The following is a 461,373-nucleotide window of genomic DNA, read 5'->3' as shown; positions in this document are numbered from 1 at the left end:
CAGGTTTGGTTTTGCTGACTGCAAGCAACATAACTTCTTCTGAAGACCGCCCGCAACGCGTCGCGGCGGCTGAGATTTTGTCCCGGACATGTGCCAGGTTATGCGCGATATCGTTCATTTTCCGAGGATGTTCATATGAATATGGAAGAAATAGTGGCCCTTAGTGTAAAGCATAACGTGTCGGATCTACACCTGTGCAATGCATGGCCCGCGCGTTGGCGCAGGCGTGGAAAAGTCGAAAGCGCACCGTTTACCACGCCTGACGTAGAGAATCTGCTGATGTGCTGGCTCAGTGAGCAACAACAGGTACAGTTGCAGGAGCAAGGGCAGATTGATTTTGCCGTTACCCTGACGGACTCCCGGCGGCTGCGCGCCAGCGCATTTGTCCATCAGCAGGGAACCTCGCTGGCGCTAAGACTGCTACCGCTGGATTGTCCTCATTTAGACGATCTTCAGCCTCCCGCGGTCATACCTGAACTGCTTCACAGTGAAAATGGGTTGATTCTGGTGACAGGCGCTACCGGCAGCGGTAAATCTACGACCCTGGCGGCGATGGTGGAGTATCTTAATCAGCATATTGAGGGGCACATTCTGACGTTGGAAGATCCTATTGAATATCGCTACACCAGCCGACGTTGTCTGATTCAACAGCGGGAGGTGGGCGCACATTGCGCCTCTTTCTCCGCCGGTTTGCGCGGTGCGCTACGCGAAGATCCCGACGTTATTTTGCTGGGCGAGCTGCGCGACGTGGAAACCATTCGGCTGGCATTAACGGCGGCGGAGACCGGACATCTGGTGCTGGCAACGTTACATACGCGAGGTGCGGCGCAGGCCATCGCGCGGCTGGTGGATTCCTTTGCAGCAACAGAGAAAGATCCTGTGCGTAACCAACTGGCAGACAGCCTGCGGGCGGTTCTTTCGCAAAAACTTGAGGAGGATAAGCAGGGGGGACGCGTGGCGCTATTCGAACTACTCGTCAACACGCCCGCCGTGGGCAATTTGATCCGCGAAGGGAAAACGCATCAGCTACCCGGCGTGATTCAAACCGGGCAGCAGACAGGTATGCAGACGTTTGCACAAAGTTTGCAGCAGCGACAGGCGCAGGGGCGGCTTTAATATCCCTGCTCGAAATAGCTTTCCAGGATAATAACGGCAGAAGCGGAGTCCACTTTGCCTTTATTCAACGCCCGGTAACCGCCTTGCTCAAACAGGCCTGAACGGGCTTCGACGGTGCTCAAACGTTCATCGTGCAGCGTTACGGTTACGCCAAAGCGACCATGAATGCGGTTAGCGAATTTACGTGCGCGCGCGGTAAGGGGCTGTTCGGTGCCATCCATGTTGAGTGGCAGGCCGACAATGATTTCATCCGGTTGCCACTCTTTCAGCAGGCGTTCAATCAAATTCCAGTCTGGCGTACCGTCCTGTGCTTTGATGGCGGGCAATGGCCTGGCCGTACCGGTAATGCGCTGACCCACGGCGACGCCGATACTTTTCGTACCAAAATCAAAAGAGAGTAATGTTCCGCTCATCATGCGTGTCCCGCCACGCCGGGCATGGTCTGAATATCTATCCCGATAAGCTTCGCCGCATCGCGCCAGCGGTCGGCAATCGGTGTTTTGAATAAGATGTTGAGATCGGCAGGGGCCGTAAGCCAGGCGTTATCCAGTAACTCTTGTTCCAGTTGGCCCTTTTCCCATGATGAATAACCCAGCGCAACCAGCACTTCGGACGGTTGTTCCTGCGTACCCAGGGTTTCTAATACATCGCGGGAGGTTGTGATGATGGTGTTATCAGAAATGCGAATACTGGACGCAAAGCGCGACGGTGGGGTATGAAGTATAAATCCACGGTCTTCTGCCAGCGGGCCGCCGAGCATCACGGGCTTATCCAGACGAATGGCCGGATCGCGTTCTTCTGGAGTAATCTTCAGCTTTTCCAGAATCCCTTCAATTTGTAAGTTTTCCAGAGGCTTATTGACGATAATCCCCATTGCTCCGTTCTCATTATGTTCGCAGATATACACCACGGAACGGCGGAAAATTGGATCCTGGAGAGCAGGCATGGCAATTAGAAAGTGATGCTGTAAATTCATTGTCAGAGGTTCTGTTTCCTGGTTCAAAAAAGCAACAGCGCCCAGTATGTGGGCAAAGTGCGAAGATGTCACCCTCTGAAAATAGCTTGCCGGATGTCGGCTTTGCCTAATCCGGCCTACGGGGTGCAATTGTAGGCCGGATTAGACGCGAAATCGTCGCCATCCGGCAACGTATTTACTTCTGCAGACGGGCCTCAATGGCATCCATCAGCATACCGGTAATCGAAACCGGGAACTCCGCTTCAATTTCACGAATACAGGTTGGGCTGGTGACGTTAATTTCCGTCAGACGATCGCCAATGATATCCAGACCGACAAAAATCAAACCTTTCGCTTTCAGCGTTGGCCCAATGCGACGGGCAATTTCCCAGTCACTGTCGGTTAATGGACGCGGCTCGCCACGACCACCTGCGGCCAGGTTGCCACGGGTTTCGCCGCCCTGCGGAATACGCGCCAGGCAGTAAGGAACGGGTTCGCCATCGACCACCAGCACGCGTTTATCGCCGTCTTTAATGGCTGGCAGATAGTTCTGCGCCATGCAGTAGCGGGTACCGTGCTCGGTCAGCGTTTCCGCAATAACGCCAAGGTTCGGATCGCCTTCCTTCACGCGGAAAATAGAGGCCCCGCCCATGCCGTCCAGCGGTTTGAGAATGATGTCGCTGTGTTTTTGCCAGAAGGCTTTCAGCTGCGCTTTATTACGCGTGACCAGAGTTTCCGGCGTCAGATCGGCAAACCATGCGGTGAACAACTTTTCGTTGCAGTCGCGCAGGCTCTGCGGTTTGTTGACGATCAGCGTTCCTTTCTCTTCTGCACGTTCCAGAATATAGGTCGCGTAGATGAACTCGGTATCAAACGGCGGATCCTTACGCATCAGAATAACGTCCAGGTCTGCCAGCGGGAGATCCTGTTCGCTCTTGAACTCATACCATTTGTCGTAGTTCTGCTCTACGCTCAGGGTACGCGTATGGGCGCGGGCTTCACCGTTGATCAGATAAAGATCGGCCATCTCCATATAATGAATTTCGTAACCGCGGCGTTGCGCTTCCAGCAGCATAGCGAAACTGGAATCTTTCTTGATGTTGATGCTTGCGATGGGATCCATCACGATGCCGAGCTTGATCATGTTCTTCTCCGTTTATGCCTTAGCCCAGATCGCCAAAACGCACCTGAAGCGCGGTAATGGCGGTGAGCGCAGTTGTCTCAGTACGCAGAACGCGAGGTCCTAACAGAATATCAGTAAACTGATACCGTGCGGTCATGGCAATTTCATCTGCCGACAACCCACCTTCCGGGCCAATCAGCAAGCGGATGCGCTCCACCGGGAGCGGCAGCGTGTTAATGCTGGCGCTGGCGCGAGGATGCAGATTGAGCTTCAGTCCTTCGTCCTGTTCTGCGCACCATGCTTCCAGATCCATTGCCGGGCGAATTTCAGGCACCCGATTACGACCGCACTGTTCGCAGGCGGCAATAGCGATTTTCTGCCACTGCTGGAGCTTCTTGTTCAGGCGTTCATTGTCCAGTTTAACGCCGCAACGCTCAGAAAAAAGTGGCGTAATGAGGCTTACACCCAGTTCAATCGATTTCTGGATAGTAAATTCCATTTTTTCACCGCGCGACATTACCTGGCCCAGGTGGATATGCAACGGTGATTCCCGATCGTCGAGTTCAGCGTTAAGCACCTTCACTTCCACGCTTTTCTTACTGGCATGGGTAATTTCGGCGTCGAATACCTGATTGCTGCCATCAAACAGCTGTAGCGGCTGGCCTGGCCCCATACGTAGTACGCGGCCGATATGGTTGGCAGCATCTTCACACAGTGAAATTTGGCTACCGGAAGCGAGTGGCTCTGGGTGATAAATGCGAGGAATGCGCATAGTTAAACATCCGCGTCATGGCCCTGGGCTGCAACAGGCAGGGCATGGTTAAAAATATTGCCGCTAGTGTAGGTTAGCTCTTTTGCGCCTGGCAAGCGCGTTGCACATAGGGGTTATGATTCCCCTGTACCTTCGCGATGCGTTCGTCGCGCTCACACTCCCAGTCGGTGACCGGATACTGCTTATTCCAGGCATTAAAAAGCTGGGTTTGCTGGCGAGAGAGCGTCAGGTTGTATTGGTCGCGCATATAAAAATAGGTACGCGCGATGGCGCCACGGGCGCGGGCAGGCGGCTCGGCAACTTTCTCTTTGAAATCAACCTTCATCGCGCACTGTCCATACTGGCCTTCGCCACCGTTCCACTGGCTGTACATGAAGTTAGCGCGATCGCCATTCACTTCACCTACCGCAGGCTGCAGGTTATGCATATCGCTTTCCATTTTGCGATAGACCGGATCTTTAGCGCAGTTTTTACGCCCTCCGTCCTGCCAGCACTGACGCTGATGACCAAACTGCCAGGCGGGGACAACGTGCTCCCATTCAATTCGACTGGCGCGGTTTTCGTTTTTTCGCACTTTATAGCCGCAGGATTCGAGGTCCACGACCCCTTTTTTGCCTTGCCAGTTAATTTTACAACCGCAGTAGAAATCGCCTGGTGCATCGGCGTTAACTTTGACGCCCGCCGCTTTTGCCTGAGAAAAACTGTTGATGCCTTCGGCTAAAGCCGGGCCTGAAAATGCTGCGGCTAACAAGGCCGCAGCAAAAGAAAAATTACGGTACATCACGAACTCCGTGTCAAAACGAGCCCGCAACGTAGCGAAAGTCATTCCTGTATGCAATCAGTTAGATCAGAAAAGTTCCTGATAATTCTGAAGATTATTCTGCAATCAGTGGTTCGCCGCAGTGAACGCAGCGGTAGGTGGCTTCGCCGCGTATCACGCGGTTATGGCGGCGTACGGTCAGTTGGTGTTCCTGACACTTGCAGCGGTAAGTAAAGGTCTTACGCTGCACGGATTGCAGTTCGAACTGATGCGTACGTCGGGCTGGCACGCCCAGCACGCTTTCCATCATCCATTTCCACTCTTTGCCGTGCGGCGGCACGCGGCCAAAGTATTTCCACACCAGTAAATGCGCCAGTTCATGGGGCACCACTTCGTTAACGAACGCGTCAACGTTCTCCATCAGCAGGACGGGATTCAGACGAATTTCGTAGGTTTGTAGCCACGCGGTACCCGCGGCGGTTCCGCGCTGTTGGTAAACCAGCTTTGGCTCCGGGTAATTGCGTTCGAGCTTGAGGTTGGCCTGAGCGAGCTTTTCCCGCAGGCTGCGCATAACGGCTTGCTGGATGGCGATAGGGAGACGGGAGGTTTTCATAGCGCCAGAGGATAGTGCGACAGGGAAGGGACTGCAAGAGGAAGGCTTCCTCCCGCGGGGGAGGAAGCTTTTCGTGATTAGTCGTGTGCGCCAATTTCGCGCAGTTTACGACCTTTCATCAGGTTACGTTCAATGTGTTCCAGAGAGACATTTTTAGTTTCAGGTATCAGCCACAGGGTCAGGAAGATGAACAGGACGTTCAGACCACCGTAGACCCAGAAAGTATTGGCGCTGCCCAGCGAGTTCAGCATCGTCAGGAAGGTTGCACCGACGATCATATTGGCAATCCAGTTGGTTGCGGTAGAGCAGGTGATACCGAAATCGCGGCCTTTCAGCGGTTGGATTTCAGAGCACAGAACCCAAATCAGCGGACCGGCGCTCATGGCAAAGCCAACGATAAACATCAGCAGCATCAGTACAGCGAAGTATTGCGCGGCCGCCGAGTGAATACCCACGTGCATCATCGTACCCAGCACGCCCATACCGACGGCCATGACGATAAAGCCGAGGATCAGCGTAGGCTTGCGGCCCCAACGGTCAACCAGGCCAATGGCGATAAAGGTTGCCAGCACGTTGGTCAGACCGACGATAACAGTCCCCCACATCTGCTCAGTGGTGTTGGTGTAGCCCGCCAGCTCAAAGATTTTCGGTGCGTAATACATAATGACGTTCATCCCGGTGAACTGCTGCATCACCTGTAACAGGACGCCAAGGAATACCGCGCGGCGGAAGTTGCTGTTTTCTTTAAACAGCGCCCAGCCGCTCTGCTTCACCTGCAGACTTTCACGAATTTCATCCAGCTCGCGTTTGGCTTCTGCGCTGGTATCACGCAAACGCAACAGAACACGTTCAGCATCGACAAAACGACGTTTAGCAGCAAACCAGCGTGGGCTGTCCGGCAGGAAGATAACGCCAACCAGCAGCAGCAGGGCAGGGATGATGATCACGCCCAGCATCCAGCGCCATGCGCCGCTGTAGCTAAACGCCGTATCGGAAAGATACGCACCCAAAATACCGATGGTGATCATCAACTGATACATAGAGATCATGCTGCCACGAATTTTTTCCGGGGCAATTTCAGACAGGTAAAGCGGCGCGGTATAAGACGCAACGCCTACCGCAAGGCCGAGCAGCACGCGGGAAACCAACAGCACTTCAACGTTTGGTGCCGCGGCGGAGAACAGTGAACCGGCAACAAACAGGATTGCGCCGATCATCAAACTCTTTTTACGCCCCAGTTTGAAGGAGAGCCAACCGCTGCCGACGGCACCCACGGCAGCACCAAACATCATCGAACTCACCACCCATTCCTGAGTGTGGGGGGTAATTTGGAACTCATCGGTGATGAAGGGTAAAGCACCGGCAATAACACCGATATCCAGGCCAAAAAGTAATCCAGCCAGGGCTGCAAGAAAGCAGACAAAAAATGTCATGGCTTTGTTGGAACGCCCCGTTTTTTTATTGTCAGGCATGATGCCCTCCGGTTGGGTAGCTAGTTTTGTTGATGTTAAGGGTAGGTGAGTACGGGGTAAAAAAATGAGAATCACATCACATTAGTGTAATCGGTTACACTGGCATTCACATGGATTATCAGTTACTTCATTGAAAAATAACGCTATTCATTTAGCGTGAATAAAGTTAATTGTCTGAATTTAAGATAATGCTGAAATATAATGTAACACTGATGCAATCATAGGGGCGAAGAGAAGTTAATTCAGTTTGGGTTGAGGTGCTGTGGTATGTAATCGCTTTCATTTGTTGTTTACAACAAGGGAGGTTAGCGTAGCTTTGGCTATGGGGTATGGAAGAGAAAAGGACATAAAAAAGACCAGCGCGAGGCTGGTCTTCATAAGCGTTGAACCGTGAGGGAATTACTTCAGACCGGCAGCTTCACGCAGCAGAGCGGCTTTGTCGGTTTTTTCCCATGGGAAATGTTCGCGACCAAAGTGACCGTAAGCAGCGGTTTCTTTGTAAATCGGGTGCAGCAGATCCAGCATCTGAATCAGGCCATACGGGCGCAGGTCGAAGAACTCGCGCACCAGCAGGGTCAGTTGCTCAGAAGGCACTTTTTCAGTACCGAACGTTTCCACCATGATAGAGGTCGGTTCAGCCACGCCGATTGCGTAGGAAACCTGAATCTCACAGCGATCAGCCAGACCAGCGGCAACAATGTTTTTCGCGACGTAACGGGCTGCATAGGCTGCGGAACGGTCAACTTTAGACGGATCCTTACCAGAGAATGCACCGCCGCCGTGACGCGCCATGCCGCCGTAGGTATCAACGATGATTTTACGACCTGTCAGTCCACAGTCGCCCATTGGACCGCCGATTACGAAACGACCGGTTGGGTTGATGAAGAACTTGGTCGAAGCAGTCAGCCATTCAGTAGGCAGTACCGGCTTGATGATCTCTTCCATAACGGCTTCTTGCAGCGATTTCTGATCGATGTCTTCAGAGTGCTGAGTCGACAGAACAACCGCATCAATACCGACGATTTTGCCGTCGTCATACTGGAAGGTAACCTGGCTTTTTGCATCCGGACGCAGCCAGGATAAGGTGCCGTTTTTACGCACTTCAGCCTGACGCTGCACCAGACGGTGAGCATAGGTGATCGGGGCTGGCATCAGTACGTCGGTTTCGTTGGTTGCATAACCAAACATCAGACCCTGGTCGCCTGCACCCTGTTCCAGCGGATCGGCGCGGTCAACACCCTGGTTGATGTCCGGAGACTGTTTACCAATTGCGCTCAGTACCGCACAAGAGTTGGCGTCAAAACCCATGTCGGAATGCACATAGCCAATTTCGCGCACCGTGTTGCGGGTGATCTCTTCGATGTCGACCCATGCGCTGGTGGTGATCTCACCGCCAACTAAAACCATACCGGTTTTGACGTAGGTTTCGCAGGCAACGCGTGCTTTCGGATCCTGCTCGAGGATTGCGTCCAGTACGGCGTCAGAGATTTGGTCAGCGATTTTGTCAGGATGCCCTTCTGATACGGACTCGGACGTAAAAAGGTGTTTTGCCATATTTAATTTCACCTAAGGAGAATTTGGTTAGCTCAAACTGTCGAGTGGAATAGCCATGTGTAGAAGATTCTACCATGAGTCTGCAGATGACGGACACTGGCAGTCTGAGTGTTAATCGGTATAGATGGATTAACATCTGGACGGCTATTTTAGGACAGTTCTTCGCCTGATTTCCAGCTTTTTTTGATTGAGGTCGCATTGTACTGAAAATGTAACTGGAAATTTTTCCTGACGGTGCTGGCAATGCGCGCATTTATCTTTTGCTTTTTGACTTCCTTATGGGTATAAAACGCGGCGCGCGGCTCATACAAAAGCACACGACGTTTTCATCGTGTTGCCACTTCCAGCCGGGTTAAGACTTTAGCTTTGGCTTGTGGGTTCGTTCCGTAAGGAGCAACCGTGGAGGTGATACGAGATAATGAACCGTTGTATTCTGCTGAATCTGTCGCACCGTTCTGGTGTACATATGTTCCCCGCAATCTGCATCTTGCATACCTGCCGATGTTATACCCATCTCGGCGCTTCTCAGGACTCCAGGGCCGGTAACGGTCACTAAGAACTGAACAAGGGCGCTCTTGGTAAACAAGAGTTTTCTCGTGGTTTCGCCGAACCGTCAGCATTAAGTTCGGTTACGTGTTTACATTGATATGAAAAAGAAACCGGTCGCACAGTCGGAGCGTCAGCACTATCTGCTGCAAATTCTGCCTGTATTTGGGTTGTTATCGCGTCTTCGGATTGCGATAGTAGTCAACTGTTTTACACTTGTTAATAAAATTTGAGGTTCGCTATGTCTGACGACATTTCTTTGGGTTCGCCTTCGTCAGCAGGCGAACACGGTGTACTACGCTCCATGCAGGAGGTTGCAATGAGTTCCCAGGAAGCCAGCAAGATGCTGCGTACTTACAATATTGCCTGGTGGGGTAATAACTACTACGACGTCAATGAACTGGGCCACATCAGCGTGTGCCCGGATCCGGACGTACCCGAAGCGCGCGTTGACCTTGCTGAGTTGGTGAAAGCCCGTGAAGCGCAGGGCCAGCGTCTGCCTGCATTGTTCTGCTTCCCGCAGATCCTGCAACATCGTTTGCGTTCGATTAACGCCGCGTTTAAACGAGCCCGTGAATCTTACGGTTACAACGGTGACTATTTCCTCGTTTACCCGATCAAGGTCAACCAGCATCGTCGCGTGATTGAATCGCTGATCCACTCCGGCGAACCGCTGGGGCTGGAAGCTGGTTCCAAAGCTGAATTGATGGCCGTTCTGGCCCATGCCGGAATGACCCGTAGCGTGATCGTGTGTAACGGTTATAAAGACCGCGAATATATCCGTCTGGCGCTGATTGGCGAGAAGATGGGCCATAAGGTCTATCTGGTCATCGAGAAGATGTCTGAAATCGCTATCGTGCTGGATGAAGCTGAACGGCTGAATGTCGTTCCGCGTCTGGGCGTGCGTGCGCGTCTGGCGTCGCAGGGCTCTGGCAAGTGGCAGTCCTCCGGCGGTGAGAAATCAAAATTCGGCCTGGCGGCAAACCAGGTGCTGCAACTGGTAGAAATTCTGCGCGAGCGTGGTCGTCTGGACAGCATCCAGTTGCTGCACTTCCATCTCGGCTCCCAAATGGCGAACATTCGTGATATCGCCACCGGCGTACGTGAGTCGGCGCGTTTCTACGTTGAGCTGCACAAGCTTGGCGTTAATATCCAGTGCTTCGACGTGGGCGGTGGTCTGGGCGTAGATTACGAAGGTACCCGTTCGCAGTCTGACTGTTCCGTAAACTACGGTTTGAACGAATACGCCAACAACATCATCTGGGCTATTGGCGACGCCTGTGAAGAACACGGTCTGCCGCATCCGACGGTAATCACCGAGTCTGGCCGCGCGGTAACCGCGCACCATACCGTGCTGGTATCTAACATTATCGGCGTTGAGCGTAGTGAACACACCGAAGCTACACCTCCGGCTGACGATGCGCCACGTGCCCTGCAAAGCATGTGGGAAACCTGGCAAGAGATGCATGAACCGGGAACCCGTCGTTCGCTGCGTGAATGGCTGCACGACAGCCAGATGGATCTGCACGATATTCACGTTGGGTACTCTTCAGGCACCTTTAGCCTGCAGGAGCGTGCGTGGGCAGAGCAGCTGTATCTGAACATGTGCCATGAAGTGCAGAAACAACTCGACCCGAGCAACCGTGCGCACCGTCCGATTATCGACGAGCTGCAGGAGCGTATGGCGGATAAGATTTACGTCAACTTCTCGCTGTTCCAGTCGATGCCGGATGCGTGGGGGATCGATCAGCTGTTCCCGGTAATGCCGCTGGAAGGGTTGAATCAGGTGCCTGAACGCCGCGCGGTGCTGTTGGATATCACCTGTGACTCTGATGGCGCTATCGACCACTACGTTGACGGTGATGGCATTGCGACCACCATGCCGATGCCGGAATACGACCCTGAGAACCCGCCGATGCTGGGCTTCTTTATGGTGGGTGCCTACCAGGAGATCCTCGGCAACATGCACAACTTGTTTGGTGATACCGAAGCGGTTGACGTGTTCGTCTTCCCTGACGGCAGCGTAGAAGTTGAGCTGTCCGACGAAGGGGATACCGTGGCGGATATGCTGCAATACGTGCAGCTGGATCCGAACACCCTGCTGACGCAGTTCCGTGACCAGGTGAAAAACACCGATCTGGACGCTGAGCTGCAACAGCAGTTCCTCGAAGAGTTTGAAGCCGGTCTGTACGGTTATACTTATCTGGAAGATGAGTAACGATAAATGTCAGGTGGCGCTGCGCTTACCGTTCCTACGAAAGTAGGCCGGATAAGGCAAAGCCGCCATCCGGCAGTCGGAATCCGCGGGGGCAGCATTTGTGGCACTCACTTGAATCCGTACAAAATAACGGCGATAATTTGCCGTAAATATGCAGTTACCAAATCAATCCCTTCCTCGTCGGGCTTAACGACGCGGAGGGGATTTTTTTTCATCGATTTTTAAAGAGGTCAGTACATGAGCACCTTAGGTCATCAATACGACAACTCCCTGGTTTCTAACGCCTTTGGTTTTTTACGTCTGCCGATGAACTTCATGCCGTACGACAGCGACGCCGACTGGGTGATCACCGGTGTACCGTTTGATATGGCAACGTCTGGTCGTGCGGGCGGGCGTCATGGTCCGGCGGCAATCCGTCAGGTGTCCACCAACCTGGCCTGGGAGCACAACCGCTTCCCGTGGAACTTCGATATGCGCGAGCGCCTGAACGTGGTGGACTGCGGCGATCTGGTTTATGCGTTCGGGGATGCGCGTGAAATGAGTGAAAAACTGCAGGCGCATGCTGAGAAGCTGCTGTCTGCCGGTAAGCGTATGCTCTCCTTTGGCGGCGACCACTTTGTCACGCTGCCATTGCTGCGCGCGCACGCCAAGCACTTTGGTAAAATGGCGCTGGTGCACTTTGATGCCCACACCGACACCTATGCGAACGGCTGCGAATTCGACCACGGCACCATGTTCTACACTGCGCCGAACGAAGGTCTGATCGATCCGAATCACTCTGTGCAGATCGGTATTCGTACCGAGTTCGACAAAGACAACGGCTTTACCGTGCTGGATGCGTGCCAGGTTAACGACCGCAGCGTTGATGACATTATCGCTCAGGTTAAGCAGATTGTCGGTGATATGCCGGTATACCTGACTTTTGATATCGACTGTCTGGACCCGGCGTTTGCACCAGGAACCGGTACGCCAGTGATCGGCGGTCTGACTTCCGATCGTGCTATTAAACTGGTACGTGGTCTGAAAGATCTGAACATCGTCGGGATGGATGTTGTTGAAGTGGCTCCGGCCTACGATCAGTCAGAGATCACCGCACTGGCGGCGGCAACGTTAGCATTAGAAATGCTCTATATCCAGGCGGCGAAAAAAGGCGAGTAAGCTGTTTTTTGCCGGATGGCGCTGCGCTTATCCGGCCTACATTGTTGCTGAATTTGTAGGCCGGATAAGGCGTTCACGCCGCCATCCGGCACTGTTCGAAGATTATTTGATCCCGTCTGCGTTCATGCGATCGCGAATATGTTGCGCACGTTCTGCGGATGCCGGATGATCGTCAAACATTGAGCTTTGACGTCCTGCTTCCAGTTTTGCCAGTTTCTCAAAACTGGTGGCTAAGCCAGCCGGATTGATCCCACGTTTGCGCAACAGATCATACGAGTAATCATCCGCCTCGGATTCCTGACGCTGGGAGAACTGTGAGTTCACCAGTTTCTCGCCAAGATCGCCCAATTGCGATTGCGACAGGCTGCCGACAATCCCGCCAGCGGAAGCCGCAGCTGCCCGCACGGCGTTCGTACCCAGCGCAACCTGCATCCCTTTTTTCACGTGACCCAGCGCAACGTGACCCATTTCGTGGCCGATCACCGCTTCGACTTCGTTGTCGGTCATCATATCCATCAGTCCGCTGTATACGCGGATACAGCCGTTCGCCATGGCAAAGGCATTTACATCTTTCGCCATATAGACTTTGTAGTTCACCGGCTGGCCGTTAATGTTATCGCCAAGCGCGGCGGCGATTTTGCCAAGACGCGTTGCATACTCGCTGCCAGCCGGGGCGATGGTAGCTTTGCTGTCCATATCCTTACAGGCCTGATCGCTCAGCGCTTTTACCTGCGCATCGCTCAGACTGTAGGCCTGAAAAGCCTCTGCGCCTGAGGAAAGCAGTCCGTTTGAGTCCATGTTCTGGCAGCCGGTCAATGCCGCCGCCATGCTCGTAGCAAGCAGTAAAGCGCGAATTTTCATTTTTTCTCTTCCGCACAAAGTCAGGATTATTCTAAAAAATGCGTCGTTTGCAGGTGAACCGACGCTCGGCATAAGTATAAAGAAAAGAACAATAAGCGGGCGAGAAGATTGCGCAACTTGCGCCCATGATCCAGAGATTTCTGAAGCGGTAAAAGGATGCTCCATGTACATGACACGCGGCTTGGGTTACATTGTTGGCACTTTTTTCCGGCGTAGCCCAAAACGCGCTGTCGTCAAGTCGTTTAGGGCGTGGCCTTCATTATCCGATCTGGAGTCAAAATGTCCTCACGTAAAGAGCTTGCCAATGCTATTCGTGCGCTGAGCATGGACGCAGTACAGAAAGCCAAATCCGGTCACCCGGGTGCCCCGATGGGTATGGCTGACATTGCCGAAGTCCTGTGGCGTGATTTCCTGAACCACAACCCGACTAACCCGTCCTGGGCTGACCGTGACCGTTTCGTGCTGTCTAACGGCCACGGTTCAATGCTGATTTACAGCCTGCTGCACCTCACCGGCTATGATCTGCCGATGTCCGAGCTGCAGAACTTCCGTCAGCTGCACTCCAAAACGCCGGGTCACCCGGAAGTGGGTTACACCGCGGGTGTTGAAACCACGACCGGTCCTTTGGGTCAGGGCATTGCGAATGCAGTGGGTATGGCTATCGCTGAAAAAACGCTGGCGGCGCAGTTTAACCGTCCTGGTCACGACATCGTTGACCACTTCACCTATGCTTTCATGGGCGACGGCTGCATGATGGAAGGTATCTCTCACGAGGTATGTTCCCTGGCCGGTACGCTGAAACTGGGTAAACTGGTTGCGTTCTACGATGACAACGGCATCTCTATCGATGGCCACGTTGAAGGCTGGTTCACCGATGACACCGCGAAGCGTTTCGAAGCTTACGGCTGGCACGTGATTCGTGGTGTAGATGGTCACGATGCTGACGCGATTAAACGCGCTGTTGAAGAAGCACGCGCAGTGACCGACAAACCGTCCCTGCTGATGTGCAAAACCATCATCGGTTTCGGTTCTCCGAACAAAGCCGGTACCCACGACTCTCACGGTGCACCGCTGGGCGATGCAGAAATCGCACTGACCCGCGAACAGCTGGGCTGGAAATACGCGCCGTTCGAAATCCCGTCTGAAATCTACGCGCAGTGGGATGCGAAAGAAGCCGGCCAGGCAAAAGAAGCCGCATGGAACGAGAAGTTCGCTGCTTATGCCAAAGCTTTCCCGCAGGAAGCTGCTGAATTCACCCGTCGTATGAAAGGTGAAATGCCGTCTGACTTCGACGCGAAAGCCAACGAGTTCATTGCTAAGCTGCAGGCTAATCCGGCGAAAATCGCCAGCCGTAAAGCGTCTCAGAACGCGATTGAAGCCTTCGGTCCTCTGCTGCCTGAATTCCTCGGCGGCTCTGCTGACCTGGCACCGTCTAACCTGACTCTGTGGTCTGGTTCTAAGGCCATCAACGAAGATACTGCCGGTAACTACATCCATTACGGTGTACGTGAATTCGGTATGACCGCGATTGCCAACGGTATTTCCCTGCATGGTGGTTTCCTGCCGTACACCTCCACCTTCCTGATGTTCGTGGAATATGCCCGTAACGCGGTGCGTATGGCTGCGCTGATGAAACAGCGTCAGGTGATGGTCTATACTCACGACTCCATCGGTCTGGGTGAAGATGGTCCGACTCACCAGCCGGTAGAGCAGGTTGCTTCTCTGCGTGTGACTCCGAACATGAGCACATGGCGTCCGTGTGACCAGGTTGAATCCGCAGTAGCATGGAAATACGGTGTTGAGCGTCAGGACGGCCCGACCGCGCTGATCCTCTCCCGTCAGAACCTGGCACAGCAGGAACGTACCGCAGAGCAACTGGCGAACATCGCTCGCGGTGGCTACGTGCTGAAAGATTGCGCGGGTCAGCCGGAGTTGATCTTCATCGCCACCGGTTCTGAAGTTGAACTTGCCGTGGCTGCCTGGGACAAACTGACCGCTGAAGGCGTGAAAGCGCGCGTGGTTTCCATGCCGTCTACCGATGCATTCGACAAGCAGGATGCGGCTTACCGTGAATCCGTACTGCCGAAAGCCGTCTCTGCTCGCGTCGCTATCGAAGCTGGCATTGCTGACTACTGGTTCAAATACGTGGGCCTGAACGGCGCTATTGTCGGTATGACTACCTTTGGTGAGTCTGCACCGGCGGAACTGCTGTTTGAAGAATTCGGCTTCACCGTAGACAACGTGGTCGCGAAAGCAAAAGAACTGCTGTAATTTCGATTACAGGTGAAAACGGGTCGCTTAGGCGGCCCGTTTTTTGCTTCTCAGGGTAGTTACGTGCGTAGCTGACCTGCTTCAAGACGTACTATGCGCGAAAAATGGCGCTGCGTAAATGCAACGTCATGACTGATCGCTACAATGCTGGCGCCACGCGTACTACACACTGCCAGCCAGTTTTCGAAGACGCCAAGCCAGTGCGCATCAAAGTCCCGACTGGGCTCATCCAGCAGTAGAATAGCGGGTTTGAGGGCTTCCAGACTGGCGACGGCAACCATACGTCGTTGTGCCGTATGCAGATCGAGCGGGTGCGCGTCGGCGACATCCTCTAACTGACATAATCGCAGCGCCGCCATCGTGCGTTGCGCAATTTCAGTCGCCGGAAGCTTCTGTAGCCGTAATCCGAAGGCCACTTCCTCTGCAACCTTGCTGTGAAAGATTTGATTCTCCGCCTCCTGAAACAGTACGCCGAGCACCCTGGCGCGCTCCCGGTTTTTCAGTTGCGCAATCGCACGATTTTGAACGGTTATTGTGCCGGATGAGGGCGTCAGTAGCCCGGCCATGATGCGCAACAGCGTGGATTTTCCTGCGCCATTATCGCCCGTTAGCGCCAGCCATTCCCCCTCCTGGAGTTCCAGCGAAATATTGCGTAAACAGTCATCGGCGGCGTTCGGCCAGCGATAGCTGATCTGGTTTAGCGTCAGCATAGTGATGACAATGCTCCGTCGCGCAGCTGCCATGCCTGCTGGCAGTAGCTGAGAAAAGGTGAAGGGTTGCGTTCGAAAAGTATCACCAAAGCATGCTGTTCCTGTGCCCACTGTTGCAGTCGCGCCAGCAGCATTGCCGTGGCTTGCGCCGTCAGGCGACTGAACGCTTCATCCAGAATCAATATTTTCGGCTGCATGGCGAGTGCGCTGGCAATGACTACCCGCTGGGTTTCCCCGCCGGAAAGGGTGCCGGGATGACGATGGCGCAGAGGCTGACATTCCGTCAGCGTAAGGGCGGCATCTATGCGCTGCATAATTTCAGTCTCGGTAAGGCAGAGATTTTCCGGGCCAAACGCCACTTCTTCCTCCACGCTGAAAGTACAACCTGAAAGCTGCAGGTAAGGTGACTGCTGCACAAGCTGGATGGTACTCGACTGCTCGACCAGCGATAGTTGCCCGATGGGATTACCCAGTAGCGTGCCTGTGCCCTCAATTTCTCCCGGAAGGAAGTCGGGGTACCAGCCAGCCATCAGCTGTGCCAGCGTACTTTTCCCGCTGCCGTTCTCACCAAAAATAGCCACCATACCAGGCCTGGCGTAATGGAAATCGTAACAGGCGGATGGCCGCATAGCGTGCGTCGGAATATAGCGAAACTGCTCTAACGTAACCATATCCAGATTCCTGTCTCAACTGCCATCAGAACCACCATACCGTAGCGGGCCAGACGTTGTAAGGTGCTGTCTGGCGGCGCCCATAGCGTGGTGCGAGTGCGATGCAGGCGAAATCCCCGCATATCGAGCGCTGCACCGCGAACGGCCAAGTCATTGAGCGCGTTATGGGTGAGCGGCACAATTAATGCCGGCATAGCGCGTAAACGTTGGTACCAGGACTCATCCAGCGGTACGCCGCGTGCGCGCTGTGCCTCGTGAATAATCGCCAATTGGTGTTTGAGCTGTTCAACCACCAGCAGCGGGCCTGCGAACAGATAGGCAACGCCTGGCGGCAGGCGTGAAGCAAACAGGGCGCGCATAAAGCGCGCAACCGGCACGTACTGCATCCACATCTGCGATGTCGACACAATGGCCAGGATCCGTAGCCAGAGCGTAACGGCATCGGCCCAGCGTTCTGGTGCGCGCGGCTGCCCGCTAATCCACTCGGTAAGCCATCCGCCGTGTACCAGCCATAGCCCCAGTCCTAAGGGGATCATCAGCCAGAGTACGTATTTCGCCCGCGACCGCGTAGCCTTCATACATAGCAAACCGACAAACGTCGCGGCGCTATACAAGCTGAGCGGCACTCCGGCTGGCAGCAGGAGCGTGGAGCAGGCGGCAAGCGCCCACAGAGTTAACGACGTAAACGGATGCATTTAGCGCACGGCAGACATCGTAGGGAAATGGCGCGTGGTGCGCAGCGGAAGTTGTCGCAGCAGCACCCAGACGATGATTGCCGTGAGGATTTTATCGACCAGATTCGCACCGATGACGGTGATGGCGACGGACTCCACCAGGTTCTGACCGACCGAGTGCATCCAGGCGACAAAAAGATCCGCGCCGCTGCCAGTGACACCGCCGAACAGAGTCGTGCGAATCGGCACGGCAACGAGGGTCACGGCAAGTGTGATAATTACGCCGCTGAGCACGACTTTAGGTAAGGTGCGAAACCATCCCGCCCGTGCCAGCCAACCGGCGACCAGTCCAATAACCATGGCAACGGGCGCAAAGGCGGCGGCGATCGGATCGGTCAGCAACCCCCACAATAGGTTAGTGAGTAATCCGGTTAGCATCCCCACAACCGGACCTAACAGCACCGCGCTGATCAACGTGCCAATCGAGTCGAGAAAAATAGGTAATTTCAACATGCTGATAAGCTGCCCACCGACCATGTTGATGGCGATAGCAATGACAATAAGAACCAGAGACTGGCTGGAAAATTGGCGACGCGCCATAAAAGACCTCGTATAAGTGAAGCATTAGCGGGATGAAATAACCAGTTCGTCATAACCGGAAACGGCGCAGGGCTGACGGCTGAATGCCAGAGACGTCAACTCGCCAATCACCAGTTCCAGCGTGGTTCGCACGGTACAGCCCGGCATCATGTGCCCGCCCAGCATCGCGCCGTGTGGGTCAGCAACCGCCAGATGAAGATGCTCGCCGGTAAGTTCCAGCGTGCCGTTCAGAGAGATAATTTCCCACGTACCCGTAAGTAATGTGGTTTCTTCACGTCCGGCGAAGCGCAGAGCAATGTTGGTCAAACTGCCGGTGCAACCCGCTATCCAGGCTGCCTGTAGTTGATGCTGCTGGATAAAAGCGTGTAGCGCTGAAAAGACTTCCTGGCCCGGTAATAAACGCAGCGCATGAAAGCGAGCTTCAGATGGTTGGGGATAGAATGTTGCCATAGTTGAGGGACTCCGAGACTCGGACGTTGCGCTGATAATATAGACACGGGTTAGGGAGCTTTCTGATATAAATCAGGATTTGTGACATGGCAACGAAATAATCTTGCTACGGTTATTCGTAATTCTGGAATATGGAATAAAAGTTGCGTTGAAGGACGTTAAAATGTGACGTAAGTCAGATAACTGTGTTCTGTTGCTGGACAATCATTCCTTTTATTCCGCGTTTCGCTTATTCTAGCTGAAGCGTTTCAGTCGATTAAATGTTCGACAATTAACCAATTAGTCGCAGTTTGCGACAGGTAAGGTTTCCCTGAGCGATTTGCTGCATTACTCTGTCTGCCACATCGTTTCTGAGAAATCCTTGCAGGAGACCTATGACCGTACGCGTAGCGATTAATGGTTTCGGTCGCATCGGACGCAACGTGGTTCGTGCTTTGTATGAATCCGGGCGTCGGGCGGAAATCACCGTGGTGGCAATCAACGAACTGGCGGATGCTGCAGGCATGGCGCATTTGTTGAAATATGACACCAGCCATGGGCGTTTTGCCTGGGATGTTCGTCAGGAACGAGACCAGCTCATCGTTGGCGATGACGCGATCCGCATTCTGCATGAGCGAACGCTCGATGCGCTTCCATGGCGCGAGCTGGGTGTCGACGTTGTGCTGGATTGTACGGGGGTCTTCGGCAGTCGCGAACACGGCGAGGCGCATATTGCCGCCGGCGCAAAGAAAGTGCTCTTTTCACATCCTGGTAGTCACGACATCGACGCAACCGTTGTGTTTGGCGTTAATCAGGATCAGTTGCGCGCTGAGCACCGGATCGTTTCCAATGCCTCCTGCACCACGAATTGCATAATACCCGTCATTAAATTGCTGGATGATGCTTACGGCATTGAGTCTGGTACCGTCACCACGATCCACTCCGCGATGCACGATCAGCAGGTTATTGATGCTTATCATCCTGACCTGCGTCGCACGCGAGCGGCCAGCCAGTCGATCATTCCGGTTGATACCAAACTGGCGGCGGGCATCACGCGAATTTTCCCGCAGTTTAACGATCGTTTTGAAGCGATAGCGGTGCGTGTACCGACCATAAATGTGACGGCGATCGACTTAAGCGTGACGGTGAAAAAACCAGTAAAAGCTAGTGAAGTCAACCAGTTGCTGCAAAAAGCAGCACAAGGTGCATTTCATGGTATAGTTGACTATACGGAATTACCGTTGGTCTCAGTAGATTTTAACCACGACCCGCACAGCGCCATCGTTGATGGTACACAAACGCGCGTGAGTGGCGCTCACCTGATCAAAACGCTGGTCTGGTGTGATAATGAATGGGGCTTTGCTAACCGTATGCTCGATACGACGTTAGCGATGGCTGCTATTGGTTTCAGGCTCGACGCTTGAGCGTCGACAAAACTTTATGAATCAACGAGAGGATTCACCATGTCTGTAATTAAGATGACCGATCTGGATCTGGCTGGTAAACGCGTTTTTATCCGTGCGGACCTGAACGTACCAGTTAAAGAAGGGAAAGTAACCAGCGATGCGCGTATCCGTGCTTCCCTGCCAACCATCGAACTGGCCCTGAAACAGGGTGCTAAAGTGATGGTAACTTCCCACCTGGGTCGTCCTACCGAAGGCGAGTACAACGAAGAATTCTCTCTGCTGCCGGTTGTTAACTACCTGAAAGACAAACTGTCTGCTCCGGTTCGCCTGGTAAAAGATTACCTAGACGGCGTTGAAATCGCTGCCGGTGAACTGGTTGTTCTGGAAAACGTTCGCTTCAACAAAGGCGAGAAGAAAGACGACGAAGCGCTGTCCAAAAAATATGCTGCTCTGTGCGACGTATTCGTTATGGACGCTTTCGGTACTGCTCACCGTGCGCAGGCGTCCACCCACGGTATCGGTAAATTCGCCGATGTCGCTTGTGCAGGTCCGCTGCTCGCTGCCGAGTTGGATGCACTGGGTAAAGCACTGAAAGAACCTGCTCGTCCGATGGTTGCTATCGTTGGTGGTTCTAAAGTTTCTACCAAACTGACCGTTCTTGATTCTCTGTCAAAAATCGCTGACCAGCTGATTGTTGGCGGTGGTATCGCGAACACCTTCGTTGCTGCTCAAGGTCACAACGTGGGTAAATCCCTGTACGAAGCTGACCTGGTTGACGAAGCTAAGCGTCTGCTGACCACTTGCGACATCCCGGTCCCAACCGACGTTCGCGTTGCGACTGAATTCTCTGAAACCGCACCGGCTACCCTGAAATCCGTTAGCGATGTAAAAGAAGACGAGCAGATCCTGGATATCGGCGACGCTTCTGCACAGCAGCTGGCTGACATTCTGAAGAATGCGAAAACCATTCTGTGGAACGGCCCAGTTGGCGTGTTCGAATTCCCGAACTTCCGCAAAGGTACTGAAATCGTTGCTAATGCCATCGCAGACAGCGAAGCATTCTCTATCGCAGGCGGCGGTGACACCCTGGCAGCAATCGACCTGTTCGGCATTGCTGACAAAATCTCCTACATCTCTACTGGCGGCGGCGCGTTCCTCGAATTCGTGGAAGGCAAAGTACTGCCAGCAGTAGCCATGCTCGAAGAGCGTGCTAAAAAGTAAGAATTTAATGGGCAGGGAAACCTGCCCTTATTTTAGCGCGCTTTAGGGCGCGCGCCCTTTCCAAGGCCGAAGATACAGGACTCGTAAAATGTCTAAAATTTTTGATTTCGTAAAACCAGGCGTAATCACTGGTGATGACGTACAGAAAGTTTTCCAGGTAGCTAAAGAAAACAACTTTGCTCTGCCAGCTGTTAACTGCGTGGGTACCGACTCCATCAACGCCGTTTTGGAAACTGCTGCAAAAGTTAAAGCGCCGGTAATCGTACAATTCTCCAACGGTGGTGCTTCTTTCATCGCGGGTAAAGGCGTGAAGTCCGACGTTCCTCAGGGCGCTGCAATCCTGGGTGCTATCTCTGGCGCGCATCACGTTCACCAGATGGCTGAACACTACGGTGTTCCGGTTATCCTGCACACTGACCACTGCGCGAAGAAATTGCTGCCGTGGATCGACGGTCTGCTGGACGCGGGCGAAAAACACTTCGCAGCAACCGGCAAACCGCTGTTCTCTTCTCACATGATCGACCTGTCTGAAGAGTCTCTGGAAGAGAACATCGAAATCTGCTCCAAATACCTGGCGCGCATGTCCAAAATGGGCATGACTCTGGAAATCGAACTGGGTTGCACCGGTGGCGAAGAAGATGGCGTGGACAACAGCCACATGGACGCTTCTGCACTGTACACCCAGCCGGAAGACGTTGATTACGCATACACCGAGCTGAGCAAGATCAGCCCGCGTTTCACCATCGCAGCTTCCTTCGGTAACGTACACGGCGTTTACAAGCCGGGTAACGTCGTTCTGACCCCGACCATCCTGCGCGACTCTCAGGACTATGTTTCTAAGAAACATAACCTGCCGCACAACAGCCTGAACTTCGTCTTCCACGGCGGCTCCGGTTCTACTGCTCAGGAAATCAAAGACTCCGTAAGCTACGGCGTAGTGAAAATGAACATCGATACCGATACCCAATGGGCTACCTGGGAAGGCGTTCTGAACTACTACAAAGCAAACGAAGCTTACCTGCAGGGCCAGTTGGGTAACCCGAAAGGCGAAGATCAGCCGAACAAGAAATACTACGATCCGCGCGTATGGCTGCGTGCTGGTCAGGCAACCATGATCACCCGTCTGGAACAGGCTTTCAAAGAACTGAACGCGGTTGACGTTCTGTAATTTACGCCGTTCCACGTGACATGAGGCCCGCAAATGCGGGCCTTTTTTATTGCTATGTCAACGCTCTGCTGGCAGAGAATTCTGTGATCTGTTTGGCAAAATCCAGGTTTATTGTTTACCCTTGTCAGGTTGCCAGTCCCGTCAGGGCGGCTTTATTTCTCCCGTTTGGGTAAGCAAAAAAGGAATATTGAATGGAAGATTTGAATGTTGTCGACAGCATAAACGGTGCGGGCACCTGGCTGGTGCGCAACCAGGAACTGCTGTTGAGCTATGCCGTCAACATCGTTGCGGCCATCGCGATTGTCATTATCGGTATGATCGTGGCGCGCATTGTATCAAATACCGTTAACCGCCTGATGCTGGCGCGTAAAATTGATGCCACTGTTGCCGACTTCCTCTCTGCACTGGTGCGTTACGGTATTATCGCTTTCACGCTGATTGCCGCTCTGGGTCGCGTTGGGGTGCAAACAGCCTCCGTGATCGCCGTTCTCGGTGCCGCAGGTTTAGCCGTCGGTCTGGCGCTGCAAGGTTCGCTGTCCAACCTCGCAGCAGGTGTCCTGCTGGTAATGTTCCGTCCGTTCCGTGCGGGTGAGTATGTCGATCTCGGCGGCGTAGCGGGAACCGTGCTCAACGTGCAGATTTTCTCCACCACCATGCGTACCGTTGACGGTAAGATTGTAGTGATCCCGAACGGTAAAATTATTGCCGGGAACATCATTAACTTCTCTCGTGAGCCGGTTCGACGTAACGAATTTATTATCGGTGTGGCTTACGACTCCGATATCGATCTGGTGAAAAAAATCCTCACCGATATCATTCAGTCGGAAGATCGCATTCTTAAAGACCGTGAAATGACGGTGCGCCTGAATGAGCTGGGGGCTTCCTCAATTAATTTTGTGGTACGCGTCTGGAGCAACAGCAGCGACCTGCAAAGCGTCTACTGGGACGTACTGGAACGTATTAAGCGCGAGTTCGATGCCAACGGCATCAGCTTCCCATATCCGCAGATGGATGTGAACTTCAAGCGTGTGAAAGAGCGCGCGGCAGAGTAATTACGCGCCCGGAGGCACTTTTGCTTTCCGGGCCGATAAAAACTTTCTTTCCATTAATTTCCCTAATCTGCGATTAAAATTATCCATTTCCGCTAATGTTTTCCCCGCGCTATAGTCTGCTCCTAAGAGAAACAGTTCGGGATGATTAACGTGTTATCGTATTACTTTCAAGGGCTTGCACTTGGTGCGGCCATGATTCTTCCGCTTGGTCCGCAAAACGCCTTCGTGATGAACCAGGGCATTCGCCGCCAGTATCACATCATGATTGCTTTACTCTGTGCTATCAGCGATTTAGTGCTGATTTGTGCGGGGATCTTTGGCGGTAGCGCCTTGCTGATGCAGTCACCATGGCTGATGGCGCTGGTCACCTGGGGTGGGGTGGCTTTTTTACTCTGGTACGGTTTCGGGGCGTTAAAAACGGCGATGAGCAGTAATCTGGAACTGGCCAGTGCCGAGGTGATGAAGCAGGGGCGCTGGAAAATCATCGCCACCATGCTGGCGGTGACATGGCTCAATCCCCATGTTTACCTGGATACCTTTGTGGTGCTGGGGAGTCTGGGGGGGCAACTGGACGTTGAGCCGAAGCGCTGGTTTGCGCTGGGAACCGTCAGCGCTTCGTTCCTGTGGTTTTTCGGTCTGGCATTGCTGGCGGCCTGGCTGGCTCCGCGTCTGCGCACTGCTAAAGCGCAGCGCATCATCAATACGCTGGTAGGATTAGTGATGTGGTTTATTGCTTTTCAACTGGCAAAAGAAGGTGTTGCGCACGTTCATGCGTTGTTCAACTAAGTGTTGTCTGATGGACAACGCAGCGAGATCGTCTAAGCTTGCCTGCATGTGCCCTGAGTTTCGGGGTAATTGTTGAAACATGGAGGAACGACCGTGAAGTTCAAAATAATGGCCCTGGCGGCATTAGTCGGATTCAGCGCACTATCGGTACAGGCAAATGAGCTGCCAAATGGACCGCACATCGTGACTTCCGGAACAGCAAGCGTGGATGCGACACCAGACATAGCTACGCTGGCAATTGAAGTGAACGTTGCTGCCAAGGATGCGGCTTCAGCGAAGAAGCAGGCCGATGAGCGCGTGGCGCAATATCTGTCCTTCCTTGAACAGAACCAGATAGCGAAGAAAGACATTAGCGCGGCCAACCTGCGTACCCAGCCGGATTACGACTACCAGAACGGTAAAAGTATCCTCAAAGGGTATCGTGCGGTGCGCACCGTTGAAGTCACGCTGCGTCAGCTGGACAAACTTAACGCTCTGCTCGATGGCGCGCTGAAGGCTGGTCTGAATGAGATCCGTTCGGTATCGCTTGGTGTTGCCCAACCGGATGCTTACAAAGATAAAGCGCGTAAAGCGGCAATTGATGATGCTATTCATCAGGCAGAACAACTGGCTGCGGGCTTCAATAGCAAACTTGGCCCGGTGTACAGCGTGCGCTACCACGTTTCCAATTATCAGCCGAGCCCGATGGTACGGATGATGAAAGCAGATGCCGCACCTGCTGCTTCTGCTCAGGAAACCTACGAACAGCCGGTTATTCAGTTTGACGATCAGGTTGATGTCGTCTTCCAGATTGAGCCGACGGCGGGGCAACCAGCCGCAACGCCAGCCAAAACTCAGTAATTGTTGCAGACCCGGCTTTCCAGCTGGGTTTTTTCTGTGAGCAACTGTAAAAATGAGACTTCACATCCGGTCTTTTTTTTCGCCGTAATGAGGATAGGCCATAGCGATTTTTAAGGGGACGCTATGGATATTTTTATCTCGAAAAAGATGCGTAATTTCATTCTGCTGGCGCAAACCAATAACATCGCCAGAGCGGCAGAAAAAATACATATGACCGCATCGCCCTTCGGTAAAAGCATTGCTGCACTGGAAGATCAAATCGGCTATACGCTGTTTACCCGCAAAGATAACAACATCAGCCTGAATAAAGCAGGACAAGAGCTGTATCAGAAGCTGTTTCCCGTTTATCAGCGCCTCTCTGCCATTGATAACGAAATCCATAACGCCTCTCGCCGCTCGCGGGAAATTGTTATCGGCATCGACAATACCTACCCAACGATTATTTTTGACCAGTTGATTAGCCTTGGTGACAAGTATGACGGTGTGACGGCTCAGGCCGTTGAATTCAGCGAGAATGGGGTGATTGATAACCTGTTCGATCGCAAACTGGATTTTATTATCTCGCCGCAGCACGTTTCCCCCCGCGTGCAGGAGCTGGAAAATCTGGCGATCAGCGAACTGCCTCCGCTGCGTCTGGGGTTTCTCGTTTCCCGACGCTATGAAGAAAAACAGCCGCAGGATCTGCTGCGCGAGCTGCCCTGGCTGCAAATGCGCTTCCAGAATCGCGCCAACTTTGAGGCGATGCTGGATGCATACATGCGACCCTGCGGGATCAACCCGACGATTATCTATCGTCCGTACAGCTTTATGGCGAAGATTAGCGCGGTGGAGCGCGGGCAGTTTTTGACGGTGATCCCTCACTTCGCCTGGCGGCTGGTGAACCCGTCGACACTGAAATATTTCGACGCGCCCGGCAGCCCCATGTATATGCAGGAGTTTCTCTATTCGCTGAAAAATCATCGCTATACCGCCACCATGCTCCAGCATATTGCTGAAGATCGTGACGGTAGTGCAAGTTAACCTAGCATCGAGCCTGTTTCGAGAAGGTTGCGATGCAGATCGAACGCATGGCTGAGATCGTGATGGATATGCCCGCCGGGCGCTTTTTCCAGATAGCGGTGCAAGTAATCTCTGTAAAGCGGATGCGCACAGTTATTGATAATCGTGTGCGCCCGCTGCATCGGAGATAACCCTCGCAGATCGGCAATCCCTTGTTCGGTCACGATCACTTTAACGCTATGTTCGCTGTGGTCGACATGGCTGCACATCGGTACGATGGTTGAGATTTTCCCGCCTTTGGCAATCGACGGCGCCATAAAGATAGACAGGTAGGCGTTGCGCTCGAAGTCCCCGCTGCCGCCGATGCCATTCATCAGGTTCACCCCCGCAACGTGCGTGGAATTGGCATGACCGTAGATATCAAACTCCAGACCGACGTTGAGCGCAATAACCCCCAGCCGACGAATGATTTCCGGGTTATTGGAGATCTCCTGCGGGCGCAAAACAATCCGGCTGGCGAAGAAGTCCATGTTGTCGTAAATCTTCTGTAGCGACGGGGCTGAAATGGTCAGGCTGGAGGCGCTGGCACCGGTTATCTTGCCCGTTTCCAGCAGATGCACCACCGACTCCTGCAACACCTCCGAATACATCATAAAGGGCGGGATATCTGGGTTCTCGCCCAGTCGAGCCATTACCGCGTTGTTGATATTGCCCACCCCGCTTTGTAAGGGCAGAAACTCAGCTGGAATGCGTTTGTGCGCCATTTCTGCCAGCAGAAAAGAGACTACGTTATCGGCAATTTGTTGGCTGACCGGATTGGTTTTATCCGATGCATTTCCTGCATCGGGCAGTTCGGTATCCACCACCGCAACCACCTTTTTGGGGTCTATCTGTACGCACTGACTGCCTACGCGATCCATGGTATGAAAAATGGGTACGCTGTTACGCCGCGGCGGCGCACCGGGTATCACGATGTCGGCAAACTCCGCCACACGCGGATTATGGTAATGATTCAATTCAATGATCACTTTTTTCGCCCGCAGCAGCCAGGTGGGGGCATTACCGATACCGCTGGACAGCCAAATCCGGCCATCCGGCGCGATGGCTGAGGCTTCAATGACGGCAACATCGATCTCGCCAAAAAAGCCGTAATTAACCATTTGCGCCACTTCGCTCAAATGGAGATCGACAAACCTCACCTGGCCCTGATTAATTTTCTCGCGCAGGCCCGATGACGTTTGATAAGGCGCACGCCAGGAAACGGCATCCGCCGCGGATAGTACATCATCAGCGGCGGCGCCAATTGATGCTCCGGTCAGCAGGCGGATCTGAAAAGGCTGTCCGTTCTGATGCTGTTCGCAGGCACGTTGGGCAATTGCGGTGGGTAACGCTTTTGGCGAACCCGCGGGGGTAAAGCCGCTAAACGCCACCATATCATCGTGCTGGATAATTTCTGCCGCCTGTTCGGCGCTCATCCGTTTCATGGCCGTCTCCTTCCTCAGACGTGATTAATGGCCGACAAAATTTGGTTTACGTTTTTCCATAAACGCGTTCATCCCTTCCTGATAATCCTCGCTGTCGTACACCGCGCGGCGCATGCCCTGAATGCGCTCGAACTCATCGGAATTCATGGTGTGCGCTTCACCCAGCACTCGCAGCTCTTCTTTAATGACGGCGATCGCCAGCGGCGCTTTCTCCGAGATGTGGTGCGCCATTTGCAGAGTGAAATCCTCCAGTTCGTCTACAGGAACCACATGGTTGAGGATCCCGACGGCCATCGCACGCTGAGCGGTAATCGGTGAGGCGGTAAAGATCAGCTCTTTCACGATGTGAAAACCGGCGTCGCGAGTCAGGTTGTGGATGCCGACTAGGTTATACGGCACGCCGAGGTTGACCGGGGTCATCGAGAAGGTGGATGTTTCAGCGGCGATGATCAGATCGGAACTCATGATCATCTCAAATGCGCCGCCCCAGACGCTGCCTTCAACCATAGAGATCACCGGTTTTGGATATTTTTGGATCATGCGGGTTATCTGACGCAGCGGATCGTCATAGGAGAGCGGATCTCGACGTCCGGTCGGGAGTTCATGAATATCATGCCCGGCGGAGAAAACTTTGGCTCCACTCGGAGCGCGCAGAATGATGCAGCGAATGTCCGCACGATTGAGATCGCTCAGCGCCTGCATCAGATCGTCAATAAACACTTTACTCAGGGCATTGAGCTTGCGGGCGTAATTGAACTCAATAACCGCGACTTTCTGGATGATGACCACGTTGACGTATTGATAAGACATAATGTTCTCTTTATTGAAAGTAATGATGCTGGATAAATTCGCTGATGTGCCGCAGACCGGTGCGCGGCGACAGATCGTTATTTTTGACGGCCTGTAGCGTCTGCTGGAAATAGCGGTCGAAATCAGTCCGCGCAAACAGCAGATGTAGGGCTTCTTCTTCAGCCTGCTGGTGTAACCAGTCCACCGCCTGCTGCTGGCGGACTTTTTCCAGTCGACCGCTGGCAGTAAGGCACGTTTTAAAGTCGGTTATCGCCTGCCAGACCTCCTCAATACCGCGTTTTTCCAGGGCGCTACAGGTCAGAACCAGCGGCTGCCACTCGTCATATTTACGGCGCAGAATATGCAGGGCGGATTCGTACATATGACGGGCGATGGCCACGCTGGCATGGTTCTCACCGTCGTCCTTGTTGATGACGACCAGATCCGCCATTTCCATCAGACCTTTCTTGATGCCTTGCAAATCGTCGCCACCGCCAGCGATTTGCAGGGAGATAAAGCAATCCACCATGTCTGCGACTTCGGTTTCTGACTGCCCAACCCCGACGGTTTCTACAATCACCACGTCAAAGCCAGCCGCCTCGCACAACAGCATTAATTCGCGGGCGCGCTGGCTGGCTCCGCCTAAATGACCGCTGGAAGGGACCGGGCGAATAAACGCAGATTCGGCGCGAGACAGCTCCGTCATGCGGGTTTTATCGCCAAGAATGCTGCCGCCGCTGACCGGGCTGCTGGGATCGACGGCGATCACCGCCACCCGTAATCCGTGACGGATTAACAGCATGCCGAAGGCTTCCAGAAAGGTGCTTTTGCCCGCGCCCGGCGTACCGGTTATCCCCAAACGCAGGGCGTTACCGGTGAACGGCATAATTGCGTCCAGCAACTGCGTAATCAGCGGCTGGTGGCGCGGGTGGCTGCTTTCGACCAGCGTCATCGCCTGGGCGAGCGTAGCCCGTTCGCCAAGTCGCAAGCGGCGGACGGTATCCTCAAGCGTGGCGGCGTTAATCATGATGCTGACTGATACGGGTTAACACATCGCGGACGCTGTCGAGCATTGGCGTGCCGGGGCCATAAATGGCAGCCACACCATGCTCGTGCAGGAAGGCGTAATCCTGTGGCGGAATAACGCCTCCTGCTACCACGCAGATATCTTCACGCCCCCATTTTTTGAGCGCGGTAACCAGTTCCGGGATCAGCGTTTTATGACCTGCCGCCAGTGACGATGCGCCTATTACATGCACATCGTTTTCTACTGCCAGACGGGCGATCTCTTCTGGTGTGGAGAACATCGGACTGAGATCGACATCGAAGCCGAGATCGGAGTAGGCGCTGGCGATCACTTTCGCGCCGCGATCGTGACCATCCTGGCCCATCTTGGCGATCAGGATCCTCGGTCGGCGACCATTTTCCGCGAGGAACTGTTCGGTTTGCGCAACGATGGCGTCGAACTCATCGGCGGATTTGTCGGACTGGTGATAGCTTTGCGCAATCACGCCGGTGACGCACTGGCTGGGAACCAGATAGCGGTCAAAAGCGGTTTCCAGCGCGTCGGAGATCTCACCAAGCGTGGCGCGAACGCGGGCGGCGTTAACGGCGGCGGCCAGTAGATTTTCATTATGCTGCGCGGCGTGGGTCAGCGCCGCGAGCGCGGCATTGACGGCATCTGTATCGCGAGTTGCGCGGATATGCTGCAACGAGGCAATTTGCTCGTTGCGTACCTTCACGTTGTCGATTTCCAGTACCGACGTTTCGTCTTCTTTATCCAGCTTGTACTTATTCACGCCGACGATAACGCGTTTACCCTGGTCGATCAGCGACTGCTCGCGCGCGGAAGCTTCTTCGATCATCCGTTTAGGGAGCCCGGCTTCGATCGCTTTCGCCATGCCGCCTGCCTCATCAATTTGTTTGATGATCGTGCGCGCTTGCTTCACGATTTGATCGGTGAGCGACTCGACGTAATACGATCCGGCCAGCGGATCGACGGTGCGGCAGATCTCTGACTCTTCCTGAATGATGATCTGTGTATTACGCGCGATGCGGGCGGAGAAATCGGTGGGTAGCCCGAGCGCCTCATCAAAGGCGTTGGTATGCAGAGACTGGGTGCCGCCAAGCGTAGCGCCGAGCGCTTCAATGGTCGTGCGGATCACGTTGTTGTAAGGATCCTGCTCGGTCAGACTCCAGCCGGAGGTCTGGCAGTGGGTACGCAGAGCGAGAGATTTCGGGTTGTTTGCGCCAAAACCGCTGACTGCTTCACTCCACAAATAGCGAGCCGCGCGCAGCATGGCGACGTTCATAAACAGATCCATGCCGATGCCGAAGAAGAATGACAGGCGCGGCGCGAAGTCATCAATTTTCAGCCCGGCAGACAGCGCGGCTTTGATGTACTCAATGCCGTCAGCCAGCGTAAACGCCACCTGCTGGACGCAGTTCGCCCCGGCTTCCCCCATGTGATAACCGCTGATACTGATGGTGTTATAGCGCAGCATATTGGCGGAACACCAGGCGATGATGTCGGCGATGATGCGCATTGAAGGTTTTGGCGGGTAAATGTAGGTGTTGCGGCACAGGTACTCTTTCAGAATATCGTTCTGAATGGTCCCGGTGAGTTGCTCCGGCGTTACGCCTTGTTCTTCTGCAGCCACGATATAAAACGCCAGTACCGGCAGCACCGCGCCGTTCATGGTCATTGATACCGACATCTTATCCAGCGGAATCTGGTCGAACAGCACCTTCATATCTTCGACAGTATCGATCGCCACGCCCGCTTTGCCGACGTCACCTGCCACGCGCGGGTTGTCAGAGTCATAGCCGCGATGGGTGGCAAGGTCAAAGGCGACGGAAAGTCCTTTTTGCCCGGCGGCGAGGTTGCGGCGGTAAAAGGCGTTGGACTCTTTGGCGGTAGAGAAACCAGCGTACTGGCGAATGGTCCACGGCTGCGCGGTATACATGGTGGCGCGCGGGCCACGCACGTAAGGCGGTAGGCCGGGAAGAGTGCCTGTGACTTCCAGATTATCGAGGTCCGCTTCAGTGTATAGCGGCTTGATGGCAATTCCTTCCGCCGTCTGTCTTTCCAGCGATTCGACGGTTTTTTCCCGTCGACTGAGTTCTTTATTAGCGAGTGTTTGCCACTCCTGCACATTTGCCATTTTTTGCTCCGTATTACGCAATAAGTTGAATCTTTGCGGATACGGTGAGCTTTTTCATTTGGCTTGTCGCCAGCAAAAAATAGCCAACAGGGCGTCGTTTTTTGCCGCATGGCGTGTTTGATTTTGTGATTTATTTCAAAGACGTGGCGGGAATAGCATGAATAGAGGGTAAAGGCTTGTCGGCCGGATAAGGCGTTACGCCGCCATCCGGCACTCTGGAGCAATAAACGGTTTAATCCTGGCGCAACACCTTGTGCCCGTATTCCAGCAGCGCATCGGTAACGTTGCGCATCATGCGGCTTTCCGGTGCAAAACGGTGCCAGTACAGCATTCGACGCTGGAACAGACCTGGCGTTAAGTCGATCAGCTCGCCGCTTTCCAGCTCTTTCTCAATCTGTAAGTGCGGGATCATGCAGCAGGTGGTGCCCTGACGCGCCAACTGGACGAAGGCTTCAGACGAGTTAACGATGTGGCACGGCACGCTGCCCGGCGGCAGGTCGAAGTTTTGTTGCAGGAACGCCTGATGCATATCATCAAGATGGTCAAACGCTACCGCCGGGGCTTTCAGCAGGGCGGAGCGGGTGACGCCGTTAGGGAAATAACGCTCGGCGAAAGGTTTGGAGCCAACAAACAGGTAGTCCAGCGCGCCAAGTTTATCCACCAGACAGCTTGGCAGCGCCTGATGTTGGATACTCACCGCACCGACTACTTCACCACGACGCAGACGTTCCTGGGTGCGCGTTTCATCCTCAACCTGCAGGTTCAGCCGAATCGGTGAATTGGCCAGTACCGGGGCTAACGCCGGAAGCAACCAGGTCGCCAGACTGTCGGCGTTCACTGCCAGTGAGAGCAGCAGCGGCGTCGATCCGGTTTGTTCATCACCCAGCCACTCGTCTTCCAGCAGTTCAACCTGACGCAAAAGCGCCAGTAGTTTCTGCCCCTGTTCGGTTGGGCGTGGTGGTACGGTACGCACCAGCAGCGGTTGTCCGAACATATTCTCAAGCTGTTTTATGCGCTGTGAAACCGCGGATTGCGTGATGCACAGCTTTTGCGCCGCGCGCTCAAATCCTCGTTCACGAATAACCGCATCCAGTGCTTGTAGTGTTCTGTAGTCCGGACGTTTCATTGCTTTGACGCACTCCTGAAAATTTTGCTTGTTCTGCACTATGACACAAATTTAGGTTGGGTAAAGACGAAATCCGCCGCTTGCGAGCGGGTGTGGGGACATTTTTCTGCACAATGTTCTATAATGCGCGTGAATTTTCCCACCATATTCACACCACAGGCGAAACGATCATGACGCAGGATGAACTGAAAAAAGCAGTAGGATGGGCGGCACTTCAGTATGTACAGCCCGGTACCATTGTGGGCGTAGGTACAGGTTCAACAGCCGCACACTTTATTGATGCGCTGGGCACAATGAAAGGTCAGATTGAAGGTGCGGTATCCAGTTCGGACGCTTCAACCGAAAAACTCAAAAGCCTTGGCATCCACGTGTTCGATCTTAACGAAGTTGATAGTCTCGGCGTATACGTGGACGGCGCGGATGAAATCAACGGCCACATGCAGATGATCAAGGGCGGCGGTGCAGCGTTGACCCGTGAAAAAATCATTGCTTCCGTGGCGAAGAAATTTATCTGCATCGCGGATGCGTCCAAAGAAGTCGACATTCTCGGCAACTTCCCGCTGCCGGTTGAAGTGATCCCAATGGCGCGCAGCGCTGTGGCTCGCCAATTGGTGAAGCTGGGCGGTCGTCCTGAATATCGTCAGGGCGTAGTGACGGACAACGGCAACGTGATCCTTGATGTACATGGTCTGGAGATCCTTGATGCCGTGGCCATGGAAAACGCCATCAATGCGATTCCGGGCGTGGTAACCGTCGGTCTGTTTGCCAACCGTGGTGCGGATGTCGCGCTGATCGGTACCCCAGACGGCGTGAAAACTATCGTAAAATGATCTGATGGGAGTGTCTTCTCCCGTTAAAAAAATTTTGGCAGGGCAAATTTGGTGACTTGTGTCACGTTTATAATATTGTCCTGCCGATCTCTCCAAAGAAAAAGTTATCGCCAGTATTTTCCTCTGACATTTCTCTCTGAATGACATTTCTTCAGCACGGCGACGCAAACGTTCATATTGCCGCAATATTATTTTTTGATATGTTGAAGAGGCGGATGAAAATCCCACACACAACACATCAGTTTGAACAAAAAAAGACAGGGTCGGGGAAATGGCAAAGGTATCACTGGAGAAAGATAAGATTAAATTTCTGCTGGTAGAAGGCGTGCATCAAAAAGCACTCGAAAGCCTTCGTGCGGCAGGTTATACCAACATCGAGTTTCACAAAGGCGCTCTGGACACTGAACAACTGAAAGAGTCCATCCGTGATGCCCACTTCATTGGCCTGCGATCCCGTACCCATCTGACTGAAGATGTGATTGACGCCGCAGAGAAACTGGTCGCGATTGGCTGCTTCTGTATCGGCACCAACCAGGTTGATCTGACCGCTGCGGCAAAGCGCGGGATCCCCGTGTTTAACGCACCATTCTCTAACACGCGTTCCGTTGCGGAACTGGTGATTGGCGAACTGCTTCTCCTGCTACGCGGTGTACCTGAAGCGAACGCCAAAGCACACCGCGGCGTGTGGAACAAACTGGCTACCGGCTCCTTTGAAGCGCGTGGCAAAAAACTGGGGATCATCGGCTACGGCCACATTGGTACTCAGTTAGGCATTCTGGCGGAATCGCTGGGGATGCATGTCTATTTCTATGATATTGAAAATAAACTCCCACTCGGCAACGCCACGCAGGTGCAGCATCTTTCCGACCTGCTCAATATGAGCGACGTGGTCAGTTTGCACGTACCGGAAAATGCCTCCACCAAAAATCTGATGGGCGCGCGTGAGATTGCGTTGATGAAACCAGGCGCGCTGCTGATTAACGCCGCACGTGGTACGGTTGTTGATATTCCTGCGCTGTGCGACGCGTTAGCGACCAAGCACCTGGCAGGGGCGGCAATCGACGTATTCCCAACCGAGCCGGCAACCAACAGCGATCCTTTCACTTCGCCGCTGTGTGATTTCGACAACGTGATCCTGACGCCGCACATTGGTGGTTCAACGCTGGAAGCGCAGGAAAACATCGGTCTGGAAGTGGCTGGGAAACTGACCAAGTATTCCGATAACGGCTCTACGCTGTCTGCAGTTAACTTCCCGGAAGTTTCGCTGCCGCTACACGGCGGTCGTCGTCTGATGCACATTCACGAAAACCGTCCGGGCGTACTGACCGCGCTGAACCAGATTTTTGCCGAGCAGGGCGTCAACATTGCCGCACAGTATCTGCAGACTTCCGCACAGGTAGGTTACGTGGTTATTGATATTGAAGCGGATGAAGATGTGGCGGAGAAAGCGTTGCTGGCGATGAAAGCCCTCCCGGGTACTATTCGTGCTCGTCTGCTGTACTGATTTCCTCTACATGGGCAGGCGGTTGACCTGCCCATCTTTCCTCTGATTTTCCTGCCTTACTATCTCTTTGTGTAACGCATGCATTCCGTTTTCGACCCTTGCCGCAATTGGTAATTAAAGGCTGCGCTCTGCGTTGTACATCAATAAAAGGAATTTACGATAGGGGCTCAGCATCGTGCTGAAACGGGAAAGCCCCAACCGAAGCAGGGGCTTTAAAAAGGAAAGGGACGATGATGAGATACGTCATCATGCTGCTGATCCTGTTAATCATCGCTTCGCCAGCATATTAACAGAGAGTACGCAGGAGGGAGGTTCGCCTCCCTCACCCTTCACCGAGAAAGTTAGTTTAAAAAAACGGCGCTGTCAATCGACAAAAAAGCTACCATTCCCATACTTTTGATGGCGTCACCACCGCAGGCAGCGGGATATCCCATTCTTCAACAGGCAGCTTTTCTACTCGCTGACAATCGTGCGCGTAGCCTACGGGCTGGATCTTATGCTGCTGCCAGTTTTGTAGCGTGCGGTCATAAAATCCGCCGCCCATGCCCAGGCGTTGTCCATATTCATCAAACGCCACTAACGGCGTAATCAGTACATCCAGCTGTGACAGCGGTAATACGTCACGTACATCAAGTCGTGGTTCCTGGATCTTTAAGCGATTGGTTACCAGGTCGCTATGCGGATGATAGTGCAGGAACAGCAAATTACCGGTGCTGAAGGGATGAAGAACCGGAAGATAAACGCGCTTGCCCGCTCGCCACAGCTGATCTATTAGCGGCTGGGTATCGAGTTCGCCATCGAACGAGAGGAATACTGCCACCGTATGAGCGAGTACAACAGGGGGAAAGCTGAGCATTCGGGTCGCGGCTTGCTGACCGTATTGTCGTTGCTGTTCGGAGGTAAGCGCACGACGACGCTGCCGAATCAGTTGACGAATTTCTTGCCGGGATAAAGGGAGTTCAGAAAGTAATGTCATGGCTGTTGCCAGGTAGAAGGGAATCTCCGAGATGCCGCCGCAGGCTGTAACCCTTGAACCCTTGGTTCAAGGTGAATGTGTCGTCACAGTTTTAAGGCTTCTCGGACGGGCCGAGCATGCTCACCAACCGTGGAGCGCCACATTCTTGTGGTATGAAATATCGGCTCAGGGGACTGGCCCGCTTGCAAACATCTCAGAGAAATTTTGTCTTCACGGTCACTCTACCACAGTAAACCGAAAAGTGTTATTCAAAGTTTTGGCCCGTTTTTTCGGTTATGCGACCCTGATCAAGCAACGCCTGTTCGATGGTCTGTTGTAGCATCCGAATACGTTGTTCCATGCTCGCCGCGTACTCACGCGTCTTCGCTTTTTCCTGAGTTAATTCATAGCTGATGTTCAACGCGGCGATGAAAACCAACTGCTCAGTATTTGTGACTCTAGTGCGAACTTTCAGATCTTGCAATCGCTGATTGAGATCGTCCGCAGCCTGATTCAACGCATCCCTTTGTTCAGGCGGGCAATTCACTCGCAGTGAACGGCCAAATATTTGGATATCGACGGGTTGTGCAGACATGCCACCTTCCTGCTGATTGACTGCGCTGCCTTCGTCTCCAGACCGTGGGTCCGCGAAGGGGCGACACTATAGCTACCCTGGTATCAAGATACAAGCCCTTTTCTGGTCCACCAGGGTCCAAAGTGGTAGCATACCATGAATATTCCTCCCTTTGATGACGAATGCTTATGTCTATACAGAACGAAATGCCTGGTTACAACGAAGTTAGCCAGTTTTTGAACCAACAAGGGGCTGGATTAACCCCGGCCGAAATGCACGGCTTGATAAGCGGAATGATTTGTGGTGGAAACAACGACAGCTCATGGCAGCCGCTGTTGCACGACCTGACGAACGAAGGCCTGGCCTTTGGTCACGAGCTGGCTCAGGCGCTGCTGAAAATGCACTCTGCCACCAGCGATGCCCTCGAAGACGACGGCTTCCTTTTTCAGCTTTATCTGCCTGAAGGGGATGACGTCAGCGTGTTCGATCGCGCCGATGCGCTGGCGGGATGGGTAAACCACTTTTTGCTGGGTCTTGGCGTCACGCAGCCGAAGCTCGACAAAGTAACCGGCGAAACCGGGGAAGCGATTGACGACCTGCGCAATATCGCGCAGTTAGGGTATGACGAAGACGAAGATCAGGAAGAGCTGGAAATGTCGCTCGAAGAGATCATCGAATACGTGCGCGTAGCCGCTTTGCTGTGTCATGACACGTTTACGCGTCAGCAGCCGACTGCGCCGGAAGTCCGTAAACCGACTCTGCACTAAGAACGAAACGCAAAGGAGAGTGTGATGAGCGAGATATCTCAGCAAGAATTCCAGCGTCGTCGCCAGGCTTTACTGGCACAAATGCAGCCCGGCAGCGCCGCGCTGATTTTTGCCGCGCCTGAAGCGACGCGCAGCGCGGACAGTGAATATCCGTACCGCCAAAGCAGTGATTTCTGGTACTTCACCGGTTTTAACGAACCTGAAGCCGTGCTGGTGTTGATTAAAAGCGATGACACTCATAACCATAGCGTTTTGTTCAATCGGGTTCGCGATCTGACGGCGGAGATCTGGTTTGGTCGCCGTCTGGGCCAGGATGCTGCCCCGGCAAAACTTGGCGTTGACAGGGCGCTGGCCTTCAGTGAAATCAACCAACAGCTGCACCTGTTGCTCAATGGCCTGGACGCGGTGTACCACGCGCAGGGCGAATATGCCTGGGCCGACGAGATTGTGCACACGGCGCTGGATAAACTGCGTAAAGGCTCCAGACAAAATCTGCACGCACCTGCCGCGATTATCGACTGGCGTCCAATGGTGCATGAGATGCGCCTGTTCAAATCACCGGAAGAGATTGCGGTCATGCGTCGTGCCGGAGAAATCACCGCGCTGGCGCATACCCGTGCGATGGAAAAATGCCGTCCGGGAATGTTTGAATACCAGTTAGAAGGGGAGATTCACCACGAATTTACCCGCCATGGTGCGCGTTATCCGTCCTATAACACGATTGTCGGCAGCGGTGAAAACGGCTGTATCCTGCATTACACCGAAAATGAAAGTGAAATGCGCGATGGCGATTTGGTGCTGATCGACGCTGGCTGTGAATACAAAGGCTATGCGGGCGACATTACGCGTACCTTTCCGGTAAATGGTAAATTTACCCCAGCACAGCGTGAAATCTACGATATCGTGCTGGAATCCTTAGAGACCAGCCTGCGTCTGTATCGTCCCGGAACGTCCATTCAGGAAGTCACTGGCGAAGTGGTGCGCATCATGATTACGGGTCTGGTGAAACTCGGTATTTTGCACGGTGATGTCGATCAGTTGATTACCGAAAATGCACATCGCCCATTCTTTATGCATGGTCTAAGCCACTGGCTTGGGCTGGATGTGCACGACGTCGGCGTTTATGGTCAGGACCGCTCACGTATTCTTGAGCCGGGAATGGTGCTCACCGTCGAGCCGGGACTGTATATCGCGCCGGACGCCGATGTACCGCCGGCTTATCGTGGTATCGGCATTCGTATTGAGGATGACATCCTCATCACCGAGGACGGCAATGAAAACCTGACCGCCAGCGTAGTGAAGAAAGCGGATGACATTGAAGCATTAATGGCTGCGGCGCGACTGCAATGAGCGTGATTATCGTTGGTGGTGGTATGGTTGGCGCGACGCTGGCGTTGGCCATTTCTCAGCTCAGCCATGGGACTCTGCCGGTTCATCTGATAGAAGCGAGCGAACCTGAAACTGACCGCCATCCCGGGTTTGATGCCAGGGCGATCGCTCTGGCGGCAGGAACCTGCCAACAACTGGCGCGAATTGGCGTATGGCAGGCGATTGCCGATTGCGCAACGGCCATTAAAACGGTTCACGTCAGCGATCGCGGTCATGCCGGATTTGTGACGCTGGATGCGCAGGAATACCGTATTCCGGCTCTGGGCCAGGTGGTAGAACTGCACGACGTCGGGCTGCGTCTGTTTGCGCTGCTGCGCAAAGCACCGGGCGTCACATTGCATTGCCCCGATCGCGTAGCCAGCGTGTCGCGCACGCAGGAGCGCGTAGAAGTTACGCTGGAAAATGGCGAAATGATTGATGGTCGCCTGCTGGTGGCCGCCGACGGTACGCGCTCCGCACTGGCTACCGCCTGCGGTGTTGACTGGCTGCAACAGCCTTATGAGCAACTGGCGGTAATTGCCAACGTTACGACCTCTGTACCGCACGACGGGCGAGCGTTTGAACGCTTCACGCAATATGGTCCGCTGGCAATGCTTCCGATGTCTGACGGTCGCTGCTCGTTGGTGTGGTGCCATCCGCTGGAGCAGCGTGATGAGATTATGGCCTGGTCTGACGAACAGTTTTGCCGTGAACTACAAACCGCTTTTGGCTGGCGACTGGGACGTATTACCCAGGCCGGTAAACGCAACGCCTATCCGCTTTCGTTAACTACAGCGCTGAAGGCGATTACCCATCGTACCGTGCTGGTAGGGAACGCCGCCCAGACGCTGCATCCCATTGCCGGGCAAGGTTTCAACCTGGGCCTGCGTGACGTAATGAGCCTGGCTGAGACGTTGACGCAGGCGGAAAACGGCGCGGAAGATGTGGGTGATTATGCGGTGCTGGCACGCTATCAGCAGCGCCGCGAAAGCGATCGTGATACGACGATTGGTGTGACCAATAATTTAGTGTATTTGTTTGCCAATCACTGGGCCCCGCTGGTTGTTGGGCGTAATGCCGGGCTGATGGCGATGGAATTATTCCCCCCTGCGCGCGATGCGCTGGCGGAGCGGACCCTGGGCTGGGTTGCGCGCTAAATATAATCTGTAGGCCGAATTAAAGAAGTAGGCCTGATAAGCGCAGCGCCATCAGGCAATGTCGCGGAATTGATGCCGGATGGCGGCTTTGCCTTATCCGGCCTACGGTTTTTGATTGTCCTATTTTCAGGAGCAAACAGTGCAAAGTGTTGATGTAGCAATTGTTGGTGGCGGCATGGTAGGACTGGCGGTTGCCTGCGGCTTACAGGGCAGCGGGTTGCGCGTTGCTGTATTAGAACAACATGTTCCGCAGCCGTTGGCGGCGGATGCACCTCCTCAGCTTCGTGTTTCGGCCATTAATGCCGCCAGCGAAAAACTGCTTACCCGTCTTGGCGTCTGGTCCGACATTGTTGCCCGTCGCGCTTGCTGCTACCACGGCATGGAAGTCTGGGACAAAGACAGCTTTGGACGTATTGCGTTTGATGACCAGAGCATGGGCTACAGCCATTTGGGGCACATTGTCGAAAACTCAGAGATTCATTATGCGCTGTGGCAAAAGGCGCAGCGTTCAGCGGATATTACGCTGATGGCACCTGCTGAATTACAGCAGGTGGCCTGGGGTGAGAACGAAGCATTTCTGACCCTGAAAGATGGCGCAATGCTGACGGCCCGCCTGGTCGTCGGTGCTGATGGTGCTAACTCCTGGCTGCGCAACAAAGCGGATATTCCGCTCACCTTCTGGGATTATCGTCATCATGCGCTGGTGGCGACTATCCGTACGCAGGAAGCGCACGGTGCGGTTGCGCGTCAGGCGTTTCACGGCGAGGGGATCCTGGCATTCCTGCCGCTCAGCGATCCACACCTGTGTTCTATCGTCTGGTCGCTCTCGCCGCAGGAAGCAGAACGTATGCAGCAGGCAAGCGTTGACGAGTTTAATCAGGCGCTGAATATCGCTTTTGATAATCGTCTGGGGCTGTGCAGCCTTGAAAGCGAACGTCAGGCGTTTCCGCTGACGGGACGTTATGCCCGTCAGTTCGCCGCCCATCGTCTGGCGCTGGTGGGGGATGCGGCGCATACCATCCACCCGCTGGCGGGGCAGGGGGTTAACCTTGGCTTTATGGATGCGGCGGAGCTGATCGATGAACTTAAGCGGCTACAACGTCAGGGTAAAGATATTGGGCAGTATCTCTATTTACGCCGCTACGAGCGCAGCCGTAAGCACAGCGCAGCGCTGATGCTGGCAGGGATGCAGGGATTCCGTGAACTGTTTGCAGGCGAGAATCCGGCGAAAAAACTGCTACGCGATATTGGGCTGAAACTGGCCGATACCCTCCCGGGCGTAAAACCACAACTCATCCGTCAGGCGATGGGACTGAACGATCTTCCCGAGTGGTTACGTTAGTGTCCGTAAGGACAATCTTAAGAGTTTGAGACCCGTCACACTTTCCTCTCCCGGCCTGCGCGCCGGGGTGCTTCTCTCATTTGAAATAATCTAATTCCACGTCTTTTTTCGCATTAGTTTTTTTAATATCACGTTTTTTTCATAACGCCATTTTTGACATTTTTTCCACATTTAATGTGGGTTGGTGCTGTAAGTTTGCGCTTATATTTGTTTGTTATTCTGATTTTTTACTACATACATGGAGTTTTATTCTGTTGGCGATCTGGCTGTTTTTCGCCATAAGCTAATGTGATGGTTAATTTTGACTTATGGTTTAGCGTCTGTTTCGGTGGTAAGTTCAGGACAAAGAGAACGTTTGCGTCGTAGCCCCTGGAGCGGCTGCGGTGCTGGGTTTCGTGGCGATAATTTCACCGCGAAAGAGTTGATAGCCCCGCTTATTCAACGAGGAAAAGATGGCTCAACAGACTCCTTTGTACGAACAACACACGCTATGTGGCGCGCGCATGGTCGATTTCCATGGCTGGATGATGCCACTGCATTACGGTTCTCAGCTCGATGAACACCATGCTGTTCGCACCGATGCCGGAATGTTTGATGTGTCGCATATGACCATCGTCGACCTGCGCGGTAGCCGCACCCGGGAGTTCTTGCGTTATCTGCTGGCAAACGACGTCGCAAAGCTAACGAAGACGGGTAAAGCCCTCTACTCCGGTATGCTTAACGCTTCGGGCGGCGTGATAGATGACCTGATTGTCTACTACTTCACTGAAGATTTCTTCCGCCTCGTTGTAAACTCCGCCACCCGCGAAAAAGACCTCTCCTGGATTACCCAACACGCTGAACCATACGCTATCGACATCACCGTTCGTGACGACCTGTCGCTGATTGCGGTACAGGGTCCAAACGCACAGGAAAAAGCAGCTACGTTGTTTACTGACGAGCAGCGTCAGGCGGTAGCAGGCATGAAGCCGTTCTTCGGCGTTCAGGCGGGCGACTTGTTTATCGCAACCACCGGTTATACCGGCGAAGCAGGCTATGAAATTGCCATGCCGAATGAAAAAGCGGCAGATTTCTGGCGTGCGCTGGTACAGGCTGGTGTCAAACCCTGCGGTCTCGGCGCACGTGACACGCTGCGTCTGGAAGCGGGCATGAACCTGTACGGTCAGGAGATGGACGAAGGCATTTCTCCGCTGGCGGCCAACATGGGCTGGACCATCGCATGGGAACCGGCTGACCGCGACTTTATCGGTCGTGAAGCGTTGGAAATGCAGCGTGAAAAAGGCCACGAACAGCTGGTCGGGCTTGTGATGACCGAGAAAGGCGTGCTGCGTAATGAACTGCCGGTGCGCTTCACCGATGCTTCCGGCAACCAGCAGGAAGGCATTATCACCAGCGGGACATTCTCCCCAACTCTTGGTTACAGCATCGCGTTGGCGCGTGTCCCTGCGGGTATCGGCGAAACTGCGATCGTGCAGATCCGTAACCGTGAAATGCCGGTAAAAGTGACTAAACCTGTTTTTGTGCGTAACGGCAAAGCCGTCGCGTAATTCATCCTTTTTTGGAGATTGATTGATGAGCAACGTACCTGCAGAACTGAAATACAGCAAAGAACACGAATGGCTGCGCAAAGAAGCTGACGGCTCTTACACCGTTGGTATCACCGAACACGCTCAGGAGCTGTTAGGTGACATGGTTTTCGTTGACCTGCCAGAAGTTGGCGCAACCGTCAGCGCGGGCGATGATTGTGCCGTTGCGGAGTCCGTAAAAGCGGCATCCGATATCTATGCGCCAGTAGGTGGTGAGATTGTGGCGGTTAACGACGCGCTTAGCGACTCCCCGGAACTGGTCAACAGCGAGCCGTATGCGGGCGGCTGGATTTTCAAAATCAAAGCCAGCGATGAAAGCGAAATTGAATCGCTGCTGGATGCGGCCGCATATGAAGCATTGTTAGAAGACGAGTAAATACGCTTTTGCCGGATGGCGCTGCGCTTATCCGGCCTACAAAGCATGCGTAGACCCGGTAAGCGCTAGCGCTGCCGGGCTCGTAGACAGAGACAATCACGATTCACTGCACGTTTCAGGAACCATCGCCCATGACACAGACGTTAAGCCAGCTTGAAAACAGCGGCGCTTTCATTGAACGCCACATCGGACCGGACGCCGCGCAGCAGCAAGAGATGCTGAATGCGGTTGGCGCCGAGTCGTTAAACGCGCTGATCGGCCAGATTGTGCCGAAAGACATTCAGCTCGCAACCCCGCCGCAGGTCGGCGAGGCGGCGACCGAATACGCTGCGCTGGCTGAATTAAAAGCCATCGCTGGGCGTAACAAGCGCTTCACGTCCTACATTGGCATGGGCTACACCGCCGTGCAGTTGCCACCGGTTATCCTGCGCAACATGCTGGAAAACCCGGGCTGGTACACTGCGTATACGCCGTATCAGCCAGAAGTTTCTCAGGGGCGCCTGGAAGCGCTGCTCAACTTCCAGCAGGTGACGCTGGATCTGACCGGTCTGGACATGGCCTCCGCCTCTCTGCTGGATGAAGCCACCGCGGCGGCTGAAGCGATGGCGATGGCAAAACGCGTCAGCAAACTGAAAAACGCCAACCGCTTCTTTGTGGCCGCTGATGTTCATCCGCAAACGCTGGATGTTGTGCGTACTCGTGCACAAACCTTTGGTTTTGACGTCATTGTTGATGACGCGGCGAAAGCACTGGATCACCAGGATGTGTTTGGCGTGCTGTTGCAGCAGGTTGGCACCACCGGTGAAGTGCATGACTACAGCAAACTGATTACCGAGCTGAAATCCCGTAAAGTTGTGGTCAGTGTCGCTGCCGACTTTATGGCGCTGGTACTGCTGACTGCTCCGGGCAAACAGGGTGCGGATATCGTTTTCGGTTCTGCACAACGCTTCGGCGTACCGATGGGTTACGGTGGCCCACACGCGGCATTCTTCGCCGCGAAAGACGAATTCAAACGCTCCATGCCAGGCCGTATTATCGGCGTCTCCAAAGATGCGGTGGGCAATACCGCACTGCGCATGGCGATGCAGACTCGTGAGCAGCATATCCGCCGCGAGAAAGCGAACTCCAACATTTGTACCTCGCAGGTCCTGCTGGCCAACATCGCCAGCCTGTATGCCGTTTATCATGGTCCGGTTGGCCTGAAACGCATTGCTAATCGCATCCACCGCCTGACTGATATCCTGGCAGCCGGTCTGCAACAGAAAGGATTGAAGCTGCGTCATGCGCATTACTTCGACACTCTGTGCGTTGAAGTAGCCGATAAGGCCGCAGTGCTGGCGCGTGCCGAAGCGGCAGAAATCAACCTGCGTAGCGATATCCATAACGCGGTAGGTATTACGCTCGATGAAACCACCACCCGTGAAAACGTGGTGCAGTTGTTCAATGTACTGCTGGACGACAGTCACGCTCTGAACATCGATACGCTGGATAAAGACGTGGCGCTCGACAGCCGTTCTATTCAGGAAAGCATGCTGCGTGACGATGTGATCCTCAGCCATCCGGTGTTCAACCGCTATCACAGCGAAACCGAGATGATGCGCTACATGCACTCACTGGAGCGTAAAGATCTGGCGCTGAATCAGGCAATGATCCCGCTGGGTTCCTGCACTATGAAGCTCAACGCCGCTGCCGAGATGATCCCTATCACCTGGCCTGAATTCGCTGAGCTGCATCCGTTCTGCCCGCCAGAGCAGGCTGAAGGTTATCACCAGATGATCGGCCAGCTTTCCGAGTGGCTGGTAAAACTGACCGGTTATGATGCCGTCTGCATGCAGCCGAACTCCGGCGCGCAGGGCGAGTATGCGGGTCTGCTGGCGATTCGTCATTATCACGAAAGCCGTAACGAAGGTCATCGCGATATCTGCTTGATCCCGGCTTCTGCCCACGGTACCAACCCGGCGTCTGCACAGATGGCGGGTATGCAGGTAGTGGTTGTCGCCTGTGATAAGAACGGCAACATCGACCTGGACGATCTGCGAGCAAAAGCAGAACAACATGCCGACAACCTTTCTTGCATCATGGTGACTTATCCATCCACCCACGGCGTTTATGAAGAAACGATCCGTGAAGTGTGCGACGTTGTGCACCAGTTCGGCGGCCAGGTTTACCTTGATGGCGCGAACATGAACGCTCAGGTTGGGATCACCACGCCGGGCTTTATTGGCGCAGATGTCTCGCACCTCAACCTGCATAAAACATTCTGCATTCCGCACGGCGGCGGCGGCCCAGGTATGGGACCGATCGGCGTGAAATCACATCTGGCGCCGTTTGTACCGGGCCACAGCGTAGTGCAGATTGAAGGGATGCTGACCCGTCAGGGCGCAGTTTCTGCGGCGCCGTTCGGTAGCGCATCCATTCTGCCAATCAGCTGGATGTACATCCGTATGATGGGCGCAGAAGGTCTGAAGCAGGCAAGCCAGGTGGCGATTCTTAACGCTAACTACATTGCCAGCCGTCTGAAAGATGCTTATCCGGTATTGTATACCGGTCGCGATGGTCGCGTGGCGCATGAATGTATTCTCGACATTCGCCCACTGAAAGAAGAGACCGGCATCAGCGAACTGGATATTGCCAAGCGCCTAATCGATTACGGTTTCCATGCGCCGACTATGTCATTCCCGGTCGCGGGTACCCTGATGGTTGAACCGACTGAATCTGAAAGCAAAGTGGAACTGGATCGCTTTATCAATGCGATGCTGGCAATCCGCGCTGAGATCGATCGCGTGAAAGCCGGTGAATGGTCACTGGAAGATAACCCGCTGGTTAACTCACCGCACACGCAAAACGAGCTGGTCGCGGAGTGGAATCACGGTTACAGCCGCGAAATCGCCGTCTTCCCGGCGGGTGTGGCGAACAAATACTGGCCAACCGTGAAACGCCTTGATGACGTTTACGGTGACCGTAACCTGTTCTGCTCCTGCGTACCGATGAGCGAATATCAGTAATCTGCTGATTCAACTATCTTTTAAAGGCGCTTCGGCGCCTTTATTTTTTGGGAGAAACGTTATGGCTATAGCATTGGTGACGGGCGGCAGTCGTGGCATTGGTCGAGCAACCGCGCTGCAACTGGCGCAAGAGGGTTACACGGTCGCCGTGAATTTTCATCACAATATTCGTGCGGCAACCGAGGTGGTGAACAACATCGTCGCTGCAGGCGGTAAAGCATTTGCTTTGCGTGCGGATATCAGTGATGAAAGCCAGGTGGTGGCAATGTTTGAGTCTATTGACCGTGAAGGCGAGCAACTGACTGCCCTGGTGAATAATGCCGGGATCTTGTTTGAGCAAAGCACGGTCGAAAACTTAACCGCCGAACGAATTAATCGCGTACTGGCAACCAACGTTACCGGCTATTTTCTGTGCTGTCGGGAAGCGGTAAAGCGCATGTCGTTCAAGCACGGCGGTCAGGGTGGATCGATTGTAAATGTCTCTTCGGCGGCATCGCGGCTTGGTGCGCCATTCGAATATGTTGATTACGCGGCCTCGAAAGGCGCTGTGGACACGCTCACCACCGGCCTGGCGCTGGAGGTTGCGGCGCAAGGGATCCGCGTAAACTGCGTGCGACCAGGTCTTATCTACACTGAAATGCACGCATCAGGCGGCGAGCCGGGAAGAGTCGATCGCGTGAAATCACTGTTGCCTATGCAGCGTGGCGGGCAGCCGGAAGAAGTCGCGCAGGCAATTACCTGGCTGTTGAGCGAGAAGGCATCTTACGTAACGGGCAGTTTTCTGGAACTGGCAGGCGGGAAGTAGGGATTTAATTGCCGGATAGCGCTGCGTTTATCCAGCCTACGGGAGTATAACCTGTAGGCTGGATAAGGCGTTTACGCCGCCATCCGGCAAAAAATTACAGATTCTCGCCGTTGCTGGCAATCACCGCTTTATACCACTCAAAACTCTTCTTTCGTGAACGCGACATATCGCCGGTGCCGTCGTCATGTTTGTTCACGTAGATAAAGCCGTAACGTTTGCTGTACTGACCGGTGGTAAACGACACGCAGTCGATGCAACCCCATGGCGTGTAGCCCATCAGGTCTACGCCATCATAGGTCACCGCTTTCATCATTTCTTCGATGTGGGCGCGCAGATAGTCGATGCGATAGTCGTCGTTGATGCTGCCGTCTTCTTCTACTTTGTCATAAGCGCCAAACCCGTTTTCAACGATAAACAGCGGCTTCTGGTAGCGTTCATACAGCTCACATAAGGCATAGCGTAGACCGACGGGGTCAATCTGCCAGCCCCAGTCGGAGGCTTTTACGTGCGGGTTCGGTACGCTGCCCTCAAAACCAGAAATGGCATCGCCGCTGCCGCCTTCCGCTTTTACCGCGTTGGTCATGTAGTAACTGAATCCGAGATAGTCACAGGTGCCTTCACGCAGGATTTGCTCATCGCCGGCTTCTATTTGGATGTTGAATTCGCGGCGTTCCCACTCGTTCAGTACATATGATGGATAGTAGCCGCGCAGCTGAACGTCAGTGAAAACGTAGCGCTCACGCATCGATTCCTGCGCGAACATTACATCCTCAGGCTTACAGGAGAACGGATACAGTGGCACCATCGCCAGCATGCAGCCGACTTTCATTTCCGGGTTGATGCGACGTGCCGCCTTTACCGCCAGCGCGCTGGCCACGAACTGGTGATGCAGCACCTGGTACATAGTCTCTTCAGGGTTTTCATGCTCGGTATACACCACGCCGGAGCAGCAATAGCCAAACAGCGGCGCGCGCCAGTTACGCTGGTTGTTGATCTCATTGAAGGTCATCCAGTATTTGACCTTGTGCTTATAGCGCTCAAAAACGACTTCAGCAAAACGGACAAAGAAATCGACGACTTTACGATTGGTCCAGCTACCGTACTGTTGAACCAAGTGCAGCGGCATTTCAAAGTGGGAAAGGGTGATGACTGGTTCAATGTTGTACTTCAGCAGTTCATCGAACATGTCGTCGTAGAACTTTAGCCCTTCTTCATTCGGTTGGGTTTCGTCCCCTTTGGGGAAGATACGGGTCCAGGCGATTGAGGTACGGAAGCATTTGAATCCCATCTCGGCAAACAGCTTGATGTCTTCTTTGTAATGACTGTAAAAATCGACAGCTTCGTGGTTGGGGTAGTACTTACCGGACTCAACTTCCTGAGTGATTTCTCGCGGAACGCCGTGTGCCCCTCCGGTCAGTACGTCGCAAATGCTGGGGCCTTTGCCACCTTTGTTCCAGCCGCCTTCAACCTGGTGCGCCGCAACCGCGCCGCCCCATAAAAAATCTTTTGGTAAGGTAAGTTTTTTCATCTGCGCTCAGTCTCAAATTAATACAATCTGATTTTGAGTCTAACAAAGGAAAGATAAATGTCACGATATAACAAAATAGCGTAAATGTGATTTGTTACATCAAAAAAACAGATTGTTTTTTTACGCTATTCTTTTCGCCAGCTTGCGACCGAGTGATTCCAGAATATAAATAACGGGGATCTGCGTGGTTATATCGTATACCCCGGCAATACGTGTTTGTGGAACATGCCAGGAGAGGTTAAAGTCGGCGAGTTTCGCCAGGCGAGAGTGTTCATGGCTGGTGACCGACAGAACCTTACAGTTGTGCAGACTGAACTGGCTGGCAAAGCGCAGGATCTCTTCTGTTTCACCAGATACGGAAAGCACGATCGCCAGCGCGTTTCTGGCCATGTCGTTAGTGACCGGGAAATAAGGATCGTCAATGTGATTACTGAATTTACCGACGTTTGAGAAAAAACGTGCGCCATATTTTGCCAGCGCTCCAGACGTTCCTGCTCCGACGAATATAATACGTTCGGACGATAATATAATATCAACAGCCTGATCGAGCAGTTTATCGAATTCGTCGTTATTGACGCCTTTAAAGAAACTGATAATTTCGCTGGCACCGAAATTAGCCTGTTGCGGTTCATTCTGCTCTAAATATAATTTGAAGCGCACGCGAAATTCTGAGTAACCCTCACATTTAAGCTTGCGGCAAAAGCGCAGTACGGTGGTAGTGGAAACACCCACGGCATCGGCCAGTTCGCGAATGGTCATGTACATGACTTTGTCACGGTTTTTGATGACATAGTTGTAGACCAACATCTCAAGATTGTTGAGACTGGCGATGGCAGCGTGGGAGAACATACTCACAATGGCAAAACTCACTCATCAGACTTCATCTACAGGGAATAATAACATGCAGCCAAATGACATCACTTTTTTTCAGCGTTTCCAGGATGACATTCTGGCCGGACGCAAGACCATCACCATTCGTGACGAGTCCGAATCACACTTCAAAGCCGGGGACATTTTACGGGTTGGGCGCTTCGAAGATGACGGTTACTTCTGCACGATTGAGGTTGTTGGCACCTCAACCGTCACGCTGGCTACGCTAACGGATAAACATGCCCAGCAGGAAAACATGACGCTTGAAGAACTTAAACATGTGATTGCCGAGATTTACCCGAATCAGACGCAATTTTATGTGATTGATTTTAAATGCCTTTGATTTAAAGAAACATCTGTTAGTTGAAAAACTACTTACAATACAATGATTTTAAAGGATTAATATTAATGTGATATTTATTTTAGCTAACAGGTGTTCACTGGAACCATTCTCAGTTACGCTAGAGGCGCAATAACGAAAGTGTTCGTTTCTGGGGAGTAACTTATGGTTCAGAAGCCATTAATCGCGCAGGGATATTCGTTGGCAGAGGAAATAGCCAATAGCATCAGTCACGGTATCGGGCTGGTGTTTGGGATTGTCGGACTGGTGTTATTACTGGTCCAGGCAGTAGATACCAACGCCAGCGCTATGGCCATTACCAGCTATAGCCTGTACGGCGGCAGCATGATCCTGCTGTTCCTCGCCTCAACTTTGTATCACGCGATCCCCCATCAGAGAGCGAAAATCTGGCTGAAAAAATTTGACCACTGTGCGATTTATCTGCTGATTGCCGGGACCTACACGCCATTCCTGCTGGTGGGGCTTGATTCGCCGCTGGCACGTGGACTGATGATTGTTATCTGGAGCCTGGCGCTGATCGGTATTTTATTCAAACTGACCATTGCGCACCGATTTAAGGTTCTGTCGCTGGTAACCTACCTGACAATGGGCTGGCTATCGCTGATTGTGGTGTATCAACTGGCGGTTAAGTTGGCAGCGGGAGGCGTGACGTTGCTGGCTGTTGGCGGTGTGGTGTATTCCCTGGGCGTTATTTTCTACGTCTGTAAGCGCATTCCTTACAACCATGCGATCTGGCACGGCTTTGTGCTGGGCGGCAGCGTTTGCCACTTCCTGGCGATCTATCTCTACGTTGGTCAGGCGTAATCATTGACGCCGGATGGAGGCTAGTGCCTTATCCGGCCTACAAAACAAAAGCCAGCATGCCTGATAGACGCATCGCAATCAGGCATTATTCATTTACTCTTCCAGCGAATACGGCAGCGGTACGATTTGCAGCGTTTTTGCGTCGTCACGAACGCGGAACACGCTGTCGGCCTCCATGTCGTTATTCATCACAACCTGCACCAGTACCTGACCATCGGCCAGTTTTACTGCGGCAAGTACGGTACCGGTACGACGCCAGTTCTCGCCCATTTTTAATTCAAGGTCTTCGCCAGCTTCCGGTACTCGACCGGCGGCACCCGCCAAAGTCCACATGGCGCGTTTATTGGCTCCGCGGAATTTTGCACGAGCAACCATTTCCTGACCGGTGTAGCAGCCTTTTTTAAAGCTGATCCCGCCCAGAGCCTGCAGATTGGTAGCCTGTGGAATAAACTGTGCACTGTTGGCTGTATCAATAACGGGGATACCCGCTTCGATATCCAGCGCCAGCCACTGCTGGCTGTTATTTAACTCTGCTTCGCCACGCAGCTTTTCAACCAAGGTTTCTGCTGTGGTGGCATCAACGATCAGCAGAAAACGTTCAGCAGGGTGTTCGAACCACAATACCGTGGAGGCACCTTCGGTAATGACCTGCTTATCACTGTTCGGTAATTCGCTAAAGAGATTGGCCAGCGCTGCACGTGCCTGGAATCCCGCTACGCCCAGCAGGACACGCTCGTCATCCGGGGCAATCGCCACCTTCGAGAAGACCGCGTATTTTTTCAGCTCGGTGAGCTGCGCATCACGCAGGCTACGGCGCTCAAGCCATGCAAAACCGTCACCCTGTCGGAACAGACGCAGGTTGCTCCACATTTTACCTTTGGCGTCACAATGTGCAGCTAACAGGTGCTGATGCTCGGTCATCTGGCTGACATCCGCCGTGACCTGACCCTGAATATACTTCTCACTGTCGACACCGGTGATGGTGGCGAGCGCCCAGTCATCGAGCGTCATTAGCGTCAGAGGCAAACGCGTTGACGCGAAAGGCTGGCGAGGAGGAAAAGATGTAAAAGCCATAATAATGTCCTGATTTGCTTAACGCAGTGATAATGACTAATGGTAAAAGAGCTATGGCCCATTGCAAGCGGTTTAAACAGGCTATTTGTGCCATATATTGCGCTTTGCGAGGAAACATCAAAAAATGGTGAATCCTTTGGCTTAATAAGGTTTTATTTAGCGAGCGAGCTTCAGTTTACTGATATTCCCGTAAAAGAGCGGGAAAAACACGTTACAATAGCGGGATACTTCGTTTTCGCGAGACAGGGAGAAGAACATGGATATTAACAACAAAGCACGTATTCATTGGGCATGCCGCCGCGGTATGCGCGAGCTGGACATCTCGATCATGCCGTTTTTCGAACATGAATATGACAGCTTAAGTGACGAAGAAAAACGTATCTTTATCCGTCTGCTAGAATGTGATGATCCAGATTTATTTAACTGGTTGATGAATCATGGGAAACCAGCTGATGCTGAGCTGGAGCAGATGGTGCGACTTATCCAGACACGGAATCGGGAACGTGGTCCAGTGGCAATCTGATTTACGCGTATCATGGCGCGCGCAGTGGCTTTCACTGCTAATTCATGGGCTGGTCGCGGTGTTTATTTTATTGATGCCCTGGCCATTGAGCTACACCCCATTATGGCTGGTTTTGCTCTCTCTGGTGGTATTCGATAGCGTTCGCAGTCAGCGTCGAATCAACGCCTGTCAGGGTGAGATTCGGCTGTTGATGGATGGTCGTCTGCGCTGGCAAGGGCAAGAGTGGTCTATCGTTAGCGCCCCCTGGATGGTTAAAACAGGCATGATGCTGCGTTTGCGCTCTGATGCCGGAAAACGTCAACATTTGTGGCTGGCGGCAGACAGTATGGATGATGCTGAGTGGCGGGATTTACGGCGGTTGATGCTGCAAAAGGCGAAGCAGAAGTAGTACTGACGGTAAGGTTGCGACCTTAGCCGTCAGTCGGCAGAAATTCAGGACCAGTGCTCGGCCATTTCGCCAAGAATTTGCTCGCACCAGGCCTGAATGCGTTCATCGCTGAGATCGTACTGGTTCGTTTCATCCAGCGCCAAACCAACAAACAGCTGCCCATCGGCAATGACGGGTTTATCGCTGGTGAATTCGTAGCCTTCGGTGGGCCAGTAGCCGACAAACTTTACACCTTTGGTGATCAGTTTATCGTGCAACATACCCAGCGCATCCAGGAACCATTCACCGTATCCCAACTGATCGCCCATACCGTAAAGCGCGACAATCTTTCCTTCCAGGTTGAGGTCGTCCAGTTGCTCCCAGACCGCTTCCCAGTCCTCCTGAATTTCACCGAAATCCCAGGTTGGGATGCCCAAAATGAGCACGTCATACTGCTCCATTAGGGTCGGGGAATCGTCTTTGAGGTTGTGCAGTGTCACCAGTTCGGGACCCAGGATATCGCGGATTTTTTCTGCTGCCATTTCGGTGTAGCAGGTGCTGGAACCGTAAAAAAGACCCATGTTCATGACGTAAACATCTCAATTCTGCTGTAGCGTTGCGGGTAGTGTAACAGAATCGCCGCAATCCCGGCACAATGAGGCATAATGCATCAAAAATGAGAGTGGAATAAGGGGCGCGAGTGGAACAGGATCTGGCGCGCATCGAGCAGTTTCTTGATGCCCTGTGGCTGGAACGAAATCTGGCGGAAAACACATTAAGTGCGTATCGTCGCGATCTGACCATGCTTGTGGAATGGTTACATCACCGCGGCGCTTCGCTTGCGACCGCGCAAAGTGATGATCTGCAAGCCTTGCTGGCTGAGCGGATGGATGGAGGGTATAAAGCCACCAGTTCTGCACGTTTGCTCAGTGCGACGCGACGTTTTTTTCAGCATCTGTACCGCGAAAAATATCGCGAAGATGACCCCAGCGCCTCGCTTGCATCACCTAAACTTCCGCAGCGTCTGCCCAAAGATCTCAGCGAAGCGCAGGTAGAACGACTGCTGCAGGCGCCGCTTATCGATCAACCGCTGGAGCTACGCGACAAAGCCATGTTGGAAGTGTTGTATGCAACGGGTCTGCGCGTGTCTGAACTGGTAGGACTGACGATGAGTGACGTCAGCCTGCGTCAGGGCGTGGTACGGGTGATCGGTAAAGGTAACAAAGAGCGCCTTGTCCCGTTGGGAGAGGAGGCAGTGTACTGGCTGGAAACATACCTGGAGCATGGGCGTCCATGGTTGCTCAACGGCGTATCGATTGATGTGCTGTTTCCTAGTCAGCGGGCGCAACAGATGACCCGTCAGACCTTCTGGCATCGTATCAAACACTATGCTGTGTTGGCGGGAATCGACAGCGAAAAGCTGTCACCGCACGTCCTGCGGCACGCATTTGCCACGCATCTGCTCAACCATGGCGCAGATCTGCGCGTGGTGCAGATGCTACTGGGGCATAGCGATCTCTCGACAACGCAAATTTATACTCATGTCGCAACGGAGCGCTTGCGGCAACTACATCAACAGCATCACCCGCGAGCGTGAGTGCTGACAGGATAGGATAGGCTATGAAAAAACGTTTTATGATGTTCACCCTGCTGGCGACGGCGTTTTCCGGCATGGTACATGCAGACGACGCGGCAATTCGCCAGTCATTAGCAAAGCTGGGTGTGCAGAGCACCGAGATTCAACCTGCTCCGGTTGTGGGCATGAAAACCGTACTGACCAATAGCGGCGTGCTGTACGTAACTGAAGACGGTAAACATATTATTCAGGGACCGATGTATGACGTGAGCGGCGCAAGTCCGGTGAACGTCACCAACCAACTGCTGATGAAGCATCTGAACGCGCTGGAAAAAGAGATGATCATCTACAAAGCGCCGCAGGAAAAACACGTCATTACTGTTTTCACCGACATCACTTGTGGTTACTGCCACAAGCTGCATGAAGAGATGAAAGATTACAATGCGTTGGGGATCACCGTACGTTATCTGGCCTTCCCACGTCAGGGGCTGGACAGCCAGGCTGAGCAGGACATGAAGTCTATCTGGTGTGCTAAGGACAAAAACAAAGCCTTTGATGACGCGATGACTGGCAAGGGTGTAAAAGCGGCGACCTGTGATGTGGATATCGCTAACCACTATGCGCTGGGCGTACAGTTTGGCGTCAGCGGTACACCGGCGATTGTGCTGAGCAATGGCTATGTCGTACCTGGTTATCAGGGCCCGAAAGAGATGAAAGAATTCCTCGACGCACATGCAAAACAAACCAGCGGTAAATAATTCGCGTGAAACAACAGATACAACTTCGTCGGCGTGAGGCCGACGAGACCGCCGAGCTACCTGCCGACTTGCCGCCACTGCTGCGCCGTTTATACGCCAGCCGTGGTGTACGTAGCGCGCAGGAGCTTGAGCGTAGCGTGAAAGGCATGCTGCCGTGGCAACATTTGAACGGCGTCGAAAAAGCGGTTGAGATCCTCTACAACGCCTTTCGCGAAGGAACCCGAATCATCGTTGTCGGCGATTTTGACGCTGATGGTGCGACCAGCACGGCGCTAAGCATCCTGGCGATGCGTGCGTTGGGCTGCAGTAACGTTGACTACCTGGTGCCAAATCGTTTTGAAGACGGTTATGGTTTAAGCCCGGAAGTCGTTGATCAGGCCCATGCCCGGGGCGCTCAGCTGATTGTCACCGTAGACAACGGCATCTCGTCTCACGCAGGTGTCGAACATGCCAGAACGTTGGGGATCCCGGTCGTTGTGACCGATCACCACCTGCCAGGGGATACGCTGCCGGGCGCAGAGGCAATCATTAATCCTAACCTGCCCGACTGTGAGTTCCCGTCGAAATCGCTGGCAGGCGTTGGTGTAGCCTTCTATCTGATGCTGGCGCTGCGTACTTTCCTGCGTGACAAAGGCTGGTTTGATGAACGCGGCATTGCACCGTCGAACCTGGCGGATTTGCTCGATCTGGTTGCACTTGGCACGGTGGCGGACGTGGTCCCGCTGGATGCCAATAACCGTATTCTGACGTGGCAAGGCTTAAGCCGCATTCGTGCCGGAAAGTGCCGCCCTGGTATTAAAGCGCTGCTGGAGATTTCCAATCGCGACCCCCTAAAGCTGGCAGCCAGTGATTTAGGTTTTGCCCTGGGGCCACGGCTGAATGCGGCGGGCCGTCTGGACGATATGTCCGTTGGTGTGGCGCTGTTGCTGTGCGACAACATTGGCGAAGCGCGTGTGCTGGCCAATGAGCTGGATGCGCTCAACCAGACGCGCAAAGAGATCGAGCAGGGTATGCAGGCCGAAGCACTGACCTTGTGTGAAAAGCTGGAACGCAGTAGCGATACACTACCGGGCGGCCTGGCAATGTATCATCCCGAGTGGCATCAGGGCGTTGTGGGGATTCTGGCATCGCGTATTAAAGAGCGATTCCATCGTCCAGTGATAGCGTTTGCCCCGGCAGGTGACGGTACTCTCAAAGGGTCCGGGCGTTCGATTCAGGGGCTACACATGCGCGATGCGCTGGAGCGCCTGGACACCCTTTATCCGGGCATGATCCTCAAGTTTGGCGGTCACGCCATGGCGGCGGGTTTATCGCTTGAAGAGGCGCAGTTTGAGCGTTTCCAGCAGCGTTTTGGCGAACTGGTAACCGAGTGGCTGGATCCTGCCTTACTGCAAGGTGAAGTGGTGTCGGATGGCCCACTGAGCGCGGCGGAGATGACCATGGAGATCGCACAAATGCTGCGCGATGCCGGACCGTGGGGGCAAATGTTCCCGGAACCGCTGTTTGACGGGCATTTCCGTTTGCTCCAGCAGCGTCTGGTCGGTGAGCGTCATCTGAAGGTGATGGTCGAGCCCGTGGGCGGTGGTCCGCTGCTGGACGGTATTGCGTTTAATGTCGATACCACCTGCTGGCCGGACAACGGCGTGCGCGAAGTTCAGCTTGCCTACAAACTGGATATTAACGAGTTTCGCGGCAACCGCAGCTTGCAGATTATAATCGACAATATCTGGCCACTTTAGCGTCACTAATCGCTATAAAAAAGGGCGTGGATTAGTTACAATCCCGCTCTTATCACCGCATTTTGACTAGTCCAATAAAAGAAATCAGACAATGTTTGAAATTAATCCGGTAAATAACCGCATTCAGGACCTCACGGAGCGCTCTGACGTTCTTAGGGGGTATCTTTGACTATGATGCCAAGAAAGAGCGTCTGGAAGAAGTAAACGCCGAGCTGGAACAGCCGGACGTGTGGAACGAACCCGAACGCGCTCAGGCGCTGGGCAAAGAGCGTTCCTCCCTTGAGGCCATCGTTGATACGCTCGATCAGATGAGCCAGGGCCTGGAAGATGTCTCCGGCCTGCTGGAACTGGCTGTAGAAGCCGACGACGAAGAAACCTTTAACGAAGCCGTAGCAGAACTCGATACGCTGGAAGATAAGCTGGCCCAGCTGGAATTCCGTCGTATGTTCTCCGGTGAATATGACAGCGCGGATTGCTATCTCGATATTCAGGCAGGTTCTGGCGGTACGGAAGCGCAGGACTGGGCAAGCATGCTGATGCGCATGTATCTGCGTTGGGCTGAAGCGCGCGGCTTTAAGACTGAAATCATTGAAGAGTCTGAAGGTGAAGTCGCGGGTATTAAATCCGTGACCATCAGAATTGCTGGTGAATATGCTTACGGTTGGCTGCGTACTGAAACCGGCGTACACCGCCTGGTACGTAAGAGTCCGTTCGACTCCGGCGGACGTCGCCATACGTCGTTCAGTTCGGCGTTTGTTTATCCGGAAGTTGACGATGATATTGATATCGATATCAACCCGGCGGACCTGCGTATCGACGTTTACCGTGCCTCCGGTGCAGGCGGTCAGCACGTTAACCGTACGGAATCTGCGGTGCGTATTACCCACATCCCGACCGGGATTGTGACGCAGTGTCAGAACGACCGTTCCCAGCACAAGAACAAAGACCAGGCCATGAAGCAGATGAAAGCGAAGCTTTATGAACTGGAAATGCAGAAGAAGAATGCCGAGAAACAGGCGATGGAAGACACCAAGTCAGATATCGGCTGGGGTAGCCAGATTCGTTCTTATGTCCTTGATGACTCCCGCATCAAAGATCTGCGTACCGGGGTTGAAACCCGTAACACGCAGGCGGTGCTGGATGGCAGCCTGGATCAATTTATCGAAGCAAGTTTGAAAGCAGGGTTATGAGGAACCAACATGTCTGAACAACACGTACAGGGCGCTGACGCGGTAGCCGACCTTAACAATGAACTGAAAACGCGCCGTGAGAAGCTGGCGAGCCTGCGTGAGCAGGGGATCCCGTTCCCGAACGATTTCCGTCGCGATCATACCTCAGACCAACTGCATGCTGACTTCGACGCGAAAGAAAACGAAGAGCTGGAAGCGCTGAACATTGAGGTATCCGTTGCTGGCCGTATGATGACCCGTCGTATTATGGGTAAAGCATCATTCGTTACGCTGCAGGACGTTGGCGGCCGTATTCAGCTGTACGTTGCTCGCGATGACCTGCCGGAAGGCGTCTACAACGAGCAGTTCAAAAAATGGGATCTGGGCGATATCCTCGGCGCGAAAGGTAAGTTGTTCAAGACCAAGACCGGTGAGCTGTCTATCCACTGCACCGAACTGCGTCTGCTGACCAAAGCGCTGCGCCCGCTGCCGGACAAATTCCACGGTCTGCAGGATCAGGAAGCGCGCTATCGTCAACGTTACCTGGATCTCATCTCTAACGATGAATCCCGCAATACCTTTAAAGTGCGTTCACAGATTATGGCTGGCATTCGTCAGTTCATGGTTGCTCGCGGCTTTATGGAAGTAGAAACCCCGATGATGCAGGTGATCCCAGGCGGTGCGGCAGCGCGTCCGTTTATCACTCATCATAACGCGCTGGATCTGGACATGTACCTGCGTATCGCGCCGGAACTTTACCTCAAGCGTCTGGTGGTTGGCGGCTTCGAACGCGTATTCGAAATTAACCGTAACTTCCGTAACGAAGGCATCTCTGTTCGCCATAACCCAGAGTTCACCATGATGGAACTCTACATGGCTTATGCGGACTACAAAGATCTCATCGAACTGACTGAATCTCTGTTCCGTACGTTGGCGCAGAACGTTCTGGGAACGACTGAAGTGCCTTACGGTGAAGAAGTCTTCGACTTCGGTAAGCCGTTTGAAAAACTGACCATGCGCGAAGCGATTCAGAAATACCGTCCGGAAACCAACATGGCCGATCTGGATAACTTCGACTCTGCAAAAGCGATTGCTGAATCTATCGGCATCAAAGTTGAGAAGAGCTGGGGTCTGGGTCGTATCGTGACCGAGATCTTTGAAGAAGTTGCAGAAGCGCACCTGATTCAACCAACCTTCATTACCGAGTACCCGGCAGAAGTTTCTCCGCTGGCGCGTCGTAATGACGAAAACCCGGAAATCACCGATCGCTTCGAATTCTTCATCGGCGGACGTGAGATCGGTAACGGCTTCAGCGAGCTGAACGATGCCGAGGATCAGGCGCAGCGTTTCCAGGATCAGGTTAACGCCAAAGATGCGGGTGATGACGAAGCGATGTTCTACGACGAAGACTACGTTACCGCTCTGGAACACGGTCTGCCGCCGACTGCGGGTCTGGGCATTGGTATCGACCGTATGGTTATGCTGTTCACCAACAGCCACACCATCCGTGACGTGATCCTGTTCCCGGCGATGCGCCCGGTTAAGTAAGATGTGAAATGCCGGATGGCGGCTGACGCCTTATCCGGCCTACGATTCGTTATGTAGGCCAGATAAACGTAGCGCCATCAGGCAATAATTTGTTGGCAGTAATTCTGCAACAGCGCACGCGCTTCTTTGTTTGCAACCTGCATTACCATCCACGGACTGAAAGCCCACGGCGTCGCGTCAATCCCGCTTAAGACATCCTCAAGATTGCTCCACTGGCAATCCATCACTTCATCTGGGTTTAGCTGTAGCTCACTGACGATATGTGCGGCATAAACCGGACATACTTCGTTTTCAACTATCCCACTCGGGTCTGTGGCGCGATAACGAAAATCAGCGTATACGGGGGTGAGCAAGTTGATATCTGCACCCAGTTCGAAGCGAGCCCGGCGGACAATAGCGGCTTCGTTGGTTTCACCTAACTGCGGGTGACCGCAGACAGAGTTGGTCCAGACACCTGGCCAGGCTTTTTTGTGCAGCGAGCGGCGGGTGACCAGCAGTTGGCCCTGCTCGTTAAATATCCAGCACGAGAAAGCGGAGTGCAGGGGGGTTGTGGCGGTATGCGCCGCATACTTTTCCAGCGTTCCGCAGGGTTGGTCCTGCTCATTCAATAAAATGACATGTTCCTGTCGCATAGCGTCCACCATCAATCTTAAGCACTCACATTATATGCTTAATTAAGTCAGAGTGATTAACAGAGGGTGTGAAATGCCAGAGCCGCCGGTTCGTTGCGCGATATGATTTGGCATCCGGTTTCTGGCTGCTATGATAAAGCGTCTGAAAATGTTGCGAGGTATTGTTTTGAGTGCAGGACGCCTGAAGAAAAATGGCCTGGGTATCGTGATGCTGCTGTGTGTCGGTCTGCTGTTAGCGGGCTGTTCCGGGAGCAAGTCGTCTGATACAGGAAGTTATTCCGGCTCCGTGTATACCGTGAAGCGGGGAGATACGCTATACCGTATTTCGCGCGCCACCGGTACCAGCGTGAAAGAGATCGCTCGCCTGAATAATATTTCACCGCCCTATACCATTGAAGTGGGGCAAAAGCTGAAGGTCAGCGGCGGCGCGAAAACCAGTTCTGGAGCTGGCAAAACAACCAAGAAATCCTCAACCAAAACGGCGGCGGTCAGACCATCTTCTTCTGTGCCGCAGTCGTCCTGGCCACCAGTAGGGCAACGTTGCTGGCAGTGGCCTGCCAGCGGTAAGGTGATCCTACCTTATTCTACGGCGGACGGCGGCAATAAGGGCATTGATATCTCAGCTGCGCGCGGTACGCCGATTTATGCGGCCGGAGCAGGGAAGGTGGTTTATGTCGGTAATCAGCTGCGGGGCTACGGTAATCTCATCATGATTAAGCACAGTGAGGACTACATCACTGCGTATGCGCATAATGACACCATGCTGGTGAACAACGGTCAAAACGTGAAGGCCGGGCAGAAGATAGCGACGATGGGCAGCTCGGATGCGACGACGGTGCGCCTGCATTTCCAAATCCGCTACCGGGCAACGGCTATCGATCCGCTGCGTTATTTACCGCCGCAGGGGAGTAAGCCAAAATGCTGACGGTGAATTAATCGCCAGTCAGTCGGTTAGTCCCTTGCCAAGAAGAGCGTAAGGTTTATAATCCCTTACGCACTTCAATGCGGGCGTAGTTCAATGGTAGAACGAGAGCTTCCCAAGCTCTATACGAGGGTTCGATTCCCTTCGCCCGCTCCAGAATCTCCCCTTGTGGAGCAAGCATTCTAAAATGCTGCTCTGCCAGCATGTTACGCAGTAGTGCTTACTAACATGCTGAGGCGTTCTACCATAGTTCACTACTTTGACACTTGTCACGAATGGTTACTCGGTGAAATGAGAGTTTAGCCAATCGTCGGCGGTGGTTTCAAGTTCTTACCGCGATAGTCCAACAATGAACGCAAAGCCTACACCAGGCAGCGACGGATCGCACTTCTCATAACCTTACAGTGAAGCGCATTTTTTGCCGATGCTCCCACATGCCACACGTCGAGATGACGTTGCAGGGAATAAACAGGTTTTATGGTGGTGATGCTCCGGTAGCTACAGATCCGGCTCTGCCAGCGGTTCGGCCTCGCTCCTTCGGGTACATGGTCATCCTGATAAACTTCACTGTCTGACATACCCTGATGTTGTCGCCTAACGGCTCCGCGCGTTGTCTTACCACCAACGGGCTTATTGGCTGCTATTCCCTTAATTTAAGTATGGTACTATGTAGGGAAAATCTTAAAAGAAGGGTGGTTTATGAGCTGGTCTTCGTTGGTTAGGATAACCATTGGTACATTTCTATTAGCTGGGTTGTCGTTCTCTACATACGCGAAGAACTGCAAGAAAGGTATACCATGCGGTAATTCGTGCATTGCGGTTGGAAAAACGTGCAGGATTGGATCAAGTACCTCTTCTGCGTATAAAAATTATTCTTACTCTTACCCATCATCTTCTCTTCATAGTTCAATCCCTAACTCCTCTTCACATTCCCCTTCAGCGAAGGTTGAGGGAAAAAACACAGCTTCAACTGCGAAAACCTATCTCTGTCAGTACGCTATTGCAGCAGTACAGAATGGTAGAATAGGTGCTTTACGTGTGCTGGGTAGTGCAGAGGTAACGTTGTATGTCGATAGCTTCAAAGCTAACCGTTTAAACGGTACATACCTGCTCTCACCAAAGCTGAAAACTAACGGTAAGTTGATGATGGCAGATGATAAAAGCAAAGTGTATGCCTATGATTCGTCGCTGATGAACTTTGCAATTAGTGACCGCATCGCAAGAAGCACTGAGCAATGGGATAATTGTAAACTGGTTCACAATTAATAAACTCAATTCGTGGGGATGGAATGAAAAAATTACTAATGGCTTTCGTGATTCTAACTTTACCTCTGCTCTCATTCGCTAAGGGTATTGGTTATGGAAATACTAAATGGGACATGAATCCGTCAGAAGTTGTTGCGGCTCAGGGCAATGGCGCACATTTGATCTCACCAGAGAAGTATAAAGATAATTTTGGGAAAGTGCGGATTGATAATGTATCGATCGGTAGCGGTCTTTATACTGTCACATTCCTTTTTAATAGCGCAGATCGTCTTGTACAAACGAATGTAGCCAGTAATGAGAAAAAAAATGAAGGTATCGCTGCGAGTCAATTTGGCACATTGAGTCAATTGTTAACTCAGAAGTATGGGAAACCTGAGTTTTCAGATTCAGATAAAGCAACCTGGAAACTTCCTGAAACTACGGTTGAGTTAAGTAAGATGGTCATTTCTGGGATCATGGCCCAAACAGTTGTTCGTTACATTCCAAACAGTAGGGTGGCAAGCGATACTTCTAATCTTTAAGCCCTTACGCAACGAACGCACCTAACACCATAAATACAAAGGGGGCATCACGCCCCCTCGTATCATTCCTGTAAAGCCCGTAGCCACATCATAAGCAAATGAAGCTGGCTTCCAGTCATTGCTGGTACTTTAACCGCTTGACCTCGTTCTGCGTTGCACAGCGCGAGCGCTAACGCCATAATGCTGCTGTTCTGCATTTCCTTCTCTCCGTTGGGAATGTTGAATACGGCGGGGGCTGGCTTCTTGGTGGTTGGCGGCCCCTGCCACTTGCTGATCAACTGCTCTTCTAAGGTTTGTTGGTAACAGGTGACGCTGTATCGTCGTCCCTGCAAACTTCACTACCTGCGTATAAACGCACACCGTAGCACCACACCAGATAAAGCTGGTGATTAGCTCTTCTTCCTTTTTCAATACTCATCTCCGAGAATTGCACCTAAGAAAAATTCTGTTTGCTCTTCACTGCCTTTGATGCTGTAACACTCGATAGCCTTTCTCACCTCGCTTTCGTCCGTATAACCAGCCAGCCATTCTATCAGGCTTTCTAAATACTCCTCCGCTCTGTTCCAGTCGTGATCCTCTGGTAGCTCCTTGCTTGAATCAGCCATGAAACAGGCTTCAACGTGATCGTAATGAAACAGCAGGGTAAGAATACTTTCTTGTTGCCATTGTTCAGGCGTTTTCAATCCGTAACTGTTAGTCATTTGATACTCACCCATTTACGATCCTCGTTCGGTGTTGCTTGTTGAATTGCATCTTTCAACACCTGTTCAAAGTTCACGCCGTGCTCCTGGCTTCTCTGCCAGATGTCCAAAAATGCTACGGCGAATTTCAATTCTTCTTCGCTCTCAATAGGGCTGAAAGCGGTTGTGTGTTCGTTCATCTCTATAATCTCCATACTCATTACTCCTCTTCAAAGGTCATTGTGTAGCGGCATGTGCGAGGGCAGGCAATAGCGCTAGCGTGAGCACAATTAAGCCTTTCATGTTGATCACCATTCTAAAGAAAACTCCTCTGTTAAATCGTCTTGCACGTCCTGACCATACCCGATGTAATACATAGTTGAGCGCGGATCTGTCTGTCCCAGGAAATGGGCGGTAGTTTCAATAGCCACCCCTGCATCGAACATCACGCGCCCACGGCTTTTACGTGGCGTATGGCATCCCACGTTTGAGAATCCTGCTCTACGTCCCATCTTCCCAAACTCCGCAAACACGGTGTTACGTGTGACGGCGTGGCCTTTGCTGCGTAATGTGGCAGCACTGAAAATGTAATCTGTAGCTACAGGCATCTTAGCTTGTTCTGCCTTGCGTTGTGCCACTACTGACAACATGGACGCTGTAACTTTTGGCCTTACCACGTTCCCTGTTTTCTCCTGCTTCACTTTGAGGTGAGATTGCCCCTCTACGTCTTCATACTTGAGCTTGAGCACGTCAGAGATACGCAAGCCCGATTCATACATAAACACCCACAAGCAATAGAACAGGTTTGTTCTGGTATTGCGTCGTAGCTCTGCTGCCACTGCCTTTACTTCGTCTGCACTCTTTAGCGCCTGGCTAATTCCTTTCATCGTGATTTCTCCTCTTGTTCGTTTCGTTGAAATCATCATTGATCAGAAATTGATCATTTTCAATAGGTTGCACGATGCGTTTATTTAGAAGAGCACAAAATGATCAAAATGTGTGCGCGGTTGTTTGAGTCGCTTAACGGCAAAAAGCCAGGCCCCGATCTGAACTGGTAGAAAATGGCAAATATCAGTAAGCCATTGAAAAATAAGTGGAAATACATTTCACCTCATGATTCATGAAACGGTGGTTGTGTCAAGAGATTTATTTTCGATGGTGGGGTGTTACCCCTGTTTACACGGTGAAGTGATTGAAAAGTGTACTGAGTTAGTTAAATCAACAGGTTACATAATACACTTTGCGAAAGTGTATCGAATCGGGAGGAATTAGCATGACAAATGATAACTACTCACATTTGTAGCGATGAGATCTGAGTAAGTGAGAATTATTCTCAATAATGGCTGTTTTGGCATGGAAAATCGAGTTGTTACATTATAACGATTAAACGAGAAAACTCGTTCAACAAATGTTGCACAGGTGAAAGTGTACATTGTCCACAATGATCGCTGTAAGTCGCACAGCGTAAGACTTCAACAAAGTTAAGTGATTATGAATTATAAGTTGAAAGTTTAACTTAGGCTACATTTACCCTTGATCATTACCTGCCTATTACCGCCGGGTTTACCGTTATTAACCGCTGCTTTAGTCGGATTAATCTTAGGTGTTGTTGCGTGGACGGTACGCAGTGAGCAGGGCGACGATTTACCGTTGGGTGAAGGGCTGAAAGTACCATTTTGTTACTTTCGGCATACATCAAAATGATGGGCATCTGCACCAATGGGTAACTGAAAGTAACGTTTTGGTACTCGAGATCATAACGAAAGTAACGTTTTGGTACTTTTAAAGTAACGAAACGGCACACTATAAGATTAAACAAGACTACTAATTAATAAGACTATCTTTTAATTCTTTTGTCGTTGTCCCTGCTCGGTACTCTCCGGGCAAGTGACCTGTTTCGCCTTTGGTTGGCTCCTCGGTCAGCCCCGTACCGCTCATGGAACAAGCGACAGCATTCTCTGTACCTTCTGGACTCGTGCAAACTTCGTTTCTGACGAACGTCAGGCACGAATGATTATTTGCCATCGGCAAGAGATCGCTTTCGCCGTTGACGAATACCATTGCGCTGTGCGCGGTATGTAACCATGTACCCAACTACACTACGTGTAATCGTCCACATGCCAACTCTACCTAACGACAATTAACCCCTCCTACGTCCTGTTGTCCGTAGTCGTGCTCATTCTCGAAGGTAGAGCAGCAGGGCTAAAGCTCACCGTGCTACGGTTCACTAAGCCTCAATCCAATACCAACACCTACCATCCTGATAACTACCGTTATCCGTCTGTAGTTGTGCTATTGGTTTCGGGAATAAATGCCAGAGGGTGGCCCATGACACACCGGAACGCACAGGAAGCCCGTAGGGCGATTTAAACGGCGCAGGGAGTACCGATGTAGTGCATGTGTATGCAAACCTCTTATAGCGCGATACAGCGCGTTTTATGATGGAAGACAGAGGTTGATCGCAACAGGGAAGGTGTGTTATTATCTGTAATGGGAAAAATTAACACCTACCTGTTGACATTGAAATCATTTCATGTTATAGTAAGTTCTGTCGGGTGATGAAAGCATTCATCCGTCCTCTTCTTAGGCATCCAGCCTGACCCAAACAATCCAGATCACACTGCACTATCAGGCAACGTTAATAACGTTCTTCCTGGATGGTGTTTCCGTGTATCTAACGCAAGGAGAACCAACATTAAGTATTTCAATCCAGAGCTTGTCTTCGATGCTCTGAAAGCAGGTGATAAGACCCGCAAGGCAATGAACAGCCAGAGAGCAGCAGCACAGCGTCAAGGTTACTTAGAACATGCTGAACGATTACGTAAGGGGATCGAACTTTACGATCAGTGGAAAGCTGAACAGGCTGATACGACAACCAACGAATAACCCAGAAGGAGAAACCAGTATGATCGAGAAGAAAACCAAATTACCGCCGTCCACATCGTTAATGATCCCGGATGACACATTCCAGATTCTGTTCAAAGAAGCAAAGCGCCGAAAAATGAGCGTAAGCGCACTTCTTCTTGAGGAATGCCAAAGTCTGGCGGTCAAATACTCGAAGGCTGGCGCGTAATAACTACGTTCCAGCGTTAACCCACCCCCCACGAATGAGAAGCGGAGAAAACCAAATGAAGAGTATTCGTAATTTACTGAGCATACATAGGAGCAAACAACAATGGCAAAAACCCTCGCCCAGATTAAGGCAGATTACCAGTACACAGGCAAAGACGGCGTAACGAGAGATCGCACACTCAACATTCCGCATTACTTCAAAGAAATCCCATTTATCTATTCCCCTCTTCTTGAAAAAGGAAGAGTGAAGTTCAGCGCCAGCATGCAAAAATTGTATTGTTACGTAGCAGACTGGGAGAAATCCGGCGGTGTTTGTTACGAGGAACAAAGCGATCTTGCAAAAGTTTGCAGGTTATCTCGACCAAAGACAAACGACCTGATCGAACAGATGGAATTAATTGGACTCATTACCAGAACCAAAATCGAAGGACGGAGAAATAAGGAATTACGAGCACTCCCGCTAATTGATGCTCACATTACCCCACCAGAAGCGCTAACAGCGCAGCCTGTAGTAGTGTCTGACGAAGTGCCAGCCCCTGAACCAGTTAAGGCCGCAGAGGAACATTTAGTTCCTGATCGGGATGACATTCCATGTGTCTGGGATGACCCTGATTATCAATCAACACCAACGATCCTCATTCAGCAGGACAAGCCAGAGCTTCCCTGGGGCGGTGTAGCTATTTACAAAACGAATGGCGATCCCACTGATGCCGCTGTGGCATGGGGGCTAAAAGAGACAATGGGCGATGAGGAAGCAGCCTACCAACTTCTTTCCAGAGTGGTATCTGAATACACCGGAAGGACAGAAGTATTTACACCGCGAACAACGGCAATCTACGACGATTGCGACCCAATACCATTTTAACCAGGAGGATTATGACCAATCTTTATCTACTGAACGAAGATACAAACTTTCAATTTGGCTGCAATGACGTTTGCAGACGTATTTACAATCACCTTTCCAGCCTACACCGTGAGAATGGAACATTCCGTTCCAGCGTCAAAACCCTGGCTTCCGCCCTGGGCTACTCGGAAAGCGGAATCCGTTACTGGCTGTTCCTGATGCGAGATGCCAAAGTGATCACGCTAACCAGGCGCAGCAATCACTATGATTTTGACGTGAATCACAACGTTGCTTTCATCACCTCGAACCACTAAGACGAGGTGCAATGAGTAAAAAGGAACGGAACACCCTCACCCGTATAGAACGGGAAAATGTCAACCGGATCGGCAAAGCCTCGCAAATACGAACAAAACGCCTTTACGTCAAATCCCTTGAGGAAATCCCTGGGGAGCTTATCGAAACAGTGACAGAAGTTCATTCAACACCGCCCTCTGTGGAAGAGTGGGCCGCGTTAAATGATCTCCTCGAATGTTCAAGCGGCGTTTTTTACCGCCCTCGCAAGCGCAAAGTTTACACCTACGATGATAGCCAACTTCGCCGCTGGCAATGCCTCGGATTCACATCACTACGCCACTACCTAACATACAACGCAATGAACAACACCGTGGCGGGAGTTAGGGGCTTTGATGAACTATTTAACATTGGAGACAGCTATACAGAATGATCACAGAAATAACAGAACAAGAATACTTTCAAGAGCGAATGCAGTACATGCAGGATTTAGTTAAGCAAGCTGAATGGGCTGAACAGGCACAAGATGTTAATAAGGTGGAATACCTCCTCGATGTGCTGGCAACGGAAATAGCGCCGTTTCAAGTGGCGCTGAACATCGTCAAAGCAACAAAGGGACGGCTAACAAATGACTAAGTATGAAATTGATGATGCCCTGGACGAATTCCACGAACAGCTACACATGCCACTTCTTGACGCAGTGAACGCCGTATACAAAGCATGCCCTGAGAACGTGTCTGAAAGCCTTTCTGACGCTGGTAAAATGCTCACCCTTGCAGCGGCAGCACTGGAAGGGATCATCCTCTCTGTGGAGCGTACAGACAGCCTACACGAGGATCAGACACTGGTAGAGGATGTTACACAATTGGCGCTGTCCCTGGCAGCGTGTAAGGATGAACTGAGCGATCTGTTACAAAACCAATCCGCATAATTATTCACTTATAATGAATAAATCGCTTGACTTTGTAACGGAAATGTTGTAGAATAGGACTTATAGGGTATCTATAAACGTATCGAATCACGTTTCTCTCCCTCGTATGTCAATACGACTTGCAAACACTATCCCATAGTGTGAGCACTCCCGAGAATGCCGTTTCCCATAGGCGGCGCTCTCCCCTCAATGTCTTCCCGTAAAGAATGGTTGATGTTCTTTTGACGGTTGTTTTCTTCTTTGTCGTTCCGAAGGATGCGCGGGCGTTTCTGCTTTTTGTCGGGCAGTGGCGACCAATTCCCCGCGCTCTCCTCTCTTTACGGGAAAGCATTGTTGCTTTTTACGCCTTATAACCTCCTTTAGGGATTATAAGCAGTCAGACAAATGTCAAAGTTGTTTCTTTGTTACGTCTGGCATTCTCTTATTATTGTTTCCAGCGATGATAACGAGATTCCACTTTCCCACTTCTTGCCATGACAGAAGGGCTTCTGTTTTGAAGTGGGAGCAATGAAAGGGCGATCTGCCTCTGTTATTCGTAACAGTTGCGCCCTTCATTTTTTAGAAGTCATTGTTTAACATCATAATTATCAAAAATGACCTTAACCAATGCTTTCTAACAAGGGCATTCCTCCTGGGGCTACTTCGGTAGCCCCTCTCTTTACCCTGCATGTAACGCTTTCGTTATAAACATGCAGACATAACGCGAAGGAAACGACAATGTTTCTACTTAATAACAAATCGCGTGTACTCAAGTATAAAAATGATGTGCTTACCGTCAATCCTCAGATGATTGAGATGGTGGCGCAGTATGCTGGTTGTGAAGTGTCCGACGTGATCAAAGCAATGGAAACGTATTTCCCTGACGAATCACCAGAACAAAAGCCAACCATTGACGATTTGATCGCACGCAAAGTAAAGGACTCAACCAAATGATTATTGATCTTGATACGCTGTTCCCACAGCGCCTGTCACTAACGGATCTGGTTAGCTATTCAACTGTGTAGTGGTCAACTAAAACTGGCCACGGCTTTAGAGTTTTTCCAGTATCGGTTTTCCGATTCGTTTGGGGGCAACCCACCGTTATAGTCATGCGGCCTTAGCGAGCTGTAATACCCGACGATATAGTCTGTGATCGCATGAGCAGCATCGCTAAAGTTTATATAACCTGTCACTGGCACCCACTCGTTTTTCAGACTACGGAAGAAGCGTTCCATCGGGCTGTTGTCCCAACAGTTTCCACGTCGGCTCATACTCTGCCTGATCTGGCAACGCCACAGTAACTGCCGGAACTGCCTGCTTGTATAGTGGCTACCCTGGTCACTGTGGAACATCACTCCGGCTGGTTTACCGCGAGCTTCCCACGCCATTTCCAGCGCTCTGATGGTCAGCTTGCTATCCGGCGAGAATGACATTGCCCAGCCCACTGGTTTCCTTGCGAACAGATCGAGAACAACTGCAAGGTAAGCCCAACGCTTGCCTGTCCAGATGTACGTCACATCGCCGCACCACACCTGGTTAGGTTCTGTCACTGCGAACTGTCGCTCAAGGCGATTCGGGATAGCGATGTGTTCATGACCAACACGTTTATACCGGTGGGTAGGCTGCTGACAACTCACCAGCCCCAGTTCTTTCATGAGCCTGCCAGCAAGCCAGCGTCCCATTCTGAAGCCTCTCAGGGTTGCCATAATGGCGATACTTCTTGCGCCAGCAGAGCCATGGCTGATGTTATGCAGCTCCCGAACCTGGCTGCGTAACACAGCTCGCCAGCCGTCTGGCTTTTCGGCGCTTTTCTCCCAGTATTTGTAGCTACTGCGATGAACCCCGAACACGTGGCAGAGTGTGACCACAGGATACTGCGCTCTGAGTTTCCCGATTAACGAGAATTGTTCAGGGAGTCTGACATCAAGAGCGCGGTAGCCTTTTTTAATATGTCGTTTTCCATTTCAATGCGTTGTAGCTTTTTCTTCAGCTCACGTATTTCAATCTGTTCCGGGGTTATAGGGGAGGCTTTAGGTATTTTGCCCTGTCGTTCATCCCGCAACTGCTTTACCCATCGCGTCATGGTAGAAAGACCCACATCCATAGCACTGGCCGCAGCTGCAACGGTGTAGTTCTGATCAAGGACCAGTTGAGCGGATTCACGTTTAAACTCTGCGCTGAAATTTCTTTTTTTCATTGAGGCACCTGTAATGTTCTGAGGTGAGCATATCACCTCTGTTCAGGTGGCCAAATTCAGTAAACCACTACAATGCTGTGGGTGGTTCTGCGAATGCTACAGCGGATTGGATTCAGGATAAGACGGGCTTCAATACTCGTTCAGTGGGGCCAGCTATCATGGATTGGTTGGGCGTTGGTGGCGGTAATGCTGGAACAGCGGCAAATCAATACAGCCTAAATGTTGATTCTCTTCGTGGTTCCGCAATGTCACTCAGCAGCGGCAATGCGCCAGTGTACACGGTGAATCCTACATTCAATCTAAATCTTGAGGCATCCGTACCGCTCACTATCGCCAGCGATAGCTCAAGATTAAGCGATTACATTGATTTCCAGGCGAGAGCTTCTCAAGCCAGCTTTGCTCAGTCGCTAACGCTGCAAATGTCGTCCGGTCAATCGTCTACAGGTGGGTGATACATCAAAGGGGTGATGGTTTCAACACTACAGCAATGAATCCACATTTTTAAAAGGGACAGATTTAATAAGATACCCCTGTAATCCCCAAATCCCCACCTCACGCAGTATTCCCAAATGTTCTCGATTCTCAATCCCTTCGATAATAACTTTGCCGCAGTGTTTTTGAATGGAAGCAATCAGCGGGTAGAAGGTTGGTTTCTGCACCTGCTGATTAAAGAAGCAGCGATCTACTTTTACAACCTCAAAGTATCCTTCCATCAAACTAACTACATTCGCGTTTCCTGCGCCAAGGTCATCGAGCCATAGCCCATTTACACCCTGGCTCAGTGCCTTTAACAAGGGGTTTTTTAATCCTTTATCTAAACCTAGGAAATTCTCAGAAAGCTCAAGTTTGATGAATGGCATCGATTCGAAAGTTTGTCTAAGTATGTAGTCATGACGTATCAGAAAAGCCATTTGCTGATCAATGTTCAGTGTACAAAATAGATTCTTTCGTTCGAACCACTTTTGCATACTGGCAATGTTTCCGCATTGTTCGTATAGGAAAAGCCGTTTCCTATCTAAATCCCAAGATGAAATTACGAACTCAGGATGAAGGGGGCGTCCATCTGGGGAAATGAAGCGAGTGAGAAGCTCAACGCCCAACAACTTTTCGTCAATGCTTACTATAGGTTCAGCAATGAATGTAGTATCCATAACAAACACCTTAAATTTCTACATAGGTTCATTCATAATGTGGTCTTTGTAACAAAAAATCAATAATGGTTTCTGTTATTTAAGTGTGTAACCTACTGAATTGGGTGGGTTTTTTTGGGTTTTAGTGTTGTGGCTTTGATGCTTTTTGGTTACTATTTAATCTTGCTTTGTTCGTAAAGCAAGAATTAGCGTGTATTATTCATAAACAATAGCTTATTAATCTAATCAATTTGTTTATAAATAAGGGGCTTACGCCCCTTTTTCCGTTTCAGGGAAGATGATCTCTGGATAATCCACCATTTCCACATAGTCGGACAATTCTTTCATGGAACACCCCGCGCTGTATGTCTTGAATGCTTCTGTGGCTGCGGCTTGGGAAGAGTGCCCCGTGATGTAGCCTATACGCTGTTCGGGTACTCCGGCACGGTCAAGACACGTGATAAAATGCCCCCTCAAACTGTGAAAGCATTGGCGATCTGTAGCCATAGGCACTACGCGACGCCGTAAGCGGGTGAATGCCTGGGAATAGAACGGCCCCTTTTTCCCGTCTTTGCGTTCAATCTTGTTAGCCTGTGGTAACAGGTAATCTCCAGTGTTCAAACTCAGATAATAATCCACCATACCGATCAGAAAAGCGTGGATCGGTATGTGCCTAACCCCTGCTTTCGTTTTCGATTTGCTAATGAAGAAAGTCTGTATCCCTTCCACTATAACAACATCTGATTTTTTCAAGCTGGCGATTTCGTCCAGCCTTGCACCAGAGAACAAACCGATCAGAATGACGGCTCGTAGTTCTTCGTCTGCTTCGTTGAGCAGGGTAGATAGTTGATGCCATTCAAACGGCTGGTAGCTCTCAATAGTGCGCCGTGCTTCGAGGTTCATGCCGTGAAACGGATTAAGCGGCGCTATAGCGTCGTAGCGACGTTTGGCAAACTCATAGAGGCTTCCCAGTGACGTTAACCAGTTTTGCAGCGTCTGCCCTGCTACGTCGCGTTTCTGCTGTTCTTCGATGAAATCCGTAACCAGCCGCCGTCCTATCTGATCCAAACTGATATCAACTTTCCCGATACTCTGGAGAAAAACCTCCACGGCTCGCGCCGATTTGCTCAGTGTGGACAGTGAACGCCGATCCCGGTAAGCAGTGGCGTATTCGTCACGTAATAGGCACAGGTGAGGAATAGAACTGGCTCGCTCCTCAATCAGGGGTTTGTTTTTATTCTTGCGGATCTGTGAGTGCAGGGAAGTGATCGCAAGCTGGATGCGCCTGTCCTCTGTATCTGGCTTGAATTGTTCTTTCAGGTTGTTCCACTCTACCAGCATGTGATTGCGGAAGTGTCGAGCCTTGTAAATGTCTCTTGTACCAGTGCTTTTCCGGTAGAGGCGCTTCCCGCCGAACATGTGGCGCATGTAAGCAGGAACGTAGATTTGAAACTGCCAAACGCCGTCCGGTGAAAGATAAAGATACTCCTGGCCCTTGATTGTCATGAGATTGATCCTCTAAAATCTCGCAATCAAGTATCAATAATAGTTACTATGTTGATTCTATGACCGTCGCGTTATGGAAAAATGAAACAGAGTTTCGATTCCCTTCGCCCGCTCCAAAACTCTCTCCTGTAGTTATTCTTTATAAATGTTAAATAGCGACACCGAAATCCGGTGGCAGTGTGCTGTTACCTTCACCCAGATTACGTTGTAGCAATACCGTGTCGAGCCATAGTCCATGTTTGAAGCCAATGTTTTTCAGTGTGCCGATTTCCGTAAATCCGGCCTGCTGATGGACTTTTAACGATCCCTGATTATTGCTGTCGCCGACGATGGCAATCAGTTGCCGATAGCCCTGTGCTTCAGCCCAGCCGATCACATGACACAGTAAAGCTTTTCCTACACCCTGACGCTGAGCCGTTGGAGCAATATAAATCGAATCCTCAAGGGTATAGCGGTAGGCATAACGCTCGCGATAGCGGGTGAGGTAGCAATACCCGATGACCTTATCTTCCTGTAGCGCGACGACCCACGGCAGCCCGAGGCTGCGGATTTTTTCCAGACGAGCAAACATCTGGTGAGCATCCGGAGGGTCGGTTTCAAAGCTGCCGGTACCGTGAAGAACATGATGTGCATAAATATCGCGTATGGCGGGGATGTGCTTTTCTTCTGCGTTAACGATTTTCATTGACCGGCTCCCATTGGCGTCTTTGCCCAGATTACCTGAAAGACTGAGGGGAAGGTAAGTGCAAAAAATTATGCTTCGAACAGTTGCTTGCAATGCTAATAGGCTTTCATATTGTAAGGGGAAATAATTGATTGTGGTTGATGTTGTCAATAATACGCAAGGTTGGTAAATACATTAACGTGTAGAGTAATACACAATTATTCGTGCATGTTTTCGAGCGTGTATCCAAATGCCAATTATGGTAGATTTCGAAAAATGATGAAGAAAGTTATTTGATTTCAATGTGTTGTTTCTGTATCTAATTCTTCTTGCGCCTGTACCCTTATTTTCATTTCATTGGCCCTGTTTGAGCCCTAAAAATTAAGTTATATTTTGTTGTTAGCAGAGAGCCTATTATCAGATTTTTCTCTATTCATCTCTCAAAATAGTTACCATGCAAACAGTTGCGCGGTGTAGCTATGCTAACCAGCAATAGTAAGCATCGTCACATTATGTCACCGGGCAAACTTTGTTTAAATCCAGAATTCAATCCCAAGAGTATTAGGATTATTTAGTCTAAAATACTTTTTTGACTAAGACTTTTCTTATTACGTAGCCATGAACTACATGGAGTGATAAAATTCCCGAGTTTATGCCTCCTGCTCAACGATTAGAGGACGCGGTGCGGGTAGTCAATAAGACGAAAGAATTAATTGCTTTATAACCCTATTACGAAATAAGCGGCAGTGCATCTTACATGGTCGGCAATCGTCAGGGATTGACCTTAACTTATTGAAAACGCTTATTTTTACTCTGATGTAAGATATAAGGGCAGATATGTTCAGTATGCGTCGACATGCCAACTTCATTAAACGTTTTAAGTCTGTAAGCTGTTTATTTACGGCCAGCATTCTTTTCCCTATGCAAATCTCTGCTGCGGTATCTGATTATGATGCTTTGGTTATTGAAGCGCGGGGGGGGAATAGTGCGCCGCTATTGCGCTACCTTGAGGATCAGGGAAAGAAAAGTGCGCTAACGCCAAATCAGGTTGCCGACTGGCTGCAAGTTTCCAGTTGGGTTGAGAACAACGATAAAACAACAATTGAAATCTGGCAGCGATATCGTGGGCAGATGGATGTACCTGCACGGGGAAAAGTCGCCGCAGCGCGTGCGTATCGTAACCAGAAAAACTGGAATGATTCATTGGCGGTGTGGGAAAGTGTTTTACAGCAAGAACCTGATAACGTTGATGTACGCACCGGCTGGATAATGACGCTGGCAGATGCGCGCTACAATCAGCAAGCCCTTACCGAAGCGAATAAATGGGCTCAGGCGCATCCGGGTGCAGATTCCGACGCATTGCTTGCCTATGTATATCATTCTCAGGGGAAAAATTGGGATGCACTGTTGGTTGCCAGCCAGGCGGATGACGTCGATCCTGGCAACAAAAATGCAAAATCCACGCTGTTGTCTGCGCTGTCAGCGAACCGTGTTTCCGGACCAGCCTTAAATATGGCGGAAGTCGTACCCACGGCAGATCCTGTGAAGCGTCGCCTTGAGCTTGATGCGGCGGCTGAAATGGTCCGATCCTCTTATACGTCCGCACGTAATGAAGAAGAACGTTTTATCGTAGCAGATAAAGCGCTGGCCCGTTATGACCAGTTGTTGGCGGCCTGGAAAGATGAGCCGTCTGCGCAGAATGATGTCCGCCGGGCGAGAATAGACCGTATGGGTGCCCTGTTGGTGCGTAAACGTACTGCCGAAGTGATCGAGGAATATGAGTCCCTTTCCGCAAGCGGCGAAGTACCAAACTACGCAAAACGTTGGGTGGCATCAGCATGGTTAAGCGAGCGTCAGCCGGAAAAAACCGAAGCGATGTTGGCGAGCATCTACTACCCAAATGGGCCTATCCCGGTGACGCCGCTCAGTCCAGAGGATCAACAAGATCTGTTCTATGCACACATTGATAATGAAAACTTCGATGCTGCCAAAAAACAAGTCGATGATTTGATCAAAGAGAGTCCGTATCTGCGGCGTATCTATGGCTCGCCAACGCCGCAGCCTAACGATAACTGGCTGCTCGGACAGTCGCTGCTGACGCAATATCATATCGCTGCCAATGAACTGCCAGAGGCAGAAAAGCTCGCAGAGCATCTGGCACGAACAGGCTCCGGTAACCAGGGACTGCGCATTTCCTATGCCTCTGTGCTTGAAGCGCGTGGATTGCCGCATGCGGCGGAGAAAGAGCTTAAGCTGGCGGAAGTAATTGAGCCAAGCAATCTGGAGCTGGAGCGTCAGCAGGCTTACGTTGCGCTGGATCTCCAGGAATGGAAGCAGGCCGATGAACTGACGGATGACGTTATTGCCCGTAGCCCGGATGATGAAGCGACGCTGCGCCTCGCGCGTATTCGTGATGTCCACAAAATGTCGGAAGTGCGCATTAGCGGCACGCAGGGGATCTCGTCCGATAGCCCGGTCAGCGGTAAGAATGACTTCAACATCAACACGGCTATTTACAGTCCGCCGATTAATGACAACTGGCGACTGTTTACTGGATTCAACTTCGCTACCGGTGAATTTGAGGAAGGGAAGGGCATCAGCCGCGATCTGGCGGCGGGTGCAGAATGGACTTCCCGTGATTACTGGGCGGAAATGGAAGTGTCTGGCCGAAATTATGGCGATGGTCAGAAGATTGGTGGGCGTCTATCCGGCTGGCATGACTTTAATGACAACTGGCGCGTAGGCGGTTCGGCCGAGCGCTTGTCGCGTAATACGCCATTGCGCGCGCTGCGTAGCGGTGTGTATGCCAACGGCGGCGATATGTTCGTTCGCTGGTATCAAAACGAACGACGTGAATATCAACTGTCGTTTGCTGCATCACATTTCTCAGACGGTAACGATCGCATCGAATACGGACTCAGCGGAAAAGAGCGCATCTGGACCACGCCTCGCTTCACGCTGGACTTTACGCCGGGCATTGGCGGGAGCACCAACACCAAAGAGAATGTGCCGTATTACAACCCGAAGAGTGATTTTTCGGTTGTCCCTGGCCTGAGCGCAGAGCAGGTTCTTTACCGCCACTATGATACCGTCTGGACGCAGCAAGGTCTGGCAGGCGTAGGTGGCTACTGGCAGCAAGGTGAAGATGCAGGCGCTATCGTCCAGGTAGGATACGGACAACGGCTTAAATGGAACAACGTCGTAGATGGCGGGGTGATGCTGATTTGGGATAAACGCCCCTATGACGGTAAACGTGAGCGGAATATCTCCCTCGCTTTCGATTTAAATGTCAGGTTTTAAGGATTGTTCATGCTGAAAAGATGCCTGTGGCTTAGCGCATTAATCGCTGGCTGGTTGATGATTACCGCGTGCAGCAGCGCGCACAATACAACGCCTCGCTATGTTCCTCCTGGGGAGAGAACACCGCTGACGGCGGATCATCAGTGGCCGAAAAATAGTTTCCTGGTACTGGGTTATCACGATGTTGAAGATGGTGCTGCCGACCAGCGTTACCTCTCTGTGCGTACCAGCGCGTTGAGCGACCAAATGGCCTGGCTGCGTGATAATGGCTATCAGCCGATCAGCGTGCAGCAAATTCTGGATGCCCATGACGGTAAAATTGTACTGCCGGAAAAAGCGGTATTACTCACCTTTGATGACGGGTATAGCAGTTTTTATACCCGCGTCTGGCCATTGCTGAAAGCCTACAACTGGCCTGCTCTCTGGGCGCCAGTAGGCAGTTGGGTTGATGCGCCAGCCAACAAAAAAGTCGATTTTGGCGGCTTAATGACAGCGCGAGATAAATTCGCGACCTGGAAAATGGTCGAAGAAATGGGGAAATCGCCGTTGGTGGAAGTCGGTGCGCACACCTGGAACTCGCACTTTGGCGCTGAGGCCAATCCACAGGGGAGTAAAGAGCCAGCGGTAGCGAACCGCCTGTATGATAAGAAAACCGGCACTTACGAAACGGACGAACAGTACACGCGACGTATAAACACGGATATTTCTCTGATCACTAACAAGATAAAATCGGTGACCGGGAAATCGCCGCGCGCGTGGGTATGGCCGTACGGCGCAGCCAACGGCACGACGTTAAACCTGGCCAAAGAGCATGGCTATAAGATGGCCTTTACGCTTAATGAAGGGTTGGCGAATGCCGCGTTTCTCGATGATATTCCGCGCGTGCTGATCTCTGATAACCCATCCCTTAAGCGCTTTGCCAGTCAGGTCGCTCAGGTCCGTGAGCCACAGACGATGCGCGTGATGCATGTCGATCTGGATTACGTGTATGACAAGGACCCTGCTCAGCAGAAGCGAAATATCGATAAGCTGATCCAGCGCGTTTATGACATGCGTATTTCTCATGTCTTCCTGCAGGCGTATGCCGACCCTAAAGGTGACGGGAATATTCGTGAGGTCTATTTCCCCAACCGCTGGCTGCCGATGCGTGCCGATCTCTTTAACTATATCTCCTGGCAATTACAAACGCGGGCAGGGGTGACGGTATATGCCTGGATGCCGGTTCTGGCTTTCGATCTCGACGCGTCTATTCCACGCGTAACCGCATGGGATCCGAAAACGGGACGTACTGCTATCAATCACGAGAACTATGTCCGCCTTTCACCCTGGAGCAGCGAAGCGCGTCAGCGCATCACTGAAATCTACGAAGACCTGGCGAAGCACGCCAGCTTCAAAGGTATTTTGTTTCATGACGATGCTTTCCTGACGGACTTTGAAGATGCGTCACCGGAGGCGTTAGCCGCCTACCGTGCCGCAGGGCTTCCGGGCAGTATCGAGCAAATACGTAATAATCCTCAGGCGTTCGAGCGCTGGACGCGCCTGAAAAGTAAGATGCTGATCGACTTCACCAAACAGCTGACCCAGTCTGTGCGTAATATTCGCGGTCCACAGGTGCAAACTGCGCGCAATATTTACGCCATGCCGGTACTGGAGCCTGAAAGTGAAGCCTGGTTTGCACAAAACCTGAATGATTTCCTCAATACCTATGACTGGACGGCGCCGATGGCGATGCCATTCATGGAACAGATCCCGGCCAATGATGCCAACGCATGGCTTGACCGACTGGTGAATGCCGTTGCACAAAACCCTGGGGCGCTGGATAAAACCGTGTTTGAACTGCAGGCACGAGACTGGCGTAAATCCGGGGATCAGGCTGAAATCAGCGGAAAACAAATAGCCGAATGGATGCGCCAGCTGAAATTAAGCGGTGCAGGTAACTACGGCTATTACCCGGATGATTTCATCAGCGACAAACCTGAGATGTCAGAGATTCGCTCGACGTTCTCCTCATACTGGTATCCGCAAAAATGACCGATCGCATTATTGCTTTCCTGATACTTTGCCTGATGTTCAGCCTGCCGTTTGGCGTGGCTGTCATCTTTACAGGTGAAGTGATGTTGAACTTCGTCTTCTTCTGGCCTTTGTTCATGTCTGCTTTGTGGATAAGCGGCGGAGTCTATTTCTGGTTTTACCGTGAACGTCACTGGAAATGGGGAGATGACACGCCACCACCGACCCTGCCGGGGAATCCACTGGTTTCCATTCTGATCCCCTGTTTTAACGAAGGGATCAACGCGCGTGAAACCATTGAGGCCGCACTGGCACAGCGATATAAGAATATCGAAGTGATTGCCATCAACGATGGTTCAACGGATGACACTCACGACGTGCTGGAACAACTGGCAGTGGAATACCCCAGCCTGCGGGTGATTCATCTGGCTGAAAACCAGGGCAAAGCGCTGGCGCTCAAGACCGGTGCGGCCGCGGCGCGCAGCGATTACCTGGTGTGCATTGATGGCGATGCGTTACTGGATCGTGATGCCGTTGCCTATATTGTGGCTCCGCTGATCCAGTTCCCGCGCGTTGGTGCGGTGACGGGGAATCCGCGTATTCGAACCCGCTCTACGTTAATCGGCCGTGTGCAGGTCGGTGAGTTCTCTTCCATTATCGGTTTAATTAAGCGTACTCAGCGAGTCTATGGGCAGATCTTTACCGTTTCAGGCGTAGTTGCGGCGTTTCGTCGTCGCGCGCTGGCCGAGGTCGGTTACTGGAGCCCGGACATGATCACTGAAGATATCGATATCAGTTGGAAGCTGCAATTGCGCCACTGGTCGGTATTCTTTGAGCCGCGCGCACTGTGTTGGATCCTGATGCCAGAAACGTTAAAAGGGCTGTGGAAGCAGCGTTTGCGCTGGGCGCAGGGTGGTGCAGAGGTGTTTATCGTTAACATGCGTCGTCTGTGGTCGTGGGAGTTCCGTCGCATGTGGCCGCTGTTTCTTGAGTTTTGTTTTTCTACCGCCTGGTCGTTTGCCTATGCGATCAGTATCGTGCTGTTCCTGTTAGGGCTGATGATCCCGATGCCGGACTCGCTGTATGTGCAGCATCTGTTCCCGCCAGCCTTCACCGGACTTATCCTCGGCGTGGTGTGCTTGCTGCAGTTTGCGGTGAGCCTGATGATTGAACGACGTTATGAAAAAGGCATTGGCGCCTCGTTGTTCTGGATTATCTGGTTCCCGGTGGTGTACTGGATGCTAAGCCTGTTCACCACGCTGGTCGCGTTCCCGAAAGTGATGCTCAAACGCAAACGCGGCAGAGCGCGTTGGGTGAGTCCTGACCGTGGAATTGGGAGGATCGAATCGTGAATCAGCCACTGATCTTTACGGAGCGGCGTCTGCTGCCTCGCATTATCGATGTGTTGTTGACGCTCATCGCCTGGGTTGGTTTCTTATACCTGATCTATAAAGGATTGATCACGGCCCTGGCGCATTCACCGTATATGGGGGTGCGACCCTTTTTCACCACGCTGGATACGGTCACGTTTTATATCCTTGTCGCCCTGGTCAACGGCCTGGTGCTGATTGGCTGGGCTAAGTACAACCAGTTTCGTTTTCGGGTGGAACGCCGCAGTCGCAGACCCGGGCTGGAAGACCATGAGCTGGCAGAAAGTTTGCGTATTACCCGGGAGCTGGTTACGGAACTGAACAAGGCGAGGGTGCTGACGGTCCACCATCATGAGAATGGCGAAATCAGTCATATCGATGTGGATAGGGATATTGCCGATAACCGCCTCCCGCCGCCAACGCCTGCGATGCTGGAGTATTTGCCACCAGAGCAGCAGCCGTTGTTGCAGAAAAGGCCCGAGTGATATTTCTGCTTTCAGCAGCTTCCTTCAGCCTCGCATAGGTCTATGATTAGACCCAGACACATAAAAAAATGTGAGGCAATGTCGTGGATAAGGAACTACTGGATGCAGGTTACCGGGCCTATACCGGCGAGAAGATTGACGTCTATTTCAACACGGCGATATGTCAGCATTCGGGCAATTGCGTGCGGGGAAGCGCGAAACTGTTTAACCTGAAACGTAAACCGTGGATCATTCCGGATGAAGTGGATGTCGAGACGGTCATCAAGGTCATCGATACCTGTCCGAGCGGTGCGCTGAAATATCGCCAGAAATGAGTGAGGGGACCATGGAAATTCTTGCAGGCCACAACAAGTTTTATGTCAATGATGCTGAGGGCAACCAGGTTGCCGAGATAGTATTTGTGCCGACGGGCGAGCATCTGAGCATCATTGAACATACCGATGTCGACCCCAGCCTGAAAGGTCAGGGCGTCGGCAAACAGCTGGTGGCGAAAGTGGTAGAGAAGATGCGCGCTGAAAACCGCAAAGTTATTCCGTTGTGCCCGTTTGCCAAACATGAATTTGATAAAACCCGCGAGTACGACGATATCCGTGCCTGATCCTCTTATGTGTACCGGAAGGCATAACAGCCATCCGGTTCATCACTCCCGATGCAGCAGATCCTGATAAATCCCCGTCAGTATCCCTTGTGGCCCAAACTCTTTTTTAATCCACTGAGTTACACGACCGGTTGCCGAATGCTGGGTTGCCAACAGCATTCGTGAATCCTGACGCGGGTTGTGGATCTGCCGCGTCACCAGCAACGACTTTTCCATCGCCTCGCGCACCATATAGTCCGGCAGAAAACCAATGCCTTCACCCAGGATCTGGCACTGGCACTTGGTATTAAAATCGGGAACCAGAATCGACTCCTGTCCGTGTAACAGCCAGCCGACCTTCTTGTTGATGGTGTGTGCGGTGTCTTCCACCATGATGTTTGGGTAAAGGCGTAACTGGCTCTCAGAAATGGGTTCCGGCATAAAGGCGAGGGGATGATCCGGGGCAATCGCAAACGACCAACGGATCGCGCCGATCTCGGTGTAATCAATTCCGCCGCCATCCAGTAACGTATCAGGCGCGCCAATGGCGATATTAGCCAGGTTGTTGATGATCGAATCCCAGACGCCGTTATACACCTCGGTGGTGACGGTTATCTGGCAGGTTGGAAACTGTTTCTTGAGTACCTGCAGCAGCCGCGCTGTATGTTGAGGGGTATACAACAGCTGGTTAATACAGATGCGTACCCGGGCTTCAATGCCCTGAGCGATGGTATCAATGCTGCGCTTGATGGCGTGGAAATCGTTGAGCAGGTCGGTCGCCTTGCGAAACAGGTAGCGCCCGGACTCGGTCAGTTCAATGCTGCGAGTACTGCGGGTAAACAGCACCACGTCGAGACCCATTTCCATGCGCTTAATGGTGTAACTAATTGCCGATGTGGTTAAGCCTAGCTCTTCAGCCGCCTTGCTAAAGCTGCTGTAGCGGGCAGCCATCGTAAACGCCAGTAGGTTTTCCTCGGTAAATATTGAATTCATCTTTCTCCCCTCCGGCGACAATGCGCATCCGCAACACGATGATTGTTGAATGTATTTGTAATCCTTATACAGAGCAATCAGTTTTGAACAAAATTTAACACTAGTTTTACATTTGATTTGAAGGCAATCACACTTCTGTATTTTAATTGCAGGCCGCTATCCGTGCAGCATACCGCCTGATTCACCGGACTACTGATTAGTGGCTAAAAGGGCCCCAGCCATAAGGGAAAGATTGCACTACAGCACGTTTTGTTCTCATTGTTAAAATTGATTCAATAATCGATGCGCTTACGATGAATGAAATTTAAGCGGATGTTATTCTCTGCACTCTGTTGCTATTCTCAGGTTATCGGATATTTAAAAAGTCTAAAAAACTGCAGGAGAGCGATTATGTCAGAGAAAGAACTCATTACTGAATTTCTGCTGGCGGCAGAACAGGGCAATGCCGATGGATTAAAATCCTGTCTGGCAAAAAATGTGGATATTAATGCCACTAACCGCCAGGGGCGTACTGCCATTATTATTGCCAGCCTGAATAAACATTATGACTGTGTTTCTTTATTGATTGCTGAGGGTGCCGATATTAATAAACAAGATCAAACTTGTTTTAACCCCTTCCTGATTAGCTGCTTGACGAATGATTTAACGCTGTTGCGTACGGTATTACCGGCTAACCCTGACCTTAATTGTCTGAGCCGTTTTGGCGGTGTCGGTATTACGCCAGCCAGCGAAAAAGGCCATGTTGAGATCGTGCGTGAGCTGCTGCTGCGTACCGATATCAATGTCAACCATACTAATTTTGTTGGCTGGACGCCGCTCCTGGAAGCCATCGTACTTAATGACGGTGGCGCGAAGCAGCAGGAGATCGTTAAGCTGCTGCTCGACCATGGCGCAAATCCGCACATGACGGATAAATACGGTAAAACCCCGCTGGAACTGGCGCGAGAGAAAGGGTACCACGAAATTGCCGAGCTGCTGATTGCGGCCGGAGCCTGACACAGGAGCGCCATTATCGCTACGCCATCACGGCGATGCGTACGGGCGCTAACCGCAGACAGCGCGTTTCTCACTTTCCGGGGAACGGGGCGGGTTGAACAGGTTTTTTCCCACGCGGTAAACCTGTTGATACCTGAACAGCAGCGGTTGCTGACGTTACTGAGTGAAGATTGTGATAACGCACCTAACAGCTGTCGGCTGGCGCTGACGCATTGTGAAGACCTGTTTCATCCCGGTGAGCTGGTCAATTTTAGCGGGTCGGGAATAGTTGTTGGCAATGATAAATGGATAGAAACCGCCGGTTGCCTGCTGTGGCGAATACCACGGTGGACATCTGATGCAGCAAGTCTTGCCGCAGTCGGCTGGCAGCATTGGGAAGAGGTTATCCGCCAACAGCTAAGAAGCGACGACACATTATTTCTGTATCAGGGTGACAATCCGTTTTTTCAGGAAATCACCCGTCAATTACACAACCGCCGACAAACATTACTGACGGCGTTGCGTACAGGAGAAAATATCTCTACAGCGGTCAGCCATTTAATTGGTCTGGGGATTGGTCTGACGCCCTCATCGGATGATTATTTAGTGGGCCTAAGCACTATTCTATTTATTCCCGGACATCCGCTGAGGAAATATCGTGAAGATTTTTTAGCAGCTTTACAATATGCCGGAAATAATACGACGCTACTCAGCAAAATAACGTTAGAGGAAGCTTTTCATCAGCGTTATCGGGAAAGCGTCGGACGGCTGCTGAACCAATTTATTACTGAGCAACAACCCGTTTCTACGCAATATATTACTGACATTAAAAATATTGGCTCAAGTTCTGGCTGCGACATGCTGTATGGCATGGCGGATGCCTGCGCCCTGAGCCACAGGTCCGGAGGGAATTATGTCGATCAGGATAGTTGTTAAAAAGAACACGTATTTTGATTCTGTCTCACTGATGTCTATCTCCACGCGCGCAAATAAGCTCGATGGTGTTGAGCAGGCGTTCGTAGCTATGGCGACAGAAATGAATAAGGGCGTACTGAAGAATCTCGGCCTGCTCACGCCTGAGCTGGAAGAGGCGAAGAGTGGCGATCTGATGATTGTCATTAAAGGCGCGAGCGACGAAGCAAACGCGCAAACGCTGGTGGCGATTGACGATCTGTTTACGCATAAAGAGCAGGGTGGCCAGCACGAAGCGCGCTATGCCACGCTCGCCAGCGCGAAGAAGCACGTTCCCGACAGCAACCTGGCGGTGATCTCGGTCAATGGCCTGTTTGCCGCGCGTGAAGCGCGTCAGGCGCTGCAAAATAACCTCAACGTGATGTTGTTCTCTGACAACGTCTCTCTTGAAGACGAGCTGACGCTTAAGCAACTGGCGCACGAAAAAGGACTGTTGATGATGGGGCCAGACTGCGGAACCGCCATCATTAACGGCGCGGCGCTGTGTTTTGGCAACGCAGTGCGTCGCGGCAACATCGGAATTATTGGTGCGTCCGGTACCGGTAGCCAGGAGCTGAGCGTACGCATTCACGAGTTTGGCGGCGGAATTTCTCAACTGATTGGCACCGGTGGACGCGATCTGAGTGAGAAGATTGGCGGCCTGATGATGCTTGACGCGATTGGCATGCTGGAGGCCGATCCGCAAACTGAGATCATCGCGCTTATCTCCAAACCTCCTGCGCCAGCGGTGGCGCGCAAGGTGCTGGAACGTGCGCGCGCCTGTCATAAGCCCGTGGTGGTGTGTTTCCTCGGACGTGAAGCCGCGCCTGCGGATGAAAAAGGCCTGCAGTTTGCCCGCGGTACTAAAGAGGCGGCGTTGAAAGCGGTACTACTTACCGGTGTGAAAAAAGAGAGCCTGGATCTGCATCCGCTCAACTGGCCGCTGATTGAAGAGGTTCGCGCCCGTCTGACCCCGCAACAAAAGTACATCCGTGGCTTGTTCTGCGGTGGCACGTTGTGCGATGAGGTGATGTTTGCTGCCATGGAAAAACATGCCGAAGTTTACAGCAACATTCATCCGGACCCGGCGTTCCGCCTGCAAGATCTCAACCGCAGCGTGGCGCATACCTTCCTCGATTTCGGTGATGACGATTTTACCAACGGTAAACCGCACCCGATGATCGATCCCACCAACCGCATTAGTCGTCTGTTGCAGGAAGCGCGCGATCCTGAAGTCGGCGTGATCGTGATGGACTTCGTCCTTGGTTTTGGATCGCATGAAGATCCGGTTGGCGTGATGCTCGACGCGATCGTTGAAGCCAAAGCGATCGCCGCCGCAGACGGTCGTCCGCTTGAGATTCTCGGCTATGTGCTGGGAACCGATCTTGATACGCCGTCGCTGGAAAAACAATGTCAGATGCTGACTGATGCGGGCGTTATCTGGGCGAGCAGTAGCACCAACACCGGATTGCTGGCTCGTGAATTTATCTGTAAAGGGGAGGAAGCCTGATGAGCCAGACACTGTTTAACCAGCCGCTGAATGTGATTAATGTCGGTATCGCGATGTTCAGCGATGACCTGAAAAAGCAGAACGTTCCCGTGACCCAGCTAGACTGGACGCCGCCGGGCCAGGGCAACATGCAGGTGGTTGCTGCACTGGACGAGATTGCCGATTCGCCGCTGGCAGACAAAATCGCTGCCGCTAACCAGCAGGCGCTGGAACGTATTATCCAGTCGCATCCGGTGCTGATTGGCTATGACCAGGCAATCAATGTCGTGCCGGGGATGACCCGCAACACCATCCTGCATGCCGGGCCGCCGATCCGCTGGGAAAAAATGTGCGGTGCAATGAAGGGCGCGGTAACCGGGGCGCTGGTGTTTGAAGGACTGGCGAAAGATCTGGATGAAGCTGCCGAACTGGCCGCCTCGGGTGAAATTATCTTCTCACCATGTCACGAGCATGACTGCGTTGGCTCGATGGCGGGTGTGACCTCTGCGTCGATGTTTATGCACATCGTTGAGAACAAAACCTACGGCAACCGCGCATATACCAATATGAGCGAGCAGATGGCGAAGATCCTGCGTATGGGCGCGAACGATCAGAGCGTTATTGATCGTCTGAACTGGATGCGTGATGTGCTGGGACCGATGCTGCGCGATGCCATGAAGCTGGCGGGCGAAATCGATCTGCGCCTGATGTTGGCGCAGGCGCTACACATGGGCGATGAGTGCCATAACCGTAACAACGCCGGGACGGCGCTGCTGATTCAGGCGCTGACGCCATGGATTATTCAGACCGGTTATCCGGTTGAGCAGCAGCGTGAGGTGTTCGAGTTCGTCCTCAGCAGCGATTACTTCTCCGGGCCGACCTGGATGGCGATGTGTAAAGCCGCAATGGACGCCGCCCACGGCATTGAATACAGCACTGTGGTGACGACGATGGCGCGAAACGGTGTTGAGTTCGGTCTGCGCATCAGCGGCTTACCGGGTCAGTGGTTTACCGGTCCGGCGCAGCAGGTGATTGGCCCGATGTTTGCGGGCTACAAGCCGGAAGATTCCGGACGTGATATTGGCGATAGCGCGATCACCGAAACCTACGGCATTGGCGGTTTCGCTATGGCGACGGCGCCGGCCATCGTGGCACTGGTGGGGGGTACGGTCGAAGAGGCCGTTGATTTCTCTCGCCAGATGCGTGAAATCACTCTCGGCGAAAACCCCAACGTCACCATTCCACTGCTGGGTTTTATGGGCGTACCGACCGCTATCGATATTACGCGCGTGGGCAGCACCGGCATTCTGCCGGTGATTAACACCGCAATTGCGCACAAAGATGCGGGGATCGGCATGATCGGCGCCGGAATAGTCCACCCGCCGTTCGCCTGTTTTGAAAAGGCGATCCTCAACTGGCGCGACCGCTACTGCCAATAACAACAATCGGGGCTAACGCGGTTAGCCCCACAGTAGCGAAGCGAAAAACGTTGCTTACCTGCAGGGCTGGGCGATCTCCGCGATCGCAAACGATGCTTAACCTGTTAAGGATATTCCATGAACAGCATAAAACTAGAATGGAAACGTGGTGACTGGGCAGCTTACTTTGGGCTGATGACCAACAACCTGACTAACCTGCTGACAATGATGGGGCTGCTCATTTTTGTCGTCGGGATCCCTACTGAAATTGTCTATGGTCGCATTGCGCCTGCCTTTGGTCTGGCGGTGCTGGTGGCCAGCGTCTGCTACGCCTGGTTTGGCCTGCAGATGGCAAAACACACCGGGCGTAAAGACGTGACGGCGCTGCCGTCCGGACCGAGCGCACCGTCAATCTTTACCGTAACCTTCCTGGTACTGATGCCGGTTTATCAGCAAACCAAAGATGCCAACTTTGCTATCCAGATAGCCCTGGTGTGGTGCTTTGTCGAAGCGTTGATCCTGGTCGGCGGCTCCTTCCTGGGCGAGACCATCCGCAAGATGATTCCACGTACGGTACTGCTTTCTTGTCTGTCCGGCCTGGGACTGTTGCTGCTGGCGATGAACCCGATGCTGCAGGCATTCGAAGCGCCGACCGTCTCTTTCATCGTCCTGTTGCTGATCTTCATTAACTGGTTCGGTAAGAAGCCGATTTTTGCCCGCATTCCTACCGGCTTGCTGCTGCTGATTGCCGGTACGGCCCTGGCGTGGATCTCCGGTTTACAAAGCCCGGAGGCCATTAAAGCGTCGATGTCTTCCTTTGGCTTCAACCCGCCGGAAATTCATGTCGACAGCTTCTTGCAAGGTTTGCCGCATGCACTGCCGTATCTGGCTTCTGCGGTTCCTCTGGGTCTGGCGAACTACATTTTCGACCTTGAGAACATTGAAAGTGCGCACGCGGCGGGGGATGAGTACAACACCCGTAAGGTGATGATGGCGAACGGCTTTGCCTCCATGCTCGGCTGCATGCTGGGCAACCCGTTCCCGGTGACCGTGTATGTTGGGCATGCGGGCTGGAAAGCGATGGGCGCCAGTATCGGCTATACCCTCGCTTCAGGCATCACCATGTTCCTGGTACCGCTGTTTGGCCTGGGCGCGTTTATGCTCGCCATTATTCCGATGACTGCGATAGTGCCGATTCTGGTGTTTATCGGCGTGGTGACCGCCAACCAGGTGGTGCGAGAAACGCCCAAAGTCGAGGTTCCCGTTATCTTCATCTGCCTGTTCCCGTGGATCGCTAACTGGGCATTGACCATCGTTAACAGCGTGATGGGCGCCGCCGGAACATCCGCGGGGAAACTGGGTAGCGACTTACTGCACAGCAAAGGTGTCTATTACGACGGACTGGTGCATCTGGGAAGCGGCGCGCCGCTGGCCAGCATGCTGTGGGGCTGCGTCGCTATCTTCGCCATTATGAATAAGCCGCTGCGCGGGGCGATTGCCGCAGCCTTTGGGGCACTGTTATCGCTGTTTGGCGTGATCCACTCCCCGGCAGTTGGCTTTGCTGAGGGCAGCTCGATGATGTTTGTTGTGGCCTACCTGATGATGAGCGGCATGTTTGTCCTCAAGCATGTTCTTGATAGCCGTGAAGCGGTGACTGCGCCTGAGCAGGAACCGACGAAAACGACCTGAATCGCCTGTAAGCGGAAGATAACACTATGAAAGAACTTGTGGTCGTTGCCATTGGCGGCAACAGCATTATCAAAGATAACGCCAGCCAGTCGATTGAGCACCAGGCTGAAGCGGTGAAGGCGGTGGCGGATACGGTGCTGGAGATGTTGGCATCGGACTACAACATTGTGCTTACGCACGGTAACGGGCCGCAGGTGGGGCTGGATCTCCGACGTGCGGAAATCGCGCACGAGCGTGAAGGGTTACCGCTTACCCCGCTGGCAAACTGCGTCGCCGATACGCAGGGGGGCATCGGCTATTTGATCCAACAGGCGCTGAACAACCGTCTGGCGCGGCGCGGCGAGCAGAAGGCAGTCACGGTGGTCACGCAGGTGGAGGTCGACAAAAACGATCCGGGCTTTGCTAATCCGACCAAGCCTATCGGGGCGTTCTTTAGCGCAGTGCAGCGCGATGAGTTGCTGCGGGTCAATCCAGGCTGGCGCTTTGTTGAGGATTCGGGGCGTGGCTACCGCCGGGTTGTGGCTTCCCCTGAACCAAAACGTATTGTTGAAGCAGAGGCGATCAAAACGCTGACTCAGCAGGGGTTTGTGGTGATTGGTGCGGGTGGTGGTGGCATCCCGGTGGTGCGTAGCGATCAGGGGGATTACCAAAGCGTGGATGCGGTGATTGATAAAGATCTCTCCACGGCGTTGCTGGCACAGGAGATCCGTGCCGACATTCTGGTGATCACCACCGGCGTCGAGCAGGTCTGTATTCATTTTGGCAAACCTAACCAGCAGGCGCTGGATACGGTGGATGTCGCCACGATGACCCGTTACATGCAGGAGGGACATTTCCCGCCGGGCAGCATGTTACCCAAGATTGTTGCCAGCCTGGCGTTTCTGGAGCGTGGCGGTAAACGAGTGATCATCACCACGCCGGAATGCCTGCCCGCCGCACTGCGCGGCGAAACGGGCACCCATATTGTCCATTCCTGAGAGGAGATGCGAATGAAGGAAAGTAACAGCCGCCGTGAATTTTTAAGCCAGAGCGGAAAAATGGTCACTGCTGCCGCGCTGTTTGGCGCAGTCGCCCCGGTCGCGTATGCTGCTAATCCTGTCGGGAACACCTGCGGGTCGAAGAGCACAATGACGATTAACGATAAGCACTATTACCTGGATAACGTCCTGCTGGAAGCGGGGTTTGATTACGAAAGCTCAGTGGTGGTGCACACCCGTACCGCGCTGCAAACCGTTGAAATCCAGGACGGGAAAATAGTTGCGCTGCGCGAGAATAAGCAGCATCCGGATGCGACGCTGCCGCACTACGATGCGGGTGGAAAGCTGATGCTGCCCGCCATGCGCGACATGCATATCCATCTGGATAAAACCTTTTACGGCGGTCCCTGGCGTTCGCTGAACCGTCCGGCGGGTACCACCATTCAGGATATGATCCGCCTGGAACAAAAGCTGCTGCCTGAACTCCAGCCTTACACCCAGGAGCGGGCGGAAAAGCTGATCGATTTGCTGCAATCAAAAGGCACCTCGATTGCCCGCAGCCACTGCAACATAGAACCGGTTTCCGGACTGAAAAACCTGGAGAACCTGCAGGCGGTGCTGGCGCGTCGCCAGCCGGGTTTTGCCTGTGAAATTGTGGCATTTCCACAGCATGGCCTGCTGTTATCAAAATCTGAACCGCTAATGCGTGAAGCGATGCAGGCGGGAGCGCATTATGTCGGCGGTCTGGACCCAACCAGCGTGGATGGGGCGATGGAAAAATCACTCGATACCATGTTCCAGATTGCGCTCGATTACAACAAAGGCGTGGATATCCATCTGCATGAAACCAGTCCGGCGGGCGTGGCGGCGGTGAATTACATGGTAGAAACGGTGGAGAAAACGCCGCAGTTAAAGGGCAAACTGACCATCAGCCACGCGTTTGCGCTGTCTACGCTGAACGAACAGCAGGTGGATGAACTCGCAACCCGCATGGCGGCGCAGCAGATTACTATTGCCTCGACGGTGCCGATTGGCACGATGCACATGCCGCTCAAGCAGCTGCGCGACAAAGGCGTGGAAGTGATTACCGGGACCGACAGCGTGATTGACCACTGGTCACCGTACGGCCTGGGAGACATGCTGGAGAAGGCGAATCTGTACGCGCAGCTCTATATTCGCCCGAATGAACTTAATCTGTCGCGGGCGCTGTTCCTCGCTACCGGTGATGTGCTGCCGCTTAACGATAAAGGTGAGCGCGTCTGGCCGAAAGCGCAGGCTGAAGCCAGCTTTGTGCTGGTAGATGCTTCATGCTCAGCGGAAGCGGTCGCGCGAATCTCCCCACGCACTGCGACCTTCCATAAAGGGCAACTGGTGTGGGGGAATGTCGCAAGCTAGTTTGGTTTTCCGCGCAGCGGCTATCGCTGCTGCGCTCTCATATATTAACCGACGATCCCCATATAGCCGTGAATCCCCATATATAAGCCGACCATTGCAATGAGCACGCTGGAAAAATAGGGCGCTTTGCGTGCCAGTGTGTTAAATCCGCTCCAACGCTTGGCCGCCTGCTGCACGCTGATTGCCGCACCCACGCCCACCGTTACCAGTGTCAGCGCCAGCCCGAGGCTGAAGCACAGCACCATGGTGGCGCCCAGCGTGAAGGCTTTGAGCTGGATGCATATCAGCAGCACCGTAATGGCAGCTGGGCACGGGATCAGCCCACCGGTCAGACCGAACAGTAATATTTGGCCGTTGGTGACCTCTTTGCCCGCAAAGCGGCGCTGAATATCGGTGGCATGCGCCCGTTCGTGGGCATCCTGATACTCTTTCGAACCCTCGTTCAGCCCTGCTAACGCGGCATGGTTATGATCGTGGTCGTGGTCATGATGATGGTGGTGATGGTCGTCATGATCATGGTGGTGGTGATGCCCGTGATCGTGGTCGTGATGCGTCTGGGCCAGCCAGTTCTGCTCTCCCTGCCAGGTTCGCCAGAACATCCAGAATGCGGTCCCGAGAATAATTATCGCCGAGACAAATTGCAGCCAGGGCTCAACGGCCTGGGCGGTAAACGCTTTGCTGATATACATCCCACCGAGCGCAATCAGCCATACTACGGCGGTATGCGACAGCGTTGCTGCCAGCCCCAGCATCACCGCCTGTTTGATGGTCCCCTTAATAGCAATAATAAAGGCCGCCATCATCGTCTTGGAATGCCCTGGTTCCAGACCGTGCAACACACCTAATAGAATCGCGCTGGGAATGAAAAACCAGGCGTTGCCTTGCTGAAGAAGCGTAGAAAACTCACCCATGAGAATGATTCTTAGTTGTTTAATTTCGCCTGATTCTACTCCCCCCCAGTATCAAATACTACCCCCCAGTAGAATGTCGATGGTATTGTCCTTACAGCCAGATGTTAAAAAGGTAAAGTTATGTCACATACGATCCGCGACAAACAAAAGCTGAAAGCCCGAACCAGCAAGATTCAGGGGCAGGTAGCGGCGTTGAAAACCATGCTGGATGAACCGCATGAATGCGCGGCGGTATTGCAGCAAATAGCGGCGATCCGCGGGGCGGTAAATGGATTAATGCGCGAAGTGATTAAAGGTCATCTGACCGAGCACATTGTGCATCAGGGCGATGAAATTAAGCGCGAAGAAGATTTGGATGTGATTCTGAAAGTACTGGATTCGTACATCAAATAAGCCAGTTTAACGGCTCATCCACGTTCAATACCGTCCAGTTAAGCATGTAGCATGTGATTCTTTCTCAGGGTTCCGTTCACCTCAGCAGTGTTATTTTTCTGAAGCATCGATACCCGTGAACGTGTAAAGGGCGTTCTTCGCCACGCCCTTTACAATCCCGGCTCCCGGCGGGAAAATTGCCGCTCCGCGGTCCCCTCCGCTTATTCCTCCAGGCTACCGGGTCGGGCGCGAGGTAGCGTCCCTGCAAAGCGCGCCCTGAGCCAGCATCCATGCTGGCTCTCCCGGGCTTACGGAAACACGTCGGCAATTTTCAGCCGGACCAGCTCACACCTCACCATCTGCGTTTTTGGTCTGAACAGCAAAACAGATTTAACTGGAAATCAGAGCGTTGAAGCGACACCCCGACCCGACAGGCAGACGGAATAAGACGAATGAATCGCGCAGCGACGATTTTCCCGCCGGGAGCCTGGGTTGCAAGGGAGGCGGCGGTGAGCCTCCCTTGCACGTTCACAGGAATCTGTGCTTCAGAGAAACGATTAATATGAGGTGAACGGAATCCTTTCCTTGAGATAACATGTTTATTACCTCCGCCAACACTGGTTGATGCTTTCTGAAAATGAGCCGTTAAGCAACACGTTCTAGCCAAAAAACATCACAGATACGCACAGCAGACCGACAATCAGGGTGATCAGGTTACCCACTGAACGGTATGGCTTCAGCGCCGGGATCAGATAGGTAGACAATGTCGGCATGATAAACAGAATCATGGCAATCAGCGGCCCACTAATCGCGTAAATCATTGAAATAGCATTAGGATTGATGCAGCAGATGATAAACGTGATGCTTGAGACCAACATAATGGACAGAGCGCGGTTAAAGGCCCGGCTTTTCTTCACACCCACCTGATGCAACGATGTTTTTACTACCTCCGTTGCCCCTTCAATCACGCCAAAGTAGGTGCCAAGGAACGATTTTGACATCGCTACGACGGCAACGATGATCCCGGAAATCGACAGCCATGCCGGTGCGTTAGGCATCATCGATAGTGCTGACAGAATGGTCACGCCTTCATTTTTTGCATCCTCGATATAGTTTGTCGGAATCGAAAGCAAACAGCTGAAAACGAAAAACAGCACGCTCAGGCAGATGATGACGTAGGCTACCTTCATGATTTTTTTGCATTTACCCATGGCCTGCTCGCCATATTTCTCACGTCGATCAATGGCGAACGTGGAGATAATTGGCGTATGGCTAAAAGCGAAAACCATCACGGGAATAGATATCCAAACCTGATGAAGCGTGTGCTGATCGACAGACATCTGGCCGGTTAGTAACGTTGGCTGCCAGCTTCCGGTCAGGTAGAGCGAAAGGAACAAAAAGTACGCGATGAGCGGGAACACCAGAAAGCCCATCACCCGGATAGTGGCTTGTCGACCCATCAGAAAAATTAAATTCAGCACCAGTACCACGCCCAGACTGACCAGCATGCGGATCCGCAGGTCGATAGTGATATGTTTTGCCAGCTGTTCAGTGAGTGAGTTGGTTATCGCCACGGCGTAGATCAGCACCACCACAAAGAAGGCAATAAAATAGAGGGTGGTGATCAGGCTGCCAATCTTCTTGCCGTAGTAGTGTGTAACCGCGCCAGTGATCCCCTCACCAGCTGACGTTTTTGAAGACAGGATAAACTGGCACAGTGCCTTGTGCGGCCAGTAGGTTAAAGGCCAGGCGACGAGAGCGGTGATAAACAGTACCACCGCACCTGCAGAACCCAGCTGTATGGGGAGGAAGAGGGTTCCTGCGCCGACGGCAGTCCCATATAGTGCGAAGCTCCAGAGAGTCTCTTCTTTTGACCAAAATTTCGACATTATTTGAACGTATCAACTATAAAATAAACAAAAAGAAGCGCAATTTACCACAAATGGCAGGGGCTGGGGGAGGTGTGAACAAGCGGGCAGGTGAATGGATGAATAGCCGGAACCGAGAAAATTCCGACTATTATTTTAATTATCAGGCAGTAACGCGCTGCTGGCGACGCTTCATAACACGCTCGCGTAACGTGTCATAAGCCCAGTTATAGAACATGGTATACGGCAGGAAGAACAGGAAGAAACCTATTTCCAGCGTGAATGCCTGAAGCAGGCTGACGTTCAGCACATACGCCACGATGCTCACCCCAATCACAATAAAACCACTCTCAAAACCTAAGGCGTGAAATGCTCGCACTTTCGCCGTACGTTTTACCAGGTGTGACGGCCACAGACGGTCAAACAGGGCGTTATAAATGATATTCCAGATCATCGCTGTAGTGGCGAGAAGAATGGTCAGTCCGCCCATTTCCAGCACCGAGCGCTGCATCAACCATGCGGTGGTTGGTGCGAGAACAGCGGTGGCAATGCCTTCAAAGCAGACGGCATGAAAAATACGCTCTACTAACGAGCGGCGTTGGACAGTATCGTGTTGCATAACCTAAAACCTTCTTTGATGCCCGGATAACGGAATGGTGGCAATTTTATCGTTTTATGTGATATCTAAAAGATAGTATCCATCGATAAAGTAGATAGTTCATGCGTTACTCTCCTGAAGCATTAACGGCATTTGTGGAGACCGTTTCCTGCGGTTCATTTTCTGCGGCAGCCCGGCGGCTGCGCAAAAGCCAGTCCACCATCAGTACAGCCATTGCGCATCTGGAAGCCGACCTTGGTTTTGCGCTGTTTGACCGTTCATCGCGCCAGCCAACGCTGACCGAAGAAGGTAAGCGGGTGCTGGGTTATGTGCAGGCCATTCTGTCAGCGAGCGATCGTCTGGACGAGGCGGCGATTTCGCTGTCGGGTGAAACGGAAGCGCGTCTGACCTTCGTGTTGTCAGACACGCTGCATCCGGATGTGCTGGAAGAGTTGATGGTGCAGTTTGACCGCAAGTTTCCCCATACCGAGTTTGAATGTCTGATTGGCGAAGACGAGGACGTGATCGATCTGCTGCAAAAAGGACGTGCTCAGGTGGGGTTGATCGAAGCGCGGGAGGATTATCCGACAGACATGGGCGTTACGCGTCTGCCGATGCAAACCTGGATGGGATTATACGTGGCGGTATCGCATCCTTTGGCGGCTCAAGAAAAACTGCAGTGGGAACAGCTGCATACCTGGCGCGAGCTGCGTCTGAATACCTATCTGGAAAGCGGGACTAACGTGGCGCGCGGTCCCGTCTGGTCGGCTCCTAACTACCTGTTATTGCTAAGTATGGCTGTTCAGGGATTCGGCTGGTGCGCGCTCCCGTGTGCGCTGGTGGAGGAGTTTGCGGCAGAAAAACCATTGGTTCAATTAAAGCTGCCCGGCTGGCCAAAGGCTATCTCTATCGATCTGTTGTGGAATAAGAAATCACCGCCTGGCGTGGCGGGAAGTTGGCTGCGCGACCATTTACAGCAGAGTGGCGTTCAGATGACCAATAAATGATACGAATTTCCTTTGTGATAAAAATCACCGTTTTTAAACAACCTTGATAACTCTTTTTAACAATCATCTACTATTGCGGTGTTATTTTGCGCTGAGGTGGTGATGAAAGAGGTTGTGATAGTCGGGGCGTTAAGGACACCGATTGGTTGCTTCCAGGGGACGCTGGCGCGCCATTCTGCCGTTGAATTAGGCAGCATGGTGGTCAGGGCTTTACTGGAACGCACAGGCGTGGACGTTCATGCTGTGGATGAAGTGATCCTCGGTCAGGTGCTTACCGCAGGTGCCGGGCAGAATCCGGCGCGTCAGTCTGCCATCAATGGTGGGCTACCCAATACCGTTTCCGCCATCACCATTAACGATGTCTGCGGTTCGGGCCTGAAAGCGCTGCATCTGGCGACCCAGGCTATCCAGTGCGGCGAAGCCGACATTGTGATTGCGGGCGGGCAAGAGAATATGAGCCGTGCCCCGCATGTCCTTACCGATAGCCGCACCGGCGCACAGCTGGGGAACAGCCAACTGGTCGACAGCCTGGTACATGACGGTCTGTGGGATGCCTTCAACGATTATCACATGGGCGTTACCGCGGAAAACCTGGCGCGAGAATACGGCATTAGCCGCGAATTGCAGGATGCCTACGCGCTGCACTCGCAGCACAAAGCGCGGATGGCAATTGATGCTGGACGCTTTAAAGATGAAATCGTGCCGGTGGTAACACAGCGTAATGGGCAATCATTGGTGGTGGATACCGACGAGCAGCCCCGTACCGATGCCAGCGCCGAAGGGCTGGCGCGTCTGGATCCTACTTTTGACAGGCTCGGTTCGGTAACGGCAGGTAACGCGTCATCCATCAATGACGGCGCCGCTGCGGTGATGATGATGAGCGAGGCCAAGGCGCAAGAGTTGAACTTACCTGTACTGGCCCGTATTCGCGCCTTTGCCAGCGTCGGGGTCGACCCTGCGCTCATGGGGATTGCGCCAGTGTATGCGACGCGCCGCTGCCTTGAGCGTGTGGGCTGGCAACTGGCAGATGTTGATCTTATCGAAGCTAATGAGGCCTTCGCCGCGCAGGCATTATCCGTTGGGAAAATGCTGGAGTGGGATGAACGGCGGGTGAATGTTAACGGTGGAGCCATTGCGCTCGGTCACCCGATTGGCGCATCTGGCTGCCGAATTCTGGTTTCGCTGGTGCATGAAATGGTGAAGCGTCGGGCGCATAAGGGCCTGGCAACGCTGTGTATCGGTGGTGGTCAGGGGGTGGCGCTCGCTATCGAACGAGATTAACGATCTTACATTTACCGTCTTAAACGCCTTTCTACGTGTTTTCCCTGCACCTGTAAAAAAGCCCTCCAGCAGGAGGGCAAGGCCAGTTACAGAAACATACACTCTAAACAAAGTTAACTTATCAAAACATTGTTTCATTTCATGTGATTAACTGCGCACTTTGTTAGAAAAGGTGTCTTTTCGACTGATCATCTCGGCTGAATTTTCCATTTTTTATCCCCGCCACTAATGAATAAATAAATTTATCGTATTGTTATTCAATCATTTTATTAAGGTCCATTTCGCTATTCATACGCGCTAGCGTGATCGCACTTACACTTTTGATAATAAGATGCGAAAAAAGTGAAACATCGTTTTATTTATAATTGAAAACACATTCAGGGAGGAATATCATGAGTGCATAAGATAAAACGGAACAGCGTTTTGCTATTCGTTTAAGCATTCACGGTCAATTTATCACTGGAGGTAAATGTGGACGTAAGACAAAGCATCCATAGTGCGCATGCGAAAACCCTGGACACTCAGGGGCTGCGTAATGAGTTTTTGGTCGAAGAAGTGTTTGTCGCAGATGAATACACCATGGTCTACAGCCACATCGACCGCATCATTGTTGGCGGCATTATGCCAGTGGCCAAAACCGTCTCTGTGGGTGGCGAAGTCGGCAAACAGCTGGGCGTAACCTATTTCCTCGAACGTCGTGAGCTGGGTGTGATCAATATCGGCGGCCCGGGCACGATTACCGTTGACGGCCAGTGCTATGAAATTGGCCATCGCGACGCGCTGTACGTCGGGAAAGGGGCAAAAGAGGTGGTATTCGCCAGTATTGATACGACAAAACCGGCGAAGTTTTACTACAACTGCGCGCCGGCCCACACGACTTACCCAACTAAGAAAGTCACGCCTGCAGACGTTGCGCCAGTGACGCTGGGCGATAACCTCACCAGTAACCGTCGTACCATCAACAAATACTTTGTGCCGGATGTTCTGGAAACCTGCCAGTTGAGCATGGGTCTGACTGAACTGGCACCGGGTAACCTGTGGAACACCATGCCGTGTCATACCCATGAACGTCGTATGGAAGTCTATTTCTACTTCAATATGGAAGAAGATACCTGCGTCTTCCACATGATGGGGCAGCCTCAGGAAACGCGTCATATTGTGATGCACAACGAGCAGGCGGTGATTTCTCCAAGCTGGTCTATTCACTCCGGTGTCGGCACAAAAGCGTATACGTTCATTTGGGGCATGGTCGGCGAAAACCAGGTCTTTGATGATATGGACCACGTTGCAGTAAAAGATCTGCGCTAGTTGCGGGCGACAGCCGTGCCTGCTGCGGCGGGCATTATAAAAAATTAAGGATTTACAATGATTTTGAATGCATTCTCTCTTGAAGGTAAAGTCGCCGTTGTGACCGGTTGTGATACCGGTTTGGGTCAGGGTATGGCGCTGGGCCTGGCTGAAGCGGGCTGCGATATCGTCGGTATCAACATTGTTGAACCGACAGAAACCATCGAACGTGTGACCGCACTGGGCCGCCGTTTTTTAAGCCTGACCGCCGATCTGCGTCAAATCGACGGTATTCCGGCGCTGCTGGAGCGCGCAGTGGCAGAATTCGGCCATATCGATATTCTGGTCAACAACGCGGGTCTTATCCGTCGTGACGATGCGATCGATTTCAGCGAAAAAGACTGGGATGACGTGATGAACCTGAACATTAAGAGCGTGTTCTTTATGTCTCAGGCCGCGGCGAAGCACTTTATCGCCCAGGGTAACGGTGGTAAAATTATCAACATCGCCTCTATGCTTTCCTTCCAGGGCGGGATCCGCGTGCCGTCTTACACCGCGTCTAAAAGCGGCGTAATGGGTGTTACCCGTCTGATGGCGAACGAGTGGGCAAAACATAACATCAACGTCAACGCGATTGCACCGGGTTACATGGCGACGAATAACACTCAACAGCTGCGTGCTGATGAGCAGCGTAGCGCAGAAATCCTCGATCGTATTCCGGCGGGGCGTTGGGGTCTGCCGAGCGACCTGATGGGGCCTGTCGTGTTCCTGGCGTCCAGCGCATCTGACTATATCAACGGCTATACCGTTGCGGTAGACGGCGGCTGGCTGGCGCGTTAATTGCTTTCCAGAGCCAACAAACCCTGCTAAATGGCAGGGTTTTTTTACTTTTGAATCATTAAAATCCATATTGTGGTTATAAATTATTCCATATTAAATTTCATGCGTATCAATTTTTTATTTTTAATATTCTTTAATATCAATAAATTAAATTTAATTGAGTGATTGTCGGTAAATTTTAAAATTGGAATATCCATCACATAACGATGTGGTGTAGCTATTTAATCCATGTTTTTGCCGTTTCCCGCCTGACGCTTCCTGCAAGGGATCCCTTACTTTCAATGGCATGGTTACTCTGTATCTGGCAGGAAAAAATGGTCTCAATAAATAATGATGCTGCTTTAGCGCCGCGCCCAGTGCGCGATACGCGACGTATGAATATGTTTGTTTCTATCTCTGCGGCTGTCGCAGGGTTGTTATTCGGCCTGGATATTGGCGTGATTGCCGGGGCGTTGCCTTTCATCACCGATCACTTTGTGTTGACCAGCCGCCTGCAGGAGTGGGTGGTCAGCAGCATGATGCTGGGCGCGGCAATTGGTGCGCTGTTTAACGGTTGGCTGTCATTCCGCCTGGGACGTAAATACAGTCTGATGGCGGGGGCGATCCTTTTCGTCGTCGGATCTCTGGGCTCGGCGTTTGCCTCCAGCGTAGAAATGCTCATTTTTGCCCGCGTGGTACTGGGCGTTGCGGTGGGGATCGCCTCTTACACCGCACCGCTGTATCTCTCTGAAATGGCCAGCGAAAACGTGCGTGGCAAGATGATCAGTATGTATCAGCTGATGGTGACGTTGGGCATCGTTCTGGCCTTTTTGTCCGATACCGCGTTCAGCTACAGCGGTAACTGGCGCGCTATGCTGGGCGTGCTGGCTCTTCCGGCTGTATTGCTGATTATTCTGGTTGTGTTCCTGCCCAACAGCCCGCGCTGGCTGGCGGAAAAAGGTCGCCACATTGAAGCAGAAGAAGTATTGCGCATGCTGCGCGATACGTCAGAAAAGGCCCGCGATGAGCTGAACGAAATCCGTGAAAGCTTGAAGCTGAAGCAGGGTGGTTGGGCGCTGTTTAAAATTAACCGTAACGTGCGCCGCGCAGTTTTTCTTGGGATGTTACTGCAGGCGATGCAGCAGTTCACCGGGATGAACATCATCATGTATTACGCGCCGCGCATTTTCAAAATGGCGGGTTTTACCACCACAGAGCAGCAGATGATTGCCACGCTGGTGGTTGGCTTAACGTTTATGTTCGCTACCTTTATTGCCGTCTTCACGGTCGACAAAGCAGGACGTAAACCGGCGCTGAAAATTGGTTTCAGCGTAATGGCCATCGGGACGCTGGTGCTCGGATATTGCCTGATGCAGTTTGATAACGGCACGGCTTCCAGTGGACTATCCTGGCTGTCAGTTGGCATGACGATGATGTGTATTGCAGGCTATGCGATGAGCGCCGCGCCGGTGGTGTGGATCCTGTGTTCGGAAATTCAGCCGCTGAAATGCCGTGATTTTGGTATTACCTGCTCCACCACCACCAACTGGGTGTCGAACATGATCATTGGTGCAACGTTCCTGACGCTGCTCGATAGCATTGGCGCCGCCGGTACGTTCTGGCTATATACTGCGCTGAACGTCGTGTTTATCGGTATTACGTTCTGGCTGATTCCAGAAACCAAAAACGTCACGCTTGAGCATATCGAACGTAAGCTGATGGCAGGTGAGAAGTTAAGAGATATTGGGGTGTAAGTGAGCAGGGAGCCCGATAGAACAACTGATTATCGGGCTCTCATTACTACTTATTTCAGTGTGGAGCCGCCTGCCTTGCGAGGAGATCCTTAGCAGACAGCCCGGTTATCTTTAGTATAATTTCATGGCTAATACCATTCGCTAACATCATCTGGGCAATGCGTAACGCTTCTTGTTGTTTGGCTTCTTGTTGCAACACTTCCGCAATAGTCATCAGACTTTCCTTTTGCTGTGGTACCCGCTGAGCGACTTCACGGATAAATTTATCTACGTGAGGCGTATTTCCAAACTGCATCATGTAATTAAATAGCGTTTTGAGCTGGCTGTCATTAGCGTATCCCGTAGCCAGCAACGAGACCAGTTGTTCCACTAATCCCATTAAATCACGCTTGCGGATATGTTTTTGCATCAATTCCAGCAGTGCTATACGTCGATGTTGCATAATTTCGTCATCGGGTATTACGGTGATATCTACCAGCGGAAATGTTGCTGAGTATAGCTGTCGTGCCACTATGGGGTCGTCAAACTCATCCAGCCAGCAGAGTGAAAAGGGGTAGGGGCTGAGTGCACCATGATAAAACAGCATCGGTATCACCAAAGGTAATGTTTTATGGCCATCATCCAGATGGCGTTGCATTGCGGCCATTGCATAGCGCATTAGCCGAAATGCCATGTGAGCGTCTGGCGAACTCTGATGCTCGATAACAACATAGATATACCCATCGCCTTCATTTGTTTTTAATGACCACAGTACGTCGGAGTAGCTGGCTCGCAGGCTATCCTCAATAAAACTGCCTGATTCCAGTTTTAGTGTTTGCAGATCACATAGCTCCCGCAAGGTTGATGGAAGATAGATATCCAGAAAATCTCTTGCGGTATCAGGATGGTACAAGAACTGTTTGAAGACTGCGTCATGTGGAGTGGATGTTGTCATTTTTGTCATGGCGATCCGTCACCGTTAATTAAGATAACGTGACTGTAATCGCCCACATGGCGAGACGCATCGGGTGATTAATGCTTATGCGAGTTGGTATCGAAGGAAAATGCCCCACATTGTAACGTATTCATTTTTAGGGAACTGAGTACGCATTTTAGCGTGTTCTCAAACCGGTCAGTAGCACGGCTTGAGAACAACGAAATTACCCGTGTAGAAAATCTTCGCGTATGGGCGTAAAGGTATCCAGCAGCGTTCCCGGTTTTAAACAGACGCAGCCATGCATAATGTTGGGTTGTTTATACAGGGTATCGCCCGCCCTAACGACATGCTTTTCTTCGCCGATGGTAAATTCAAACTCACCGGACAACACGTAAGTCAGCTGCTCGTGCGGATGATTGTGCATCGGGCCTATCGCGCCTTGCTCGAAGTTCACCTCAACCGCCATCATGTTACCGTCGTGAGCAAGAATGCGCCGGGTAACGCCATTGCCCAGATCGTCAAGCGTGGTCTCTTTATGAAAAATAAACATCCGGCCTTCCTGTAATTAATTAAAACAATGTTTCATTGAACCTATATCAGAAAATTAAAAAAAGAAATGCACGCCAACATATGTGGAAAGTTGATCACATCTTTGGTTCACTGGAGAGACAACAACGAGTCAGGGGAAATGATGAAAACGATCGGTCTGTTAGGCGGTATGAGCTGGGAATCTACCATTCCTTATTATCGACTCATTAATGAAGGGGTAAAACAGCGCCTGGGCGGCCTGCATTCAGCGCAGATCCTGCTTCACAGCGTGGATTTTCATGAGATTGAGTTGTGCCAGAGTCGCGGTGAGTGGGATAAAGCAGGCGATATTCTGGCGCAGGCGGCGCTGGGGTTACAGCAGGCGGGTGCGGAAGGGATTGTGCTGTGTACCAACACCATGCACAAGGTTGCTGAGGCGATTGAAAGCGCCTGTGATGTGCCGTTCCTGCATATTGCCGACGCGACGGGGCGGGCGATACAAAAGCAGCAGATGAGCAACGTGGCGCTACTGGGTACGCGCTACACCATGGAACAGGATTTTTACCGCGGTCGTTTACAGACTGAATTTGGCATTAGCACGCTGATTCCTGAAGCTGATGACCGTCAGAAAATAAACCAGATTATTTTCGATGAGCTGTGTCTCGGTGAATTCAGCGAGTCCTCCCGCGACTATTACCTGAGCGTCATTAACCAGTTAGCGAAACAGGGGGCGCAAGGGGTGATATTTGGCTGTACCGAGATTGGTCTGCTGGTTCCCACCGAGCGAAGCCCACTACCGGTTTTCGACACCGCGGCAATCCATGCGCAAGATGCGGTGGCATTTATGCTTTCGGTTGTGGATGCAAAATAGCCTCCAGCGGGTCAATAAGACTTGGTAGATGGTCCTGCAGATGCGCCGTAAAAGCATCAACCAGCGCCGAGGCGGGGCGATGAAGTGGGTGAATCAGGCTGACCGTAAAGGGTACCGAAATACTGAAGCGGCGGATGACGACCCCGCTACTGGCGTAATCCAGCGCGGTCAGTGGGTTTACCACCGAGATCCCCACGCCTGCCCGCACCATTGCACAAATTGAAGCGGCGCTATGGGTTTCAATCACCATACGGCGCTTCACCTGGTGCTCATTAAACAGGCTATCCAGTAGCTGACGGTAACTGTCGGTCCGTGACAGGCTGATGTAGTTTTCCCCCTGAAAATCCTGCGGCGTTAACACCGCTTTCTTAGTCAGCGGATGCCCCTGGGGCAGCACACACACTTCATCCAGCGCCAGCAATTCGGTGCGTTTTGTTCCGGCAGGCGTATGCAGCGTTTCCGTTAACCCCAGATCGTGGCGCTGCGCCGACAGCCACTCTTCCAGCAGCGGTGACTCCTGCGGCACTATCTGAATATTGACCTGCGGATAGCGTGCGAGGAATGGCTGCAGCAGTGGTGGTAAAAAGGACTGTGAGAATACCGGCAGGCAAACAATCGACAATTCGCCCTGGCGAAACTCGCGCAGGCTTTCGGCGGCGCTCACAATTCTGTCCAGGCCATACCACGAACGTTGCACCTCTTCAAACAGACGTAACCCTTGCACGGTTGGGTGCAGCCGGCCACGCGTGCGTTCAAACAGCGTTAATCCCAGTACTTTCTCGAATCGGGCCAGTTCCCGACTGACGGTGGGCTGCGAGGTATGTAGCATGCGCGCGGCTTCCGTCAGATTGCCTGCCGTCATGATGGCGTGAAAAATTTCGATGTGTCGCAGGTTAACGGCGGGCATGGGCAATCCTCGAATGAACCAATCCATATCATTTTTGCATAGACTCACGATAAAACGATATTTTTTATTCTTTTCGGGCTGTGGCGTAATCATAAAAAAGCCAATACCGGAGCACACCATGCCACGCCCACTCAACAACACAGACACTGACCTGACCGCCGACAACCTGCTGCGCCTGCCTGCCGAATTCGGCTGCCCGGTGTGGGTCTATGATGCGCAGATTATCCGCGCGCAGATTGCCAAACTGAGCCAGTTTGACGTGGTGCGTTTTGCCCAGAAGGCATGCTCGAATATTCATATTCTGCGCCTGATGCGCGAGCAGGGCGTGAAGGTGGATTCCGTCTCGCTGGGCGAAATTGAACGTGCACTAGCGGCAGGTTTTGTACCGGGGAAAGATGAAATCGTCTTTACCGCCGATATGATCGATGACGCGACGCTCGCCCGGGTGCATGAATTGAGCATTCCGGTAAATGCCGGTTCAGTGGATATGCTGGAACAACTGGGTCAGGTCTCGCCGGGCCATCGCGTGTGGCTACGCGTAAACCCTGGCTTTGGGCATGGGCACAGTCAGAAAACCAATACCGGCGGCGAAAACAGCAAGCACGGGATCTGGTATAGCGATCTTCCCGCGGCGCTGGAGGTGATTCAGCGCTACAAGCTGAAGCTGGTGGGGATTCATATGCATATTGGCTCCGGTGTGGACTACGCGCATCTGGAGCAGGTGTGCGGTGCGATGGTGCGTCAGGTGATTGAATTTGATCAGGATCTGGAGGCGATCTCTGCGGGCGGCGGTTTATCAATCCCGTATCGCGAAGGTGAAGAGGCGATCGATACCGATCACTACTTTGGATTGTGGAACGCTGCGCGTGAGCAGATTGCTAAATACCTGGGGCACCCGGTCGCGCTTGAGATAGAGCCGGGTCGTTTTCTGGTCGCGGAAGCCGGCGTGCTGGTAGCACAGGTACGCAGCGTAAAAGAGATGGGTAGCCGTCACTTTGTGCTGATCGATGCGGGCTTCAACGATCTGATGCGCCCGGCGATGTACGGCAGCTATCACCATATCTCCGCGCTGGCTGGGGATGGTCGGTCTCTGGAACACGCCCCGCAACGGGAAACCGTGGTGGCCGGGCCGCTGTGCGAATCTGGCGACGTGTTTACCCAGCAGGAGGGCGGAAATGTGGAAACCCGTCTGTTGCCTGCGGTGGTGCCGGGTGATTATCTGGTCTTGCATGATACCGGGGCGTACGGCGCGTCTATGTCGTCAAACTACAATAGCCGTCCTCTGCTGCCGGAGGTTTTGTTCGATAACGGCGTGGCGCGGCTGATTCGCCGTCGCCAGACCATTGATGAGCTGTTAGCGCTGGAATTAATCTGATTACAGCGTGGTGAAATGCCGGATGGCGCTACGTTTATCCGGCCTACGAAATTAACTGTGGGCGCTGTTGGCCGGATAAGGCACTTGTGCCGCCATCCGGCATTTAATTACTTAAAATACGGCCCGAGCGTTACTGAGTCACGTAGTACCAGTTTGCCGGTAAACGGTGGGATTGGCTCGACGCTCTCGCCGTTGGCCAGCCGGATAGCCTGGTCGATTGCCGTGGTTATCATGGTATCAATCGGCAGATAAACGGTAGACAGCCCCGGCTCCAGCCATTTGGCGCTGGGTGCATCATCAAAACCAAACAGTGAGACGTCCGTTGGGATCCTCAGCCCGGCCTGATGTAACGCTTTTGATGCGCCCAATGCCATGTCATCGTTACAGGCGAACAGTGCGCTGAATTTCACCCCTTCCTCCAGCAGTTCACGACAGGCTTCATAGCCTCGTGTCATCGTGGAATCGCCGTATTTGACCTTGTCGGGATTCCAGGGAATACCGTTTTTTTCCAGCGCTTTACGATACCCCATCAGGCGGGATTTACCGGTCGGGGTATGGCCTGGCACAGTGATACAAGCAATATCGCTATGGCCCTGGGAGATAAGATAATTGACCGCCTGATAGGCCGCGTCTTCCTGTTCAAAGAAAATCGCGCGATCGCGGGCCTGGCTGACATCACGGTTGATGACCAGCAAGGGCATAGCGATGCTGTTCATCAGCGACATTATCTCTTTTTCACTCATATAGCGGGTATAGAGAATAATGGCGTCGCACTGTCTGTCCGCCAGCATTTGCACGGCTTCCTGCTCACGCTCTGGTGTGTCGTGTCCGTCGGTGACGATCAACTGCTTGCCGTGAGATTCCGTCTGGCGTGAAGCCTGTTGCAGCAGCCGGCCAAAGTAGAATCCATCAAATGTAGAAACCACCAGACCAATGCTGTTGCTGGTGCGGTTTGCCAAAGATCGCGCTAAAAAATTAGGCCGATAATCAAGTGCCTGCATGGCCTTAAACACTTTCTGGCGCGTGCTCTCTTTTACCTGACCCGTGCCATTCAGTACGCGCGAAACGGTCGCTTTTGAGACGCCTGCGTGTCGTGAAACGTCCAACATCGTAGTCATAACGCTATCCTGGTTAATCGTTTGACGATGAATTCCCCGGCTCTGTCAGCGTCGAAACGGAATGGCGACGTACCAGAGTTGGGTTAAAAACGTGGGTAATTTCAGGTACGGGGCGCTTCTCCGCCAGCGCGAGCGCCAGTTCGGCAGCCTGGGTTGCCATCGTCACGATCGGATAGCGCACCGTGGTCAGACGCGGGCGCACGTAGCGGGAAACCAGCACATCATCAAAACCAATCAGCGAGATTTCTCCCGGTACATCAATGCCGTTATCATTTAATACGCCCATGGCACCAGCCGCCATTGAGTCGTTGTAGCAGGCTACCGCTGTGAAGTTTTTGCCACGACCAAGTAACTCGGTCATCGCCTGTTCACCGCCGCTTTCATCCGGTTCACCAAACGTTATCAGGCGATCGCTGACCGGTATATTGCTCTCTGCCAGCGCGTCGTAATAGCCTTGCAGACGATCTTCCGCATCTGAAATTGTGTGATTGGAGCACAGATAGCCAATGCGTGTATGGCCCTGTTGAATGAGGTGCCGGGTCGCGAGCCATGCGCCGAAACGGTCATCAAGGGCAACGCAGCGTTGTTCGAATCCTGGCAGAATTCGGTTAATTAATACCATGCCGGGGATTTGCTCCATTAGTGATGCCAGCTCAGCATCCGGGATGATTTTTGCGTGGACAACAAGGGCTGCGCAGCGGTGGCGAATGAGCTGTTCAATCGCCTGTCGTTCCTTCTCTTCGTTATGGTAGCCGTTGCCAATCAGCAAAAAATTACCGGTGTTATAGGCCACCTGCTCGACAGCTTTAACCATTGCCCCAAAGAATGGATCGGACACATCACCAACTACCAGACCGATGGTCTCTGTGGATTGTTGTGCCAGCGCACGCGCGTTGGCGTTGGGGTGGTAGCTGAGTGATTCCATTGCACTCGTTACAGCCAGGCGCGATGCTTCGCTGGCTTTAGGGGAATCATTAATCACTCGAGAAACGGTGGCGACTGATACACCTGCTAGTCGGGCTACATCCTTTATGGTCGCCATGATAGTACCTGTTGTGGGTAAACGCTTACATTCCGTCAGTGTTACGGAAAATGGCTGGCTGTTCAAGCAGATTGCCCGTCAGAACGTCGCAAATGTGAGCGCACACGAGCGAAGTAAGACAGAAAATAGAAAATGCTAATTTTTGCTTACACTTTGCGATGTGCTGTTGCGATTGTTCGCTGGTGAGGGAACTGAGCAGATTGCTAGAGTTGAGATCCCAGAGGTATTGATAGGTGAAATCAACTTTCGGGTTGATCACTAGAATTACACCAGCCTGCGCAGATGCGCAGGTTTTTTTTACCTTCAGCCTATCTGTAACAGTAACCGATAATTTACACAACTCGTTGCATTTGGGTTCATTCCTTTGCGTTTTCGCACTGGCGTATCTGGCTGCTGACGACCACAATCAAGATCCCAGAGGTATTGATTGGTGAGATTATTCGGTACGCACTTCGTACCTGTCTCTTGCACCAACCTGCGCGGATGCGCAGGTTTTTTTTCGAATTGTATTTAACAGTTACCTGTCGCGCCTATTCCCCAACTCGTATACTCTCCCACCATTGATGTTTATATAATTAATGGCACAGGGAGTTGAGATGCTATTTGGCTTTTTTCGTAATCTGTTTCGCGTGCTTTTCCGCGTTCGCGTCACGGGCGATGTCAGCGCGCTACAGGGAGAACGCGTTCTAATCACTCCCAACCATGTTTCATTTATAGACGGCATCCTGTTGGCGCTCTTTTTACCGATTCGTCCCGTCTTCGCTGTTTACACCTCGATCAGCCAGCAATGGTATATGCGCTGGCTAACCCCGCTGATTGATTTCGTACCGTTAGATCCAACCAAACCGATGTCGATTAAACATCTGGTTCGTCTGGTCGAACAGGGCCGCCCGGTGGTTATCTTCCCGGAAGGACGTATTTCGACCACCGGTTCATTGATGAAAATCTATGACGGCGCCGGGTTTGTCGCGGCAAAGTCAGGGGCCACGGTGGTTCCTGTGCGCATCGAAGGCGCGGAGCTTTCCCGCTTTAGTCGCCTGAAAGGTTTGGTTAAACAGCGATTCTTCCCGCGCATCCGCTTACACATCCTACCGCCGACACAACTGCCGATGCCGGAAGCACCGCGAGCTCGCGATCGCCGTAAAATCGCCGGAGAGATGCTGCATCAAATTATGATGGAAGCACGCATGGCGGTTCGTCCGCGTGAGACGCTCTATGAGTCGCTGCTGGCGGCGAAATACCGTTTTGGCGCAGGTAAAAACTGCATTGAAGATATTAATTTCACTCCGGACAGCTACCGCAAACTGCTGACGAAAACGCTGTTTGTCGCGCGTATTCTGGAAAAATACAGCACCGAGGGTGAAAGAATCGGCCTGATGCTGCCAAATGCGGGAATCAGCGCGGCGGTCATTTTTGGCGCCATTGCGCGTCGACGCATTCCAGCCATGATGAACTACACCGCGGGTGTGAAAGGATTAACCAGCGCCATTACTGCGTCTGAAATAAAAACGATCTTCACATCCCGACAGTTTCTTGATAAAGGCAAACTCTGGCATTTACCGGAACAGCTCACCCAGGTGCGTTGGGTGTATCTGGAAGACTTGAAAGCTGATGTGACCTTTGGCGATAAGCTGTGGATTTTCTCACATCTGCTGGCACCGCATCTGGCGCAGGTGAAGCAGCAGCCGGAAGACGCTGCGGTGATCCTCTTTACCTCCGGTTCAGAAGGCCATCCGAAAGGCGTGGTTCACAGTCATAAAAGCATTCTGGCGAACGTTGAGCAGATTAAAACGATTGCCGATTTCACCGCCGATGACCGCTTTATGTCGGCGCTGCCGCTGTTCCACTCCTTTGGGCTAACGGTGGGATTATTCACGCCGCTACTAACTGGCGCAGAAGTGTTTCTATATCCCAGCCCGTTGCATTACCGCATTGTGCCAGAGCTGGTATACGACCGGAACTGCACCGTGTTGTTTGGTACGTCAACGTTCCTCGGCAACTACGCGCGTTTCGCGCATCCATACGATTTCCATCGCCTGCGCTATGTGGTTGCGGGAGCGGAAAAACTGCAGGACAGCACAAAGCAACTGTGGCAGGAGAAATTTGGCCTGCGTGTCCTTGAGGGCTATGGGGTGACGGAATGTGCGCCGGTGGTGTCGATTAACGTACCGATGGCGGCAAAATCGGGAACGGTAGGGCGCATCTTGCCTGGTATGGATGCTCGACTGTTGGCCGTTCCGGGAATTGAGGATGGTGGGCGTTTACAGCTGAAAGGCCCTAATATTATGAGCGGCTATTTGCGCGTCGAAAAACCTGGGGTGCTGGAAGTGCCGACGGCAGAGAATGCGCAAGGTGAGATTGAGCGCGGCTGGTATGACACCGGTGACATCGTGCGCTTTGATGAAAACGGCTTTGTACAGATTCAGGGGCGCGCTAAGCGTTTTGCTAAAATTGCCGGAGAGATGGTGTCGCTGGAAATGGTTGAGCAACTGGCGTTGGCGGTATCAGCAGACAAAATGCATGCCACGGCGATCAAGAGCGATGCCAGCAAAGGTGAGGCGCTGGTGCTGTTTACCACCGATAGCGAACTCACGCGTGAAAAACTACAGCAGTATGCGCGGGCGCACGGCGTACCTGAACTCGCCGTACCGCGTGATATACGCCACCTGAAGCAACTCCCATTACTCGGCAGCGGTAAGCCGGATTTTGTTACGCTGAAAAGCTGGGTCGATGAGCCGGAAAAACAACATGAGTGAGTCAGTGCACACTAACACGTCAATCTGGTCCAAAGGGATGATGTCCGTTATCGCCGCGCAGTTTCTGTCAGCGTTTGGCGATAACGCGTTGCTGTTTGCTACGCTGGCGTTGCTGAAGGAGCAATTTTATCCGGACTGGAGCCAGCCTATCCTGCAAATGGTGTTTGTGGGTGCTTACATTCTGTTTGCGCCGTTTGTTGGACAGGTGGCAGATAGCTTTGCCAAAGGCAGAGTGATGATGTTCGCGAACACCCTGAAACTGCTGGGTGCGGCAAGTATTTGCTTCGGCATTAATCCGTTCCTCGGGTATACGTTAGTGGGGATTGGCGCGGCGGCGTATTCACCGGCCAAGTATGGCATTCTTGGTGAACTGACTACCGGCGACAAACTGGTGAAGGCCAACGGCCTGATGGAAGCTTCCACCATTGCCGCGATTTTGCTCGGTTCTGTCGCCGGCGGCGTTCTGGCCGACTGGCACGTGATTGCCGCGCTTTCTGCCTGTGCGCTGGCCTATGCTGGCGCAGTGGTCGCTAACCTGTATATCCCGAAACTGGCCGCGGCTCGCCCTGGCCAGTCCTGGCATCTGGGGAAAATGACGCGCAGTTTCTTCTGTGCCGCCTCCTCGCTGTGGCGCAACGGTGAAACACGCTTCTCGTTGGTGGGAACCAGCCTTTTTTGGGGGGCGGGCGTTACGCTGCGTTTTCTGCTGGTACTGTGGGTTCCGGTGGCGCTCGGCATCACCGATAACGCCACGCCGACCTATCTCAATGCCATGGTAGCGATCGGGATTGTCGTCGGCGCGGGGGCGGCTGCGAAGCTGGTGACGCTGGAAACCGTGTCGCGCTGTATGCCTGCGGGGATCCTGATTGGCGTCGTGGTGCTGATTTTCTCTCTTCAACATTCGCTGCTTCCGGCCTACGCATTGCTGATGCTTATCGGCGTGTGTGGTGGGTTCTTTGTGGTGCCGCTGAATGCGTTGCTGCAGGAGCGGGGTAAGAAAAGCGTCGGCGCAGGTAATGCGATTGCGGTGCAAAACCTGGGCGAAAACAGCGCGATGCTGTTGATGCTGGGTATTTACTCACTGGCGGTGCTGGTGGGGATCCCGGCGGTAGCGATTGGTATTGGGTTCGGTGCGCTGTTTGCGCTGGCGATTGCGGCGCTGTGGATTTGGCAGCGCCGCCATTAGTCTGTTATATGCTGTTGCAACCAGGCCTACAGGGAACGCTGTCTGTAGGCCTGATAAGCGCAGCGCCATCAGGCGCTAACTGTTAAGGTGCAGGATAGGTATACACCTGATGCACCGCTTCAATCTCTGCCAGCACTTCCTCGCTCAACTCCAGATGCAGACTTTCAACGTTGGTTTTTAGCTGCTCCATGGTCGTGGCGCCCAGCAAAGTGCTGGCGACAAACGGCTGACGACGCACGAATGCCAGCGCCATTTGCGCAGGATCCAGATTATGGCGTTTCGCGATATCCACATAGGCCGCAACGGCTTTCTGCGTCTGCTCGCCGCTGTAGCGCGTGAAACGGCTAAACAGCGTATTGCGTGCACCGGCAGGTTTCGCGCCGTTCAGGTATTTCCCGGTTAATGTACCGAAGCCCAGGCAAGAGTATGCCAGCAGCTCAACGCCTTCATACTGGCTCACTTCTGCCAGTCCAACCTCAAAGCTGCGGTTCAGCAGGCTGTAGGGGTTCTGGATGGTGGCGATGCGTGGCAGATCGTGTTTGTCCGCCAGGTGCAGATAGCGCATCACGCCAAAGGCGGTTTCATTAGAAACGCCGATGTAGCGAATTTTCCCGGCGCGCTGAAACTCGGCCAGCGCGTCCAGCGTATCCAGCAGGGAAACGACCGGCGCGGAGTCTGTCCAGCTGTAGCCTAACTTACCAAAGCAGTTGGTCGGGCGCTGCGGCCAGTGAACCTGATACAGATCCAGGTAATCGGTTTGCAGTCTTTTCAGGCTGTCGTGCAGCGCTTCACGGATATTTTTACGATCCAGCGCCTGATTCGGGCGGATGCCGCTGTCGTTGTTGCGTGATGGTCCACTGACCTTAGAAGCGACGATCAGCTTTTCACGGCTGCCGTGTTTGGCGAGCCAGTTACCTACGTAGGTTTCGGTGAGACCCTGGGTTTCAGGACGCGGCGGTACCGGATACATCTCGGCAACGTCGATCAAATTAATGCCCTGTGCTACGGCATAATCGAGCTGTGCATGTGCGTCGGCTTCGCTGTTTTGTTCACCAAACGTCATTGTGCCCAGCCCCAGTGTACTGACTTCCAGTGAGCTGTGGGGTATACGGTGATATTGCATAGCCGTTTCCTTTTTATAATCACGACATAAGGATTATAAAAATGGCTGAGGGAAGCGAAAAAGGGAAGTAAAATTGTTAAGGCCAGCGCGCTGCTGACCTCAACCATCAGCGTTCAATGATTTGGGACACATCATCGCGGTTAATCTGCATCGCATTGCCCTGCTGGTCGTGATAGCTCACCAGACCGGTATCATCGTCAATTTCTGGTTTTCCATCGGTCAGGATCATTCGACCATCTTTTGTCGCCATTACATAATCGCTGCTGCATCCGGAAACGGCAAAAGCCAGTCCTACGGCGGAAATCAAAACTGCCCATTTTTTCATCTGCTTATCCTCACATGGCCTGCGTCTGACAATAGTTTAGTAATAACGCGAAGTTGTGCAGGGTGAAAGCAGTAAAATCTTAAACTGTGAGAAGGGGTAGGTGTGGTGGGCATTCGCTCCCCTTGCAGGGAGCGATGGATTTCATCAGAGCGGATTTTTTTTATTACGCCACAGGTTCAGGGTCTCTACCGCGATAGAGAAGAACATGGCGAAATAGATATATCCTTTCGGAACGTGGACGTCGAAACTTTCCAGAATCAGCGTAAAACCGACCAGAATCAGAAACGAGAGCGCCAGCATTTTTACTGAAGGGTGGCGATCGACAAACTCACCAATTGGGCGAGCAGCAAACATCATCACACCTACGGCAATCACTACTGCCGCCATCATGATAAACAGATGATCGGACAAACCAACCGCAGTAATCACGGAATCCAGGCTGAAGATAATGTCTAACAACATGATCTGCACAATTGCACCCAGGAAAGAAGATACGCGGGTTTTTAACCCCTCTTCCTCACCTTCAATGGATTCGTGGATCTCCTTGCTGGCTTTCCAGATCAGGAACAATCCCCCCAGCAGAAGGATCAGGTCGCGTGCTGATATCGCCTCGCCAAACAACTCGAATAGCGGGTTTGTCAGGCGCGTTACCCAGGCGATAGAAGCCAGCAGTGCCAGACGCATGATCATCGCCGCCGCCAGCCCAATACGTCGGGCATGATTGCGTTGCGCTGTCGGGAGTTTGGCTACAACCAGAGAAAGGAAAATAATATTGTCGATCCCAAGAACGATCTCCAGCAGCGTCAGCGTACCGAGCGCAAGCCAGGCGTTAGGATCGGTTATCCATGCAAATAACATCGAACAAAGTCCTGCCAAAAAAAGAAGCGGTAATTATAGGCCCGTAACGCGGCGGGTGAAAGGCCGGGCGGTGCCTATTGCGCCTGGAACAAGAAATGTCGCTCAAGCAATGCGCGGGTGAAGTTCTTTTTCAGGTAAAAGCCGCGTGGCAGGGTCAGGATGGGCTCGCCGTTGGCGCCAATGGCCTCGGTAAGCGCGCGGGCGTTGGCGGCTTTAGGACGCAGTTGCAGTACTTCCCCATGGCGAGCGGTGATGCGTTCGACATGACCTAACACAATCATGTCCATTAATTCTTCCCAGTCCAGACGCAATTGCTGGTCCTCTTCTTCATTCGGGCTCCACAGCAGGGGAGAGCCGACGCGGCGCTCAGCCAGCGGGATGCTGCGTTCGCCTTCTACCGGGATCCACAGAACGCGTTTGAGTTTGTGCCGTACATGGCTGGTTTCCCAGGTGACGCCGGTATTGCCGGTTAACGGTGCCACGCACACAAAGGTGGTTTCCAGCGGTCTGCCAAGACTGTCCACAGGGATCGTTTTCAGCTCCACGCCCAGCGCCGCAAAATCCTGCTCTGGTTTACTGCCCGCGCTGGCACCGAGCCAGATTTCCAGTAGCACGCCAATCCAGCCTTTATCGCGCTTAAGATCCTTCGGCGTAACGATTCCCGCCATTGCCGCTAATTCTCCTAACGCGTAGCCCGAAAGCTGTCGTGCCTGGCTCAGCAACTGGGCTTCAGATTCAGGGGGAGAAAGCAACGGACGGAGTTCTGGCATCGGGTTAACCCTTAGGTGAAAAAATAAGCAATGATTTTATACCGTGTGGACAGAGTTTATCTTTTTCCACATGCTTTATTCAATTATATGATTTATATTGGTTTTTAGATTCACGTTTGCAGAGTTGCGCAACAGCGAAGCGGGTTTTCCAATTCTGGTCACTGACAATGAACAGGATCTTACACCATGTTATCCACAGAAAGATGGGATAACTGTGAAAAACCCCCACTACTGTTTCAATTTACAGCCTTGACGTGCGACGAAAATCGAATTTTCACACAAATTGTGCCTAACTTATTGGCATAATCTGTGGATAAAACCGACGCTGGTCGATCTTTCATCAGCGTGAAGATCGTATGCGTGATGAACATCACATTTCTGTGTGTTTATCTGCGTGGATCAGTTTTAACTTTATGAATGTATAAGACTATTTTTACTCTGTGACGAATGTCTTATTCGGACTGTTCTGGGTTTTCCCATAGTAATTCCGTACTTCTTCACAACTATATCCACAGAAAAGGTGAATAAAATCGCCTTGCTTGCCCTTCTTCTGTTTATAACTCGGCCTTTAACTGTGAGTTATTCAATTGTTATTAGAATATCGCACCCTTAACAGAGTGGTTTACCGCCCCTCAGGAGTGTGAAACAATCGTTTGTATATAAGGTTTATGTTGAGGTAGTCCGGTGATTGATGACGATGGCTACCGCCCGAATGTAGGGATAGTAATTTGTAACCGCCAGGGGCAGGTCATGTGGGCCCGGCGATTTGGTCAGCACTCCTGGCAATTTCCACAAGGTGGGATCAACGCAGGAGAGACAGCAGAGCAGGCGATGTACCGGGAACTCTTTGAAGAAGTGGGTCTCAGTCGTAAAGATGTACGGATCCTTGCTTCTACTCGTAACTGGTTGCGTTACAAGTTACCGAAACGTTTGGTGCGTTGGGACACGAAGCCGGTTTGTATCGGCCAGAAACAAAAATGGTTTCTTCTGCAATTGGTCAGCAGCGATGCTGAAATCAATATGCAAACCAGCAGTACACCTGAGTTCGACGGCTGGCGCTGGGTGAGTTACTGGTATCCGGTTCGACAGGTGGTGTCATTTAAACGCGATGTCTATCGCAGGGTGATGAAAGAATTCGCAAGTGTTGTCATGGCGCTTCAGGAGAGCACTCCTAAGCCGCAAAGCACACCTGCGTACAGACGTAAAAGAGGTTAAGCTACGCAAATTATGCTCACCCGCCTGCGCGAAATAGTCGAAAAGGTGGCCAGTGCTCCGCGTCTGAATGAAGCGCTGAATATACTGGTTACCGACATCTGTCTTGCGATGGATACAGAGGTCTGTTCGGTTTATCTGGCCGATCACGATCGACGTTGTTATTACCTCATGGCGACCCGGGGACTGAAAAAACCACGTGGTCGCACTGTCGCACTCGCGTTTGATGAAGGTATCGTTGGCCTGGTTGGCAGGCTGGCGGAACCTATCAACCTCGCCGATGCGCAAAAACATCCCAGCTTTAAATACATTCCTTCGGTAAAAGAAGAGCGTTTTCGTGCATTCTTAGGCGTACCGATCATTCAGCGTCGCCAGCTTTTAGGTGTACTGGTGGTGCAGCAGCGTGAACTGCGTCAGTACGATGAAAGTGAAGAGTCTTTCCTCGTCACGCTCGCCACGCAAATGGCGGCCATACTTTCGCAGTCGCAGCTAAACGCGCTGTTCGGTCAATACCGGCAAACGCGCATCCGTGCATTGCCTGCCGCCCCCGGCGTGGCAATAGCTGAAGGCTGGCAGGATGCGACGCTACCGCTGATGGAGCAGGTCTATCAGGCTTCAACGCTGGATCCGGTGCTTGAGCGCGAGCGACTGACCGGTGCGTTGGAAGAGGCGGCGAACGAATTCCGCCGCTATAGCAAGCGTTTTACCGCTGGGGCGCAGAAAGAAACGGCGGCGATCTTTGATCTTTACTCGCACTTGCTTTCCGATACCCGTCTGCGCCGCGAGCTGTTTGCGGAAGTGGATAACGGTTCGGTGGCCGAGTGGGCGGTTAAAACGATCATCGAAAAGTTTGCCGAACAATTTGCCGCGCTTAGCGATAACTACCTCAAAGAGCGGGCCGGAGATTTACGCGCGCTCGGCCAGCGTCTGCTGTTCCACCTTGACGACTCTATCCAGGGGCCGAATGCCTGGCCGGAACGCTTCGTGCTGGTGGCGGATGAACTTTCGGCGACCACGCTGGCGGAGCTTCCTCAGGACCGGTTAGTCGGCGTGGTTGTCCGGGACGGCGCAGCCAACTCTCATGCGGCAATTATGGTTCGTGCGCTGGGTATCCCTACCGTTATGGGGGCCGATATCCAGCCGTCGGTGCTGCATCGCCGCACGCTGGTGGTGGACGGTTATCGCGGTGAACTGCTGGTCGATCCGGAACCGGTATTGATTCAGGAATACCAGCGTCTTATCAGTGAAGAAATTGAGCTGAGTCGCCTGGCGGAAGACGACGTCAACCAGCCAGCACAGTTGAAAAGCGGCGAGCGCGTGAAGGTGATGCTCAATGCGGGTCTCAGCCCGGAACATGAAGAAAAGCTGGGTAGCAGGATCGACGGTATTGGCCTGTATCGCACCGAAATCCCGTTCATGCTGCAAAGCGGTTTTCCTTCGGAAGAAGAACAGGTTGCGCAGTATCAGGGCATGCTGCAAATGTTTAACGACAAGCCGGTGACCCTACGTACGCTGGATGTCGGTGCCGATAAACAGCTGCCCTACATGCCGATCAGTGAAGAGAACCCGTGCCTTGGCTGGCGAGGGATCCGCATAACGCTCGATCAGCCAGAGATCTTTTTGATCCAGGTTCGCGCCATGCTGCGTGCCAACGCGGCAACCGGTAACCTCAGCATTTTGCTGCCGATGGTAACCAGCATTGATGAAGTGGACGAAGCGCGACGTTTGATTGAACGCGCCGGACGCGAAGTGGAGGAGATGATCGGTTACGAGATCCCGAAACCGCGCATTGGCATCATGCTGGAAGTTCCGTCGATGGTGTTCATGCTGCCGCATCTGACAAACCGTATTGACTTTATCTCGGTCGGAACCAACGATCTTACCCAGTACATACTGGCCGTCGATCGTAACAACACACGGGTAGCCAGCATTTATGACAGTCTGCATCCGGGGATGTTACGTGCGCTGGCGATGATTGCGCAGGAAGCCGAAAGAAGCGGTATCGATTTACGCCTGTGCGGTGAAATGGCGGGCGACCCGATGTGCGTGGCTATTCTGATCGGCCTGGGTTTCCGTCATTTGTCGATGAACGGTCGTTCTGTCGCTCGCGTTAAATATCTGCTGCGTCATATCGATTTTGATGAGGCGCAAACGCTGGCGCAGCGCAGCCTGGAAGCGCAGATGGCGGCTGAGGTACGCCATCAGGTAGCGGCCTTTATGGAGCGCCGCGGCATGGGGGGATTGATTCGCGGGGGATTGTAGGCCTGATAAGCGTAGCGTCATCAGGCATTACGGGGTAAAGATTACTTATACAGATCTTTTACATCTTCCCGGCATCCGCTTCTAACCCCTTGTGCTATCATTCGCACCTTTGGAGCGCCTGCATTATGCAGGCGCGCTTATCAATTGCTGTCTGACTTCAGCGAAATAACAAGAACTTGTGGTGACAGATGACCAGTAGCTATCTGCATTTTCCGGATTTCGATCCGGTCATTTTCTCAATCGGACCCGTCGCGCTTCACTGGTACGGCTTAATGTATTTGGTGGGGTTTATTTTTGCGATGTGGCTGGCGACGCGCCGCGCGAATCGCCCGGGCAGTGGCTGGACCAAAAATGAAGTAGAAAACTTACTGTATGCGGGCTTCCTCGGGGTTTTCCTCGGTGGGCGTATTGGTTACGTACTGTTCTATAACTTCGAGTTATTCCTCGATAATCCCCTGTATCTGTTCCGCGTCTGGGACGGCGGTATGTCCTTCCACGGTGGACTTATCGGTGTGATCCTGGTGATGATTATCTTCGCCAAACGCACCAAACGTTCGTTCTTCCAGGTTTCTGATTTCATTGCCCCGCTGATTCCGTTTGGTCTGGGTGCTGGGCGTCTGGGTAACTTTATCAATGGTGAGCTGTGGGGACGCGTTGACCCGAACTTCAAGTACGCCATGCTGTTCCCGGGCTCCCGTACCGAAGATATTTTACTACTGCAAACTAACCCGCAATGGCAGTCTATTTTTGATACCTACGGCTCGCTGCCGCGCCACGCCTCACAGCTTTATGAGATGGCGCTCGAGGGTGTTGTGCTGTTTATCATTCTCAACCTGTACATTCGTAAGCCGCGTCCAATGGGCTCGGTATCCGGTCTGTTCCTGATTGGTTATGGCGCGTTTCGTATTATCGTTGAATTCTTCCGCCAGCCGGATGCGCAGTTTACTGGCACCTGGGTACAGTACATCAGCATGGGGCAGATCCTCTCTATCCCGATGATTGTCGCAGGCATTATTATGATGGTTTGGGCGTACCGCCGCAGCCCACAGCAACACGTTTCCTGAGGAACCATGAAACAGTATTTAGAACTGATGCAAAAAGTGCTGGATGAAGGCACACAGAAAAACGACCGTACCGGAACCGGAACGCTTTCCATTTTTGGTCATCAGATGCGTTTTAATCTGCAGGAAGGGTTCCCGCTGGTTACGACGAAACGCTGCCATTTACGCTCGATCATTCATGAGCTGCTGTGGTTTTTGCAGGGCGACACTAACGTTGCCTACCTGCATGAAAACAACGTCTCAATCTGGGACGAATGGGCGGATGAAAACGGTAATTTAGGCCCGGTTTATGGTAAACAGTGGCGCGCGTGGCCTACGCCAGATGGTCGCCATATTGACCAGATCACCACCGTGTTAAACCAGCTTAAAAATGACCCGGACTCTCGCCGCATTATCGTTTCTGCATGGAACGTCGGTGAGCTGGAGAAAATGGCGCTGGCACCGTGCCATGCGTTCTTCCAGTTTTACGTCGCGGATGGCAAGCTCTCCTGTCAGCTGTATCAGCGTTCGTGCGATGTGTTCCTCGGCCTGCCGTTTAACATTGCCAGCTACGCTTTGCTGGTACACATGATGGCGCAGCAGTGTGATCTGGAAGTGGGTGATTTTGTCTGGACCGGTGGCGACACGCACCTGTACAGCAATCATATGGATCAAACGCATCTGCAGCTTAGCCGTGAACCTCGCGCGTTGCCGAAACTGGTTATTAAACGTAAGCCTGAATCTATCTTTGACTATCGCTTCGAAGACTTTGAAATTGAAGGCTACGATCCGCACCCGGGTATTAAAGCGCCGGTGGCTATCTAACCAGCTTCATGCTGACACAACCGACGCCCGTGAGCGTCGGTTTTTTTTGTCTAAAATCACGTTCTTCGGCGAACATTCCTGAAATAGTGCAACGGTCTGCAACGCGACAAATATTTCCCGTAGCTCGCCGTAGAAACCGAATTTCCCGCTCGTTATTCATTTTCCTCACGCCATACTGGCGACATGAAAAAACAACAAGGTTACACGCTTCTCGAAACCCTGATTGCGATGCTGATCGTCGCGGCGCTTGGTGCATCTGGGCTGTATAGTTGGCAGCGCTGGCAGCAGCAACAGCAGCTGTGGCAGACCGCCTGCCAGGTGCGGGACTACCTGCTGCAACTGCGTGAAGATGCTAACTGGCGCAATCGTGATCACGTCATCAACGTGCTCCGCGAAGGGGGGACATGGTGTCTGGCAAGCTCAGCGACATCACAAGCTTCGTGTCAGCCTGTTTCACCGTTGATATTTGCGCCACTCTGGGCTGATGTCGAAATGGCAGATATCACGCCTTCACTGGCTTTTTTTGGACTGCGCAATACGGCATGGGCCGGACATATACGCCTGAAAAATGCGGCAGGGGAATGGCGCGTGGTGGTGTCTGGCTGGGGGCGAATCAGGCTTTGTGAGCGCGATGAGGCCAGATTATGTCAGTAAACGAACGGGGATTTTCACTGCTGGAGGTGCTCATTGCCATGGCGATTAGCAGTATTTTATTACTTAGTTCAGCACGATTTTTACCGGTGCTACAGCGAGAGATTCTGCGTAACACGCGCCAGTTAGCGCTGGAAGATGAAATATGGCAGCGGGCCTACACCGTGGCGAAGCATCTTCAACGGGCGGGATATTGCCGGGGAAACTGTGTCGGAGAGGGACTGGTGATATCGGCTAAGGGGGATTGTGTCATTGCACGCTGGGATGCCAACGGCAACGGCGTTTGGGAGAGCAGTTCCGCGAAAGAGGCTGATGCTATCGGGTTTCGTTTACAGGATAAGGTATTGGAAAACCTGCGTGGAGCCACCGGCTGCACTGGAAAAGGATGGGAGAAAATGACCGATCAGACTACCATCCAGATTCAGGCATTCCAGGTTGAACGGCTGAATTTTAGCGGATATTCCCCGCTTCTTACGCTGCGTTTGCGTGGAGTGAGCAATGACGAACCACAAAAAGTTGTTGAAGCGGTCTACAGCGTTACGGGATTCAACCTGTGAACCGTGAGCGAGGCGTATCCTCTCTGGCAATGGTCCTGTTGCTGCTGGTGCTCGGTAGTCTGCTGCTGCAAGGCGTTAGCAGACAGGAGGCTAGTTTTGCTGCGCGTGTGGCCACACAAAGTCAGGCGCTGCAGCGTCAGGCGGTAGTGCAATCCGCGATGGAATGGGGGCGTATACAACCCTGGCGCTTACAACCCGTCGTACAGTGTCGGCGCGATCCCACGCAGAATGCCGCGGTTTGCCTGCGCCTGCTTACCAATAATTTCGTGCTGCTAATCGCCCACTATGAAGGAGTATTTTTATGGCGTCAGGGGGCGGTTATTGATGGCAACATAGAATTCTCGGCGCATGGCTGGAGCGATTTTTGTCCGCTTAAGGAGCAGACGTTATGCCAGATCCCCTGAACAGTCAGCGTGGCTTTAGTCTGCCGGAAGTTATGCTGGCAATGGTACTGATGATCATGATTGTGACCGCGTTGTCAGGATACCAGCGGGTGCTAATGAACAGCTTTATTATCAGAAACCAGTATCAACAACTCTGGCGTCACGCCTGGCAGCAAAGCCAGCTGTACCAGTTTTCATCGCCTGTGAACTGGCAGGTTAACCGAATGCAGACAACGAGAGCGGGATGTGTCAGCATCAACGTCATAATTTCTTCACCCCTCGGCAGGCAGGGTCAGATGACGCGTCTGCATTGCCCGAATCGTCAGTAGTCAGGAGTCGCTATGTTAAGGGTCTACCACTCCAACCGTCTGGATGTGCTGGAAGCGTTAATAGAGTTTATCGTTGAGCGCGAGCGGCTGGACGACCCCTTTGAACCTGAGATGATCCTGGTTCAAAGTACCGGTATGGCGCAGTGGTTACAAATGACTCTTGCACAGAAGTTTAGTATTGCCGCCAATATCGATTTTCCGCTGCCCGCGAGTTTTATCTGGGATATGTTTGTGCGCGTGCTGCCGGATATCCCGAAAGAGAGCGCGTTCAGCAAACAGAGCATGAGCTGGAAGTTGATGACGCTGTTGCCGCAATTACTGGATGGCGATGACTTTGCATTGCTGCGCCACTATCTGACGGACGACACCGATAAACGTAAGCTTTTTCAGCTTTCCTCGCGCGCGGCTGACCTTTTCGACCAGTATTTAGTCTACCGCCCTGACTGGTTGACCCAGTGGGAAGCGGGGCGACTGGTTGAGGGACTCGGCGAGTCTCAGGCCTGGCAGGCACCGTTGTGGAAAGCGCTGGTGGAATACACCGCGGAGTTGGGCCAGCCGCGTTGGCATCGTGCCAATTTATACCAACGATTTATTCAGACGTTGGAAAACGCGTCCGAGTGCCCGCAGGGACTGCCTTCTCGCGTCTTTATTTGCGGCATTTCGGCGCTGCCGCCGGTTTATTTGCAGGCATTGCAAGCGCTGGGTAAGCACATCGATATTCATCTGCTGTTTACCAACCCTTGTCGCTACTACTGGGGAGATATTAAAGATCCTGCCTGGCTGGCGAAGCTGATGGCGCGTCAGCGTCGGCACAGCTTTGAAGAACGGCACCTGCCGCTGTTTCGTGATAACCAGAAAGCCGAAGGATTATTTAACAGCGATGGCGAACAGGATGTGGGCAACCCGATGCTGGCCTCGTGGGGCAAGCTGGGGCGTGATTACATTTATTTGCTTTCGGAGCTGGAAAATAGTCAGGAATTGGATGCGTTTGTCGACATTACGCCTGACAATCTTTTGCATAATATTCAATCGGATATTCTGGAACTCGAAAGTCATGCCGTGGCGGGCGTCACGCTGGAAGAATATTCCCGTAGTGACAATAAACGCCGGCTTGATCTGAACGATACCAGCGTGACTTTCCATGTCTGCCATAGCCCACAGCGCGAGGTGGAAATTCTGCATGATCGGCTGTTGGCCATGCTGGAAGCGGACCCAACGCTGACGCCGCGCGATATTATCGTGATGGTGGCGGACATCGATAGCTACAGCCCATTCATTCAGTCGGTCTTTGGCAGTGCACCAGCCGAGCGTTACTTACCTTATGCGATTTCCGACCGTCGGGCACGCCAGTCTCATCCCGTCTTACAGGCTTTTATTAGTCTGCTGTCTCTACCGGATAGCCGTTTTGTCTCAGAGGATGTCCTGGCGTTACTGGATGTCCCCGTGCTGGCGGCGCGTTTCAACATTGATGAAGAAGGGTTGCGCTATCTTCGCTTATGGGTCAATGAATCCGGGATTCGTTGGGGAATTGACGACGATAACGTGCGTGAACTGGAACTTCCGCCTACAGGTCAGCATACCTGGCAATTTGGTTTAACGCGTATGCTGCTCGGTTACGCGATGGAAAGCGCGCAGGGCGAGTGGCAATCGGTATTGCCTTACGATGAGTCCAGCGGTTTGATTGCCGAGCTGGTAGGACATCTGGCCTCGTTGCTGATGCAGCTTAATCTCTGGCGTAGAGGGTTAGCGCAGGAACGACCGCTGGAAGAGTGGCTACCTGTTTGTCGGGAAATGCTTAATGATTTCTTCCTGCCGGACGCGGATACCGAAGCGGCGATGACGCTGATTGAACAGCAGTGGCAGGCTATTATCACTGAAGGTTTAGGGGCCGAGTACGGCGATGCTATACCGCTCTCTCTGTTACGTGATGAGCTGGCCCAGCGTCTTGATCAGGAACGCATCAGCCAGCGCTTCCTGGCGGGTCCCGTTAACATTTGTACGCTGATGCCGATGCGCTCCATTCCGTTCAAAGTGGTGTGCCTGCTGGGTATGAACGATGGCGTTTATCCACGCCAGCTTGCGCCGCTGGGCTTTGATTTAATGAGTCAAAAACCGATGCGGGGCGATCGCAGCCGTCGTGATGATGACCGCTATCTGTTCCTCGAAGCATTGATTTCAGCACAGCAGACGCTCTACATCAGCTACATTGGCCGCTCGATCCAGGATAACAGCGAGCGCTTTCCGTCGGTGCTGGTGCAAGAACTGATGGACTACATTGGGCAAAGCCATTATCTGCCGGGTGACGAATTGTTGACCTGCGATCAAAGCGAGACAAGGGTAAAAGCGCACATTACCCGTTTGCATACCCGGATGCCCTTTGATGCGCAAAACTATCTACCAGGCGAACAGCAAAGCTATGCCCGGGAATGGCTACCTGCGGCGAGCCTGTCAGGAAAAGCGCACACGGATTTTGTGCAGCCTCTTCCTTTTGAAATGCCAGAAACGCTAACGCTGGAAACACTGCGGCGATTTTGGGCACATCCGGTACGCGCCTTTTTCCAGATGCGTCTGAGGGTCAACTTCCGCTCTGAAGAGAGTGAGATCCCGGACACGGAGCCTTTCACCCTTGAAGGATTAACCCGCTATCAGCTTAATCAGCAATTGCTTAATACACTGGTTGAAGAGAACGACGCTGAACGACTGTTTCGTCGTTTTCGTGCGGCGGGCACGCTACCCTATGGGCCGTTTGGCGAAATTCTGTGGGATACGCAGCGTCAGGAGATGCAGTCGCTGGCTGAGCGTATTATCGCCTGTCGTCAGCCCTGTCAGAGCATGGAAATCGATCTTAACTGTAACGGCGTACAAATCACCGGTTGGTTGCCGCAGGTACAAGAGGACAGTTTGTTGCGCTGGCGCCCATCTTTGATCAGCATTGCGCAGGGTGTGCAACTTTGGCTGGAACATCTTGTCTATTGTGCGAGTGGCGGTACGGGAGAGAGCCGATTATTCCTGCGTAAAGACGGGGAATGGCGTTTTCCGCCGCTGGATGCAGAACAGGCGTTGCTGTATCTGTCGCAACTCATTGAGGGGTATCGGAAAGGCATGTCGTCACCATTGCTGGTATTGCCCGAAAGCGGCGGTGCATGGATAAAAACCTGTTATGACGCCGCAAATGATGCCATGTTAGATGACGATGCAACGTTGCAAAAAGCGCGCAGTAAGTTTCTGCAAGCCTATGAAGGAAACATGATAGTACGTGGCGAAGGTGATGATATCTGGTATCAGCGTCTTTGGCGTCAACTGGATGCTGATACGCTGGAGACTATTGTTTTACAGTCTCAACGCTACCTGTTACCGATTTTTCGCTTCAATCAGTCATGATGGCTGTATAAAAATTGCGCAATTCGATAGCTTCCACTATGATGCGCATTCTGTCACGGACTGATTCTTACAAAGAGAAGATGCTGGCTCGTTCAGCACATAGTCTTGCCCTGTTCAGACCATGTATTTATGCGTGGTTTGTAGTGAACAGGTGAATACGTTAATGATGAGGTTTGTGAATGCCCCGCAGCACCTGGTTCAGCGCATTACTGTTGTTCGTCGCCCTTTGGGTTCCCGTAAGTCAGGCAGATACCGGTTGGCAGCCTTTAGCTGAAACCATCCGTAAAAGCGATAAAGATACCCGTCAGTATCAGGCCGTGCGCCTTGATAACGGCATGGTTGTGCTGCTGGTATCCGATCCTCAGGCCGTGAAATCCCTTTCTGCACTGGTAGTCCCCGTGGGCTCGCTGGAAGATCCGGACGATCATCAGGGGCTGGCACACTATCTCGAACACATGTGCCTGATGGGCTCGAAAAAATACCCGCAGCCGGACAGCCTGGCTGAATTTCTGAAAATGCACGGCGGTAGCCACAATGCCAGCACTGCGCCTTATCGTACGGCCTTCTATCTTGAAGTCGAAAACGACGCGTTGGTGGGGGCGGTGGATCGCCTGGCGGATGCTATTGCCGATCCATTGTTGGATAAAAAATATGCCGACCGTGAGCGTAACGCGGTTAACTCCGAGCTGACGCTGGCGCGTACCCGAGACGGGATGCGTATGGCGCAGGTGAGCGCTGAGACTATCAACCCGGCGCACCCTGGCTCGCGTTTCTCTGGCGGGAATCTAGAGACATTAAGCGACAAACCGGGCAACCCGGTGGTACAGGCGTTACAAAAATTTCATGAAAAGTACTACTCCGCGAACCTGATGAAGGCGGTGATTTATAGCAATAAACCGCTGCCAGAGCTGGCGCGGATAGCGGCTGACACCTTTGGGCGCGTGCCGAACAGAAATATCGAAAAGCCTGAAATTACCGTACCGGTCGTCACTGATGCGCAAAAGGGCATCATCATCCACTATGTTCCGGCAATGCCGCGTAAAGTATTGCGCGTCGAGTTTCGTATCGATAACAACAGCGCGCAGTTCCGCAGTAAAACCGATGAGCTGGTGACCTACCTGATTGGCAATCGTAGTCCGGGCACATTGTCTGACTGGCTGCAAAAGCAGGGCTTGGTTGAAGGTATTCGCGCAGACTCCGATCCGGTGGTCAACGGGAACAGCGGCGTGTTAGCCATTTCCGCGACGTTAACCGACAAGGGGCTGGCAAATCGCGATGAAGTTGTCGCGGCAATCTTTAGCTACCTCAATTTGTTACGCGAGAAAGGCGTCGATAAACGCTATTTTGACGAGCTGGCGCATGTGCTGGATCTCGATTTCCGTTATCCCTCCATCACCCGTGATATGGACTACGTGGAATGGCTGGCTGATACCATGATCCGCGTTCCCGTCGAGCATACGCTGGATGCGGTGAATATTGCTGACCAGTACGATGCGAAAGCTGTTGAGCAACGTCTGGCAATGATGACGCCGCAGAATGCACGTATCTGGTATATCAGCGCGAAAGAGCCGCATAATAAAACCGCTTATTTTGTCGATGCGCCTTACCAGGTGGATAAAATCAGCGACAAAACCTTTGCCGACTGGCAGCAAAAAGCACAGGGCATTGCGCTGTCGTTACCGGAGGTGAACCCCTACATTCCGGATGATTTCACGCTGATTAAGACGGATAAAAAATACGCTCATCCGGAGCTGATTGTTGATGAGCCGGATTTACGCGTGGTGTATGCCCCGAGCCGGTATTTTGCCAGCGAGCCGAAGGCTGACGTCAGCGTGATCCTGCGTAACCCGAAAGCCATGGACAGCGCCCGCAACCAGGTCTTATTCGCACTTAACGATTACCTGGCGGGGATTGCGCTCGATCAGTTAAGTAACCAGGCATCGGTAGGTGGAATTGGTTTCTCTACCAACGCTAACAATGGGTTGATGCTTAACGCCAACGGCTACACCCAACGTTTGCCGCAGCTTTTTCAGGCGCTGCTGAGCGGCTATTTCAGCTATACCTCAACGGATGAACAACTGGAACAGGCGAAATCCTGGTATGCCCAGATGATGGATTCCGCAGAAAAGGGTAAAGCCTACGATCAGGCTATTATGCCGGTGCAGATGCTTTCTCAGGTGCCTTATTTTTCACGTGATGAGCGCCGTCAGTTGCTGCCTTCCATCACCCTGAAAGAGGTGATGACCTACCGCGACGCCTTAAAAACCGGTGCGCGACCTGAATTCCTGGTCATTGGTAATATGAGCGAAGCTCAGACAACGAGCATGGCGCGGGATATCCAAAAACAGCTTGGTGCGAACGGGTCACAGTGGTGTCGCAACAAAGATGTGGTTGTGGACAAGAAGCAGTCCGTCATCTTTGAAAAAGCAGGCAGCAGCACGGATTCAGCACTGGCGGCGGTATTTGTGCCAACCGGATACGATGAATACGCCAGTTCAGCCTACAGCGCCATGTTGGGGCAGATTGTTCAGCCGTGGTTCTACAATCAACTGCGTACTGAAGAACAGTTAGGTTACGCCGTATTTGCTTTCCCGATGAGCGTTGGCCGTCAGTGGGGAATGGGGTTCCTGCTGCAAAGCAGTGATAAGCAGCCGTCTTACCTCTGGGGGCGTTATAAAGCGTTCTTCCCGACGGCGGAAGCGAAGCTGCGGGCGATGAAACCTGAAGAGTTCGCGCAAATTCAGCAGGCGATTATTGCGCAAATGCTGCAGGCGCCGCAAACGCTGGGGGCAGAAGCCTCACAGTTAAGCAAAGATTTTGATCGCGGCAATATGCGCTTCGATTCACGTGATAAAATAGTGGCTCAGATTAAACTGCTGACGCCGCAAAAACTTGCCGACTTCTTCCATCAGGCGGTGGTTGAGCCGCAAGGCATGGCGATATTGTCACAGGTTTCCGGCAGTCAGAACGGGCAAGCAGAATATGTGCACCCGGAAGGCTGGAAAGTGTGGCAGACCGTCAGCGCGTTGCAGCAAACCTTACCCCTGATGAGTGATAAGAATGAATGATGCCGCTGAGTCCCTTGATCCACTGCGTTTGCCCCTGACGGGCGAGCGTCTGATTGAAGCCTCTGCGGGCACCGGTAAAACCTTTACCATCGCCGCCCTGTATTTACGTTTACTGCTTGGACTGGGCGGCTCTGCCGCCTTTCCTCGTCCTCTGACCGTCGAAGAACTGCTGGTAGTCACCTTCACTGAGGCGGCTACCGAAGAGTTGCGCGGTCGAATTCGTAGCAACATTCATGAACTGCGAATTGCCTGCCTGCGTGAAACCACCGACAACCCGCTATATGCCCGTTTGTTAGATGAAATTGCCGATAAAAAACAGGCTGCTCAGTGGCTGTTATTGGCTGAAAGACAGATGGATGAAGCGGCGGTGTTTACCATCCACGGTTTTTGTCAGCGTATGCTCAGCCTTAACGCCTTTGAGTCTGGCATGCTGTTCGAACAGCAGCTGATAGAGGATGAATCGCTGCTGCGCTATCAGGCCTGCGCGGACTTCTGGCGTCGGCACTGCTACCCGTTGCCCCGCGACATTGCGCAGGTGGTTTTTGAAACGTGGAAAGGACCGCAGGCGCTGCTGAGAGATATCGATCGCTATCTGCAAGGGGAAGCACCGGTTATCAAGGCTCCTCCGCCCGATGACGAAACGCTGGCCTCCCGGCATGAACAAATTCTTGCACGCATTAACCAGATCAAGCAGCAATGGCGTGATTCTGTTGATGAGCTGGATGGTCTGCTGGAAGCTTCCGGGATCGATCGGCGTAAATTTAATCGCGCTAACCAGGGTAAGTGGATCGAAAAGATCAGCGCATGGGCGCAGGAAGAAACCCAAAGCTATCAGCTGCCTGATGCGCTGGAGAAATTCTCCCAGCGCTTTTTAGAAGAGCGAACCAAAGCGGGCGGCGTAACGCCTCAGCACCCGCTTTTCGTCGCTATTGATGGACTGCTTAGTGAACCGTTAACCCTGCGCGATCTGGTGATCACCCGGGCGCTGGCGGAGATCCGCGCGGCGGTTGCCGAGGAGAAACGCCGCCGCGGCGAGCTGGGTTTTGACGATATGCTCAGCCGTCTTGATGCGGCGTTGCGCAGTGAAAGCGGCGATGCGCTGGCGACGGCTATTCGTACCCGTTTTCCGGTTGCCATGATCGATGAATTTCAGGATACCGATCCGCAGCAGTACCGTATTTTTCGCCGGATCTGGCAGCATCAGCCGGATACCGCACTTCTGCTGATTGGCGATCCAAAACAGGCGATTTACGCGTTTCGCGGCGCGGATATCTTCACCTATATTAAGGCGCGCAGCGAAGTCAGCGCACACTATACGCTTGATACCAACTGGCGTTCGGCCCCCGGCATGGTCAATAGTGTGAATACGCTTTTCAGCCAGATGGACGACGCCTTTATGTTCCGCGAAATCCCCTTCAGCCCGGTAAAATTCGCAGAAAAAAACCAGTCGCTTCAGTTTGTTTTACACGGTGAAACGCAGCCAGCCATGAGTATGTGGCTGATGGAAGGGGAAAGCTGTGGCGTCGGCGACTATCAGAACTACATGGCGCAGGTGTGCGCCACGCAAATTCGCGACTGGCTTAAGGCAGGGCATTCTGGCGCTGCGCAACTGGTCAGTGGCAAAGCATCCAGCCCGGTACGCGCGTCGGACATCAGCGTACTGGTTCGTAGCCGCCAGGAAGCGGCGCTGGTCCGTGATGCGCTGACCCAACTGGCAATTCCCTCCGTCTACCTCTCTAACCGTGACAGCGTATTTGAAACGCTGGAAGCGCAGGAGTTGCTGTGGGTGCTGCAGGCGGTGATGACACCGGAACGTGAGAACACGTTGCGTAGCGCGCTGGCGACCTCGATGATGGGGATGAATGCGCAGGATCTTGATGCGTTAAATAACGACGAAAATGCCTGGGATGCGGTAGTCGAAGAGTTCGATGGTTATCGTCAGATCTGGCATAAACGCGGCGTGATGCCGATGCTGCGCGCGCTGATGGCTGCCCGCCAGATTGCGGAGAACCTGCTGGCGACGGCGGGGGGCGAACGTCGACTGACTGACATTTTACATATCAGCGAACTGTTGCAGGAAGCGGGCTCGCAGCTGGAAAGCGAGCATGCGCTGGTGCGCTGGTTGTCCCAGCATATTCTTGAACCCGACAGCAATGCGTCCAGTCAGCAGCTCAGGCTCGAAAGCGACAAGCATTTGGTTAAAATCGTCACCATCCATAAATCGAAAGGGCTGGAATATCCGCTGGTCTGGCTGCCATTTATCACCAATTTCCGCGTCCAGGATCAGGCTTTCTACCACGATCGCAGCTCCTTTGAAGCGGTGCTGGATCTCAGCGATGCCGAGGAGAGCGTTGAGCTGGCAGAAGCGGAACGTCTGGCGGAAGACCTGCGTTTGCTGTATGTCGCGCTAACCCGTTCGGTATGGCACTGCAGCCTTGGCGTTGCGCCGTTGGTACGACGTCGGGGCGATAAAAAAGGGGATACCGATGTGCATCAGAGCGCCCTTGGTCGCCTGTTACAAAAAGGTGAGCCGATGGATGCCGCGGGTCTGCGTGGCGCGATTGAAGCGCTTTGCAGCAACGATATTGCCTGCCAGACTCCCGGGCAGCCTGACGGCGAACCCTGGCAGGTTGCGCAGTCTGTTAGCAGTGAACTGAGTGCAAAAATACTGCGGCGTACGCCCGGCGATAGCTGGCGCGTGACCAGTTATTCCGGTCTGCAACAGCGTGGACATGGTATCGCGCAGGATCTGATCCCACGACTGGATATCGATGCCGCAGGCGTCGGTGAGGTTATTGAAGAATCAGGACTCACACCGCATCAGTTCCCGCGCGGCGCTTCGCCGGGTACGTTCTTGCATAGCCTGTTTGAAAATCTCGATTTTACGCAACCGGTGGATCCGCATTGGGTCGAGGAGAAACTGGCGTTGGGCGGTTATGACGCGCACTGGACGCCGGTTTTGGCCCAATGGCTGGACGCCATTTTGCAGGCGCCTCTCAACGAGACGGGCGTGAGTTTGAGCCAGCTTTCCGCGCGAGAAAAACAGGTGGAGATGGAGTTTTATCTGCCGATTTCGCAGCCGCTGATGGCCAGCCAACTTGATGCGTTGATTCGTCAGTACGATCCGCTCTCGGCGGGGTGCCCTGCGTTGGACTTTATGCAGGTGCGCGGCATGCTAAAAGGCTTTATTGACCTGGTATTCCGCCATCAGGGGCGCTATTACCTGCTCGATTACAAATCGAACTGGCTGGGTGAAGACAGCTCCGCCTATACGCAGCAGGCGATGGCCTCTGCCATGCAGGCGCATCGCTACGACCTGCAGTATCAACTTTATACCCTGGCGCTGCATCGCTACTTGCGCCATCGCATTGCTGATTACGATTATGAACGCCATTTTGGCGGAGTTATCTATCTCTTCCTGCGTGGCGTTGACCGTGAAAATCCGCAGCAGGGAATTTATGCGACCCGACCTGACGGAGAGTTGATCGCTTTGATGGACGAGTTGTTTGCCGGTGTGCCGCTGGAGGAGATGTCATGACAATCCAGAAACGATTACTGGAAGCCGTTGAGCAAAAGCAACTCCGCCCTCTGGATGCCCAGTTCGCGCTGGCGGTTGCCGGAAATGATAACCCTGCCGTTGCGCTGGCAGCGGCGTTGCTCAGCCGTGAAGCAGGAGAAGGGCACGTCTGCTTACCGCTTTCGCGTCTATCCCGAAGTGAGGACGCCCATCCTCTGTTAAGCGCCTGGCTCGCTGAAGCGGGAGAGCCCGAAGACTGGGCGGAATGCCTGCTGGCCTCCGGGGCGGTAAGCCGTGGCGAGCAGCCCACACCGCTGGTGCTGTACGGCGATCGTTTGTATCTGAACCGGATGTGGCATAACGAACGCGCGGTGGCGCGCTTTTTCGGTGAAGTTAACTACGCCATTGAGGTGGATGAACAACGGCTGACCCACACGCTGGCAGCGCTGTTTCCGCCCGTTGAAGGCGTTAACTGGCAAAAAGTGGCCGCTGCTGTCGCGCTCACCCGGCGTATATCGGTGATCTCCGGCGGGCCGGGGACCGGAAAAACAACAACGGTGGCGAGGCTTCTGGCGGCGTTGATTCAGATGGCGGACGGTGAACGCTGTCGTATTCGTCTGGCGGCGCCCACGGGAAAAGCAGCAGCACGTCTGACCGCCTCGCTGGGCGCGGCGCTGCGAGAACTGCCGCTGACTGATGAGCAAAAGAAACGCATTCCCGATGATGCCAGTACGTTGCACCGCTTATTGGGCGCTCAGCCTGGTAGCCAACGCTTGCGGCATCATGCAGGAAACCCGCTGCATCTTGACGTGCTGGTAGTGGATGAAGCCTCGATGATCGATTTGCCGATGATGTCGCGCCTTATCGATGCGCTACCGCCACACGGGCGGGTGATTTTTCTGGGCGATCGCGACCAGCTTGCTTCTGTTGAAGCGGGGGCGGTGCTGGGGGATATCTGTGCTTTCGTCGGTGATGGTTTTACCCCGGAGCGTGCCCGCCAGCTTAGTCGCCTGACTGAAACCACTATTCCGGCTGGTTCGGGAACTCAGGCGGCTGCTCTGCGCGACAGTTTGTGCCTGCTGCAAAAGAGCTACCGTTTCGGTAGCGATTCCGGAATCGGTCAGTTGGCTGCGGCGATTAATCGTGGTGACAAAGCCGCGATAAAAACGGTCTTCCAGCAGGGATTTAGCGACATCGAAAAACGCGCTCTGCACAGCAGCGAAGATTACGCTGCGATGCTGGAGGAAGCGCTGGCGGGTTATGGTCACTATCTGGATTTACTGCGCGAGCGCGCCGAGCCGGATGCTGTCATTCAGGCCTTCAATGAGTATCAGCTATTGTGTGCCCTGCGGGAAGGTCCGTTTGGCGTGGGTGGTTTGAATGAACGCATTGAGCAGGTGATGGTGCAAAAACGCAAAATTCACCGTTCGACGCATAGCCGCTGGTATGAGGGAAGGCCAGTGATGATCGCGCGCAATGACAGTTCGCTGGGATTATTTAACGGTGATATTGGCATTGCCCTGGATCGTGGGCAGGGTCTGAGGGTGTGGTTTGCGCTGCCGGACGGTTCTATCAAATCGGTTCAGCCCAGCCGCTTGCCTGAACATGAAACCACCTGGGCAATGACGGTGCATAAATCGCAGGGATCTGAGTTTGACCACGCGGCGTTGATTTTACCCAACCAGCATTCACCTGTGGTGACTCGCGAACTGGTCTATACCGCCGTTACCCGCGCGCGCCGTCGTTTGTCGCTGTATGCCGATGAGCGGATATTGAGTGGCGCCATTGCCACCCGAACCGAACGCCGCAGCGGATTGTCGGCGTTGTTTAATGATGGCATGATGTAGGCCGGACAAGCGATAGCGTCGCCATCCGGCTGTGTGCCTGATGGCGACGCTATCGCGTCTGATCAGGCCTACGATCTGCATACCAAAGATGTGCCAGCGAACTATATGCCGCATCCGGCAACCACTCCTATGCCAAATCCGCCATCAGCACTTTTGACCGCCGCTGATAGTTGTACATCTCTTTTTTGCTTTCCGGCAGCAGGTCGATATCTACCGGCGTGAAGCCTCGCTCCTGAAACCAGTGGATGCTGCGCGTGGTCAGCACGAACAGCTTGCTCAGCCCCATCTGCCGGGCCTGCGCGGCGATCCGTTCCAGCAACACTTCCCCGCGCGACGAGCTACGGTAGTCCGGATGCACCGCTACGCACGCCATTTCGCCAATTCTCTCTTCCGGGAAAGGGTAAAGAGCGGCACAGGCGATAGTCAGGTTATCACGCTGAATAATCGTGAATTTGTCGATCTCCATTTCCAACTGCTCGCGCGAGCGGCGGACCAGAATACCTTGCTGTTCCAGCGGGCGGATAAGCTCCAGAATCCCGCCGATATCGTTGATGGTAGCGCGACGGATCTGCTCGGCGCTTTCCATCACGATCTGCGTACCGATGCCGTCACGGGAGAACAGTTCTTGCAACAAGGCGCCATCTTCCTGATAGCTGATCAGATGGCAGCGGCGTACGCCACTGCGACAGGCTTTCACTGCTCCGCGCAGGAAACGCACCGTACCGGAGCTGTAATCGCCTTTCTCTTCCTGCAACTCAACGCGAGCCTGAGCTTCGTTAGGAAACAACTCGGAAATAATATCGCCATCATCGTTGGTGACACCCTGAGACGAGCAAAAACCGATCATTTTCTCTGCCTTCAGTTTGATAGCCAGCTGCGTGGCGACCTCTTCTGACGTCAGATTAAAGCTCTCACCAGTGACGGAAACGGCGACCGGGCCCATCAGCACAATCGCGCCGCTATCTAACTGGCGGTGAATGGCATCTTCATCGATGCGACGAATACGCCCGCTATGGCAGTAATCTACGCCGTCATCAACGCCCAGCGGCTGGGAGATAATAAAATTACCGCTGACCACATTGATGTGTGCACCCTGCAATGGCGTATTATTCAGGCTCATCGACAGGCGGGCGGTAATATCAAGCTGAAGTAGCCCCGCAGCCTGTTTGACCAGCTCCAGCGTTTTCGCATCGGTGACGCGCGTGTTTTTGTGGTACACCGGCTCATGATGATGCGCCGCAAGATTGGCATCAATCTGCGGTCGTGCGCCATAGACCACGACCAGGCGGATGCCGAGGCTATGAAGAAGACCAATGTCATTGACGATACTGGAAAAGTTTTCATGCTCTATGGCTTCGCCGCCCAGCATAATGACAAACGTTTTTCCCCGATGGGTATTGATATAGGGAACAGAATGGCGGAATCCCTGTACCAGTTCGGTTCTACGCTCCTTCACCACGGCACACCCTCATTGCATGAATATTCGTAATTTGTGTATTTTTATTCTGTTTTTGCGCTGTGCGCAAGCGTAATTTTTACCCATGCCGAAGATTTTTGTCAGTAATGCCGTGAATATAAAAAGAATGTTTACCCTTTTATAGATGACAGATTATGCGTCATTCGCTAAAGTTTCCGGTCAATTCGGACGTTTTACGTATTACTCATTACAGATTTCTTTTGCTCGGGAGAAGCATGTCGGGATCCAACTCAGCAATCAGTCGCCGCCGTTTACTGAAAGGTGCGGGTGCTATGTGGCTTTTAAGCGTCAGCCAGGTGGGTCTGGCTGCCGCGAGTCAGGTCGTTGCCGTACGTATCTGGCCTGCGTCCAGCTATACCCGCGTCACGGTAGAATCTAACCGTCTGCTGAAATACAAACAGTTTGCCCTGAGTAATCCTGAGCGTGTGGTTGTGGATATTGAAGACGTTAATCTGAATTCGGTGCTCAAGGGCATGGGAGCGCAGATTCGTCCTGACGATCCGTATATTAAGTCGGCGCGCGTTGGCCAGTTTGATCCAAAGACCGTGCGGATGGTGTTCGAGCTGAAACAGAATGTGAAGCCGCAACTTTTTGCGCTGGCTCCGGTGGCAGGCTTTAAAGAACGTCTGGTGATGGATCTCTATCCCGCAAATGCCCAGGATGTTCAGGATCCGCTGCTGGCATTGCTGGAAGATTACAACAAGGGCGATCTGGATAAACAGGTACCGCCTGCGCAGAGTGGCCCGCAGCCGGGTAAAGCGGGACGCGATCGCCCCATTGTCATTATGTTGGATCCGGGCCACGGCGGGGAAGACTCCGGTGCGGTGGGGAAATACAAGACGCGTGAAAAAGATGTGGTACTGCAGATTGCCCGCCGTCTGCGAGCTCTCATAGAGAAAGAGGGCAACATGAAGGTCTTTATGACGCGAAATGAAGATATTTTCATTCCGCTTAAAGTCCGTGTGGCAAAAGCGCAGAAGCAGCGCGCAGACCTGTTTGTCTCTATTCACGCCGATGCCTTTACCAGTCGACAACCCAGCGGTTCTTCGGTGTTTGCGCTCTCGACCAAAGGCGCGACCAGTACCGCAGCGAAATATCTGGCGCAGACCCAGAACGCCTCGGATCTCATTGGTGGCGTCAGTAAGAGCGGTGACCGTTACGTCGACCACACCATGTTTGACATGGTGCAGTCGCTGACCATCGCCGACAGCCTGAAGTTTGGTAAAGCGGTATTGAATAAGCTTGGTAAAATCAACAACCTGCATAAGAACCAAGTTGAACAGGCCGGGTTTGCGGTACTGAAAGCGCCGGATATCCCGTCCATTCTGGTCGAAACGGCATTTATCAGTAACGTTGAGGAAGAGCGCAAACTCAAAACGGCGACCTTCCAGCAGGAAGTTGCAGAGTCGATTCTGGCAGGGATTAAAGCCTATTTTGCCGATGGGGCGACGCTGGCGAGAAGGGGATAAATACACGTCCTGGCATTCTGATGCGATATAACGAATGATTGTCCAGGACGAAATATTATAGTAGGACTATTTACAGGTTCATTTATTATTATCGGATAAATTACAGATAACATATATTCATAAAGTATCTTGTTGATTATATAATTTTAAAATTAATACATCTGTTTGAAGTTTATTTTTAATTATTTGGTGGTGTTATTTTATTTATTAACTGATAATTATTTCATATTGATGTTTTCCTAAAAATAAATCTAATGATGTTTTCTGGCACATAGTGTCTCTTCACTTGGGATATAATTTTATCGCATCACCTCTGGTAGGAATGCAGACACCATAAATTATGGTATTGGATATTTATCACCAAGGGAAAAAAATGAAAAAATTTACTATTGCAGCCATTGCTATGGCATTTGCAGGAAGCGCTTTTGCGGGCGATCAGGACTCTGCGGATATTCACTTTGCCGGTGAAGTACAGACTAACATCTGTACGGCAGCGCTTTTAGGGGGAGGAACTTCAGTGCAACTGGATCCGACTGACGTTAAGACCGTCTCGGCAGCCACCACTGACTCGGTAATGAAAAAAGACTTCACAGTCTCTCTGGACTGTACGGCCCAGGGTTCCAAAGACAAAATTACCGGTGCGAGCTATGCCACTGTAACAGGCTATCTGGCGGCTGCAAAAGGAACAGCGGTTAATGCCAGCACTTCTGCGCTGGATAACACCGACGTTTCTGCTGCGGGTGCGCAAGGGGTTGGTTTCCAGGTGCAAAACAAAGACAGCAGCAATGCAGTCCAGACGTTTACCACCGCGGATCGCCAGGCGAAAGTGATCGATACTGCGGCGCCAATGCTGTTTAACTACAACGTTGGCTACCTGAAAACCGGTACCGTCAGCGGCGGTCTGGTTGCAGCTGACGCCATGTTTATCGCAACGTATCAGTAATATCAAAATAATGTCAGGCAGGGCCGTTGAGCCCTGCTTTTTCATCCAGGAGGGAGGGCGTATGCGTAAAGGAAAACCGTTATTGTTGCTCCTGATGATATTCGGTCTGTTAAACGGGCAAGGGGCGCTGGCTGCGGTTGCCCCTGATGCGGAACTTATTGTGCAGGGGCGTATTTATAGCACAACCTGTACCGTACAAACGCCGGGAGACGGTACTTCGATAGCGTTGGAGGAGGTGACCACACAGGCATTACATGATGCACGAAGCTTTCCTGTTTCGCCGAAGGAATTTACGATTAATGTCAGTTGTTCTTCACCTTCAAACTGGCATGAAGTGACGGGAAAATTTACCACTGACGGGGAGATCGAAGGTTCCAATTTTTCTGTTCATTTAAAAAATACGATTACCGATACGACTGGCGCAAAATATGTCGGCCTACAAATTAAAGATAAAATTACCGATACTGTTGTTGATTTCAGTGCAACGCAGCAGTTCACGTTAGCTTTTAGCAATGAGGACAGCGCCTCATTTAAGTTTGAAGTGGGTTATATGCCTTATGGTGTGCCGGAAAAGGGCGACGTACATGCGGCGGCGACCTTTACCCTGACCTATGCCTGACGGAGCGTCTGTGAATAAATTAATTGTTCTGCTGCTGTCTGGGCTGGCGTGGGTTAATTCAGCGCGTGCTGCCGATACGGTGGAATATGAATTTACCGGTCGGGTGACGGAGTTAACTTGTAAGGTGGAACTTTATTCCTACACGGGAACACCATTAAGTGCTCTTTATGTCGGCGGGCTCGTGATCGATACTCTGCCAGCCATAGGTGATATTACTTGGGTATCGAATGCGGGAGATTATTATTTCCGCGTTTCCTGCCCGTCCGGATATAAGGCGTCAACAGTGACAGGAAAAATAAGTACATCGCAGGAGGTTGATGCCGCCACCCTCGCAATAAAATCTGAAGATAGAAATAATCAGTTTGGCTTCGTTTTTAAAGATACCGATCAGAATATGATGATTGATTTTAGCACGGCGGAAAATACGCAGACCCTTGTCCAGGATGGCGATGTAAAAAGGGCTGATTTTAATTTTATAGTGGGTGTCGTGCCTTACGGTGTGAACGTGAACTACGGTTTCCTGCAAGCTTCTATTATGTTTACTGCCACATTTGAGTAACAGGGGAAGAAAATGAAATATTTACCATTCCTTTTGTCTCTGATGGCTTTCTGTGTTTATGGTGCAGCGCCGGTTTACGACACGGTACAGACGCCTGAAATTGTTGTTTCGGCTTTCGTCGAGCCTATACCCACACAATGTAAAGTATGGGTCGAGGTGGATGGCGTGAGCAGCACCACTATTGCGTTAGAGACGGCTTCCCTGAAGGAACTTCAGGGGGCGACTTCAGGCGCGCTGCATCAAAAGAGTTTCGCTATACGTTCTGAGTGCACTCAGGCCGAACAATATTATCCGAATATTCGTTGGGTGACGAGCGGAGAGACCGACCCTGCAACCTATGCGTTAAAAAATACCGCCTTATCAGGCGCGGTAAACGTTGGTTTCCTGGTACAGGATCAATCAACACCACCGGGCTCAGTCGTGAATTTCCAGACGGGTAGCCGAAAAGATTATGAATATGTAGATCGCGGCCGTTGTTATAAATTAGAGGAAGGTGAACGAGTCTGCTTTAACTGGGCGTCAACCTATTCAGTCGGTTATATCGCCTACGGTACGCCCGGCGCGGGCATTGTTACTGCCGATGCTACCGTAATTATTAATGTTGAATAAAATAGCTAAAATATATTTGGTTGGTTTATATATCAGATTTGCATAGTGTAAAAATATTGTTTCTGTCAAAGGGATTTATATGAAAAGGTATTCATGTTCGCTATTTATTGCGTGTTTGATGACGCTCACTACAACTTCATCACTGGCCAGCGTGGTGATTCAGGGAACGCGGGTCATTTACCCTGAATCGGCGAAAGAAGTAACGGTAAAAATGGTAAATGAGGGCAGGTCGCCTTTATTGGTCCAATCCTGGCTGGATGACGGTAATGAAAACGGCGATCCGGCTAAAATGAAGCTACCGTTTATTGTCACTCCCCCCGTCTCGCGTCTTGATCCACAAAAAGGCCAGAGCGTGCGTATTACCTGGACCGGTAAGGCGTTAGCGCAGGATAAAGAGAGTATTTTTTGGTTTAACGTGCTGGAAATTCCACCTAAAGATAAGAATGCGGAAGGGAAAAGCAAACTTAATCTGGCTTTACGTTCGCGGATTAAATTCTTTTATCGTCCGGCCTCATTGAAGGGCAGCTTTATTGATGGTTTAAATAATGTTAAGTGGTCGCTGGTCAATGACGCGGGTAACGTGGCGATCGTCCTGAAAAACGACTCGCCTTATTATCTCTCACTGATTGGCGGCGCGGTGTGGGCAGGGGCGAAAAAATATGACTACAAACCGAAAATGCTGAGTCCTTTTAGTGAGGAACGCTTTGTCGTACCGCAATTAACCACGACTTCCGTTAATAAAGTGTCATGGGTTGCGTTGAATGATTACGGTGCGGATGCGGAAGTCGTCAAAACGGTTAAATAAAAAAGTACCCGCAGAGTAACAGGATTATTAATTAAAAGGGAATGATGGTGCGCCGATTATCACGATCTATTTATTTATCGACGTTTCTGACTGGCTTTTTTTCGCTGACATCCGCACAGGCAGATGAAGGTACGCCCGATGAAAGCGCCAGCACCGAAATGGTGGAGTTTAGTGACGCCTTTTTAATGGGTGATGCGGGCAGCCAACTTGACCTGAAGCGTTTTTCACGTGGTAATCCTGTTCTTGCCGGAACATACAACGTTAAAGTTTTCCTTAATGGCAAGGAAATGTTCAAAACTCCGCTGACTTTTCACGAAAACAATACGGATTATGCGTCGGCGTGTTTTACCCATGCGCTGCTGGAACAGCTCAGTGTGGATCCCGAGCCGCTAAATCAGGAGGATGAGGATGGCTGTTATGATCTGGCTGCCACCCTGCCGAAGTCATCCAGCCGCTACGACCCATTGACGCAGGAGCTGAATGTAACCATCCCGCAGGTCTATCTGGTCAGTCATCCTGCCGGCTATATTCCTCCTTCGCGTTGGGATTCCGGGATCCCGATGGCGTTGCTCTCCTATAACGCCAACGCCTGGCATTCCAAAAGCGACAATACCACGCAGGACACCTTTTACTCCGGGTTGATGTTGGGTTTGAACCTTGGCGCATGGCGTTTACGCTCAAATGGCGCATACAACTGGGATAACGATAACGGCGGAGAGTACAGCAGCTACGATCTTTTTATTGCACGCGACATTGTGCCGCTGCGCGCAAAACTGGAAGCGGGGGACGTACGCACCAACGCCAACATGATGGATTCCGTTTCGCTGGACGGTGTGCACCTTTACAACGATGCACAGATGGATCCGTCGGCTAACAGCTATGTGCCGGTGATTCGCGGCGTCGCGAACAGCAATGCCAAAGTGACGGTACGCCAGGAAGGTCGTATTGTTACGCAGATCACCGTCCCTCCGGGGCCGTTCGCCATCAGCGACTACTATGCCGCACAAAACGGCAGCGATCTGGATGTTACCGTTGAGGAGTCTGATGGCAGTACGCGCGTATTTTCTATGCCCTATGCCTCTATTGCCCATTTACTGCGTCCTGGTGAAGTGGACTGGGATATCGGTATCGGCACGGTGGATAAAGACACGGTTGATGAAACGCTGTGGGCGGGAGTCGCCACCGCCTCTTACGGTCTGAGCAATATGTTTACCGCCTACGGCGGTGTGCAAATGGCAGACAACTTATACACCGCTGGAATGCTCGGCGTAGCAATGAACACCAGCATTGGGGCGTTTTCATTCGACGTGACGCACTCACAAACTACCGCAGATGACGTTGGCACTTTAAAAGGGCAGAGCTACAGCCTTAACTACAGTAAAAATTTCACGGCGACGGGGACCACCTTCAGCGTGGTCGGCTATCGTTTTTCCTCTGAAAACTACATGTCGATGAACGATGCGCTATCGCTCAAAAATACGCTGAATAATTATGCTTCCGATAAAAACACCACGACGCAGGAGGCATATCATGCCTATACACGCACGCGCAATGAGATACAGGCCAACGTCTATCAGGATGTGACTATCAATGGTGAAAGTTATGGCTCGTTTTATCTGAACGGGACCTGGCGTAGCTATTGGGGCGATGATGGCAATACCTCGCAGTATTCCGTAGGTTATAGCAACTCTGTGGGGAGCGTGAGTTACAGCATTTCCGCCCAGCGCAGCTATGACGAATTTGGCGAAGAAGACGATAGCATCAACCTGGGTTTCTCTATTCCGTTGGGGTCAGGCTCCAGCGTGGACTATCGTCCGTTCTCCAGTATGAGCGTCAACAGCAGTAGCGACTTTAAAGGTAATGACAGCGTCAGCGCGATGGCGACAGGGAGTTCTCGGGACAATATGTATAACTACTCTCTGAACACCATGAGCAGCCGCAACAAAGACAGCGAAGACCTCACCACGATAGGCAGTTGGGTGACGCGCAACGGCGCGTACAGCACCACCTCATTATCGGCGACGCAGGGGCTTAACGGCGATCAACAGTACTCGCTAAGTACAACCGGTGGCGTGGTGCTGCACAGCGGCGGGCTGACGCTGGCCTCCGGCTATTTAACGCCAGACTCGACGATGGCGCTGGTGCACGCCAGCGGGGCGAAAGGCGCGTCCGCCTCAATGGGCAATGGGCAGATAGACGGTTTTGGCAATATGGTCGTCACCAGCCTGAGTCCCTACCGGGAAAACACCGTCGGTCTGAATATTGACACGATGGAAAACGATGTGGCGATTAGTAATACCACCGGTGTCGTGGTGCCGACCAGCGGGGCGCTGGTGCGTGTGGATATCGAAACCGACGCTCGTAAAGCGTTTATGCTGGAACTGATGCGCGACGATGGCGGGTTTATTCCGCTGGCGGCAGATGTGCAGGATAGTGCTGGCAGCTCGGTCGGCACCGTAGGCCAGGCGGGGATTGCCTTTGTGCGCGGCATGGATGACAGCGGTACGCTCTCCGTCATTTGGGGCAGCGGCGCAGAAAGCCGCTGTCAGGTGAGCTATCAGTTAGATGGCAATGCCAGCATGATCGGTAAAACGCCGCTTATCTCCGGTCTGCGCTGCCGGATGTCCTCAACCAGCGTGAAGGTGACGCCATGATCCATCATCGAATTTTTCGCCATGTAGTATTAGGCCTGTGTTCATTTTGCTTTAGCGCTGCTGCTTTTGCTGATTGCCTGGCAAAAAGTGATCCGTTGAAATGTATGGGGAGTACCAAGACGGTTGATGTAACCTTTACCGCAACTCTTCAAACTCCTTCGTGCAATGTTTCTTTAGGGGGAGAGAGTAATCTGGGAGGAAAGTCTCTCGTTATTGATTTTGGTCAGATTATAGCGCGTGATCTGGATTTGAATGATGAACGTTATAACCGTCCTTTAGGTATATTTTTAACTGGTTGTGACAATATGCTTAATAAAGCAAAGGTGACTTTTTCCATAAATAGTGCTGATCTCTGTTCAGATCCCCATAAAACATGCCTCGGGATGGGGACAATGTTGGGATTAAAAATTAAGGATCGAGTCAAGGGAGATTTTATTACATTCAACAGCGAGAGGGATATGACGTTGAATAGTAATGGTGAGGGGTATTTCACGATTTACGATATATATATTATGGCAGCCTTTGGGGGGGCTACAATGAGCTCTGGTTATTTCGAGGAATCGTTTCAAATCATTGTCCGTTATAACTAAATACCTGGGGTTATCATGCGCTATTATCTTCCTTACCTGTTCACGTTAATCCTGTCTTCTCCAGCGCTGGCGGCAGAAACGTTTATTGCTGCACCCACGATGGATGTTACTGTAACGGCAACAACCGTATTACCCGTATGTAATGTTAGTGTTGCACAGGAGATAACCCTTCCTGATACACATATAAGCCAGTTTGCTGCCGGCGGTGTATTGAACGCTTTAACCCCTACTGATTACAGTGGAGGAGATATCTATACGCCGTTTAATATTACGCTCACCAACTGTGGCAGCGAAACGGCGTCAATATCCAGAACAATGCGTTTAACGCTTCGTAATATAGGTGCCGGACCTATTATCGATGGCGTATTCAGCGATTATTTACAAAACAGTACCAACGTTGGCATTGTTATTTTTAATACGGATGGCGCCAGCGCAAGAAATGTCCTGCTGGATGAAATTATATTCACTAATCAAATTGCTACGAATAGTGAACAAGTCTTCCATTTCGCGGCGCGTTTTCAGAAAGTGGGCAACGGTGAAAGTGGCGTCGCAAGCGGATTGTATGCAGCGAAAGTTTCCGTGACCGCAGCGTATGAATAAAAAGGATATGTCATGCTGAAAAAATATGGATTTATCATGCTGTTATTGCTGGGCTTATGTGGCGTTCGCAGCGCATTGGCGAGTTGTGCATTTACCACGCCAACGGGAACATATATTGATCAAACTATGGCATCGTCGCCCGTAACGGCGGTCACGCTGACAAGCACAAATTTGCAGCAGTTATTCCAAAGTTCGGTGCTGGTTGGCGGACCGGTCATTTCCACCTGTAATCCGTCCACGGGAACCGCCATCACCGTATCGGGGGATGGTTTTTCTTCGGGTTCACTGCCTGAAACGATGCCTGATGGTGGTTTGCTGATAGGCGGCATCGCCGATGGATTTGGTTATGGATTCTGGTACACCGTGACCTATGGTGATGGCAGTGGAAGCGTTTCGGGGCATCTTAAAAAAGGGGGGATGTTCACCGCGACGCCTGCCCAGCTTAATGGCGCAAGGTGGGAGTTTCAGGCCGAATTATGGTATGCGGGGGGAAGCTATGGTGATAAGGTAAAAAAGAGCCAGATCGTGGCAGTGAACACTACGTATTTTAAAGTGGGCTTTAGTAATGTTATGAAAGGGTTTCGTTTTAATTCCCCTGCCATTCCGATTACGCCAACCACTTGTAACTTGTCTATTGACAGGTCAAAAGTCGATTTTGGTTCGTTTAACTTTTTGCTCTATGGCGGAACGGGGGGAGTTAAAAATGGGCCGTATCAAGAGATACGTGTTAGTAACAATAACTGCAAGATGACGACTAAAATTGAGACTCGTATACTGAGTAATGGGAATCCGGTGAGTTCTGACCAGCATTTGTTGCTAAACAAACTGGCTGGTGATGATGCCGCCAGCGGTTTTGGTGTGGCGCTTTATACTTTTGACAATCCCCTTATCATTGATGCTCTTTCGGGGAACGGAGACATTAGTGGCCCGTACACTTCCGCGCCGAAAGAGTTTGATGCCTCTGATCGTATTTACTTATATCTTGAGCCCGACGGTACGCCGCTAAGGAATGGGAAATTCGAGGCTACCGCTACTATTAACGTCAGCTACTATTAACCCCAATGAACGACCACTGCCTGTGCCTTTGATCGATACGGGCGGATGACAGAACGGCAGACACAAAAAAACCGCATAAAGCGAAACGCTTTTGCGGTTTTATTTTTTAAGGTCTTATTTAATAGCCTTAACAAACTATGTTGGTTGCGGGGGCCGGATTTGAACCGACGACCTTCGGGTTATGAGCCCGACGAGCTACCAGGCTGCTCCACCCCGCGTCCGTCTTTTCGCTTCGTATTTCAAACCACATCTGCGTTGGCTTTCCTCTTTCACCTCAGTCACTTACTGGAGTAAGCTCCTAAGGATTCACTGCGTCGCCACCTTGCTGTGATTTGAACTACTTTGCAAAAATATTACATCAGATTTTAATTGGTTGCGGGGGCCGGATTTGAACCGACGACCTTCGGGTTATGAGCCCGACGAGCTACCAGGCTGCTCCACCCCGCGTCCGTCATTACTCTTCCATCGAGTAACGTTACTGCTTCTGATTTTAATTGGTTGCGGGGGCCAGATTTGAACTGACGACCTTCGGGTTATGAGCCCGACGAGCTACCAGGCTGCTCCACCCCGCGTCCGTGGATGCGCACTATACTCTGCTAATGATTTCATGCAACCCTTTTTTCACCTTGATCACGTTTTTAGGGTGAAAACGAACAAAAACAACGCATTCTGGACTGTTTTTTGCGCAAAATTTGCGTTCGGGTAGGTATACGCATTTCATTAGGTTCGGGGGTTTGTTATCTTCGTCTCGCATTCAGGCAACATAAGACGAGAACAATGAAAGGACGTTGGGCAAAATATCTTCTGGCGGGAGCTGTAGTCGCGATGCTCGCCGCGTGTTCCTCAAAACCCACCGATCGTGGGCAGCAGTATAAAGACGGGAAATTTACCCAGCCTTTCTCACTGGTGAACCAGCCTGATGCGGTTGGCGCGCCAATCAATGCCGGTGATTTCGCCGAGCAGGTTAATCAAATTCGCAGTGCATCGCCACGTTTGTACGGTAACCAGAGCAACGTTTACAACGCTATCCAGGAGTGGTTACGTGCGGGTGGCGATACGCGCAGTATGCGCCAGTTTGGTATTGATGCATGGCAAATGGAAGGGGCGGACAACTACGGTAACGTCCAGTTTACGGGTTACTACACGCCGGTTATCCAGGCGCGCCATACGCGTCAGGGCGAATTTCAGTACCCTATCTATCGCATGCCGCCAAAACGTGGGCGCTTACCAAGCCGTGCCGAGATTTATGCGGGCGCCCTGAGCGACAATTATATTCTGGCGTACAGCAACTCCCTGATGGATAACTTCATTATGGATGTTCAGGGCAGTGGTTACATCGATTTTGGCGATGGCAGCCCGCTTAACTTCTTTAGCTATGCCGGGAAAAACGGCCACGCCTATCGCAGTATCGGTAAAGTGCTTATCGACCGTGGCGAAGTGAAAAAAGAAGATATGTCGATGCAGGCTATTCGTCATTGGGGTGAAACGCACAGCGAAGCCGAAGTGCGTGAGCTGCTGGAGCAGAACCCATCGTTTGTCTTCTTTAAACCACAATCTTTTGCTCCGGTGAAAGGGGCCAGCGCGGTACCGTTGATTGGCCGCGCATCCGTGGCTTCTGACCGCAGTATCATTCCTGCGGGCACAACGTTACTGGCGGAAGTCCCGTTACTGGACAATAACGGCAAGTTTACCGGCCAGTACGAACTGCGTCTGATGGTGGCGTTGGATGTGGGCGGGGCGATAAAAGGACAGCACTTCGACATCTATCAGGGTATTGGCGCAGACGCCGGACACCGTGCCGGGTGGTATAATCACTACGGACGCGTGTGGGTGCTGAAAACCGCGCCGGGTGCGGGTAACGTATTTAGCGGCTAGTTGCCTGATGGCGGCTAGCCTTATCAGGCCTACAAATTAGCGCGTAGGCCGGATAAGCGAAGCGCCATCCGGCAGCCATACTGCGTACTATTAATGAATTTGAGGTGTTATGTCTGTGGTTATAAGTGATGCCTGGCGTCAGCGTTTTGGCGGTACGGCGCGTCTGTATGGCGAAAATGCGCTGCAACTGTTTGCCCAATCGCACGTTTGCGTGGTTGGGATTGGCGGAGTGGGGTCATGGGCGGCGGAAGCGCTGGCACGAACCGGCATTGGCGCCATCACGCTCATCGATATGGATGATGTGTGTGTCACCAATACTAACCGCCAGATCCATGCTTTACGCGATAACGTCGGCCTGGCAAAAGCTGAAGTGATGGCTGAACGTATCCGCCAGATTAACCCGGAGTGCCGGGTGAACGTGGTCGATGATTTTGTCACGCCGGATAACGTTGCTGAATATATGAGTGCAGGATTTTCGTATGTCATTGATGCGATTGATAGCGTGCGCCCAAAAGCGGCGCTGATCGCGTACTGTCGGCGTAACAAAATTCCGCTGGTGACCACCGGTGGTGCGGGCGGACAGATCGATCCTACGCAGATTCAGGTCGTTGATTTGGCAAAAACCATCCAGGATCCGTTGGCGGCCAAGCTACGTGAGCGGCTGAAAAGCGATTTTGGCGTGGTGAAAAACAGCAAAGGCAAGCTGGGCGTGGACTGTGTGTTCTCGACCGAAGCGCTGGTGTACCCGCAGGCAGATGGCTCGGTATGTGCGATGAAAGCGACGGCGGAAGGGCCGAAACGTATGGATTGCGCATCCGGGTTTGGCGCGGCCACGATGGTGACCGCCACCTTTGGTTTTGTTGCCGTCTCCCATGCGCTGAAGAAGATGATGGCCAAAGCGGCGCGCCAGCCCTGATTGTGTCGGATGGCGCTATGCTTATCCGACCTACGGTTTGTGCGGTGTTGTAGGCCGGATAAGATACATCAGCGCCGTCATCCGGCTTTCTGGGCAGCCTCGATAATTGCCTCGTTCAGAGCATGTAGCCCCTGGCTACGCGAGGCGCTGAGCTGCGCGCGTAAACCCAGCTCGTCAAATAATTCCATTGGTGAATGCGCCAGTAACTCGGCGGCCGTTTTACCTTCGACCGCGGTGAGTAATACCGCCAACAGCCCGCGTACTATTCGACCTTCGCTGTCACCAAAGAAATGCAGAGTGCCATTCTCATGAAGAGTATGCCCCAGCCAGACGCGGTTTTCACAGCCCGCGATTTCTTTGGCCTGTGCTTTTAGCGCATCCGGAAGTGCCGGCAACTGCTTACCCAGCAGTATCAGCTGACGATATTTATCTTCCCACTGAGTGAGCGGGATAAAGGTATTGCGTAACGTCTCTTCGGTTACGGTTGTGCCAAACGGGTGTCCGGCGAACAGAGGGCTTGTCATTAATCCACCAATATTTCCAGCGCGCGGTCGACGGCTGCGACCAACGCATCCACATCGCTTTGTGTATTATAAGGGGCAAATGAGGCGCGTAGTGTCCCGGATACGCCCAGTTCTGCCAGTAGCGGTTGCGCGCAGTGTTGCCCCGCGCGCAGCGCAATGCCATATTCGGCCAATAGCGTAACCATATCGCTGTGATGAACACCCGAGAAATCAAAGGCTAACAGACTGGAATCCTGGCAGCGGAAGGACCGAAAGCCGGGGCGTTTCGCCAGCGCTTCTTCTGCCAGCGTCGCCAGACCCCGGCTCCAGTTTTCGGCCTGTGCAACGTCGACGTCCGCCAGCCATTCGAGCGCTGCGCTTAGCCCGATAACGCCAGCAACGTTAGGCGTACCGGCCTCCAGCTTCCATGGGGCTGCCTGGGTGGTGAAACCGTCGAAGCTGACTTCGCTAATCATCTTTCCGCCGCCGAGCCACGGTGACATAGCTTCCAGTAATCCAGGCTTACCGTACAGCACGCCAATGCCGGTTGGACCATACAGCTTGTGGCCCGAGAACGCATAGAAATCAATATCTAACTGTTGTACGTCGGCAGGAAAATGGACAATCCCCTGGGCACCATCAACCATCACCACCATGCCAGCCGCATGGGCGAGCGTGATGGCGCGGGCCAGATCCGGGCAGCCACCGGTGACGTTCGACATTTGCCCGAGTGCCAGAATGCGGCTGCGCGGGGTAATGAGTTGCGTGAGGCGCTCAACGTCTGGCAATAAATCGGGGGTGAGTGGGAGTTTGACGACCTTAGCCCCCGTTTGCTCCGCGACCATCAGCCAGGGCACGAGGTTGGCGTGATGTTCCGCTGCGCTAACGATAATCTCATCACCCGGCTGAAGGCGTGGACGCGCATAGCTTTGAGCAACCATGTTGATCGCTTCCGTTGTGCCGCGGGTCCAGACGATGGTTTTGTCATCCGGCGCATTAATCAGGCTTGCGACTTTTTCCCGCGCGGCTTCATAGCGTGCGGTCAGGCGCTGGGCTTCAGCAAACTGGCTGCGATGGACGTTTCCGGCGCTCAGGCTATAAAACTGGTGGGTAGCCTCAATCACCGCCTGTGGCTTCAGCGCCGTAGCAGCGCTGTCGAGATAGACGCCAGCATCGTTGAGTGCGGGAAATTGTGCGCGAAACTGCGCGGGGTTAAAAGCGTTCATGGTATTCCTCAGTTCAGTAAACAGATCGTGGCGCAAAAAGGGCATTGATACAAGGGTTGCGCTAACCATCGGAATACTCTGGATATCCTGGCAAAGCCCGCTCAGTGTCTTATGCTAAATAGCGTTAGGCGAGCAATTTTGCCTGTTACGGAGTGTGTTTTTAATAGCATAAATCGCTTTAAGGAGAAGAAGATGAAAAAGACTGCCGCAATTATCTCTGCCTGTATGCTGACTTTTGCCCTGAGCGCCTGTTCCGGTTCGAATTACGTGATGCATACCAACGATGGTCGATCAATCGTAGCTGACGGTAAGCCACAGACCGATAATGAAACGGGGATGATTTCGTATAAAGACGCTAACGGCAACAAACAGCAGATTAACCGCACTGACGTGAAAGAGATGGTAGAACTGGATAACTAACCGGTCATCCATCGACAAAGAGTCGGACAAAAAAAAGCACCGCAATTTGGCGGTGCTACATTAATCACTATGGACAGACAGGGTAAATGTACAGGAAGTGAAAAAGGGTAGCTTTGCTACCATGGTCTGAATCGCAGACCAATTGCAAACACAACAACACAACATCACAACCGTAAGCCAAAAGCCCACCAGAACACGCATTCCGATAAAACTTTTCGTTCCGGCTTCAGGAAGTGCCGCCACTATAGGTATTTGCTGGTAGAACCTCAACGGACAATTTATAATGGCTCAGATAAAAAAAACTAATAGGTTACAGCCTGTTAGCTAATTGTTAAATTCATTTAACATCAAAGCCTAAAAGTCATGTCAAAACGATTACCACCCTTAAATGCGTTGCGTGTTTTTGATGCTGCAGCGCGTCATTTGAGCTTTACTCGCGCAGCAGAAGAGCTTTTTGTGACGCAGGCCGCAGTAAGTCATCAAATCAAGTCTCTTGAGGATTTCCTGGGGCTGAAGCTGTTTCGTCGACGCAATCGATCTTTGCTGTTAACGGAAGAAGGCCAAAGCTACTTCCTCGACATCAAAGAGATTTTTTCGCAATTAACCGACGCGACGCGTAAACTTCAGGCACGTAGTGCAAAAGGTGCACTTACCGTCAGTTTATTGCCCAGTTTTGCGATCCAATGGCTGGTGCCCAGACTCTCTAGCTTTAACTCAGCTTATCCGGGAATCGATGTCAGGATCCAGGCGGTGGACCGTCAGGAAGACAAACTGGCGGACGATGTAGATGTGGCGATTTTCTACGGACGCGGTAACTGGCCGGGTCTGCGCGTTGAAAAATTGTACGCAGAATATTTATTGCCGGTCTGCTCGCCGCTATTACTCACCGGTGATAAACCGTTGAAGACGCCCGACGATCTGGCTAAACACACATTATTGCACGATGCGTCGCGCCGTGACTGGCAAGCCTATACGCGCCAGCTTGGCCTGAATCATATCAACGTACAGCAGGGACCTATCTTCAGCCATAGCGCCATGGTGCTACAGGCTGCTATCCATGGACAGGGGATTGCGCTGGCTAATAACGTCATGGCGCAGTCCGAAATAGAAGCCGGACGTCTGGTCTGTCCGTTTAACGATGTTCTGGTCAGCAAAAACGCATTTTATCTGGTTTGTCATGACAGTCAGGCAGAACTGGGTAAAATAGCCGCCTTCCGTCAGTGGATTTTGGCTAAAGCGGCCACGGAACAAGAAAAATTCCGCTTTCGTTATGAACAATAATTTACGTAGGGTATTCACATGACCAGCCGTTTTATGCTGATTTTTGCCGCCGTAAGTGGCTTTATCTTTGTGGCGTTGGGTGCCTTTGGGGCACATGTTCTGAGTAAAACCCTCGGTGTCGTTGAGATGGGGTGGATCCAGACTGGCCTTGAGTATCAAGCGTTCCATACGTTGGCTATCTTTGGCCTGGCCGTCGCCATGCAGCGACGCATTAGCATTTGGTTTTACTGGAGTAGCGTGTTTCTGGCATTAGGAACGGTGCTGTTTAGCGGCAGCTTGTATTGCCTTGCGCTCTCTCATTTACGCCTGTGGGCGTTTGTTACCCCCGTCGGCGGTTTCAGCTTCCTTGTGGGCTGGGCGCTGATGTTAGTGGGTGCTATTAGATTGAAACGTAAGGGCGTTAGCCATGAATAAGGTTGTGTTGTTGTGTCGCCCGGGTTTTGAAAAAGAGTGCGCCGCAGAAATTACGGATAAAGCAGGGCGCCGGGAAATCTTCGGTTTTGCCCGCGTGAAAGACAATGCGGGTTACGTCATCTTCGAATGCTATCAGCAGGATGATGCCGAAAAGCTAGTGAAAGAGCTGCCGTTTAGCTCACTGATTTTTGCCCGTCAAATGTTTGTGGTGGGCGAACTGCTGCAATATTTACCGCCGGAAGACCGCATTACGCCGATCGTTGGCATGCTGCAGGGCGTGGTGGAAAAGGGTGGCGATCTGCGTGTCGAAGTCGCCGACACCAATGAAAGCAAAGAGCTGGTTAAGTTCTGCCGTAAATTTACCGTACCGCTGCGCGCGGCGCTGCGTGAAGCGGGCGTACTGGCAAAATATGAAACGCCGAAACGTCCGGTGGTTCATGTTTTCTTTATCGCCCCTGGCTGTTGTTATACCGGTTATTCCTGGCCTGACAATAACTCACCGTTCTACATGGGTATTCCGCGACTGAAATTCCCGGCCGATGCGCCGAGCCGCTCAACGCTGAAGCTGGAAGAAGCGCTGCACGTGTTTATCCCTGCCGATGAATGGGATGAGCGTCTGGCGAACGGAATGTATGCGGTGGATTTAGGGGCCTGCCCGGGCGGATGGACCTATCAGTTGGTTAAACGCAACATGTGGGTTTACTCGGTGGATAACGGTCCAATGGCACAAAGCCTGATGGATACCGGACAGGTCACCTGGCTGCGTGAAGACGGATTTAAATACCGTCCGAATCGCAACAATATTTCGTGGATGGTCTGCGATATGGTGGAGAAGCCGGCGAAGGTTGCCGCGCTGATGGCACAATGGCTGGTCAACGGCTGGTGTCGTGAGACAATATTCAACCTCAAGCTGCCGATGAAAAAACGCTACGAAGAGGTATCACAGAACCTGGCTTACATTCAGGCCCAGCTTGATGAACATGGCGTAAATGCCCAAATTCAGGCGCGTCAGCTGTATCATGACCGTGAAGAAGTAACCGTCCACGTACGTCGTCTGTGGGCGGCCGTCGGCGGTCGTCGCGACGAGCGATAAGGCTACAATCCAGGTCGGATGGCGGCGAAATCGCCCTATTCGGCCTGGATTGATTCAATCAGCTGTGTATCTGAAACAATATGCGTCACATCATCCAGATGCCCAATTCTGGCCTCTCCCGAACGATTAAATTTACTTTTATCGATCAACAATAAAGATTGCGATGCGCGCTTAAGCAGAATGGATTTGAAGTCTGCGTTGGTTGCATTTGAGTCCCAGAGCGCGCCGTCGCTGTCGATCCCTTCGCAGGAAAAAATAAACAGGTCGATATCGAGGGATTTTAGCTGCGAGATAAGCGAGGGATTAACGTAGCAACCGTATTTGCGCTCAAGGCGACCGCCGGAGCTAATAAGCTGAATGTGTTCACGTTTAGTCAATTCCTGGCAGATGGGCTGGCTGTTGGTAAAAACGTGAATGTTGATGTCCGGTAGCTGTCGCGCCAGGTACCAGCATGTTGAGCTGGCGTCTAAAGCTATCACCATACCTTCTTCGATCCATGCCAGCGCTTCGCGGGCAATATTTGCTTTATGGGCATAGTGGCTTTTTAGTCGTATATGGAACGGGTCGCCACTGTCCTGATTTTCCCGATGAATAGCCTTGGCCCGCCCGTGATTGCGTAGCACCTTGCCCTGGGTTTGTAATTCACTGAGATCACGGCGGATGGTCTCTTTGCTAACGTTTAGCTGCAAAGACAGGGCTTCAGTTGTCAGGCTTTTGTGGTGGGTAAGCAGATCTACGATTGCCTGCTGGCGAGCCGCTTTCATGTTCAGATCCTCATCTGATGATAAATGCCCGTACCAGACGGGCATTCTGACCAGAGATTACGGCGTTACCCCTTTTTTTAAAAGAATATTCCCGTACTTTGCCCGCTCTCCTGTGATAACGATCGCAAACGCCTTTTGCGCTCGTTCGTAAAAGGCATAACGGTCAATACGCGTGATGTCTGGACAGGGGGCCTGCAATGAAAGCGCCTGTCGATAGCGAGCCTCGACGTCAGGATCGAGAGCGTCGCCTTCTACTGCGGCCATCATCACCAGCGGTGGGGCGTAGCTGTCCAGTTCAAAAAGCGGAATAATCGCCTGCAGCAGGTCGCTAACCAGCAGACCGTCGGCGCGAATCACCTGCGGTCCCATGCTATGAGCCGGAAAATGAGCATCGGAAAAGATAATCTCATCGCCGTGACCCATTTCAGCCAGCACCTTCAGCAGGTCGGGGGAAATTAAGGGGGATATTGTTTTGAGCATGTTACTCGACTCCTGTCAGTTCGGATTCGGTTTGCGGATAGAAGTAACGGTACTGGTAGCGCACCTGTGCACGGGCCTGTTCCGGTGAGGGAAATTCCCTAATGCCTGACCAGGCAAACATCGCGGCGCCTGCGACGGTGGTTTCGGCGTCATCCAGCACTTTGACAGGGATCCCGAGAACATTAGCTTTAATCTGGTTCCACAATGCGTTACGGCTTCCCCCGCCAACCAATAACAATTCAGTGGCCTGGAAATGACCGATTTTTTCCAGCGTGTGTAAATTCCGCTGCAACTGTTCTGTCAGTCCTTCCAGTGCGGCGCGATAAAAATGCCCGCGGGTGGTATTGAGTGTAACCCCTTGCCAGCCCGCATTCTGAGAGGTCAGCAGGTCGCAGTGCATCTTGACGCCTTCTGCGCCGGCAGGAATGGACCGGGCTTCGTCAATCAGCGTCTGCCAGGGCGATTCGGCAGTCCAAAACAGCTTACGCACCCATTCAAGCACGCCGGAAGCCAGCCACTGCATGCCGGGATTATACAGCCCGGCATGACTGTCTAATTCACAAGTGGAACCCGCATAATGGCTGAGCAGAGAGGTGTCCACCTGTGCGCTGCGTACCATCAGAATTTCCCATGTACCGGAAGAGAGCACCGGTTCGTCTGGCTGAGCTCCCGCGCCAAAGAGCGCAAACTGCGTGTCGTGCCCGGCAGATATCACAGGAATACCCACTGGTAGCCCGAGCAGGCTGGCGGCCTCGTGTTGCAGTACCCCAATCTGTTCGCCCGCTTCCACCAGACGTGGAAACAGTCGGCGCGGTATGCCGGTCGCCTGCAAAATGTCATCACTGAAATCGCGCTGCTGGATGTTCAGCATCTGGCTGGTGCCCGCCATGGTGATATCTGTGGTGAACTCGCCGGTTAAACGGTGGTTGATAAGCGATGAGATAAACAGCCAGGCGTGCGCCTGTTCCAGTAATTGTGGATGGTTTTCTTTCAGCCACACCAGTTTATACAGCGTGTTAAAGCTAAACGCGCCGACGCCGGAGATTTCCTGCAACTGCTGCGGTGACATGTAGCGATGGATATTTTCCATTACTGCTGCGGTTCGCGGGCACTTCCAACTGATTACCGGATATAACTGCCTGCCGTGTTGATCGACCAGCGCACCGTCTACGCCGAAGGTGGTGACGGCGATCCCGCAGATACGGCAATTGGCCAGTTGCGTGGAGAGCCGCTGACAGCAGTCGGCGAAGCGTTGCAAAATGGCTTCCAGCGACCACTGATGCCAGGTACCGTTCTCCGCGGCAATATCACTGGCGTTGGGTGTAGAGGCGCGGGCGATAATTTTTCCCTGACGGTCAACGGCTATGGCCCGCACGTTGGTCGCGCCACAGTCGAGGACCAGGATAACCTCTTGTTTCATAATTGCTCCTGGGAGATTACCTATTGCCGGATGGCGGCTTCGCCTTATCCAGCCTACAAAACCGTGCGCTTCGTAGGCCTGATAAGACGCGTAAGCGCCACCATCAGGCAATTGCTCGATGTTTAACGCTTATACAGCGGACCGTAGTTCTGGCAGGCGCGATAATCCTGGCCTTCCGTATCCATTCCGTGGGCTGCCCAGGCTGAAGGACGGTAAATTTTCTCGTCTTCCACGTTGTGCATGCAAACCGGGATACGCAGCATGGCGGCCAGAGTGATAAAGTCTGCGCCCACGTGACCAATCGTCAGCACTCCGTGGTTTGCACCCCAGTTAGCCATAACCGAATAGACATCGCTGAACGGGCCTTTACCGGTTAAGCGCGGGGCAAACCAGGTGGTCGGCCAGGTAGAGTTAGTGCGCGCATCGAGCTGGTCATGCATATCTTCCGGTAATTCCACGCTCCAGCCTTCGGCGATTTGCAGTACCGGCCCCAGGCCCTTGATGATGTTGATGCGAGTCATGGTGAACGGCACGCCGCCCTCGGTCAGGAAGCGAGAGGAGTAGCCGCCGCCGCGGAAGTATTCGTGAATAGCCGGACACCATTCGGTTGCCGCCAGGCAATCATCGACCTCTTTTTGCGAGATTTCCCAGTGCGGTTTCATGGTCGGTTTCCCTGCGTCGTCGCGCTGTTTGCAGGAGCCGTCCAGTGCTGCCGAGCCGGAGTTAATCAGGTGAATAATGCCGTGCTCAGCAAGGCCGGTCAGCGGTTTACCCGTGACGCGCTCTACCGCTTCTGGCGACCAGTAGGTGCGCACATCGGCAAAGACCTGCGCCGTGCCGGTGAGTTGATGGCCGAACAGCATCGCCACGCCGTTCAGGCTGTCGTTTTCGGTGGCGACAACGAACGGTTCGCGTATGCCATTCCAGTCAAAGGAGCTGTTGAGCAGCGCTTCGGCGGTATCACCATTCGGATATTGATCGGTCCAGTGACGCTGGCCCTGGAAGCCTGCGGCAATCGCGTTGTATCCCAGCGACTCTTCTACCCGACCTTTGTCGGCCAGCTTCTGGTTACCCTGCATCATGTCGCGAATGCACATGGCCATTAGCAGACTCTCTTTCAGCACCGCACGGCTCTGTTCTGCATTGCGCTTATATTGCTGCGCGTTCTGATCCTCACCGTAGCGGAAGTTTTTGTCCGCCCACGCCAGCGCCATTTCCAGCTCAGCTTCGTCATAGATTTTTTGGTCGATGCGACGACGCAGTTCGGTCATATCAACGGGTTGAACTTTCATTCCCAGCCAGGATTCAAAGAAGTTATGATCGACAATAGAGCCGGCAATACCCATTGAAACGCCGCCTACGGACAGGTAGGTTTTGCCTTTCATACCGGCGACGGCTAAGCCCGCGCGGGCAAAGCGCAGCAATTTTTCTTCCACATCGGCAGGGATCGTGGTGTCGCCGGCGTCCTGTACGTCATGGCCGTAAATAGAGAAGGCAGGAAGTCCTTTTTGATTATGCGCAGCCAGCGCGGCGGCCAGATAAACGGCCCCCGGACGTTCTGTACCGTTGAAACCCCAGATAGCTTTCGGCCGCATTGGATCCATGTCGATGGTTTCGCTACCGTAGCACCAGCATGGGGTCACAGTGATGGTCACGCCCACATTCAGGCTGCTGAATTTTTCTTCGCAGGCGGCAGATTCCGCCATCCCGGCGATACAGGTATCGGCAATGACACATTCAATTTGCGCGCCGCAGGCGTGACGAAGTTTCTCAGCGATCAGCGCAGCGGTGGCTTTAGCCATATTCATGGTTTGCTCTTCGAGCGATTCACGAACACCCATACGGCGCCCATCAATCACCGGACGAATGCCAATCTTCGGTAAGCTATTTTTTTTCATTCGAGGTTCCTCATCTCACTTTATGCCGTGCTGCAAAAGCGGATGTTGAACACCACCGTCGCAGTTGGCTGAATAACTCATTTTTGCTAACTCGAGTTAGCTTAGGTATTAGAGAGTTTTTTGCACAACTTTTTTGTTGTGGAACTGTGAGAGGCTTCACGAGAAGTGGTTAAAATTCGATCTGCGTCAAATAAACCAGAACGCATATTTTTGTATAAATTCTTTTAAATTAAGTAGTTGCAATAAATTGTTTGTTCAGCGTCACAGATTTAAACCAAATGATTTGGCTAATTTGAGTAGCTAAAATAGCTTTAAAAGGCACTTCGCTAACTCGAGTTAGCATAATTGATAAAACGCATATGAACGTATAGGTAGTATTCGCATTAACGGTGACGATGGCTTCCTGGCAACGTTTTTTCGCCTGATTCACTGATTGCAGTTTCTGTATATTGAGGAAAGCAGCAATGTCTGAAACATTTTTACAGATGAGTCATATTACGAAACGTTTTCCCGGCGTATTAGCGTTGAGTAATGTGGATTTTGCTTTACGCAAAGGCGAGGTTCATGCGCTGCTGGGTGAGAATGGCGCAGGAAAGTCTACGTTGATGAAGATTTTATCCGGTGTTTATCAGCCTGATGAAGGAGATATTATTTTTGAAGGGCAATCTGTTTCTTTTGCGAACCCGTTGAGCGCACAAAGCGCAGGTATCACGATTATTCACCAGGAATTTAATCTTTTCCCTGAACTCACGGTAGAAGAAAATATTTTTATTGGCAGGGAGTTTTGCAAAAATAACCGCTGGCGTCTGGATGAAAAACAACAGCGACAGGCTGCTATCGATATTTTGCAAAAATTAAACCTGAATATCTCCCCAGAAACGCTGGTGGCCGATCTGACCGTCGCGCAACAACAAATGGTTGAGATTGCTAAAGCGATATCGGTGAATGCTAAGATCCTTATTATGGATGAACCGACGGCGGCACTGACGGAAACGGAAATCGACAGCTTATTTCAGGTGACCCGTTTGCTGAAAGAACAGGGAACGGGCATTGTTTATATCTCGCACAGACTGGAAGAACTGGCGCTGATAGCCGATCGCGCTACGGTGATGCGGGATGGTCAGTTTATTGCCACTGTAGATTATGATGCGGTTAAAATTAGCGACCTGATTGCCATGATGGTTGGGCGGGACCTCGGCAATATCTATCCTCGCCGTGGACCTTTGGCTCAACGTAAGCCGGTGTTGGAAGTCAGCGGTCTGACTCGCAATGGTGTACTGAACAACATTGATTTCACCCTGTATCAGGGCGAAATATTGGGCTTTGCCGGTCTGATGGGCGCAGGGCGTACCGAGCTGGCGCGGGCGATTTTTGGCGCGGATCCCATTGATGGCGGTACCCTCAAGCTAAACGGAAAAGTGACGGTAATTAAAGATATTCCTGATGCTATCCAACAGGGTATCAGCTATTTAACCGAGGACAGAAAAAAAGAGGGGCTGGCATTAGGACTGTCCGTTGAGCGTAATATTATGTTGGGCAATTATCCTGAATATTCCGACCGCTATGGCAATGTGGACAGCAAACGTTGTCAGAAAACCAGCGAGGAACAGGTTAAAGCCCTACGGATTAAAACACCACATTTAGAGCAGGCTGCACTGAATTTAAGTGGCGGTAATCAGCAGAAAATTATTATTGCCAGATGGGTATGTAAAGATACCGATATTCTCATCTTTGACGAACCCACTCGCGGTATTGATGTGGGGGCCAAACTTGAAATTTATGAATTAATGAATCGACTGGTGGCAAAAGGGAAGTCAATTATCATGATTTCCTCTGAATTACCGGAAGTGCTGGGTATGTGCGATCGCATTTTGGTTATGCGTAATGGACGTATTACCGGGGAGTTAGCTTCTGATGACGCCACACAAGAAAAAATCATGCAATACGCGACGTTAGAGGACTAATTTATGACTATCTCTGTAACCTCTTCAGACAGCAATAATAAGAAAATAAAAATTAACAAAGAACTTTTAATGCGCCTGGCACCGCTTCTGAGTCTGATTATTTTAGTAATATTTTTTAGTTTTGGTTCGCCATTTTTCTTTAACACTGAAAACATCATGACAATTGCCTTGCAAACGTCAGTGATTGGCATCATGGCAATTGGCGTTACCTTTGTCATTATCACTTCAGGAATCGATCTTTCTCTTGGCTCGGTAGTGGCCTTTTCTGGTGTTGCGGTAGGCATCAGCGCCACGCTGGGATTGCCTCTGCCCGTATGTATTCTGGCGGGGGTGCTGGCCGGGGGATTATGCGGCTATATCAACGGCCTTCTGGTCACCAAAATGACTATCCCGCCTTTTATCGCCACGCTGGGCCTGATGATGTCAGTCAGAGGCATCAATATGGTGATGACCGATGGTCGTGCGATTTATTTCGCTGATTACCCCACCTTCAAAATGCTGGCCCAGGGACGTTTGTTCGATGTGCTGCCTTATCCCGTTTTTTATCTGGTGGTGGTGGCGCTAATCGCCGCCTACATCCTGAAGAAAACGGTGATTGGTCGCTATGTTTACGCCGTGGGTAGCAATGAGGTAGCCGCACATCTTTCCGGTATTAAAGTTCAGCGCGTCAAAATTTTCGTCTACGCCTTTTGTGGTCTGCTGACTGGGATTGCCGGGGTGATTCTGGCTTCTCGTTTGAACTCAGGACAACCAACGGTCGGCGTGGGGTATGAGCTGGAAGCTATCGCGGCGGTTGTTATTGGCGGTACGAGCCTGATGGGCGGAATTGGCACCATCGGCGGCACGATCATCGGCGCATTCATTATGAGCGTGCTGAAGAATGGTCTGAACCTGATGGGCGTTTCCCAGTTCTGGCAAATGGTTGCCATGGGCGTGGTGGTCATTGCCGCGGTTTATCTCGATACATTACGCAAAAAAATTCGTTGATTTACGCTCCCGGAAGTCACGGGGCATCATAACCCTGACGTTTAGGGTGACTCACTCAGAACGGAGTAAAACAATGAGAACCAGGAATTTTGTCTATGCGTTATCCCTGCTGGCCTGTATGACATCCAGCGTATTGGCTAAAGATATGAACCTTCCGGTGGTCAGTAAAGGTTTCCAGCATGAATTCTGGCAAACCGTGAAAATGGGGACGGAAGCGGCAGCAAAAGAGTTGGGCGATAAAACCAGCTATGTTGGCCCGGCGGATGAAACTCAAATTGCTGAGCAGATTCAGTTGGTTGAAAACGCGATGGCGCAAAAACCTAATGGGCTATTACTGGCCGCGTTAGATGCCAATGCGCTTGCGCCATTAGTTGAGACCGCAAATTCACGCGGTATTAAAGTTGTGACGTTTGACTCCGGCGTGAATTCCGATATTCCGGTGAGCTTTGTCGCCACGAATAACCGTAAAGCCGGTGCAGAAGCCGCAGACGCGCTGGCAGCGGAAGTGGGCAGTAAAGGGAAAGTGGGCATTATTGCGCACGTAGCAGGGACCTCTTCTGCGATTGAACGTTCGGAAGGGTTTATTGCCCGTATGAAGGAGAAATATCCGGATATTCAGGTGCTACCGGTCCAGTACAGCGATGGCGATCCGCAAAAAGCGATGGATAAAACCATCGATATGATCCAGGCCAACCCGGATATTGCAGGAATTTATGGCACAAATGAAGGCTCAACGCTTGGCGTAGCAAACGCTATTGATAGCCAAAATCTGAAAGGCAAAGTGAAGGTGATTGGTTTTGATAGCACAGAGGCAATCATTGCCTTCCTGAAGTCCGGAGTGATTCAGGGATTTGTGGTGCAGGACGCTTATCAGATTGGCTACCAGGGTATCAAGACGCTGAATGCAGCGGTATCGGGTCAGTCTGTACCGAAAGAGATTGATATTCCGGTGAAATTTGTCAGTGCGAAGAACATTGATACCCCAGAAATTGACAAATTGTTACACCCATTCGGTAAAAAATAAGACCGTTGGGGCGAGGTGCTCGCCCCATCATTAGCCAGCGTCAGGGAGTTACTATGGGCAGTGGATATTTCCTCGGTGTGGATGTCGGTTCCGCCAGCGTCAGGGCTGGTGTCTTTGATGCCAGTGGCACACGGCTGGCTTTTGCGACACGCCCCATCTCGCAGTTTCGACCCGGTCCTGAGCGGGTTGAGCAGTCATCTGCAGAAATCTGGCAGCAGGTTTGCCATGCGGTGAGAGGAGCGGTGTCGTCAGCGGGGGTTCCCGTCGAGAAGATTCGTTCACTGGGATTTGATGCCACCTGCTCCTTAGTTGCCCTCGATGAACACGGGCAGGGACTGGCGGTTTCACCTGGTGAATCGCCAGACCATAACATCATCATGTGGATGGATCATCGCGCGGTAGATGAGGCCAAACGCATTAATGCCACGCAAGATCCGGCTCTGCGCTATGTCGGCGGCGAAGTCAGCGTAGAGATGGAACTTCCCAAGGTGCTGTGGCTGAAAAATCATTTTCCCGCAACGTGGCAGAGTGCACATCGTTTCTATGATCTTGCGGACTTTCTGGTCTCTAAAGCTACCGCCACTGATGTTGCCGGTTTGTGCACGTTGACCTGTAAATGGAACTATCTGGCACATGAACAACGCTTTAGCCACTCCCTGCTCGACGCCGTTGAATTAACGGATTTGTTGGGCAAAATCCCGTCGCGTATTCTTCCGCCAGGCGCTGGCGTTGGAACGCTTAGCAGCGATTCGGCCCAGGCGCTGGGGCTGACGACTGCAGTGGTCGTCGCCAGCGGTATGATTGATGCCCATGCCGGCGGAGTTGCGCTTGCCGGGGTTGAGCCTGAGGGGACGTTGGCGCTGATTAGCGGAACGTCAAATTGCCATATGCTGTGCAGCGAGCAGGAAATTCATACGCCAGGTGTTTGGGGGCCTTATTGGTCAGCCATGCTGCCAGGCTACTGGCTGACGGAAGGAGGGCAGAGTGCTGCTGGGGCGTTAGTCGACTGGACGCTTCAGGAATCAGGAGCCAGTGCTGAGCTGTTTCACAAAGCTGAGGCCCGGGGCTGCCATCCCATTGTTTTAGTTAATGAATGGGTTGCCGCACTTGAGGAGCAGGAGTCTGAGCCTGGTCGTTATCTGCATGTGCTTGCCGATCACCACGGTAATCGTTCGCCGCGCGCACGGCCCGATGCTCGAGGCAGCATCTGTGGTTTGACGCTGGAACGAGGTGAGATGCAGGTAGCTCGTCTGTACCTGGCGACATTACAGGCGATCGCCTGCGGTACGCGGCATATTATGGAAGTGATGCGTGAAAACGGTCACACCATTTCCCGACTGACGCTGTGCGGCGGCGCAACGCATAACCCACTGTGGATGAGGGAATATGCCGATGCTACCGGATGCGATATTCATCTTATGCAGGAAGAGGATGCGGTGACGTTAGGTGCGGCTATCACTGGCGCGGTAGCATGCGGCGCGTGGGCAACTATACCGTCCGCATGCCGGGCGATGGTTCGTTCGGGCGAGGTGATTAAGGCGAACCCGGCGCGGCGGAACTTCTATGATCGCAAATACCAGGCTTATCTGATGTTGTGGGAGCAGCAGCAGGCGATTAACCAACTTATGCAGTAAGACAAAAGTTTAAAATACTTTTATGATTGTAGATTGACGTTTTTGGATGTGGACTGGGGCATATAGATGGCTAAAACAGTAGAACAGATAGCCAGCGATCTGAATTTATCGGTTACGACCGTACGACTGGTGCTGAACGGGAAAGCAGAGCAATATCGAATCAGTGTCAAAACCCAAACGCGTATTAATGAATATGTCGAGCGCTATGGTTACGTCATTAACCATTCAGCACGTAGCCTGAAATTAAATAAAACGGATACTTTGGGATTGATTGTACCCAATATTTCCAACGTCTTTTTTGCCACACTCGCAGAAAAACTTGAGCAACGCTGTCGTCGTTCAGGTTATCAGTTAACGATTAGCTGTACCTATGACGATGTTGATTACGAAAATAAACTGACCAAAGCGTTAATCGCCCGTAATGTCGATGGCCTTTTTATTGTTCCCTCAACGTTAGAGAATCAGCAACACCATTTACGTCAGGTCAGAAAACCGATGGTGTTACTTGACCGTGATTTTAAGTATACCGATAACGCACTGGTAGAAAGTCATAACATCTTGGGCGGCGAGAAATTGACGCAGAGTCTGTTTGACGCTGGAAAGTCGCCAATCTGGTTTTTAGTGGGGGATACTGGATTACCCAGCATTGGTGATCGTTTGCAAGGTTATCTTAATGCATTGAACAATAATGGCATTTCACATAGAGATTGGGTGCGCGAAGGTCCGGACAACACACCTGAAGGTGGTTATCGACTGATGGATGAGTTGATCGGCGAACAGGGCTGTCCGCAGGCGTTTATCGCCTCATCATTACCGGTACTGGAGGGGGCCATTAACGCTATTCGTAATCGTTTGGGCACAATTCCACCGGAAATTAATATTGGGACATTCGATGAACACCCAATGCTGGGATTCCTCGCCAATAATGTCTGGTCAATGCAACAGGATGAAAATGTCTGGGCGGAAAAAGCATTCGATATGATGATGAGTGCTATTGATGATCACCCAATTAAAGAAACTGTAAAAGTTGAGATGAAACTTATTAAGCGCGTAAGACAACCTTAATATGTCGCTATAAATAAATCGGCCAACTGAATCTGAATAAATACGTTCAGTGGCTGCCTGTACCTAAAACCTGACCCGTCTTATTCTGCGGCTGCATTTTTCGCAATAAAGACGAGGGGAAACTGTACCCGGAGAATCATTATGGAAAGAATGCGTTTGTCGCGAGAAATCATTGAAACCTGTCTGGAAATGACCAGCCTTGGATTGAATCAGGGGACGGCGGGAAATGTGAGTGCGCGTTATGAAAACGGGATGCTGATCACGCCCAGCGGTATTCCTTACGAAAGACTTACTGAAAACATGATCGTGTATGTAGATAACGACGGGAAATATGATAAAGGACAATTACCCTCCAGTGAATGGCGTTTTCACCTGGCGGCATACCAGACGCGTCCGGATGCCAATGCGGTTGTCCATAACCATGCCGTACACTGCACGGCCGTTTCAATTCTTAATCGCCCTATCCCGGCAATTCACTACATGATTGCAGCGGCGGGGGGGAACTCTATTCCGTGTGCGCCTTATGCGACGTTTGGTACACGAGAGCTGTCAGAGCATGTGAGCGTCGCCCTGAAAAACCGTAAGGCAACGCTTTTACAGCACCATGGGTTGATTGCTTGCGAAGCGAATTTGGAAAAAGCACTGTGGTTGGCGCATGAAGTGGAAGTTCTGGCCCGTCTGTACCTGAGCACGCTGGCGATTGTTGACCCGGTGCCGGTGCTGGATGACGAGGAGATCGCTATTGTGCTGGAGAAATTCAAATCTTACGGATTACGCATTGAAGAGTAATTTCGCATAGCGAAAAGGAGAAATACAATGGCGAACAGAATGATTCTGAATGAAACGGCATGGTTTGGCCGGGGGGCTGTTGGCGCATTAACCGATGAAGTTATTCGTCGCGGTTATCGCAAAGCGTTGATTGTGACTGATAAAAATCTGGTGCAGTGCGGCGTTGTTGAGAAAGTGACTTCCCGAATGGATGCTGCAGGTCTGGCATGGGAAATCTATTCAGGCGTTATTCCTAATCCAACCATTGCGGTAGTGCAGGAAGGATTGAGTGTCTTTCAGCAAAGTGGCGCAGACTATCTGATAGCAATCGGCGGAGGCTCCCCGCAGGATACCTGTAAGGCGATTGGCATTATCAATAATAATCCTGAGTTTGCTGATGTACGCAGCCTTGAAGGGTTATCGCCGACACGCAACCCAAGTGTGCCGGTTATGGCTATCCCAACCACCGCGGGAACGGCGGCGGAAGTGACCATTAACTACGTGATCACCGACGAAGAAAATCGGCGCAAGTTTGTTTGTGTTGATCCACATGATATCCCGCAGGTGGCGTTCATCGATGCTGACATGATGGACGGCATGCCTGCTGCGTTAAAAGCCGCTACCGGCGTGGATGCACTGACGCATGCCATTGAAGGGTACATCACGCGGGCGGCGTGGGCATTGACCGATGCGCTGCACATCAAAGCCATTGAAATTATTGCCGGGGCATTACGCGGTTCGGTTGCGGGCGAAAGCCAGGCGGGTGAAGCGATGGCGCTGGGCCAATACGTAGCCGGGATGGGCTTTTCCAACGTTGGTCTGGGATTAGTGCATGGCATGGCACACCCGTTAGGCGCGTTCTACAACACGCCGCACGGCATCGCGAATGCCATTTTGCTGCCGCACGTGATGCACTATAACGCCGAATTCACTGGGGAAAAATTCCGCGATATCGCTCGGGTAATGGGGGTTAAGGTTGAAGGACTCACGTTGGCGCAAGCACGTAAAGCAGCAGTGGATGCCGTCTTCGCCCTTAACCGCGATGTAGGGATCCCCCTGCATTTACGCGATGTTGGCGTCCGTAAAGAGGATATTCCTGCATTGGCGCAAGCCGCATTTGACGATGTTTGTACCGGGGGAAATCCGCGTGAAGCGAGCCTTGGGGATATCGTCGAGCTGTACCATACTGCCTGGTAATCACCTGGCGTTTATCTGGCCTACAGGGTTATGCGTTAAGTAGGCCGGATAAGCGCAGCGCCATCCGAAAAAAAGACTACCGTGCCAGCCGTAGCTGCTGTAGGTTTCCGTCGATATGTAAGTCCGTTTGCAGCCGCGCGATATCGCGGCACAAAAACGCCATCTCACGATGTTCTTCGAGTTTCTTGCGCCATTTCTCCGGTACGTCATCCAGATGTTCATACAGTGCTTCCAGCGTTGGAAACTGCGTCAACAATTGTGTGGCGCTTTTAGGACCAATACCGGCAACCCCAGGTATCTTAGAACTGCTGATCCCTGCCAGTCCCCAGTAATCAGGCAACTGTTGCGGCAGTACGCCGAACTCTTTCTCGATAAACGGCGCATCCAGCCAGCGTTTCTGGAAATAATCGCGAATACGCAGCGTTGGGGAGAGTAGCTGACAATAGCCTTTATCGGTTGAGACGATGGTTGCCTGATGTCCGGCCTGGCTAACTTTCACCGCCAGAGTTGCGGCTAAATCATCGGCTTCATTCCCGCTGGATTCCCAGCAGCAGACACCGCGCTGTTCAAAAGCGGCGCGTAAGGCGGGCATTTCCTTGTGTAAATCGTCAGGCATTGGCGGGCGACCGGCTTTGTAGTCAGGTAAGCGTTGGTGACGCCAGCCGCTGTTGCGCGCTTCGTCATCAAATACCGCCACGGCGTGTGTGGGCTGACTGTGCACAATCAACTGATCGAGCGCGTGCTGGCACGTCTCCACGCAGGGTGAGCCCTGTACGGCGTGAATTCGGCGGATAAGATTCAGTGCATCGACAATGAGCAGATGGACGGCCACGGTGTTCTCCCTAACAAATCAGTCTGTAGGGTAACATTCACGGCGAGTGGAGGCGAAGATCTGATACAACATTTTGCTGGATGGCGGCTGAAGCCTTATCCGGCCTACAAATGAATACGGCACTGTAGGCCGGATAAGCTTGCGCCATCCGGCAATGGGGGGGGGACTTAATCGCAGGTGACAATTTTCATTGCCAAACCGCCGCGAGATGTTTCGCGGTATTTGGCATTCATGTCTTTACCGGTTTCGTACATGGTCTCGATAACTTTATCGAGGCACACGCGTGGCTCACTGGTACGGCGCAGCGCCATACGTGCGGCGTTCACCGCTTTCACGGACGCGATCGCGTTACGCTCAATGCACGGTACTTGTACCTGGCCGGCAACCGGATCGCAGGTCAGACCCAGGTTATGTTCCATACCGATTTCTGCTGCGATGCACACCTGCATTGGACTACCACCCAGCAGTTCAGCCAGACCAGCCGCTGCCATGGAGCAGGCCACGCCAACTTCACCCTGACAGCCGACTTCGGCACCAGAGATAGAGGCGTTCATCTTATACAGTGAACCAATGGCGCTCGCGACCAACATATAGCGTGCCAGAGAGTTAGCGTTCACTTCACGGATAAACTTGTCGTAATACGCCAGTACGGCAGGAACAATCCCGCATGCACCGTTGGTTGGCGCGGTAACTACACGTCCACCTGCTGCGTTTTCTTCGTTCACGGCCAGCGCGAACATGTTGATCCAGTCAACAACCGCCATCGGGTCAGTGGTGGTTTTGTCGCTGCTGACCAACATACGACGCAGCGCAGCAGCACGACGCGGAACGCGTAGTTTGCCCGGCAATACACCTTCGGTGGTGATGCCGCGCTCAATCCCGCTACGCATCACTTCCCAGACGTTAGCAAAGTGCTGTTCCAGCTCTTCTTTGCTGTGCAGGGCCAGTTCGTTTTGCATCATCAGACCGGAAAGTGACAGGCCGGTTTCCTGGCAATGACGTTGCAAATCAGCTGCGGATTTATACGGATACGGCACGTTTACCGGAGAGTTGTTCGGTAAACCAAAATGTTCTTCATCAACGATGAACCCACCGCCAATGGAATAGTAAGTCTGGCTGTAAATGGCTTTTTCGCCCGCCAGTGCGGTAATACGCATCCCGTTTTCGTGCAGGGACAGATTGTCCGCATGGAAATTCATGCACTTGTCGACCGGGAACTCGACCTCATGTTGACCGTCTGCCAGCAGCAAACGCCCATGAGTATTCACATCCTGGATAAAGGAAGGGATGGCATCAATGTCTACGGTATCCGGCAGATTACCCGCCAGGCCCATAATAATCGCGATGTCGGTATGGTGACCTTTCCCCGTCAGAGACAAGGAGCCATAGACATCAACCACTACGCGGGTTACGTCAGTGAGAATTCCGCGTGCAATCAGGTCATCCGTGAATTGTTTGCCTGCTTTCATCGGGCCAACAGTGTGGGAGCTGGAAGGGCCAATGCCGATTTTGAAAATATCGAATACGCTAATCATGAGGCGTCCATTGTGTATCGAGATGCGCCGCCCCGAAGAGCGGCGCAGGGGAATTAACTGAACAGAGAGTAGAAAATAGCGGAGATAGCGATCAGGCCCATAATCACAACGAAGACGTTGCTGATATGGCCGCTGTACTTACGCATTGCCGGTACTTTCTGGATGGCATACATCGGCATCAGGAACAGAATCATCGCGATGATTGGGCCACCCAGGGTCTCAATCATACCGAGGATGCTCGGGTTCAGTGTCGCCACAATCCAGGTGGTTACCAGCATGAACAGTGCAGTGATTTTGTTCAGTTTGTTGATTTCGATGGATTTGCCTTTGCCGCGCAGAGACTTAATCACCATCCCGTTGAAGCCTTCACGTGCGCCCAGGTAGTGGCCGAGGAAGGATTTGGTGATAGCGATAATCGCGATGATCGGTGCCATCCAGGCAATAATCGGCGCGTTAAAGTGGTTCGCCAGGTAAGACAGAATCGAGATGTTCTGCTCTTTTGCTGCTGCCAGGTCCGCCGGGGTCAGGCTGAATACGCAGCTGAAGACGAAGAACATAACGGTCAGTACCATCATGATGTGAGCGAATGCCAGAATCTTGGAGCATTTCTTCTCAGCTTCATCACCGTACTCTTCACGCTTCGCCACGGCGAAGGAGGAGATGATCGGGGAGTGGTTGAAGGAGAACACCATTACCGGAATCGCCAGCCACAGGGTCAACAGCAGGCCGTTCCCGGTGGTTGCCGCAGAGTCAAAAGACATGGTTTCCAGAATCGCACCGCTCCACTGAGGGATCAGATACAGCGCCAGCAGCATCAGAGCCGCAACGAACGGGAATACCAGGATGCTCATCGCCTTAACGATCATCTGCTCACCGAAGCGCACGATGGTCATCATGCCGACAATCAGGATCAGAGACAGGATTGCACGCGGCGGAGGAGTAATCGCCAGCTGATGGGTCAGGAAGCTTTCAACGGTATTGGTGATTGCTACGCTGTAAACCAACAGAATCGGGTAGATAGCGAAGAAGTAGAGCAGGGTAATCAGTTTACCTGCGCCAACGCCGAAGTGTTCTTCTACAACTTCGGTGATGTCTTCACCCGGATTTTTACCGGACAGCACAAAGCGAGTCAGACCGCGGTGTGCAAAGAAGGTCATTGGGAAGGCAAGGATCGCCATGATGATCAGCGGGATCATACCGCCTACGCCTGCGTTGATCGGCAGGAACAATACACCCGCGCCAATCGCCGTGCCGTAAAGGCCCAGCATCCACATGGTGTCTGTCTTGCGCCATGCGCTGCGGGTCTGGCCCGTAACGATAGTGCTGGTTTGAGTGTTTTCCATCTATTTCTCCTGGAGGAAGCTTAAAAAGCCGGGTTTGAGGTCAATCCAATGAGAAAGTACCCGGCTGTAAATCGAAATTCGTTGAGCGATTTTTATATAATTTTTCGCCGTAATAATTTTCGGGCGGAAAGATACATTTTAGTAATGAATGTATCAGTGATCGGGATCCCAAATGCAATAATCCACCTTTTATGTGGATAAATTTGGGCCATTAATCTGTTAAAAAATAGTCAAAGCGAATTTACGGGCGCGAAGGCTAACATTAACGACATATCTCATGAAAGCGAAGGCGCGAAGATAGGCGTGTTCAGCTGTAAAAACTGTTGTTTTTAGATGATTTCGGCGACTAATAATAATTTACTAAGATAAATCACGGTTGGTTTTTCAAGGTAATCGTTTGCGTGGCACGCTGTTTTTAATGAATCATCACTGGTATTTATGTGATTGTCAGGGCTATGTGACTGGTATCACTAAAAAAAGCCGGGAGGCGCATGCGCCAAACCCGGCTTTGGTATGGACAAAACTGTCACCGCTATAGTGCTGCTAGCGGGTCTAGAAGGTTAGGCGCAGATCTCGTAACAAGGGATATACGCAGTGCCCGGTAACTTCATACGATGTTGTGCAACAAAGCCCTGCAGGAGATCGTCCATACGGCGCATCATTTCGCGGTCACCGTGGATTTTGTACGGGCCAAACTCTTCAATAGCGCGGATGCCGACTTCCTTCACGTTACCAGCCACAATACCGGAGAATGCGCGACGTAGATCGGCCGCCAGTACTTCAACGGGTTGATCCGGGTACAGCTTCAGGTTGGCCATGTTTTCATGGGACGGTTCGAACGGCATCTGCAGATCGGGCGCGATACGAATCGACCAGTTAAAGCTGTAAGCATCACCTGTGTCGCGACGGTTTTCTTTCACCAGCGGCATCGCTTTTTTCATCAGACGCGCCACTTCCGCTGCATCGTCAATGATAATGCGATAGTGGCGACGCGCATCTTCCCCCAGCGTGTGCACGATAAATTCGTCCAGCACGCGGAAGTAATCCGCACTCTCTTTTGGTCCGGTCAGGATCAGTGGTAGTACCTGATCTTTGTTGGCCGGATTCATCAGGATCCCCAGCAGATACAGCAGCTCTTCTGCTGTCCCTACGCCACCCGGGAAGATGATAATACCGTGGGCGATACGCACGAACGCTTCCAGACGTTTTTCAATGTCCGGCATGATGATCAGTTCGTTTACCAGCGGGTTAGGCGGTTCAGCGGCGATGATTGACGGTTCGGTCATGCCAATAAAGCGGCTGTCTTTGTATCGCTGCTGGGCGTGGCCTACCGCAGCGCCTTTCATTGGCGCTTCCATCGCCCCTGGACCGCAGCCGGTACAGATGTTCAGTTCGCGCAGGCCCAACTGGGTGCCGACGCGACGGGCGTACAGGTACTCATTTTCGTTGATTGAGTGACCGCCCCAGCAGACGACCATGTTCGGCGCTTCACCGACGTGCAGCGCCCGGGCATTACGCAGGATCGAGAATACCAGGTTGGTGATATGGACCGAGCTTTCGAGATCCAGATGCTGAAAACGACCGGCGTTATGGATCTGGCCATTGACGAACAGAATGTCGCGCAGCACGGCAAACAGGTTAGCCTGTAGCGCACGAATAATGCGTCCATCAACAAACGCATCTTCAGGTGGGTTGATCAGTTCCAGCTTCACGCCCCGTTCGCGGCGCAGTACGTTAATATCGAAACTTTCAAAGCGTGACAGCAGTTCTTTACTGTTGTCGGTCAAACTGCCGGAGTTCAGAACGGCAAGCGAACAGTTACGAAACAGTTGATACAGGTCGCTGCTGGCCGTGCGTTTAAGCATATCGACTTCCAGCTGCGACAACATGTCCATTGAGCCAAGCGGGCTAATATGTGTAATCAAGTAAACTCCTTATGGGACGCAACACGTCATTCCCTGTGATTACAATAGCCCTGGCTTATGACCTTTCACAACCTTGTGCGCGGAATCCGACACGCAAAATTGAGAAAAAAGATTACTGACGCACCAGACGACCGGTTGCCGGAGTGAAATCGGTGTTGGTGCGCCATGGGTTAATGTCCAGGCCACCACGTCGCGTGTAGCGTGCGTAAACGCTCAGTTTCTCCGGCTGGCAGAAGCGCAGAATGTCATTGAAAATGCGTTCCACACACTGCTCGTGAAACTCATTATGGTGGCGGAAGGAGACCAGATAACGCAGCAGCTTCTCCCTGTCGATTTTCCGTCCGCGATACTGAATTTGTATGGAGCCCCAGTCGGGCTGATGGGTAATCAGACAGTTGGATTTCAGTAGATGGCTGACCAGTGTCTCTTCCACTGCCTTTTCACCGCTCACGGCATTTTCCAGATACGCAGTGCTGAACTGGTAGTTATCGATGACGATATCCTGATTGTCGATACAGGTGCCGTTAAAGTGGGCTATCGGCTGCCCTTCCAGTTCGTCAAGGCGGTACAGCGCCACGCTGACATCGCCCTGAGCGCAGGCGCGAAGATCGTTTTCCAGTGTCTGACGTACCGCATCCCAGGAATCAAAACGCGTCTGATTAAAACTGTTCAGGTAAAGCTTAAAGCTTTTCGATTCAATCAGATTTACGCTGGTGTAATCCAGTTCCACGTGACCGACTGCGACCTGGGGTAAGCCGTTGGTATTCAGCCACGACAGTTCATACAGCGTCCAGATATCTGCACCGTGAAAAGGCAGGGTATCGGCCTTTAAATCCAGCGGATCGCGGTTTAGGCTGCGCGGAACGCCCTGCAACAGACTTGCATCGTAATTGTCTCGGTAATCCGTTGATTTACCTAGAGTCAGGCCGTCAAGCGCCTGATGATTTTCATAAGAGGACATGTTTCACCGTCATAAACCAGATACACTATGCGACAAGTGTATCCTGGCTTTTGTGAAGAGAGAAATCAGTGGACGAATTGACAGCGCAGGCGTTGGTAGCCTTTACGACGCGTTATTGCGACGCATGGCATGAAAAAAACAACAGTTGGCCACTAAGTGAAGAGCTGTATGGCGTACCTTCTCCGTGCATCATTTCTTCCACAGACGATGCGGTATTTTGGCAGCCTCAACCTTTTGTCGGCGAAAAAAACCTCAATGCGGTTGAACGGGCCTTTGATATTGTGGTACAACCTGCCGCTCACGCTTTTTACACCACCCAGTTTGCCGGGGATATGCACGCGCAGTTTGCGGATGAAAAGCTGACGCTGCTGCAGACCTGGAGTGAAGATGACTTCAGGCGCGTTCAGGAAAACCTGATTGGTCACTTGGTTACGCAAAAGCGACTTAAGCTTTCGCCTACGCTTTTTATTGCCACACAAGATAATGAGCTTGACGTCATTTCGGTGTGCAATCTGTCCGGTGAAGTGTGCAAAGAAACGCTGGGAACCCGTAAACGAACGGTGCTGGCGGCCTCACTTGCGGAATTCCTCACTCAACTTAAGCCAGTTCTGTAATCCTGTTTGCCCTGAATCTTGTGAGAGATCTCTTACAAACCCTGTAGGACATTGCCAGGTGATAAGTAAAGACTTAATGAATTAATAAAATAATAATTTATTATTATTCAATTGGTTAGTCTTTTATTGTCAACTTTCATACGAAAATAATCGTAAGGGTAAGCCTGTAAGCATCTTGTAAGACAAAGCGAAACAGGCGATTCTATATCTGTCGACAAGGAGTCGCACAACGAAGAGAACATCAGGATGATGGCTCTTCACCTGGATACACCAGGACGGTGTTGCAAGGACAGGCTTCAGGACGAAGCAAAGAGGAAGACGCTGGATGCGTTAAAGGACACCTCCAGGACGGAGAATGAGAGCCGGTCAGGATGTTCGGCGGGTCAGGATGGCCAGGATACTTCAGGATGAAGTTTTCACATCGGGGTGATGTGAGCAGGATGCAAAAGTTCAGGATGAACAAGGTCGCAAGACCACAGGAAAAGTTGTCACGGATGAGCAGGGAGCACTAAAAGTAGCTGGAATGCTGCGAAACGAACCGGGAGCACTGTTTTTTTACAGTGCTCCCTTTTTTTATTTCCCTCCACTAGTGCTATTCTTCGCGCCAGATTTTTCATCATTGAGGTTTATTTCATGACGACTCATGACCGTGTGCGCCAGCAGTTACACGCACTTGAAGCGCTACTGCGTGAACATAATCACTGGCGGATGGATGAGCCAGCAGAGCATCTGTTTACCAGTACGCAGCCTTTTTGTATGGATACCATGGAGCCGGTCGAGTGGCTGCAGTGGGTGTTGATTCCCCGCATGCATACGCTACTCGATAACGCGCAGCCGCTTCCGCAGGCTTTTGCCGTTGCACCGTATTACGAAATGGCGCTAGCAGCCGATCATCCGCAACGCGACATTCTCCTGGCGGCATTGCAGGAGCTGGATGCGCTGTTTACCAGTGATAACGCCTGATGCTGGAAATTCTTTATCAGGACGAATGGCTGGTTGCAGTCAATAAACCTTCGGGCTGGTTGGTTCACCGCAGTTGGCTCGACCGGGATGAGAAAGTGGTGGTGATGCAAACGGTGCGCGACCAAATTGGTCAGCACGTATTTACCGCCCATCGACTCGACAGGCCAACCTCCGGCGTGCTGTTGATGGGACTGTCCAGCGAAGCCGGACGTTTGCTGTCCCAGCAGTTTGAACATCATCAAATTCAGAAACGCTATCATGCGATTGTGCGTGGCTGGCTGATGGATGATGCCGTGCTGGATTACCCGCTGGTCGAAGAGCTGGATAAGATTGCCGATAAGTTTGCCCGCGATGATAAAGGCCCGCAGCCTGCTGTCACCCATTATCGTGGCCTGGCAACGGTAGAAATGCCGGTAGCGACCGGGCGTTATCCAACTACCCGTTACGGGCTGGTGGAGCTGGACCCTAAAACCGGTCGCAAGCACCAGCTCAGACGCCATCTGGCGCACTTGCGCCATCCGATTATCGGCGACAGTAAGCATGGTGATTTACGGCAAAACCGCAGCGCCGCAGAGCATTTCGGTTGTCAGCGATTGATGCTACATGCCAGCCAGCTTGCGCTGACCCATCCTTTCACCGGCGAACCGCTGGTTATTCGCGCCGGGCTGGATGACGTCTGGATGCAGGCGCTATCACAGTTTGGCTGGCGCGGACTTCTCCCTGAGAATGAAAGGGTTGAGTTCAGCGGGATGTCAGGTCAGGATGAGCAGATAGATTCTTAAGTCCCAGGAGATTACGGTTATGGCGGAAATTGGAATTTTTGTCGGCACAATGTACGGAAACGCGCTGCTGGTTGCCGAAGAGGCCGAGGCCATTTTGACGGCACAGGGTCATAAAGCCACGGTGTTTGAAGATCCGGAGCTTAGCGACTGGCAGGTATATCAGGATAAATATGTGCTGGTGGTGACCTCAACGACCGGGCAGGGCGATCTGCCCGATAGCATTGTGCCGCTGTTTCAGGGGATCAAAGATAATCTCGGTTTCCAGCCAAATCTGCATTACGGAGTCATTGCGCTGGGCGACAGCAGCTACGTTAATTTCTGCAATGGTGGCAAACAGTTTGATGCGCTGTTACAGGAGCAAAGCGCACAGCGCGTGGGTGAAATGTTGCTGATTGACGCCAGCGAACATCCTGAACCGGAAAGCGAATCCAACCCTTGGGTAGAAAACTGGGGAACCTTGCTCAAATAATCTCTCGCCCGTACGGGCATACAACCCCCATTTGAACCGTAGGCCGGGTCAGGCGAAGCCGCCACCCGGCAATAAAACCCCAATTACGTGAACTAACTTCCACTGCTTTGGGCTTATGCCCCAAACAACTTCTTACTGCCTCCCGAATGTTGTGTTCATGCACGGTGAGGGTAAGAGCCACTCCTTCATATACTTTTCCCGTCAGTTCCCGAAAAGGCAGCGAGTCAGAATAAAACGGCCCTGAGCTGTACCAAAACTGCCACACACTAACCTCTCATTCTGATCACCCTACAGGTGCTGTACAGAATGAACTGGCGAAAGCCAAGATTCAGGAGTGCAACAATGAGTTCATTAAGTCAGGCGGCGAGCAGCGCTGAAAAACGCACTAACGCTCGCTACTGGATAGTGGTGATGTTGTTTATCGTCACATCCTTCAACTACGGCGATCGCGCCACCTTATCCATTGCTGGTTCGGAGATGGCCAAAGACATTGGTCTGGATGCGGTAGGGATGGGTTATGTATTCTCCGCTTTCTCATGGGCCTATGTTATCGGCCAGATCCCTGGCGGCTGGTTGCTTGACCGCTTCGGTTCAAAACGTGTTTATTTCTGGTCCATCTTTATCTGGTCCATGTTTACCCTGCTGCAGGGCTTCGTCGATATCTTTAGCGGCTTCGGCATTATCGTTGCGCTGTTTACGTTGCGATTCCTTGTCGGTTTAGCTGAAGCACCTTCCTTCCCCGGCAATAGTCGTATAGTTGCGGCATGGTTCCCGGCACAGGAGAGGGGCACAGCGGTCGCAATCTTTAACTCTGCGCAGTACTTTGCCACCGTTATTTTTGCGCCAATCATGGGGTGGCTGACCCACGAAGTGGGCTGGTCGCATGTGTTCTTCTTTATGGGCGGCCTCGGGATTGTTATCAGCTTTATCTGGCTGAAGGTGATTCATGAACCAAACCAGCACCCGGGCGTAAACCAAAAAGAGCTGGAGTACATTGCTGAAGGCGGGGCGCTGATCAATATGGATCAGGCGGCCGCCAAAGCTAAAGTGCCGTTCAGCGTGAAGTGGGGGCAAATCAAACAGCTGCTGGGCTCACGGATGATGATCGGTATTTACATCGGGCAATACTGCATTAACGCGCTGACCTACTTCTTTATCACCTGGTTCCCGGTTTATCTGGTGCAGGCTCGCGGTATGTCGATTTTGAAAGCCGGTTTTGTCGCTTCGGTCCCGGCCATTTGCGGATTCGCCGGCGGCGTGCTCGGCGGCATTATTTCCGACTGGCTGATGCGCCGTACCGGTTCGCTAAATATCGCCCGTAAAACGCCAATCGTACTCGGCATGCTGCTGTCGATGGTGATGGTGTTCTGTAACTACGTCAACGTGGAGTGGATGATCATCGGCTTTATGGCGCTGGCCTTCTTCGGCAAAGGTATCGGTGCGTTGGGATGGGCGGTGATGGCTGATACTGCACCTAAAGAGATCAGCGGTCTGAGCGGCGGTTTGTTCAACATGTTTGGCAACATCTCCGGCATCGTCACGCCAATTGCTATCGGCTACATCGTAGGGACCACCGGCTCGTTTAACGGCGCGTTGATTTACGTCGGGGTGCATGCGTTGATTGCGGTGGTGAGCTATCTGGTACTGGTGGGTGATATTAAACGTATCGAACTGAAACCTGTCGCAGGACAATGATGATGACAACACAATCGAGTCCCGTTATTACCGATATGAAGGTCATCCCGGTGGCCGGTCATGACAGCATGCTGCTCAATATTGGCGGTGCGCACAATGCATATTTCACCCGCAATATTGTGGTTCTTACCGATAACGCCGGCAATACCGGCGTCGGTGAAGCGCCGGGCGGCGAAGTGATTTATCAGACGCTGGTTGACGCTATCCCGATGGTATTGGGTCAGGAGGTCGCGCGCCTGAATAAGGTGGTACAGCAGGTGCATAAAGGCAACCAGGCCGCTGATTTTGACACCTTCGGCAAAGGCGCCTGGACCTTTGAACTGCGGGTCAATGCGGTAGCGGCGCTGGAAGCGGCGCTGCTCGACCTGCTGGGTAAGGCGCTGAACGTGCCGGTTTGTGAACTGTTAGGGCCGGGCAAGCAGCGCGATGCGGTCACCGTACTCGGCTATCTGTTCTACGTGGGCGATCGCACAAAGACCGATTTACCGTATCTGGAAAGCACGCCGGGAAACCATGAGTGGTATCACCTGCGTCACCAGCAAGCGATGAACAGTGAGGCGGTGGTACGTCTGGCTCAGGCTTCGCAGGATCGCTACGGCTTTAAAGATTTCAAACTCAAAGGTGGTGTACTGCCTGGCGAGCAGGAAATCGACACCGTTCGTGCGCTGAAAAAATGCTTCCCGGATGCGCGTATTACGGTTGATCCCAACGGTGCCTGGTTGCTGGATGAAGCCATCTCCCTGTGTAAAGGGCTGAACGATGTTCTGACCTACGCCGAAGATCCATGCGGCGCTGAACAGGGTTTTTCTGGCCGCGAAGTGATGGCCGAGTTCCGCCGTGCAACCGGTCTACCGGTAGCAACCAACATGATAGCCACCAACTGGCGTGAAATGGGCCATGCGGTGATGCTGAACTCAGTAGATATTCCGCTGGCCGATCCGCACTTCTGGACCCTTTCCGGCGCGGTACGCGTGGCACAGTTATGCGATGACTGGGGACTGACCTGGGGCTGCCACTCTAACAATCATTTTGATATTTCGCTGGCGATGTTCACCCACGTTGGCGCCGCTGCGCCGGGCAACCCGACGGCTATCGACACCCACTGGATCTGGCAGGAGGGCGATTGCCGTCTGACCAAAAATCCGCTGGAGATTAAGAACGGGAAAATTGCTGTTCCTGACGCGCCTGGACTGGGCGTAGAGCTGGACTGGGATCAGGTTAACAAGGCTCATGAAGCCTACAAGAGACTGCCCGGCGGCGCGCGTAATGACGCAGGCCCAATGCAGTATCTGATCCCCGGATGGACTTTTGACCGTAAACGTCCCGTTTTCGGCCGCCACTAATTTTGAATAAGGACTTAATTATGAGCGCACAATTTTCTACCCCATTGGTTACCTCTATGCAGGTTATTCCGGTTGCGGGTCATGACAGTATGCTGATGAACCTGAGCGGCGCACATGCTCCATTCTTCACGCGCAATATTGTGATTATTAAAGATAACTCCGGTCATACCGGCGTGGGTGAAATTCCCGGCGGAGAAAAAATCCGCAAAACGCTGGAAGATGCGATCCCGCTGGTGGTAGGCAAAACGTTAGGTGAATACAAAAACGTGCTGAATGCGGTACGCAATACTTTTGCCGATCGTGATGCGGGCGGTCGCGGTTTGCAGACCTTTGATTTACGTACCACTATTCATGTGGTTACTGGGATCGAAGCGGCCATGTTGGATCTGTTAGGTCAGCATCTGGGCGTAAACGTCGCCTCTCTGCTGGGTGATGGACAGCAGCGTAGCGAAGTTGAAATGTTGGGTTACCTGTTCTTTGTCGGTAACCGTAAGGCAACGCCGCTGCCGTACCAGAGTCAGCCGGATGAGAAGTGCGACTGGTATCGTCTGCGTCATGAAGAGGCGATGACCCCGGATGCGGTAGTGCGCCTGGCGGAAGCTGCGTATGAGAAGTATGGCTTCAACGACTTTAAACTGAAAGGCGGCGTACTGGCCGGGGAAGAGGAAGCGGAATCTATCGTTGCGCTGGCGAAGCGTTTCCCGCAGGCCCGCGTCACGCTGGATCCGAACGGCGCGTGGTCGCTAAATGAAGCGATTAAGATCGGCAAATATCTGAAGGGTTCTCTGGCCTATGCGGAAGATCCGTGTGGCGCCGAGCAGGGCTTCTCTGGTCGTGAAGTGATGGCGGAATTCCGCCGCGCTACCGGTCTGCCGACCGCCACCAACATGATCGCCACCGACTGGCGTCAGATGGGGCATACGCTGTCGTTGCAGTCCGTGGATATCCCACTGGCGGACCCGCACTTCTGGACCATGCAGGGTTCTGTCCGCGTGGCGCAAATGTGCCATGAGTTTGGGTTGACCTGGGGATCGCACTCTAACAACCACTTTGATATTTCGCTGGCGATGTTTACGCATGTCGCGGCAGCGGCTCCGGGCAAAATTACCGCGATTGATACCCACTGGATCTGGCAGGAAGGCAATCAACGCCTGACCAAAGAGCCATTTGAAATCAAAGGCGGCATGGTGCAGGTTCCGGCAAAACCGGGTCTGGGCGTGGAGCTGGATATGGATCAGGTCATGAAAGCGCATGAGCTGTACCAGCAACATGGATTAGGGGCGCGTGATGATGCGATGGGAATGCAGTATCTGATCCCGAACTGGACGTTTGATAATAAGCGTCCGTGCATGGTACGCTAAGTGAACTGGGACCGCTCCCATTAAGGAGCGGTTTTTATCCTGGTATATGCTTAACACAGTCAACATGCGTAAGGATGCTTTATGAAAATAGTAATCGCACCGGATTCCTATAAGGAAAGTTTGAGTGCGCTTGAAGTGGCAACGGCTATTGAGCAGGGGTTTCGTGAGATCTGGCCCGATGCGGATTACGTGAAGATTCCGGTTGCAGATGGCGGTGAAGGAACGGTCGAAGCGATGGTTGCCGCAACGCAAGGTCACCTTGTGCATGTTGATGTTACCGGCCCTTTGGGCAACACAATTCAGGCATTTTATGGTTTATCCGGTGATGAGCGCTCGGCGTTTATCGAAATGGCGGCCGCCAGCGGACTGGAACAGGTTCCTGCGGGGTTACGCGATCCGCTGAAAACGACATCCTGGGGAACCGGGGAGTTAATCCGTCATGCGTTGGACGCTGGCGTTGAGCATATCATCATTGGAATTGGCGGAAGCGCCACCAATGATGGCGGTGCCGGGATGGTGCAAGCGCTGGGAGCAAAATTGCTGGATGCGCAAAATAACGATATTGCCCATGGCGGGGCTGGCCTCGAATCGCTCGCTCGGATTGATATTTCTCAGTTAGACCAGCGACTTGCTGCGTGTCGTATTGAAGTGGCTTGCGACGTGACTAATCCGTTGACCGGTGAAGAGGGCGCTTCTGCGGTTTTTGGCCCGCAAAAAGGGGCGACGCCGGAGATGATTACCCGCCTGGATCGGGCACTCACGCACTATGCGCAACTCATTGCCCGCGATCTGGACGTCAACGTGCTGGATCTGGCCGGCGGTGGAGCCGCTGGTGGTATGGGGGCGGCGCTATATGCGTTTTGCGGCGCACTGTTGCGCTGCGGTATTGAGATAGTAACGGATGCGTTGCACCTTGACGCCTGCGTTGCGGATGCGGATTTAGTGGTCACGGGTGAAGGGCGCATTGATAGTCAGACCATTCACGGTAAGGTTCCGGTTGGCGTGGCGAAGGTCGCAAAGCGTTACAACAAACCGGTTATCGGCATTGCCGGTAGCCTGACGGCGGATGTCGGTGTGGTCCACGAGCATGGGCTGGATGCGGTTTTCAGCGTCATCTATACCATCTGTACCCTGGATGAGGCGCTAAAGAACGCGAGCGACAACGTACGAATGACGGCGCGAAACGTGGCCGCAACGCTTAAAGCCGGGCAGCAATTACGCTGAGTTGTAGGTTGGATAAGGCGGTCACGCCGCCTTCCTGCGAATATTACCCCAACAACTTCTTCGCTTCGCGCGCAACGTTGTCCATTTCATCCAGAAGCTCTAAAAACTCAGGCTCCAGCTCTTCTTCCTTGGTCCCGCTACGTAATTGCTGCTCAATAAGCTGACACAGGTTTTTCATGCGGGGAACGCCGCTATAACCGCAGCTGCCGTGCAGCTTGTGGATCATATCCACCAGACCTTCAGGGTTTTCACCGACCAGCTGTTCTTCAATTTTGTTACGTACTTCGGGCAGAAAATCGAGCAGCATTTGCAGCATTTCCCGCGCCAGATCGTTTTTACCTGCGGCTTGTCTTAATGCTAACTGCCAGTCGAGTGTGGTATTCGGATTGACTACCGGCTCAACGGGTTCAACGGCGATCGCCCTAAGGGCTGTGCTTGCGCCAGGTTTGTAACGTAACAGCAGATTATGCAGCTTATCTTCCTCGATAGGCTTCGCCAGGTAATCGTTCATCCCGGCGCTGAGCAGCTTTTCTTTCTGCCCGGCCATGGCGTGTGCGGTGACCGCAATGACCGGTGTCTGCTGTTGATGAGGAAGCTGGTGGATTAGTTCACAAGCGCGAATGCCGTCCATGTCTGGCATCTGAATATCCATCAGGATCAGATCAAATTGCATTTGTCTGGCGCGATCCACCGCTTGATGCCCACTGTCGCAGAGCACGACGTGCTGCACCTTATCTTCCAACAGTGCGCCAATCAGCTTGAGGTTCGCCGGGTTGTCGTCTACCGCCATAACGGTCATCGCGATTTTGCTATCGTCTAACAGCAGCGGATCCGCGCTGTGATTCACCTGACAATACTCTGTCAGCGCAGGCAGTAAGCGAGTTGAGGTGAGAGGTTTCAACAGACATGCCGCCGCGCCGCCCTGTTTTAACTTCTCGGCGTTAATCTGCGCATGGCAAGGCAGGGCCAGTAACAAAAAGTCGGTCATCGCCGCAGCGTTTGCCAGCCGCTCATGCTGCATGGTGAGCGGTTCGCGTAAAGTGACCGGAATGCCGAGCAGCAGAATATCGTAGTGATCCTTCGGCAGCCCGGAGAATGAAGGGCTGTAAATCACCTCCAACGGCGTTTCGCTCAAGATATCTAATGTGCACTGTGCGGCAGTGGCGTTCGGTTCGACGTAGGCCAGCCGTTTACCGGCCAGGCAGAGCGTGGTTGAGCGGTCAACGAGAACGTTAGGGTTAAGATCGAGGCTGATATGGAACCAGAACGTGGAACCCCGGTTCGGTTGACTATGGAAGGAGATGTCCCCGCCCATTTCGTTGACCAGTTTTTGCGTAATTACCAGGCCCAGCCCGGTACCGCCGTGGCGGCGGGAAATACTGGCATCCGCCTGGCGGAAGGCCTGGAACAAGCGTGACTGATCGCGCTCAGGAATACCAATTCCGGTATCGCGGATTTGTACTTCAATCTGCACTTTCGTGTTACTAAGGGCGCGCTTCTCGACCAGAATGTCGATATTGCCGCCTTCGGTAAATTTGATGGCATTGCCAACCAGATTAGTGATTACCTGCTGTAAGCGCAGCGGATCGCCGATGACGTTGTCCGGCACGTCATTCTTAATATTCAGCGTCAGCTCAAGCCCTTTATCATGGGATGAATGCGCTAACAGCGTAACGACGTCATCCAGCGTGCTGCGCAGCGGGAAGGGAATGCTTTCCAGAATCAGCTTGCCCGCCTCAAGTTTGGAGAAGTCGAGTACATCATTGATGATAGCCAGCAGATTGTTAGCCGAGCGTTCAATGGTATTCAGGTGATCGCGCTGCGTGGTGTTGAGCTCGGTTTTTAGCGTAAGACGGGTGAAGCCAATCACGCCATTCAGCGGTGTTCGCAGTTCGTGCGACATGTTAGCCAGAAACTCAGACTTAATACGCGCCGCTTCCTGGGCGCGTTTCTTCGCCAGATCCAGTTCGACGTTCTGGATTTCCATCTGCTCCAGCGTTTCACGCAGGTCAGAGGTGGCCTGATCGATGTTGTGCTGCATCTCTTCATGGTAAGCCGCAAGTGACATCGCCATCGAGTTGATACCATTTTTGAGCATATCCAGCTCGCCCAGCATGAAACCTTCCACGCGGCTGTCGAGCTGTCCTCTACGAATTCGGTCAACGGTATTCACCATATTGCGAATCGGGCCGGTTACGTCTCGCATCAGACGCCAGCCAAAAATTAACGCAATACCAATACAAAACAGCATCATTACACTGGAGATAAAGATCTCTTTGTACTGCTGCAATCGCACGGACTTAAGATCCAGCTCAAGCGCCACATACCCCAGCATATTTTTGGTGTTTTTCGCATCGCTTACGGCGGATTCATCTGGTGAATAGCTTTCCGATATAATCGGGGTACGCAGGATCATGATATCCCCGTGCCGGGTGACGCTTAGCTTACGGGGAAACGGTGAACCTGTCGCCAACTGCATTTCAGACGGATCGAGATGAAAATTAGAGGTTACGAACAGTCGGTTATTTTCGTCATAAACAGAAATTGCCCGCACGATATCGGAATGGCGACGATGCAGCACGCTGATAAGCTGGCCGATGGATTCCCTGTTTTGCAGGTTCATGCCATATTCGCTGGAGACCGCGAGTGGTTCTATGATGCTGGCACCAGCATCTTCCAGTTGACGCTGCAAGTCGTTATAGCGATGCACAACAAAAAAGATACTGAGCAACAAACCTATCAGGACGGTCGGGGCCAGGATCAGAATCATCATGCGTGCGCGCAGGCTGTAGTTGGTCATGGAGTTCCGTTATGGGACAATTAGGGTCACACTGTTAAATAGAGAAATATCTCGTCGATGGCGCAATTCTACTCTGCAAAACGACGCGTGACGACGCGTCAGATCATAACCGTTACCGTCAATGACCTCGATCCTTTTGGTCAGGGCGTCGCTCGCCATAACGGAAAAGCGTTGTTTATACCGGAATTGCTACCCCAGGAAAGCGCCGAGGTGGTGATTACCGAAGATAAAAAACAGTTCGCCCGCGCGCAAGTAAAACGACGTTTGAACAACAGCCCTGAGCGTGAAGTGCCACGTTGCCCGCATTTTGGCGTATGCGGCGGTTGCCAGCAGCAGCATGCCAGCATCTCGTTACAGCAGCGTAGTAAAAGCGCGGCGTTGTCGCGTTTAATGAAATGTGACGTGTCGGATGTTATAGCTGATACGCCGTGGGGCTATCGTCGTCGTGCCCGATTGAGCCTGAACTATCGGCCAAAAGAACACAAATTGCAGATGGGGTTTCGCAAATCAGGCTCCAGCGACATTATCGATGTCAAACAATGCCCTGTTTTGGTGCCCCAGCTTGAAGCGTTATTGCCCCATCTCAGGGCGTGTCTGGAAAGTCTTCAAGGGTTACGCCACCTTGGACATGTTGAACTGGTGCAGGCAGGGAGCGGAACCCTGATGATTTTGCGCCACACGGCGCCATTAAGTGCAGCGGATAAAGAAAAACTGGAATGCTTTTCGCATTCTCAGGGGCTGTCTTTGTTTCTGGCCCCGCAAAGCGAGATACTGGAATCAATATCAGAAGAATCGCCCTGGTATGACTCAAATGGACTACGGTTAACCTTCAGCCCGCGCGATTTTATTCAGGTTAACGAAGGGGTAAACCAACAAATGGTGGCCCGTGCGCTGGAATGGCTCGATGTGCAACCTGAAGATCGCGTACTCGATCTGTTCTGTGGAATGGGTAATTTTACCCTGCCGCTGGCAACTCGAGCAGCAAGCGTGGTTGGCGTGGAAGGTGTTCCGGCGCTGGTTGAAAAAGGTCGGGAAAATGCACTGAATAACGGATTACACAATGTGACATTCTTTCATGAGAACCTTGAGGAAGATGTTACCCGGCAGCCGTGGGCGAAAAACGGATTCGACAAAGTTTTGCTCGATCCTGCGCGTGCGGGGGCTGCTGGTGTGATGCAACATATTATAAAATTAGAACCTATACGCGTTGTTTATGTATCCTGTAACCCGGCAACGCTGGCTCGTGACAGCGATGCTTTGCTCAATGCGGGATATGCCATCCGGCGGCTGGCGATGCTCGATATGTTCCCGCACACTGGACACCTGGAATCAATGGTCCTGTTTGAGCGTTTGTAATGAACTTAATACCCATTGGATTTCGCCTTGTAATGCTGTGTGAAAGACAATGGGTTCGGCTTGTCGACTTCGACAGGCCATGCCCCTTAAGGAGAGGACGATGGTTGCGGTAAGAAGTGCACATTTAAATAAAGCTGGTGAGTTTGATCCCAAGAAATGGATCGCGAGTCTGGGGATCTCCAGCCAGCAGTCGTGTGAACGCTTAGCCGAAACCTGGGCGTACTGCCTCCAGCAGACACAGGGGCATCCGGATGCGGATCTGCTGCTGTGGCGTGGCGTGGAGATGGTAGAAATTCTCTCCATGTTGAGCATGGATATCGACACGCTGCGTGCAGCAATGCTGTTCCCTCTGGCTGATGCCAACGTGGTAAGTGAAGACATCCTGCGCGAGAGCGTGGGCAAATCCATTGTTCATCTTATCCACGGCGTGCGTGATATGGCGGCGATACGCCAGCTTAAAGCCACGCATACCGATTCAGTTTCTTCCGAGCAGGTCGATAACGTCCGCCGCATGCTGCTGGCAATGGTAGATGACTTCCGCTGTGTGGTCATCAAGCTGGCAGAGCGGATTGCCCATCTGCGTGAAGTGAAAGACGCGCCGGAAGATGAACGCGTTCTGGCGGCAAAAGAGTGCACCAATATCTATGCACCGCTGGCCAACCGTTTGGGAATCGGGCAATTAAAATGGGAGCTGGAAGATTATTGCTTCCGTTATCTGCACCCGGCTGAATACAAACGCATTGCCAAGCTGCTGCATGAACGTCGTATCGACAGGGAGCATTACATTGATGAGTTCGTTGGTCATTTGCGCTCAGAGATGAAAACGGAAGGCGTCAAAGCTGAAGTGTACGGGCGTCCGAAGCATATCTACAGCATCTGGCGCAAAATGCAGAAAAAGCAGTTGGCCTTCGATGAACTGTTCGATGTGCGCGCAGTGCGTATCGTGGCAGAGCGTTTACAGGACTGCTATGCCGCGCTCGGGATAGTACATACTCACTATCGCCATCTGCCGGATGAGTTTGATGACTACGTCGCGAACCCGAAACCCAACGGCTACCAGTCAATCCATACGGTTGTGCTGGGGCCGGGCGGGAAAACCATTGAAATTCAGATCCGTACCAAACAGATGCACGAAGATGCCGAACTGGGCGTCGCGGCGCACTGGAAGTACAAAGAGGGCACCGCTTCAGGCGCGGCGCGCTCTGGTCATGAAGATCGCATTGCATGGCTGCGTAAGCTGATCGCCTGGCAGGAAGAGATGGCAGATTCCGGTGAAATGCTGGATGAAGTTCGTAGCCAGGTCTTTGATGACCGCGTGTATGTCTTTACGCCGAAAGGCGACGTTGTGGATCTGCCTGCAGGCTCCACGCCGCTCGATTTTGCTTACCACATTCATAGTGATGTGGGGCATCGTTGCATTGGCGCGAAAATTGGTGGACGCATCGTACCGTTTACCTACCAACTGCAGATGGGCGATCAAATTGAAATTATCACCCAGAAACAGCCAAACCCAAGCCGCGACTGGTTGAACCCTAACCTTGGCTACGTAACCACCAGTCGTGGGCGTTCGAAGATCCACGCCTGGTTCCGTAAACAGGACCGTGATAAGAACATTCTTGCAGGTCGCCAGATCCTCGACGATGAACTGGCGCATTTAGGCATCAGCCTGAAAGAAGCGGAAAAACATCTGCTGCCGCGCTACAGTTTCAATGAGCTGGATGAACTGTTGGCGGCGATTGGCGGAGGAGACATCCGCCTCAACCAGATGGTGAATTTCCTGCAGGCGCAGTTTAATAAGCCAAGCGCTGCCGAACAGGATGCCGCCGCGCTGAAACAGCTTCAGCAGAAAACGCACGCACCGCAAAGTCGCCGTAAAGACGACGGTCGTGTCGTGGTGGAAGGGGTAGGTAACCTGATGCACCACATCGCTCGCTGCTGCCAGCCGATTCCAGGCGATGAGATTGTCGGGTTTATTACCCAGGGACGCGGTATTTCCGTGCACCGGGCGGATTGTGAACAGCTGACTGAGCTGCGTTCCCATGCGCCGGAACGTATTGTCGATGCGGTCTGGGGCGAAAGTTACTCTGCAGGGTATTCGCTGGTGGTTCGCGTCCAGGCCAACGATCGCAGTGGCTTGTTACGTGATATCACCACGATTCTCGCCAACGAGAAGGTGAACGTGCTGGGAGTTGCCAGCCGGAGTGATACCAAACAACAGCTTGCCACCATTGATATGACCATCGAAATCTACAACCTGCAGGTGCTCGGGCGCGTGCTCGGCAAGCTGAACCAGGTACCGGATGTGATCGACGCACGTCGTCTGCACGGTAATTAATCATTATGTAGGCCGGATAACCTTGTAGGCCTGATAAGACGCGTTAGCGTTGCCATCAGGCATTGCTATGTTGCCTGATGTCGCCTTATCCGGCCTACCGTATTGAAATTTCAGGATATTCCAATGAATCAAATCGACCGACTGCTCGGTATTATGCAGCGCCTGCGCGACCCGGAGAACGGCTGTCCGTGGGACAAAGAGCAGACATTCGCCACTATTGCTCCTTATACCCTCGAAGAAACTTATGAAGTGCTAGACGCGATTGCGCGAGAAGACTTCGACGACCTGCGTGGAGAGTTGGGGGATCTGCTGTTCCAGGTGGTGTTTTACGCCCAGATGGCTCAGGAAGAAGGACGCTTCAACTTTGATGATATTTGCGCTGCGATAAGCGATAAGCTTGAACGCCGCCACCCGCATGTTTTTGCTGATGTTTCTGCCAGTAACAGCACCGAGGTGCTTACCCGTTGGGAGCAAATCAAAACCGAAGAACGTGCTGAGAAGGCACAGCATTCCGCGCTCGACGATATTCCCCGTAGTTTACCGGCATTAATGCGCGCCCAAAAAATCCAGAAACGCTGCTCAAATGTTGGCTTCGACTGGAAAACATTAGGACCGGTTGTCGACAAGGTTTACGAAGAGATCGACGAAGTCATGTTTGAGGCGAAGCAGGCTGTTGTCGACCAGGCTAAACTGGAGGAGGAAATGGGCGATCTGCTGTTTGCCACGGTCAATATGGCCCGGCATTTAGGCACTAAAGCAGAGACCGCATTGCAAAAAGCGAACGAGAAATTTGAGCGACGTTTTCGTGAGGTTGAGCGAATTGTGGCTGCTCGCGGTCTGGAAATGACTGGTGTTGATCTGGAAACTATGGAAGAAGTCTGGCAACAGGTAAAACGGCAGGAAATTGATCTCTAAGGGATTTCGTCGGTCAAGAGCGATTTGTGTGATTTTTTAAATAACAAGCGCTTGATTTACGTCAAAAACATTTACCCCAAAGGGGCTATTTTCTCACTCCCGATGTTAATGTGAGCCTGGTGAAGAGGAGGAATAATGAAAGTTTGTGGCGCTCGTCATGTTCGGGTATACTACTTTCCCGTCTTGATAATTCCATCGTTTCACCCTAACTTCTCAGGTCCAGCATGACAACGAACTATATTTTTGTGACCGGCGGGGTCGTATCCTCTCTGGGAAAAGGCATTGCCGCAGCCTCCCTGGCAGCCATTCTTGAAGCCCGTGGCCTCAATGTAACCATGATGAAACTGGATCCGTACATCAACGTCGATCCAGGTACTATGAGCCCAATCCAACACGGGGAAGTGTTCGTTACCGAAGACGGCGCTGAAACCGACCTGGACCTGGGTCACTATGAGCGCTTCATTCGTACCAAAATGAGCCGCCGCAACAACTTCACTACGGGTCGTATCTACTCCGACGTTCTGCGTAAAGAACGCCGTGGCGACTACCTGGGCGCGACCGTTCAGGTTATCCCGCACATCACGAATGCCATTAAAGAGCGTGTTCTGGAAGGCGGTGAAGGTCATGATGTTGTTCTGGTTGAAATCGGCGGAACCGTTGGGGATATCGAATCTCTGCCGTTCCTTGAAGCGATTCGCCAGATGGCCGTAGAAATTGGTCGCGAGCACACGCTGTTTATGCATCTGACGCTGGTTCCGTACATGGCAGCGGCAGGTGAAGTCAAAACTAAACCGACTCAGCACTCTGTAAAAGAGCTGCTTTCTATCGGTATTCAGCCAGATATCCTGATTTGCCGCTCCGATCGCGCAGTTCCGGCTAATGAACGTGCAAAAATTGCATTGTTCTGTAACGTTCCGGAAAAAGCGGTGATTTCTCTGAAAGATGTCGATTCCATCTATAAAATCCCGGGCCTGTTGAAATCTCAGGGCCTTGACGATTATATTTGTAAACGATTCAGCTTGAACTGTCCGGAAGCTAATCTGTCAGAATGGGAACAGGTTATCTACGAAGAAGCGAATCCGGCAGGCGAAGTGACTATCGGTATGGTCGGCAAGTACATTGAACTGCCGGATGCCTATAAATCAGTTATCGAAGCGCTGAAGCATGGCGGTCTGAAGAATCGTGTCACCGTCAATATCAAGCTGATCGATTCACAAGATGTCGAAACGCGTGGCGTTGAGATCCTGAAAGGTCTTGATGCAATCCTGATCCCTGGCGGCTTCGGCTACCGTGGTGTTGAAGGTAAAATCGCGACGGCGCGCTTTGCGCGTGAGAACAATATTCCTTATCTGGGCATTTGCCTGGGTATGCAGGTTGCGTTGATTGAGTTTGCACGTAACGTAGTGGGTATGGACAACGCCAACTCCACGGAATTTGTGCCAGACTGTAAGTACCCGGTGGTGGCCCTGATTACCGAATGGCGCGATGAAGACGGCAACGTCGAAGTCCGTACCGAGAAGAGCGATCTGGGCGGCACTATGCGTCTTGGTGCGCAGCAGTGTCAGTTGAGCGACGATAGCCTGGTTCGTCAACTGTACGGCGCGCCGACAATTGTTGAACGCCACCGCCACCGTTACGAAGTCAACAATATGCTGTTGAAACAGATTGAAGCTGCGGGTCTGCGTATTGCAGGCCGTTCCGGTGATGATCAGTTGGTCGAGATCATTGAGGTACCGAATCATCCGTGGTTCGTGGCCTGTCAGTTCCACCCGGAATTTACTTCCACGCCACGTGATGGGCACCCGCTGTTTGCCGGCTTTGTGAAAGCCGCCAGTGAACATCAGAAGCGTCAGGCGAAGTAAGAAGTAAATAAGTTAGAACGGCAATGCACCCATCAGGGTGCATTGTTTGTCTGGAGTTTTAGTTTAACTTGTACTGAGGAAAATCTAATGTCCAAAATCGTTAAAATCATCGGTCGTGAAATCATCGACTCCCGTGGTAACCCGACTGTTGAAGCCGAAGTACACCTGGAAGGTGGTTTCGTTGGTATGGCAGCAGCTCCGTCAGGTGCTTCTACTGGTTCCCGCGAAGCACTGGAACTGCGCGATGGCGACAAATCCCGTTTCATGGGTAAAGGCGTACTGAAAGCTGTTGCAGCTGTTAACGGCCCAATTGCTCAGGCTCTGCTGGGTAAAGATGCTAAAGATCAGGCTGGCATCGACAAGATCATGATCGATCTGGACGGTACTGAAAACAAATCCAACTTCGGTGCAAACGCCATCCTGGCTGTGTCCCTGGCGAACGCCAAAGCAGCAGCTGCTGCTAAAGGCCTGCCGCTGTATGCACACATCGCTGAACTGAACGGTACTCCGGGTAAATACTCCATGCCGGTTCCGATGATGAACATCATCAACGGTGGTGAGCACGCTGACAACAACGTCGACATCCAGGAATTCATGATTCAGCCGGTTGGCGCTAAGACTCTGAAAGAAGCCGTTCGTATGGGTTCTGAAGTGTTCCACAACCTGGCTAAAGTTCTGAAAGCTAAAGGTATGAACACTGCAGTTGGTGACGAAGGCGGCTACGCGCCGAACCTGGGTTCCAACGCTGAAGCTCTGGCTGTAATCGCTGAAGCGGTTAAAGCAGCTGGCTACGAGCTGGGCAAAGACATCACTCTGGCGATGGACTGTGCAGCTTCTGAATTCTACAAAGACGGTAAATACGTCCTGGCTGGCGAAGGCAACAAAGCATTCACCTCCGAAGAATTCACTCACTTCCTGGAAGAACTGACCAAACAGTACCCGATCGTGTCCATCGAAGATGGTCTGGACGAGTCTGACTGGGACGGTTTCGCATACCAGACTAAAGTACTGGGCGACAAAATCCAGCTGGTTGGTGACGATCTGTTCGTAACCAACACCAAGATCCTGAAAGAAGGCATCGAAAAAGGCATCGTTAACTCCATCCTGATCAAATTCAACCAGATCGGTTCTCTGACCGAAACTCTGGCTGCGATCAAAATGGCGAAAGATGCTGGCTACACCGCTGTCATCTCTCACCGTTCTGGCGAAACTGAAGATGCTACCATCGCTGACCTGGCTGTTGGTACCGCTGCAGGCCAGATCAAAACTGGTTCTATGAGCCGTTCTGACCGCGTTGCTAAGTACAACCAGCTGATTCGTATCGAAGAAGCTCTGGGTGAACAAGCACCGTACAACGGTCGTAAAGAGATCAAAGGTCAGGCGTAATCCTGTTCTTTAACTCTTAACGTAAAAACCCGCTGCGGCGGGTTTTTTTATGCTTTTAAAGCAGTAGAGGAAGTGTTGCGCTGGCGGTTTGCTGGCTCACATCACTATACTTTTCATCCAGCGCAATCAGCGACGTGGTGAGAAGTTCTACCAACAGCATCACACCCACCTTGGCGTTTAGCGCACCAGCACTCAACGGACCTTCTGGTTTGGCTGCGACCAGTTGAATATCGCTCAGCGAAGCCAGCGGACTGCGCGGCGTATTACTCAGCGCCAGTACGCGCACGCCTTGCTTACGCGCCAGTTTCACGACATGCAGCAGATCGCGCGTGGAGCCTGAACTGGAGATCGCTACCACGAGCGTATTTTTGCTAAGCGTAGTGGCATTCATGGCTGCGCGGTGCATGTCGCTGAACAGTTGCGCGGGTTTGCCGAGGCGCAGGAGTTTGTAATGTAAATACTCCCCCAGAATAGCGCTGGCCGCTACGCCATAAATCTGTACCGACTGAGCCTGATGTAGCGCCAGAGCGGCGGATTCCAGTAATGTCCTGTCGAGTAACTTTGCTGTGTCCTGCAGCGCTTGCACGGATTCATTGACCACATTGTCAATTTCATCCCCGCTGTGCTCTACCGGCAGCCCTTGCTGGAGATCGAGTGCCAGCGCCATTTTGAATTCGTTATAACCCTTACACCCAAGCGTGCGGCACAGACGTGTGACGCTCGCCTCGCTGGTGTCGCTTTCACGCGCCAGTTCGGTAATCGTCAGGTAGACAACTTTTGCCGGATCACTAAGCACAAACTCTCCCAGCTTCTGCTGTGTTCGGCTATATCCGTCAACGCCCTGGCGCAATCTCAGCAGCAGGTTTTCATTTTCTGACATGCAAAATCCTTAATGCGTTTCTCTGCTGATAGTGTGGCGGAAAGCAGGGGAGAGATGCCAGTCATTTTAAAAAAGTATGATCGGCTTCCTGGTTTTTGATGATAATTTTCATTTATAAAAGTAAATATGGTAAAAATTTTCATCATTAATCGGGGAGATGAAAAAATGATGCAAATGTTTAGCGGCGCCTCATCGGGCGCTTGGTTTGAAAAGGCACAGCGGTTCGGCAAATCGTTCATGCTGCCGATTGCGGTACTGCCCGCTGCGGGGCTGTTGCTAGGGATTGGCGGTGCGCTGTCGAATCCAAACACATTGACGGCGTATCCGTTTTTGGACGTTGACTGGTTACAGGCAATCTTCACGATCATGACCAGCGCAGGTTCTATTGTGTTTGCCAACCTGTCGGTGCTTTTTGCGGTGGGTGTGGCAGTAGGATTGGCGAAAACGGACAAAGGCACCGCCGGGCTTGCTGCATTGCTGGCATTTCTGGTGATGAACGCCACCATCAACGCTTTATTGACACTCAACGGAACGCTGGCGCACGAGAATCCCGGTGCCGTAGGCCAGGGGATGACGCTGGGTATTCAGACGCTGGAAACAGGCGTATTTGGTGGGGTGGTGATTGGACTTGTCACCTGCGCGCTGCATAGCCGTTTCAATAAAGTCTCGCTGCCTCAGTTCCTTGGTTTCTTCAGCGGTTCGCGCTTTGTGCCGATTATTAGCTCCCTTGCCGCGATTGTAGTGGGTGCGGTCATGACGGTGGTTTGGCCGCATTTCCAGAAACTCATTTTTGGACTGGGTGGTCTGGTGGATGCGACCGGTTATCTGGGTACGCTGTTGTACGGCTTCATCCTGCGTATGCTTGGCCCACTGGGGTTACACCATATCTTTTATTTACCGTTCTGGACCACAGCGCTTGGCGGGAGTGAAATCGTCAACGGCCAGTTGGTTGAAGGCACGCAGCGTATTTTCTTCGCGCAACTTGCCGATCCGAATACGCAGCAGTTCTATGCGGGCACCTCGCGCTTTATGTCCGGGCGCTTTATCACCATGATGTTTGGCCTGCTTGGCGCATGTCTTGCGATGTACCATACTGCCAAACCAGAGAACAGAAAGCTTGTCGCCGGACTGCTGTTGTCTGCGGCCCTGACCTCTTTCCTGACGGGGATCACTGAGCCTATCGAGTTCTCCTTCCTGTTTGTCGCACCTGTGTTATACGTCATTCACGCCTTCTTCGATGGTCTGGCGTTTATGATGGCGCATATTTTACATATCACCATCGGGCAAACCTTTTCGGGTGGGCTTATCGATTTCCTCCTCTTCGGTGTGCTACAGGGGGAAGCTAAAACCAACTGGATGTACGTCCCTATGGTGGGGATCCCGTGGTTCTTCATTTACTACTTCACCTTCCGCTATTTGATTAACCGCTTTAACTGGTTGACGCCTGGTCGTGAAAACGCAGCACCGACTGAATCCGGCCTGCCGCAAAGTGAGCGTGCTGCGGCCGTGATTGCCGGACTGGGAGGTAAAGAGAATCTGGAAGAGGTGGACTGTTGCGCCACACGTCTGCGCGTGACGGTAAAAGAGAGTAGCAAGGTCGATGAAGTGGCGCTGAAAGCGACCGGAGCGCGTGGCGTAATTATTCGCGGCAACGGGGTTCAGGTGATTTATGGCCCGCATGTCACCATCATCAAAAACGAAGTCGAAGAGATCTTATCGTAATGAAAACTGTACTGGATTCCCTGAAAGGTAAATTAATCGTCTCCTGCCAGGCGCTGGAAAATGAGCCCCTGCACAGTCCGTTTATTATGTCGCGTATGGCACTGGCGGCAGCGCAGGGTGGTGCGGTAGGTATTCGTGCGAACAGCGTGGTGGATATTCGCGCGATCAAAGAGAGCGTCTCCCTGCCGGTGATTGGGATTATCAAGCGTGATTATCCGGGTAGCGATGTGTTTATCACGGCCACGCTCCAGGAAGTGGATGAGCTAATGACCGTTGAGCCGGAGATTATTGCTCTGGATGCGACAGCGCGCCCGCGCCCAGGTGGACAAACGCTGGAAGAATTAGTTATGCAAATCCGCGCTCGCTACCCGTCTGTGCTGCTGATGGCGGATATCGCCACCATAGACGAGGCGGTGACAGCTGAGCGTCTGGGTTTTGACTGCGTGGGCACCACGCTCTACGGCTATACCGCTGACACTGCCGGGCATGTGCTGGCGGAAAACGACTGCGGTTTTTTACGTGAGGTATTGGCGGCGGTCAGCGTACCTGTCGTGGCAGAAGGAAACGTCGATACTCCGGAACGTGCCGCACGATGCCTGGAATTAGGTGCCCATACCGTGGTGGTTGGTGGCGCAATCACGCGTCCGCAGCAGATAACGGCACGCTTTGTCGCGGCGATCGCCTCGTAAAGCATCGATGGGGCATGATACTTTGGCGGGGATCTGCGATAATTATCGTTTATCCCCATATTGAGAGCGCTATGCAGTACCCGATTAACGAGATGTTCCAGACCCTGCAAGGTGAGGGTTACTTTACCGGCGTCCCCGCCATTTTTATTCGTTTACAGGGATGCCCGGTTGGCTGTGCCTGGTGCGATACCAAACACACCTGGGATAAGCTTGAGGATCGGGAAGTCTCCCTGTACAGCATCCTGGCCAAGACCAAAGAAAGCGACAAATGGGGGGCGGCGAGCAGTGAGGATCTGCTGGCAGTCATTTCGCGTCAGGGGTATACCGCCCGTCACGTGGTGATCACCGGCGGCGAGCCCTGCATTCATGACCTGATGCCGCTGACTGACCTGCTGGAAAAGAACGGCTTTAGCTGCCAGATTGAAACCAGTGGTACCCACGAAGTACGCTGTACGCCGAATACCTGGGTGACCGTATCGCCGAAGGTAAATATGCGTGGCGGTTATGATGTGCTGTCGCAGGCGCTGGAGCGCGCGAATGAAATCAAACATCCGGTTGGTCGCGTTCGCGATATTGAAGCGCTGGATGAACTGCTGGCGACGTTGAGCGACGACAAACCACGAATCATCGCCTTACAGCCAATCAGCCAGAAAGAAGATGCGACGCGTTTGTGTATTGATACCTGTATTGCGCGAAACTGGCGTCTGTCGATGCAAACCCATAAATATCTGAATATTGCCTGATAACTGTGCCGGGAGCGTTTCGCTTACCCGGCCAGAGTTTGTTGCTTGTTGCAGGCCGGATAAGACGCATTGCCATCCGGCAAGCCTACAATCACTCGCCGCGGTACACGCAGCCTGCTGTGCAGGTTTCTTTCACCATTACAGCACTTAGCAGAGGGACCACAGGTTTAATCTGATCCCAAATCCATTTGGCCAGCACTTCACTGGTTGGATTTTCTAAGCCAGGAATATCGTTCAAATAGTAGTGATCGAGTCTGTCGTAAGTCGGCTTAAACGCGGCTTTTAACTCAGCAAAATCCATGATCCAACCGGTATGCGGATCGACTTCACCGGTAATTTCAAGACGCACCATAAATGAGTGACCATGCAGGCGGCCACACTTATGCCCTTCCGGTACGTGCGGCAGGCGGTGAGCGGCTTCGAAGGTGAAATCTTTAAACAAGGTGGTGGACATTATTTACTCTCAAGAATGCGAAAAACCGCCGTAGGGTACCGTAAAGCACAATTTTTATCATTAGTTAAAAGGGCGCTAAGCATCAGAACGTCATATTTACGCTGTTAATGTTTGATAACTATTTATATATCATATGGTTATTAAATCGTTTTTGTCGTTAATGACTATAACTAAAACAGGTTAGTCCATTTGGTTATTTGTTATTTCTATCCCTTCTTTAATTGTTACTATCCCCGCCGTTAACCTTATCTTCAGTTTGGGTTTTATTGCTGAAATCCGCTTTGCTTACTGGAACATGACAACGCATGACGACACAGGCCCCACCTTCCGCTCTGCTACCGCTAAACCCGGAGCAACTGGCACGCCTTCAGGCAGCCACGACCGATTTCACTCCCGCACAGCTTGCGTGGGTTTCTGGCTATTTTTGGGGCGCGCTGAATCAGCAGCCTGGTAGCAATGCAGCGGCGCTTGCGCCTGTCGCTGAAATGCCAGGCATTACGCTTATCTCCGCCTCGCAAACCGGTAATGCGCGTCGTGTGGCGGAAGCCCTGCGCGATGATCTGATCGCCGCGAAGCTCAACGTCACTCTGATCAACGCTGGCGACTATAAATTCAAACAAATCGCCAATGAAAAACTGCTGATCGTGGTGGCGTCGACGCAAGGGGAAGGTGAACCGGCGGAAGAAGCCGTGGCGTTGCATAAATTCCTGTTCTCGAAAAAAGCGCCAAAGCTCGATAACACCGCTTTTGCCGTGTTTGGCCTTGGCGACACCTCCTATGAGTTTTTCTGTCAGTCAGGAAAAGACTTCGATGCGAAACTGGCCGAGCTGGGCGGTGAACGTCTGCTCGACCGCGTCGATGCCGACGTGGAATACCAGGCCGCCGCCGCGCAGTGGCGCGCGCGTCTGGTCGAGGTACTGAAAGCCCGCGCGCCGGCGGCGCCATCGGTGCAGGCCGTGGCGGGCGGCGCGGTGAACGAGATTCACTCCAGCCCCTATACCAAAGAAGCGCCGCTGACAGCATCCTTGTCGGTAAACCAGAAAATTACCGGCCGTAATTCGGAAAAAGATGTCCGCCATATCGAAATCGACCTTGGCGATTCCGGTCTGCGCTATCAGCCGGGCGACGCGCTGGGCGTGTGGTATCAGAACGACCCGGCGCTGGTCAAAGAGCTGGTTGAACTGCTGTGGCTGAAAGGTGATGAACCGGTGACGGTTGAAGGCAAAACATTGTCGCTCGCTGAAGCGTTGCAGTGGCATTTCGAGCTGACGGTGAATACCGGCAATATCGTGGAGAACTATGCCACCTTAACCCGCAGCGAAACATTGCTGCCGTTAGTGGGTGACAAAGCACAGTTGCAGCATTATGCCGCCACCACGCCCATCGTCGATATGGTGCGCTTTTCCCCGGCGCAATTGGATGCTCAGGCGTTAGTTGATCTTCTGCGTCCGTTGACGCCGCGTTTGTACTCCATTGCCTCTTCTCAGGCGGAAGTGGAAAGCGAAGTGCACGTCACCGTGGGCGTGGTGCGTTATGAGATAGAAGGTCGCGCCCGTGCTGGTGGTGCTTCCAGTTTCCTCGCCGACCGCGTGGAAGAAGAAGGTGAAGTTCGCGTGTTCATTGAACACAACGACAATTTCCGCCTGCCGTCAAACCCGCAGACGCCGGTAATTATGATTGGCCCGGGTACGGGAATTGCACCGTTCCGTGCCTTCATGCAGCAGCGTGCGGCTGATGGAGCCGAAGGCAAAAACTGGCTGTTTTTCGGTAACCCGCACTTTACCGAAGATTTCCTGTATCAGGTGGAATGGCAGCGTTACGTCAAAGAGGGCGTACTGAGCCGTATCGATCTCGCCTGGTCCCGCGATCAAAAAGAAAAAGTCTACGTACAAGATAAACTGCGCCAACAGGGCGCGGAACTGTGGCGCTGGATTAACGACGGTGCCCACATTTATGTCTGCGGCGATGCCAATCGTATGGCGAAAGACGTTGAGCAGGCGTTGTTGGAAGTGATTGCCGAATTCGGTGGTATGGATATCGAAGCGGCGGATGAATTTTTAAGTGAGCTGCGCATTGAGCGCCGTTATCAGCGAGATGTCTACTAATGAGCGAAAAACATCCAGGACCATTGGTGGTCGAAGGCAAACTGTCCGACGCTGAGCGTATGAAGCTGGAAAGCAACTATCTGCGCGGTACCATTGCCGAAGATTTAAACGACGGCCTGACCGGCGGGTTTAAAGGCGACAACTTCCTGCTGATCCGTTTTCACGGTATGTACCAGCAGGACGACCGCGATATTCGCGCCGAACGTGCCGAGCAAAAGCTGGAGCCGCGTCACGCGATGCTGCTGCGCTGTCGTCTGCCGGGTGGAGTGATCACCACCAAACAGTGGCAGGCGATCGACAAGTTCGCCCATGACAACACTATTTACGGCAGCATTCGTCTGACCAACCGTCAGACCTTCCAGTTTCACGGTATTCTGAAGAAGAACGTTAAACCGGTACATCAGATGCTGCACTCCGTCGGCCTGGACGCACTGGCGACCGCCAACGATATGAACCGTAACGTGCTGTGCACCTCCAACCCGTATGAATCTGAGCTGCACGCCGAAGCCTACGAGTGGGCGAAAAAGATCTCCGAACATCTGCTGCCGCGCACCCGCGCCTATGCAGAGATCTGGCTTGATCAGGAAAAAGTTGCGACCACCGACGAGGAGCCGATCCTCGGTCAAACCTATCTGCCGCGTAAGTTTAAAACCACGGTGGTGATCCCACCGCAGAACGACATCGATCTGCATGCCAACGACATGAACTTCGTGGCGATTGCGGAAAACGGCAAGCTGGTGGGCTTTAACCTGCTGGTGGGCGGCGGTTTGTCCATTGAGCATGGCAATAAGAAAACTTACGCCCGGACGGCAAGCGAATTTGGTTATCTGCCGCTTGAGCATACACTGGCCGTGGCGGAAGCGGTGGTGACGACTCAGCGTGACTGGGGTAACCGTACCGATCGTAAAAACGCCAAAACCAAATACACGCTGGAACGCGTAGGCGTTGAGACCTTTAAAGCTGAAGTTGAGCGCCGCGCGGGGATCAAGTTTGAGCCCATCCGCCCGTACGAGTTCACCGGTCGCGGCGATCGTATCGGCTGGGTGAAAGGGATCGACAATAAATGGCATCTGACGCTGTTTATTGAAAACGGCCGTATCCTGGATTATCCGGGCCGTCCGTTGAAAACCGGTCTGCTTGAGATCGCGAAGATCCACAAAGGTGAGTTCCGTATTACCGCGAACCAGAACCTGATCATTGCAGGTGTTCCTGAGAGTGAAAAGGCGAAGATCGAGAAGATTGCGCAGAAGAGTGGCTTAATGAATGCGGTCACTCCGCAGCGTGAAAACTCGATGGCCTGCGTGTCGTTCCCAACCTGCCCGCTGGCGATGGCTGAGGCCGAGCGCTTCCTGCCAACGTTTATCGACAACATCGACACGCTGATGGCGAAGCACAGCCTGAGTGATGAAAATATTGTCATGCGTGTGACTGGCTGCCCGAACGGTTGCGGCCGCGCGATGCTGGCGGAAGTTGGTCTGGTGGGGAAAGCGCCCGGACGTTACAACCTCCATTTAGGGGGCAACCGTATTGGAACTCGCATTCCCCGGATGTTTAAAGAGAACATCACCGAGCCGGAAATTCTGGCATCGCTGGATGAACTGATTGGGCGCTGGGCGAAAGAGCGCGAAGCGGGTGAAGGCTTCGGTGACTTTACGGTGCGTGCGGGCATTATTCGCCCGGTGCTCGATCCTGCCCGGGATTTCTGGGAATAATGTGAAATTGACTTATCGGGTCTGCTGAATCGGCAGACCTGATAAGCGCAGCGCCATCAGGCAAGGCAAACAGTGAGGAACTTATGTCCAAACTCGATCTCAACGCGTTGAACGAACTGCCGAAAGTTGAACGCGTTATGGCGTTGGCGCAAACCAACGACCAATTGGAAAAATTGAGCGCCGAGGATCGCGTGGCGTGGGCGCTGGAAAACCTGCCTGGCGAATATGTACTGTCATCAAGTTTTGGTATTCAGGCGGCAGTGAGCCTGCACCTGGTAAATCAGGTTCGCCCGGATATCCCAGTGATCCTCACCGATACCGGTTATCTGTTCCCGGAAACCTACCAGTTTATTGACGAGTTAACGGACAAGCTCAAGCTTAATCTGCAAGTCTACCGGGCGAAGGAAAGTGCGGCCTGGCAGGAAGCGCGCTATGGCAAACTGTGGGAGCAGGGCGTTGAGGGCATTGAAAAATACAATGACATCAACAAAGTCGAACCGATGAACCGGGCATTGCTGGAGCTGAACGCGCAGACCTGGTTTGCCGGTCTGCGCCGTGAGCAATCGGGCAGTCGTGCGCATTTACCGGTGCTGGCTATTCAGCGTGGTGTGTTTAAAGTTCTGCCGATCATCGACTGGGACAACCGTACGGTTTACCAGTATCTGCAAAAGCATGGTCTGAAGTACCATCCACTGTGGGATCAGGGCTATCTGTCAGTCGGCGATACCCATACCACCCGCAAATGGGAGCCGGGAATGGCGGAAGAAGAGACGCGGTTTTTTGGGCTGAAAAGAGAGTGCGGGCTGCACGAAGGCTAACTGTTAAAAGCCCGGTAACGTTTACTTATTACCGGGCTTCTTCTTCAGGATTTACCTGCTTTCGCCAGTTCTTTTACCAGCGGCAGCATAATGCGTACTACGTCGCGGCTACGGCGCTCTATCCGGCCCGGTAAGGCTTTATCGATATGCTGCTGGTTATCCAGTCGCACATCATGCCAGCTGTTGCCAGACGGGAACGAGGCGCTTTTGGCGCGCTGTTGGTAGCCATCTTTCTTGCCCAGGTTCCAGTTGGTCGCTTCAACGGAGAGCACAGCAATACCCGCGTCGTCGAAGACCTCCGCATCGTTACAACATCCTGTTCCCTTCGGATAGTCTTTGTTCAGGCCTGGATTGGTGCTGGCTACAATGCCGCGACTATGCGCGATAGCCAGTGCCCGGTCGCGCGTCAGTTTTCGCACCGCTTCCGGGGTTTTCTTACCGCTGTTGAAATAGAGCTTATCACCGACAATCAGGTTATCGAGGTTGATAACCAGCAGCGTGTTTTTCTTCTCGGCGGCGCTCATTCGCTTCAGGATGTTCTCCGCGCCCAGTTTGCCTTCTTCCTCGCCGCTGGTGGCGATAAATCGGATGCCGTACTGCGTCGGCACGTCTTTGAGTTTTTCCGCCAGTTCCAGCATCACGCCAACACCTGCAGCGTTGTCGTCGATCCCTTGCAGGGTTAATCCACCCAGATTGGCATCTGAATCGGCATCGCTTTGTGCGGCGTAGGTGTCGAGGTGCGCCATAATAATAATCTGCTGCGGCGCTTTGCCTTCATGTGCTGCAATAACGGTGCTTCCCGTTACGTTATGCCAGTTTTTACGGTTATCTTTGGCGGTATAAACATAACGGCTATTAAACGTCCGAATATCACTGCTGTAGCCCATCTGCTGAAATTGCTGACGTATATAATCAGCAGATAACATTTCAGCCGGAGATCCCGTCACGCGGCCCGGGAAAAACGTTGCGATATATCGAGCCTGGGTATTTGCGATATCGCCAGGTTTGGAGGATGTTGCCTGTGCAGGAAGGATAAAACACGCGCCGAGCGCCATGGCAGCAATAAGGTGGCGCGTTGCGGAAAACATAATGAGTCCTTAAATACCAAGCAGAAATTTTCAGCCGCTAGTATGAAACTGTGATCGAGGTAAAACAATTTCATTTGCTCCTAAATGCCCGAAATCCGGTAGCTTAAGCACTTTTTGATATTTGCTTTTCCGGATCGTTATTCCTTTGAGGAACTACTCATTCCAATTCGTAATTTCATTCGCCCTCTTGCCCTCCCTATAGTCAGGTTATCTGAGCATCGTTAGCAAAATAACGGCATTACATAGGAACGGTTATGGATCAAAAACGACTTACCCACCTGCGGCAACTGGAAGCGGAAAGCATCCATATCATTCGTGAGGTGGCCGCCGAGTTTTCTAATCCGGTGATGATGTATTCCATCGGCAAAGATTCCAGCGTAATGCTGCATCTGGCGCGTAAAGCGTTTTATCCAGGCACGCTGCCGTTCCCATTACTGCACGTTGATACCGGCTGGAAATTCAGCGAAATGTACGAGTTTCGTGACCGTACGGCGAAAGCCTACGGCTGCGAACTGCTGGTGCATAAAAACCCGGAAGGGGTGGCGATGGGCATCAACCCGTTCGTCCACGGCAGCGCCAAGCATACCGACATTATGAAAACCGAAGGGCTGAAGCAGGCGCTCAATAAATACGGTTTTGATGCCGCGTTTGGCGGTGCTCGTCGTGACGAAGAGAAATCACGTGCCAAAGAGCGTATTTACTCTTTCCGCGATCGTTTTCATCGCTGGGATCCTAAAAATCAGCGCCCGGAGCTGTGGCACAACTACAACGGACAAATTAACAAAGGCGAAAGTATTCGCGTCTTCCCGCTCTCCAACTGGACCGAACAGGATATCTGGCAGTACATCTGGCTGGAAAATATCGACATCGTGCCACTGTACCTGGCGGCGGAGCGTCCGGTGCTTGAACGCGATGGCATGTTGATGATGATTGATGACGACAGAATCGATCTGCAACCCGGGGAAGTGATTAAAAAACGCATGGTACGTTTCCGTACGCTCGGTTGCTGGCCACTGACAGGCGCGGTGGAGTCGAATGCGCAGACGCTGCCGGAAATTATCGAAGAAATGCTGGTCTCAACCACCAGTGAACGTCAGGGCCGCGTGATTGACCGCGACCAGGCGGGCTCCATGGAGCTGAAGAAACGTCAGGGGTATTTCTAAGGAGCCGCCATGAATACGACACTTGCACAACAAATTGCTAATGAAGGCGGCGTTGAAGCCTGGATGGTTGCCCAGCAACACAAAAGTCTGCTGCGCTTTTTAACCTGCGGTAGCGTGGATGACGGGAAAAGCACCCTGATTGGTCGCTTGCTGCATGACACGCGTCAGATTTATGAAGACCAGCTTTCATCGCTGCACAATGACAGTAAACGTCACGGCACTCAGGGCGAAAAGCTTGATCTGGCGTTATTGGTTGACGGCTTGCAGGCCGAGCGCGAGCAGGGCATCACCATCGACGTGGCTTACCGTTATTTCTCTACCGAGAAGCGCAAATTTATTATTGCGGACACTCCCGGGCATGAACAGTACACCCGTAACATGGCGACCGGTGCGTCGACCTGCGACCTGGCGATCCTATTGATCGATGCGCGTAAAGGTGTGCTGGATCAGACTCGTCGTCACAGCTTTATCTCCACGCTGCTTGGGATCAAACACCTGGTGGTGGCGATCAACAAAATGGATCTGGTGGACTTTAGCGAAGAGACATTTAATCGCATTCGCGAAGACTATCTTACTTTTGCTGAACAACTTCCGGGCAACCTGGATATCCGGTTTGTGCCGCTCTCTGCGCTGGAAGGCGATAACGTGGCTTCGCAAAGCGCCAGTATGCCGTGGTACAGCGGTCCGACGCTGCTGGAAGTGCTGGAAACCGTTGAGATCCAGCGCAGTATTGATACTCAGCCGATGCGCTTCCCGGTGCAGTATGTGAACCGACCGAATCTGGATTTTCGTGGTTATGCCGGAACGCTGGCCTCCGGTAGCGTGAAGGTCGGGCAGCGCGTCAAAGTGCTGCCGTCCGGCGTTGAGTCCAGCGTAGCGCGGATCGTGACCTTTGATGGCGATTTACAGGAAGCGCATGCAGGTGAAGCGATCACCCTGGTGCTGAAAGATGAGATCGATATCAGCCGGGGCGACCTGTTACTTGATGCCGGTGAGGCGTTGCCGGCGGTTCAAAGCGCTGCCATTGATGTGGTTTGGATGGCGGAACAACCGCTGTCGCCTGGACAAAGCTACGACATCAAAGTCGCAGGCAAGAAGACCCGCGCACGCGTTGATAGCGTGCAATATCAGGTCGATATAAACAACCTGACCCAACGTGACGTTGAAGCGCTACCGCTGAACGGCATCGGTCTGGTTAATCTGACCTTTGATGAGCCGCTGGTGCTGGATACCTATCAGCAGAACCCGGTGACGGGCGGGCTGATAATTATTGACCGCCTGACCAACGTTACCGTTGGCGCGGGACTGGTGCGTGAGCCACTTGTTCAGGAGCACGCCGCGGCTTCTCAGTTCAGCGCGTTTGAGCTGGAGCTTAATGCACTGGTGCGTCGCCACTTCCCACACTGGGGTGCGCGCGATCTGCTGGGAGGAAAATAATGGCGCTGCATGACGAAAACGTCGTCTGGCATGCCCATCCTGTTACACCGCAACAGCGGGAACAACGCCACGGTCATCGTGGTGTTGTACTGTGGTTTACCGGGTTGTCTGGTTCCGGTAAATCCACGGTAGCAGGGGCGCTTGAAGAAGCGTTGCATAAGCTGGGGGTGAGTACTTATCTCTTGGATGGCGATAACGTGCGTCACGGCTTGTGCAGCGATCTTGGATTTAGTGATGCCGATCGTAAGGAGAATATTCGCCGGGTTGGTGAAGTGGCTAACCTGATGGTGGATGCGGGGCTTGTGGTGTTGACCGCCTTTATCTCACCGCATCGCGCTGAGCGCAAAATGGTTCGTGAGCGAGTTGGCGAAGGGCGTTTTATTGAAGTTTTTGTCGATACGCCATTAGCAACGTGTGAAGCACGCGATCCAAAAGGGCTGTATAAAAAAGCGCGGGCGGGTGAGTTACGCAATTTCACCGGAATTGATTCGGTATACGAAGCGCCTGAATCGCCAGAGATTCATCTTGATGGTGAACAATTGGTAACAAATTTGGTACCCCAATTATTAGACCTGCTGAGGCAGGAAGATATTATCAGATCCTGAGACACCCGAGCTCACATGCCCGGTCAGTCACGGTCACAGGATTAGATATGCGTAACAGCCATAACATTACTATTACAGAGTCAGATACCTTCGCCGCCGACGACGAAACCACCTGGTCACTACCGGGGGCCGTGGTCGGTTTTATCGCGTGGTTGTTGGCGCTGGGATTCCCGTGTCTGATGTATGGCCCTAATACACTGTTTTTCTTCATTTATACCTGGCCCTTTTTCCTCGCATTGCTGCCCGTGGCGATTGTCGCGGGTATTGCCTTGCACTCGCTATTGAAGGGGAGGTTGCTGCTGAGCATTACCTGTACCCTGCTGGTGGTTGGGGCGATGTTTGGCGCACTATTTTTATGGTTATTGGGTTAGGCAAACGCCTTTTTTTAACAATCGCCGACGTTGTTCACTCTCTGGTCATAATTCAAACCGTAACCAACAATGAGATTATGTTCTCCTTACACGGGGTATACGTAACAACGGGCAAATGTGGTACATTTGCCCGCGTTGTCGCGGCATTCCCGACCGTTGATGTAAAGTTGTCTGCGGAAGTTATGGGATATTAATGCCGTTTTTCAGGGGGCAGGATGGGTAAACTAACGCTGCTGTTGCTGGCTTTATTAGTCTGGCTGCAGTATTCGCTGTGGTTCGGTAAGAACGGCATACATGACTATAGTCGCGTCAACGATGATGTTGCTGCGCAGCAAGCTACAAACGCGAAACTTAAAGCGCGTAACGATCAGCTCTTTGCCGAAATTGACGATCTCAATGGCGGACAAGAGGCTATTGAGGAGCGTGCGCGCAACGAACTCAGTATGACTAAGCCGGGCGAAACCTTTTATCGTCTGGTGCCTGACGCGTCTAAACGCGCTCAGACTGCAGGGCAAAACAATCGATAAACCGTCCAGGGATTTAACATGGCAGCCACTTTATTGGACGTTTGCGCCGTGGTGCCGGCTGCCGGGTTTGGCCGCCGAATGCAAACAGAGTGTCCTAAGCAGTACCTCTCTATTGGCAATAAAACCATTCTTGAACACTCGGTTGATGCGCTGCTGGCTCATCCCCGGGTGACGCGAGTCGTCATCGCTATCAGCCCAGGCGACAGTCGCTTTGCCCAACTTCCACTTGCTGCGCACCCGCAAATTACGGTGGTGGATGGCGGCAACGAGCGTGCCGATTCTGTCCTTGCCGGTTTGCAAGCCGCAGGGGAGGCCCGTTGGGTGCTGGTGCATGACGCCGCGCGTCCGTGCCTGCACCAGGATGATTTGGCCCGTTTGCTGGCAATCAGCGAGTCCAGCCGTACCGGCGGGATCCTTGCCGCACCGGTACGCGACACAATGAAACGCGCGGAGCCGGGGCGAACAGACATCGCCCATACGGTCGATCGCACCGATTTATGGCATGCGTTGACGCCGCAGTTTTTCCCGCGCGAGTTATTGCACGATTGCCTGACACGTGCACTCAACGAAGGTGCAACTATTACAGACGAAGCTTCGGCGCTGGAATATTGCGGCTTTCATCCGCAGCTGGTCGAAGGACGTGCTGACAACATCAAAGTCACCCGCCCGGAAGATCTGGCGCTGGCGGAATTTTATCTGACCCGAACTATCTAGATACATCATACTTCAGGCTGCCTGGAGGACGCTGTGTATATCAGGAGAAGGCATAATGCGAATTGGACACGGTTTCGACGTACACGCTTTTGGAGGAGTTGGCCCAATTATCATTGGTGGTGTGCGCATCCCGTATGAAAAAGGATTGCTGGCGCATTCTGATGGTGACGTGGCGTTGCACGCGTTAACCGATGCTCTGCTGGGCGCGGCTGCGCTGGGGGATATCGGTAAGCTATTCCCGGACACCGACCCGGCCTTTAAAGGTGCAGATAGTCGTGAATTATTGCGTGAAGCCTGGCGGCGTATTCAAGCCAAAGGCTATACGCTTGGTAATGTGGATGTGACAATTATTGCTCAGGCGCCGAAGATGCTGCCGCACATTCCACAAATGCGTGTGTTTATTGCCGAAGACCTCGGCTGCCATATGGATGATGTTAACGTGAAAGCGACCACCACGGAAAAACTCGGTTTTACCGGGCGTGGGGAAGGGATTGCCTGTGAAGCGGTGGCGTTACTCATTAAGGCAACGAAATGACTGCGTTTGAAGATCTGACGTATCTCCATGGCAAACCACAAGGCCATGGCGTTCTGAAAGCGAATCCGGAAGACTTTGTCGTCGTCGAAGATTTAGGCTTCGAACCCGATGGCGAAGGCGAGCACATTTTGGTGCGTATCCTGAAAAACGGTTGTAACACCCGTTTTGTGGCTGACGCGCTGGCGAAATTCCTGAAAATTCATGCCCGCGAAGTGAGCTTTGCTGGCCAGAAAGACAAGCATGCGGTCACGGAACAGTGGCTGTGTGCGCGTGTGCCGGGCAATGCGATGCCTGATTTAAGCAAATTTGAGCTTGAAGGCTGTAAAGTGCTGGAGTACGCGCGCCACAAGCGTAAGCTGCGTTTAGGGGCGCTGAAAGGCAACGAATTTACGCTGGTGTTGCGTGAAGTGAGCGAGCGAAATGATGTTGAAGCGCGTTTGCAGGCAATTAACGAGCGCGGCGTACCGAACTATTTTGGCGCTCAGCGTTTTGGTATCGGCGGCAGCAACCTGCAAGGGGCGCTGCGCTGGGCGCAAAGCGATGCGCCGGTGCGCGATCGCAATAAACGCAGTTTTTGGTTGTCGGCGGCCCGTAGCGCGTTGTTTAATCAGATAGTCAGTGAACGCCTGAAAAAAACAGACTTTAATCAAGTTGTTGACGGCGATGCGTTACAATTATCGGGGCGCGGAAGCTGGTTTGTCGCCACACAGGAAGAACAAACTGAATTACAGCGTCGCGTCGATGAGAAAGAGTTGATGATTACAGCGGCATTGCCGGGCAGCGGTGAGTGGGGAACTCAACGCGACGCGCTGGCGTTTGAAGAAGCCGCTGTTGCTGATGAAACCGCGCTGCAGTCTCTGTTATTGCGCGAGAAAGTCGACGCGTCGCGTCGCGCTATGTTGCTGTATCCACAACAATTAAGCTGGAACTGGTGGGATGACGTAACCGTTGAGTTACGTTTCTGGCTACCGGCAGGTAGCTTCGCCACCAGTGTTGTAAGGGAACTTATTAACACAATGGGTGATTATGCGTATATTGCTGAGTAACGATGATGGGGTTCACGCACCCGGTATACAAACGCTGGCGAATGCGCTGCGTGAGTTTGCTGACGTACAGGTGGTTGCCCCGGATCGTAACCGCAGTGGCGCGTCCAACTCGCTGACGCTGGAATCCTCACTTCGCACGTTCACCTATGATAACGGTGATATCGCCGTACAAATGGGTACACCTACCGATTGCGTCTATCTGGGCGTTAACGCATTAATGCGTCCGCGTCCGGACATTGTCGTGTCTGGTATTAACGCAGGTCCTAATCTCGGCGATGATGTTATCTATTCCGGTACCGTTGCGGCAGCGATGGAAGGTCGTCATCTGGGCTTCCCTGCGCTGGCTGTCTCACTTGATGGGCATAAACACTACGATACTGCTGCCGCAGTAACCTGCCGTATCTTACGGGCGCTGAGTCGTGAACCGCTGCGCACCGGGCGCATTTTGAATATCAACGTGCCGGATTTACCGCTGGATCAGATTAAAGGTATCCGCGTCACCCGCTGCGGTAGTCGCCATCCTGCAGATCAGGTGATACCACAGCAGGACCCGCGCGGTAATACGCTGTACTGGATCGGGCCACCGGGCGAAAAGTGCGACGCCGGACCGGATACTGATTTTGCCGCCGTCGATGAAGGCTATGTTTCCATCACGCCGCTGCATGTCGATTTAACCGCATACGGCGCGCATGAAGTTGTTTCTGACTGGTTAGACAGCGTGGGAGCCGACACGCAATGGTAAGCAGACGCGTACACACTCTTCTTGAACAATTACGTGCGCAGGGCATCAGAGATGAGCTTGTTCTCGATGCACTTGCCGCCGTGCCGCGTGAAAAATTCATTGATGAGGCGTTTGAACATAAGGCCTGGGACAATATTGCCCTGCCGATTGGTCAGGGGCAGACGATTTCGCAGCCCTATATGGTTGCACGGATGACCGAGCTGCTGGAGTTAACGCCACAGTCCCGGGTGCTGGAAATTGGTACCGGCTCTGGCTACCAAACGGCGATTCTGGCGCACCTGGTGCACCATGTGTGCTCTGTTGAGCGCATTAAAGGTTTGCAGTGGCAGGCGCGTCGTCGACTTAAACAGCTTGATTTACATAATGTTTCTACCCGTCATGGTGATGGATGGCAAGGCTGGCAAGCGCGAGCCCCGTTTGACGCTATCATTGTTACGGCAGCGCCGCCTGAGATCCCAACCGCATTGATGATGCAGTTGGATGAAGGCGGCATTCTCGTCTTACCCGTGGGTGACGAGCACCAGTTTCTGAAACGGGTGCGTCGTCGGGGAGGCGAATTTATTATCGATACCGTGGAGGCCGTACGCTTCGTTCCCTTAGTAAAAGGGGAGCTTGCGTAGATACAGGCTCAGAATACCTGGAGTTTTCCTGGATATTCTGGAATTAGTAAGCGTATCGTGGTCACGTTTCCAGTGCCCAGTCCGATGCCTTGCACGGTGATTACGTCACTGGTTTTAACCAAATTTTCCTGGGGGATAAATGAGCGCGGGAAGCCACAAATTTACCGTTCGCCGTATTGCGGCATTGTCACTGGTTTCATTATGGCTGGCAGGTTGTTCAAATACCTCGAATCCACCTGCACCGGTCAGTTCCGTTGATGGCGGTGCATCAACGAACACCAATTCCGGTATGCTGATTACGCCTCCACCAAAAATGGGCTCGACGTCGACAGTACAGCAAACGCCGCAGATCCAGCCGGTGCAGCGTCCGACCACACAGTCAACACAGATCCAGCCTGTTGCGGAACAACCTGTGCAAATGGAAAACGGTCGTATTGTGTACAACCGTAAGTATGGGAACATTCCGAAAGGTAGCTATACGGGCGGCAGTACCTATACTGTTAAGAAAGGCGATACCCTTTTCTATATTGCCTGGATTACTGGGAACGATTTCCGTGATCTCGCACAACGCAATAACGTTCCGGCCCCGTATGGCCTGAATGTCGGTCAAACTCTGCAAGTGGGCAATGCGTCTGGCGCACCGATTACCGGTGGAAATGCCATCACCCAGGCGGATGCAGCACAGCAAGGAGTTGTGACCAACCCTGCACAAAATTCCACCGTTGCTGTTGCTTCGAAACCAACAATTACGTATTCTGAGGATTCAGGTGAACAAAGTGCTAATAAAATGTTGCCGAACAACAAGCCTGCTGGGACTGTGGTCACAGCGCCTGTAACGGCTCCGGCAGTTAGCGCAACCGAATCAACTGCAAGCTCAACGTCAACCAGCTCGCCAATCTCTACCTGGCGCTGGCCGACCGACGGCAAAGTGATCGAAAACTTTGCGGCTACCGAAGGTGGCAATAAAGGGATCGACATTGCAGGCAGCAAGGGACAGGCTATTGTCGCGACCGCAGATGGACGCGTCGTCTATGCCGGTAACGCGCTGCGTGGTTACGGTAATCTTATTATCATCAAACATAACGATGATTACCTGAGTGCCTACGCCCATAACGATACAATGCTGGTCCGGGAACAACAAGAAATCAAGGCGGGGCAGAAAATAGCTACCATGGGTAGTACCGGAACCAGTTCAACACGCTTGCATTTTGAAATTCGTTACAAGGGGAAATCCGTAAACCCGCTGCGTTATTTACCGCAGCGATAATTCGGCGGAACCAGGCTTTCACGTGCTAGTTCCGTTAGGGATCACGGGTAGGAGCCACCTTTATGAGTCAGAATACGCTGAAAGTTCATGATTTAAATGAAGATGCGGAATTTGATGAGAACGGAGTAGAGGCTTTTGATGAAAAAGCCTTGAGTGAAGAGGAACCCAGTGATAACGACCTGGCTGAAGAAGAGCTGTTATCGCAGGGGGCCACACAGCGTGTGTTGGACGCGACTCAGCTTTACCTTGGTGAGATTGGTTATTCACCACTGTTAACAGCCGAAGAAGAAGTTTATTTTGCGCGTCGCGCACTGCGTGGGGATGTCGCATCCCGCCGTCGCATGATTGAAAGTAACCTGCGTCTGGTGGTGAAAATTGCTCGTCGTTATGGCAATCGTGGTCTGGCATTGCTGGACCTGATTGAAGAGGGCAATCTGGGACTGATCCGTGCAGTCGAGAAGTTTGACCCGGAACGCGGGTTCCGCTTCTCAACATACGCAACCTGGTGGATCCGCCAGACGATCGAACGGGCGATTATGAACCAAACCCGTACGATCCGACTGCCAATTCACATTGTAAAAGAGCTGAACGTCTATCTGCGTACCGCGCGTGAGTTGTCGCATAAACTGGACCACGAACCGAGCGCAGAAGAGATTGCTGAACAACTGGACAAACCGGTTGATGACGTCAGCCGTATGCTCCGACTCAACGAGCGTATTACCTCGGTAGACACCCCGCTGGGTGGCGATTCCGAAAAAGCGTTGCTGGATATTCTGGCCGATGAAAAGGAAAACGGCCCGGAAGACACCACGCAAGACGATGATATGAAACAGAGCATCGTCAAATGGCTGTTCGAACTGAACGCCAAACAGCGTGAGGTACTGGCACGTCGCTTTGGTCTGCTGGGGTATGAAGCTGCGACACTGGAAGATGTGGGCCGCGAAATTGGCCTCACCCGTGAACGTGTTCGCCAGATTCAGGTTGAAGGTCTGCGTCGTCTGCGTGAAATCCTGCAGACTCAGGGACTGAATATCGAAGCGCTGTTCCGCGAGTAAGCACAAGTTCTATCAAGAAAGGCCAGTCTCATTGAGACTGGCCTTTTTCTATGTTTGTTGCCTGATGGCACTGCGTTTATCAGGCCTACGGGGAGCAGGACTTTGTAGGCCGGATAAGACATTTATGTCACCATCCGGCAGATTAGTTCATCATCTTACGCACCAGACGTATGAACTGCTCACGTTCTTCATCAGATAATCGCCCCAGAAACTCATCATCCACGCTATCGCCTAACGGGGTTGCGCTGGTCAGTAATGCTTCTCCTTGCGCGGTCAAATAAACAAACCGCCGACGCTTATCCGCCGGGTCGTGTTCACGTCTGACCAACTCCCGTTTTTCCATCCGGCTCAGCATTTCCGCAAGCGTTGCCTTGGTACAGACTGCGGCTTCGGTCAGGGCGACCTGCTCAATGCCGGGATGCTCGGCAATGGCGCGCATCACCGCATACTGCGGTTTGGTCAGATCCGGTAATTCATGTTGCCAGCGAGCCGTATGTTGCTGAAAAAGCTGACGTAAAAGGTGAAAGGCTGTGTTTCTTAACGGCATGAGAGCTCCGGAATATCTGTCAGTCTCTATCTTAACGGGTAACGCGTCATAGTTTAACCATTGCTGCTTTAGCAATCTGTGCGAGGTGCTCTTGTCCGGAATGCATCGAGGGAGTATTTTAATAAAATGTTCGTACACGAACAAAGTTGAGGGCTAAATGAGACTGATTGTAGGAATGACCGGGGCGACCGGCGCACCGCTTGGTGTGTCGCTATTGCTGGCGCTGCGGGAAATGCCGGGGGTAGAAACCCATCTGGTGCTGTCAAAGTGGGCCAAAACCACCATTGAACTGGAGACGCCGTACAGCGTCCGTGATGTGTCGGCGTTGGCCGATTATTGCCACAACCCGGCGGACCAGTCGGCGACCATATCCTCAGGATCGTTTCGTACTGACGGCATGATCATTATCCCCTGCAGTATGAAAACGCTGGCCGGTATTCGAGCAGGCTACGCGGAAGGACTGGTGGGGCGCGCTGCTGATGTGGTGCTGAAAGAAGGGCGCAAGCTGGTTCTGGTTCCGCGTGAAATGCCGCTCAGCACTATTCATCTGGAAAACATGCTCGCACTTTCCCGCATGGGCGTGGCGATGGTCCCGCCGATGCCCGCGTTTTACAACCACCCGCAAACGGTCGATGACATCACTCAGCATATCGTTGCGCGTGTGCTCGATCAGTTTGGTCTGGAGCATCCAAACGCCCGTCGCTGGCAGGGTTTACGGCAGGCGCAAAATTTTTCACAGGAGAATGAATAATGGCATTTGATGATTTGCGCAGCTTTTTACAAGCGCTGGACGACCAGGGACAATTGCTGAAAATCAGTGAAGAAGTCAACGCTGAGCCGGATCTGGCTGCGGCGGCTAACGCGACCGGACGTATTGGTGATGGTGCGCCAGCGCTGTGGTTTGACAATATTCGTGGTTTTACCGACGCCCGCGTGGTGATGAATACCATCGGCTCATGGCAGAATCATGCCATTTCATTAGGCCTGCCGCCCAATACGCCGGTGAAAAAACAAATTGATGAGTTTATTCGCCGTTGGGATAAATTTCCGGTTACACCGGAGCGTCGTGCCAACCCGGCGTGGGCTGAAAACTGTATTGATGGTGAGGAGATCAACCTGTTTGATATTCTGCCGCTGTTTCGTCTGAACGATGGTGACGGCGGTTTCTATCTTGATAAAGCCTGCGTGGTGTCGCGCGATCCGCTGGATCCGGACAACTTCGGCAAACAGAACGTCGGCATTTATCGTATGGAAGTGAAGGGCAAACGCAAGCTTGGCCTGCAGCCGGTGCCGATGCATGATATCGCGCTGCATCTGCATAAAGCTGAAGAGCGCGGTGAAGATCTGCCGATTGCCATCACGCTGGGTAACGATCCTATCATCACCCTGATGGGGGCCACGCCGCTGAAGTACGATCAGTCGGAATACGAAATGGCGGGAGCGCTGCGTGAAAGCCCGTACCCGATCGCTCCCGCACCGCTCACCGGTTTTGACGTGCCTTGGGGTTCGGAAGTGATCCTCGAAGGGGTCATTGAAAGCCGTAAGCGTGAAATCGAAGGGCCGTTTGGCGAGTTTACTGGGCACTATTCCGGTGGACGTAATATGACGGTCGTACGTATCGATAAAGTCTCTTATCGCACCAAACCGATTTTTGAATCGCTATATCTGGGGATGCCGTGGACGGAGATTGACTACCTGATGGGGCCGGCAACCTGCGTACCGCTGTATCAACAGCTGAAAGCCGAGTTCCCGGAAGTGCAGGCGGTGAATGCCATGTACACCCACGGTTTGCTGGCGATTATCTCCACCAAAAAACGCTACGGCGGCTTTGCCCGCGCGGTGGGGCTGCGCGCAATGACGACGCCGCATGGCCTGGGGTACGTGAAAATGGTGATTATGGTTGATGAGGATGTTGACCCGTTCAACCTGCCGCAGGTGATGTGGGCGCTGTCTTCGAAGGTCAATCCGGCGGGCGATCTGGTGCAACTGCCGAATATGTCGGTGCTGGAGCTTGATCCGGGTTCCAGTCCGGCGGGGATTACCGACAAGTTAATTATTGATGCTACCACGCCGGTTGCGCCGGATAACCGTGGGCACTACAGCCAGCCGGTATGTGATTTACCGGAAACGAAAGCCTGGGCAGAAAAACTGACCGCCATGCTGGCCAACCGTAAATAAGGAGTAGCAGATGATTTGTCCACGTTGTGCCGATGAACATATTGAAGTGATGGCAAACTCGCCGGTAAAAGGTGTCTGGACGGTATATCAGTGCCAGCATTGTCTGTACACCTGGCGTAATACCGAACCGCTACGTCGTACCAGTCGCGAGCACTACCCGGAGGCGTTTCGTATGACGCAGAAAGATATCGACGATGCGCCAATGGTGCCGAGTATTCCACCGCTGCTGGCGGAAGGTAAGCGCTAATACTGAAGGCCCAGGATTCCGGGTCTTTTTTGCGAGCAGACTCGTAACGTATTGATAAATTGATTTGTTACAGCGGCATCGGGAATAGAATAGCGGCGGGTGCTTGAGGCTTTTTGGGCTTTGAGCATTGGCAAGGTCCCGGAAAGACAAAAGCCCCAGGAGATAGTTCTATCAACCTGAGGCTAACGTACAAACCTAGACCATTTGGATGTTAGTCTCTTCTTTGCAGGGAGGCAAGACATGCTGACAAAATATGCCCTTGTGGCAATTGTAGTGCTGTGTTTCACGGCGCTGGGATTCACGTTAATGGTACGAGATTCGTTGTGCGAGTTAAGTATTAAAGAACGTGGTATGGAGTTTAAAGCTGTTCTCGCTTACGAACCGAAGAAGTAGCAACAACGCAGGGGAAACCCCGCGTCTTGATGGTCTGGTTTCGTCCTCTTGCACCCATTCTCGCGTTGCCGTAGGCCCGATAAGCAAAGCGCCATCGGGCATTACAACGTTACACCAGACTTTTCAACCGGTAGATCCACTCCAGCGCCTGGCGAGGCGTTAGTGAATCCGGGTCGAGGTTTTCCAGCGCTTCAACGGCGGGCGAGGTTTCTTCAGGCACTGAAAGCAGCGACATCTGTGTTCCATCGACCTGGGTCGCAGCAACGTTTGGCGCAATGCTTTCCAGTTCGCGCAGTTTTTGCCGCGCGCGTTTAATAACCTCTTTCGGCACGCCAGCGAGGGCTGCTACTGCCAGACCATAGCTCTTGCTCGCCGCACCATCCTGTACGCTGTGCATGAAGGCGATGGTATCGCCGTGCTCTAACGCATCCAGATGCACATTCGCGACGCCCTCCATTTTTTCCGGTAACTGAGTCAGTTCGAAGTAGTGGGTGGCAAACAACGTTAATGCTTTGATTTTATTGGCCAGGTTTTCCGCGCACGCCCATGCCAGCGACAGGCCGTCGTAGGTGGAGGTGCCACGTCCAATCTCATCCATAAGTACCAGGCTGTTCTCGGTGGCGTTATGCAGAATGTTGGCGGTTTCGGTCATTTCTACCATAAAGGTAGAACGACCGGATGCCAGATCATCCGCCGCGCCCACGCGGGTAAAGATCCGATCGATCGGGCCTATTTCCACTTTCTGCGCCGGAACGTAGCTGCCGATGTACGCCAACAGCGCAATCAACGCGGTCTGGCGCATATAGGTACTTTTACCCCCCATATTCGGACCGGTGATGATCAGCATCCGTCGCTGAGGCGAGAGGTTAAGCGGGTTGGCGATAAACGGCTCGGTTAGCACCTGTTCAACCACCGGATGACGTCCCTCAGTAATACGAATGCCGGGTTTATCGGTGAAGGTCGGGCAGGTGTAATTCAGGGTATAAGCGCGTTCTGCAAGGTTGACCAGTACGTCCAGCTCCGCCAGCGCGCTGGCGCTCTGTTGCAAATCAGCCAGATGCGGCAACAGCATGTCGAACAGCTCATCGTACAGCTGTTTTTCCAGCGCCAGTGCTTTGCCTTTTGACGTCAGAACTTTGTCTTCGTACTCTTTCAGTTCCGGAATAATGTAGCGTTCGGCATTTTTCAGCGTCTGGCGACGCACATAGTTAATCGGCGCCAGATGGCTCTGCCCGCGACTGATCTGAATGTAGTAGCCATGAACGGCGTTAAACCCAACCTTCAGCGTATCCAGACCGGTGCGCTCGCGCTCACGGATTTCCAGTCTGTCCAGATAGTCAGTTGCGCCATCAGCCAGCGCTCGCCACTCGTCCAGTTCTTCGTTATAGCCCGGGGCGATGACGCCACCGTCGCGAACCAGCACTGGCGGAGCTTCCACAACGGCGCGTTCCAGCAGTTCACGCAGCTCGGCAAACTCACCCATTTTCTCGCGCAGCATCTGCACGGGGGTACTGTCTACACTTTCCAGTTGCGCGCGCAGTTCCGGTAATTGCTGGAAGGCATGACGCATACGGGCCAGATCGCGCGGACGCGCAGTACGCAGGGCCAAACGCGCCAGGATACGTTCCAGATCGCCTACCTGACGCAGCACGGGTTGCAATTCACTGGTGGAATCCTGTAGCGCACCGATAGTCTGTTGACGCTCGGTAAGGACTTTGGTGTCACGGACCGGCATATGCAGCCAGCGCTTGAGCATACGGCTGCCCATCGGCGTCACGGTGCAGTCGAGTACTGAAGCCAGCGTGTTTTCAACGCCACCCGCCAGGTTCTGGGTAATTTCCAGATTGCGGCGCGTGGCGGCATCCATAATGATGCTGTCCTGTTGACGTTCCATGGTGATGGAACGAATATGCGGCAGTGAGGTGCGCTGGGTATCTTTTACGTATTGCAGCAGACAGCCAGCAGCACATAATCCGCGCGGGGCGTTTTCCACGCCAAAACCAATCAGATCCCGCGTGCCAAACTGCAAGTTTAGCTGCTGGCGAGCAGTATCGATTTCAAATTCCCATAGTGGACGACGACGTAATCCGCGACGCCCCTCAATCAGTGAGGTTTCAGCGAAATCTTCGGCATACAGCAGTTCAGCGGGATTGGTGCGCTGCAATTCTGCGGCCATGGTCTCGCGGTCGGCCGGTTCGCTGACGCGAAAACGCCCGGAGCTGATATCCAGCGTGGCGTAGCCGTAACCTTTACTGTCTTGCCAGATAGCGGCCAGCAGGTTGTCCTGGCGTTCTTGCAACAGCGCTTCATCACTGATGGTGCCAGGCGTGACAATGCGTACCACTTTGCGCTCAACCGGGCCTTTGCTGGTTGCCGGATCGCCAATCTGCTCACAAATAGCGACAGATTCACCCTGATTAACCAGCTTGGCGAGGTAGTTTTCTACCGCATGGTGAGGAATACCCGCCATCGGGATAGGCTCGCCTGCTGATGCGCCGCGTTTGGTCAGGGAGATATCAAGCAGCTGAGACGCGCGTTTCGCATCGTCATAAAACAGTTCGTAAAAGTCGCCCATGCGGTAAAAAAGCAGTATTTCCGGATGCTGAGCCTTCAGCTTGAGATACTGCTGCATCATCGGCGTGTGAGAGTCTAGGTTTTCTATTGTACTCATTGGAGTGTGATGTCCATATTTCTTAATTTTTAATGAGTTAGTGGGTTTTATGGTTATCATTAGGTTTCACGTTGTCTCATCGAATATCATGAAATCCTACAGTTAACAGTAGGATTTCATGACGGTATGAGGTGCATGATAACGGAGTCTTTATGGCAGGAAAACAAGAGGGAAAGCCACTTTCGTTTAAAGCGGTAAAAATGATGAAGCCTGGTGGCAAAGATGAAGCTGACGTAGGCGAAAATCGTGGTTTACGTCTCTCATCTGGTGCCACCAGGATGAAGTCTTTTTTCTAACGTTACGCGAGTCCCCGACTGGTAAACTTATTCAGTTTAAAATTGGTAACTTTCCACAACTTCTCTCGTCTGCATATATACGTCATTCCAGTTCACGTAATGCTTGCCACACTTTTTTCAGTAAAAAGGTGAGTGGAATGGCCAGTATAGCTCCAGTTATGCCAAGTAGTGCCTGCCAGATCAGGAATGCCAGTAGTTGAACCGTCAGTGGTAAATTCAACCGTTTGCCGAGCATAAGTGGTTCCATCACTGAACTCAGGGAAAGGTTTAGCACCACGAAAAATCCAGCGACCAACAGGCCGGCCTGTATATCGAAAAAGATCATCGTCTGAAGGACCGGCGGAATCGCGGCAAGTAAGGAGCCGAGCACCGGGACATAATTGAAAATAAACATCAGCATGCCCCAGAGAAAAGCAAACTTTAAACCCAGTAGCCAGGCGGCGGCCCAGACAACCAGGCCACCGAGCAGTCCCGTCAGCGTTTTTACGCGTGCATAAACGATCACGCTTTGTATGCCTTCCAGCAGCGCACGGATCACACCCGAACGATGTTGAGTGGTGCGCAGAGTGGTTTTTAACACTGGCAGTTCGTACAACATAAATAGCAGCATAAGAAATACCATCAGCCACCAGGACAACATGCCCGGAATCAGCGACAGCTGGCTGGTTATCAGACGAAGTATGGCACTGGTATCGATGAAACTAAGCACCAGATTGGTGGAAAGGAAAATACCCGCCTCGCTCAGAAAAAATGTCAGAGCATGAAGCTGGGTGGCGATCTGAACCGATGCCAGGCGACTGAGCTGAATTAACCCCGGTGCTGAGGCGCTGAGCGAGCTGATGATAATAACGATCAGTAACAGCAGAGCCACAATCACTGATAGCGAAGTAAGGAGTCGAGGGAGTCCGTGTTTCTCCAGGCGTTCGATCAGTGGATCAAGCATCACGGCGAGAAACAGCGCCAGGAGGACCTGATTAACCAGTGGTGCTGCCATGCGCAATCCAGCCAATAGTATGGTCAAACATGTCAGCAAAAGCAGCCCCTGAATAAGGGGCGTTAATGATTTTAACCCGCTCTGATGCATTGACGTCTGTTCTCCTGTAAACGACAAGCAGCCTGTCGATTTTTAACATTTACCCCGTGATGTTTCATGGTGTCTCCGGACGGTGCAGGCAGTCATAGAGGACCGGCAGAACCATTAAGGTAAGGATTGTCGCAAAACCCAGACCAAACATAACAACCACGGCCATGCCCTGAAAAAAGACATCCCTCAGCAGCGGCGCGAAACCCAGTACAGTGGTGAAGGTTGTGAGCAGAACAGGACGTAAACGTGAAGTGGCGGCGGATATAAGCGCTTCATGTTGCGGCTTCACCTGTTTCTGATGCTCAATCTCCTCAACCAGGACAATCCCGTTACGGATCAACATTCCACTCAGACTCAGCAAACCTATCAGGGCCATAAAGCCAAACGGAATGTCGATAAGTAAAAACCCTGTTGTGACGCCAATTAATGCCAGCGGCACGGTAAGCCAGATGGCGAAAGCATTTTTCAGCGAACTAAACATCAACACGGTAATGGTGAACATCACCAGATAACCTAACGGCAGGGTAGAGAACAGGCCTTGCTGTGCCTCGCTTGAACTTTCCGCATCTCCTCCCCACGTAATGTTGTAACCGTGCGGCAACGGAATCTGTTCAATCTGTGGGCGAACGCGTGCCAGAATATCGGCGGAAGTGGCATTGCTCAGTGGGTCAGGGTTGGTCATGATGGTCATAACCCTGCTGCGATCGCGACGCAGAATCAGTGGATTTTCCCACTGTAATATGAACCCATCGACCACGTTACTGAGCGGAATGTAGCGTTGCTGATTTTGGCTCCAGACCTGGACATTATTAAGATGATTAATGTCATGCCGCTCGTTTTCGGGCGGACGCACCACTATCGGCATCATATCCGTGCCTTCGCGATATAGCCCGATGCGACTGCCGGAAAAATTCATTTCCAACGCGTCATCTACTTCTTTTTTATCCACACCTAACTCTTGACCGAGCACTGGATTATATTGTGGGCGAATGACTTTACTGCGGTTTTGCCAGTCGTTACTTACACTACTGGTATCGCGATTGTCGGCCAGAATAGTACTTACTTTGCTGGCAATCTGGCGCATGATATCGGGCGCTGTCCCTCTGATGCGTACCTCAATACTGCTACTGCCCGCAGGGCCAAACATCACGCGATTGGTACTGGCATTGACCTGCGGGTAATCCTGCGCGATAACGGTATCCAACTGGCTCGTCAGTACCCCAATATTGCGCTCATTGTCCATTCTTACCATGATTTGTGCGTAATTGCTGTACTGGCGCTGACCGTTGTAAGTCAGGATAAACCGCATGCTGCCATGACCTATCGTTGACACCGTGGAAACCACGCCCGGGCGACCGTCAATTATTTTTTCAATATCACTAGCCATCTTTTCCGTGGAGGTGATGTCCGAACCATAAGGTAGCCACAGATCCACAAAAAAAATCGGTGTACTGGCTGAAGGAAAGAAATTTTGTCGTACCGAGCCAAAGCCCCAGATTGCCAACGCCAGCAGTACTGCCATGACTGAAAGTGTGGCTGTTTTGTGTGCCAACAGTGTATTCAGGATACGCTGATAGAGTCGGTAAAAACTGCCACTATAGGGAGCGAATTCTGATGGCTGCTTAAGAGGGGATTCGGTTTTAAATAGCCACCATTTAACCAGTGCTGGCGTAATGGTTAGGGCCGTGAACCAGCTCAGCATCAGTGAAATTAACAATACCTGAAACAGCGATTTACAGTATTCGCCCGTTGAGTCCTGTGACAGGCCAATAGGAGCAAATGCCAGGATAGCAATAATTGTGGCTCCCAACAGCGGAAGTGCGGATCGCCGAACAATTAAGTTTAGCGCTTTTACCCCTGACACGCCCTGCTGACGCGAAATGAGTAATCCCTCCACAACCACTATCGCATTATCTACCAGCATACTCAGCGCGATTATCAGCGCCCCCAGGGAGATGCGCTGAAGCTCAAGTCCCCACAGATACATAATAAACAACGTGCCCAGCACATTGAGCGCTAATGACAGGGCTATAATAATGCCGCTGCTCAGCCCCATGAATATCACCAATATTCCGATGACTATCGTTAGCGCCATTAGAAAATTAGTAAGAAAGCCATTTACTGAAGATGCCACTTCAGCAGACTGGTCGTAAAATACACCGATCTGTATACCGGCGGGTTTTTCCTCAGACATCTGTAGTAACTTAGATTTCAGCGCTTGTCCCACGTCAATCACATTCACGCCGGGTATAAATGATACCCCCATCATCACGGCGGGTTGACCGTTGGCGTGATAAATGCTGGAGGGCGAATCAGCGAGACCGCGCGTGAGTGTGGCTATATCTTTCAGGCGTGTGCTGGCGCTGTCACCCGCTGGGCTAACAAGTAGATGGCCCAGTTCATCAAGATTTTCGAATTCGCCAGTGGAATGTATACGGATTGATTCTGTACCAGATTTTATCACCCCAGCGTTTGACACAACATTCAGTCGACTCAGCGCAGCGGATAGCTGAGCCGGCGTGATGCCGCGCGCAGCCATTTTTATCAGTGACACCTCTACATTGATCTGTGACGTTATGATTCCTCCGGTCATGACCTTGCCTACGCCAGGCACCAGTACCAGCTCACGTCGCAGCTGTTCGGCATATTGTGCAAGCTCTTTATTGCTGAAATTGTCACCGGAAATTGAGAAGAAAAATCCAAAAACATCGCCAAAATCATCGTTTACGAAAGGCTGCATGACACCAGGCGGAAATACGCGTCCTGCATCACCTACCCGACGACGTAATTCGTCCCAGATTTGGGGTAATTTATCCGAGTGGTAGTGCGAAGCGATGTTCACTGTGATTTGCGACATCCCGTTGGATGAAATCGAACTGATGTTATCCAGATAGGGCAGTTGCTGCAGGGCTTTTTCCAGTGGCAGTGTTACTTCTTCTTCTACTTGCTCGGCGGATGCCCCTGGATAGAGGGTAACAACCACGGCGCTTTTAATAGCAAACTCTGGATCTTCAAGACGACCGATGTTAAGTAGTGCAAAAATACCGCCGATACCTAGTAACAGAATGAGCAGCCAGACACGGACGGGATTATTAATAAACTGTCGGGAGATATCCATTACAGTCCCCCTTCACGTGTCCAGATACGGACCTGCTGCTGAGCATGTATTTCATTCACCCCGGCAGCGACCACCCGTTCACCGTTTGTTAGACCGTGGGTTATTACGATACCGCCCTCGGTGAGTTCACCAGTGGTTACACTGCGTTCTTCCAGCGTAAGCTGCTCGCCGCTGCCCTTTACCACCCAGACGTGGGGGTGATTGAGTGGGCTGTTGTCCGGGTTAAACACAGCTTCAACTGGCACGACCAGCTTTTCACGCAAGGTACTGACTGGCAGTTTTGACAGATCGATGGTGACCGTACCACTGACCCCAGCAACAGCAGGGAAGTCAGACGGTCGTGGCATGGTTAAAATCATCTTCCAGGTGAGCGTGTTATTGTTGCTGCTAGCCGAGTGCTCTTTGTAATCAGCCTGAAACTGGCGGCCAGGCAGTGCAGTGATTTGCACCAGTGGTCGATAGGTCTCATTGCGAATGTCCATTGCGGTAAACAGGTTTTCCGGTACGCTGAATGCCACATCGAGCATGTCGGTGCGAGCCAGAGTGGCGATAGTTTGTCCGGCTGTCGCAACCTGATGGCTTCGAGCATTTACACTGACAGCGATACCGGAGAACGGGGCGGTGAGTATCATTTGGTTCAGTTCTTCACGAGCGATCTGTAGCGCCGCGTTTGCAGCATCTCTTTTGGCACGTTGTACATCCATCTCATCACGTGAGACGGCATGGCGCGCAGACAATGCCTGGAAGCGTTCAAACTGTCGCTGTGCGAGGTCGGCGGTGGTCTGCCGTTCTTTTACCCGTTGCCGGGCTTCATCGCTAGAGAGCCGGGCGATCACTTGTCCTTTCGCCACTGGAGTTCCCTGGCGGATATCAAGCCATTCAATACGGCCCGAGCGTTCAAAAGATAGTGCGGTGGAATCACTGTACTCAATTCTTGCGGGGAGAATACGTTGACGGGCCTTTTCAGACTTTCCCACCTCCACAACTTTAATTGTGCGAGGCTGAATGGGTAAATCTATTTCTTTCTGCTCGCACGCTGTAATTAAAAAAACGGCAAAGATAATCAGGGGTAAATAACGAGCCAATTTTATATCCTCAGCGATAATGATGTAATTAATTTTGTAGGGTTATATATGTGAGCGAATGAAAGCAGAATGCCAGCCAGAGGCTGACACAATGCAGACTCAGTTTGGTTGGTATATAACTTCCTTTAGTTTTTCCGCTAGTTACATGCATTCTTGTCGTACAAGAAGAAACAGATACAACACGGTCCTTACTCCGGAGGAATGGACAAGTTAATTCAAATTCTTATTGGTAAAATTTCATTCGCCGCCTTCAATATCACTGTGTATATAACAATGTTATATTTAGATGAAACCGGATCTCTGATAAATTGTGAATTCCAATCTCACTAATACTTAACAGATTCTTTAATATGTGATTTTTAATTAATACCGTATCCGCAACCGTAATGAGGGGTAGCCACTGGTACATGGTATGGTAAATTCAGGATGTTGTTTAATACTGCTGTGATTTAATATTAAAACAAAGGACGTGATTTAATGTCATTACAGGTTTAATTATTTAACTCTGCAGTCACGCTTTTATTGTTTTAATATTCAACACAAGTGAGAACCCAGGCATCCGGATTACCGATAAGCCAGGCGTGGTTATCAATTCTTTCTCGCTCAAAAATCAGGGTTGCGTCATCACCGCTGACTTCTGCCAGTAAGATTTGAAAAATATCATCCTCAACATGATCTGCCGGTAATCTGCGAACGCCGTCATTCTGGTACTGGAGAGTATGGTTATCTATCTGATGACCATCCCGCAGAAGAATTTTACGGCTCACGCTTTGTGTTACATCGCCTCCCACAACCTTACCATTAAATGAAATAAAACCCGTATTATCTTCATATAATTGAATGGTTTGCTTAACATAGAAATCATATACCACTGAATTTCTTGTTATACGATAGCGTGACTGATTCGTACATTTGAAGTTACTGATTCCATGGGCATAGTTAAATGAAACACCCAGGCAGACAGCAATCAGGACAAGACCCATGCACACTATCCATTTAATTTTCATGATTGCTTCCAGTTGTGGTAGTAGACGTTGTCACACGCGATAATTTGATTATTTTTTCCTGCTGTGCAAAGCGAAAAAAGGGTGCGCCCGGCGCTTTGCGCGGTAAAGGAGTCATTGCTGTCAAATATCACCTTTTGTTCAGGGCCGCAGGTGGCGGCATTGTCCTTAAGAATGGCAGCAATATTCTTCCTGGCTTTCTCCCGATCTCGCTCACTCAGATTTTTCATATACACCACCTCGCACCCGGTCGCCAGACTGTCTTTATACAACGGGTAGTGACTGGTACTGACCGATGAGACGGTATTAAAAAAAACGATCGCACCGCAAATGAATAATGTCAGAACGATAATCATCGTGAGGTACGCATTTTTTAAAGAAAACAGTTTCCCGGTACGTTGAGAAGTGACCTGTTCAGGTATACTGAGCGGCACTGTCTGGGTTAACTGAAGTGTGATGTCAGGATTTAGCCTGAACCCCATCTTCGGTACAGTAATTATCAGTTCTTCACAGCCGAATGCAGATAATGCGCGACGTAAGATACTGATATACTGATTAAGGCTGCTATTGGACGCCTGTAAACCATAATCGTCCCAGACCATAGTTAATAATTTCTCACGTGATAGTATCCCTTCTGACGCCCTTAATAGGGTTTCCAGCAAGCGGCTGGCCGTTAGGGTGAGTTTTACCGTTTCCTTTGTGGCGCAATGGGTTAGCGATCCATCCTCTGGATTAAACTTTATTTTCTCCGCAATTAAAAAAATCATATTGGCAATTACCAGATACCTGCGTTATTACAGAAAATTATAACACAGATATCCGGGTGATTATGCGCTAAATTGCCTCCCGTATATTGGTTACATTTATGAAAATTCTCATCAATATAACTGGTAATTATTAACGAATTTAACAGTTGCTAATGAATTTAGCCCGAAGTAGTAATATTCTCAGTTATTAGCTTATAAGCAAAATCACTACAGATAACAGACAGTTTGCTGAAAAAATGAGTAATGTTGTTAAGCCAAAGTTGTGCAATTGCGGCACAGTTCTTTTAACCCACCAGGCTGGTTGAAAGCGTAGCGGAGATTCCTCTGTCTTTTGCAATCTGAAGGAATGTTGCGCCATTACTTTCTGTACCCTTCCTGATAATAGTACTGGCCGGGTAATCGCGTCCCAGCAGTGAGTATTTTTGTACGCCGTAAGCATGGTAAGGCAATAAATCAATACCCTGAAAAGATGTCTTTCCGGCAGTAAGATTGCTGATAAGCAGGAGCATATTATTTATTTCATGTGATGAATCGTTAACGCCGGGAATTACTGGGATCCTCAGGCGTACTGGAGTATTCAACGTCAGTAATTTTTCAAGATTGCGTAAAATACGGATATTACTGACCCCGGTAAATCGTTGATGAAGTGTGTCATCCGCCAGCTTGAGATCATAGAGCACCAGATCAGCCACAGTGCTGACTTTCTCAACCGCTGACCAGGGGGCGAACCCTGCCGTTTCCACCGCGGTATGGATACCCTCCCGGCGTAAGTTTTGTAGTACCTGGACTGCAAAATCCGGTTGAAGCATCACTTCACCGCCGCTGAGCGTAACGCCTCCTCCTGATAACTGATAATAAGCTACATCTTTTACGACCTCTTGATGTACCTCATCAACTGACATCTGACGTCCGACAATCTTAAGCGCCTGGGACGGGCAAGCTTCTTCACAAAGACGGCAGCCATCACACGACATACTGGGATCAATAACGTGATTCTTATTACTCCACTGATGAATACCTTTCTGGCAGGCATCAACGCAGGCCCCGCAGTGCTGGCAACTACTGGCACGCCACAGCACGTCATTATCCTGACGCAATCCTTCGGGATTCGCGCACCAAATACAGCTCATCTGACATCCTTTAAGGAATACGACGCTGCGAATACCCGGGCCATCATGTAACGAGAAGCGCTGAATATTAAAGACGCGGCCTGTTAGCGGCTCAGCATTCATGTTGAACGGTACGGCTAATGATTTCATCCTGCACCTCACGGCTGAGTTCAACAAAAAATGCGCTATATCCGGCCACACGAATCATCAAATTCGGATACTCCTCCGGACGTGCCTGCGCGCGCTTCAGCTCTTCATTATCGACGTAGCTAAACTGCATTTGCCCATTACCAAGCATACTGGCGGTGCGAAGCAGGTTAATCAGTTGATTAATGCCTTCATCGCTTTCCAACATACCGTGCATTAGTTTGAGGTTATGCACCATGCCGATTTCCATCTCTTCAACGTTTATCCTGCTCACCGAGTTAATCACTGCCGTCGGGCCATTGATATCGGTTTGCTGCGATGGGCTTATTCCGTCGGCCAGAGGTTTATGAGCCAGTCTGCCGCCAGGTAACGCACCGGTTGCCAGTCCGAACGGCGTATTATTTGAAATAGATAGCGTGCCATGCGTGAAGCGGCCATAAAGCATGTGATAGCGGCGATGCTCTTGCTCAGTGTAATGAATAAGGGAACGCGCCAGTTCGTCAACTTCTGCAATATCATTGCCGTATTTCGGTGCTCGCAGGCAGCGCTGGCGAAGCGCTTCATGCCCAACAAAATTGGCTTTCAACACTTCATCCAGCTCAGACAAAGTGACCTGCTCTTGCTCATACACCACTTTTTTAATGGCCATCAACCCGTTCGCTAAATCAGCCAGACCTGTCCAGATAAGCCCGGGGCCGTTGTTTAACCACGCTCCGCCCGCGGTAACATCGCGACCTTTTTCCAGGCATCCCTCAATCAGGCAGGAAATAAGCGGTTTTGGGGCATACTGTCTGTGCAACTTCTGAATGATGAGTGTGGCTTGGGCCGCTTTAGCCGTAATAGCCGCCAGTTGCTGTTTTACTGCCGCTTCAAAATCGTTGTAACTGTTCATCTCTGTCAGTTCGCCGGTCTGAGGACCGATACGCTCACCCTGTGGCCCATAACCATTACTAAACGCCAGTTCCAGTGGCCGAGTAAACGTGGTATAGCCTACAGATGTCCATTGATACATTTTTCCGGACTTTTGAGGCTCAACACAGCCCATCAGGCAATAATCACGTGCATCTTCATAATCAAATCCCTTGCGCAGCATCATTTTGATATGCGCGTCATCGAAATGGCAGGCCGGAAAACCCGTTCCCCCGCGGATAACTTCCACAATTTCCCGCAGATAGTGCCACGGCGACTGGTTATGTATCCTTACAGCCAGGCTGGGTTGATAAATTTTCAATTTCCGTGAGCAGGCCATAATCATCATTGTCAGCTGATTAGTGGCATCGCCGCCCTCACGTTTTTGCCCGCCAACAACCATATTGATAAATGGTTGATATCCAGCGAAATATTTTGCTGTAGACTCACTACAGATCCACAAACTCTCTGCCATTTTAATCATCCAGCAACACAGTAATTCTTCTGCGTGGGCATGAGTCAATGTCCCTTCTGCCAGGTCACGCTCCAGTAATGGCCAGAGATACTGATCGACGCGTCCCAGTGAAATACCGGTCTGGTTTTCTTCAAGACAAAACAGAGACTGTACAATCCACAGGGACTGAAGCGCCTCATAAAAATTACGCGGCGCGTGTTCAGGTACACGGCGACAAATGTCAGCGAGACGGTTCAATTCTACTCTGCGTTGAGGATCGGTTTGTTCATCAGCCAGTTGTGCGGCGTAGTCGCTGTAACGATGGGCGTAATGGATCACCGCATCGCAGGTCTCTTTCGTTGCCAGATAAAATTGGTGGCGTTCCATATCTTCTGCGCAGGTTAAACTTAGCTGTTCAATTGCGTGAATAGCCCTGTCACGCAAACCGCCCATACCTTCTGTCAGTAATAACGTGTCGTAACCCGGACAGGTATCACCTCCGCCATTCTGGGTTTTAATGGTTACGTCGCAGACGCCGTATTCATTGCACCATTCCCAGAGGCCTGCATGACGGAGTTGAGTTTCCGCGATTTCATCCAGCGAGCGACCGCGCCAAAAAGGGAAGATTTCTTCTCTGAGAATACGCTTTGCGCTGTCACTTATCTGATAGGGATCCTGTTTACGCTCTTTTACGGTATCCAGTTCTTCAGCTACCCAGCGCCAGCTGAGCTCAGGTGATACTTCTCCACCGCGCGGACCGCCTGCCGGGTGGCTGATAATAAGCTCATTCTCGGCAATCCATAAAGGTGCCCGTTCGCAGGCGCGCCGAAAGGCAAGTGCCCGTAACATAATCAGATCCAGCCCGGGGTTGTTTTTATAGACCTCTGTAACCGCCTGTGCCCTTGAAACAGAGATAAACGGCTTTGCGCTGAAATATTGGGCTTTCAGGGCGTCAATACGATCGGTAAGTTGCTTTTCCATTTAATAACTCCTCTTATGCAAATCCCATCAGCAGCGTGCCACTCAGGATCAGTGCAATACCTGCTTTTTCAAATATGCTGGTATGCATGTCGTAATAAATACTACTTATCACAGTAATTAATACTGTGCCCATACCACACCAGATTGCGTAAGCGATACCTGGTGTCATTAATTTCATTGCTTGCCCCAGGGCATAAAAACAAACTACGTAACTTAACGCACAAAATATGGTTGGGGCGAGTCTCCGAAAATGTCGGGTTTTGGGTAGCATGGCAGTACCAAAAACTTCAGTAAGAATGGCAATAAATAACCATGTTGTACTCATGAGTATTATTTGAATCATGTGTTTTCCATCGTTTTATATTTTGCGGAAAAATTAATAACAATAACTCCGGCGACGATTAACCACATGCCCAGTAAGTGGCCGCCACTTATTGAATAGCCGAAATTTAACACGCCAATTATATTTACTGCGACGATACCCACACCAGACCAGATCGCATAAGCAACGCCAAGGTGCATTCTGCGAAATACATAAGTTAGGATATAATAGCAAAGCCCATACCCTATTATGGATAAAATAGAAGGAATGATGCGAGTAAATCCTTCAGAAAGGACCAGCATAGTTGTTGCAAATATTTCGAACAAAATAGCCAGAGCAAGTTTCATGTATGTCTTTCTTAACGTCATATTAACTTTCCTGATTAATGAGCCTGGTTACAGGTCGGATTGGATGACGGACATGAAACAGTATTTTTATTTTTCTAGCTATATAATTCGAAAAAATTGGCGATTATAGTTTTTTATTCTTTGTTTGTTTGCTTGTGAAGCGTTAAATTTCATCTTTTAATGATATGGGACGAGTACCTCTCAGTATTGCTTTTATGCCTGATATCATTTCCCGAAGTGCAGGCTAAATAATGATGTTGATGTAATTTAACCTTTGAGATTAATGTCTGCCCAGGCAGCTCAAAGAGCGTACGTGAATGCTTAGAGTGTATATACGGTTCAGTTATGGGGTGTTTGGTGCGGCGAAGGATTTTGGAGCCATAACCCGCACTAGTATGGCTTAATAAAAAATTATTAATTATTTTCTGGGGTGTGATATGAGCTTTGCCGATGTTGTATGGATTTATCTATAAACCTGCGGATTATATTTCTTCAGTGAGTGGAGAAATAATGATCATAAAATTAGATAGTTAATTAAAAACTGGTTAATGAGTCGATTTCTTTATCTTTAACAGATGAACTTCAAGTATCAATGCCACACCCTAATTTACCATTGTGGTGTGGCCGGTGAAGTTTGTATCAAATTACTCTTTCATTTCGTGGTTGCTCTTTTTTATCTTATGGAATAACGATAATACCCGTCAGGATGTGGAAACGAGGCTCTAGAGGCATAAACATCATTAGCTGACATATTATGAAGCATTATTTATACATCATGCACCTGAAGTTGATTCTCTAAACGCCGATCGCGCAGGGTTGCATAAATAAAAGTAATCACAAATAGCAGGGAAAATAATACGACGATGGTGGGAGCCGGTGCGCTGTCGATGAAAAATGACAGATACACCCCCATAAATGAGGTAATGACCGACATCACCACCGCCAGCCACAAGGCGTGAGAAAATTTCCGCGTCATTAAGATCGCGATGGCGCCGGGAGCAATCAGTAAAGAAATCGACAAAATAATCCCGACAGATTTTAGCGTGGCGACAATCGTCAGGGCGATCATGCACAACAGGCCGTAGTGCAGTAAGGGGGTGTTAAGCCCACTGGCCTTTGCCTGATGCGGATCGAACGCATGCAGTAGCAGATCTTTCCACTTAAGCCCAATAATAAGCGCGATCCCCAAAGCGATCGCCATTGTTTGCATGATATCGGTCAGTGATATACCGAGCATATCGCCGAACAGAATATGATCGAGATGCACTTCCGACTGAATGGAAACATACAGCACCAGTCCCGCACCGAACATCCCGGAGAAAACAATGCCCATGATGGTGTCGCGCTTAATGCGGCTGTTATCGTCGAGGTATCCGGTTGCTATCGCGCAGAACAATCCAGCGACAAATGCGCCAATTGCCAGCGGGATGCCTGCGATATAAGCCAGAACGATCCCTGGAAAAACCGCATGGCTCATGGCATCGCCCATCAGCGCCCAGCCTTTGAGAACTAAAAATACCGACAGCAGCGCGCAGGGCACGGCGACAATGGTGGAGATAACCAGCGCATTGACCATAAAGCTAAACTGAAAGGGTTCTAATAGCGTTGTTAAGATCATACTGACTCCTTGTTCACCAGTCGGGCGCGTCGGCGATTCGCCAGCAGACCATGTTTTGGTGCGAAGACAAATGCCAGCAGGAACAGCAATGTTTGCAGAACGACGATAATTCCGCCGGTTGCGCCGTCCAGCCAGTAGCTCAGCCAGGCGCCGAAAAAGCTGGTCAGGCTGCCGATAGCTACGGCGATGGTGAGCAGGCGTGGAAAACGATCGGTCAGCAGCCAGGCCGTCGCTCCGGGCGTAACCACCAGGCAAATCACCAGAAATGCACCGACGGTTTGCAGTGCGGCGACTGTGGAAACGGAGAGCAGCGTAAAAAACAGCAGTTTTAAACGCCCCGGATTCAAACCGATAGAGCGCGCGTGGTTTTCATCAAAAAAGACCACCATCAGATCTTTCCACTTCAAAAACAGGATAGTCAGCGAGATAACCCCGATGATGGCCAGGTGCAGAATATCTTCCGGCGCAATTGCCAGGATATTACCGAGAATAATGGTCTGGATGTTCACCGACATCGGATTGAGCGACACCATAAACAGCCCGATACCGAAGAAAGACGAAAAAATCAGCCCGATAATCGCATCTTCCTTCAGGCGCGAACGCTGATTAAGAAACAGCATACTGCCCGCTGCCAGCCCACCGGAAAGGAATGCGCCAAGCGCGAAGGGAAGCCCTAACATATAAGCGCCTGCCACGCCCGGAACAATAGAGTGCGATAGTGCATCGCCAATCAGCGACCAGCCTTTGAGCATCAAATAGCAGGAGAGAAACGCGCACAGGCCGCCGACCATCGCCGAGACCCACATGGCGTTGAGCATATATTGGTAACCAAACGGCTCTGTCAGCCAGTTCATGATTATTCCCCCTCGCTTGCCGCACGTCGCGAAATAAACGGGCGTTCATCGTCGGTAATCACGTGTTGTTCGCCGCCGCTCAGCGCAACGTGACGCAGTACGCCGCTGAATGCCAGCTCGAGATTCTCGGGGGTAAAGGTGGTATCGGTTGGTCCACTTGCCAGCACCGTGCCCTTAATCATCACCGTGTAATCACAAAACTCGGTGACGGATCCCAGATTATGGGTAGAGACCAGCATGGTTCGACCCTCATCACGCAGTTCACGCAGCAGGTCGATGATCCGGGCCTCGGTTTTTACATCCACGCCGGTGAAGGGTTCATCCAGTAAAATAACCTGTCCGTCCTGTGCAATGGCGCGTGCCAGAAAGACGCGTTTTTTCTGCCCGCCAGAAAGTTCACCTATCTGACGATGGCGATAGTCCAGCATATCAACCCGCGCCAGTGCCGCATCCACGCAGGCGTGGTCGATCTGTTTTGGCCGACGCAGCCAGCCCATATGGCCAAAGCGTCCCATCATCACCACATCTTCCACCAGTACTGGAAACGACCAGTCCACCTCTTCTGACTGAGGGACATAGGCGATAAGATTCTGTTTGAGCGCCTTATTTACCGGCTGTTGCAGAATTGAGATTTCCCCTTGCGCCAGGCGGACAAAACCCATCAGCGCTTTAAAAAGCGTTGATTTTCCCGACCCGTTTACGCCGACCAGAGCGGCAATTGAGCCGCCCGGAACCTGAAAAGTGGCGTCCCGCAATGCGGTATGACCGTTGCGATACGTCACCGTAACCTGATTTACGGTAATCGCAGAGTGACTCATGGTTGGCTCTCCAGACCTTTGTTGATGCCATTAACAATGGTTTGCGTGGTGACGCGCAGTAAATCCAGATAGGTCGGTACCGGACCATCGGCAGCGCTGAGCGAATCGACATACAGCACGCCGCCGTAATACGCGCCAGACTCACGGGCAACCTGACGCGCTGGTTTGTCGGACACGGTGCTTTCGCTAAATACCGTTGGGATATGATGCTCTCTGATCGCATCGATTACCTTGCGTACCTGCTTCGGCGTACCTTGCTGATCGGCATTGATCGGCCACAGATACAGCTCTTTCAGGCCGTTATCACGTGCCAGGTAGGAGAATGCGCCTTCACTGGTGACCAGCCAGCGTTTATCAGCAGGGAGCTTTACCAGTTCTGTATGCAGTGGCGCCAGGGTCTGCTGGATTTTCGCTTTATAATTCTGTGCGTTTTTCTGGTAGGTCGCGGCATTGTCCGGATCGTATTTCATCAGTGCATCGCGAATGTTATCCACGTAGATAAGTGCGTTCTCCGCTGACATCCAGGCATGCGGGTTTGGTTTACCGTTGTACGGTCCTTCGCTGATGCCCATTGGCTGGACGCCGTTTGAGACCATCACTTCTGGTACGCCGGACAAATTTTGGTAGAAGCGGGCAAACCATAGTTCGAGGTTAAGACCGTTGGAGAGAATAAGCTGTGCGCCTTGCGCTCGTTTAATATCACCTGGGGTTGGTTGATATTCGTGAATTTCTGCGCCAGGTTTGGTGATGGAACTGACCTCTGCTGCATCTCCCGCCACATTGCTCGCCATATCGGCAATCACCGTAAAGGTGGTTACTACCTTAAATTTTTCTTTCGCCCAGGCGGGTGACAGCGTCAGCGCCGTTAACGCGCTGGCAAGGAGAAATGACTTGAGATGGGGCAGATGCGGCATAGTATCCCTCACAACAAAATGGTTAATTTATCATCGAATATAGCCTTTGCTATGTTATATAGCACATGGCATAAATAAATGAAAATAATTCTTATTTGCGTAGGGTGCTAAGGAATGGATGACCTCCAGCAATAGTCCTGTGCTTATTTAAGGTGTATTATTTATGCAACTTAATTATGGAGGCATCATGTCCGGCAAACGTATTGCACGTGAAAAAATGACGATCCAGAGAATGATCTCACTCTACGAGCGCCAGTGTCCGCAGGCTTCAGACGAGCCGGGGCATTACGATGCGTTGTTTGCCTATGCGCAAAAGCGCCTCGATAAGTGCGTCTTTGGTGAGGAAAAACCGGCCTGTAAGCAGTGTCCGGTGCACTGCTATCAACCTGCCAAACGCGAAGAGATGAAGCAAATTATGCGTTGGGCTGGGCCAAGAATGCTCTGGCGTCATCCGATTCTGACCGTGCGTCATCTGATTGATGACAAACGCCCTGTCCCGGAATTGCCAGAGAAATATCAGCGCAAGAAGTAATGTAACAATTCTATGCCGGATGGCGGCTGCGCCTTATCCGGCCTACAAATACAAACGCACCAGTGGATAGACCCGATATGCAAAGCGCCATCGGGCGAACCGTTAAACCAGCGCATCCTTATCAATGCCCAGGCGTTTCATACGCGAGAGTAACGTGGTGCGTTTCAGCCCCAGCCGTTGTGCCGCGCCTTTAGGTCCGGCAACCACGCCGTTGGTCTCTTTCAGAACGCGCATGATCAACTGGTATTCATCTTCGCCGTCCTGTGCGACTTCGGTTGCCACCGGAGGCGTAGACGGCATCAAAGGGGCAATATCCGGAAGGGACAGCTGCAGCACGTTGCCTCGGGTTAGTAGAACCGCGCGCTCCACCACATTTTCCAGTTCGCGCACGTTGCCCGGCCACTCCATGCTGCTCAGCGTACGCAGCGCCTCGGCGGGAATGCTGTCGATATTGCGCCCCATCCGGCGAGCAATTTTAAAGGTGAAAGCTTTCACCAGCAGCGGGATATCTTCCGGGCGCTCACGCAGCGGCGGCAGATGGATCGGAAAGACGTTCAGTCGATAGTAGAGATCGTTACGAAACTCGCGATCGGCTACCATCTTTTTCAGATCGCGGTTAGTGGCGGCGATCAAGCGCACGTCGGTCTGGATCAGTTTATTGCTGCCCAGACGTTCAAACTCCTGCTCCTGCAAAACGCGCAGCAGCTTAGGCTGTAGCTCCAGTGGCATGTCGCCCACTTCGTCGAGGAACAGCGAGCTTTTATCGGCCAGTTCGAAACGACCAATCCGCTGCGTGCTGGCACCGGTAAACGCGCCACGCTCATGACCAAACAGATCGCTTTCCAGTAATCCGGCAGGCATTGCCGCGCAGTTCATCTTCACCATCCGACGGGCGTTACGTCCGCTCAGGTTGTGAATGGCCCGTGCGATCAGCTCTTTACCCGTTCCGGTCTCACCCAGAATCAGGACGGTGCTGTCGCTTTGCGCCACCATTTCGACCTGCTTGAGTACGCTGTACATCGCTTCGCTGCGGCCAATGATTTCGCCGAACTCACTCTCTACATTGTTGAGTTGTTCAGTCAGCGCCAGGTTTTCATCTACCAGACGTTCTTTCAGGCGGTGAATCTCCTGATACGCAAGCGCGTTATCCACGGCAATTGCCACACGCTCGGCAATTTGGCGCAATAGCTTGAGGTTAGCGGTAGTGAAAACTTTCTCTTCGCACTGTGCCAGCTTGAGTACGCCGAGCATAGTATTGCCGGACATCAGCGGTAACAGACACAGGGTTTGTAGCTGGTTGCCCCAGGTTTCGAACAGCATCCGTTCGTAAGGAGCGAGCGTATCGCGTTCGCTCAGATTAATCAGCAGCATCTCTTTGCTTTTGAACACGCGTTCGGAAAGCGTACCTGCTTCATCCACTTCACTTTGTTCGTGCGCTGGATGATGTTCATCCAGATAGTGGGTGGAATAAATGCTGAGCTTGTTTTTACGATCGCTGCGTAACACGATGCTGATGGCATCAATGTCGAAGTAGTGATGGATCTCTTTGGCGACTTCGCTGACCAGTTCGTCAATGTCCAGGCGGGAGAGTACCGCATTGGTGATGGCGACCAGGATGCGAAAGTTATCACGCTCGCGGCACAACAGATCGTAATCGACGTTGTTGCTGACCCTGCTTTGAATTTGTTCAGCAACGACGCCGACTATTTGGGTGAAGGTCTGTAGACGGTTATATTCTTTTTCACTCCATGGACGATCTTCATTACGGATGAACTCGCAACCGCCAAAGATACGCCCATCCGCCGCCAGCGGCAGCAGGCAGTAGTGGCCAAATTCAGAATACAGTCCACCTGAAGCCAACTGTGGCCAGGTTTCCGTAAACTCGTGATAGTTGCAGTGCAGCGCATCGGGGCGAGACAAAATACGGCGTACTGGACCATGGGCCAGTACCGTTTCGTCTTCATAATCGATGGGTTTACCATTTTCACGCGTCGCAAAATAACGCGCACGCTGCGTTTGTGCCTGCCATAAGACAATAGCCGCACAGTCGGCCAGCGCTGAACGCTTGACCAGCTGCGAAAGCGCCTCGCTGAGAGACGGGAGATCGGGCTGCTGTAATAATGTACGAGTAATATCGAACAGGCCTTGCTGTCCGAGGTCACTCATCGGTGTATACGACATATTGCTTTTCCAGGAAAAGCACCGCAGAACGGTGCGAAAACGGTAAATGAATTATAGGTATAAGTCGTAAATTATTGCCGGATAGCTGACCGCGAACTCGCTGGTCACGCAATCCGTAGGCCTGATAAGCAAAGCGCCATCAGGCGATAATGCAGCGTTAATGCCGGATGTCGACGCAAATGCGTCTTATCCGGCCTACAGTATGCTGCCAACTGGCTGCTAGCATATACGAGGTAAAGGTTCGGCGTGTGGTAAATCAAGGGTTCGTTTCACGCCGTAAAGTCCGGCCAGACGCACACCTTTGCGTTCTACCACTTCGCCAATCATTGCGGCGTCGCGTCCTAAAGGATGCGCGCGCAGTGCGGCAAGCGCCGTTTCAGCAGCCTGACGCTCAACGGCAATCACCAGCTTACCTTCGTTAGCAAAATTGAGCGCATCCAGACCCAGCAGTTCGCAAACGCCACGCACCGCGGGCTTCACGGGCAGGGCCGCTTCAGACAGCTCAATGCCAAACCCACATGATGCGGCAAATTCGTGCGTTACTGCATTCACGCCGCCACGGGTTGCATCACGCAGCGCCTTCACGCCGGGAATATCACGTAGCGTCTGGATAAGCGGCGTCAATACCGCGCAGTCGCTGACCAGTTCGCCATCAAGACCCAGTTGTTCGCGCAGGTTAAGGATCGTTGCACCATGATCACCCAGCGTGCCGCTGACCAGCAGCACATCGCCCACGCTCAGGGTCTGTGCGCCCCAGTGAATGTTGGCGGGGATCGCGCCCATTCCGGCGGTGTTGATAAAAAGTTTGTCCGCCGCGCCGCGCTGTACAACCTTGGTGTCGCCGGTGACGATGGCGATACCCGCTTCGCGCGCGGTTGCCGCCATGCTGTTAACGACGGTTTTCAGCGTCTCCATTGGTAAACCTTCTTCGAGGATAAAACCGCAGGAGAGATAGCGCGGGATCGCGCCGCTGACCGCCACGTCGTTAGCCGTACCACAGATAGCCAGCTTGCCGATATTACCGCCCGGGAAGAACAACGGATCGATAACATAGCTGTCGGTTGAAAACGCCAGACGATCGCCTTCAGCGACCAGTTGCGCCAGTTCCAGACGTGCCTGATCTTCTTGTTCCGCCAGCCACGGATTCGCGAATGCCTCCATAAACAGACTGTTGATCAACTGCTGCATAGCCTGACCGCCGCTACCGTGGGCGAGTTGTACGCTGCTCATGCTTCACACTCCTGCTGACGATACTGATACCAGGCGGCACATGCGCCTTCTGAGGAGACCATCAGGGCGCCAAACGCGCTCTCCGGGTTACACGTTTTGCCAAATAATGGGCACTGATGTGGTTTACATCTGCCCGTCAGCACTTCCCCACAACGCGCGCGCGGATCGTCATACACCTGTTGCGGCGCTGGCTGGAAATGGGCTTCGGCATCAAAGCGCTGATAGTCAGGCGTCAGGTGAACGCCAGAGGATTCGATAACGCCCAGACCGCGCCATTCGCTGTCGCCATTGACGCAGAACACCTCGGCGATGGCCTGTTGCGCTAACGCGTTACCGGCATCCGGTACCACGCGGCGGTACTGGTTTTCTACCTGGCTGTGCGCGGCAATTTTCTGCTCAATTAACATCACCACGCCTTGCAGGAGATCGAGCGGTTCAAAACCGGCGACCACTAACGGACGATGGAAGTCTGAAGCAATGAAATTATAGGCATCTGTGCCAATCACCATGCTGACGTGGCCTGGTGCTAAAAAGGCGTCAATACCGTTGTCCGGCTGTTCCAGCAGGCTGCGCAGCGTAGGGATAAGCGTGATGTGCTGGCAGAAAAAGTAAAAGTTCTGCACGTCACGCTGCTTTGCCTGTTGCAGAGTGATAGCGGTCGTTGGCATTGTGGTTTCAAAACCCAGACCAAAGAACACCACCTTACGCGTTGGGTTTTCCTGTGCCAGCTTCAGCGCATCCATCGGTGAATAGACGATACGGATATCTGCACCGCGCGCCTTGGCTTGCAGCAGGGAGCCTTGCTTACCCGGGACGCGCATCGCATCGCCAAAGGTGCAGAAAATCACTTCTGGATGGCTGGCGATTTCTACACAGCTGTCGATTCTACCCATCGGCAGAACGCAAACCGGGCAACCCGGACCATGAATAAACTCCACGTTTTCCGGTAGCAACTGGTCGAGGCCGAATTTGAAGATAGCGTGGGTATGACCACCACAAACTTCCATGATGCGCAGTGGGCGTTCAGCCGTGTAGGGGAGGTGGGCGGCACGTTCAGACAGGTGCTCTATCAGTTGCATCACCTGCTCTGGTGCGCGGTATTCGTCAACAAAACGCATTTATTTTTCCTCGCCGTACAGCAACGCGCCGACATCCGGCTCAACGTCAAACATGTTTTGCAGCGCGTCGAGCGTATCGCGCGCTTCAGCTTCATTAATGATGCTCATGGCAAAACCGACGTGGACCAGTACCCACTGGCCGAGGCGCGGTTGGCCATGCTCATCACAGCTACCGACCAGCGTCAGGTCGACGTCGCGCTGAATACCGCAAACGTCGACTTTGGCCTGGTTGCCATCAATGGTGCGGATTTGACCCGGAACACCTATGCACATCGCTGCGTCTCCAGCCAGGAGAGCCATTGATCCATCCCTTCACCACTGGTGGCGGAAATCAGGATAATCTCAATTCCCGGGTTCACTTCCCGGGCGCTGGCGATGCATTTTTCAACGTCAAAATTGAGGTACGGTAGCAGATCCACTTTGTTGAGCAGCATCAGTGATGCGGCGGCAAACATATGTGGATATTTCAGCGGTTTGTCTTCACCTTCGGTGACGGAAAGCACGGCCACTTTATGGCGCTCGCCGAGGTCGAAGCTGGCCGGGCAGACCAGGTTACCGACGTTCTCAATGAACAGAATGCCGTTATCGTCAAGCGGCAAACGCGGCGCGGCGTCAGCGATCATTTGTGCGTCAAGGTGGCAACCTTTACCGGTGTTGACCTGAATGGCGGGCGTGCCTGTGGCGCGAATACGGGCAGCATCGTTCACCGTCTGCTGGTCACCTTCAATAACGGCGCACGGCACGCTATCTTTCAGCTTCATCAGCGTTTCGGTCAGCAGCGTGGTTTTACCGGAGCCCGGGCTTGAAACAAGGTTCAGCACCAGATGCTGACGGGCCGCAAAGCGGGCACGGTTGCGCTCGGCCAGGCGGTTGTTTTTGTCCAGTACGTCAATTTCCACTTCCAGCATACGGCGTTGGCTCATACCTGGTGCGTGGGTTCCTGCCTCACCGTGACCGTAGTGCAAATCGCCTTCTTCGGTCTGGCTCGGTGTGAAATTTGAGGTCTTCACACCGGTAATATTCAGCGCTGGACGAGCCGCTGGGGCAAATGGCGCGCTGCGAAACGCCGAGTGGGGATTATGCTCATCACCCTCTATATATAGGTTGCCTTCAGCGCAACCACATGTCGTACACATCGCTCACTCCTGATCTTTTTACTTGCGATACATCTGTTGCCGGATGACTGCGTTGCCTTATCCGGCCTACAAACGAGCTCTTTCTGTAGGCTGGATAAGACGCTTAAGCGTCGCCATCCGGCGCTGGAGTCTGATCTATTTCAATACGTCGAATCTGTAAGCCGTCATCGGCCACAATTCTCAGCATATCGCTGTTGCATTGCGGACATCGGCGCACGCGTTGCGTCAGTAACGTGACGTATTGCTGACAAGATTCGCACCAACATTCGGCTTCTTGTTCTTCGAGGTGGAGTTTACAACCTTCTGCAAGGGTCCCGCGGCATACCAGATCAAAACAAAAGGAGAGAGCGCTGGTTTCTACGCAAGAAAATGCGCCAATTTTGAGCCAGACCCCAGTTACTCGCTGAGCACCGTGTTGCGTGGCCTGTTGTTCAATCAATTCCAGTGCCCGTTGGCAGAGGGTTATTTCGTGCATACCGCCTCCTGTGAAGTTGCCGTATCAAAAGCAATAAGCATGCCAGGTTGATTTTTTTCATTCGTGACAATGACGACAATGACGAAATGACATGTCGTCACCCGCCTTTAATTTTTTATCTATATGAAAATTAAGAAATTTAATTTTGGCATGAAATGTGCTTAAGGCTGTTCATCTCTGCTAAACGGGTAACCTGACATGACTATTTGGGAAATAAGCGAAAAAGCCGATTACATCGCTGAACGGCATCGTCGCCTACAGGACCAGTGGCGTATTTACTGCAACTCGCTGGTTCAGGGGATCACCCTCTCGAAAGCGCGTTTGCATCATGCAATGAGCTGTGCGCCGGACAAAGATCTCTGCTTCGTCCTTTTTGAACACTTCACTATCTACGTCACGCTGGCGGATGGCTTCAATAGCCACACCATCGAGTACTACGTCGAAACAAAAGATGGTGATGATAAGCAACTGATTGCACAGGCACAGTTGACCATCGACGGTCAAGTCGATGAGCGTTTCAGTAACCGCGATCGCGAACAGGTGCTGGAGCACTATCTCGAGAAAATCGCCACCGTCTACGACAGCCTGTACACCGCGGTTGAGAACAATATGCCGGTGAATTTAAGCCAACTGGTTGAGGGACATAGCCCGGCTTAAGCCTCAGGTGCTGTCCACTTTGTCATGATGCGGTTTACATACTGCGTCACGATGTTTTAGGGAATGGGCATGTCGAAAAATGTCGAAATGACATTTTGCAGACATGTTTTCGTCAAAAATGACTATCACCTGAGGAATGCCTGGTGAATCGTTTTGTAATTGCTGACTCCACTCTTTGTATTGGCTGCCACACCTGTGAAGCCGCCTGCTCAGAGACTCATCGCCAGCATGGCCTGCAGTCAATGCCGCGCCTGAAAGTGATGTTAAATGAAAAAGAATCCGCGCCGCAGCTTTGCCACCAGTGTGAAGATGCGCCTTGCGCCACCGTGTGTCCGGTTAATGCCATTAACCGCGTTGATGGCGCCGTACAGCTGAATGAAAGCCTGTGCGTAAGCTGCAAACTGTGCGGGATCGCTTGTCCGTTTGGCGCGATAGAGTTTTCTGGTAGCCGTCCGCTGCATATCCCGGCAAACGCCAATACGCCAAAAGCGCCTCCGGCTCCGCCAGCGCCTGCTCGCGTGAGTTCGCTGCTGGACTGGGTTCCAGGCGTTCGTGCCATCGCGGTGAAATGCGATCTGTGCAGTTTTGATGAGCAAGGTCCGGCCTGCGTGCGCATGTGTCCGACCAAAGCCCTGCACCTGGTGAGCAACATGGATATCGCCCGCGCCAGCAAACGTAAGCGTGAGCTGACTTTCAATACCGATTTCGGCGATCTCACCTTGTTTCAGCAGGCTCAGAGTGGGGATGCAAAATGAGCGCAATTTCACTGATTAACAGCGGCGTGGCCTGGTTTACAGCGGCTGCGGTTCTGGCATTTCTGTTTTCATTTCATAAATCGCTGAGCGGCTGGATTGCTGGAGTTGGCGGTGCGGTCGGCAGCTTGTGTACGGCGGCCGCTGGTTTTACCGTTCTGACTAATGCGCTGGCGGTGAGCGGCGTGATGCCGTTTATTGGGCACAGTCTGCAAATTACTCCACTGAATGCTATCTGGCTGATTACGCTGGGACTGTGCGGCCTGTTTGTCAGCCTGTACAACATTGACTGGCATCGTCATCCGCAGGTGAAAGCTAACGGCCTGCTGGTGAATCTGCTGATGGCCGCGGCGGTATGTGCGGTGGTTGCCAGCAACCTCGGTACGCTGGTGGTGATGGCGGAAATCATGGCGCTGTGTGCCGTGTTCCTCACCGGATGCAGTAAAGAAGGCAAACTGTGGTTTGCGCTGGGGCGTATTGGTACGCTGCTGCTGGCGGTTGCCTGCTACCTTGTGTGGCAACGTTACGGCACTCTGGAGCTGCGTCTGCTAGACCTGCGCACCCAGGAGCTGCCGCTCGGGTCTGACATCTGGCTGCTGGGCGTGGCAGGTTTTGGCCTGCTGGCCGGGATTATTCCTCTGCATGGTTGGGTGCCACAGGCACACGCCAATGCCAGCGCACCGGCTGCGGCACTGTTCTCTACCGTCGTCATGAAGGTCGGTCTACTGGGTATTCTCTCCCTGTCGCTGCTGGGCGGTAATGCACCGCTGTGGTGGGGGGTTACGCTGCTGGTGTTGGGCATGATCACCGCATTTGTTGGCGGTCTGTATGCGCTGATGGAACACAATATCCAGCGCCTGCTGGCGTACCACACGCTGGAAAACATCGGCATTATTCTGTTGGGGCTGGGCGCTGGCGTGACCGGGATTTCCCTGAATCAACCGGCGCTGATTGCGCTGGGTTTGACCGGCGGTCTGTACCACCTGGTAAACCACAGCCTGTTCAAAAGCGTTCTGTTCCTGGGCGCAGGCAGCATCTGGTTCCGTACCGGTCATCGTGATATCGAAAAACTGGGCGGTATCGGCAAACGCATGCCGGTTATCTCTCTGGCGATGCTGGTTGGCCTGATGGCGATGGCCGCGCTGCCGCCGCTGAACGGTTTTGCCGGTGAGTGGGTTATCTATCAATCCTTCTTCAAGCTGGGTAACAGCGGGGCGTTTGTCGGTCGTCTGTTAGGGCCGTTGCTGGCGGTTGGGCTGGCAATTACCGGCGCGCTGGCGGTGATGTGTATGGCGAAAGTCTATGGCGTAACGTTCCTTGGTGCACCGCGCACGAAGGAAGCTGAAAACGCCTGCTGCGCACCAATCCTGATGGGCGTGAGCGTCGTTGCGCTGGCTATCTGCTGTGTGATTGGCGGCGTGGCTGCGCCGTGGCTGCTGCCGATGATCTCCTCTGCCGTTCCGCTGCCGCTGGAAACTGCGAACACCACCGTTTCTCAGCCAATGATCACGCTGCTGCTGATCGCATGTCCGCTGCTGCCGTTCATCATCATGGCAATTTTCAAAGGCAACCGTCTGCCGTCGCGTTCACGCGGTGCGGCATGGGTGTGTGGTTACGATCACGAGCAGTCAATGGTCATTACCGCGCACGGTTTTGCCATGCCGGTGAAAGAAGCCTTTGCCCCGGTACTCAAACTGCGTAAGTGGTTGAATCCGGTATCACTGGTTCCGGGCTGGCAGAATGCGGCTGCGCCGGTGCTGTTCCGTCGCCTGGCGCTGATTGAGCTGGCGGTGCTGGTGGTGATTGTGGTTTCACGAGGAGCCTGAAAATGAGTGTTTTATATCCGTTAATTCAGGCGCTGGTGCTGTTTGCCGTTGCGCCGCTGCTGTCCGGCGTTACCCGCGTGGCGCGCGCGCGTTTGCACAATCGCCGCGGTCCGGGCGTTTTGCAGGAATACCGCGACATTATCAAACTGCTGGGCCGTCAGAGCATTGCGCCTGCGGATTCCAGTTGGGTCTTCCGCTTGACGCCGTTTGTGATGGTGGGCGTGATGCTGACTATCGCCACTGCGCTACCGGTAGTGACCGTTGGCTCACCGCTGCCGCAACTGGGCGATCTGATCACCTTAATTTACCTGTTCGCCATTGCCCGTTTTTTCTTCTCTATCGCGGGACTGGATACCGGTAGCCCGTTTACCGCCATTGGTGCCAGCCGTGAAGCGATGCTCGGCGTGCTGGTTGAACCTATCCTGTTGCTGGGGCTGTGGGTAGCGGCACAGGTTGCGGGTTCAACCCATATCAGCAATATCGCCGATACCATTTACCACTGGCCTGCTGCGCGCAGCATCCCGCTGATTCTGGCACTGTGTGCCTGTGCTTTCGCCACCTTTATCGAAATGGGCAAACTGCCATTCGATCTGGCAGAAGCAGAGCAAGAGCTGCAGGAAGGTCCATTGACTGAATACAGCGGCAGCGGTTTTGCCGTGCTGAAATGGGGCATTAGCCTCAAGCAACTGGTCGTTCTGCAAATGTTCGTTGGTGTGTTCCTGCCGTGGGGACAGATGGAAACCTTCACCGCGGGTGGGCTGCTGCTGGCGCTGGTGATTGCCGTCGTCAAGCTGGTCCTCGGCGTGCTGGCCATCGCCCTGTTCGAAAACAGCATGGCGCGTTTGCGTTTTTGCGCCACTTCACGCGTGACCTGGGCCGGTTTTGGGTTTGCGTTTTTAGCGTTCGTCTCCTTGCTGGTGGCGTGATTTAAGAGAGTTTGAGCATGTCTGAAGAAAAATTAGGTCAACAATATCTCGCTGCGCTGCATCAGGCCTTTCCGGGCGTGGTACTGGATGAAGCCTGGCAGACCAAAGATCAGCTGACGATCACCGTCAAGGTGAACTACCTGCCGGAAGTGGTGGAGTTCCTGTACTACAAACAGGGCGGCTGGTTGTCCGTGTTGTTTGGTAACGACGAACGCCAGCTGTGCGGCCATTACGCTGTTTATTATGTGATGTCGATGGAGCAGGGCACCAAATGCTGGATAACCGTCCGCGTTGAAGTCGATGCCAATAAGCTGGAGTTCCCGTCCGTCACGCCGCGCGTTCCGGCTGCGGTCTGGGGCGAGCGCGAAGTGCGCGATATGTACGGTTTGATCCCGGTTGGCTTGCCGGATGAGCGTCGTCTGGTACTGCCCGATGACTGGCCGGACGAACTCTATCCGCTGCGTAAAGACAGCATGGATTATCGTCAGCGCCCGGCGCCGACTACCGATGCTGAAACCTACGAGTTCATCAACGAACTGGGCGACAAGAAAAATAACGTGGTGCCGATTGGCCCGTTGCACGTCACCTCCGATGAACCCGGTCACTTCCGCCTGTTCGTGGATGGCGAGAACATTATCGATGCCGACTACCGTCTGTTCTATGTCCACCGCGGCATGGAGAAACTGGCGGAAACCCGTATGGGTTACAACGAAGTGACGTTCCTGTCAGATCGCGTGTGTGGCATCTGCGGCTTTGCGCATAGCACCGCCTATACCACCTCCGTTGAGAATGCGATGGGTATCGTGGTGCCGGAACGTGCGCAGATGATCCGTGCCATTCTACTGGAAGTTGAGCGTCTGCACTCGCACCTGCTGAACCTCGGCCTGGCCTGTCACTTCACCGGTTTTGACTCCGGCTTTATGCAGTTCTTCCGCGTGCGTGAAACGTCGATGAAGATGGCGGAGATCCTCACCGGGGCACGTAAAACTTACGGTCTGAACCTGATCGGCGGTATCCGTCGTGATCTGCTGAAAGAAGATATGATCCAGACCCGTCAACTGGCGCAGCAGATGCGTCGTGACGTGCAGGAACTGGTCGATATGCTGCTCAGTACGCCGAATATGGAACAGCGTACCGTTGGTATTGGTCGTCTGGATCCGGAAATTGCCCGTGACTTCAGTAACGTCGGCCCGATGGTTCGCGCCAGCGGCCACGCGCGTGACACCCGCGCCGATCACCCGTTTGTCGGCTATGGTCTGCTGCCGATGGAAGTTCATAGCGAGCAAGGCTGCGATGTTATTTCTCGTCTGAAAGTTCGTATTAATGAAGTCTACACCGCACTGAATATGATCGACTTTGGTCTGGATAACCTGCCGGGCGGCCCGCTGATGGTGGAAGGCTTTACCTACATTCCTCACCGTTTCGCACTGGGCTTTGCTGAAGCGCCGCGCGGAGATGACATTCACTGGAGCATGACCGGCGACAACCAGAAACTGTATCGCTGGCGCTGCCGTGCGGCGACCTACGCCAACTGGCCGACGCTGCGCTACATGCTGCGTGGTAATACCGTTTCCGATGCGCCGCTGATTATCGGTAGCCTCGATCCTTGCTACTCCTGTACTGACCGTATGACCGTGGTCGATGTACGTAAGAAGAAGAGCAAAGTCGTGCCGTACAAAGAACTTGAGCGCTACAGCATCGAGCGTAAAAACTCGCCGCTGAAATAAGGAATCGCCATGTTTACCTTTATCAAAAAAGTCATCAAAACCGGGGCACCGACGTCGTCGTATCCGCTGGAGCCGATCGCGGTCGATAAAAACTTCCGTGGCAAACCGGAACATAATCCGCAACAGTGCATCGGCTGTGCGGCCTGTGTGAATGCGTGCCCGTCGAACGCGCTGACGGTCGAAACCGATCTGGCCACCAATGAGCTGGCGTGGCAGTTCAACCTCGGTCGCTGCATCTTCTGCGCCCGTTGCGAAGAAGTTTGCCCGACGGCGGCGATCAAGCTGTCGCAGGAGTATGAGCTAGCGGTGTGGAAGAAAGAGGATTTCCTGCAGCAGTCCCGCTTTGCGCTGTGTAATTGCCGCGTATGTAACCGTCCGTTTGCGGTACAAAAAGAGATTGATTACGCCATTGCGCTGCTTAAGCACAACGGTGATAGCCGCGCGGAAAACCACCGTGAAAGCTTTGAGACCTGCCCGGACTGTAAGCGCCAGAAATGTCTGGTGCCGTCTGATCGTATTGAACTGACTCGCCATATGAAAGAGGCCAGCTGATGAGCAATTTATTAGGCCCACGTGACGCCAATGGTATTCCGGTACCGATGACGGTGGATGAATCCATTGCCAGCATGAAAGCGTCGCTGCTAAAAAGCATCAAGCGTTCAGCGTACGTTTACCGTGTGGACTGCGGCGGCTGCAACGGTTGCGAAATCGAAATCTTCGCCACGCTTTCTCCGCTGTTTGACGCCGAACGTTTTGGCATCAAAGTGGTACCGTCCCCGCGCCATGCGGATATCCTGCTGTTTACCGGCGCTGTAACCCGTGCCATGCGCTCTCCGGCGCTACGCGCCTGGCAGTCTGCGCCAGACCCGAAAATTTGTATCTCTTACGGTGCTTGCGGTAACAGCGGCGGTATTTTCCACGACTTATACTGCGTATGGGGCGGCACGGACAAAATCGTACCGGTGGATGTCTATATCCCTGGCTGCCCGCCAACGCCTGCAGCCACGCTGTATGGTTTCGCCATGGCGCTGGGTCTGCTGGAACAAAAAATTCACGCGCGTGCGCCGGGTGAACTGGACGAACAGCCCGCCGAAATTCTGCATCCGGATATGGTTCAGCCGCTGCGAGTGAAGGTGGATCGCGAGGCTCGCCGTCTGGCGGGATACCGCTACGGTCGCCAGATTGCTGATGACTATATGACGCAGTTAGGGCAGGGCGAGCATCAGGTGGCGCGCTGGCTGGAGGCGGAAAACGATCCGCGTCTGACCGAGATCGTCACGCATCTTAACCATGTTGTCGAAGAGGCGCGTATCCGATGAGTGAAACGGTGGTGTTCAGTCAACTGAGCCGTAAGTTTATTGATGAGAACGATGCGACGCCCGCTGAGGCGCAGCAGGTTGTCTATTACAGCCTGGCGATTGGTCACCACCTTGGGATCATCGATTGCCTGGAAGCGGCGTTAACTTGTCCATGGGACGAATATCTGGCATGGATTGCTACCCTTGCTGAGGGAAGCGAAGCCCGCCGGAAAATGGAAGGTGTGCCGAAATACGGCGAGATCGTTATCGATTTCAACCATGTGCAAATGCTGGCACGCGCGTTCGATGATGCGCGTGCCGTACAGACCCCGCAGCAGCAGGAGTGGAGCAAGCTGATGCTTAGCATGCTGCACGACATACACCAGGAAAGCGCCATCTATCTGATGGTGAGGAGACACCGTGACTGACGTTTTATTATGTGTGGGTAACAGCATGATGGGCGATGACGGCGCGGGCCCGCTGCTGGCTGAAATGTGTGCTGCAAATCCTCAAGGCAACTGGGTTGTCATCGACGGCGGTAGTGCGCCAGAAAACGATATTGTCGCCATCCGTGAACTGCGTCCGCAACGTTTGTTGATTGTTGATGCTACCGATATGGGGCTGAACCCTGGTGAAATCCGCATTATCGATCCCGATGACATTGCCGAGATGTTCATGATGACTACTCATAACATGCCGCTGAATTACCTGGTCGATCAACTGAAAGACGACGTTGGTGAGGTGATTTTCCTCGGCATTCAACCGGACATCGTCGGTTTTTACTACCCGATGACACAGCCGATCAAAGATGCTGTTGATACCGTCTATCAGCGATTAGCCGGTTGGGAAGGACACGGTGGATTCTCCGAGCTGGAAGCGCCAGAAGAGTAAACCGTATCAGTGCCGGATGTGAACGACATCCGGCCTGTTTTCCCAGTGTATCCTCGTCATTTAATTGCCTGCTCAATAATTAATTTCCCCTGCATCACTGATACATTCACTGCTGTACCGGTCGGAAATCCAGCTTGTTCCAGCCAGTCGCCGTTCAGCGTGAGCGAGGCGTGCCGACTGATTCGTCGCGTGTAACCCGTTTTTGGATCTTCATGGCGTTTTCTGACATAGCTGACTTTCAAGCGACGTACCGGTTTGGTGATTACCTCTGCTGATTTACCCTTTTTATCAAACATGCACGCTTCCTTGTGGTGAACGGCCAGGATTAAAAACTACTGAATAAAATGCCAGTAAAAAAGGATGAGGGCAAACCTGAAACTGGAAGGACGATTCCACATCTGGAATGTAATAAATGGAAATATGTAATTCTGCCGGAAGACTGTAATCCCCTCCGGCAGATCTGTTATGCCAGATCGGCGCCGTTGCTGGCGATCACTTTTTTGTACCACCAGAATGATTTCTTACGGGTGCGCGCCAGCGTGCCGTTGCCCGCGTCATCGCGGTCCACATACACAAAACCGTAGCGTTTGCTCATCTCACCGGTTGAGGCAGAAACCAGATCGATACAGCCCCAGGTGGTGTAACCCATCAGGGGCACGCCATCTTCAATCGCGTCTGCCATGGCGCGAATATGTTCGCGTAAATAGCTAATGCGATAGTCGTCATTGATCTCACCATTGGCATCGATTTCATCCTTCGCTCCCAGCCCGTTCTCCACCAGAAATAGCGGTTTCTGGTAGCGGTCATACATCATATTCATGGTGATGCGCAGACCAAGCGGATCGATGCCCCAGCCCCATTCGCTGGCCGCAATATACGGATTACGCAGCGACTTCACCACGTTGGCGGCGCTGGTATTGCCGGTGTTCATTTCCGCCGAGGCGCAGCGCGATGCGTAATAGCTGAACGAGACGAAATCGACGGTGTTTTTCAGGATGTCGTCATCTTCTGGGGCTTTTTCTATGACCACGCCTTTGTCGCGAAACACGCGGGCAGAATAAGCCGGGTAGGCCCCGCGCGCCTGCACATCAATAAAGAACAGGTTTTCGCGGTCTTTTTCCAGCGCGGTCCACACATCTTCCGGCTTACACGAATAAGGATAAAAATTACCGCCAGCCAGCATACAACCGACCTGGTTTTGCGGATTAATTTCATGGGCTATTTTAGTCGCCAGGGCGCTGGCTATCAGTTCGTGGTGAGCGGACTGATATTTCACCTGATCCTGATTTTCACCTTCTTCAAATACCAGCCCGGCGCCTGAAAAGGGGCTGTGCAGCATAATGTTGATTTCGTTGAACGTCAGCCAGTACTTCACCAGACCGTCAAAGGCCTCGAAGCAGGTACGGGCGTAGCGGGTAAAGAACTCAACCATTTTGCGGTTACGCCAGGAGCCGTACTCGGTGACCAGATGCATTGGCACATCGAAGTGACACAGCGTGACTAATGGCTCAATACCGTATTTTTTACACTCGGCAAACACGCTCTGGTAAAACGCTATGCCCTCTTCATTCGGCATCAGCTCATCGCCGTTAGGGTAGAGACGGCTCCAGGCAATGGAAGTACGAAATACCGTAAAACCCATTTCCGCCATCAGCGCGATATCTTCTTTATAGCGATGATAAAAGTCGATCGCCTGATGGCTAGGATAAAATTCGTTATCCCGCAGCGCAAAGCGCTTTTCCTGACCCAGCTTGACGGGCATCCGATGTGTGCCGTGGGGGATCATATCGACGGTAGTCAGTCCTTTGCCGCCTTCCCGGTATGCCCCTTCAGACTGGTTGGCGGCCAGTGCGCCGCCCCATAAAAATCCTTGTGGAAAAACAGACATAATTAACCTCAGTTCATACCAGTCAAATGCTGGCTCCATTGATATTGCCCGGTTGTGCGGCCTGGTTTTTTCTGGCCTGCGCGGCTGCATCTTCGACAGGGATATCTTCAAAGCCGAGAATCAGCGTTAATACAAAGGAAAGCACTACCGCCAGCGCCATCACGCCAAATACCCAAACGATAGTCATCGGATTGGCCGGATCGAAAAACTGGACGCTGGTGAACAGGCCAGGAGCTGCCATGGAGTGGCTTGCAAGTCCGGCCATTCCGGCAACGGCACCGCAGATAAAACCGCTGATAAGACTCGCAATCAGTGGTCGTTTCAGGCGGATCGCTACGCCATACAGCGCAGGTTCGGAAATCCCCGCCATGATGGCGGAGGCGGCTGCCGCTAACGCCGTCTGACGCAGTTCCGGGTTTTTGGTTTTCCATGCTACTGCCAGCGATGAACCACCTAACGACAAGTTGGCGCCGATTTCTGACGGCATCACCATGCCTTCTTTTCCGGTTTCGGCAATGGTCTGAATAATGGTTGGCGTAAAGACACGGTGCATACCGGTCATTACCAGCAGCGGCCACAGTGCGCCCATAATGGCCACCGACAGCCAGCCGAGATAGCCGTGAATGGTATAGACCAGCGCTGAAATTGCGCTACCGATCCAGATACCGATCGGGCCAATGATGACGATGGCGAGCGGCGCGGCGATCAGCACGATTAGCATTGGTTTAAGGAAGTTTTTGGTTACCGCCGGAGTGATGCGATCGACCCAACGTTCGATGTATGACAGGCACCAGGTCATCACCAGCGCCGGGATCACCGTGTAGGTGTATTTCACTGCCGTCACCGGGATTAGGGCAAACTCAACGTGCTCACCCTGCGCAGCCTTCGCCATCAGATCGATGAAGCTGGGATGCACCAGTACGCCCGCGATGGCGATTGCCAGCGACATGTTGGTTTTGAATTTGATAGCGGCCGACGCGGCGACCATCAGCGGCAGGAAGAAAAATGCGCCGTCACCGATAACGGTCAGAATGGTGAGCGTGGACGATCCTTTCTCCAGCACGCCGGTCATTTCGAGGATCATTGCCAGCAGTTTGAGCATTGATCCGCCGATAATTGCCGGGATCAACGGCGACATGGTGCCGATCAGCGCGTCGAGGATCCCCGCGCCAATCCGCTTCAGCGTCAGTCGGGGTTTGGTTTGCGGCTCAGCAGGCTGCATATTGGCAGGCAACAGGCTGACCACTTCGCGATACGCCTGCGAAACGGTGTTGCCGATGATCACCTGGCACTGGTTATCGCTACGCACCACGCCAAGTACGCCAGAAAGCGTCTTCAGCGTCGCGCTGTCGACCTGCGAGTCATCTTTGATAACGAAACGCAAACGGGTCATACAGTGGGTCACTGCTGTGATGTTGTCGACGCCTCCCAGAGCCGTCACAACGGAGCGCGCCAGCGCTGCATAATTCTTGGACATCGGATTTAATCCTGTTTTATCAGTAGGGTACGTTATGTTTTATCCGTTTACGTTGGGTCGCTTTTCTGGGTTATGAAACGCAGATAGGAAACCGGTTCCACAAAATCATGTTTAAAATATGAGTAATGAGCAAGATTTAATTTTGATCATTTTTTGTAATTGTGACTCCGATCACCAGATGTCAGCGTCTGCGATTTAGCAGCAAGGACAGCGGCGAAATGGTGCAGTACACTGCGTCACATTGAGAGAATAGGGATGAGTAATATGACCACGATGCTGGAGGTGGCGAAGCGTGCCGGGGTGTCGAAAGCGACAGTTTCCCGGGTGCTTTCCGGGAACGGCTACGTCAGCCAGGAGACCAAAGACCGCGTGTTTCAGGCCATTGAAGAGAGTGGTTACCGCCCAAACTTGCTGGCGCGCAGTCTGGCGGCGAAAACCACGCAGACGCTGGGCCTGGTGGTAACAAATACCCTTTATCACGGCGTCTATTTCAGCGAGCTGCTGTTTCATACCGCGCGGATGGCGGAAGATAAAGGACGCCAGTTGTTGCTGGCTGACGGTAAGCATAGCGCTGAGGAAGAGCGCCAGGCGATCCAGTACCTGCTCGACCTGCGCTGTGACGCGATTATGATTTATCCGCGTTTTCTCAGCGTGGATGAGATAGACGATATCATCGATACCCACAGCCAGCCGATTATGGTGCTTAATCGACGCCTGCGGAAAAACAGTAGCCACAGCGTATGGTGTGATCAAAAGCAGACCAGCTTTAACGCCGTTACTCAGCTCATTGCCGCTGGGCATAAAGAGATTGGTTTTATTACCGGCTCGATGGATTCTCCAACAGGCTTGGAGCGACTTTCAGGCTATAAAGACGCGCTGGCACATCATGGTATCGCGCTAAATAATGATCTGATTGTTAAAGGGAAATGGACGCCAGCCTGCGGCGCAGCGGGTGTGGATACTTTGCTTTCGCGCAAGGTCAATTTTACCGCGCTGGTGGCCAGTAATGACGATATGGCGATCGGCGCGATGAAGCAGTTGCACGAGCATGGCGTGAGCGTTCCTGCACAGGTGTCGGTGATTGGCTTTGATGATATCGCCCTCGCGGCATACACTATTCCGGCGCTTTCCAGCGTTAAAATTCCGGTAACAGAAATGATTCAGGAAACGATTGGGCGCCTGATCTTTATGTTGGGTGACGGGGCGTTTACGCCGCCAAAGACTTTCACCGGTGAACTCATCCAGCGCGACTCAGTTGCGCCGCCCGCTTCGCGCTGACGGCTGTCATTTGTCATCGTCACTAGTGACGATGACACGCCCTTCTTGCGTCCATCAAAATAAAATTCCTTTAATAACAGTGAATTAAATTCTGGCACGATTTGTGAATGCTTCGGCAGATATTCTGTCATTGCTGGAGAAATTGATGAACCGTTTCATCATTGCAGACGCCAATAAATGCATTGGTTGCCGTACCTGTGAAGTGGCCTGCGTGGTATCCCATCAGGATAACCAGGACTGCGCATCGCTGACCCCTGAAACTTTTTTACCCCGCATTCACGTCATCAAAGGCGTTAATGTCTCTACGGCGACGCTGTGCCGCCAGTGTGAAGACGCGCCGTGCGCTAACGTCTGCCCGAACGGTGCGATCAGCCGCGATAAAGGTTTTGTTCACGTAATGCAGGAACGCTGCATTGGCTGTAAAACTTGCGTTGTGGCTTGTCCTTACGGCGCAATGGAAGTGGTCGTGCGTCCGGTTGTGCGTAACAGCGGCGCGGGTCTGAACGTCCGTGCAGAAAAAGCTGAAGCCAATAAGTGCGACCTGTGCCACCATCGCGAGGCCGGTCCTGCCTGTATGGAAGTGTGCCCGACTCACGCGCTGATTTATGTAGATCGCAATAAGCTTGAGCAACTTAGCGCGGAAAAACGCCGTCGCGCGGCGCTGGATTCCACCGCATCTTTGCTGTTCTGATATCTGAAAATCCGCGTAAAATACGGTAGTACTTATGCCGGATGGCGGCTTCGCCTTATCCGGCCTACTGTTCGCATCCCCGTAGGCCTGATAAGCATCGCGCCATCAGGCTAACCGGGATTGATGACTGCGGGAATAATCTAATGACAATAAACAACCACTCCGGCGTACAGTTGCGTATTCGCGGCAAAGTACAGGGCGTCGGATTTCGCCCCTACGTCTGGCAACTGGCGCAGCGGTTACAACTGCATGGCGATGTGTGTAACGACGGTGACGGTGTGGTTGTGCGCTTACAGGAAGATCCGGCGGTATTTATTGCGCAGTTACATCAACACTGCCCACCGCTGGCGCGCATTGACAGCGTTGAGAGCGAAGCATTCGCCTGGATGCAGCAACCTGCCGATTTCTCGATTCGTCAAAGTGCTGGCGGTACGATGAATACGCAAATCGTTCCGGATGCCGCGACCTGTCCCGAATGCCTTGTTGAAATGAACACCCCCGGCGAACGTCGCTACCGATACCCCTTTATCAACTGCACCCACTGTGGTCCACGCTTTACGATTATCCGCGCCATGCCCTATGACCGCCCGTTCACCGTGATGGCGTCGTTCCCACTCTGTGCGCAATGCGACAAAGAGTATCGTGACCCGTATGATCGTCGCTTCCATGCCCAGCCCGTTGCCTGTCCGGCGTGCGGCCCTCATCTTGAGTGGCTCAGCACGGATGAGCGGGCAGTGAAAGAAGAGGCGCTGCAGGCGGCGGTATCGCGACTGAAAGCAGGCGGTATTGTGGCGGTTAAAGGCATTGGTGGGTTTCATCTGGTGTGCGATGCGCGCAATGATGACGCTGTCGCGCTGCTCAGGCTGCGTAAACACCGTCCGGCGAAACCGCTGGCGGTAATGCTGCCAGGTGATGACGGACTGCCCGAACCTGCTCGTCGTTTGCTGACTACACCTGCTGCGCCGATCGTGCTGGTGCAGAAACGCTATGTCGCTGCATTGAGCGAGGGCATTGCGCCAGGGTTAACGGAAGTGGGCGTCATGCTGCCCGCGAATCCGTTGCAGCATTTGCTCTTACAAGAGATGAATTGTCCACTGGTGATGACCTCCGGCAACCTCAGCGGCAGGCCTCCGGCCATTACCAACGCCCAGGCGCTGGAAGATTTAAGTGCGATTGCTGATGGTTTCCTGCTGCATAACCGCGAAATTGTGCAGCGGATGGATGACTCCGTGGTGCGTGATAGCGGGGAAATGCTGCGTCGTTCCCGGGGGTACGTGCCGGATGCGGTCGCGCTGCCGCCAGGATTTCGCGACGTGCCGCCGATGCTGTGCTTAGGCGCGGATCTGAAAAATACCTTCTGCCTGGTGCGTGGCGAACAGGCGGTTATCAGCCAGCATTTAGGCGATCTCAGCGATGACGGCATTCAGCAGCAGTGGCGTGATGCGCTACGCCTGATCCAGAATATTTATGATTTTACGCCACAGCGTATCGTGCATGATGCCCACCCTGGCTATGTTTCCAGCCAGTGGGCCAGCGAAATGAATCTGCCAACCGAAACGGTATTGCATCACCATGCTCATGCCGCTGCATGTCTTGCCGAGCACGGCTGGCCGCTCGATGGCGGCGATGTGATTGCTCTGACGCTGGACGGCATTGGTATGGGGGAAAATGGCGAGCTGTGGGGCGGCGAATGTCTGCGGGTCAACTATCGTGAATGCGAACACCTTGGCGGCTTACCGGCGGTAGCGCTGGCGGGTGGCGATTTAGCGGCAAAACAGCCATGGCGCAATCTGCTCGCGCAGTGCCTGCGTTTTGTTCCTGACTGGCAGCGTTACCCGGAAACATCGGGGCTACAGCATCAAAACTGGAACGTACTGGCGCGCGCCATCGAGCGGGGAATCAATGCCCCGCTGGCATCGTCGTGTGGGCGCTTGTTTGATGCGGTTGCCGCCGCGTTGCATTGTGCGCCGGAATCGTTGAGTTATGAAGGTGAGGCGGCCTGTGCGCTGGAGGCGCTGGCATCGCAGTGTGCAGGCGTTGATCACCCTGTTACGGTGCCGCTTAATGGCAATCAACTGGACTTAGCGATTTTTTGGCAGCAATGGCTGATCTGGCAGACCGACCCTGCAGAAAGAGCGTGGGCGTTTCACGACGCGCTGGCGTGTGGTTTTGCCACGCTGATGCGTGAGCAGGCCGAAGCGCGCGGAATTAAAACGTTAGTATTCAGCGGTGGCGTGATGCATAACCGCTTATTGTCGGCCCGTCTGGCGTTTTATCTGCGTGATTTTACCTTACTGTTCCCGCAGCGTTTACCGGCGGGCGACGGCGGGTTGTCATTGGGACAGGGCGTGATTGCCGCGGCGCGGGTGTTGACGCAAAAATAAAAAAAGCCCCGGGACTGGCGGGGCAAGAAAAACATGTCGGGGCATACCGACAAGTGGCAACGCACATCCATGTGCGTGAGGTTAATAAATCAGTAGCAGCGTTGCCGGGCAAAGTCGTAGGCCGGATAAGCCGCGAAGTGGCGCCATCCGGCATCACAGACTTACACGGGCAACGTTTTCAGCAGCGCAAAGGCCTCTTTCATGCGGTCTTCACTGACGACAAACGCACACAGCTGGCCTTCGTCGTTCATCCCTCTTGCGACCATCCCCTGTGCTTCGGCGGCGATGTGCCAGTTCAGATCGCGGCGCTGGGTTTCCCCGGCCAAATGTAAAGGCAGTTCTGGCGTTTTGACTTTTACCAGCATGGCTGGCAGTTTCAATGGCGCATTGCCGCCGAGCAGGTTTTTCGCCAGATACATGGCGCTCAGCTGAATCGGCTGCAGGAACGGGAGCACCTGACCGTTAATCTCCGCACAGTCGCCGAGAGCATAAATGTCCGGGTGGCTGGTTTGCAGGTAGCTGTCGACGCAGACGCCACGATTGATGTTCAATCCGGCGCGACGCGCCAGTGCGGTTTCCGGGCGCAGACCGGTGGCGGCAATCACCGCATCGACTTCTACGTTGCGGCTACGATCGAGCGTAGCGCGAATACCGGTGCTGGTTTTCTCCAGACTCTGGAGCTGTGATTTCAGCAGCAGGTGTACGCCCATATCGGTCAGACGATGCTGTAAGCGACTGCTGACTTCTGGCGGCATCAGCGAAGCCAGAATGCTGGCAGCGTTGTCGATAAGCGTTACCGCTTTACCGGCACGACAAAAATCCATCGCCAGTTCACTACCAATCAAGCCGCCGCCGACAATCAGCACCCGCTGGGCGTCACGCAGCTGCGTTTCACAAGCGCGATACTCTTGTTGGCTGTTCAACGTGAGCATTAACTCACGTCCGGTAACCGGTGGTACAAAGGCTGAAGCGCCCGTCGCCAGCACCAGCTTGTCGTACTGCCACTGCTTGTCCTGACTTTTCACTACGTGGGCATCGGCGTTGATGTCGGTTACCCAGGTATGTGGGAACAGGCGCAAATTAAACTGTTCGGCAAACTCCCCCGCCGACTGGCGGGTGAGGTCGTCTGCACGCTGCGACTGACTGATAACATGGCTGAGATCGGGCTTGTTGTACTCATCCATGCTGTCCGCGGCAATCAAGGTCAGCGGAACATTCGCATCCTGCTTACGGATATTTTTGACTAACTGGCGGGCGGCGAAGCCCGAACCAATGATGACAATGCCGTGACTCATTTTGCCTCCGTTGCCAGTACGTCGAAGACGTCTTTACCTAGTGAGCATTCCGGGCACAGGAAGTTGTCCGGAACTTCGCTCCATGGCGTACCCGGAGCAACGTCCTGCAACGGTTCGCCTTTCGCCGGATCGTAAATCCACTGGCACACGCTGCACTGCATGCTTGGACCAAGATCGGCGGCAGCCGCAGCGGCACATGCACAGGCTTCTTCCTGGGCGACGGCTTTCACGGTTGTTTCCGGCAATGGAGCCAGCGCCCACTGACGCGCGATTTCACGGCCGTGCTGGCGGCACAGTTCCAGTGCATCCAGGTCCGGACGCCATTTCGCTTTCAGGCTCAGTGACATCTCGAAACCTGCATCCTGCAAACGCGTGGACAAACGGTCTACTGCACCGCCGCTCCAGCCGTGCGAGCCAAAGGCGCTGGCACGCTTGTTACGAAAACGCAGGCCGGTCATCTCTTCCACCAGACCGGCGATTTTCGGCATCATCACGTTGTTCATTGTGGAAGTCCCGACCAGCACGCCTTTAGAGCGGAAGACGTTGGTCAAAACTTCGTTTTTGTCGCTGCGGGCGACGTTAAAGATTTTTACCGCCACGTTCGGGTCGACTTCGTTGATGCCCTGGGCAATCGCGTCCGCCATCATGCGGGTGTTGTTGGACATGGTGTCGTAGAAAATGGTGATGCGGTCTTCCTGATAATCCGCCGCCCATTTCAGGTACAGCTCAACGATTTGTGTCGGGTTGTCGCGCCATACCACGCCATGGGAAGTGGCAATCATATCGACCGGCAGGTTGAAGCCGAGGATCTCAGTAATTTTCGGTGTAACCAGACGGCTGAATGGCGTCAGGATGTTGGCGTAGTAACGCTGGCACTGTTCGAACAGTTCAGTCTGGTCAACTTCGTCGTTAAACAGACGTTCGTCGCAGTAGTGCTGACCGAAGGCGTCGTTACTGAACAGCACCGCATCGCCGGTCATGTAGGTCATCATACTGTCCGGCCAGTGCAGCATCGGCGTTTCAACGAAGATCAGCTGCTTGCCGTTACCAATGTCCAGCGAATCACCGGTTTTCACTACGTTAAAGTTCCATTCCGGGTGATGGTGGTGCCCGTTGATAGAGTCAATGGCGTTGGCGGTGCAGTAAATCGGCGTGTCCGGGATGCAGGACATCAGCTCGGTCAGCGCCCCGGCATGGTCTTCTTCAGCGTGGTTAATGATGATGTAGTCGATATCCGCGAGGTCAATTTCACTGCGCAGGTTCTGCACGAATTCACGACTAAACTTGTGGTCTACTGTATCGATCAGGACATTTTTTTCTTCACGGATGAGATAGCTGTTGTAGCTGCTGCCGCGCAGCGTTTTGTATTCAGTTCCGTGGAAATCACGCACTTCCCAGTCACGTTGGCCAACCCAATGAATGTTATTTTTAACCAGAATAGACATAACAACCTCAATTAATTCAGCGTTTTTCAAAAAAGATGTTTTGCTAATTGCAGGTTGCGTGCCAACTTTTTATTTGTTTGATTTTAAAGGATTAGTTGTTTTACCACCTATAAGGTGGTAGTCAAAATGACTATATGTTTTATTGTCAATATGACAATATTAATTGTCAAAATGACAATGAGGTAGACATGAGCTTTTCCGTAGACGTGCTGGCGGGCATCGCCATTGAATTACAAAGCGGTATTGGGCATCAGGACCGTTTTCAACGACTGATAACCACCTTGCGTCAGGTGCTGGAGTGCGACGCGTCGGCACTGCTGCGCTACGAGTCGCGACAGTTTATTCCGCTGGCGATCGATGGGCTGGCGCAGGATGTTCTCGGCAGACGCTTTACTCTGGAAGGGCATCCGCGTCTGGAGGCGATTGCCCGCGCCGGGGACGTGGTTCGTTTCCCTGCCGACAGCGATTTGCCAGACCCGTATGATGGTCTGATTCCGGGGCAGGAGAGTCTGAAGGTGCATGCCTGTATTGGACTGCCGTTGTTCGCCGGTCAAAATTTGATTGGTGCGTTAACCCTGGATGGCATGGAGCCCGATCAGTTCGATGTTTTCAGCGATGAGGAGCTTAGGCTGATTGCCGCGCTGGCGGCTGGCGCATTGAGCAATGCGTTGCTGATTGAACAGCTGGAAAGCCAGAATATGCTGCCAGGTTCGTCGACGGCTTTCGAGCAGGTGACGGAAACCCAGATGATTGGCCTGTCGCCCAATATGATGCAGTTGAAAAAAGAGATAGAGATTGTGGCGGGGTCCGATCTCAACGTGCTGATTAGCGGCGAAACAGGGACCGGGAAGGAGCTGGTGGCTAAAGCTATCCATGAAGGTTCACCGCGCGCGGTGAATCCACTGGTGTATCTGAACTGCGCGGCGTTGCCGGAAAGCGTTGCCGAAAGCGAACTGTTTGGTCACGTAAAAGGCGCGTTTACCGGGGCTATCAGCAATCGTAGCGGTAAGTTTGAAATGGCCGACAATGGAACGCTATTTCTCGACGAGATAGGCGAACTCTCGCTGGCGCTACAGGCTAAGCTGCTGCGCGTATTGCAGTACGGTGATATTCAGCGCGTGGGTGACGATCGCAGCTTGCGCGTGGATGTGCGAGTGCTGGCGGCGACGAACCGTGATTTACGCGAAGAGGTGTTGGCCGGGAATTTCCGTGCGGATTTGTTCCACCGGCTGAGCGTCTTTCCCCTTTCGGTACCGCCTCTTCGTGAACGCGGTGAAGACGTGGTGCTGCTGGCAGGCTATTTTTGCGAGCAATGTCGGCTGCGGCTGGGACTGTCCCGCGTGGTGTTAAGCCCCGGTGCGCGTAGTCATCTGTTGAGCTACGCCTGGCCCGGGAATGTGCGCGAGCTGGAACATGCCATTCACCGCGCGGTGGTTCTGGCAAGGGCGACCAGGGCAGGGGATGAAGTGGTGCTGGAGGCGCAGCATTTTGCCCTGCAGGATGAAGCGCCAGTAACACCGACGGCGGAAGTTGTTGCGGAGATCCCACAGCATCACAACCTGCGTGAAGCAACAGAGTCGTTCCAGCGGGAGATGATCCGCCGGGCGCTGGCACAAAATAACCATAGTTGGGCGGCAAGTGCGCGGGCGCTGGAAACAGACGTCGCCAACCTGCACCGGCTGGCGAAGCGTCTGGGGTTGAAGGATTAGATAATACCGGCCTGATAGAAATCCTGCAGGTTGATAGCACCGGTGAGTTTACCGTTTTCATCGACCACCGGGGCGGCAGTGATTTTGCGCTTCATCAGGATCTCTTTGGCGTCAATCGCGCGGCTCTGCGCCTGCAGTGTAATGCCATTCTGGGTCATTGCTTCGCTAACCTGAGTGGTGAGCGCTCCGCCGCCAACCAGCCAGCGGCGCAGGTCGCCGTCGGTAAAGACCCCTTTCACCAGTGACTGGTCGTCGCAGACCGCGACCAGGCCAAGACCCGTGCGGCTGAGCTCCAGCATCGCGTCCATGACGCTGGTGGTAAGCGTCACCTGCGGGATGGCATCGTCACGGCGCATCAGATGATGCACTTTATTTAACAGACGAGCGCCCAGCGCACCTGCCGGATGCGAGCGGGCAAAATCTTCCTCGTTAAAGCCGCGCGCCTGCATTACGGCGATTGCCAGCGCATCGCCCATCATCAACGTATTTACGGTACTGGACGTCGGTGCCAGGCGCATCGGACAGGCTTCGCGTTCAACGGAAATATCCAGCACGGCTTTGGCGGCCAGGCCCAACGGTGAGGTCGGTTTTCCGGTCATTGCCAGCAGGGCGACGGATTTGTCTTCCAGGCGCGGAATGATGAGATCCAGCTCTTTCGCACCGCCGGAGTAGGAGATAAACAGCATGACATCACGGCTTTCGATCATCCCTAAGTCACCGTGCAGCGCTTCCGCCGGATGCACAAAAAAGGCAGGCGTGCCGGTACTGGCGAGGGTCGCCGCAATTTTTTTGCCAATATGACCTGATTTACCAATACCGGAGACAATGACTTTGCCTTCACAGTGGATGATAGTATTGGCGGCGCGGACAAAATCATCGCCCAGTCGCTCAGGCAAACGGCTGGCTTCCTGTAGTTCCAGCATTAACGTCTGACGGCCCGCGTTCAGTAGTGCATCACTCATTGGTTTCTCCGGTTATGATCACTTCAATCCCTTTTGCTTCCAGCGCCTGACGAAATGCAGGGTCGATACCTGCATCGGTAATCAGCTTGTCGACGCTTTCCAGACTGCATACAACATTAGGGCTTTTGCGCCCAAATTTTGACGAGTCAGCCATCAGAATCACTTCGCGAGCGGCATTACACATCGCTTTACTGACGCTAAACACCTCATTAAAAGTGGTCACGCCGGCATTGAGGTCAATGCCGTCGGTACCCATGAAGAGTTTATCAAAGCTGAACTGCTCAAAGGCGTTTTCTGCCAGCTGACCGTGAAATGACGCAGATTTTTTGCGAAAGGTCCCGCCCGGCATCAGGATGGTTTGCTCGTTGTCCAGCTCCGAAAGGGCGTTAACAATGTGCAGACTGTTGGTCATGACGGTGATGTTGCTAAAGCGTGTGAGCATCGGCACCATCTGCAGTACGGTGCTGCCCGCATCCAGAATAATAGAGTCGCCATCGTGTATAAAACGGACGGCAGCTTCGGCAATCTGCTCTTTTTTATGCGTATTAATTAGCGTTTTGTGATCGATTGGCGGATCGGATTCGTCTTTATTTAATACCACGCCGCCATAGGTACGAATGACGGTTCCGGCGTTCTCCAGAATGACCAGGTCTTTGCGAATGGTCGTGCCAGTCGTGTCAAAGTAGTGGGCCAGTTCTTCAACCGAGCATTTTCCCTGCTTTTGCAGGTGCTCCAATATGGCAGCCTGACGCTGACGAGGTTTCATAGGCGTGATTACCCTGACTTATGTATTTACCCGTCATACTTCAAGCTGCATGTGCGTTGGTCTTCCTGCAACTCGAATTATTTGGGGTATAGGTTGCAAAATGATAATTTCGCAAGCTATTAGCATTCACAACGAAATTACCCATGTTTCAGTTTAAGCGCCAATGATAGTGCATTCTGTGCTAACGGATCATGGGGAAAGATCACATCAGGCTGTAAATCATCAAGATGTTTGCCGGTTATCGTGGCAATTTTGCCGGGTCTGGCGAATACCGTAAGACCTTTCATAAATAACGTGTCGGTCACCCGCTGCTGCTCATTTAGCGCGATGGCGACTACCACGCGCGGTTTAAAACGCCCACCGGAGCGACCAACACCAACCCGACCCTGTTGGCAAAGCCTATCAAACGCCCGGTTAAAGCGGGATATTTGCCAGCCACCAAGCGCCAGTTGTAGACACCAGGCGATAGCGGCGACGGTAATCAGTGCGGAAACCATTTTGTACTCCTTTGATTTTGCCGGATAAGCGCAGACGCCATCCGGCAATTCAACATTAAAACATCACCTGACCGCCGGTGACGTTGATGGACTGCCCGGTACAGTAAGAGGCTTTCGGACTGGCGTAAAACAGCAGCATGTTTAGCACGTCCTGATAATCGCAGCCGCGCTTAAGCGGAACCTTATCAATGTAGTACTGCTCAACTTCATCTGGCTTAAGGCCAAGTTTGGTTGCATATTGCGGTAATAACGACTGGAACATCGGTGATTTCAACAGATTGCCGAGCATCAGTGAATGCACGGTAATGCCGTATTCCGCCAGATCCAGCGCCAGTGACTGGGTTAAGCCCACGCCGCCAAATTTTGCCGCGCTATAGCCTGAATTGTGTTTGCTGCCCACTTTCCCTGATTTGGAGTTGATCTGGATAATGCGTCCCTGCACGCCATCGCGGATCATCAGGCGTGAGAATTCACGTGCACAGAGGAAGTAGCCAACCAGATTGACCTGCAGCGAGCGGTCGAAATCCCCAAGCTGAAAGTCGCTGATAAACGCGGCTTTAGCGATACCCGCGCTGTAAACCAGCAGATCAACACGACCGAATATTTCATCCACTCCGCGCGACAGTGCCAGCACGCTCTGTTCGCTGGTGGCATCTGCGCCAAAACCGTAGGCGGTGCCTTCGCCAAACTCGGCGTTAATTTCTTGCGCCACGTTGGCGGCTTTATCGCTTTGAATATCCACCACCGCGACGCGGTATCCTTCTGTCGCAAGCCCACGGCAAAGGAATGCCCCAAGGGTCTGGCCTCCACCAATGACAACGGCAACCTGATTCATCTTTATCTCCTTCAATCTTAAGCAACAAACTTCAAAATACAGCCCGGCGTAATACCGTCCGGTACGGGACCTGCAACGTGTACGGTACCGGGGAATTCCGCTTCACTCAGTCCGTCAAAGCGCAGAGTGATATGCCCGAGTTCACGTAAGTTTTGTTCCGCCACGCTGCCAACGGCGGTGACCGGGTAGTGATGCTGGCCTAGTTCAAACTGGATCCCAGCTTGCAACGAACCGTTCAGCTCGCCGTGGCAATGGATGAAGCAAAACTCCTCGATATCCGCGGGCGCGCCTTCACGAAAGGTAATCAGCATCTGGTCGCACAATGCATCCGGGGCGCTCTGGCCGATACGGGTGATGGTGGTTTGATAAATCACGGTCATTTTTGAGTGCCTCTTATTGGTAAATAAAGCCGGAAACAAACCAGGCGATGAGAACGGTTGGCGCGCCGGTCAGAAAGCGGCTCACCAGAACGGATGGCACGCCGACGCGGACCGTGTCCTGACGCGCTTCGGCCAGCGACAACCCGACAGGAATAAAGTCACATGCGGCCTGGGCGTTAATGGCGAACAGGGCAGGTAGCGCCAGATGTGGGGGAATATTCCCCAAACCAATCTGTACACCGATCAGCACTCCGATAACCTGGGCGATGACCGCACCGGGGCCGAGGAAAGGCGAAAGCAGTGGGAAAGAGCAGATCAGTGCCAGCGTGACCAGTCCCAGCGGATGGCTGGCCAGTGGTGCGAGTCCATGGGCGATCCAGTCTCCCAGACCCGAAGCCATAATGATGCCGATCAGTGCTGAGACGAATGCCATAAACGGCAGAATGGTTTTCAGGACGGTATCAATAGTGTCGCGCCCGGCCTGGAACAGAACCGCAACGGCTGAACCCATGCCCATTCCGACTTTTGCCAACAGACCATCGCTTTGCTCGGTAATTTTCTTGCTGGTGTCGTAATCGCGTCCCATGCTGCTGCTTGCGGGCGTTGGCGTGGCGGACGCTTCGCCGACAACGGTAATGTTTTCTTCTTTTACGCCAGAGACATAGATATCTTCGACAATGTACTGAGCCAGTGGGCCGGATTTACCCGTAGCGTGAATATTCACCGTCGGTATACGGCGTTTAGGGTAGATCCCACAGCGCAGCGTGCCGCCGCAGTCGATGATCGCCACACCAATTTCGCTCTCCGGCGGCTCGCCCTCTTTGAAGCCATCAACGGCCTGCCAGCCGGTCAGGCTTGCTATCCTGTCGACGATCGCGGGGCGAGTTCCTGCGGTGATATAGACAATTTTCTTGCCCGGAACGGCATCCAGTTCAAGCGGGCCACCCCAGCCGCCGGTGCCTTTTTCAATACGAATACGTGTCATGATGTTGCTCCCGCCAGATGTACCTTTTGCTCAAGTTGAATGCCCATTTTTTTCTCGAAGATAGTGGTGGTGAAATCGGTCACCCAGCCACGGAAGAAGTTGGTCACCAGACCGACCAGCAAATAGCTCACCGCCAGTGGGCCAAGCGGAAGCCCCAGCGTGGTCAGTCCGCTGGCGATCCCCAGATAGACAAACAGTTCGCCGGGGTTGATGTGCGGGAATAAGCCGTTCATGGAATGGCAACTGTAAGACGCGGCGGCGTAGTAACTGGGCTTGTATTTTTCTGGCATAAAGCGACCCAGACTCAGCGTCATTGGGTTACAAAATACAAATGTGCCGATGCACGGCAGTAGCAAATAGCGGGATAGCGGGTTTCCGGCGCAACGCTGGGCAAAACGTTCAATACGCTGCTGACCGATAAAGTTAATCAGCGCATTCATGATGACCAGCAGACTGATCAGCAGTGGCAGAATACCGGTCACCATGCCGGTAAACACTTCTCCGCCTTTCTGGAACAGCCCGATAAACCACTCAGCACCGAGTGTGATGGTGTCGATCATTATTCTCTCCTGTAGGGATTTTTAGTTATCTTGCCAAACGGTGGCTGATTTTAATCAGATTGAAAGATATAAAAGTGTTATTTTGATCTCAAAATAAAAGATAAATATTTTAATTTGAAAGTTTTTGCGTGAAAGCTCGCAAATGTGATGGTCAGAGATGAAAGGGGATGTAAATTCTGTGAAGGAGAGCGACTACCGCTTCCTTGTATGGCGGAGGATGCTTTACCATACTTCTCCCAGGCTGAATTTGTTTAATGGATGTCTCATGTTCAAGCGTCGTTATGTAGCGTTACTCCCCCTTTTCGTACTGCTCGCTGCCTGTAGCAGCAAACCTAAACCTTCAGAGACTCAAACGACTACGGGTGCGCCATCCGGCGGCTTCCTGCTTGAGCCACAGCACAACGTCATGCAAACGGGCGGCGATTTTGCCAATAATCCGAACGCGCAGCAGTTCATCGAGAAAATGGTGAACAAGCACGGCTTCGACCGCCAGCAGCTGCAGGAGATCCTGTCGCAGGCCAAGCGTCTGGACTCGGTATTGCGTTTGATGGACCGCCAGGCACCGACGACTCAACCGCCAGCCGGACCTAACGGCGCATGGCTGCGCTATCGCAAACAGTTCATCACACCTGACAACGTGCAAAACGGCGTGGCTTTCTGGAATCAATATGAAGATGCGCTGAACCGTGCGTGGCAGGTCTACGGAGTTCCGCCGGAAATTATTGTCGGTATTATTGGCGTAGAGACTCGCTGGGGCCGCGTGATGGGTAAAACGCGGATTCTGGATGCGTTGGCGACGCTGTCGTTTAACTATCCTCGTCGTGCGGAATACTTCTCTGGTGAACTGGAAACCTTCCTGCTGATGGCGCGAGATGAAAGCGACGATCCGCTTGATTTGAAAGGTTCTTTCGCGGGGGCAATGGGATACGGCCAGTTTATGCCGTCTTCCTATAAACAATATGCCGTTGATTTCAATGGCGATGGACACATTAACCTGTGGGATCCGGTTGATGCCATCGGTAGTGTGGCGAACTACTTCAAGGGCCACGGCTGGGTGAAAGGCGATACGGTCGCGGTTCCGGCAAATGGTCAGGCACCTGGGCTTGCGAACGGTTTTAAAACCCAGTACAGCATTTCTCAGCTTGCTGCCGCGGGTCTGACGCCGCAGCAGTCGTTGGGGAATCATCAGCAGGCCAGCCTGCTGCGCCTGGATATTGGCACGGGTTATCAGTACTGGTATGGGTTGCCGAACTTCTACACGATTACCCGCTATAACCACAGCACGCATTACGCGATGGCAGTCTGGCAGTTAGGTCAGGCGGTGGCGCTGGCGCGCGTACAGTAATCGCTCCACCGGCCTACCGGAAGATATCTCTGGTAGGCCGGATAAGATGTCCTGGCATCGTCATCCGGCAGGTCTTATTTGTGCAACGGAGCAATTTTTGGAATCCCCCTCGTAAAACGTTCTCCCCATCCCCACATTGGTCATGAAAGTGCTATCTTGTCCGGCATATTTTTTTAACTGACAGAGGCTGAAATGACCGACAGTGAACTGATGCAGTTAAGCGAGCAGGTTGGCCTGGCGCTGAAAGCGCGCGGGGCAACCGTGACGACGGCGGAATCCTGCACCGGCGGCTGGGTAGCCAAAGCGATTACGGATATTGCCGGAAGCTCCGCCTGGTTTGAACGCGGGTTTGTGACCTACAGCAATGAAGCCAAAGCGCAGATGATTGGCGTGCGCGAAGAGACGCTGGCCCAGCATGGCGCGGTGAGTGAGCCTGTGGTGGTGGAGATGGCGATAGGCGCGTTAAAAGCCGCCCGCGCGCATTTCGCTGTTTCGATAAGCGGTATTGCGGGGCCGGATGGCGGTAGCGAAGAAAAACCTGTGGGAACGGTATGGTTTGCCTTTGCCAGCGCGAGCGGCGAGGGGATTACCCGCCGGGAATGCTTTAGCGGCGATCGCGATGCGGTCCGTCGGCAGGCAACCGCCTACGCGTTACAAACCCTGTGGCAACAATTTCTACAAAATACTTGATACTGTATGAGCATACAGTATAATTGCCTCAACAGAACATTATCTATCACGTTTCGCGGTTTAACCCGAAAGCGGCATGACAGGAGTAATTAATGGCTATCGACGAAAACAAACAGAAAGCGTTGGCGGCAGCGCTGGGTCAGATCGAAAAGCAATTCGGTAAAGGCTCCATCATGCGCCTGGGTGAAGACCGTTCCATGGATGTGGAAACTATCTCCACCGGTTCGCTTTCTCTGGATATCGCATTGGGCGCGGGCGGTTTGCCAATGGGCCGTATCGTCGAAATCTACGGGCCTGAATCCTCCGGTAAAACAACGCTGACCCTGCAGGTTATTGCCGCTGCGCAGCGTGAAGGTAAAACCTGTGCATTTATCGATGCAGAACACGCACTGGACCCGGTCTATGCCCGTAAGCTTGGCGTTGATATTGATAACCTGCTGTGTTCTCAGCCGGATACCGGTGAGCAAGCGCTGGAAATCTGTGATGCGCTGGCGCGCTCCGGTGCGGTTGACGTTATCGTTGTCGACTCCGTTGCCGCATTGACGCCGAAGGCAGAAATCGAAGGCGAGATTGGCGACTCTCACATGGGCCTTGCGGCGCGTATGATGAGCCAGGCGATGCGTAAGCTGGCCGGTAATCTGAAGCAGTCCAACACGCTGCTGATTTTCATCAACCAGATCCGTATGAAGATTGGCGTTATGTTCGGTAACCCGGAAACCACCACCGGTGGTAACGCCCTGAAATTCTATGCGTCTGTTCGTCTGGATATCCGTCGTATTGGTGCGGTGAAAGAAGGTGACAACGTGGTTGGCAGCGAAACCCGCGTTAAGGTTGTGAAAAATAAAATTGCAGCGCCGTTCAAACAGGCTGAATTCCAGATCCTTTACGGTGAAGGCATCAACTTCTACGGCGAACTGGTTGACCTGGGCGTGAAAGAGAAGCTGATTGAAAAAGCTGGTGCATGGTACAGCTACAACGGTGAGAAAATCGGTCAGGGTAAAGCGAATGCGACCAACTGGCTGAAAGAAAACCCGGCAACTGCGAAAGAAATTGAGAAGAAATTACGTGAGCTACTGCTCAATAACCAGGATTCAACGCCTGATTTCTCCGTTGATGACAGCGGCGAAGACGTAAAAGAAACAAACGAAGATTTCTGATAATCTGTTTTGAATCGCATGTTTTGAATCGCATATAGTAAAGGGCTGCATATCATGCAGCCCTTTTTCATTTCTGAAGGCTTACTATGACAGAAGCAACTTCCCGCCGTTCCGCTTATTCCCGACTGCTTGACCGCGCCGTACGTATTCTGGCGATGCGCGATCACAGCGAGCAGGAACTGCGGCGCAAGCTGGCCGCTCCGGTGATGGGGAAAAATGGACCAGAAGAAATTGATGCCACGCCGGAGGATTACGACAAGGTCATCGCCTGGTGTATTGAAAGTCGTTATCTGGATGATGATCGCTTCGTGCAACAGTTTATCGCCAGCCGTAGCCGCAAAGGTTATGGACCTGCCCGGGTGCGCCAGGAATTAAACCAAAAAGGGATCACGCGTGAAGCTATCGAGCGGGCCATGCGTGAGTGCGAAATTGACTGGGCAGTGCTTGCGCGTGAGCAGGCCATTCGGAAGTACGGTGAACCTTTACCTGTCGATTTTTCAGATAAGGTAAAGGTCCAGCGTTTTTTGCTCTATCGCGGCTATCTGATGGAAGATATTCAGGCAATATGGCGAAATTTTGACGATTGACCGCATACGGGATTTTACTTCCCAGTAAAGAAAACTTATCTTATTCCCACTTTTCGATTGCCAGAGGCGCAGTTTGCTTGCCGATGCTGGTAATGACATTTCGTTAGCTTGATTTCTTCAGGATAATTATGAGCAAGAGCACCGCTGAGATCCGTCAGGCGTTTCTCGATTTTTTCCATAGTAAAGGACACCAGGTAGTTGCCAGCAGCTCCCTGGTACCGAACAATGACCCTACTTTGTTGTTTACCAACGCCGGGATGAACCAGTTCAAGGATGTTTTCCTTGGCCTCGACAAGCGTAATTATTCCCGCGCAACCACCTCGCAGCGTTGTGTACGTGCGGGTGGTAAGCACAATGACCTGGAAAACGTCGGTTACACTGCACGTCACCACACTTTCTTCGAAATGCTGGGCAACTTCAGCTTCGGCGATTACTTCAAACACGATGCTATTCAATATGCATGGGAACTACTGACCGGTGAAAACTGGTTTGCCCTGCCAAAAGAGCGTCTGTGGGTCACCGTCTATGAAACTGACGATGAAGCCTATGAAATCTGGGAAAAAGAAGTCGGTATTCCGCGCGAACGTATCATCCGCATCGGTGATAACAAAGGTGCGGCTTATGCTTCCGACAACTTCTGGCAGATGGGTGATACCGGTCCTTGCGGTCCATGCACCGAAATTTTCTACGACCACGGCGACCATATCTGGGGTGGGCCTCCGGGAAGTGCAGAAGAAGATGGCGATCGCTACATTGAGATTTGGAACATCGTCTTCATGCAGTTCAACCGTCAGGCTGACGGCACCATGGAACCGCTGCCGAAACCGTCCGTGGATACCGGTATGGGTCTGGAGCGTATTGCGGCTGTGCTGCAACACGTTAACTCCAACTATGAAATCGACCTGTTCCGTTCACTGATTGAGTCCGTGGCGAAAGTCACCGGCGCGACCGATCTGAGCAACAAGTCGCTGCGCGTTATCGCCGACCATATCCGTTCCTGTGCGTTCCTGATTGCCGATGGCGTTGTGCCGTCGAATGAAAACCGTGGCTATGTGTTGCGCCGTATCATTCGTCGCGCGGTACGTCATGGCAACATGCTGGGCGCGAAGGATACCTTCTTCTACAAGCTGGTTGGTCCGTTGGTGGACGTCATGGGCTCTGCAGGTGAAGAACTGAAGCGTCAGCAGGCTATGGTTGAGCAGGTTCTGAAAACCGAAGAAGAGCAGTTTGCACGTACTCTGGAGCGTGGTCTGGCGCTGCTGGATGAAGAACTGGCAAAACTGTCTGGCGATACGCTGGACGGCGAAACCGCATTCCGTCTGTATGACACTTACGGTTTCCCGGTTGACCTGACGGCAGACGTTTGCCGCGAGCGTAACATCAAGGTTGATGAAGCTGGCTTTGAAGCTGCAATGGAAGAACAGCGCCGTCGCGCACGTGAAGCCAGCGGTTTTGGCGCAGACTACAATGCAATGATTCGTGTTGATGGCGCCTCTGAATTTAAAGGCTACGAGCACCTGGAACTGAACGGCAAAGTCACCGCGCTGTTTGTTGATGGTAAAGCGGTAGACGCAATTAACGCAGGTCAGGACGCTGTTGTCGTACTGGATCAGACGCCGTTCTATGCGGAGTCTGGTGGTCAGGTTGGCGATAAGGGTGAACTGAAAGGCGCAGGTTTTGCGTTTGCCGTTAGCGACACACAGAAATATGGCCAGGCCATTGGTCACATTGGCAAGCTGTCTGCGGGTTCTCTGAAAATTGGTGATGCAGTACAGGCTGATGTGGATGAAGCGCGTCGTGCGCGTATTCGCCTGAACCACTCCGCAACGCATCTGATGCACGCGGCGCTGCGCCAGGTTCTGGGCACACATGTGGCACAGAAAGGCTCGCTGGTTAACGATAAACTGCTGCGCTTCGACTTCTCTCATACCGAAGCGATGAAGCCTGCTGAAATCCGTGCTGTTGAAGATCTGGTGAATGCGCAAATTCGTCGCAACTTGCCGATTGAAACGAACATCATGGATCTCGAAGCGGCAAAAGCCAAAGGCGCAATGGCGCTGTTTGGCGAGAAATATGACGACCATGTGCGCGTTCTGAGCATGGGTGATTTCTCTACCGAACTGTGTGGCGGTACTCACGCCAGCCGTACGGGTGATATCGGTCTGTTCCGCATAGTGTCCGAGTCAGGTACTGCGGCAGGCGTTCGTCGTATCGAAGCGGTAACCGGTGAAGGCGCTATCCAAACCGTGCATGCTGAGAGCGATCGCTTAAGCGATGTTGCGCAGCTGCTGAAAGGCGATAGCCAGAATATCGCTGACAAAGTTCGTTCCGTGCTGGAGCGTACACGTCAACTGGAAAAAGAATTGCAGCAATTGAAGGAACAGGCTGCGGCGCAGGAGAGTGCAAATCTTTCCAGCAAAGCGGTTGATATCAACGGTGTGAAGCTGCTGGTCAGTGAACTCGCGGACGTTGAGCCGAAAATGTTGCGTACCATGGTTGATGATCTGAAAAATCAACTGGGGTCTACCGTTATCGTTCTGGCAACGGTAGTGGAAGGTAAGGTTTCTCTGATTGCGGGTGTGTCTAAGGACGTGACAGATCGCGTGAAAGCAGGGGAACTGGTTGGAATGGTCGCTCAGCAGGTCGGCGGTAAGGGTGGCGGTCGTCCGGACATGGCGCAAGCCGGTGGTACGGATGCAGCGGCTCTGCCTGCAGCGTTAGCCAGTGTGAAAGGCTGGGTCAGCGCAAAACTGTAATAACTATAAGCGTCAGCGCATGCCGAAACCCTAAGTTACGGCATGCGAATCAACGCTATCGACAATGATAAAGTCAGGTTGAAGTTGTGTATATCGGCTAAACTTAGGTTTAACAGAATGTGATGCCGTGACTGCTTACACTTAGGTGTTTGTCATCGCTTACTTTTTGGCGTTATATGATGGATAATGCCGGGATACAGAGAGACCCGACTCTTTTAATCTTTCAAGGAGCAAAGAATGCTGATTCTGACTCGTCGAGTTGGTGAGACCCTCATGATAGGCGATGAGGTCACCGTGACAGTTTTAGGGGTGAAGGGCAACCAGGTGCGCATTGGCGTAAACGCCCCGAAAGAAGTTTCTGTCCATCGTGAAGAGATCTACCAGCGTATCCAGGCTGAAAAATCCCAGCAGTCCAGTTACTAAGGTTTTCGCGTCTCACCTTTCTGGTGAGGCGCAACCTGATTGAGTCACCCTTTTTCTTCTCTTCTCTTTTCTTCTTCGTCCTCCCCATTTTTTCGATTCTACTGGGCGTAATGCCTTTCCCGACGAAGTTTCCGTTTGTTCACTGCTTCAGGAAATTGCCAATTTATCTGTTGATAAAACACTCTTTTTGCCGTTTTTGCAGACTAATTGCGCGTGAAATGTGCAAACGATAAAAGCTCTGGAAAAATTGTTTGACTTATAAGTCCCAGAAAGTAATATGTGCGCCACGCAGCGACGATGAGCAGAAACAAGTTCTTCGAAGCACTCGCAAGAGGCGTGTTGGTGAGGTGGCCGAGAGGCTGAAGGCGCTCCCCTGCTAAGGGAGTATGCGGTCAAAAGCTGCATCCGGGGTTCGAATCCCCGCCTCACCGCCATTTGCATCCGTAGCTCAGCTGGATAGAGTACTCGGCTACGAACCGAGCGGTCGGAGGTTCGAATCCTCCCGGATGCACCATCTTCTCTGCAATGACGCATTAGCGTTGTTACGGAAATCGATATCACTTTAGCAGCGATATCAAATCTGCAGTAAGTAAGTTTTCCTGATGCATCCGTAGCTCAGCTGGATAGAGTACTCGGCTACGAACCGAGCGGTCGGAGGTTCGAATCCTCCCGGATGCACCATCTTCTTCGCAGTATCAGTAGTAAACAGCAATTCCCGATGCATCCGTAGCTCAGCTGGATAGAGTACTCGGCTACGAACCGAGCGGTCGGAGGTTCGAATCCTCCCGGATGCACCATCTTCTCCGAGATAGCAGCAAAACTGTTGTTTCATGGTCTGCGAGATAATCGCCAGTACCAGGGAGAATAACGTTGCTTCAGCAACGGCCCGCAGGGCGAGGCGCAGCCGAGTAATCCTCCCGGATGCACCATCTTCTTCGCAGTATCAGTAGTAATCAGCAATTCCCGATGCATCCGTAGCTCAGCTGGATAGAGTACTCGGCTACGAACCGAGCGGTCGGAGGTTCGAATCCTCCCGGATGCACCATCTTCTCCGAGATAGCAGCAAAACTGTTGTTTCATGGTCTGCGAGATAATCGCGAGCACCAGGAAGGATAACGTTGCTCCAGCAACGGCCCGCAGGGCGAACGCTAGTGAGTCATCCTCCCGGATGCACCATCTCCCCCTTTAAATTATTTCCACATACTCTCTGAACACCCCTCAATTCGCTGTCAGCGACAAAATCAATCAATTACGATAAAATAACGTCTGGTCATTCGGCTTGTGAGAAGACGATGTACGAACGTTATGCGGGTTTGATTTTTGATATGGATGGCACCATCCTGGATACTGAGCCAACGCACCGTAAGGCGTGGCATGAGGTATTGGGGCATTATGGGCTGCGGTTTGATGAACAAGCCATGGTCGCCCTCAACGGCTCCCCAACGTGGCGTATTGCCCAGTCGGTAATTGAATTGAATCATGCCGATCTTGACCCCCATGCCTTAGCGCGCGAGAAAACTGACAAGGTGAAAAGCATGTTGCTGGATAGCGTCCAGCCTCTGCCGTTGGTTGACGTCGTGAAAGCCTGGCATGGGCGTCGGCCTATGGCAGTAGGAACGGGGAGTGAAAGCGCAATTGCAGAAGCGCTGCTCGCTCACCTTGGACTGCGTCGCTATTTTGATGCTGTCGTCGCAGCCGATCACGTACAACGCCACAAACCTGCTCCTGATACGTTTTTGCTTTGTGCCGAACGTATGGGGGTTATTCCGGCGCGTTGCGTCGTGTTTGAAGATGCCGATTTTGGAATACAGGCGGCGCACGCTGCGGGAATGGACGCCGTGGATGTCCGGTTATTGTGAGTGATGGACTGTCGCTCCTGTCACTGTTTGCCAGTAGTTTTCTCAGCGCCACGCTATTACCCGGCAATTCTGAAGTTGTTTTAGTTGCTTTGCTGGTCTCCGGGATAAGTCATCCCTGGGTCTTAGTCTTAACAGCAACAATGGGTAATAGCCTTGGAGGGTTAACTAACGTTATCCTTGGGCGTTTCTTTCCTTTGCGTAAAACATCGCGCTGGCAAGAAAAAGCCACTGGCTGGCTGCGGCGCTATGGCGCTGTCACACTATTATTAAGCTGGATGCCGGTTGTAGGTGATTTATTGTGCCTGTTAGCCGGGTGGATGCGCATCTCGTGGGGTCCAGTTCTCTTTTTCTTATGCCTTGGCAAGGCGCTGCGCTATGTTGTTGTCGCAGCGGTTACGACGCAAGGCATTATGTGGTGGCACTAATTGTGTTGTGAGATAGCCTTCAGGGTAACCAATACCATTATGCTAATTAAAACGATTTTGACAGGCGGGAGGTCAATTTGATCCCGGACGTATCACAGGCGCTGGCCTGGCTGGAAAACCATCCTCAGGCGTTAAAGGGGATTCAACGTGGTCTGGAGCGCGAAACGCTGCGTGTTAATGCAGATGGGTCATTAGCAACGACAGGCCATCCTGAGGTGTTAGGCTCAGCGCTAACGCATAAATGGATAACTACTGACTTTGCCGAAGCGCTGCTGGAATTTATCACTCCGCCAGGCGATGACATTGAGAAAATGCTCACATTCATGCGCGACCTGCATCGTTATACCGCCAGAAACCTGGGCGACGAGCGTATGTGGCCGTTGAGCATGCCTTGCTATATTGCCGAAGGCCAGGATATCGAACTGGCGCAGTACGGCACGTCGAACACCGGTCGCCTGAAGACGCTGTACCGTGAAGGCCTTAAAAACCGTTACGGTGCGTTGATGCAGACAATCTCAGGCGTACACTACAACTTCTCGCTGCCAATGGCTTTCTGGCAGGCGAAGTGCGGCGTAACCGAAGGCGAAGATGCTAAAGAGAAGATCTCCGCGGGCTACTTCCGTCTGATCCGCAACTACTACCGTTTTGGTTGGGTGATCCCGTATCTGTTTGGCGCCTCTCCGGCCATTTGTTCCTCATTCCTGCAAGGAAAACCAACAACTCTGCCGTTTGAAAAAACCGACTGCGGGATGTACTACCTGCCGTACGCGACCTCGCTGCGTCTGAGTGATTTGGGCTATACCAATAAGTCGCAAAGCAATCTTGGAATTACGTTTAACGATTTGCATGAGTATGTGGCAGGATTAAAGCGCGCGATTAAAACGCCCTCCGAGGAGTACGCAGCGATCGGTCTGGAGAAAGACGGTAAGCGTCTGCAAATCAACAGCAACGTTCTGCAGATTGAAAATGAGCTGTATGCGCCTATTCGTCCGAAACGCGTCACTCGTCGTGGTGAAACGCCGTCTGATGCGCTTCTGCGTGGCGGTATCGAGTACATCGAAGTACGCTCGCTGGATATCAACCCGTTCTCACCGATCGGCGTGGACGAGCAGCAGGTACGCTTCCTCGATCTGTTTATGGTCTGGTGTGCGCTGGCCGATGCCCCGGAAATGAGCAGCGATGAATTGCTGTGTACGCGTAAAAACTGGAATCGCGTGATTCTCGAAGGTCGCAAGCCAGGACTGACGTTAGGTATTGGCTGTGAAACGGCCCAGTTCCCGCTGCCTAAGGTTGGGAAAGATTTGTTCCGCGATCTGAAACGCGTGGCACAAACGCTGGACAGCATCGATGGGGGAGAGGAGTATCAGAAGGTCTGTGATGAACTGGTTGTCTGTTTTGACAATCCTGAACTGACTTTCTCTGCCCGGATCCTACGGTCTATGATTGATGAAGGCATTGGCGGTACGGGCAAAGCGCTGGGTGAGGCTTACCGAAATCTGCTGCGTGAAGAGCCATTAGAAATATTGCAGGAAGCTGAATTTATTGCTGAAACCGAGGCTTCGAAGCGTCGTCAGCAGGAGATCGAAGCGGCTGATACTGAGCCGTTTAGCGTGTGGCTGGAAAAGCACGCTTGATACAAAAGAAAAAGGCCACTCGGGAGTGGCCAAAATTTCATCTCTGAAAACAGGGATGATGATAACAAATGCGCGTCTTTCATATACTCAGACTCGCCCCGGAACAAAGAGTTCAGATTATTTTTAAAAAATTTATCGGAGGTGGCTAAATGCCGTTGTTAGATAGTTTTACTGTCGATCACACCCGGATGGAAGCTCCCGCGGTCCGGGTTGCAAAAACGATGAACACCCCGCATGGCGACGCAATCACCGTGTTTGATCTGCGTTTCTGCATTCCGAACAAAGAAGTCATGCCTGAGAAAGGTATCCATACGCTGGAGCACCTGTTTGCAGGTTTTATGCGTAACCATCTGAACGGTAATGGCGTTGAGATTATTGATATCTCTCCGATGGGATGCCGTACCGGCTTCTACATGAGCCTGATTGGTACGCCGGACGAGCAGCGTGTTGCCGATGCGTGGAAAGCGGCAATGGCGGACGTGCTGAAAGTACAGGATCAGAACCAGATCCCGGAGCTGAACGTTTACCAGTGCGGTACGTATCAGATGCACTCTCTTAGCGAAGCACAGGATATCGCGCGTCATATTCTGGAGCGTGATGTACGCGTGAACAGCAATGAAGAGCTGGCGCTGCCGAAAGAGAAATTGCAGGAACTGCATATTTAGTCTTATTGATTAGCTGTTCCAGTATTTAAATTAACCCCGGTTTATGTCCGGGGTTTTTTATTTCTTCATATAATCTATATCTATTATATTTACGACAGGAATATAATTTAAGCTAATTAATTGGTGACCTGTTAAATAACAAAACGTGATCTGGTAAACAGAAAATAATGGATAATTAACGATGCCAGCTCACACCGATCACATAAATCAAAAAACATAAATAATTAATAGAAAAACATAATGGAATACGCCAGATATCCAGGTAATAAAAAGACTCTTTTCATCGCTGGTGGATGGGGTTTTTATCAAATCTTATCTGGTATACATTAAACTTTAGGGATAAAAAATGAAGGTGAAATATTTAGCGCTTGTGGTCGGCGCTTGCTTTTCGCATAACCTTTGGGCAGCAAATACCGCTATTGAACAGCGTCTTGCTGAACTGGAGCAGCGCGTGATTAATGCCGAACAGCGAGCCGCAGATGCTGAATCGCAAATTCGCTCGCTGAGGCAGCAGCAGGTAGCCGCAGCGCCGACGGTGCAAGTACAATCTGCTGAACCCTCCGCCTCTACGGAAAATCCACCCAAGTTAACGCTATCCGGTTTTAGCGATATCAAGTTCTATGGCGACGTTGAGTTTAATATGGATGCGGCAAGCCGCTCTGGTAGCCTGACATCAACCAGAACTTCAGCAAATAAAGATTGGGCGCCGGGAACGAATGAACGTTGGGATATCAACGGGCGTCTGCTATTAGGGTTTGATGGCTACCAACGACTGAACAACGGTAATTTCGCCGGATTCTCAGTTCAGCCGCTGGCAGACCTGACCGGAAAAATGAATCTCGATGATGCAGTGTTCTTTTTTGGCCAGGAAAAAGACTGGCAAATTAAGGTCGGACGTTTTGAAGCGTACGATATGTTCCCGCTGAATCAGGATACGTTTATTGAATATTCAGGTAATACGGCGAATGATCTTTACAGTGATGGCTATGGCTATATTTATATGATGAAAGAGGGGCGTGGACGTAGCGACAGCGGCGGTAATTTCCTGATAAGTAAAACCATCGATAACTGGTATTTTGAAGTGAATACATTGATGGAAAATGGCAGTACGCTCTATACCGAGAAGCAGTACCACGGGATGGACTTAACCAATGATAAAAACGTGGCTTACGTGCGCCCGGTGATCGCCTGGCAAAACGGGCGTTTCTCGACGGCAGTGGCGATGGAAAGTAACGTCGTTAACAACGCCTACGGCTATTATGAGAACGGGAAGTGGATCGATCAGTCCGATCGTACGGGGTATGGTTTTACCATGACCTGGGACGGACAAAAAACCGATGCGGAAGACGGCGCGGTGATTAACCTGAATACTGCTTATATGGACGCGACCGATGAGACCGATTTTACCGCTGGGGTAAACGCGTTGTGGCATCGATTCGAACTGGGCTATATCTATGCGCATAACAACATTGACGCTTTCAATGCCACTAACCTGGAGGCCGTTTGCGAGGAAGACTGCTGGATCACCGATCCGGGCAGCTATGATATTCACACTATTCATGCCTCATATTTATTCCCCAATGTGATGGATATGAAAAACTTTAATATCTATCTCGGTGCTTATGCCTCATGGGTTGAGGCCGATCCGAACAATGGCGACAACAGCGAAGATGCACGTTACGGCGGACGCCTGAGATTCAAATATTATTTCTGATGCTGGCCACAATAAAAAAGGGATCCGCAGATCCCTTTTATCAGATAGTTAGTGCGCTCCGCCGCCGCCGCCGCCCGCGCCGAAGGGCGGTTTAGCGAACCATACCAGACCAAGCAAAACCAGGAAGATCCCCGCCGACATCCAGAAGATTTCGTTGGCGGAAATAATCAGCCCCTGATTAGTGATCTGCTGGGCTATCCACCCTGACGCCTGCTGGTGCGTCATCCCTAAATCCTGCAGCTTGTCGTACATTGCCTGAGCATTTGGGTTGTAGGGGTTAACGGATTCCGTCAATTGCGCATGGTGTAGCGACTCACGGTTAGTCCACATCGTTGTTGTAATCGATGTTCCAATAGAGCCAGCCAGCGTTCGCGTAAAGTTAGACAAGCTCGATGCAGCCGCCAGACGCTCAGGCGGTAAACCGGACAGCGTAATGGTCGTCAGCGGCATAAAGAAGCAGGCTACTGCGAACCCCTGAATAAACTGCGGCCAGGCCGATGCGCCAAAGTCCATACCCGGCTCGAACGTCCACGCGCGCCAGTAGAAACAGACGGCGTACATAATAAAACTGAACGTCACCAGCCGACGCATATCCAGCTTGTGCGCAAAGCGGCCGATTATTGGCGACAGGATCACCGGAATAATCCCAACCGGTGCGGACGCCAGACCGGCCCAGGTTGCCGTATAGCCGTAAACCTCCTGCAATAGCTGCGGCAGCAGGACGATGGCGCCGAAGTAGAGCATATAGGCCAGGCTAATACACAGGCAGCCGATGGTAAAGTTGCGCGACTTAAACAGCGAGAGATCGACAATAGGGTGCTCGTCGGTAAGTTCCCAGACGATCAGGAAGCTGATAGCAACCACGGCGACCACCGTCAGGATGATAATCTCCTGCGAGGCGAACCAGTCCAGCTCTTTGCCGCGGTCGAGCATAATCTGCAAACTGCCGATACCGATGACCAGCAGTGCCAGACCAATGGCGTCAATGCGCCGCTGCTCGGTTTTGGTTTCCCGACCGCGCAGGGTTTGCAGGGTCATCAATACCACCGCAGCCCCGATTGGCACGTTGATAAAAAATATCCAGCCCCAGTGATAGTTGTCGCTGATATAGCCCCCAAGAATTGGGCCACATATCGGGGCAACAATCACCGTCATCGACCATAGCGCGAGGGCGATGGAACGCTTGGCGGGTGGATAGTTATTCAGCAACAGGCTCTGTGACAGCGGAATTAATGGACCGGCGACAATACCCTGGATTACGCGGAAGAAAATCAGCATGTTCAGGCTGGTGGACATCCCGCATGCCCATGACGCAATGACGAAGGCGATAGTTGACCACATAAAGAGTCTTACTTCGCCAAAGCGTTTTGCCAGCCAGCCGGTGATCGGAATAGAGATAGCGTTCGCTACCCCGAATGAGGTGATCACCCAGGTTCCCTGGCTCAATGAAGAGCCGAGGTTCCCGGCGATAGTGGGGATCGCCACGTTAGCAATGGTGGAGTCCAGCACCTGCATGAATGTCGCCAGGGACAGCGCGATCGTCATTATGACGAGTTGCGCGCCTTCCAGCGGTTTTTGCTGTTGCATCACACGCACCTTTGAATTAGCCCGCGTTGGCCCGCACGATCTCTTCGATCATCTTATTGACCGGAGCAAGGTCGATTTCACGTGCATTACTTTCTGATACCGGCGTGGTGCGGACCTGGCTTGCCAGAATTTGTCCGTCACGATTGGAGGTATCGACTGTAACCAGCGTAGACAAACCGATCCGCAAAGGATGCTGTGCCAGTTGCTGCGCATCCAGTTCGATACGCACCGGCAGACGCTGGACGACTTTGATCCAGTTACCGGTCGCGTTTTGTGCTGGCAGCAAGGAGAAGGCGCTGCCCGTTCCCATATCGAGGCCGACAACTTTACCGGTATATTTCACGTCATCGCCATAAATATCGCTGACAACCGTCGCGGGTTGACCAATACGAATGTGGGCGAGCTGTGTTTCTTTGAAGTTGGCATCCACCCACAGGTTGGTGGCCGGAACAACCGCCATTAACGGCGTGGTTGGGCTAATTTGCGCACCAGGCTGTACGGCGCGACGGGATACATAACCGGTCATTGGGCTGACAATTCTGGTACGTTCCAGCGCCAGCCAGGCATCGCGCACTTCGGTGGCGGCCTGTTGTACGGCGGGTTGATCTTCCAGCTTGCTGCCGAGAATCATTGCCTGGTTAGCATTATATTGTTGGATTGCGACATCAAGCTGAGCCTGAGCGCTGGCGACGGCATCACGCGCATGTTGCAGCTCTTCGCGGCCAATCAGGTTGGCGTTGCCCAGCGGGACTCGGCGATTAAAATCGCTTTGTGCCTGCGCCAGAGCTGTTTTCTGCACTTCAATGTTGGCCTGTAACTGCTTGCTGTTGATCATCAACTGGTGCGTCTGACGCACGCTGGAGGCCAGCGCAGTTTTGGCTTTTTCAAATGCCTGTTTGGCATCTGTCTGGTCGAGGGTGACCAGCACATCGCCTTGTTTTACAAAGTCAGTGTTATCAGCCCAGACTTTCGTCACGCTGCCTGATACCTGCGCCATGATTTGAACCTGGTTCCCTGCCACGTACGCATCGTCTGTATCTTCGTAATGACGCAGTACTAAAAACCAATAAATCCCATATGCCACGGCAATGATAATAAAGAGCAAGGTCAGAAGGAGAAGCAGACTTTTACGTTTGCCATTCTTCTTGACCGGTTGCTGCGGGGTTTGAGTCTCCGCATTTGCGCTCATGTTGTTCTCCACGATCTTCTTTTTATTCACATCGGCTGAGCCGACCTGTTTATCAGACAGGCCAGCAGTATGCGTGCTGGCCTGTCGGTTTTTTCATTTATAAATCTGGATTTCTGAGCGAGTCGACGCCTTAGCGCAGCGCTTCTAACACCGCGCCATCCTGCTCCATCTGATCAAGACGGGTCAGAAGTTTACGGGTAATTTGCTCAAGCTGATCTTTTTCGGTGGTGCTAAGAGACGACCAGAGCTGGTGCAGGCAATTATGCTGAGGCGGTAACACCTCTTGCAAAAATGCATGGCCTTTCTCGGTCAATTGCAGATGCAGACAGCGGCGATCGTTATCGCTTTCGCGACGTTCGATCCAGCCACGTTTTTCTAACTCATCCGCGATGCGGGTAGCGTTAGTACGTGACGAGCCAAGCGCACAACTCAGTTCAGAAGGCTGAATACTGTGGTTTTCCTGAGACTCCAGCGTAATCAACGCCATAAACAACGTCTCGTTAATCCCTTGAGCTTTCAGCATCTTATTGCGATTTTCCAGCAGCTTGCCCTGCATGTGCATGCATAGACGAGTCAGAAGCACTTCCTGATAAGGGAACTCTTCGTAGCGGCTGGCGCGAAATTTTAGCATTTGTTCAATGGGCGTAAACGAACTATCCATTTGGGTATAACCTCATTAATTTCAGCCGATATAGTAACGACAGTGACAAATAAAGTAAATGTATTATTAATTTAAAATGATTGTTTTTATCTATAAGACAACCAGCATTTTCCAGGCTAATCCATAGCCCAGAGCACTCAGTAACGTTGGAATGATGATGCTGCGGGTCTTATAGAAGCTTGCACCCAGTATGACAAACCCCACCAGAGTAGGCACGAACCGACGAGCGTCGTGCATCACTTCTGGCGCGGTAGACACCACCAGCAGGGCGCAAATTGATGTAATGCCAATAGTGTCGAGTAATATGCCCGTCGCGCCGCGCTTCGTCGGGCGAACATTGCCGACCCCAAGACGGAGCGGCAAATAGCGAAAACAGTAATTTACGCAGCCGACCAACAGGCCAAGTAGCAGAACTTCATAGCTCATCAGGACCTCCTTGCCAAAATGACTGGATGAGCGCCGTCAGGCATCCACAGACAATACCTGCAAGGATAGCGGCAGGGATGGAAAACAGCATGACGCCAGCCAGCGCCCCGGCCAGGGCCGCAGTCACGCAAAGCGCCTGTTTTCGTTGGAATGACGCGAGCAGGAAGCTCATAAACAGCGCCGGGAGCATGAAGCCCAGTGCCGCTTCAACCGCCGGGTAATCTTTGAGTAAACCACTGCCGGAAAACGCGCCGAGCACCGTACCAAACACCCAGGAGGCCCAGGAGCATAGCGCAATGCCGATCATCCAATTTTCACTCCAGCGCCGGTTATCCCGTACCAGTTTCGCCGTTGCAGCGGCAAAGACTTCATCGGTAAGGCCAAAAGCCCACAGCGCGCTTTTGGGTTTACTCAGTCGCTGGGCGATCCGACTACGCAGGGAAGGGCCGTACAAAACATGACGGACATCCATGGCCATGACGGTCAGCGCGGCGACCCACAGCGAACTGCCTGCGGCGAGCATGGTGGTAATGACAAACTGGCTGGCTCCCGCATAGATAATGCAGGAGAAAAAGATGCTTTCAACCGGCGTAAAGCCAAGGCGAGTGGCATTGAGACCAAATGCAAAAGCGACCGGAATATAGCTGATAACTATTGGCAGGCTGTCTTTGAATCCTTCCGTTAACGTTGCCGAACTGGATTCAGACTGGGGTACAGGGCTTTCCATAGGGTTATAGGTTTCATTACCGAAATTAATATAACTTGGTTCAATGAGTTATAACCTTAGCAGACTGATGGGCTCCTTAACACCCTGTGGAGCCCAATCAGCGGTAAACATGCGTTATACGCTTAATTTACGGCTTCCTGACGGTGAAAACCTCGCCACCAGACCAACAGGTTGAGTATGGCAACGGTCGTACCTGCCAGACAAACGCCAGCCCACCCGGCATGCTGCCAGGCAGAGGCTGAAATCAGCGAACCTGCCGCTCCGCCAATAAAATAGCTGGTCATGTATCCGGCGGTCAGGCGATTACGCGCGTCAGGATGAATGCGATAGATAACCGTCTGGTTGGTGATGTGCACTCCCTGAACGGTGAGGTCCAACACCAGAATACCGATAATCAGCATGGGGACTGAAGCATGCCCAAACCAAATAGCAAGCCAGGAGAGCAGTAGTAATAGCAGCCCCATAGTTGTGGTCAGGTGGGATTTACCTTTATCGGCAAAACCGCCCGCCGGACGTGCGCCTAACGCCCCTGCGGCACCCGCCAGACCGAACAGACCAATCATTCCTTCCGAATAGTTAAACGGCGGCGCGGCGAGCAAAAATGCCATCGAGGTCCACAGAATACTGAAATTGGCAAAAGTCAGGCAGCCCAGCATCGCGCGGGTACGCAGCAATTTATCGTTAATAAACAGGCTGAATACGGAGCCTAACAGCTGCGGATAGTTGAGATGGGTATCGGATTTCATCTTCGGCAGGCCGCGCCACAGTGCAACCGCCATCAGCGCCATTAATACTGATGCGACCCAAAATACAGTGCGCCAGCCGCCAAGATTCGCCAGTAATCCCGCCACGGTTCGCGCCAGTAGAATACCTAGCAACAGGCCGCTCATAATCGTGCCGACGACCTTACCGCGCTTGTCCGGTGTGGCAAGCGTTGCCGCCAGCGGAACCAAAATCTGTGCCACTACCGAGAACAGCCCGGTCAGGGCAGTACCGAGGATCAGCATACCCAGCGACTGGCTGCTGGCGGTGATCAGCATGCCACCAGCCGCTAACAGCGTCATGGTGACAATCAGCATCCGGCGTTCAAACATATCGCCGAGCGGCACTAAGAACAGCAGGCCAGCGGCATAGCCGAGCTGGGCCGCGGTGACGATAAACCCTGCGGTACTGGCAGAGAGCGAAAAGTTGCGTGCGATGGTGTCGAGCAGCGGCTGCGCATAATAGTTACTGGCGACGGCGAGGCCGGTGGCGATAGACATTAACAGGATTAGCGAAGGGCTAAGTCCCTGAGTTGTTTTCGTCATGGTTTTCAACTGAATAATGGATTGCAGAAAACAATCATAACGGAAGTGATTAAATGTTGCTGATTTGTTGAGTGATGGATTGTGCGATTGGAGGAGGGTGGATAGGCCGGATAAGGCGCATCGCGCCACCATCCGGCATTTATGCGGTTACAGGCCTGATGGCAATACGCTCATCAGGCCTGTGAGTGGGTTATTTCTGCGCGGCCAGCGCTTCGTTCACCCAGCCGTCAAACTGCTGCTGGTGGGCTTTGATCCAGCCGTCAACGTGACCCTGCACGTCGGCTTCAGACGCTTTCCCGTCGTGCATCATTGCGTTCTGCGCGTTGATATCCGCCAGCGGCAGCTTCATGATGGCAAACAGTTTCGCCGCAGCCGGGTTTTTCTCTGCCCAGGCTTTATTGGCGACAATATGCATCGTGTTCACCGGGAAGCCGTAGTTGGCGCCGTTTGGCAGCTTGGTATCAATATCTTTCTGCTCGCCTGGCAGGGAAGAGAACGGCACCTGCAGCCAGACCACATCTTTACCCGGCTTCATTACGTCGCTGACCCAGTACGGTGTCCAGGTGTAGTAAAGAATGGGTTTACCTTCTTTGAAGCGGGTAATGGTGTCAGCCATCATTGCTGCATAGTTACCGTGGCTGACTTCGACGGTTTTTTCCAAATCGAAAGCTTTGTTCTGGTGGTTGATTACTGCTTCACAACCCCAGCCTGGTGAACAGCCCATCATATCGGCTTTTCCGTCACCGTTGGTGTCAAAGATTTTGGCGATCTTCGGATCTTTTAACTGGGCGATATTGGTGATTTTGTACTGCTCAGCGGTTTTTTTGTCGATCAGATAACCCTGTGCGGCACCCGTAACGAATACCCCCTCGCGATAAAACTTTTTGTCTCCGCCCGCCGCGGCGTACATATCATCATGCAGCGGCTGCCAGTTCACGGCGGTAAAAGTTGCATCGCCAGAGGCAATGGAGGTATAGCCGACGTTGTAGTCAACTTCGCTGGTTTTGTTAACGGTGTAACCCAGTTTCTCCAGCGCACGAGCGACTAACTGCGTCTGGAAGGATTCTTCAGAGATAGTGCTCTGGATTGGCTGTACGGTGATGCCTTTGCCCGGCAGGTCGGCAGCGAAAGTGCTGGTGGAGACAAGGGTGGCAAACGCTGTGGCAATAATAATTTTCTGTCGCATCGTTGTTCCTTAATTATTGGAGGGACGTGTAGGCCCGGTAAGCAATGCGCCACCGGGCAACGGGTGAATTACTTCGTGAAAGGGCGAGTGATAAGCCCAACGGGACCAGTGGTGTACCAGCGACGGTTGCCACGGCTACGCGAATCGCGACCAACGGCCTGTGTCAGGCGATCCAGAATGATGGCGAGAATCACAATCCCAACTCCGCCGACGGTGGCAAGCCCCATATCCAGACGACCAATTCCGCGCAGAACCATCTGACCCAGCCCGCCCACGGCAATCATCGACGCGATGACGACCATTGAGAGCGCCAGCATCAGCGTCTGGTTAACCCCAGCCATAATGGTGGGCATTGCCAGCGGGAGCTGCACTTTAAACAGCATCTGACGCGGGCTGGCACCAAACGAACGCGAGGCTTCAATCAGATCGGCTGGCACCTGGTTAATCCCCAGAATAGTCAGACGTACGATTGGCGGCAGGGCGAAGATAATCGTCACCACTACGCCCGGGACATTACCAATACCGAACAACATGACAATCGGCACCAGATAGACAAACGCGGGTGTGGTTTGCATGGCGTCCAGCAGCGGGCGAACAATTTTTGCTGCCCGTGGACTGCGCGCCAACCAGATCCCCATCGGCAGACCGATCACCACGCAGAACAGCAACGCGGTCAACACCAGCGCCAAGGTTATCATGGCCTGCGACCACGCGCCGATGGCACCGATGGCAATCAAGGAAATCAGCGTAGCAACGCCCATCCCAACGCCGGAAATCTGCCAGGCAATCAGCGCGAACAGGATAATAGCCACCGGGGCTGGCATACCTAACAGCAGCTGCTGAAAACCGTTGAGAATGTAATCCACCGGGACACGAATGCCCTGGAAGACCGGACGGAAATGGGTAACGACCCAGTCGATCCCCTCTGTGACCCAGCTGTCCAGTGGGATCAGCGTTTTATGGAACGGATCCATAATATTGAAATGCTCTGGTGCCGGCGCGGGGGCGCTGGTCAGCCAGTCCGCGCCACCGCCGTCAGTGGGCGCACCGGATGGCGTGCTCCAGGCATCGGCAGTTTGTGCGGCGCTGTCGGCCGCTGGTGTGGTATCCCACGGATTAGTTTGATCAGCCATTGTTTACCCCCTCACGATCTAAAGCCTGTAACAGCATGCGTTTTGAAATGACGCCCACATACTGCTGTTCCTCATCAACAACCGGCACCGCGCACGGGGCCTGGCCGACATGAGAAAGCAACTCGCTGAGAGGAGTTTGTGCATCTACGGCTAACGGCTCATCGATCAATGCTGCTTCAATACCTTGCGCCTGACTTAACGCTGTTTTTAAGGAGTCGATTGAAACAACGCCAACGAATTTATTGCCGCGTTCGATCACGTAACCATATTCGCGATCTTTGTCCTGCAATAATTGCAGCGCCGAACGTGGACCCACCCCGGGCGTTTTACGAATTAAACCTTCGGGGCTACGGCGTGAAATATCTTTCGCACTGAAGACCTGGCTAATATCAACGCCACGGAAGAAGGTGCGTACATAATCATTGGCTGGATTATTCAGGATTTCATCCGGCGTGCCGACCTGGACCACTTCACCGTTTTGCATAATGGCAATTCTGTCGCCAATACGCATAGCTTCGTCGAGATCATGCGATATAAAGACCACGGTGCGCTGATGCTTCGCCTGTAGTTTTACCAGTTCATCCTGCATCTCAGTACGAATTAATGGATCGAGGGCTGAGAAGGCCTCATCCATTAATAAGATATCAGGGTTAATGGCTAATGCGCGGGCGAGGCCTACACGCTGGCGCATACCCCCGGAAAGTTCATCCGGGTATCCGTGAGCATAATTCTCCAGACCAACCTGACGTAGCGCATCTAATGCTTTTTCACGACGTTCATCCGCACCAACACCGGCTAATTCCATGCCGAATGCCGTATTGTCCAGCACCGTCATGTGCGGCATCAGGGCAAAGGACTGGAACACCATCGCAATCTTTTTTCTGCGCACCTCGCGAAGCTCAGCATCGGATATCCGGGCGATGTCTACGCCGTCAATCAATACCTGCCCGCGGGTGGGTTCAATCAGGCGATTGAGAAGGCGTACCATTGTGGATTTACCCGAACCGGATAATCCCATGATGACAAATATCTCGCCTTCTTCAATGGCCAGACTGGCGTTCTTAACGCCAAGCGATAGCCCCGTTTTATCCAGAATCTGCTCTTTTGAAAGTCCTTTTTCAATATATTTGAAGGCTCTCTGCGGATGCTCTCCAAATATCTTATAGAGATTTTTAACTTCTAATTTAATTGCCATGCAATAGAATGATTCCTGTTATTTGTTTATATCGATATATTACCTGATGGAAATAGTGACCTTTTTCTACCCTAACATACTGAGAATCTGAGACAACCCTGAATTTGGTTGTGGCATGAATATTGCCAAAGGTCAGGTGGCGGGACTTCCCGTGATATAAGGGCTGAGCGCGAATGTGAGCGGCTTAATATTTTTTGTAAATGGCAATGAAAAGTCGCCTGAATTGCTGGAATGCAGGCGAATAATGCGTCTGATATTGAGTGTAGATCACACAATTATATTTGCACGACAAAAGTGTGATCCTGTTAAAATATTTCCGCGAAAAATGTACGGTATTTCCCGTGAAAATGAGTGCTAGAAATTCCAGTCGTCATCTTCGGTTTCGACCGCTTTTCCCATCACATAGGATGAACCGGAACCCGAGAAGAAATCGTGGTTTTCGTCAGCGTTGGGCGACAGCGCGGCAAGGATTGCCGGGTTAACCTCCGCCATTTCAGGCGGAAATAGCGCCTCGTATCCCAAATTCATTAATGCCTTATTGGCGTTGTAACAAAGGAAGGCTTTGACGTCATCCACCCAGCCGGTCTCTGCATACAATTCTTCCGTATAACGCGCTTCGTTATCATACAATTCCATCAACAGGTCAAAGGCAAAATGCTTTAACTCTTCGCGTGCTGATTCGGAAATATGCTCCAGACCTTTTTGATATTTATAACCAATGTAATACCCATGAACCGCTTCATCACGAATGATCAGACGAATGAGATCGGCGGTATTGGTCAGTTTACCGCGACTGGAGAAATACATCGGTAACCAGAAGCCAGAATAGAACAGGAAGGATTCCAGAAACACGCTGGCTATTTTTTTCTTCAACGGTTCGTCGCTGGCGTAATGTGCCAAAACGATCTGCGCCTTGCGCTGGAGTGGGGTATTTTCTTCACTCCAGGCGTAAGCTGCATCCACATCTTTGGTCTGGCAAAGGGTGGAGAAAATAGAGCTATAGGAACGGGCGTGCACCGCCTCCATAAAGCTGATATTCGACAGCACCGCCTCTTCATGCGGCGTTAACGAATCAGTCATTAACGCTGGTGCTCCGGCAACATTCTGAATGGTGTCGAGCAGCGTCAGCCCGGTAAAAACGCGGATTGTTAGCTGCTGTTCGGCTGCGTTCAACGTTTGCCAGGCCGGAATGTCATTGGAGAGCGGGACCTTTTCCGGGAGCCAGAAGTTACTGGTCAGACGGTTCCATACCTCAAGATCTTTATCATCCTCAATCTTGTTCCAGTTGATGGCGCTCACGCGGGATAATGTCATTTTCTCCTCCTTACAGCGCGCATGACACGCAGCCTTCGATTTCGGTGCCTTCCAGCGCCAGCTGGCGTAGTCGGATGTAGTACAGGGATTTGATGCCCTTACGCCAGGCGTAAATCTGCGCTTTGTTGATATCGCGCGTGGTGGCGGTATCGGGGAAAAAGAGCGTCAGTGAAAGCCCTTGGTCGACATGCCGCGTTGCTTCAGCGTAAGTATCAATGATTTTTTGTGGACCGATCTCGTAGGCATCCTGATACAAGGCCAGATTCTCATTGGTCATAAACGGGGCAGGGTAGTAAACGCGCCCGGTTTTGCCCTCTTTGCGAATCTCCACTTTCGACACGATCGGGTGAATGCTTGACGTGGCATGGTTGATGTAGGAGATAGAACCGGTGGGCGGAACCGCCTGTAAATTCTGGTTGTAAATACCGTAGCGCATCACATCTTCACGCAGTTGCTCCCACATCTCGCGCGTCGGCAGCGTAATGCCGCTGACGGCAAACAATGTGCGGACCTTGTCGGTTTTTGGCTGCCAGTCGCCCTGCAGATACTGGTTAAAATACTCGCCGCTGGCGTAGCGTGACTGTTTGAATCCGGCAAAGGTTTGACCCCGCTCGCGAGCGATCTTCATTGACGTATTCAGCGCATGCCATGTGATGGTGTAGAAATAGAGATTGGTGAAATCCAGCCCTTCCGGCGAGCCGTAGGCGATCCCTTCCCGCGCCAGATACCCGTGCAGATTCATCTGCCCAAGACCAATCGCGTGCGACGCGCTGTTCCCGGCGTCGATCGAAGGCACGCTGCGGATATGGCTCATGTCCGAAACGGCGGTTAAGCCGCGAACCGCCGTTTCCACGGTGCGACCAAAATCGGGTGAATCCATGGTATGGGCAATGTTCAAGGAGCCGAGATTGCAGGAGATATCGTGCCCGATCTGCGCGTAATTGAGATTTTCATCGTAGGTGGAGGCACTGTTAACCTGCAAAATCTCCGAGCACAGGTTGCTCATATTGATCCGACCGGCAATCGGATTGGCGCGATTCACCGTATCTTCAAACATGATGTAAGGATAACCAGACTCAAACTGGATCTCGGCCAGCCGCTGGAAGAATTCGCGGGCGTTAATGTATTTTTTGCGCACGCGTTCGTCGGCCACCAGTTCGTCATACCGCTCACTCACGGCGATATCACCGAACGGTTTGCCGAAAATCCGTTCCACGTCATACGGTGAGAACAGCGCCATCCGGGCATTTTCTTTCGCTAGCCGGAAGGTGACGTCGGGGATCACCACGCCAAGCGAGAGCGTTTTGATACGGATTTTTTCGTCGGCGTTTTCACGTTTAGTATCGAGAAAACGTAAAATATCCGGATGGTGTGCGTGCAAATACACCGCGCCTGCGCCCTGACGTGCCCCGAGTTGATTCGCATAAGAAAACGCATCTTCCAGCATTTTCATTACCGGGATCACCCCAGAGGACTGGTTCTCAATGCGTTTAATGGGCGCACCTGCCTCGCGCAGGTTGGAGAGCAAAAATGCCACGCCGCCGCCGCGTTTGGAGAGCTGAAGTGCGGAGTTGACCGCCCGACCAATAGACTCCATGTTGTCTTCAATACGCAACAGGAAGCAGGAGACCAGCTCACCGCGTTGCTGTTTACCGCAGTTTAAAAAGGTTGGTGTGGCGGGCTGAAAGCGCCCGGAGAGCATTTCATCGGTCAGTTGCATCGCGAGTGCTTCATCGCCCTGCGCCAGCGTGAGCGCCACCATCGTTACCCGATCCTCAAAGTCTTCGAGATAGCGCTTACCGTCGAACGTTTTCAACGTATAGCTGGTGTAGAACTTCCATGCGCCGAGGAACGTCTGGAAACGGAATCCGCTGGCGTGGGCGTGGGCGAATAGCTTCAGCACGAACGCGCGATCGTAGCGGGCTAACACGCTGGCATCGTAATAGCCTTCATCCACCAACGTTTCCAGGTGCTCCTGCTGGCTGGCAAACGCCACCGAGTTGGGGCGGACGTGTGCGGCAAAGAAAGCCTCCACCGCCTGATGGTCTTTGTCGAACTGAATGCGCCCGGCTTTATCATACAGATTCAGCATGGCGTTCAGGGCGTGATAATCCAGCGTTGGCTGCATTACACGTTCTGCGGTTGTCGTTGCCAAAATTCGCTCACTCCTTTTCGAACGTTGTCGATATCGCTTTGGGTGCCCATCAGCTCAAAGCGATAGAGCCACGGCACGCCGCATTTTTGTGAGATGACATCACCCGCGCGACCGTAGGCGTCACCGAAATTACGATTGCCTGAGGCGATCACTCCACGGATTAACGCCCGGTTGTGCGTATCGTTTAAAAAGCGGATCACCTGTCTTGGGACCGCGCCAGCAGTGCCGCCGCCGCCGTAGGACGGCACGATTAATATGTAAGGTTCGTCTACCCGGATCGGCTCGCGTTCGTTAAGCGGAATGCGGATGGCAGGCAGCCCCAGACGCTGCATAAAGCGGTGCGTATTTTCGGAGCTGCTGGAGAAGTAGACGAGCTGACTCATGCGCTGGCCACACGGTGTTCCGGATGCAGACGGTTGATCATGTCCGGGCGAAACCCTGACCAACTGGTTTCACCCGCGACTACGACCGGTAACTGGCGAAACCCTTGATCGCGCAGGTTATCAGCCAAATCGGGCTGTAAATCGACGTTTACCATCTCAAAGTCAAAACCACGACTTTCCATTGCCCGTTTGGTGGCATGGCACTGAACACAGTTATTGCGAGTGTAAATAATAATACGCATGATTCGTATTTCCATTTAAAAATAAAAGATCGGCGCGATAGAGGGCGTCGGGTTGTGTGTGTCCTGATAGGAAAGATACTAGATGTAGTTTTAAAAATATTCAACCATACAAGATATGGGAATTTTAGATTGATGATGGGCTGGGTGATGGGCGTGGCAGGGGAAGTGATATGTTCCATCGCAGGTTGCCGGATGGCGCGCGTCGCGTCTAATCCGGCCTACAGGAAAGCACTTCCCAGGCCGGATAAGGCGTTTATGCCGCCATCCGGAAGCGCAGAATCACATGCGCATCCCCACCGCCAGGCGGTTAAAGCAGTTCATCAGGCTAATGGCGAATGTCAGGTCGCTAATCTCTTTCGCGCTGAAATGGTCGAGCAGCGGCAGATAAACGTCATCTTCGGCGTGACTAGTGGCAATTTGAGTGACCGATTCGGCCCACGCCAGCGCCGCACGTTCCTGCTCGCTGAAGTGGTGACTCACCCGCCAGCCTGCCAGCGCATCCAGTTTGGCCTGCGCAACTCCGGATTTGCGCAGTGCTTTACTGTGCATTTCCAGACAAAAGGCGCAGCCGTTGATTTGCGAGACCCGCAGGTAAATCAGTTCCGTCAGCGTAGGTTCCAGCGCGCAGTTCTCCAGCGCTTTGCTTGCCTGAACCAGAGCGTTATAGATTTCGGGGCTGAGTTCATAATAGGGCTGGCGTAACATGGTCATGGTATTTCTCCTCGTTTGGATGAGCCGCAATGTAGCACTATAATGGACTGCTACAGAGAGCCATATTGTTACCAAAAAAGCAGACCATAAATGCCGCGCTATCAGCAAATCGCCCGTCAGTTAAAAAACGCAATTGAGAAAGGTGAACTCAAGCCCGGTACCAGATTGCCCTCCAGTCGGACCTGGGCCCAGGAGCTGGGAGTATCACGCTCGACGGTGGAAAATGCCTATGCAGAGCTGGTGGCGCAGGGCTGGCTCGCGCGGCGTGGACAGGCAGGAACGTTTGTCAGTGAGCAACTGCAACCAGAAAGGGCGTCTGCATCTCCTGCCATCTTTGCCGGAGAAAATCCCAGACCGCAAACTTTTCAGATGGGATTACCCGCACTCGATCTTTTTCCGCGCGAAGTCTGGGCGCGGGTGATGGGACGGCGTTTGCGCACCCAAACGCGTTTTGATCTGGCGGTGGGCGATGTGTGTGGCGAGCGGGCGTTACGTCAGGCGATTGTGGATTACCTGCGGGTCTCACGCAGCATTGAATGCCAGCCAGAGCAGATTTTTATCACTTCAGGTTATGCGGCATCAATGACGTTAATCCTGCGCGCTCTGGCGCATCCCGGAGAGGGAATGTGGGTCGAAGATCCCGGCTTTCCGCTGATTCGGCCCGTGGTGGCTCAAGAACGCATTGAGTTGAAGCCGGTAGCGGTGGATGCCGATGGTCTGGATGTCAGCGCCGGGATTCGCGACTACCCGCAGGCGCGTTTTGTACTGCTCACTCCCGCACATCAAAGCCCACTGGGAGTAGCACTGTCTTTAGACCGTCGCCACCAGTTGCTGGAGTGGGCGACTCGTGCGCAGGCGTGGGTAATCGAAGATGACTATGACAGTGAATTTCGTTACCACGGTAAGCCGTTGCCGCCGCTAAAAAGTCTGGATGCGCCCCAGCGGGTGATTTATGCCGGAACGTTCAGCAAATCGATGTTTCCGGCTTTGCGTACGGCATGGCTGGTGGTGCCCCTGACCCAGGTTGAACACTTTCGCCAACAAGCGGCGCTAACGGCCTGTAGCGTCCCGGTTCTATGGCAGCAAACGCTGGCGGATTTTATGCGAGACGGCCACTTCTGGCGACACTTAAAACGTATGCGACAACATTATGCCGAACGACGACAATGGATGGAAAACGCCCTGACCGAACAAGGATTTAGCGTCATTCCTCAGGAAGGTGGGATTCAACTGGTGATGAGTGTGGACGGAGATGATGTTGCGCTGGTGCGTAAAGCGAATCAGGCCGGGTTAGCTGTTCAGGCGTTAAGCCGCTGGCGAATAACGTCAGAAGGAAAGGGGGGAATATTGCTGTCATTTACCAATATCAGCTCGGCGGAAATGGCGCAACCAACTGCGGATGGCGCTGACATAAATCTATACCCGTCATACTTCAAGTAGCATGTGCGTTGGCTGCGTTCGTTCACCCCAGTCACTTACTTTAGTAAGCTCCTGGGGATTCGCTCCCTTGCCGCCTTCCTGCAACTCGAATTATTTAGGGTATATAAGGTTCTTACGATATGCGTCCCACCATCGCCACCCGTTTATGGACTTTTCTGAAAGCGTTGCTAATGCTGAATCAGGTAAGGTAAGCCCGCAGTAAAAGATAACGAGGAAAATAATATGTATTTACGACCTGATGAGGTGGCGCGCGTACTTGAAAAAGTGGGCTTTACCGTTGATGTAGTGACGCAGAAAACGTACGGCTATCGTCGTGGCGAAAATTATGTGTACGTTAACCGTGAAGCACGCATGGGACGTACCGCATTAATTATCCATCCCACGCTAAAAGAGCGCAGCTCTTCGCTGGCAGAACCGGCGACGGATATTAAAACCTGCGATCATTATCAGCAATTCCCGCTGTATTTAGCCGGAGATACTCATGAGCATTATGGTATTCCGCATGGCTTTAGCTCGCGTATTGCGCTTGAGCGTTATCTGAGCGGGTTGTTTGGCGACGTTAATTCTAACTAATAACGCGACTGGCAGTGCCAGTCGCAAAGAAGCGTGTCAGGCTTTAGCCTGATGATAGCTGCTGACCTTAAACAAGCGGCGGCAATAATCAAGAAAGTAGCCATAGACAGCGCCCATCAGCATTGATACCACGATGTTCGAACTTACTGCAGCCGTAATCTGGTGCCAGTCCGCGCCAACCGTCAGCAGAATAATCACATACACCGGCGACTGGAAGGTGACATAAGCCAGCACATCCGCCAGATTTTTTGCCCATCCTGCCTGCGTGGCTTTACGCGCCGCGCGCATGAACAAATCACGGTACATGCCGTATGGCCACGCAATCAGTATGTTGACAGGGATAGCGACTAATCTGGAATACAGCGACTGTTCGAAGCTCATTCCAGAAAGGAATATTTCGATCAACATGTTCACGACAGAACAATAAACAACCATCGCGAACGTGTCTGCTACTGCATGACGCAAGCGTGACTGCGGAGAGAACATGTTAATGCTCCTTGTAAAAAGGGGGAAAAAGGTTTTGAATACCTTAACTACTAGTGATTTGTCTTGCTGCTTTCGCGTTTTAATAGGATATCTGCCTGGATAATAACTAGCAACTAGCTTAAAATTTTTATTTATTGTCTTTTTGTCGATAAAATGCTCTGTAATGGTTTGTTTTTTGTTCGTTTTGGTGTTTTCGTTGCTGTGTTAATTAAAATTCTTTTAGATCAAAGAGTTATTTTTGCTTGTTTTTCTGGATTTTTTGCGCTCCTTTTCTGAATGTTGACTGATGTGCAATATGTATACTCGTTGGTTCCACGCGATGCCGTGGCCTGTTTCTTAAGTGACGCACTGAGATACCTTGCAGGTATATTCAAAGCTGCAATCAGGGTAATAGAATATATTGTCTGAGCGATAGCAGAATGGATGCTATAAATATCAGAGTTGGCTATTTGTTTAATGATCTGCGAATAAATTAGACTGGAAATATAATAATCAGTTGCATACAATATTTAGCGTAATACCATTTTTATGTTTTACGTTAAAGAGGTTTTGTTAATATGAGTTCAATGTTAAAAAACTTAAATAATATCCGCTCGCTGCGTGCAATGGCTCGTGAATTTTCTGTTGATGTACTGGAAGATATGCTTGAAAAATTCAGGGTAGTGACCAAAGAACGGCGCGATGAAGAAGAACAGCTACAGCGCCAACGCGCAGAACAGCAGGCAAAAATTAATGCCTTGCTGGCGCAGATGCAGGCAGACGGGATTAGCCCGGAGGAGCTGCTGAGCATAACACCGGCTACGACACGTTCAGTTAAAAAACGCCAACCGCGCCCGGCGAAATATCGTTTTATCGATCTCAATGGTGAAACGAAAACATGGACCGGGCAAGGTCGCACACCGAAGCCAATTGCCCAGGCGCTGGCTGCCGGTAAATCTCTTGATGACTTTTTGATCTAATTACGAAGGCGGTGAGGAGATCCTCACCGCTTATTTTCAGCAAACGCCGAAATCACCCTCTTCGGTATATCGCGTGACATCAGCTGCTTTCAGCGTGAATTTATCACCGTTTTCATTACTGGCTTGTACCGCCACAATTTGATCGTCATTGACTTCAACAACTTTCAGTTTTGGACCGCCCATACGCGGTTGAACCAGATCGCCAGGTTTAAACATATTGTTGCGCTCCTTTATTTATCATTTATCGCAGAACTCACCATAGATCACGTCAACCGGCGGGTACAGTGCTGTTTTAATGATTACCGCTTAATGAGTACGTCGGTTCCAGGGCATTTTGTCCAGCAGACGCGCCATGCCGCAAAAGCCGGTCACGCCAGCGAGAATCAGCCCGGCCCCGACAAAACCGCTCAGCAGGAAGAAAATACTGCTGACGGTGTAACCCAGAATAACACCGAGTAAGGCAAGGCTACCCGCGGCTATCTGCACTTGACGCATCAGCGGTAACGGTTGTGAACTGTCTTTCGTCACCGGCAACCCTGCGGCTTTCCAGCCGTCAATTCCACCTTCCAGCAGCCAGACCTGCGCGGGCGCAGCAATGGCGCCCAGTTTTGTTGCCGCATTTTGTGTACGTTTGCCTGACTGGCAGTGAAAAATCACCTGCTCGGCGCGTAAATTCGCAGGCAGCGATCCCTGTTCAAGCGCGGGCAACGGCGCCAGATGAGCCTCAGGAATATGCTCGTGCAGATACTCGTCAGCGTCGCGGATATCAATCAGTTTTGCACCTTGCGCGACCAGTGTCTGCGCCTCGCGCGGGGAAATCGTCCCAATAGTCATGATGGCTCCTTATGGGCAATACAGTGTTTTTAATGTGGCGATCAGCGAATTCACGGCCGCATTTTTAATGGAGTAGAGGATGCGCTGGGCATCGCGCTGGCTTTCTATCAGACCTTCTTCACGCATACGCGCCAGATGCTGGGAAGTGGCGGAAGGGCTAAGGCCGGTAACACGGGCTAACTCGCCTGCGCTGGTACCGGGTGAACCGCAGAGCATGCACAAAATCAGCAACCGTTTCGGGTTACTCATCGCTTTTAGCAGGGCGGCAGCTTGTTCTGCGCTGGCCTGGAGTTGTTCAAGTTCAGTCATATGTATTTAAGAACAATCTAAATTAAGCACATTCTAAAATAAACAACCAACGTACGCCAGCGTAAAGAGCGTAAAGGAGGGTAAAACAGCCGCGGAATGCTGGCGGAGTTGGGTAGAATGGCTACTCTTAGAGATAAAATCTCTTTTTAAACAATGATTAATTTTTTGCTTGTAGGGAGTGTGTATGGGTTTCTGGAGAATCGTTTTTACTATTATTCTGCCCCCGCTTGGCGTGCTGCTGGGGAAGGGGTTCGGCTGGGCATTTATCCTCAATATCGTTCTGACGCTGCTGGGCTACATCCCTGGTTTGATCCATGCCTTCTGGATACAGACGCGTAATTAATTCCTTTCAACTACGGCGCTTTGGCGCCGTTTTCTTTGGCCCCCTTTCTCCTCTGCTACACTTTTGGGTGTTAATTGTTAATTACCGAGGTGGATATGGGACTCTTCAATTTTGTAAAAGATGCGGGTGAAAAACTGTGGGATGCGGTCACTGGAAACCATGACACAGCCGATCTGGCAAAAAAAGTGCAGGAACACCTGAACAAAACTGGCATCCCTGATGCGGATAAAGTGGACGTGCAAATTAACGAAGGCAAAGCCACTGTTTCTGGTGATGGATTAAGTCAGGAGGCGAAAGAAAAAATTCTGATCGCGATTGGTAATATCTCCGGTATTGCCAGCGTAGATGATCAGGTTAAAACCTCTGCGCCCGCGAGCGAAAGCCAGTTTTATACCGTGAAATCAGGAGATACCCTGAGCGCTATTGCTAAACAGGTTTACGGTAATGCCAACCTGTATAACCAGATATTTGAAGCGAATAAACCAATGCTGAAAAGTCCGGATAAAATCTATCCTGGGCAGGTTTTACGTATTCCGGAGCAGTAATATTATTCAGGCTTATTCCGTCAGCAATTTACCGGACATCGCCTGTTGAATAATCGGAATCGGCGTCAGTAGGTGCTGGCGCATTAATTCGCTGGCGCGCGCGGCGTCGCGTGCCAGAATTGCTTCGGTCAACGTTTGGTGCTGATCGTGTTTGTCTTCCAGCATCTCCACCGACAGCACCGTTTTTCGCAGCCAGATAAACCGGTAGCGCGCCGCCAAATCGAACAGTCGTTCGCGCATTTGCAGCAGATATTGTGAACCACAGCCAGCGACAATCGCCGAGTGAAACGCCTGATGGCGCTGATCCCACTCGTCGAGCATCTGTTCGCTGGCATCAATGGCTTCAAGCTTACTAAGCATATGCGCGCGCGCCAGAATTTCAGCTTCCCAGGCGTCGTCGCCGCGTTCAATGGCCAGCGCGACCAGCATGGCTTCCATATTGGCGCGGGCATCAAAAATATCGAGCAACTCTTGCTCTGACATCGGGGCAACCCGATACCCTTTCTGATTTACCACCGTCACCAGCCGCTCGGCAACTAACTGCGAAAGCGCTTCGCGTAGCGGTCCCACGCCAAGCTCATAGCGTGAGGTCAGCAGGCTCATACGCAGTTTTTCATCAGGCTGATACACACCGCGGATGATGTCGTTCTTCAGCCAGCGGTATCCATCAATGGCCGTCGGTTGGGGAATGGCGGTCATGGTCATACTCCTGAAAGGATTTCCCGGCCTGCGCCGGGAACAGGTTTAATGCGTATTTTGCAATGGTGCTTTTTGCCAAGATAGCAGTTTTTTCCAGCGTGACATAATGGGCACGGTGCAAATAATTCCTATGGCTAACAACCCGGTAGAGATAACTTCCAGCTGTTGTGCCGGGCGAAACAGCATGACCACCAGCACAAAGATAATAAACGCGATGACCAGCCAGGTAAGCCACGGATAGAGCCACATTTTCAGTTTAATTTCACCGCCTCGCGCCAGCAGGATTTTGCGCATCCGCAGTTGAGAAACGGCAATGACCAGATAGACCAGCAGTGCGATGGCACCGGAACTGTCGATCAGGAATTTAAACACCTTGGCCGGGGCGTAATAGTTGACGATGACGGTGAGGAATGCGGCACCGGTAGACAGCAACACCGCCACATAAGGCGTTTTACTGCGGTTCGTTTTACCCATAAAGGCGGGGGCATCGCCACGGCGGCTCAGGGAGTAGAGCATACGCGAGGACGTATACAGCGCGGAGTTGAGACAGCTAGTCACCGACAGCAAAATGACGCAATCCATGATCAGTTTCGCGTGCGGGATATGCAGTAGCTCCAGTACCGAGCGGTAAGAACCGACTTCTTTCAGTCCCGGCATGTTCCACGGGATCAGCGCCACCACCACAAAAATAGAGCACAGATAGAAGATGGAGATACGCCAGATAACCGAGTTGGTGGCGCGAACGATATGTTTATCCGGGGTATCGGATTCGGCGGCGGCGATGGTAACTATCTCTGCGCCCATAAAGGAGAACATAGTGATTAACATTGCGCTGATCACGGCGCCAAAACCGTTGGGCATAAAGCCGCCCTGATCCCACAGGCGCGAAACCCCGCTGACATCGGCATAAGGGTAGAAACCGCTAATCGCCGCTGCGCCGAGGGTTATAAACGCCAGAATGGCAATCACTTTGCACAGCGCCAGCCAGAACTCGAACTCACCGTAATTTTTGACGCTCAGTAAATTACTGCCGGTTAATGCCAGCGTGATAACCAGAGAAAACAGCCAGATAGGAATGCCAGGCACCCAGGAGTGAAGAATGATGGCGGCGATATTCGCCTCCAGCGGGATAACCAACACCCAGAACCACCAGTACAACCAGCCGATGGTGTAACCCGCCCAAGGGCCGATGGCCTTATCGGCGTATGTGGAAAAAGAACCGGTATCCGGTGTGGCGACGGCCATTTCGGCCAACATGCGCATAATCATCACCACCAGCAATCCGGCGAACAGATAGGCTAATAATACTGCGGGACCGGCTTCTGCAATCGCCACGCTTGAACCGACAAACAGACTTGCGCCGATTACCCCGGCAATAGACAGCATGGTGACGTGGCGTGATTTCAGCCCGCCCCCTAAATCATGTGATTGTGACAGTTGCCCCATCTTCTTACCCCGTTATTGTTTTTGGCCTGTTTGCCGGATGGCGCTTCGCTTATCCGGCAAACAGGTGGTACTTTTTGTAGGCCGGATAAGACGCTTTTGCGTCGCCATCCGGCACGGGTGCCTGCGTCTTAACCTTGCTTAGCTTCATCAAAGCATTGAGCGATAATGTTCAGCCCTTGACTGATCTGCGCGTCTTCAATGGTGAGTGGGACAAGAATGCGCAGCACGTTGTAGTAAGGTCCGCAGGAGAGCAGGATTAGCCCTTTATCGCGGGCACGAGCGACGATTTCAGCTGTCAGTTTGGCATCGGGCTTCGTGCGATCGCCGTCTTCGAACAGTTCGATAGCAATCATCGCGCCCAGCCCGCGTACGTCGCCAATCTCGCGGTGGGTTTCCGCGATAGCCAACAGGCCTTCACGCAGGGTTTGCCCCAGCTCGTTGGCTTTTTGCAGCAGATCTTCCTGCTCGAAAATGTTTAGTACCGCCAGCGCAGCGGCACAGGCAATTGGGTTACCTGCATAGGTACCGCCCAGACCGCCCGGTGGAATAGCGTCCATGACATCGGCGCGTCCGGTCACGCCTGCCAGCGGGAAGCCTCCGGCGATGGATTTAGCGAAGGTGGTGAGATCGGGCGCAACGCCCATCTGCTCCATGGCAAACAGCGTACCGGTGCGGCCCGCACCGCTCTGTACTTCATCAGCAATCAGCATGATCCCGTGTTCGTCACAAATAGCGCGCAGACGTTGCATAAAAGCAGGGGAAGCGGCGTAAAAACCACCTTCGCCCTGGACGGGTTCAATTACGATGGCGGCGACGTCTTCTGGCGCGGCATCGTTTTTGAAAATGCGGTGAATACTGGCGATAGCATCGTCGTCACTGATGCCGTGCAGTGGGCAAGGATAAAGCGCGCGATACACGTGGCCCGGCATCAGCCCCATTCCGGCAGAGTATGGGTTCACTTTCCCGGTCAGTGACAAGGTGTAGTGGGTACGGCCGTGGTAAGCACCGCTGAAGGCGATTGTGCCGGTGCGTTTGGTGGCGGCGCGGGCGATTTTCACCGCATTTTCTACCGCTTCAGAACCGGTGGTCACCAGCAGGGTTTTCTTGGCGAAATCACCCGGCACTTTCTTATTCATGATTTCGCACAGCTCCAGGTATGGCTCATAGGCCAGTACCTGGAAACAGGTATGGGACAGCTTTTTCAACTGCGCTTCTACCGCAGAGACGATCTGCGGGTGCAGGTGACCGGTGTTCAACACTGCAATACCGCCAGCAAAGTCAAGGAATTCACGGCCTTCAACGTCCCAGACCCGACAGTTTTCTGCACGCTCGGCAAAAATAGGGTGGATCTGGCCTACGCCACGGGGAACGGCGTTGCTGCGACGTTGCATAAGTTCTTTGTTGGTGCTCATCAGGTGTTCTCCAGTATTTATTTTATTAAAGGCCGATGCACATATATTTGATTTCTAAGTAGTCTTCGATGCCGTATTTTGATCCTTCACGGCCAAGACCGGAGGCTTTGATTCCCCCAAACGGGGCGACTTCGTTGGAGATAATGCCGGTGTTAATCCCGACGATGCCGTACTCCAGCGCTTCGCCAACGCGGAAGACACGACTTAAATCACGGGCGTAGAAATAGGCGGCCAGACCAAACTCGGTGTCGTTGGCCTGAGCGATGACGTCGGCTTCGTCTTTAAAACGAAACAGCGGAGCCAGCGGTCCGAACGTCTCTTCTTTGGCGACCTTCGCGTTGTCAGGCACATCTACCAGAATGGTGGGCTGGAAGAAGTTACCGCCGAGCGCATGAGGTTTACCGCCCGCGATAATGCGCGCGCCTTTATCCAGAGCATCGGCGATGTGTTCCTGCACTTTGGCAACCGCTTTATCGTCGATCAGCGGTCCGGTGGTGACCTCTGGTTGCAGACCATCGCCGAGATGCAGTTTGCTCACCGCCTGCTGGAGTTTTTCGGCAAAACGCTCATACACACCGTCCTGCACGTACAGGCGGTTGGCGCAGACGCAGGTTTGCCCGGCGTTACGGAACTTCGAGGCCAGCGCACCTTCCACGGCTTTATCAAGATCGGCATCGTCAAAGACGATAAACGGCGCATTGCCGCCCAGTTCCAGCGATACCTTTTTGATGTCTTTGGCGCACTGCTGCATTAACTGACGGCCAATTTCGGTTGAGCCGGTAAATGACAGTTTGCGCACCAGCGGGTTGCCGGTCAGCTCGTTACCGACCGCGCTCGCAGAACCGGTCACCACGCTGAAAACGCCAGCCGGGATCCCGGCGCGATTAGCCAGTTCTGCCAGCGCCAGAGCGGAGTAGGGGGTCTGGCTGGCGGGTTTAAGCACCATCGTACAGCCTGCTGCCAGCGCCGGACCGGCTTTACGGGTGATCATCGCTGAGGGAAAGTTCCACGGCGTAATCGCGGCGGTAACGCCGATCGGCTGCTTGATGACGATCAGGCGTTTGTCAGCCTGATGGCCAGGGATCGTATCGCCATAAATGCGTTTGCCCTCTTCGGCAAACCACTCAATAAAGGAGGCGGCGTAGGTAATTTCGCCTTTGGCTTCCGCCAGTGGTTTTCCCTGTTCCAGGGTCATCAGACGGGCGAGATCGTCTTGATGCTCAATCATCAGGTTGAACCAGCGGCGCAGAATGTTGGCCCGCTCTTTGGCAGTCAGCGCACGCCAGGCCGGCAGAGCGCGGTTTGCGGCGTTAATCGCTTCGCGGGTTTCATCTGCCCCCATTTTAGGTACGCTACCCAATTGCTGACCGTTGGCGGGATTGGTCACCGCGATGGTCTCGCCGCTGTTAGCGTCACGCCAGTTGCCGTCGATCAGTGCCTGCTGGCGAAATAAGGTTGGATCGTTAAGTTGCATGATTGCTTCCTGTCTTAATCGGTTTAACGGGTAAATGCGGCGTGTAATGTCTCCACGCTACGTGCCGCACGCAGCGTGCGTCCGGGATTACTCTGGTTCTCCAGCAGCGCATGAACTTTGCTGACAATATGTGCACCGATAGGGATTGCCGATGTTGCCGCCGGAGAAGGTGCGTTACAGGTGTGAATTGAGCGTGGCGTGGTGACAAACAGAAAATCGTCGATAAGCTTGCCATCAGGTGATACCGCCTGTGCCCGCACGCCCGCAGGCCACGGTTGCAGATCCTTAAGCGTCAGGCTCGGACAGTACTTTTGTACCAGCCGCAGATAACCGCTTTTGCACAGCGAATTCTTCATTTCGCCAAGCCCTGAGCGCAGGTTGTTTTGCAGCACGCGGCGAATACCAGAAGAGCCGAGGATCTCCAGCGTATCGCTGAGCGAGAAGTCACGCTTACGGTAGCCTTCACGTTTAAATGCCAGCACCGCGTTTGGGCCGACCGTGACGCTGCCGTCAATCATCCGGGTCAGATGAACACCGAGAAACGGCATTGCCGGGTCGGGGATGGGGTAGATCAGATGGTTAACTATCTGATTATGTTCTGGCGCCAGGCGGAAATATTCGCCACGGAACGGACAGATGATAAAGCCAGGTTCAACGCCGAGCATTTTCACCAGTCGGTCCGCCATCAGGCCAGAACAACTAATCAGCGTCGCGCCTTCATATTCCTGACCCTGACGGGTATGGACAATCACGCCCGTAGCGTGCTCTTTCAGCGCGCTGACCTCGGCGTTGTAAATAATCTCACCGCCTTTGGTCTGGAAAATATTCGCCATCGCGGCGGTGACTTCACGGTAGCTGACGATCCCGCTCGACGGAACAAAAATGCCGCCCAGACCGGTGATATTCGGTTCACGCTCGCGAAGCTCCTGCGCATTCAGCCATTCGCGCTCCAAACCGTTAGCGGCGGTGCGATCCCATAGCGCGCGCATGCGCTCCATTTCCAGAGGGGAGGTGGCAACCAGCATTTTTCCGCAGACGTCGTAGCGGATGCCGTTTTGGTCGCAAAAGGCTTTTGTGGCGCGATTTCCGGCCAGGCAAAACTGCGCCTTCAGGCTGCCGGGAGTGTAATAGACCCCGGCATGAATGACGCCGCTGTTATGGCCCGTCTGGTGACAGGCCGGGCCGGACTCTTTTTCCAACAGCGCGATTCTGGCGTCCGGATAGACATCAATCAGCTGCATGGCGGTCGACATGCCGATAATGCCGCCGCCAATAATCACAAAATCATACATCCGCTTTTTTCCTTCGCGCTTACTGATGAGTCTGGTAGTGGTTTGTCGCGTAAGCGAAATAACCACGTTGGCGCATCAGTTCGCGGCGCAGGTCAGGATGCGAGGTGAAACGATCGCGACCGTGCAGCCAGAACAGGTTGTTGATCAGCAGGAATTTACCCACTGAAACCGGTACGGAAATAATACTTTTGCTGGTTTCCAGCGCGTCGGACAGGTCACTCAGCCAGACGCCTTCTTCATAGTCTTTTGGCTGGACGAACTGGTCGATGTAGCGCATCACCGGACGACCCTGCTGGTCAACGTCAAATACCGGATGGAACACTTCCTGGCTCACGTTTTTGCTTGGCGGCGCGGCAAAGCGCATAGGGCGACGCGCCAGCGGATGGGTAAAGTACTGATCCAGATGTTCCCAGTCGTCGAGGTGCAGCAGCAGCGAGTTACCGCCGGTCATGTTCTGCTCGTCAATCTTCATCATCAGCACGTAATCGGTGATTTCTTCGAGATAGGTTCCGTCGTTGTGCAATTCCATCACTCGGTGAGGCTGGCGCAGATAGCTGTCTGAGTTATCGACGTTTTTCACCACAAAACGTGCGTAATATTGACCGCTCATCGCATCAAAATTCGAGCGTCCGATTAGATGCGCTACCGCCGTCGCCAGCTTGACCATCTCTTCTGCCTGCGCCACATCATCCACGCCAACGGCATTGATCAGCAGTGCGCCTTCGGCACGATCGAGCAACGTTTTCAGCAGCAGAGGCTGCAACTGATTGCCGCACAGGTCGTCGAGGATCTTGCCCACTTTGAAGCGCAAGAAGGATTTGTATTCCAGCGCCTGCACCGGCCACTGCGCGACGGCCTGCAGAAATTGCTCAGTGGTTTCAGCGGAAAAAGTCAGCTCCAGCAGGCGTGGGGATTGGGCTGACGGTTTCAGCGTGAAACCGCTGTAGTGCTGGGCTGGATCTTCAGCGTTTGGTTTTACGGCAGTCAGTGCGTTCATCAAATCGTTCCTCTCAGTAGATTGTCAGGGAGATATGGCGCAGCTCGTTTCGTAGCCATAAATTAAAAATATCTACATTTTTGAAAAACGCGCACATAATGAGTTTGTTTGTTTGTTATTTGTGATCAAAAGCAACAAATATTTAACATTTCAAACAGTAGGGATTTAAAGCGAAGACGGGGATAGAGCGGTTATATCAGGTGGTAACCACCTGATTTTAAAGAGGTAAATAAAAAATCTTAATGTTCAAGAGCAATAGCGCAGACGTGTTCAACATGAGTGAGATCGTGGTACAAGTCGGGCAAGGTCATCTTCTTACGAATTACGATTTTGAGATTAACCTCGATTTTACCCTTCTTAATATCCCTGATCGTTATGTTTTCAATAATGTTTTTCTGTTGATGGATGCGGGTTATCAGATTTTCGAGCGCATCGCGTTCATCAAGAATAACCCTGACTTTTACTTTTCCGGGGAACTGGTTTTTAGTCTGTAAGAAAATAATGAACGGGCTTAATTTAATTGCCAATAAAAATAAAGCCGTGGCAAAAAAAGCATGAAAATAAAAACCGGCCCCACAGGTGATTCCCACTCCAGCAGATGCCCAGACAATTGCCGCAGTAGTGAGACCAGAAATAGCATCGTCGTGTCGGTGCAGAATGACTCCCGCACCGAGAAAACCAACGCCACTAATAATCTGAGCCGCCAGACGCATAGGATCGCTACGGATGTTCATCGAAATTTCAGCATAGTATTCTGCAGATTGTATTGATACGACAGTTAACACACAGCTGGCTACGGATAAAATAACGCAAGTTTTGAAGCCAACCGGTTTCCCTTTCGATTCTCTTTCCAGGCCTATAATGCCACCCAGAATAAATGCAATGCTGATTTTGATGATCGTAGTTAAAGGCAACAATCCTTGCTCATTGATGATGGCGGCCAGATTATTCATGCAATTACCTTAATGAAAGAGTCTTTAACGATCAGGAGTTTGCTTTTTTCAATGGGAGGTCTGCTTTGCGTTTTGAAATATCGTCCCGGAAGAATATCAGGAAGAATACGCTGACCACTGCGGCAACACCTGCTGAAACTAGCCAGAATGTTTCCCATTGCGGTAACGCCTGTGGGCCTTGTTCCGTCACGGTGCTGTTGAAGATTTGACCGCATACGGTAGAGGCAAACAGCAAACCGACGCCGTTGGAGACGATAAATCGCAAGCTTTGGGCTTGTGCTTTAATCTCTGGCGCGGCTTTACGGTCAACATAAATGTCGCCCACGGTAAAGAAAAAGTCCCAGCAGAATCCCTGCAACATCAGACCGATCAGCACAAACATCATGTTGGCATCCAGTGATGCATGAGCAAACAACAGTGTGCGGATGATCCAGCAAACGGCGCCCAACATGAGAGTAATTTTGAAGCCGGCTTTCAGTAAGAAAAACGAGAGCAGGAACATAAAAATGACTTCACAGGCGATGCCGACCTGCATCATTGACGCGGCGTTATCGAATCCAAGCGCTTTTAAAAAGACCGGGATATAGGCGGAATAAGCTGTTTTGGGGATCATCAGGACAAAAATACTGAGCATCAAAACCGAGAAACTGCGGTCCTTGAAGAGTGCCAGAGCGTCCAGACATAACAGATCGCGGAGTGTAAATACGCTTCCTTTTGCTTTCGGTGGGGTGTTTGGCAACGTAAAGCAGTAAAGGCCGAGCACGACACCGGAGGCTGACGCAATATACCAGGTGATGGTATTTCCAGAATAGCCCATTTCACCAATAATAAAACCGATGACCATAAAGCCAAATGTGCCGAATACACGAATAAAGGGGAAGTATTTCACCCCGTTAATGTGGCTGAAACTGATGCTGTTAGCCAGCGCAGTTGTTGGATAAAACAGCAGACCGACCAGGAAGATCATGGTCAACGTCATGCCCGTGTTTTGTGCCTCAATAAATTGTGGAACAAACAACAGTACGCCAGCATTAATTAAATGCAGGATCGCCATGACTTTTTGTGACGAAAAGAAACGGTCGGCTACCATGCCAATAAAGAGTGGCGAAAGGATGGTCGCCAGACCAAGCAAAGCATAAGATGAGCCAATAATGGTCGCCATACCATAGGTACTTAATACCAGTCCCATGGTCATATTCCAGGCGCCCTGCATGAAATATTGTATGAACATCATAACCAGCAGGCGTGGTGTTTTATTAAGGTCCATATTGCATATCCTTATTGGTTGATGCTCAGGTTAAGCCCATCCCAGGCGACAAGAATGTTCTCTTTGTCGCACGCCGCCACGAGATCGTCGTGCAGTAGACCGCCGCTGTGTGAGACATGCGAGACGATGAGTTGGCTATTTTTCTCAAGGCAGCCCAGTTCTGCAAGCCTGTCTCTGGCAGCGAAGACGGTTTCCAGACTCATGTGGTTATTTGTACGGTTATCACCATTAAAACCGTAGGTACATTCCAGCACCGTTAAATCGATCTTTTTCCCTTTTAACCATTGCCAGGTGAGTTCAGGGAACCAGCCCGAATCATGTCCATAGAAAATTGACTGACCATCTTTTTCGATAAACCAGGTATAACAAAGCTCCCATTTGGCATGGTTCGCCAGCAGTGGAGTGATTCGGTATCCGCGGGTTTCAACGGTTACGAAGGGAACCAGGCAATGAAAAGCAAATCTTTCTGCGCTGTAGCCTGGTAACACTTGTGCCGCGCCGTTAATCGCACGGTCATTACCAAAAATGTGCAACGGATGAGTAATCTCAAATCCGTACCCTTCCATTCGGCTAAAAAGATCGCCGACGTTGAAATGATCGGGATGTGTATGCGTGAACAGCAGCGATTTGATCTCTGTTGCGTCCAGGCCATCTCGCAGCAGTTGCTGGCTGAATTCAGGCGCGACATCGATCAACAGTTCATCGTCGATGATCGCTGAAGAGTGCGTGCGTATGTCTTTGCCTTTACGAATACGGGCTTGCTGACAGTGCTCACAACGGCAAAAAGGATTGGGTATCCCTTCGGATGCTGCGGTTCCCAGAAAATGAATATTCATGTTTCCCTCTTGATCAAAACAGAGTGTTGTTTTTTGAACGAAAATGTAATGAAACGTAATTGGAACGTGTCAATTATTATCCTGCAGCTTCAAGGCAACAACGATCTTTTGTTGCATAAGTGATCCTCTTCAAGAATTTAATAATTTATTTTTATATTTCATAGCATTGAAATTTTTAGTTCATTTCTTCGTGCTATGTGGGGTTGAGAGGTGGTTATAAGAATGTGTTGATAAAATGCACTTTTTAATATTGTAACGTTCAAATTATCTTGCTGGAGATAGTTTCCTGATGAGCGCCGTGCTAGCATCAAAACATCAGGGGAAGGGTGTAAAAATGCCAACTATCAAAGACATAGCAAGAATTGCCGGTGTATCGCATGGGACTGTCTCGAATGTGCTCAATGGCAGAGGAAATGTAAGCGTTGAGAAGATTGAAGCGGTTCAACGTGCGGCCCGAGAAGTTGGCTATCAGTTGAATGCGCAGGCGCAATCATTGAGAGCCAGCAAAAGTCAGGGAGTGGCCTTGATTCTGCCGGACATCAATGCGGAACGTTACTATCAACTTTATCGGGGATTACACCAGGCCTGGCAACCTTCACTCAGCGAACCGGTTGATCTTTACCTGACTAATGATTTGCCCAATCTGGAACTGGATATTTTGCAAACACTGGCGGCAAAGTCTTACCAGGCTGTTGTCACCGTGAGTTGCCTGGACAACAGCCAGCCCTATTACGATATGCTCAGGCTCTCCCCGGAGAATGTGCTTTTTGCGTATCGCCAGCCAGCCGGTGCAGTTTGTTATTTTAGCCTTGACTATGTGACCGCAGGGGAAGAAACCGCAAGAAGGGCACTGGCGCAGCTGCCGGGTCATATTGGTGTTTTCTGCGAGCCGCTGGAATTTGCCCACAGCGCACGCTTTACTCAAGCGATACAGAAGGTATGCCGGGAGTTAAGTCCGCACACAAAGCTTACGGTTATACCTGCGCATGCCAGTGAAGTTAACACCGTCGCGTTTGACTTTTTCCGGGGGGCGATACCCGATCTGTTTATTGTTCAGGACAGTGAGAAGACGCGTGCGTTGACGCAAGCGTCCTGGTTTGGGAGTTCTCAGTCCTGCCCGCCGATAGTACAACTGAGTGATAATCTTCCTGCATCTTTTGATGGAATCACCAGCTATCAGATGGATTATGCCCGCCTGGGGACAACTATTGCTTCATGTATTCGCCAACCCAAAAGTAAAGAGAAGCACCGTATTCTGACGAATTGCGGTTTTTCCTGGAATGGGCAATACGCTCCGCCTCATGAGACGGAGGCGACGCTGAATATGTTAATTTTGCCCAGCCCTTCGACCGATGCGCTGAAGAAACTGTTACCTCACTTTTATCGCCAGACCGGTATTAAGGTTAATCTTGCGGTTTATCCGTATGATGAGGTTTTTGAAATTCTCTCTCATCTTCACCTGCACCCTTATTACGATTTACTGCGAATCGATATGGCATGTTTTCCCTGGTTTGCAGAAAAAGCATTATTGCCGCTGGAGTCGGTCTCCCCCGAACTCCCGTTATTGCTGGATAACTTCTCTGAGCAAATTCAGCAGCACTTCAGCCAGGTGAATGGGACTGCATGGGCAATTCCCTTTGATGCCAGTATGCAGCTTCTGTTTTATCGACGAGATCTGTTTGAAGATGCGACGATTAAACGGATGTTTTATGAATCAACAGGCAAAGAGTTAACGCTACCAGAGAATTTCGCACAATTTGATGAGATTGCCGCTTTCTTTAGTCAATTGCATCAGCCAGAAAACAGACAGCGTCCGATGGGAACGGCGGTGACGTTGGGCAGCTCAGGACTTATCGCCACTGAGTACTTGTTGCGTTACTACGCGTTAGGGGGACGATTGGTGCGTGAGGGCGAGCCGGTACAACTTGATGCTTCGCTTGCTGCCGCTGCACTCGAAGAATATCTGCACCAGCTTTCTATCGCCGTGAATCTCCCTGGTGAGTGGTGGAGTGATGCGGTTAAACAGTTTGAGCGTGGAAATCTCGCCATGCTGATTATGTATCTCAATTTGTTTAACGATGTTGCGCATACGACTATCGCCCCCACGATTGGCTATGCTCCCGTTCCGGGGCACCTTCCACAATTGGGCGGTGGCTCTATTGGAATGTCTCGCTACAGTAAGAAGAAAAAACAGGTTGAGCAGTTTTTTCATTGGCTTTATTCCGATGAAATTTCGCGCCATCTGGTTCTATTGGGGGGCAACAGCGCCTGGTCTGGAATATGCCACGATCAAAATGTTCTCAATCTCTACCCGTGGTTTAATTTACTGAATGAAAAAGGCATGACGGGAATACGGGAGTCTCAGGGAAGTAAAGGTGAGCCTTTTAACCTGCGACAGGCAGAGATTATTATCGGGCAAGGCGTGACGAATGCGATTAACGGCATTATGGACGTCACGCAGGCCGTGGAATACATCAATGCGCGGATCAGAAACGAAACGGGTGCCTGAAATATGCGACTCCTCGCCTCTTACTGATGACGTAAGAGGCGAGAAAAAACGGTTAACAGTAACCCACTTTATAAATGCGCCCGGTCTGGATGCCTTCGACGCTGCGGCGATAGGCGTTGGCGACCGTGACGGCGGGGACGCTTTCAAAGCCGGGGAAGAAACCGTCAAAGGCTTCGGCGGATTCACTCAGCACGGTCGGACTTATCAAGTTAATACGCTGACCACGCTCTAGCTCACAGGCAGCGGCGCGCACAAATCCTTCCAAACCGGCATTGATCGTTGCCGCATTTGCGCCTTGTGCGATGGGCTCGTGGGCGATAATGCCGCTAATTAACGTTATCGAGCCACCATCATTGAGGTAATGCTGTCCGGTTAAGGCCAGCCGTATCTGGCCTAACAGTTTATCCTGAAGCCCCTGATTAAAGTCCTGGTCGGTCATTGTCGACAGCGGTCCAAAGAACAGATTGCCGGTGGCGGAAACGATCGCATCTACCCGACCGACTTTTTCGAACAATGCCTCGACACTCTCCTGCGAGGTGATATCGACCTGGTAATCCCCCTGCGTGCGACCTACGCGGATCACCTCATGTTTACGGCTTAACGTTTCTGTGACTGCGCGACCCACTGTACCACTGGCACCAATAATGACGATTTTCATAACCACCTCCGCAATAGTGTGAGCCGCTATTCTTTAATGAAAATGAAATCGGATAAACTGGCTAAAAGTTAGATGATTACTAACCAGGGGTTTGCAATATGGATAAGTTACGCGGCATGGAAACGTTTGTCGCCGTGGTGGAGAGCGGGAGCTTTACTTCTGCGGCGACGAGGCTCGAGATGTCTGCGGTGATGGTGGGAAAATATATCGCCCAACTGGAAGCGCAGCTCGGCACGCGTTTGCTGGAGCGCAATACGCGTCGCCAGAGTCTGACCGATGCCGGACGCGTCTATTTTGAAGAAGCCCGTCGCGTGCTGGAGCAGGTATCGATAGCTGAACGTTCGGTAGAGCGTCTGCGGCTGGCACCAGCAGGGACGCTGCGCATAAGCGCGCCCACGTCTTTTGGCGCTTGCGTGATCTCGCCACTGGCCGCTGCGTTTTTACAGACCTGGCCAGAGGTGCGCATTGAACTGGATCTAACCAACCGGATGGTTGATCTGGTTAATGAAGGTGTCGATCTGGCGATCCGCATTGGCGATATCCATCAGACTGACGTGGTGGCGAAATACCTGTGTCCCTACCGTATGGCAATTTGTGCTTCGCCAGAATATCTTGCCCGCCATGGCACCCCCCGGACGCCCGCGGATCTGGTGGATCATCTGTGTCTGTCCCATACCGTGTGGACGGCCCGCAACGAGTGGATACTGCCTGGCGTGACGGGGGAAGTCAGATGGAAACGCGATGCGATCCTGCGCTGTAACGATGGTCATGGACTGCGTATGGCGGCGGTAGCGGGGGCTGGGCTATTATTGCAACCGGAGGTGCTGTTGGCAGAAGAGCTGGCTACTGGCAAGTTGGTTCGTATTCTGGAAGTATTTACGCCACAGCCGCGGCCGATTCATTTGCTGTGGCGACAGGATTTGCGTCCGTTGCCCAAGCTGACACGGTTTGTTGAGCACGTTCTTAGTGCAGTTCAGGAATTAATATGAAAATGCCGGATGGCGCTGCGCTTATCCGGCCTACAGTGGCGATTAATCGTAGGCCGGACAAGGCGCGTTACTAACCGATATCCACCTGCGGTTTGCTGTTGCGTTTACGGATCATGCGCAGCACCGGCGGGACCACGATAACCAGTACCGCCATCACCAGCAGCACTTTCGCCACGCCGCTGGCCCACAGAATATCCATACTCCCGTTACTGATAGACAACGCCCGGCGCAGGTTCTGCTCCAACATTTCCCCGAGAACGAAGCCCAGAATCAATGGCGACATTGGGAAGTGCATTTTACGCAAAATGTAGCCCAGCACGCCGAGGGCGACCATCAACACCAAATCGAAGGTAGTGCTGTGGACAGCGTACACACCTACCGCGGAGACTGCCGCAATAGCGGGTACCAAAAACCACAGCGGAATGGTCAGCATGCGGGTAAACAGACCGATCAGTGGAATGTTCATCACCAGCAGCATTACGTTAGCGATCAGCAGCGCCGCAATCAGCCCCCAGACGATATCCGGCTGTTCAGTGAACATCGCCGGCCCCGGGGTGATGTTGTACAGCGTCAGCGCACCCATCATCACCGCCGTGGTACCGGAGCCCGGCACGCCGAGCGTCAGCATTGGGATGAAAGAGCCGCAGGCCGAGGCGTTGTTGGCGGCTTCTGGTGCCGCTACGCCACGAATATCCCCCTTGCCAAAGCTGTCGCTGTTGCCGCTGAGCTTTTTCTCGGTCATGTAGGTGATGGCACTGGCAATGGTGGCGCCAGCGCCAGGCAGAACGCCGACGAAAAAGCCAATCACTGATGAACGCAGGGTGGCTCCTACGCACTGTGCGCCTTCTTTGGCGTTGAACAACATGCGGCCCGTTTTACGCACCAGCGTCTGGCCACTGCTGGTATGTTCCAGCATTAACAGTATTTCAGAGACAGAGAACAGCCCAATCACCACTACGATAAACTGCACACCGTCGGAGAGATGGACACTGTCAAAAGTAAAGCGATAAACCCCGGTGTTGGCGTCTACGCCGACGGTCGCAAGTCCGAGACCGATAAGCGCTGCCAGAAATGATTTCAGCGGATTTTGCGCCATCATGCTGCCGAGACAGGCAATGGCGAAAACCATTAAGGCAAAGTATTCTGCCGGACCGAAGGCCAGCGACCATTGGGCTAACGCCGGGGCAAACAGAATGATGCCGCCGATGGCGATAAGTGAACCAAAGAAAGAGCTGACCGCCGAGATAGAGAGCGCCACGCCGCCGCGTCCTTGCTGCGCCATCGGATAACCATCCAGCGCGGTCATAATCGCCGCCGCATCGCCGGGAACATTCAGCAGGATGGAGGAGATGCGCCCGCCATATTCACAGCCAATGTAGACCGTAGCCAGCAGGATCAGCGCGGATTCTGCGGGCAGATGCAAAGCAAAGGCCAGCGGCAGCAAGATCGCCACGCCGTTGATCGGCCCAAGGCCAGGCAGCAAACCCACAATGGTGCCTACAAAACAGCCTATCAAGGCGATGACCAGGTTTTCCGGCGTCATTGCCACCGCGAAACCCTGAGAAAGATAAATCCAGGTATCCATCGTTTCTCCGTTAACCCAGCCAGGCGCCGAGTGGTAAGGTGACGTCAAGCAGTCGGTCAAAGGCATACCACAGCAGAATGCCGAGCACCGCGCCGGAAATACCCGCAGCCGGGATGGTTGCGCCGAACAGCATGCCAATCACCACGGTGAGAATGGCGGTAGCGATGGGAAAACCGAGCCACTCAAAACCCCAGGCGTACATCAACAGAACAATTACCATCGTCAGCAGCTTTTGCAGCACGTGGCGACGGGGCCAACTGATGGTATCCGGATGGCGCAACAGCAGCGCCACGGCGCATACCAACATCAGACTGATAATGCCCAGCGGGAAGGGACGCGGCCCTACGGGTTCATAGCTGTATTCGCTGCTGATTTGCCAGGCCACGAACAGCCCGGCTATGCAGAGCAACAGCCAGATACCTGCAAAAATACGATCGCTCATCATCTTTGCCTCTGCGTTTACTTCGCCAGACCGAAGGCTTTCGCCTGCTCACGATAATCCGTAACCTGTTTTTTCACGTAGTCGTCGAGCTGTTTGCCGCTCATGTTGAACTCAAACAGACCGCGCAGATCGCGTTGTTTTTTAAACTCATCGGTCTGCTGGAGTTTGTTAAAGGCATCAACCCACCACTGATACTCGGCGTCGCTGACTTTTGGCCCAACGTAGAAGCCACGAATGATAGGCCACACGAGGTCATAACCCTGCTCTTTGGCGGTTGGCACGTTGGCTAACTGGCCCGGTAGGCGTTGATCGGAGAACACCGCGAGCACGCGGATTTTGTCGCCGCTGAGGTAGGGCACCATCTCACTGAGATCGCCGGAAACCACTTGTACGTGATTTCCCATCAATGCGGTAACCGGTTCGCCACCGCCTTCAAAAGCCACATAGCGCATCTTGTGCGGATCGACATTGGCTTTTTGCGCCAGCAGCGCCGACTTCATCCAGTCCTGGCTACCGATAGAAGCACCTGCGCCAATGACCACGCTGTTAGGGTCTTTCTCCATTGCCGTAAGCAGATCTTTCAGCGTCTTCCATGGCGCATCCTGACGTACGGCAATCATGCCGTAGTCGGTGCCGACACTTGCCAGCCAGCGGACATCATCCACACCGTAGCGACCAAACTTGCCCTGTGACAGGTTCAGCAGGGAGCCGCCGGAGAAGGCCACCACGGTTCCCGCTTCAGCCGGGCGTTGAGCGACGATCGCGTTATATGCCACGGCACCAACGCCGCCAGGCATATAGGTCACGCGCATCGGTTTTTCGATAGCACCGGTTTCCATCATGCTCACCTGAATCAACTTACAGGTGAGATCGAAACCACCGCCGGGTTTAGCAGGGGCGATACATTCAGTGCGCGATGGCGCTTGTTCGGCCAGTACAGAGGTGCTCATCAGTAAAATGCTTGCAGTAAGGGTACGAAGTAACTGTTTTTTCATTGTTTATCCTCACGCCGGAAAACCGGATTTTCGGGTACGGAAGAAGATTTTTGTGATTATGTGAGCCGATGTGTAGCGGTTCGGTTGCGTGATTGTTAAAACATTAACCTTTCAATTCCCTTTCAATGCGGCAGAAACTTTACAGGATGTGATATGCGTCTCTTATTAGCGGAAGATAACCGTGAGTTAGCTCACTGGCTGGAGAAAGCGCTGGTGCAAAACGGTTTTGCCGTTGACTGCGTTTTTGATGGCCTGGCGGCCGACCATCTTTTACATGGCGAAACATACGCGTTGGCGGTGCTGGATATCAATATGCCGGGGCTGGATGGTCTGGAAGTCGTTAAGCGGCTGCGCAAACGCGGGCAGACGCTTCCTGTCCTGCTGCTGACGGCGCGTAGCGCGGTGGCCGATCGGGTGAAAGGGTTGAACGTCGGAGCCGATGACTATCTGGCAAAACCGTTTGAAATAGAGGAGTTGGATGCTCGGTTGCGAGCCTTGCTGCGTCGCAGTGCGGGACAGGTGCAAGGCATCCAGCAACTGGGGGAGCTGGCGTTTCACGATGAAGGCTATTTTCTGTTGCAGGGGCAGTCGTTGGCGCTCACGCCGCGAGAACAGGCGCTGTTGACGGTGCTGATGTACCGTCGGTTGCGACCGGTTTCACGCCAGCAGTTGTTTGAGCAGGTCTTCAGCCTGAGTGATGAGGTCAGTCCTGAAAGCATTGAGCTGTATATCCATCGTTTGCGCAAAAAGCTACAGGGAAGTGATGTGCGCATCGCCACGTTGCGTGGTCTGGGCTATGTGCTGGAGCGTAGCGATGAAGTGGGTTAAACCCCAATCGTTATACCTGCAACTGCTGATGTTTTTGGGCCTGCCGCTAATGTTGCTGTGGGGCCTGTCAGCATTTAACAGCTATGTCAGTGCGCTACAGGCGGCGACCCAGGCGTATGACCGCACGCTGCTTTCATCCGCCAGGACCGTCTCCGAGCGGCTGGTGGTGCGCAATAAACAGTTAGAAGTGAATGTGCCATGGGTGGTGCTGGACAGCTTTGAATTGAATATGAACGACCGACTGTATTACAAAGTGGTTGATCCGGCGGGGAAGGTTATCTCTGGTTATGACGATTTACCGGCGATGCCGCCTGCTACCTCGCGCACGCGGCTTTATCCGGCGCTGGCATGGTTTTATCACACTGAATATCGCGGTGAGGCAATCCGTGTGGCGCGTCTGCTGCAGCCTGTCAACGAAGGTGGCATTGTTGGCATGGCGGAGATTTATGTTGCCGAAACGCTGCAATCGCGGCGTTATCTGGCGCGACAGCTGTTGTTTTCCTCGTGGGTCTCGCAAGGGCTGCTGGTACTACTGACTCTGGTGCTGGTTGGCTGGCTGCTGCGCCGGGTGCTACGCCCGATGCGCCAGCTGTCATCGCTGATGGTGCGTCGTGAGCCGGGGCTACTGACGCCGCTGCCGGAGCTGCTGCCGTGGTCGGAAACCCGTCTACTGATTGTGGCGTTTAACCGCTATCTGGACCGACTTCGCGGCTTGATTTCTCGCCAGGAGCGCTTCAGCGCGGATGCTTCCCATCAGCTTAAAACGCCGTTGGCAGTGCTGAAAACTCAGGCGGCGGTGGCTCTCGCCAGTCAGCAGCCGCAGCAGTGGTACGAGAGTCTGCAAGCCATGAGTACCACGCTGGATAACATCATTCAACTGACTGAAAGGCTGTTGCAGTTGTCTGCGGTGAAGCGCAAAGAGCAAGGGGAAAGGCATTTCTCGCCGGTTAATCTGTATGAGGTGGTGCAAACCAGCTGTTTTACCCGACTGGCGCAAGCGCGTAGTAAAGGGATCGATCTGGGCTATGAAGGGGATCAGGACGCGGTGTGGGTCGAGGGCGACGAAGTCTTGCTCGGGGAACTGTGCGGGAATCTGCTGGATAACGCACTGAAATACACGCCGCCGTATGGCGTGGTGACTGCCCGACTGCGGCGAGAAGGAGAGGCTGTGGTGCTGGTGGTTGAAGATAGCGGGCCAGGCATTGATGAACAAATGGTGCATCAGGCGCTGCTCCCGTTTCATCGTCTGGATAACGTCGGCAATATTCCTGGGGCAGGAATCGGTCTGGCGCTGGTCAACGACATTGCTCGCCTGCATCGTACGCACCCACAGCTATCCCGGAGTGAAGCATTAGGCGGGTTAAGCGTACGGATGCGGTTTTTATGTCTGGAGCGAGAAAGGCAGGACGATCGGTGTCGTCCTGCGCCCGTTATTTAAAGGTCACTGTCGCATTGACCGGGATACTAAATGCGCCTGGTTGAGGAGGGTTCTTCAGCCAGAACAGGGTCGCCATGAACTCTTTGCGCCGACTGTCGCTCTGGTTGTTAAACGCGCCGCTGGTAAAATCGATGCGGTTGCCGCTGATAATATCCCCGGAGCCGGGCCGTGCAGCATCCTGAAGCGTAACGCCGATATCCGGCGTACCCTGACCGGTAAAAACCGTGCCGCTGTTGTGCGTGGTGCCGGTAAAGGTTATCGCGTAATTGATGCCGCGACATTCATGCTTCCCGGCAGCTTCTGCAGCGATAACGGCAAACTGTTTGCTGTGGCTGTTATCCTTGCCCGCTTTGGCTTCGGTAATGCTGATCCTGCCAAACTCGACGGTATCCGTTCCCTTATCAGAGGCGATCAAGACGATCGGTTCGCAGTTGATATAACTGATGTTATTCAGGCCGGTCAGCGCGGGGCCAAAGTTTTTTGCCGGATTGCTGGCGGAACAATGCGTACTGCAAGAGTTAATGCTGCCAATACCGTCGACGACGAAAACTTTGTTGATGGTGCGACCCGCCAGTGCGGGCAAAGGATCCGGGAGCTTTCCGGTGGCGACCAGACTGAGGTTAAAGGTGAAAGAGAAAGTTTGCGGAAGTGCCAGGCAGGCACTGGTATTTCTGTGGCTGTTACTATTGCAGTAGCCGTTTGAACCTGTTCGGGGCAGCGTTGCCTGATATTGCGTGGTGACGGCCTGCGCGCTCTGATCGTAAGAACGACCATCGATGCTCACCACCAGTTTCATATTGGTTCCCTGCAAAAAATGCGAAAACTCATGGTCGGGATCGATGTAGATTCTGGCCGCTTCGCCCTGGGGCATATGGTCCGTGTCGCTGCAGGTGACGCTAACGGTTTGTGAATTGGACACCCAGACGGTGTCTCCGGCGGCGGTGCTGCGGCTAATTTTAATCGGATTAACGTGTACAGAGACGCTGTTTGCTGTACAGGTAATCGCATAGCTTGTACTACTGAAGATCGGCAAACAAAACAGCACCACGAGTTTAACTATTTTTAACGGATTCATTGATTGCACCTTACGAACCGACGCACTGGGCAGTAATTTGTGTATATCCGATTTTCTTCACCGGCTGGTGATGGTTATCCGGCATTTGAATAAAGCAGTGTTCATTGGTATGTGAGCCCCAGCGCACTTCCAGGCGCGAATTATCTTCCACGCCGCTGGCATACAGAGCGCCATGCAAACCGACCAGGCCGTGATTGCGGCCTTTGGCATCCCGAACGATCGCACCAACCGGCGGGGCTATGTTGCCGGGTATGACTGCATTCACCAGATAGTTGCGCCCGCTGAAGGTTTCAAACACGACTTTGCCGATGGCTTTCTCTGTCGGGACAATTTTTTTCTGTGCCTGGGGAATATCCAGACCGGCGCCAATATCGGCGGTATTCAGACTCACCACGTTGTAATGCCAGGCATCTGCCGTAGTCAGGACCGCATAGCCGTTACCGTCTATCGCCACGCCGTTTTGTTGCTGGATATGGACGCCGTCGGCATTTTGAGCCTCGACCAACACCATGGTGTCACCCGGAGCGTGCATAAGCGTAACGCCGCCTGCGTGCAGCATCGCCCCGCCGCTGATGCCCATATTCATATTCTGGTAGTTGCGCCCGGCGCTATAGCCTCCCTGAACGTTCATCTTGTCGCCTTGCCAGGCGGCGTTAACGCCGGCAGCGGAATCCTGTCGATCGGTGGTACTGCCTTGAACGCCCCAGCTCAGACGATCGTCAAATGCGGTGTTGCTGTAGCTGGTGGAGTAGCTGTCGCCATTCTGCTGGCTATGCATCACGTTGGCAGAGACAAAGCCGTGGCTGTCCATGAAATCAAATGGGATGGATAACGTCAGGTTGATACTGCGGTCCTGGTAGTCGTACTGGTTGCGGGTGTCCTGCACGTATACGCTCCAGTTGATTTTCCCCAGCGTATCGTTGTAACCCAGCTGTATCGTGCGGTCGTGACTCCCGTTGTGCCAGTAGTTTTGCTGGCTGGCGCTGACGTAAAGCGAGGCGTTATCCCACAAACGCTGATTAACAGAAACCTCAAAACGTTGGCGGCGATTATTGTAGTTACTGGTGTAGTAATGCTTTTTGTTGTGCTGCTCGCCAGGGTAACGCAACTGCTGATTGGGGTCGTCATAGGCGATGTCGTAATAACCCGAGGACCAGCTGTTATGCTCGTTAATGGTGTCGCTAAAGCTGTAATAGCCGGATGTATTGTAGCGGTAGCCAACCAGACGAAAATCCGTGCCGTACTGGTTCAGCGATTTAGAATACAGGAAACGGTAACTTTGCCCCGTGGACGCTTCTCCGCTGGCAAGCTGTGCTCGGGCGGTGGTGATATCAAAGGAGATCGCGCCAAACTGATGCAGATCCTGAGCGACCCCGGTGGCAATCGCGTTGTAACTTTCCGCCGCCAGTAAACCGCCGTACAGCGTGGTTCCAGAGCTGAGGCCATAGCTCAACGTTCCCTGGACAAAACGGGGCCGCCAGCCGCCACTGTAACCGTCACGGTATTCCCCGGCCGTAAACTGAAAACGGCTGTTATCTGCGCGCAGCATGTTCGGTACCGCCGAATAAGGCACGCTGAAATTGCGACGGCTGCCATCGGCTTCAATAACGCTAACATCCAGATCGCCACTCTGGTTGCTGGGGTTAATATCGTCGATGTCAAACGCGCCCGGCGCGACGTTTTTACTGTAGATCAGGTAGCCACTTTGCCGGATTTCGATTGTGGCATTGCTGTTGGCGACGCCGCGAACGACCGGGGCAAAATCGCGTTGGCTATCAGGCAACATATTTTCATCGCTGGTGAGCTGCGCCCCGGTAAACTGGATGCTGTCGAACACATTGTCATCCGTGTAGGTTTTCCCGATGCGCAAGCGGCTACGTAGCGCAACAATATTGCGCTCCACCCACGTAGAAACCGCCTGCCCCTGGCGGCCTGAACCGCTGGCGTAGCTGAACGTGGACTGGTTACGGAAATGCCATCCCGCCAGGTTGATGCCGTTGGCAAAACTGGCAAAAACGGAGTCATGATCCTGACCCTGTTCGGCCAGGCGGGTAGTATTGACGTTGTAGCCGACAAAAGCGGCATTAACCCCATCGTCATAGGCAGACTCCGGGACTGCATCGTGTGCGGTCGAGAGCAGAAAAGCTTCCGGCACTGAAATATCAATACGCTGGTAGTTTGCATCTGCCGTCAGGCGGCTGTTTGCTATCAGCGCTGTGAGCTCAACGCAGGTATCGCTGCGGTCATCCGGGATTTTAATCCCGTATCTGCGCAGATCGTCAGCGCTTAGGCAGGGTTGTGGCTTGCCTTCTGGCTGACGTCTTTTGAAGGCAACATTGCGCGTCTCAACGAAGCTATGATCAATATAAATATCGTATTCAAACGTCCCTTCGCTAAGCCCATCATTACGGGCGATTTGCACCACGGAGGTAATATTTTGCGCACCGTGCACAAAACGGGTATTAAATTGTGGCGCACTGTTGGCGTAAGCAGGCATACACAGGACCAACGTTGACAGCGTAAAGACCTTTTCCTTAAACCGTTGCGGTTGCTTATTTTTTATCATCATTGCAACCCCTGACTTAATAACACGATATCGGGACGTTATTGACCGCGTTAGTGCCGCCGTAATCATCTACCCAGTTAAAATCGATGTGGCTAACTTTTTGCTGCGACAGCGTAAACGTGCGTTCGCCATGAGGATTCACCATATCGGCATCAACGTTTTGGCCGTTAATATGCAATTGCGTCAGAGAAATATGTAACGGTGTCGGATTAACGGCACGCAGAGTATTTCCGTGACATTGCCACTGTAATTTCTCGACCGCTTCAGGTAGCGTCATATTCAACCCCGCAGGGCGATAAAAGAGTTTGATGCGAATTCGTTGCGCCAGTTGTAAGGTATTTTCCTCGTTTTCAATGGTGGGGATTTCCTGCACGTTAATCCACAATACTGATTCAACATCCTGGGGAAACCCGTTGCCCTGGTAAATAGCCCGTAGCCCGGCGGATTTATGGCCGTCGAGTTTCAGGATCGGCGGGGTAATTATCATTGGTAGATTGGCCGGCGTCTCATCTGGATTACCCTTATCCAGCCATGTCTGTACCATATATGGCTTGTCTGTATTATTGTTGACGTCAAACATCGCTGCTTTATCGTTCTCATTATAAATAACGCGTGTTTGACCCAAATTAATCGCGCTGTGTGCGGTGCTAACCACGCACAGCAACAGATAAAAGAAGACTTTATTCATCAGGTGCACTTTCCAGATTCAGGGAACAGTGCCATCCATAGCAATCAACGTCCGTTATTTATAAATGACGGTGTAATTCATATCCGCAGTAATTGTGCCTGCCGCAGGCAGCGTTGCGCCTATTTGCTGATATTTGGCGACCAAATCAATATGTGCATCGCCGTTTTGGTTCGGTGTCAATGACACTTCATTCTGACTAGCGGAGAAATCGAGGGCTTTACCTGAGTTACCTTTATTGTCCACTTCAATGCCGACATCGGTGGCTGCTCCTGTTGTACGAGTTGCTTCCAACAATGTGGTATTACTGCCAGGATTTTTACCGGTAAAGACCACCACATAGCTGTGTGCTCCCGTTGCGCCACTACAGCCGGTAAATTGCAACGTAAACTGAGTATCGCCGGTGGTAGAGCCTGCGCCGCCAAATAACTGGTTGGTGACTTGCGGTAATACGACGTTTGTATTTGTTGGATTGGCGGTGTTCACCACGCAGGTGCTGGCAACAATTTCACCGGTAAAATGGACCGTCGCGGTGGCTTTAGAACCTGCTCCCGCTGTGGTGGCGTAATTAGTACTTCCTGCCGCGCCAACATTAGCCGCAAACAAAGCAACCAGCGCGGTGCAGGTGAGTGTAATTTTCTTCATCATAACTCCGTTAAATTTATTATTTACCCAGAAGAGTACTTGTCAGAGGCGCAGATTCAGCCGGAGTACATCAATGTCAAAAAATGATGCAGGACTTCATTTGAAAGAAACGATTAACGTTTGTAAATTGCTCAACAAGTAATCCACTGCGGATATTATTTATTTGCGAAAAATAAGTAAACATAATTTTTTATGTGTGATGAAAGGGTGTTTCAGTAATCTTTTCAGGTTTTTTAACACGGTGTATACATGATTATAAATAACGTATGGGATTATCGTTGTGGTACATTTAACAAAATATCAATGTTGTCATTTATTCTTTTTGGGTGTTTTGAATGAACGGGTTGATCTGTGTTGAAATTGCTGTTGTTAGATGTATAAATTCGCAGAATGTTGATATTAGCGAGATGTGATATTCATTTTTGGGTTGATCAGTTACAGTGTGTTTTTTATACCTGTAAAGTCATGTTGGTCATCTCCAGTCATCGGAGTTGCTACAATTATTTAAACTAAATTTTTGTGCTGAATTTGATTGTTCTTCATTTTTGTACATCAGAATGACGATAATTCTAAGGTCCAATCAGTAAGCATTACGCTCACAATAAGCTTGCTAATCATTTTCTTGTTAATATATTCCCGTGTTATTTTTCTAAAGGATATTATATACGCTTATATATGCTACGGATTTCTCGTTGTGGGATGGCGGCAAGTGAGAGGCTCCCGATGAGCCTACCCCAGTAAGTGACCCGGGTATTCATCATACAATTGCACTTGCTATTAGTTCATGAACTGTTATCTGTCAATGCGATTTTTGTTGCAGGTAATTATATTTTCTAATGTGGAAAATAAATCGAGCTTGATTTTAATAGTCAATAAAATCATATTGATGCTAATATCTTGTGAGGTGCTTGTCACAACTTATCATCTTTCTTTTTACATTTGCTGACAATCTACCCTTGTGTTTTTTAAGCTTGTGATATAATTAACTTCATGAAATAAGAAAAAAACAATTAAAGATCAATCGATAATAGGTTGAGATATGCTTAAAAATTCGCTAAAGATTAGCAGTCAAGGATATCCGGTCTTTTTAAAACTGGTCGATTTCATTGTTATCAATGTGGTGTTAATTTTTAGCGCCCATCTGCTGGGTTTGGTGCCCTTTAACACCATTGCGATTTTGAGTCTTCTCTTCTCGATCTTTTTCTTACTGTTTGCTGAATACATTAAAATGTACCAGCAAAAGATTAAGACGATCGGTTTGCGTAATCAAAAACGCTTGGTTTTTTGTACGCTGCTGGCGATTTTTTTTAACGAACTGGTCAGTATGACGGTGGCTGAGCCTGAATCACTCGGCTACTTAGACAGACTGCCTTCACCGTTTTATTCAGCCATTATTTACTGGTACTTCATTCCATTACCTTTTCTATACTATATCCGCTTTTTTCTTTTCAAATACACCGCCAGAAAAAATATTCGCGTTGCTGTGATTGGGCTTACTGAGAACGGTCTGGCGGCGGAAAACGCATTGACCGCTGAATATGCCAATATCAAATTAGACCTGGCATTTTATGATGAGCGCAGTCCATCCCGTTGCGGCGATGTGGTGGAGAAAATAAAAAGTCCCTTTCGCGGCTCGGTGAGCAATTTAGTTGAGGAAGCCAGGCAGGGAAATATAGACGAAATCTACATCGCTTTACCGATGGTTGCTTTACACCGAATTCGTCATTTTTTAGCGATGATGTCTGACACCACCGTAGATACCTATATTGTCCCTGACTTTTATACCTATAGTAACAACATGTCCAAGTTACGCTCCATCCACAACCTGCAAACTATCGGTATCTTCAGTTCACCGTTTGAAGGGGCGGGGTCGTTTATTAAGCGGGCGGAAGATCTGGTTCTTGGCAGCATCATTATGGTGATGATTTCCTCGCTGATGCTGGCTATTGCCATTGGTATTAAACTCACGTCCCGCGGGCCGGTGTTTTTCAAACAGGACCGCTATGGTCTTAGCGGGCAAAAAATTAAGGTCTGGAAGTTTCGTTCTATGCGCGTCATGGAGAATTCCGATACGGTTATTCAGGCCACGAAAAACGATCCGCGGGTAACCAAATTCGGGAGCTTTTTACGCCGCACTTCGCTGGATGAACTTCCGCAATTTATTAACGTTTTGCAGGGAAGTATGTCGATTGTCGGTCCCAGACCTCATGCGGTAACGCATAATGAGCAGTACCGCAAACAGGTCGAAAATTACATGATCCGCCATAAAGTGAAGCCTGGGATCACTGGGCTTGCACAGATCAACGGTTTCCGCGGGGAAATCGATGCGCTTTATAAGATGGAAAAACGGGTTCAGTACGATATTGAGTACATTCAAAACTGGTCGTTATGGCTGGATATAAAAATCATCATTAAAACTATTTTCAAAGGATTTGTCGGTAAGAATGCATACTAAATTGATAGTGATTACCGGAATCGTGATATCGCAGCCCGCATGGGCTGATTTAACCCCGAAATCACACATTGGCTTTGCGGGAATCGACTTCCAGGGCAAGGTCGCTGTGGATTATGGTTATAATGATAACGTTTCTTATCAGCCACATAGCAGCGATGCTATTGGTTCCTCGTTTCAGAGCGCAGCGCCTGTACTGAGTATGATCGGAGAGCGCGGTCAGGATAAGTATTTACTGATGTATTCCGGAGATTATCGTAATTACTCCAGTGATTCCGCTGATAACTATAACGATCATTTTTTCCGTTTTAACGGTGCCTGGCGGTACGGGCTCAAGCATGGTCTAACCCTCAATCTGGAGGATACGCTTGGGCATGAATCCCGTGGTCGCGGTATTACTGAGGGTTTTCTCCCGGGCCAATTCGAGCAGTATGGGATTACATCTCCACTGACGACGAATTTTATCAACAGTGAATTGCGTTACAGTTACGGCGCACCTGATGGGCGTGGGAAAGCGGAACTGGCGTTGTTGTATAAAAAACTCACTTTCGGCAACACGTCTGATGTACGGGACAGCAGTGAAGACTTCTACAATTATATTCAGGAACAGGAATGGCACGAAAATAGCTTGGTGGCAGAAATTTTTGACCAGTACACATCCAGAACGCGCTTTCGCTATAGTTTTATTACTAACCAGCGTCGCTATGATAACAACTCAGAAAAAGACACTAATGAGTACTATTTGCTGTATGGCCTGAAGTCGCAGTTGACGGGGAAAACCAATGTCGACATGAATATTTCATGGCTGTATAAAACATTTGAAAACAACGCAAACTCGCATGATTTTAATGGTCTAAACTGGGACATAAAAGCGGAGTGGAAGCCATTACAACAATCAGTTTTCACGGCCCACTCTGCGCAAAGCATTAAAGACCCATCGGAAGTTGGGGGATATATTTTAGTGACCCAGTATGGCCTTTCTTACCAGCATTTCTGGTTAGGCACTCGTTTTTCTACTTTATTGGACTACTCATTCACTTCGGAAGACTATAAAAAACAGAACAAGGATCGACATGATAAAGATGGTGTGTTTAGCGTAACCATGAGCTATGACTATACGCCGTCGGTTAATTTTGAGATTAAATATCAGATAGATACATTAAATTCGAATAGGGATACTGACTCGTTTTATATCGGTCCCAACGACAATCAGGAAGTTATTAGAACGTTGGGTTATGATAATTCTATGATTATGCTTAAAGCTAAGGTTCAGATCTAAAATGAAAATAATAGAACTGTGCGCGGTTTTGCTTTTCAGTATCCTGTTGGTCGGATGCACAACGTCCAGCCCGCGATTAATGGACGATCCTGCTACTGTTCAGCAGGATTACCGACTTGGGGCGGGGGATACGGTCAATATCGCTGTTCATGGTCAACCCGATATGACGATGCGGTTTATTTTGGATAAGAGTGGGGAAATTAATTTCCCGTTTGTTGGTGCTCTTAAATTACAAGATAAAACCGTTGATCAAGTGACAAAAGAATTAACTCAACGCCTGACCGGAGATTATTTTACCACTCCGATGGTGACGGTGAGCATTGCCGAGTTCCGCAAATACTATGTTTCAGGCGAGGTGAAAAGTCCAAATGGCTTCGCCTATGAGCCAGGGCTTACCGTCGAGAAATCTATTGCGCAGGCGGGTGGGTTTACAGACCGTGCGGACCGTCAAGATATCAACATTCGTCTGTCGGGTAGCAATCAGCTGCTTGAGAATGTCGATTTAACGCACTCTGTTCATCCAGGGGATGTCGTGATTGTTGGCATGGGGTTCTTCTAACGATGAAACTATCTATAGTGGAAAACGGCAAAAAACGAGAAAGCAGTGTCGAATTCTCCCGCTTTGCCAAAGAGTTGAAAAAGAACGCCTGGAAAATCGCACTGGCCGGTATCGTTGCCGGGGTCGTCGCGTATCCATTAATCAGCATGGTGTCCTCAAAGTATGTTTCAACGGCGACGGTGCTGATTAAGGCGCAAGCTGATAACGTTTCTCCGTTTCCACAGGTTGATGGTTTCGATTCAACGCGTAGTGGTTACTACGAAACACAATATGCGTTGATGCATTCACGTATTGTGCTGGAGAAAGCCATACGTGATATGAAGCTGGATGAAAACCCGGAGTTTACCGGGGAAAAAGCCGGTGCTCGGGGGGCTGATAGCAATGAAAGTCGGCAACTGAGAATGGAACAAGCGCTGAAAACGCTGGCGAAAAATCTGAATGTCATTGGTATTCGTACGACGAACCTGGCGTCTATTACCTATGAATCAACGTCCCCACAGGTTGCGGCTGACATTGCGAATGGCGTCGCGCAGGCTTTCATCAACTACACGGTGGAGCAGAAGCGTCTGAAGGTGGAGAAAGCTCGCGAACTGAATTTTGAAAAAATGGAAGAGATTCAGAAATCGATAGCTAAGCAAAAAGACGAGATGGACAACTATCTGAAAAATGCCGGGCTGCTGACCTTCCGTGGAATCGATGGTTTTGAAACCGAGCAGCTAAGTATCGTAACCAATCGCCTGGCCGATGCAACTCAGCGTCGGGTTGCCGCTGAATCCGTCTATAACGAGGTGAACGGGGGAGGTAAGTCCATTGAGAGCGTTATCTCGCTGCCTTCGGTCTCTAATCATGCTCAGATCCAGGATTTGCGCATTGCGTTGATTCAGGCGCAACGAACGTTGTCCGAACAGCGTAAAGTCTACGGGCCAAAAAATCCCGCCATTTTAAAAGCAGAGGCCGATGTTCAGTCGATCCAAAACCAGACTGGACGAGTATTGGGTGAGCTGAAAGTCGGTTTACGCCAGCAATATCTGGCGGCGCTGGCGGACGAAAAAAACTATCAACAGCAGGTGACTGAGCAGAAAGAGATCTTCCAGAAAATGGCGTCAAAACGGGATGCCTGGAACAGTCAAAAGCTGTCGTTAGATAAAATGGAAGACCTGTATAAATCGCTTTATCAACGTACTCAAGAGCTGTCGCTGTCCGGTGTGAATGCTGATGCGGTGTTATACGACCCTGCGGTACCCGCCTTAAAACCGGCGAAACCGAATAAATCTTTGCTGTTGCTGATGGTGGTCATGCTGGTGGTGGTGTTCAGCATCATGTATTTCATTGTTAAAGCGGCAATGGATAACTCAATCGGTACCCTCAGTCGCATGAAAAAACGGCTCAATGTTGCTCCGCTGGGTGAAATCCGTCGTTTTAGCGGAACCTTAGGGCGCGCGCAGGTGCGGGACATGATTATGAAGAACCCGCTGAATGCCGATATTGTGCACGGTATCCGTACCCGGATTATGCTGGATAATCGACCTTTACAGACGCTTGCCGTGGCGTCGACGGAGCACGGCGATGGGCGTTCTTTGTTGGCGAATCTGTTAGCTAACTCTTTTAGTTTCGACCAGAAAACACTGCTTATTGATGCGGATTTCTTTAACACTGACGGGCTCTCTTCTGAACTGGCGTCGGTAACATCCGCAGGTTTGGCGGAACTGTTGCGCGGGGAGGTTCAGCTTGAAAAGGCGCGGGTTACGCTCAGTGATCATCTCGATTTTATTCCGCACGGCAAGACAACCATCTCTTCTTTACTGATGCTGTCGTCGGGGCACGTTGAGCCCTTAATGCGTGAACTGAAATCGCACTATCAGCGCATTATTATTGATGTCGCTGCTGTGAATCAGAGTCAGGATGTTCAACTGATTAAACGCGCCGTTGATGGGGTGATTTTCATTGTGAAAGCCGGGACGGGGTCCGCCGGGCAAATCGCCAACGCGCTGGATAAGCTGGAAGAAAATAACGGCGTGGTAATTGGCGCGGTACTTAATGCGGTTGAAGAAAAAGATCTTGAGACGCAAGAAGGTCTGCGTTCACTGAACTTCAGTACCGATCAACTGATGACCACGCCAGGCCGCGTATGAGTCTACTGAAGAGCGCTTCCACGATAGCCGGTTCATCAGTCATCTCGCAGCTGATTGGTGCACTGTCTATTTGGTTGATTTCACACAAGTACGATATGGCTGAGGTGGGGCTTTATGCGCTCAACTACAGTATCGCCGTGGTGGGCGCTCAGGTATGTACCTTTGCATCACAGCTGTTAATTCCTAAACAGCAGGATGACGAACTGGTACAGAATGTTGTGTTTTGCCTGATCCAAAGCACGATCATTGCCTTACCTTACGCCGTGCTCACCGCGTGGCTGTTTCACCAGAACATCCTGTTTCTCTATTTGCTGACGCTGGCAACGGCGTGGGTTTTGATCTCGGAAAACCTGTCGCTACGCACGGCCAACTTTCGTTTTCTGATTTTCCAGCGTATTTCTGTTTCAGTGGTGGTATTACTTTCGGTTCTGGTTACGCATTATGTACAGCTGTTTTATTGGTCGTGGGCCTGCGCGACGATGGCGCTGACCATAAGCTGTATTTTGCATTCGTTTGATATTCGTTCGGTGGCAGCCAGACATCTGCGACCCGCCAGTAATTGGCATTTTTTCAAACAGAATATTCATCACATTACCAAAGTGGGCAGTGCGGAAGTGCTGGCGATGGCCAGCAGCAATTTGCCGATTATGCTGATTAACTTTTGGTTCTCGGCGCTGACGGCGGGTTATTTTTCCGTGGTTAGCCGCTTTTGCCTGGCACCGGTGGTGATCATCGGCAACGCGGTACGCAATACTATTTTTTCCAAGTGGTCTATCGACTTCAGAAATAATACCTTTAACTATCAGGAATATACCAAGGTACGTATGCTATTGCTGGTACTAGGGGTTATCTGTACCCTTGGGGTTTTTATTTTCTATCCGATTGTGATGCGCCTCGGTTTTAGCGAAGACTGGATTAACTCCATTGAGACGTCGCGCTACATGTTGCCCTATTTATTCCCTGCGCTGGCGATAAGCCCTCTGACGGTGATAGAACTTATTTTTGGTTCCCATCGCTATTTTCTGCGTATCCAACTGGAACAGCTGGCGATTGTACTATTCGCTTTTGTCGTGACGCCCTATTTTTATAAAGATTATGCAACGTCGGTCATCTTGTTTTCTTCACTGACATTTATTCGCTACGCCTTCATTTATCTGAAAATGAATAAGCGAGCCAATCTCCTGAAAGACAAGCCGGTGATAATATGACACTGAATACCGGATACTATTTACAGGTTTATACTTTTGTCACGCTGATCCTGTGTGGCTTGGTGCAATATTTTACCGGTATGCAGTCAGTGCTGTGGATACCTTTTTTCCTCACCTTATTGATGGTGGGATTATTGGTGATGCAGACGCGTGATGGCTCGCTGCAACTGGATGCGCAGGAGACGATTGTTCTGGCGTTGTATTTCTCGTTCCTGGTACTGGCTGGGACATCGACGTTGATTCAGGGCGGGATCACCGTCGCGATTGTGGCATTTAAAAACGAAATTGCATTGTCGCTGGTGATGATCTGTTTGCTGCTAGGGTTTTGCCGGGAGTCGCAGATTTATCGTGTAACACGCTATCTGTACTGGGTTTTTTATGCGCAGATCCCGGTAATGATTTATCAGGTTTTACTGGTCGTTCCCCAGCGCGTCGCGGTGCGCGGCGAAGATGAGAAATGGGACTCCGTGGTTGGCACGTTTGGCGGTGACCCCATGGGGGGCGGGAATACTGCCGCAATGGGGCTGTTTTGCCTGTTAATTATGTTGTTAAAAGTCTCCGAATATAAGCATGGGCTCACCACGTTCAAATCCATGGCGCTGCATATTGTTCTCGGTATCGGGTTATGCATAATTGGTGAAGTGAAGTTTGTCATCCTGCTATCGCCAATATTCCTGGCGTGGGTGTGGCTCTCACCGAGCTACGTCAAAGACGTTAGTAAGGTTAATCTGAAGACGTTATTGGTTATTGTGGCGGGAATGCTGTTGCTCATTAGCCTGTCGATTGTGATCCTCGCGTACTATTATTCTACGGCGTTCGGTGGCGATCCATCGAAAAGCTCGTTAAGTATTTTTATCGACTCCTTAAGCTATATCTTTGATCCAAACTACATTATGTCTACCGGTGAATTAGGGCGCTTTACGACGTTCCTGTTCTGGTTGAAAAATAACGATCTGTGGGGGCTTTCAGGAACGTTATTTGGCTACGGACTCAACGCCACTAACAGTGGTAGTACGGTGTCGCCGGGATTTTTGAATATTATCTACAACTTAATTCTCGACTCGACTTCCCTGAGTATGCTGCTGTGGGAAGTGGGGGCGATTGGTACATTACTCTTTGTTAGCTTATTCATTTATATCCTGAAAGTTTGTCAGCCAAAGCCATTACTCAGACTTGAACAACTGGACCAGCAGGATCTCCAGTTGCTGAGTTTTGCACCGGCGTTTAACGCTTTTGCTATCAGTTGCTTAATTAGCTTACCTTACAGCCAGATACTGATGATTACACCGATGTTACAATTCCTGTTCTATTTATCACTAGGTGCAAGTTTAGTGATTCGTCGAACCGTCCTTCGCTGCGTAGGGTAATTGTATGGACAATAAACCGTTTATTTCAGTGAGTATTAAAACACTCAATGAATCTGAATGTATTGAGAAGACGATTGACAGCATCCGTAAGCAGCTTATTGACTATCCACATAAAATTATTGTGGCAGATAGTCTCTCAACGGATAACACCCAACAGCTTGCGATCGATAAAGGGGTGACCGTAGTGTCCTTAACTGACCCTGGCGATCGCTGCTGTGGCGTCGGGCACCAGTTAGGTTATCTGTATAGTGAAGGGGAATATCTGTTGTTGATGGACGGCGACATGGAGCTGGAAGAAGGATTTGTGGATCAGGCAGTCGCCTTTTTGCAGGCTGATCCAGAATATGCAGGCGTTGCGGGAACCGTTGAAATGGATGATGCCGTTAACTATGAATTTAAGTCTCGTAAGCAACGCATTAATAAAATCTATCCGCTCGGGGATAGCGACCATTTAGGCGGTGGTGGATTATATCGTCGCTCTGCGATTGAGAAAGTTGGTTATCTGACTAATCGTAATTTGCACGCGTATGAAGAGGCTGAGCTGGGTCTGCGTTTAATCGAAGCGGGCTATAAACTGCGGCGTCTGGATATTCCTTATTTTATTCATACTTCGCATACCATGCCGACCTTTCAGATGCTCAAGCACCGTTGGAAAAGCGGATACTATCAGGCCCCTGGCGAGCTTTTACGTTGTGCCTGGGGAAAACCTTATTTCGGCAAAGCGTTAAAAATGGTCAGGAACGAGGCGATTTTTTCTGTTTACTTGATTGGCTTGTTCATTGCGGCGGTGACCTTCAATCTTGAACTTTTCGACATTGCATTTCTGCCCTTACTTGCATTTATTGTCCTGAAAACCGTACAGAATCGATCGTTATTAAACGGCCTGCAAAGCGTAATGAACCTGGCCGTGCTTTCTGCCGGGCTGGTTAAAGGGTTGACTAAACCAGTACGCGATCCGTTGACTCCACCCAACAGTAAAATCATTCATGAATAACCGGGGCAGGCACCATGAAAGTATTATTAGTTAACAAGTTTTTTTTCATTAAAGGCGGCGCGGAAACGGTTTATTTTCAAGAGCGCGATATGCTGAAACAGGCCGGAGTGCAGGTTATTGATTTCTCTATGCATCATGATAATAATCTCCCCTCGGACTATGCGGATTATTTCGTCAGCAATGTGGACTACCACAAAGAGAGCAATCTGCTGGGCGGTATCAAAACGGCGGTTAACTTTATTCATAATTCGCAGGCCTGCAAAAAAATGCTGGCGCTATTAGAAAAAGAGCGCCCGGATATTGTCCACTTTCACAACATCTACCATCAGTTAACACCGGCGTTGATTAAAGTTGCGCGTAATTTTGGCAGCAAAACGGTGCTGACTGCGCATGACTATAAGATTGTGTGCCCCTCGTATTCCATGCTGCGCGACGGCAAAGTGTGCGATTCCTGTATTACCGGGACGGTTTTCAATGCCTTCAGGTATCGTTGCCAGGAAGGTTCAGCCTCAAAAAGCTTACTGCTCTCCCTGGAGGCAACCTGGCAGTACATTGCACAAAACTATCAGGCACTGGATGTGATTATTTCACCGAGTGTTTTTTTACGAGGTATCCTGCTGCGTACGCTGCCAAATTCGCGCATTGATGTCATCGTCAATGGCGTTGATGACAGTCGTCCCCTGGCCGAAGTAAGCGATGAGGGCTATATGCTGTACTTTGGCCGTCTGAGCCGTGAAAAGGGCGTGGCAACGTTGTTGGAAGCGCATAAAAAAATGCAGAACAGCGCGCCGCTGAAAGTTGTGGGGCACGGTCCGTTGCATGATGAATTAGCCGCCAAATACCCTGATGTTGAATTTTTAGGTTATGTGCAACAAGGAGAAGCCCTCGACAAGCTTATTAAGCATGCGCGAGCGGTGATCCTTCCTTCTGAATGCTATGAAAACTGTTCTATGGCGATATTGGAAGCGATGTCTTTAGGCAAGCCGGTTATTGGATCGCGCATTGGCGGCATCCCGGAACAAATTCGTGACGGTATCGAAGGGATTTTATTCGAACCAGGCAATGCGCAGGAGTTGGCAAATGCGATGGACGCCCTGGCTGACTCGCAAGAGAAGGCGCGGAATATGGGCTTACATGGCCGTGCGCGGTTGAGTGAAAAATATGCGCTCAGTAAACATATGGATACCTTACAGGCGTTGTATAAAGAACTGCTGAGCAGGCCATAGAATGAGTAAAAAAATAACGGTTTTTGGAACGCGTGGTATTCCCGATGTATTGGGCGGTGTGGAGACACACTGTCAGAATCTTTATCCTGCCATTAAGCAGCAGTTCGACGCGGATATTTGCGTGATTGCTCGCTCGCCATATGTAAATTACAAACGATCGGTCTATAAAAAAGTCGAAACCTACGCGCTGTGGGCACCCAAAAAGCGCTCGCTGGAAGCTATTGTCCATTCCGTTTTAGCGGCGTTTAGGACACGTATCGACCATTCGGATATTGTGCATGTCCATGCTATCGGCCCTGGCCTTGTGATCCCACTCTTACGCGTGATGGGTAAGAAGGTGGTTTTCACCCACCACGGACCTGATTACGATCGTCAGAAATGGGGTTTCGTTGCAAAAAAAATATTGCTGCTGGGCGAACGTTGGGCGGTGAGATATGCCAACGAGGTGATTGTGATTTCTGAAGTTATTAATCAACTGATCCAGAAAAAACATGGTCGCTATGATGCGCATTTAATTCACAATGGCGTAAATGAGCCGCGGTTGTTATCAGAGCTCACCATCGACAATACACTCTCCCGCTTTGGGCTGCAGCCGAAAAATTATCTCGTTGTGGTTGGGCGGTTTGTGGAAGAAAAAGGGATGCATGATGCCATTGCCGCCTATCAACACAGTGGTTTGACCATGCCGTTAGTGTTAATTGGTGATGCGGATCATCCAACCGAATACAGCATTCGCCTCAAAAAGCTTGCCGCCGACACGCCTGGTGTCGTGATGACCGGTTTCTTACGTGGTGATGAGCTGCAGGCGGTGTTTTCGCAGGCCAGGCTATTTGTGATGCCTTCATACCATGAAGGATTGCCCATTGCGCTGCTGGAGGCAATGTCATTTTCTCTTCCGGCCGTCGTCAGTGATATTCCTGCTAACCTTGAAGTTCAACTGCCTGCCGAGACCTATTTTAAGGTGGGAGATGTAACCGGTCTGGCCGAAAAATTAGGCCAAGGGGTAACAGCAAATAGCGTGGACTATCGTGTATATTTGCAAAACTACAATTGGCATGAAATCGCCAAAAAGACGGTTAACGTCTATCACTCAATTGATAAAGATATAGGTTAATTTTGACCAGTCCTCAAAATCGTCCCCCCGTCATCGAACGATTTTATACTCATCTTGATGAGACGATTGCGCAGGGGTTGACCCCTGAACAAAAAGAAGGGGTGGAAAATGCGATCCTGGCCTCGACGCTGGCTTCGCGGCATCAGATCGATATTCGCAGAAGCTTTCCCTTTTTCAGTAAGCGTTATTATCTGGTTTTTTTGTTTGGCAGAGATTTACGCCGCCAGCACCGCCAGGAATCGACCCTGTCGAGAATGTTGCTCACTTTTTTGCTGCTGATTGCCGTGCTGTTCGTCACCTGCTGCGTATTGTTGACGCTGTATATGATCAAATCCGCGTTAGGTATTGATGTGTTCCAAAATTTTCACGTAGGTATCTGGGATTGGTGGTTAAGTCTGAAAAACCACTAGCGTTAACAAACCTGTGGAGGCATTACTGCGATGAAGTGTAAATGGTTTTTTGCGCTGTTGTTAATGTCCTTTCCGTTAACGGTCATCTCCGCATTAACGACCGTAACCCCCAAAGCATTAACTGGCCCGCTGACCAATCCGGGGATTGGCGTGGCAAGTTTTCATCAGGGATACGGTGAAACGCTGGGGCTGGCGGACTATCCCAATACCGGATTTGAATACGACCGTTTTTACTGGCGGGACCTGGAGCCAGTCGAAGGCCAGTACAATTTTGCGTTGGTGGATGATGCCTTCAAATACGCGGCGGCACATCGTCCAGCGATGAATGTCGGGCTACGATTTATGGTACTGGCAGAGCCGGAAAGCGGCTCGCAAATTCCTGACTGGCTGATTAAAAAAGGCGTGAAAGGTACCTGGACGCCGGATAAAAAGACATTTGCCCCGGATTTAGACGATCCTCTGTTCATTCAATACAGCCAGCGTCTGTTGAACGCATTTGGTAAGCGCTACGATGGTAATGAGAATCTCGCGTTTGTTGATATTGGCATGGTGGGATCATGGGGAGAATGGCATAACAGCAACTTCCCGAACCTGAAGCCATTACTGGAGCGATACACCACGGCGCAACTGGATCGCTACGTCGCGATGCACTTTTCTGCTTTTCCGGTGACGCCAAAAACCATGCTGATAAGCGGCGGACAAAGTCTGGCGAATGCGATGGAGCGTGGGGCAGGATGGCGTGCGGACTGTTGGGGGGACCTGCGCGTATTTTCAGACTCCTGGAACCATATGACTGATGATTACCCGCAGCGATTGCTGGCTGCGCAGCAGAGTTATTCAGGGTTCAACGACGCCTGGAAACGTGCGCCGGTGAGCCTGGAGATTTGCTCGTATATGCAGGACTGGAAGAATACCTTTCACTATACACGTGCTGAAGTGCAGGGGATTTTTGACTGGGCGGTCAAACAGCACGCCAGTACCATTAACCTGAAATCGAGAGCGATACCCAGCGACTATCGACCGATTGTCGACGATGCGCTGACCAAATTGGGCTATCGATTTCGCCTGGCATCCCTGAGCCATGAGTCCGTGTGGGACAGCGGACAAACGCTGACATTGAACAGTACCTGGTACAATGAGGGTGTCGCTCCGATTTATCTGCCTTATATGCTGGCATTCCGTGTTGTGGATAATGCTAATAAGGTGGTGGCACAGGGGAATTCCGCGGAGGATATTCGCCGCTGGCTCCCCGGTAAGTATCAGGTCAGTTATGCGTTATCTATGCCAGGTCGACTGGCAAAAGGGCAGTACGCGATTGAGGTTGCGATGTTGGATAAGTCGGGTGCGGCGAGAATTAACTTTGCCAACGAAGGGAAGCAGAGCAGTGGCTGGTATCGCGTATCAACGATTACTGCACGCTAGCCCCTTACGGCAACGAGCCTGACCGTCAGGCTCGTTACAGGGCATATCAGATGTTATAACCATTCGGGTTGTTTTTTTGCCAGTTCCAGGTGTCACGCATCATTTCATCAAGGCTGTAGATGGCCTTCCAACCGAGCTCTTTGTATGCCAGTGACGGGTCAGACCAACATTCGGCAATGTCTCCGGGTCTTCTGGCGACAAACTGATAATGAATTTTGGTCTGCGCCGCTTTCTCAAACGCCTTAATCAGATCAATCACGGAATAACCGACCCCGGTACCGAGATTAATCACCTTGTAGGCAGCGCCTTTGTTCTGGCAATCAAGCGCGGCTAAATGACCAGTCGCCAGATCCATGACGTGGATATAATCACGCACGCCGGTTCCGTCAGGGGTTGGATAGTCATTACCATACACCGATACGGTTTTAAGCTTACCAATTGCGACCTGGGAGATGTATGGCACCAGGTTGTTTGGGATACCGTTAGGATCTTCACCAATGCGACCCGATGGATGAGCGCCGACCGGGTTGAAATAGCGCAGGCAGGTAATGCGGAAATCAGGTTGCGCACGTGAGAAATCGGCCAGAATCTGTTCGACCATTAATTTAGAGGTGCCGTAGGGATTGGTGGTACCGCCCGTGCGTGATTGCTCGCTCAACGGCACGCTTTCCGGATTACCGTATACCGTAGCTGATGAGCTAAAAATGAATCGGTTAACGCCTGCGGCCAGCATCTCATCCAGTAAAACCAGCGTTCCTGTGACGTTGTTTTCATAGTAGGCAAGAGGTTCTTTTATCGACTCGGAAACCGATTTGAGCCCTGCAAAATGAATGACATCGGTGATGTGATGGTTGGTAAAAATGTTTTTTAAGGCCTGTCTGTCGAGAACATCGGCGATATAGACAATGGGTTCCTTTCCGGTAAGTTCCGCGACCCTGTCCAGCGATATCCGACTCGCATTTGCCAGATTATCGATGACAACGACATCATCGCCTCTTTCCAGTAGTGATAAAACAGTATGTGAACCAATATAACCTGCACCACCTGTGACAAGAATTGCCATACAGACTCCAGAAAAATGCTAGAAACCCGACCAATTTTCTACCAATGTCACCTGAGAATCCAGTGAATCAGTTGTGTTGCCGGGAAAGGTAGATGTTTCTGTATTTTACCATAAATTTATATGATAGTTTTTTTAAGATAGCCAACAGACTGAACTTATTGATTTTTGTATCATAAGCAATGTAATTATTTGAGAAATTCAGCGTATGAACACCGTCACTGTGGTTGATCGATGAATTGATTTGTTCGATCAGATTCTCATCAAAATTAGCGTCGTTCAGTGTCACTAATTCTTTGATATAGATAGATTTTCCATAAGTTTCGGGCGTGCATTCCTGGGTGAGGAAGTACATTTTATTATCGACAAGATAAGGGGTACCAGCTCCTCGATGATGATGATTACTCACCTTTAATGTAGGGGTGATCCGCTGCCACTGACCGTGAAGATGCTCTGCGGAATGAATAATTATTTTATTATCCATGGTGGTCGACAAAAGATAGCAAGTCTCATTTATTGAAAGAAAAATGTTATCTGTGACTTCGGTGTCAGAGAGTAGAACTTTAATTTTCTTCCAGCGCGCAGGAAACTCTACCGACTGGAACAGGAGCACTTCTTTCCTTTCTGATGATTCCGGGATCATGAAGAGTTGATTGTTGATATTAATCAGAAAAGGAAATGACAAATGACACCTCAGGTCGTCAAATCCTTCAAGTTTCACATCATCAATTTCAGTTAGTTCACGATCAAGAATGCGGCAGCGGAGCGTGCCTTTCGAGTTGCGGAAGCTAAAAGCTTCATAAAAAACATACAGTTTGTCGTCTTTTTCAATAAGAAAAGGATCGGCCTGAAACGTATATTTCTTTTTTAACTGCTGCGCAGCAGATTTATTCAATATTTCCAGCGTGTTATCAGGAAATAAGTGTGTACCATGATCCTTAATAATCATGATATCCCACGACTCATGATAGAATAACATGTTTATTATTCTTTTTATTTTCGCTTGCATTCGTACCTGCTCCTTTTTATCGCTTGCACCATGTATGAACAGCTACTTGCGGGGCAGCTCATGAGACTTGTCGCAATGTAGCAATGTTGTATGAATGTGCGAAAACCGCGTGGTAACACCTGCGGTTATTTTAATGTTAGTGACAAGGATGTTTTTTGTCCATAGCACCAAAGTAGGTAAAAATTATCCAGAGCATCCTTGCTCCAGTGGAAGAATTACTCGAAATGCACCTGCGGGTTTTCAGCAAGGGAAACGTAGGTTTTGCTGTTTTTATCCAGGGTACGGATTTCACCGCTTTCGATGTCATATACCCAGCCGTGCAGACGAAGAGCATTATTTCTCAGTCCAACCGCGACACAAGGATGCGTTTTAATGTTGTTGAGCTGCGCGATAACGTTCTCTTCCACCATGGCGTTAACTTTATCGATTGGGTTAGCCCAGGTTTTTTTCTCGACCACGGCTTTCGCGGCATCGGCATAGTGCAGCCAGTGAGCCACAGCAGGCATCGGATCCAGAGGCTGGCTATCGGCGATGGCTTTCATCGCGCCGCAGTTGGAGTGTCCGCAGATGACGATATCCGTCACTCCAAGTGCCACAACCGCGTATTCGATGGTTGCGGATACGCCACCCGGTTCCGGGCCGAAAGAGGGGACGATATTACCGGCGTTGCGGATAACGAAAAGCTGTCCGGGATCTTGCTGAGTAACGAGTTCTGGCACCAGGCGGCTATCGGAACAGGAGATGAAAAGCGCTTTAGGATTTTGGCTGGATGCCAGGCTGCGAAAGAGTTCCTTGCGTTGAGGGAAAATCTCTTTTTGGAAGTTGAGGAAGCCCTCAATGATATGTTGCATAGCAGTGTCTCTTTTCTCTGTTTAAGCAGGTTATGATGAAGATCACACTTTCCAGTTTAACACCAGCCGACAGAAGAGAAAGACTTTATAGCAGTTCTGCAACATCTTTGGCTAACTTTTCTCCACCGCGGCGAGGCGAATAGCGTGATGTGTGCTATGTGCTTTCCCTTTTTTGCCAATAAATCGGAGTTGTAGCGATAGCCAGTATTCACGCGATACCGTACATTTTTATATGTATCCACATTTTAAGGAATCATCATGTCCAGACTTCGTGCTTTAGCAACAGCTTTAGTCGCCGTTGCCGCGATGACGATGTGCGCCACCCCAGTATTGGCCAACCCCGGTAATGGCAACGGCAATGGTAATAGTGGCAACCATGGTAATAGTGGCAACCATGGAAATAGTAGCAATCATGGTAATAGCGGGAATAAGGGCAATAGCCAGAAAGGCAATTCGCAGGCAGAACAACGTAAAAATTATGGTAAGCCGGACCATGTTGATAGTGACATCAGCTATAACGTGGCCAGACAGTATGCCGTCAGATATGGTTTGACGGGCTATAAGTCACTGCCTCCGGGTATCGCCAAAAATCTGGCGCGAGGAAAGCCGCTTCCTCCGGGGATCGCTAAGAAAAGTGTTCCATCCTCTATGCTGAACCAATTGCCGTATTATCCAGGTTATGAATGGCAGGTTGTGGGCGACAATCTGGTGTTGATTGCACTGAGTACGGCGATTGTCACCGCGGTAATTAATGGTGTGTTTGATTAAGTATTTTCGGGCTTAATGTGCTCTGTTCTACCGATGAGAAGCCCGCGTTGTGCGGGCTTCTCAGTTAATAAGGAAAGCTTACAGTCCGTACAGTTTTATTTTTCTATAGAGCGTGGCAATGCTGATCCCCAGTTCTGTCGCGGCTTGCTTTTTTCCCTCAACGCTTGAGCCGAATCGCTGGATGACGTTTTCGATAGCCTCCCTTTCCGCCTGTTTTCCTTTGCTGGCAAGCTGTCGGGGTTGCGTGGTCATCGTCGTTTTTCTACCGTCAGCGGCGGTAAGCAGGTAAGGGGGAAGATGGCTGGCGTTGATCCCAGCGGCTTCTCCGCGCATCACAAAAATGTATTCGATCACGTTGCGTAATTCACGAATGTTGCCCGGCCAGTGCCAGGCATAAAGGCGATTAATAACGTCATCAGGCAGTTTTTGCGGTGGTCGCTGGTAACTGACCGAAAACTCATCGGCAAAATACTGTGCGAGGACCGCAATATCAGCCCGGCGTTCACGCAGGGAAGGAAGTACCAGAGGGACCACGTTCAGGCGATAGAAAAGATCTTCACGAAACTGATTATTTTCCACCATCGCGTTAATGTTTTTGTTAGTTGCGGCAATAATGCGCACATCAATATTGATGGTGTTATTAGAGCCAACGCGGGTGATCGCCTTTTCCTGCAATACCCTGAGCAGCTTGGCCTGCAGGTGTAGTGGCATATCGCCAATCTCATCCAGAAACAGGCTGCCGCCGTTGGCCAGTTCAAATTTCCCCATTCGCCCTTTAGGATCAGCCCCGCTGAATGCGCCGCGAACATAACCAAACAGTTCGCTTTCCAGCAGTTGTTCTGGGATAGCCGCGCAGTTGATTGTTACGAAAGGCGCGGCTTTACGGGGACTGCTCTGGTGAATGGCAAATGCCACGACCTCTTTCCCCGAGCCACTTTCCCCGGTGATGAGCACGCTGGCGTAACTGTTGGCGATTTTACCTATGGTACTTCTGAGCTGTTCCATTGAGGGAGAGTGACCAATTAGTCGTACCTGTATGTCGGACTCATAAGGGGATGGAGTAAGGTTACTCAGGTAGTCGTGTGCATCACGAAAGATAACCATGGTTAAGCGATCGTTATCCTGTGAGGAGAGCGAAATTTGTTTGCACAGTACATGATGTTTCTGACCTTCAAGCGTCAGCCACGCTTCTTCATCGCCATACAGGCTGTCCCCGGTTGTTTCAATGGTCAGAGGTAATCCCTGAACCTCACGGTTGAGGATGCGATCGGCTGAATGATTGGCATGCCAGATAAGACCCTTGCCATCAATCGCTACCACGCCGCGGTCCATGGCATCGATCAGACGCCGAAATGCGCCAAGCGTTTCCTGTGCGCGTAAGCGTTCCAGGCATTCAAAGACCTTACTGGAGATCATTACGGCGATTTGCTCAATAAAGGTGACAAATTTATCAATCTGGCTCAGTAACGTGTCACGCTGTGCCTGGGTTGAGCAAATAATCCCGATCACGCCAATCACGCGATTATTGAGAAAAATAGGTGCGTTCAAATCCAGCATTTCAGAACAGTAGTGGTGTTTTTCACATAACTGACACAGCGGATGCTCGCCGGGGTTTTTGATCAGTACCGTTTCTCGCACCTGCAATACGTGATGATAAATGTAGCCATTTTTGGCCACGTTCTCATTGAGCATATGCCGGTATTTCCCGGTACCCGCGATGCGCATTAAAGATTCATCAATGATTTCAACGTCCGTGCCCGTTATGCCAGAAATAGCGTCGGCGTAATTGCATATATCATCCTGAATATTGCTGAGTACTGAAATCATGGTACTTCTCCGGCGGTGTGTCACATTTCTCAAGGAAAATGATAAATAGGCGAAACAATGCAAAAATGATTTGCGAAAAATCAATCTACCACGCTGTTTTTGAATGTTTTTCTTATTTTATCTTCCGCGATCACACTATTTATCAATGATGAGAATTTATCAAAACGAGGCGATAAACTGATGCATTGATATTTTTGGTTGTCAATTTCAAATTTCATTTAATTTATTGAAATTAAAGGTGATGCTGCCAACTTACTGATTTAGTGTATGATGGTGTTTTTGAGGTGCTCCAGTGGCTTCTGTTTCTATCAGCTGTCCCTCCTGTTCAGCTACTGACGGGGTGGTGCGTAACGGCAAAAGCACCGCCGGACATCAGCGCTATCTCTGCTCTCACTGCCGTAAAACATGGCAACTGCAGTTCACTTACACCGCTTCTCAACCCGGTACGCACCAGAAAATCATTGATATGGCCATGAATGGCGTTGGATGCCGGGCAACCGCCCGCATTATGGGCGTTGGCCTCAACACGATTTTCCGCCATTTAAAAAACTCAGGCCGCAGTCGGTAACCTCGCGCATACAGCCGGGCAGTGACGTCATCGTCTGCGCGGAAATGGACGAACAGTGGGGATACGTCGGGGCTAAATCGCGCCAGCGCTGGCTGTTTTACGCGTATGACAGGCTCCGGAAGACGGTTGTTGCGCACGTATTCGGTGAACGCACTATGGCGACGCTGGGGCGTCTTATGAGCCTGCTGTCACCCTTTGACGTGGTGATATGGATGACGGATGGCTGGCCGCTGTATGAATCCCGCCTGAAGGGAAAGCTGCACGTAATCAGCAAGCGATATACGCAGCGAATTGAGCGGCATAACCTGAATCTGAGGCAGCACCTGGCACGGCTGGGACGGAAGTCGCTGTCGTTCTCAAAATCGGTGGAGCTGCATGACAAAGTCATCGGGCATTATCTGAACATAAAACACTATCAATAAGTTGGAGTCATTACCGACACCGCGTTCATCGTACTGAAATATGCCTCCGGCGCGATGGCGACCATCGTCAACAGCCGCCGTTCTTCTTACGGATACGATCAGCGCCTTGAGCTGCACGGCTCTGAAGGGCTGCTGTGCGCGGGCAATATTCTCGAAAACCAGGTGCAGCATTACGGCAAACAGGGCTGCACCAGCGCGTTACCTGAACACTTCTTCCTGCAGCGTTATAAATCGGCCTATGCCGCGGAATGGGAACACTTTGTTGCGGTACTGCGCGGCGAAACGGTCCCTGATTGCAGCGGGGACGATGGCGAGCGTGCGCTGTATCTGGCGGATAAAGCGCTGGAGTCACTGCATAGCCAGCGTGAAGTTCTCCTCTGATTGTCACCACAACCTACCCTACACAGAGAGACATAATAATGAAAAAATTGATCTTAGCTGTCCTCATCGCCATGACATCCGGGGCAGCCATTGCTGAAAATGAGCAAATTGTTTTCAGTACGCCAAACCTGGCGATGCCATTTGAAGTTCACATGCAGCGCACGGCGGTGAAAGCCGCAAAAGAGATGGGCGTGAATTTACAGGTCCTGGACGGGCAGGGTAGCTCGCCAAAACAGGTCGCTGACCTGGAAAACGCCATAACTCGTGGCGCACAGGGCTTTATTGTTTCGCCGAACGATGTCAACGCGGTATCCAGCGCGGTAGATGAAATTCAGGATGCGAAACTGCCCGTGGTCACGCTCGACCGCTCCGTTGACAGCCAGAAAAAAGTGCCACACTTCGGCGCGAACAACTACAAAGGCGGCCAGGCGATTGGCGACTTTGTCAAAACCAAATTCCCAGACGGGGCAGACATTATTCTGCTGACCGGCCAGCCAGGCTCCTCCTCCAACATTGAACGTACTAAAGGTATTCGCGACAGCCTGAAGGCGGGTGGTGAAAAGTACAAGATCGTTGCCGATCAGACCGGTAACTGGATGCGTTCTGAAGGGATGCGCATTGTTGAAAGCGTGCTGCCTTCGCTGCCGAAGCGTCCGCAGGTGATCCTCTCCGCTAACGACGATATGGCGCTGGGCGCGATTGAAGCGTTACAGGGGCAAGGACTGAAGCCGGGTGAAGTTCTGGTCACGGGATTCGATGCCGTGCCGGAAGCACTGGCGCGTGTGCGCGACGGTTGGCTGGCAGTGACGGCGGATCAACGTCCTGGCTTTGCGGTGAAAACGGCCATGAGCCAGTTGGTGAATAACGTCCGTGAGAAGACTGCGATCACCGGGGCTGACTACCCGCCAACGCTTATCACTAAAGAAAATTTGCAGCAGGCTGAGCGTATCGGTGAGGCCGGTAACTGATATGTCCGGAGCCGCCGTTACGGTGGCTCACTCTAAAGGAGGAGCAGACCGATGTCGCAACCCTTACTGAAAGTGACCGACCTGGCGAAAAGCTTTTCCGGCGTTTGGGCGCTGAGCAGCGCACAACTGACTGTCGGAGCAGGCGAAATTCATGCGCTGTTAGGTGAGAACGGTGCCGGAAAATCGACCCTGCTGAAAGCGCTGGCGGGCGCACAGCCGCAAACACGCGGGGATATTTGGTTCAACGGCGAAACATTGCCGGTAGAAGACTCTCCGGTTGAGCGGCAGAACAAGGGCATTATCACGATTTATCAGGAATTTAATCTGCTGCCCAATATGACCGTCGCCGAGAATATGTTCCTCGGACGCGAACCGCGTAAACGCAATCTGATTGTGGACGAAAAGGCGGTAAATCAGGAGGCGCAGGTGATTCTGGATTACCTGCAACTGAACGTTGCGCCAACCACGGCCGTGGCCCGACTGAGCGTGGCGCAGCAGCAAATGGTGGAAATTGCGCGGGCGCTGACGCTGAACGCAAAGCTGATCATCATGGATGAACCTTCCGCCGCGCTGAGCGACAGCGAAGTGGAAAGTCTCCACCGGGTGGTGCGGGAACTTAAAGGGCGTGGCGTGAGCATTATCTACGTCACCCATCGCCTGCATGAAGTTTTTCAACTCTGCGACCAGTTCACCGTTTTTCAGGATGGACGATTCACCGGGAATGGCGCGGTTGCACAGACCACCGTAGAACAGCTGATCCGCCTGATGGTGGGGCGCGATGTGGCCTTTAATCGCCGCCCGGCCAGCGAAACTCACCATGAAGATAAACCTGTGCGTCTGGCGGTGAAGGGGCTTAGCCGCGAAAAACCGCCGCTGGATCCGCATGGCATCGCGCTGCACGACATTAGCTTCCACGTACATGCTGGCGAAGTATTAGGTATTGCCGGACTGGTGGGTGCCGGGCGCACCGAAGTGGCCCGCTGCCTGTTTGGCGCCGACGGTTTTACCTCCGGCAGCTTTGAACTTGATGGCGTGCCGTATCAGCCGCGCGATCCGCTGTTTGCGCTGGATCAGGGGCTGGCGCTGGTACCGGAAGATCGTAAAAAAGAGGGCGCAGTGTTGGGACTGTCGATCCGCGACAACCTGTCGCTCTCCAGCCTGTCGTCACTGCTGCACTGGCGCTGGTTTGTGAATACTCGCAAAGAAGATGCCCTGATTGAGTCTTACCGCCAGGCGCTGCAGATCAAAATGGTCAACAGTGCGCAGGAGGTGCGCAAGCTCTCCGGCGGAAACCAGCAAAAAGTGATCCTCGCGCGCTGCATGGCGCTTAACCCTCGGGTGTTGATTGTGGATGAACCGACGCGCGGCATCGATGTTGGCACCAAATCAGAAGTCCATCAGGTGCTGTTTGATATGGCGAAAAAGGGCGTGGCGGTGATTGTGATCTCCTCCGATCTGCCGGAAGTCATGGCGGTTTCCGATCGGATCATCACGTTGAGTGAAGGCCGGGTGACTGGCGAGATCCACGGCGATGACGCCAACGAAGAGCGGCTAATGACGATGATGGCCATCAACCACAACGCCCTGAATGCGGCATAACGGAGTGACTCATGACGCAGATTATTTCTAAAACCCAGGTTCCAGCCAAACGCGGTGGACGTCTTGATCCCATTGCCTTTTTTGAGCGCTTTGGGGTGCTGATTTTTATGATCCTGCTGCTGATTTTCTTTCAGTTGCAGAACAGCAATTTTCTTTCTGAACGCAACATTTTCAACATTCTGACCGAAGTCTCCATCTACGGGATCATGGCGGTGGGTATGACGTTTGTCATTCTGACTGCCGGCATCGATCTGTCGGTGGGCTCTATCCTGGCGGTCTGCGCTATGACCGCCGCGTATGTGATCAAGGGCGACAACTTCACCACCGTCGATCCGAACGCCTGGGGCGGCATGAGCTGGCTGATTGGTCTTGGTATCTGTATGGCGATGGGCACCGCGATTGGTTTTCTGCATGGCCTCGGCGTGACCCGCCTGCGTCTGCCGCCGTTTATCGTCACCCTCGGCGGGATGACCATCTGGCGCGGCCTGACGCTGGTGATCAACGATGGCGCGCCGATTGCCGGTTTCGACGCGGGATACCGCTGGTGGGGACGCGGCGAGCTGCTCGGCATTTCGATTCCAATCTGGATCTTTGCTCTGGTCGCTATTGGCGGTTACCTGGCACTGCATAAAACCCGCTGGGGGCGCTTCGTGTACGCCATCGGCGGCAACCCGGAGGCGGCGCGTCTGGCAGGGGTCAATGTGAAGCGCGTGCTGGTGAGCGTCTACGTATTGATTGGCTGTCTGGCTGGGCTGGCGGGCTTCATCCTCAGTGCGCGTTTAGGCAGTGCGGAAGCGGTCGCCGGGATCTCCTTTGAGCTGCGCGTCATCGCTTCGGTGGTCATTGGCGGCACGTCGCTGATGGGGGGCTACGGACGCATCGGCGGCACCATTATCGGCTCGATCATCATGGGCATCCTGATTAACGGTCTGGTGCTGATGAACGTCTCGGCTTACTACCAACAAATTATTACCGGCTTAATTATCGTTCTGGCGGTGGCGTTCGATACCTACGCCAAGAGCCGTCGCGGCGCACTGTGAGGATCATGATGAAAGAAGTTCGTATTGGATTGATTGGCACCGGGTATATCGGCAAGGCGCATGCTATCGCCTATGCCCAGGCCCCGACGGTGTTTAACCTGCGCGGCAAACTGGTGCGCGAGATGGTGGCGGAAGTCACGCCGGAACTGGCGGCAGAGCGGGCGCAGGCGTTTGGCTTCAATCGCTCAACCGGAGACTGGCGTGCGCTGGTGGCCGACCCGGCCATTGATGTGGTGGATATCTGCTCTCCCAACCATCTGCACAAAGAGATGGCGCTGGAAGCGATTCGCCACGGCAAGCATGTGTACTCGGAAAAACCGTTGGCGCTGAACGCCCACGACGCGCGTGAAATGGTTGAGGCCGCACAGCGGGCAGGAGTGAAAACCCTGGTGGGGTTCAACTATATGAAGAACCCAACGGCGCAGCTGGCGAAAGAGATCATTGAGCGCGGAGAAATTGGCGAGGTGATCCATTTCTACGGCACCCACAACGAAGACTACATGGCCGATCCGCTTGCGCCGATCCACTGGCACTGTTTTAAAGAAACGGCGGGTCTGGGGGCACTTGGCGATCTGGCGGCGCATATCGTCAATATGGCGCAGTACCTGGTTGGCGATATTCATCAGGTCTGCGGCGACCTGAAGATCGTGGTGCCACAGCGTCCGGCGCAAGTCGGTTCCTCGCAAATGGTGACGGTAGAGAACGAAGATCAGGCCCACGCGATGGTGCGCTTTGCAGGCGGTGCGCAAGGGGTGATTGAAACCTCCCGCGTCGCCTGTGGCCGCAAGATGGGGTTGTCGTATGTGATTACCGGGACCAAAGGAACCATCAGTTTTACCCAAGAGCGCATGGCTGAGCTGAAGCTCTATTTGCATGACGATCCGGTCAACCGCCAGGGGTTTCGCACTTTACTGGTTGGTCCGGCGCATCCGGACTACGGCGCGTTTTGTATGGGAGCCGGGCATGGTATCGGCTTTAACGACCAGAAAACGGTGGAAGTGCGCGACCTGGTGGACGGCATTGCCGCCGATGCGCCGATGTGGCCGGACTTCGAAGAGGGCTGGAAGGTGTCGCGTGTGCTTGACGCTATCGCACTCTCGCACCTGGAAGGCCGCTGGCTGAATGTGAACGATATTGTCTGAAGAGGTATCAACGTGGAAAAGCAGTTTGATGTGATATGCATGGGCCGCGTGGCGGTTGACCTCTACAGTCAGCAGATTGGCGCACGCCTGGAAGATGTGTCGAGCTTTGCCAAATATCTTGGCGGATCGTCCGGCAACGTGGCCTACGGAACGGCGCGGCAGGGACTGCGTTCATCAATGCTGGCGCGGGTTGGCGACGAACATATGGGGCGTTTCCTGCGTGAAGAATTAAATCAGGTAGGCTGCGATACCAGCCATCTGATTACCGATAAAGACCGCCTGACAGCGCTGGTGCTACTCGGCATTAAAGACCGGGACACCTTCCCACTGATTTTTTACCGTGATAACTGCGCGGATATGGCGATTACCGCCAGCGATGTTGATGAACAGTACATCGCTTCTGCTCGTTGTCTTGCCATCACCGGGACGCATCTTTCTCATCCGCAAACCCGCGAGGCGGTGTTGACGGCGCTCGCCTACGCCCGGCGTCACGGCGTGCGCACGGCGCTGGATATCGACTATCGCCCGGTGCTGTGGGGGCTTACATCCTTAGGCGACGGCGAAACACGTTTTATCGCCGCCGATCAGGTCACCCGTCAGTTGCAGGAGGTGTTGCATCTTTTTGATGTGATTGTCGGCACCGAGGAAGAGTTTCATATCGCGGGCGGCAGTACCGATACGCTGCAGGCGCTGTCGCAGGTTCGCGGCGTGAGTAACGCGACGCTGGTCTGCAAGCGCGGTGCGCTCGGTAGCTCGGTGTATACCGACGCGATCCCGGCCCGGCTGGACGATGGCCTGACGGTGACCGGCGTACGCGTGGAGGTGCTGAACGTGTTGGGGGCGGGGGATGCGTTTATGTCCGGCCTGCTGCGCGGCTACCTCAACGATGAGGGATGGGAGCAGGCGTGCCGCTATGCTAATGCCTGTGGTGCGCTTGTGGTATCGCGTCACGGCTGTGCGCCGGCGATGCCGAGCAAAGTTGAGCTTGATGATTATCTCTCCCGCGCAGCACTCGTTCCGCGTCCGGATCTTGACCCGCGTCTAAACCATCTGCACCGCGTCACCACCCGTCGCCGCGAATGGCCGGAACTGTGCGTGATGGCTTTCGATCACCGCAGTCAGCTTGAAGAGATGGCGCTACAGTGCGGCGCGTCTTTGAAGCGTATTCCGGCATTGAAACAGCTTATTTTGCAGGCCAGCCGTGAAGCGGCCAACAGCGCCGGGCTGGAGGGCAAGGCCGGGCTGCTTTGCGACGGTACGTTTGGTCAGGATGCGCTGAATTCGATAACCGGAGAGGGCTGGTGGATAGGTCGCCCTATCGAACTGCCGGGATCTCGCCCGCTGGAGATGGAACACGGCAATATTGGTTCGCAGCTCATCAGTTGGCCGCAGGAACATGTGGTGAAGTGTCTGGTTTTTTTCCATCCAGAAGATGCCCACGCGTTGCGTCTGGAGCAAGAACAGAAAATCGCCGAGGTGTACCGCGCCTGTTGTCAGTCTGGTCATGAGCTGCTGCTGGAGGTGATTTTGCCGGCCAGTATGCCGCGCAGTGATGAACTGTATTTGCGCGCCATTTCCCGCTTCTACAACTTAGGGATCTACCCCGACTGGTGGAAACTCCCACCGCTGACTTCTGCTGGCTGGACGGCGTTGAGTGACATTATCGAACGGCGCGATCCGCACTGCCGTGGCGTGGTGATCCTTGGTCTGGACGCACCGGCAGAGCAACTGCGCGCTGATTTCAAAGCGGCTGCGGGTCATGCGGTGGTGAAAGGATTTGCCGTGGGACGCACGCTGTTTGGCGACGCTTCCCGCGCGTGGTTAAAACACGATATTGACGATGCGCAACTGGTGGCGCGCATTAAAGATAACTACCTGCAGCTTATCGCCTGGTGGCGCGAGCGCGGACAAGCATAATTCAGGAGAAGATAATGACGGTACAATTAGGTATTAATCCACTGACATGGACGAATGATGATCTTCCTTCACTGGGCGCTGAGACGTCGCTTGATACTTGTCTGAGCGAGGGTAAAGAGGCCGGATTTGCTGGTTTCGAACTGGGTAATAAATTCCCGCGCGAGGCGCGACTGCTCGGCCCCATTTTGCAGCGTCACGACCTGCAACTGGTTTCCGGCTGGTATTCCGGACGTCTGCTGGAACGCAGCGTGGAGGAGGAGATTGCCGCCGTGCAGTCACATCTGACGTTACTGCGCGAGCTGGGGGCCAAGGTGCTGGTCTTTGCCGAAGTCAGTGGCTGCATTCACGGCGAGCAGCAGACGCCGGTACATCTGCGTCCGCGCTTCCCTCAAGAGCGCTGGCAAGAATACGGTGAAAAGCTCACCGAGTTTGCGCGCTACACCCAGCAGCAGGGGGTACAGATTGCCTATCACCACCACATGGGAACGGTGATTGAATCTGCTGAAGATGTGGGTAATCTGATGACGAATACCGGTGATGAAGTTGGATTGTTGCTCGACACGGGACACTTGACCTTCGCCGGGGCCGATCCGCTGGCGGTGGCGCAGCGCTGGGCATCGCGTATCAACCATGTTCACTGTAAAGACGTGCGTGCCGACGTGCTGGCGGATGTCAAAAATCGCAAAACCAGCTTTCTCGATGCGGTACTGAGTGGGGTCTTTACAGTGCCGGGCGATGGCTGCGTTGACTATCCGCCGATCATGGCCTTGCTGAAGGCGAACCAGTATCAGGGGTGGTTAGTCGTGGAGGCGGAGCAAGATCCGGCCATCGCGCATCCGCTGACGTATGCGCGTCTGGGCTATAACAACCTTAGCCGTCTGGCGCGTGACGCGGGTCTTATCTGAGGAGGTGATATGTCACGTTTATTATCACGTTGGCAGCAGCCGGACGCGCAGGGGCGTACGCAGTCAGTGACGCCGGAAAGCGCCAGCTGGGAATATGTTGGCTTTAAAGCGTACGAACTGGAAGAGGGGCAGCAGCTTACGCTGCCCGCCGTCAGCGAAGAACGTTGTCTGGTATTGGTCGCCGGACGCGCGACCGTCACCACGCCGGGTGCAACCTTTACGGATATCGGCGAGCGGATGAGCCCGTTCGAACGGATCAAACCGTGGGCGGTCTATGTCACCACTGGTGAAACCATACAGGTTCAGGCGGTGACCAGACTGGAGCTGGCGGTCTGCGCTGCGCCGGGGAAAGGCACACACCCAACACGGCTGATTGCACCTAAGGATATCGACGGGGAAGCGCGCGGCAAAGGTCACAACCAGCGTTACGTGCATAACATTTTACCGGAAGATAAACCTGCTGATAGCCTGCTGGTGGTGGAAGTGTGGACCAACGAAGGCTGTACCAGTTCCTGGCCAAGTCACAAGCATGATACCGATAATCCGCCGCAGGAGACCTATCTGGAAGAGACTTACTACCATCGCCTCAACCCGCCGCAGGGATTCTGTCTGCAGCGGGTATACACCGACGACCGGTCGCTTGACGAGTGTATGGCTGTCTATAACCGTGATGTCGTGATGGTGCCAAAAGGGTATCACCCGGTGGCAACCCTGGCAGGATATGACAGCTACTACCTCAACGTGATGGCGGGCCCGGTACGCAAATGGATGTTCACCTGGGAAGATGAACATGCGTGGATTAATCGCGAGTATCCAGTTGATAAGTAAGGTTTTGAATGGCTTTGTTAAAAGCGAGTCGTTTTTTCCTCTTCTTGATCAGTAAAATGGGAGGGATGGGATGACGGTTGGTACTATTTAAGTGCTCATTATTCTCATAGCTCGCCTGGCTATGAGAATAATGCAAGCGTCGATATATTTGGGGTTATGGCAGTAGCCAGGGTGCTGTCGAAAACACCCCGGCTATCTTTTGTTGCGGGCTGATTAGAAATGATATTTCAGTCCTAACGTTGCCGCGCTGTTGTTGTAACCGTTGTCTCCCATCTGGACGCCCACATTACCCCACAGATTTAAATCTGGCGTAATCTGGCCTTCGACACCCAGTTTAATCTCTCCCAGATTGCGTGCACCTTCCTGGCTGACGCTAACGTCGTCCATTTTTGTGCTAAAACTGCGTGTATTATGGAGCCAGTTAGCTTCAATAAATGGTTGGAATTCGCGGCCTTTGCCCTCATCCATTTTATTAAAGCTTTTCAGATAGGCTCTGGCTCCAAGACGGGTTTGAATATTACCGTTACCATTCATCTCGATACGCGTTCCGTTAGCTTCCCGATGGTCATCAGATTTGACCCCCATCCAGGTAACCTGCGCCTGCGGTTGAACATACCACTCATTAACGGTTCCTTTGCTGCCAGAGAATTCGCCAACTTTAAAGGTATACCCTGTTTCAACAGATGCCGTCAGACCTTTGGATTTATAGGACTCAGAAGCCAGTCCTTCACCTTTGACATGGTTATCAAACCATCCATATTGTGCCCAACCGTCGAAGTACAGGCCTTTATGATCAGTGTTATCGGCAAACCACGTGGCATAAAGGCCAGTGCTATAGCCATTGACGCTACCTCGCGAGGTGTAACCCGTTGCTGATGAGCGGGTCTGATTATTGTCATGGCCATATCCGGCCATGATCCCGAGACGCCAGCTATCATGCCCGTTGGTTGAGCCCTGCGCGATATCGCTGCCGAGCTGCATCACATAGCGATTACTTTGAGTACGCAACTGGCTGCTACCGTCATACCAACTTTGGTGGCTACCTGCCTGACGCATCCACATACCGGTGGTTTTCATCTCTCCGGTTGACACATCTGTGTACTGAGCTTTGCCCGAGCGATCGTGTAGCTGCATGTTGAACATGGTGTTTACTGCAGCATGGTTCGCGGTATAGGTTCCTCCTTCCGGGCGAAGCATATGCTCTGTGGGCGAAACCGGTTTTTCGGGATTTTCAGGCTTAATCAACTGACTGGTCAGATACCAGTGATTATTGTTAGCCCCCTGACCTCGAACCAATGAATAATCATACGCACCCGCAGTGATACGCCCGCTCTGAGCAAAATCACCATCAGAACGGCCATCAACATGAATAAGCTCAATCCCCTCCAGAGTTTGTGAGCCCTGGCCTCCTGCATTGGTGACACTTACTTGAGTATTGCCAGTAGTATCACCTTTTACAATAAGCTTATCGGTGGCCGAACGATCGTCCCCCAGAACCGTATCAAAATTAATATGACCATTGTTGCCGTGGTAATTTCCTTCAACAATCAGCTGGTTGCCGGCGGACTGTCCAATATTCCCCAAAGATATCGCACCCTGATTGGTGAGATCTCCGCCAACAGTAAAGTGGCCTGATGCTCCATTTCCGGCAACAAGCAATCCGGCATTATGGATACTACCTAGTACCGTTCCCGCGCCTGAAAGCATACCGGCCGAAGATATATTGACCTGCTGGCTCGCTAAAGTAACAGGCGCATCCTCCTGACCCAGCATCAGCCCCCCTTGTTGAATATCCGTGGTGCCGGTATAGGTGGAATTCGCAGTCAGAGTGACAGTGCCCTGGCCTTGCTTGATGATATTACCGCTGCCATCGACCAGGTTTTGCATGGTCCAGTCATCCATGCTGTTAAGGATCATGTCACCCTGATTGTGAATCGTCGCCTCCCCCAGATGTTCGGCGGCTGACGCCACTAATTGTGTGTTTTTATCCAGGTTTAACTGGCCGCTAAATCCACTGTTATCCCCCTTAAGAGCGACGTTAGATTCGCTGAATGAAACTTCACCCTTACCGCTAAGGTTGTTGGACAAGTGTCCCTCAACGGCATTGAGGTTGAGATGACCATCGGCAATAATCTTCCCGGTTCCCAATCCCTGAGCATTATCCAGAGTGACCTCTGCGCCGGAGGCAATGGCCGTTGTTGCGTTTAAGGACGCATTACAGCCCTTCACGCTAAAGACACCCTTATCTATATTCAGATTACCGCTGCCGACCAATGCCCCCGCGGATGTTCCGCCGTTAGAAATCGTCAGGCTACCGCCATTAATATTCAGAACTGATCCTGCTGCGCTGGTTAGCTGCCCAATCGTCTGGCTATGCCCATTCATATCCAAAACGGTCTCTTCTGCCATCTGCAGACCTGCTGTATGGCCCAGAACATTATCATTGAGCATCAGTAGATTACCGCTGCGCAAATCGGTCAGACCGGTGTAATCATTATTCAAACCAGATAGTGAAACTGTGTGGCCTTTCTGGCTGTCGAACGCCAGATCCCCGGAGCCGGTCAGGCGGGAACTCAATTCCGCAGCCGCCCCGATTTTTCCGTTGGCGTTCAGGATCAGTGCATTCTGACCCTGTCCTTGTAGTTCAATCTGCGTCAGACCGTAGCCCACATAAAGACCGTCATGGTTTTGCCCGCTGGTCAGGCGATAGTCGTATGTTCCCTTTGCTACAACCTGCCCGTCCTGGCTGATGTCATGCTGAACAGCGTCGGTTATCGCGTTACCGTTCAGATCCTGCAGTTGCAGGTTTCCGGCATCTCCTGTTACAACGGTTGCTGAATTGGTGGAAACCAGTTTAATTTCCGCATTGGCGTCTTCCTGCTCCATTAAGGAGAGACCGGTATCAATACCTTGAGATATGGCGTCCACTACGCCCACAGGATTCACCTGCACAGCACCAGACCCTGTCAGGTCTAACCGGTCTTTAACATTCACCATTTTGTCGGTTTGGTGTATGCCGGGGGTAATGTTACCAAACTCAATGGTACCGCCAGAAAAGGCCAGACTTCCGATGGACTGTGTGCCTGTGCCCAGTGAAATTTCACTCCCTTTTCCTGCAATCAGCCCTGCTTTTGCAAGAGCATCGGTGTTGGTTCCCTGCAGGTTGAATGTCGTATTTTGTAATGCCAGAGCACCAATGAACCCAGAGGTCGCTGTACTATTTTTAAAAGAGAAAGCGTGATTTCCCGTATCGATCCCCAGGATGCCAGACCCAGAAATCTGGTGGCTAAACAACCAGTCGCTGGTGCTATTGAGCTGCAGTTTCCCGTCAACGGATAACCCGGCAGAGCCCAGGTTTTTCTGATCGGACACGGTTGCAACGGCACCCGATTCAACATTGATCTTTCCTTTAAAGGCGGTGTTATCACCTAATAACGCCACATTTCCGGCGCCGACGAAGATAATGCCGTTCCCCGCAACCTTATTGGTAAACTCCATGTTGTCCTGGGCGTTCAGTAAGAGTTTGCCGCTATTGCTAATATCAGCGGTTCCCAGGTTCTGCGTAACCCCAAGGGTGGCATTCCTGGCAATTTTTACGTTGCCGCTAAATTTTGAGTTATCACCAGATAAAAACGTTGTGCCATTTAGCGCATTAATATTGCCCAGCCCCTCACTGCCGCTTGATATATCAGCTGTTATATTGGCGTTATCACTGGTGTGGTTCAATGTGATTTTTTTATTGTCCGTGCTAGCCCAGACAAACTCTATTTTCTTGGCGTCAATAACCCCTGCAGATTTAGCTTTCTCACCTTCTTGAGCGCCTAATGCTAATTCTGAGTTTGTACTCAAACTAATTTCTGGGGCAGATATTTTCCCCATGTCAGATACCACCAGCGTAGTATTTGAATCTTGATTATAATACCCCAGACTTAATTTCTCACTGGCGTTAATTTCACCCTTGTTATTAACCGACAGGAATTGATCGCCACCGTAGCTCTTGAAAACACCCATAAAGAATGTTTGTGTATTTACCTGGCTACCTTCGCCGCTAATGTTTCCCCTTTCATAGGTAAGACGACTGGTCCCTTTAACATGAATCTTACCGCCATCAGAAACGTTAAAATAACCACCAGTTCGCCAGTTGTCTGATGCGCTGTCATATAAGTCGTCAGCATAGAGTTCGCTGCCTGCATTGGACACGTTAAGGTAACCCGTACCTCTCAGCAGAACGTTTAGCTCACCATTGATACGCACTGTTCCTTGGGTAATATCCAGCCCACCACCTGATGTGAAGGTCAGGCGGGGGCGAGAGTCTGGTGCATTGATTACCAGGTTAGCATTATCTTTTACATTGATATGGTAATTAATAGACTGGTTTTTTTCGCCAAAATCAACGGTGTTATCTGTGCTGACATCAATATCATTAGCAAAGGCCATTGATGAACATAGCGCTACAGCACCGGCTAATAACGCCCTGGACTTTTTTTTCGTGTTCTTCCTTCCCAGTTCGGAGCACACACACCAGCAATTACGGACTTTACTCCATTTTATTTGATATATTTTGTTCATAAACTCTCCGCAAAATAATCATAATAAAAATTTAACACTTTTGGGGTAAGGTATTTATCGGGCCACATTTTTGAGAGTGAAAATGCAGATCTCCGAATTGATGATATATGTCATGTGTCATTAATGTGATGTAAACATCAGTACTGGATACTTGATTCAAGTCTCCCTGCGTAGTTTGTCACGTGATAAATTAATTTTGATAATGTAGCCATCAGTCTGAAAATATTTTACCTGAGGCTTTGCCGATATTTCCAGCCCTTTTATTATATTGCTGCTTGTTTTCAAATCAACGGGGGAGGGGGAATCGTCGAGAGTGAACTTAGCTTTGCTATACCTATTACAGTTCTGAGTCTTAGTGGGTAGAATACGTGTGGACAATATATAGAAAGGGAGATAGCCGCCATGCTGCGGCTATCTCCTGTTTATATCCCGATCAGGAATTCGGTTGATGATTCTCAACTACCCAGACTGTGAGTTCTTTTTCCAACGTTTTATCTCCCGTCGTTGCCTTCACTTTCACCCAACTTTCACCAGCAGTATCCGTTCTCAGTTCAGAGTAGGCATTTCCTAACTTAAAGTTGGTTTTATCCGGTGTCATCGTAAAGGTTCCGCTGTCGGGTTTGGCTCTGCTGCCTGCGCTAAATTCGACACTGCCGTTTAACGGATTGCCAAATTTATCCCGCAATCGGGCCATAAAGCCCATCGGCTCAAGGTTGGCAACGACGTAGCCAAAATCCTGCTCCAGAGTGAGTACTGGATTCTGGGCATCAGCATTCAGCATCAGCGAAGCATTTGCCGAGACGTTGCTACCGTGTTCAGCCAATGTGGCGGTCAGCGTGTAACGACCCGCCTTTTGACCGTGGACATTTACGGTCGCAGTACCGGAAGCATTGGTGGTGACAAGCGTATTATCAATCACCAGAGGATCGCGTGGCGATGGGCCTGTGGCCGTAATCTTCAGCTTACGGTTGCTGACGCTGTTCCCCGATGTATCGCTCAGATGCAGGGTAAACGCCACGTTATCCACATCACTCACTACGGCGGATGTGGTTGACGGTTCGATCGTCAACGCTGCATTTTGCAGATCTGATACCACCTCAATCGCCTTACCAGCCGTAACGCGTTTACCCTCTTTGATGAAGGTTGCCTGCAATTGATAGTGCCCGGCTTCTGTGGCAACAAAGGTTGTTGATGCCATTCCTTTCTCATCCAATGTCAGTTCTGACTGGCCCAGTTTTAATCCACTGGCAGGGGTACTGGTCAGGTGCACGTTGCCACTAAATGGGTTGTTCTCACCGTCGACAACCTGTACCTGAATTTCATGCGTAGCTGATGCGTTTGCCACGATGCTCTCAGCAGGTGCCGCTAAATTCAGCACTGCGCTGTTAATATCAGGTACGAATTCCAGATCAACGCTTGAGGACTCAACGCTGTGCTGCCCATCTGTAACCCTGGCATTAACGGTGTAATGACCCGCCTTAACCGTTGTTAACGTTACCGTCGCGTAACCCTCTTTATTGGTGGTGATTTTGTCCGGATACACGAGACCTTGTGGGGTTACGATAAGCTCCACTTTCTGTCCTTCAACCGACGCGTTGGTATTGTTGAGCATGATCTCAAGCGTGGCACCATCACGACCGTTTGCTGCAATATCGGTGATTGCGCCATTGTCTTTAGCTGTCAGAGACAATGTTGCCCCCTCCATTGCAGAGGCAAATGTGACGCTTAGGGATGAGCTGATGTTCCCCGCGTTCAGCGTAACCTCATAGGTTCCCGGCGTTGAACTGGTCAGTGAGAATCTTGCTTCACCTTTGGCATCGGTGGTGGCAACGTTCTCGCCATTCGCAACCTTGACCTGTGACGGTAACGCCAGGGTGACCGTGTATCCGGATAGCGCGTTACCATAAGGGTCGGTCAGGGTAACGACCGCGACATTACTCTGTTTGCCATCCGCCAGCGCATTGTCTCTGGTCAGGTTAAACGCCTGCACCACCGGCTGCGTTTTGTCTGCAATCCAGTTGGCTTGTTTTTCCAGCCCGGAGAAATCATGTTTTTGTGACGTCACACCAATGCGTGTCGCCTGAGCCAGTTCAGACGTTGCCTTAGCGCTGTACACGCCGTCTTTCTCTTCTACTGCAGTAAAACGGATCTCGCCGCTGGCTGAAACAGCATAAAAACGTAAACTGTCGTCGCCGGTGATGGCATTCCCGTCTTTATCTTTTGCTTCTAACGCCAGGTTAATCGGGTGCCCAACGACCTGCTCCATGGGCATTACTGTGAATGTCGATTTTGCCGACTCGGCGGAAACCGCTTTAAGTGTCACTGTCAGGGTTTCTGTTTTACCCAGCACTTTAGCGGTTATGCGTGCCGTCCCCGCCGTTAAACCGGGCGTCAGCATCGCGGTATACACCCCGGAACGGGTTTCCTGCACTTCACCAAGCTTTGGAGCCTGTGCCGAACGCTCACGATTTTTCTGTGCGTCAGGCGTAAATGCCAAAGACAATTCAATGTCATGTGCAAGCCCTGTTAACGGATTGCCATTGGTATCTTTAAGCACCAGCTTAACCGGATGCTGTGACTTCCCATCAGCCGCGATGATCGGTTGCTGCTCGTCGTTCAATGTAAAATCCATTGTGCCGACAGAGGCTGAATTCCCCGTCACCGTTACGCTCATCACTGCATAGTTAGAGACGTTTCCTTTAACATCTCGCGCCGTTGCGCCGATCTGCCACTGATTGGTGCCGCCTGGTGTATAAGCGGGTAACGTCAGTTGCCATGACGTGCCGCTACCGGAAATGCGCCCGCCAGCGGCGGAAAATGCTCTATCGCTCCACTCTACCGACTGAATGCCCCAGTGGGATTTATCCAGTGAAATAGTCACCGGAACAACGGCGCCACCTTCCCCCTGCACGCTTTCAGGCAGGCGGATTTTCAGAACCGATTTTTTGCGGTATTCCAGAACAATATTGTTATTTCGTTCGACAAAATCGTAGCGTCCGTGCTGAACTTCGCGCATCAACGCAACATTGTCGCTGTCCAACTGCTTCGTCAGCGGGATGCCGGGGCGATAGTTAATCTCTACGCCGAAGCGTGAATCATGAGTATTGCTCTGCCCCTGCTTGTGTTCAGCGGAAAGCGTAACTAGCGGAACCGGCGTATAGCTGATCCCACCTGTAAAGGCGTACGGATTTTCCTGAAGATGATCGCTGCCAAAGAGGCCGACATTCTTGCCGTAATACTTTTCATATTTAAGCGATGCGCCCAGTTGCGGATACGATGGCAACCAACCTTGGGTATAGATATCCCATCCATCCGCCGGACGTTCCTGATAATCATCCAGATCGTGGGAATCCTTCCATTTTGATAATCTTAAATAAGCATTTGCGCCTGCATGTAAATAATCTCGCCAATACTCAACGCCTGCACCCATACGTGCGTGATGACGACTTAAATCGTAGTCATAAAATAAGTTTGCGCCCAGCATTGAATTATCCGCCGTGAAGTAGCGATAACCCATACCGATATTAGTTTGGGTTCTGTCATCGGTACGGTGAAGCGATGTCTGGCTAAATAAAACATGCTGCTTTGTATCAATCCACGGATAAAGGAAATCGAACGACGAATCTTTCAACGAGAAAGCGTCATCGACGTTGAGTTGAATACGCGCATTACCGTACTTCTGTAGCCACTCTACCACCTCCTTCGTTGCCTGTGCTGAGACGGTATTGGCAGCAAAACTGCCCGCATGGCCGTTTTCAATACTTCTGCCAGCTTGCGCGGCGAGAGAAGACAGGCCGCGCAGTTCTTGCTGTTCTGCGGCGGTCTGCGATGCCTTAACGGCTGACGCATGGCTAATGGTGGGCGTGAAGCTAAGAAGGGCAGGATACAGGGCCTGCAAAGCGATTGTTGACCATGCGACAACCTTATTAACGGGGCCTGTTGCCCCATTGCTCCGCGAAATTTTCTTATTTGACATTCGTAACTCCAATATCAATTAAAAAAATCAAAGGTTATTCTATGTACTGAACGGGATGCGTAATATATGTATTTAGTAGGAAAATTCAAGAGTTATTCATGGAGAAGTTAACTGGATTTTTTTACACGATCCTCTGTCGGGGTTGTCTAGCGATGTCGAACGTTTAAATGGCGAATGTTCTAAAAAATACGTTTCTTTTTATAGTGACGATTTTAAGCTTATAGGGATATTCTTTAAGCCTGGTCGTTCACTGTTAAATAAAAAGGGGTATCAGGAAATTAATCTGCTTGTTCGTATTCATCTATCATCACGTTCTCCGGATTTAAGTCTGGAACGTGCCAACGCTATTCAGGACGGGTCAAAGAGCATAAAAAAGCCCGCTTAAGCGGGCTTTTTTATCACTCGGGAGCCGCGGCTCCTTTGCGTATCCTTTTTTGTCCCCTCACCGTCTGGTCGGTGTCCTGCTGAGACTGCTAAGCTGTCGGGAGTTGAACCAGCGTCCGGAATGTTATAACTGTTTGTTTTTATTGTAATCGTGTTCTTCCATATAATCTGCGTAGCTTTTGCGTATCCTTTTAAGTACACGCGAGGTCCTGTTATTTTTTATAACTTCAAATGATAAAGTGCCACTGTAAGTGTTTGTTGTTGCTGTGAAACTAACTTCTTTCACAATGTAATTGGTAATATAGTTTATTTCGAATCTTTTACCTTCTACATCATAGTAAGTAATTCTCAATGAAGGTCCTTCAATTCTTTTATCTAATTTACTATTAATTAACATTCTGAAATTTGTTTCATTAAGAAGAATGCATAAAATTAAAGGTGGTATCGTTATTTTTTTAGGACCCTTCTCTACATTAAGTGGCAAAATATAATTAATTTGCTCATTTCCTCTTTGTGGATATATAACGTTTTCTAATCCACCATCTACTCTATATGCTGTAATGTTCCTAAAATCAATTACTTTGTATTCTAGGGATTTGGACTGATTTATTACCTGTAATTTATTGATAAGCCAGCTTAATTTTTGTGACTGAGGGTATGACCATTCTGTTGTTACGTTCAATGCTGCCCCAGAACCAGCATTTACTAACGTTGGGTGTAAGTCATCTATTGAAGTCTTTTCAAAAGGCTTGCTTGTAAAATTATTTTTGCTTAATAAATTGTCTTTAATTTCTAAGTTATTGATAATTAATTGTGGTTTTAAAGACGCTTTTCTTTGAAGCATAGTTTGTCTTATGGCTAAATATGCAGCCAGTGCCGATAAAATACTGGCTGCTAACCCACCTAATCCAACCCAACTCGGTTCCACCATTCTAAGAATCCCTGCTTCGTTTTGAAGCAGGGATTATTTGTCATAAAATTATTTTTTTCAATGCATTCATAGAGGTATTATTATCATACTCCTTCAAGTACCTTCCATAATGCCTGAACAGCATTTCTGGCCCTTTATGGCCCATTTGAGTTGCTAACCAGAATAAGTTGGCTCCACGGCTGATATGCGCAATTGACGGGGAATTCAGGATCAAGCGATACCGAACTCACCCTCAGCCCCACCTGATAAATCTGGAAAACGGGAGAAGGGAGGTGCTGCCAGAAGATGATGGCGGTTACAGTTCTGCACCCTCTATATTCGGGGTGATCACGTACATCATTAATGATGCTAGGAACGCGGAGTTTGATGAGTGCCCGGTTATGTGAATAGCTGAAACTTTACGGTAAAGCCGATGTTTTGTGTCGGGGTTTTTCCCCGATTATTCCCCATTCAGAAAACAGGCATAAAAAACAGCCGTAACAGGCTGTTTCTTCGAGGGTTTTTGGTCGGCACGAGAGGGTTTGAACCTCCTGCCCCGACACCCTATATTTGCGATAAGTTAGGCCTGTACCAACGCTTCAGTTTCTGTGAGTGAGGTTTGATAGCGTTTTACTGCCTCAGCAAAGGCTTGCGTGGCATCTGCATTTGATACCATATATTCTTCAGTTACCCCCGTTTGAGAATGGAAAGTAATATTTCCATAAATGCAAATAGGGATTTGGTAGTTGTCTTTAAATCGACGGTCTGGTGAGCCATTCTTATTCGTTTTCGCCCATGTATACCCATCTATGCTTGAGTCACTGGGAATACCTTCTTCCTCATGGAATCTTCGATATTCTGAACTGATTTGTAATTCGCGTAAATCAATCAGAGCGAACGCCCCATCAGCTCGTGGTATGACTGCAACTCCAGGATAAAGCAAAATATCGTCGCCATTCACATTTTCAAACCGCATCGCGCGCCCTGTGAATTGAATGAGATCCGTTGAACTGAAATCAAAGGTAACTGGATGACGATTAACAGAACGGGTTGCTAATGTTCTTTCGGCAAACTGGTCTGTAGCTTTATCTGCAGTAATATCCCATTTTTTGACACTCGATTTTAACATATCAAATGCACGGACCATCGCTGCATATGCGCGCTGTGATGTATCACTGCTCTCGAATGTTATGGCTATTTTTGTGTTGTCTTCCCAGGATACTAGGCGAGATATCTCTGCTTGGGTTAGGGGGAGTACTGTCTCAAGTTCTGCGATGCGTCGTTTGTAAAACCAACGGAATAGACTTGATTTGCGTCGAACCAGCTCGCTCTTTTGTTTTGATTCTTCAGCAAGAGCCTCTTGTAGATCTGCTTTTATCTCTGCTCTTTGTTCTCGCGCTTTAGCAATCAAATCTCGTAAAGGTAAAAGGGAGGTGCTTGTCAGGACTTCTACCGAAGCGCTGGATATTTCATTCATGCCAGCCATTGGCATATATATTTTAGCGTTCGATGGTGTGTTACTTGGAGATGCCTCGGGCATTCCCAAATGAGGTTCTGTAGAGGCCGGATTTAATGGATTGGTAACTGAGCGCCCATCATCATAGGGCAGAGTAGGTGTAGTATAAGATAAGCCTGTGCCCGGTAGTCCGACGGTCGCTCTGACTCCTTTTTTCCCAACATTGACAGTTGCGCCAGGCACGCCAATGCTTGCGCTTATTCCACGCTTGCCAATGTTGAGCCTAACGCCGGGAAACAGAGTAAAGGTTTGTCTGAAACGAAGAGACATAAAGTTATCCCTATGTAGTTTTGTTCACCAAAGTTCGAAATGTTTTTATATGAACATTGAGCTGATACAAAAGCTTATCCTTAGCTCATCTTCATACTGCCATGATACAGCGGTTTGCTTGCTGGTGAACAAAAACGAAAAAGCCCGCATAAGCGGGCTTTTATGTCACTCGGGAGTTGCGGCTCCTTTGCGTATCCTTTTTTGTCCCCTCACCGTCTGGTCGGTGTTCTGCTGAGACTTCTAACTTCCTGTTTTTGCTAGTGATGTACTATCACTGTCCAATCATGATTGGTGGGCTGGCGGAGTCTGAATAAATTTCTCAATGTATTAAATATAAAGGATTTTTCCGTATTCAACTTTCAGTTGTGTACCTAAACGTGTACCAATTATGAAATGTCATAGTAATACGATCCCTCTTTAGAAATGTGTCACCTTTTTCATGTGGTCTTTTTTTTAAACAATAAGCACAGAAAAAAAGTTTTTTTGCATTTAACTGTTCACACTGTTCACCTCGGTTGTTTCTCATTTTATATCATGTGGTTAGGTGGTGATGAGTTGGTGAAGAGTGAACAGTCGACTCTTCACCTTTGTGATTTTTGTTCGTTCTGGATACGCCCGGCCAGGCGATACGCGGGGGATAAAAAGTTTTTTTAGGTTTTACTGTTCACTCTGTTCACCTCTTGTTTTTTATCAATAATTTCATAGTGATACAGGGTGAATATACGGTGAAGGGTGAACAGTGGATTGTTCACCCTGTGGCAATGGTCGGAAAGGAAAAGACCGGCTGTTGCCGGTCTGAGGTTGGTTATGTTGTTGCAGGTTCGTCGCACTTCGGCAGCCAGTCGCCGTAGCTTTCCTCTTTCAGCGACAGGTTGGTTTGTATCCCCTGCTTGGTGTGCCGCTTCTCATAATTCAGGCCGTACTCTTTCAGCATCATGGGCAGCCCCAGCCCGAACATTTTCAGGCTGAGCACGTTCCTGTATCCGTTAGCTTCCATATAGGCCAGATACGCGTGATAGAGATATTTGCGGTAATTACGCGGGACGATGCTGGCATTACCTATAAACATCCCGTTGGTCTGCGGCAGCATTTCCAGATAGCCACAAAAATCAAACGTCGGGTCAGCATCACGCTTGATGCTGAGCGCTTCATCGGAGTTCTGCTGCGACTGGAGCAGAGTGCGCGCTGCCATCGGGTCGCTGAATTTCTGCATAAGCTGGCGCACGATAACGGCCAGCTCGCGCGCAATTTTATCCCTGAGCTGCGGGTCGCGCTCTTCCGGGGCAATCTGCTCCGGGAAGTGAATAATCACCCGGCGACGTGACACCCCGCCGCTGCGGTCGGTGAAGCGCATCGGGTTGTTGTTCACGGCCAGAATCACTGCCGGAATATGTGTTGAGTACGGGTTCTGGTATTTCGGGTCAACCGAGACCGCATCGCCGCCGGTGATGGCCTTAAGCCCTGCGCCGTCGCCGCTCCATTTTTCCTGGTCTGGCAGACGGATTAGCGAGAAGCCAATCAGGGAGGCACGCTTGCGCGGGTCTTCCAGTGTGTCGATATCGGCTGACGTGGCGTTATCCTCTCCGGCGAGCAGGGTCGCGATTTCAGCCAGAATACTTTTGCCACTCCCACCCGGACCGGTGACTTCGAGAAAGAGCTGCCAGTCGTAACGGTTCGCCAGCACCATAAACAGCGCGGCCAGAATCACGTCGCGTTTTTGTGGGTTTTTACCGGCCGCACGGTCGAGCCAGCGCCAGAAGTTCGGCGCGTGCGTCTCCAGCGTTTCCCCCTCCACCGGCGGGGTGAAATCCACATCGCACAACGTGCGCAGCCAGTGCGATTTGTGGTGCGGGCTGAATACGCCGCTTTGAGTATCGAGTACCCCGTTGCGAAAGCCAATCAGACGGCGCGCCGGTGTATCCTGCTGCGGAATAATCAGTTTCAGGGTCTCCACCACCGAGGCAATTTTCCCCGATGAGAACGGGGCACGTAAGCGCTGGAATAAATCAGCCACATTCCGTGAAAAAGTGGCGGCAGGGATATTTTTCCAGATGCCGTTTTCATAGCGGGACAGGAGCTGGCCGTTCGCATCCACAGCCAGCGCTTCGCCGTAGTGCTCATGCACCCGCAAAGCCTTGTCGCTGGCGCTCATGGCGGTAAATTCCGCCTCGCTCATGGTATCAAATGGACTTTGCGCCGGTGGCCGGATGGCGTCATAAATGGCTTTCCGCGTGGCCTCCTCTCCTTTCTCTATAAACGCATCATTCCAGTCACCGAACACCGGCGGCAGGGCGACAATGCCTTCACAGGCTTCTGCGGCCGCCGCGGCTTTGTTCTGGCCGTCACCGTTAAGGTCACGGTCGGCGGCGAGCACAATCTGACAGGCCGGGTGTTTCTGACGGGCAAGGCTCGCCAGAGAAAGGAGGTTCACGGACGACAGCGCCACCATAACGGTTTCGCCGGTCAGGTGATGCACGGTGAGCGCGGTCGCATAACCCTCTGCAATCCACAGGCGTTTTCCGGCCTGTTTTTTCCCTTCGATGACATGACATGCCCCTTTGACCTGACCGCCTTTCAGGGTGCGTTTGAGACCGTCAGCATTGATAAGCTGAAGGTTAACCAGTGCGCCGGTATCGTCATACAGCGGGACAACCACATCCCCGGCGCGGAACGTCACGCCGCCGGTTTTATGCATGACGGTGAGCGTCAGACATCCCAGAACGGGGAAACCCTTGCGGGTGAGGTAGGCATTGCCTGTGGCTGGTCGGGTTTTCTCCATGAGCCTGACGGCCAGCGCGGCCGCCGCTTTGCGGTCGGCCACAGTTTCGGCCTCTGCGGTCGCAATCACTTCCGGGGCAACCGGCGGCAGGTTGCCGGTCACGGCGTTCACCTTCCCGGCGGCCTCTGAGGGAGTCACGCCAAACACTTTTTCTACCAGCTTAAGCCCGTCACCCGCGCCACACTGATTGCAGAACCACGTCCCGCGCCCTTCTTTATCGTCAAAGCGGAAGCGGTCAGAGCCACCGCACACCGGGCAGGACTGATGGCGGTTTTTAATCACCTTCACACCCAGCGCAGGGAGAATGCGCGGCCAGTGGCCGCACGCCTGTTTTACCGTTTCTGTTACGTTCATTTTCATCGTTGTTTTCTCCCTCAGTGCAGTACCGGTGCGGTGATATGACGGGCGCAAAGCTCATCCATCACGGCCAGCCCGAGAAAGGACAGCGACGGCGTGGCTTTGAGTGGTCCGGCTTCCATTAAATCTTCCAGTAACGCACAGGCAATCTGGCGGCCTTTTTCCTCGCCATGCTGGCGCAGGTAGAAGCCCTCCAGCTCGGCGGCAATGGCGCTTTCCAGCGCGTCGAGGGTGAGGTGTGGGTAGCGGTGCTGGCGTTCGCACAGGGTCAGCCATGCACAGGCCACGGCACGACGATACAGCGCGGCGCGTAATACGGGTGGTAATGGCTTTTTCATACGTTACCCTCCCCGGTCAGCCACTGCTGATTGCAGCGTTCGACCACACCGTCGAGCTGGGCGGTCATGAGGTAAATCACGGAGGTGAGCTGTAAGTGCTGCGCCGGGTCACGACGAACAGTGGCGCAGTCCTGCACCTGCATCAGGTCGCCGACGAGCTGGCCGACATTGCGCATATGCTCCAGACATTCGAGGTCACGGGCGGTAATGGTGGAGTGTCTCATGCGCACACCTCCGCAACCGGCAGACGACCAGCAAACGAGAGGACGTAATCGCGAACGAGAGAAAGGCGTGCGGCGTGCTCATCACCGGCAACGGTGCGAAGCATACAAATACGGGGGGTAAGGTCTGCGCGACGAACAGCAGCAAATACAAAGACAAACTGCGGATGTGACGGGGTGAGGGTCGTAGCCATAAGGGCAACCTCCATTGAGTAGCGGTTAACGCTACCACCGGAGTTCTCACGCTCGGGTGGTAGCCCAGACGGGGGTGAGAAACCGGCCTCAATGGGTACCGGCCAGCCCGAAGGCTGCCCCGCCTGAGCCACCATTACGCAGATACAGCAACGGCTTAAGAACCGATGCGTAAACAACAGGTGCACATAGGCATAGACACAAAAAAAGACGCATGGCGCGTCCGGTGTCGCCACTGAGTAACTCGGGTTCTCACGCCCGGCTGCCGATTTTGCGACAGCGGGAAAACTATACCTGGAAACGGTGAAAAGAAGCAAGCCAGAAAAAGGGGCTGTTTGCTGAGTAGTTGTCATCATGCGTCATAGCCCCGGTTGCGTTCGGCAATGCGATCCGCCATCCATGCAGTGATTTCAGACTGCGCCCACGCCACATTTTTTCCGCCGAGGGAGATTTGTTTCGGGAAAGCTTCCCGGCTGATGAGGTCATAAATGGTCGAACGAGACAGGCCGCATAAATGCATCACTTCAGGCAGACGAATAAAACGCTCATGAACGGCGTCAGAGACCGGCATCAGCGGCGCGGCAGGGGCAGAAGACGGGGAAGAAAAAGCGGTGTGCATCGGGCTACCTCATAAAGTCCATACGGTGCCGGTCGTGTCCGTCCGGCTTCGGGTAGCTCCTTATTATGTCTATATTTTTCCTCAGGTCATGTGAGATTTTCGTGGAAACAAACATTGACTTTTCGCTATGGCAAACAAAGGCAAACGCTGGCAAACAGATGCAAATCACTGCATTACAATGCAGCAATTTCTATTTCTTTTAGTTATATATTTTCGATCTTTAATCGAAATAAAGTCTAAAGGTATCGGCAGAGAAAAACAGAAGGGTGAACAGTGGTGAACAGACGGTGAACAGTCAGACCTTCAACTGTTCACCCTTTAATTAACTGTATTACTTATCTTTTTTCTTAAGGTGAACAGTAGTGAATAGTTATTAGTAAAAAAACAAACAGTGAGTAAGGTTTTCCTGAGACCTTTCTCTGGCCAGCCGGGTTTTAAGGTCTGTTTGTGTCATTTTTGCCACAACGCCAATGAATCGTGTTGTTGTGTCTGGCGCGGCAGAATCTCCTCAGATTGAAACGAAGAGGAGACCCGACATGACTCAGACCGCTGTTATTCCCGACTACCTTAAACCTGCAATGGAACGCCTTGAGACTGCCCGCTCGGCGCATCTCGCCAATGCCAGCCGTATGGATGAAACCACGACGGCCATCAGCCAGGTGCAAACGCAAAAAAATGAACTGGAGCAGGAAAACGGCAATGATTCCGGCGCATGGCGCGCCGCCTTTCGTGCCGGTGGTGCTGTCGTTACCGACGAGCTGAAACAACGCCATCTGGCGCGCGTGGCACGGCGGGAACTGGCGCAGGAATGTGACAATATGGCTGAGGTTCTGTCTTTTGAGCTGGACAGCCTTAAGGGAGCCTGTGACCGGACGGCCAGAGCGTACCGTCAGGCACATCACAGCGTCCTCAGCCAGTATGCAGAGCATGAACTTGATGCTGCCCTGCGTGAAAGCTGCAGTGCCCTCATCAGAGCAATGAAACTCAACATACTGGTTCTGAATAATCCGCTTGCTAATACGACCGGGCATCAGGGATATATCGAACCGGAAAAAGTTGTAATGCAGCAGGTGAAAGCGTGGCTTGAACAGGCCGTAAAGGGCTGCAATATCCGTCTGACCGATGAACCGGTGCTGTTTAAAACAGGGCTGTCGGCTTCCACACTGCCGCATATGGAACATGACGTTGCGACCACGCCCGGTCAGCGAAAAGTCTGGCAGGAAAAAATGCGGGAACGTGAAGCTGACCTGAAAGCACGGGGGTTATTGTCATGATGCGCTGCCCTTTCTGCCGCACGGCGGCACACGTTCGCACCAGCCGCTATATGTCTGACAGCGTCAAAGAGAGTTACCTGCAGTGCCAGAATGTACACTGCTCGGCGACATTCAAAACGCATGAGTCCATCTTTGAAGTGATACGTTCGCCGGTCGTCGATGAGAAACCCGCGCCGGTGCCGACAGCCCCCGTGGCACCCCGTCGGGTAAAAGGCTGCTACAGCTCGCCGTTCCGCCATTAATCAGGAGAGACAACCCGTGACCACTCTGACCTTACAGCAGGCCTATGACGCCTGTCAGACGAACAAAACCGCGTGGCTGAACCGTAAAACCGAACTGGCCGCCGCAATGCAGGAATATCAGGAATTATTGCTGGATGACAATGTATCAGGCTCCCGCAGATTACCGATGCTGCGTGACCTGATTGACGTAAAAAAATGGGAAGTTAATCAGGCCGCCGGTCGCTACATCTTCTCGCATGAGGAGGTGCAGCGCATCAGCATCCGTAACCGGCTGCATGATTTTATGCAGCAGAACGGCGCAGAGCTGGCCGCCGCTCTGGCACCGGAGCTGATGGAGATTAAAAACCAGCCCGCGATGATAAAAAACCGCGCGCTTGACCGTTCGATGGCATATCTCCGTGAAGCCCTTTCCGTCTGGCTGACCGTAGGAAATGAAATTAATTATTCTGCACAGGATAAAGATATTTTAACGGCCATCGGATACAGGCCTGATGCGCCTTCGCGGGATGATAATCGTGAAAAATTCACCCCTGCACAGAACATGATTTACGCTCGTCGACGCGCCGGACTGGCCGCGCAGTAGCCTGTCAAAAAATCCCTGTAAATCCCGTCATTTTTCCCGAATTAAGCCATGCATCCATAAGGTGCATGGTTTTGCATGCGTTTTCCCACCCCTGAACTCCCTGCCAGCGCCAGTCGCGGCGCGGCCTGAATCTACCTTTGCACCTGCATTAAAAGCGGCCCCTTAAGCGGGCAGGCGTGGCGGGGAGAGCATTGCGCGCTGATAATTACATTTAAATATTTTTGAATATCAGGATGTTAAAGAGATGGGTATATTTAATGCAGTTATCGCATCAAATAGCTGATGCGATAAAGAAATTATGATATGTATCGAAAAGCTAATGATACCCTTTTGGGGGGTTAAGTGATGTCGTCATAGGTTATTGACTGCTTAATCTTATCAATAACGTCATGCCCATATTTAACTTGAAGACGCTCAATGAATTGAGGTTCTATATGAAAAGCATGTCCCAATATGCCGTTAAGATAATTAATCTCTTTTTGGTTTAATAAACTATACGAAAATTTATGTACTAAAGAACTAATCATCCTTTTCTTTTTTCTTCCTAAGGATAATTCATTGCTATTATTTAGTACTACACCAGTAATGGTTCTATTCATAGCTTTGTTGCAAAAAATTGTTTTATCTCTATTTATTCTGATTTTTCTGTTGTAATGTTTTATTAATAAGGCTTGTACTGTGCGCTGTATTGTCGCTAAGCTTAAACTATGAAATGATGAAAAGGTCAAATCATCGGCGTAACGGGTGTAAGTTACATTTAAGTCAGTGCAGTAATTTGTTAATTCCTCATCAAAACAATACATGATTGCGTTAGATATTAACGGGGATGTTGGGGCTCCAATACTCAATCTAAGAGGGCTATTGCCTCTTAGTTTCCAGAATAAAAGATGGGCGATGATAAATCTATCTTCTTCTGATATATTAGCCCCATTGGCTTCGAGGGTCTTAATGAAAAGATCAGGTGTAATAGAATGGAAGAAATCCTTAAAGTCTATTTTTAATATGAATTGACTGTTTTTGTGTGCGGCGGCATTAGTTTTTATACCCTTACCAGGAACATAGGCATGAGCCGCATAATGTACTTTCAAATGTTCAGAAAGCAGGTTGGCAGTAAATCGTTGTAAAGACTTAATTTGCTTAGATGGCTGAGCGATAATACGAACTCCATCACCGCTTCTCTTTGGTATGGTATATTTCTTATAGCGGCGTGGGGCTGTCGAGATAAAGCTTTTCAACGAGTCTTTATCCATGAACAATGTGGCGGATAACTGGTTAAGTATACTCATTTGGCGTCATCCTCAAGCATTTTTGTAATTGCAGATAATGCAAGCTTTCTTTTTCTGGATGCCTCGTCATCAGATAGAACAAATGATGTGACGGCTCTTATTCTCATGGCCTTATATTCTTTTATTCGTCCAAGTTTATCTTTTCCAAGTATAACTCTTTTTTTACTTTCCAGAGGGTAGTAAAAAGTTATATTGCTATATTTCTTTTTGCCAATCATAGACATTGATTGTAATAAATAAAGCAGTCTCTTTATAACGTTTTCATCTATTTCGATATTGAGTGCTATTAATGCTAATTCAATTTCATAGTCTTTTATTGGATAGAATGTATGGATGATATCGTAGACTAATAATGCTATATGTGCAGGGTTAGATATATTAAAAGCGGTTGTTTTACTTGCGGTTTTAAGTCTATTTTTTATGCACTCTATTACCAATGGTAAGTCTGGGTAATTTATCTCTGTGTTGCTGGGCCATGGGAAGATATGCACTGACTCTTTATCTTTTCGTTTTAAATATGATAAAGGACCCAGGTAAATAAATGAGTCTTCAGCCTGTACATGTTCATCTGGAGCGAAAATAAGTATTTTTTTAGGGTCGCTAATGTTTGCAAACATGCCTAATTCGACAAGAGAACCGGGACTTTCTAAGCAAATGATTATAAGTGTGGATAGTTTGGCAATATCATCCTCAAATGAAAACAAATCTGAATATGTGTTTTCTCGGAAATAATCCTTGAATGTTTCGGCCATTATGAAGGATTTTGAGAGACCATGTTCTTCATTAACCTCAAAGAATGCAATTATCCTGTCGCGTAAACTTTGCGGAATCAGCTTTCCAGTGTTTGTATCTCCACCACAGATAAAAATTTTATGAGGTGTTAAGTAAAGGGAAAAATTGGAGTACGAGAGAGAACTGAACTCATCAATGAGTGTATCTTCGTAGCTTTCATTACCCTTTGCCATACTCAATTCAATCTCTCCATAAAAAAACAAAGCGGAAATCCGCTTTGTTTAAATCTTTACCTAGAGGATGCGCAAAAGACTTCTCTGACGCTCCTGATCAAGGATCGTTAGAGAAGTGCTTTTGCGCAACCCTAAGTGTCCTCAATACTGTATGTCTGGCTAATCGCCCGACTAGGTTTAAGTAACATAAACCTTCGCGTAAAGATGGAGTTAGCTTAGATCAGCGTTAAAAAGTAAGCAAGTTAGTTTAAACAGAACGTACAAAATTCCCCCACCAATCCATAAGATTTGTGCGTTGCGGCAGATAAATGGAGCGGTTGTATGCGCGCCTAACTTCGTTTTTATCACAATGTGCCAGAGCAGATTCAATAACGTCAGAATTAAAGCCTGATTCATTTAATGCAGTGCTTGCTATCGAGCGAAGACCATGCGCAACTAACCTACCACCATAGCCAATCCGCTTTAAGGCAGCGTTAGCAGTCTGGCTATTCATTGGTTGATTTGGATCGTTACGACTTGGAAAAACGTATTCACGATTCTTACTTATAGGCTTCATCACTTCCAGAATCTCTAATGCCTGAGGAGAAAGCGGTACGATGTGTTCACGCTTTGCTTTCATCCTTTCGGCTGGAATCGTCCAGAGTCTGGTCTCAAGGTCGATCTCTTCCCAACGAGTACCAGATGCTTCAGATGGACGCACGAGAGTCAGGAGTTGCCATTCAATTAGACAGCGAGTCGGAACAGATAAGTTTGACATGACCAAAGAACGCATTAGCTTCGGCAATTCTTCAGGCCGCAGTGTTGGCATGTTTTGCTTTTTGGGTTTCTCAAAAGCCATACCTACGCCTGACGCAGGATTGGCGTCAATGAGACCGGTATTAACTGCATAAATCATTATCTCGTTTATACGTTGCACTAAACGGCGAACAGTCTCCAGCGCACCACGCGCTTTGATTGGCTCTAATGCTTCAATAATCGTTCTGGCCTTTATCTCCTGAACGGGTATAACGCCTATAGCAGGGAAAACGTCCTTATCTAAAGAGCGCCAAATATCTTTCGCGTAGTCCTCTGTGACGCTTTTGCTTTTCATTTTGAACCAGTTGGCGGCCACTGTTGAGAAAATACTATCCAGCTCAATCTGACGTTGCTCTGACGCTTGCTCTTGTTGCTGTTGAGGATCCATCCCTTGCGCGAGCGTAGCTAAATGTTGGTCGCGTATCTGGCGAGCTGCTGCGAGCGTAAGCGAAGGGTATGAGCCGAGACTCAGATTAGTTCGGCTATTACTAACCGGACGCTGGTATCGGAAGCGCCAGAGCTTTTTACCAGATGTTTTGATGAGTAAGAACAGGCCGTTACCATCATGCAAAGTGAAGTCTTTTTCGCGGGGTTTAGCTTTGAGGATTTCGTTGTTAGTTAGGGGGCGTGTGATGCGCGCCATGTCTGGATCCCTTCCATAATTGGTACACGTTTAATGGCTCACAGTATAGCGTGTACCTAAACGTGTACCAATTTTCTCTGGATTTAGCCGGATGCTCTCGGACAACGGCAGACACAAAAAAGCCCGCAGGGCTTGTGCCATGCGGGCTTTCTGTACTTCACCGGACGTATCCGGATAATTATTTGGTGGAGCTGGCGGGAGTTGAACCCGCGTCCGAAATTCCTACATCCTCGGTACTACATGCTTAGTCAGTCTTTACATTCGCCTGGCACCTGCGGACAGACACGCCACTACCAGACTAGCCTGATTAGATTTAACGCTTCAACCCCAGGCAGGGCCTCCACGCGATCTCTTTTGGGTTTGACCTCTCTTTGATCCCCGTCTTAAGAGCGGAAGCTAGGGAGAGAGGGCTCAGAGCAGGTTATTAAGCTGCTAAAGCGTAGTTTTCGTCGTTTGCGACTATTTTTTTGCGGCTTTTTACGAGGCCAACCGCCCCTCGGCATGCACCTTGGGTTTCGCGAATCCCGTCGAATCCAGAATCAGCCCCAATGTGTTAGGACAAGTATAACAGACTTGTGACACGCGTGACCAGCCCCCGCAACCCCTAATCCTCAAGGATTTAGCGCTCACGCAGCGCTTCTTTTGCACGATTAAACGGTTTGATTAAATAGTCGACGATGGTTTTTTCACCTGTTTTTATATCCACTGTGGCAATCATGCCCGGTACGATGGAGAAATGGCGTCCCAGTTTGTTCTGTAAGAAGTCCTGATGGGTGCGGATAAACACGCGGTAATAGAAGATTTCCGGTTTCACTTTATCCTGAATGGTGTCCGGTGAGATGGTTTCGACTACTCCTTCCAGGCCGCCGTAAATGGCGTAGTCATAGGCGGTTATCTTCACCAGCGCCCGCTGGCCGGGATGGATGAACGCGATATCACGCGGCGACAGGCGGGTTTCGATCAGCAGATGATCGTCCAGCGGCACAATCTCCATCATCTCGCCGTTGGGCGGAATAACGCCGCCAATGGTGGTGACCTGGATATTTTTCACAATACCACGCATCGGCGCGCGTACGGTCAGGCGGGTGACGGAATCCTCGCGTCCTTTTAAAATAGCCGCCAGCATATCCACTTCGGCGTTGGCTTTTGACAGCGCTTCCCGCGCCTGCACGAAATATTGCGAGCGCAGGTCGGTGATTTTTAATCCCAGATCGCTTTTTTGGCGTTGCAGGCGCAGCACTTCTACGTGGCTGGCGGCACCGCTTTTCTCCAGTCGCTGAGTAATGGCCAATTCTTTATTTACCGAGACCAGCGCATCCTGCAGTTCCGCCATTGAATCCGCAAGCTGCGCGCGGCGGCTTTTATACAGGCGAGTTTCGGAGGCGATGAGATCCGGCCAGGCGCGCAGCGAATCGGGAAAGACCAGCGGTAGATCGTTAACTTCGGCATTGAGCCTTGCGCTGGAGGCCAGTGAGGCGCGATAACGGGCGGCGCTCTCCCCAACGTTGGACTCTGAACGGGTGGGGTCGAGGCGAGCAACAATTTGATTGGCCTGCACTTTATCTCCCTCGCGGACCGTCAGTTCGGCGAGAATACCACCATCCAGTGATTGCAAGACTTGTTCACGCGAGCTGGGGATCACTTTCCCGCTGCCGGTTGAGACTTCATCCAGCTTGCCGAAATATGCCCAGATACCCAGGACGGCAAACAGCAGCGTGCTGAGCAGAATAATGCGGCTGGCCCCGGAAAAACGGTGCTCGCGGCGGATATCGAGGTCGTCCATGGCGGTATCATGCGGATTGGTTTTCATTTTTCCACTCCCGACCGTGAGTTGGGGCAGGTGCCCGGCTCGCATTCAACGCCTGCGCTTTCGGGGCATCCATGACCAGTTGACCTTCTTTCAACACCACCACGCGCTCGACCAGTTCCAGAACCGGTACGCGATGGGTGGCGACAATCAATGTGCGGTTACCCAACCACTGGTTGAGGCGCTGAATAAATTCCCGCTCGGTATGTTCATCCAGCGAGGCGCTGGGTTCATCGAGCAGCACGATATTGGGCGATCGCAGCAGCATTCTAGCCAGCAGGATCGACTGCCGTTGTCCACCGGACAAACCGTTGCCGCCTTCCATAATGGGATGCGCCAGCCCTTTGGCGAGCTGTTTAACGAAAGCAGCCGCGCCGCTGACCTCCAGCGCTTCGAAGATCTGCGCGTCGCTGGCGTGCGGTGCGCCGAGGGTCAGGTTCTCGCGTAGGGTGCCGAAAAACAGTCGCGCATTCTGGCTGAGAAAACCGATGTTGCGGCGTAAATCGGCCATATCAATTTGCACCAGACTCAGGTTATCGAGCCGGACATCGCCCTGGATAATCTCCACACCACCCGCCATGGCCTGCAGCAGCGTTGATTTCCCGGCGCCGTTACGCCCGAGGATCGCCACCCGTTCGCCGGGCATGACCTCCAGGCGCGAGATCCGTAGTGGAACGCGCTGATCATCACTGTGGTAGCGAAAGTGTGCGTTCTCAAACAGATAATGGCCGTGAAAAATCTCCTGATGCACCCTGTCTTCGTCGTACTGCGTTTCGGTGGGAAGCTGCATGATGCTGTCTAATCCCATCTTCGCCGCCTTGACCTGTTGCCAGCGGGCCAGCACGCCGCACAGATTAGCCATCGGGGCAATCATTCTGGAACCGAGCATTGAAGCCGCCACCACGGCGCCGGTGGTCATCGTGCCTTCAATGACCATTGGCGCGCCGAACATAATGATGGCGGCGTAGACCAGGCTTTGTACCGACATGCCCCAGCCAATCAGCCCTTGAGTCAGCTTACGCGTGCGTAGCCCTGACTCTCCGGTAATACGGATATAGCTGTTCCACTGCTGTAAAAAGCGGTTTTCCGCCTGCATCAGCTTGATGTCTTCCAGCCCCTGGACGCTTTCGACCAGCACCGCGTTACGCAGGGTGGATTCATGGGCAGCCTGGTTGGCGAGCACCGCCAGCTTCTTCTGTAACAGCAAGCCCGGCAGGATCATCAGCAGGGCCGCGACGGGTGCAATCCACGCCAGCGGCGGGGCGATAAATGCCAGCACCACGATAAACAGAAAGAAAAACGGCAGATCGACAATGGTCGACATGGTCGAAGAGGTGATCATCTCGCGAACTTGTTCCAGCTCGCGCAGTTGAGAAATAAAGCTCCCCGTCGAGCGGGGGACGGCGCTGTTGCGCAGCCGCAATGCGTGGCTAAACACGCGATCGGAAATGCGCATATCGGCGCGTTTGCCGAGCAGGTCCATTATGTGGGTACGCGCTTCGCGCAGCAAAAAGCCAAACAGCACCGCCACCAGAACACCGGTAGAGAGAACATACAGCGTTGGATAAGACTGGGCGGGGATCACCCGGTCATAGACCTGCATGGAAAAGATAATCCCGGCGAGCGACAGGACGTTAATCAGAAAGGCGGCAATCATGACCGGCAGGTAAGGGCGGATGTCCTTTAACACCAGTTCGCGCATCCAGTCGGGCTTGAAGCGCGAAATATAGCGGTCTACCCGACTGTCCTTCAGCGCCGACAGCGGGCGCAGCGCGGTAATGCTCACGATCTCCGGCAGAAGTTCTGCAATCGTTAATCTGTTACGCTGGCCCTCTTCGGCGATGATGAAAACATCTAACGTATCTTCGCCGTTGAAATGTTCTATTACCATCAGTTGGCCGTCGCGCAGTTCCGCCACCACCGGCAGGCGCCATTGACCGAACGCCTGCGCGGCAGTATTCAGCGCATGAAATGACAGTCCCGCCTGACGCGCCAGTTGCGACAGGGCCGTGGCCCGGCTTTTTCCCGCAAACCATGGGGCGTTGGCCTGGATTGCGCCAGGAGAACAGGCCACGCGATAGTGATTGGCAATATGCGTCATCGCCTGCGCCCACTGGCTCAGGGCGTGTTCGCCAATTACATCATCCGCATGTGAATCGAGGTCGCTCATAGCTTGATCTCCACCGATTGAATGCTGCGATTATTTAAGGCGAACGCCTGACGAAGCGAGCCGGTGTTATAGAGACAGTTCAACTGGAGCTGGCGCAGCTGGTTTTGAGTCTGGAGTTCAGCAAAACGGGCCTGATACACCTCTTGCTCGGCGTTAAGCACGTCGAGCAGCGGGCGCGAGCCAAGGTCCAGATATTGCTGTTGATAAAGCTCGCGCGTTTGTTCGCTCAGCCGCTGTTGGCGACGTAGAATCTGCAGGGCGGTGGCGAGGCTCATCGCCTGGCTGCGGGACTCCAGTAATTTCTGCCGTACTTCGAGTCGGGTGCGCTGGATGGAGTATTGTGCAGATTCTACCGCATGGCTGGCGGCGTTGCGTCTGGCGGTGAGTCCGCCGCCCTGATACAGCGGCATTTCAACTTTTACCCATGCAGAATACTGGGTTTTGTCGAGTACCTCATGGCTGGGGTATTTGTCGTTGAGATAGTGCTGAACCGACGGCTCCAGAGAGATGGTGGGCGTCATCTGCGCGTTAGCGTAGTCGAGGTTTGCCTGCGCTACATTCGCTTGTGCCCAGGCCGCCAGGACCGCGGGAACCAGTTTATCGTCCGGTTTGACTACATCACAGCTGCTGTCCAGTTTGACCGGGAATTCATTGCTGATGCCGTTAAGCGAGTTCCAGCCGAGGAAGCTCATCAATGTGGCCTTGCTGCTGTCGAGATTGGCCTGATATTGCGCCAACTGAGAACGAGCAGACTCAATACGCGCATCGGTTTGCACCACGTCTGACAGCGAGGTTGCCCCTTCATCATTGCGTTGACGGGTCAGTCGACCAATGCCGTTTAAGGCGGTGAGCTGCTCTTCGGCGGCGTCCACCATTTGCTGCCACGTCTGCACCTGGACTATCGCGTTGGCGGTGGCGTGGGCGATGGTATCAATACTGAGTAACACATTCGCCTGCTGTTGCGCGGCTCCGGCGGTCTCGGCGCGGACCTGGCTTGCCACTTTGCCGAAGTCGTACAGCATTTGCGATACCGAAATCACCAGCGCCGGGCTAAAACCGTGGTCGGTGTAGGTATTGCTGTAACCGTTGTTCATTCCGGCAGAAACCTGCGGGTAATATTTTGACTTCGCCACGTCGATTTGCTCGTTTTGCGAGAGCAGTTTGCCGATGGATTCACGAATAGAAGGATGCCAGCTCACGGCACGACTCACCGCGTCGTTGAGCGTCAGGCTACCGGGAGCGGCGGCACTTAGCGGCAGATCGGCAACCGCGCCGTCCAGCGAGGGAAGCATCTGGCTAGTGGCCAGTCCTTCCGGCGTAATAATTTGCGGTTCATCTTCGGCATTCACCCGCAGGGTACAGAGCGTTAATGCCAGCAGTAAGGCAACAGGCGCGACATTTCTCATAGATTATCCCTTACAAAATACGGCAGCGACGACTGTTATTGCCCCGGATGTCATCGCATCCGGGGCTGTAGTTATGGCGCTTTAACGCTATATGTTCACTTCAGGGCACAATGTGATTTTGTTGCACCAGCTCGTCGAGCGTGGTGTGTACGTTCTCCAGCGTGATGAGATTGGTTGAGTGATAAGTGTTGCCCGTACCGTCACGGTCGATGGCAATAACCGTGTTGTTACCGCTGGTGGTAACGGTGAGGTAGTTACCGAGCGTCGCGTTCTGCCCGTTCCAGCCCACCAGCAGGTCACCGATATCGATTTTGTCACCCTGGGCCAGCGAGAAGTTGGTCCAGGTGTCCGCTGTTCCGTTACCGCCGGTAGCGTCGTTGGCATTGAGCAGGTGATAAATCAGCGTATCGCCGTAGGCGCTGCCAGTCAGGCGATCGGCATCGACGGTACTCACCACTTGCGGATTCATATTGATGGTCAGCGTAGCGGTATCGGTATGGCCATTCAGGTCGTTAAGGGTGTAGGTAAATGTCTCTTTGGTGACGATGGTGGAGAGCGAGACATCGCTGTTGAGGGCATAGGTGTAATGACCATCAATGCCAATGGTCAGTTTGCCGTACAACCCGTTAATGATGGCGCTGGTCGTGCTGCTCAGCGGATCCAGCGTGGCGGCGCTGCCGCCCGTGCCATTCACCGTTAGCAAGGTATGCACGCTGGCAATATGGTCTCCGTCATAAATATTGCCGGTGACGCTATTCGCTGTGGAAGTCTCGAAGTTTTGCAGGTCGATTATCGTGCCTTTCACGCTGGGGGTGATGGTGATATTCCCCAGCCCCAGAGCCCCGACGCTGCCGGTATAGTCGAGGCGATAGTTGCCGGGGTGCAGTACTACCCCGCTGAGGGCAATATCAATATTGCCGCCAATCAGCAATCCGCCATTGAATGAGTTACCGGCAATCTTGACGTTGTTGCTGTCATACAGCGCCCAGGTGACGGTCAGTCCGCCCAGCGTCAGACCTGAAGCGACGTTAAAATGCAGTATGGCGTTTTGCACCGCCGTTCCCGTCGCGACTTCAATGACGCCAGTACCATTTTGTGAGGTGGGGGAAAGGAGTTGGGCGCTCCAGCTGGCGTTCCCAACGCTGTTGTCGGTAAACGACCTGGATGTATCGGCCTGGGTGGTGACCGCCATCTGGCTGCTGATGTCGTTTACGGCATCCAGCGCCTGTGGGGTTGCCGTAATGTTCAGCGACGCGCTACCGGTATCGCCGTTTGGTGCTTTGACCTTATACACGAAGCTATCCGGCGTATTGATACCGTCTGCGCCCAGTCCGCTTCTCAGCGTGTAGGTATAGTTCCCTTTCGCATCAATAGTCAGTGTGCCGTACTGTCCGTTAATGGTGGTAGTGCCTGTTGTGTTAACGGTGACACCGTTAACTTCGGTGATAACGGTATTAGCCGGAGCCGAGTCGTTGGCCAGCAGATTTCCATTGGTTGCTGCACTCAGGCTGTCGACGGCGTAGGTGTGATCGGCCTGAATATTCAGGGTATAGCTGGTTAACAGCGTCAGGCCGCCGGAAGCGTTAAGCAGGAACAGATAGTCACCGCCCGGCAGTGTAATGGTATACGCCGGTGAGCTGCCGCCCAGCAGGGCGGTGACCCAGTTCGGCTGTACCCGGTACTGCTCATACTGCTGAATAGACTCGTTGAAGCGGTAGACATAGAGATCAAAGCCGCCCAGCGTTACGCCAAGTACGTTGGCCTGAACCGTGATCGTTCGCGTCGCGCCGTCATCAACGTTGAATTTAATCGGGTTGGTCAAACCGTTGACCAGGCTAACATCCAACAATTGTCCCAAACCAACGCTGGCGAGCGTGAAGCCGGTTTGTTGTGATGGATGGTTGTCGACTGCGATGACCTGCGTCCCGTAAGTCAGCGCAGCCACATCGTCTGCTGCCGTTACCGTGCTGGTGGTTGGGGCCTGACCCAGCGTGACCACCAGTTTTGCCGAGGAGTGATCGCTGCCATGCGTTAGCGTGTAGGTAAAGCTTTCGGAACGTCCATACACTGAGATTGACGTATTGGTCAGAGTATAGGTGTAGCTACCATTCTGATTGATATGCAGGGTGCCGTATTTTCCCTGCACATCAATGCCGCTCACCGGGATGTTCACCACGTTGCCGTTACCGTCAGTGATGGTGGTGACCAGCGTGCCGGAAGGGGCGTTATCCTGCCCGTTGGCGGGATCGGTATCGGTGATGATATTGCCAGACTCGGTAGTACCACCGGTGATGGTCCCTGCGCTGGCTTTTACCACCGAGACATCCAGGCTGGTGTATGCCCCTGTCGCCAGTAGGTTGGTGTTGTAGCTGACCACGCGGTAATCCCCGCCAGTCAGTCCGCTGTAATTGAGCGTTACGCCCGAGGCGCCCAGGGTGAGCAGGCTGGCAAAGTCTGGTTTCCCGGTATCCACCACCGTTACCCAGGCATTCAGCCCGGTGTCAAAGCGCTGGATGACGACTTCAAGCGTGTTTAACAGCGACAGCACCACGCCGGTCGCTGCGGCATTGATTGTAATGGATCCGCTGCCGCCAGAAGCGATGCTGAAATTGACGCTTGCTGTATCGTTCCCCAGCACGTTGGCGACATTTCCCAGCGCATTGACCAACAGGAAACCATAATCGCTTTGATGCTCGGTGCTGACGGTGACATCGGTTTGTAGAGGCAGACTGGTGACATTGTCTTCAGCCAGCAGCGGCAATACCGGCGCGATAGCGCTTGTTGGCAATGAGGTATTTCCCGCCGCATCGGTCGCCGTGGCGGACAGCGACTGCCCCTCAATCTGGCGAACCGGCAGGTTGACGCTGTAGACACCGCTGCTGTTGGCGATTGCCGTCACGCTGGTGCCGCCGGGCAGAGAGATGGTAACCGTGCTTCCCGCTTCGGCGACGCCGCTGATGGTACCGCCATCGGCGCTGATCAGTATCGTTGGTGCGGTCGGCGGCGTGGTATCCACAATCACGCTGAACGAACCGGACACCCCGCTTACCCCGTTGGCGTTTGTTGCCGTGGCGGTAAACGCGTGGTTACCTTCGCTGAGCGCGCCGGATGGGGTAAAGTTCCAGAGCCCGTTACTATCTGCGGTCGTACTACCCATGGGTACGCCGTTGTTGTACAGATTGATGATGGCGTTAGCCTGCGCCGTTCCGCTAAGGGCTGGACGGGTATCATTGGTGGTTTTACCTGCCGCGACCAGACCTGTAATTGTGCCCACGTCGTCAAATACGCTGGCAATAACCGGCGCAGGCGGTACGCCAGTAAACGGTGCCAGCACGTTACCCGCTGTGCCGATGTTGCCTGCGGCATCCTGTGCGCTGACCAGCAGCGTTTGCCCACTGATTTGCGGTGGGCTCAGCGTGAAGGTGAAATTACCGGAGGTGTTGGCTGTTGCGGTACCAAGTACGGTTCCGCTGCTGGAGGTGATGATCACCGTACTGTTCGCTTCGGCAGCGCCGGTCAGCGTGGTGCCGTTGGCGTTGACCGCCAGACCGGTTGGAATACCCGGTGCGACGGTATCGACCACAATTGCGGAGGCAGACGATAGCCCGCTGGTATTACCTGCGGTGTCTGTTGCTGTGATGGTGAAGGAATGCGTCCCCTGACCCAACGCCGTAGGTGGCGTGTAATTCCAGCTGCCGCTGCCGTCCGCCGTTACGCTGGTTACAAAGGTGCCGTTATCATATATATCGACCCGAGCGTTGGCTTCCGTGGTGCCGTTTAACGTTGGGCGTGCGTCGTTGGTTGGCTGATTATTGCCAATCACCCCGGTGTTTGGCCCAACATCGTCAATAATGCTGCTGATTGAAGGCTGCGTTGGTGCCGTGGTGTCGACCACTACGCTAAAGCCTGCCGTTGCGCCGCTGGTGTTGCCCGCCGCATCGGTAGCGGTGACGGTGAAGGTGTGCGATCCATTCGCCAGCGGCGTGGTTGGGGTAAACGTCCAGCTGTTATTACTTTGTACCAGCGCCGTGCCCAGCAGGGTGCTGCCGTCATAGATGCTGACGGTGCTGCCCGCTTCGGCGGTACCGTTGAGCGTTGGTCGGGCATCGTTAGTCAGTTGCCCGTTGCTAAGCCCCGCGTTGAACACACCGCCTGCGACGTCATCCACCACCGAGGTCAGGAGCGGCGCTGACGGCGCGATTGTGTCAACGTTGATAATAAATTCGCTTGAGGTGGGGCTGACGTTCCCGGCGGCATCCGTGGCAATGGCGGTAAAGACATGCTGGCCGTTGCCCAGTGTGGCAGGCAGATATTCCCAGGTGCCATCTATTGCCGCTGTCACCGTCGCCAGCAGCGTGCCATTATCGTAGATGGCTACCCGGGCACCGGCTTCCGCCGAGCCGTTTAGTACGGGGCGAGTATCATTGGTGTAAGCGCCGTTCGACAGCGTTCCGGTTCCCGGCACCACGTCATCAAAAGCCTGGATAATCGTTGGCGCAAGCGGGGCAACAGTATCAACAACGATGTTAAATCCAGCGGACGTTGAGCTAACGTTTCCGGCTGCGTCGGTGGCTGTCACCGTCAGCGTGTGGTTGCCGTTGCTCAGCGCTGTTCCCGGCGTGAAAATCCAGGCGCCTGTACTATCCGCTGTGATTGAACCGATAAACGATCCGTTATCGTAAATTCTCACCGTGGAATTGGCTTCAGCCGTACCGCTGAGGGTAGGGCGTGCATCGTTTGTCGCCTGGCCGTTGTTCAGATTTCCGGTCAGCGGGCCGACATCATCTGCAACCTGAGTAATCACTGGTGCTGCCGGTGCTTGTGTGTCGACGGTGTAGGTAAAGCCGCCTGAAGGCAGACTGGTATTGCCTGCGCTATCTGTCGCCGTGACGGTCAGAGTATGCAGGCCGTTACCCAATGCCGTTGAGGGCGTAAAATTCCAGGTTCCGCCTGCGCCGACAATGGTGGTGCCAATGGGCTGACCATCGCTCAGGACAGTAATGGTCGCGCCAACTTCACCCGTACCGCTGAGCGCCGGGCGACTTTCGTTACTGATTTGCCCGTTGGAGATTGGCCCGGTTGTCGGCGCGGTATTGTCCTGAACGGTCAGAATTACTGGTGCAGACGGGGCAACTGAATCGACCAAAACGGTGAATGAGGCAGAAGCTCCGCTGGTGTTGCCCGCCGCATCCGTTGCGGTCACCGTAAAGATATTTTCCCCCTGCGCCAGCGCGTTTGTTGGGGTGAAGCTCCAGCTACCGGAGCCATCGGCATTTGCGGTGCCAATGATCGTTCCGTTACTACGAATGGTGACAATAGCATTAGCTTCGGTCGTGCCACTTAGTGTTGGTTGGGCATCATTGGTCAGTTGGCCGTTGGTCAACAGCGTGCTTCCCGGCTGATCGTCGATGACCGAGGTAATACTTGGCGCGGCGGGCGCCAGCGTATCGACAACTACGACGAACGGTGGCGCTGCCGGGCTGATGTTGCCCGCACCATCCGTGACGGTGGCTGTCAGCGAGTGGCTGCCTTCACTGAGCGCAGGGGCTGGCGTAAAGCTCCAGTTACCGCTGGCGTCGCTGGTGGTTGTGCCAATCACTGTGTTGCCATCACGGATGGTGACAATTGAATCTGCCTCGGTAACGCCCGTGAGCGTTGGGGTATTATCGTTAGTTGACTGTCCGGACGTCAGGTTTTGAATGGTGCCAACGTTGTCTGTGACTGTGACAATGGAGGGGGCATTCGGAATTAAAGTATCAACAATGATCAGAAAATCAGCGGAGGCATCGCCTTGGTTGCCAGCAGCATCGGTTGCGCGAGCGGTAAAGAGGTGATTGCCTTCTCCCAGCGCGTCTGTCGGGGTAAAGCTCCAGAATCCGTTGCTGTTTACCGTGGTTGTGGCATAAGCGATACCGTTATCGTAGAGGGTGATGGTTGCTCCTGCTTCGCCGGTTCCGTTTAAGGTCGGGCGTGAGTCATTGGTCATTTGCCCTTTATCCAGCGGCCCACTGCCGGGCGAAACGTCATCGATAATGCTGGTGATGAGCGGTGCCAGCGGCGCGGTGGTGTCGATGGTAATGGCATAATTGGGTGACTGCCCGCTGGGTATTAAGTTGACGGTTTGTGACACTGCGAAGTTATAGGTTGTGCCGTTAGTTAGCGGGGTGAGCAACTGATAACTCCAGGCGCCGGAAACCGCATCGGCGGTGACCGTGGCGATAGACGCGCCATTTTGATAGATAGTCACTGTAGCCCCAGCCGTGGCGGTTCCTTGCAACCGCGGTAAAGTGTCGTTGGTGGTTTTTCCGCTGCCGATTTCGCCCATGCCGGGGGCTACGTCATCCACGATCTCAAGAGTTGGCGGGTGCGGAACGCTGGATATTGAGGCGGTAAACGGTGTTTCTCCGCTTTGGTTACCCGCTGGATCCTGAGCGATCGCGTTCAATCATTCACCCGCCGTCTGCGCTGGTGAAATGGTGACAGAGAAGATACCTGAACCGTCTGCCACCCCCTGGCCGAGAATGGTGCTACCGCTGCGAATAATCACGGTACTACCAGCATCGGCTGTACCGCTAACCAGCGTACCGTTCGGATCAACGCTGGTAACGATAGGCATTGCAGGAGGTAGCGTATCAACAATCAACGTGACAGGATTTCCTGCCGGCAGCACATTACCGGCAGCATCTTGTGCGCCGAAAGCCAGCGTATGAATCATGTTGGGCGTGAGGGGAACATCTATGCTCCAGGAGCCATTCGCGCCCACGGTGGTTATCGCGATGGGAATGCCACCGTCATAAATTAACACCGTACTGCCCGGCGTACCCGTCCCGCTAATAGTTGGGGTGGTATCGTCCGTGACGCTACCGCTGGTGAGCGAGCCGGTAATCACGCCGACGTTATCTTCGATATTCGTCACGAGTGGCGCTGTGAGCGGGGTGGTGTTCACCGTAAACGAAATGCTGTTTGAGCTGCCGCTGATGTTACCTGCCGCATCGGTTGCGGTAGCGGTCAGCGTGTAGTTGCCGTTTGCCAGCGCAGTCCCGGGCGTAATACTCCAGGTGCCGCCAGCCACCGTTGCCGTACCGATCACTACACCGCTGTTATACAGGGTGATGATATCCCCGTCAGTGCCAGTACCGCGAATGGTTGGCGTGGCGTCATCGGTCACGGCATTGGGCAAGAGATCGCCTACCGAGCCACCGACGTTATCATTGGCGGCGATAATCACCGGAGGTGCAGACGGCGTCGTGTCGATGTTCAGTGTTATGGCATTCGACGGCTGGCTAACGTTGCCAGCCGGATCGGTTGCGGTAAGGGTTATCTGGTAAGTACCAGGGGAAACCGGTGCTGATGGAGTAAAGCTCCAGGTTCCGTCTGCACCTACTGTTGCTGTTCCCTGCAAAGGGGGAGTGCCGTTCAGATAAACGGTAATCAAATCCCCAACGTTCCCTGTACCGCTAAAGGTTGGCGTGGTGTCATTGGTGTTGCCATTCGTGACCACGCCCGTTACCGGAGCCACATCGTCAGTAATGATAGGGGCGTCAGGCTGCGCGGGAGGCGTATTGTCTACCGTCAGAGTGAAGCTAGCCGATGGGATCCCCGTATTACCTGCAGCGTCAGTCGCCGTGGCGGTGAATTTGTGTGGCCCCTCGATGAGCACGGGATCTGGGGTAAATGTCCAGGTTCCATTTGGTTGAACGGTGGCGGTGCCAATACTGACGTTATTGTCAAAAATAGTAATGGTTGCGCCCGGCTCGCCCGTACCGGAGAGGGCCGGGGCGGTACTTTTCGTACTACCGCCGTTCGCCAGAGCAACGGTGGCGCTGCCCACGAGTCCTTCACCGGCGATAATCACCGGAGCCGCTGGTGGGGTGGTATCAATGGTCAGAGTGAAATTTCCGGCATTGCTGGCGTTACCCGCTGCATCTGTTGCGATAGCCGACAGCGCATGTGGACCTTCACTCAGCGGTTGAGTGACCTGGAAACTCCAGGTGCCCCCGGACACGACCGTTGCGGTTCCAATAAGTGTGGCGCCATCATAGATAGTGATGGTGGAGTCGACGGTCCCGGTCCCCTTCAGCAGCGGCAGGGTATCGTTTGAACGGCTACCGGTGGGCAGATCGGTTGGTGCATTCCCGACGTCGTCCGTGGCGCTCACAATAACGGGCGCAGCGGGTGCCTGGGTATCAACGGTCACAATGACAGGATTGGGGGAAGTGACGACGTTCCCGGCGGCATCCGTTGCGGTCACCGTAAAACGGTGAGTGCCTTCGGCGAGGGCCTCATCGGTTGTAACGTTATGGCTCCAGGTGCCTGTTCTGTCGATAAAAAAGACTGCCATTTGCAGACCATTATCATACAGCGTCACCAGCGAACCGGGTTCACCGGTTCCTGAGATTGTTGGCGTTTTGTCGTTGGTGAATCCGTTGTTCGCGACGTTGCCGGTGATGCTGCCAACGTCATCGTAGATAAGCGTAATAACCGGTACGCTGGGGGCGATGCTGTCGACAATGATTTTCCAACTGGCGGCGGCGCTGGTGTTATTAGCGGCATCGGTTGCCGTCACTGTAAATACATGTGCCCCCTGGCCCAATGCTGAGGTGGGCGTATAGTTCCAGTTACCGTTGATATCAGCGGTAATGGTCGTAAGCAGAGTTCCGTTATCGTAAATTTTGACCTGAGAGCCGGCCTCAGCTTTGCCCTCAATTTTCGGTTTATCGTCGTTGGTTAACCCATTGTTATTGATGGAGCCTGTGATATCGGCGACGTCGTCAGTAACGGCAATGATAACGGGTTGGTTTGGCGCGGTGAGATCCGGGGCAACAGCCGAAGTTGGCAGGCTTTCGTTACCAGTGCTGTCCGTTGCGGTGACGTTTACTGTTTCATTGTTGATTTTCGACGGGGTGATCTGGACGGTGAAATTGCCGCCGCTGTCAGCCTGACCCACGCCAATAGGAGCCCCGTTGCTGTCTTTGACGATGACGGTACTTCCGGCTTCGGCGTGACCGCTAACCGCTCCACCATTTCCTGCAACTGTGACGCCTGTCGGCGCATCAGGTGCGGTGGTGTCCGGTGCGTTGACAGAGGCGTCGTCGCCCTTGTTGCCTGCGGTGTCGGTCGCATTTGCCGTAAGGGGCTCGCCGTTGGTTTGTGGCGGAACCAGCGTTGCGGTGAAATCCCCATTTGTATCGGCAGTTGCTGTTCCAATGATATTGCCATCCGGATCCAGAATATTGATCGTACTGTTGGGTTCGGCCTTGCCGGTGACCTGGTCCCCAGTGCCATTAACTAGCAGGTTTGTCGGGGGCTGTGGCGCGGTAATGTCTGGTGCAAGCGCAGTTTCTGGCAGGCTTGGGTTTCCTGCCGGATCGGTTGCGATGGCTTCAATGGTTTCGCCATTGGTCTGTGGTGGGTTAATGGTGATGGTAAATGAGCCATCCGGCCCGGCGACGCCGCTGCCGATCTGAGTTCCGCTACTGCTGGTGATAACTACGGTATTGCCTGGCTCGGTCGTTCCGGTGACGACAGTCCCATCCGCAGATACGTTGAGATCATCAGGTGGCAACGGTGGCTGGGTGTCGATGTTGATATTGAACGCTGGTGACATGCCTCCTGTACCTGACTGGTTTGTCGCGGTGGCGGTGAAGGCGTGTAGCTCATCTGATAACGGGGAGCTGGAAGTCCATGTCCAGTTACCGTTACCGTCAGCCAGTACGCTGTCGATAATTGTGCCGTTGTCGTAAATAGTCACCGTGCTGTTGGCATCGGCAGTGCCAGAGAGCGTGGGGGTATTATCGTTGGTGGCCTGATTGTTGCTCAATGGCCCGGTTGATGGGGAGAAGTCATCCATCACGCTGACGATAACCGGTACGCCAGGATAGCCCGAGTTCGTCGCATTGAATGGGGTATCTGGCCCGATGTTACCAGCCTGGTCCTGAATCTTCGCGATTAGCGCTTCACCGTGCGTCTGTGAAGGTGAAATCGCGATGACGAAATTGCCGGTTTGGCCGACCGTGGTTGAACCCAAAACCTGATTATTACTACCGATGATAATGACCTGGCTTCCTACCTCTGCACTACCGGTTACCTCGGTGCCTTCCGGATTAACGGAGGAAATGACCGCGCCTTCAGGCGGGGTAGTATCGACGGTGAATGTAGATACGCTCGTTTCCGCGCTCACGTTACCCGCATCGTCAGTTTGCGTCAGCGTCAGATTGTGAACACCGTCGCTAAGCGGTGTGTCCGGTGTAAATGTCCAGTTGCCATTGTCATCCACCTGGACCATACCAATCAGAATGCCGTTATCAGAAATGCTGATGTAAGAACCGGCTTCGCCAGTGCCTGTGAGTGTTGGCGTGGCATCGTCGGTTACGCCGTTATTACCGATCAAGCCTTTAATGGAACCGGAATCGTCAGTTACTTCTGTGACCACAGGGGCGTCGGGGACAAGCGTATCGACAATAATCTCCCAACTGTCCGACATGCCGCTGCTGCCCGTACCGTCTGATGCACTGACGGTAAACTGGTGGGTACCGTCTGCGAGCGGAGAGGATGGCGTAAACGACCAATTGCCGTTGGCATCGATAGCGACCTGGCCGATTTCTACACCGTTATCAAAAATATGCAATGTAGCATTTGCGGGGCCGGTGCCCTGGAGAGTGGGCGTATTATCGTTGGTGGATTCCTGCTGATTAACAGGACCAGTAATCAGCTCCTGGTCATCGATTACGCTGGTAATAACCGGCACATCTGGTGCGTTAGGTGTTGTCGTTGGCGGATCGCCACCATCGCCATCGCCATTACCGTTGCCACCACCATCGCCGTTACCGTTGCCGTTGCCATTACCGCTTCCGGCGTTGTTATCGCTTCCACCGCCGCCACCTCCACCACCGCCACCTGCGGCAAGGCCAATTCCGCCAGCAACCGCGATCCCGCCAAGAACCCACGGCCAGACGGCGCCGCCTTCATGGCTTCCCTCGGCAGTCATTAGCGGAGTGAGATCGTCTAAATGCTGGAAGTGGAACGCTCCATCAGTATCCTGAACCCACCACAGCGCGCCATTGCTGTCTTCCAGAACAAGCTGGTTTTGCGCATCACCTTTTCCGACGTAGAAGTTTTTAATGGTGATGGTTTCACCCGAGCGGAGTGTGACAACCAGATCCTGATTAACGCGTGTCAGTTGACTTACCTCCTCACGCGACACTGACAGTTTCACGATAGAAGGCGAACTGAGCGTAACTTCAGAGGATTCAACATTTGTGGAAACGCCAGTTAATTTTGATACAACGGCGAGTAGACGCATATGTTCACTCCTGATGGCATGTCGGGAGTATTAATCCGCAACAGCGAGCTGGGAAAATGAGCAGACAGGGGCCCCGTTCATCATAAAGATGAATTTACACATGTAATTACATTGATTAGGTCATGCAGATGCTCGTTTACTTAGTAAATACGTTCGGGACCTGCCGACAGAATAGTTCTTTCGTATTAGATGATATAGTCAGAAAGAAAGTATTCTGCAACTTATCCATATTAAAAATATATTTGGCTAATTGAAAAGGATACTTTCCGGTGCGTATTTAATGATTTGTTTTTTGGTTAACTTATTGTATTTTAATGTTTTTTATTTAAATTGAAATGAGGGAGATATAATAAACAACAGTAATAATAGTGTTATAAAATAAGCCTAAATATAGGCAATATGGTCTTGAAGTTTTATTTTATTAGACTATAGGTCGCTACGGTAATGCCATGGGAGTTTATTTCATACCTGAACGATTCAGCACAAATAAACCATAAATTTGATGAATGTATTGGGTGGGTTTCAATAACTAAAAAATAAGAACCAGTCTCAGGGTGAGAGACTGGTCACAGAGGAGTAGCGTTTAGCGACCAGCATTTTTCATAATACGCGCTTTATCTAACTGCCATTCGCGTTCTTTCACATCGGAGCGCTTGTCGTGCTGTTTCTTACCTTTTGCGACGCCAATTTTCACTTTGCACCAGGCATTTTTCCAGTACAGTGAAAGCGCAACGACGGTATAACCGTCACGATTCATACGACCATACAGGGAGTCGAGTTCACGCTGGTTTAACAACAGCTTACGGGTACGGGTGGGATCACATACCACATGCGTTGAGGCAACAGCCATTGGCGTGAAGTTGGCGCCAAACAGGAACGCTTCGCCGTCTTTAAGGATGACATAGCTATCGCCGATGTTAGCTTTACCTGCGCGCAGAGATTTGACTTCCCAACCTTGCAGAGCGAGTCCTGCTTCGAACTCTTCTTCAATAAAGTATTCGTGTCGTGCGCGCTTGTTAAGCGCGATTGTGGCTGAGCCAGGTTTGTGTGCTTTTTTCTTCGTCATAATGCCGCTCAGTATAGGTAATCTGGAATCGAAAAACACCCCATTTCATCCAGCGGGGCGCAAGGCGCTATCTTAGCACGAGTTAGGCTATAGCGTTTTTTTTAGCGGGGGATAAATGGTATTATTTGTGTGATTGATATTGATGGAAATTGTTATGCCTCAGATTAGCCGGACCGCTTTAGTACCTTACAGTGCGGAACAGATGTATCAGCTAGTGAATGATGTTAAATCCTATCCCCAGTTTTTACCGGGTTGCACCGGTAGCCGTGTGCTGGAGTCAACTCCGGGACAGATGACCGCGGCTGTGGATGTCTCGAAAGCAGGGATTAGCAAAACGTTCACCACGCGCAATCAATTGACCAGTAACCAGAGCATCCTGATGCATCTGGTCGACGGCCCGTTCAAGAAACTCATTGGCGGATGGAAGTTTACGCCACTGAGTCATGAAGCATGTCGTATTGAATTTCATCTCGATTTTGAGTTTACCAATAAGTTAATCGAGCTGGCGTTTGGTCGTATCTTTAAAGAACTGGCTTCAAACATGGTGCAGGCCTTCACGGTTCGCGCGAAAGAGGTTTACAGTGTCAGCGTCGGCTAAAATTGTCGTTGAAGTGGCGTATGCGCTGCCCGAGAAACAGTATCTACAGCGTGTAACACTGCAACAGGGTGCTACGGTGGAAGAGGCAATCCGCGCTTCCGGTCTACTGGAATTACGTACCGATATCGATCTCAGCAAAAATAAAGTCGGGATATACAGCCGTCCGGTTAAGCTTGCTGATGTTCTGCATGACGGCGATCGGGTGGAAATATACCGGCCACTGATTGCTGATCCGAAAGAGCTGCGCCGACAGCGAGCAGAGAAATCCGCAAAAAAATAGCAGACAATAAAAAAGGTGCTCATTGAGCACCTTTTTTTGATCTGTTAATCCTACTTGTTGTCGGTCAACGCAGGTTTGTTATCAATGTTCGTCAAAACGCCGCTGCTGTTAAAAGTCAGCGTCAGTGTTTGCTGGGTTACGCCTTCATGACCAGGTTGCTGACGGAACACATAAAACCAGGTGTTAGTGCCAAAAGGATCGGACATCATTGGTGTACCCAGAGCATAAGCAACCTGCTGTTGCGTCATACCCGTGCGCACTTTGGCGACATCGGTAGGTGTCAGATAATTTCCCTGGTTGATGTCAGGGCGGTAAACCACTCGCTCCAGAGTGGAACAGCCTGCAGTCAACATCAGTAGTACTGCTGCAGCAGCAGTCAGCGTTTTACAGCGCATAGTGATTTGATTCCTTTTCGGGCCCGAGCAGTACGCGGCTCATATGTAATATGCCGATGATAATAGACCTTTCACCACTTTAAAACCTTTTGCTGTCGGGTCGGTCGGCGATTTTATGTTGAACTCAGACCTTAACAAGGTAAAAAAGTTTATGCCGCCAGCAGTTCTTTTGCATTTGCGAGGGTATTGCGCGTTACTTCGCTACCTCCGAGTAAGCGGGCTAATTCCTGCAGACGAGCGCGTTTATCAAGTGGCTGCATGTGTGTTTCGGTCATCGCGCCGTCAGTTTCTTTGCTGACATAGAAATGTTGATGACCGCAGCCAGCAACCTGCGGCAGGTGAGTCACACACATTACCTGGGTTGACTCGCCCAACTGACGCAGCATTTTTCCCACCACCGCAGCAGTCGGGCCGCTGATGCCGACATCCACTTCATCGAAAATCAGCGCCGGTGTTTCCATTTTACGTGCGGTAATAACCTGAATAGCCAGCGCAATGCGCGACAATTCCCCACCGGAAGCGACTTTCGCAATCGGCTGCAACGGCTGGCCTGGGTTAGTGGTCACTTTAAACTCTACGCGATCGGCACCGTCTGAGCTCAAATGATGTTCCTCAAATTTCACATCAATGCAAAAGACACCGTGCGGCATTGAGAGAGTATGCATGCTCTCTGTAATAAGTTGTCCCAGCTCCTGAGCATAATGCTGGCGCTGTTGGTGCAGCATTTTTGCCGTTTCCAGTGCCTGCTGGTGGTGATTGTTCACCGCCAGGGTTAAGGTTTCGAGAGAGTCGGCCTGGTCGTCTAACTGCTGTTGTTCATCCAGCAATGACTGATAGAACTGTGGCAGCGCTTCAGGGGCAACATGATGCTTTCGCGCCAATGAGATTTGTTTGGAAATACGCTGCTCAAGTTCGAACAAACGGTTAGGGTCTAAATCCAGACGATCGCAATAGTGGCGCAGCTCGTCGCTGGCTTCGCTGAGCTGGATAGTAGCCTCTTCCAGCATGTCCAGAATACCGGAGAGCTTACCGTCCATTCCTGCCAGTTCACTAACCAACTGTTTTGCCGTGTACAGCTGGCTTTGCAGATTAACGTCTTCGCCGTCTGCCATGATAGCCAGTGCCTGTTGGCTGGTGGTGAGCAATTGCCCGCTGTTAGCCAGACGCTTGTACTCTTCATCAATTTGCTCAAATTCACCTAGCTGCGGGTTGAATTCGTTCAGTTCTTTTAACTGGTATTGCAATAGCTCTGCCCGGGCTGCGCGTTCCTGACTCTGTTGTTGATGATGTGCCAGGTCACGGCAGCTTTGGTGCCACAGTTGGTAGCGCACAGCCATTTCCTGAGTCAGGGACGCTTCATTGGCGTAGCCATCAAGCAGGGATTTTTGGTGTTCTGATTTTGTCAGGAGCTGATGCGCATGCTGACCGTGGATTTGAATAAGCAACTGGCCCAACTCGCGCAGCTGTGACAGCGGTACGGCAGTGCCGTTAATGAAGCCACGTGAACGTCCGTCGCTGCTGATAACGCGACGTAGCAAACACTCACGGCCTTGCTCAAGCTGGTTTTCTTCCAGCCAGCGCAGGGCCGCGGGGGTGTCTTTTAAGGTGAAGCGGGCGCAGAGGTCGGCTCGCGTGGCGCCTGCACGTACCATGTCGGCGTCTGCGCGTCCGCCCAGGCACAAACCGAGAGCATCAATGGCAATGGACTTACCCGCACCGGTTTCACCGGTAATAACGGTCATTCCGTTCTGGAAATCGATCTCAAGTTCACGAACGATAGCAAAATTGCTGATGGTCAGTTGTGCCAACATAGCTGTTTTCCTGTATGAAAAACCATAACTGTAATTACATACAGTATAAACTGGTTTTTTATACAGTAAAGAGGTTGGCGTTAAATTAGAATAATTTTTTTGACCAGCCTAGCTTAGTGCTTAATGTGTTGAAATAGCTGTAATCTTTTGGATGTATCAGGTTCAGATGATAATCACAGCGGCGAATTAATACGTCTTCACCTTCCTGTATAGGCAGGGCGATCTGGCTGTCACAGCTGATTTCCAGATCGTTACGGCGATGAGAGAAGCGCAGGCGAATGGTGCTGCTACTGTTGATCACCAGCGGTCGTGCGGAGAGCGTATGCGGGAACATCGGCACCAGCGTAATAGCATCTAAAGAAGGCGTCAGGATCGGACCTCCGGCAGAGAGTGAGTAGGCAGTAGAGCCGGTCGGTGTGGAAATAATCAAGCCGTCTGAACGCTGGGAGAAGGCAAAAATTTCATCGATATAGACTTCAAATTCAATCATGTGCGCCACTTTTCCGGGGTGCAATACAACTTCATTGATCGCAGTGCTAATACGCTTCTGGCAGTCCAGTTGGCACACCTGGGCTTCGAGTAAAAAGCGCTTTTCGCTGATGTATTGGCCTTCCAGCACGTCAGCTAACTGTTGTTGCGCATTGTCTGGGTCAAGGTCGGTCAGGAAACCGAGGTTACCGCGGTTAATGCCAATAACCTTGATGTCATAACGTGCCAGGGTGCGTGCGGCGCCCAGCATATTGCCGTCGCCACCGACAACCACGGCGAGGTCTGCCTGCTGGCCAATCTCTGCGAGCGTACCGGTTTTCACATTTTTCAGCTGCAGCTCGTGGGCGATTTGTTGCTCAACGATAACCTCATAACCTTTGGCGCACAGCCAACGGTAGAGCATTTCATGTGTGGTCAGTGCAGTGGGGTGACGTGGATGCCCCACAATGCCAATACACTTGAAATGTTTGTTCATTTTCTCGAGGTCCTTGTAACGAAGATTAGTGACAATGTGAGTACTTCCCTTGAAACCCTGAATCTTATCCCCATAATAATCCAGGTTAGCGAGATGAATGCGAAAAAAACGCGGAGAAATTCATGAGTAGTAAAGAACAGAAAACGCCTGAGGGGCAAGCCCCGGAAGAAATTATCATGGATCAGCACGAAGAAGTTGAGGCGGTTGAATCAGACGCTTCTGCTGAACAGGTGGATCCGCGCGATGAAAAAATTGCGAATCTGGAAGCTCAGCTTGCTGAAGCCGAAACTCGCGAGCGCGACAGCGTGTTGCGTATCAAAGCGGAAATGGAAAACCTGCGTCGTCGTACCGAACTGGACGTAGAAAAAGCGCATAAGTTTGCACTGGAAAAATTCGTCAACGAGCTGCTGCCGGTGCTGGATAGCCTGGACCGTGCGCTGGAAGTTGCGGACAAAGACAATGACGCTATGGCGGCGATGGTTGAAGGTATTGAGCTGACCCGTAAGTCAATGCTGGATGTTGTGGCGAAGTTTGGCGTACAAGTGGTTGCGGATATCGACGTGCCGATGGACCCGAACGTGCATCAGGCGATTGCCATGGTAGAGTCTGACGACGTTGCTGCCGGTAATGTGCTGATGGTTATGCAGAAAGGCTATACCCTGAACGGACGTACCATCCGTGCGGCGATGGTCTCTGTGGCGAAAGCCAAAGGCTAATCAGCCTCAGACCGGGTAATGCTGATGCGCTACCCGGTCTGGATTACTCTCACTGGTCCGATACGCTTTCCCGCAGCGGTTTGACGGGCAACACCTGCACCTGTTTAATCATATTGTCCTGCACGTCGAGAATATCGATATCGTACTGCCCAATACGCACACGTGTGCCGGCAACCGGGATTTCTTCCAGCGCTTCAAGAATAATACCGTTCACGGTACGTGCATCATCTTCCGGCAGGTGCCAGTTAAACGCCTTATTGATTTCACGAACGTTGGCGCTACCGTCAATGATCACCGAACCGTCATTCTGCGGTGTGACTTCTTCGGCAAGTGTCGGTGACATTGAGGTCGTGAAGTCACCAACAATCTCTTCCAGGATATCCTCGACCGTAACCAGTCCCTGAATATCACCATATTCATTGACGACTAGGCCCACTTTCTTCTTATTACGCTGAAATTTAATGAGCTGGGTGCTGAGTGGCGTGCCTTCCGGAACGTAATAAATTTCGTCGGCGGCGCGTAACATGGTCTCTTTGGTGAACTCTTTTTTCTCGGCCATCAATCGCCAGGCTTCACGTACGCGTAGCATACTGATAGCGTCGTCCAGCGAGTCACGATACAGCACAATACGACCGTGCGGAGAGTGCGAAAGCTGACGCACGATTGATTTCCAGTCATCGTTGATATCAATGCCGATAATTTCATTACGCGGGATCATGATGTCATCGACGCTGACTTTTTCCAGATCCAGCACTGACAGCAGCATATCCTGGTTACGGCGTGAGATTTGCGAGCGCGATTCGTTCACCAGCGTTCGCAGTTCATCTTTACTCAGCGAACCGCTCACTACGATATCCGTTTTGATGCCCATCATGCGCATCAGCAGCCGCGTGATGGTGTTGAGTAACCATACCAACGGCATCATCAGAATCTGCAGGGGAGCCAGCAGGACACTGCTCGGATAGGCGACTTTTTCCGGATATAGTGCGGCAATCGTCTTTGGCAGTACTTCGGCAAAAACCAATACCACAAACGTCAGTACCCCAGTGGCAATGGCGACGCCCGCATCGCCATACAGGCGCATACCGACAATAGTACCGAGCGCGGAGGCCAGAATATTCACCAGATTATTGCCGATGAGCACCAGGCTTATCAGGCGATCCGGCTTGCGAAGTAACTTTTCAACGCGTTTTGCCTGTCGATTTCCCTGCTTGGCCCGATGACGTAGACGATAGCGATTCAGGGTCATCATTCCGGTTTCAGAACCGGAAAAATAGGCGGAAATGACCACCATGATGAGGAGCGTGACAATGAGCGTGGTGGTGGAGATGTGTTCCACGTAGGATTCCTTAAAGATTTAACTCACGAACTGCTGCAGGATACGACTGCCGAAATAGGCCAGTGTCAGAATGCCTGCGCCTGCGACGTTAAACCATACGACGCGACGTCCGCGCCAACCTTCATGGTAATGCCCCCACAACAGAACGATATAGACAAACCATGCCACGATAGAGAGAACGGCTTTATCAATGTTCTCGGTACTGAACAGGTTATGCATGTAAAACAGGCCTGTGCACAGGGTGAGTGTCAGCAGAACCACGCCAATTTGGGTGATATGAAACATTTTCCGTTCAATACTCATCAACGGCGGCATCTCATTGCTGAAAGCCAGTTTTTTGTTTTTCAGTTGGTAGTCAATCCATGCAAGCTGTAGCGCATAGAGTGCGGCGATAATCAGCGTGGCGTAAGCGAAAAGCGAAAGCCCGATATGGATCATCATGCCCGGCGTAGCTTCGAGATGGGTGATGAACTCGTTAGGCATAAACGTGGCGAAGGCCAGGTTTATCAGCGCAAAGGCGTAGACAATGGGCAGCAATAGCCAGCCTCGATTGCGGGAAGCGACAATGGTCATTACCGTACAGATCATCAGGCTCACCAGCGAGCCGACGTTCAACAGACTCAGGTTTTGTCCGCTTTCACCGCCGGGCAGAATACGCGCTTCCAGGGCGATAGCATGGCTTACCAGCGCGACAACCGCAGAGAGAATAGCCATACGCCGCCAGCCGCTGTTTTTTTGCAGCAGAGCGGGAATAATCAGCGCGAGGCTGACTGAGTAGGCGACAAGGGCGAGCAGAGCAAAAACGGGCATATAGGTGTCGACAGTTGGCCAGTGATAAAGAAAAGCAGTATAGCGTTACGTGACCGCTGCTCCAACCGTTGCATAACAACAAAGGCGGCTTCATGTTATACTGCGACAAATTTCTGTTGATGTGTCGCTGTCGCGACCGACCGTTTCCACCCCAGGCGAGAGACAATGTTTGATAATTTAACCGATCGTTTGTCGCGCACGCTGCGCAATATCAGTGGCCGTGGACGCCTTACTGAAGACAACGTTAAAGAGACGCTGCGCGAAGTGCGCATGGCGCTGCTGGAGGCTGACGTAGCGCTGCCGGTAGTGCGTGAGTTTATCAATCGCGTAAAAGAGAAAGCGGTTGGTCATGAAGTTAACAAAAGCCTGACGCCGGGTCAGGAATTCGTCAAGATTGTCCGTAACGAACTGGTTGCGGCAATGGGCGAAGAAAACCAGACCCTGAATCTGGCTGCACAGCCGCCAGCCGTGGTGCTTATGGCGGGCCTGCAGGGTGCGGGTAAAACGACCAGCGTCGGTAAGCTGGGTAAATTCCTGCGCGAGAAGCACAAGAAAAAAGTGCTGGTGGTCTCCGCGGACGTTTATCGCCCGGCGGCGATCAAACAGTTGGAAACTCTGGCCGAGCAGGTCGGCGTGGACTTCTTCCCGTCGGATGTTGGCCAGAAGCCGGTCGATATCGTTAACGCCGCGCTGAAAGAAGCCAAACTCAAATTCTATGACGTGCTGCTGGTGGATACCGCCGGTCGTCTGCACGTTGACGAAGCGATGATGGACGAAATCAAACAGGTCCACGCTTCTATCAAACCGGTAGAAACGCTGTTTGTGGTCGACGCCATGACCGGTCAGGATGCCGCGAATACCGCAAAAGCCTTTAACGAAGCGCTACCGTTAACCGGCGTAGTACTGACAAAAGTTGATGGTGATGCCCGTGGCGGTGCGGCGCTTTCTATTCGTCATATTACCGGTAAGCCAATTAAATTCCTCGGCGTCGGCGAGAAAACCGAAGCGCTGGAGCCGTTCCACCCGGACAGGATTGCTTCGCGTATTCTCGGCATGGGCGACGTGCTGTCGCTGATCGAAGATATCGAAAGCAAGGTTGACCGCGCGCAGGCAGAAAAATTAGCCAGCAAGCTGAAAAAAGGCGATGGCTTCGATCTCAATGATTTCCTTGAACAGCTCAACCAGATGAAAAACATGGGCGGTATGGCAAGCCTGATGGGCAAGCTGCCGGGCATGGGTCAGATCCCTGACAATGTGAAATCGCAGATGGACGATAAAGTTCTGGTGCGTATGGAAGCCATCATCAATTCGATGACGATGAAAGAACGCGCTAAGCCGGAAATTATCAAAGGTTCCCGTAAACGCCGTATCGCTGCCGGTTGCGGTATGCAGGTACAGGACGTAAACCGCCTTCTGAAACAGTTCGACGACATGCAGCGCATGATGAAGAAAATGAAGAAGGGCGGTATGGCGAAGATGATGCGTGGTATGAAGGGGATGATGCCGCCCGGCTTCCCCGGTAGATAAATATATCGGGCTACCTTATTTGCCATTTTGACGCCGGAGTGTGCTCGAAATGCTCACGTACTGCGTGTACGCTCCGCTTTCTGCGCGCACGCCGACGCCAAACTGGCTGCAACGGTAACGCCCTGGTATAAAGCTTCATCACATGTTGATTGCTTTTTTCCCAGAAATCAGTAAAATTTTCGGGCTTTTAATATGACACCCGGGCTCCGTTCCTCGATGGGGCCTGGGTGTTTTATTCACACAAGAGGATGTTATGGTTACTATTCGTTTAGCTCGTCACGGCGCTAAAAAGCGTCCGTTCTACCAGGTTGTTGTTACCGACAGCCGTAATGCACGCAACGGTCGCTTCATCGAGCGCGTTGGCTTCTTTAACCCAATCGCTAGCGAAAAAGAAGAAGGCACTCGCCTGGATCTGGATCGCATCGCTCACTGGGTTGGCCAGGGCGCGACTATTTCTGATCGCGTAGCTACGCTGATCAAAGCAGCAAACAAAGCAGCTTAATCTGTCACGGTGGTCATGATGAGCAAGCAACTCGCCGCACAGGCTCCTGTAGAACCCATCGTTTTGGGGAAAATGGGGTCTTCTTACGGTATCCGTGGTTGGCTCAGAGTGTTTTCTTCCACTGAAGACGCCGAAAGCATTTTTGACTATCAGCCCTGGTTTATCCAGAAGGCGGGTCAGTGGCAGCAAGTACAGCTGGAAAGCTGGAAGCACCACAATCAGGATCTGATCATCAAGCTGAAAGGCGTTGACGATCGTGATTCGGCGAATCTACTGACTAATTGCGAAATTGTCGTGGATTCCTCGCAGTTGCCAGCGCTGGAAGATGGTTCCTACTACTGGAAAGACCTTATGGGCTGCCAGGTAGTGACCACTGAAGGCTACGATCTCGGTAAAGTCGTCGATATGATGGAAACCGGTTCGAATGACGTCATCGTCATCAAGGCAAACCTGAAAGATGCGTTTGGTATCAAGGAACGTCTTGTGCCGTTCCTCGATGGGCAGGTTATCAAGAAAGTCGATCTCGCTACTCGTACTATCGAAGTAGATTGGGATCCTGGTTTTTAAACCACCGGATAAACGGTAAAAGTCGGCGTTATGGGGATTGGCTTGTGTTTATAGGTATCGTTAGCCTGTTTCCAGAAATGTTCCGCGCAATTACCGATTACGGGGTAACTGGCCGGGCAGTAAAAAATGGCCTGCTGAACATCCAGAGTTGGAGTCCTCGTGACTTTACTCATGACCGGCACCGTACCGTGGACGATCGTCCGTACGGCGGCGGACCGGGGATGTTAATGATGGTGCAACCTTTACGGGACGCCATTCATGCAGCAAAAGCTGCGGCTGGTGAAGGCGCAAAGGTGATTTATCTGTCACCTCAGGGACGCAAGCTTGATCAAGCGGGCGTTAGCGAACTGGCCACGAATCAAAAGCTGATTCTGGTATGTGGTCGCTATGAAGGAATAGATGAGCGCGTGATTCAAACCGAAATTGACGAAGAATGGTCAATCGGCGATTACGTACTCAGCGGTGGTGAGTTACCGGCAATGACGCTGATCGACTCCGTTTCCCGGTTTATTCCGGGAGTTCTGGGTCATGAAGCTTCAGCAATCGAAGATTCGTTTGCTGATGGATTGCTGGATTGCCCGCACTATACCCGACCTGAAGTGTTAGAGCAGATGGAAGTACCGGCAGTGTTACTGTCAGGAAACCACGCTGAGATACGTCGCTGGCGTTTGAAACAGTCGCTGGGCCGGACCTGGCTTAGAAGACCTGAACTTCTGGAAAACCTGGCTCTGACTGAAGAGCAAGCAAGGTTGCTGGCGGAGTTCAAAAAGGAACACGCACAACAGCAACATAAACATGATGGGCAGGCGTAAGCCCCCAATATCAGTTTACCCAGGATAAGAGATTAAATTATGAGCAACATTATTAAGCAACTTGAACAAGAACAGATGAAGCAGGACGTACCTTCCTTCCGTCCGGGTGATACCGTGGAAGTGAAAGTATGGGTTGTTGAAGGTTCCAAAAAACGTCTGCAGGCATTCGAGGGCGTGGTTATCGCTATTCGTAACCGCGGTCTGCACTCTGCATTCACTGTTCGTAAAATTTCCAACGGCGAAGGCGTTGAGCGTGTCTTCCAGACTCACTCTCCGGTAGTTGACAGCATTGCTGTTAAACGTCGTGGTGCTGTTCGTAAAGCTAAACTGTACTACCTGCGTGAGCGCACTGGTAAGTCTGCTCGTATCAAAGAGCGTCTTAACTAAGATTCGCGCAAGCGACATCCTGTTAGAAAAGGGCTGGCCGAAAGGCTGGCCCTTTTTTTATCCCGACGTTTGCTCTGTTGTTCTTTATGGCAATGGAATGACTGCGCGGCGCGCAGCCAGTTGGGGGATGATTATGGCGCCGTGATCACGACTGCAACGCGACGATTTTCAGCACGACCTTTTGATGTCTGGTTGCTGGCAATGGGATATTTCTTCCCGAGACCCTGAGTCGTCAGGTTGGTGCGGGGAATGTTGGCACCCTGTGCCCAGGCATCGGCAACCACATTCGCGCGTTTGAGTGACAGAGCTTCGTTATAGCTGTCTTCACCGTAGTTATCAGTATGACCGTCCAGGCGAGCATGATTTAGCCCGGTAGCTGCCAGTTTGGATGCCATTTCCTTGATCTGTTTTTCACTTTCAGGACGGAGTTTATAGTCATTTTTATCAAACAGGATGTTATCAGACAGGCCCAGAGACCAGTCTCCGGAAGCTTCGGTAAATCCGTACGATTTCATGGCTGCAATTTGCTCTGGGGTAAATTTTCCCTGAGGCGCCTGACAGCCTGCCAGAATCAGTAAAAGCAGAAGAAACGGGGATAATAAACGTTTTACCATGTGTGTAATTCCTTATTTAATAATAGTGCGTTCAGAACGCAAATTTTTGGCCTGATACATATTTTGATCGGCAAGTTCTTGTAATTTCTCGGCAGAGGCATGTTCCCACGTCAGCGCAAAACCGATGCTGAGTGTCATGCTTGCTAAATGACCATTATGCAGGTCAAAAGGTCGGTTAAACTCTTGTGACAGTGCCGCGCAGATTCGCTGAACCTCATATTCAGAATGAACGCTATATAGCACCATCGCGAACTCGTCGCCGCCAAGTCTGTATGGCGAATGTCGATTACCGCCAAATTCGGACAGCCTTTTAGCGACTTCAATCAGAACCCGATCCCCCGCAGCGTGGCCCCAGGTATCATTGATAAATTTAAAATTATCACCATCAAGGAATAACAAAGCGGAGCTGCTGTGGGCGGCATCGTCATTCATCAGCGCGTTAATACTGCTACGAAAAGCGGCGCGATTTGCCAGGCCCGTCAGAGGATCATGTAGCGCGGTACGCAAAAGTTGAGCGTTCTTTGCCTGCAGCCGAAGTTGCCACTCCTCCATCTCGTCCAGCAGACTATTAAAGTCCTGGGCAAAAAGATGAAACTCCTCAATGCGTTCCTCGGAAACGCGTCGCGAAAAGTTACGGTTGGTACGTACATCATGTACCACCTCGGTTATATTTTGCAGGGCTTCCACGACGCCATTGTGTAAATAGCGGGTGAGCATTAATGCTATGCCTGATGCCAACAAAATGCACCCGGTAAGAACGGCCAGCGACAAATAGATGAAACGGCTGATAACGCTATCGCGTGCAGTCAATCGTACTTCGCCGATGACGTTGCCATTATGCAAAATAGGCTGAGTGACCGGTTGTGGGAACAGCCAGTGGCTGATCAGTCCGCTGATCTTCTCCGTGGTGTCTTGCGCGTTATAGCGCCAGGTGGCGATCACCTTCTGGTGTTTATTACGAACTTCCGCAACGGAAAATTGCCCTTGCTGGCCCAGTGCCGCCAGTGTTTCAGTTGCTGCAACACTATCAGAAAAGACTAATGCAGCTTCAAGCGTGCGGGTCATGGTCGCGGCAGTCAGATCCAGGTTCTTTTGCGCATACTGTCTTAAGGCCAGCACGGAAGAAATGCTGAGCAGCAGCCAGATCAACGTCATCGTCACCAGGACACTGATTATGCTGATACGCCGTAATGTCCGTTTAAACGTCGGGCGTGTTACAGGAGAATGGCCCTTATCCATGCTTATTATTCCGTGCAAGCATCAATACGTCAGGACTGACCCTTACGCCGCTGCGTGAAAGGGAATCCATATTTACGGAAAATCTCACATCTTCATCTTTAATTATGAGGCAAAAGGCGCTGCCAATAACGCATTCGGGATTTTGTTCTGCAATTAATAGCAATGCCTTAGTCGGATATTTATTCTTTAATTCCACCTGATAAGTAGGTGATTCTTTTCCAAAATAAAAACCGTCACATTGCGAAACTAATATTTCTTGTTCCGTACGAATGATGACGGGAAGATAGGGTAATGCCCCAGTACTGGTATCTTCCAGAACACTGGAAAAACGCGATGAAGAGAAAATACACAGTTTGGGTGGCCCGGAAAGAGCAGGCCAGCGTGTATAACTGACGATGCCGGAAACCATAGCACGTACAGATTTTGCTTCTTCTGTAACGCTTTGGGCGTACAGCGGTAACCCGGTCAGGAGCAGTGCCAGTAGAAGTATGAGTCGGTAAGAATAGCTCATGAATAGTTACCTACCAGCGTTTGCCGTAAAGCGTCGAAATACATTCAAGATTGTTTAAGACAAAATAACATTATTTTCCTAAGTCGTCATTATTCCAGGGGTAAAGCTGATGGCGATTTAAGTTAAATCCTAGTTGGCTGTAAAATTTAAGCCATTGTTTAGTTTAATCTTATTGAGGCAGTACCTTCGTTTGCTCCTTTTTTCCAGGCATCGTGTAACTGGTCAATATTTTCGACCGTATCACAACTTGCAGGAAAGGTTTTCCCGGCCAGACCTCTGGCGTAAACAAAATCTTGCTGGCAGATTTTGCGTTGTCCTTCGGCGTAACCCTTAAGATATTTCGTACGATCGACTTCGGGATCATTGAAGTTGTCGGCAAGAGTTTCATTATCTTTAACGGCATAGCCCGAAATGGCATCTTGTATCCCGGCGTCATACCAGTCAGTACCAGTCCAGGTGGGGGCATGGGTATAGGGATCTATCTGACATCCGCTAAGAAGGAATAGAAATAAGATGCTGATGAGTTGCTTCATTGCCTGTGCTCCCTTGTTTTTTTAAGCATAGCGGATCTGAAAATTCGTGGTGTAAATTTAAGTGTACATATATAAGAGCTGTTTTTGCCTTAAAATAACGCCGTGTAAATTAAAATTTACGGATTGTGGATTGAAATCTTTACCTGTTATGGTATCGTTATTTCCTCCTCGCTGAGGATCAACTATCGCAAACGAGCTAAACAGGATCACCATCATGCAAAAAGACGCGCTGAACAACGTACATATTACCGACGAACAGGTTCTGATGACCCCGGAGCAGCTGAAAGCTGAATTTCCGCTGAGCCAGGAGCAAGAGGCGCAAATCGCCCAGTCGCGTAAAACCATCTCAGATATTATCTCCGGTCGCGATCCGCGCCTGCTGGTCGTATGTGGCCCATGCTCCATTCACGATCCTGAAATGGCTATTGAGTATGCTCGTCGATTTAAAGCCCTTGCCGCAGAGGTCAGCGATAGCCTCTACCTGGTGATGCGCGTCTATTTTGAAAAACCCCGTACCACCGTTGGCTGGAAAGGGTTAATTAACGATCCTCATATGGATGGCTCTTTTGATGTTGAAGCAGGTCTGAAAATTGCACGTCAGCTGCTGCTTGAACTGGTAAATATGGGACTGCCGCTGGCAACTGAAGCGCTGGATCCAAATAGCCCGCAATACCTGGGCGATCTGTTTAGCTGGTCCGCAATCGGAGCCCGTACTACGGAATCGCAGACTCACCGCGAAATGGCTTCCGGTCTTTCCATGCCGGTCGGCTTTAAGAATGGTACTGACGGTAGTCTGGCGACCGCCATTAATGCCATGCGTGCGGCTGCGCAGTCGCACCGCTTTGTTGGTATTAATCAGGCCGGGCAGGTTGCGCTGTTGCAAACTCAGGGGAATCCGGATGGCCACGTGATCCTGCGCGGGGGTAAAGCGCCAAACTACAGCCCGACAGATGTCGCCCAGTGCGAAAAAGAGATGGAGCAGGCGGGACTACGACCTTCTCTGATGGTAGATTGCAGTCATGGTAATTCCAATAAAGATTACCGCCGTCAGCCTGCCGTGGCTGAATCCGTAATTGCACAAATCAAAGATGGCAATCGCTCGATCATTGGTTTGATGATTGAAAGTAATATTCACGAAGGCAACCAGTCTTCTGAACAGCCGCGCAGCGAAATGAAATACGGCGTGTCCGTAACCGATGCCTGCATTAGCTGGGAAATGACGGATGCGCTGCTGCGTGAAATTAGTCAAGATTTAAACGGTCAGCTGTCGGCGCGTGTAGCATAAGAGGTTGGTTATGGTTGCTGAATTGACCGCATTACGCGATCAAATTGATGAAGTCGACAAGGCGCTGCTGGATTTACTGGCACGCCGCCTGGAGCTGGTTGCCGAAGTTGGTGAAGTAAAAAGCCGTTTTGGGTTGCCGATTTACGTGCCGGAACGGGAAGCCTCTATGCTTGCCTCTCGCCGGGCGGAAGCGGAAGCCCTTGGCGTGCCGCCGGACCTGATTGAAGATGTGCTACGCCGCGTTATGCGTGAGTCCTATTCCAGTGAGAACGACAAAGGGTTTAAAACGCTTTGTCCTTCTCTGCGGCCGGTGGTGATCGTCGGCGGCGGCGGTCAGATGGGGCGTCTGTTTGAAAAAATGCTCACCCTGTCAGGTTACCAGGTGCGGATCCTGGAACAGCAGGATTGGGATCGCGCGCCGGAGATCGTCTCTGATGCGGGCATGGTGATCGTCAGTGTGCCGATCCACGTCACCGAGCAGGTGATCGCCAAACTACCGCGTCTGCCTTCTGACTGCATCCTGGTGGATCTGGCTTCAGTGAAAAATGGTCCTTTGCAGGCGATGCTGGCTGCACATGATGGCCCGGTGTTGGGGTTACACCCAATGTTTGGTCCGGACAGTGGCAGCCTGGCAAAGCAGGTCGTCGTTTGGTGTGATGGACGTCAGCCGGAAGCCTATCAGTGGTTTCTGGAACAGATTCAGGTATGGGGTGCACGACTACATCGGATCAGCGCCGTTGAACACGATCAGAACATGGCGTTTATTCAGGCATTGCGTCACTTTGCGACCTTTGCTTACGGTCTGCATTTAGCGGAAGAGAATGTTCAACTGGAGCAACTGCTGGCGCTCTCTTCGCCGATTTACCGTCTTGAACTGGCGATGGTTGGCCGTCTGTTTGCCCAGGATCCGCAGCTCTATGCCGATATTATTATGTCGTCTGAGAGCAACCTTGCGCTGATCAAACGCTACTATCAACGTTTTGGTGAGGCGATCGGTTTACTGGAACAGGGCGATAAGCAAGCGTTTATCGACAGTTTCCGTAAGGTGGAGCATTGGTTTGGCGATTATGCGAAACGCTTCCAGAGTGAAAGCCGTACTTTGTTACGCCAGGCGAATGACAGCCGTCCTTAATTAAGATGCCGGATGGCGGCTTCGCCTTATCCGGCCTACAAAAATCGCATGAATTGTAGGCCGAATAAGCGTAGTGCCATCCGGCATTGTCAAACGTTAGCTCGGATCGACCGGCACCACGTTCTCACTCGGATAGCATCCCAGTACTTTCATCGAACGTGTAATCTCACCCAGCTCTTTCAATGCTTTTTGCATTTGGGGCGATTCCAGGTTGGCCTGGATATCAAGATAAAACATCTCTTCCCACGGATTGCCGTGAATCGGGCGTGACTCCAGTTTAGTCATAATCAGATTATGGTTACGCAGCACCAGCAATGCTTCTACCAGCGCACCGGCCTGTTGTCCTGTTGCCATCAGCAACGTGGTTTTTGCCGGAACCTGGTCGGAAACATTGATGGCTTTGCGCGCCAGTACCACAAAGCGGGTGATGTTTTGTGTTTGGTTAGCTTCAATGTGCTCAAGAACCTGCAAACCATACAGCACGCCTCCGGCTTCGCTCCCCAGAGCCGCCACGTGCGGCGAGTTAGCCTGCGCAACTTTTTCCATTGCCGCAGAGGTGCTTTCGGTGTACTCAATCTTCCAGTGTGGATGACGACTCAGGAATTTGCTGCACTGCTGGAACGGCTGTGGATGGCTGTATACCGTTTCAATGGTCTCAAGATCCGTCGTGCCGGACACCAGTACACAGTGGTCTATCGTAATGGTCATCTCGCCAACAATAGACAGGCTGGTGTGCTGTAGCAGGTCGTAAACGTCGTTAATCCCACCGGAACTGGTGTTTTCAATCGGAACCACAGCATAGTCAGCCTGTCCGGTTTCGACCTGATTAAAGATATCGGCAAATTTTGCGCAGCCGCTTTCAATAAATTGTTCAAAATGGCGGGCGGCGTACTGACGTGCTGCCAAATGGGAATATGATCCTTTTGGCCCCAGGAAGGCTACGCGCGCGGAATGTGGGTTAATTTTGTTCAGGTGCTGCTGGAGCAGAGCCTGTTGAGTCAGGACGGAGTCTTCGATTATGAGCTGGAACAGGCGGGTAATGTAGTGAGCATCGAGATGATGTGCTTTGCCCAACTGAATCAGACGGTCCAACAGGTCACGTTCACGGTCGATATCTCGTACCGGACGATGTGAAAGCAGTTTGGCTTTACCAACTTCTACGGCCAGTCCACGTCGCTCAGCCAGCAGGGCCAGTAATTTTTCATCCAGCGTGCTGATCTTATCGCGCAGCGCCAGCAATGGGTTTTCCGATGTCATAGTGTTGCCTTTCTTGTTATCAATAAAAAAGGCCCCCCGTTGTGGGAGGCCTTATTGTTCGTCTTCGCATTCTTTATCACACGACGAAACGCCTCCCATTCAGGGGAAGGTAAAAAAGAATGCGAAGAAGAACGGAACAAGTTTCATGTAATTTTCCTTTGGCTACGTCAGTAAAGTACCCGTACTGTTTTCACCCTGTCAACAAAAAACGCGCCCGAAGGCGCGTTGGCGATACACTCAATGTAAGGGACTACTCTTCTTCTGCTTCGACGAAGTTGGCGTCTTTGACTGAAGTTGTTGCACGACGGGCTTCGCCTTTGTGCTGCACTTTATTGAGCTGCCGTTCCAGCTTGTTGATCAAATCGTTAATTGCGGTGTACATATCCTCGTGTTTTGCGCTGGCGACCAGATGTCCGTTCGGTGTATTGATGGTGGCATCAGCAATGAAACCCTGTGGCTCCTTAGACAGAATGATATGTGGATTAATCAGATGAGTTTGCCATTTTTCAAGTTTGGCGAGACGGTCTGCGACATGCTGGCGAATTGCCGGAGTAATTTCCATTTGTTTACTGGTAATGTTCATTGTCATAAATTTTACCTCTTGTCTTTCCCGTCTTGGTGATTCCAGCATACCGTTCCCAATGTCAAAATGCGTGATGTAAATCACATTTTTTTGTCGCTTTTTGTCAAGAAAACCTTTTTGTGAGGCACCGCAGGAACAGGCGATTTTTTACTTGAGGAATACCTGAAAGCAGGCCATATTTGATGGGATGCGTCGGAGCTAAACCGCTTCAGTTGTAGCGTTAACGGATAAAAAAACGGCAGCCCTTGGGCTGCCGTTTTGCATTCTGAGGCAAATCAGGTATTGCTGCTGTTAGCGGCAATGATTTTCGCTACTTTTTCTGCCTGCGCATTCATCTGCATCTGGCGATAAGCTTTTTCCATTAACGGCAGAGCATCACGTGTTGCCTGAGTATCAGGGTAGTCGCGCAGCATGCCTTCCACACGGTTTACCACGGCAACCCATGCACCGCGGGCAGTGTAGTATTCCGCAACAGAATATTCATACTTCGCCAGACGATCTTTCAGGAACACCAGACGTTTGGTGGCATCAGTGGTGTACTGGCTGTTCGGATAGCCACGTACCAGTTTGGAAAAGTCATTAAACGCAGCTCGGGCGTGTTGGGGATCGCGATCGCTGCGATCAACACCAAAGAATCCTTGCAGTGCGCTATCATCCAACGCCATATTGGTCAGGCCACGCATATACATGACATAATCAATGTTAGGGTGTGTCGGGTTAAGACGGATAAAACGATCGATAGCAGCCTGAGCAAGTGGCAGATCGGCGTTTTTGTAGTAGGCGTAGATGAGATCTAATTGCACCTGCTGAGAATACGGTCCAAATGGATAACGGTTATCCAACGCTTCCAATTGCGTTATTGCCTGTTTCCAGTTACCGTCCTGCAGCTTTTGCTGAGCAGTCGCGTAGATTTCATTTGGCGGATTATCGGGCACCTCTTCCTTTGAACCAGAGCAACCCGCCAAAAACAGGCTCAACGTGGCTGCTGCCACCAGATATTTCATGCGCGTCATGACGTTTTGACTTTCCTCAAAATGTAATACGGGAGATTCTCTGTTCCTGCTCCCGGTTAAGACCAGCTACAATAGCACACTATATTAAACGGCAAAGCCGTAAAACCCAACGTTAAACGAAGAAGCAGTTTATGGCACAACGAGTAGAACTCACCGCAACAGTCTCCGAAAATCAGCTCGGTCAACGCTTAGATCAGGCTTTGGCCGAATTGTTCCCTGATTATTCGCGATCGCGCATAAAAGAATGGATCCTCGACCAGCGCGTGCTGGTAAATGGCAATCTTTGCGATAAACCGAAAGAAAAAGTGTTGGGTGGAGAGCGTGTCTCCATCAATGCAGAAATTGATGAAGAGGTTCGTTTTGAACCTCAGGATATCCCACTGGATATCGTTTATGAAGATGATGATATTCTTGTCATCAACAAACCCCGTGACCTTGTAGTGCATCCGGGCGCCGGAAATCCTGATGGTACGGTATTGAATGCGTTACTGCATTACTACCCGCCAATCGCGGATGTTCCTCGTGCCGGTATCGTACACCGTCTGGATAAAGACACGACCGGATTAATGGTGGTGGCAAAAACGGTTCCGGCACAAACACGTCTGGTTGAGTCATTGCAGCTGCGCGAAATTACCCGTGAGTACGAAGCCGTAGCAATTGGTCACATGACTGCTGGCGGAACCGTTGAGGAACCGATTAGCCGTCACCCGACCAAGCGTACGCACATGGCGGTACACCCAATGGGGAAACCGGCGGTAACGCACTATCGCATTATGGAACACTTCCGTGTGCACACGCGTCTGCGGTTGCGTCTGGAAACCGGACGTACGCACCAGATCCGCGTGCACATGGCACATATCACTCATCCGCTGGTGGGCGATCAGGTCTACGGCGGTCGTCCACGTCCACCGAAAGGCGCTTCTGACGAATTTATCTCCGTACTGCGTAAGTTCGACCGCCAGGCGCTACATGCGACCATGCTGCGTTTGTATCATCCGATTTCCGGTATCGAAATGGAATGGCATGCGCCGATCCCACAAGATATGGTGCAATTGATTGAAGTGATGCGCGCTGATTTCGAAGAACATAAGGATGATATTGCCTGGCTATGAGTAAGCTAATTGTTCCGCAGTGGCCGATACCGCAAGGTGTCGCGGCGTGTAGTTCTACCCGTATTGGCGGAGTCAGTATGCCGCCTTACGATTCGCTGAATCTGGGCGCCCATTGCGGCGATAACCCGGAGCATGTTGAAGAGAACCGCAAACGACTGTTTGCTGCGGGCAATCTGCCGTCAAAGCCGGTCTGGCTGGAGCAGGTCCACGGTAAGGATGTCCTGAAACTGACAGGCGGGCCTTACGCCTCCAAACGCGCAGATGCGTCGTATAGCAACACGCCGGGCACAGTGTGTGCGGTAATGACCGCTGATTGTCTGCCGGTGCTGTTTTGCAATCGCGCCGGGACGGAAGTGGCTGCGGCCCATGCGGGTTGGCGAGGATTATGCGCTGGCGTGCTGGAAGAGACGGTGGCGTGTTTTGCCGACGAACCTGAAAACATTATTGCCTGGCTAGGTCCGGCGATAGGCCCAAACGCCTTTGAAGTGGGAGCAGAAGTTCGCGAGGCATTCATGACGAAAGATCCGCAAGCGGACCTCGCATTTGTACCGCGCGGCGACAAGTATCTGGCGGATATCTACCAGCTTGCCCGTCAGCGGCTGGCAAATGTCGGCGTGGAGAACCTCCACGGCGGCGACCGTTGCACCTTTAGTGAAAGTGAGACGTTCTTCTCTTATCGTCGCGACAATACCACGGGTCGTATGGCAAGTTTTATTTGGCTGATATAACCTAAAGAATCAAGACGATCCGGTACGTGTAATTTTCTTTTCACATAATTCAGGTCATTCACCTTGAATAATTGAGGGATGACCTCATTTAATCTCCAGTAGCAATTTTGACCTGTTATGGGAGGAGTTATGCGTCTGGATCGTCTTACCAATAAATTCCAGCTTGCTCTTGCCGATGCCCAGTCACTCGCATTGGGGCACGACAATCAATTCATCGAACCACTTCATCTAATGAGCGCCTTGCTGAATCAGGAAGGGGGATCGGTACGTCCTTTATTAACGTCTGCTGGCATTAATGCTGGCCAGTTACGTACAGCCATTGACCAGGCGTTGAGCCGCTTGCCGCAGGTAGAAGGTACCGGCGGTGATGTGCAGCCTTCTCAGGAACTGGTGCGTGTACTGAATCTTTGCGACAAGCTGGCGCAAAAACGTGGGGACAACTTTATTTCGTCAGAACTGTTCGTTCTGGCGGTGCTTGAGTCACGCGGTACGCTGACCGACTTATTAAAATCAGCAGGGGCGACGACCGCCAATATCACTCAGGCAATTGAACAAATGCGTGGAGGTGAAAGCGTGAATGACCAGGGGGCTGAAGACCAACGTCAGGCCTTGAAAAAATACACCGTCGATCTGACTGAACGTGCTGAACAGGGCAAACTCGATCCAGTTATCGGCCGTGATGAAGAAATTCGCCGTACCATTCAGGTGCTGCAACGTCGTACTAAAAATAACCCAGTGTTAATCGGTGAACCCGGTGTCGGTAAAACAGCCATTGTTGAAGGGCTGGCCCAACGCATCATCAATGGTGAAGTGCCGGAGGGCTTAAAAGGCCGTCGTGTACTGGCGCTGGATATGGGCGCGCTGGTGGCTGGGGCCAAATATCGCGGTGAGTTTGAAGAGCGCTTAAAAGGTGTGCTGAACGATCTCTCGAAACAGGAAGGCAACGTCATTCTGTTTATCGACGAATTGCATACCATGGTTGGGGCGGGTAAAGCCGATGGCGCGATGGACGCCGGGAACATGCTGAAACCAGCGCTGGCTCGCGGGGAACTGCACTGCGTAGGTGCCACAACGCTTGATGAATATCGCCAGTACATCGAAAAAGATGCGGCGCTGGAACGTCGTTTCCAGAAAGTGTTTGTGGCTGAACCTTCAGTGGAAGACACCATCGCAATCTTGCGTGGCCTGAAAGAACGTTATGAGCTGCACCATCATGTGCAGATTACTGACCCGGCGATTGTTGCGGCAGCTACGTTGTCTCATCGTTATATTGCCGATCGTCAGTTACCGGATAAAGCTATCGACCTTATTGACGAAGCGGCATCCAGCATTCGTATGCAGATTGACTCCAAGCCGGAGGAACTCGACAGACTCGACCGCCGTATTATCCAGCTCAAACTGGAACAGCAGGCATTAATGAAAGAGTCTGATGAGGCAAGTAAAAAACGTCTCGATATGCTCAACGAAGAGCTGGACGACAAAGAGCGCCAGTATTCTGAGTTAGAGGAAGAGTGGAAAGCTGAAAAAGCCTCCCTCTCGGGAACGCAAACTATCAAGGCTGAGCTGGAGCAGGCAAAAATCGCCATCGAACAGGCGCGCCGCGTTGGCGACCTGGCGCGGATGTCTGAACTGCAGTACGGCAAAATTCCTGAACTGGAAAAACAGCTGGAAGCAGCCACCCAGTCTGAAGGCAAAACCATGCGTCTGCTGCGTAATAAAGTCACGGATGCAGAAATTGCTGAGGTGCTGGCGCGCTGGACCGGGATCCCGGTTGCTCGCATGCTGGAAGGCGAACGGGAAAAACTGTTGCGTATGGAACAGGAGCTGCACAGCCGTGTGATTGGTCAGAACGAAGCGGTGGAAGCCGTTTCTAACGCCATCCGTCGTAGCCGCGCGGGCTTGTCCGATCCGAATCGTCCGATTGGTTCATTCTTGTTCCTTGGTCCAACCGGGGTCGGTAAAACCGAACTGTGCAAAGCGCTGGCAAACTTTATGTTCGACAGTGACGACGCAATGGTGCGTATCGATATGTCCGAGTTTATGGAGAAACACTCGGTGTCTCGCTTGGTTGGGGCACCTCCGGGATATGTCGGTTATGAAGAAGGTGGGTATCTGACGGAAGCAGTACGTCGTCGTCCTTACTCTGTCATCCTGCTGGATGAAGTGGAAAAAGCGCACCCGGATGTGTTCAACATTCTGCTGCAGGTGCTTGACGATGGTCGTCTGACTGACGGACAGGGAAGAACGGTCGACTTCCGTAATACGGTTGTCATCATGACCTCAAACCTGGGGTCTGATCTAATCCAGGAACGCTTTGGTGAGCTGGATTACGGCCACATGAAAGATATGGTGCTGGGCGTCGTGAGCCATAACTTCCGCCCGGAATTCATCAACCGTATAGATGAGGTTGTTGTATTCCATCCGTTGGGTGAGCAGCACATTGCTTCTATTGCTCAGATTCAGCTGCAGCGTCTGTACAAACGTCTGGAAGAACGTGGCTATGAAATCCATATTTCTGACGAGGCGCTTAAACTGCTGAGTGCGAATGGTTACGATCCGGTATATGGCGCACGTCCATTGAAACGTGCTATCCAGCAGCAGATCGAAAACCCGCTGGCGCAGCAAATTCTGTCTGGTGAACTGATTCCGGGCAAAACGATTCGTCTGGAAGTGAATGACGATCGCATCGTGGCAGTGCAGTAAGTCACAAAACAACAATAAACGGGCCCAGCGGGGCTCGTTTTTGTTTAAAATTCAGGCGAAAATAGACGTATTGATTGAAAAGTAATCGCTTGATAAGTTTTTTATATTTTTAACTTGTCAGCCCGAAATAACTCCCTATAATGCGCCTCCACTGACACGGAACAACGGATTACAAGCCGCCGGGTCAGCGGGGTTCTCCTGAGAATCTCGTAGAGAAAAGCAAAAATAAATGCTTGACTCTGAATGAGGAAAACGTAATATACGGGACCTCGCGACAGAGCGCTAAAGCGCGTCGCAACTGCTCTTTAACAATTTATCAGACAATCTGTGTGGGCACTCGAAGATACGGATTCTTAACGTCGCAAGACGAAAAATGAATACCAAGTCTCTGAGTGAACATACGTAATTCATTACGAAGTTTAATTCACGAGCATCAAACTTAAATTGAAGAGTTTGATCATGGCTCAGATTGAACGCTGGCGGCAGGCCTAACACATGCAAGTCGAACGGTAGCACAGAGGAGCTTGCTCCTTGGGTGACGAGTGGCGGACGGGTGAGTAATGTCTGGGAAACTGCCCGATGGAGGGGGATAACTACTGGAAACGGTAGCTAATACCGCATAACGTCGCAAGACCAAAGAGGGGGACCTTCGGGCCTCTTGCCATCGGATGTGCCCAGATGGGATTAGCTAGTAGGTGGGGTAACGGCTCACCTAGGCGACGATCCCTAGCTGGTCTGAGAGGATGACCAGCCACACTGGAACTGAGACACGGTCCAGACTCCTACGGGAGGCAGCAGTGGGGAATATTGCACAATGGGCGCAAGCCTGATGCAGCCATGCCGCGTGTATGAAGAAGGCCTTCGGGTTGTAAAGTACTTTCAGCGAGGAGGAAGGCGTTGTGGTTAATAACCGCAACGATTGACGTTACTCGCAGAAGAAGCACCGGCTAACTCCGTGCCAGCAGCCGCGGTAATACGGAGGGTGCAAGCGTTAATCGGAATTACTGGGCGTAAAGCGCACGCAGGCGGTCTGTCAAGTCGGATGTGAAATCCCCGGGCTCAACCTGGGAACTGCATCCGAAACTGGCAGGCTAGAGTCTTGTAGAGGGGGGTAGAATTCCAGGTGTAGCGGTGAAATGCGTAGAGATCTGGAGGAATACCGGTGGCGAAGGCGGCCCCCTGGACAAAGACTGACGCTCAGGTGCGAAAGCGTGGGGAGCAAACAGGATTAGATACCCTGGTAGTCCACGCCGTAAACGATGTCGACTTGGAGGTTGTGCCCTTGAGGCGTGGCTTCCGGAGCTAACGCGTTAAGTCGACCGCCTGGGGAGTACGGCCGCAAGGTTAAAACTCAAATGAATTGACGGGGGCCCGCACAAGCGGTGGAGCATGTGGTTTAATTCGATGCAACGCGAAGAACCTTACCTACTCTTGACATCCAGAGAACTTAGCAGAGATGCTTTGGTGCCTTCGGGAACTCTGAGACAGGTGCTGCATGGCTGTCGTCAGCTCGTGTTGTGAAATGTTGGGTTAAGTCCCGCAACGAGCGCAACCCTTATCCTTTGTTGCCAGCGGTCCGGCCGGGAACTCAAAGGAGACTGCCAGTGATAAACTGGAGGAAGGTGGGGATGACGTCAAGTCATCATGGCCCTTACGAGTAGGGCTACACACGTGCTACAATGGCATATACAAAGAGAAGCAACCTCGCGAGAGCAAGCGGACCTCATAAAGTATGTCGTAGTCCGGATTGGAGTCTGCAACTCGACTCCATGAAGTCGGAATCGCTAGTAATCGTGGATCAGAATGCCACGGTGAATACGTTCCCGGGCCTTGTACACACCGCCCGTCACACCATGGGAGTGGGTTGCAAAAGAAGTAGGTAGCTTAACCTTCGGGAGGGCGCTTACCACTTTGTGATTCATGACTGGGGTGAAGTCGTAACAAGGTAACCGTAGGGGAACCTGCGGTTGGATCACCTCCTTACCTTAAAGAACCTGCCTTTGTAGTGCTCACACAGATTGTCTGATGAAAAGTAAATAGCAAGGCGTCTTGCGATTGAGACTTCAGTGTCCCCTTCGTCTAGAGGCCCAGGACACCGCCCTTTCACGGCGGTAACAGGGGTTCGAATCCCCTAGGGGACGCCACTTGCTGGTATGTGTGAGTGAAAGTCGCCGACCTCAATATCTCAAAACTTACCTTCGGGTGACGTTTGAGATATTTGCTCTTTAAAAATCTGGATCAAGCTGAAAATTGAAACGACACACTGTTTCATTTCTCCGTAATAAGAAATGAAAAATGGTGTGTTCGAGTCTCTCAAATTTTCGCAACACGATGATGAATCGAAAGAAACATCTTCGGGTTGTGAGGTTAAGCGACTAAGCGTACACGGTGGATGCCCTGGCAGTCAGAGGCGATGAAGGACGTGCTAATCTGCGATAAGCGTCGGTAAGGTGATATGAACCGTTATAACCGGCGATTTCCGAATGGGGAAACCCAGTGTGATTCGTCACACTATCATTACGTGAATACATAGCGTAATGAAGCGAACCGGGGGAACTGAAACATCTAAGTACCCCGAGGAAAAGAAATCAACCGAGATTCCCCCAGTAGCGGCGAGCGAACGGGGAGCAGCCCAGAGTCTGAATCAGCTTGTGTGTTAGTGGAACGGTCTGGAAAGTCCGACGGTACAGGGTGATAGTCCCGTACACCAAAATGCACAGGTTGTGAACTCGAAGAGTAGGGCGGGACACGTGGTATCCTGTCTGAATATGGGGGGACCATCCTCCAAGGCTAAATACTCCTGACTGACCGATAGTGAACCAGTACCGTGAGGGAAAGGCGAAAAGAACCCCGGCGAGGGGAGTGAAAAAGAACCTGAAACCGTGTACGTACAAGCAGTGGGAGCATCCTTTTGGGTGTGACTGCGTACCTTTTGTATAATGGGTCAGCGACTTATATTCTGTAGCAAGGTTAACCGTATAGGGGAGCCGAAGGGAAACCGAGTCTTAACTGGGCGTTAAGTTGCAGGGTATAGACCCGAAACCCGGTGATCTAGCCATGGGCAGGTTGAAGGTTGGGTAACACTAACTGGAGGACCGAACCGACTAATGTTGAAAAATTAGCGGATGACTTGTGGCTGGGGGTGAAAGGCCAATCAAACCGGGAGATAGCTGGTTCTCCCCGAAAGCTATTTAGGTAGCGCCTCGTGAATTCATCTTCGGGGGTAGAGCACTGTTTCGGCTAGGGGGTCATCCCGACTTACCAACCCGATGCAAACTGCGAATACCGAAGAATGTTATCACGGGAGACACACGGCGGGTGCTAACGTCCGTCGTGAAGAGGGAAACAACCCAGACCGCCAGCTAAGGTCCCAAAGTCATGGTTAAGTGGGAAACGATGTGGGAAGGCACAGACAGCCAGGATGTTGGCTTAGAAGCAGCCATCATTTAAAGAAAGCGTAATAGCTCACTGGTCGAGTCGGCCTGCGCGGAAGATGTAACGGGGCTAAACCATGCACCGAAGCTGCGGCAGCGACACTATGTGTTGTTGGGTAGGGGAGCGTTCTGTAAGCCGTTGAAGGTGTATCGTGAGGTATGCTGGAGGTATCAGAAGTGCGAATGCTGACATAAGTAACGATAATGCGGGTGAAAAACCCGCACGCCGGAAGACCAAGGGTTCCTGTCCAACGTTAATCGGGGCAGGGTGAGTCGACCCCTAAGGCGAGGCCGAAAGGCGTAGTCGATGGGAAACAGGTTAATATTCCTGTACTTGGTGTTACTGCGAAGGGGGGACGGAGAAGGCTATGTTAGCCGGGCGACGGTTGTCCCGGTTTAAGCATGTAGGCGGAGGTTCCAGGTAAATCCGGTACCTTTTTAACGCTGAGGTGTGATGACGAGGCACTACGGTGCTGAAGTAACAAATGCCCTGCTTCCAGGAAAAGCCTCTAAGCATCAGGTAACACGAAATCGTACCCCAAACCGACACAGGTGGTCAGGTAGAGAATACCAAGGCGCTTGAGAGAACTCGGGTGAAGGAACTAGGCAAAATGGTGCCGTAACTTCGGGAGAAGGCACGCTGATATGTAGGTGAAGTGATTTACTCATGGAGCTGAAATCAGTCGAAGATACCAGCTGGCTGCAACTGTTTATTAAAAACACAGCACTGTGCAAACACGAAAGTGGACGTATACGGTGTGACGCCTGCCCGGTGCCGGAAGGTTAATTGATGGGGTTATCCGTAAGGAGAAGCTCTTGATCGAAGCCCCGGTAAACGGCGGCCGTAACTATAACGGTCCTAAGGTAGCGAAATTCCTTGTCGGGTAAGTTCCGACCTGCACGAATGGCGTAATGATGGCCAGGCTGTCTCCACCCGAGACTCAGTGAAATTGAACTCGCTGTGAAGATGCAGTGTACCCGCGGCAAGACGGAAAGACCCCGTGAACCTTTACTATAGCTTGACACTGAACACTGGTCCTTGATGTGTAGGATAGGTGGGAGGCTTTGAAGTGTGGACGCCAGTCTGCATGGAGCCATCCTTGAAATACCACCCTTTAATGGCTGGTGTTCTAACGTGGACCCGTAATCCGGGTTGCGGACAGTGTCTGGTGGGTAGTTTGACTGGGGCGGTCTCCTCCTAAAGAGTAACGGAGGAGCACGAAGGTTAGCTAATCCTGGTCGGACATCAGGAGGTTAGTGCAAAGGCATAAGCTAGCTTGACTGCGAGAGTGACGGCTCGAGCAGGTGCGAAAGCAGGTCTTAGTGATCCGGTGGTTCTGAATGGAAGGGCCATCGCTCAACGGATAAAAGGTACTCCGGGGATAACAGGCTGATACCGCCCAAGAGTTCATATCGACGGCGGTGTTTGGCACCTCGATGTCGGCTCATCACATCCTGGGGCTGAAGTAGGTCCCAAGGGTATGGCTGTTCGCCATTTAAAGTGGTACGCGAGCTGGGTTTAGAACGTCGTGAGACAGTTCGGTCCCTATCTGCCGTGGGCGCTGGAGAATTGAGGGGGGCTGCTCCTAGTACGAGAGGACCGGAGTGGACGCATCACTGGTGTTCGGGTTGTCATGCCAATGGCATTGCCCGGTAGCTAAATGCGGAAGAGATAAGTGCTGAAAGCATCTAAGCACGAAACTTGCCCCGAGATGAGTTCTCCCTGAGACTTTAAGTCTCCTGAAGGAACGTTGAAGACGACGACGTTGATAGGTCGGGTGTGTAAGTGTAGCGATACATTGAGCTAACCGATACTAATGAACCGTGAGGCTTAACCTTACAACGCCGAAGATGTTTTGGCGAAGAAAGACGACATTCAGCTTGATTACAGATTACATCAGAACGCATAAAGCGGTCTGATAACAGAATTTGCCTGGCGGCTGTAGCGCGGTGGTCCCACCTGACCCCATGCCGAACTCAGAAGTGAAACGCCGTAGCGCCGATGGTAGTGTGGGGTCTCCCCATGCGAGAGTAGGGAACTGCCAGGCATCAATTAAAGTGAAGAAGCCCATCCTGACGGATGGGCTTTTTTGCGTGTGTGCGGGGTAAAAACCGCCGGGCTGAACGTATTGATTGTGCAGGCCTGATAAGCGTAGCGCATCACGCAATTCCGGCGGCAGATTGCTGGATTCGACGTAACCGCCTTAATCGACTAACAAAAGCACACTGTCTCGATCTACTACACGGATCTCTCCCTCGAACATATCTGAATCCTTTCTCTGCTAATTAAAATCGTGATCTTTCCTGCATAATAATATATAACAATTATATAACATTTAATTCACTAAAAAACACACAACCATCATTGATAAATTCATGCGATCGTTGGCAGGGGTACAATTCTAATGGCTGATAGTAGTGTAACTGAGAACGGGGCGCTGGCAGACGGCGATACCCGCCGTCGTATATGGGCGATTGTCGGAGCATCATCAGGGAATCTGGTCGAATGGTTTGATTTCTATATCTACTCTTTCTGTTCTCTTTATTTTGCTCATATCTTTTTCCCATCAGGAAATACCACCACACAACTCTTACAAACCGCCGGCGTGTTTGCCGCAGGCTTCTTGATGCGACCAATTGGAGGCTGGTTGTTTGGCCGTATTGCGGATAAGCACGGGCGTAAAAAGTCCATGTTGCTGTCCGTTTGTATGATGTGTATGGGATCGTTGGTGATCGCTTGTCTACCGGGATATGAAACTATCGGTACCTGGGCCCCTGCGTTATTACTGCTGGCCAGACTATTCCAGGGGTTATCTGTAGGTGGTGAATACGGAACCAGCGCGACCTATATGAGTGAAGTTGCCGTTGAAGGTAAGAAAGGTTTTTATGCTTCATTCCAGTACGTGACGTTAATCGGCGGACAGTTACTGGCATTGCTGGTTGTGGTCATATTACAGCACACGTTAGAAGACTCTGCACTCAGAGCGTGGGGGTGGCGTATTCCATTTGCGTTGGGCGCCGTGCTGGCTATTGTTGCGCTATGGCTGCGTCGCCAACTGGATGAAACCTCGAAACAGGACGTTCGCGCGCTGAAAGAAGCGGGTTCCCTGAAAGGTCTGTGGCGTAATCGCAAAGCCTTTGTCATGGTGCTTGGCTTTACCGCCGCGGGTTCGTTGTGTTTTTACACGTTCACAACCTACATGCAGAAATACCTAGTCAATACAGCTGGTATGCATGCCAACGTAGCCAGCGGGATTATGACGGCGGCACTGTGTGTGTTCATGCTGGTTCAACCGCTGTTCGGCGCTTTGTCAGATAAGATTGGCCGGCGTACTTCAATGCTGTGTTTTGGCGCGTTGGCTGCGATTTTCACTGTTCCCATTCTGACAGCATTGCAAAGCGTAACATCCCCGTATATGGCGTTTGCTCTGGTGATGAGTGCCCTGTTAATCGTGAGTTTCTATACGTCAATCAGCGGTATTTTGAAGGCTGAGATGTTCCCGGCGCAGGTGCGCGCTCTGGGAGTTGGCTTATCTTATGCGGTGGCTAATGCCCTGTTTGGTGGCTCAGCTGAATATGTGGCGTTATCCCTGAAGTCTGTCGGTATGGAAACGACATTCTTCTGGTATGTCACCGCGCTGGCAGTTGTCGCGTTTTTAGTATCGCTGATGCTGCATGGGAAGGGGAAAGGTCTGCGCCTCTAGTAATGTGCCAGTTGCCAGACCGCATAGCCGGTAGACGCGCCTGCAACATCCCAGGCGAAGTCCTTCCAGCTCCAGCCGCTCCCTGCGGGACGGCTGTCCCACAGTTCTTTTGACGCGCCCAGGCTGACTGAGAACATCAGGCCGATAGCCGCACTGCGATCGCGGCTGTTGCCCTGATGTTGGGCATATTCATTGCCGGCTGCGGCAAGCATGGCGGAGGCGATGAAGTGTTGAGCTTTGTCTTGCCCACTCCACTGGTCGTTAGCCATGTGGCTGCAGCCAGAAATGGCCAGGATGCTGGTAAGAATGAACAGGCGCACCGTTGCCTCCATATGAAAAACCCCGTCACTGGACGGGGTCTTGATTACAGAATACGGCTAATTAATCTGTCGATACGAATACGGCGTAGTCGACGAATGAGCTTACGCACTTTGACTGGATAGTCAGCAATACTTTGCAGGTCGCGATAGTGCTTAACGACGGTAGTATGCGTACGGATAAGCTCCAGCTCTTTATCGCGCTGGGGAGTCAGCTCTTGCTTAGGATCGTGGATAAGGATGGCGTTTTCCAGATCCAGACGCCAGGCGCGAGGGTTAAGGTTGTTGCCGGTGAGCAGCATCCATTTATCATCAACCCACATACCTTTCAGATGATAGGTGTTGTCATCATCTTTCCATAGGCGTACGACCAGCTGGTCGGTATTCACGTAATACTGCAATCTGCTCAGGAAACGGCGCAGATTTATTTCATACAGATAAGGCAGCGCGCCGATGATCTTGAATGGCTCATCTTCTGGAATGAAAAAGTCGTTGGCGGTTTTATCACCGACAATGATTTCAACCTTTTTCCCTTCACGCAGCAGTTGAATGATATTGCGCACCAGTATGGCGGGCAGGTTGAAATAAGGGGTACAGATTGTGAGTTTGTGCTCCGCGCAGGGCATAAGATGAAAAATGGTCTTATTTAACAGACTGGATTTCCCAAGGCCCACCAGAGGCGTAACCGAAAGCTGTTCGTTATCAGCATCACCCTGAAAATGGAATGACGCATCACGCAGTTCTTGGCGGTACAGGCGGATATCGTTTTTAATTTCCGGGCTTTTAGGTCGGTTGATATCATCAAGGCGGTTAACGCCGCGACCCTTTATCAGGTTCTGCGTAACCCAATCGAACATGATATCGGCCATTTGCGCATTGCGAATCAACTGATAACGGTCATAGCGATATTTATCATGCTGATGCAGGTAAACATCGTTCAGACTGGCCCCGCTGTACAGGACGCTGTCATCGATAATAAAGCCTTTGAAATGCAGGACGCCAAGCGCTTCACGGGTGTTAATCGGAACGCCATAAACAGGAATATCGATACCAGGGTTTTCTTGCGCCATTCGGCAATACCAGTCAGCATTAGTATTGGATGCCGCAGCCCCAATACGACCGCGCTGAGCTCTGTGCCAGTCGACAAGTACCCGGACATCCAGTTCAGGACGCTGCCGTTTTGCCGCATAGAGAGCGTCAAGTATGCCTTTACCACCGTCATCCTGTTCCAGGTACAGCGCAATAATGCAGATCCGTCGCGTCGCGCTGGCTATTTTTTCCAGCAGAGTCTCCCTGAAATTAGCGGGAGCATAAAAGAAATCTACATCATCAACTGACTGAGAAATCTTGGGTAGTTGGGCAAGGTGTTGTTGATGTTTATTACGCTTAAATTTTGACAACATCACAGTGCATTTCTTCTCTGTTCATTGAAGGGTCCTCTGTGCTATGCAGACGACATAAGCGGGCAATGATACCACCAGTACCCATTAATGTGGTCAACATTTCCAGTACCTTACTCACGATTCCTCACATTGGGCCAGATTAAGCGTTAGCCCAACAATTCCCTCTTCGAGCTGGACGTCAACAACAAACCCGAGTTTTCGGGCCAGGGCGACCATCCCACGATTGTTTGGCATCGTAATACCATTCAAACGTATAAGTCCGTGATCTCGGGTATATGCAATTAATTTTTCCATCAATCGGCGACCCAGTCCAAGCCCTTTGAGATCGGAACGAACCAGTACGGCAAACTCAGCATCTACGTTATCAGGATCCGAGATTGCTCGCGTTACGCCGAGGATCTCTTCGTGATTATCTTTACAACGCACCGCAACAAAAGCCATTTCCCGATCGTAGTCGATCTGCGTCATATTGGCTAAATCTTCGTGGGTAAATTCATTGATCTCACTGAAATAGCGATAATAAAGATCTTCTTTTGTCACTTGAGAAATGAACTGCTGTAGATGAGGTTCATCCTCCGGTAAAATGGGGCGGAACAGACAGCGCTCGCCGTTCTTCAACTCCACCCACTCTTCAAGCTGATGGGGGTAGGGACGTACAGCCAGCCTGCTTTCGTTATCTCCCGCGAAAGGGGCAATATCCAGCGTAACGTCCAGCGCGGTAAATTCTTCGGCGGAGGCCAGCAGAGGATGAATATCCAGACGCTGAATTTCCGGGCAGTCGACGATCAAGTTGGAGACCTGCACCAGAAGTTGGCTCAACCCGGCGATATCCAGCGGACGTAGTGCGCTGCGAGCGCGGATCTTTTTATTTTTGATCCCCTGGATCACCAGATAACGCGCCAGATTCATGTTCAATGGCGGCAAGGCCACCACGGCTTGCTCTTCCGGTCGCCACTCAACACCACCTTCACCCAGCATAATCAACGGACCAAATACCGGGTCGTGTTCAACGACGACGCGAAGTTCTTGAGCACCAGCGCGATTCGCCATACTTTGTACTAATAAACCGTGAATGCGTGCCTGCGGCCAGGCCATTTTTACCCGATCGAAAATTGCATTGGCAGCCTGCTGCACTTCTGTTGCTGTACGCAGGTAGAGCATTACCCCCTGAACTTCCGACTTATGCGGGATATCAGGAGAACGCAGCTTGAGCGCCACCGGGTAGCCGATTTGCTCCGCGATGTGTACGGCCTCTGCGCTGTCGCTGGCGATCCAGGTCGGCAGTGTATGTAAGCCATAGGCCTGTAAAATAGGCTGAACTTCATGAGTATCCAGCGACGTTGCGCCTTCTGCAATCGCCTGTTGTAACAGATTATGCGCTTCGGCGGTGTTGGTGGTCAGATTGTCGGGTAGCGCAGGCGTTTCACGCAGTTGCTTCTGGTTACGCCGGTACTCCACCATATGCATAAATGCAGTGATAGTGCCTTCAGGCGTGCGGTAGGTTGGTAATCCGGCTTCGCTAAACAGTCTGCGTGCTTCCTGTGAGGAAAACTCTCCGCACCAGTTGGTCAGCAACGAGACGAATTTTCCTCGGGGATGATGCTTTACCGCTTCAATCAATGCCTGTGCGCTTTCGGTTCCGGGAGCGGCTGCGCTGGGTGAATGAATCACCATCAACGCGTCGAAATCCTGGCTGGCGAGCAAAATATCCAGCGTCTTAACGTAGTGTTCGCTGCTGGCGTCATCACGCAGATCCAGTGGGTTGGCGATATCAACATGTTCAGGCAAGGCATCGCGTAATTTCTGGCAGGTGTCTTCATTCAACGTCGCCAACTTGCCATTTTTTGACCACAGTTCATCTAATGCCAGTGCGGCAGGCGCGGCCCCATTGCTGATGATCATTAGCCTGTCGCCACGTAGTGGACGCATGTGGCTCAAGGTTTCGACTGCTGAGAACAGCTCGTGAGTGTCTTGTACGCGCAGTAAACCGGCGCGCTGAATAGCTGCATCCCACGCAGGGTCCATCCCGGCGCTGGTATGCAGTAAACGCTGCGCTGCAGGGCTGCGACCGCTCTTAATCACCAGAATAGGTTTATTGCGCGAGGCGCTACGGGCGGCGGAAACAAAGCGCCGGGCATCACTTAAATGTTCGAGATACAGCAAAATCGCGCTGGTTTTACTGTCGCGTGCCAGGTAATCCAGTAGCTCATCAACGTCGATATCCAGGCTATCACCCAGCGCGATAAAGTAAGAAAAGCCCATTTCTCTCTGCTGTGCCCAGTCGAGTATGGTATTGGACACGGCGGCGGATTGAGAGATGAAAGCCAGCTTGCCGCGCTTAATCGGGACGGGGGAAAAGCTGGCGTTAAGTCCTTGCCAGGGTGCGAGAAGTCCCAGGCTGTTGGGACCCAGAAGACGTATGTTGTAGCGTGATGCGCAGGCCAGCAGCTCCGCGTGCTGCGCCGAGGGTGCTGAGAGAATAATGCAGGTTTTACAACCTTTCTCGCCAAGTGCTTCGAATAATGCCAGGTTACGGCTGGCATTGGTGCACAACACTGCGAGATCGGGGCTAAAAGGCAGGCTGTTGATATTGGGCCACGCCAGTACGCCCAACACCGCTTTCCATGCGGGCGTCACCGGTAAAACAGGTCCATTGAAACCGCCAGCAAGCAGGTTACGCATCATCAGGTAACCTGCGCGATTAGGCTTCATTGACGCCCCAATCACCGCAATGGATTTCGGTCGCAATAGTGCTTCCAGACCACGCTGACTCATATCGGCTTCCTTAATGACACCAGTGACCGAATGATTTTAAACGTTTTCTGATAAATCTGCTGTGACGCTTCCCTGATGTTGAGTTTTTCCTGCCAGGTAGCGGGTTTTAAAGCGAGTAAAATGATCGCTTAACCCTTCTGCGGCTTGCGTATCTCCCGCCAGATCCAACAAGGCGATGGCCACCTCGGCTGTGCAATATTGCCCTTCGGCGTGAACGCCACGCAGGTGGTAAGCAGAAAGGCGTGATAAATCAACAGAGATCACCGGCAGGTTATCGAGGTACGGGCTTTTGCGGAACATTTTACGCGCCTCAGGCCAGGTGCCGTCGAGCATGATAAACAATGGGGGCTTACCGGCTGGTGGCGTGAAAATCACCTCACGCTCTTCACCTGCATAGGAGGCCGGGAATACAACCATCGGCTGGTAATCCGGATTTTTCACCAGTTCCAGCAGCGCCTGCGGCGGCTCGGTACGTGACCACTGAAAAGCCGTGGTATCGGGCAGAATATCGGCAATTAAACGCCCCGTGTTGCTGGGCTTCATCGGCTCGGTATCAAACATCACCAGACAAAAGCGACTTTTTGCCTCAGAGGGCGCCAGAGTTGCGCACAAGCAGAGCTTCTGCGGCAGCAGGCAGCGTTGACAGCGGCGAACGCGATTACCTCGGGCAAGGAAAGGACGCGTGGCGCGCGCAAGGCGCTCAGCGCGTAACTGAAGAACAGCGTTATCGGTCATGGGGAAACACGTTGAAAAACGCTATTGTCGCAGAGGTGAAAACGGGGCACAAGATGCGCCCCGTAGAGATTATAATGATTCGTTAAGCCAGCTATCAAACGGGGCTTTTGGTACAGCGCCGTTAAGCATGTCGACGATTTCACCTTTTCTGAAGATCATGATGGTCGGAATGCTGCGGATACCGAAACGGGCGCTGAGTTCACGCTCGGCTTCCGTATTCACTTTAACAAAACGCACTTTGCCGCTACGCTCTTCCGCGACATCTTCAAAAATCGGGGCGAAGTTACGACATGGACCACACCAGGGGGCCCAAAAGTCAACGACCACCGGGAGATCGTCTTTTAACAGTTTATCCAGTGTCTCACCGGTCGCATTGATCACCTCCCCATCAAACAGGTCGTGACCACAGCGTCCGCATTTAGCCGCTTCCTGGACACGATCGTCAGGGATGCGGTTGATAGCCTGGCAGCTGGTACAAACGGTATTCATAACTAACCTCTGGATGAGTGGAGTGGACTTCACGGCATAAACGCCAGTATGTTTCTATTATGTTACATATTATCGGAGAGTCTGTTCTAAACAACAATGCGTTTTATTCAATGAGTACAATAGTCCTTAGCTTTTAAATGAAATAATGGCTAACGACGTGCACATCGGGTAATCTGCGCGCTTCGCGCAGAGCAGGTGGAGAAAAACATGAGCGACGAACTGAAGAACAAAAACGGCAAGGTCAAAGTGATGTACGTCCGCAGTGACGATGACTCGGATAAACGCACCCAAAATCCACGTACTGGCAAAGGCGGCGGTCGCCCCGGTACTTCCCGAGCCGAAGGCGGTCGTCGCCCTGCCCGTGATGAACGAAAGGGTCCGAACAGCGAACGTGGTCGTGAACGCGGGCGTGACCGCGATGTAGAACGCGACCGCAGACGTGAAGATTCACCGTGGCGTACCGTTTCCCGCGCACCGAATGATGACGCAGCGGATAAAGCCGATCACGGCGGTATTAGCGGTAAGAGCTTTATCGATCCTGAAGTATTACGCCGTCAGCGCGCGGAAGAAACCCGCGTTTACGGTGAGAATGCCTGTCAGGCTCTGTTCCAGAGTCGTCCGGACGCTATCGTCCGCGCCTGGTTTGTTCAGAGCGTAACCCCGCGTTTTAAAGAAGCATTACGCTGGATGGCGGCAAACCGCAAAGCCTATCACGTGGTTGACGAAGCCGAGCTGGCGAAAGCCTCTGGCACTGAACACCACGGTGGCGTCTGTTTCCTGATCAAAAAACGTAACGGCACCACCGTTAAGCAGTGGGTCAGTCAGGCAGGGGCGCAGGATTGCGTGCTGGCACTGGAAGATATCGCTAACCCGCATAACCTGGGCGGTATGATGCGTAGCTGCGCGCACTTCGGTGTGAAAGGCGTGGTGGTTCAGGATGCGGCGCTGCTGGAATCGGGGGCGGCTATCCGTACTGCTGAAGGTGGAGCAGAGCATGTTCAGCCGATTACCGGTGACAGCATTGTCGATGTGTTGGACGATTTCCGTAACGCGGGTTACACGGTAGTGATGACCTCAAGCGTGAAAGGTAAACCGCTGTTTACTACCGCGCTGCCGGAAAAAATGGTGCTGGTATTAGGGCGTGAGCGTGAAGCTCTGCCAGAAGCAGCATGTTCAGCCGACGACCTGTGCGTGGCGATTGACGGTACCGGCAAGGTAGAAACGCTCAATGTTTCTGTCGCGACCGGCGTTTTGCTCGCGGAGTGGTGGCGTCAGAACAAAGCCTGATAATAAAAATGCCAGCGAATCGCTGGCATTTTTTTACTCGCTTTCTGCGGGTAATACCGGCATCCAGTCAATCGGTTTTTCACCTCGTTGTTCCAGCCATTCATTCGCCAGTACAAAGTGATTGCAACCAAAGAAACCGCGATGCGCAGAGAGCGGTGATGGGTGGGGCGCTTTCAACACATGGTGACGCTGCGCATCAATAATCGCGCCTTTCTTCTGTGCGTGAGAACCCCAGAGCAGGAAAACCACGCCTTCCCGATGTTGGTTAATCAGGCTGATGACTTTATCGGTAAATGTTTCCCATCCAAGGCTGGCGTGAGAATGTGCCTGACCGGCGCGAACGGTGAGTACGGTGTTGAGTAACAGTACCCCCTGGCGTGCCCAGCTTTCCAGATATCCGTGCGTGGGGCGGGTGAAGCCGGGAATTGTTGCTTCCAGCTCTTTGTACATGTTCAGCAACGAAGGCGGAGTGGCAATCCCCGGACGAACAGAGAACGCGAGACCGTGTGCCTGGCCTGGGCCGTGGTAAGGATCCTGACCCAGGATGACAACTTTCACGTCACCAAGCTCGGTAAAACGAAACGCGTTAAACACATCTTTTTGCGGCGGATAAATTGTCATTCCTGACTGACGCTCGCCGGCAACAGTATGCAGTGTGTTAACAAAATAAGGCTGCTGTTTTTCTTCAGCCAGCACATCGTGCCAGGTTAATTCGGTGGCCATCTCGCTCTCCTGCGAATTTTCAATCCCCCTAGCTTAACTGCTTCTTTCGACGTCGCAAAATTCTGTACGTTTCTCAATGGTCTACCCCTTAAAGATAGTTGAAAATTTATGTAAAAAGTTTAGCTGTGTACACGGCGTAAGTTGATGTAAAACAATAAAATCCACCTATCACCACTTTTCATGTGTGGTTTTTATTGATTTAAATCAAAGATTCGAGGGTGTGTGAGGGGTATATATACACTCAAGCAACAATGGTTTTACCAATTGGCCGGATGACGGCCAACCGAGATCAAATAATTTTGCCGGGGAGGCATCAAATGATTACAGGTATCCAGATTACTAAAGCTGCAAACGACGACCTGCTGAACTCTTTCTGGCTGCTGGACAGCGAAAAAGGCGAAGCACGCTGCATCGTTGCGAAAGCAGGTTTCAATGCTGATGAAGTCGTTGCTGTCAGCAAACTGGGAGAAATCGAATACCGTGAAGTACCGGTAGACGTACAGCCGGAAGTCCGCGTGGAAGGTGGTCAGCACCTGAACGTGAACGTTCTGCGTCGCGAAACGCTGGAAGATGCAGTTAAGCATCCGGAAAAATATCCGCAGCTGACCATCCGTGTTTCTGGTTATGCAGTGCGTTTCAACTCTCTGACCCCAGAACAGCAGCGCGACGTTATCGCTCGTACCTTTACTGAGAGCCTGTAAGGCTCACGGGGAATAGCCCCGTTTAGCAAAGAATCAAAAAGCGGAAGATGCCAGTGTGTCTTCCGCTTTTTTGCATCCGTTAGTAAAAGATCCTTACCGCGCAATACACCAACAGCAGCGCCAGAATGATATTCAACTGCCGGCCGTAACGGCGAAAAACGCGCTGAAAAAGATGGCCCGCCAGCGCCCAGCAGGCATTTGTGAAGGTGCCGATCAGCGCCAACAGAATACTCACCCCAATCAGCCAGTGTGCGTCCTGAGTGTACGGTAATACAAACGTGGATAACGCGGTAATGCCGTACAAAATGATTTTGACGTTAACAAACTGCAAGCCAAAACTCGCCCAGAAGCTAATCGGCTCTGACCGCAAATCATCGTTTGTAGCCGGGCTGGTGGCGATCTTCAGCGCCAGCCACAGGATATAAGCTGCCCCAGCCCAACTGAGCCAATGGATGATGGCAGGATCCATAACCGCCAGTGAAAATGACGGGCGAAACGCTGCTGGCGTATAAAATGCCGCAGGTTTTACAGCGAGTTAAACAACGTGCGCCCCATGTGCGGTTGTCTTTACAGTCACTCAATTGTTATGTAATTCGCGATGCGTTGCTCAGTGATGAGGTCGATCTGGGGGGGGGGTTATCGGGTGGGTAATGACGATGCCCTTGAGTTGATGCCGCTAGGCGATCAGTCACTGGCATTAGTTGCTTCGCCGCTGCTCCAGCACGTTAATTTTACTCAGTATAACCAGCACATTCCCTGCAGTTTTATCATTAATGAGCCGCAATGTATTTTCAGACAGCGCTTCGAGGGGCTACTGCGTAAACGACAGATTACGCTGGAAAATACCATTGAGTTATGGAGCATTGAAAGCATTAAGCAGTGCGTATCGGCAAATCTTGGGGTCAGCTTTTTGCCGCGTTTTGCCGTTGAGAGGGAGCTACGTTCAGGGGAATTGATTGAATTACCGTACAGTGAACAACCTGAGTTAATTACGGCATTGTGTGGTTATCATGCCGGAAAAGTCGTTAGTCCGGCGATGCGTGTGTTCCTTGAGTGTATTGAAGAGAGTTTTGCATCACGTGAAAAAATGCCGGGCTAAACGGCCCGGCATTCGGTTTACTCTTTGTCGGACTGCTGGGTAGCAGCTCCGCTCGGCTTACGACGTTTGCCGATATTTTTTGCATCGCGGTGACGTTTTTTCACCCGCGGCTTCTCTTTCTCTTTCGCTTTTTTCTCGGCGCGCTTCGCCAGCACTTTCTTGGATGGTTTACCGTTGGATTTCTCACTTGGCGCGCGCGTGGTTGGACGCAGTTCGTCGATGACGCGTGCTTTCAGCGGCTCGTCAATATAGCGGCTCGCTTTGCCGAGAAGCAGATGGTCGTGCGCTTCAACCAAAGAGATCGCAGTACCTTTACGACCTGCGCGACCGGTACGGCCAATGCGGTGCAGATAGGCATCGCCACTGCGCGGCATGTCGAAGTTAAACACATGGCTGACGTCAGGAATATCGATCCCGCGAGCGGCAACGTCGGTGGCTACCAGCACGTTCACGCGACCATCGGTCAGGCGTTTGATCGCTTCATTGCGTTTGTTCTGCACCATCTCGCCTTCGAGATAGCAGTTGTTAATGCCCGCCTGGCGCAGCCAGCCTGCCAGCTCGTGCACACGCTCGCGTTTACGTACGAAGACAATCGAGCGGGTCGCTTCCGGCTGTTTTAACAGATGGATCAGCAGGGCAGTTTTGTGCTCGATGTCATCAGCACGGTAGTAAAACTGATGGATCTTCTTGCGTTCGCGGGTGGACGGATCCGCTGAGACTTCGACCGGATCTTCCAACAGACGCTCGGCAAAATCTTTAATCGCATCGCCTTCCAGCGTGGCGGAGAACAGCATGGTTTGCTTACGCCAGCGGGTTTCACCGGCGATATGTTCGATGTCCTGGGCAAAACCCATGTCCAGCATACGATCTGCTTCATCGAGAATTAGCGTCTCAACCGCATGGCAGTCGAAGTTTTCTTCTTTAATGTATTGCAGCAGACGACCCGTGGTGGCAACCACGATGTCCTGGTTTTCGCTAAAGACTTCCATGTGGTTCATGTAAGCCACGCCGCCGGTAATGGTCGCGATATCCAGATGCGTATTTTTCGCCAGCTCACGGGCGTGTTCAGCAACCTGCATCGCCAGTTCGCGCGTTGGCGTCAGGATTAAAATGCGCGGCGGACCGGATTTCTTGCGTGGGAAGTCGAGCAGGTGCTGCAACGCTGGCAGCAAATATGCCGCCGTTTTACCGGTGCCTGTCGGCGCAGAACCGAGTACATCACGGCCATCGAGCGCAGGCGGAATGGCGGCAGCCTGAATGGCGGTCGGGCGAGTGAAACCTTTTTCCTGGAGGGCATCCAGAAGGCTTTCATCGAGTTCAAGTTCGGAAAAAGTCGTTACAGTCATGTTCTACCTCTGAGTGGGGCGCTGATTATAGACGTTACGGCTGCAATCTTCATCTGTTTGTATGGATATACCTTCTCAGGTATTGTTTTTATCCTATGTTATCGTTTTTTTTCCAGGAAGGTTGTTCTTCATGCCCCAGTCTACATCCGTACTGAAACGTAATGGATTTACTTTTAAGCAGTTTTTTGTGGCACACGATCGCTGTGCAATGAAAGTCGGAACGGACGGCATTTTATTGGGGGCCTGGGCCCCCGTTGCGGGCGTAAAGCGGATCCTGGATATTGGTACCGGGAGCGGCCTGTTGGCGCTGATGCTGGCCCAGCGCACTGATGAAAACGTCATCATTGACGCCGTGGAGCTTGATGTCGACGCCGCGCAGCAGGCGCAGGAGAACATCGCGCACTCTCCGTGGATGCATCGCGTGAGTGTTCATACAGAAGATGCGCAACAGTGGATACCGCGTCAGACCGTGCGTTTTGATTTGATAATCAGCAATCCTCCCTATTATGAACAGGGCGTGGAATGCGCTACACCGCAGCGCGAGCAGGCCCGCTATACCACCTCGCTCGATCACCAGGCGTTGCTTACGCTGGCGGCGGACTGCATTACGGAAGACGGTTTTTTTTGTGTGGTGCTACCGGAGCAGATTGGTAACGCATTTACTCAGCAGGCGCTTAGCATGGGCTGGCATCTGCGATTGCGCACGGATGTAGCAGAAACCGAGGCCCGTCTACCGCATCGGGTATTGCTGGCATTCTCCCCGCAGGCCGGGGAGTGCTTTAGCGACAGGCTGGTGATCCGTGGGCCAGACCAACGTTACTCTGAAGGTTATACGGCGCTGACCCAGGCGTTCTATCTGTTTATGTGATGACTGAGCGGCGAGAGAATTGACGGGCCCGCCTCTGGAAGCTGTTCTGGGTAATCCAGCGTGTAGTGCAGGCCCCGACTCTCTTTGCGCATCATCGCGCAGCGGACAATCAGCTCGGCAACCTGCACCAGATTGCGCAGCTCCAGTAGGTTGTTCGACACACGGAAATGGGCGTAATACTCGTCGATTTCCTGTTGCAGCATGGTGATACGGCGCAGGGCGCGTTCCAGACGTTTAGTGGTGCGCACAATACCGACGTAATCCCACATGAACAGCCGCAGCTCATGCCAGTTATGCTGGATAACAACCAATTCATCTGGATTTTCTACCCGGCTTTCATCCCAGCCCGGGAGCGTGCTGACGCCGCGTGCATAAGGCATACGCCTGTCGATATCTTCAGCCGCGGACCAACCGTAAACCAGACACTCCAGCAATGAGTTCGATGCCATCCGGTTGGCGCCATGCAGGCCGGTGTAACTCACTTCGCCGATCGCATACAACCCATCGACATCGGTACGGCCAAAGTCATCAACCATCACGCCGCCGCAGGTATAGTGCGCGGCAGGCACGATGGGAACAGGTTCTTTGGTTAGATCAATGCCCAGTCCCAGCAACTTTTCATAAATCATCGGGAAATGCTGACGAACAAATTCTTCCGGTTTATGACTGATATCGAGGAACATGCAATCTGCACCCAGGCGCTTCATTTCATGATCAATGGCGCGGGCGACAATATCGCGGGGAGCCAGTTCGCCACGCTCGTCAAAATCGGGCATAAAGCGTGAACCGTCCGGGCGTTTCAGGTGCGCGCCTTCGCCGCGCAGCGCTTCGGTCAGCAGAAAATTGCGCGCCTGCGGATGATACAGCGCTGTTGGGTGAAACTGGTTAAACTCCAGGTTGGCGACGCGGCATCCCGCACGCCAGGCCATTGCAATTCCGTCACCCGAGGAAATATCCGGATTGGTGGTGTATTGATACACCTTTGACGCGCCGCCAGTGGCCAGCACTACCGACTTAGCATGGCAGGTTTCTACGGCTTCTTTATTACGATTCCAGATCCAGGCACCGACAACCCGACGCGTTCCCGGCAGACCGATTTTATCGGAGACAATCAGGTCGACAGCATTACTGCGCTCGAGAACCCGGATGTTGGGATGATTTTGTGCCTGGCTGACGAGGGTGGTTTCGACTTCTTTGCCGGTAGCATCCGCAGCGTGCAGGATACGTCGATGGCTGTGACCGCCTTCACGGGTCAGGTGATAGCTCTCTTCACCGTTAGGCTGAACCTGCGTATCAAATAAGACGCCCTGATCGATAAGCCATTGAACGCAGGTACGGGCATTGCTGGCGACAAATTCAACCGCATGGCGATCGCACAGCCCGGCCCCGGCAATCAGCGTATCTTCAACGTGGGAGTCGATACTGTCGGTTTCATCGAAAACCGCGGCAATACCGCCCTGGGCATAAAATGTCGAGCCTTCGCTGACCGGCCCTTTGCTCAGGACAATAACCTGATGCTTTTCAGCCAGGCGCAGCGCCAGTGAGAGTCCGGCAGCCCCGCTGCCAATGATCAGCACGTCACAGGATAATTCAGGAGTCGTATTCATGATTTTTGTTTAATTTACTAAACAGTGTTTGGTCACCATAGCACCACATTGCGCGATACTGCACGTTTTATTTTTAAACGTGTTGCAATGACTAAACATGAAAGAAAAACATGATGAGGGCGAAATAGGCAAAAATATTTTGTGAAGCAGGCCGTTAGCACCAGATTATGTGATGAAATAAAGTGCCCGTTGGGTTACTCTGCAAGCGGTGAAATGGGCATTTCTGTACAGATAGTGCGTTGATCGGGTTATGTAGACTTATAATGAGAGATAAGACCTGTCTACAACATGACAAACAAAAAACAATGCGTAACGGAACTTTACGAAACTTGAGCACTCTAAGCATTTGCTTGCTCATAGTGAAGCTGATGGAGTGGCGTTTCGAAGGCGCGTGGAAATTTGGTTTGGGGAGACTTTACCTCGGATGAGCGAGCAGTTAACGGACCAGGTCCTGGTAGAACGGGTCCAGAAGGGAGATCAGAAAGCCTTTAACCTACTGGTAGTGCGCTATCAGCATAAGGTGGCGAGTCTGGTTTCTCGCTATGTACCATCGGGTGATGTACCCGATGTAGTACAAGAAGCATTTATCAAAGCCTATCGTGCGCTGGACTCGTTCCGGGGGGATAGTGCTTTTTATACCTGGCTGTATCGTATTGCGGTCAATACAGCGAAGAATTACTTGGTCGCTCAGGGGCGTCGTCCACCTTCCAGTGATATAGATGCGATTGAAGCAGAAAATTACGAAAGTGGCGGTGCGCTGAAAGAAATTTCGAACCCTGAGAACTTAATGTTGTCAGAAGAACTGAGACAGATAGTTTTCCGAACTATTGAGTCCCTCCCGGAAGATTTACGCATGGCAATAACCTTGCGGGAGCTGGATGGCCTGAGCTATGAAGAGATAGCCGCTATCATGGATTGTCCGGTGGGTACGGTGCGTTCACGTATCTTCCGAGCGAGGGAAGCTATTGATAATAAAGTTCAACCGCTTATCAGGCGTTGACGATAGCGGGATACTGGAAAAGGTATTAGGCATGCAGAAAGAAAAACTTTCCGCTTTAATGGATGGCGAAACGCTGGATACTGAGTTGCTCAAAGAGCTGGCTCACGACCCGGAAATGCAAAAAACCTGGGAGAGTTATCACCTGATTCGCGATTCCATGCGAGGTGATACTGCCGACGTTCTCCATTTCGATATTTCCGCCCGCGTAATGGCCGCCATCCAGGATGAGCCGGTACGCCAGACGGCGCCATTGATTCCTGAGGCCCAGCCAGCACCGCACCAGTGGCAGAAAATGCCGTTCTGGAAGAAAATGCGTCCGTGGGCCGCGCAGCTTACTCAAATGGGTGTGGCCGCGTGTGTATCACTTGCAGTTATTGTTGGCGTCCAGCACTATAATGGGCAATCTGAAACGTCCCAGCAGCCCGAAACGCCGGTATTTAATACATTACCGATGATGGGTAAAGCCAGTCCGGTAAGCCTGGGTGTACCTTCTGATGCGACGGCCAGCGGCGGTCAACAACAGCAGGTACAGGAGCAGCGTCGTCGTATTAATGCCATGTTGCAGGATTACGAACTGCAACGTCGACTGCACTCTGAACAGCTTCAGTTTGAGCAGGCCCAGACACAGCAAGCCGCTGTGCAGGTGCCAGGAATTCAAACTTTAGGAACGCAATCGCAGTAATGAAGCAACTTTGGTTTGCCATGTCACTTGTGGCTGGTAGCCTGTTCTTCTCTGTCAACGCCTCGGCCAATCCTGCGTCCGGGGCGTTGTTGCAGCAGATGAATCTGGCCAGCCAGTCGCTCACCTATGAGCTGTCATTTGTCAGCATCAATAAGCAGGGTGTTGAATCCCTACGTTATCGCCATGCCCGCCTGGATAACCGTCCGCTCGCGCAACTGTTGCAAATGGATGGTCCGCGCCGGGAAGTGGTGCAACGTGGCAACGAAATCAGTTATTTTGAGCCAGGTCTCGAACCGTTCACTCTGAACGGCGACTATATCGTTGACTCACTGCCCTCCCTGATTTACACCGACTTCAAACGTCTTGCTCCCTACTATGATTTTATCTCAGTAGGCCGCACCCGTATTGCCGATAGGCTCTGTGAAGTGATCCGCGTTGTGGCGCGTGACGGCACCCGTTACAGCTATATCGTTTGGATGGACACTGAGACCAAGCTGCCAATGCGTGTTGATCTTCTTGACCGTGATGGCGAAACGCTGGAACAGTTCCGCGTCATCGCGTTTACTGTTAACAACGGTGTCAGCGACAGCATGCAGACGCTGGCGAAAGCCAATCTGCCGCCGTTGTTGTCAGTTCCTGCGGGTGAGAAAACCAACTTCAACTGGAGTCCGTCGTGGTTGCCGCAAGGCTTCAGCGAGGTGTCCAGCAGTCGACGTCCGCTGCCGACGATGGATAACATGCCGATCGAATCACGGCTTTATTCCGATGGTCTGTTCAGTTTCTCCGTGAACGTAAACCGCGCGATGCAAAACAGCGCCGATCAACTGCTGCGCACTGGACGCCGCACGGTTAGCACCAGCGTGCGAGATAACGCCGAAATCACTATTGTCGGTGAGCTTCCGCCGCAAACGGCGAAGCGTATCGCGGACAATATTAAGTTCAGGGCTGCACAATGATTAAAGAGTGGGCGACGGTCGTCTCCTGGCAAAATGGTCTGGCGACGGTCAGCTGTGATGTTAAAGCATCATGTAGCAGCTGTGCTTCCCGGGCCGGATGCGGGAGCCGCGTGCTGAACAAACTGGGACCACAGACCACACACACCATCGTGGTGCCCTGCGACGAACCCTTGACCCCTGGTCAAAAAGTTGAACTGGGCATTGCCGAAGGTAGCCTGCTCGGTTCGGCGATGCTGGTCTACATGTCTCCGTTGGCGGGACTGTTTCTTTTCGCGGCGCTATTCCAGGTACTGTTTGGTTCCGATCTTGCGGCATTAAGCGGAGCAGTGTTGGGGGGCGTGGGCGGATTCCTGATTGCTCGTGGATACTCTCGTAAGCTTGCTGAACGCGAAGCCTGGCAGCCGGTCATTCTGAACGTTGCTCTCCCACCCGATCTTATTCGCGTCGAAACCCAGCAGTGATATCTTTGCCTGATGGCACTGCGCTTATCAGGCCTACAGCGTCCTCAGATGCAGGCGTAGGCCGGATAAGGCGTTTATGCCGCCATCCGACAAAAGTTTCATCGACTTTGCAAAGTTGTTTCCAGTTCCCGCTATCCTTGCTCTATGAACATTTCCTCGCCTCAGCGTTGTAGTGTAGAATGCGGCGTTTCACTTAAACAGACGTTAAGCTCAGAACAGCGACTTCTCAGAGCCTGCTCAGGCGGGCGTAAGGCACAATAATTACACTATATGAAGAACATACGTAACTTTTCAATCATAGCTCACATCGACCACGGTAAATCGACGCTGTCTGACCGTATTATCCAGATCTGCGGTGGCCTGTCTGACCGTGAAATGGAAGCGCAGGTTCTCGACTCGATGGATCTTGAGCGTGAGCGCGGTATTACTATCAAAGCGCAGAGCGTGACGCTCGATTTCAAAGCATCTGATGGTGAAACCTATCAGCTTAACTTTATCGACACCCCGGGCCACGTTGACTTCTCGTATGAAGTTTCCCGCTCGCTTGCCGCCTGTGAAGGTGCACTGCTGGTGGTTGATGCCGGGCAGGGCGTGGAAGCGCAGACCCTGGCTAACTGCTATACCGCCATGGAAATGGATCTGGAAGTGGTGCCGGTTCTGAACAAAATCGACCTACCGGCCGCCGATCCTGAACGCGTAGCGGAAGAGATCGAAGATATCGTCGGTATCGATGCGACAGATGCCGTTCGCTGCTCGGCGAAAACTGGCGTTGGCGTCACTGACGTTCTTGAACGTCTGGTACGCGACATTCCGCCGCCGGAAGGTGATCCGGAAGGCCCATTACAGGCGCTGATCATCGACTCCTGGTTCGACAACTACCTTGGCGTGGTGTCGCTGGTGCGTATTAAAAACGGCACCATGCGTAAAGGCGACAAAATTAAAGTAATGAGCACCGGTCAGGTCTATAACGCCGACCGCCTGGGGATCTTTACGCCAAAACAGGTTGACCGTACCGAGCTGAAATGCGGCGAGGTAGGTTGGTTGGTTTGTGCGATTAAAGACATCCTCGGCGCGCCGGTTGGCGATACCCTGACGCAGGCGCGTAACCCGGCAGACAAACCGCTGCCAGGCTTTAAAAAAGTGAAGCCACAGGTTTACGCCGGTCTGTTCCCGGTCAGCTCTGACGACTATGAAAACTTCCGTGACGCGCTTGGCAAGCTGAGCCTGAACGACGCCTCCCTGTTCTACGAACCGGAAAGCTCTACCGCGCTGGGCTTCGGCTTCCGTTGTGGCTTCCTTGGTCTGCTGCACATGGAGATCATTCAGGAACGTCTGGAGCGTGAATACGATCTGGATCTGATCACTACCGCGCCGACCGTAGTCTACGAAGTCGAAACCACGGCGAAAGAGACTATCTACGTCGATAGCCCGTCCAAGCTGCCGCCGCTGAACAACATCTACGAACTGCGTGAGCCGATCGCTGAGTGTCACATGCTGCTGCCGCAGGCTTACCTTGGCAACGTCATCACCCTGTGTATCGAGAAGCGTGGCGTCCAGACCAACATGGTTTACCACGGTAACCAGGTGGCGCTGACGTATGAGATTCCGATGGCGGAAGTAGTACTCGATTTCTTCGACCGTCTGAAGTCGACCTCTCGCGGCTATGCGTCGCTGGACTATAACTTCAAACGCTTCCAGGCGTCTGACATGGTGCGCGTTGATGTCCTTATCAACAACGAACGTGTCGATGCGCTGGCGCTGATTACTCACCGCGACAACTCCCAGAGCCGTGGCCGCGAACTGGTTGAGAAGATGAAAGATCTAATCCCTCGCCAGCAGTTTGATATCGCGATCCAGGCGGCCATTGGTACGCACATCATCGCGCGTTCAACCGTGAAGCAGCTGCGTAAAAACGTTCTGGCGAAATGCTACGGCGGTGATATCAGCCGTAAGAAAAAGCTGCTGCAAAAACAGAAAGAGGGTAAAAAGCGCATGAAGCAGATCGGTAACGTCGAACTGCCGCAGGAAGCGTTCCTCGCCATTCTGCATGTCGGTAAAGACAGCAAATAATCTTAAGGAGTTGGCATGGCGAACATGTTTGCCCTGATTCTGGTGATTGCCACACTGGTGACGGGCATTTTATGGTGCGTAGATAAATTCATCTTCGCACCAAAACGCCGGGAGCGTCAGGCAGCAGCGCAAGCTGCTGCAGGTGATTCACTGGATAAAGCAACGCTGAAAAAAGTATCCCCTAAGCCGGGCTGGCTGGAAACCGGGGCATCCGTTTTCCCGGTACTGGCGATTGTGCTGGTGGTACGTTCATTTATTTATGAGCCGTTCCAGATCCCGTCAGGTTCGATGATGCCGACGCTGCTTATCGGTGACTTTATCCTGGTGGAGAAATTCGCCTACGGGATTAAAGATCCGATTTACCAGAAAACGCTGATCGAAACCGGTCATCCGAAACGCGGTGATATCGTGGTGTTTAAATACCCGGAAGATCCGCGCCTGGACTACATTAAACGTGCTGTCGGTTTACCGGGAGACAAAGTAACGTACGATCCAGTGGCGAAAGAAGTGACTATTCAGCCAGGATGCCGTTCCGGTCAGGCGTGTGAAAACGCGCTGCCGGTAACGTATTCGGATGTTCAGCCAAGTGATTTCGTACAGACCTTTGCGCGCCGTAACGGTGGGGAAGCGACCAGTGGCTTCTTTGAAGTTCCGCCGAACGAAACGAAAGAGAACGGTATTCGTCTCTCTGAGCGTAAAGAAACGCTGGGTGAGGTTACGCACCGCATTCTGACCGTGCCAATCGCGCAGGATCAGGTGGGAATGTATTACCGCCAGCCTGGTCAGCAACTGGCAACCTGGATCGTCCCGCCAGGGCACTACTTCATGATGGGTGATAACCGTGACAACAGTGCGGACAGCCGTTACTGGGGATTTGTGCCGGAAGCGAATCTGGTGGGTAAAGCGACCGCTATCTGGATGAGTTTCGATAAGCAAGAAGGTGAATGGCCGACCGGTGTGCGTTTAAGCCGTATTGGTGGCATTCACTAATCGCCGATAATCGTTCACGTTGTCGTCATTACGGCGGCAGCGTGAATTATTTCTCGGATAAATTCCCGCAGACTAACGACATCCCTTGTCGTTGTGTATAGAATATTCCCCCGAAGTTTTAGGTTGGCACCGACAGGTTGCCACGGCACACGAAACAGCGTTGGTTTGTATATAAAAGCATGCAGGCGAAGCCAGATGGCTCCGCAAAGTGCGTATATCAGGTCTGTTTCGTGTGCTGAATTGTTGACGCATTCATTTATTGGTATCGCATGAACCCCATCGTAATTAATCGGCTTCAACGGAAGCTGGGCTACACTTTTAATCATCAGGAGCTGTTGCAGCAGGCATTAACTCACCGGAGCGCCAGCAGCAAACATAACGAGCGTTTAGAATTTCTGGGCGACTCTATTTTGAGCTTTGTTATCGCTAATGCGCTGTATCACCGTTTCCCTCGAGTGGACGAAGGTGACATGAGCCGCATGCGCGCAACGCTGGTTCGCGGCAATACGCTGGCTGAATTAGCCCGTGAGTTTGACCTCGGTGAATGTTTACGTTTGGGGCCTGGTGAGCTGAAAAGCGGCGGCTTCCGTCGTGAATCGATCCTGGCCGATACCGTTGAAGCGTTGATCGGCGGCGTCTTCCTCGACAGCGATATTCAAACCGTTGAGCAATTAATCCTGAACTGGTATCAAACTCGTCTGGATGAAATTAGCCCAGGCGACAAACAAAAAGATCCGAAAACGCGCCTGCAGGAATATTTGCAGGGTCGCCACCTGCCTCTGCCGTCTTATTTGGTGGTACAGGTCCGTGGTGAAGCACACGATCAAGAATTTACTATCCACTGCCAGGTCAGCGGCCTGAGTGAACCGGTGGTTGGCACAGGTTCGAGCCGTCGTAAGGCTGAGCAGGCTGCCGCCGAACAGGCGTTAAAAAAACTGGAGCTGGAATGAGCGAAGAGAAAACTTACTGCGGATTTATTGCCATCGTCGGTCGCCCGAACGTCGGCAAATCCACCCTGTTGAATAATCTGCTTGGGCAGAAGATTTCTATTACCTCACGTAAGGCTCAGACAACACGTCACCGTATTGTTGGCATCCATACTGAAGGCGCGTATCAGGCGATTTATGTTGATACCCCGGGCCTGCATATGGAAGAAAAACGAGCGATCAACCGCCTGATGAACAAAGCGGCGAGCAGCTCGATCGGTGATGTTGAACTGGTTATTTTCGTTGTGGAAGGCACCCGCTGGACGCCGGACGACGAAATGGTGCTCAACAAGCTGCGTGATGGCAAAGCCCCGGTTATTCTGGCTGTGAACAAAGTAGACAACGTTCAGGAAAAAGCCGATCTGTTGCCGCACCTGCAGTTCCTGGCAAGCCAGATGAACTTCCTTGATATCGTGCCGATTTCTGCCGAAACCGGCTTGAATGTCGATACCGTTGCGGGCATCGTGCGTAAGCATTTGCCGGAAGCTATTCATCACTTCCCGGAAGATTACATCACCGACCGTTCTCAGCGCTTTATGGCCTCTGAAATCATCCGTGAAAAGCTGATGCGTTTTCTGGGTGCTGAACTGCCGTACTCCGTTACCGTGGAAATTGAGCGTTTTATCTCCAACGAGCGCGGTGGTTACGATATTAACGGTCTGATCCTCGTTGAACGTGAAGGGCAGAAGAAGATGGTTATTGGCAACAAAGGGGCCAAGATCAAAACCATCGGCATCGAAGCGCGTAAAGACATGCAGGAGATGTTCGAAGCGCCGGTTCACCTCGAACTGTGGGTGAAGGTGAAATCCGGCTGGGCCGATGACGAACGCGCGCTGCGTAGCCTCGGTTACGGCGACGACGTCTAAACCCATCTTCTGAAAAACGGCGAGTATATGGAAGGATGGCAACGAGCCTTTGTCTTGCATAGTCGCCCCTGGAGCGAAACCAGTCTCGTGCTGGACGTCTTCACGGAAGAGTCGGGTCGCGTGCGCCTGGTGGCTAAAGGCGCACGTTCCAAACGTTCTAATCTCAAAGGCGCGCTCCAGCCTTTTACCCCGTTGTTGCTTCGCTTTGGTGGACGTGGAGAGGTCAAAACCCTACGTAGTGCTGAAGCCGTTTCTCTGGCACTCCCTCTTAGCGGTATCACGCTGTACAGCGGTTTGTATATCAACGAGCTTGTCTCGCGCGTACTCGAGTACGAAACCCGCTTTTCTGAACTCTTTTTCGATTATCTGAACTGTATTCAGGCGCTGGCTGGCGCTACGGGTTCGCCAGAACCTGCATTGCGTCGCTTTGAGCTGGCCTTACTTGGACATCTGGGGTACGGCATCGATTTTTCCCACTGTGCGGGCAGCGGCGAGCCGGTAGACGACACCATGACCTATCGTTACCGGGAAGAAAAAGGGTTTATTGCCAGCGTCGTTATTGATAACAACACCTTTACCGGACGCCATCTCAAAGCACTTGGGTCGCGTGAATTTCCTGATGTCGATACGTTACGCGCAGCTAAACGCTTTACCCGCATGGCGTTAAAGCCGTATCTTGGTGGTAAGCCGTTAAAAAGCCGGGAACTGTTCCGGCAATTTATGCCAAAACGCGCAGTAAAAACAAATAATGATTAACGAGGATTGTCATGGCTGAATTACTGTTAGGCGTCAATATTGACCACATTGCCACGTTACGTAATGCACGCGGTACCGCATATCCGGACCCGGTTCAGGCAGCGTTTATCGTTGAACAGGCGGGCGCGGACGGTATTACCGTACATCTGCGTGAAGACCGTCGCCATATCACCGACCGTGACGTGCGTATTTTGCGCCAGACGCTGGATACGCGCATGAATCTGGAAATGGCAGTCACCGAAGAGATGCTGGCGATTGCCGTTGAGACTAAGCCGCATTTTTGCTGCCTGGTGCCGGAAAAACGTCAGGAAGTTACCACTGAAGGTGGTCTGGACGTCGCCGGTCAGCGTGACAAGATGCGCGATGCCTGCAAACGTCTGGCGGACGCAGGCATTCTGGTTTCGCTGTTTATCGATGCCGACGAAGAACAGATTAAGGCCGCTGCGGAAGTTGGCGCGCCGTTTATTGAAATTCACACCGGCTGTTACGCCGATGCGAAAACTGACGCAGAGCAGGCCAGCGAACTGGCGCGTATCGCCAAAGCGGCGACCTATGCTGCAAGCCTTGGCCTGAAGGTGAATGCAGGTCACGGTCTGACGTATCACAACGTTAAAGCTATCGCACGGATCCCGGAAATGCATGAGCTGAACATTGGCCATGCCATTATCGGGCGCGCGGTGATGAGCGGTCTGAAAGATGCCGTAGTCGAAATGAAGCGCCTGATGCTGGAAGCGCGTGGCTAATGGCGATTTTGGGATTAGGTACGGATATCGTGGAGATTGCCCGCATCGAAGCGGTAATTTCCCGTTCCGGCGACCGCCTGGCAAGACGTGTGCTCAGCGACAACGAATGGGCAATCTGGGAAACGCATCAGCAGCCGGTGCGTTTTCTGGCGAAGCGTTTTGCAGTCAAAGAGGCGGCAGCAAAAGCCTTTGGCACGGGTATTCGCAATGGGCTGGCGTTTAATCAGTTTGAAGTCTTTAATGACGAACTCGGTAAGCCGCGTCTGCGATTATGGGGAGAGGCGTTAAAACTGGCGGAAAAACTCGGCGTCGCGCATATGCATGTGACGCTGGCCGATGAGCGTCACTACGCCTGCGCTACGGTGATTATCGAGAGTTAGATTCTGCACGTTGCCGGATGGCGACGCGTGGCGTCTTATCCGGCCTACGGGTTATACGATTATTGCAGGGCTGGGTAGGCCTGATAAGCATTAGCGCTATCAGGCTTCACCGCCGGATGGCGACGCGGTTAAAGTTTATCGGCGTGGTGCATCAGCACAAACTTATCCCACAACTGCTCTTCTGTTTCGACATGTGCCGGATCTTTCAAAATAGTATTGGGGATCGGGCACACCTTCTGGCAGGTTGGCGTGTCGTAATGGCCTACGCATTCCGTACATTTGTCGCTGTTAATCTCGTAAATGCTATCACCCATCGAAATCGCCTCATTCGGGCATTCGGGCTCGCACATATCGCAATTGATACACTTTTTAGTGATTAACAGGGCCATCAGGAAACTCTCAAAACATCACAAACCGGGCGGGCATTATACGCGCATTCTTTGCTCAGACCAGTTTTTTTACCAGAGCTTCGCTGTGGCGAATACGTTCCGGAGCATGCTCCAGATCCTGCTGCACCAGAGCCATAAACAGTAAATCAGTGAGCATCATTTGCGCATGAGTGGAAGAAATCGCTGCGCTGCGCGTGGCCTGCTCCTCGGCAATCGTGTACAGACAATGACTTGCCCGTTGCTGCAGGGCATTGGGTGTAAATCCAGTGATGGCGAGGATTTTCGCGCCGGTGCGCAACGTTTCATCCGCAGCCAGGTTGAGCTCGCGGCGCTCTCCGGTATACGAAATGGCCAGCAGCAGATCGTTGGGCGAAAGCGCTTGCACCGTCGCCAGCAGGGCGTGCATATCGCGTTCCACCACCGCGTTAAAACCAATCTTCAGCAACTTCCAGGCAAAATTCTGTGCCACCAGACCCGATGCGCCAATCCCGGTCACGATAATGCGCCGGGCTGAGCGCAACATTGTGACGCTCTCCATCAGTTTCTCTTCGCTGTTGACGTCCAGCGTCGCATGCATCGCCGCCACGTTCTCCTGAATCAACTTTTCCCCCACCAGACGCATAGGATCGTCACCGCGAATCTGATTATGTACCGGAATGGAATGGGGGTTGGGATTGCTGGCCAGCGCTTCGCTGATCGCCAGTTTGAGTGCAGGAAATCCTTTAAAACCCATCTTTTGCGCGAACTTCACCACGCTGGACTGGCTGACGCCCGCCTCCGCGGCCAACTGCTGCGAACTGAGATGACGCGCAGTATCCGGCTGGGAAAGGAGATAATCTGCCAATTTTTTATCGCTTTGCGCGAGGTCCGGGTAACGCTGGCGAATGCGAATTAAACAGTTCATGCTGTCTCCTGGCGAAAACGTGATGGCGATTACAAAACAAAATTTCATTCGCCTGGATGAATATAATATTCCATTATGGCAGATTATTATGAATTAAAAATTCCTAAGGAACAAAAAATGAATCTCGGTGCATTAGTTTCAGAAACCCGCAATCCCCAGACCATGGACCTGGATGCGCTCTCCACGCTGGAGTTGGTTCATCGTTTTAATCAACAGGATACGCTGGTAGCCGAAGCAGTAAAAGCAACTCTGCCTCAAGTTGCGTGTGCGGTTGATGCGGCAGCTAACGCACTAAAAGCAGGTGGTCGCATTATTTACATGGGAGCGGGGACCAGCGGGCGTCTCGGGGTACTGGATGCGTCTGAATGCCCACCGACCTTCGGCGTTCCACACGGTCTGGTGGTTGGATTGATTGCCGGGGGGCCGGGCGCGCTGTTGAAGGCGGTTGAGGGTGCGGAAGATAACCCACAGTTAGGTGAAGACGATCTGTGTGCGCTCAATCTTACCGCGCAGGATCTGGTGGTGGGGCTGGCAGCATCTGGTCGCACGCCGTATGTAATTGGTGGGCTGAAATATGCGCGTTCGGTGGGCTGTACGACGGTGGCTATTTCTTGCAATCCGGATTCCCCTATCGCGCATGAAGCGGATATTGCCATTTCTCCGGTAGTGGGGCCAGAGGCGCTGACCGGGTCAACACGACTGAAATCCGGCACCGCGCAAAAGCTGGTGCTCAATATGATCTCCACCGGAGCGATGGTGAAGTTCGGTAAGGTTTATCAGAATCTGATGGTGGACATGCAGGCAACCAACGTCAAACTGGTCGATCGGGCGTGCCGTATGGTGGTTGAAGCCACGGGCATTGCGCGTGAACAGGCGCAAGCGCTGCTAAAGCAGACTGATTTTGACGTTAAGCCAGCTATTTTAATGGCGCTCACCGGCCTTGACGCCGCCGCCGCCCGCGAAAAGCTTGCCGCTCACCAGGGTTTTTTACGCGCGGCGTTAGAACACTAAGAGGTGTATATGGATAAGACGGTGGTGCTGGCCAGCGATATTCTACTGGGCGTTGGCGGAGAGAAAAATATTCTGCGCCTGGAAAACTGTATGACCCGCGTCAGGGTTGAAGTTCAGGATGATGGACAGCTCGATATCCCTCGTCTCAGGCAACTGCCCGGTGTCAGCGGCTACGTGAAGCAGGGCGCGCAGCACCAGATTATTGTCGGCCCCGGTAAAGCGGCCAAAGTGGTGGATGCCATGCGTTCCCTGATCGCCGATGGCGGCGAGCGAGCAGGTGCCAATGATATCGAGCGCACAAAGTCAGAGGCCAAAGCAAAGTACAAAGCGCCGATGAGCGATGCGCTGCGCAAGCTGGCGAACGTCTTTATCCCTCTTATTCCGGCGTTTATCGCCTCTGGTTTGATTACCGGCATTATTAACATCCTTAAGCGCCCGGACATCGTGGGGGATTTTGCGACCCACTATCCGAATATGCTGGGGTTGATGGGCATATTTGGCAGCGCCGTGTTTGCCATTATGAATATTCTGGTCGGGGTGAATACCGCCAAAGTTTTCGGTGGCTCCCTGGCGATGGGCGGGGTGATGGCGGGGATCCTCTCCAGTCCGCAACTGGCACAAATCACGCTGTTTGGCGAAGCGTTGCAGCCGGGGCGCGGCGGGGTGATCGCGGTACTGCTGGTGGTGGCGTTGATGTGTTGGATCGAACGCAAATTCCGCGAGCTGTTGCCAGAATCACTGGAGCTTATCCTTAATCCGCTGCTGACTACCATCATTACCGGCGTAATCGCGATTGTGGCGCTGCAACCGCTTGGCGGCTGGATTTCTGAGTCTATTGCTCACGGCGCATCCTGGGCTATCGATCGCGGCGGTTTTCTGGTCGGTGCCGTGCTGGCAGGAACCTTCCTGCCGTTGGTGCTCACTGGACTTCATCAGGGATTGGTGCCCATCCATGTTGAGCTGGTTCAGGCACACGGTTATAACGCGCTCTTTCCGATCCTGGCGATGGCGGGCGTTGGGCAAATAGGTGCTGCGATCGCGGTTCTGATGAAAACCCGAAATGCGCGGTTAAAAAAAGTAATCAAAGGTGCACTGCCTGTCGGACTGCTGGGTATAGGCGAGCCGCTGATTTTTGGCGTAACGCTGCCGTTGGGTAAGCCGTTTATCGGTGCATGTCTTGGCGGCGCGGTAGGTGGAGCGCTGATTAGCTACTGGAAGGTGGCGACGGTCATCACATTTGGCATCTCCGGATTACCGCTGGCACTGACGATTGTTGCCGGAAAAGTGATGTTCTATCTGTTAGGCTATCTGGTAGCAGTTATCGCCGGGTTCCTGTTTACCTGGCTATTGGGATTCACTGATCCAGAGGAATAAGGTTTGACCAATCACCAGCGCCGCGTTGTCTTTTTTGATTTGGATGGCACGTTACACCAGCAGGATATGTTCGGTAGTTTTATTCGTTATCTGCTGCGTCGCCAGCCGCTGAACGCGTTGCTGGTGCTGCCTCTGCTACCGGTGATTGCGCTGGCATTGCTGATACAAGGGCGCGCCGCCCGCTGGCCAATGAGCCTGCTGTTATGGGGATGCACTTTTGGTCGCAGCGAGGCGCGTCTGAAAGCGCATCAGGCCGACTTTGTGCGCTGGTTTCGCAGTAACGTGACGGCGTTTCCGCTCGTTCAGCAGCGCCTGACAACCTACCTGTTAAGCTCTGACGCTGACATCTGGCTTATCACCGGCTCTCCGCAGTCGTTGGTCGAGCAGGTTTACTTTGATACTCCGTGGCTACCGCGAGTCAATCTGATCGCCAGCAAAATGGCGCGGGGATACGGCGGCTGGGTGCTGACTCTGCGCTGTCTGGGCCATGAGAAAGTGACGCAACTGGAGCGGCAGATTGGCGCACCGTTGTCTCTCTACAGCGGCTACAGCGACAGTAAGCAGGATAATCCGTTACTCTCTTTTTGCCAGCATCGCTGGCGCGTCACGCCGCGCGGAGAGCTGCAACAACTCGAATAGAGTAAACGATAGCGTCTGTGTATAATGCGCCCGCTTTTATTGGTGGAGTAACCCCTTTGTCAGATGTTGAATTTAGCCACGAATACTGGATGCGTCATGCTTTAACGCTGGCTAAGCGCGCCTGGGATGAGCGTGAAGTCCCAGTGGGTGCGGTATTGGTACATAACAACCGAGTGATTGGCGAAGGCTGGAACCGCCCGATAGGTCATCATGATCCGACTGCCCACGCTGAGATTATGGCGCTGCGTCAGGGCGGCCTGGTGCTGCAAAACTACCGTCTGTTAGATGCCACGCTGTACGTCACTCTGGAGCCGTGCGTGATGTGCGCAGGCGCGATGGTGCACAGCCGTATCGGTCGGGTCGTTTTTGGTGCACGCGATGCGAAAACGGGCGCTGCCGGGTCATTAATGGATGTGCTGCATCACCCTGGGATGAATCATCGGGTTGAAGTGACAGAGGGGGTACTGCGGGATGAATGTGCCACGTTGCTCAGTGATTTCTTTCGCATGCGTCGGCAGGAAATCAAGGCCCTGAAAAAATCCGCTAATCAGTAAATACCAATCAGACTACTGGTCCTCTTTCTTCTGTGCCGAAAATAGCAGGGAAGGGGAGTGCGACAGGTAGTTTGACGACGTCTGAGTCAGAAAGGCTGAAAGCGGAAATTTATCTTTACCCAACAGCTCAGCCGGCGACACCGCCGGGTAATCCTGAGCCAGTTGCTGCGTTTCCTGCGCCTGTTTTTCTTTCTCCTGCAGATACCCCACCAGGCTAATCTGGTACTTACGGATATTTTCCACATAGGCGTAAGCTTCGTGGCCACGCGCATAGCCATAGGTCAGCTTGTTGTAATACGGCTTTTGGCTGAGCAGCGGTAGCCGCTGTTTTACGTCGGACCAACTGTTCGGGTTGCCTTTGGTTTTCACCGTTAGCGCCCGCGCATCAAGCATGTGCGCATAACCCATGTTATAGGCTGCAAGGGCAAACCAGATGCGTTCTCCTTCGGGGACGGTATCCGGTACTTTACTCATCATATCCTGCAAGTATCGCGCGCCGCCGCTGATACTCTGTTCGGCATCGGTACGGTCGGTCAGCCCGAGACTCTGAGCAGTATTTTTGGTCAGCATCATCAGTCCGCGTACGCCGGTCGGGGATGTGGCCTGCGCGTCCCAGTGCGACTCCTGATAGGATATTGCGGCGAGCAGTCGCCAGTCTATCTCCTGCGCATACTTCTCAAACAGCGGCTTAAGGTCCGGCAACACGCTGTCTACGGCGCGCAAAAAGGTGCGGGTATCGACATAGTCAAAATCATCGCCATGCCCGAGATATTTCTCTTCCAGCCGTGCCAGAGAACCGTCTTCATTCATGGTGTTAAAGAAATCCAACAAGGCGGCAGACAGCGTGTTGTCATCGTCCAGACGACTAAACCAGGTCACCGGCTGTTCGTCAGAGACGTCCAGCGCCACGGCCAGCTCAGGATGCACGCGTTGGTATAAGCTGATGGCGACAGAATCTGCAATGGTGTAATCCAGCTTTCCGGCGATTACATCATCGAGCAATTCGGTGGTGCCCTTTTTGTCATCAACTTTCCAGCTCAGATCGGGAAATTTTTTCTCTTTTAGCTGCTGGAGGTCGTTAACCACCACATGCCCCGGGGCGATAGTCAGTTGGCTTTCGTTCACGGTGGCAAGCGTGCGCGGGCGATATTGCCCAACCCGGTACACCAGCTGTTGTGAAACCGAATAATAGGTCGGGCCTGGCTGGTAATTTTTCACCCGCTCGCTGTTATAGACCAGGCCTGCGGCTAACAGGTCGGCATTGCCGTTATCCAGGTCGTCAAAAAGCTGGCTGATGTTCTGGCGTACGGTAACTTTTAACTTCACGCCTAAGTAGTCGGCAAATTCCTGGGCCAGTTCATAATCTAGGCCGAATTTTTTGCCGTTGAGGGTCGCGTAAGTTAACGGCGAGTCGATGGTACTGACGCGCAGCTCTCCCCGCGACTGAATGGCGGCGATACGATTTTCGGCTTTACCGAACCAGGGAATAGATGGCCAAAGGGCCGCTGCCAACAACAGCGTCAATATGCCGATGAACAGATAATTAATCTTTAATTTTTTCAATTAGTTAATTCTCTGAACCGTACGTTTTCTCTGCCTGCTGTGGTGCTGATTAAGAAGTGAAGTCGTCATTAATGAACGGCATTTTGCTTAAACTTGCGTCAGTTGGCAACTTATTCAGAAATCTGACCGCATTTGATGATAAGTGACTGTCGTGATTTTATTTCGACGCAAACGGTTTCGTCGGCGCGGTAGATTCTTTATAATGACGCCCGTTTCCCCACTTGGGCACACCGAAAGCTTAGAAGACGAGAGACTTATGATGGAAATTCTGCGTGGTTCACCTGCACTGTCTGCATTCCGTATTAACAAACTGCTGGCACGTTTTCAGGCTGCCAACCTCCAGGTCCACAATATTTACGCCGAGTACGTCCATTTTGCCGATCTGAATGCACCGTTAAATGAAGATGAGCACGCGCAGCTTGCACGCCTGCTGAAATATGGTCCTGCTCTGCAAAGCCACGCCCCGGAAGGAAAACTGCTGCTGGTTACGCCTCGCCCTGGCACCATCTCCCCGTGGTCTTCTAAAGCGACTGATATTGCCCACAACTGCGGTCTGCACCAGATTAGCCGCCTGGAACGTGGCATTACCTGGTATGTAGAAGCCTCTACACTGACCGCTGAGCAATGGCAGATGGTGGCCGATGAACTGCACGACCGCATGATGGAAACGGTTTTCTCTGCGCTGAACGATGCCGAAAAACTGTTTGTCCATCACCAACCGGCGCCGGTCTCCAGCGTTGATCTACTGGGTGAGGGACGTCAGGCGCTGATCGACGCTAACCTGCGTCTGGGTCTGGCGCTGGCGGAAGACGAAATTGACTATCTGCAGGATGCGTTCACCAAACTGGGGCGCAACCCGAACGACATTGAACTGTACATGTTTGCGCAGGCCAACTCCGAGCACTGCCGCCACAAGATTTTTAACGCCGACTGGGTTATCGACGGTAAACAACAGCCTAAGTCGCTGTTCAAGATGATCAAGAATACCTTCGAAACCACGCCGGACCACGTGCTGTCTGCCTATAAAGACAACGCCGCGGTAATGGAAGGTTCTGAAGTGGGCCGCTATTTTGCCGATCACAAAACCGGCCGCTACGATTTCCATCAGGAACCAGCCCACATCCTGATGAAGGTAGAAACTCATAACCACCCGACGGCTATCTCTCCGTGGCCAGGTGCGGCAACCGGCTCCGGCGGAGAAATCCGCGATGAGGGTGCAACCGGTCGTGGTGCAAAACCGAAAGCCGGGCTGGTAGGCTTCTCCGTCTCCAACCTGCGTATTCCTGGCTTTGAACAGCCTTGGGAAGAGGACTTTGGTAAGCCGGATCGTATTGTCACCGCGCTCGACATCATGACCGAAGGCCCGCTGGGCGGCGCGGCGTTTAACAACGAATTTGGTCGCCCGGCGCTGACCGGCTACTTCCGTACCTATGAAGAAAAGGTCAACAGCCATAACGGCGAAGAGCTGCGCGGTTACCATAAACCGATCATGCTGGCAGGCGGGATCGGTAACATCCGTGCCGATCACGTGCAGAAAGGCGAGATCGTCGTTGGCGCCAAGCTGATCGTCCTCGGCGGCCCGGCGATGAACATTGGCCTTGGCGGCGGGGCAGCCTCCTCTATGGCTTCCGGTCAGTCTGATGCCGATCTTGATTTCGCTTCTGTACAGCGTGATAACCCGGAAATGGAACGTCGTTGCCAGGAAGTTATCGACCGTTGCTGGCAGATGGGTGATGCGAACCCAATTCTGTTTATCCATGACGTTGGCGCGGGTGGTCTGTCTAACGCCATGCCGGAGCTGGTAAGCGATGGCGGTCGCGGTGGTAAGTTCCAGCTGCGCGATATCCTCAGCGATGAGCCGGGTATGAGCCCGCTGGAAATCTGGTGTAACGAGTCCCAGGAGCGCTACGTGCTGGCGGTTGCTGCCGATCAATTGCCGCTGTTTGACGAACTGTGTAAGCGCGAGCGCGCGCCGTACGCGGTCATCGGTGAAGCAACCGAAGAACAGCATCTGACCTTGAGCGACAGCCACTTCGACAACCAGCCGATCGACATGCCACTCGATGTGCTGCTGGGTAAAACACCGAAAATGACCCGCGATGTGCAGACGCTGAAAGCCAAAGGCGATGCACTGAATCGTAGTGAAATCTCGATTGCAGATGCGGTTAACCGCGTGCTGCATCTGCCGACTGTCGCGGAGAAAACGTTCCTCGTGACTATCGGTGACCGTACCGTTACCGGTATGGTGGCGCGTGACCAGATGGTTGGTCCATGGCAGATCCCGGTCGCCAACTGCGCGGTCACTACCGCAAGCCTCGATAGCTACTACGGCGAAGCGATGTCTCTCGGCGAGCGCGCGCCAGTCGCATTGCTCGACTTCTCAGCCTCTGCGCGTCTGGCTGTCGGTGAGGCGCTGACCAACATTGCGGCAACGCAGATTGGCGATATCAAACGCATTAAACTGTCGGCCAACTGGATGGCGGCTGCGGGTCACCCTGGCGAAGACGCCGGACTGTACGAAGCGGTAAAAGCCGTTGGGGAAGAATTATGTCCGGCGCTTGGCCTGACCATTCCGGTGGGCAAAGACTCTATGTCGATGAAAACCCGCTGGCAGGAAGGCAACGAACAGCGTGAAATGACCTCGCCGCTGTCGCTGGTGATCACCGCCTTTGCCCGCGTGGAAGATGTGCGCCACACCATTACCCCGCAGCTTTCTACTGAAGACAACGCCCTGTTGCTGATTGACCTTGGTCTGGGTCACAACGCGCTTGGTGCGACGGCGCTGGCGCAGGTTTACCGTCAACTGGGGGATAAGCCTGCCGATGTGCGTAACGTAGCGCAACTGAAAGGCTTCTACGACGCCATTCAGGCTCTGGTCGCACAGCGTAAGCTGCTGGCCTACCACGATCGCTCTGACGGTGGCTTGCTGGTGACGCTGGCGGAAATGGCCTTCACTGGTCACTGCGGTATTGAAGCTGATATCCACTCTCTGGGTGAAGATCGTCTGGCGGCGCTGTTTAACGAAGAGCTGGGTGCGGTGATTCAGGTTCGCGCAGGTGATCGTGAAGCGGTTGAGGCGTTGCTGGCTCAACATGGCCTGGCCGATTGCGTGCACTATCTGGGGAAAGCCGTGCAAGGCGACCGCTTCGTGGTCGAAGCAGATGGTCATGCGGTGTTCAGCGAAAGTCGCACCACAATGCGTATGTGGTGGGCGGAAACCACCTGGCAGATGCAGCGTCTGCGCGATAACCCGGAATGCGCCGATCAGGAACACGACGCTAAAACCAACGATGCCGATCCGGGTCTCAACGTCAAACTGACGTTCGATATTAACGACGATGTTGCCGCGCCGTATATCGCCACCGGTGCGCGTCCGAAAGTGGCCGTGCTGCGCGAGCAGGGCGTTAACTCCCACGTCGAAATGGCGGCAGCTTTCCACCGTGCGGGCTTTGACGCCATCGATGTACACATGAGCGATCTGCTGGGGGGACGCATCGGCTTGGGTAACTTCCAGGCGCTGGTAGCCTGCGGCGGCTTCTCTTACGGCGATGTACTCGGCGCAGGGGAAGGTTGGGCGAAGTCAATTTTGTTCAACAACCGCGTGCGTGATGAGTTCGAAACCTTCTTCCATCGCCCGCAAACCTTGGCGCTCGGGGTGTGTAACGGTTGCCAGATGATGTCTAACCTGCGTGAGCTAATCCCAGGAAGCGACCTGTGGCCGCGCTTTGTGCGTAACCACTCCGACCGCTTTGAAGCCCGCTTCAGCCTGGTCGAAGTGACGCAAAGCCCGTCCTTACTGCTTGCCGATATGGTGGGGTCAATGATGCCGATTGCCGTTTCTCACGGTGAAGGTCGTGTGGAAGTGCGTGACGGTGCGCATCTGGCTCAGCTTGAGAGCAAAGGTCTGGTGGCACTGCGCTACGTCGATAACTTCGGTAAGGTGACCGAGGCTTACCCGGCTAACCCGAACGGTTCGCCGAATGGTATTACTGCTGTGACCACTGAAAATGGTCGCGTCACCATTATGATGCCGCACCCAGAACGTGTGTTCCGTACCGTGAGCAACTCCTGGCACCCGGAAAATTGGGGCGAGGACAGCCCGTGGATGCGTATCTTCCGCAACGCGCGTAAACAGCTTGGATAATTAGCCTATGATCATCAAGCCCCTCTTGTGAGGGGCTTTTTTTTGTCTGCCGCCTGATAACGCTACGCTTATCAGGCTTACGGGGAAATGCGGTTGTAGGCCGGATAAGGCGTTCACGCCGCTATCCGGCAATAAACTCAGCGCTTGCACCTAAAAGTAAAGTGTCGGGAAATGCCGACATAGATAAGGTTACATTGTCGCCAAAAAGAGACATTTAATTATTTGATTTAAAACGAATTTATTTTTAAGTGTTACAGGTGTTGCTGATTGGCGACGGTGTGGGTGAAAAATGGACAATATCATTTCTCATATAAATAATCATATTTTCTATATTTATCATTGTGTTAATAAAGTGTTTTGAATATTGGCACAGATGCTGCATAATATTAAACAGTGGCTCATTCACCTTCTTATGTCAGCCCCTTCGGGACGTGCTACATAAACTTCGAATGACGCACAACAAGGTGCCTGCCGTCCAACATCTGATATTAGCGAAGCTCATATCAACCTCCGGGCGAAACGTCGAGTTAGGCACCGCCTTATTCCGCAACAAAGCCGGGTTAATCCCGGCTTTGTTGTATCTGGCGTTCCCCTCAGTTAGCATCAACCTATTCCTGTCCATTGAGAGTAACGCCTTGAAGCGCTGGTCAGTTTTCCCCCGATCTTTACGTCAATTGGTGATGTTGGCATTTTTGCTGATCCTGTTGCCGTTGTTAGTTTTGGCCTGGCAGGCGTGGCAAAGTCTGAATGCCCTGAGCGCGCAGGCTGCGCTGACGAACCGCACCACGCTGATTGACGCCAGACGCAGTGAAGCGATGACCAATGCTGCGCTGGAGATGGAGCGCAGCTATCGGCAATACTGTGTGCTTGATGACTCAACGTTGGCCAAGGTCTACCAAAGTCAGCGTAAACGCTACAGCGATATGCTGGATGCGCATGCGGGGGTGTTGCCAGATACCAAGCTCTACCAGGCGTTGCGTCAGGATCTTAACGATCTCGCGCAGTTGCAGTGTAAAAACAGCGGCCCTGACAGTGTGTCGGCTGCACGGCTGGAAGCGTTCGCCAATGCCAATACCGAGATGGTGCAAGCGACGCGTACCGTCGTCTTTTCTCGTGGCCAGCAGTTACAGCAGGAAATAGCCGAACGCGGGCAGTTTTTTGGCTGGCAGGCACTGGTGCTGTTTCTCCTTAGCCTGGCGATGGTGCTGTTGTTTACCCGTATGATTATCGGTCCGGTGAAGGGCATCGAACGGATGATCAACCGTCTGGGAGAAGGGCGCTCGTTGGGCGATAGCGTATTATTAACTGGGCCCCGCGAGCTGCGATCCGTGGGGCAGCGTATTATCTGGTTAAGTGAACGCCTCTCCTGGCTTGAGTCGCAACGGCATCAGTTTTTACGCCATCTTTCTCATGAGCTGAAAACACCGCTGGCGAGTATGCGTGAAGGTACCGAATTGCTGGCCGATCAGGTAGTGGGCCCGTTAACACCGGAGCAAAAAGAGGTGGTCGGCATCCTCGATGACAGCAGCCGCAACTTGCAAAAACTGATTGAGCAACTTCTCGATTACAACCGCAAGTTGGCGGATGATGAGGCTGAGCTTGAAAGTGTGGAAATCGCGCCGCTGGTGGAAAGCGTTGTTTCTGCGCATAGCCTGCCCGCTCGCGCCAAAATGATACATACTGATGTTGCGCTTGCGGTGAACGCCTGCCTGGCAGAACCGATGCTGTTGATGAGCGTGCTGGACAATCTTTATTCCAATGCGGTGCACTACGGCGCTGAATCCGGTAACATTTGGATCCGCAGCAGTTTGCATGGATCAACGGTATACATCGATGTAATGAATACCGGCACACCGATCCCTGAAGCAGAACAGACCATGATCTTCGAGCCTTTTTTCCAGGGTAGCCATCAGCGAAAAGGGGCGGTAAAAGGAAGCGGGTTGGGGCTAAGCATTGCCAGAGATTGCATTCGCCGTATGCGGGGCAAACTGTATCTGGTTGATGACCACGCGCAAAACGTTTGTTTTCGCATAGAACTGCCGCTAGCTGCTGCGAAAAATCACTAAAATAAACCTAAGTCTGGTGAGTATGCCATACGTTGTTGCCCGAATGCTTAAACGACATTTTCTTCATCGCGTCATCCTCGCAAGCCTGCCGTGCCTGGCACTGGTTGGTTGCGTCCCGAACGCGGTGAATCATATTATCGGCGATCCTTCGCAGGAGAAAATTCCGCCTAATCAACTGGCGGACTACCTTGCAACCGACTGTACGGATATCTGGTCGCTGTCTGGCCAGTCCACAGAAACCAACCCGCTGTACTGGCTGCGGGCGATGGACTGTGCCGATCGCATGATGCCGGTACAGGCGCGCAGTGAAGCCAGTGCTCAGCTCACGGATACCTGGCAGAGCGCTTTCAAACGCGGGATCCTGCTTGATAACGCCCGCATTACCCCGCCTGAACGGCGAGAGTCAGTTACGCGTCTCGACGCGTTAAGCCCACAAATTCCGAGTCAGGTTCGACCGCTTTATCAGGCCTGGTTCCGTAATCAAATGTTGCAGTTACAGCTTGCCGAAGAGCGCCTGCGCTACAGTAAGCTCCAGCAGTCGTCAGACAGCGATCTCGATACGCTGCGTCAACAGCAACAACATTTGCAGTCCCAGCTCGATCTCACGACCCGCAAGCTGGAGAATCTGACCGATATTGAGCGCCAGCTTTCAACGCGCAAACCCGCCGGTAACTACAATCCTGATGCGCCGCACGGGAACGATAAACTCACTACGCCTGATAACGAAGAAGGCGCAGCGCCGTCTGCCGATGAGGTTACGCCATGATAAGCCGTAAGCCCGCGCATCTGCTGTTGGTGGATGACGATCCGGGCCTGTTGAAATTACTTGGAATGCGACTAACCAGCGAAGGCTACAGCGTCGTGACCGCGGAAAGTGGGCAGGAAGGGTTACGGGTACTGAACCGTGAAAAAGTGGATCTGGTTATCAGCGATCTGCGCATGGATGAAATGGACGGCATGCAGCTGTTTACTGAAATCCAGAAAGTGCAGCCGGGCATGCCGGTGATTATCCTGACCGCTCACGGCTCCATCCCGGACGCCGTTGCGGCGACCCAGCAAGGGGTCTTCAGTTTTCTCACTAAGCCAGTCGACAAGGATGCGTTATATCACGCGATTGACGGGGCGCTGGAACAGTCTGCGCCTGCTACTGATGACAGTTGGCGTGAGTCCATTGTCACCCGTAGCCCGCTGATGCTACGTCTGCTGGAACAGGCGCGAATGGTGGCGCAATCGGATGTTAGTGTCTTGATCAACGGCCAAAGCGGAACCGGGAAAGAAGTTTTCGCCCAGGCTATTCACAACGCCAGCCCGCGCAGCCACAAGCCCTTTATTGCCATTAACTGTGGCGCGTTGCCGGAACAACTGCTGGAGTCTGAACTGTTTGGTCATGCGCGCGGCGCTTTTACCGGCGCGGTGAGTAATCGTGAAGGGTTGTTTCAGGCCGCAGAAGGCGGCACGCTTTTTCTCGATGAGATTGGCGATATGCCTGCACCGTTACAGGTGAAACTGCTGCGCGTATTGCAGGAACGAAAAGTCAGACCGTTGGGCAGTAACCGCGATATCGACATTGATGTGCGGATCGTTTCTGCGACCCACCGCGATTTACCCAAAGCGATGGCTCGGGGCGAATTTCGCGAGGATTTGTACTATCGCCTCAACGTGGTGAGCCTGAAGATCCCTGCGCTGGCCGAGCGTACGGAAGATATTCCGCTGCTGGCGAACCATCTGCTGCGCCAGTCTGCTGAACGGCACAAACCGTTCGTACGCGCCTTTTCAACCGATGCCATGAAGCGGTTAATGACCGCCAGCTGGCCGGGCAACGTGCGTCAACTGGTCAACGTAATTGAGCAGTGCGTGGCGTTGA

At 52.1% G+C, this 461,373-nt stretch carries 407 protein-coding genes, 10 tRNA genes, 3 rRNA genes, 2 other RNA genes, 6 pseudogenes and 1 other annotated feature (2 of these 429 cut by a window edge); of the genes and pseudogenes, 244 read left to right on the top strand and 184 right to left on the bottom strand.

The features are described 5' to 3' along the window. Window positions 1–118, bottom strand: the start of a protein-coding gene (locus WN16_RS23415) for a YggS family pyridoxal phosphate-dependent enzyme (RefSeq protein WP_003838215.1). The gene continues 587 nt to the left of window position 1, outside the view; only the first 118 of its 705 coding nucleotides appear in the window; its start codon is at window positions 116–118; the stop codon falls past the left edge of the window. A 17-nt stretch (window positions 119–135) separates the two neighbouring features. Between WN16_RS23415 and WN16_RS23410 the strand changes: the two genes are divergently transcribed. Further along, on the top strand, window positions 136–1,116 hold the full coding sequence (locus WN16_RS23410) for a type IV pilus twitching motility protein PilT (RefSeq protein ID WP_044700841.1): 981 nt from the start codon (window positions 136–138) through the stop codon (window positions 1,114–1,116). On the opposite strand, the gene ruvX is transcribed toward WN16_RS23410, so the two are convergent. From ruvX to metK, 8 genes are all read right to left on the bottom strand, one after another. Then, a complete protein-coding gene (gene ruvX, locus WN16_RS23405; protein WP_006686843.1) occupies window positions 1,113–1,529 on the bottom strand; it encodes a Holliday junction resolvase RuvX in 417 nt (138 codons plus the stop codon). The two genes, WN16_RS23410 and ruvX, sit on opposite strands and share 4 nt — an antisense overlap. Further along, the gene (locus tag WN16_RS23400) at window positions 1,529–2,092 is read right to left on the bottom strand and encodes a YqgE/AlgH family protein (protein WP_003027086.1); all 564 of its coding nucleotides are present in this window, start codon (window positions 2,090–2,092) and stop codon (window positions 1,529–1,531) included. The genes ruvX and WN16_RS23400 overlap by 1 nt, the downstream gene beginning before the upstream one ends. Before the next feature lie 175 nt (window positions 2,093–2,267). Continuing rightward, window positions 2,268–3,215 carry a glutathione synthase gene (gene gshB, locus WN16_RS23395; protein WP_003027083.1) on the bottom strand — a complete coding sequence of 316 codons (948 nt, stop codon included), beginning with the start codon at window positions 3,213–3,215 and terminating at the stop codon, window positions 2,268–2,270. 19 nt (window positions 3,216–3,234) lie between these two features. Further along, complete coding sequence (gene rsmE / locus WN16_RS23390) at window positions 3,235–3,966, bottom strand: 16S rRNA (uracil(1498)-N(3))-methyltransferase (protein WP_003027080.1); 732 nt, start codon at window positions 3,964–3,966, stop codon at window positions 3,235–3,237. Between the two features lie 73 nt (window positions 3,967–4,039). Beyond that, entirely contained in the window at window positions 4,040–4,747 is a 708-nt protein-coding gene (endA, locus tag WN16_RS23385; protein ID WP_016150969.1) for a deoxyribonuclease I, read from the bottom strand. A gap of 94 nt (window positions 4,748–4,841) precedes the next feature. Continuing rightward, window positions 4,842–5,339: a SprT family zinc-dependent metalloprotease gene (locus WN16_RS23380; RefSeq protein WP_003838223.1), complete on the bottom strand. Its 498-nt coding sequence runs from the start codon at window positions 5,337–5,339 to the stop codon at window positions 4,842–4,844. A gap of 77 nt (window positions 5,340–5,416) precedes the next feature. After that, window positions 5,417–6,811 (bottom strand): galactose/proton symporter, encoded by a 1,395-nt coding sequence (gene galP / locus WN16_RS23375; RefSeq protein ID WP_003027074.1) that lies wholly within the window; start codon window positions 6,809–6,811, stop codon window positions 5,417–5,419. Between the two features lie 399 nt (window positions 6,812–7,210). Continuing rightward, window positions 7,211–8,365 (bottom strand): methionine adenosyltransferase, encoded by a 1,155-nt coding sequence (gene metK, locus WN16_RS23370; protein WP_003027071.1) that lies wholly within the window; start codon window positions 8,363–8,365, stop codon window positions 7,211–7,213. A 418-nt stretch (window positions 8,366–8,783) separates the two neighbouring features. Here metK and WN16_RS24675 point away from each other — a divergent pair, with 418 nt between their 5' ends. The 4 genes from WN16_RS24675 to speB all read left to right on the top strand — a co-directional run bounded on the left by WN16_RS24675 (window position 8,784) and on the right by speB (window position 12,287). Then, window positions 8,784–8,921 (top strand): hypothetical protein, encoded by a 138-nt coding sequence (locus WN16_RS24675; protein ID WP_269147429.1) that lies wholly within the window; start codon window positions 8,784–8,786, stop codon window positions 8,919–8,921. Window positions 8,922–9,012: 91 nt separating this feature from the next. Continuing rightward, on the top strand, window positions 9,013–9,144 hold the full coding sequence (gene yqgB / locus WN16_RS23355) for an acid stress response protein YqgB (protein WP_003027062.1): 132 nt from the start codon (window positions 9,013–9,015) through the stop codon (window positions 9,142–9,144). An 8-nt stretch (window positions 9,145–9,152) separates the two neighbouring features. Then, on the top strand, window positions 9,153–11,129 hold the full coding sequence (speA, locus tag WN16_RS23350) for a biosynthetic arginine decarboxylase (protein WP_003027059.1): 1,977 nt from the start codon (window positions 9,153–9,155) through the stop codon (window positions 11,127–11,129). A 237-nt stretch (window positions 11,130–11,366) separates the two neighbouring features. Further along, window positions 11,367–12,287, top strand: a complete 921-nt coding sequence (gene speB, locus WN16_RS23345; RefSeq protein WP_003027056.1) for an agmatinase — start codon at window positions 11,367–11,369, stop codon at window positions 12,285–12,287. A 102-nt stretch (window positions 12,288–12,389) separates the two neighbouring features. Here the strand turns inward: speB and WN16_RS23340 are convergent, their stop codons facing one another. Beyond that, the gene (locus WN16_RS23340; protein ID WP_044700837.1) at window positions 12,390–13,148 is read right to left on the bottom strand and encodes a M48 family metallopeptidase; all 759 of its coding nucleotides are present in this window, start codon (window positions 13,146–13,148) and stop codon (window positions 12,390–12,392) included. A 279-nt stretch (window positions 13,149–13,427) separates the two neighbouring features. On the opposite strand from WN16_RS23340, the gene tkt reads away from it, so the two are divergent. Further along, window positions 13,428–15,419: a transketolase gene (tkt, locus tag WN16_RS23335; protein WP_003027049.1), complete on the top strand. Its 1,992-nt coding sequence runs from the start codon at window positions 13,428–13,430 to the stop codon at window positions 15,417–15,419. A 59-nt stretch (window positions 15,420–15,478) separates the two neighbouring features. Here the strand turns inward: tkt and WN16_RS23330 are convergent, their stop codons facing one another. Genes WN16_RS23330 through WN16_RS23310 form a run of 5 tightly spaced genes read right to left on the bottom strand, consistent with a single transcriptional unit; the run spans window position 15,479 to window position 18,524 of the window. Next, window positions 15,479–16,129, bottom strand: coding sequence for an ATP-binding cassette domain-containing protein (locus tag WN16_RS23330; protein ID WP_044700836.1), 651 nt, complete (start codon window positions 16,127–16,129; stop codon window positions 15,479–15,481). Then, window positions 16,123–16,800, bottom strand: a complete 678-nt coding sequence (locus WN16_RS23325; RefSeq protein ID WP_003846369.1) for an energy-coupling factor ABC transporter ATP-binding protein — start codon at window positions 16,798–16,800, stop codon at window positions 16,123–16,125. The genes WN16_RS23330 and WN16_RS23325 overlap by 7 nt, the downstream gene beginning before the upstream one ends. Further along, a complete protein-coding gene (locus tag WN16_RS23320) occupies window positions 16,788–17,495 on the bottom strand; it encodes an energy-coupling factor transporter transmembrane component T (protein ID WP_044700834.1) in 708 nt (235 codons plus the stop codon). Before WN16_RS23320 ends, WN16_RS23325 begins: the two co-directional genes overlap by 13 nt. After that, on the bottom strand, window positions 17,496–18,074 hold the full coding sequence (locus tag WN16_RS23315) for an ECF transporter S component (protein ID WP_003846373.1): 579 nt from the start codon (window positions 18,072–18,074) through the stop codon (window positions 17,496–17,498). Window positions 18,075–18,098: 24 nt separating this feature from the next. Beyond that, entirely contained in the window at window positions 18,099–18,524 is a 426-nt protein-coding gene (locus WN16_RS23310) for a PPC domain-containing DNA-binding protein (protein WP_003027037.1), read from the bottom strand. A 374-nt stretch (window positions 18,525–18,898) separates the two neighbouring features. Between WN16_RS23310 and epd the strand changes: the two genes are divergently transcribed. The 7 genes from epd (at window position 18,899) to WN16_RS23275 (ending at window position 25,996) form a co-directional block, all read left to right on the top strand. Next, window positions 18,899–19,927, top strand: a complete 1,029-nt coding sequence (gene epd / locus WN16_RS23305) for an erythrose-4-phosphate dehydrogenase (protein ID WP_003027035.1) — start codon at window positions 18,899–18,901, stop codon at window positions 19,925–19,927. 39 nt (window positions 19,928–19,966) lie between these two features. Next, window positions 19,967–21,130: a phosphoglycerate kinase gene (gene pgk / locus WN16_RS23300; RefSeq protein ID WP_044700832.1), complete on the top strand. Its 1,164-nt coding sequence runs from the start codon at window positions 19,967–19,969 to the stop codon at window positions 21,128–21,130. 88 nt (window positions 21,131–21,218) lie between these two features. Continuing rightward, window positions 21,219–22,298, top strand: a complete 1,080-nt coding sequence (gene fbaA, locus WN16_RS23295; RefSeq protein WP_003027029.1) for a class II fructose-bisphosphate aldolase — start codon at window positions 21,219–21,221, stop codon at window positions 22,296–22,298. A 191-nt stretch (window positions 22,299–22,489) separates the two neighbouring features. Beyond that, on the top strand, window positions 22,490–23,350 hold the full coding sequence (locus tag WN16_RS23290; protein ID WP_032937416.1) for a small-conductance mechanosensitive channel MscS: 861 nt from the start codon (window positions 22,490–22,492) through the stop codon (window positions 23,348–23,350). A 150-nt stretch (window positions 23,351–23,500) separates the two neighbouring features. Further along, window positions 23,501–24,136, top strand: coding sequence for an arginine exporter ArgO (gene argO, locus WN16_RS23285; RefSeq protein WP_003027005.1), 636 nt, complete (start codon window positions 23,501–23,503; stop codon window positions 24,134–24,136). 93 nt (window positions 24,137–24,229) lie between these two features. Next, window positions 24,230–24,976, top strand: a complete 747-nt coding sequence (locus WN16_RS23280) for an oxidative stress defense protein (protein ID WP_003027002.1) — start codon at window positions 24,230–24,232, stop codon at window positions 24,974–24,976. 123 nt (window positions 24,977–25,099) lie between these two features. Then, window positions 25,100–25,996: a LysR family transcriptional regulator gene (locus WN16_RS23275; protein WP_003026999.1), complete on the top strand. Its 897-nt coding sequence runs from the start codon at window positions 25,100–25,102 to the stop codon at window positions 25,994–25,996. On the opposite strand, the gene WN16_RS23270 is transcribed toward WN16_RS23275, so the two are convergent. The 5 genes from WN16_RS23270 to argP all read right to left on the bottom strand — a co-directional run bounded on the left by WN16_RS23270 (window position 25,993) and on the right by argP (window position 32,538). After that, window positions 25,993–27,459, bottom strand: a complete 1,467-nt coding sequence (locus tag WN16_RS23270; RefSeq protein ID WP_044700829.1) for an acetyl-CoA hydrolase/transferase family protein — start codon at window positions 27,457–27,459, stop codon at window positions 25,993–25,995. The genes WN16_RS23275 and WN16_RS23270 overlap by 4 nt on opposite strands. Before the next feature lie 24 nt (window positions 27,460–27,483). Further along, window positions 27,484–28,269: a methylmalonyl-CoA decarboxylase gene (scpB, locus tag WN16_RS23265; protein ID WP_003026994.1), complete on the bottom strand. Its 786-nt coding sequence runs from the start codon at window positions 28,267–28,269 to the stop codon at window positions 27,484–27,486. Window positions 28,270–28,279: 10 nt separating this feature from the next. Then, entirely contained in the window at window positions 28,280–29,275 is a 996-nt protein-coding gene (meaB, locus tag WN16_RS23260; protein WP_044700827.1) for a methylmalonyl Co-A mutase-associated GTPase MeaB, read from the bottom strand. Continuing rightward, a complete protein-coding gene (gene scpA / locus WN16_RS23255) occupies window positions 29,268–31,412 on the bottom strand; it encodes a methylmalonyl-CoA mutase (RefSeq protein ID WP_044700826.1) in 2,145 nt (714 codons plus the stop codon). The genes meaB and scpA overlap by 8 nt, the downstream gene beginning before the upstream one ends. A 232-nt stretch (window positions 31,413–31,644) precedes the next feature. Further along, window positions 31,645–32,538, bottom strand: a complete 894-nt coding sequence (gene argP, locus WN16_RS23250) for a DNA-binding transcriptional regulator ArgP (protein WP_003026988.1) — start codon at window positions 32,536–32,538, stop codon at window positions 31,645–31,647. A 170-nt stretch (window positions 32,539–32,708) separates the two neighbouring features. On the opposite strand from argP, the gene rpiA reads away from it, so the two are divergent. Both rpiA and serA read left to right on the top strand, forming a co-directional pair. Next, complete coding sequence (gene rpiA / locus WN16_RS23245; protein ID WP_003026986.1) at window positions 32,709–33,368, top strand: ribose-5-phosphate isomerase RpiA; 660 nt, start codon at window positions 32,709–32,711, stop codon at window positions 33,366–33,368. 271 nt (window positions 33,369–33,639) lie between these two features. Next, window positions 33,640–34,872 carry a phosphoglycerate dehydrogenase gene (gene serA / locus WN16_RS23240; RefSeq protein WP_003026984.1) on the top strand — a complete coding sequence of 411 codons (1,233 nt, stop codon included), beginning with the start codon at window positions 33,640–33,642 and terminating at the stop codon, window positions 34,870–34,872. A gap of 379 nt (window positions 34,873–35,251) precedes the next feature. Here serA and WN16_RS23235 read toward each other — a convergent pair whose 3' ends face one another. The 3 genes from WN16_RS23235 to zapA all read right to left on the bottom strand — a co-directional run bounded on the left by WN16_RS23235 (window position 35,252) and on the right by zapA (window position 36,422). Next, window positions 35,252–35,848 (bottom strand): 5-formyltetrahydrofolate cyclo-ligase, encoded by a 597-nt coding sequence (locus tag WN16_RS23235; protein ID WP_044700824.1) that lies wholly within the window; start codon window positions 35,846–35,848, stop codon window positions 35,252–35,254. Between the two features lie 19 nt (window positions 35,849–35,867). Continuing rightward, window positions 35,868–36,051: non-coding RNA, 6S RNA (gene ssrS, locus WN16_RS23230), on the bottom strand. A gap of 41 nt (window positions 36,052–36,092) precedes the next feature. Further along, entirely contained in the window at window positions 36,093–36,422 is a 330-nt protein-coding gene (gene zapA / locus WN16_RS23225; protein WP_003026980.1) for a cell division protein ZapA, read from the bottom strand. 167 nt (window positions 36,423–36,589) lie between these two features. Between zapA and WN16_RS23220 the strand changes: the two genes are divergently transcribed. The 8 genes from WN16_RS23220 to WN16_RS23185 all read left to right on the top strand — a co-directional run bounded on the left by WN16_RS23220 (window position 36,590) and on the right by WN16_RS23185 (window position 46,807). Next, on the top strand, window positions 36,590–37,168 hold the full coding sequence (locus tag WN16_RS23220; protein WP_003026978.1) for a YecA family protein: 579 nt from the start codon (window positions 36,590–36,592) through the stop codon (window positions 37,166–37,168). Between the two features lie 24 nt (window positions 37,169–37,192). After that, on the top strand, window positions 37,193–38,518 hold the full coding sequence (pepP, locus tag WN16_RS23215) for a Xaa-Pro aminopeptidase (RefSeq protein WP_003026976.1): 1,326 nt from the start codon (window positions 37,193–37,195) through the stop codon (window positions 38,516–38,518). After that, window positions 38,515–39,693: a 2-octaprenyl-6-methoxyphenyl hydroxylase gene (ubiH, locus tag WN16_RS23210; RefSeq protein WP_044700820.1), complete on the top strand. Its 1,179-nt coding sequence runs from the start codon at window positions 38,515–38,517 to the stop codon at window positions 39,691–39,693. Before pepP ends, ubiH begins: the two co-directional genes overlap by 4 nt. A gap of 139 nt (window positions 39,694–39,832) precedes the next feature. Continuing rightward, entirely contained in the window at window positions 39,833–41,035 is a 1,203-nt protein-coding gene (gene ubiI, locus WN16_RS23205) for an FAD-dependent 2-octaprenylphenol hydroxylase (protein ID WP_003838254.1), read from the top strand. 452 nt (window positions 41,036–41,487) lie between these two features. Further along, window positions 41,488–42,582 carry a glycine cleavage system aminomethyltransferase GcvT gene (gene gcvT, locus WN16_RS23200; protein WP_003026967.1) on the top strand — a complete coding sequence of 365 codons (1,095 nt, stop codon included), beginning with the start codon at window positions 41,488–41,490 and terminating at the stop codon, window positions 42,580–42,582. A gap of 25 nt (window positions 42,583–42,607) precedes the next feature. After that, window positions 42,608–42,997, top strand: coding sequence for a glycine cleavage system protein GcvH (gene gcvH, locus WN16_RS23195; RefSeq protein ID WP_003838257.1), 390 nt, complete (start codon window positions 42,608–42,610; stop codon window positions 42,995–42,997). A gap of 131 nt (window positions 42,998–43,128) precedes the next feature. Next, entirely contained in the window at window positions 43,129–46,002 is a 2,874-nt protein-coding gene (gene gcvP, locus WN16_RS23190) for an aminomethyl-transferring glycine dehydrogenase (protein WP_044700806.1), read from the top strand. Between the two features lie 61 nt (window positions 46,003–46,063). Continuing rightward, entirely contained in the window at window positions 46,064–46,807 is a 744-nt protein-coding gene (locus WN16_RS23185) for an SDR family oxidoreductase (protein WP_032937431.1), read from the top strand. A gap of 94 nt (window positions 46,808–46,901) precedes the next feature. Here WN16_RS23185 and bglA read toward each other — a convergent pair whose 3' ends face one another. Both bglA and WN16_RS23175 read right to left on the bottom strand, forming a co-directional pair. Then, window positions 46,902–48,335, bottom strand: a complete 1,434-nt coding sequence (gene bglA, locus WN16_RS23180) for a 6-phospho-beta-glucosidase BglA (protein ID WP_044700805.1) — start codon at window positions 48,333–48,335, stop codon at window positions 46,902–46,904. A gap of 120 nt (window positions 48,336–48,455) precedes the next feature. Further along, entirely contained in the window at window positions 48,456–49,184 is a 729-nt protein-coding gene (locus tag WN16_RS23175) for a MurR/RpiR family transcriptional regulator (protein ID WP_003838265.1), read from the bottom strand. A gap of 52 nt (window positions 49,185–49,236) precedes the next feature. On the opposite strand from WN16_RS23175, the gene yqfB reads away from it, so the two are divergent. Together yqfB and WN16_RS23165 are read left to right on the top strand one after the other, a co-directional pair. Beyond that, a complete protein-coding gene (yqfB, locus tag WN16_RS23170; RefSeq protein WP_044700802.1) occupies window positions 49,237–49,548 on the top strand; it encodes a N(4)-acetylcytidine aminohydrolase in 312 nt (103 codons plus the stop codon). A gap of 162 nt (window positions 49,549–49,710) precedes the next feature. After that, a complete protein-coding gene (locus WN16_RS23165) occupies window positions 49,711–50,370 on the top strand; it encodes a hemolysin III family protein (RefSeq protein ID WP_003838267.1) in 660 nt (219 codons plus the stop codon). A 93-nt stretch (window positions 50,371–50,463) separates the two neighbouring features. On the opposite strand, the gene ygfZ is transcribed toward WN16_RS23165, so the two are convergent. Next, window positions 50,464–51,444 (bottom strand): tRNA-modifying protein YgfZ, encoded by a 981-nt coding sequence (gene ygfZ, locus WN16_RS23160; RefSeq protein WP_003026944.1) that lies wholly within the window; start codon window positions 51,442–51,444, stop codon window positions 50,464–50,466. A 256-nt stretch (window positions 51,445–51,700) separates the two neighbouring features. On the opposite strand from ygfZ, the gene sdhE reads away from it, so the two are divergent. Then, window positions 51,701–51,967 (top strand): FAD assembly factor SdhE, encoded by a 267-nt coding sequence (gene sdhE, locus WN16_RS23155; protein WP_003026938.1) that lies wholly within the window; start codon window positions 51,701–51,703, stop codon window positions 51,965–51,967. Beyond that, complete coding sequence (locus tag WN16_RS23150) at window positions 51,948–52,355, top strand: protein YgfX (protein WP_003026936.1); 408 nt, start codon at window positions 51,948–51,950, stop codon at window positions 52,353–52,355. Before sdhE ends, WN16_RS23150 begins: the two co-directional genes overlap by 20 nt. Window positions 52,356–52,399: 44 nt before the next feature. Here the strand turns inward: WN16_RS23150 and fldB are convergent, their stop codons facing one another. Then, window positions 52,400–52,921 (bottom strand): flavodoxin FldB, encoded by a 522-nt coding sequence (fldB, locus tag WN16_RS23145; protein WP_003026933.1) that lies wholly within the window; start codon window positions 52,919–52,921, stop codon window positions 52,400–52,402. 113 nt (window positions 52,922–53,034) lie between these two features. Here fldB and xerD point away from each other — a divergent pair, with 113 nt between their 5' ends. The 5 genes from xerD to lysS all read left to right on the top strand — a co-directional run bounded on the left by xerD (window position 53,035) and on the right by lysS (window position 59,124). Then, window positions 53,035–53,931 (top strand): site-specific tyrosine recombinase XerD, encoded by an 897-nt coding sequence (gene xerD, locus WN16_RS23140; RefSeq protein WP_003026928.1) that lies wholly within the window; start codon window positions 53,035–53,037, stop codon window positions 53,929–53,931. A 23-nt stretch (window positions 53,932–53,954) separates the two neighbouring features. Next, complete coding sequence (dsbC, locus tag WN16_RS23135; RefSeq protein WP_003026923.1) at window positions 53,955–54,668, top strand: bifunctional protein-disulfide isomerase/oxidoreductase DsbC; 714 nt, start codon at window positions 53,955–53,957, stop codon at window positions 54,666–54,668. A 5-nt stretch (window positions 54,669–54,673) separates the two neighbouring features. Next, the gene (gene recJ, locus WN16_RS23130; protein ID WP_044700800.1) at window positions 54,674–56,407 is read left to right on the top strand and encodes a single-stranded-DNA-specific exonuclease RecJ; all 1,734 of its coding nucleotides are present in this window, start codon (window positions 54,674–54,676) and stop codon (window positions 56,405–56,407) included. A gap of 91 nt (window positions 56,408–56,498) precedes the next feature. Continuing rightward, a protein-coding gene (gene prfB / locus WN16_RS23125; RefSeq protein WP_096878465.1) for a peptide chain release factor 2 occupies window positions 56,499–57,597 on the top strand; the annotation gives its coding sequence in 2 pieces (ribosomal slippage) (window positions 56,499–56,573 and window positions 56,575–57,597; 1,098 coding nt in all). Between the two features lie 9 nt (window positions 57,598–57,606). Continuing rightward, on the top strand, window positions 57,607–59,124 hold the full coding sequence (gene lysS, locus WN16_RS23120; RefSeq protein WP_003026911.1) for a lysine--tRNA ligase: 1,518 nt from the start codon (window positions 57,607–57,609) through the stop codon (window positions 59,122–59,124). Window positions 59,125–59,201: 77 nt separating this feature from the next. Here the strand turns inward: lysS and idi are convergent, their stop codons facing one another. Further along, on the bottom strand, window positions 59,202–59,756 hold the full coding sequence (gene idi / locus WN16_RS23115) for an isopentenyl-diphosphate Delta-isomerase (RefSeq protein WP_032948043.1): 555 nt from the start codon (window positions 59,754–59,756) through the stop codon (window positions 59,202–59,204). Window positions 59,757–59,922: 166 nt separating this feature from the next. Here idi and actS point away from each other — a divergent pair, with 166 nt between their 5' ends. The 4 genes from actS (at window position 59,923) to WN16_RS23095 (ending at window position 62,465) form a co-directional block, all read left to right on the top strand. Beyond that, the gene (gene actS, locus WN16_RS23110) at window positions 59,923–60,681 is read left to right on the top strand and encodes an amidase activator ActS (RefSeq protein WP_016150941.1); all 759 of its coding nucleotides are present in this window, start codon (window positions 59,923–59,925) and stop codon (window positions 60,679–60,681) included. Window positions 60,682–60,760: 79 nt separating this feature from the next. After that, window positions 60,761–60,834, top strand: a tRNA-Gly gene (locus WN16_RS23105). A gap of 543 nt (window positions 60,835–61,377) precedes the next feature. Further along, window positions 61,378–61,944, top strand: a complete 567-nt coding sequence (locus WN16_RS23100; protein WP_080528468.1) for a hypothetical protein — start codon at window positions 61,378–61,380, stop codon at window positions 61,942–61,944. A 23-nt stretch (window positions 61,945–61,967) separates the two neighbouring features. After that, window positions 61,968–62,465 carry a hypothetical protein gene (locus WN16_RS23095; RefSeq protein ID WP_044700793.1) on the top strand — a complete coding sequence of 166 codons (498 nt, stop codon included), beginning with the start codon at window positions 61,968–61,970 and terminating at the stop codon, window positions 62,463–62,465. 407 nt (window positions 62,466–62,872) lie between these two features. On the opposite strand, the gene WN16_RS23085 is transcribed toward WN16_RS23095, so the two are convergent. The 3 genes from WN16_RS23085 to WN16_RS23075 form a co-directional block, all read right to left on the bottom strand. Further along, window positions 62,873–63,181: a hypothetical protein gene (locus WN16_RS23085; protein ID WP_170864030.1), complete on the bottom strand. Its 309-nt coding sequence runs from the start codon at window positions 63,179–63,181 to the stop codon at window positions 62,873–62,875. Further along, window positions 63,163–63,360, bottom strand: a complete 198-nt coding sequence (locus tag WN16_RS23080; RefSeq protein ID WP_044700790.1) for a hypothetical protein — start codon at window positions 63,358–63,360, stop codon at window positions 63,163–63,165. Before WN16_RS23080 ends, WN16_RS23085 begins: the two co-directional genes overlap by 19 nt. A gap of 93 nt (window positions 63,361–63,453) precedes the next feature. Then, window positions 63,454–64,032, bottom strand: a complete 579-nt coding sequence (locus tag WN16_RS23075; protein WP_044700788.1) for a tyrosine-type recombinase/integrase — start codon at window positions 64,030–64,032, stop codon at window positions 63,454–63,456. 2,018 nt (window positions 64,033–66,050) lie between these two features. Between WN16_RS23075 and WN16_RS24400 the strand changes: the two genes are divergently transcribed. The 7 genes from WN16_RS24400 (at window position 66,051) to WN16_RS23045 (ending at window position 69,216) form a co-directional block, all read left to right on the top strand. Further along, entirely contained in the window at window positions 66,051–66,218 is a 168-nt protein-coding gene (locus WN16_RS24400; protein ID WP_162934427.1) for a hypothetical protein, read from the top strand. 102 nt (window positions 66,219–66,320) lie between these two features. Further along, a complete protein-coding gene (locus WN16_RS23070; protein WP_044700786.1) occupies window positions 66,321–67,082 on the top strand; it encodes a MarR family winged helix-turn-helix transcriptional regulator in 762 nt (253 codons plus the stop codon). An 11-nt stretch (window positions 67,083–67,093) separates the two neighbouring features. Beyond that, window positions 67,094–67,375, top strand: a complete 282-nt coding sequence (locus WN16_RS23065; RefSeq protein ID WP_044700784.1) for a hypothetical protein — start codon at window positions 67,094–67,096, stop codon at window positions 67,373–67,375. Window positions 67,376–67,386: 11 nt separating this feature from the next. Beyond that, window positions 67,387–67,785: a hypothetical protein gene (locus WN16_RS23060; RefSeq protein ID WP_003846410.1), complete on the top strand. Its 399-nt coding sequence runs from the start codon at window positions 67,387–67,389 to the stop codon at window positions 67,783–67,785. Continuing rightward, window positions 67,782–67,988 carry a hypothetical protein gene (locus WN16_RS23055; RefSeq protein ID WP_044700783.1) on the top strand — a complete coding sequence of 69 codons (207 nt, stop codon included), beginning with the start codon at window positions 67,782–67,784 and terminating at the stop codon, window positions 67,986–67,988. Before WN16_RS23060 ends, WN16_RS23055 begins: the two co-directional genes overlap by 4 nt. After that, window positions 67,981–68,283: a hypothetical protein gene (locus tag WN16_RS23050; protein WP_044700780.1), complete on the top strand. Its 303-nt coding sequence runs from the start codon at window positions 67,981–67,983 to the stop codon at window positions 68,281–68,283. Before WN16_RS23055 ends, WN16_RS23050 begins: the two co-directional genes overlap by 8 nt. 717 nt (window positions 68,284–69,000) lie before the next feature. Next, the gene (locus WN16_RS23045; protein ID WP_003846417.1) at window positions 69,001–69,216 is read left to right on the top strand and encodes a hypothetical protein; all 216 of its coding nucleotides are present in this window, start codon (window positions 69,001–69,003) and stop codon (window positions 69,214–69,216) included. 74 nt (window positions 69,217–69,290) lie between these two features. Here WN16_RS23045 and WN16_RS23040 read toward each other — a convergent pair. After that, window positions 69,291–70,459 (bottom strand): IS3 family transposase gene (locus tag WN16_RS23040; protein WP_100216202.1). Its coding sequence is split into 2 segments (ribosomal slippage): window positions 69,291–70,210 and window positions 70,210–70,459, totalling 1,170 coding nucleotides; the frame shifts between segments, so codons are not numbered across the junction. A 158-nt stretch (window positions 70,460–70,617) separates the two neighbouring features. On the opposite strand from WN16_RS23040, the gene WN16_RS23035 reads away from it, so the two are divergent. Then, complete coding sequence (locus WN16_RS23035) at window positions 70,618–70,911, top strand: hypothetical protein (RefSeq protein WP_231865336.1); 294 nt, start codon at window positions 70,618–70,620, stop codon at window positions 70,909–70,911. Window positions 70,912–70,938: 27 nt separating this feature from the next. On the opposite strand, the gene WN16_RS23030 is transcribed toward WN16_RS23035, so the two are convergent. The 3 genes from WN16_RS23030 to WN16_RS23020 all read right to left on the bottom strand — a co-directional run bounded on the left by WN16_RS23030 (window position 70,939) and on the right by WN16_RS23020 (window position 73,780). Then, a complete protein-coding gene (locus WN16_RS23030; RefSeq protein ID WP_003033848.1) occupies window positions 70,939–71,610 on the bottom strand; it encodes an EAL domain-containing protein in 672 nt (223 codons plus the stop codon). A 249-nt stretch (window positions 71,611–71,859) separates the two neighbouring features. Further along, window positions 71,860–73,095 carry a tyrosine-type recombinase/integrase gene (locus tag WN16_RS23025; protein ID WP_003033850.1) on the bottom strand — a complete coding sequence of 412 codons (1,236 nt, stop codon included), beginning with the start codon at window positions 73,093–73,095 and terminating at the stop codon, window positions 71,860–71,862. Window positions 73,096–73,243: 148 nt separating this feature from the next. After that, on the bottom strand, window positions 73,244–73,780 hold the full coding sequence (locus tag WN16_RS23020; protein ID WP_044699787.1) for a GNAT family N-acetyltransferase: 537 nt from the start codon (window positions 73,778–73,780) through the stop codon (window positions 73,244–73,246). A gap of 816 nt (window positions 73,781–74,596) precedes the next feature. On the opposite strand from WN16_RS23020, the gene pgaA reads away from it, so the two are divergent. From pgaA to WN16_RS22990, 6 genes are all read left to right on the top strand, one after another. After that, window positions 74,597–77,059 carry a poly-beta-1,6 N-acetyl-D-glucosamine export porin PgaA gene (gene pgaA / locus WN16_RS23015; protein ID WP_032949991.1) on the top strand — a complete coding sequence of 821 codons (2,463 nt, stop codon included), beginning with the start codon at window positions 74,597–74,599 and terminating at the stop codon, window positions 77,057–77,059. 9 nt (window positions 77,060–77,068) lie between these two features. Further along, window positions 77,069–79,090 carry a poly-beta-1,6-N-acetyl-D-glucosamine N-deacetylase PgaB gene (gene pgaB / locus WN16_RS23010; protein ID WP_003846429.1) on the top strand — a complete coding sequence of 674 codons (2,022 nt, stop codon included), beginning with the start codon at window positions 77,069–77,071 and terminating at the stop codon, window positions 79,088–79,090. After that, window positions 79,087–80,421, top strand: coding sequence for a poly-beta-1,6-N-acetyl-D-glucosamine synthase (gene pgaC, locus WN16_RS23005; RefSeq protein ID WP_003033859.1), 1,335 nt, complete (start codon window positions 79,087–79,089; stop codon window positions 80,419–80,421). Before pgaB ends, pgaC begins: the two co-directional genes overlap by 4 nt. Then, window positions 80,418–80,924, top strand: coding sequence for a poly-beta-1,6-N-acetyl-D-glucosamine biosynthesis protein PgaD (gene pgaD, locus WN16_RS23000; RefSeq protein ID WP_003840995.1), 507 nt, complete (start codon window positions 80,418–80,420; stop codon window positions 80,922–80,924). The genes pgaC and pgaD overlap by 4 nt, the downstream gene beginning before the upstream one ends. Window positions 80,925–81,007: 83 nt before the next feature. Continuing rightward, window positions 81,008–81,238, top strand: a complete 231-nt coding sequence (gene yjdI, locus WN16_RS22995) for a 4Fe-4S mono-cluster protein YjdI (protein WP_003033864.1) — start codon at window positions 81,008–81,010, stop codon at window positions 81,236–81,238. A gap of 11 nt (window positions 81,239–81,249) precedes the next feature. Further along, window positions 81,250–81,522, top strand: a complete 273-nt coding sequence (locus tag WN16_RS22990; protein ID WP_003033869.1) for a GNAT family N-acetyltransferase — start codon at window positions 81,250–81,252, stop codon at window positions 81,520–81,522. 42 nt (window positions 81,523–81,564) lie between these two features. On the opposite strand, the gene WN16_RS22985 is transcribed toward WN16_RS22990, so the two are convergent. Continuing rightward, a complete protein-coding gene (locus WN16_RS22985; protein WP_003033874.1) occupies window positions 81,565–82,494 on the bottom strand; it encodes a LysR substrate-binding domain-containing protein in 930 nt (309 codons plus the stop codon). A 390-nt stretch (window positions 82,495–82,884) separates the two neighbouring features. Between WN16_RS22985 and WN16_RS22980 the strand changes: the two genes are divergently transcribed. The 7 genes from WN16_RS22980 to WN16_RS22950 all read left to right on the top strand — a co-directional run bounded on the left by WN16_RS22980 (window position 82,885) and on the right by WN16_RS22950 (window position 91,388). Continuing rightward, window positions 82,885–83,490, top strand: coding sequence for an ankyrin repeat domain-containing protein (locus tag WN16_RS22980; protein WP_003033877.1), 606 nt, complete (start codon window positions 82,885–82,887; stop codon window positions 83,488–83,490). A 126-nt stretch (window positions 83,491–83,616) separates the two neighbouring features. Further along, the gene (locus WN16_RS22975; protein WP_003840990.1) at window positions 83,617–84,405 is read left to right on the top strand and encodes a DUF2877 domain-containing protein; all 789 of its coding nucleotides are present in this window, start codon (window positions 83,617–83,619) and stop codon (window positions 84,403–84,405) included. Next, complete coding sequence (gene fdrA, locus WN16_RS22970; RefSeq protein ID WP_044699784.1) at window positions 84,383–85,930, top strand: acyl-CoA synthetase FdrA; 1,548 nt, start codon at window positions 84,383–84,385, stop codon at window positions 85,928–85,930. Before WN16_RS22975 ends, fdrA begins: the two co-directional genes overlap by 23 nt. Further along, complete coding sequence (locus WN16_RS22965) at window positions 85,930–87,348, top strand: DUF1116 domain-containing protein (RefSeq protein ID WP_003033887.1); 1,419 nt, start codon at window positions 85,930–85,932, stop codon at window positions 87,346–87,348. Before fdrA ends, WN16_RS22965 begins: the two co-directional genes overlap by 1 nt. 117 nt (window positions 87,349–87,465) lie before the next feature. Beyond that, complete coding sequence (locus WN16_RS22960; protein ID WP_003840986.1) at window positions 87,466–89,016, top strand: hypothetical protein; 1,551 nt, start codon at window positions 87,466–87,468, stop codon at window positions 89,014–89,016. A gap of 26 nt (window positions 89,017–89,042) precedes the next feature. Then, window positions 89,043–89,993, top strand: coding sequence for a carbamate kinase family protein (locus WN16_RS22955; RefSeq protein WP_016150935.1), 951 nt, complete (start codon window positions 89,043–89,045; stop codon window positions 89,991–89,993). Window positions 89,994–90,005: 12 nt separating this feature from the next. Next, entirely contained in the window at window positions 90,006–91,388 is a 1,383-nt protein-coding gene (locus tag WN16_RS22950) for an amidohydrolase family protein (protein ID WP_016150934.1), read from the top strand. 44 nt (window positions 91,389–91,432) lie between these two features. Here the strand turns inward: WN16_RS22950 and WN16_RS22945 are convergent, their stop codons facing one another. Then, on the bottom strand, window positions 91,433–92,299 hold the full coding sequence (locus WN16_RS22945) for a nickel/cobalt efflux protein RcnA (RefSeq protein ID WP_016150933.1): 867 nt from the start codon (window positions 92,297–92,299) through the stop codon (window positions 91,433–91,435). Between the two features lie 120 nt (window positions 92,300–92,419). On the opposite strand from WN16_RS22945, the gene rcnR reads away from it, so the two are divergent. Continuing rightward, window positions 92,420–92,692, top strand: a complete 273-nt coding sequence (gene rcnR / locus WN16_RS22940; RefSeq protein ID WP_003033900.1) for a Ni(II)/Co(II)-binding transcriptional repressor RcnR — start codon at window positions 92,420–92,422, stop codon at window positions 92,690–92,692. A 638-nt stretch (window positions 92,693–93,330) separates the two neighbouring features. Here the strand turns inward: rcnR and WN16_RS22930 are convergent. Both WN16_RS22930 and WN16_RS22925 read right to left on the bottom strand, forming a co-directional pair. Further along, complete coding sequence (locus WN16_RS22930) at window positions 93,331–94,560, bottom strand: amino acid permease (RefSeq protein ID WP_003033903.1); 1,230 nt, start codon at window positions 94,558–94,560, stop codon at window positions 93,331–93,333. A 142-nt stretch (window positions 94,561–94,702) separates the two neighbouring features. Further along, complete coding sequence (locus WN16_RS22925; RefSeq protein ID WP_003846445.1) at window positions 94,703–95,158, bottom strand: multidrug/biocide efflux PACE transporter; 456 nt, start codon at window positions 95,156–95,158, stop codon at window positions 94,703–94,705. Between the two features lie 101 nt (window positions 95,159–95,259). On the opposite strand from WN16_RS22925, the gene WN16_RS22920 reads away from it, so the two are divergent. The 5 genes from WN16_RS22920 to araE all read left to right on the top strand — a co-directional run bounded on the left by WN16_RS22920 (window position 95,260) and on the right by araE (window position 101,285). Beyond that, complete coding sequence (locus WN16_RS22920; protein WP_003846446.1) at window positions 95,260–96,144, top strand: LysR family transcriptional regulator; 885 nt, start codon at window positions 95,260–95,262, stop codon at window positions 96,142–96,144. 102 nt (window positions 96,145–96,246) lie between these two features. Next, on the top strand, window positions 96,247–97,425 hold the full coding sequence (locus WN16_RS22915; protein WP_003033912.1) for an acetyl-CoA C-acetyltransferase: 1,179 nt from the start codon (window positions 96,247–96,249) through the stop codon (window positions 97,423–97,425). Window positions 97,426–97,896: 471 nt separating this feature from the next. After that, window positions 97,897–98,733, top strand: a complete 837-nt coding sequence (gene kduI, locus WN16_RS22910) for a 5-dehydro-4-deoxy-D-glucuronate isomerase (protein WP_003840972.1) — start codon at window positions 97,897–97,899, stop codon at window positions 98,731–98,733. 57 nt (window positions 98,734–98,790) lie between these two features. Then, window positions 98,791–99,552: a 2-dehydro-3-deoxy-D-gluconate 5-dehydrogenase KduD gene (kduD, locus tag WN16_RS22905; RefSeq protein WP_003033923.1), complete on the top strand. Its 762-nt coding sequence runs from the start codon at window positions 98,791–98,793 to the stop codon at window positions 99,550–99,552. A 314-nt stretch (window positions 99,553–99,866) separates the two neighbouring features. Beyond that, window positions 99,867–101,285, top strand: coding sequence for an arabinose-proton symporter AraE (gene araE, locus WN16_RS22900; RefSeq protein WP_003033926.1), 1,419 nt, complete (start codon window positions 99,867–99,869; stop codon window positions 101,283–101,285). A 55-nt stretch (window positions 101,286–101,340) separates the two neighbouring features. Here the strand turns inward: araE and WN16_RS22895 are convergent, their stop codons facing one another. Then, a complete protein-coding gene (locus WN16_RS22895) occupies window positions 101,341–102,228 on the bottom strand; it encodes an Rpn family recombination-promoting nuclease/putative transposase (protein WP_044699781.1) in 888 nt (295 codons plus the stop codon). Between the two features lie 196 nt (window positions 102,229–102,424). Further along, entirely contained in the window at window positions 102,425–102,751 is a 327-nt protein-coding gene (locus tag WN16_RS22890) for a cupin domain-containing protein (protein ID WP_003033932.1), read from the bottom strand. Between the two features lie 141 nt (window positions 102,752–102,892). On the opposite strand from WN16_RS22890, the gene WN16_RS22885 reads away from it, so the two are divergent. Beyond that, window positions 102,893–103,600, top strand: a complete 708-nt coding sequence (locus WN16_RS22885; protein ID WP_044699778.1) for an aspartate/glutamate racemase — start codon at window positions 102,893–102,895, stop codon at window positions 103,598–103,600. On the opposite strand, the gene WN16_RS22880 is transcribed toward WN16_RS22885, so the two are convergent. Beyond that, window positions 103,572–104,507, bottom strand: a complete 936-nt coding sequence (locus WN16_RS22880) for a LysR family transcriptional regulator (RefSeq protein ID WP_044699798.1) — start codon at window positions 104,505–104,507, stop codon at window positions 103,572–103,574. The two genes, WN16_RS22885 and WN16_RS22880, sit on opposite strands and share 29 nt — an antisense overlap. 118 nt (window positions 104,508–104,625) lie before the next feature. Here WN16_RS22880 and lysA point away from each other — a divergent pair, with 118 nt between their 5' ends. Next, the gene (gene lysA / locus WN16_RS22875) at window positions 104,626–105,882 is read left to right on the top strand and encodes a diaminopimelate decarboxylase (protein WP_044699776.1); all 1,257 of its coding nucleotides are present in this window, start codon (window positions 104,626–104,628) and stop codon (window positions 105,880–105,882) included. Between the two features lie 107 nt (window positions 105,883–105,989). Here lysA and WN16_RS22870 read toward each other — a convergent pair whose 3' ends face one another. Next, window positions 105,990–107,000 carry a LacI family DNA-binding transcriptional regulator gene (locus WN16_RS22870; RefSeq protein WP_003846454.1) on the bottom strand — a complete coding sequence of 337 codons (1,011 nt, stop codon included), beginning with the start codon at window positions 106,998–107,000 and terminating at the stop codon, window positions 105,990–105,992. A 13-nt stretch (window positions 107,001–107,013) separates the two neighbouring features. Next, window positions 107,014–108,042 (bottom strand): HTH-type transcriptional regulator GalR, encoded by a 1,029-nt coding sequence (gene galR, locus WN16_RS22865; RefSeq protein ID WP_088169079.1) that lies wholly within the window; start codon window positions 108,040–108,042, stop codon window positions 107,014–107,016. 596 nt (window positions 108,043–108,638) lie between these two features. Here galR and aas point away from each other — a divergent pair. Both aas and lplT read left to right on the top strand, forming a co-directional pair. Then, window positions 108,639–110,798 (top strand): bifunctional acyl-ACP--phospholipid O-acyltransferase/long-chain-fatty-acid--ACP ligase, encoded by a 2,160-nt coding sequence (aas, locus tag WN16_RS22850; RefSeq protein ID WP_044699774.1) that lies wholly within the window; start codon window positions 108,639–108,641, stop codon window positions 110,796–110,798. Continuing rightward, window positions 110,791–111,984 (top strand): lysophospholipid transporter LplT, encoded by a 1,194-nt coding sequence (gene lplT, locus WN16_RS22845; protein WP_016150926.1) that lies wholly within the window; start codon window positions 110,791–110,793, stop codon window positions 111,982–111,984. Before aas ends, lplT begins: the two co-directional genes overlap by 8 nt. Before the next feature lie 82 nt (window positions 111,985–112,066). Here the strand turns inward: lplT and WN16_RS22840 are convergent, their stop codons facing one another. The 4 genes from WN16_RS22840 to mutH form a co-directional block, all read right to left on the bottom strand. Then, a complete protein-coding gene (locus WN16_RS22840; RefSeq protein WP_003033954.1) occupies window positions 112,067–113,107 on the bottom strand; it encodes an NADP(H)-dependent aldo-keto reductase in 1,041 nt (346 codons plus the stop codon). A gap of 106 nt (window positions 113,108–113,213) precedes the next feature. Next, a complete protein-coding gene (ygdR, locus tag WN16_RS22835) occupies window positions 113,214–113,432 on the bottom strand; it encodes a lipoprotein YgdR (RefSeq protein ID WP_000758660.1) in 219 nt (72 codons plus the stop codon). A gap of 144 nt (window positions 113,433–113,576) precedes the next feature. After that, window positions 113,577–114,290: a TerC family protein gene (locus WN16_RS22830; protein WP_003033961.1), complete on the bottom strand. Its 714-nt coding sequence runs from the start codon at window positions 114,288–114,290 to the stop codon at window positions 113,577–113,579. 74 nt (window positions 114,291–114,364) lie between these two features. Continuing rightward, a complete protein-coding gene (gene mutH / locus WN16_RS22825; RefSeq protein ID WP_003840955.1) occupies window positions 114,365–115,060 on the bottom strand; it encodes a DNA mismatch repair endonuclease MutH in 696 nt (231 codons plus the stop codon). 684 nt (window positions 115,061–115,744) lie between these two features. Between mutH and rppH the strand changes: the two genes are divergently transcribed. The 12 genes from rppH to recD all read left to right on the top strand — a co-directional run bounded on the left by rppH (window position 115,745) and on the right by recD (window position 134,132). Further along, entirely contained in the window at window positions 115,745–116,275 is a 531-nt protein-coding gene (gene rppH, locus WN16_RS22820) for an RNA pyrophosphohydrolase (protein WP_003033982.1), read from the top strand. A gap of 12 nt (window positions 116,276–116,287) precedes the next feature. Next, window positions 116,288–118,534: a phosphoenolpyruvate--protein phosphotransferase gene (gene ptsP, locus WN16_RS22815; RefSeq protein WP_003033984.1), complete on the top strand. Its 2,247-nt coding sequence runs from the start codon at window positions 116,288–116,290 to the stop codon at window positions 118,532–118,534. Window positions 118,535–118,722: 188 nt separating this feature from the next. After that, window positions 118,723–119,598 (top strand): prolipoprotein diacylglyceryl transferase, encoded by an 876-nt coding sequence (lgt, locus tag WN16_RS22810; protein ID WP_003846461.1) that lies wholly within the window; start codon window positions 118,723–118,725, stop codon window positions 119,596–119,598. 6 nt (window positions 119,599–119,604) lie between these two features. Next, a complete protein-coding gene (gene thyA, locus WN16_RS22805; RefSeq protein ID WP_044699772.1) occupies window positions 119,605–120,399 on the top strand; it encodes a thymidylate synthase in 795 nt (264 codons plus the stop codon). 183 nt (window positions 120,400–120,582) lie between these two features. After that, window positions 120,583–121,053: a prepilin peptidase-dependent protein gene (locus tag WN16_RS22800; RefSeq protein WP_044699770.1), complete on the top strand. Its 471-nt coding sequence runs from the start codon at window positions 120,583–120,585 to the stop codon at window positions 121,051–121,053. Beyond that, window positions 121,044–121,607: a prepilin peptidase-dependent protein gene (locus WN16_RS22795; protein WP_044699768.1), complete on the top strand. Its 564-nt coding sequence runs from the start codon at window positions 121,044–121,046 to the stop codon at window positions 121,605–121,607. The genes WN16_RS22800 and WN16_RS22795 overlap by 10 nt, the downstream gene beginning before the upstream one ends. Beyond that, entirely contained in the window at window positions 121,604–122,011 is a 408-nt protein-coding gene (locus tag WN16_RS22790) for a DUF2509 family protein (RefSeq protein WP_044699765.1), read from the top strand. The genes WN16_RS22795 and WN16_RS22790 overlap by 4 nt, the downstream gene beginning before the upstream one ends. Next, on the top strand, window positions 121,996–122,319 hold the full coding sequence (locus tag WN16_RS22785) for a prepilin-type N-terminal cleavage/methylation domain-containing protein (RefSeq protein ID WP_003846470.1): 324 nt from the start codon (window positions 121,996–121,998) through the stop codon (window positions 122,317–122,319). The genes WN16_RS22790 and WN16_RS22785 overlap by 16 nt, the downstream gene beginning before the upstream one ends. Window positions 122,320–122,331: 12 nt before the next feature. Next, a complete protein-coding gene (recC, locus tag WN16_RS22780; RefSeq protein WP_103790842.1) occupies window positions 122,332–125,700 on the top strand; it encodes an exodeoxyribonuclease V subunit gamma in 3,369 nt (1,122 codons plus the stop codon). 179 nt (window positions 125,701–125,879) lie between these two features. After that, window positions 125,880–128,768 carry a pitrilysin gene (ptrA, locus tag WN16_RS22775; protein ID WP_044699762.1) on the top strand — a complete coding sequence of 963 codons (2,889 nt, stop codon included), beginning with the start codon at window positions 125,880–125,882 and terminating at the stop codon, window positions 128,766–128,768. Further along, the gene (gene recB / locus WN16_RS22770; RefSeq protein ID WP_044699761.1) at window positions 128,761–132,306 is read left to right on the top strand and encodes an exodeoxyribonuclease V subunit beta; all 3,546 of its coding nucleotides are present in this window, start codon (window positions 128,761–128,763) and stop codon (window positions 132,304–132,306) included. Before ptrA ends, recB begins: the two co-directional genes overlap by 8 nt. Then, entirely contained in the window at window positions 132,303–134,132 is a 1,830-nt protein-coding gene (gene recD / locus WN16_RS22765; RefSeq protein WP_032937466.1) for an exodeoxyribonuclease V subunit alpha, read from the top strand. The genes recB and recD overlap by 4 nt, the downstream gene beginning before the upstream one ends. Before the next feature lie 127 nt (window positions 134,133–134,259). Here the strand turns inward: recD and argA are convergent, their stop codons facing one another. Then, window positions 134,260–135,591 (bottom strand): amino-acid N-acetyltransferase, encoded by a 1,332-nt coding sequence (gene argA / locus WN16_RS22760; RefSeq protein ID WP_003034012.1) that lies wholly within the window; start codon window positions 135,589–135,591, stop codon window positions 134,260–134,262. A gap of 233 nt (window positions 135,592–135,824) precedes the next feature. Between argA and amiC the strand changes: the two genes are divergently transcribed. The 10 genes from amiC to WN16_RS22710 all read left to right on the top strand — a co-directional run bounded on the left by amiC (window position 135,825) and on the right by WN16_RS22710 (window position 145,513). Next, a complete protein-coding gene (amiC, locus tag WN16_RS22755) occupies window positions 135,825–137,078 on the top strand; it encodes an N-acetylmuramoyl-L-alanine amidase AmiC (protein WP_032937467.1) in 1,254 nt (417 codons plus the stop codon). A 373-nt stretch (window positions 137,079–137,451) separates the two neighbouring features. Beyond that, window positions 137,452–138,021, top strand: coding sequence for a fimbrial protein (locus WN16_RS22750; RefSeq protein WP_016150922.1), 570 nt, complete (start codon window positions 137,452–137,454; stop codon window positions 138,019–138,021). A 61-nt stretch (window positions 138,022–138,082) separates the two neighbouring features. Continuing rightward, a complete protein-coding gene (locus WN16_RS22745; protein ID WP_003840934.1) occupies window positions 138,083–138,640 on the top strand; it encodes a fimbrial protein in 558 nt (185 codons plus the stop codon). A gap of 10 nt (window positions 138,641–138,650) precedes the next feature. Continuing rightward, the gene (locus WN16_RS22740; RefSeq protein ID WP_003840932.1) at window positions 138,651–139,199 is read left to right on the top strand and encodes a hypothetical protein; all 549 of its coding nucleotides are present in this window, start codon (window positions 138,651–138,653) and stop codon (window positions 139,197–139,199) included. A gap of 12 nt (window positions 139,200–139,211) precedes the next feature. Next, the gene (locus WN16_RS22735; RefSeq protein WP_003840930.1) at window positions 139,212–139,808 is read left to right on the top strand and encodes a fimbrial protein; all 597 of its coding nucleotides are present in this window, start codon (window positions 139,212–139,214) and stop codon (window positions 139,806–139,808) included. Between the two features lie 118 nt (window positions 139,809–139,926). Then, window positions 139,927–140,613 carry a fimbrial chaperone gene (locus WN16_RS22730; RefSeq protein WP_003840927.1) on the top strand — a complete coding sequence of 229 codons (687 nt, stop codon included), beginning with the start codon at window positions 139,927–139,929 and terminating at the stop codon, window positions 140,611–140,613. Between the two features lie 41 nt (window positions 140,614–140,654). Then, window positions 140,655–143,267, top strand: a complete 2,613-nt coding sequence (locus tag WN16_RS22725) for an outer membrane usher protein (protein ID WP_044699758.1) — start codon at window positions 140,655–140,657, stop codon at window positions 143,265–143,267. Then, window positions 143,264–143,857, top strand: coding sequence for a type 1 fimbrial protein (locus WN16_RS22720; protein WP_003840923.1), 594 nt, complete (start codon window positions 143,264–143,266; stop codon window positions 143,855–143,857). The genes WN16_RS22725 and WN16_RS22720 overlap by 4 nt, the downstream gene beginning before the upstream one ends. 15 nt (window positions 143,858–143,872) lie before the next feature. Then, the gene (locus tag WN16_RS22715) at window positions 143,873–144,457 is read left to right on the top strand and encodes a fimbrial protein (protein ID WP_003840921.1); all 585 of its coding nucleotides are present in this window, start codon (window positions 143,873–143,875) and stop codon (window positions 144,455–144,457) included. A gap of 12 nt (window positions 144,458–144,469) precedes the next feature. Beyond that, window positions 144,470–145,513 carry a fimbrial protein gene (locus WN16_RS22710; protein WP_016150919.1) on the top strand — a complete coding sequence of 348 codons (1,044 nt, stop codon included), beginning with the start codon at window positions 144,470–144,472 and terminating at the stop codon, window positions 145,511–145,513. A 141-nt stretch (window positions 145,514–145,654) separates the two neighbouring features. Here the strand turns inward: WN16_RS22710 and WN16_RS22705 are convergent. The 3 genes from WN16_RS22705 to WN16_RS22695 all read right to left on the bottom strand — a co-directional run bounded on the left by WN16_RS22705 (window position 145,655) and on the right by WN16_RS22695 (window position 146,085). Further along, a tRNA-Met gene (locus tag WN16_RS22705) sits at window positions 145,655–145,731 on the bottom strand. Between the two features lie 152 nt (window positions 145,732–145,883). Further along, a tRNA-Met gene (locus WN16_RS22700) sits at window positions 145,884–145,960 on the bottom strand. 48 nt (window positions 145,961–146,008) lie between these two features. Beyond that, a tRNA-Met gene (locus WN16_RS22695) sits at window positions 146,009–146,085 on the bottom strand. A gap of 205 nt (window positions 146,086–146,290) precedes the next feature. On the opposite strand from WN16_RS22695, the gene mltA reads away from it, so the two are divergent. Then, window positions 146,291–147,388, top strand: a complete 1,098-nt coding sequence (gene mltA, locus WN16_RS22690) for a murein transglycosylase A (RefSeq protein ID WP_003846494.1) — start codon at window positions 146,291–146,293, stop codon at window positions 147,386–147,388. Window positions 147,389–147,497: 109 nt separating this feature from the next. Then, window positions 147,498–148,304 carry a tRNA cyclic N6-threonylcarbamoyladenosine(37) synthase TcdA gene (gene tcdA / locus WN16_RS22685; RefSeq protein WP_003846496.1) on the top strand — a complete coding sequence of 269 codons (807 nt, stop codon included), beginning with the start codon at window positions 147,498–147,500 and terminating at the stop codon, window positions 148,302–148,304. 77 nt (window positions 148,305–148,381) lie between these two features. On the opposite strand, the gene csdE is transcribed toward tcdA, so the two are convergent. Next, window positions 148,382–148,828 carry a cysteine desulfurase sulfur acceptor subunit CsdE gene (gene csdE, locus WN16_RS22680; RefSeq protein WP_003840390.1) on the bottom strand — a complete coding sequence of 149 codons (447 nt, stop codon included), beginning with the start codon at window positions 148,826–148,828 and terminating at the stop codon, window positions 148,382–148,384. Continuing rightward, a complete protein-coding gene (gene csdA, locus WN16_RS22675; RefSeq protein ID WP_044699753.1) occupies window positions 148,828–150,033 on the bottom strand; it encodes a cysteine desulfurase CsdA in 1,206 nt (401 codons plus the stop codon). Before csdA ends, csdE begins: the two co-directional genes overlap by 1 nt. A gap of 192 nt (window positions 150,034–150,225) precedes the next feature. Here csdA and WN16_RS22670 point away from each other — a divergent pair, with 192 nt between their 5' ends. The 4 genes from WN16_RS22670 to rlmM all read left to right on the top strand — a co-directional run bounded on the left by WN16_RS22670 (window position 150,226) and on the right by rlmM (window position 153,241). Further along, complete coding sequence (locus tag WN16_RS22670) at window positions 150,226–150,453, top strand: YgdI/YgdR family lipoprotein (protein WP_003840386.1); 228 nt, start codon at window positions 150,226–150,228, stop codon at window positions 150,451–150,453. Window positions 150,454–150,816: 363 nt separating this feature from the next. After that, on the top strand, window positions 150,817–151,734 hold the full coding sequence (gene gcvA / locus WN16_RS22665; protein WP_003034035.1) for a glycine cleavage system transcriptional regulator GcvA: 918 nt from the start codon (window positions 150,817–150,819) through the stop codon (window positions 151,732–151,734). 18 nt (window positions 151,735–151,752) lie between these two features. Beyond that, on the top strand, window positions 151,753–152,148 hold the full coding sequence (locus WN16_RS22660) for a DUF423 domain-containing protein (RefSeq protein ID WP_003034037.1): 396 nt from the start codon (window positions 151,753–151,755) through the stop codon (window positions 152,146–152,148). After that, a complete protein-coding gene (rlmM, locus tag WN16_RS22655; protein ID WP_003034040.1) occupies window positions 152,141–153,241 on the top strand; it encodes a 23S rRNA (cytidine(2498)-2'-O)-methyltransferase RlmM in 1,101 nt (366 codons plus the stop codon). The genes WN16_RS22660 and rlmM overlap by 8 nt, the downstream gene beginning before the upstream one ends. Window positions 153,242–153,276: 35 nt before the next feature. Here rlmM and fucR read toward each other — a convergent pair whose 3' ends face one another. The 4 genes from fucR to fucI all read right to left on the bottom strand — a co-directional run bounded on the left by fucR (window position 153,277) and on the right by fucI (window position 157,803). Continuing rightward, window positions 153,277–154,005, bottom strand: coding sequence for an L-fucose operon activator (gene fucR, locus WN16_RS22650; protein WP_044699752.1), 729 nt, complete (start codon window positions 154,003–154,005; stop codon window positions 153,277–153,279). 57 nt (window positions 154,006–154,062) lie between these two features. After that, on the bottom strand, window positions 154,063–154,485 hold the full coding sequence (gene fucU / locus WN16_RS22645; RefSeq protein ID WP_003840383.1) for an L-fucose mutarotase: 423 nt from the start codon (window positions 154,483–154,485) through the stop codon (window positions 154,063–154,065). A gap of 1 nt (window position 154,486) precedes the next feature. After that, a complete protein-coding gene (fucK, locus tag WN16_RS22640; protein WP_044699751.1) occupies window positions 154,487–155,905 on the bottom strand; it encodes an L-fuculokinase in 1,419 nt (472 codons plus the stop codon). A gap of 122 nt (window positions 155,906–156,027) precedes the next feature. Next, window positions 156,028–157,803: an L-fucose isomerase gene (gene fucI, locus WN16_RS22635; protein ID WP_003034050.1), complete on the bottom strand. Its 1,776-nt coding sequence runs from the start codon at window positions 157,801–157,803 to the stop codon at window positions 156,028–156,030. 464 nt (window positions 157,804–158,267) lie between these two features. Here fucI and WN16_RS22630 point away from each other — a divergent pair, with 464 nt between their 5' ends. The 7 genes from WN16_RS22630 (at window position 158,268) to fucO (ending at window position 166,442) form a co-directional block, all read left to right on the top strand. Then, the gene (locus WN16_RS22630) at window positions 158,268–159,767 is read left to right on the top strand and encodes a sugar ABC transporter ATP-binding protein (RefSeq protein ID WP_003034052.1); all 1,500 of its coding nucleotides are present in this window, start codon (window positions 158,268–158,270) and stop codon (window positions 159,765–159,767) included. Window positions 159,768–159,770: 3 nt separating this feature from the next. Continuing rightward, window positions 159,771–160,754 carry an ABC transporter permease gene (locus WN16_RS22625; protein ID WP_003034055.1) on the top strand — a complete coding sequence of 328 codons (984 nt, stop codon included), beginning with the start codon at window positions 159,771–159,773 and terminating at the stop codon, window positions 160,752–160,754. A gap of 73 nt (window positions 160,755–160,827) precedes the next feature. Then, the gene (locus WN16_RS22620; RefSeq protein WP_003034057.1) at window positions 160,828–161,778 is read left to right on the top strand and encodes a substrate-binding domain-containing protein; all 951 of its coding nucleotides are present in this window, start codon (window positions 160,828–160,830) and stop codon (window positions 161,776–161,778) included. A 53-nt stretch (window positions 161,779–161,831) separates the two neighbouring features. Next, entirely contained in the window at window positions 161,832–163,412 is a 1,581-nt protein-coding gene (locus WN16_RS22615; protein ID WP_044699749.1) for an FGGY-family carbohydrate kinase, read from the top strand. A 66-nt stretch (window positions 163,413–163,478) separates the two neighbouring features. Next, the gene (locus WN16_RS22610; protein WP_003034060.1) at window positions 163,479–164,477 is read left to right on the top strand and encodes a LacI family DNA-binding transcriptional regulator; all 999 of its coding nucleotides are present in this window, start codon (window positions 163,479–163,481) and stop codon (window positions 164,475–164,477) included. A gap of 141 nt (window positions 164,478–164,618) precedes the next feature. Continuing rightward, window positions 164,619–165,266 carry an L-fuculose-phosphate aldolase gene (gene fucA, locus WN16_RS22605; protein ID WP_003034062.1) on the top strand — a complete coding sequence of 216 codons (648 nt, stop codon included), beginning with the start codon at window positions 164,619–164,621 and terminating at the stop codon, window positions 165,264–165,266. A 27-nt stretch (window positions 165,267–165,293) separates the two neighbouring features. Continuing rightward, window positions 165,294–166,442 (top strand): lactaldehyde reductase, encoded by a 1,149-nt coding sequence (gene fucO / locus WN16_RS22600; RefSeq protein ID WP_044699746.1) that lies wholly within the window; start codon window positions 165,294–165,296, stop codon window positions 166,440–166,442. Between the two features lie 76 nt (window positions 166,443–166,518). On the opposite strand, the gene xni is transcribed toward fucO, so the two are convergent. From xni to queF, 5 genes are all read right to left on the bottom strand, one after another. Next, window positions 166,519–167,274 carry a flap endonuclease Xni gene (xni, locus tag WN16_RS22595; RefSeq protein ID WP_003840372.1) on the bottom strand — a complete coding sequence of 252 codons (756 nt, stop codon included), beginning with the start codon at window positions 167,272–167,274 and terminating at the stop codon, window positions 166,519–166,521. 167 nt (window positions 167,275–167,441) lie between these two features. Continuing rightward, entirely contained in the window at window positions 167,442–168,809 is a 1,368-nt protein-coding gene (locus WN16_RS22590) for an L-serine ammonia-lyase (RefSeq protein ID WP_003034070.1), read from the bottom strand. Window positions 168,810–168,862: 53 nt separating this feature from the next. Beyond that, entirely contained in the window at window positions 168,863–170,152 is a 1,290-nt protein-coding gene (locus WN16_RS22585; protein ID WP_003034073.1) for an HAAAP family serine/threonine permease, read from the bottom strand. A gap of 560 nt (window positions 170,153–170,712) precedes the next feature. Beyond that, window positions 170,713–172,077, bottom strand: a complete 1,365-nt coding sequence (gene ppnN / locus WN16_RS22580) for a nucleotide 5'-monophosphate nucleosidase PpnN (RefSeq protein ID WP_003034076.1) — start codon at window positions 172,075–172,077, stop codon at window positions 170,713–170,715. 112 nt (window positions 172,078–172,189) lie between these two features. Beyond that, window positions 172,190–173,038, bottom strand: coding sequence for an NADPH-dependent 7-cyano-7-deazaguanine reductase QueF (queF, locus tag WN16_RS22575; RefSeq protein WP_003034084.1), 849 nt, complete (start codon window positions 173,036–173,038; stop codon window positions 172,190–172,192). 68 nt (window positions 173,039–173,106) lie between these two features. On the opposite strand from queF, the gene syd reads away from it, so the two are divergent. The 8 genes from syd to WN16_RS22535 all read left to right on the top strand — a co-directional run bounded on the left by syd (window position 173,107) and on the right by WN16_RS22535 (window position 181,489). Further along, window positions 173,107–173,652: a SecY-interacting protein gene (syd, locus tag WN16_RS22570; protein WP_003840362.1), complete on the top strand. Its 546-nt coding sequence runs from the start codon at window positions 173,107–173,109 to the stop codon at window positions 173,650–173,652. A gap of 633 nt (window positions 173,653–174,285) precedes the next feature. Continuing rightward, window positions 174,286–174,615 carry a YqcC family protein gene (locus WN16_RS22565; RefSeq protein ID WP_003034091.1) on the top strand — a complete coding sequence of 110 codons (330 nt, stop codon included), beginning with the start codon at window positions 174,286–174,288 and terminating at the stop codon, window positions 174,613–174,615. Beyond that, window positions 174,615–175,397 carry a tRNA pseudouridine(65) synthase TruC gene (gene truC, locus WN16_RS22560; protein ID WP_044699744.1) on the top strand — a complete coding sequence of 261 codons (783 nt, stop codon included), beginning with the start codon at window positions 174,615–174,617 and terminating at the stop codon, window positions 175,395–175,397. Before WN16_RS22565 ends, truC begins: the two co-directional genes overlap by 1 nt. A 19-nt stretch (window positions 175,398–175,416) precedes the next feature. Further along, entirely contained in the window at window positions 175,417–175,866 is a 450-nt protein-coding gene (locus WN16_RS22555; protein ID WP_003846536.1) for a flavodoxin, read from the top strand. Window positions 175,867–176,208: 342 nt separating this feature from the next. Further along, window positions 176,209–177,561, top strand: a complete 1,353-nt coding sequence (gene gudP, locus WN16_RS22550; RefSeq protein WP_003034105.1) for a galactarate/glucarate/glycerate transporter GudP — start codon at window positions 176,209–176,211, stop codon at window positions 177,559–177,561. A gap of 2 nt (window positions 177,562–177,563) precedes the next feature. Continuing rightward, window positions 177,564–178,904, top strand: coding sequence for an enolase C-terminal domain-like protein (locus WN16_RS22545; protein WP_044699743.1), 1,341 nt, complete (start codon window positions 177,564–177,566; stop codon window positions 178,902–178,904). Window positions 178,905–178,924: 20 nt separating this feature from the next. After that, the gene (gene gudD / locus WN16_RS22540; RefSeq protein ID WP_003034111.1) at window positions 178,925–180,265 is read left to right on the top strand and encodes a glucarate dehydratase; all 1,341 of its coding nucleotides are present in this window, start codon (window positions 178,925–178,927) and stop codon (window positions 180,263–180,265) included. A gap of 81 nt (window positions 180,266–180,346) precedes the next feature. Then, the gene (locus WN16_RS22535; protein WP_044699741.1) at window positions 180,347–181,489 is read left to right on the top strand and encodes a glycerate kinase; all 1,143 of its coding nucleotides are present in this window, start codon (window positions 180,347–180,349) and stop codon (window positions 181,487–181,489) included. Between the two features lie 43 nt (window positions 181,490–181,532). Here WN16_RS22535 and barA read toward each other — a convergent pair whose 3' ends face one another. Continuing rightward, window positions 181,533–184,289: a two-component sensor histidine kinase BarA gene (gene barA / locus WN16_RS22530; protein ID WP_044699738.1), complete on the bottom strand. Its 2,757-nt coding sequence runs from the start codon at window positions 184,287–184,289 to the stop codon at window positions 181,533–181,535. Window positions 184,290–184,346: 57 nt separating this feature from the next. On the opposite strand from barA, the gene rlmD reads away from it, so the two are divergent. From rlmD to eno, 5 genes are all read left to right on the top strand, one after another. Continuing rightward, window positions 184,347–185,645 carry a 23S rRNA (uracil(1939)-C(5))-methyltransferase RlmD gene (rlmD, locus tag WN16_RS22525; protein WP_032949930.1) on the top strand — a complete coding sequence of 433 codons (1,299 nt, stop codon included), beginning with the start codon at window positions 184,347–184,349 and terminating at the stop codon, window positions 185,643–185,645. A gap of 100 nt (window positions 185,646–185,745) precedes the next feature. Then, window positions 185,746–187,980, top strand: a complete 2,235-nt coding sequence (gene relA, locus WN16_RS22520; RefSeq protein WP_003034123.1) for a GTP diphosphokinase — start codon at window positions 185,746–185,748, stop codon at window positions 187,978–187,980. Between the two features lie 123 nt (window positions 187,981–188,103). Then, entirely contained in the window at window positions 188,104–188,895 is a 792-nt protein-coding gene (gene mazG / locus WN16_RS22515; RefSeq protein WP_003840346.1) for a nucleoside triphosphate pyrophosphohydrolase, read from the top strand. Between the two features lie 224 nt (window positions 188,896–189,119). Further along, the gene (gene pyrG / locus WN16_RS22510; RefSeq protein WP_003034127.1) at window positions 189,120–190,757 is read left to right on the top strand and encodes a CTP synthase (glutamine hydrolyzing); all 1,638 of its coding nucleotides are present in this window, start codon (window positions 189,120–189,122) and stop codon (window positions 190,755–190,757) included. A gap of 87 nt (window positions 190,758–190,844) precedes the next feature. Then, a complete protein-coding gene (gene eno / locus WN16_RS22505) occupies window positions 190,845–192,143 on the top strand; it encodes a phosphopyruvate hydratase (protein WP_003034129.1) in 1,299 nt (432 codons plus the stop codon). A 55-nt stretch (window positions 192,144–192,198) separates the two neighbouring features. On the opposite strand, the gene WN16_RS22500 is transcribed toward eno, so the two are convergent. Next, on the bottom strand, window positions 192,199–193,023 hold the full coding sequence (locus tag WN16_RS22500; protein WP_044699736.1) for a MurR/RpiR family transcriptional regulator: 825 nt from the start codon (window positions 193,021–193,023) through the stop codon (window positions 192,199–192,201). 165 nt (window positions 193,024–193,188) lie between these two features. On the opposite strand from WN16_RS22500, the gene WN16_RS22495 reads away from it, so the two are divergent. The 3 genes from WN16_RS22495 to queE all read left to right on the top strand — a co-directional run bounded on the left by WN16_RS22495 (window position 193,189) and on the right by queE (window position 196,177). Further along, window positions 193,189–194,745 carry a maltose/glucose-specific PTS transporter subunit IIC gene (locus WN16_RS22495; RefSeq protein WP_044699796.1) on the top strand — a complete coding sequence of 519 codons (1,557 nt, stop codon included), beginning with the start codon at window positions 193,189–193,191 and terminating at the stop codon, window positions 194,743–194,745. Further along, window positions 194,745–195,434 carry an N-acetylmannosamine-6-phosphate 2-epimerase gene (locus WN16_RS22490; protein WP_003846548.1) on the top strand — a complete coding sequence of 230 codons (690 nt, stop codon included), beginning with the start codon at window positions 194,745–194,747 and terminating at the stop codon, window positions 195,432–195,434. Before WN16_RS22495 ends, WN16_RS22490 begins: the two co-directional genes overlap by 1 nt. 71 nt (window positions 195,435–195,505) lie before the next feature. After that, on the top strand, window positions 195,506–196,177 hold the full coding sequence (gene queE, locus WN16_RS22485) for a 7-carboxy-7-deazaguanine synthase QueE (protein WP_003034139.1): 672 nt from the start codon (window positions 195,506–195,508) through the stop codon (window positions 196,175–196,177). A gap of 91 nt (window positions 196,178–196,268) precedes the next feature. Here the strand turns inward: queE and queD are convergent, their stop codons facing one another. Next, entirely contained in the window at window positions 196,269–196,631 is a 363-nt protein-coding gene (gene queD, locus WN16_RS22480) for a 6-carboxytetrahydropterin synthase QueD (RefSeq protein ID WP_003034142.1), read from the bottom strand. 305 nt (window positions 196,632–196,936) lie between these two features. Between queD and cysJ the strand changes: the two genes are divergently transcribed. The 3 genes from cysJ to cysH all read left to right on the top strand — a co-directional run bounded on the left by cysJ (window position 196,937) and on the right by cysH (window position 201,266). After that, complete coding sequence (cysJ, locus tag WN16_RS22475) at window positions 196,937–198,736, top strand: NADPH-dependent assimilatory sulfite reductase flavoprotein subunit (protein ID WP_044699734.1); 1,800 nt, start codon at window positions 196,937–196,939, stop codon at window positions 198,734–198,736. Next, window positions 198,736–200,448 carry an assimilatory sulfite reductase (NADPH) hemoprotein subunit gene (gene cysI / locus WN16_RS22470; RefSeq protein WP_003034148.1) on the top strand — a complete coding sequence of 571 codons (1,713 nt, stop codon included), beginning with the start codon at window positions 198,736–198,738 and terminating at the stop codon, window positions 200,446–200,448. The genes cysJ and cysI overlap by 1 nt, the downstream gene beginning before the upstream one ends. 83 nt (window positions 200,449–200,531) lie before the next feature. Beyond that, a complete protein-coding gene (gene cysH, locus WN16_RS22460; RefSeq protein ID WP_032938355.1) occupies window positions 200,532–201,266 on the top strand; it encodes a phosphoadenosine phosphosulfate reductase in 735 nt (244 codons plus the stop codon). A gap of 44 nt (window positions 201,267–201,310) precedes the next feature. Here cysH and WN16_RS22455 read toward each other — a convergent pair whose 3' ends face one another. Next, the gene (locus WN16_RS22455) at window positions 201,311–202,354 is read right to left on the bottom strand and encodes an aminopeptidase (protein ID WP_032938348.1); all 1,044 of its coding nucleotides are present in this window, start codon (window positions 202,352–202,354) and stop codon (window positions 201,311–201,313) included. A 254-nt stretch (window positions 202,355–202,608) separates the two neighbouring features. Between WN16_RS22455 and cysD the strand changes: the two genes are divergently transcribed. From cysD to rpoS, 12 genes are all read left to right on the top strand, one after another. Beyond that, entirely contained in the window at window positions 202,609–203,517 is a 909-nt protein-coding gene (gene cysD, locus WN16_RS22450) for a sulfate adenylyltransferase subunit CysD (protein WP_003034152.1), read from the top strand. A gap of 9 nt (window positions 203,518–203,526) precedes the next feature. Next, window positions 203,527–204,954: a sulfate adenylyltransferase subunit CysN gene (gene cysN / locus WN16_RS22445; RefSeq protein WP_003840331.1), complete on the top strand. Its 1,428-nt coding sequence runs from the start codon at window positions 203,527–203,529 to the stop codon at window positions 204,952–204,954. Next, a complete protein-coding gene (cysC, locus tag WN16_RS22440; RefSeq protein ID WP_003034157.1) occupies window positions 204,954–205,559 on the top strand; it encodes an adenylyl-sulfate kinase in 606 nt (201 codons plus the stop codon). Before cysN ends, cysC begins: the two co-directional genes overlap by 1 nt. A gap of 47 nt (window positions 205,560–205,606) precedes the next feature. After that, window positions 205,607–205,930, top strand: a complete 324-nt coding sequence (locus WN16_RS22435; RefSeq protein WP_003034160.1) for a DUF3561 family protein — start codon at window positions 205,607–205,609, stop codon at window positions 205,928–205,930. A gap of 215 nt (window positions 205,931–206,145) precedes the next feature. Further along, window positions 206,146–206,457: a cell division protein FtsB gene (gene ftsB / locus WN16_RS22430; protein ID WP_003034163.1), complete on the top strand. Its 312-nt coding sequence runs from the start codon at window positions 206,146–206,148 to the stop codon at window positions 206,455–206,457. An 18-nt stretch (window positions 206,458–206,475) separates the two neighbouring features. Continuing rightward, window positions 206,476–207,171, top strand: coding sequence for a 2-C-methyl-D-erythritol 4-phosphate cytidylyltransferase (gene ispD / locus WN16_RS22425; RefSeq protein ID WP_003840328.1), 696 nt, complete (start codon window positions 206,476–206,478; stop codon window positions 207,169–207,171). Between the two features lie 55 nt (window positions 207,172–207,226). Next, the gene (gene ispF / locus WN16_RS22420; RefSeq protein ID WP_003034167.1) at window positions 207,227–207,706 is read left to right on the top strand and encodes a 2-C-methyl-D-erythritol 2,4-cyclodiphosphate synthase; all 480 of its coding nucleotides are present in this window, start codon (window positions 207,227–207,229) and stop codon (window positions 207,704–207,706) included. After that, window positions 207,703–208,752, top strand: a complete 1,050-nt coding sequence (truD, locus tag WN16_RS22415) for a tRNA pseudouridine(13) synthase TruD (protein ID WP_003840327.1) — start codon at window positions 207,703–207,705, stop codon at window positions 208,750–208,752. The genes ispF and truD overlap by 4 nt, the downstream gene beginning before the upstream one ends. Beyond that, window positions 208,733–209,494: a 5'/3'-nucleotidase SurE gene (surE, locus tag WN16_RS22410; RefSeq protein ID WP_044699730.1), complete on the top strand. Its 762-nt coding sequence runs from the start codon at window positions 208,733–208,735 to the stop codon at window positions 209,492–209,494. The genes truD and surE overlap by 20 nt, the downstream gene beginning before the upstream one ends. Further along, the gene (locus WN16_RS22405) at window positions 209,488–210,114 is read left to right on the top strand and encodes a protein-L-isoaspartate(D-aspartate) O-methyltransferase (RefSeq protein ID WP_003034172.1); all 627 of its coding nucleotides are present in this window, start codon (window positions 209,488–209,490) and stop codon (window positions 210,112–210,114) included. The genes surE and WN16_RS22405 overlap by 7 nt, the downstream gene beginning before the upstream one ends. 184 nt (window positions 210,115–210,298) lie before the next feature. Then, window positions 210,299–211,381 (top strand): murein hydrolase activator NlpD, encoded by a 1,083-nt coding sequence (gene nlpD, locus WN16_RS22400; protein WP_223232897.1) that lies wholly within the window; start codon window positions 210,299–210,301, stop codon window positions 211,379–211,381. Between the two features lie 62 nt (window positions 211,382–211,443). Then, window positions 211,444–212,436 carry an RNA polymerase sigma factor RpoS gene (rpoS, locus tag WN16_RS22395; RefSeq protein ID WP_000081498.1) on the top strand — a complete coding sequence of 331 codons (993 nt, stop codon included), beginning with the start codon at window positions 211,444–211,446 and terminating at the stop codon, window positions 212,434–212,436. Window positions 212,437–212,578: 142 nt separating this feature from the next. Here rpoS and WN16_RS22390 read toward each other — a convergent pair whose 3' ends face one another. Then, window positions 212,579–212,983 carry a MarR family transcriptional regulator gene (locus tag WN16_RS22390; RefSeq protein WP_003034194.1) on the bottom strand — a complete coding sequence of 135 codons (405 nt, stop codon included), beginning with the start codon at window positions 212,981–212,983 and terminating at the stop codon, window positions 212,579–212,581. Window positions 212,984–213,140: 157 nt separating this feature from the next. On the opposite strand from WN16_RS22390, the gene WN16_RS22385 reads away from it, so the two are divergent. From WN16_RS22385 to WN16_RS22370, 4 genes are all read left to right on the top strand, one after another. Continuing rightward, complete coding sequence (locus WN16_RS22385) at window positions 213,141–213,734, top strand: non-oxidative hydroxyarylic acid decarboxylases subunit B (protein WP_003034196.1); 594 nt, start codon at window positions 213,141–213,143, stop codon at window positions 213,732–213,734. Beyond that, the gene (locus tag WN16_RS22380; RefSeq protein ID WP_044699726.1) at window positions 213,734–215,161 is read left to right on the top strand and encodes a non-oxidative hydroxyarylic acid decarboxylases subunit C; all 1,428 of its coding nucleotides are present in this window, start codon (window positions 213,734–213,736) and stop codon (window positions 215,159–215,161) included. The genes WN16_RS22385 and WN16_RS22380 overlap by 1 nt, the downstream gene beginning before the upstream one ends. A 10-nt stretch (window positions 215,162–215,171) precedes the next feature. Further along, window positions 215,172–215,408, top strand: coding sequence for a non-oxidative hydroxyarylic acid decarboxylases subunit D (locus WN16_RS22375; RefSeq protein WP_003846555.1), 237 nt, complete (start codon window positions 215,172–215,174; stop codon window positions 215,406–215,408). A gap of 240 nt (window positions 215,409–215,648) precedes the next feature. Further along, window positions 215,649–215,801, top strand: a complete 153-nt coding sequence (locus WN16_RS22370; protein WP_003034202.1) for a Hok/Gef family protein — start codon at window positions 215,649–215,651, stop codon at window positions 215,799–215,801. Window positions 215,802–215,910: 109 nt separating this feature from the next. On the opposite strand, the gene mutS is transcribed toward WN16_RS22370, so the two are convergent. Further along, window positions 215,911–218,472 carry a DNA mismatch repair protein MutS gene (gene mutS / locus WN16_RS22365; protein ID WP_044699723.1) on the bottom strand — a complete coding sequence of 854 codons (2,562 nt, stop codon included), beginning with the start codon at window positions 218,470–218,472 and terminating at the stop codon, window positions 215,911–215,913. A 152-nt stretch (window positions 218,473–218,624) separates the two neighbouring features. Here mutS and WN16_RS22360 point away from each other — a divergent pair, with 152 nt between their 5' ends. After that, on the top strand, window positions 218,625–218,768 hold the full coding sequence (locus WN16_RS22360; protein ID WP_003034206.1) for a hypothetical protein: 144 nt from the start codon (window positions 218,625–218,627) through the stop codon (window positions 218,766–218,768). Window positions 218,769–218,850: 82 nt separating this feature from the next. Here WN16_RS22360 and WN16_RS22355 read toward each other — a convergent pair whose 3' ends face one another. The 14 genes from WN16_RS22355 to WN16_RS22295 all read right to left on the bottom strand — a co-directional run bounded on the left by WN16_RS22355 (window position 218,851) and on the right by WN16_RS22295 (window position 234,299). Continuing rightward, complete coding sequence (locus tag WN16_RS22355) at window positions 218,851–219,762, bottom strand: AI-2E family transporter (RefSeq protein WP_230126937.1); 912 nt, start codon at window positions 219,760–219,762, stop codon at window positions 218,851–218,853. Beyond that, complete coding sequence (locus WN16_RS24650) at window positions 219,743–219,901, bottom strand: hypothetical protein (protein WP_224769924.1); 159 nt, start codon at window positions 219,899–219,901, stop codon at window positions 219,743–219,745. Before WN16_RS24650 ends, WN16_RS22355 begins: the two co-directional genes overlap by 20 nt. Before the next feature lie 15 nt (window positions 219,902–219,916). Further along, window positions 219,917–222,970: an efflux RND transporter permease subunit gene (locus WN16_RS22350; protein ID WP_016150899.1), complete on the bottom strand. Its 3,054-nt coding sequence runs from the start codon at window positions 222,968–222,970 to the stop codon at window positions 219,917–219,919. Continuing rightward, on the bottom strand, window positions 222,970–224,055 hold the full coding sequence (locus WN16_RS22345; RefSeq protein ID WP_088169088.1) for an efflux RND transporter periplasmic adaptor subunit: 1,086 nt from the start codon (window positions 224,053–224,055) through the stop codon (window positions 222,970–222,972). Before WN16_RS22345 ends, WN16_RS22350 begins: the two co-directional genes overlap by 1 nt. Before the next feature lie 527 nt (window positions 224,056–224,582). Next, a complete protein-coding gene (locus WN16_RS22340; RefSeq protein WP_016150897.1) occupies window positions 224,583–225,062 on the bottom strand; it encodes a hypothetical protein in 480 nt (159 codons plus the stop codon). Further along, on the bottom strand, window positions 225,059–225,826 hold the full coding sequence (locus tag WN16_RS22335; protein ID WP_003840308.1) for a winged helix-turn-helix domain-containing protein: 768 nt from the start codon (window positions 225,824–225,826) through the stop codon (window positions 225,059–225,061). Before WN16_RS22335 ends, WN16_RS22340 begins: the two co-directional genes overlap by 4 nt. A gap of 284 nt (window positions 225,827–226,110) precedes the next feature. Next, a complete protein-coding gene (locus WN16_RS22330; RefSeq protein WP_003037447.1) occupies window positions 226,111–227,085 on the bottom strand; it encodes a glycyl-radical enzyme activating protein in 975 nt (324 codons plus the stop codon). Beyond that, window positions 227,048–229,426, bottom strand: a complete 2,379-nt coding sequence (gene cutC, locus WN16_RS22325) for a choline trimethylamine-lyase (protein ID WP_044699720.1) — start codon at window positions 229,424–229,426, stop codon at window positions 227,048–227,050. Before cutC ends, WN16_RS22330 begins: the two co-directional genes overlap by 38 nt. A 13-nt stretch (window positions 229,427–229,439) precedes the next feature. Beyond that, on the bottom strand, window positions 229,440–229,769 hold the full coding sequence (locus WN16_RS22320) for a multidrug efflux SMR transporter (RefSeq protein ID WP_008322725.1): 330 nt from the start codon (window positions 229,767–229,769) through the stop codon (window positions 229,440–229,442). Then, the gene (locus WN16_RS22315; protein ID WP_224770534.1) at window positions 229,766–230,095 is read right to left on the bottom strand and encodes a multidrug efflux SMR transporter; all 330 of its coding nucleotides are present in this window, start codon (window positions 230,093–230,095) and stop codon (window positions 229,766–229,768) included. The genes WN16_RS22320 and WN16_RS22315 overlap by 4 nt, the downstream gene beginning before the upstream one ends. Before the next feature lie 766 nt (window positions 230,096–230,861). Next, a complete protein-coding gene (gene sitD, locus WN16_RS22310) occupies window positions 230,862–231,713 on the bottom strand; it encodes an iron/manganese ABC transporter permease subunit SitD (protein ID WP_044699713.1) in 852 nt (283 codons plus the stop codon). After that, the gene (gene sitC / locus WN16_RS22305) at window positions 231,710–232,567 is read right to left on the bottom strand and encodes an iron/manganese ABC transporter permease subunit SitC (protein WP_044699710.1); all 858 of its coding nucleotides are present in this window, start codon (window positions 232,565–232,567) and stop codon (window positions 231,710–231,712) included. Before sitC ends, sitD begins: the two co-directional genes overlap by 4 nt. A gap of 2 nt (window positions 232,568–232,569) precedes the next feature. Further along, complete coding sequence (gene sitB, locus WN16_RS22300; RefSeq protein ID WP_003840297.1) at window positions 232,570–233,385, bottom strand: iron/manganese ABC transporter ATP-binding protein SitB; 816 nt, start codon at window positions 233,383–233,385, stop codon at window positions 232,570–232,572. After that, complete coding sequence (locus tag WN16_RS22295) at window positions 233,382–234,299, bottom strand: metal ABC transporter substrate-binding protein (RefSeq protein WP_044699709.1); 918 nt, start codon at window positions 234,297–234,299, stop codon at window positions 233,382–233,384. Before WN16_RS22295 ends, sitB begins: the two co-directional genes overlap by 4 nt. A 187-nt stretch (window positions 234,300–234,486) precedes the next feature. Between WN16_RS22295 and WN16_RS22290 the strand changes: the two genes are divergently transcribed. Next, entirely contained in the window at window positions 234,487–234,831 is a 345-nt protein-coding gene (locus tag WN16_RS22290; protein ID WP_044699707.1) for a nitrous oxide-stimulated promoter family protein, read from the top strand. 102 nt (window positions 234,832–234,933) lie between these two features. Here WN16_RS22290 and flhA read toward each other — a convergent pair whose 3' ends face one another. The 6 genes from flhA to hypA form a co-directional block, all read right to left on the bottom strand. After that, window positions 234,934–237,012, bottom strand: coding sequence for a formate hydrogenlyase transcriptional activator FlhA (flhA, locus tag WN16_RS22285; protein WP_003840276.1), 2,079 nt, complete (start codon window positions 237,010–237,012; stop codon window positions 234,934–234,936). A gap of 219 nt (window positions 237,013–237,231) precedes the next feature. Next, window positions 237,232–238,242: a hydrogenase expression/formation protein HypE gene (gene hypE / locus WN16_RS22280; RefSeq protein ID WP_003037416.1), complete on the bottom strand. Its 1,011-nt coding sequence runs from the start codon at window positions 238,240–238,242 to the stop codon at window positions 237,232–237,234. Then, window positions 238,239–239,360, bottom strand: coding sequence for a hydrogenase formation protein HypD (gene hypD, locus WN16_RS22275; protein ID WP_044699706.1), 1,122 nt, complete (start codon window positions 239,358–239,360; stop codon window positions 238,239–238,241). The genes hypE and hypD overlap by 4 nt, the downstream gene beginning before the upstream one ends. Beyond that, window positions 239,361–239,633 (bottom strand): hydrogenase 3 maturation protein HypC, encoded by a 273-nt coding sequence (hypC, locus tag WN16_RS22270; RefSeq protein WP_003037411.1) that lies wholly within the window; start codon window positions 239,631–239,633, stop codon window positions 239,361–239,363. After that, window positions 239,624–240,496, bottom strand: a complete 873-nt coding sequence (hypB, locus tag WN16_RS22265) for a hydrogenase nickel incorporation protein HypB (RefSeq protein WP_003037409.1) — start codon at window positions 240,494–240,496, stop codon at window positions 239,624–239,626. Before hypB ends, hypC begins: the two co-directional genes overlap by 10 nt. 103 nt (window positions 240,497–240,599) lie before the next feature. Continuing rightward, window positions 240,600–240,971, bottom strand: coding sequence for a hydrogenase maturation nickel metallochaperone HypA (hypA, locus tag WN16_RS22260; protein WP_003037406.1), 372 nt, complete (start codon window positions 240,969–240,971; stop codon window positions 240,600–240,602). A gap of 198 nt (window positions 240,972–241,169) precedes the next feature. Between hypA and hycA the strand changes: the two genes are divergently transcribed. The 9 genes from hycA (at window position 241,170) to hycI (ending at window position 249,048) form a co-directional block, all read left to right on the top strand. After that, on the top strand, window positions 241,170–241,628 hold the full coding sequence (gene hycA, locus WN16_RS22255) for a formate hydrogenlyase regulator HycA (protein WP_003840271.1): 459 nt from the start codon (window positions 241,170–241,172) through the stop codon (window positions 241,626–241,628). A gap of 143 nt (window positions 241,629–241,771) precedes the next feature. Continuing rightward, on the top strand, window positions 241,772–242,383 hold the full coding sequence (gene hycB / locus WN16_RS22250; RefSeq protein ID WP_003825909.1) for a formate hydrogenlyase subunit HycB: 612 nt from the start codon (window positions 241,772–241,774) through the stop codon (window positions 242,381–242,383). Further along, on the top strand, window positions 242,380–244,206 hold the full coding sequence (gene hycC / locus WN16_RS22245; RefSeq protein WP_016150886.1) for a formate hydrogenlyase subunit 3: 1,827 nt from the start codon (window positions 242,380–242,382) through the stop codon (window positions 244,204–244,206). The genes hycB and hycC overlap by 4 nt, the downstream gene beginning before the upstream one ends. Window positions 244,207–244,208: 2 nt before the next feature. Then, window positions 244,209–245,132, top strand: a complete 924-nt coding sequence (locus tag WN16_RS22240) for a respiratory chain complex I subunit 1 family protein (protein WP_044699702.1) — start codon at window positions 244,209–244,211, stop codon at window positions 245,130–245,132. 17 nt (window positions 245,133–245,149) lie between these two features. Further along, a complete protein-coding gene (gene hycE / locus WN16_RS22235; RefSeq protein ID WP_003037393.1) occupies window positions 245,150–246,859 on the top strand; it encodes a formate hydrogenlyase subunit HycE in 1,710 nt (569 codons plus the stop codon). Window positions 246,860–246,868: 9 nt separating this feature from the next. Continuing rightward, window positions 246,869–247,411 carry a formate hydrogenlyase subunit HycF gene (gene hycF, locus WN16_RS22230; protein WP_003037391.1) on the top strand — a complete coding sequence of 181 codons (543 nt, stop codon included), beginning with the start codon at window positions 246,869–246,871 and terminating at the stop codon, window positions 247,409–247,411. Beyond that, a complete protein-coding gene (gene hycG / locus WN16_RS22225; protein WP_003037388.1) occupies window positions 247,411–248,178 on the top strand; it encodes a formate hydrogenlyase subunit HycG in 768 nt (255 codons plus the stop codon). Before hycF ends, hycG begins: the two co-directional genes overlap by 1 nt. Next, on the top strand, window positions 248,175–248,585 hold the full coding sequence (locus tag WN16_RS22220) for a formate hydrogenlyase maturation HycH family protein (protein WP_003037385.1): 411 nt from the start codon (window positions 248,175–248,177) through the stop codon (window positions 248,583–248,585). Before hycG ends, WN16_RS22220 begins: the two co-directional genes overlap by 4 nt. After that, the gene (gene hycI, locus WN16_RS22215) at window positions 248,578–249,048 is read left to right on the top strand and encodes a hydrogenase maturation peptidase HycI (protein WP_003037382.1); all 471 of its coding nucleotides are present in this window, start codon (window positions 248,578–248,580) and stop codon (window positions 249,046–249,048) included. The genes WN16_RS22220 and hycI overlap by 8 nt, the downstream gene beginning before the upstream one ends. A gap of 56 nt (window positions 249,049–249,104) precedes the next feature. On the opposite strand, the gene WN16_RS22210 is transcribed toward hycI, so the two are convergent. From WN16_RS22210 to ascF, 3 genes are all read right to left on the bottom strand, one after another. Continuing rightward, window positions 249,105–249,344 (bottom strand): SymE family type I addiction module toxin, encoded by a 240-nt coding sequence (locus WN16_RS22210; protein ID WP_044699699.1) that lies wholly within the window; start codon window positions 249,342–249,344, stop codon window positions 249,105–249,107. 167 nt (window positions 249,345–249,511) lie between these two features. After that, on the bottom strand, window positions 249,512–250,936 hold the full coding sequence (locus WN16_RS22205; RefSeq protein WP_044699794.1) for a 6-phospho-beta-glucosidase: 1,425 nt from the start codon (window positions 250,934–250,936) through the stop codon (window positions 249,512–249,514). A 22-nt stretch (window positions 250,937–250,958) separates the two neighbouring features. After that, entirely contained in the window at window positions 250,959–252,413 is a 1,455-nt protein-coding gene (gene ascF / locus WN16_RS22200) for a PTS cellobiose/arbutin/salicin transporter subunit IIBC (protein ID WP_003037374.1), read from the bottom strand. A gap of 264 nt (window positions 252,414–252,677) precedes the next feature. Between ascF and WN16_RS22195 the strand changes: the two genes are divergently transcribed. The 3 genes from WN16_RS22195 to hypF all read left to right on the top strand — a co-directional run bounded on the left by WN16_RS22195 (window position 252,678) and on the right by hypF (window position 256,766). Continuing rightward, window positions 252,678–253,691, top strand: coding sequence for a LacI family DNA-binding transcriptional regulator (locus tag WN16_RS22195; protein WP_044699793.1), 1,014 nt, complete (start codon window positions 252,678–252,680; stop codon window positions 253,689–253,691). A gap of 145 nt (window positions 253,692–253,836) precedes the next feature. After that, window positions 253,837–254,382 (top strand): electron transport protein HydN, encoded by a 546-nt coding sequence (hydN, locus tag WN16_RS22190; RefSeq protein ID WP_003037366.1) that lies wholly within the window; start codon window positions 253,837–253,839, stop codon window positions 254,380–254,382. Window positions 254,383–254,525: 143 nt separating this feature from the next. Then, window positions 254,526–256,766 carry a carbamoyltransferase HypF gene (hypF, locus tag WN16_RS22185; protein ID WP_044699697.1) on the top strand — a complete coding sequence of 747 codons (2,241 nt, stop codon included), beginning with the start codon at window positions 254,526–254,528 and terminating at the stop codon, window positions 256,764–256,766. 161 nt (window positions 256,767–256,927) lie between these two features. On the opposite strand, the gene norW is transcribed toward hypF, so the two are convergent. Both norW and norV read right to left on the bottom strand, forming a co-directional pair. Continuing rightward, window positions 256,928–258,061 carry an NADH:flavorubredoxin reductase NorW gene (gene norW, locus WN16_RS22180; RefSeq protein ID WP_044699695.1) on the bottom strand — a complete coding sequence of 378 codons (1,134 nt, stop codon included), beginning with the start codon at window positions 258,059–258,061 and terminating at the stop codon, window positions 256,928–256,930. Beyond that, complete coding sequence (gene norV / locus WN16_RS22175; RefSeq protein WP_044699694.1) at window positions 258,058–259,506, bottom strand: anaerobic nitric oxide reductase flavorubredoxin; 1,449 nt, start codon at window positions 259,504–259,506, stop codon at window positions 258,058–258,060. Before norV ends, norW begins: the two co-directional genes overlap by 4 nt. 188 nt (window positions 259,507–259,694) lie before the next feature. Here norV and norR point away from each other — a divergent pair, with 188 nt between their 5' ends. Further along, window positions 259,695–261,215 (top strand): nitric oxide reductase transcriptional regulator NorR, encoded by a 1,521-nt coding sequence (norR, locus tag WN16_RS22170; RefSeq protein ID WP_058842597.1) that lies wholly within the window; start codon window positions 259,695–259,697, stop codon window positions 261,213–261,215. Here norR and gutQ read toward each other — a convergent pair. The 7 genes from gutQ to srlA form a co-directional block, all read right to left on the bottom strand. Then, window positions 261,212–262,177: an arabinose-5-phosphate isomerase GutQ gene (gutQ, locus tag WN16_RS22165; RefSeq protein ID WP_003037353.1), complete on the bottom strand. Its 966-nt coding sequence runs from the start codon at window positions 262,175–262,177 to the stop codon at window positions 261,212–261,214. The genes norR and gutQ overlap by 4 nt on opposite strands. Continuing rightward, a complete protein-coding gene (locus WN16_RS22160; RefSeq protein ID WP_003037350.1) occupies window positions 262,170–262,943 on the bottom strand; it encodes a DNA-binding transcriptional repressor in 774 nt (257 codons plus the stop codon). Before WN16_RS22160 ends, gutQ begins: the two co-directional genes overlap by 8 nt. Window positions 262,944–263,080: 137 nt before the next feature. Beyond that, entirely contained in the window at window positions 263,081–263,440 is a 360-nt protein-coding gene (gene gutM, locus WN16_RS22155; protein ID WP_003037348.1) for a transcriptional regulator GutM, read from the bottom strand. Between the two features lie 55 nt (window positions 263,441–263,495). Then, on the bottom strand, window positions 263,496–264,275 hold the full coding sequence (gene srlD / locus WN16_RS22150; protein WP_003037345.1) for a sorbitol-6-phosphate dehydrogenase: 780 nt from the start codon (window positions 264,273–264,275) through the stop codon (window positions 263,496–263,498). A gap of 17 nt (window positions 264,276–264,292) precedes the next feature. Continuing rightward, window positions 264,293–264,655 carry a PTS glucitol/sorbitol transporter subunit IIA gene (gene srlB / locus WN16_RS22145; protein ID WP_044699689.1) on the bottom strand — a complete coding sequence of 121 codons (363 nt, stop codon included), beginning with the start codon at window positions 264,653–264,655 and terminating at the stop codon, window positions 264,293–264,295. Window positions 264,656–264,668: 13 nt separating this feature from the next. Continuing rightward, a complete protein-coding gene (locus WN16_RS22140; protein WP_003840246.1) occupies window positions 264,669–265,640 on the bottom strand; it encodes a PTS glucitol/sorbitol transporter subunit IIB in 972 nt (323 codons plus the stop codon). Further along, window positions 265,637–266,200 carry a PTS glucitol/sorbitol transporter subunit IIC gene (gene srlA, locus WN16_RS22135; protein WP_003037339.1) on the bottom strand — a complete coding sequence of 188 codons (564 nt, stop codon included), beginning with the start codon at window positions 266,198–266,200 and terminating at the stop codon, window positions 265,637–265,639. Before srlA ends, WN16_RS22140 begins: the two co-directional genes overlap by 4 nt. A gap of 265 nt (window positions 266,201–266,465) precedes the next feature. Between srlA and mltB the strand changes: the two genes are divergently transcribed. The 16 genes from mltB to WN16_RS22055 all read left to right on the top strand — a co-directional run bounded on the left by mltB (window position 266,466) and on the right by WN16_RS22055 (window position 279,455). Then, entirely contained in the window at window positions 266,466–267,545 is a 1,080-nt protein-coding gene (gene mltB, locus WN16_RS22130) for a lytic murein transglycosylase B (RefSeq protein WP_003037336.1), read from the top strand. Between the two features lie 192 nt (window positions 267,546–267,737). After that, on the top strand, window positions 267,738–268,235 hold the full coding sequence (gene pncC / locus WN16_RS22125; protein ID WP_003037333.1) for a nicotinamide-nucleotide amidase: 498 nt from the start codon (window positions 267,738–267,740) through the stop codon (window positions 268,233–268,235). 92 nt (window positions 268,236–268,327) lie between these two features. After that, window positions 268,328–269,392 (top strand): recombinase RecA, encoded by a 1,065-nt coding sequence (gene recA, locus WN16_RS22120; protein WP_003037330.1) that lies wholly within the window; start codon window positions 268,328–268,330, stop codon window positions 269,390–269,392. An 86-nt stretch (window positions 269,393–269,478) separates the two neighbouring features. After that, window positions 269,479–269,979 (top strand): recombination regulator RecX, encoded by a 501-nt coding sequence (recX, locus tag WN16_RS22115; RefSeq protein ID WP_003037326.1) that lies wholly within the window; start codon window positions 269,479–269,481, stop codon window positions 269,977–269,979. A gap of 128 nt (window positions 269,980–270,107) precedes the next feature. After that, the gene (alaS, locus tag WN16_RS22110; RefSeq protein WP_003037323.1) at window positions 270,108–272,735 is read left to right on the top strand and encodes an alanine--tRNA ligase; all 2,628 of its coding nucleotides are present in this window, start codon (window positions 270,108–270,110) and stop codon (window positions 272,733–272,735) included. 237 nt (window positions 272,736–272,972) lie between these two features. Next, window positions 272,973–273,158 (top strand): carbon storage regulator CsrA, encoded by a 186-nt coding sequence (csrA, locus tag WN16_RS22105; protein ID WP_000906486.1) that lies wholly within the window; start codon window positions 272,973–272,975, stop codon window positions 273,156–273,158. Window positions 273,159–273,499: 341 nt separating this feature from the next. Next, a tRNA-Ser gene (locus WN16_RS22100) sits at window positions 273,500–273,592 on the top strand. Window positions 273,593–273,595: 3 nt separating this feature from the next. Continuing rightward, window positions 273,596–273,672, top strand: a tRNA-Arg gene (locus WN16_RS22095). 90 nt (window positions 273,673–273,762) lie between these two features. Continuing rightward, a tRNA-Arg gene (locus WN16_RS22090) sits at window positions 273,763–273,839 on the top strand. 39 nt (window positions 273,840–273,878) lie between these two features. Continuing rightward, window positions 273,879–273,955 (top strand) — tRNA-Arg (locus WN16_RS22085). 171 nt (window positions 273,956–274,126) lie between these two features. Beyond that, window positions 274,127–274,203 (top strand) — tRNA-Arg (locus tag WN16_RS22080). A gap of 247 nt (window positions 274,204–274,450) precedes the next feature. Next, window positions 274,451–275,017, top strand: a complete 567-nt coding sequence (gene yqaB / locus WN16_RS22075; RefSeq protein WP_044699675.1) for a fructose-1-phosphate/6-phosphogluconate phosphatase — start codon at window positions 274,451–274,453, stop codon at window positions 275,015–275,017. After that, a complete protein-coding gene (locus WN16_RS22070) occupies window positions 275,014–275,442 on the top strand; it encodes a YqaA family protein (protein WP_003839664.1) in 429 nt (142 codons plus the stop codon). The genes yqaB and WN16_RS22070 overlap by 4 nt, the downstream gene beginning before the upstream one ends. A gap of 77 nt (window positions 275,443–275,519) precedes the next feature. Beyond that, entirely contained in the window at window positions 275,520–277,076 is a 1,557-nt protein-coding gene (gene gshA, locus WN16_RS22065; RefSeq protein WP_003037314.1) for a glutamate--cysteine ligase, read from the top strand. A 149-nt stretch (window positions 277,077–277,225) separates the two neighbouring features. After that, window positions 277,226–277,741, top strand: a complete 516-nt coding sequence (luxS, locus tag WN16_RS22060) for an S-ribosylhomocysteine lyase (protein WP_003037312.1) — start codon at window positions 277,226–277,228, stop codon at window positions 277,739–277,741. Window positions 277,742–278,087: 346 nt separating this feature from the next. Next, window positions 278,088–279,455 carry a carbohydrate porin gene (locus WN16_RS22055; RefSeq protein WP_044699674.1) on the top strand — a complete coding sequence of 456 codons (1,368 nt, stop codon included), beginning with the start codon at window positions 278,088–278,090 and terminating at the stop codon, window positions 279,453–279,455. 48 nt (window positions 279,456–279,503) lie between these two features. Here WN16_RS22055 and emrB read toward each other — a convergent pair whose 3' ends face one another. The 14 genes from emrB to WN16_RS21975 all read right to left on the bottom strand — a co-directional run bounded on the left by emrB (window position 279,504) and on the right by WN16_RS21975 (window position 293,671). Next, on the bottom strand, window positions 279,504–281,042 hold the full coding sequence (gene emrB / locus WN16_RS22050; RefSeq protein ID WP_003037306.1) for a multidrug efflux MFS transporter permease subunit EmrB: 1,539 nt from the start codon (window positions 281,040–281,042) through the stop codon (window positions 279,504–279,506). Window positions 281,043–281,058: 16 nt separating this feature from the next. Continuing rightward, on the bottom strand, window positions 281,059–282,231 hold the full coding sequence (emrA, locus tag WN16_RS22045) for a multidrug efflux MFS transporter periplasmic adaptor subunit EmrA (RefSeq protein WP_003037303.1): 1,173 nt from the start codon (window positions 282,229–282,231) through the stop codon (window positions 281,059–281,061). 130 nt (window positions 282,232–282,361) lie between these two features. Then, complete coding sequence (emrR, locus tag WN16_RS22040; RefSeq protein ID WP_003037300.1) at window positions 282,362–282,892, bottom strand: multidrug efflux transporter EmrAB transcriptional repressor EmrR; 531 nt, start codon at window positions 282,890–282,892, stop codon at window positions 282,362–282,364. Between the two features lie 90 nt (window positions 282,893–282,982). Further along, window positions 282,983–283,318: an L-valine transporter subunit YgaH gene (gene ygaH / locus WN16_RS22035; protein ID WP_003037297.1), complete on the bottom strand. Its 336-nt coding sequence runs from the start codon at window positions 283,316–283,318 to the stop codon at window positions 282,983–282,985. Further along, window positions 283,308–284,045 (bottom strand): AzlC family ABC transporter permease, encoded by a 738-nt coding sequence (locus WN16_RS22030; protein ID WP_016150871.1) that lies wholly within the window; start codon window positions 284,043–284,045, stop codon window positions 283,308–283,310. Before WN16_RS22030 ends, ygaH begins: the two co-directional genes overlap by 11 nt. Before the next feature lie 122 nt (window positions 284,046–284,167). Continuing rightward, on the bottom strand, window positions 284,168–285,352 hold the full coding sequence (locus tag WN16_RS22025) for an MFS transporter (RefSeq protein ID WP_044699671.1): 1,185 nt from the start codon (window positions 285,350–285,352) through the stop codon (window positions 284,168–284,170). 190 nt (window positions 285,353–285,542) lie between these two features. Next, entirely contained in the window at window positions 285,543–286,538 is a 996-nt protein-coding gene (gene proX / locus WN16_RS22020; protein WP_043017315.1) for a glycine betaine/L-proline ABC transporter substrate-binding protein ProX, read from the bottom strand. Between the two features lie 68 nt (window positions 286,539–286,606). Further along, window positions 286,607–287,671, bottom strand: coding sequence for a glycine betaine/L-proline ABC transporter permease ProW (proW, locus tag WN16_RS22015; protein ID WP_003037285.1), 1,065 nt, complete (start codon window positions 287,669–287,671; stop codon window positions 286,607–286,609). Then, window positions 287,664–288,866, bottom strand: a complete 1,203-nt coding sequence (gene proV / locus WN16_RS22010; RefSeq protein ID WP_003037282.1) for a glycine betaine/L-proline ABC transporter ATP-binding protein ProV — start codon at window positions 288,864–288,866, stop codon at window positions 287,664–287,666. The genes proW and proV overlap by 8 nt, the downstream gene beginning before the upstream one ends. A gap of 354 nt (window positions 288,867–289,220) precedes the next feature. Continuing rightward, the gene (gene nrdF / locus WN16_RS22000; RefSeq protein WP_016150870.1) at window positions 289,221–290,180 is read right to left on the bottom strand and encodes a class 1b ribonucleoside-diphosphate reductase subunit beta; all 960 of its coding nucleotides are present in this window, start codon (window positions 290,178–290,180) and stop codon (window positions 289,221–289,223) included. 10 nt (window positions 290,181–290,190) lie between these two features. Further along, window positions 290,191–292,335: a class 1b ribonucleoside-diphosphate reductase subunit alpha gene (gene nrdE / locus WN16_RS21995; protein WP_044699668.1), complete on the bottom strand. Its 2,145-nt coding sequence runs from the start codon at window positions 292,333–292,335 to the stop codon at window positions 290,191–290,193. Further along, entirely contained in the window at window positions 292,308–292,718 is a 411-nt protein-coding gene (gene nrdI / locus WN16_RS21990) for a class Ib ribonucleoside-diphosphate reductase assembly flavoprotein NrdI (RefSeq protein ID WP_003037273.1), read from the bottom strand. The genes nrdE and nrdI overlap by 28 nt, the downstream gene beginning before the upstream one ends. Continuing rightward, a complete protein-coding gene (nrdH, locus tag WN16_RS21985) occupies window positions 292,715–292,960 on the bottom strand; it encodes a glutaredoxin-like protein NrdH (RefSeq protein ID WP_003037270.1) in 246 nt (81 codons plus the stop codon). The genes nrdI and nrdH overlap by 4 nt, the downstream gene beginning before the upstream one ends. Window positions 292,961–293,239: 279 nt before the next feature. Beyond that, the gene (locus tag WN16_RS21975; protein WP_003037267.1) at window positions 293,240–293,671 is read right to left on the bottom strand and encodes a carboxymuconolactone decarboxylase family protein; all 432 of its coding nucleotides are present in this window, start codon (window positions 293,669–293,671) and stop codon (window positions 293,240–293,242) included. Between the two features lie 90 nt (window positions 293,672–293,761). Between WN16_RS21975 and WN16_RS21970 the strand changes: the two genes are divergently transcribed. Next, window positions 293,762–295,111: a PLP-dependent aminotransferase family protein gene (locus WN16_RS21970; protein ID WP_103790841.1), complete on the top strand. Its 1,350-nt coding sequence runs from the start codon at window positions 293,762–293,764 to the stop codon at window positions 295,109–295,111. A gap of 222 nt (window positions 295,112–295,333) precedes the next feature. Then, a complete protein-coding gene (locus WN16_RS21965; protein WP_044699663.1) occupies window positions 295,334–295,684 on the top strand; it encodes a DUF2002 family protein in 351 nt (116 codons plus the stop codon). Between the two features lie 36 nt (window positions 295,685–295,720). Here WN16_RS21965 and alaE read toward each other — a convergent pair whose 3' ends face one another. Continuing rightward, the gene (gene alaE / locus WN16_RS21960) at window positions 295,721–296,170 is read right to left on the bottom strand and encodes an L-alanine exporter AlaE (RefSeq protein ID WP_003037259.1); all 450 of its coding nucleotides are present in this window, start codon (window positions 296,168–296,170) and stop codon (window positions 295,721–295,723) included. Between the two features lie 557 nt (window positions 296,171–296,727). On the opposite strand from alaE, the gene stpA reads away from it, so the two are divergent. After that, window positions 296,728–297,129 (top strand): DNA-binding protein StpA, encoded by a 402-nt coding sequence (stpA, locus tag WN16_RS21955; protein ID WP_003037256.1) that lies wholly within the window; start codon window positions 296,728–296,730, stop codon window positions 297,127–297,129. A gap of 36 nt (window positions 297,130–297,165) precedes the next feature. On the opposite strand, the gene WN16_RS21950 is transcribed toward stpA, so the two are convergent. The 3 genes from WN16_RS21950 to WN16_RS21940 form a co-directional block, all read right to left on the bottom strand. Continuing rightward, the gene (locus WN16_RS21950; protein WP_003037253.1) at window positions 297,166–297,345 is read right to left on the bottom strand and encodes a hypothetical protein; all 180 of its coding nucleotides are present in this window, start codon (window positions 297,343–297,345) and stop codon (window positions 297,166–297,168) included. 90 nt (window positions 297,346–297,435) lie between these two features. Beyond that, window positions 297,436–297,963, bottom strand: a complete 528-nt coding sequence (locus WN16_RS21945; RefSeq protein ID WP_044699661.1) for a rhodanese family protein — start codon at window positions 297,961–297,963, stop codon at window positions 297,436–297,438. A 9-nt stretch (window positions 297,964–297,972) separates the two neighbouring features. After that, window positions 297,973–298,272, bottom strand: coding sequence for a metalloregulator ArsR/SmtB family transcription factor (locus WN16_RS21940; protein ID WP_003037247.1), 300 nt, complete (start codon window positions 298,270–298,272; stop codon window positions 297,973–297,975). Between the two features lie 184 nt (window positions 298,273–298,456). Here WN16_RS21940 and WN16_RS21935 point away from each other — a divergent pair, with 184 nt between their 5' ends. Further along, window positions 298,457–298,615: a YqaE/Pmp3 family membrane protein gene (locus WN16_RS21935; RefSeq protein ID WP_003037242.1), complete on the top strand. Its 159-nt coding sequence runs from the start codon at window positions 298,457–298,459 to the stop codon at window positions 298,613–298,615. Window positions 298,616–298,710: 95 nt separating this feature from the next. After that, a complete protein-coding gene (gene lysM / locus WN16_RS21930; protein WP_003037241.1) occupies window positions 298,711–299,160 on the top strand; it encodes a peptidoglycan-binding protein LysM in 450 nt (149 codons plus the stop codon). A gap of 12 nt (window positions 299,161–299,172) precedes the next feature. On the opposite strand, the gene csiR is transcribed toward lysM, so the two are convergent. From csiR to WN16_RS21885, 9 genes are all read right to left on the bottom strand, one after another. Then, complete coding sequence (csiR, locus tag WN16_RS21925) at window positions 299,173–299,859, bottom strand: DNA-binding transcriptional regulator CsiR (protein ID WP_003037236.1); 687 nt, start codon at window positions 299,857–299,859, stop codon at window positions 299,173–299,175. A gap of 45 nt (window positions 299,860–299,904) precedes the next feature. Further along, on the bottom strand, window positions 299,905–301,305 hold the full coding sequence (gene gabP / locus WN16_RS21920; protein WP_003037233.1) for a GABA permease: 1,401 nt from the start codon (window positions 301,303–301,305) through the stop codon (window positions 299,905–299,907). A gap of 128 nt (window positions 301,306–301,433) precedes the next feature. Further along, window positions 301,434–302,717: a 4-aminobutyrate--2-oxoglutarate transaminase gene (gene gabT / locus WN16_RS21915; RefSeq protein WP_044699659.1), complete on the bottom strand. Its 1,284-nt coding sequence runs from the start codon at window positions 302,715–302,717 to the stop codon at window positions 301,434–301,436. A gap of 25 nt (window positions 302,718–302,742) precedes the next feature. Then, window positions 302,743–304,191 carry an NADP-dependent succinate-semialdehyde dehydrogenase gene (gabD, locus tag WN16_RS21910; RefSeq protein WP_016150865.1) on the bottom strand — a complete coding sequence of 483 codons (1,449 nt, stop codon included), beginning with the start codon at window positions 304,189–304,191 and terminating at the stop codon, window positions 302,743–302,745. A gap of 23 nt (window positions 304,192–304,214) precedes the next feature. Next, window positions 304,215–305,483, bottom strand: coding sequence for an L-2-hydroxyglutarate oxidase (gene lhgO / locus WN16_RS21905; RefSeq protein WP_044699657.1), 1,269 nt, complete (start codon window positions 305,481–305,483; stop codon window positions 304,215–304,217). Between the two features lie 19 nt (window positions 305,484–305,502). Then, a complete protein-coding gene (gene glaH, locus WN16_RS21900) occupies window positions 305,503–306,480 on the bottom strand; it encodes a glutarate dioxygenase GlaH (protein ID WP_003839704.1) in 978 nt (325 codons plus the stop codon). Between the two features lie 239 nt (window positions 306,481–306,719). Then, complete coding sequence (locus WN16_RS21895) at window positions 306,720–307,433, bottom strand: MgtC/SapB family protein (protein ID WP_003037218.1); 714 nt, start codon at window positions 307,431–307,433, stop codon at window positions 306,720–306,722. 31 nt (window positions 307,434–307,464) lie between these two features. Next, window positions 307,465–308,700 carry an MFS transporter gene (locus tag WN16_RS21890; RefSeq protein WP_003037215.1) on the bottom strand — a complete coding sequence of 412 codons (1,236 nt, stop codon included), beginning with the start codon at window positions 308,698–308,700 and terminating at the stop codon, window positions 307,465–307,467. An 11-nt stretch (window positions 308,701–308,711) separates the two neighbouring features. Continuing rightward, on the bottom strand, window positions 308,712–309,536 hold the full coding sequence (locus tag WN16_RS21885; protein ID WP_003037212.1) for an MBL fold metallo-hydrolase: 825 nt from the start codon (window positions 309,534–309,536) through the stop codon (window positions 308,712–308,714). Between the two features lie 334 nt (window positions 309,537–309,870). Between WN16_RS21885 and WN16_RS21880 the strand changes: the two genes are divergently transcribed. Beyond that, on the top strand, window positions 309,871–312,045 hold the full coding sequence (locus WN16_RS21880) for an extracellular solute-binding protein (RefSeq protein WP_044699680.1): 2,175 nt from the start codon (window positions 309,871–309,873) through the stop codon (window positions 312,043–312,045). Between the two features lie 52 nt (window positions 312,046–312,097). Here the strand turns inward: WN16_RS21880 and WN16_RS21875 are convergent, their stop codons facing one another. Next, the gene (locus WN16_RS21875) at window positions 312,098–312,703 is read right to left on the bottom strand and encodes a short chain dehydrogenase (RefSeq protein ID WP_044699654.1); all 606 of its coding nucleotides are present in this window, start codon (window positions 312,701–312,703) and stop codon (window positions 312,098–312,100) included. Between the two features lie 98 nt (window positions 312,704–312,801). Between WN16_RS21875 and WN16_RS21870 the strand changes: the two genes are divergently transcribed. Beyond that, on the top strand, window positions 312,802–313,692 hold the full coding sequence (locus WN16_RS21870) for a LysR family transcriptional regulator (RefSeq protein ID WP_044699652.1): 891 nt from the start codon (window positions 312,802–312,804) through the stop codon (window positions 313,690–313,692). A 70-nt stretch (window positions 313,693–313,762) separates the two neighbouring features. On the opposite strand, the gene WN16_RS21865 is transcribed toward WN16_RS21870, so the two are convergent. The 3 genes from WN16_RS21865 to WN16_RS21855 are packed head-to-tail and all read right to left on the bottom strand — an operon-like array spanning window position 313,763 to window position 316,714. Continuing rightward, window positions 313,763–315,277, bottom strand: a complete 1,515-nt coding sequence (locus WN16_RS21865; RefSeq protein ID WP_003826025.1) for a tripartite tricarboxylate transporter permease — start codon at window positions 315,275–315,277, stop codon at window positions 313,763–313,765. 10 nt (window positions 315,278–315,287) lie between these two features. After that, window positions 315,288–315,722, bottom strand: coding sequence for a tripartite tricarboxylate transporter TctB family protein (locus WN16_RS21860; protein WP_008321484.1), 435 nt, complete (start codon window positions 315,720–315,722; stop codon window positions 315,288–315,290). Between the two features lie 14 nt (window positions 315,723–315,736). Then, complete coding sequence (locus WN16_RS21855; protein ID WP_003846007.1) at window positions 315,737–316,714, bottom strand: tripartite tricarboxylate transporter substrate binding protein; 978 nt, start codon at window positions 316,712–316,714, stop codon at window positions 315,737–315,739. Window positions 316,715–316,867: 153 nt separating this feature from the next. Here WN16_RS21855 and tctD point away from each other — a divergent pair, with 153 nt between their 5' ends. Together tctD and WN16_RS21845 are read left to right on the top strand one after the other, a co-directional pair. Continuing rightward, a complete protein-coding gene (gene tctD, locus WN16_RS21850) occupies window positions 316,868–317,542 on the top strand; it encodes a transcriptional regulator TctD (protein ID WP_032938097.1) in 675 nt (224 codons plus the stop codon). Continuing rightward, window positions 317,529–318,980 (top strand): sensor histidine kinase, encoded by a 1,452-nt coding sequence (locus WN16_RS21845; RefSeq protein WP_044699650.1) that lies wholly within the window; start codon window positions 317,529–317,531, stop codon window positions 318,978–318,980. The genes tctD and WN16_RS21845 overlap by 14 nt, the downstream gene beginning before the upstream one ends. On the opposite strand, the gene WN16_RS21840 is transcribed toward WN16_RS21845, so the two are convergent. From WN16_RS21840 to WN16_RS21825, 4 genes are read right to left on the bottom strand one after another with little or no spacing between them, the layout of a single operon-like run. Further along, entirely contained in the window at window positions 318,973–320,055 is a 1,083-nt protein-coding gene (locus WN16_RS21840; protein WP_044699648.1) for a fimbrial protein, read from the bottom strand. The genes WN16_RS21845 and WN16_RS21840 overlap by 8 nt on opposite strands. A gap of 10 nt (window positions 320,056–320,065) precedes the next feature. Beyond that, window positions 320,066–322,624 carry a fimbria/pilus outer membrane usher protein gene (locus WN16_RS21835; RefSeq protein ID WP_044699646.1) on the bottom strand — a complete coding sequence of 853 codons (2,559 nt, stop codon included), beginning with the start codon at window positions 322,622–322,624 and terminating at the stop codon, window positions 320,066–320,068. A gap of 13 nt (window positions 322,625–322,637) precedes the next feature. After that, entirely contained in the window at window positions 322,638–323,309 is a 672-nt protein-coding gene (locus WN16_RS21830) for a molecular chaperone (RefSeq protein WP_044699645.1), read from the bottom strand. Window positions 323,310–323,363: 54 nt separating this feature from the next. Continuing rightward, a complete protein-coding gene (locus WN16_RS21825) occupies window positions 323,364–323,954 on the bottom strand; it encodes a fimbrial protein (protein ID WP_223232898.1) in 591 nt (196 codons plus the stop codon). Between the two features lie 1,036 nt (window positions 323,955–324,990). Between WN16_RS21825 and WN16_RS21820 the strand changes: the two genes are divergently transcribed. Genes WN16_RS21820 through WN16_RS21770 form a run of 11 tightly spaced genes read left to right on the top strand, consistent with a single transcriptional unit; the run spans window position 324,991 to window position 338,114 of the window. Continuing rightward, window positions 324,991–326,406: an undecaprenyl-phosphate glucose phosphotransferase gene (locus tag WN16_RS21820; RefSeq protein ID WP_044699642.1), complete on the top strand. Its 1,416-nt coding sequence runs from the start codon at window positions 324,991–324,993 to the stop codon at window positions 326,404–326,406. Further along, the gene (locus WN16_RS21815) at window positions 326,396–327,682 is read left to right on the top strand and encodes an outer membrane beta-barrel protein (protein WP_003839728.1); all 1,287 of its coding nucleotides are present in this window, start codon (window positions 326,396–326,398) and stop codon (window positions 327,680–327,682) included. Before WN16_RS21820 ends, WN16_RS21815 begins: the two co-directional genes overlap by 11 nt. A gap of 1 nt (window position 327,683) precedes the next feature. Beyond that, entirely contained in the window at window positions 327,684–328,241 is a 558-nt protein-coding gene (locus WN16_RS21810) for a polysaccharide biosynthesis/export family protein (protein WP_044699641.1), read from the top strand. Window positions 328,242–328,243: 2 nt separating this feature from the next. Then, the gene (locus tag WN16_RS21805) at window positions 328,244–330,373 is read left to right on the top strand and encodes a tyrosine-protein kinase domain-containing protein (protein ID WP_044699638.1); all 2,130 of its coding nucleotides are present in this window, start codon (window positions 328,244–328,246) and stop codon (window positions 330,371–330,373) included. Then, complete coding sequence (locus tag WN16_RS21800; protein WP_003037176.1) at window positions 330,370–331,581, top strand: oligosaccharide flippase family protein; 1,212 nt, start codon at window positions 330,370–330,372, stop codon at window positions 331,579–331,581. Before WN16_RS21805 ends, WN16_RS21800 begins: the two co-directional genes overlap by 4 nt. Further along, window positions 331,578–332,948, top strand: coding sequence for a hypothetical protein (locus tag WN16_RS21795; protein ID WP_003845999.1), 1,371 nt, complete (start codon window positions 331,578–331,580; stop codon window positions 332,946–332,948). Before WN16_RS21800 ends, WN16_RS21795 begins: the two co-directional genes overlap by 4 nt. 4 nt (window positions 332,949–332,952) lie before the next feature. Continuing rightward, window positions 332,953–333,942, top strand: a complete 990-nt coding sequence (locus WN16_RS21790) for a glycosyltransferase (protein WP_044699637.1) — start codon at window positions 332,953–332,955, stop codon at window positions 333,940–333,942. A gap of 14 nt (window positions 333,943–333,956) precedes the next feature. Then, window positions 333,957–335,168 (top strand): glycosyltransferase family 4 protein, encoded by a 1,212-nt coding sequence (locus WN16_RS21785; protein ID WP_044699634.1) that lies wholly within the window; start codon window positions 333,957–333,959, stop codon window positions 335,166–335,168. Between the two features lies 1 nt (window position 335,169). Further along, complete coding sequence (locus tag WN16_RS21780) at window positions 335,170–336,282, top strand: glycosyltransferase family 4 protein (RefSeq protein ID WP_032938077.1); 1,113 nt, start codon at window positions 335,170–335,172, stop codon at window positions 336,280–336,282. 2 nt (window positions 336,283–336,284) lie between these two features. Continuing rightward, window positions 336,285–336,692, top strand: coding sequence for a hypothetical protein (locus tag WN16_RS21775; protein ID WP_032938074.1), 408 nt, complete (start codon window positions 336,285–336,287; stop codon window positions 336,690–336,692). A gap of 30 nt (window positions 336,693–336,722) precedes the next feature. Continuing rightward, a complete protein-coding gene (locus WN16_RS21770) occupies window positions 336,723–338,114 on the top strand; it encodes a DUF4832 domain-containing protein (RefSeq protein WP_044699632.1) in 1,392 nt (463 codons plus the stop codon). A gap of 46 nt (window positions 338,115–338,160) precedes the next feature. On the opposite strand, the gene galE is transcribed toward WN16_RS21770, so the two are convergent. From galE to WN16_RS21755, 3 genes are all read right to left on the bottom strand, one after another. Then, window positions 338,161–339,177 carry a UDP-glucose 4-epimerase GalE gene (gene galE / locus WN16_RS21765; protein WP_044699629.1) on the bottom strand — a complete coding sequence of 339 codons (1,017 nt, stop codon included), beginning with the start codon at window positions 339,175–339,177 and terminating at the stop codon, window positions 338,161–338,163. Between the two features lie 67 nt (window positions 339,178–339,244). Next, on the bottom strand, window positions 339,245–340,183 hold the full coding sequence (locus WN16_RS21760) for a hypothetical protein (protein WP_044699627.1): 939 nt from the start codon (window positions 340,181–340,183) through the stop codon (window positions 339,245–339,247). A 215-nt stretch (window positions 340,184–340,398) separates the two neighbouring features. Then, complete coding sequence (locus WN16_RS21755) at window positions 340,399–341,034, bottom strand: carbonic anhydrase (protein WP_003037157.1); 636 nt, start codon at window positions 341,032–341,034, stop codon at window positions 340,399–340,401. 258 nt (window positions 341,035–341,292) lie between these two features. Here WN16_RS21755 and WN16_RS21750 point away from each other — a divergent pair, with 258 nt between their 5' ends. Beyond that, window positions 341,293–341,802, top strand: coding sequence for an anti-virulence regulator CigR family protein (locus tag WN16_RS21750; RefSeq protein ID WP_003839750.1), 510 nt, complete (start codon window positions 341,293–341,295; stop codon window positions 341,800–341,802). A 78-nt stretch (window positions 341,803–341,880) separates the two neighbouring features. Here WN16_RS21750 and WN16_RS21745 read toward each other — a convergent pair whose 3' ends face one another. Continuing rightward, window positions 341,881–343,629 (bottom strand): sigma 54-interacting transcriptional regulator, encoded by a 1,749-nt coding sequence (locus WN16_RS21745; protein ID WP_044699624.1) that lies wholly within the window; start codon window positions 343,627–343,629, stop codon window positions 341,881–341,883. A gap of 292 nt (window positions 343,630–343,921) precedes the next feature. Between WN16_RS21745 and WN16_RS21740 the strand changes: the two genes are divergently transcribed. From WN16_RS21740 to iolB, 9 genes and pseudogenes are all read left to right on the top strand, one after another. Next, window positions 343,922–344,619, top strand: a protein-coding gene (locus tag WN16_RS21740) for an IS1-like element IS1B family transposase (protein WP_095033700.1) whose coding sequence is annotated in 2 segments (ribosomal slippage) — window positions 343,922–344,171 and window positions 344,171–344,619 — 699 coding nt in all. Because the reading frame shifts where the segments join, the coding sequence is not laid out codon by codon here. Window positions 344,620–344,634: 15 nt separating this feature from the next. After that, window positions 344,635–345,000 (top strand): annotated as a pseudogene (locus tag WN16_RS21735) (Gfo/Idh/MocA family oxidoreductase); the annotation flags it as partial. Between the two features lie 38 nt (window positions 345,001–345,038). Then, entirely contained in the window at window positions 345,039–345,968 is a 930-nt protein-coding gene (locus tag WN16_RS21730) for a sugar ABC transporter substrate-binding protein (protein WP_032949851.1), read from the top strand. 51 nt (window positions 345,969–346,019) lie between these two features. Continuing rightward, the gene (locus WN16_RS21725; protein WP_003839789.1) at window positions 346,020–347,567 is read left to right on the top strand and encodes a sugar ABC transporter ATP-binding protein; all 1,548 of its coding nucleotides are present in this window, start codon (window positions 346,020–346,022) and stop codon (window positions 347,565–347,567) included. Between the two features lie 11 nt (window positions 347,568–347,578). Further along, window positions 347,579–348,607: an ABC transporter permease gene (locus WN16_RS21720; protein ID WP_003839791.1), complete on the top strand. Its 1,029-nt coding sequence runs from the start codon at window positions 347,579–347,581 to the stop codon at window positions 348,605–348,607. Between the two features lie 8 nt (window positions 348,608–348,615). Next, a complete protein-coding gene (locus WN16_RS21715) occupies window positions 348,616–349,749 on the top strand; it encodes a Gfo/Idh/MocA family oxidoreductase (protein ID WP_044699595.1) in 1,134 nt (377 codons plus the stop codon). 12 nt (window positions 349,750–349,761) lie between these two features. Next, window positions 349,762–351,666, top strand: coding sequence for a 5-dehydro-2-deoxygluconokinase (gene iolC / locus WN16_RS21710; protein ID WP_044699593.1), 1,905 nt, complete (start codon window positions 349,762–349,764; stop codon window positions 351,664–351,666). A gap of 14 nt (window positions 351,667–351,680) precedes the next feature. Beyond that, complete coding sequence (gene iolE, locus WN16_RS21705) at window positions 351,681–352,571, top strand: myo-inosose-2 dehydratase (protein ID WP_003845952.1); 891 nt, start codon at window positions 351,681–351,683, stop codon at window positions 352,569–352,571. Window positions 352,572–352,580: 9 nt separating this feature from the next. Continuing rightward, a complete protein-coding gene (gene iolB / locus WN16_RS21700; RefSeq protein WP_044699592.1) occupies window positions 352,581–353,399 on the top strand; it encodes a 5-deoxy-glucuronate isomerase in 819 nt (272 codons plus the stop codon). A gap of 213 nt (window positions 353,400–353,612) precedes the next feature. Here iolB and WN16_RS21695 read toward each other — a convergent pair whose 3' ends face one another. The 4 genes and pseudogenes from WN16_RS21695 to WN16_RS24645 all read right to left on the bottom strand — a co-directional run. Further along, window positions 353,613–357,968 (bottom strand): autotransporter outer membrane beta-barrel domain-containing protein, encoded by a 4,356-nt coding sequence (locus WN16_RS21695; RefSeq protein WP_046155102.1) that lies wholly within the window; start codon window positions 357,966–357,968, stop codon window positions 353,613–353,615. Window positions 357,969–358,401: 433 nt separating this feature from the next. Beyond that, on the bottom strand, window positions 358,402–361,944 hold the full coding sequence (locus tag WN16_RS21690; RefSeq protein WP_044699589.1) for an inverse autotransporter beta domain-containing protein: 3,543 nt from the start codon (window positions 361,942–361,944) through the stop codon (window positions 358,402–358,404). Window positions 361,945–362,452: 508 nt separating this feature from the next. Further along, complete coding sequence (locus tag WN16_RS21685) at window positions 362,453–363,259, bottom strand: hypothetical protein (protein ID WP_044699586.1); 807 nt, start codon at window positions 363,257–363,259, stop codon at window positions 362,453–362,455. Between the two features lie 40 nt (window positions 363,260–363,299). Next, window positions 363,300–363,464: pseudogene (locus tag WN16_RS24645) on the bottom strand (integrase); the annotation flags it as partial. On the opposite strand from WN16_RS24645, the pseudogene WN16_RS21675 reads away from it, so the two are divergent. Further along, window positions 363,439–363,645, top strand: a pseudogene (locus WN16_RS21675) (LexA family transcriptional regulator); the annotation flags it as partial. The pseudogenes WN16_RS24645 and WN16_RS21675 overlap by 26 nt on opposite strands. A gap of 173 nt (window positions 363,646–363,818) precedes the next feature. On the opposite strand, the gene WN16_RS21670 reads toward WN16_RS21675, so the two are convergent. The 6 genes from WN16_RS21670 to WN16_RS21645 all read right to left on the bottom strand — a co-directional run bounded on the left by WN16_RS21670 (window position 363,819) and on the right by WN16_RS21645 (window position 369,530). Then, window positions 363,819–365,024: a DUF4236 domain-containing protein gene (locus WN16_RS21670; protein ID WP_044699584.1), complete on the bottom strand. Its 1,206-nt coding sequence runs from the start codon at window positions 365,022–365,024 to the stop codon at window positions 363,819–363,821. An 805-nt stretch (window positions 365,025–365,829) separates the two neighbouring features. After that, a complete protein-coding gene (locus WN16_RS21665; RefSeq protein WP_064503148.1) occupies window positions 365,830–368,163 on the bottom strand; it encodes a primase-helicase zinc-binding domain-containing protein in 2,334 nt (777 codons plus the stop codon). A 14-nt stretch (window positions 368,164–368,177) separates the two neighbouring features. Next, window positions 368,178–368,498 (bottom strand): DUF5375 domain-containing protein, encoded by a 321-nt coding sequence (locus tag WN16_RS21660; protein ID WP_003844498.1) that lies wholly within the window; start codon window positions 368,496–368,498, stop codon window positions 368,178–368,180. Further along, window positions 368,495–368,722 carry a hypothetical protein gene (locus WN16_RS21655; RefSeq protein ID WP_032259662.1) on the bottom strand — a complete coding sequence of 76 codons (228 nt, stop codon included), beginning with the start codon at window positions 368,720–368,722 and terminating at the stop codon, window positions 368,495–368,497. Before WN16_RS21655 ends, WN16_RS21660 begins: the two co-directional genes overlap by 4 nt. Further along, window positions 368,719–369,267, bottom strand: a complete 549-nt coding sequence (locus WN16_RS21650) for a host cell division inhibitor Icd-like protein (RefSeq protein ID WP_064735514.1) — start codon at window positions 369,265–369,267, stop codon at window positions 368,719–368,721. The genes WN16_RS21655 and WN16_RS21650 overlap by 4 nt, the downstream gene beginning before the upstream one ends. After that, window positions 369,264–369,530 (bottom strand): AlpA family transcriptional regulator, encoded by a 267-nt coding sequence (locus WN16_RS21645; RefSeq protein ID WP_000556585.1) that lies wholly within the window; start codon window positions 369,528–369,530, stop codon window positions 369,264–369,266. Before WN16_RS21645 ends, WN16_RS21650 begins: the two co-directional genes overlap by 4 nt. Before the next feature lie 536 nt (window positions 369,531–370,066). On the opposite strand from WN16_RS21645, the gene WN16_RS21640 reads away from it, so the two are divergent. Genes WN16_RS21640 through WN16_RS21630 form a run of 3 tightly spaced genes read left to right on the top strand, consistent with a single transcriptional unit; the run spans window position 370,067 to window position 371,629 of the window. Continuing rightward, window positions 370,067–370,804, top strand: coding sequence for a hypothetical protein (locus tag WN16_RS21640; protein ID WP_058586982.1), 738 nt, complete (start codon window positions 370,067–370,069; stop codon window positions 370,802–370,804). After that, on the top strand, window positions 370,801–371,046 hold the full coding sequence (locus WN16_RS21635; RefSeq protein WP_000984205.1) for an ogr/Delta-like zinc finger family protein: 246 nt from the start codon (window positions 370,801–370,803) through the stop codon (window positions 371,044–371,046). The genes WN16_RS21640 and WN16_RS21635 overlap by 4 nt, the downstream gene beginning before the upstream one ends. Before the next feature lie 16 nt (window positions 371,047–371,062). Beyond that, window positions 371,063–371,629: a phage polarity suppression protein gene (locus tag WN16_RS21630; protein ID WP_032259659.1), complete on the top strand. Its 567-nt coding sequence runs from the start codon at window positions 371,063–371,065 to the stop codon at window positions 371,627–371,629. A gap of 338 nt (window positions 371,630–371,967) precedes the next feature. Here the strand turns inward: WN16_RS21630 and WN16_RS21625 are convergent, their stop codons facing one another. From WN16_RS21625 to smpB, 9 genes and pseudogenes are all read right to left on the bottom strand, one after another. After that, complete coding sequence (locus WN16_RS21625; protein ID WP_032259657.1) at window positions 371,968–372,915, bottom strand: retron St85 family RNA-directed DNA polymerase; 948 nt, start codon at window positions 372,913–372,915, stop codon at window positions 371,968–371,970. Next, on the bottom strand, window positions 372,912–373,880 hold the full coding sequence (locus WN16_RS21620; protein WP_058586981.1) for a retron St85 family effector protein: 969 nt from the start codon (window positions 373,878–373,880) through the stop codon (window positions 372,912–372,914). Before WN16_RS21620 ends, WN16_RS21625 begins: the two co-directional genes overlap by 4 nt. Window positions 373,881–374,127: 247 nt before the next feature. After that, window positions 374,128–375,318 carry an integrase domain-containing protein gene (locus WN16_RS21615; RefSeq protein WP_032259655.1) on the bottom strand — a complete coding sequence of 397 codons (1,191 nt, stop codon included), beginning with the start codon at window positions 375,316–375,318 and terminating at the stop codon, window positions 374,128–374,130. 183 nt (window positions 375,319–375,501) lie between these two features. Beyond that, window positions 375,502–375,865: a transfer-messenger RNA gene (gene ssrA / locus WN16_RS21610) on the bottom strand. A gap of 72 nt (window positions 375,866–375,937) precedes the next feature. Beyond that, window positions 375,938–377,101: an HlyD family efflux transporter periplasmic adaptor subunit gene (locus WN16_RS21605; RefSeq protein WP_085951585.1), complete on the bottom strand. Its 1,164-nt coding sequence runs from the start codon at window positions 377,099–377,101 to the stop codon at window positions 375,938–375,940. A gap of 7 nt (window positions 377,102–377,108) precedes the next feature. Next, window positions 377,109–379,295 (bottom strand): type I secretion system permease/ATPase, encoded by a 2,187-nt coding sequence (locus WN16_RS21600; protein ID WP_044699566.1) that lies wholly within the window; start codon window positions 379,293–379,295, stop codon window positions 377,109–377,111. Continuing rightward, window positions 379,292–380,701, bottom strand: coding sequence for a TolC family outer membrane protein (locus WN16_RS21595; protein ID WP_003845860.1), 1,410 nt, complete (start codon window positions 380,699–380,701; stop codon window positions 379,292–379,294). Before WN16_RS21595 ends, WN16_RS21600 begins: the two co-directional genes overlap by 4 nt. Before the next feature lie 100 nt (window positions 380,702–380,801). Further along, a pseudogene (locus tag WN16_RS21590) lies at window positions 380,802–392,003 on the bottom strand (BapA/Bap/LapF family large adhesin). Between the two features lie 583 nt (window positions 392,004–392,586). Further along, on the bottom strand, window positions 392,587–393,069 hold the full coding sequence (smpB, locus tag WN16_RS21585; protein ID WP_003031211.1) for an SsrA-binding protein SmpB: 483 nt from the start codon (window positions 393,067–393,069) through the stop codon (window positions 392,587–392,589). Window positions 393,070–393,223: 154 nt separating this feature from the next. Between smpB and ratA the strand changes: the two genes are divergently transcribed. Then, window positions 393,224–393,667, top strand: coding sequence for a type II toxin-antitoxin system toxin RatA (ratA, locus tag WN16_RS21580; protein WP_003031213.1), 444 nt, complete (start codon window positions 393,224–393,226; stop codon window positions 393,665–393,667). After that, window positions 393,651–393,947: an RnfH family protein gene (locus tag WN16_RS21575; protein WP_003839823.1), complete on the top strand. Its 297-nt coding sequence runs from the start codon at window positions 393,651–393,653 to the stop codon at window positions 393,945–393,947. Before ratA ends, WN16_RS21575 begins: the two co-directional genes overlap by 17 nt. Before the next feature lie 50 nt (window positions 393,948–393,997). Here WN16_RS21575 and bamE read toward each other — a convergent pair whose 3' ends face one another. The 3 genes from bamE to nadK form a co-directional block, all read right to left on the bottom strand. Next, window positions 393,998–394,342, bottom strand: a complete 345-nt coding sequence (gene bamE / locus WN16_RS21570; protein WP_003826401.1) for an outer membrane protein assembly factor BamE — start codon at window positions 394,340–394,342, stop codon at window positions 393,998–394,000. Window positions 394,343–394,491: 149 nt separating this feature from the next. Next, window positions 394,492–396,153: a DNA repair protein RecN gene (recN, locus tag WN16_RS21565; RefSeq protein WP_044699560.1), complete on the bottom strand. Its 1,662-nt coding sequence runs from the start codon at window positions 396,151–396,153 to the stop codon at window positions 394,492–394,494. 85 nt (window positions 396,154–396,238) lie between these two features. Beyond that, on the bottom strand, window positions 396,239–397,117 hold the full coding sequence (nadK, locus tag WN16_RS21560; protein WP_044699558.1) for an NAD(+) kinase: 879 nt from the start codon (window positions 397,115–397,117) through the stop codon (window positions 396,239–396,241). A gap of 122 nt (window positions 397,118–397,239) precedes the next feature. Here nadK and grpE point away from each other — a divergent pair, with 122 nt between their 5' ends. Then, a complete protein-coding gene (gene grpE / locus WN16_RS21550) occupies window positions 397,240–397,833 on the top strand; it encodes a nucleotide exchange factor GrpE (protein ID WP_003031221.1) in 594 nt (197 codons plus the stop codon). Between the two features lie 49 nt (window positions 397,834–397,882). On the opposite strand, the gene WN16_RS21545 is transcribed toward grpE, so the two are convergent. Beyond that, on the bottom strand, window positions 397,883–399,172 hold the full coding sequence (locus WN16_RS21545; protein WP_008324538.1) for an HlyC/CorC family transporter: 1,290 nt from the start codon (window positions 399,170–399,172) through the stop codon (window positions 397,883–397,885). Window positions 399,173–399,190: 18 nt separating this feature from the next. Further along, window positions 399,191–399,982: an inner membrane protein YpjD gene (locus WN16_RS21540; protein ID WP_003031224.1), complete on the bottom strand. Its 792-nt coding sequence runs from the start codon at window positions 399,980–399,982 to the stop codon at window positions 399,191–399,193. 165 nt (window positions 399,983–400,147) lie between these two features. Between WN16_RS21540 and ffh the strand changes: the two genes are divergently transcribed. The 5 genes from ffh to rplS all read left to right on the top strand — a co-directional run bounded on the left by ffh (window position 400,148) and on the right by rplS (window position 403,777). After that, entirely contained in the window at window positions 400,148–401,509 is a 1,362-nt protein-coding gene (gene ffh, locus WN16_RS21530; RefSeq protein WP_003031226.1) for a signal recognition particle protein, read from the top strand. A 253-nt stretch (window positions 401,510–401,762) separates the two neighbouring features. After that, entirely contained in the window at window positions 401,763–402,011 is a 249-nt protein-coding gene (gene rpsP, locus WN16_RS21525; RefSeq protein ID WP_003031228.1) for a 30S ribosomal protein S16, read from the top strand. A gap of 18 nt (window positions 402,012–402,029) precedes the next feature. Beyond that, window positions 402,030–402,578, top strand: a complete 549-nt coding sequence (gene rimM / locus WN16_RS21520) for a ribosome maturation factor RimM (RefSeq protein WP_003031230.1) — start codon at window positions 402,030–402,032, stop codon at window positions 402,576–402,578. A gap of 44 nt (window positions 402,579–402,622) precedes the next feature. Continuing rightward, window positions 402,623–403,390, top strand: coding sequence for a tRNA (guanosine(37)-N1)-methyltransferase TrmD (gene trmD / locus WN16_RS21515; protein WP_003031232.1), 768 nt, complete (start codon window positions 402,623–402,625; stop codon window positions 403,388–403,390). A gap of 39 nt (window positions 403,391–403,429) precedes the next feature. Next, window positions 403,430–403,777, top strand: a complete 348-nt coding sequence (rplS, locus tag WN16_RS21510) for a 50S ribosomal protein L19 (protein ID WP_002914145.1) — start codon at window positions 403,430–403,432, stop codon at window positions 403,775–403,777. Between the two features lie 131 nt (window positions 403,778–403,908). Here the strand turns inward: rplS and WN16_RS21505 are convergent, their stop codons facing one another. From WN16_RS21505 to WN16_RS21490, 4 genes are all read right to left on the bottom strand, one after another. Further along, entirely contained in the window at window positions 403,909–404,391 is a 483-nt protein-coding gene (locus tag WN16_RS21505) for an OmpA family protein (protein WP_044699554.1), read from the bottom strand. A gap of 12 nt (window positions 404,392–404,403) precedes the next feature. Further along, complete coding sequence (gene dgcN, locus WN16_RS21500) at window positions 404,404–405,630, bottom strand: diguanylate cyclase DgcN (protein WP_032937960.1); 1,227 nt, start codon at window positions 405,628–405,630, stop codon at window positions 404,404–404,406. Next, complete coding sequence (locus WN16_RS21495; protein WP_003839843.1) at window positions 405,623–406,141, bottom strand: YfiR family protein; 519 nt, start codon at window positions 406,139–406,141, stop codon at window positions 405,623–405,625. The genes dgcN and WN16_RS21495 overlap by 8 nt, the downstream gene beginning before the upstream one ends. Before the next feature lie 158 nt (window positions 406,142–406,299). Continuing rightward, window positions 406,300–406,674: a DUF2799 domain-containing protein gene (locus WN16_RS21490; protein ID WP_003845849.1), complete on the bottom strand. Its 375-nt coding sequence runs from the start codon at window positions 406,672–406,674 to the stop codon at window positions 406,300–406,302. 214 nt (window positions 406,675–406,888) lie between these two features. Here WN16_RS21490 and aroF point away from each other — a divergent pair, with 214 nt between their 5' ends. Continuing rightward, window positions 406,889–407,959, top strand: coding sequence for a 3-deoxy-7-phosphoheptulonate synthase AroF (gene aroF / locus WN16_RS21485; protein WP_044699552.1), 1,071 nt, complete (start codon window positions 406,889–406,891; stop codon window positions 407,957–407,959). Between the two features lie 10 nt (window positions 407,960–407,969). Then, window positions 407,970–409,091: a bifunctional chorismate mutase/prephenate dehydrogenase gene (gene tyrA, locus WN16_RS21480; protein ID WP_044699550.1), complete on the top strand. Its 1,122-nt coding sequence runs from the start codon at window positions 407,970–407,972 to the stop codon at window positions 409,089–409,091. A 96-nt stretch (window positions 409,092–409,187) separates the two neighbouring features. Here the strand turns inward: tyrA and pheA are convergent, their stop codons facing one another. The 4 genes from pheA to bamD all read right to left on the bottom strand — a co-directional run bounded on the left by pheA (window position 409,188) and on the right by bamD (window position 411,944). Beyond that, a complete protein-coding gene (gene pheA / locus WN16_RS21475) occupies window positions 409,188–410,348 on the bottom strand; it encodes a bifunctional chorismate mutase/prephenate dehydratase (protein ID WP_044699548.1) in 1,161 nt (386 codons plus the stop codon). A 22-nt stretch (window positions 410,349–410,370) separates the two neighbouring features. Continuing rightward, window positions 410,371–410,496 (bottom strand) — a sequence feature (Phe leader region). Beyond that, entirely contained in the window at window positions 410,448–410,495 is a 48-nt protein-coding gene (gene pheL, locus WN16_RS21470; protein ID WP_100250063.1) for a pheA operon leader peptide PheL, read from the bottom strand. (Overlaps the previous feature by 48 nt.) A gap of 102 nt (window positions 410,497–410,598) precedes the next feature. Continuing rightward, a complete protein-coding gene (gene raiA / locus WN16_RS21465; protein WP_003031244.1) occupies window positions 410,599–410,937 on the bottom strand; it encodes a ribosome-associated translation inhibitor RaiA in 339 nt (112 codons plus the stop codon). Between the two features lie 269 nt (window positions 410,938–411,206). Then, window positions 411,207–411,944, bottom strand: coding sequence for an outer membrane protein assembly factor BamD (gene bamD / locus WN16_RS21460; RefSeq protein WP_003031245.1), 738 nt, complete (start codon window positions 411,942–411,944; stop codon window positions 411,207–411,209). A gap of 131 nt (window positions 411,945–412,075) precedes the next feature. Here bamD and rluD point away from each other — a divergent pair, with 131 nt between their 5' ends. From rluD to WN16_RS21420, 8 genes are all read left to right on the top strand, one after another. Continuing rightward, complete coding sequence (gene rluD, locus WN16_RS21455; RefSeq protein WP_003031246.1) at window positions 412,076–413,056, top strand: 23S rRNA pseudouridine(1911/1915/1917) synthase RluD; 981 nt, start codon at window positions 412,076–412,078, stop codon at window positions 413,054–413,056. Then, a complete protein-coding gene (yfiH, locus tag WN16_RS21450; RefSeq protein ID WP_044699543.1) occupies window positions 413,053–413,784 on the top strand; it encodes a purine nucleoside phosphorylase YfiH in 732 nt (243 codons plus the stop codon). The genes rluD and yfiH overlap by 4 nt, the downstream gene beginning before the upstream one ends. A gap of 129 nt (window positions 413,785–413,913) precedes the next feature. Further along, window positions 413,914–416,487: an ATP-dependent chaperone ClpB gene (clpB, locus tag WN16_RS21445; protein ID WP_003031249.1), complete on the top strand. Its 2,574-nt coding sequence runs from the start codon at window positions 413,914–413,916 to the stop codon at window positions 416,485–416,487. A gap of 441 nt (window positions 416,488–416,928) precedes the next feature. Beyond that, window positions 416,929–418,470, top strand: a 16S ribosomal RNA gene (locus tag WN16_RS21440). 85 nt (window positions 418,471–418,555) lie between these two features. Then, window positions 418,556–418,631, top strand: a tRNA-Glu gene (locus WN16_RS21435). A gap of 221 nt (window positions 418,632–418,852) precedes the next feature. Then, a 23S ribosomal RNA gene (locus WN16_RS21430) occupies window positions 418,853–421,760 on the top strand. Window positions 421,761–421,853: 93 nt separating this feature from the next. After that, window positions 421,854–421,969, top strand: a 5S ribosomal RNA gene (gene rrf / locus WN16_RS21425). The 16S, 23S and 5S rRNA genes sit together here with 1 tRNA gene alongside, the layout of an rRNA operon. Window positions 421,970–422,326: 357 nt before the next feature. Continuing rightward, on the top strand, window positions 422,327–423,625 hold the full coding sequence (locus WN16_RS21420; RefSeq protein ID WP_016150786.1) for an MFS transporter: 1,299 nt from the start codon (window positions 422,327–422,329) through the stop codon (window positions 423,623–423,625). On the opposite strand, the gene WN16_RS21415 is transcribed toward WN16_RS21420, so the two are convergent. The 5 genes from WN16_RS21415 to trxC all read right to left on the bottom strand — a co-directional run bounded on the left by WN16_RS21415 (window position 423,622) and on the right by trxC (window position 429,344). Then, the gene (locus tag WN16_RS21415) at window positions 423,622–423,945 is read right to left on the bottom strand and encodes a YfiM family lipoprotein (RefSeq protein WP_003838356.1); all 324 of its coding nucleotides are present in this window, start codon (window positions 423,943–423,945) and stop codon (window positions 423,622–423,624) included. The two genes, WN16_RS21420 and WN16_RS21415, sit on opposite strands and share 4 nt — an antisense overlap. A gap of 44 nt (window positions 423,946–423,989) precedes the next feature. After that, window positions 423,990–425,345, bottom strand: coding sequence for a CDP-diacylglycerol--serine O-phosphatidyltransferase (gene pssA, locus WN16_RS21410; RefSeq protein ID WP_008319601.1), 1,356 nt, complete (start codon window positions 425,343–425,345; stop codon window positions 423,990–423,992). Between the two features lie 114 nt (window positions 425,346–425,459). Beyond that, on the bottom strand, window positions 425,460–428,120 hold the full coding sequence (gene pat, locus WN16_RS21405) for a protein lysine acetyltransferase (RefSeq protein WP_044701964.1): 2,661 nt from the start codon (window positions 428,118–428,120) through the stop codon (window positions 425,460–425,462). 36 nt (window positions 428,121–428,156) lie between these two features. After that, window positions 428,157–428,855, bottom strand: coding sequence for a tRNA-uridine aminocarboxypropyltransferase (gene tapT, locus WN16_RS21400; protein ID WP_003037557.1), 699 nt, complete (start codon window positions 428,853–428,855; stop codon window positions 428,157–428,159). Between the two features lie 69 nt (window positions 428,856–428,924). Continuing rightward, a complete protein-coding gene (trxC, locus tag WN16_RS21395) occupies window positions 428,925–429,344 on the bottom strand; it encodes a thioredoxin TrxC (RefSeq protein WP_003037559.1) in 420 nt (139 codons plus the stop codon). A 207-nt stretch (window positions 429,345–429,551) separates the two neighbouring features. Between trxC and WN16_RS21390 the strand changes: the two genes are divergently transcribed. Beyond that, the gene (locus WN16_RS21390; protein ID WP_003838362.1) at window positions 429,552–430,631 is read left to right on the top strand and encodes a tRNA/rRNA methyltransferase; all 1,080 of its coding nucleotides are present in this window, start codon (window positions 429,552–429,554) and stop codon (window positions 430,629–430,631) included. 33 nt (window positions 430,632–430,664) lie between these two features. Here WN16_RS21390 and ung read toward each other — a convergent pair whose 3' ends face one another. Further along, window positions 430,665–431,354, bottom strand: coding sequence for a uracil-DNA glycosylase (gene ung, locus WN16_RS21385; protein WP_003037561.1), 690 nt, complete (start codon window positions 431,352–431,354; stop codon window positions 430,665–430,667). 317 nt (window positions 431,355–431,671) lie between these two features. Here ung and grcA point away from each other — a divergent pair, with 317 nt between their 5' ends. Continuing rightward, on the top strand, window positions 431,672–432,055 hold the full coding sequence (gene grcA, locus WN16_RS21380; protein ID WP_003037563.1) for an autonomous glycyl radical cofactor GrcA: 384 nt from the start codon (window positions 431,672–431,674) through the stop codon (window positions 432,053–432,055). Window positions 432,056–432,134: 79 nt separating this feature from the next. On the opposite strand, the pseudogene eamB reads toward grcA, so the two are convergent. Continuing rightward, window positions 432,135–432,542, bottom strand: a pseudogene (eamB, locus tag WN16_RS21375) (cysteine/O-acetylserine transporter); the annotation flags it as partial. Here eamB and WN16_RS21370 point away from each other — a divergent pair. Then, a pseudogene (locus WN16_RS21370) lies at window positions 432,542–433,154 on the top strand (substrate-binding domain-containing protein); the annotation flags it as partial. The pseudogenes eamB and WN16_RS21370 sit on opposite strands and share 1 nt — an antisense overlap. A 17-nt stretch (window positions 433,155–433,171) precedes the next feature. Here WN16_RS21370 and srmB read toward each other — a convergent pair. Beyond that, on the bottom strand, window positions 433,172–434,500 hold the full coding sequence (gene srmB / locus WN16_RS21365) for an ATP-dependent RNA helicase SrmB (protein WP_003037569.1): 1,329 nt from the start codon (window positions 434,498–434,500) through the stop codon (window positions 433,172–433,174). A 130-nt stretch (window positions 434,501–434,630) separates the two neighbouring features. On the opposite strand from srmB, the gene trmN reads away from it, so the two are divergent. Next, window positions 434,631–435,368, top strand: coding sequence for a tRNA(1)(Val) (adenine(37)-N(6))-methyltransferase TrmN (gene trmN, locus WN16_RS21360; RefSeq protein WP_016150783.1), 738 nt, complete (start codon window positions 434,631–434,633; stop codon window positions 435,366–435,368). On the opposite strand, the gene nadB is transcribed toward trmN, so the two are convergent. Further along, the gene (gene nadB / locus WN16_RS21355; RefSeq protein ID WP_003037572.1) at window positions 435,353–436,975 is read right to left on the bottom strand and encodes an L-aspartate oxidase; all 1,623 of its coding nucleotides are present in this window, start codon (window positions 436,973–436,975) and stop codon (window positions 435,353–435,355) included. The two genes, trmN and nadB, sit on opposite strands and share 16 nt — an antisense overlap. A 263-nt stretch (window positions 436,976–437,238) precedes the next feature. Here nadB and rseD point away from each other — a divergent pair, with 263 nt between their 5' ends. The 12 genes from rseD (at window position 437,239) to acpS (ending at window position 446,865) form a co-directional block, all read left to right on the top strand. After that, window positions 437,239–437,403 (top strand): rpoE leader peptide RseD, encoded by a 165-nt coding sequence (rseD, locus tag WN16_RS21350; RefSeq protein ID WP_049259737.1) that lies wholly within the window; start codon window positions 437,239–437,241, stop codon window positions 437,401–437,403. Further along, window positions 437,400–437,975: an RNA polymerase sigma factor RpoE gene (gene rpoE, locus WN16_RS21345; protein WP_003037573.1), complete on the top strand. Its 576-nt coding sequence runs from the start codon at window positions 437,400–437,402 to the stop codon at window positions 437,973–437,975. The genes rseD and rpoE overlap by 4 nt, the downstream gene beginning before the upstream one ends. A gap of 31 nt (window positions 437,976–438,006) precedes the next feature. Further along, the gene (rseA, locus tag WN16_RS21340) at window positions 438,007–438,657 is read left to right on the top strand and encodes an anti-sigma-E factor RseA (RefSeq protein ID WP_003037574.1); all 651 of its coding nucleotides are present in this window, start codon (window positions 438,007–438,009) and stop codon (window positions 438,655–438,657) included. Further along, window positions 438,657–439,613 carry a sigma-E factor regulatory protein RseB gene (gene rseB, locus WN16_RS21335; protein ID WP_003847063.1) on the top strand — a complete coding sequence of 319 codons (957 nt, stop codon included), beginning with the start codon at window positions 438,657–438,659 and terminating at the stop codon, window positions 439,611–439,613. The genes rseA and rseB overlap by 1 nt, the downstream gene beginning before the upstream one ends. Further along, window positions 439,610–440,074, top strand: coding sequence for a SoxR-reducing system protein RseC (rseC, locus tag WN16_RS21330; RefSeq protein WP_003037576.1), 465 nt, complete (start codon window positions 439,610–439,612; stop codon window positions 440,072–440,074). Before rseB ends, rseC begins: the two co-directional genes overlap by 4 nt. Before the next feature lie 270 nt (window positions 440,075–440,344). After that, the gene (lepA, locus tag WN16_RS21325) at window positions 440,345–442,144 is read left to right on the top strand and encodes a translation elongation factor 4 (protein WP_003037577.1); all 1,800 of its coding nucleotides are present in this window, start codon (window positions 440,345–440,347) and stop codon (window positions 442,142–442,144) included. A gap of 15 nt (window positions 442,145–442,159) precedes the next feature. Further along, the gene (gene lepB, locus WN16_RS21320) at window positions 442,160–443,134 is read left to right on the top strand and encodes a signal peptidase I (RefSeq protein WP_003838377.1); all 975 of its coding nucleotides are present in this window, start codon (window positions 442,160–442,162) and stop codon (window positions 443,132–443,134) included. A gap of 269 nt (window positions 443,135–443,403) precedes the next feature. Beyond that, entirely contained in the window at window positions 443,404–444,084 is a 681-nt protein-coding gene (gene rnc, locus WN16_RS21315; RefSeq protein ID WP_003037579.1) for a ribonuclease III, read from the top strand. Continuing rightward, complete coding sequence (era, locus tag WN16_RS21310) at window positions 444,081–444,986, top strand: GTPase Era (protein WP_003037581.1); 906 nt, start codon at window positions 444,081–444,083, stop codon at window positions 444,984–444,986. The genes rnc and era overlap by 4 nt, the downstream gene beginning before the upstream one ends. A gap of 27 nt (window positions 444,987–445,013) precedes the next feature. After that, on the top strand, window positions 445,014–445,742 hold the full coding sequence (recO, locus tag WN16_RS21305; protein WP_044701965.1) for a DNA repair protein RecO: 729 nt from the start codon (window positions 445,014–445,016) through the stop codon (window positions 445,740–445,742). An 11-nt stretch (window positions 445,743–445,753) separates the two neighbouring features. Further along, entirely contained in the window at window positions 445,754–446,485 is a 732-nt protein-coding gene (gene pdxJ, locus WN16_RS21300) for a pyridoxine 5'-phosphate synthase (protein WP_016150781.1), read from the top strand. Then, on the top strand, window positions 446,485–446,865 hold the full coding sequence (gene acpS, locus WN16_RS21295) for a holo-ACP synthase (protein WP_003037588.1): 381 nt from the start codon (window positions 446,485–446,487) through the stop codon (window positions 446,863–446,865). The genes pdxJ and acpS overlap by 1 nt, the downstream gene beginning before the upstream one ends. 128 nt (window positions 446,866–446,993) lie before the next feature. On the opposite strand, the gene WN16_RS21290 is transcribed toward acpS, so the two are convergent. After that, window positions 446,994–447,254 carry a YfhL family 4Fe-4S dicluster ferredoxin gene (locus WN16_RS21290; protein ID WP_003037590.1) on the bottom strand — a complete coding sequence of 87 codons (261 nt, stop codon included), beginning with the start codon at window positions 447,252–447,254 and terminating at the stop codon, window positions 446,994–446,996. Window positions 447,255–447,309: 55 nt separating this feature from the next. Further along, window positions 447,310–448,158, bottom strand: a complete 849-nt coding sequence (locus WN16_RS21285; protein WP_003037593.1) for a MurR/RpiR family transcriptional regulator — start codon at window positions 448,156–448,158, stop codon at window positions 447,310–447,312. Window positions 448,159–448,275: 117 nt separating this feature from the next. On the opposite strand from WN16_RS21285, the gene murQ reads away from it, so the two are divergent. The 4 genes from murQ to tadA all read left to right on the top strand — a co-directional run bounded on the left by murQ (window position 448,276) and on the right by tadA (window position 451,736). Next, window positions 448,276–449,169, top strand: a complete 894-nt coding sequence (gene murQ / locus WN16_RS21280) for an N-acetylmuramic acid 6-phosphate etherase (protein WP_003037596.1) — start codon at window positions 448,276–448,278, stop codon at window positions 449,167–449,169. A gap of 9 nt (window positions 449,170–449,178) precedes the next feature. Next, entirely contained in the window at window positions 449,179–450,543 is a 1,365-nt protein-coding gene (locus WN16_RS21275) for a PTS transporter subunit EIIC (protein WP_044701968.1), read from the top strand. A gap of 3 nt (window positions 450,544–450,546) precedes the next feature. After that, the gene (gene yfhb, locus WN16_RS21270) at window positions 450,547–451,182 is read left to right on the top strand and encodes a phosphatidylglycerophosphatase C (protein WP_003037603.1); all 636 of its coding nucleotides are present in this window, start codon (window positions 450,547–450,549) and stop codon (window positions 451,180–451,182) included. Window positions 451,183–451,271: 89 nt separating this feature from the next. Beyond that, entirely contained in the window at window positions 451,272–451,736 is a 465-nt protein-coding gene (gene tadA, locus WN16_RS21265; protein ID WP_229235875.1) for a tRNA adenosine(34) deaminase TadA, read from the top strand. Between the two features lie 12 nt (window positions 451,737–451,748). Here the strand turns inward: tadA and mltF are convergent, their stop codons facing one another. Beyond that, complete coding sequence (mltF, locus tag WN16_RS21260; RefSeq protein ID WP_003838390.1) at window positions 451,749–453,299, bottom strand: membrane-bound lytic murein transglycosylase MltF; 1,551 nt, start codon at window positions 453,297–453,299, stop codon at window positions 451,749–451,751. Between the two features lie 256 nt (window positions 453,300–453,555). Between mltF and purL the strand changes: the two genes are divergently transcribed. The 4 genes from purL to glrR form a co-directional block, all read left to right on the top strand. Further along, complete coding sequence (gene purL / locus WN16_RS21255; protein ID WP_044701969.1) at window positions 453,556–457,443, top strand: phosphoribosylformylglycinamidine synthase; 3,888 nt, start codon at window positions 453,556–453,558, stop codon at window positions 457,441–457,443. A gap of 635 nt (window positions 457,444–458,078) precedes the next feature. Further along, window positions 458,079–459,509 carry a two component system sensor histidine kinase QseE/GlrK gene (gene qseE, locus WN16_RS21250; protein ID WP_003847077.1) on the top strand — a complete coding sequence of 477 codons (1,431 nt, stop codon included), beginning with the start codon at window positions 458,079–458,081 and terminating at the stop codon, window positions 459,507–459,509. A gap of 22 nt (window positions 459,510–459,531) precedes the next feature. After that, window positions 459,532–460,275, top strand: coding sequence for a two-component system QseEF-associated lipoprotein QseG (qseG, locus tag WN16_RS21245; protein ID WP_044701971.1), 744 nt, complete (start codon window positions 459,532–459,534; stop codon window positions 460,273–460,275). Then, window positions 460,275–461,373 carry the 5' portion of a two-component system response regulator GlrR gene (glrR, locus tag WN16_RS21240; protein WP_304502307.1) on the top strand. 236 nt of this gene lie beyond the right edge of the window, so 1,099 of the gene's 1,335 nt are visible here — the first part of the coding sequence; the start codon lies at window positions 460,275–460,277; the stop codon falls past the right edge of the window. Before qseG ends, glrR begins: the two co-directional genes overlap by 1 nt.

It is taken from the genome of Citrobacter sp. ABFQG (assembly GCF_004322975.1).
Taxonomy (GTDB): domain Bacteria; phylum Pseudomonadota; class Gammaproteobacteria; order Enterobacterales; family Enterobacteriaceae; genus Citrobacter; species Citrobacter freundii.
This window is presented reverse-complemented; position numbering and strand designations above follow the sequence as displayed.

Excerpts from the sequence above, each read along its gene's own strand:
- WN16_RS23410 (WP_044700841.1), top strand. The coding sequence starts at position 136 with ATGAATATGGAAGAAATAGTGGCCCTTAGTGTAAAGCATAACGTGTCG.
- ruvX (WP_006686843.1), bottom strand. The coding sequence starts at position 1,529 with ATGAGCGGAACATTACTCTCTTTTGATTTTGGTACGAAAAGTATCGGC.
- WN16_RS23400 (WP_003027086.1), bottom strand. The coding sequence starts at position 2,092 with ATGAATTTACAGCATCACTTTCTAATTGCCATGCCTGCTCTCCAGGAT.
- gshB (WP_003027083.1), bottom strand. The coding sequence starts at position 3,215 with ATGATCAAGCTCGGCATCGTGATGGATCCCATCGCAAGCATCAACATC.
- rsmE (WP_003027080.1), bottom strand. The coding sequence starts at position 3,966 with ATGCGCATTCCTCGCATTTATCACCCAGAGCCACTCGCTTCCGGTAGC.
- endA (WP_016150969.1), bottom strand. The coding sequence starts at position 4,747 with ATGTACCGTAATTTTTCTTTTGCTGCGGCCTTGTTAGCCGCAGCATTT.
- WN16_RS23380 (WP_003838223.1), bottom strand. The coding sequence starts at position 5,339 with ATGAAAACCTCCCGTCTCCCTATCGCCATCCAGCAAGCCGTTATGCGC.
- galP (WP_003027074.1), bottom strand. The coding sequence starts at position 6,811 with ATGCCTGACAATAAAAAAACGGGGCGTTCCAACAAAGCCATGACATTT.
- metK (WP_003027071.1), bottom strand. The coding sequence starts at position 8,365 with ATGGCAAAACACCTTTTTACGTCCGAGTCCGTATCAGAAGGGCATCCT.
- WN16_RS24675 (WP_269147429.1), top strand. The coding sequence starts at position 8,784 with ATGAACCGTTGTATTCTGCTGAATCTGTCGCACCGTTCTGGTGTACAT.
- yqgB (WP_003027062.1), top strand. The coding sequence starts at position 9,013 with ATGAAAAAGAAACCGGTCGCACAGTCGGAGCGTCAGCACTATCTGCTG.
- speA (WP_003027059.1), top strand. The coding sequence starts at position 9,153 with ATGTCTGACGACATTTCTTTGGGTTCGCCTTCGTCAGCAGGCGAACAC.
- speB (WP_003027056.1), top strand. The coding sequence starts at position 11,367 with ATGAGCACCTTAGGTCATCAATACGACAACTCCCTGGTTTCTAACGCC.
- WN16_RS23340 (WP_044700837.1), bottom strand. The coding sequence starts at position 13,148 with ATGAAAATTCGCGCTTTACTGCTTGCTACGAGCATGGCGGCGGCATTG.
- tkt (WP_003027049.1), top strand. The coding sequence starts at position 13,428 with ATGTCCTCACGTAAAGAGCTTGCCAATGCTATTCGTGCGCTGAGCATG.
- WN16_RS23330 (WP_044700836.1), bottom strand. The coding sequence starts at position 16,129 with ATGCTGACGCTAAACCAGATCAGCTATCGCTGGCCGAACGCCGCCGAT.
- WN16_RS23325 (WP_003846369.1), bottom strand. The coding sequence starts at position 16,800 with ATGGTTACGTTAGAGCAGTTTCGCTATATTCCGACGCACGCTATGCGG.
- WN16_RS23320 (WP_044700834.1), bottom strand. The coding sequence starts at position 17,495 with ATGCATCCGTTTACGTCGTTAACTCTGTGGGCGCTTGCCGCCTGCTCC.
- WN16_RS23315 (WP_003846373.1), bottom strand. The coding sequence starts at position 18,074 with ATGGCGCGTCGCCAATTTTCCAGCCAGTCTCTGGTTCTTATTGTCATT.
- WN16_RS23310 (WP_003027037.1), bottom strand. The coding sequence starts at position 18,524 with ATGGCAACATTCTATCCCCAACCATCTGAAGCTCGCTTTCATGCGCTG.
- epd (WP_003027035.1), top strand. The coding sequence starts at position 18,899 with ATGACCGTACGCGTAGCGATTAATGGTTTCGGTCGCATCGGACGCAAC.
- pgk (WP_044700832.1), top strand. The coding sequence starts at position 19,967 with ATGTCTGTAATTAAGATGACCGATCTGGATCTGGCTGGTAAACGCGTT.
- fbaA (WP_003027029.1), top strand. The coding sequence starts at position 21,219 with ATGTCTAAAATTTTTGATTTCGTAAAACCAGGCGTAATCACTGGTGAT.
- WN16_RS23290 (WP_032937416.1), top strand. The coding sequence starts at position 22,490 with ATGGAAGATTTGAATGTTGTCGACAGCATAAACGGTGCGGGCACCTGG.
- WN16_RS23275 (WP_003026999.1), top strand. The coding sequence starts at position 25,100 with ATGGATATTTTTATCTCGAAAAAGATGCGTAATTTCATTCTGCTGGCG.
- WN16_RS23270 (WP_044700829.1), bottom strand. The coding sequence starts at position 27,459 with ATGAAACGGATGAGCGCCGAACAGGCGGCAGAAATTATCCAGCACGAT.
- scpB (WP_003026994.1), bottom strand. The coding sequence starts at position 28,269 with ATGTCTTATCAATACGTCAACGTGGTCATCATCCAGAAAGTCGCGGTT.
- meaB (WP_044700827.1), bottom strand. The coding sequence starts at position 29,275 with ATGATTAACGCCGCCACGCTTGAGGATACCGTCCGCCGCTTGCGACTT.
- scpA (WP_044700826.1), bottom strand. The coding sequence starts at position 31,412 with ATGGCAAATGTGCAGGAGTGGCAAACACTCGCTAATAAAGAACTCAGT.
- argP (WP_003026988.1), bottom strand. The coding sequence starts at position 32,538 with ATGAAACGTCCGGACTACAGAACACTACAAGCACTGGATGCGGTTATT.
- rpiA (WP_003026986.1), top strand. The coding sequence starts at position 32,709 with ATGACGCAGGATGAACTGAAAAAAGCAGTAGGATGGGCGGCACTTCAG.
- serA (WP_003026984.1), top strand. The coding sequence starts at position 33,640 with ATGGCAAAGGTATCACTGGAGAAAGATAAGATTAAATTTCTGCTGGTA.
- WN16_RS23235 (WP_044700824.1), bottom strand. The coding sequence starts at position 35,848 with ATGACATTACTTTCTGAACTCCCTTTATCCCGGCAAGAAATTCGTCAA.
- zapA (WP_003026980.1), bottom strand. The coding sequence starts at position 36,422 with ATGTCTGCACAACCCGTCGATATCCAAATATTTGGCCGTTCACTGCGA.
- WN16_RS23220 (WP_003026978.1), top strand. The coding sequence starts at position 36,590 with ATGTCTATACAGAACGAAATGCCTGGTTACAACGAAGTTAGCCAGTTT.
- pepP (WP_003026976.1), top strand. The coding sequence starts at position 37,193 with ATGAGCGAGATATCTCAGCAAGAATTCCAGCGTCGTCGCCAGGCTTTA.
- ubiH (WP_044700820.1), top strand. The coding sequence starts at position 38,515 with ATGAGCGTGATTATCGTTGGTGGTGGTATGGTTGGCGCGACGCTGGCG.
- gcvT (WP_003026967.1), top strand. The coding sequence starts at position 41,488 with ATGGCTCAACAGACTCCTTTGTACGAACAACACACGCTATGTGGCGCG.
- gcvH (WP_003838257.1), top strand. The coding sequence starts at position 42,608 with ATGAGCAACGTACCTGCAGAACTGAAATACAGCAAAGAACACGAATGG.
- gcvP (WP_044700806.1), top strand. The coding sequence starts at position 43,129 with ATGACACAGACGTTAAGCCAGCTTGAAAACAGCGGCGCTTTCATTGAA.
- WN16_RS23185 (WP_032937431.1), top strand. The coding sequence starts at position 46,064 with ATGGCTATAGCATTGGTGACGGGCGGCAGTCGTGGCATTGGTCGAGCA.
- bglA (WP_044700805.1), bottom strand. The coding sequence starts at position 48,335 with ATGAAAAAACTTACCTTACCAAAAGATTTTTTATGGGGCGGCGCGGTT.
- WN16_RS23175 (WP_003838265.1), bottom strand. The coding sequence starts at position 49,184 with ATGTTCTCCCACGCTGCCATCGCCAGTCTCAACAATCTTGAGATGTTG.
- yqfB (WP_044700802.1), top strand. The coding sequence starts at position 49,237 with ATGCAGCCAAATGACATCACTTTTTTTCAGCGTTTCCAGGATGACATT.
- WN16_RS23165 (WP_003838267.1), top strand. The coding sequence starts at position 49,711 with ATGGTTCAGAAGCCATTAATCGCGCAGGGATATTCGTTGGCAGAGGAA.
- ygfZ (WP_003026944.1), bottom strand. The coding sequence starts at position 51,444 with ATGGCTTTTACATCTTTTCCTCCTCGCCAGCCTTTCGCGTCAACGCGT.
- sdhE (WP_003026938.1), top strand. The coding sequence starts at position 51,701 with ATGGATATTAACAACAAAGCACGTATTCATTGGGCATGCCGCCGCGGT.
- fldB (WP_003026933.1), bottom strand. The coding sequence starts at position 52,921 with ATGAACATGGGTCTTTTTTACGGTTCCAGCACCTGCTACACCGAAATG.
- dsbC (WP_003026923.1), top strand. The coding sequence starts at position 53,955 with ATGAAAAAACGTTTTATGATGTTCACCCTGCTGGCGACGGCGTTTTCC.
- lysS (WP_003026911.1), top strand. The coding sequence starts at position 57,607 with ATGTCTGAACAACACGTACAGGGCGCTGACGCGGTAGCCGACCTTAAC.
- idi (WP_032948043.1), bottom strand. The coding sequence starts at position 59,756 with ATGCGACAGGAACATGTCATTTTATTGAATGAGCAGGACCAACCCTGC.
- WN16_RS23100 (WP_080528468.1), top strand. The coding sequence starts at position 61,378 with ATGAGCTGGTCTTCGTTGGTTAGGATAACCATTGGTACATTTCTATTA.
- WN16_RS23095 (WP_044700793.1), top strand. The coding sequence starts at position 61,968 with ATGAAAAAATTACTAATGGCTTTCGTGATTCTAACTTTACCTCTGCTC.
- WN16_RS23085 (WP_170864030.1), bottom strand. The coding sequence starts at position 63,181 with ATGGGTGAGTATCAAATGACTAACAGTTACGGATTGAAAACGCCTGAA.
- WN16_RS23080 (WP_044700790.1), bottom strand. The coding sequence starts at position 63,360 with ATGGAGATTATAGAGATGAACGAACACACAACCGCTTTCAGCCCTATT.
- WN16_RS23075 (WP_044700788.1), bottom strand. The coding sequence starts at position 64,032 with ATGAAAGGAATTAGCCAGGCGCTAAAGAGTGCAGACGAAGTAAAGGCA.
- WN16_RS24400 (WP_162934427.1), top strand. The coding sequence starts at position 66,051 with ATGATCGAGAAGAAAACCAAATTACCGCCGTCCACATCGTTAATGATC.
- WN16_RS23070 (WP_044700786.1), top strand. The coding sequence starts at position 66,321 with ATGGCAAAAACCCTCGCCCAGATTAAGGCAGATTACCAGTACACAGGC.
- WN16_RS23065 (WP_044700784.1), top strand. The coding sequence starts at position 67,094 with ATGACCAATCTTTATCTACTGAACGAAGATACAAACTTTCAATTTGGC.
- WN16_RS23060 (WP_003846410.1), top strand. The coding sequence starts at position 67,387 with ATGAGTAAAAAGGAACGGAACACCCTCACCCGTATAGAACGGGAAAAT.
- WN16_RS23055 (WP_044700783.1), top strand. The coding sequence starts at position 67,782 with ATGATCACAGAAATAACAGAACAAGAATACTTTCAAGAGCGAATGCAG.
- WN16_RS23050 (WP_044700780.1), top strand. The coding sequence starts at position 67,981 with ATGACTAAGTATGAAATTGATGATGCCCTGGACGAATTCCACGAACAG.
- WN16_RS23045 (WP_003846417.1), top strand. The coding sequence starts at position 69,001 with ATGTTTCTACTTAATAACAAATCGCGTGTACTCAAGTATAAAAATGAT.
- WN16_RS23035 (WP_231865336.1), top strand. The coding sequence starts at position 70,618 with ATGGATTGGTTGGGCGTTGGTGGCGGTAATGCTGGAACAGCGGCAAAT.
- WN16_RS23030 (WP_003033848.1), bottom strand. The coding sequence starts at position 71,610 with ATGGATACTACATTCATTGCTGAACCTATAGTAAGCATTGACGAAAAG.
- WN16_RS23025 (WP_003033850.1), bottom strand. The coding sequence starts at position 73,095 with ATGACAATCAAGGGCCAGGAGTATCTTTATCTTTCACCGGACGGCGTT.
- WN16_RS23020 (WP_044699787.1), bottom strand. The coding sequence starts at position 73,780 with ATGAAAATCGTTAACGCAGAAGAAAAGCACATCCCCGCCATACGCGAT.
- pgaA (WP_032949991.1), top strand. The coding sequence starts at position 74,597 with ATGTTCAGTATGCGTCGACATGCCAACTTCATTAAACGTTTTAAGTCT.
- pgaB (WP_003846429.1), top strand. The coding sequence starts at position 77,069 with ATGCTGAAAAGATGCCTGTGGCTTAGCGCATTAATCGCTGGCTGGTTG.
- pgaC (WP_003033859.1), top strand. The coding sequence starts at position 79,087 with ATGACCGATCGCATTATTGCTTTCCTGATACTTTGCCTGATGTTCAGC.
- WN16_RS22990 (WP_003033869.1), top strand. The coding sequence starts at position 81,250 with ATGGAAATTCTTGCAGGCCACAACAAGTTTTATGTCAATGATGCTGAG.
- WN16_RS22985 (WP_003033874.1), bottom strand. The coding sequence starts at position 82,494 with ATGAATTCAATATTTACCGAGGAAAACCTACTGGCGTTTACGATGGCT.
- WN16_RS22980 (WP_003033877.1), top strand. The coding sequence starts at position 82,885 with ATGTCAGAGAAAGAACTCATTACTGAATTTCTGCTGGCGGCAGAACAG.
- fdrA (WP_044699784.1), top strand. The coding sequence starts at position 84,383 with ATGTCGATCAGGATAGTTGTTAAAAAGAACACGTATTTTGATTCTGTC.
- WN16_RS22965 (WP_003033887.1), top strand. The coding sequence starts at position 85,930 with ATGAGCCAGACACTGTTTAACCAGCCGCTGAATGTGATTAATGTCGGT.
- WN16_RS22960 (WP_003840986.1), top strand. The coding sequence starts at position 87,466 with ATGAACAGCATAAAACTAGAATGGAAACGTGGTGACTGGGCAGCTTAC.
- WN16_RS22955 (WP_016150935.1), top strand. The coding sequence starts at position 89,043 with ATGAAAGAACTTGTGGTCGTTGCCATTGGCGGCAACAGCATTATCAAA.
- WN16_RS22950 (WP_016150934.1), top strand. The coding sequence starts at position 90,006 with ATGAAGGAAAGTAACAGCCGCCGTGAATTTTTAAGCCAGAGCGGAAAA.
- WN16_RS22945 (WP_016150933.1), bottom strand. The coding sequence starts at position 92,299 with ATGGGTGAGTTTTCTACGCTTCTTCAGCAAGGCAACGCCTGGTTTTTC.
- rcnR (WP_003033900.1), top strand. The coding sequence starts at position 92,420 with ATGTCACATACGATCCGCGACAAACAAAAGCTGAAAGCCCGAACCAGC.
- WN16_RS22930 (WP_003033903.1), bottom strand. The coding sequence starts at position 94,560 with ATGTCGAAATTTTGGTCAAAAGAAGAGACTCTCTGGAGCTTCGCACTA.
- WN16_RS22925 (WP_003846445.1), bottom strand. The coding sequence starts at position 95,158 with ATGCAACACGATACTGTCCAACGCCGCTCGTTAGTAGAGCGTATTTTT.
- WN16_RS22920 (WP_003846446.1), top strand. The coding sequence starts at position 95,260 with ATGCGTTACTCTCCTGAAGCATTAACGGCATTTGTGGAGACCGTTTCC.
- WN16_RS22915 (WP_003033912.1), top strand. The coding sequence starts at position 96,247 with ATGAAAGAGGTTGTGATAGTCGGGGCGTTAAGGACACCGATTGGTTGC.
- kduD (WP_003033923.1), top strand. The coding sequence starts at position 98,791 with ATGATTTTGAATGCATTCTCTCTTGAAGGTAAAGTCGCCGTTGTGACC.
- araE (WP_003033926.1), top strand. The coding sequence starts at position 99,867 with ATGGTCTCAATAAATAATGATGCTGCTTTAGCGCCGCGCCCAGTGCGC.
- WN16_RS22895 (WP_044699781.1), bottom strand. The coding sequence starts at position 102,228 with ATGACAAAAATGACAACATCCACTCCACATGACGCAGTCTTCAAACAG.
- WN16_RS22890 (WP_003033932.1), bottom strand. The coding sequence starts at position 102,751 with ATGTTTATTTTTCATAAAGAGACCACGCTTGACGATCTGGGCAATGGC.
- WN16_RS22885 (WP_044699778.1), top strand. The coding sequence starts at position 102,893 with ATGAAAACGATCGGTCTGTTAGGCGGTATGAGCTGGGAATCTACCATT.
- WN16_RS22880 (WP_044699798.1), bottom strand. The coding sequence starts at position 104,507 with ATGCCCGCCGTTAACCTGCGACACATCGAAATTTTTCACGCCATCATG.
- lysA (WP_044699776.1), top strand. The coding sequence starts at position 104,626 with ATGCCACGCCCACTCAACAACACAGACACTGACCTGACCGCCGACAAC.
- WN16_RS22870 (WP_003846454.1), bottom strand. The coding sequence starts at position 107,000 with ATGACTACGATGTTGGACGTTTCACGACACGCAGGCGTCTCAAAAGCG.
- galR (WP_088169079.1), bottom strand. The coding sequence starts at position 108,042 with ATGGCGACCATAAAGGATGTAGCCCGACTAGCAGGTGTATCAGTCGCC.
- aas (WP_044699774.1), top strand. The coding sequence starts at position 108,639 with ATGCTATTTGGCTTTTTTCGTAATCTGTTTCGCGTGCTTTTCCGCGTT.
- lplT (WP_016150926.1), top strand. The coding sequence starts at position 110,791 with ATGAGTGAGTCAGTGCACACTAACACGTCAATCTGGTCCAAAGGGATG.
- WN16_RS22840 (WP_003033954.1), bottom strand. The coding sequence starts at position 113,107 with ATGCAATATCACCGTATACCCCACAGCTCACTGGAAGTCAGTACACTG.
- ygdR (WP_000758660.1), bottom strand. The coding sequence starts at position 113,432 with ATGAAAAAATGGGCAGTTTTGATTTCCGCCGTAGGACTGGCTTTTGCC.
- WN16_RS22830 (WP_003033961.1), bottom strand. The coding sequence starts at position 114,290 with ATGTTATTTGCATGGATAACCGATCCTAACGCCTGGCTTGCGCTCGGT.
- mutH (WP_003840955.1), bottom strand. The coding sequence starts at position 115,060 with ATGCCAGAACTCCGTCCGTTGCTTTCTCCCCCTGAATCTGAAGCCCAG.
- ptsP (WP_003033984.1), top strand. The coding sequence starts at position 116,288 with ATGCTCACCCGCCTGCGCGAAATAGTCGAAAAGGTGGCCAGTGCTCCG.
- lgt (WP_003846461.1), top strand. The coding sequence starts at position 118,723 with ATGACCAGTAGCTATCTGCATTTTCCGGATTTCGATCCGGTCATTTTC.
- thyA (WP_044699772.1), top strand. The coding sequence starts at position 119,605 with ATGAAACAGTATTTAGAACTGATGCAAAAAGTGCTGGATGAAGGCACA.
- WN16_RS22800 (WP_044699770.1), top strand. The coding sequence starts at position 120,583 with ATGAAAAAACAACAAGGTTACACGCTTCTCGAAACCCTGATTGCGATG.
- WN16_RS22795 (WP_044699768.1), top strand. The coding sequence starts at position 121,044 with ATGTCAGTAAACGAACGGGGATTTTCACTGCTGGAGGTGCTCATTGCC.
- WN16_RS22785 (WP_003846470.1), top strand. The coding sequence starts at position 121,996 with ATGCCAGATCCCCTGAACAGTCAGCGTGGCTTTAGTCTGCCGGAAGTT.
- recC (WP_103790842.1), top strand. The coding sequence starts at position 122,332 with ATGTTAAGGGTCTACCACTCCAACCGTCTGGATGTGCTGGAAGCGTTA.
- ptrA (WP_044699762.1), top strand. The coding sequence starts at position 125,880 with ATGCCCCGCAGCACCTGGTTCAGCGCATTACTGTTGTTCGTCGCCCTT.
- recB (WP_044699761.1), top strand. The coding sequence starts at position 128,761 with ATGAATGATGCCGCTGAGTCCCTTGATCCACTGCGTTTGCCCCTGACG.
- recD (WP_032937466.1), top strand. The coding sequence starts at position 132,303 with ATGACAATCCAGAAACGATTACTGGAAGCCGTTGAGCAAAAGCAACTC.
- amiC (WP_032937467.1), top strand. The coding sequence starts at position 135,825 with ATGTCGGGATCCAACTCAGCAATCAGTCGCCGCCGTTTACTGAAAGGT.
- WN16_RS22750 (WP_016150922.1), top strand. The coding sequence starts at position 137,452 with ATGAAAAAATTTACTATTGCAGCCATTGCTATGGCATTTGCAGGAAGC.
- WN16_RS22745 (WP_003840934.1), top strand. The coding sequence starts at position 138,083 with ATGCGTAAAGGAAAACCGTTATTGTTGCTCCTGATGATATTCGGTCTG.
- WN16_RS22735 (WP_003840930.1), top strand. The coding sequence starts at position 139,212 with ATGAAATATTTACCATTCCTTTTGTCTCTGATGGCTTTCTGTGTTTAT.
- WN16_RS22730 (WP_003840927.1), top strand. The coding sequence starts at position 139,927 with ATGACGCTCACTACAACTTCATCACTGGCCAGCGTGGTGATTCAGGGA.
- WN16_RS22725 (WP_044699758.1), top strand. The coding sequence starts at position 140,655 with ATGATGGTGCGCCGATTATCACGATCTATTTATTTATCGACGTTTCTG.
- WN16_RS22720 (WP_003840923.1), top strand. The coding sequence starts at position 143,264 with ATGATCCATCATCGAATTTTTCGCCATGTAGTATTAGGCCTGTGTTCA.
- WN16_RS22715 (WP_003840921.1), top strand. The coding sequence starts at position 143,873 with ATGCGCTATTATCTTCCTTACCTGTTCACGTTAATCCTGTCTTCTCCA.
- WN16_RS22710 (WP_016150919.1), top strand. The coding sequence starts at position 144,470 with ATGCTGAAAAAATATGGATTTATCATGCTGTTATTGCTGGGCTTATGT.
- mltA (WP_003846494.1), top strand. The coding sequence starts at position 146,291 with ATGAAAGGACGTTGGGCAAAATATCTTCTGGCGGGAGCTGTAGTCGCG.
- tcdA (WP_003846496.1), top strand. The coding sequence starts at position 147,498 with ATGTCTGTGGTTATAAGTGATGCCTGGCGTCAGCGTTTTGGCGGTACG.
- csdE (WP_003840390.1), bottom strand. The coding sequence starts at position 148,828 with ATGACAAGCCCTCTGTTCGCCGGACACCCGTTTGGCACAACCGTAACC.
- csdA (WP_044699753.1), bottom strand. The coding sequence starts at position 150,033 with ATGAACGCTTTTAACCCCGCGCAGTTTCGCGCACAATTTCCCGCACTC.
- WN16_RS22670 (WP_003840386.1), top strand. The coding sequence starts at position 150,226 with ATGAAAAAGACTGCCGCAATTATCTCTGCCTGTATGCTGACTTTTGCC.
- gcvA (WP_003034035.1), top strand. The coding sequence starts at position 150,817 with ATGTCAAAACGATTACCACCCTTAAATGCGTTGCGTGTTTTTGATGCT.
- WN16_RS22660 (WP_003034037.1), top strand. The coding sequence starts at position 151,753 with ATGACCAGCCGTTTTATGCTGATTTTTGCCGCCGTAAGTGGCTTTATC.
- rlmM (WP_003034040.1), top strand. The coding sequence starts at position 152,141 with ATGAATAAGGTTGTGTTGTTGTGTCGCCCGGGTTTTGAAAAAGAGTGC.
- fucR (WP_044699752.1), bottom strand. The coding sequence starts at position 154,005 with ATGAAAGCGGCTCGCCAGCAGGCAATCGTAGATCTGCTTACCCACCAC.
- fucU (WP_003840383.1), bottom strand. The coding sequence starts at position 154,485 with ATGCTCAAAACAATATCCCCCTTAATTTCCCCCGACCTGCTGAAGGTG.
- fucK (WP_044699751.1), bottom strand. The coding sequence starts at position 155,905 with ATGAAACAAGAGGTTATCCTGGTCCTCGACTGTGGCGCGACCAACGTG.
- fucI (WP_003034050.1), bottom strand. The coding sequence starts at position 157,803 with ATGAAAAAAAATAGCTTACCGAAGATTGGCATTCGTCCGGTGATTGAT.
- WN16_RS22630 (WP_003034052.1), top strand. The coding sequence starts at position 158,268 with ATGTCTGAAACATTTTTACAGATGAGTCATATTACGAAACGTTTTCCC.
- WN16_RS22625 (WP_003034055.1), top strand. The coding sequence starts at position 159,771 with ATGACTATCTCTGTAACCTCTTCAGACAGCAATAATAAGAAAATAAAA.
- WN16_RS22620 (WP_003034057.1), top strand. The coding sequence starts at position 160,828 with ATGAGAACCAGGAATTTTGTCTATGCGTTATCCCTGCTGGCCTGTATG.
- WN16_RS22615 (WP_044699749.1), top strand. The coding sequence starts at position 161,832 with ATGGGCAGTGGATATTTCCTCGGTGTGGATGTCGGTTCCGCCAGCGTC.
- WN16_RS22610 (WP_003034060.1), top strand. The coding sequence starts at position 163,479 with ATGGCTAAAACAGTAGAACAGATAGCCAGCGATCTGAATTTATCGGTT.
- fucA (WP_003034062.1), top strand. The coding sequence starts at position 164,619 with ATGGAAAGAATGCGTTTGTCGCGAGAAATCATTGAAACCTGTCTGGAA.
- fucO (WP_044699746.1), top strand. The coding sequence starts at position 165,294 with ATGGCGAACAGAATGATTCTGAATGAAACGGCATGGTTTGGCCGGGGG.
- WN16_RS22590 (WP_003034070.1), bottom strand. The coding sequence starts at position 168,809 with ATGATTAGCGTATTCGATATTTTCAAAATCGGCATTGGCCCTTCCAGC.
- WN16_RS22585 (WP_003034073.1), bottom strand. The coding sequence starts at position 170,152 with ATGGAAAACACTCAAACCAGCACTATCGTTACGGGCCAGACCCGCAGC.
- queF (WP_003034084.1), bottom strand. The coding sequence starts at position 173,038 with ATGTCCTCTTATGAAAATCATCAGGCGCTTGACGGCCTGACTCTAGGT.
- WN16_RS22565 (WP_003034091.1), top strand. The coding sequence starts at position 174,286 with ATGACGACTCATGACCGTGTGCGCCAGCAGTTACACGCACTTGAAGCG.
- truC (WP_044699744.1), top strand. The coding sequence starts at position 174,615 with ATGCTGGAAATTCTTTATCAGGACGAATGGCTGGTTGCAGTCAATAAA.
- WN16_RS22555 (WP_003846536.1), top strand. The coding sequence starts at position 175,417 with ATGGCGGAAATTGGAATTTTTGTCGGCACAATGTACGGAAACGCGCTG.
- gudP (WP_003034105.1), top strand. The coding sequence starts at position 176,209 with ATGAGTTCATTAAGTCAGGCGGCGAGCAGCGCTGAAAAACGCACTAAC.
- WN16_RS22545 (WP_044699743.1), top strand. The coding sequence starts at position 177,564 with ATGACAACACAATCGAGTCCCGTTATTACCGATATGAAGGTCATCCCG.
- gudD (WP_003034111.1), top strand. The coding sequence starts at position 178,925 with ATGAGCGCACAATTTTCTACCCCATTGGTTACCTCTATGCAGGTTATT.
- WN16_RS22535 (WP_044699741.1), top strand. The coding sequence starts at position 180,347 with ATGAAAATAGTAATCGCACCGGATTCCTATAAGGAAAGTTTGAGTGCG.
- barA (WP_044699738.1), bottom strand. The coding sequence starts at position 184,289 with ATGACCAACTACAGCCTGCGCGCACGCATGATGATTCTGATCCTGGCC.
- rlmD (WP_032949930.1), top strand. The coding sequence starts at position 184,347 with ATGGCGCAATTCTACTCTGCAAAACGACGCGTGACGACGCGTCAGATC.
- relA (WP_003034123.1), top strand. The coding sequence starts at position 185,746 with ATGGTTGCGGTAAGAAGTGCACATTTAAATAAAGCTGGTGAGTTTGAT.
- mazG (WP_003840346.1), top strand. The coding sequence starts at position 188,104 with ATGAATCAAATCGACCGACTGCTCGGTATTATGCAGCGCCTGCGCGAC.
- pyrG (WP_003034127.1), top strand. The coding sequence starts at position 189,120 with ATGACAACGAACTATATTTTTGTGACCGGCGGGGTCGTATCCTCTCTG.
- eno (WP_003034129.1), top strand. The coding sequence starts at position 190,845 with ATGTCCAAAATCGTTAAAATCATCGGTCGTGAAATCATCGACTCCCGT.
- WN16_RS22500 (WP_044699736.1), bottom strand. The coding sequence starts at position 193,023 with ATGTCAGAAAATGAAAACCTGCTGCTGAGATTGCGCCAGGGCGTTGAC.
- WN16_RS22495 (WP_044699796.1), top strand. The coding sequence starts at position 193,189 with ATGATGCAAATGTTTAGCGGCGCCTCATCGGGCGCTTGGTTTGAAAAG.
- WN16_RS22490 (WP_003846548.1), top strand. The coding sequence starts at position 194,745 with ATGAAAACTGTACTGGATTCCCTGAAAGGTAAATTAATCGTCTCCTGC.
- queE (WP_003034139.1), top strand. The coding sequence starts at position 195,506 with ATGCAGTACCCGATTAACGAGATGTTCCAGACCCTGCAAGGTGAGGGT.
- queD (WP_003034142.1), bottom strand. The coding sequence starts at position 196,631 with ATGTCCACCACCTTGTTTAAAGATTTCACCTTCGAAGCCGCTCACCGC.
- cysJ (WP_044699734.1), top strand. The coding sequence starts at position 196,937 with ATGACGACACAGGCCCCACCTTCCGCTCTGCTACCGCTAAACCCGGAG.
- cysI (WP_003034148.1), top strand. The coding sequence starts at position 198,736 with ATGAGCGAAAAACATCCAGGACCATTGGTGGTCGAAGGCAAACTGTCC.
- cysH (WP_032938355.1), top strand. The coding sequence starts at position 200,532 with ATGTCCAAACTCGATCTCAACGCGTTGAACGAACTGCCGAAAGTTGAA.
- WN16_RS22455 (WP_032938348.1), bottom strand. The coding sequence starts at position 202,354 with ATGTTTTCCGCAACGCGCCACCTTATTGCTGCCATGGCGCTCGGCGCG.
- cysD (WP_003034152.1), top strand. The coding sequence starts at position 202,609 with ATGGATCAAAAACGACTTACCCACCTGCGGCAACTGGAAGCGGAAAGC.
- cysN (WP_003840331.1), top strand. The coding sequence starts at position 203,527 with ATGAATACGACACTTGCACAACAAATTGCTAATGAAGGCGGCGTTGAA.
- cysC (WP_003034157.1), top strand. The coding sequence starts at position 204,954 with ATGGCGCTGCATGACGAAAACGTCGTCTGGCATGCCCATCCTGTTACA.
- WN16_RS22435 (WP_003034160.1), top strand. The coding sequence starts at position 205,607 with ATGCGTAACAGCCATAACATTACTATTACAGAGTCAGATACCTTCGCC.
- ftsB (WP_003034163.1), top strand. The coding sequence starts at position 206,146 with ATGGGTAAACTAACGCTGCTGTTGCTGGCTTTATTAGTCTGGCTGCAG.
- ispD (WP_003840328.1), top strand. The coding sequence starts at position 206,476 with ATGGCAGCCACTTTATTGGACGTTTGCGCCGTGGTGCCGGCTGCCGGG.
- ispF (WP_003034167.1), top strand. The coding sequence starts at position 207,227 with ATGCGAATTGGACACGGTTTCGACGTACACGCTTTTGGAGGAGTTGGC.
- truD (WP_003840327.1), top strand. The coding sequence starts at position 207,703 with ATGACTGCGTTTGAAGATCTGACGTATCTCCATGGCAAACCACAAGGC.
- surE (WP_044699730.1), top strand. The coding sequence starts at position 208,733 with ATGCGTATATTGCTGAGTAACGATGATGGGGTTCACGCACCCGGTATA.
- WN16_RS22405 (WP_003034172.1), top strand. The coding sequence starts at position 209,488 with ATGGTAAGCAGACGCGTACACACTCTTCTTGAACAATTACGTGCGCAG.
- rpoS (WP_000081498.1), top strand. The coding sequence starts at position 211,444 with ATGAGTCAGAATACGCTGAAAGTTCATGATTTAAATGAAGATGCGGAA.
- WN16_RS22390 (WP_003034194.1), bottom strand. The coding sequence starts at position 212,983 with ATGCCGTTAAGAAACACAGCCTTTCACCTTTTACGTCAGCTTTTTCAG.
- WN16_RS22385 (WP_003034196.1), top strand. The coding sequence starts at position 213,141 with ATGAGACTGATTGTAGGAATGACCGGGGCGACCGGCGCACCGCTTGGT.
- WN16_RS22380 (WP_044699726.1), top strand. The coding sequence starts at position 213,734 with ATGGCATTTGATGATTTGCGCAGCTTTTTACAAGCGCTGGACGACCAG.
- WN16_RS22375 (WP_003846555.1), top strand. The coding sequence starts at position 215,172 with ATGATTTGTCCACGTTGTGCCGATGAACATATTGAAGTGATGGCAAAC.
- WN16_RS22370 (WP_003034202.1), top strand. The coding sequence starts at position 215,649 with ATGCTGACAAAATATGCCCTTGTGGCAATTGTAGTGCTGTGTTTCACG.
- mutS (WP_044699723.1), bottom strand. The coding sequence starts at position 218,472 with ATGAGTACAATAGAAAACCTAGACTCTCACACGCCGATGATGCAGCAG.
- WN16_RS22360 (WP_003034206.1), top strand. The coding sequence starts at position 218,625 with ATGGCAGGAAAACAAGAGGGAAAGCCACTTTCGTTTAAAGCGGTAAAA.
- WN16_RS22355 (WP_230126937.1), bottom strand. The coding sequence starts at position 219,762 with ATGGCAGCACCACTGGTTAATCAGGTCCTCCTGGCGCTGTTTCTCGCC.
- WN16_RS24650 (WP_224769924.1), bottom strand. The coding sequence starts at position 219,901 with ATGTTAAAAATCGACAGGCTGCTTGTCGTTTACAGGAGAACAGACGTC.
- WN16_RS22350 (WP_016150899.1), bottom strand. The coding sequence starts at position 222,970 with ATGGATATCTCCCGACAGTTTATTAATAATCCCGTCCGTGTCTGGCTG.
- WN16_RS22340 (WP_016150897.1), bottom strand. The coding sequence starts at position 225,062 with ATGAAAATTAAATGGATAGTGTGCATGGGTCTTGTCCTGATTGCTGTC.
- WN16_RS22335 (WP_003840308.1), bottom strand. The coding sequence starts at position 225,826 with ATGATTTTTTTAATTGCGGAGAAAATAAAGTTTAATCCAGAGGATGGA.
- WN16_RS22330 (WP_003037447.1), bottom strand. The coding sequence starts at position 227,085 with ATGAAATCATTAGCCGTACCGTTCAACATGAATGCTGAGCCGCTAACA.
- cutC (WP_044699720.1), bottom strand. The coding sequence starts at position 229,426 with ATGGAAAAGCAACTTACCGATCGTATTGACGCCCTGAAAGCCCAATAT.
- WN16_RS22320 (WP_008322725.1), bottom strand. The coding sequence starts at position 229,769 with ATGATTCAAATAATACTCATGAGTACAACATGGTTATTTATTGCCATT.
- WN16_RS22315 (WP_224770534.1), bottom strand. The coding sequence starts at position 230,095 with ATGAAACTTGCTCTGGCTATTTTGTTCGAAATATTTGCAACAACTATG.
- sitD (WP_044699713.1), bottom strand. The coding sequence starts at position 231,713 with ATGATCTTAACAACGCTATTAGAACCCTTTCAGTTTAGCTTTATGGTC.
- sitC (WP_044699710.1), bottom strand. The coding sequence starts at position 232,567 with ATGAACTGGCTGACAGAGCCGTTTGGTTACCAATATATGCTCAACGCC.
- sitB (WP_003840297.1), bottom strand. The coding sequence starts at position 233,385 with ATGAGTCACTCTGCGATTACCGTAAATCAGGTTACGGTGACGTATCGC.
- WN16_RS22295 (WP_044699709.1), bottom strand. The coding sequence starts at position 234,299 with ATGCCGCATCTGCCCCATCTCAAGTCATTTCTCCTTGCCAGCGCGTTA.
- WN16_RS22290 (WP_044699707.1), top strand. The coding sequence starts at position 234,487 with ATGTCCGGCAAACGTATTGCACGTGAAAAAATGACGATCCAGAGAATG.
- flhA (WP_003840276.1), bottom strand. The coding sequence starts at position 237,012 with ATGTCGTATACACCGATGAGTGACCTCGGACAGCAAGGCCTGTTCGAT.
- hypE (WP_003037416.1), bottom strand. The coding sequence starts at position 238,242 with ATGAGCAGCGTACAACTCGCCCACGGTAGCGGCGGTCAGGCTATGCAG.
- hypD (WP_044699706.1), bottom strand. The coding sequence starts at position 239,360 with ATGCGTTTTGTTGACGAATACCGCGCACCAGAGCAGGTGATGCAACTG.
- hypC (WP_003037411.1), bottom strand. The coding sequence starts at position 239,633 with ATGTGCATAGGTGTTCCGGGTCAAATCCGCACCATTGATGGCAACCAG.
- hypB (WP_003037409.1), bottom strand. The coding sequence starts at position 240,496 with ATGTGTACGACATGTGGTTGCGCTGAAGGCAACCTATATATAGAGGGT.
- hypA (WP_003037406.1), bottom strand. The coding sequence starts at position 240,971 with ATGCACGAAATAACCCTCTGCCAACGGGCACTGGAATTGATTGAACAA.
- hycA (WP_003840271.1), top strand. The coding sequence starts at position 241,170 with ATGACTATTTGGGAAATAAGCGAAAAAGCCGATTACATCGCTGAACGG.
- hycC (WP_016150886.1), top strand. The coding sequence starts at position 242,380 with ATGAGCGCAATTTCACTGATTAACAGCGGCGTGGCCTGGTTTACAGCG.
- WN16_RS22240 (WP_044699702.1), top strand. The coding sequence starts at position 244,209 with ATGAGTGTTTTATATCCGTTAATTCAGGCGCTGGTGCTGTTTGCCGTT.
- hycE (WP_003037393.1), top strand. The coding sequence starts at position 245,150 with ATGTCTGAAGAAAAATTAGGTCAACAATATCTCGCTGCGCTGCATCAG.
- hycF (WP_003037391.1), top strand. The coding sequence starts at position 246,869 with ATGTTTACCTTTATCAAAAAAGTCATCAAAACCGGGGCACCGACGTCG.
- hycG (WP_003037388.1), top strand. The coding sequence starts at position 247,411 with ATGAGCAATTTATTAGGCCCACGTGACGCCAATGGTATTCCGGTACCG.
- WN16_RS22220 (WP_003037385.1), top strand. The coding sequence starts at position 248,175 with ATGAGTGAAACGGTGGTGTTCAGTCAACTGAGCCGTAAGTTTATTGAT.
- WN16_RS22210 (WP_044699699.1), bottom strand. The coding sequence starts at position 249,344 with ATGTTTGATAAAAAGGGTAAATCAGCAGAGGTAATCACCAAACCGGTA.
- WN16_RS22205 (WP_044699794.1), bottom strand. The coding sequence starts at position 250,936 with ATGTCTGTTTTTCCACAAGGATTTTTATGGGGCGGCGCACTGGCCGCC.
- ascF (WP_003037374.1), bottom strand. The coding sequence starts at position 252,413 with ATGTCCAAGAATTATGCAGCGCTGGCGCGCTCCGTTGTGACGGCTCTG.
- WN16_RS22195 (WP_044699793.1), top strand. The coding sequence starts at position 252,678 with ATGACCACGATGCTGGAGGTGGCGAAGCGTGCCGGGGTGTCGAAAGCG.
- hydN (WP_003037366.1), top strand. The coding sequence starts at position 253,837 with ATGAACCGTTTCATCATTGCAGACGCCAATAAATGCATTGGTTGCCGT.
- hypF (WP_044699697.1), top strand. The coding sequence starts at position 254,526 with ATGACAATAAACAACCACTCCGGCGTACAGTTGCGTATTCGCGGCAAA.
- norW (WP_044699695.1), bottom strand. The coding sequence starts at position 258,061 with ATGAGTCACGGCATTGTCATCATTGGTTCGGGCTTCGCCGCCCGCCAG.
- norV (WP_044699694.1), bottom strand. The coding sequence starts at position 259,506 with ATGTCTATTCTGGTTAAAAATAACATTCATTGGGTTGGCCAACGTGAC.
- norR (WP_058842597.1), top strand. The coding sequence starts at position 259,695 with ATGAGCTTTTCCGTAGACGTGCTGGCGGGCATCGCCATTGAATTACAA.
- gutQ (WP_003037353.1), bottom strand. The coding sequence starts at position 262,177 with ATGAGTGATGCACTACTGAACGCGGGCCGTCAGACGTTAATGCTGGAA.
- WN16_RS22160 (WP_003037350.1), bottom strand. The coding sequence starts at position 262,943 with ATGAAACCTCGTCAGCGTCAGGCTGCCATATTGGAGCACCTGCAAAAG.
- gutM (WP_003037348.1), bottom strand. The coding sequence starts at position 263,440 with ATGGTTTCCGCACTGATTACCGTCGCCGCTATCGCCTGGTGTCTACAA.
- srlD (WP_003037345.1), bottom strand. The coding sequence starts at position 264,275 with ATGAATCAGGTTGCCGTTGTCATTGGTGGAGGCCAGACCCTTGGGGCA.
- srlB (WP_044699689.1), bottom strand. The coding sequence starts at position 264,655 with ATGACCGTGATTTATCAAACCACCATCACCCGTATCGGCCAGAGCGCC.
- WN16_RS22140 (WP_003840246.1), bottom strand. The coding sequence starts at position 265,640 with ATGACACGTATTCGTATTGAAAAAGGCACCGGCGGCTGGGGTGGCCCG.
- srlA (WP_003037339.1), bottom strand. The coding sequence starts at position 266,200 with ATGATCGACACCATCACACTCGGTGCTGAGTGGTTTATCGGGCTGTTC.
- mltB (WP_003037336.1), top strand. The coding sequence starts at position 266,466 with ATGTTCAAGCGTCGTTATGTAGCGTTACTCCCCCTTTTCGTACTGCTC.
- pncC (WP_003037333.1), top strand. The coding sequence starts at position 267,738 with ATGACCGACAGTGAACTGATGCAGTTAAGCGAGCAGGTTGGCCTGGCG.
- recA (WP_003037330.1), top strand. The coding sequence starts at position 268,328 with ATGGCTATCGACGAAAACAAACAGAAAGCGTTGGCGGCAGCGCTGGGT.
- recX (WP_003037326.1), top strand. The coding sequence starts at position 269,479 with ATGACAGAAGCAACTTCCCGCCGTTCCGCTTATTCCCGACTGCTTGAC.
- alaS (WP_003037323.1), top strand. The coding sequence starts at position 270,108 with ATGAGCAAGAGCACCGCTGAGATCCGTCAGGCGTTTCTCGATTTTTTC.
- csrA (WP_000906486.1), top strand. The coding sequence starts at position 272,973 with ATGCTGATTCTGACTCGTCGAGTTGGTGAGACCCTCATGATAGGCGAT.
- yqaB (WP_044699675.1), top strand. The coding sequence starts at position 274,451 with ATGTACGAACGTTATGCGGGTTTGATTTTTGATATGGATGGCACCATC.
- luxS (WP_003037312.1), top strand. The coding sequence starts at position 277,226 with ATGCCGTTGTTAGATAGTTTTACTGTCGATCACACCCGGATGGAAGCT.
- WN16_RS22055 (WP_044699674.1), top strand. The coding sequence starts at position 278,088 with ATGAAGGTGAAATATTTAGCGCTTGTGGTCGGCGCTTGCTTTTCGCAT.
- emrB (WP_003037306.1), bottom strand. The coding sequence starts at position 281,042 with ATGCAACAGCAAAAACCGCTGGAAGGCGCGCAACTCGTCATAATGACG.
- emrA (WP_003037303.1), bottom strand. The coding sequence starts at position 282,231 with ATGAGCGCAAATGCGGAGACTCAAACCCCGCAGCAACCGGTCAAGAAG.
- emrR (WP_003037300.1), bottom strand. The coding sequence starts at position 282,892 with ATGGATAGTTCGTTTACGCCCATTGAACAAATGCTAAAATTTCGCGCC.
- ygaH (WP_003037297.1), bottom strand. The coding sequence starts at position 283,318 with ATGAGCTATGAAGTTCTGCTACTTGGCCTGTTGGTCGGCTGCGTAAAT.
- WN16_RS22030 (WP_016150871.1), bottom strand. The coding sequence starts at position 284,045 with ATGGAAAGCCCTGTACCCCAGTCTGAATCCAGTTCGGCAACGTTAACG.
- WN16_RS22025 (WP_044699671.1), bottom strand. The coding sequence starts at position 285,352 with ATGACGAAAACAACTCAGGGACTTAGCCCTTCGCTAATCCTGTTAATG.
- proX (WP_043017315.1), bottom strand. The coding sequence starts at position 286,538 with ATGCGACAGAAAATTATTATTGCCACAGCGTTTGCCACCCTTGTCTCC.
- proW (WP_003037285.1), bottom strand. The coding sequence starts at position 287,671 with ATGGCTGATCAAACTAATCCGTGGGATACCACACCAGCGGCCGACAGC.
- proV (WP_003037282.1), bottom strand. The coding sequence starts at position 288,866 with ATGGCAATTAAATTAGAAGTTAAAAATCTCTATAAGATATTTGGAGAG.
- nrdF (WP_016150870.1), bottom strand. The coding sequence starts at position 290,180 with ATGACATTATCCCGCGTGAGCGCCATCAACTGGAACAAGATTGAGGAT.
- nrdI (WP_003037273.1), bottom strand. The coding sequence starts at position 292,718 with ATGAGTCAGCTCGTCTACTTCTCCAGCAGCTCCGAAAATACGCACCGC.
- nrdH (WP_003037270.1), bottom strand. The coding sequence starts at position 292,960 with ATGCGTATTATTATTTACACTCGCAATAACTGTGTTCAGTGCCATGCC.
- WN16_RS21975 (WP_003037267.1), bottom strand. The coding sequence starts at position 293,671 with ATGACCATGTTACGCCAGCCCTATTATGAACTCAGCCCCGAAATCTAT.
- WN16_RS21970 (WP_103790841.1), top strand. The coding sequence starts at position 293,762 with ATGCCGCGCTATCAGCAAATCGCCCGTCAGTTAAAAAACGCAATTGAG.
- WN16_RS21965 (WP_044699663.1), top strand. The coding sequence starts at position 295,334 with ATGTATTTACGACCTGATGAGGTGGCGCGCGTACTTGAAAAAGTGGGC.
- alaE (WP_003037259.1), bottom strand. The coding sequence starts at position 296,170 with ATGTTCTCTCCGCAGTCACGCTTGCGTCATGCAGTAGCAGACACGTTC.
- stpA (WP_003037256.1), top strand. The coding sequence starts at position 296,728 with ATGAGTTCAATGTTAAAAAACTTAAATAATATCCGCTCGCTGCGTGCA.
- WN16_RS21950 (WP_003037253.1), bottom strand. The coding sequence starts at position 297,345 with ATGTTTAAACCTGGCGATCTGGTTCAACCGCGTATGGGCGGTCCAAAA.
- WN16_RS21945 (WP_044699661.1), bottom strand. The coding sequence starts at position 297,963 with ATGACTATTGGGACGATTTCCCCGCGCGAGGCGCAGACACTGGTCGCG.
- WN16_RS21940 (WP_003037247.1), bottom strand. The coding sequence starts at position 298,272 with ATGACTGAACTTGAACAACTCCAGGCCAGCGCAGAACAAGCTGCCGCC.
- WN16_RS21935 (WP_003037242.1), top strand. The coding sequence starts at position 298,457 with ATGGGTTTCTGGAGAATCGTTTTTACTATTATTCTGCCCCCGCTTGGC.
- lysM (WP_003037241.1), top strand. The coding sequence starts at position 298,711 with ATGGGACTCTTCAATTTTGTAAAAGATGCGGGTGAAAAACTGTGGGAT.
- csiR (WP_003037236.1), bottom strand. The coding sequence starts at position 299,859 with ATGACCGCCATTCCCCAACCGACGGCCATTGATGGATACCGCTGGCTG.
- gabP (WP_003037233.1), bottom strand. The coding sequence starts at position 301,305 with ATGGGGCAACTGTCACAATCACATGATTTAGGGGGCGGGCTGAAATCA.
- gabT (WP_044699659.1), bottom strand. The coding sequence starts at position 302,717 with ATGAGCACCAACAAAGAACTTATGCAACGTCGCAGCAACGCCGTTCCC.
- gabD (WP_016150865.1), bottom strand. The coding sequence starts at position 304,191 with ATGCAACTTAACGATCCAACCTTATTTCGCCAGCAGGCACTGATCGAC.
- lhgO (WP_044699657.1), bottom strand. The coding sequence starts at position 305,483 with ATGTATGATTTTGTGATTATTGGCGGCGGCATTATCGGCATGTCGACC.
- glaH (WP_003839704.1), bottom strand. The coding sequence starts at position 306,480 with ATGAACGCACTGACTGCCGTAAAACCAAACGCTGAAGATCCAGCCCAG.
- WN16_RS21895 (WP_003037218.1), bottom strand. The coding sequence starts at position 307,433 with ATGAATAATCTGGCCGCCATCATCAATGAGCAAGGATTGTTGCCTTTA.
- WN16_RS21890 (WP_003037215.1), bottom strand. The coding sequence starts at position 308,700 with ATGGACCTTAATAAAACACCACGCCTGCTGGTTATGATGTTCATACAA.
- WN16_RS21885 (WP_003037212.1), bottom strand. The coding sequence starts at position 309,536 with ATGAATATTCATTTTCTGGGAACCGCAGCATCCGAAGGGATACCCAAT.
- WN16_RS21880 (WP_044699680.1), top strand. The coding sequence starts at position 309,871 with ATGCCAACTATCAAAGACATAGCAAGAATTGCCGGTGTATCGCATGGG.
- WN16_RS21875 (WP_044699654.1), bottom strand. The coding sequence starts at position 312,703 with ATGAAAATCGTCATTATTGGTGCCAGTGGTACAGTGGGTCGCGCAGTC.
- WN16_RS21870 (WP_044699652.1), top strand. The coding sequence starts at position 312,802 with ATGGATAAGTTACGCGGCATGGAAACGTTTGTCGCCGTGGTGGAGAGC.
- WN16_RS21865 (WP_003826025.1), bottom strand. The coding sequence starts at position 315,277 with ATGGATACCTGGATTTATCTTTCTCAGGGTTTCGCGGTGGCAATGACG.
- WN16_RS21860 (WP_008321484.1), bottom strand. The coding sequence starts at position 315,722 with ATGATGAGCGATCGTATTTTTGCAGGTATCTGGCTGTTGCTCTGCATA.
- WN16_RS21855 (WP_003846007.1), bottom strand. The coding sequence starts at position 316,714 with ATGAAAAAACAGTTACTTCGTACCCTTACTGCAAGCATTTTACTGATG.
- tctD (WP_032938097.1), top strand. The coding sequence starts at position 316,868 with ATGCGTCTCTTATTAGCGGAAGATAACCGTGAGTTAGCTCACTGGCTG.
- WN16_RS21845 (WP_044699650.1), top strand. The coding sequence starts at position 317,529 with ATGAAGTGGGTTAAACCCCAATCGTTATACCTGCAACTGCTGATGTTT.
- WN16_RS21840 (WP_044699648.1), bottom strand. The coding sequence starts at position 320,055 with ATGAATCCGTTAAAAATAGTTAAACTCGTGGTGCTGTTTTGTTTGCCG.
- WN16_RS21835 (WP_044699646.1), bottom strand. The coding sequence starts at position 322,624 with ATGATGATAAAAAATAAGCAACCGCAACGGTTTAAGGAAAAGGTCTTT.
- WN16_RS21830 (WP_044699645.1), bottom strand. The coding sequence starts at position 323,309 with ATGAATAAAGTCTTCTTTTATCTGTTGCTGTGCGTGGTTAGCACCGCA.
- WN16_RS21825 (WP_223232898.1), bottom strand. The coding sequence starts at position 323,954 with ATGATGAAGAAAATTACACTCACCTGCACCGCGCTGGTTGCTTTGTTT.
- WN16_RS21820 (WP_044699642.1), top strand. The coding sequence starts at position 324,991 with ATGCTTAAAAATTCGCTAAAGATTAGCAGTCAAGGATATCCGGTCTTT.
- WN16_RS21815 (WP_003839728.1), top strand. The coding sequence starts at position 326,396 with ATGCATACTAAATTGATAGTGATTACCGGAATCGTGATATCGCAGCCC.
- WN16_RS21810 (WP_044699641.1), top strand. The coding sequence starts at position 327,684 with ATGAAAATAATAGAACTGTGCGCGGTTTTGCTTTTCAGTATCCTGTTG.
- WN16_RS21805 (WP_044699638.1), top strand. The coding sequence starts at position 328,244 with ATGAAACTATCTATAGTGGAAAACGGCAAAAAACGAGAAAGCAGTGTC.
- WN16_RS21800 (WP_003037176.1), top strand. The coding sequence starts at position 330,370 with ATGAGTCTACTGAAGAGCGCTTCCACGATAGCCGGTTCATCAGTCATC.
- WN16_RS21795 (WP_003845999.1), top strand. The coding sequence starts at position 331,578 with ATGACACTGAATACCGGATACTATTTACAGGTTTATACTTTTGTCACG.
- WN16_RS21790 (WP_044699637.1), top strand. The coding sequence starts at position 332,953 with ATGGACAATAAACCGTTTATTTCAGTGAGTATTAAAACACTCAATGAA.
- WN16_RS21785 (WP_044699634.1), top strand. The coding sequence starts at position 333,957 with ATGAAAGTATTATTAGTTAACAAGTTTTTTTTCATTAAAGGCGGCGCG.
- WN16_RS21780 (WP_032938077.1), top strand. The coding sequence starts at position 335,170 with ATGAGTAAAAAAATAACGGTTTTTGGAACGCGTGGTATTCCCGATGTA.
- WN16_RS21770 (WP_044699632.1), top strand. The coding sequence starts at position 336,723 with ATGAAGTGTAAATGGTTTTTTGCGCTGTTGTTAATGTCCTTTCCGTTA.
- galE (WP_044699629.1), bottom strand. The coding sequence starts at position 339,177 with ATGGCAATTCTTGTCACAGGTGGTGCAGGTTATATTGGTTCACATACT.
- WN16_RS21760 (WP_044699627.1), bottom strand. The coding sequence starts at position 340,183 with ATGCAAGCGAAAATAAAAAGAATAATAAACATGTTATTCTATCATGAG.
- WN16_RS21755 (WP_003037157.1), bottom strand. The coding sequence starts at position 341,034 with ATGCAACATATCATTGAGGGCTTCCTCAACTTCCAAAAAGAGATTTTC.
- WN16_RS21750 (WP_003839750.1), top strand. The coding sequence starts at position 341,293 with ATGTCCAGACTTCGTGCTTTAGCAACAGCTTTAGTCGCCGTTGCCGCG.
- WN16_RS21745 (WP_044699624.1), bottom strand. The coding sequence starts at position 343,629 with ATGATTTCAGTACTCAGCAATATTCAGGATGATATATGCAATTACGCC.
- WN16_RS21730 (WP_032949851.1), top strand. The coding sequence starts at position 345,039 with ATGAAAAAATTGATCTTAGCTGTCCTCATCGCCATGACATCCGGGGCA.
- WN16_RS21725 (WP_003839789.1), top strand. The coding sequence starts at position 346,020 with ATGTCGCAACCCTTACTGAAAGTGACCGACCTGGCGAAAAGCTTTTCC.
- WN16_RS21720 (WP_003839791.1), top strand. The coding sequence starts at position 347,579 with ATGACGCAGATTATTTCTAAAACCCAGGTTCCAGCCAAACGCGGTGGA.
- WN16_RS21715 (WP_044699595.1), top strand. The coding sequence starts at position 348,616 with ATGAAAGAAGTTCGTATTGGATTGATTGGCACCGGGTATATCGGCAAG.
- iolE (WP_003845952.1), top strand. The coding sequence starts at position 351,681 with ATGACGGTACAATTAGGTATTAATCCACTGACATGGACGAATGATGAT.
- iolB (WP_044699592.1), top strand. The coding sequence starts at position 352,581 with ATGTCACGTTTATTATCACGTTGGCAGCAGCCGGACGCGCAGGGGCGT.
- WN16_RS21695 (WP_046155102.1), bottom strand. The coding sequence starts at position 357,968 with ATGAACAAAATATATCAAATAAAATGGAGTAAAGTCCGTAATTGCTGG.
- WN16_RS21690 (WP_044699589.1), bottom strand. The coding sequence starts at position 361,944 with ATGTCAAATAAGAAAATTTCGCGGAGCAATGGGGCAACAGGCCCCGTT.
- WN16_RS21685 (WP_044699586.1), bottom strand. The coding sequence starts at position 363,259 with ATGGTGGAACCGAGTTGGGTTGGATTAGGTGGGTTAGCAGCCAGTATT.
- WN16_RS21670 (WP_044699584.1), bottom strand. The coding sequence starts at position 365,024 with ATGTCTCTTCGTTTCAGACAAACCTTTACTCTGTTTCCCGGCGTTAGG.
- WN16_RS21665 (WP_064503148.1), bottom strand. The coding sequence starts at position 368,163 with ATGAAAATGAACGTAACAGAAACGGTAAAACAGGCGTGCGGCCACTGG.
- WN16_RS21660 (WP_003844498.1), bottom strand. The coding sequence starts at position 368,498 with ATGAAAAAGCCATTACCACCCGTATTACGCGCCGCGCTGTATCGTCGT.
- WN16_RS21655 (WP_032259662.1), bottom strand. The coding sequence starts at position 368,722 with ATGAGACACTCCACCATTACCGCCCGTGACCTCGAATGTCTGGAGCAT.
- WN16_RS21650 (WP_064735514.1), bottom strand. The coding sequence starts at position 369,267 with ATGATGACAACTACTCAGCAAACAGCCCCTTTTTCTGGCTTGCTTCTT.
- WN16_RS21645 (WP_000556585.1), bottom strand. The coding sequence starts at position 369,530 with ATGCACACCGCTTTTTCTTCCCCGTCTTCTGCCCCTGCCGCGCCGCTG.
- WN16_RS21640 (WP_058586982.1), top strand. The coding sequence starts at position 370,067 with ATGACTCAGACCGCTGTTATTCCCGACTACCTTAAACCTGCAATGGAA.
- WN16_RS21635 (WP_000984205.1), top strand. The coding sequence starts at position 370,801 with ATGATGCGCTGCCCTTTCTGCCGCACGGCGGCACACGTTCGCACCAGC.
- WN16_RS21625 (WP_032259657.1), bottom strand. The coding sequence starts at position 372,915 with ATGAGTATACTTAACCAGTTATCCGCCACATTGTTCATGGATAAAGAC.
- WN16_RS21620 (WP_058586981.1), bottom strand. The coding sequence starts at position 373,880 with ATGGCAAAGGGTAATGAAAGCTACGAAGATACACTCATTGATGAGTTC.
- WN16_RS21615 (WP_032259655.1), bottom strand. The coding sequence starts at position 375,318 with ATGGCGCGCATCACACGCCCCCTAACTAACAACGAAATCCTCAAAGCT.
- WN16_RS21605 (WP_085951585.1), bottom strand. The coding sequence starts at position 377,101 with ATGGACGACCTCGATATCCGCCGCGAGCACCGTTTTTCCGGGGCCAGC.
- WN16_RS21600 (WP_044699566.1), bottom strand. The coding sequence starts at position 379,295 with ATGAGCGACCTCGATTCACATGCGGATGATGTAATTGGCGAACACGCC.
- WN16_RS21595 (WP_003845860.1), bottom strand. The coding sequence starts at position 380,701 with ATGAGAAATGTCGCGCCTGTTGCCTTACTGCTGGCATTAACGCTCTGT.
- smpB (WP_003031211.1), bottom strand. The coding sequence starts at position 393,069 with ATGACGAAGAAAAAAGCACACAAACCTGGCTCAGCCACAATCGCGCTT.
- ratA (WP_003031213.1), top strand. The coding sequence starts at position 393,224 with ATGCCTCAGATTAGCCGGACCGCTTTAGTACCTTACAGTGCGGAACAG.
- bamE (WP_003826401.1), bottom strand. The coding sequence starts at position 394,342 with ATGCGCTGTAAAACGCTGACTGCTGCTGCAGCAGTACTACTGATGTTG.
- recN (WP_044699560.1), bottom strand. The coding sequence starts at position 396,153 with ATGTTGGCACAACTGACCATCAGCAATTTTGCTATCGTTCGTGAACTT.
- nadK (WP_044699558.1), bottom strand. The coding sequence starts at position 397,117 with ATGAACAAACATTTCAAGTGTATTGGCATTGTGGGGCATCCACGTCAC.
- grpE (WP_003031221.1), top strand. The coding sequence starts at position 397,240 with ATGAGTAGTAAAGAACAGAAAACGCCTGAGGGGCAAGCCCCGGAAGAA.
- WN16_RS21540 (WP_003031224.1), bottom strand. The coding sequence starts at position 399,982 with ATGCCCGTTTTTGCTCTGCTCGCCCTTGTCGCCTACTCAGTCAGCCTC.
- ffh (WP_003031226.1), top strand. The coding sequence starts at position 400,148 with ATGTTTGATAATTTAACCGATCGTTTGTCGCGCACGCTGCGCAATATC.
- rpsP (WP_003031228.1), top strand. The coding sequence starts at position 401,763 with ATGGTTACTATTCGTTTAGCTCGTCACGGCGCTAAAAAGCGTCCGTTC.
- rimM (WP_003031230.1), top strand. The coding sequence starts at position 402,030 with ATGAGCAAGCAACTCGCCGCACAGGCTCCTGTAGAACCCATCGTTTTG.
- rplS (WP_002914145.1), top strand. The coding sequence starts at position 403,430 with ATGAGCAACATTATTAAGCAACTTGAACAAGAACAGATGAAGCAGGAC.
- WN16_RS21505 (WP_044699554.1), bottom strand. The coding sequence starts at position 404,391 with ATGGTAAAACGTTTATTATCCCCGTTTCTTCTGCTTTTACTGATTCTG.
- dgcN (WP_032937960.1), bottom strand. The coding sequence starts at position 405,630 with ATGGATAAGGGCCATTCTCCTGTAACACGCCCGACGTTTAAACGGACA.
- WN16_RS21495 (WP_003839843.1), bottom strand. The coding sequence starts at position 406,141 with ATGAGCTATTCTTACCGACTCATACTTCTACTGGCACTGCTCCTGACC.
- WN16_RS21490 (WP_003845849.1), bottom strand. The coding sequence starts at position 406,674 with ATGAAGCAACTCATCAGCATCTTATTTCTATTCCTTCTTAGCGGATGT.
- aroF (WP_044699552.1), top strand. The coding sequence starts at position 406,889 with ATGCAAAAAGACGCGCTGAACAACGTACATATTACCGACGAACAGGTT.
- tyrA (WP_044699550.1), top strand. The coding sequence starts at position 407,970 with ATGGTTGCTGAATTGACCGCATTACGCGATCAAATTGATGAAGTCGAC.
- pheA (WP_044699548.1), bottom strand. The coding sequence starts at position 410,348 with ATGACATCGGAAAACCCATTGCTGGCGCTGCGCGATAAGATCAGCACG.
- raiA (WP_003031244.1), bottom strand. The coding sequence starts at position 410,937 with ATGACAATGAACATTACCAGTAAACAAATGGAAATTACTCCGGCAATT.
- bamD (WP_003031245.1), bottom strand. The coding sequence starts at position 411,944 with ATGACGCGCATGAAATATCTGGTGGCAGCAGCCACGTTGAGCCTGTTT.
- rluD (WP_003031246.1), top strand. The coding sequence starts at position 412,076 with ATGGCACAACGAGTAGAACTCACCGCAACAGTCTCCGAAAATCAGCTC.
- yfiH (WP_044699543.1), top strand. The coding sequence starts at position 413,053 with ATGAGTAAGCTAATTGTTCCGCAGTGGCCGATACCGCAAGGTGTCGCG.
- clpB (WP_003031249.1), top strand. The coding sequence starts at position 413,914 with ATGCGTCTGGATCGTCTTACCAATAAATTCCAGCTTGCTCTTGCCGAT.
- WN16_RS21420 (WP_016150786.1), top strand. The coding sequence starts at position 422,327 with ATGGCTGATAGTAGTGTAACTGAGAACGGGGCGCTGGCAGACGGCGAT.
- pssA (WP_008319601.1), bottom strand. The coding sequence starts at position 425,345 with ATGTTGTCAAAATTTAAGCGTAATAAACATCAACAACACCTTGCCCAA.
- pat (WP_044701964.1), bottom strand. The coding sequence starts at position 428,120 with ATGAGTCAGCGTGGTCTGGAAGCACTATTGCGACCGAAATCCATTGCG.
- tapT (WP_003037557.1), bottom strand. The coding sequence starts at position 428,855 with ATGACCGATAACGCTGTTCTTCAGTTACGCGCTGAGCGCCTTGCGCGC.
- trxC (WP_003037559.1), bottom strand. The coding sequence starts at position 429,344 with ATGAATACCGTTTGTACCAGCTGCCAGGCTATCAACCGCATCCCTGAC.
- WN16_RS21390 (WP_003838362.1), top strand. The coding sequence starts at position 429,552 with ATGAGCGACGAACTGAAGAACAAAAACGGCAAGGTCAAAGTGATGTAC.
- ung (WP_003037561.1), bottom strand. The coding sequence starts at position 431,354 with ATGGCCACCGAATTAACCTGGCACGATGTGCTGGCTGAAGAAAAACAG.
- grcA (WP_003037563.1), top strand. The coding sequence starts at position 431,672 with ATGATTACAGGTATCCAGATTACTAAAGCTGCAAACGACGACCTGCTG.
- srmB (WP_003037569.1), bottom strand. The coding sequence starts at position 434,500 with ATGACTGTAACGACTTTTTCCGAACTTGAACTCGATGAAAGCCTTCTG.
- trmN (WP_016150783.1), top strand. The coding sequence starts at position 434,631 with ATGCCCCAGTCTACATCCGTACTGAAACGTAATGGATTTACTTTTAAG.
- nadB (WP_003037572.1), bottom strand. The coding sequence starts at position 436,975 with ATGAATACGACTCCTGAATTATCCTGTGACGTGCTGATCATTGGCAGC.
- rseD (WP_049259737.1), top strand. The coding sequence starts at position 437,239 with ATGAGAGATAAGACCTGTCTACAACATGACAAACAAAAAACAATGCGT.
- rpoE (WP_003037573.1), top strand. The coding sequence starts at position 437,400 with ATGAGCGAGCAGTTAACGGACCAGGTCCTGGTAGAACGGGTCCAGAAG.
- rseA (WP_003037574.1), top strand. The coding sequence starts at position 438,007 with ATGCAGAAAGAAAAACTTTCCGCTTTAATGGATGGCGAAACGCTGGAT.
- rseB (WP_003847063.1), top strand. The coding sequence starts at position 438,657 with ATGAAGCAACTTTGGTTTGCCATGTCACTTGTGGCTGGTAGCCTGTTC.
- rseC (WP_003037576.1), top strand. The coding sequence starts at position 439,610 with ATGATTAAAGAGTGGGCGACGGTCGTCTCCTGGCAAAATGGTCTGGCG.
- lepA (WP_003037577.1), top strand. The coding sequence starts at position 440,345 with ATGAAGAACATACGTAACTTTTCAATCATAGCTCACATCGACCACGGT.
- lepB (WP_003838377.1), top strand. The coding sequence starts at position 442,160 with ATGGCGAACATGTTTGCCCTGATTCTGGTGATTGCCACACTGGTGACG.
- rnc (WP_003037579.1), top strand. The coding sequence starts at position 443,404 with ATGAACCCCATCGTAATTAATCGGCTTCAACGGAAGCTGGGCTACACT.
- era (WP_003037581.1), top strand. The coding sequence starts at position 444,081 with ATGAGCGAAGAGAAAACTTACTGCGGATTTATTGCCATCGTCGGTCGC.
- recO (WP_044701965.1), top strand. The coding sequence starts at position 445,014 with ATGGAAGGATGGCAACGAGCCTTTGTCTTGCATAGTCGCCCCTGGAGC.
- pdxJ (WP_016150781.1), top strand. The coding sequence starts at position 445,754 with ATGGCTGAATTACTGTTAGGCGTCAATATTGACCACATTGCCACGTTA.
- acpS (WP_003037588.1), top strand. The coding sequence starts at position 446,485 with ATGGCGATTTTGGGATTAGGTACGGATATCGTGGAGATTGCCCGCATC.
- WN16_RS21290 (WP_003037590.1), bottom strand. The coding sequence starts at position 447,254 with ATGGCCCTGTTAATCACTAAAAAGTGTATCAATTGCGATATGTGCGAG.
- WN16_RS21285 (WP_003037593.1), bottom strand. The coding sequence starts at position 448,158 with ATGAACTGTTTAATTCGCATTCGCCAGCGTTACCCGGACCTCGCGCAA.
- murQ (WP_003037596.1), top strand. The coding sequence starts at position 448,276 with ATGAATCTCGGTGCATTAGTTTCAGAAACCCGCAATCCCCAGACCATG.
- WN16_RS21275 (WP_044701968.1), top strand. The coding sequence starts at position 449,179 with ATGGATAAGACGGTGGTGCTGGCCAGCGATATTCTACTGGGCGTTGGC.
- tadA (WP_229235875.1), top strand. The coding sequence starts at position 451,272 with ATGCGTCATGCTTTAACGCTGGCTAAGCGCGCCTGGGATGAGCGTGAA.
- purL (WP_044701969.1), top strand. The coding sequence starts at position 453,556 with ATGATGGAAATTCTGCGTGGTTCACCTGCACTGTCTGCATTCCGTATT.
- qseG (WP_044701971.1), top strand. The coding sequence starts at position 459,532 with ATGCCATACGTTGTTGCCCGAATGCTTAAACGACATTTTCTTCATCGC.